General features: G+C 37.0%; 358 protein-coding genes, 8 tRNA genes, 2 rRNA genes, 1 other RNA gene, 14 pseudogenes, 2 riboswitches and 3 other annotated features (2 of these 388 running past the window's edge). Of the genes and pseudogenes, 107 read left to right on the top strand and 276 right to left on the bottom strand.

Annotated elements, in window-relative coordinates:
- The 20 genes from wecB to hpf form a co-directional block, all read right to left on the bottom strand.
- Positions 1-111: the beginning of a non-hydrolyzing UDP-N-acetylglucosamine 2-epimerase gene (wecB, locus tag BN1372_RS12140; protein ID WP_062199845.1), read on the bottom strand. Its footprint begins 1,026 nt before the window's first position; 111 of the gene's 1,137 nt are visible here — the first part of the coding sequence; the start codon lies at positions 109-111; its stop codon lies off the left edge, out of view.
- Between the two features lie 2 nt (positions 112-113).
- Positions 114-1,223 (bottom strand): polysaccharide biosynthesis C-terminal domain-containing protein, encoded by a 1,110-nt coding sequence (locus BN1372_RS12145; protein WP_062199848.1) that lies wholly within the window; start codon positions 1,221-1,223, stop codon positions 114-116.
- Between the two features lie 54 nt (positions 1,224-1,277).
- Positions 1,278-2,294, bottom strand: coding sequence for a nucleoside-diphosphate sugar epimerase/dehydratase (locus BN1372_RS12150; protein ID WP_062199850.1), 1,017 nt, complete (start codon positions 2,292-2,294; stop codon positions 1,278-1,280).
- A 15-nt stretch (positions 2,295-2,309) separates the two neighbouring features.
- The gene (locus BN1372_RS12155; RefSeq protein ID WP_062199852.1) at positions 2,310-3,524 is read right to left on the bottom strand and encodes a glycosyltransferase family 4 protein; all 1,215 of its coding nucleotides are present in this window, start codon (positions 3,522-3,524) and stop codon (positions 2,310-2,312) included.
- Position 3,525: 1 nt separating this feature from the next.
- Entirely contained in the window at positions 3,526-4,380 is an 855-nt protein-coding gene (locus BN1372_RS12160) for an NAD-dependent epimerase/dehydratase family protein (RefSeq protein WP_062199854.1), read from the bottom strand.
- A gap of 68 nt (positions 4,381-4,448) precedes the next feature.
- On the bottom strand, positions 4,449-5,057 hold the full coding sequence (locus BN1372_RS12165; RefSeq protein WP_062199856.1) for a sugar transferase: 609 nt from the start codon (positions 5,055-5,057) through the stop codon (positions 4,449-4,451).
- Between the two features lie 20 nt (positions 5,058-5,077).
- Positions 5,078-5,659: a PglD-related sugar-binding protein gene (locus BN1372_RS12170; RefSeq protein WP_062199858.1), complete on the bottom strand. Its 582-nt coding sequence runs from the start codon at positions 5,657-5,659 to the stop codon at positions 5,078-5,080.
- A gap of 47 nt (positions 5,660-5,706) precedes the next feature.
- The gene (locus BN1372_RS12175; RefSeq protein ID WP_062199860.1) at positions 5,707-7,530 is read right to left on the bottom strand and encodes a polysaccharide biosynthesis protein; all 1,824 of its coding nucleotides are present in this window, start codon (positions 7,528-7,530) and stop codon (positions 5,707-5,709) included.
- A gap of 247 nt (positions 7,531-7,777) precedes the next feature.
- Positions 7,778-8,041 (bottom strand): DUF2198 family protein, encoded by a 264-nt coding sequence (locus BN1372_RS12180; protein ID WP_062199862.1) that lies wholly within the window; start codon positions 8,039-8,041, stop codon positions 7,778-7,780.
- On the bottom strand, positions 8,022-9,215 hold the full coding sequence (locus tag BN1372_RS12185) for a PDZ domain-containing protein (protein WP_062199864.1): 1,194 nt from the start codon (positions 9,213-9,215) through the stop codon (positions 8,022-8,024). Before BN1372_RS12185 ends, BN1372_RS12180 begins: the two co-directional genes overlap by 20 nt.
- A gap of 114 nt (positions 9,216-9,329) precedes the next feature.
- Positions 9,330-10,754, bottom strand: a complete 1,425-nt coding sequence (locus BN1372_RS12190; protein ID WP_062199866.1) for a S41 family peptidase — start codon at positions 10,752-10,754, stop codon at positions 9,330-9,332.
- A gap of 104 nt (positions 10,755-10,858) precedes the next feature.
- Entirely contained in the window at positions 10,859-12,133 is a 1,275-nt protein-coding gene (locus tag BN1372_RS12195) for a murein hydrolase activator EnvC family protein (RefSeq protein WP_062199868.1), read from the bottom strand.
- Positions 12,134-12,313: 180 nt separating this feature from the next.
- Positions 12,314-13,408 (bottom strand): C40 family peptidase, encoded by a 1,095-nt coding sequence (locus BN1372_RS12200; RefSeq protein WP_062199869.1) that lies wholly within the window; start codon positions 13,406-13,408, stop codon positions 12,314-12,316.
- Between the two features lie 32 nt (positions 13,409-13,440).
- Positions 13,441-14,334 (bottom strand): permease-like cell division protein FtsX, encoded by an 894-nt coding sequence (gene ftsX, locus BN1372_RS12205; RefSeq protein ID WP_062199871.1) that lies wholly within the window; start codon positions 14,332-14,334, stop codon positions 13,441-13,443.
- Positions 14,324-15,010 carry a cell division ATP-binding protein FtsE gene (ftsE, locus tag BN1372_RS12210; RefSeq protein WP_062199873.1) on the bottom strand — a complete coding sequence of 229 codons (687 nt, stop codon included), beginning with the start codon at positions 15,008-15,010 and terminating at the stop codon, positions 14,324-14,326. Before ftsE ends, ftsX begins: the two co-directional genes overlap by 11 nt.
- Before the next feature lie 271 nt (positions 15,011-15,281).
- On the bottom strand, positions 15,282-15,614 hold the full coding sequence (locus BN1372_RS12215; RefSeq protein WP_062199875.1) for a c-type cytochrome: 333 nt from the start codon (positions 15,612-15,614) through the stop codon (positions 15,282-15,284).
- A 75-nt stretch (positions 15,615-15,689) separates the two neighbouring features.
- The gene (locus BN1372_RS12220; RefSeq protein WP_187118412.1) at positions 15,690-17,186 is read right to left on the bottom strand and encodes a sensor domain-containing diguanylate cyclase; all 1,497 of its coding nucleotides are present in this window, start codon (positions 17,184-17,186) and stop codon (positions 15,690-15,692) included.
- Positions 17,187-17,290: 104 nt separating this feature from the next.
- Positions 17,291-18,389, bottom strand: a protein-coding gene (gene prfB, locus BN1372_RS12225) for a peptide chain release factor 2 (RefSeq protein ID WP_147515383.1) whose coding sequence is annotated in 2 segments (ribosomal slippage) — positions 17,291-18,316 and positions 18,318-18,389 — 1,098 coding nt in all. Because the reading frame shifts where the segments join, the coding sequence is not laid out codon by codon here.
- A gap of 14 nt (positions 18,390-18,403) precedes the next feature.
- The gene (gene secA, locus BN1372_RS12230) at positions 18,404-20,920 is read right to left on the bottom strand and encodes a preprotein translocase subunit SecA (RefSeq protein WP_062199879.1); all 2,517 of its coding nucleotides are present in this window, start codon (positions 20,918-20,920) and stop codon (positions 18,404-18,406) included.
- Between the two features lie 240 nt (positions 20,921-21,160).
- Positions 21,161-21,709 carry a ribosome hibernation-promoting factor, HPF/YfiA family gene (gene hpf / locus BN1372_RS12235; protein ID WP_062199881.1) on the bottom strand — a complete coding sequence of 183 codons (549 nt, stop codon included), beginning with the start codon at positions 21,707-21,709 and terminating at the stop codon, positions 21,161-21,163.
- Between the two features lie 570 nt (positions 21,710-22,279).
- Here hpf and BN1372_RS12240 point away from each other — a divergent pair.
- The 3 genes from BN1372_RS12240 (at position 22,280) to BN1372_RS12250 (ending at position 23,878) form a co-directional block, all read left to right on the top strand.
- Positions 22,280-22,690 carry a MarR family winged helix-turn-helix transcriptional regulator gene (locus BN1372_RS12240; protein ID WP_407656466.1) on the top strand — a complete coding sequence of 137 codons (411 nt, stop codon included), beginning with the start codon at positions 22,280-22,282 and terminating at the stop codon, positions 22,688-22,690.
- A gap of 241 nt (positions 22,691-22,931) precedes the next feature.
- On the top strand, positions 22,932-23,600 hold the full coding sequence (locus BN1372_RS12245) for a hypothetical protein (RefSeq protein WP_062199883.1): 669 nt from the start codon (positions 22,932-22,934) through the stop codon (positions 23,598-23,600).
- Positions 23,597-23,878: a hypothetical protein gene (locus BN1372_RS12250; protein ID WP_062199885.1), complete on the top strand. Its 282-nt coding sequence runs from the start codon at positions 23,597-23,599 to the stop codon at positions 23,876-23,878. The genes BN1372_RS12245 and BN1372_RS12250 overlap by 4 nt, the downstream gene beginning before the upstream one ends.
- A gap of 129 nt (positions 23,879-24,007) precedes the next feature.
- On the opposite strand, the gene cspD is transcribed toward BN1372_RS12250, so the two are convergent.
- From cspD to flaG, 5 genes are all read right to left on the bottom strand, one after another.
- On the bottom strand, positions 24,008-24,205 hold the full coding sequence (gene cspD / locus BN1372_RS12255) for a cold-shock protein CspD (RefSeq protein WP_062199887.1): 198 nt from the start codon (positions 24,203-24,205) through the stop codon (positions 24,008-24,010).
- Between the two features lie 137 nt (positions 24,206-24,342).
- The gene (locus tag BN1372_RS12260) at positions 24,343-24,696 is read right to left on the bottom strand and encodes a flagellar protein FliT (RefSeq protein ID WP_062199889.1); all 354 of its coding nucleotides are present in this window, start codon (positions 24,694-24,696) and stop codon (positions 24,343-24,345) included.
- Positions 24,696-25,100 (bottom strand): flagellar export chaperone FliS, encoded by a 405-nt coding sequence (gene fliS, locus BN1372_RS12265; RefSeq protein WP_062199891.1) that lies wholly within the window; start codon positions 25,098-25,100, stop codon positions 24,696-24,698. The genes BN1372_RS12260 and fliS (BN1372_RS12265) overlap by 1 nt, the downstream gene beginning before the upstream one ends.
- Before the next feature lie 21 nt (positions 25,101-25,121).
- Entirely contained in the window at positions 25,122-27,107 is a 1,986-nt protein-coding gene (gene fliD, locus BN1372_RS12270; RefSeq protein WP_062199892.1) for a flagellar filament capping protein FliD, read from the bottom strand.
- A 19-nt stretch (positions 27,108-27,126) separates the two neighbouring features.
- Entirely contained in the window at positions 27,127-27,477 is a 351-nt protein-coding gene (flaG, locus tag BN1372_RS12275; protein WP_062199894.1) for a flagellar protein FlaG, read from the bottom strand.
- Positions 27,478-27,645: 168 nt separating this feature from the next.
- Between flaG and BN1372_RS12280 the strand changes: the two genes are divergently transcribed.
- A complete protein-coding gene (locus tag BN1372_RS12280) occupies positions 27,646-28,497 on the top strand; it encodes a flagellin N-terminal helical domain-containing protein (RefSeq protein WP_062199896.1) in 852 nt (283 codons plus the stop codon).
- Positions 28,498-28,537: 40 nt separating this feature from the next.
- On the opposite strand, the gene BN1372_RS12285 is transcribed toward BN1372_RS12280, so the two are convergent.
- Genes BN1372_RS12285 through BN1372_RS12305 form a run of 5 tightly spaced genes read right to left on the bottom strand, consistent with a single transcriptional unit; the run spans position 28,538 to position 36,272 of the window.
- On the bottom strand, positions 28,538-28,975 hold the full coding sequence (locus BN1372_RS12285; protein ID WP_062199898.1) for a YaaR family protein: 438 nt from the start codon (positions 28,973-28,975) through the stop codon (positions 28,538-28,540).
- A 59-nt stretch (positions 28,976-29,034) separates the two neighbouring features.
- Entirely contained in the window at positions 29,035-30,438 is a 1,404-nt protein-coding gene (locus BN1372_RS12290; protein WP_062199900.1) for a flagellin N-terminal helical domain-containing protein, read from the bottom strand.
- A 21-nt stretch (positions 30,439-30,459) separates the two neighbouring features.
- Complete coding sequence (gene fliS, locus BN1372_RS12295) at positions 30,460-30,891, bottom strand: flagellar export chaperone FliS (protein ID WP_407656467.1); 432 nt, start codon at positions 30,889-30,891, stop codon at positions 30,460-30,462.
- A gap of 48 nt (positions 30,892-30,939) precedes the next feature.
- A complete protein-coding gene (locus tag BN1372_RS12300) occupies positions 30,940-31,239 on the bottom strand; it encodes an EscU/YscU/HrcU family type III secretion system export apparatus switch protein (protein WP_062199905.1) in 300 nt (99 codons plus the stop codon).
- On the bottom strand, positions 31,236-36,272 hold the full coding sequence (locus BN1372_RS12305; RefSeq protein WP_062199907.1) for a hypothetical protein: 5,037 nt from the start codon (positions 36,270-36,272) through the stop codon (positions 31,236-31,238). Before BN1372_RS12305 ends, BN1372_RS12300 begins: the two co-directional genes overlap by 4 nt.
- 353 nt (positions 36,273-36,625) lie before the next feature.
- Here BN1372_RS12305 and BN1372_RS12310 point away from each other — a divergent pair, with 353 nt between their 5' ends.
- Positions 36,626-38,314 (top strand): methyl-accepting chemotaxis protein, encoded by a 1,689-nt coding sequence (locus BN1372_RS12310; RefSeq protein WP_062199909.1) that lies wholly within the window; start codon positions 36,626-36,628, stop codon positions 38,312-38,314.
- 123 nt (positions 38,315-38,437) lie between these two features.
- Here BN1372_RS12310 and BN1372_RS12315 read toward each other — a convergent pair whose 3' ends face one another.
- The 5 genes from BN1372_RS12315 to BN1372_RS12335 form a co-directional block, all read right to left on the bottom strand.
- Positions 38,438-39,100: an N-acetylmuramoyl-L-alanine amidase gene (locus BN1372_RS12315; protein WP_062199912.1), complete on the bottom strand. Its 663-nt coding sequence runs from the start codon at positions 39,098-39,100 to the stop codon at positions 38,438-38,440.
- The gene (locus BN1372_RS12320; protein WP_062199913.1) at positions 39,097-39,594 is read right to left on the bottom strand and encodes a competence protein ComK; all 498 of its coding nucleotides are present in this window, start codon (positions 39,592-39,594) and stop codon (positions 39,097-39,099) included. The genes BN1372_RS12315 and BN1372_RS12320 overlap by 4 nt, the downstream gene beginning before the upstream one ends.
- Positions 39,594-39,758 carry a YvrJ family protein gene (locus BN1372_RS12325; RefSeq protein ID WP_062199915.1) on the bottom strand — a complete coding sequence of 55 codons (165 nt, stop codon included), beginning with the start codon at positions 39,756-39,758 and terminating at the stop codon, positions 39,594-39,596. Before BN1372_RS12325 ends, BN1372_RS12320 begins: the two co-directional genes overlap by 1 nt.
- Before the next feature lie 69 nt (positions 39,759-39,827).
- Positions 39,828-40,052, bottom strand: coding sequence for a DUF2922 domain-containing protein (locus BN1372_RS12330; protein WP_062199917.1), 225 nt, complete (start codon positions 40,050-40,052; stop codon positions 39,828-39,830).
- A gap of 13 nt (positions 40,053-40,065) precedes the next feature.
- Complete coding sequence (locus BN1372_RS12335; protein WP_062199919.1) at positions 40,066-40,284, bottom strand: DUF1659 domain-containing protein; 219 nt, start codon at positions 40,282-40,284, stop codon at positions 40,066-40,068.
- A gap of 327 nt (positions 40,285-40,611) precedes the next feature.
- Between BN1372_RS12335 and BN1372_RS12340 the strand changes: the two genes are divergently transcribed.
- The 3 genes from BN1372_RS12340 to BN1372_RS12350 all read left to right on the top strand — a co-directional run bounded on the left by BN1372_RS12340 (position 40,612) and on the right by BN1372_RS12350 (position 42,988).
- A complete protein-coding gene (locus BN1372_RS12340; protein ID WP_062199921.1) occupies positions 40,612-41,097 on the top strand; it encodes a sigma-70 family RNA polymerase sigma factor in 486 nt (161 codons plus the stop codon).
- Positions 41,098-41,100: 3 nt separating this feature from the next.
- On the top strand, positions 41,101-42,036 hold the full coding sequence (locus BN1372_RS12345) for a PD-(D/E)XK nuclease family protein (RefSeq protein WP_074018187.1): 936 nt from the start codon (positions 41,101-41,103) through the stop codon (positions 42,034-42,036).
- 100 nt (positions 42,037-42,136) lie between these two features.
- Entirely contained in the window at positions 42,137-42,988 is an 852-nt protein-coding gene (locus BN1372_RS12350; protein WP_062199922.1) for a DegV family protein, read from the top strand.
- Positions 42,989-43,046: 58 nt separating this feature from the next.
- Here the strand turns inward: BN1372_RS12350 and BN1372_RS12355 are convergent, their stop codons facing one another.
- From BN1372_RS12355 to BN1372_RS12470, 24 genes are all read right to left on the bottom strand, one after another.
- Complete coding sequence (locus tag BN1372_RS12355; RefSeq protein ID WP_062199924.1) at positions 43,047-44,735, bottom strand: methyl-accepting chemotaxis protein; 1,689 nt, start codon at positions 44,733-44,735, stop codon at positions 43,047-43,049.
- A 340-nt stretch (positions 44,736-45,075) separates the two neighbouring features.
- Positions 45,076-45,951 carry an SGNH/GDSL hydrolase family protein gene (locus BN1372_RS12360; RefSeq protein WP_062199926.1) on the bottom strand — a complete coding sequence of 292 codons (876 nt, stop codon included), beginning with the start codon at positions 45,949-45,951 and terminating at the stop codon, positions 45,076-45,078.
- Between the two features lie 19 nt (positions 45,952-45,970).
- Positions 45,971-46,939: a Gfo/Idh/MocA family protein gene (locus BN1372_RS12365; RefSeq protein ID WP_062199928.1), complete on the bottom strand. Its 969-nt coding sequence runs from the start codon at positions 46,937-46,939 to the stop codon at positions 45,971-45,973.
- Positions 46,924-47,910 (bottom strand): Gfo/Idh/MocA family oxidoreductase, encoded by a 987-nt coding sequence (locus tag BN1372_RS12370; RefSeq protein ID WP_062199930.1) that lies wholly within the window; start codon positions 47,908-47,910, stop codon positions 46,924-46,926. The genes BN1372_RS12365 and BN1372_RS12370 overlap by 16 nt, the downstream gene beginning before the upstream one ends.
- A 295-nt stretch (positions 47,911-48,205) precedes the next feature.
- Complete coding sequence (locus BN1372_RS12375; protein ID WP_062199931.1) at positions 48,206-48,916, bottom strand: acylneuraminate cytidylyltransferase family protein; 711 nt, start codon at positions 48,914-48,916, stop codon at positions 48,206-48,208.
- A 21-nt stretch (positions 48,917-48,937) separates the two neighbouring features.
- Positions 48,938-50,071, bottom strand: coding sequence for a UDP-N-acetylglucosamine 2-epimerase (neuC, locus tag BN1372_RS12380; RefSeq protein WP_062199933.1), 1,134 nt, complete (start codon positions 50,069-50,071; stop codon positions 48,938-48,940).
- A 5-nt stretch (positions 50,072-50,076) separates the two neighbouring features.
- Positions 50,077-51,135, bottom strand: a complete 1,059-nt coding sequence (locus BN1372_RS12385) for an N-acetylneuraminate synthase family protein (protein ID WP_062199935.1) — start codon at positions 51,133-51,135, stop codon at positions 50,077-50,079.
- Positions 51,136-51,202: 67 nt separating this feature from the next.
- Entirely contained in the window at positions 51,203-52,351 is a 1,149-nt protein-coding gene (locus BN1372_RS12390) for a polysaccharide pyruvyl transferase family protein (protein ID WP_062199937.1), read from the bottom strand.
- Positions 52,352-52,475: 124 nt separating this feature from the next.
- Positions 52,476-54,335, bottom strand: a complete 1,860-nt coding sequence (locus tag BN1372_RS12395; RefSeq protein WP_062199939.1) for a motility associated factor glycosyltransferase family protein — start codon at positions 54,333-54,335, stop codon at positions 52,476-52,478.
- Complete coding sequence (locus tag BN1372_RS12400; RefSeq protein ID WP_062199941.1) at positions 54,322-54,927, bottom strand: DUF8042 domain-containing protein; 606 nt, start codon at positions 54,925-54,927, stop codon at positions 54,322-54,324. The genes BN1372_RS12395 and BN1372_RS12400 overlap by 14 nt, the downstream gene beginning before the upstream one ends.
- A gap of 123 nt (positions 54,928-55,050) precedes the next feature.
- On the bottom strand, positions 55,051-56,211 hold the full coding sequence (locus BN1372_RS12405; protein WP_062199943.1) for a flagellin N-terminal helical domain-containing protein: 1,161 nt from the start codon (positions 56,209-56,211) through the stop codon (positions 55,051-55,053).
- Between the two features lie 155 nt (positions 56,212-56,366).
- Positions 56,367-56,597 (bottom strand): carbon storage regulator CsrA, encoded by a 231-nt coding sequence (gene csrA, locus BN1372_RS12410; protein ID WP_062199945.1) that lies wholly within the window; start codon positions 56,595-56,597, stop codon positions 56,367-56,369.
- 1 nt (position 56,598) lies between these two features.
- Positions 56,599-57,039 carry a flagellar assembly protein FliW gene (fliW, locus tag BN1372_RS12415; RefSeq protein WP_062199947.1) on the bottom strand — a complete coding sequence of 147 codons (441 nt, stop codon included), beginning with the start codon at positions 57,037-57,039 and terminating at the stop codon, positions 56,599-56,601.
- 16 nt (positions 57,040-57,055) lie between these two features.
- A complete protein-coding gene (locus tag BN1372_RS12420) occupies positions 57,056-57,610 on the bottom strand; it encodes a DUF6470 family protein (RefSeq protein WP_062199949.1) in 555 nt (184 codons plus the stop codon).
- Between the two features lie 46 nt (positions 57,611-57,656).
- Entirely contained in the window at positions 57,657-58,664 is a 1,008-nt protein-coding gene (gene flgL, locus BN1372_RS12425; RefSeq protein WP_062199951.1) for a flagellar hook-associated protein FlgL, read from the bottom strand.
- A gap of 20 nt (positions 58,665-58,684) precedes the next feature.
- Positions 58,685-60,607 carry a flagellar hook-associated protein FlgK gene (flgK, locus tag BN1372_RS12430; protein ID WP_062199953.1) on the bottom strand — a complete coding sequence of 641 codons (1,923 nt, stop codon included), beginning with the start codon at positions 60,605-60,607 and terminating at the stop codon, positions 58,685-58,687.
- An 18-nt stretch (positions 60,608-60,625) separates the two neighbouring features.
- Complete coding sequence (locus BN1372_RS12435; RefSeq protein WP_062199955.1) at positions 60,626-61,102, bottom strand: flagellar protein FlgN; 477 nt, start codon at positions 61,100-61,102, stop codon at positions 60,626-60,628.
- A 15-nt stretch (positions 61,103-61,117) separates the two neighbouring features.
- Positions 61,118-61,387, bottom strand: coding sequence for a flagellar biosynthesis anti-sigma factor FlgM (gene flgM / locus BN1372_RS12440; protein ID WP_062199956.1), 270 nt, complete (start codon positions 61,385-61,387; stop codon positions 61,118-61,120).
- 91 nt (positions 61,388-61,478) lie between these two features.
- A complete protein-coding gene (locus tag BN1372_RS12445; protein ID WP_062199958.1) occupies positions 61,479-61,898 on the bottom strand; it encodes a TIGR03826 family flagellar region protein in 420 nt (139 codons plus the stop codon).
- A gap of 1 nt (position 61,899) precedes the next feature.
- Positions 61,900-62,610 (bottom strand): ComF family protein, encoded by a 711-nt coding sequence (locus tag BN1372_RS12450; RefSeq protein WP_062199960.1) that lies wholly within the window; start codon positions 62,608-62,610, stop codon positions 61,900-61,902.
- Positions 62,610-64,064: an ATP-dependent helicase ComFA gene (locus BN1372_RS12455; protein WP_074018188.1), complete on the bottom strand. Its 1,455-nt coding sequence runs from the start codon at positions 64,062-64,064 to the stop codon at positions 62,610-62,612. The genes BN1372_RS12450 and BN1372_RS12455 overlap by 1 nt, the downstream gene beginning before the upstream one ends.
- Before the next feature lie 46 nt (positions 64,065-64,110).
- Positions 64,111-64,950 (bottom strand): DegV family protein, encoded by an 840-nt coding sequence (locus tag BN1372_RS12460; protein ID WP_062199962.1) that lies wholly within the window; start codon positions 64,948-64,950, stop codon positions 64,111-64,113.
- Positions 64,951-65,334: 384 nt separating this feature from the next.
- The gene (locus tag BN1372_RS12465) at positions 65,335-66,030 is read right to left on the bottom strand and encodes a response regulator (RefSeq protein ID WP_062199964.1); all 696 of its coding nucleotides are present in this window, start codon (positions 66,028-66,030) and stop codon (positions 65,335-65,337) included.
- 3 nt (positions 66,031-66,033) lie between these two features.
- Complete coding sequence (locus BN1372_RS12470; protein ID WP_062199966.1) at positions 66,034-67,182, bottom strand: sensor histidine kinase; 1,149 nt, start codon at positions 67,180-67,182, stop codon at positions 66,034-66,036.
- A gap of 200 nt (positions 67,183-67,382) precedes the next feature.
- On the opposite strand from BN1372_RS12470, the gene BN1372_RS12475 reads away from it, so the two are divergent.
- Together BN1372_RS12475 and BN1372_RS12480 are read left to right on the top strand one after the other, a co-directional pair.
- Complete coding sequence (locus BN1372_RS12475) at positions 67,383-68,015, top strand: YigZ family protein (RefSeq protein ID WP_062199968.1); 633 nt, start codon at positions 67,383-67,385, stop codon at positions 68,013-68,015.
- 482 nt (positions 68,016-68,497) lie between these two features.
- Complete coding sequence (locus tag BN1372_RS12480) at positions 68,498-69,613, top strand: LCP family protein (protein ID WP_074018189.1); 1,116 nt, start codon at positions 68,498-68,500, stop codon at positions 69,611-69,613.
- Between the two features lie 14 nt (positions 69,614-69,627).
- Here the strand turns inward: BN1372_RS12480 and BN1372_RS12485 are convergent, their stop codons facing one another.
- Entirely contained in the window at positions 69,628-70,701 is a 1,074-nt protein-coding gene (locus BN1372_RS12485) for a glycosyltransferase family 4 protein (RefSeq protein WP_062199970.1), read from the bottom strand.
- Positions 70,702-70,885: 184 nt separating this feature from the next.
- Positions 70,886-71,626 (bottom strand): WecB/TagA/CpsF family glycosyltransferase, encoded by a 741-nt coding sequence (locus BN1372_RS12490; RefSeq protein WP_062199971.1) that lies wholly within the window; start codon positions 71,624-71,626, stop codon positions 70,886-70,888.
- Between the two features lie 514 nt (positions 71,627-72,140).
- Between BN1372_RS12490 and secA2 the strand changes: the two genes are divergently transcribed.
- The 5 genes from secA2 (at position 72,141) to BN1372_RS12515 (ending at position 78,268) form a co-directional block, all read left to right on the top strand.
- The gene (gene secA2 / locus BN1372_RS12495) at positions 72,141-74,525 is read left to right on the top strand and encodes an accessory Sec system translocase SecA2 (protein WP_062199973.1); all 2,385 of its coding nucleotides are present in this window, start codon (positions 72,141-72,143) and stop codon (positions 74,523-74,525) included.
- Positions 74,509-75,345 carry an SLAP domain-containing protein gene (locus BN1372_RS12500; protein ID WP_062199975.1) on the top strand — a complete coding sequence of 279 codons (837 nt, stop codon included), beginning with the start codon at positions 74,509-74,511 and terminating at the stop codon, positions 75,343-75,345. Before secA2 ends, BN1372_RS12500 begins: the two co-directional genes overlap by 17 nt.
- A 70-nt stretch (positions 75,346-75,415) precedes the next feature.
- Positions 75,416-75,500: riboswitch (cyclic di-GMP riboswitch) on the top strand.
- A 94-nt stretch (positions 75,501-75,594) separates the two neighbouring features.
- On the top strand, positions 75,595-76,302 hold the full coding sequence (locus tag BN1372_RS12505; RefSeq protein ID WP_062199977.1) for a LuxR C-terminal-related transcriptional regulator: 708 nt from the start codon (positions 75,595-75,597) through the stop codon (positions 76,300-76,302).
- A gap of 120 nt (positions 76,303-76,422) precedes the next feature.
- Positions 76,423-76,791, top strand: coding sequence for a universal stress protein (locus BN1372_RS12510; protein ID WP_062199979.1), 369 nt, complete (start codon positions 76,423-76,425; stop codon positions 76,789-76,791).
- 304 nt (positions 76,792-77,095) lie between these two features.
- Positions 77,096-78,268 carry a M20 family metallopeptidase gene (locus tag BN1372_RS12515; RefSeq protein WP_062201350.1) on the top strand — a complete coding sequence of 391 codons (1,173 nt, stop codon included), beginning with the start codon at positions 77,096-77,098 and terminating at the stop codon, positions 78,266-78,268.
- A gap of 347 nt (positions 78,269-78,615) precedes the next feature.
- Here BN1372_RS12515 and BN1372_RS12520 read toward each other — a convergent pair whose 3' ends face one another.
- The 33 genes from BN1372_RS12520 to BN1372_RS12680 all read right to left on the bottom strand — a co-directional run bounded on the left by BN1372_RS12520 (position 78,616) and on the right by BN1372_RS12680 (position 107,325).
- Positions 78,616-79,053: a hypothetical protein gene (locus BN1372_RS12520; RefSeq protein WP_062199981.1), complete on the bottom strand. Its 438-nt coding sequence runs from the start codon at positions 79,051-79,053 to the stop codon at positions 78,616-78,618.
- A gap of 223 nt (positions 79,054-79,276) precedes the next feature.
- On the bottom strand, positions 79,277-79,699 hold the full coding sequence (gene fabZ, locus BN1372_RS12525) for a 3-hydroxyacyl-ACP dehydratase FabZ (RefSeq protein WP_062199983.1): 423 nt from the start codon (positions 79,697-79,699) through the stop codon (positions 79,277-79,279).
- A gap of 18 nt (positions 79,700-79,717) precedes the next feature.
- Positions 79,718-80,545 carry a flagellar hook-basal body protein gene (locus BN1372_RS12530; RefSeq protein ID WP_062199984.1) on the bottom strand — a complete coding sequence of 276 codons (828 nt, stop codon included), beginning with the start codon at positions 80,543-80,545 and terminating at the stop codon, positions 79,718-79,720.
- 8 nt (positions 80,546-80,553) lie between these two features.
- Positions 80,554-81,369 (bottom strand): flagellar hook-basal body protein, encoded by an 816-nt coding sequence (locus tag BN1372_RS12535; protein WP_062199986.1) that lies wholly within the window; start codon positions 81,367-81,369, stop codon positions 80,554-80,556.
- A gap of 21 nt (positions 81,370-81,390) precedes the next feature.
- A complete protein-coding gene (gene mreB, locus BN1372_RS12540) occupies positions 81,391-82,395 on the bottom strand; it encodes a rod shape-determining protein (protein WP_062199988.1) in 1,005 nt (334 codons plus the stop codon).
- 140 nt (positions 82,396-82,535) lie between these two features.
- On the bottom strand, positions 82,536-82,793 hold the full coding sequence (gene spoIIID / locus BN1372_RS12545; RefSeq protein WP_062199990.1) for a sporulation transcriptional regulator SpoIIID: 258 nt from the start codon (positions 82,791-82,793) through the stop codon (positions 82,536-82,538).
- Between the two features lie 328 nt (positions 82,794-83,121).
- The gene (locus BN1372_RS12550) at positions 83,122-83,946 is read right to left on the bottom strand and encodes a stage II sporulation protein SpoIIQ (RefSeq protein ID WP_062199992.1); all 825 of its coding nucleotides are present in this window, start codon (positions 83,944-83,946) and stop codon (positions 83,122-83,124) included.
- Between the two features lie 57 nt (positions 83,947-84,003).
- Positions 84,004-85,005, bottom strand: a complete 1,002-nt coding sequence (gene spoIID / locus BN1372_RS12555) for a stage II sporulation protein D (RefSeq protein WP_062199995.1) — start codon at positions 85,003-85,005, stop codon at positions 84,004-84,006.
- 88 nt (positions 85,006-85,093) lie between these two features.
- Positions 85,094-86,395, bottom strand: a complete 1,302-nt coding sequence (gene murA, locus BN1372_RS12560; protein WP_062199996.1) for a UDP-N-acetylglucosamine 1-carboxyvinyltransferase — start codon at positions 86,393-86,395, stop codon at positions 85,094-85,096.
- A 36-nt stretch (positions 86,396-86,431) separates the two neighbouring features.
- On the bottom strand, positions 86,432-87,163 hold the full coding sequence (locus tag BN1372_RS12565; RefSeq protein ID WP_062199998.1) for a YwmB family TATA-box binding protein: 732 nt from the start codon (positions 87,161-87,163) through the stop codon (positions 86,432-86,434).
- Positions 87,164-87,383: 220 nt separating this feature from the next.
- Positions 87,384-87,623 carry a DUF1146 family protein gene (locus tag BN1372_RS12570; RefSeq protein ID WP_062200000.1) on the bottom strand — a complete coding sequence of 80 codons (240 nt, stop codon included), beginning with the start codon at positions 87,621-87,623 and terminating at the stop codon, positions 87,384-87,386.
- A gap of 86 nt (positions 87,624-87,709) precedes the next feature.
- On the bottom strand, positions 87,710-89,245 hold the full coding sequence (gene nuoN / locus BN1372_RS12575; RefSeq protein WP_062200002.1) for an NADH-quinone oxidoreductase subunit NuoN: 1,536 nt from the start codon (positions 89,243-89,245) through the stop codon (positions 87,710-87,712).
- 6 nt (positions 89,246-89,251) lie between these two features.
- The gene (locus BN1372_RS12580) at positions 89,252-90,760 is read right to left on the bottom strand and encodes an NADH-quinone oxidoreductase subunit M (protein ID WP_187118413.1); all 1,509 of its coding nucleotides are present in this window, start codon (positions 90,758-90,760) and stop codon (positions 89,252-89,254) included.
- Positions 90,757-92,622, bottom strand: coding sequence for an NADH-quinone oxidoreductase subunit L (gene nuoL, locus BN1372_RS12585; protein ID WP_062200004.1), 1,866 nt, complete (start codon positions 92,620-92,622; stop codon positions 90,757-90,759). The genes BN1372_RS12580 and nuoL overlap by 4 nt, the downstream gene beginning before the upstream one ends.
- A 21-nt stretch (positions 92,623-92,643) precedes the next feature.
- The gene (gene nuoK, locus BN1372_RS12590; RefSeq protein WP_062200006.1) at positions 92,644-92,958 is read right to left on the bottom strand and encodes an NADH-quinone oxidoreductase subunit NuoK; all 315 of its coding nucleotides are present in this window, start codon (positions 92,956-92,958) and stop codon (positions 92,644-92,646) included.
- Positions 92,951-93,478: an NADH-quinone oxidoreductase subunit J gene (locus tag BN1372_RS12595; RefSeq protein ID WP_062200008.1), complete on the bottom strand. Its 528-nt coding sequence runs from the start codon at positions 93,476-93,478 to the stop codon at positions 92,951-92,953. The genes nuoK and BN1372_RS12595 overlap by 8 nt, the downstream gene beginning before the upstream one ends.
- Positions 93,475-93,894: an NADH-quinone oxidoreductase subunit NuoI gene (nuoI, locus tag BN1372_RS12600; protein WP_062200010.1), complete on the bottom strand. Its 420-nt coding sequence runs from the start codon at positions 93,892-93,894 to the stop codon at positions 93,475-93,477. Before nuoI ends, BN1372_RS12595 begins: the two co-directional genes overlap by 4 nt.
- Before the next feature lie 17 nt (positions 93,895-93,911).
- Positions 93,912-94,913, bottom strand: coding sequence for an NADH-quinone oxidoreductase subunit NuoH (gene nuoH, locus BN1372_RS12605; protein ID WP_062200012.1), 1,002 nt, complete (start codon positions 94,911-94,913; stop codon positions 93,912-93,914).
- Complete coding sequence (locus tag BN1372_RS12610; protein ID WP_062200014.1) at positions 94,913-96,013, bottom strand: NADH-quinone oxidoreductase subunit D; 1,101 nt, start codon at positions 96,011-96,013, stop codon at positions 94,913-94,915. The genes nuoH and BN1372_RS12610 overlap by 1 nt, the downstream gene beginning before the upstream one ends.
- A 3-nt stretch (positions 96,014-96,016) precedes the next feature.
- Positions 96,017-96,646 (bottom strand): NADH-quinone oxidoreductase subunit C, encoded by a 630-nt coding sequence (locus BN1372_RS12615; protein WP_062200015.1) that lies wholly within the window; start codon positions 96,644-96,646, stop codon positions 96,017-96,019.
- Entirely contained in the window at positions 96,643-97,161 is a 519-nt protein-coding gene (locus BN1372_RS12620) for a NuoB/complex I 20 kDa subunit family protein (RefSeq protein WP_062200017.1), read from the bottom strand. Before BN1372_RS12620 ends, BN1372_RS12615 begins: the two co-directional genes overlap by 4 nt.
- Positions 97,152-97,526: an NADH-quinone oxidoreductase subunit A gene (locus BN1372_RS12625; protein ID WP_062200022.1), complete on the bottom strand. Its 375-nt coding sequence runs from the start codon at positions 97,524-97,526 to the stop codon at positions 97,152-97,154. Before BN1372_RS12625 ends, BN1372_RS12620 begins: the two co-directional genes overlap by 10 nt.
- 391 nt (positions 97,527-97,917) lie before the next feature.
- Positions 97,918-98,322, bottom strand: a complete 405-nt coding sequence (locus BN1372_RS12630) for a F0F1 ATP synthase subunit epsilon (protein ID WP_062200023.1) — start codon at positions 98,320-98,322, stop codon at positions 97,918-97,920.
- 77 nt (positions 98,323-98,399) lie between these two features.
- Complete coding sequence (gene atpD / locus BN1372_RS12635) at positions 98,400-99,815, bottom strand: F0F1 ATP synthase subunit beta (RefSeq protein WP_062200024.1); 1,416 nt, start codon at positions 99,813-99,815, stop codon at positions 98,400-98,402.
- 47 nt (positions 99,816-99,862) lie between these two features.
- Positions 99,863-100,720: an ATP synthase F1 subunit gamma gene (gene atpG, locus BN1372_RS12640; RefSeq protein ID WP_062200025.1), complete on the bottom strand. Its 858-nt coding sequence runs from the start codon at positions 100,718-100,720 to the stop codon at positions 99,863-99,865.
- 43 nt (positions 100,721-100,763) lie between these two features.
- Complete coding sequence (gene atpA, locus BN1372_RS12645; protein WP_062200026.1) at positions 100,764-102,272, bottom strand: F0F1 ATP synthase subunit alpha; 1,509 nt, start codon at positions 102,270-102,272, stop codon at positions 100,764-100,766.
- Positions 102,273-102,299: 27 nt separating this feature from the next.
- A complete protein-coding gene (locus BN1372_RS12650; RefSeq protein WP_062200028.1) occupies positions 102,300-102,842 on the bottom strand; it encodes a F0F1 ATP synthase subunit delta in 543 nt (180 codons plus the stop codon).
- Positions 102,839-103,333: a F0F1 ATP synthase subunit B gene (gene atpF / locus BN1372_RS12655; RefSeq protein ID WP_407656468.1), complete on the bottom strand. Its 495-nt coding sequence runs from the start codon at positions 103,331-103,333 to the stop codon at positions 102,839-102,841. The genes BN1372_RS12650 and atpF overlap by 4 nt, the downstream gene beginning before the upstream one ends.
- A 158-nt stretch (positions 103,334-103,491) precedes the next feature.
- Positions 103,492-103,710, bottom strand: coding sequence for a F0F1 ATP synthase subunit C (gene atpE / locus BN1372_RS12660; RefSeq protein ID WP_062200032.1), 219 nt, complete (start codon positions 103,708-103,710; stop codon positions 103,492-103,494).
- A 102-nt stretch (positions 103,711-103,812) separates the two neighbouring features.
- A complete protein-coding gene (gene atpB / locus BN1372_RS12665; protein ID WP_062200035.1) occupies positions 103,813-104,538 on the bottom strand; it encodes a F0F1 ATP synthase subunit A in 726 nt (241 codons plus the stop codon).
- Between the two features lie 6 nt (positions 104,539-104,544).
- Positions 104,545-104,967 carry an ATP synthase subunit I gene (locus tag BN1372_RS12670; RefSeq protein WP_062200037.1) on the bottom strand — a complete coding sequence of 141 codons (423 nt, stop codon included), beginning with the start codon at positions 104,965-104,967 and terminating at the stop codon, positions 104,545-104,547.
- Positions 104,964-105,191 (bottom strand): AtpZ/AtpI family protein, encoded by a 228-nt coding sequence (locus tag BN1372_RS12675; protein ID WP_062200039.1) that lies wholly within the window; start codon positions 105,189-105,191, stop codon positions 104,964-104,966. Before BN1372_RS12675 ends, BN1372_RS12670 begins: the two co-directional genes overlap by 4 nt.
- 196 nt (positions 105,192-105,387) lie before the next feature.
- Positions 105,388-107,325, bottom strand: coding sequence for a S8 family serine peptidase (locus BN1372_RS12680; RefSeq protein WP_062200041.1), 1,938 nt, complete (start codon positions 107,323-107,325; stop codon positions 105,388-105,390).
- A 577-nt stretch (positions 107,326-107,902) separates the two neighbouring features.
- On the opposite strand from BN1372_RS12680, the gene BN1372_RS12685 reads away from it, so the two are divergent.
- Positions 107,903-108,337, top strand: a complete 435-nt coding sequence (locus BN1372_RS12685) for a DUF6526 family protein (RefSeq protein WP_062200043.1) — start codon at positions 107,903-107,905, stop codon at positions 108,335-108,337.
- Positions 108,338-108,625: 288 nt separating this feature from the next.
- Here BN1372_RS12685 and BN1372_RS12690 read toward each other — a convergent pair whose 3' ends face one another.
- From BN1372_RS12690 to BN1372_RS12795, 20 genes and pseudogenes are all read right to left on the bottom strand, one after another.
- Positions 108,626-109,048 carry a hypothetical protein gene (locus BN1372_RS12690; RefSeq protein ID WP_062200047.1) on the bottom strand — a complete coding sequence of 141 codons (423 nt, stop codon included), beginning with the start codon at positions 109,046-109,048 and terminating at the stop codon, positions 108,626-108,628.
- Positions 109,049-109,775: 727 nt separating this feature from the next.
- Positions 109,776-110,609: a hypothetical protein gene (locus tag BN1372_RS12705; protein WP_062200062.1), complete on the bottom strand. Its 834-nt coding sequence runs from the start codon at positions 110,607-110,609 to the stop codon at positions 109,776-109,778.
- Positions 110,610-110,627: 18 nt separating this feature from the next.
- On the bottom strand, positions 110,628-111,161 hold the full coding sequence (locus BN1372_RS12710) for a DUF4352 domain-containing protein (RefSeq protein WP_062200065.1): 534 nt from the start codon (positions 111,159-111,161) through the stop codon (positions 110,628-110,630).
- Positions 111,162-111,163: 2 nt separating this feature from the next.
- Positions 111,164-111,826 (bottom strand): ATP-binding cassette domain-containing protein, encoded by a 663-nt coding sequence (locus BN1372_RS12715; protein WP_062200068.1) that lies wholly within the window; start codon positions 111,824-111,826, stop codon positions 111,164-111,166.
- Positions 111,827-111,841: 15 nt separating this feature from the next.
- A complete protein-coding gene (locus tag BN1372_RS12720; protein ID WP_062200069.1) occupies positions 111,842-112,657 on the bottom strand; it encodes a hypothetical protein in 816 nt (271 codons plus the stop codon).
- Between the two features lie 52 nt (positions 112,658-112,709).
- A complete protein-coding gene (locus BN1372_RS12725; RefSeq protein WP_062200072.1) occupies positions 112,710-113,513 on the bottom strand; it encodes a hypothetical protein in 804 nt (267 codons plus the stop codon).
- Complete coding sequence (locus tag BN1372_RS12730; protein WP_062200075.1) at positions 113,500-114,285, bottom strand: hypothetical protein; 786 nt, start codon at positions 114,283-114,285, stop codon at positions 113,500-113,502. Before BN1372_RS12730 ends, BN1372_RS12725 begins: the two co-directional genes overlap by 14 nt.
- Before the next feature lie 76 nt (positions 114,286-114,361).
- Positions 114,362-114,742: a hypothetical protein gene (locus BN1372_RS12735; protein WP_062200077.1), complete on the bottom strand. Its 381-nt coding sequence runs from the start codon at positions 114,740-114,742 to the stop codon at positions 114,362-114,364.
- Positions 114,743-115,218: 476 nt separating this feature from the next.
- Entirely contained in the window at positions 115,219-115,848 is a 630-nt protein-coding gene (upp, locus tag BN1372_RS12740; protein ID WP_062200080.1) for a uracil phosphoribosyltransferase, read from the bottom strand.
- A 128-nt stretch (positions 115,849-115,976) separates the two neighbouring features.
- Positions 115,977-117,218, bottom strand: a complete 1,242-nt coding sequence (gene glyA, locus BN1372_RS12745; RefSeq protein WP_062200083.1) for a serine hydroxymethyltransferase — start codon at positions 117,216-117,218, stop codon at positions 115,977-115,979.
- A gap of 117 nt (positions 117,219-117,335) precedes the next feature.
- On the bottom strand, positions 117,336-117,878 hold the full coding sequence (locus BN1372_RS12750) for a TIGR01440 family protein (RefSeq protein WP_062200086.1): 543 nt from the start codon (positions 117,876-117,878) through the stop codon (positions 117,336-117,338).
- Between the two features lie 19 nt (positions 117,879-117,897).
- A complete protein-coding gene (gene rpiB, locus BN1372_RS12755) occupies positions 117,898-118,347 on the bottom strand; it encodes a ribose 5-phosphate isomerase B (protein ID WP_062200089.1) in 450 nt (149 codons plus the stop codon).
- 12 nt (positions 118,348-118,359) lie between these two features.
- On the bottom strand, positions 118,360-119,664 hold the full coding sequence (locus BN1372_RS12760) for a methyl-accepting chemotaxis protein (RefSeq protein WP_062200092.1): 1,305 nt from the start codon (positions 119,662-119,664) through the stop codon (positions 118,360-118,362).
- Positions 119,664-120,110 (bottom strand): low molecular weight protein arginine phosphatase, encoded by a 447-nt coding sequence (locus BN1372_RS12765; protein ID WP_074018190.1) that lies wholly within the window; start codon positions 120,108-120,110, stop codon positions 119,664-119,666. The genes BN1372_RS12760 and BN1372_RS12765 overlap by 1 nt, the downstream gene beginning before the upstream one ends.
- A gap of 42 nt (positions 120,111-120,152) precedes the next feature.
- On the bottom strand, positions 120,153-120,713 hold the full coding sequence (locus tag BN1372_RS12770) for a manganese efflux pump MntP (protein WP_062200096.1): 561 nt from the start codon (positions 120,711-120,713) through the stop codon (positions 120,153-120,155).
- A 125-nt stretch (positions 120,714-120,838) separates the two neighbouring features.
- Positions 120,839-121,900 carry an L-threonylcarbamoyladenylate synthase gene (locus tag BN1372_RS12775; protein ID WP_062200097.1) on the bottom strand — a complete coding sequence of 354 codons (1,062 nt, stop codon included), beginning with the start codon at positions 121,898-121,900 and terminating at the stop codon, positions 120,839-120,841.
- A gap of 182 nt (positions 121,901-122,082) precedes the next feature.
- A pseudogene (gene spoIIR / locus BN1372_RS12780) lies at positions 122,083-122,610 on the bottom strand (stage II sporulation protein R); the annotation flags it as partial.
- A gap of 62 nt (positions 122,611-122,672) precedes the next feature.
- Positions 122,673-123,527: a peptide chain release factor N(5)-glutamine methyltransferase gene (gene prmC, locus BN1372_RS12785; protein ID WP_062200102.1), complete on the bottom strand. Its 855-nt coding sequence runs from the start codon at positions 123,525-123,527 to the stop codon at positions 122,673-122,675.
- 18 nt (positions 123,528-123,545) lie between these two features.
- Positions 123,546-124,619: a peptide chain release factor 1 gene (gene prfA, locus BN1372_RS12790; protein WP_062200105.1), complete on the bottom strand. Its 1,074-nt coding sequence runs from the start codon at positions 124,617-124,619 to the stop codon at positions 123,546-123,548.
- A gap of 678 nt (positions 124,620-125,297) precedes the next feature.
- Complete coding sequence (locus BN1372_RS12795; RefSeq protein WP_062200107.1) at positions 125,298-125,903, bottom strand: hypothetical protein; 606 nt, start codon at positions 125,901-125,903, stop codon at positions 125,298-125,300.
- Between the two features lie 433 nt (positions 125,904-126,336).
- On the opposite strand from BN1372_RS12795, the gene BN1372_RS12800 reads away from it, so the two are divergent.
- Both BN1372_RS12800 and BN1372_RS12805 read left to right on the top strand, forming a co-directional pair.
- Positions 126,337-126,675: an ATP-binding protein gene (locus tag BN1372_RS12800; RefSeq protein WP_062200110.1), complete on the top strand. Its 339-nt coding sequence runs from the start codon at positions 126,337-126,339 to the stop codon at positions 126,673-126,675.
- A gap of 142 nt (positions 126,676-126,817) precedes the next feature.
- Positions 126,818-128,152, top strand: coding sequence for a CoA-disulfide reductase (locus tag BN1372_RS12805; RefSeq protein ID WP_062200113.1), 1,335 nt, complete (start codon positions 126,818-126,820; stop codon positions 128,150-128,152).
- A gap of 127 nt (positions 128,153-128,279) precedes the next feature.
- Here the strand turns inward: BN1372_RS12805 and BN1372_RS15605 are convergent, their stop codons facing one another.
- The 12 genes and pseudogenes from BN1372_RS15605 to BN1372_RS12865 form a co-directional block, all read right to left on the bottom strand.
- Entirely contained in the window at positions 128,280-128,501 is a 222-nt protein-coding gene (locus tag BN1372_RS15605) for a hypothetical protein (protein WP_230198857.1), read from the bottom strand.
- A gap of 24 nt (positions 128,502-128,525) precedes the next feature.
- A pseudogene (locus BN1372_RS15610) lies at positions 128,526-129,269 on the bottom strand (Abi family protein); the annotation flags it as partial.
- A gap of 48 nt (positions 129,270-129,317) precedes the next feature.
- Entirely contained in the window at positions 129,318-129,737 is a 420-nt protein-coding gene (locus BN1372_RS12820) for a universal stress protein (RefSeq protein ID WP_062200120.1), read from the bottom strand.
- A 134-nt stretch (positions 129,738-129,871) separates the two neighbouring features.
- The gene (locus BN1372_RS12825) at positions 129,872-130,291 is read right to left on the bottom strand and encodes a universal stress protein (protein WP_062200123.1); all 420 of its coding nucleotides are present in this window, start codon (positions 130,289-130,291) and stop codon (positions 129,872-129,874) included.
- Between the two features lie 92 nt (positions 130,292-130,383).
- Positions 130,384-130,956, bottom strand: coding sequence for a thymidine kinase (locus BN1372_RS12830; protein ID WP_062200125.1), 573 nt, complete (start codon positions 130,954-130,956; stop codon positions 130,384-130,386).
- An 87-nt stretch (positions 130,957-131,043) separates the two neighbouring features.
- A complete protein-coding gene (rpmE, locus tag BN1372_RS12835) occupies positions 131,044-131,244 on the bottom strand; it encodes a 50S ribosomal protein L31 (RefSeq protein WP_062200127.1) in 201 nt (66 codons plus the stop codon).
- A gap of 119 nt (positions 131,245-131,363) precedes the next feature.
- Positions 131,364-132,638, bottom strand: coding sequence for a transcription termination factor Rho (gene rho / locus BN1372_RS12840; RefSeq protein ID WP_062200130.1), 1,275 nt, complete (start codon positions 132,636-132,638; stop codon positions 131,364-131,366).
- A 245-nt stretch (positions 132,639-132,883) separates the two neighbouring features.
- Positions 132,884-133,855 carry a class II fructose-bisphosphatase gene (gene glpX, locus BN1372_RS12845; protein WP_062200133.1) on the bottom strand — a complete coding sequence of 324 codons (972 nt, stop codon included), beginning with the start codon at positions 133,853-133,855 and terminating at the stop codon, positions 132,884-132,886.
- Positions 133,856-133,876: 21 nt separating this feature from the next.
- Positions 133,877-135,163, bottom strand: a complete 1,287-nt coding sequence (locus tag BN1372_RS12850) for a UDP-N-acetylglucosamine 1-carboxyvinyltransferase (RefSeq protein ID WP_062200135.1) — start codon at positions 135,161-135,163, stop codon at positions 133,877-133,879.
- An 82-nt stretch (positions 135,164-135,245) separates the two neighbouring features.
- Positions 135,246-135,893 (bottom strand): fructose-6-phosphate aldolase, encoded by a 648-nt coding sequence (gene fsa / locus BN1372_RS12855; protein WP_062200138.1) that lies wholly within the window; start codon positions 135,891-135,893, stop codon positions 135,246-135,248.
- Positions 135,894-135,999: 106 nt separating this feature from the next.
- On the bottom strand, positions 136,000-136,857 hold the full coding sequence (fba, locus tag BN1372_RS12860; protein ID WP_062200140.1) for a class II fructose-1,6-bisphosphate aldolase: 858 nt from the start codon (positions 136,855-136,857) through the stop codon (positions 136,000-136,002).
- 123 nt (positions 136,858-136,980) lie between these two features.
- On the bottom strand, positions 136,981-137,352 hold the full coding sequence (locus BN1372_RS12865; RefSeq protein WP_062200144.1) for a response regulator: 372 nt from the start codon (positions 137,350-137,352) through the stop codon (positions 136,981-136,983).
- 188 nt (positions 137,353-137,540) lie between these two features.
- On the opposite strand from BN1372_RS12865, the gene BN1372_RS12870 reads away from it, so the two are divergent.
- On the top strand, positions 137,541-138,071 hold the full coding sequence (locus BN1372_RS12870; protein WP_062200147.1) for a DUF2529 family protein: 531 nt from the start codon (positions 137,541-137,543) through the stop codon (positions 138,069-138,071).
- A gap of 231 nt (positions 138,072-138,302) precedes the next feature.
- Here the strand turns inward: BN1372_RS12870 and BN1372_RS12875 are convergent, their stop codons facing one another.
- From BN1372_RS12875 to BN1372_RS12915, 9 genes are all read right to left on the bottom strand, one after another.
- On the bottom strand, positions 138,303-139,910 hold the full coding sequence (locus BN1372_RS12875; RefSeq protein ID WP_062200150.1) for a CTP synthase: 1,608 nt from the start codon (positions 139,908-139,910) through the stop codon (positions 138,303-138,305).
- Between the two features lie 178 nt (positions 139,911-140,088).
- Entirely contained in the window at positions 140,089-140,592 is a 504-nt protein-coding gene (rpoE, locus tag BN1372_RS12880) for a DNA-directed RNA polymerase subunit delta (protein ID WP_062200152.1), read from the bottom strand.
- Between the two features lie 174 nt (positions 140,593-140,766).
- A complete protein-coding gene (gene icmF, locus BN1372_RS12885) occupies positions 140,767-144,006 on the bottom strand; it encodes a fused isobutyryl-CoA mutase/GTPase IcmF (protein ID WP_062200156.1) in 3,240 nt (1,079 codons plus the stop codon).
- 45 nt (positions 144,007-144,051) lie between these two features.
- Entirely contained in the window at positions 144,052-144,690 is a 639-nt protein-coding gene (locus BN1372_RS12890; protein WP_062200159.1) for a TetR/AcrR family transcriptional regulator, read from the bottom strand.
- 151 nt (positions 144,691-144,841) lie between these two features.
- Positions 144,842-145,981 carry an acyl-CoA dehydrogenase gene (locus BN1372_RS12895; RefSeq protein WP_062200161.1) on the bottom strand — a complete coding sequence of 380 codons (1,140 nt, stop codon included), beginning with the start codon at positions 145,979-145,981 and terminating at the stop codon, positions 144,842-144,844.
- Positions 145,982-145,992: 11 nt separating this feature from the next.
- Complete coding sequence (locus tag BN1372_RS12900; protein ID WP_062200164.1) at positions 145,993-147,132, bottom strand: acyl-CoA dehydrogenase; 1,140 nt, start codon at positions 147,130-147,132, stop codon at positions 145,993-145,995.
- A gap of 42 nt (positions 147,133-147,174) precedes the next feature.
- Positions 147,175-148,035: a 3-hydroxybutyryl-CoA dehydrogenase gene (locus BN1372_RS12905; RefSeq protein ID WP_062200165.1), complete on the bottom strand. Its 861-nt coding sequence runs from the start codon at positions 148,033-148,035 to the stop codon at positions 147,175-147,177.
- A 51-nt stretch (positions 148,036-148,086) separates the two neighbouring features.
- Positions 148,087-149,265 carry an acetyl-CoA C-acetyltransferase gene (locus BN1372_RS12910; RefSeq protein WP_062200168.1) on the bottom strand — a complete coding sequence of 393 codons (1,179 nt, stop codon included), beginning with the start codon at positions 149,263-149,265 and terminating at the stop codon, positions 148,087-148,089.
- Between the two features lie 171 nt (positions 149,266-149,436).
- Entirely contained in the window at positions 149,437-151,647 is a 2,211-nt protein-coding gene (locus BN1372_RS12915; RefSeq protein WP_062200171.1) for a (Fe-S)-binding protein, read from the bottom strand.
- Between the two features lie 192 nt (positions 151,648-151,839).
- Between BN1372_RS12915 and cls the strand changes: the two genes are divergently transcribed.
- Positions 151,840-152,973, top strand: a complete 1,134-nt coding sequence (cls, locus tag BN1372_RS12920; protein ID WP_062200174.1) for a cardiolipin synthase — start codon at positions 151,840-151,842, stop codon at positions 152,971-152,973.
- Positions 152,974-153,450: 477 nt separating this feature from the next.
- Here cls and argS read toward each other — a convergent pair whose 3' ends face one another.
- From argS to speE, 8 genes are all read right to left on the bottom strand, one after another.
- Positions 153,451-155,121, bottom strand: coding sequence for an arginine--tRNA ligase (gene argS, locus BN1372_RS12925; protein WP_062200177.1), 1,671 nt, complete (start codon positions 155,119-155,121; stop codon positions 153,451-153,453).
- Positions 155,118-155,546 carry a YwiB family protein gene (locus BN1372_RS12930; RefSeq protein ID WP_062200180.1) on the bottom strand — a complete coding sequence of 143 codons (429 nt, stop codon included), beginning with the start codon at positions 155,544-155,546 and terminating at the stop codon, positions 155,118-155,120. The genes argS and BN1372_RS12930 overlap by 4 nt, the downstream gene beginning before the upstream one ends.
- 94 nt (positions 155,547-155,640) lie before the next feature.
- Complete coding sequence (locus BN1372_RS12935) at positions 155,641-156,861, bottom strand: MFS transporter (RefSeq protein ID WP_062200183.1); 1,221 nt, start codon at positions 156,859-156,861, stop codon at positions 155,641-155,643.
- A gap of 13 nt (positions 156,862-156,874) precedes the next feature.
- Entirely contained in the window at positions 156,875-157,192 is a 318-nt protein-coding gene (locus BN1372_RS12940; RefSeq protein ID WP_062200185.1) for a DMT family transporter, read from the bottom strand.
- A gap of 1 nt (position 157,193) precedes the next feature.
- Entirely contained in the window at positions 157,194-157,535 is a 342-nt protein-coding gene (locus BN1372_RS12945; protein WP_062200188.1) for a DMT family transporter, read from the bottom strand.
- Positions 157,532-158,107 (bottom strand): TetR/AcrR family transcriptional regulator, encoded by a 576-nt coding sequence (locus BN1372_RS12950; RefSeq protein ID WP_062200191.1) that lies wholly within the window; start codon positions 158,105-158,107, stop codon positions 157,532-157,534. Before BN1372_RS12950 ends, BN1372_RS12945 begins: the two co-directional genes overlap by 4 nt.
- A gap of 82 nt (positions 158,108-158,189) precedes the next feature.
- Positions 158,190-159,062, bottom strand: coding sequence for an agmatinase (speB, locus tag BN1372_RS12955; RefSeq protein ID WP_062200194.1), 873 nt, complete (start codon positions 159,060-159,062; stop codon positions 158,190-158,192).
- Positions 159,063-159,074: 12 nt separating this feature from the next.
- A complete protein-coding gene (gene speE, locus BN1372_RS12960) occupies positions 159,075-159,902 on the bottom strand; it encodes a spermidine synthase (protein WP_062201359.1) in 828 nt (275 codons plus the stop codon).
- A 191-nt stretch (positions 159,903-160,093) separates the two neighbouring features.
- On the opposite strand from speE, the gene BN1372_RS12965 reads away from it, so the two are divergent.
- Entirely contained in the window at positions 160,094-162,145 is a 2,052-nt protein-coding gene (locus BN1372_RS12965) for a transglycosylase domain-containing protein (RefSeq protein WP_074018191.1), read from the top strand.
- A 201-nt stretch (positions 162,146-162,346) separates the two neighbouring features.
- Here the strand turns inward: BN1372_RS12965 and BN1372_RS12970 are convergent, their stop codons facing one another.
- Positions 162,347-162,853, bottom strand: coding sequence for a YwhD family protein (locus tag BN1372_RS12970; RefSeq protein WP_062200197.1), 507 nt, complete (start codon positions 162,851-162,853; stop codon positions 162,347-162,349).
- Between the two features lie 637 nt (positions 162,854-163,490).
- Here BN1372_RS12970 and BN1372_RS12980 point away from each other — a divergent pair.
- The gene (locus BN1372_RS12980) at positions 163,491-163,676 is read left to right on the top strand and encodes a 2-hydroxymuconate tautomerase (RefSeq protein ID WP_062200201.1); all 186 of its coding nucleotides are present in this window, start codon (positions 163,491-163,493) and stop codon (positions 163,674-163,676) included.
- Between the two features lie 33 nt (positions 163,677-163,709).
- Here BN1372_RS12980 and BN1372_RS12985 read toward each other — a convergent pair whose 3' ends face one another.
- Entirely contained in the window at positions 163,710-165,002 is a 1,293-nt protein-coding gene (locus BN1372_RS12985; protein WP_062200203.1) for an HD domain-containing protein, read from the bottom strand.
- 90 nt (positions 165,003-165,092) lie between these two features.
- A complete protein-coding gene (locus BN1372_RS12990) occupies positions 165,093-165,332 on the bottom strand; it encodes a YuzB family protein (RefSeq protein WP_062201365.1) in 240 nt (79 codons plus the stop codon).
- 157 nt (positions 165,333-165,489) lie between these two features.
- Between BN1372_RS12990 and BN1372_RS12995 the strand changes: the two genes are divergently transcribed.
- Complete coding sequence (locus BN1372_RS12995) at positions 165,490-166,326, top strand: lipoate--protein ligase family protein (protein WP_062200205.1); 837 nt, start codon at positions 165,490-165,492, stop codon at positions 166,324-166,326.
- Position 166,327: 1 nt separating this feature from the next.
- Complete coding sequence (locus BN1372_RS15315; protein ID WP_154662993.1) at positions 166,328-166,474, top strand: hypothetical protein; 147 nt, start codon at positions 166,328-166,330, stop codon at positions 166,472-166,474.
- Positions 166,475-166,518: 44 nt separating this feature from the next.
- Here BN1372_RS15315 and BN1372_RS13000 read toward each other — a convergent pair whose 3' ends face one another.
- Positions 166,519-168,174 carry a DUF262 domain-containing protein gene (locus BN1372_RS13000; protein ID WP_062200209.1) on the bottom strand — a complete coding sequence of 552 codons (1,656 nt, stop codon included), beginning with the start codon at positions 168,172-168,174 and terminating at the stop codon, positions 166,519-166,521.
- A gap of 54 nt (positions 168,175-168,228) precedes the next feature.
- Positions 168,229-169,203, bottom strand: coding sequence for a phosphate acetyltransferase (gene pta, locus BN1372_RS13005; RefSeq protein WP_062200212.1), 975 nt, complete (start codon positions 169,201-169,203; stop codon positions 168,229-168,231).
- A gap of 93 nt (positions 169,204-169,296) precedes the next feature.
- On the opposite strand from pta, the gene BN1372_RS13010 reads away from it, so the two are divergent.
- The 11 genes and pseudogenes from BN1372_RS13010 (at position 169,297) to hemQ (ending at position 177,802) form a co-directional block, all read left to right on the top strand.
- On the top strand, positions 169,297-169,899 hold the full coding sequence (locus BN1372_RS13010) for a stalk domain-containing protein (protein WP_062200215.1): 603 nt from the start codon (positions 169,297-169,299) through the stop codon (positions 169,897-169,899).
- Positions 169,899-170,282, top strand: coding sequence for a hypothetical protein (locus BN1372_RS13015; protein WP_062200217.1), 384 nt, complete (start codon positions 169,899-169,901; stop codon positions 170,280-170,282). The genes BN1372_RS13010 and BN1372_RS13015 overlap by 1 nt, the downstream gene beginning before the upstream one ends.
- A gap of 18 nt (positions 170,283-170,300) precedes the next feature.
- Positions 170,301-171,215 carry an FAD:protein FMN transferase gene (locus tag BN1372_RS13020; RefSeq protein WP_062200220.1) on the top strand — a complete coding sequence of 305 codons (915 nt, stop codon included), beginning with the start codon at positions 170,301-170,303 and terminating at the stop codon, positions 171,213-171,215.
- A gap of 27 nt (positions 171,216-171,242) precedes the next feature.
- The gene (locus tag BN1372_RS13025) at positions 171,243-171,785 is read left to right on the top strand and encodes a ferric reductase-like transmembrane domain-containing protein (RefSeq protein WP_062200223.1); all 543 of its coding nucleotides are present in this window, start codon (positions 171,243-171,245) and stop codon (positions 171,783-171,785) included.
- Positions 171,786-171,797: 12 nt separating this feature from the next.
- Positions 171,798-172,469 carry a response regulator transcription factor gene (locus BN1372_RS13030; RefSeq protein ID WP_062200224.1) on the top strand — a complete coding sequence of 224 codons (672 nt, stop codon included), beginning with the start codon at positions 171,798-171,800 and terminating at the stop codon, positions 172,467-172,469.
- 4 nt (positions 172,470-172,473) lie between these two features.
- Positions 172,474-173,703: a sensor histidine kinase gene (locus BN1372_RS13035; RefSeq protein WP_062200227.1), complete on the top strand. Its 1,230-nt coding sequence runs from the start codon at positions 172,474-172,476 to the stop codon at positions 173,701-173,703.
- Positions 173,700-174,224, top strand: a complete 525-nt coding sequence (locus BN1372_RS13040) for a hypothetical protein (RefSeq protein ID WP_062200229.1) — start codon at positions 173,700-173,702, stop codon at positions 174,222-174,224. Before BN1372_RS13035 ends, BN1372_RS13040 begins: the two co-directional genes overlap by 4 nt.
- Positions 174,225-174,309: 85 nt before the next feature.
- Positions 174,310-175,089 (top strand): sporulation protein, encoded by a 780-nt coding sequence (locus tag BN1372_RS13045; RefSeq protein WP_062200232.1) that lies wholly within the window; start codon positions 174,310-174,312, stop codon positions 175,087-175,089.
- 227 nt (positions 175,090-175,316) lie between these two features.
- A pseudogene (gene tnpA, locus BN1372_RS13050) lies at positions 175,317-175,691 on the top strand (IS200/IS605 family transposase).
- 35 nt (positions 175,692-175,726) lie between these two features.
- Positions 175,727-176,833: pseudogene (locus BN1372_RS15015) on the top strand (RNA-guided endonuclease TnpB family protein).
- 219 nt (positions 176,834-177,052) lie between these two features.
- Positions 177,053-177,802, top strand: coding sequence for a hydrogen peroxide-dependent heme synthase (hemQ, locus tag BN1372_RS13060; RefSeq protein ID WP_062200235.1), 750 nt, complete (start codon positions 177,053-177,055; stop codon positions 177,800-177,802).
- 52 nt (positions 177,803-177,854) lie between these two features.
- On the opposite strand, the gene gerQ is transcribed toward hemQ, so the two are convergent.
- The 5 genes from gerQ to BN1372_RS13085 form a co-directional block, all read right to left on the bottom strand.
- Positions 177,855-178,241 (bottom strand): spore coat protein GerQ, encoded by a 387-nt coding sequence (gene gerQ / locus BN1372_RS13065; protein ID WP_062200238.1) that lies wholly within the window; start codon positions 178,239-178,241, stop codon positions 177,855-177,857.
- Positions 178,242-178,256: 15 nt separating this feature from the next.
- A complete protein-coding gene (locus tag BN1372_RS13070) occupies positions 178,257-178,691 on the bottom strand; it encodes a cell wall hydrolase (protein WP_062200240.1) in 435 nt (144 codons plus the stop codon).
- A gap of 101 nt (positions 178,692-178,792) precedes the next feature.
- A complete protein-coding gene (locus BN1372_RS13075) occupies positions 178,793-179,161 on the bottom strand; it encodes a DUF423 domain-containing protein (RefSeq protein WP_062200243.1) in 369 nt (122 codons plus the stop codon).
- Between the two features lie 173 nt (positions 179,162-179,334).
- The gene (locus tag BN1372_RS13080) at positions 179,335-181,032 is read right to left on the bottom strand and encodes a globin-coupled sensor protein (RefSeq protein WP_062200246.1); all 1,698 of its coding nucleotides are present in this window, start codon (positions 181,030-181,032) and stop codon (positions 179,335-179,337) included.
- Between the two features lie 78 nt (positions 181,033-181,110).
- A complete protein-coding gene (locus BN1372_RS13085) occupies positions 181,111-182,088 on the bottom strand; it encodes an MBL fold metallo-hydrolase (RefSeq protein ID WP_062200248.1) in 978 nt (325 codons plus the stop codon).
- 172 nt (positions 182,089-182,260) lie between these two features.
- On the opposite strand from BN1372_RS13085, the gene BN1372_RS13090 reads away from it, so the two are divergent.
- Positions 182,261-182,824, top strand: coding sequence for a beta-class carbonic anhydrase (locus BN1372_RS13090; protein ID WP_062200251.1), 564 nt, complete (start codon positions 182,261-182,263; stop codon positions 182,822-182,824).
- Positions 182,825-183,127: 303 nt separating this feature from the next.
- Here the strand turns inward: BN1372_RS13090 and BN1372_RS13095 are convergent, their stop codons facing one another.
- Positions 183,128-184,483 (bottom strand): DUF2252 domain-containing protein, encoded by a 1,356-nt coding sequence (locus tag BN1372_RS13095; protein ID WP_062200253.1) that lies wholly within the window; start codon positions 184,481-184,483, stop codon positions 183,128-183,130.
- 86 nt (positions 184,484-184,569) lie between these two features.
- On the opposite strand from BN1372_RS13095, the gene BN1372_RS13100 reads away from it, so the two are divergent.
- Positions 184,570-185,562 carry a zinc-dependent alcohol dehydrogenase family protein gene (locus tag BN1372_RS13100; protein WP_062200257.1) on the top strand — a complete coding sequence of 331 codons (993 nt, stop codon included), beginning with the start codon at positions 184,570-184,572 and terminating at the stop codon, positions 185,560-185,562.
- 20 nt (positions 185,563-185,582) lie between these two features.
- Here the strand turns inward: BN1372_RS13100 and BN1372_RS13105 are convergent, their stop codons facing one another.
- The 18 genes from BN1372_RS13105 to BN1372_RS15895 all read right to left on the bottom strand — a co-directional run bounded on the left by BN1372_RS13105 (position 185,583) and on the right by BN1372_RS15895 (position 200,598).
- Positions 185,583-186,686 carry a glycosyltransferase gene (locus BN1372_RS13105; RefSeq protein ID WP_062200260.1) on the bottom strand — a complete coding sequence of 368 codons (1,104 nt, stop codon included), beginning with the start codon at positions 186,684-186,686 and terminating at the stop codon, positions 185,583-185,585.
- 91 nt (positions 186,687-186,777) lie between these two features.
- The gene (locus tag BN1372_RS13110) at positions 186,778-188,205 is read right to left on the bottom strand and encodes an O-antigen ligase family protein (protein WP_062200263.1); all 1,428 of its coding nucleotides are present in this window, start codon (positions 188,203-188,205) and stop codon (positions 186,778-186,780) included.
- An 84-nt stretch (positions 188,206-188,289) separates the two neighbouring features.
- A complete protein-coding gene (locus BN1372_RS13115) occupies positions 188,290-188,610 on the bottom strand; it encodes a thioredoxin family protein (protein WP_074018193.1) in 321 nt (106 codons plus the stop codon).
- 65 nt (positions 188,611-188,675) lie between these two features.
- A complete protein-coding gene (gene hypE / locus BN1372_RS13120) occupies positions 188,676-189,662 on the bottom strand; it encodes a hydrogenase expression/formation protein HypE (protein ID WP_062200266.1) in 987 nt (328 codons plus the stop codon).
- 5 nt (positions 189,663-189,667) lie between these two features.
- On the bottom strand, positions 189,668-190,774 hold the full coding sequence (gene hypD, locus BN1372_RS13125) for a hydrogenase formation protein HypD (protein WP_062201371.1): 1,107 nt from the start codon (positions 190,772-190,774) through the stop codon (positions 189,668-189,670).
- A complete protein-coding gene (locus BN1372_RS13130; RefSeq protein WP_062200267.1) occupies positions 190,758-190,991 on the bottom strand; it encodes a HypC/HybG/HupF family hydrogenase formation chaperone in 234 nt (77 codons plus the stop codon). The genes hypD and BN1372_RS13130 overlap by 17 nt, the downstream gene beginning before the upstream one ends.
- A gap of 1 nt (position 190,992) precedes the next feature.
- Entirely contained in the window at positions 190,993-193,254 is a 2,262-nt protein-coding gene (gene hypF / locus BN1372_RS13135; protein ID WP_062200271.1) for a carbamoyltransferase HypF, read from the bottom strand.
- Positions 193,212-193,874: a hydrogenase nickel incorporation protein HypB gene (gene hypB, locus BN1372_RS13140; protein ID WP_062200274.1), complete on the bottom strand. Its 663-nt coding sequence runs from the start codon at positions 193,872-193,874 to the stop codon at positions 193,212-193,214. Before hypB ends, hypF begins: the two co-directional genes overlap by 43 nt.
- A gap of 5 nt (positions 193,875-193,879) precedes the next feature.
- On the bottom strand, positions 193,880-194,230 hold the full coding sequence (locus tag BN1372_RS13145) for a hydrogenase maturation nickel metallochaperone HypA/HybF (protein ID WP_062200276.1): 351 nt from the start codon (positions 194,228-194,230) through the stop codon (positions 193,880-193,882).
- A gap of 6 nt (positions 194,231-194,236) precedes the next feature.
- A complete protein-coding gene (locus BN1372_RS13150) occupies positions 194,237-194,653 on the bottom strand; it encodes a hypothetical protein (protein WP_062200279.1) in 417 nt (138 codons plus the stop codon).
- On the bottom strand, positions 194,650-195,123 hold the full coding sequence (locus BN1372_RS13155) for a HyaD/HybD family hydrogenase maturation endopeptidase (protein WP_062201373.1): 474 nt from the start codon (positions 195,121-195,123) through the stop codon (positions 194,650-194,652). Before BN1372_RS13155 ends, BN1372_RS13150 begins: the two co-directional genes overlap by 4 nt.
- The gene (gene cybH, locus BN1372_RS13160; RefSeq protein WP_230198854.1) at positions 195,116-195,838 is read right to left on the bottom strand and encodes a Ni/Fe-hydrogenase, b-type cytochrome subunit; all 723 of its coding nucleotides are present in this window, start codon (positions 195,836-195,838) and stop codon (positions 195,116-195,118) included. Before cybH ends, BN1372_RS13155 begins: the two co-directional genes overlap by 8 nt.
- Before the next feature lie 47 nt (positions 195,839-195,885).
- Positions 195,886-197,604 (bottom strand): nickel-dependent hydrogenase large subunit, encoded by a 1,719-nt coding sequence (locus tag BN1372_RS13165; protein ID WP_062200285.1) that lies wholly within the window; start codon positions 197,602-197,604, stop codon positions 195,886-195,888.
- Between the two features lie 2 nt (positions 197,605-197,606).
- A complete protein-coding gene (locus BN1372_RS13170) occupies positions 197,607-198,704 on the bottom strand; it encodes a hydrogenase small subunit (RefSeq protein WP_062200288.1) in 1,098 nt (365 codons plus the stop codon).
- Between the two features lie 13 nt (positions 198,705-198,717).
- Positions 198,718-199,455 (bottom strand): twin-arginine translocase subunit TatC, encoded by a 738-nt coding sequence (gene tatC / locus BN1372_RS13175; RefSeq protein WP_062200290.1) that lies wholly within the window; start codon positions 199,453-199,455, stop codon positions 198,718-198,720.
- 18 nt (positions 199,456-199,473) lie between these two features.
- A complete protein-coding gene (gene tatA / locus BN1372_RS13180; RefSeq protein ID WP_062200293.1) occupies positions 199,474-199,707 on the bottom strand; it encodes a twin-arginine translocase TatA/TatE family subunit in 234 nt (77 codons plus the stop codon).
- A 17-nt stretch (positions 199,708-199,724) separates the two neighbouring features.
- On the bottom strand, positions 199,725-199,889 hold the full coding sequence (tatA, locus tag BN1372_RS13185; RefSeq protein WP_325062689.1) for a twin-arginine translocase TatA/TatE family subunit: 165 nt from the start codon (positions 199,887-199,889) through the stop codon (positions 199,725-199,727).
- A 352-nt stretch (positions 199,890-200,241) separates the two neighbouring features.
- A complete protein-coding gene (locus BN1372_RS15895; RefSeq protein WP_074018194.1) occupies positions 200,242-200,598 on the bottom strand; it encodes a CsbD family protein in 357 nt (118 codons plus the stop codon).
- Positions 200,599-200,776: 178 nt separating this feature from the next.
- On the opposite strand from BN1372_RS15895, the gene BN1372_RS13195 reads away from it, so the two are divergent.
- From BN1372_RS13195 to BN1372_RS13205, 3 genes are all read left to right on the top strand, one after another.
- Complete coding sequence (locus BN1372_RS13195) at positions 200,777-201,229, top strand: Hsp20/alpha crystallin family protein (RefSeq protein ID WP_062200299.1); 453 nt, start codon at positions 200,777-200,779, stop codon at positions 201,227-201,229.
- 137 nt (positions 201,230-201,366) lie between these two features.
- Positions 201,367-202,704, top strand: coding sequence for an alanine/glycine:cation symporter family protein (locus BN1372_RS13200; protein ID WP_062200302.1), 1,338 nt, complete (start codon positions 201,367-201,369; stop codon positions 202,702-202,704).
- 361 nt (positions 202,705-203,065) lie between these two features.
- On the top strand, positions 203,066-203,365 hold the full coding sequence (locus tag BN1372_RS13205; RefSeq protein ID WP_062200304.1) for a hypothetical protein: 300 nt from the start codon (positions 203,066-203,068) through the stop codon (positions 203,363-203,365).
- On the opposite strand, the gene BN1372_RS13210 is transcribed toward BN1372_RS13205, so the two are convergent.
- From BN1372_RS13210 to BN1372_RS13225, 4 genes are all read right to left on the bottom strand, one after another.
- On the bottom strand, positions 203,351-204,109 hold the full coding sequence (locus BN1372_RS13210; RefSeq protein WP_074018195.1) for a sulfite exporter TauE/SafE family protein: 759 nt from the start codon (positions 204,107-204,109) through the stop codon (positions 203,351-203,353). The genes BN1372_RS13205 and BN1372_RS13210 overlap by 15 nt on opposite strands.
- A 154-nt stretch (positions 204,110-204,263) precedes the next feature.
- On the bottom strand, positions 204,264-204,485 hold the full coding sequence (locus tag BN1372_RS13215; protein ID WP_062200307.1) for a hypothetical protein: 222 nt from the start codon (positions 204,483-204,485) through the stop codon (positions 204,264-204,266).
- Positions 204,486-204,545: 60 nt separating this feature from the next.
- Entirely contained in the window at positions 204,546-204,956 is a 411-nt protein-coding gene (locus BN1372_RS13220) for a hypothetical protein (RefSeq protein ID WP_062200310.1), read from the bottom strand.
- A gap of 45 nt (positions 204,957-205,001) precedes the next feature.
- A complete protein-coding gene (locus BN1372_RS13225) occupies positions 205,002-205,406 on the bottom strand; it encodes a flavodoxin domain-containing protein (RefSeq protein ID WP_062200314.1) in 405 nt (134 codons plus the stop codon).
- Between the two features lie 777 nt (positions 205,407-206,183).
- Between BN1372_RS13225 and BN1372_RS13230 the strand changes: the two genes are divergently transcribed.
- Positions 206,184-206,924 carry a tRNA 2-thiocytidine biosynthesis TtcA family protein gene (locus tag BN1372_RS13230; RefSeq protein WP_062200317.1) on the top strand — a complete coding sequence of 247 codons (741 nt, stop codon included), beginning with the start codon at positions 206,184-206,186 and terminating at the stop codon, positions 206,922-206,924.
- A gap of 42 nt (positions 206,925-206,966) precedes the next feature.
- On the opposite strand, the gene BN1372_RS13235 is transcribed toward BN1372_RS13230, so the two are convergent.
- The 4 genes from BN1372_RS13235 to BN1372_RS13250 form a co-directional block, all read right to left on the bottom strand.
- Positions 206,967-207,959 (bottom strand): asparaginase, encoded by a 993-nt coding sequence (locus tag BN1372_RS13235; protein ID WP_062200319.1) that lies wholly within the window; start codon positions 207,957-207,959, stop codon positions 206,967-206,969.
- 575 nt (positions 207,960-208,534) lie between these two features.
- Entirely contained in the window at positions 208,535-208,762 is a 228-nt protein-coding gene (locus BN1372_RS13240; RefSeq protein WP_062200322.1) for an amphi-Trp domain-containing protein, read from the bottom strand.
- Positions 208,763-208,922: 160 nt separating this feature from the next.
- Complete coding sequence (locus BN1372_RS15900) at positions 208,923-209,330, bottom strand: DUF4190 domain-containing protein (protein WP_082419058.1); 408 nt, start codon at positions 209,328-209,330, stop codon at positions 208,923-208,925.
- Positions 209,331-210,141: 811 nt separating this feature from the next.
- Positions 210,142-212,055 carry a 3'-5' exonuclease gene (locus BN1372_RS13250; RefSeq protein ID WP_062200327.1) on the bottom strand — a complete coding sequence of 638 codons (1,914 nt, stop codon included), beginning with the start codon at positions 212,053-212,055 and terminating at the stop codon, positions 210,142-210,144.
- Between the two features lie 190 nt (positions 212,056-212,245).
- Here BN1372_RS13250 and BN1372_RS15325 point away from each other — a divergent pair, with 190 nt between their 5' ends.
- A complete protein-coding gene (locus tag BN1372_RS15325; protein ID WP_062200331.1) occupies positions 212,246-214,021 on the top strand; it encodes a flagellinolysin in 1,776 nt (591 codons plus the stop codon).
- A 102-nt stretch (positions 214,022-214,123) separates the two neighbouring features.
- Here BN1372_RS15325 and BN1372_RS13260 read toward each other — a convergent pair whose 3' ends face one another.
- Positions 214,124-215,692 carry an IS1182 family transposase gene (locus tag BN1372_RS13260; protein WP_062198169.1) on the bottom strand — a complete coding sequence of 523 codons (1,569 nt, stop codon included), beginning with the start codon at positions 215,690-215,692 and terminating at the stop codon, positions 214,124-214,126.
- 295 nt (positions 215,693-215,987) lie between these two features.
- Between BN1372_RS13260 and BN1372_RS13265 the strand changes: the two genes are divergently transcribed.
- Positions 215,988-217,193 carry a multidrug effflux MFS transporter gene (locus BN1372_RS13265; RefSeq protein WP_062200334.1) on the top strand — a complete coding sequence of 402 codons (1,206 nt, stop codon included), beginning with the start codon at positions 215,988-215,990 and terminating at the stop codon, positions 217,191-217,193.
- Between the two features lie 41 nt (positions 217,194-217,234).
- On the opposite strand, the gene BN1372_RS13270 is transcribed toward BN1372_RS13265, so the two are convergent.
- From BN1372_RS13270 to BN1372_RS13285, 4 genes are all read right to left on the bottom strand, one after another.
- Positions 217,235-218,179 (bottom strand): siderophore ABC transporter substrate-binding protein, encoded by a 945-nt coding sequence (locus BN1372_RS13270; protein ID WP_062200335.1) that lies wholly within the window; start codon positions 218,177-218,179, stop codon positions 217,235-217,237.
- 137 nt (positions 218,180-218,316) lie between these two features.
- Complete coding sequence (locus BN1372_RS13275) at positions 218,317-219,075, bottom strand: iron ABC transporter ATP-binding protein (protein ID WP_062200339.1); 759 nt, start codon at positions 219,073-219,075, stop codon at positions 218,317-218,319.
- Positions 219,069-220,019, bottom strand: coding sequence for an iron chelate uptake ABC transporter family permease subunit (locus tag BN1372_RS13280; protein WP_062200342.1), 951 nt, complete (start codon positions 220,017-220,019; stop codon positions 219,069-219,071). The genes BN1372_RS13275 and BN1372_RS13280 overlap by 7 nt, the downstream gene beginning before the upstream one ends.
- Positions 220,009-220,962: an ABC transporter permease gene (locus tag BN1372_RS13285; protein ID WP_062201379.1), complete on the bottom strand. Its 954-nt coding sequence runs from the start codon at positions 220,960-220,962 to the stop codon at positions 220,009-220,011. The genes BN1372_RS13280 and BN1372_RS13285 overlap by 11 nt, the downstream gene beginning before the upstream one ends.
- A gap of 205 nt (positions 220,963-221,167) precedes the next feature.
- Between BN1372_RS13285 and BN1372_RS13290 the strand changes: the two genes are divergently transcribed.
- Together BN1372_RS13290 and BN1372_RS13295 are read left to right on the top strand one after the other, a co-directional pair.
- Positions 221,168-221,830 (top strand): Crp/Fnr family transcriptional regulator, encoded by a 663-nt coding sequence (locus BN1372_RS13290; protein ID WP_062200346.1) that lies wholly within the window; start codon positions 221,168-221,170, stop codon positions 221,828-221,830.
- A 70-nt stretch (positions 221,831-221,900) separates the two neighbouring features.
- A complete protein-coding gene (locus BN1372_RS13295) occupies positions 221,901-222,392 on the top strand; it encodes an OsmC family protein (RefSeq protein WP_062200349.1) in 492 nt (163 codons plus the stop codon).
- Between the two features lie 84 nt (positions 222,393-222,476).
- Here BN1372_RS13295 and BN1372_RS13300 read toward each other — a convergent pair whose 3' ends face one another.
- From BN1372_RS13300 to BN1372_RS13310, 3 genes are all read right to left on the bottom strand, one after another.
- Complete coding sequence (locus BN1372_RS13300) at positions 222,477-223,343, bottom strand: 5'-3' exonuclease (protein WP_230198828.1); 867 nt, start codon at positions 223,341-223,343, stop codon at positions 222,477-222,479.
- A gap of 15 nt (positions 223,344-223,358) precedes the next feature.
- On the bottom strand, positions 223,359-224,120 hold the full coding sequence (locus BN1372_RS13305; RefSeq protein WP_062200351.1) for a hypothetical protein: 762 nt from the start codon (positions 224,118-224,120) through the stop codon (positions 223,359-223,361).
- 494 nt (positions 224,121-224,614) lie between these two features.
- On the bottom strand, positions 224,615-225,541 hold the full coding sequence (locus BN1372_RS13310) for a glutamate biosynthesis transcriptional regulator GltC (protein WP_062200354.1): 927 nt from the start codon (positions 225,539-225,541) through the stop codon (positions 224,615-224,617).
- 196 nt (positions 225,542-225,737) lie between these two features.
- Between BN1372_RS13310 and gdhA the strand changes: the two genes are divergently transcribed.
- Positions 225,738-227,120: an NADP-specific glutamate dehydrogenase gene (gdhA, locus tag BN1372_RS13315; protein WP_062200357.1), complete on the top strand. Its 1,383-nt coding sequence runs from the start codon at positions 225,738-225,740 to the stop codon at positions 227,118-227,120.
- A gap of 52 nt (positions 227,121-227,172) precedes the next feature.
- Here the strand turns inward: gdhA and BN1372_RS13320 are convergent, their stop codons facing one another.
- The 16 genes from BN1372_RS13320 to BN1372_RS13395 all read right to left on the bottom strand — a co-directional run bounded on the left by BN1372_RS13320 (position 227,173) and on the right by BN1372_RS13395 (position 242,232).
- Positions 227,173-228,384 (bottom strand): DEAD/DEAH box helicase, encoded by a 1,212-nt coding sequence (locus BN1372_RS13320; RefSeq protein ID WP_325062690.1) that lies wholly within the window; start codon positions 228,382-228,384, stop codon positions 227,173-227,175.
- 82 nt (positions 228,385-228,466) lie between these two features.
- Positions 228,467-229,030, bottom strand: a complete 564-nt coding sequence (locus BN1372_RS13325) for a cysteine dioxygenase family protein (RefSeq protein WP_062200362.1) — start codon at positions 229,028-229,030, stop codon at positions 228,467-228,469.
- A gap of 291 nt (positions 229,031-229,321) precedes the next feature.
- Positions 229,322-229,978, bottom strand: coding sequence for a VanZ family protein (locus BN1372_RS13330; protein ID WP_062200366.1), 657 nt, complete (start codon positions 229,976-229,978; stop codon positions 229,322-229,324).
- Positions 229,979-230,507: 529 nt separating this feature from the next.
- The gene (locus tag BN1372_RS13335) at positions 230,508-231,335 is read right to left on the bottom strand and encodes a hypothetical protein (RefSeq protein ID WP_062200368.1); all 828 of its coding nucleotides are present in this window, start codon (positions 231,333-231,335) and stop codon (positions 230,508-230,510) included.
- 25 nt (positions 231,336-231,360) lie between these two features.
- The gene (locus BN1372_RS13340; protein WP_062200370.1) at positions 231,361-231,753 is read right to left on the bottom strand and encodes a hypothetical protein; all 393 of its coding nucleotides are present in this window, start codon (positions 231,751-231,753) and stop codon (positions 231,361-231,363) included.
- A gap of 767 nt (positions 231,754-232,520) precedes the next feature.
- A complete protein-coding gene (locus BN1372_RS13345) occupies positions 232,521-232,793 on the bottom strand; it encodes an ATP-binding cassette domain-containing protein (RefSeq protein WP_062200373.1) in 273 nt (90 codons plus the stop codon).
- Between the two features lie 164 nt (positions 232,794-232,957).
- A complete protein-coding gene (gene tenA / locus BN1372_RS13350) occupies positions 232,958-233,641 on the bottom strand; it encodes a thiaminase II (RefSeq protein ID WP_062200375.1) in 684 nt (227 codons plus the stop codon).
- Between the two features lie 343 nt (positions 233,642-233,984).
- Positions 233,985-235,121: an RNA-binding domain-containing protein gene (locus BN1372_RS13355; RefSeq protein WP_062200378.1), complete on the bottom strand. Its 1,137-nt coding sequence runs from the start codon at positions 235,119-235,121 to the stop codon at positions 233,985-233,987.
- Positions 235,122-235,673: 552 nt separating this feature from the next.
- On the bottom strand, positions 235,674-237,131 hold the full coding sequence (locus tag BN1372_RS13360; protein ID WP_230198829.1) for a sodium:solute symporter family protein: 1,458 nt from the start codon (positions 237,129-237,131) through the stop codon (positions 235,674-235,676).
- Between the two features lie 30 nt (positions 237,132-237,161).
- Positions 237,162-237,911, bottom strand: a complete 750-nt coding sequence (locus tag BN1372_RS13365) for an SDR family NAD(P)-dependent oxidoreductase (RefSeq protein WP_062200381.1) — start codon at positions 237,909-237,911, stop codon at positions 237,162-237,164.
- A gap of 21 nt (positions 237,912-237,932) precedes the next feature.
- Positions 237,933-239,663 (bottom strand): methyl-accepting chemotaxis protein, encoded by a 1,731-nt coding sequence (locus BN1372_RS13370; RefSeq protein ID WP_062200384.1) that lies wholly within the window; start codon positions 239,661-239,663, stop codon positions 237,933-237,935.
- Between the two features lie 110 nt (positions 239,664-239,773).
- Positions 239,774-239,860, bottom strand: a riboswitch (cyclic di-GMP riboswitch).
- Positions 239,861-240,189: 329 nt separating this feature from the next.
- Positions 240,190-240,411, bottom strand: a complete 222-nt coding sequence (locus tag BN1372_RS13375) for a hypothetical protein (RefSeq protein ID WP_062200387.1) — start codon at positions 240,409-240,411, stop codon at positions 240,190-240,192.
- Positions 240,412-240,512: 101 nt separating this feature from the next.
- Entirely contained in the window at positions 240,513-240,707 is a 195-nt protein-coding gene (locus BN1372_RS13380; RefSeq protein ID WP_062200390.1) for a helix-turn-helix transcriptional regulator, read from the bottom strand.
- 18 nt (positions 240,708-240,725) lie between these two features.
- Positions 240,726-241,223 (bottom strand): DUF6773 family protein, encoded by a 498-nt coding sequence (locus BN1372_RS13385; RefSeq protein WP_062200393.1) that lies wholly within the window; start codon positions 241,221-241,223, stop codon positions 240,726-240,728.
- Positions 241,224-241,354: 131 nt separating this feature from the next.
- Positions 241,355-241,552, bottom strand: coding sequence for a hypothetical protein (locus BN1372_RS13390; protein WP_062200395.1), 198 nt, complete (start codon positions 241,550-241,552; stop codon positions 241,355-241,357).
- Between the two features lie 14 nt (positions 241,553-241,566).
- Positions 241,567-242,232, bottom strand: coding sequence for a peroxiredoxin (locus tag BN1372_RS13395; RefSeq protein WP_062200398.1), 666 nt, complete (start codon positions 242,230-242,232; stop codon positions 241,567-241,569).
- A 423-nt stretch (positions 242,233-242,655) separates the two neighbouring features.
- Between BN1372_RS13395 and BN1372_RS13400 the strand changes: the two genes are divergently transcribed.
- On the top strand, positions 242,656-243,282 hold the full coding sequence (locus BN1372_RS13400) for a hypothetical protein (protein ID WP_062200401.1): 627 nt from the start codon (positions 242,656-242,658) through the stop codon (positions 243,280-243,282).
- A gap of 67 nt (positions 243,283-243,349) precedes the next feature.
- On the opposite strand, the gene BN1372_RS13405 is transcribed toward BN1372_RS13400, so the two are convergent.
- From BN1372_RS13405 to BN1372_RS13420, 4 genes are all read right to left on the bottom strand, one after another.
- The gene (locus BN1372_RS13405; protein ID WP_062200404.1) at positions 243,350-244,774 is read right to left on the bottom strand and encodes an aldehyde dehydrogenase family protein; all 1,425 of its coding nucleotides are present in this window, start codon (positions 244,772-244,774) and stop codon (positions 243,350-243,352) included.
- Positions 244,771-245,667, bottom strand: a complete 897-nt coding sequence (locus BN1372_RS13410) for a homocysteine S-methyltransferase family protein (protein WP_147515386.1) — start codon at positions 245,665-245,667, stop codon at positions 244,771-244,773. The genes BN1372_RS13405 and BN1372_RS13410 overlap by 4 nt, the downstream gene beginning before the upstream one ends.
- Positions 245,668-245,938: 271 nt before the next feature.
- Positions 245,939-246,763, bottom strand: coding sequence for a transposase (locus BN1372_RS13415; RefSeq protein WP_062200410.1), 825 nt, complete (start codon positions 246,761-246,763; stop codon positions 245,939-245,941).
- 160 nt (positions 246,764-246,923) lie between these two features.
- Positions 246,924-247,607, bottom strand: coding sequence for a phosphoribosylaminoimidazolesuccinocarboxamide synthase (locus BN1372_RS13420; protein WP_062200411.1), 684 nt, complete (start codon positions 247,605-247,607; stop codon positions 246,924-246,926).
- A 344-nt stretch (positions 247,608-247,951) separates the two neighbouring features.
- Between BN1372_RS13420 and cysK the strand changes: the two genes are divergently transcribed.
- From cysK to BN1372_RS13445, 5 genes are all read left to right on the top strand, one after another.
- Entirely contained in the window at positions 247,952-248,881 is a 930-nt protein-coding gene (gene cysK / locus BN1372_RS13425; RefSeq protein WP_062200414.1) for a cysteine synthase A, read from the top strand.
- Positions 248,882-249,031: 150 nt separating this feature from the next.
- Positions 249,032-249,874, top strand: a complete 843-nt coding sequence (locus BN1372_RS13430) for an ABC transporter ATP-binding protein (RefSeq protein WP_062200418.1) — start codon at positions 249,032-249,034, stop codon at positions 249,872-249,874.
- The gene (locus BN1372_RS13435; protein WP_062200421.1) at positions 249,807-250,562 is read left to right on the top strand and encodes an ABC transporter permease; all 756 of its coding nucleotides are present in this window, start codon (positions 249,807-249,809) and stop codon (positions 250,560-250,562) included. Before BN1372_RS13430 ends, BN1372_RS13435 begins: the two co-directional genes overlap by 68 nt.
- Before the next feature lie 28 nt (positions 250,563-250,590).
- Positions 250,591-251,583 carry an aliphatic sulfonate ABC transporter substrate-binding protein gene (locus BN1372_RS13440; protein ID WP_062200424.1) on the top strand — a complete coding sequence of 331 codons (993 nt, stop codon included), beginning with the start codon at positions 250,591-250,593 and terminating at the stop codon, positions 251,581-251,583.
- Positions 251,584-251,698: 115 nt separating this feature from the next.
- A complete protein-coding gene (locus BN1372_RS13445) occupies positions 251,699-252,043 on the top strand; it encodes a hypothetical protein (RefSeq protein ID WP_062200425.1) in 345 nt (114 codons plus the stop codon).
- A gap of 47 nt (positions 252,044-252,090) precedes the next feature.
- Here BN1372_RS13445 and BN1372_RS13450 read toward each other — a convergent pair whose 3' ends face one another.
- On the bottom strand, positions 252,091-253,284 hold the full coding sequence (locus BN1372_RS13450) for a class I SAM-dependent rRNA methyltransferase (protein WP_062200428.1): 1,194 nt from the start codon (positions 253,282-253,284) through the stop codon (positions 252,091-252,093).
- Positions 253,285-253,758: 474 nt separating this feature from the next.
- Between BN1372_RS13450 and BN1372_RS13455 the strand changes: the two genes are divergently transcribed.
- Positions 253,759-254,952: an NAD(P)/FAD-dependent oxidoreductase gene (locus BN1372_RS13455; protein WP_062200431.1), complete on the top strand. Its 1,194-nt coding sequence runs from the start codon at positions 253,759-253,761 to the stop codon at positions 254,950-254,952.
- Between the two features lie 57 nt (positions 254,953-255,009).
- On the opposite strand, the gene BN1372_RS13460 is transcribed toward BN1372_RS13455, so the two are convergent.
- Positions 255,010-255,417, bottom strand: coding sequence for a chromate transporter (locus BN1372_RS13460; protein WP_062200434.1), 408 nt, complete (start codon positions 255,415-255,417; stop codon positions 255,010-255,012).
- A gap of 225 nt (positions 255,418-255,642) precedes the next feature.
- On the opposite strand from BN1372_RS13460, the gene BN1372_RS13465 reads away from it, so the two are divergent.
- From BN1372_RS13465 to BN1372_RS13495, 7 genes are all read left to right on the top strand, one after another.
- The gene (locus BN1372_RS13465; RefSeq protein WP_062200437.1) at positions 255,643-256,335 is read left to right on the top strand and encodes a response regulator transcription factor; all 693 of its coding nucleotides are present in this window, start codon (positions 255,643-255,645) and stop codon (positions 256,333-256,335) included.
- Complete coding sequence (locus BN1372_RS13470) at positions 256,329-257,333, top strand: sensor histidine kinase (RefSeq protein ID WP_062200440.1); 1,005 nt, start codon at positions 256,329-256,331, stop codon at positions 257,331-257,333. Before BN1372_RS13465 ends, BN1372_RS13470 begins: the two co-directional genes overlap by 7 nt.
- A 103-nt stretch (positions 257,334-257,436) precedes the next feature.
- Entirely contained in the window at positions 257,437-258,198 is a 762-nt protein-coding gene (locus BN1372_RS13475) for an ABC transporter ATP-binding protein (protein WP_062200444.1), read from the top strand.
- Complete coding sequence (locus BN1372_RS13480; RefSeq protein ID WP_062200447.1) at positions 258,188-260,134, top strand: FtsX-like permease family protein; 1,947 nt, start codon at positions 258,188-258,190, stop codon at positions 260,132-260,134. The genes BN1372_RS13475 and BN1372_RS13480 overlap by 11 nt, the downstream gene beginning before the upstream one ends.
- Before the next feature lie 624 nt (positions 260,135-260,758).
- The gene (locus BN1372_RS13485; protein WP_062200450.1) at positions 260,759-262,927 is read left to right on the top strand and encodes a DUF1430 domain-containing protein; all 2,169 of its coding nucleotides are present in this window, start codon (positions 260,759-260,761) and stop codon (positions 262,925-262,927) included.
- Positions 262,928-262,941: 14 nt separating this feature from the next.
- The gene (locus BN1372_RS13490) at positions 262,942-263,571 is read left to right on the top strand and encodes an ATP-binding cassette domain-containing protein (protein ID WP_062200453.1); all 630 of its coding nucleotides are present in this window, start codon (positions 262,942-262,944) and stop codon (positions 263,569-263,571) included.
- A gap of 4 nt (positions 263,572-263,575) precedes the next feature.
- Positions 263,576-263,767, top strand: coding sequence for a bacteriocin-like WGxF protein (locus BN1372_RS13495; protein WP_062200456.1), 192 nt, complete (start codon positions 263,576-263,578; stop codon positions 263,765-263,767).
- A gap of 732 nt (positions 263,768-264,499) precedes the next feature.
- Here BN1372_RS13495 and BN1372_RS13500 read toward each other — a convergent pair.
- The 3 genes from BN1372_RS13500 to BN1372_RS15740 all read right to left on the bottom strand — a co-directional run bounded on the left by BN1372_RS13500 (position 264,500) and on the right by BN1372_RS15740 (position 266,715).
- Positions 264,500-265,756, bottom strand: a complete 1,257-nt coding sequence (locus BN1372_RS13500) for an MFS transporter (RefSeq protein WP_062200459.1) — start codon at positions 265,754-265,756, stop codon at positions 264,500-264,502.
- A 442-nt stretch (positions 265,757-266,198) separates the two neighbouring features.
- Positions 266,199-266,405 carry a hypothetical protein gene (locus BN1372_RS13505; protein WP_230198830.1) on the bottom strand — a complete coding sequence of 69 codons (207 nt, stop codon included), beginning with the start codon at positions 266,403-266,405 and terminating at the stop codon, positions 266,199-266,201.
- Between the two features lie 106 nt (positions 266,406-266,511).
- On the bottom strand, positions 266,512-266,715 hold the full coding sequence (locus BN1372_RS15740) for a CPBP family intramembrane glutamic endopeptidase (protein ID WP_325062699.1): 204 nt from the start codon (positions 266,713-266,715) through the stop codon (positions 266,512-266,514).
- Here BN1372_RS15740 and BN1372_RS15035 point away from each other — a divergent pair.
- Positions 266,669-266,944 carry a hypothetical protein gene (locus BN1372_RS15035; RefSeq protein ID WP_147515387.1) on the top strand — a complete coding sequence of 92 codons (276 nt, stop codon included), beginning with the start codon at positions 266,669-266,671 and terminating at the stop codon, positions 266,942-266,944. The two genes, BN1372_RS15740 and BN1372_RS15035, sit on opposite strands and share 47 nt — an antisense overlap.
- 63 nt (positions 266,945-267,007) lie before the next feature.
- Complete coding sequence (locus BN1372_RS13515; protein WP_147515388.1) at positions 267,008-267,550, top strand: hypothetical protein; 543 nt, start codon at positions 267,008-267,010, stop codon at positions 267,548-267,550.
- A gap of 315 nt (positions 267,551-267,865) precedes the next feature.
- Here the strand turns inward: BN1372_RS13515 and tnpA (BN1372_RS14770) are convergent.
- The 5 genes and pseudogenes from tnpA (BN1372_RS14770) to BN1372_RS13535 form a co-directional block, all read right to left on the bottom strand.
- Positions 267,866-268,159 (bottom strand): annotated as a pseudogene (gene tnpA, locus BN1372_RS14770) (IS200/IS605 family transposase); the annotation flags it as partial.
- A 154-nt stretch (positions 268,160-268,313) separates the two neighbouring features.
- Positions 268,314-269,102 (bottom strand): helix-turn-helix domain-containing protein, encoded by a 789-nt coding sequence (locus BN1372_RS13520; RefSeq protein ID WP_062200470.1) that lies wholly within the window; start codon positions 269,100-269,102, stop codon positions 268,314-268,316.
- Positions 269,103-269,133: 31 nt separating this feature from the next.
- Positions 269,134-269,766 carry an ABC-2 transporter permease gene (locus tag BN1372_RS13525; RefSeq protein ID WP_062200473.1) on the bottom strand — a complete coding sequence of 211 codons (633 nt, stop codon included), beginning with the start codon at positions 269,764-269,766 and terminating at the stop codon, positions 269,134-269,136.
- Positions 269,747-270,619 (bottom strand): ABC transporter ATP-binding protein, encoded by an 873-nt coding sequence (locus BN1372_RS13530; RefSeq protein WP_062200475.1) that lies wholly within the window; start codon positions 270,617-270,619, stop codon positions 269,747-269,749. The genes BN1372_RS13525 and BN1372_RS13530 overlap by 20 nt, the downstream gene beginning before the upstream one ends.
- A gap of 17 nt (positions 270,620-270,636) precedes the next feature.
- Positions 270,637-270,822, bottom strand: coding sequence for a hypothetical protein (locus BN1372_RS13535; protein ID WP_062200479.1), 186 nt, complete (start codon positions 270,820-270,822; stop codon positions 270,637-270,639).
- 932 nt (positions 270,823-271,754) lie between these two features.
- On the opposite strand from BN1372_RS13535, the gene BN1372_RS13540 reads away from it, so the two are divergent.
- From BN1372_RS13540 to BN1372_RS13550, 3 genes are all read left to right on the top strand, one after another.
- The gene (locus tag BN1372_RS13540) at positions 271,755-272,528 is read left to right on the top strand and encodes a MerR family transcriptional regulator (protein ID WP_062200481.1); all 774 of its coding nucleotides are present in this window, start codon (positions 271,755-271,757) and stop codon (positions 272,526-272,528) included.
- The gene (locus tag BN1372_RS13545) at positions 272,512-273,411 is read left to right on the top strand and encodes a DUF2268 domain-containing putative Zn-dependent protease (protein WP_062200484.1); all 900 of its coding nucleotides are present in this window, start codon (positions 272,512-272,514) and stop codon (positions 273,409-273,411) included. Before BN1372_RS13540 ends, BN1372_RS13545 begins: the two co-directional genes overlap by 17 nt.
- A gap of 113 nt (positions 273,412-273,524) precedes the next feature.
- A complete protein-coding gene (locus BN1372_RS13550) occupies positions 273,525-274,976 on the top strand; it encodes an ISL3 family transposase (RefSeq protein ID WP_062200487.1) in 1,452 nt (483 codons plus the stop codon).
- Here BN1372_RS13550 and BN1372_RS13555 read toward each other — a convergent pair.
- From BN1372_RS13555 to dcm, 3 genes are all read right to left on the bottom strand, one after another.
- Complete coding sequence (locus tag BN1372_RS13555; RefSeq protein WP_074018196.1) at positions 274,931-275,248, bottom strand: hypothetical protein; 318 nt, start codon at positions 275,246-275,248, stop codon at positions 274,931-274,933. The two genes, BN1372_RS13550 and BN1372_RS13555, sit on opposite strands and share 46 nt — an antisense overlap.
- A gap of 199 nt (positions 275,249-275,447) precedes the next feature.
- Complete coding sequence (locus tag BN1372_RS13560) at positions 275,448-276,962, bottom strand: Sau3AI family type II restriction endonuclease (RefSeq protein ID WP_062200491.1); 1,515 nt, start codon at positions 276,960-276,962, stop codon at positions 275,448-275,450.
- Between the two features lie 74 nt (positions 276,963-277,036).
- Positions 277,037-278,284 (bottom strand): DNA (cytosine-5-)-methyltransferase, encoded by a 1,248-nt coding sequence (gene dcm / locus BN1372_RS13565; protein WP_062200494.1) that lies wholly within the window; start codon positions 278,282-278,284, stop codon positions 277,037-277,039.
- Positions 278,285-279,211: 927 nt separating this feature from the next.
- Between dcm and BN1372_RS15905 the strand changes: the two are divergent.
- Positions 279,212-279,364 (top strand): annotated as a pseudogene (locus BN1372_RS15905) (ATP-binding protein); the annotation flags it as partial.
- A 547-nt stretch (positions 279,365-279,911) separates the two neighbouring features.
- On the opposite strand, the gene BN1372_RS13575 reads toward BN1372_RS15905, so the two are convergent.
- Positions 279,912-280,175, bottom strand: a complete 264-nt coding sequence (locus tag BN1372_RS13575) for a hypothetical protein (protein WP_147515389.1) — start codon at positions 280,173-280,175, stop codon at positions 279,912-279,914.
- Positions 280,176-280,888: 713 nt separating this feature from the next.
- Between BN1372_RS13575 and BN1372_RS15910 the strand changes: the two genes are divergently transcribed.
- The 4 genes and pseudogenes from BN1372_RS15910 to BN1372_RS15915 all read left to right on the top strand — a co-directional run.
- A complete protein-coding gene (locus BN1372_RS15910) occupies positions 280,889-281,020 on the top strand; it encodes a hypothetical protein (protein ID WP_407656476.1) in 132 nt (43 codons plus the stop codon).
- Between the two features lie 428 nt (positions 281,021-281,448).
- Positions 281,449-281,592, top strand: a complete 144-nt coding sequence (locus BN1372_RS15390; protein ID WP_187118414.1) for a hypothetical protein — start codon at positions 281,449-281,451, stop codon at positions 281,590-281,592.
- Positions 281,593-281,857: 265 nt separating this feature from the next.
- Positions 281,858-282,064, top strand: coding sequence for a hypothetical protein (locus BN1372_RS13585; RefSeq protein WP_062200833.1), 207 nt, complete (start codon positions 281,858-281,860; stop codon positions 282,062-282,064).
- A 263-nt stretch (positions 282,065-282,327) separates the two neighbouring features.
- A pseudogene (locus tag BN1372_RS15915) lies at positions 282,328-282,432 on the top strand (protein rep); the annotation flags it as partial.
- A gap of 59 nt (positions 282,433-282,491) precedes the next feature.
- On the opposite strand, the gene BN1372_RS13590 reads toward BN1372_RS15915, so the two are convergent.
- Both BN1372_RS13590 and BN1372_RS13595 read right to left on the bottom strand, forming a co-directional pair.
- Positions 282,492-282,788, bottom strand: coding sequence for a hypothetical protein (locus BN1372_RS13590; RefSeq protein ID WP_062200835.1), 297 nt, complete (start codon positions 282,786-282,788; stop codon positions 282,492-282,494).
- A gap of 255 nt (positions 282,789-283,043) precedes the next feature.
- A complete protein-coding gene (locus BN1372_RS13595) occupies positions 283,044-283,274 on the bottom strand; it encodes a hypothetical protein (protein ID WP_062200837.1) in 231 nt (76 codons plus the stop codon).
- A 177-nt stretch (positions 283,275-283,451) separates the two neighbouring features.
- On the opposite strand from BN1372_RS13595, the gene BN1372_RS13600 reads away from it, so the two are divergent.
- Positions 283,452-283,775: a hypothetical protein gene (locus BN1372_RS13600; RefSeq protein WP_062200839.1), complete on the top strand. Its 324-nt coding sequence runs from the start codon at positions 283,452-283,454 to the stop codon at positions 283,773-283,775.
- Between the two features lie 415 nt (positions 283,776-284,190).
- Here the strand turns inward: BN1372_RS13600 and BN1372_RS13610 are convergent, their stop codons facing one another.
- From BN1372_RS13610 to BN1372_RS15330, 6 genes and pseudogenes are all read right to left on the bottom strand, one after another.
- A complete protein-coding gene (locus BN1372_RS13610; protein ID WP_062200842.1) occupies positions 284,191-284,382 on the bottom strand; it encodes a hypothetical protein in 192 nt (63 codons plus the stop codon).
- A gap of 5 nt (positions 284,383-284,387) precedes the next feature.
- Positions 284,388-284,847: pseudogene (locus tag BN1372_RS13615) on the bottom strand (recombinase family protein).
- A gap of 453 nt (positions 284,848-285,300) precedes the next feature.
- The gene (locus BN1372_RS13620) at positions 285,301-285,744 is read right to left on the bottom strand and encodes a hypothetical protein (protein WP_222704674.1); all 444 of its coding nucleotides are present in this window, start codon (positions 285,742-285,744) and stop codon (positions 285,301-285,303) included.
- 14 nt (positions 285,745-285,758) lie between these two features.
- Positions 285,759-286,136 (bottom strand): antitoxin VbhA family protein, encoded by a 378-nt coding sequence (locus BN1372_RS13625; RefSeq protein WP_062200844.1) that lies wholly within the window; start codon positions 286,134-286,136, stop codon positions 285,759-285,761.
- Between the two features lie 358 nt (positions 286,137-286,494).
- Positions 286,495-286,800 (bottom strand): hypothetical protein, encoded by a 306-nt coding sequence (locus BN1372_RS13630; RefSeq protein ID WP_062200846.1) that lies wholly within the window; start codon positions 286,798-286,800, stop codon positions 286,495-286,497.
- A gap of 18 nt (positions 286,801-286,818) precedes the next feature.
- Positions 286,819-287,031, bottom strand: coding sequence for a hypothetical protein (locus BN1372_RS15330; RefSeq protein WP_062200847.1), 213 nt, complete (start codon positions 287,029-287,031; stop codon positions 286,819-286,821).
- Between the two features lie 38 nt (positions 287,032-287,069).
- Here BN1372_RS15330 and BN1372_RS15045 point away from each other — a divergent pair.
- Positions 287,070-287,944, top strand: a pseudogene (locus BN1372_RS15045) (IS256 family transposase); the annotation flags it as partial.
- Here the strand turns inward: BN1372_RS15045 and BN1372_RS14780 are convergent.
- Together BN1372_RS14780 and BN1372_RS13650 are read right to left on the bottom strand one after the other, a co-directional pair.
- Positions 287,930-288,108, bottom strand: a pseudogene (locus BN1372_RS14780) (multidrug ABC transporter ATP-binding protein); the annotation flags it as partial. The pseudogenes BN1372_RS15045 and BN1372_RS14780 sit on opposite strands and share 15 nt — an antisense overlap.
- A 182-nt stretch (positions 288,109-288,290) precedes the next feature.
- Complete coding sequence (locus BN1372_RS13650; RefSeq protein ID WP_187118415.1) at positions 288,291-289,799, bottom strand: malate:quinone oxidoreductase; 1,509 nt, start codon at positions 289,797-289,799, stop codon at positions 288,291-288,293.
- Positions 289,800-290,316: 517 nt separating this feature from the next.
- On the opposite strand from BN1372_RS13650, the pseudogene BN1372_RS13660 reads away from it, so the two are divergent.
- Positions 290,317-291,477, top strand: a pseudogene (locus tag BN1372_RS13660) (IS3 family transposase).
- Positions 291,478-291,696: 219 nt separating this feature from the next.
- Here BN1372_RS13660 and BN1372_RS13665 read toward each other — a convergent pair.
- From BN1372_RS13665 to BN1372_RS13770, 23 genes are all read right to left on the bottom strand, one after another.
- The gene (locus BN1372_RS13665) at positions 291,697-292,209 is read right to left on the bottom strand and encodes an Imm6 family immunity protein (protein WP_062200857.1); all 513 of its coding nucleotides are present in this window, start codon (positions 292,207-292,209) and stop codon (positions 291,697-291,699) included.
- 13 nt (positions 292,210-292,222) lie between these two features.
- On the bottom strand, positions 292,223-294,001 hold the full coding sequence (locus BN1372_RS15630; protein WP_230198831.1) for a hypothetical protein: 1,779 nt from the start codon (positions 293,999-294,001) through the stop codon (positions 292,223-292,225).
- Positions 293,998-294,306: a hypothetical protein gene (locus BN1372_RS13675; protein WP_074018239.1), complete on the bottom strand. Its 309-nt coding sequence runs from the start codon at positions 294,304-294,306 to the stop codon at positions 293,998-294,000. The genes BN1372_RS15630 and BN1372_RS13675 overlap by 4 nt, the downstream gene beginning before the upstream one ends.
- A gap of 212 nt (positions 294,307-294,518) precedes the next feature.
- A complete protein-coding gene (locus BN1372_RS13680; RefSeq protein ID WP_062200861.1) occupies positions 294,519-294,743 on the bottom strand; it encodes a hypothetical protein in 225 nt (74 codons plus the stop codon).
- Positions 294,743-295,447 carry a DUF4176 domain-containing protein gene (locus tag BN1372_RS13685; protein WP_062200862.1) on the bottom strand — a complete coding sequence of 235 codons (705 nt, stop codon included), beginning with the start codon at positions 295,445-295,447 and terminating at the stop codon, positions 294,743-294,745. The genes BN1372_RS13680 and BN1372_RS13685 overlap by 1 nt, the downstream gene beginning before the upstream one ends.
- Before the next feature lie 269 nt (positions 295,448-295,716).
- Positions 295,717-296,196 (bottom strand): 23S rRNA (pseudouridine(1915)-N(3))-methyltransferase RlmH, encoded by a 480-nt coding sequence (gene rlmH / locus BN1372_RS13690; RefSeq protein ID WP_062200864.1) that lies wholly within the window; start codon positions 296,194-296,196, stop codon positions 295,717-295,719.
- 92 nt (positions 296,197-296,288) lie between these two features.
- On the bottom strand, positions 296,289-296,444 hold the full coding sequence (locus BN1372_RS14785; protein WP_074018198.1) for a CxxH/CxxC protein: 156 nt from the start codon (positions 296,442-296,444) through the stop codon (positions 296,289-296,291).
- 349 nt (positions 296,445-296,793) lie between these two features.
- Entirely contained in the window at positions 296,794-298,011 is a 1,218-nt protein-coding gene (locus BN1372_RS13695) for a S1C family serine protease (protein WP_062200865.1), read from the bottom strand.
- Positions 298,012-298,094: 83 nt separating this feature from the next.
- On the bottom strand, positions 298,095-298,889 hold the full coding sequence (locus BN1372_RS13700; protein WP_062200867.1) for an MBL fold metallo-hydrolase: 795 nt from the start codon (positions 298,887-298,889) through the stop codon (positions 298,095-298,097).
- A gap of 40 nt (positions 298,890-298,929) precedes the next feature.
- Positions 298,930-299,736: a two-component system regulatory protein YycI gene (locus BN1372_RS13705; RefSeq protein ID WP_062200869.1), complete on the bottom strand. Its 807-nt coding sequence runs from the start codon at positions 299,734-299,736 to the stop codon at positions 298,930-298,932.
- Entirely contained in the window at positions 299,723-301,081 is a 1,359-nt protein-coding gene (locus BN1372_RS13710; protein WP_062200870.1) for a YycH family regulatory protein, read from the bottom strand. The genes BN1372_RS13705 and BN1372_RS13710 overlap by 14 nt, the downstream gene beginning before the upstream one ends.
- The gene (gene walK, locus BN1372_RS13715; protein WP_062200872.1) at positions 301,078-302,907 is read right to left on the bottom strand and encodes a cell wall metabolism sensor histidine kinase WalK; all 1,830 of its coding nucleotides are present in this window, start codon (positions 302,905-302,907) and stop codon (positions 301,078-301,080) included. Before walK ends, BN1372_RS13710 begins: the two co-directional genes overlap by 4 nt.
- Positions 302,908-302,916: 9 nt before the next feature.
- Positions 302,917-303,669, bottom strand: coding sequence for a response regulator YycF (gene yycF / locus BN1372_RS13720; protein ID WP_062201391.1), 753 nt, complete (start codon positions 303,667-303,669; stop codon positions 302,917-302,919).
- Between the two features lie 173 nt (positions 303,670-303,842).
- A tRNA-Phe gene (locus tag BN1372_RS13725) sits at positions 303,843-303,918 on the bottom strand.
- 4 nt (positions 303,919-303,922) lie between these two features.
- Positions 303,923-303,998: transfer RNA gene (locus tag BN1372_RS13730), tRNA-Asp, on the bottom strand.
- A gap of 21 nt (positions 303,999-304,019) precedes the next feature.
- Positions 304,020-304,096 (bottom strand) — tRNA-Met (locus BN1372_RS13735).
- A gap of 145 nt (positions 304,097-304,241) precedes the next feature.
- Positions 304,242-304,316 (bottom strand) — tRNA-Glu (locus tag BN1372_RS13740).
- Positions 304,317-304,332: 16 nt separating this feature from the next.
- Positions 304,333-304,408 (bottom strand) — tRNA-Lys (locus tag BN1372_RS13745).
- Positions 304,409-304,602: 194 nt separating this feature from the next.
- On the bottom strand, positions 304,603-305,889 hold the full coding sequence (locus BN1372_RS13750; protein ID WP_062200874.1) for an adenylosuccinate synthase: 1,287 nt from the start codon (positions 305,887-305,889) through the stop codon (positions 304,603-304,605).
- Positions 305,890-306,087: 198 nt separating this feature from the next.
- Entirely contained in the window at positions 306,088-307,458 is a 1,371-nt protein-coding gene (gene dnaB / locus BN1372_RS13755; protein ID WP_062200876.1) for a replicative DNA helicase, read from the bottom strand.
- Positions 307,459-307,491: 33 nt separating this feature from the next.
- Entirely contained in the window at positions 307,492-307,938 is a 447-nt protein-coding gene (gene rplI, locus BN1372_RS13760; RefSeq protein ID WP_062200877.1) for a 50S ribosomal protein L9, read from the bottom strand.
- Positions 307,935-309,896, bottom strand: coding sequence for a DHH family phosphoesterase (locus tag BN1372_RS13765; RefSeq protein ID WP_062200879.1), 1,962 nt, complete (start codon positions 309,894-309,896; stop codon positions 307,935-307,937). The genes rplI and BN1372_RS13765 overlap by 4 nt, the downstream gene beginning before the upstream one ends.
- A gap of 19 nt (positions 309,897-309,915) precedes the next feature.
- On the bottom strand, positions 309,916-310,854 hold the full coding sequence (locus BN1372_RS13770; protein ID WP_062200881.1) for a YybS family protein: 939 nt from the start codon (positions 310,852-310,854) through the stop codon (positions 309,916-309,918).
- Positions 310,855-312,165: 1,311 nt separating this feature from the next.
- Between BN1372_RS13770 and BN1372_RS13775 the strand changes: the two genes are divergently transcribed.
- Positions 312,166-312,774 (top strand): hypothetical protein, encoded by a 609-nt coding sequence (locus tag BN1372_RS13775; protein ID WP_062200882.1) that lies wholly within the window; start codon positions 312,166-312,168, stop codon positions 312,772-312,774.
- An 85-nt stretch (positions 312,775-312,859) separates the two neighbouring features.
- Here the strand turns inward: BN1372_RS13775 and rpsR are convergent, their stop codons facing one another.
- The 7 genes from rpsR to BN1372_RS13810 all read right to left on the bottom strand — a co-directional run bounded on the left by rpsR (position 312,860) and on the right by BN1372_RS13810 (position 317,382).
- The gene (gene rpsR / locus BN1372_RS13780; RefSeq protein WP_062200884.1) at positions 312,860-313,093 is read right to left on the bottom strand and encodes a 30S ribosomal protein S18; all 234 of its coding nucleotides are present in this window, start codon (positions 313,091-313,093) and stop codon (positions 312,860-312,862) included.
- Between the two features lie 46 nt (positions 313,094-313,139).
- Entirely contained in the window at positions 313,140-313,667 is a 528-nt protein-coding gene (ssb, locus tag BN1372_RS13785; RefSeq protein ID WP_062200886.1) for a single-stranded DNA-binding protein, read from the bottom strand.
- A gap of 26 nt (positions 313,668-313,693) precedes the next feature.
- A complete protein-coding gene (gene rpsF, locus BN1372_RS13790; protein ID WP_062200888.1) occupies positions 313,694-313,981 on the bottom strand; it encodes a 30S ribosomal protein S6 in 288 nt (95 codons plus the stop codon).
- A gap of 113 nt (positions 313,982-314,094) precedes the next feature.
- Complete coding sequence (gene ychF, locus BN1372_RS13795) at positions 314,095-315,195, bottom strand: redox-regulated ATPase YchF (RefSeq protein ID WP_062200889.1); 1,101 nt, start codon at positions 315,193-315,195, stop codon at positions 314,095-314,097.
- Positions 315,196-315,285: 90 nt separating this feature from the next.
- Positions 315,286-315,483 carry a DUF951 domain-containing protein gene (locus tag BN1372_RS13800; protein WP_062200891.1) on the bottom strand — a complete coding sequence of 66 codons (198 nt, stop codon included), beginning with the start codon at positions 315,481-315,483 and terminating at the stop codon, positions 315,286-315,288.
- A gap of 2 nt (positions 315,484-315,485) precedes the next feature.
- The gene (locus tag BN1372_RS13805) at positions 315,486-316,349 is read right to left on the bottom strand and encodes a mechanosensitive ion channel family protein (RefSeq protein WP_062201393.1); all 864 of its coding nucleotides are present in this window, start codon (positions 316,347-316,349) and stop codon (positions 315,486-315,488) included.
- A 34-nt stretch (positions 316,350-316,383) separates the two neighbouring features.
- Positions 316,384-317,382: a hypothetical protein gene (locus tag BN1372_RS13810; protein ID WP_062200892.1), complete on the bottom strand. Its 999-nt coding sequence runs from the start codon at positions 317,380-317,382 to the stop codon at positions 316,384-316,386.
- Positions 317,383-317,679: 297 nt separating this feature from the next.
- On the opposite strand from BN1372_RS13810, the gene yyaC reads away from it, so the two are divergent.
- Positions 317,680-318,309 carry a spore protease YyaC gene (gene yyaC, locus BN1372_RS13815; RefSeq protein WP_062200894.1) on the top strand — a complete coding sequence of 210 codons (630 nt, stop codon included), beginning with the start codon at positions 317,680-317,682 and terminating at the stop codon, positions 318,307-318,309.
- Here yyaC and BN1372_RS13820 read toward each other — a convergent pair.
- The 10 genes from BN1372_RS13820 to rpmH form a co-directional block, all read right to left on the bottom strand.
- A complete protein-coding gene (locus tag BN1372_RS13820) occupies positions 318,304-319,005 on the bottom strand; it encodes a DUF554 domain-containing protein (protein ID WP_062200895.1) in 702 nt (233 codons plus the stop codon). The genes yyaC and BN1372_RS13820 overlap by 6 nt on opposite strands.
- A gap of 19 nt (positions 319,006-319,024) precedes the next feature.
- A complete protein-coding gene (locus tag BN1372_RS13825) occupies positions 319,025-319,873 on the bottom strand; it encodes a ParB/RepB/Spo0J family partition protein (RefSeq protein ID WP_062200897.1) in 849 nt (282 codons plus the stop codon).
- Positions 319,854-320,627: a ParA family protein gene (locus BN1372_RS13830; protein WP_062200899.1), complete on the bottom strand. Its 774-nt coding sequence runs from the start codon at positions 320,625-320,627 to the stop codon at positions 319,854-319,856. The genes BN1372_RS13825 and BN1372_RS13830 overlap by 20 nt, the downstream gene beginning before the upstream one ends.
- A 143-nt stretch (positions 320,628-320,770) precedes the next feature.
- Positions 320,771-321,691, bottom strand: a complete 921-nt coding sequence (gene noc, locus BN1372_RS13835) for a nucleoid occlusion protein (RefSeq protein WP_062201396.1) — start codon at positions 321,689-321,691, stop codon at positions 320,771-320,773.
- A 45-nt stretch (positions 321,692-321,736) separates the two neighbouring features.
- A complete protein-coding gene (gene rsmG, locus BN1372_RS13840; protein WP_062200900.1) occupies positions 321,737-322,456 on the bottom strand; it encodes a 16S rRNA (guanine(527)-N(7))-methyltransferase RsmG in 720 nt (239 codons plus the stop codon).
- 61 nt (positions 322,457-322,517) lie between these two features.
- Complete coding sequence (mnmG, locus tag BN1372_RS15400) at positions 322,518-324,404, bottom strand: tRNA uridine-5-carboxymethylaminomethyl(34) synthesis enzyme MnmG (RefSeq protein ID WP_062200902.1); 1,887 nt, start codon at positions 324,402-324,404, stop codon at positions 322,518-322,520.
- A 15-nt stretch (positions 324,405-324,419) separates the two neighbouring features.
- Positions 324,420-325,802: a tRNA uridine-5-carboxymethylaminomethyl(34) synthesis GTPase MnmE gene (gene mnmE / locus BN1372_RS15405; protein ID WP_062200904.1), complete on the bottom strand. Its 1,383-nt coding sequence runs from the start codon at positions 325,800-325,802 to the stop codon at positions 324,420-324,422.
- A 494-nt stretch (positions 325,803-326,296) separates the two neighbouring features.
- The gene (spoIIIJ, locus tag BN1372_RS13855) at positions 326,297-327,130 is read right to left on the bottom strand and encodes a YidC family membrane integrase SpoIIIJ (RefSeq protein ID WP_062200906.1); all 834 of its coding nucleotides are present in this window, start codon (positions 327,128-327,130) and stop codon (positions 326,297-326,299) included.
- A gap of 132 nt (positions 327,131-327,262) precedes the next feature.
- Positions 327,263-327,610, bottom strand: coding sequence for a ribonuclease P protein component (gene rnpA / locus BN1372_RS13860; protein WP_062200907.1), 348 nt, complete (start codon positions 327,608-327,610; stop codon positions 327,263-327,265).
- Positions 327,611-327,688: 78 nt separating this feature from the next.
- Positions 327,689-327,823 (bottom strand): 50S ribosomal protein L34, encoded by a 135-nt coding sequence (gene rpmH, locus BN1372_RS13865; RefSeq protein ID WP_062200909.1) that lies wholly within the window; start codon positions 327,821-327,823, stop codon positions 327,689-327,691.
- Between the two features lie 858 nt (positions 327,824-328,681).
- Between rpmH and dnaA the strand changes: the two genes are divergently transcribed.
- The 10 genes from dnaA to rrf all read left to right on the top strand — a co-directional run bounded on the left by dnaA (position 328,682) and on the right by rrf (position 342,657).
- Positions 328,682-330,031 carry a chromosomal replication initiator protein DnaA gene (gene dnaA, locus BN1372_RS13875; RefSeq protein ID WP_062201399.1) on the top strand — a complete coding sequence of 450 codons (1,350 nt, stop codon included), beginning with the start codon at positions 328,682-328,684 and terminating at the stop codon, positions 330,029-330,031.
- Positions 330,032-330,290: 259 nt separating this feature from the next.
- Positions 330,291-331,433 (top strand): DNA polymerase III subunit beta, encoded by a 1,143-nt coding sequence (gene dnaN / locus BN1372_RS13880; RefSeq protein WP_062200913.1) that lies wholly within the window; start codon positions 330,291-330,293, stop codon positions 331,431-331,433.
- Positions 331,434-331,565: 132 nt separating this feature from the next.
- Entirely contained in the window at positions 331,566-331,778 is a 213-nt protein-coding gene (gene yaaA, locus BN1372_RS13885; RefSeq protein WP_062200914.1) for a S4 domain-containing protein YaaA, read from the top strand.
- Between the two features lie 12 nt (positions 331,779-331,790).
- Positions 331,791-332,909 (top strand): DNA replication/repair protein RecF, encoded by a 1,119-nt coding sequence (recF, locus tag BN1372_RS13890; protein WP_062200916.1) that lies wholly within the window; start codon positions 331,791-331,793, stop codon positions 332,907-332,909.
- Positions 332,910-332,915: 6 nt separating this feature from the next.
- A complete protein-coding gene (gene remB, locus BN1372_RS13895) occupies positions 332,916-333,146 on the top strand; it encodes an extracellular matrix regulator RemB (RefSeq protein ID WP_062200917.1) in 231 nt (76 codons plus the stop codon).
- Between the two features lie 225 nt (positions 333,147-333,371).
- Positions 333,372-335,288, top strand: a complete 1,917-nt coding sequence (gene gyrB, locus BN1372_RS13900) for a DNA topoisomerase (ATP-hydrolyzing) subunit B (RefSeq protein ID WP_222704675.1) — start codon at positions 333,372-333,374, stop codon at positions 335,286-335,288.
- Positions 335,289-335,318: 30 nt separating this feature from the next.
- Positions 335,319-337,844 carry a DNA gyrase subunit A gene (gene gyrA, locus BN1372_RS13905; RefSeq protein ID WP_062200921.1) on the top strand — a complete coding sequence of 842 codons (2,526 nt, stop codon included), beginning with the start codon at positions 335,319-335,321 and terminating at the stop codon, positions 337,842-337,844.
- A gap of 97 nt (positions 337,845-337,941) precedes the next feature.
- Positions 337,942-338,862: an HD-GYP domain-containing protein gene (locus BN1372_RS13910; RefSeq protein ID WP_062200922.1), complete on the top strand. Its 921-nt coding sequence runs from the start codon at positions 337,942-337,944 to the stop codon at positions 338,860-338,862.
- Between the two features lie 418 nt (positions 338,863-339,280).
- Positions 339,281-340,831: ribosomal RNA gene (locus BN1372_RS13920) — 16S ribosomal RNA — on the top strand.
- Between the two features lie 314 nt (positions 340,832-341,145).
- Positions 341,146-341,605 (top strand) — a sequence feature (23S ribosomal RNA rRNA prediction is too short).
- 3 nt (positions 341,606-341,608) lie between these two features.
- Positions 341,609-342,477, top strand: a sequence feature (23S ribosomal RNA rRNA prediction is too short).
- A gap of 64 nt (positions 342,478-342,541) precedes the next feature.
- A 5S ribosomal RNA gene (gene rrf / locus BN1372_RS13930) occupies positions 342,542-342,657 on the top strand.
- A 490-nt stretch (positions 342,658-343,147) separates the two neighbouring features.
- Here the strand turns inward: rrf and BN1372_RS13935 are convergent.
- Entirely contained in the window at positions 343,148-344,098 is a 951-nt protein-coding gene (locus BN1372_RS13935; protein WP_062200928.1) for a YaaC family protein, read from the bottom strand.
- Between the two features lie 131 nt (positions 344,099-344,229).
- Between BN1372_RS13935 and guaB the strand changes: the two genes are divergently transcribed.
- The 7 genes from guaB (at position 344,230) to BN1372_RS13970 (ending at position 352,237) form a co-directional block, all read left to right on the top strand.
- Positions 344,230-345,702: an IMP dehydrogenase gene (gene guaB / locus BN1372_RS13940; protein WP_325062691.1), complete on the top strand. Its 1,473-nt coding sequence runs from the start codon at positions 344,230-344,232 to the stop codon at positions 345,700-345,702.
- Between the two features lie 132 nt (positions 345,703-345,834).
- Positions 345,835-347,145, top strand: coding sequence for a serine hydrolase (locus BN1372_RS13945; protein ID WP_062201402.1), 1,311 nt, complete (start codon positions 345,835-345,837; stop codon positions 347,143-347,145).
- Positions 347,146-348,745: 1,600 nt separating this feature from the next.
- Positions 348,746-349,630: a pyridoxal 5'-phosphate synthase lyase subunit PdxS gene (pdxS, locus tag BN1372_RS13950; protein ID WP_062200931.1), complete on the top strand. Its 885-nt coding sequence runs from the start codon at positions 348,746-348,748 to the stop codon at positions 349,628-349,630.
- An 18-nt stretch (positions 349,631-349,648) separates the two neighbouring features.
- Positions 349,649-350,233 carry a pyridoxal 5'-phosphate synthase glutaminase subunit PdxT gene (pdxT, locus tag BN1372_RS13955; RefSeq protein ID WP_062200932.1) on the top strand — a complete coding sequence of 195 codons (585 nt, stop codon included), beginning with the start codon at positions 349,649-349,651 and terminating at the stop codon, positions 350,231-350,233.
- Positions 350,234-350,296: 63 nt separating this feature from the next.
- Positions 350,297-350,476 (top strand) — a binding site (T-box leader).
- A gap of 77 nt (positions 350,477-350,553) precedes the next feature.
- Positions 350,554-351,831, top strand: coding sequence for a serine--tRNA ligase (gene serS, locus BN1372_RS13960; RefSeq protein ID WP_062200934.1), 1,278 nt, complete (start codon positions 350,554-350,556; stop codon positions 351,829-351,831).
- 135 nt (positions 351,832-351,966) lie between these two features.
- Positions 351,967-352,059, top strand: a tRNA-Ser gene (locus BN1372_RS13965).
- 105 nt (positions 352,060-352,164) lie between these two features.
- Positions 352,165-352,237, top strand: a tRNA-Arg gene (locus tag BN1372_RS13970).
- Positions 352,238-352,401: 164 nt separating this feature from the next.
- On the opposite strand, the pseudogene BN1372_RS15965 reads toward BN1372_RS13970, so the two are convergent.
- The 3 genes and pseudogenes from BN1372_RS15965 to BN1372_RS15055 all read right to left on the bottom strand — a co-directional run.
- A pseudogene (locus BN1372_RS15965) lies at positions 352,402-352,712 on the bottom strand (IS3 family transposase); the annotation flags it as partial.
- Positions 352,713-352,853: 141 nt separating this feature from the next.
- Positions 352,854-353,039 (bottom strand): hypothetical protein, encoded by a 186-nt coding sequence (locus BN1372_RS15970; protein ID WP_456085401.1) that lies wholly within the window; start codon positions 353,037-353,039, stop codon positions 352,854-352,856.
- A 62-nt stretch (positions 353,040-353,101) separates the two neighbouring features.
- Entirely contained in the window at positions 353,102-353,347 is a 246-nt protein-coding gene (locus BN1372_RS15055; protein ID WP_082419067.1) for a hypothetical protein, read from the bottom strand.
- Between the two features lie 46 nt (positions 353,348-353,393).
- On the opposite strand from BN1372_RS15055, the pseudogene BN1372_RS14790 reads away from it, so the two are divergent.
- The 15 genes and pseudogenes from BN1372_RS14790 to BN1372_RS14065 form a co-directional block, all read left to right on the top strand.
- A pseudogene (locus BN1372_RS14790) lies at positions 353,394-353,603 on the top strand (IS3 family transposase); the annotation flags it as partial.
- Between the two features lie 806 nt (positions 353,604-354,409).
- The gene (locus BN1372_RS13985; RefSeq protein WP_062200937.1) at positions 354,410-355,213 is read left to right on the top strand and encodes a hypothetical protein; all 804 of its coding nucleotides are present in this window, start codon (positions 354,410-354,412) and stop codon (positions 355,211-355,213) included.
- Positions 355,200-355,892 carry a hypothetical protein gene (locus BN1372_RS13990; RefSeq protein WP_062200938.1) on the top strand — a complete coding sequence of 231 codons (693 nt, stop codon included), beginning with the start codon at positions 355,200-355,202 and terminating at the stop codon, positions 355,890-355,892. The genes BN1372_RS13985 and BN1372_RS13990 overlap by 14 nt, the downstream gene beginning before the upstream one ends.
- 1 nt (position 355,893) lies before the next feature.
- Positions 355,894-356,448, top strand: a complete 555-nt coding sequence (locus BN1372_RS13995) for a DUF4352 domain-containing protein (RefSeq protein WP_062200940.1) — start codon at positions 355,894-355,896, stop codon at positions 356,446-356,448.
- A 756-nt stretch (positions 356,449-357,204) separates the two neighbouring features.
- Entirely contained in the window at positions 357,205-357,858 is a 654-nt protein-coding gene (locus BN1372_RS14005) for an ATP-binding cassette domain-containing protein (protein ID WP_062200943.1), read from the top strand.
- 563 nt (positions 357,859-358,421) lie between these two features.
- Complete coding sequence (locus BN1372_RS14015; protein WP_074018200.1) at positions 358,422-358,649, top strand: sulfurtransferase TusA family protein; 228 nt, start codon at positions 358,422-358,424, stop codon at positions 358,647-358,649.
- Positions 358,650-359,096: 447 nt separating this feature from the next.
- Positions 359,097-359,926: pseudogene (locus BN1372_RS15060) on the top strand (TSUP family transporter).
- A 620-nt stretch (positions 359,927-360,546) separates the two neighbouring features.
- Entirely contained in the window at positions 360,547-361,038 is a 492-nt protein-coding gene (gene tadA / locus BN1372_RS14030; protein ID WP_062200948.1) for a tRNA adenosine(34) deaminase TadA, read from the top strand.
- 47 nt (positions 361,039-361,085) lie between these two features.
- Positions 361,086-361,178: transfer RNA gene (locus BN1372_RS14035), tRNA-Ser, on the top strand.
- Between the two features lie 72 nt (positions 361,179-361,250).
- Positions 361,251-361,515, top strand: an RNA gene (gene ffs / locus BN1372_RS14040) — signal recognition particle sRNA large type.
- Between the two features lie 137 nt (positions 361,516-361,652).
- Positions 361,653-363,347, top strand: a complete 1,695-nt coding sequence (gene dnaX, locus BN1372_RS14045) for a DNA polymerase III subunit gamma/tau (protein WP_062200950.1) — start codon at positions 361,653-361,655, stop codon at positions 363,345-363,347.
- Between the two features lie 42 nt (positions 363,348-363,389).
- Entirely contained in the window at positions 363,390-363,713 is a 324-nt protein-coding gene (locus BN1372_RS14050) for a YbaB/EbfC family nucleoid-associated protein (protein WP_062200952.1), read from the top strand.
- Positions 363,714-363,727: 14 nt separating this feature from the next.
- Positions 363,728-364,324: a recombination mediator RecR gene (gene recR / locus BN1372_RS14055; RefSeq protein WP_062200953.1), complete on the top strand. Its 597-nt coding sequence runs from the start codon at positions 363,728-363,730 to the stop codon at positions 364,322-364,324.
- 14 nt (positions 364,325-364,338) lie between these two features.
- Positions 364,339-364,557 (top strand): YaaL family protein, encoded by a 219-nt coding sequence (locus BN1372_RS14060; RefSeq protein WP_062200956.1) that lies wholly within the window; start codon positions 364,339-364,341, stop codon positions 364,555-364,557.
- Positions 364,558-364,627: 70 nt separating this feature from the next.
- Positions 364,628-364,829 carry the 5' portion of a pro-sigmaK processing inhibitor BofA family protein gene (locus BN1372_RS14065; protein ID WP_062200958.1) on the top strand. The gene runs 53 nt beyond the window's last position, so the window shows 202 of its 255 coding nt (coding positions 1-202); it begins with the start codon at positions 364,628-364,630; the stop codon falls past the right edge of the window.

Genomic DNA, 364,829 nt, shown 5'->3' on the forward strand with positions numbered 1-364,829 from the left:
ATGTACTAACATGTGATCAAAATATCTATCGCAAGCCTTGATTACTTCTGATAATCGAATAATTTCTGGTCTTGTTCCCACAATTGTCATAACTTTCATTTTATTCTTCATTTCTAAACCTCCAAAAAGTATGTATCTGTCTTATCTGGATCAAAAGGTTCATTTGCCCACATCAAAGTTACAAGATCATCTTTGCCAACGTTCACAATAGAGTGTACATATCCAACAGGAATATCTACTACTTCAAGGTTTCTGCCACTAACACGATATTCAATAATCTCATCTAAATCAATTTTTCTAAAACGAATTAAACCTTCACCACTAACCACTAAAAACTTTTCGTTTTTCGTATGATGCCAGTGGTTACCCTTTGTAATACCTGGCCTTGAAATATTTACTGAAACCTGACCTCGCTCAGGTGATTTAATAAACTCCGTAAATGATCCTCTTTGATCGATGTGCATCGTTAATGGATATGAAAATTTACCTTCGGGAAGGTAGCTTAAATAAGTACTATAAAGTTTCTTTGTTAATGGATCTCCTAGATTAGGGACGAAAAGATTTTGTCTACTTTCTTTAAAACTTTGAATTAGATCAGCTAATTCACCTAATTTAATTTTATATAAAAGTGGTATTATACAATACTTTTCTTCTGTTGTTGGTTCTTCTTCCATCGCTTTAATAAATTCTTCTATCACATCGTCAATATAACATAATGTAAGATCCACATTTTTATCACTAACCTGTATTTCAAGGTCCCTTGAAACATTATAACAAAAAGTTGCCACCACGCTGTTATAGTTCGGTTTACACCACTTTCCAAAAATATTTGGAAGCCTATAAATAAATGTTTTTACTCCTGTTTCTTTAGTATAAGAGAAAAATAATTTTTCACCGGCTCTTTTACTTTCTCCATACGGATTATTTTTTTGGGCTTGGATTGAAGAAGTAAATAAAACCGGGGATGGATTATTATGTTTTTTTAGTAAGTTTAATAATTTTAATGTAAATTCATAATTTCCTTCCATAAACTCTTTTTTATCTCTAGGTCTATTAATACCAGCAAGGTGAAAAACAAAATTACATTTTTTTGTATACATCGCTAACAAGTTCTCTTCTGTTTCTCTAGTACATTCATATATTTCTGTATATCCTCGATTCTTTAATTCAGCAACAAGATTTCCCCCTATAAATCCCTTTGCCCCTGTGACTAGAATCTTCATTTATATCCCCCCTTTTTTATTAATTTAAATTGTTCAGGTAAACTTTATACACTATTAATTATACCCTTTCAATTCTTTCCTTACATAATCTAAAGTTAATAATTTTTCTTTAATCTGCTCTACATTTAATAATTGTGTATTATGAGAGTTATATTCTTGTTCTGTAGATAACTTCATATCTCCATCAACAAAATATTTATCATAATTAAGATCTCTTTGATCAGCTGGAACTCTAAAGAAGCCACCTAAATCTTCAGCCACTACATATTCTTCTTTTGTAAGCAATGTTTCATATAACTTTTCACCATGACGGGTTCCAATGACTTTAATTTCATTATCAGCATGAAATAATTCTTTCACTGCTTGCGCGAGATCTCCAACTGTACTTGCAGGTGCCTTTTGAACCATAATGTCTCCTGCTTTAGCATTTTCAAACGCAAAAATGACAAGCTCTACAGCTTCCTCAAGACTCATTAAATATCTTGTCATATTTGGGTCTGTCACTGTTAATGGTTGTCCATTTTTAATTTGCTCAATAAAAAGAGGGATAACTGATCCTCTTGAAGCCATTACATTTCCGTAACGTGTTCCACAAATGAGTGTTTTTTCAGGAGAGACTGTTCTTGATTTTGCTACGAATACTTTTTCCATCATTGCCTTTGAAATACCCATGGCATTGATTGGATAAGCAGCTTTATCTGTAGAAAGACAAATTACCTTTTTTACCCCATAATTAATGGCAGCCGTTAAAACATTATCTGTACCAATTACATTTGTTTTTACTGCTTCAAGTGGAAAGAACTCACATGAAGGAACTTGTTTTAAAGCTGCAGCATGAAATACATAATCAACATCATGCATGGCGTTTTTAACACTTGCTAAATCTCTTACATCACCAATGTAAAATTTAAGTTTATCACTTTTATAGTGTTTACGCATATCATCTTGCTTTTTTTCATCACGAGAGAAAATTCGAATTTCCCCTATATCTGTATCTAAAAATCGTTTCATTACAGCATTACCAAATGAACCTGTTCCTCCAGTAATAAGTAAAGTTTTATTTTTAAACATTTGTAAAATCTCCTTTTACTCACATATTAATTTTTCGACTTTATCCATTAAATTTTCCTTTTTAAAGTTTTTCTCATAATAAAAAAGTCCATTTTCAGCCATTTTCGCTAGTCCTTCGCTTTCAAGTCTTGCCAATTCAATAATTTTTTTCGATAATAATTCTACATTTGCGGCAGGGCTACAAACACCAGCTTCTGCTTCTAATATAATATCAGATACTTCACCATCAGCACTAACAATAATAGGAATTTTACAAGCAAGACAAGATTGAAGTTTTGCAGGAATAGTAATTTCGAAAACTTTATTTTTTGATAAACAAATTAGTGCAGCATCCCCTCTAGCCATAAAAAAAGGAATTTTCTCTGCTGGTTGTCTATCAATAAAATTAAAATTATTACTTACCTTTTTAACTTGGGCTAGGCTAATCAATTCTTCTTTAGCCCTGCCATCTCCTATAATATTAAATCTTACTTTTAAACCAGCTTCATTTATTATTTGAGCTACGTGGGGTAATATATCCAAACCTTGTGCATATCCAATATTCCCAGCAAAAATAATATTAAAATAATCATCATCAGGTATTTCAGAAATGTCATTTTTAGAAACTTCTACAGGTTTGTAAAAATCTTCGGCATATTGTGGCCAAAATTTTAACTTTTCTTTTTGAACTCCTCTTGATTCAATAGAATTTATAAAGCTCTTTGACGACGTTAATACTAAGTTGCATCTTTCATAAATATAATCAACCATTCTTCCTATTCCACCGATGACCCATTGATTCTTAATGCCAGCAACTACTTCTACATTTTCTGGCCATAAATCTGTTACATAAAGTAAACATTTAATTTTTCTTCTTTTTGCTAACCATACCCCTGGTAAAGCCTGGGTCATAGGAGATACTTCATAAATAAATACTACATCTGGTTTTAATATTGTAAAAAATGAAAAAAAGAATCCTGATACAACAAATGATAAATAATTTAGAGCTAACATAATTGATGAATTACCACGAGGTATAATTGGAATTCGAATAATTTCTATACCTTTATAAATTTCTTTTCTCTTTTTTAAAAAACTATGACCTTTGTAAAACTTCCCTTGTGGATAATTTGGTATACCAGTTAAAACGGTTACTTTATATCCTCTTTTTACCCATTCTTCACATATGTCATTTATTCGAAATTGTTCGGGATAAAAATACTGAGAAATAACCAAAATATGCTTTTTCATTTTAACTACTTCTTTCTATTGATTCTTTAAAATCGACTACGTTATATTCATGAACATTTGAGATAGACTTATCATAATATTTATTTCCAAAAACCTTATTAATATATTTTATTTTCTTTGATAATAATCGGACTATTGGATTAAATAAGTTAACACAGTACGTTCGTTTATTTTCTATATCTCTAAAAGTTTTAATGATATCTTTTGTTGCCACATATTCTCGATTTTGCGGATAGAATACTCCATCAGAAATATTGTCTATTTGAAGTTTTAAAAACTCACATAAATTATCAATATAAATCATACTTCTTTTATTATCAATGTTAGGAAAAGCTATACACCATCTAGAAATATCCCTAAGCTTAGGAAAGTTCCCTTTACACCCTGGTCCATAAACCATCGGCGTTCTAACAATGACCGTTTTAAAACTTTCGCAATTCATTTTCTGTACTGCTAAATCAGACTCTAATTTACTTTTCCCATAAAAATTTGTTGGTCTAGGAGTTGTTTCTTCAGTAATTGGTTTTTCCACACCAATTTTATTGTCATCACCATAAATTATAATGCTACTCATTAAAACAAATTGTTTGACACCATCTTTTTTAGATTTATCTGCGACCTTGATTGCTAAATCACGATTCACTTGATAATATAGGTCTTCCATTTTGGGATCACTAGATACATGTGCAATTCCTGCTACATGTAAAACTGAATCATAAACAGAAAAATCCTTACCTTCCCATTCATGTCCTCTAACTGATATACTATGTATTTCATATTGATCCGGCCATTGTTTTAGCCAGTTCATGAAGGCGTTTCCTATATAACTATTAGAACCCGTTATTAAAATTTTCATTTCGGTTTTCCACCCTTGTTACTTTTTTTGCTATATTTCAAATCCGATTAAATTATTTTAAGAAGATGTCACAATTCCTTTGTGGAACCATCACTACCTTCTTTAACCCCTTCACTTTTAAGTACACTAAAAATTGTTTTTAAAAATATTTTTATATCAAAAAGAAGCCCAATTTTTTCGACATATTGCCCATCTAATTTAGATTTTATATCTATAGGCAACTCGTCCCTGCCATTAATTTGCGCCCAACCAGTAAGGCCTGGATAAACATTATTGGCGTTATACTTATCCCTTTCAGCTATTAAATCATATTGATTCCAAAGTGCAGGTCTCGGTCCAATAATACTCATCTCACCTTTAAGTATGTTAATAATTTGAGGTAACTCATCCAAACTTGTTTTCCTAAGAAATTTACCGCTTTTAGTAATGAATGCTTCTGGATCTTTCAGTAAATGAGTAGGCATATCATTTGGTGTATCTGTTCTCATTGTTCTAAACTTTAATATATAGAAATACTCTTTATTCTTTCCAACTCGTTTTTGTTTAAAAAATACTGGCCCTTTTGAATCTATTTTTATAATGATGGCCATTACTAAAAATAATGGCCAAAGAATTAACATTGCAATCAAAGATAATGTAAAATCTATTATCCTTTTAACTACTGGATAAACCTTCATAAAAAACACCTCTCACTCCATCACAAAATTCCATTACTCCCTACTGTTTTACCTTCAGGCAATACAAATCTTTCTTTTAAATATGTACTTGATTTCACATAAGAAGCAGCACCTATCACGGCTAAACTCTCTATATGACACATACTTCTGACAATGGCACCTGATCCAATATGTACTCCATCCCCTATTTCACAATCATGGTCCACGCATGCACTGACATTCACAATGCAACCTGTTCCTAACGTAGTACCAGTATTAACTACAGCTCTCGACAGGATAACAGTCCCTAACTGAATAGAACTATACTTACTTACCGATGCATGAGGATGAACAATAATTGGAACATCAAATCCCGCGTGAATCAATTTCTTAATCCACTCTAGTCGTTTTTCATTATCACCAAAGGCAACAATGGTATTTGAATAATCTGTAACAAAATTTCGATATTCATCTAGTGTTCCCACAATCTTAAAACCTAGTACACTTGTAACATCTGTTCGGTCATCTAAAAAAGAAATAGTATCCCATTCACCACTTAATTCCGCTGCTTCCGCTACAACTTTTCCATGACCACCTGCACCGATAATCAGTAAGTTACTCATTTTCTAACCACCGTCTTATTTATGTAATCAACAAACATTAAAAGTTCTTAATGAATATTCGATAGTACTGGCTCTTTCTCTTGTTTCACATTCGCCACTTCTACCAAATAATCTTTTAACTTCTTAGGATTATCCTGCACCTTCTCTATCATACTAATTACCATGGACACATTTTGTACACTTGCTTTCCCAATATAAATTTTCGGATAAATTTGTTCCGGATGGATTTCGTTTTCATTCAATAATTCTTCATACATTTTTTCCCCAGGACGTAATCCAGTAAACTCAATTCCTATTTCATCCACTGTATATCCTGATAATTGAATTAAGTTCTTCGCAAGATCTACAATTTTCACCGGTTCCCCCATATCGAGTACAAAAATTTCTCCACCCTTTGCAAGTGCTCCCGCTTGTAACACTAAACGAGACGCTTCTGGAATCGTCATAAAATAACGAGTAATTTCTGGGTGAGTAACGGTAATAGGTCCGCCAGCTTGAATTTGTTTTTTAAATAATGGAATCACACTTCCACGACTTCCTAATACATTTCCAAACCGTACTGCTACAAATTTTGTTTCACTTTTTTGTGCCATGCTTTGAATCACCATTTCTGCCACACGTTTGGTTGCTCCCATCACGTTTGGTGGGTTGACTGCTTTGTCTGTTGAAATGAGAACAAAGTTTTTGACGCCGAATGTATCTGCTGCTTCTGCCATGTTTTTTGTTCCAAACACATTATTTTTTACTGCTTCCCTAGGATTATACTCCATTAAGGGAACGTGTTTGTGAGCTGCAGCGTGATAGATAACGTGAGGGCGATTTTTATCTACTACTTCAAACATGCGTTCACGGTCTTGTACATCGCCGATGACTGGCACAATTTCGATTGAATCTTTGTATTTGTTATGTAATTCCATATGGATTTGATAAATACTATTTTCACCATGTCCGACTAATACGAGTTTTTCAGGTCCGAATTCGCATACTTGACGGCAAATCTCTGAACCTATCGATCCACCTGCTCCTGTTACGAGCACCGTTTTGCCAGTTAATTTTTTTGAAATCGATGCCATGTCTAACTCGATTGGATCGCGACCTAGTAAATCTTCTACTTCTACATTACGAAATTGGTTTACACTTACTTTTCCCGTAATAATATCTTCTAATTTTGGGACAATTTTTGTCGTAATTTTCGTTTCTGCACATGCATCGAAAATACGCTGTATTTCTTTTTTAGATAAAGACGGAATGGCAATAATGATTTGTTCTACTTGATATCTATCTACCGCTTCTTTTATATGATGCACGTCCCCAACAACGGGAACACCGAAGAAATCAAGTCGATGTTTTTTGATATCATCATCAATAAAGGCAACTGGTTGTAATGCTCCGTCTGGATTTTTTAACATTTGTCGGGCTACCATCATCCCTGCAGCACCAGCACCGATAATTAATGTTCGTTTCTTTTCTGTCGTTTGTTTTATGTATTGATCCCGGAATACACGCCAAATAAAACGCGAACCGCCGATTAATAACATATGTAGCATCCACGTAATCACTAATGCTCGTGCATACACATCTGAATTAATTGCAAACTGAACGAGAGCCGTTGTTAAAATCGATAACGTCACGGCTTTAAAAATAGCAATTAATTCACCAATACTGGCATATTCCCACGCTTTGTTGTAAAGTCGGTAAATACTTGCGAAAATGTGGTGGCTTATGAGAAGTGTAATTGAACTAATGAATAAAGTGGAATTTTTTAAAATATTTAAATCCGGGTGCAACACCCAAAAACTAACGTAAATTGCCGATAATACTATAATAGAATCCAGAATGACCAATAATGCTAATCTTCTTCGATAACTCAACCGAGCGAACTCCCTTCAACCTTGAAATGATACCTTCATTTCAGTCAAACTTTCCCTTCACATAGGTACATCGGTGTACCTATCAGTCTAACGTCTGATTTTATTTTACATATTAACACTATCTACATAGTATGAAAAGATGGTATCCATGTCGCTTTTGTTTAATAAATGTCGAATTATGCGAATAGGCCATCCGTTTGATGATATAACTAAAAACCAGGTCGCGATTACCACGCCTGGTTTCTTTTTACCCAATTTTTTTTTCTTTTACTAGTTTCATTTTCAATTTCACCGACAATGCAAAGCCAACTAACAAGGAAACAGATGCTGCTCCAACGACAATCATGTTATATTCACCGTTTACTTTTAACATGTCCCCAAATACACCGCCAACAAATCCAACCGCGATTAATAATGCAACCCATTCGTTAAAGGTTGCTCTCGTTAAGATTACCGTTAATGCGAGTGGAAGAATGACTGCTGCGACAATTTTAAGAATGAATACCCCCATTTGATTCCACCTCCATTTGTTCTACTTCTTCTGTTATTAATAAGACACCAAGTTCATAATGTTCATCATCGTAAATTGCACCGTTTACAAGGCGAAGTTCTCCTTGTAAGTCTAATACTTCTAATTTACAGAATGCATTGTTTTTTTGCAATGCTTCGTAAAACTCATTTTCCGTCCTTACTTTGTCCCCATTCAATTTTACGATAACTTCTCCGATTGCTAATCCCATTTTTTCTGCTGCAGAATTTGGGATTACGCCAACGATGACTAACCCATTTTTTCGAGAAGAAAAGTAAGGAGCTGCTTCTTTCTCTTTCATTCGATGATACACGTTTAGCGCTTCTCGTCCGATAATGGCTACGATAATAGTGATCCAAACAAACATTGGGAAGTAAAAACTAAGTAAGGTAAGTACCATGATGATTCCTGCAAAGATGCCGACTTGACGTCCTGTTTGTTGCACGGCATCTGCTGGTAAGGTTCCTTTCATAAATTGATACACACCAATTCCGAATGGAACGATGATTGGAGATAATGTGACATCTCCAATATGGAACACAGGCCAATACGGGAATGTTGGGATTCCTTCTTGGACTGGTAAAAATAAAACGACAGGTACTAACCAAAGACGTCTTAATTCGTGTGCACCTACTTTTTTACCCCGTTCGCTTTTCATTAAAACGGGAGATGTTTGGTTGGCTCCTTTTGTTGTAAGGAGCCATGCTTCTAAAAATAAAAGCAACGTAAGTAACACTAATACGATTGGAAAAGACGTATCTAAAATAGAATCAAAGATTGCTAGTTGAAACGCATTTTCTGGTAATACTAGTACTAGTACGAGTGCAAGGCCAATCGCGTATGCTGGAGAGACCCATTGCACTTGAAAGGTGAGACATAATAGGAGATATACGATGCCAATTAGTACAATCATACTTAAGGGAATCGTTACACCTAATAAAATCGTCACTAGCGAAAGAAAAAGTCCACCAATTAATCCACCGGTAATTGCTAGTTTCACATCGTCTACGACGTCATAAATACGATAATGGAAACTCGCTCGTTCTTTTTTGACGCGAGATAATCCAATTGTAAAGGCAATGAGTAAAAATCCATATGTAAGCGGATGGAGGAAAAAACGGCCTATTCCTCGTCCAATTTCTACTATGATATCCATCGTACCACTCCTTTCTACACAAAAAGTGGAGGGCAATTAAGAGCCCTAAAAAAAGAAACAAAATATATCCGTACTATACGGATATATTTTGACATTCTTTTTCAAAATCCTTTTTTATTCCGCTACCATTTCAATCGCGGATTGTAATTGACGGTCTTCTTCTTTCGACCGAATTTTTTCGATCACTTTCGATTCTAAGGAGCTAGCTGTTTCTTCGTCAATGATTCCTGTTGCTTCTAGTCCGTTCTGTTGTTGAAAAGCGAGTACAGCTGTTTTTGTTTGTTCGTCAAAGTATCCGTCTGTACGGCCAGGTTCAAAGCCAAGTCCCGCTAACATTTGTTGCGCGTTTTTCACTTGTTCGCCGTTTGTATCAATTTGTAATGGTTCAGTCACTTCTAAATGAGTCACATAATAGTAATCGGGTTGTTTTACTTCTACTGTCGGTTCAATTCCTTTTTTATGGATCCAGTTTCCGTCTGGTGTTAACCATTTAAACATCGTTAATTTTAACTGGCTGCCATCGCCAAGATCCATCGTTTGTTGAACCGTTCCTTTTCCAAATGATTTTTCCCCGACTAATTTATATTCGCCTGCTTCTTTTAACGCACCTGCTAAAATTTCTGATGCTGAAGCACTTCCTTCGTCAATTAACCCGATAATTGGGTACGGTTTTTTGTCTGTAATCGATGTATAGTACGGTTTTTTCTCACCGTTACGGTCTTCAATTTGGACGTATGGTTTATCTTTTGGAATTAGTTCCGCTAAAATGTCTTCTACACTTGTTAAGTACCCACCTGGATTACCGCGTACGTCTAACACTAATCCGTCGATGCCTTCTTTTTCAAGCTTGTCTAATTCTTTTTTAAACTCCGTCGCTGTTTGTTCAGAGAATGATGTAATTTCGATGATTCCGATTTTTTTGCCGTTTTGTTCTTCCATTTTTGAACGAACGGTGATAATTGGAATATCGTCACGAACGATATTGACGTTAAATGGTTCTTTGCTACCCACACGTAAAATTTTTAGTGATACTTCGCTTCCCTTTTCCCCGCGAATTTTTTTCACTGCATCATTAATACTTAATCCATCAGTTGATGTGCCGTCAATTTCTAAAATAGTATCATTCGGTTTTAGTCCCGCTTTTTCTGCTGGTGTGTCGCGAATCGGAGAAATAATCGTGACTTTTCCATCAATTAATCCTACTTCTGCGCCAATCCCTTGAAAAGATGAACCTAATGATTCCATAAATTGCGTTGCTTCTTTTACGCCCATATAGCTCGTATACGGGTCATCTAAGCTACCGACCATTCCATTAATAGCGCCTTCCACGAGCTTGTCTTTTTTCACATCCGACACATATTGTCCGGAAATGGTCCGGTACACGTCGTTTACTTTTTGCAAATCTTCTTGTGACATTCCCTTTTCGGTTGAAACCGATGAAATGTTCGATTTGCCGTACCAATCAATTGCAAAAAACATCCCCGTTGCTCCGATGATAAACGCTACCATCATGAGCGCTATGGCCGTCCTTTTTTTCATCCTTTTCACCTCAGTCTTTAACAAAAGGCACCGCGTCGTACGTGACGTGATGCCTTTTTCTTATCACTATCTTTATGATACCCCTTTAAAGAGTATGCTGTAAATTAATTTATTCCGAAACTTGCAGGGTTTACCGGGTTTTTGTAGCCACCTGGGTGAATTTCGAAATGAAGGTGATTTCCTTGTGAATCACCTGTATTTCCGACTCCACCAATCACTTGCCCTTGGCTTACTGTTTGTCCAACAGAAACGCTTCTTGAAACCATGTGCGCATACAACGTATCATATGTTTTTCCGTCCAGGTTATGACGAATCACAACGACATTTCCGTATCCACCATAATTTCCTGGTCTTCCCATAGTCGATGCAATAACACGACCAGATGCTGCTGCCACGATTGGAGTGCCTTCTGGTGCAGCGATGTCGACTCCGTTATGTGGTCGTCCCCCACGCATACCAAATCCAGAGGAGAAACGTCCGGACGTTGGACGAATAAATCCACCAGAACTTGGTGCTGCAAAAGACGGTGTCGCTACAGATGCTTGTGCAGAAGAACCGCCACTTGCTTTTTCTTGGGCAACTTGCGCCGTTGCTTGTGCTTCTTTTCGCGCTGCTTCTTCTGCTTGACGGATTTGTTCCTTAATTTCTGCTTCTTGGGCATTCAACGCAGCCACTTCTCCTTCTAAGTCATCAATTTCACTTTGCACTTTCTTTTGTTCTTCTGTTAAGGCTGCGACAAATTTATTTTTTTCTTCTTTTTGACCAGCAAGTTGATCATTTAACGATTCCAATGATTTTAAATCTTTTTCGATTACGACTAATTTATCCGCTACTTGTGTTTCTTTTTCTTCTACCATTTGTTTTTCTTTCTTTTGTGTTTCGATAATATCTTTATCTTGTTCCACGATTAAACCAAGTGCGCCCGCTTTATTTAAAAAGTCTGAAAAACTTTCAGCCGCCACTAATACGTCCACATATCGAACAGCGCCACCGTTCGTTTGGATGTCTTTCATTCTTTCTTTTAACAGTTCGTCCCGTTCTTTAATTCGTTTTTCTAATTCACTAATTTGCGCTTTTAATTGATCGATTTCCTTTTGTGTTGCTGCTACTTCGTTTTCTTTCGCCGTTACTTTTTTCGATGTTGTTAAAATTTGCGCTTCTAGTTGTTTAATTTGATTTCGTATGTTCGTTGCTTCGTCTTCTAGTTTAGTATTTTCTGTATTTTTTTCGCTAATTTCACCTTGGATTTTTTGCTTCTTTTGTTGTACGTCGTTTAATTGATTGGCTTTTACTTGATTTGGTACGTATGTAGTGCCTAATGAACTAAGTCCTAATGTACATACCGCTGTTAATGTGAGTAATTTGTATGGTCGTTTCAATTTTGTCACCTCTATGTAAATTCTGTATCTCCAAAAACCCAACCAACTACCATTATAATGCATATCTAGGAAAAAAGGTGGTGATTCATCCACATTTTTTGATGAAACCCCACCTTTTTATCTATTTTGATCTGAAACAATACATCTTTTTGTTCTATTTTCAAAGAAAAGTTTTTTAGATTAATAACGAGCTCCACCTACGTAAGCGCCTGACCAGTAACCACTGTTTAAGTTAGACACCGTTACACCACGTGTAGAATCTGCGTGACGGAATTGACCGTTTCCTACGTAAACACCTACGTGAGAAACACCACCACCACCTGTGTTAAACGCTACGATATCGCCTGGTTGCAGACTACCTTTATCGACCTTTTGACCACCTGCATATTGTGCAGCTGATGTACGTGCTACACTTTTACCATTTGCAGACATTACTTGTTGTGTAAAGGAGCTACAATCGATTCCACCAGAGCCTGTGCCACCAAAACGGTATGGTGTACCGTCCCAGTTAGAACCTAAGTTAGAAAGTGGTCCACCACCTGGTGCTGCAGAAGATGCAACATAACTTACTTCATTTGCTGCGCCAGTAACACCACCGCCGCCACCGCGTTGTGGAGCTGCTTGTGCGGCACGAGCTGCTGCCATTTGACGATTTAATTCTTCCATTGCTTCAATTTCTGCAATAATTGCACGTTGTTCAGATGTTACACCGCTTAATGTAGACGCATGTTCACCTTTTGCGGATTCTAAATTACTTAATTCTTCACCTAGTGTTACTAAGTTTTCATTTACTTTGGTTTTATCTGTTTGTAATTTATCTTCTAAATTATCTAATTCTTCTACTTTTTCTTGTTGATCTGTTGTTAACGTTCTAACAAGTGCCATACGATTCACTGTATCAGTAAAATCTTTTCCGCCTAAAATGACATCTAACATGCCAACTTTACCAGCTTTTTGTGTCGCCTGTAACGTTGCACCTAGCTCTGCTTTTTTCACTTCCATTTTAGCCATTGTTTCTTCGATTTCTTTTGCTAAACGTTCGTTTTCTTTATTTAATTCGTCTATTTTTGCTTGTGAACTGTTGATTTGACTTTCTAAATCTTTAATTTGTTCGCGAACTTTTGCTACTTCTGCTTCTAATTGTGCATTTTTATTTTTTAATTGTTGTAGCTCATTTGCTTTTGCTACTGGTTGTTCTGTGTAAACGGCTGTTAACCCACCGAATCCGATGGTTAGTGCTGCTGTGATCGCTAAAAATTTATTCGTCTTCTTCATTGTTCTCAAGTCACCCCGACTATTTTTTATCTTTATATTTTCAAGAATTTTCGTAAACTCATAACGCTTCCCCAAATACCAATTAACGAACCGAGTAATAATAACAGGAACGAAATGTTAATCGTTAGTGGGAAAACAGGAACCATTGTCAGCAATAAAGCTTGCACGCTGGAATTTAAATAATCATATACTGCGGTATATCCTAAAATAACGACTAAAATAGGAATAATGGAACCGAGTACACCTAACATTAAACCTTCTACGAAGAATGGCCAGCGAATAAAGCTATTCGTTGCTCCAACTAATCTCATAATCTCAATTTCTTTCCGACGAGCAAAGATTGTAATTTTAATTGTATTAGAAATTAAGAACATGGCTGTTAACAGCAAGCCGACAATTAAAATCACCCCGAATGTTCGTAATGATTTTAATACGCTAAAGAGACGCTCTACTGTTTTCGCTCCATAGTTTACTTTGTCTACGTTTGGAAATTTTTCAATTTGTGTGGCAATTTTTTTCGTATCGTGTGGATCTTTTGCTTTAATTAAGTAAGCATCTAATAATGGATTTTCAGATCGTAACGATTCGAATGTTTTAGAATCCTCTCCGAAGTCTGTAATTAGGCGATCTAATTGTTGTTCTTTCGTTTCATACTTCACTTCGCCGACTTCTGGAATTTGTTTGATTTTTTGTTCTAATGCTTTTCGTTGTTCTTCTGATGTGTCTTTTTTCAAGAATACACTCATTTCCACGTCGCTTTCAATTTTTGAAGCCATGTGGTTGAAATTTGCTAAAACTAATAAGAAAAATCCTACAATGAGTAAGGTTACGGTTACGGCGCTAACGGATGCGAATGTCATCCAGCCATTACGACCGATACTTTTTACCCCTTCGCGAATATGACGTTTAAGGGTTTCAGCCTTCATAACTGTATTCCCCCTTATGATCGTCACGTACGATTTGTCCTCCGTCAATCTCAAGGACACGCTTACGCATCGTATTTACGATTTCTTTGTTGTGTGTGGCCATCACAATGGTTGTTCCCAGTGCATTGATTTCTTCAAATATGTCCATGATTTCCCAAGATGTTTCAGGATCTAAGTTTCCTGTTGGTTCATCGGCGATAATCACCTTCGGACGATTGACTATGGAACGAGCGATGGATACACGTTGTTGTTCCCCACCTGATAATTCAGAAGGTAACGAACGAGCTTTATGTTTTAATTTTACTTGTTCTAACACTTCCATGACGCGTTTTTTCATTTCCCGCGCGTCTGCTTCAATAACTTCCATCGCAAATGCTACATTTTCATATACCGTTAAGTTCGGTAGTAGCTTAAAATCTTGGAACACGATTCCGATATTACGACGTAAATACGGAATGTCGCGTTCTTTTAATTTTGAAACGTTTTGACCGGCAATATTAATATCACCTTTTGTCGGCTTTTCTTCTCGGTACATTAACTTAATAAACGTTGATTTCCCTGCACCGCTCGGGCCAATTATGTAAACAAACTCACCTTGGTCTATCTTTACATTTATATCGTTAAGCGCGAGCACCCCATTGGAGTAACGCTTATACACATTTTTCATTTCTATCAAAAATATCACTTCCTAAGGATGTGTTTTCAAACAAAGTTCGACAAAGTTTATGCTTCCTTGTCGTTCACATTGACCATTATAGCATTGGTTCGTCATTTTTTATGTTACAGTTATATTTCAAAATATTACACTTTGTAACAAACGCGTTACATCAACGTTTGGATGCGGTTTCATCTTTGTGAAGAATTTTTGAACGTGGAAATTACAACAGTGAGTGTTTATTGTAAACATGAAAAAACCGTACCACAAAAATTGTGATACGGTTTTTTGATTATTCGCCTTTTTGTTCTAACAAGTAGTTGACGATTTCATCTAGTTCTTCGCCTTCTACATTTTGTTTCGGCATCGCACCTCGTCCGTTTACGACCACTTCACGAATTTCATCTTCCGATAAGCGGCTACCTACGTCTGTTAAAGCAACCCCAACGCCACCTTCTAAATTTTGACCATGACATGCAAGACAGCCTTTTTGATCCATCACTGTTTTGCCTGTTGCTTCTTCTTGTTTTGGTGCCTCTGTTTTTGTCTCTTTGTCCGCGTCATCGCCACCACACGCCGTTAACATTAATGCACTTCCAAATAAAACGACTGCAAGTTTTTTCATCCCTTTACCTCCTCCAATAGTGTAAGAAAGCGTTTCAATTTTTATTTTACATGATTCATTGTAGCTTCTCAATTTTCACCTATACTTACGATGTTTGCTCTTTTCTTCGTACATAGATTCATCTGCTTTGGCCATAATCATATCAATCGTATTTCCATCTTCCGGGTAACAACTATATCCGATACTAATCCCAACATCACAATAGTTTCCTTCAATATAAATCGGTTTATCAAAAATAGCTTCCACAGCTTTTATTACTTTTTGTTTTGTTTTTTCATCTGCTTGATGCAGGACAATCGAAAACTCGTCACCACCTAAACGAAATACTTCACCTTGATCTTGGACGGCCTTTTTGATTTGATTCGCTAAATAAATGAGTAACTCATCCCCAACCGCATGTCCAAATGTATCGTTCACTGCTTTAAATCGGTCCATATCTAAATAACAAAAAATAAACGGTCGTCTTCGTTTCATTTTTTCTTCTAACACTTTATGACACCTAAACCGATTGCCGACTTTCGTTAATGAATCTTTCGTTACGAGTTTTTCTAATGATTGTTGGTACCTGCGTTCTTGTCTTACTAATTTTTCTGAAATCGCATAAATGATCATCACCCCGATAATGATAATAATCGTGCCAACAATCGTCCGTAATTTTAATGGTAACAATAATTGGTGCAGTTGCTGATGCGATAATTTTGTTAAGACGTATAATTTTTCATTCGTTTTGACATGCCACTGAGCAGGATAGATAATTTGTTGATATACATATAAATTCTCGTCTTCAAAAAAATATCCTTTTGTATCTTTTTGAATTTTTCTAAACACTTTCGGATTATCATACATTAAAGAGTCTCGACTACGATTTGGATACATAAACCCCCAATTTTTTTCCTCTGTTGGGGAAGACAAATAATATCCTTTCTCGTTTAACAAATAATATTCGCGCTGCCCACGCGCAACAGAAAACTCAAAATGACGAATTAATTGGTCTGCCATGTAGTTCAATACGACGATTCCTTCTACTTCCCCATCTCGGTTAAAGACAGGACTTGCGATGTAGTTCATCGGTTGAATCGGATTCGCGACTCTTAACCCGTTCTTTTTTAATTGAAGCGGACAAATATGTATTTCTCCATAATCTAAAGAAATTGCTTTTTGAAAATACGCTGCTTCGCTCCGATTTTGTAAGGCACTTTCTTGCACAAATTCAGGCGTACCATTGTTGTAGTTAATGGCAATCACTTCTTTTCCATCCTTTTGAATAAAGCGCATTTGATCGTACCGCATCTCTTCTTTGACAAACATAAAAAAGTTATAACTCGTATTGCGAAAAAAAGCAGAATCATCCGTTTCATCAAGATGACTTTCATATACTCTCGTAAAAAAGCGCAAATCACGAATCGCGTCTTCGATATCGCTTTTGATTACTTCGTTACTAATTTCTGTTATATTTTGTTCTTCCATAATCGCATTTTTTAAAATTAATTTTCGTTCACTGTAATATAAAAGAATTGCCATAACAATAACAAGAAACATGGAAATGGCTAATAACACTCGATATTGTTTCATCTCGTTCCCACCAATCTGTGTATCTACCATTACTATACACTTTTTAGTGCAAAAGAAAATACAGCCTTTGAAAAAAGACTGTATTTTTCAAAAAAGTTTTTGAATTAGATCATCGAACGTAAATAAGCATCGATAAACACGTCTAAATCTCCGTCCATGACCCCTTGGATGTTCCCAACTTCGACGTTTGTACGATGGTCTTTTACCATCGAATATGGGTGAAAAACGTACGAACGGATTTGGCTACCCCACCCGATTTCTTTTTGTTCCCCGCGAATTTCATCCATCGCTGCTTGTTTGTCGTCTAGCTCTTTTTGATACAATTTTGCTTTTAACATTTTCATCGCAGCTTCCCGGTTTTTAATTTGCGAACGTTCATTTTGACACGAAACGACGATACCAGTCGGAAGATGGGTAATTCGTACAGCAGAGTCTGTCGTATTAACATGTTGTCCACCAGCCCCACTTGCCCGGTACGTATCGATCTTAATATCTTCCGTACGTACTTCGACTTCGATATCATCATCAAATTCTGGCATCACGTCACAACTAACGAATGACGTATGCCGACGACCAGAAGAGTCAAACGGAGAAATCCGGACAAGACGGTGTACCCCTTTTTCCGCTTTTAAATAGCCGTAAGCGTTGATTCCTTTTATTAATAACGTCACACTTTTTACACCCGCTTCATCGCCAGGTAAATAGTCTAGCGTTTCTACTTTAAACCCGTGACGTTCCGCATAACGCGTGTACATCCGTAATAAAAGTGATGCCCAGTCTTGTGATTCTGTTCCACCAGCACCTGGATGTAATTCTAAAATTGCACTGTTTCGGTCATATGGGCCACTTAATAAAAGTTGTAATTCAAATGCATTTAACTCTTTTGTAACATCGCCTAATTGTTCTTCTAACTCTGCTTCTAGTTCTGCATCTGGTTCTTCTTTTAATAATTCAAACGTCATATCTAAATCTTCGTATTTTTCTTCTAGTGCTTTCATTTCATTGACTAAATCTTTTAAAGCATTTGCTTCGTTAATGACTTTTTGCGCCACTTGTTGGTCATCCCAAAAGCCTGGTTCGACCATTTGGGCATCTAACACTTGGATGCGAGCCTCTTTGGCATCTAAGTCAAAGAGACCCCCTAAAGTCCGCTAATCGTTTAGCCATTGTTGAAAGTTCGTGTTTTATTTCTGCTTGTTCCACGCTTATTCCACTCCTTATTCGTTTTTGCCGTGACAATGTTTATATTTTTTCCCGCTTCCGCACGGACAAGGGTCATTTCGACCGATGTTCACTTTACGGCGAACTGGTTTCCGTTTCGGTGCTTCGCCGTCTTCATTCGGCACGACAGCTTTTCCTTCTGCCACTTGTTCCCGCTTCATGTTGTCTTCTAATTGTGCTTTCATCACATACGTCGATACTTCTTCGCCAATTTCCGCTACCATCACTTCAAACATGCTGAAGCCTTCCATTTGATACTCGCGAAGTGGATCGTTTTGACCGTATGCACGTAAATGAATTCCTTCACGCAATTGTTCCATCGCATCGATATGATCCATCCATTTACGATCTACCGCACGAAGAATAATAATTTTTTGGAATTCGTTAAATCGTTCTGGCTCAAATTCTTGTTCCTTTTCATCAAAATAGTGATGTGCGTTCGTTTTTACGATTTCAACTATTTCTTCTCGTTCTTTTTCTTGTAGTGCCTCAAGTGTTAACATGCCTTCTTTTAACACCGTCGAATTTAAATGTTCTAGCATCGCATCTAATTTCCACTCTTCCGGTAATTCTTCCGGTGGTGTGTGAGAAGCGACAATTTGGTCAATCGTTGCATCCACCATGCTTAACGTAATATCGCGTAAATTGTCCGACTCGATGACTTCTTGACGTTGTTTGTAAATAACTTCCCGTTGTTGACGCATGACATCATCATATTGGAGCAACTGTTTCCTCGCGTCAAAGTTATTTCCTTCTACTCGTTTTTGCGCCGATTCCACCGTACGCGTAATCAGTTTACTTTCAATTGGCATATCATCGTCGACACCGAAACGATCCATTAAGCTTTTCACATTATCCGAACCGAAGCGACGCATTAACTCATCTTCCATTGAAATGTAAAATTGCGAAAAACCAGGATCCCCTTGACGTCCACTACGACCACGAAGCTGATTATCAATCCGGCGACTCTCGTGACGTTCTGTCCCTAAAATACATAATCCACCTAACTCGACAACGCCTTCCCCGAGTTTAATATCGGTACCACGACCAGCCATGTTCGTCGCAATCGTTACCGCACCTTTTTGACCAGCACTTTCAATAATTTCCGCTTCTTTCGCATGGTTTTTCGCGTTTAACACGTGGTGTGGAATGCCTTTTCGTTTTAACAGTTGGCTAATATGTTCACTCGTTTCAATACTAACCGTCCCAACAAGAATCGGTTGTCCTTCTTTATGACGCTTTTCAATTTCCCGAATGAGCGCTTGGAACTTTCCATCCATCGTTTTAAAAATCAAGTCTGGTTTATCGTCTCGAAGAACCGGTTTATTCGTCGGAATAACGAGTACGTTCATATTGTAAATGTTCCGGAATTCTTCTTCTTCCGTTTTCGCTGTCCCTGTCATCCCCGCTAATTTTTCGTACATACGGAAATAGTTTTGGAACGTAATCGTTGCTAATGTCATCGATTCCCGTTGAATCGTTAAGCCTTCTTTTGCTTCAATCGCTTGATGCAACCCGTCACTATAACGGCGTCCCGCCATTAAACGACCCGTAAATTGGTCAACAATCACTACTTCCCCGTCTTGGACAACGTAATCCGTGTCGCGAAGCATAATGTTATTGGCACGTAACGCTAAGTTAATGTGATGATTTAATGCTACATGCGATAAATCATATAAGTTTTCAATCCCAAATGCTTTTTCGGTTTTATTCATTCCTTCTTCGGTTAACTGAATCGTTTTCGTTTTTACATCAATCGTAAAATCTGTTTCTTTTTTTAACGTTTTCACGAAACGATCCGCCTGTCCGTAAAGGTCTGTTGATTTTTGAGCAGAACCAGAAATAATTAGTGGTGTCCGCGCTTCATCAATTAAAATCGAGTCGACCTCGTCAATAATGGCATAATGAAGCGGACGTTGTACTTGTTCTTCTTTATATACAACCATGTTATCGCGCAAATAATCGAATCCAAATTCATTATTCGTCCCATATGTAATATCTGCTGCATATGCTTCTCGTTTTTCTTCCGAAGACATACCACTAATATTTAATCCAACCGTTAAACCTAAAAATTGAAACAGTTGGCCCATTTGTTCCGCATCACGACGAGCTAGATATTCGTTGACCGTTATGATATGTACTCCTCTGCCAGAAAGGGCATTTAAATAGGCAGGTAACGTCGCAACGAGCGTTTTCCCTTCCCCAGTTTTCATTTCCGCAATATTTCCTTCATGAAGGGCTAGTCCACCGACTAATTGTACATAATACGGATGTAACCCGAGCGAACGCTTCGCTGCTTCACGCGCCACCGCAAATGCTTCAACTTTAATGTCATCAAGCGTTTCTCCTTTTTCAAGACGCGCTTTAAACTCATCCGTTTTTGCCCGCAATTGTTCATCAGACAATGCTTCTGTTTCAGATTGTAATGCATCTATTTCATGCGCCGTTTTTTCTAACTTCTTCAGTTGGCGACTCGTGCCGTCTGGAATAATCTTTTTTAAAAAATCTAACATGATAAACGACCTCATTTCGTTTTTATGCGTTTCTTTTTTCACTCGATAGCCTTAAAATACCATCAAGTTTAATCATAACAATTAAAAAAACCGCTGACAAGAAGGCAGACAGGAAAGTGTAACATTATTTATTCGAAGTCCATTTGGTAGGTATTGGGGGAAAGAAAGAAAATAACGGAACGATACGAACGAAAAAAAAGGGTTACCCAACAAATGTCGGGCAACCCTTTTCCTATATGATCATTCAGGTTCAATTACACCGTATTGACCGTCTTTACGACGATACACTACATTGGTGTCGCCTGTTTCGGCTTCTTTAAATACGAAGAAGTTATGTCCTAACATATCCATTTGAAGAACGGCTTCTTCTACATTCATCGGTTTTAAATTAAACCGTTTGGTACGATAAATTTTGATTTCTTCCTCTTCCGCTACAGGTGCGTTTACAAATGGCGCATCCGCAAATTCGAATTTCGTAGCACCTTCTTGACGTGCTTTACGATTTACTTTTGTTTTATGCTTACGAATTTGACGTTCTAGTTTGTCAATGACTAAATCAATCGCAGCATACATATCATTATGAGTTTCCTCTGCACGTAATAACAAGTGCGGCATTGGAACGGTTACTTCCACTTTTTGTTTTTTATCGTTGTACACTTTTAAATTCACATGTACATCAGTTCTTGGAGGAGTGTCAAAATATCGTTCTAATTTTCCAACTTTTTTTTCAACATAATCTCTTAGAGCATCTGTTACTTCAATGTTTTCTCCACGGATATTGTATAGCATAACGAATTCCCCTCTTTCTATTTCCAGTGTACCTTACACTATGTATGTACCCGCTTTCAAAAAGAATAAACATAGGAAAAGCAAAAAAGTGGAGGGTGGCTTGCTCACCGACAGAGTAATAAAGCGCACGATGGAAGAGGCGTCTCTTTGCCTCTGGAATCGGGTGACTTATTACGGTAGTCGGTAGCCTCCCGAAACTGGATCATTAAAAAAGTGGAGGGCGCTTGTTCAGGGGCGACTAGCATAAGATGAATTGCAGAATGAGGCGATTCTTCCTCATGGAGCAATACAGCTTATGACTCGAGCCCCTAGCGCCCGGAACTGGATTATTAAAAAGTGGAGATGGGCTCGGTCAACGACGGAGCTATAAGGCGGAGGGCGGAAGAGGAGCCTTTTTGCCTCTGGAGCACTTTGACTTATAGCGGAAGTCGTTAGCCCATCGCAACTGGATTATTAAAAAGGTCCAACTCAAAAGATTCCAATTTTATATTATTGGCAGTGCGCTAAATTAATTATATACTTACTATATAATTAATTTAGTTAAATATTTAAATAGGCTGTGAGTATGTGTTGAAAAATAATAAAATAAAATATGTAGAAATCATTATGAAGGAAATGCTTGAAATACAGCAAAAGTCCAAGATGTTTACCAATCTTCTTTCTGAAGGAGAAGCACTATCGCAAAACCAGCTTATCCTTCTCATTCAACTGAAAATTAATGGTGGAATGAAAGTAACGGAAATTGCAGATTTTTTTAGTGTTACTCCTGGAGCTGTAACATCAATGTGTGATAAATTAGAAAAATTACTTTTAGTGCAAAGGGTTAGAGAAAAAGAAGATCGGCGAGTGGTGAAGGTAATTTTAACAAATAACGGCGAAGCTAAGGTTCAAACCATTTTTTTGAAGTTTTCTCAAGAAAAACTGACAGAAATAGCACAATCATTAATGGAAGTTAATCAATTAATGGAAAAAATCTTTTGAAAACTGTTTTCAAAAGATACATGAACTCGAAATGAACAAAATAAAAAGATTCAAAACATTGTTACATGAATGTTTTGGATCTTTTTATTTTGTCAAAATTCCCTTTGAAAGTCGTAATCGCTCACATGAAAATATACGGAATTTTTTTATTCTTGACAAAATGATAGTACATATAATTTAATTGATATATATTTTAATAGATAAAATATATATCAATTAAATTATTATGAGGTGATAATTAGTGAACAATAAACCAGTTCAAAAACTACGTAGTATAACTCTGACAAGCGGTAGTGTGAAAAATCTAGATGCAGACCTTGAACAACTAAATATTCGCGGCTCTGTATCTTTATATCCAGAAATACGCTTACAAATCATTTCAACCCATGGATATAGTTCTTTTCATTCTTGTGTAGAAGCACATAGTTTACAAAGTTCAGGGTCATGTAAAATGAAAAACATTTGTAAAATTAATGAAATTATAAATGCAGGAAATCTAAAGATGCAAAAAGGACTTGTAACAAAAATTAGTAGTTCAGGAAAACTGACAATTGAACAACAATTACAGGCAGAATGTATAGATGCAGTTGGGATAGTGCGGGCATTAGACATACAAGCAAAGTATTTTAATTTAAAATTGTCTAGTGAAAGTTTCATTGAATACCTTATGGCAGATGAAATATACGTAGATAAGGATGTATTATCGTTTTCTTTTTTAAGGAAAAGACTAAATTGCAAAAGTATAAAAGGAAAAAACGTCCATCTTTCTTATACAGTTGCAGAAAGCGTAGAAGGGGATGTTGTATCAATTGGTACTAAATGTACTATCAAAAAACTTTACTATAAAGAACATTATTCGATTTCTCCAAGTGCGAAAGTACAACAGATAATCAAGAGGGAGAAGGCATGAAACTAAATAAAGCGATGTCTTCCTTTTTTTATACATTAGCCATTTTAGTTTTATCTATCTTATATGCAGGGTTAGTTTTAAGTGCGATTTTTTCTGTACTAGCCGGTATTTTAAGAACATTTGGTTTCGAACAAATAAAAATGGGGATTTGGTACGGCGTGGAACTTCCAATAGCTTTAAGTATTCCTCTATCAGTACTTGTTTCTTTTTTCCTTCTTTTTTGTTCACATTATGTAAAACGTTTTATTACATTTTTCGTCTCGAAGCTTAAATGTTAATATGCTTTAAAAAATCCCACTATCTAATGATGACAGATAGTGGGATTTTAGCATTCAAAAACCCATTTCAATAAATTGAAATGGGTTGAATTTGCTTGTAATTACTCATTCACTTAAAGGGAATGGGAATTAAAGCTTAGTTACGTTAGAAGCTTGAGGTCCACGTGCTCCTTCAACGATTTCAAACTCAACTTGTTGGCCTTCTTCTAAAGTTTTGAAGCCGTCAGTTTGAATTGCTGAGAAGTGTACGAATACGTCGTCGCCATCTTCACGTTCGATAAATCCAAAACCTTTTTCCGCATTAAACCATTTTACTTTTCCTAACATTAATTCACATTCCCTTCGTTTCTTAAATCTTCGATAGAGGACGTTTCCTCTTATATTGACTATACGCTACTATCGCATAGAAGTCAAACAAATTTAGGAAGTTATCACAAAAAACTTTCAATTGTAACGTTTTCCTGTTAATTACGTTCATCATAAAATGTCCCATCAATGGAAAAACCGTCATACGGGTTAGCATATGCATTGGAAGTGTGCTGTTGTTTTTTCATTTGATTCATTTTTACTTTCACGGATGCATATAACGCTTTTGTCATTTTTTCGATTTCTTCATTTAATTGTATAATATGTTGACCAAGTTCTTTTTCTTCCTCCGTCGTTGGCGGTTGAATTGATGTAATTAATTGATCGCGCGCGTTGAAGTAATCTTCTAATTTTTTTAAATCGTTATCGCTATTTTCTTCGGTAATGCCTTGTTTTAAATGTGCGACCATTTCTTCTGAAATGGCCGCATATTTTTTTAGTGCTTCATTCATTACACACGTCCGTCGGCATTGACCGCTTTTTGTTGTTGTGTGATTTTTAATACTGCTTTCCACGTATCGCGAAATTCCACCACATATCCTTCTGCTTCTTCTAACACTTCCACGTCATTTTGTACATTTGCCTCAATAAGGCGACGATGAATGTAATCGTACATTTGCATCATATTTGCAGCGACTGAAATATCTGTATTTAGTGTGACCATTAATTCTTGAATAATGTCTTGTGCTTTTTTCAAATTTTCATTTTTGCCATTCACATCGCCATTTTTCATCGCTTGTTTTCCAGCTGAAATAAACTTTAAACATCCATTATATAACATTAATGTTAACTCTCCTGGGGGAGCTGTGTTTACTGTATTTTGTTTATACGCTTGATACGGATTGTTTACTGACATTGATTAAATGCCTCCTTATTATTAACCACCAAAAGATTGCATAAATTGAGCAGATTGGGCGTTGGCACGTTGAATCGCCTGTTCCATTGCTGTAAATTGACGCCAGTAGCGATCTTCAATATCGATTAATCGTTGTTGCCAGCGGTCCATTTGCTTTTCAATTTCATCCAAATTACGTCCTAACGTAAATTGTTGGTTCGTTTTAAACGAATTACCAGCCCGGTCTTCCACACCATGAATCGTATCCTTAATCGTAGAACGCATCCGGCGAATAATCCCTTGTTCCGCTGTCGTTTCACCATCGGCCATTAACAAGTTATAGACGCCTTCTGGATTTTCTGCAAGTGCTTTTTTCAATTTCGTTTCATCAATTTCTAATTTTCCACGGTCGTTGTAACGATTGGTCGTTTTGATACCGATTTCTACTAATTGGTTCATTTTTGGATCGAGACCGGAAACTTCCCTGTATAAATCCATCCGTAATTGACTTAACCCACTAGATAAAGTGGTGTCGCCACGAAGCACGCCACTTTTTGCTTTTTCATCCCAAAGTTTAATGTCGTTTTCTTTCATATCGCTTCTTTGTTCGTTCGTTAACGGTTGATACTTACGGTATCGTTTTTCCGTTAACTTATCATTAATAGTTCCAATCATTTCATTATACTTGTTTACGAATTCAACGATTGCTTCAAACGATTTATCGACATAATTCGTTGTTGTGACGGTTACTGGACCAGTAGTGAATTCACTTTTTAACGTAAACGTAATACCGTTTAATTCGAAATTGTTCGATGTACGTTCTGTCGCTAAACCGTTGATCATTAATTGTGCATTCGTTCCACCTTGTTCAACGGCACCTTGCATTTGTAACGTATTAGTTAGAAAGTCTCCATCTAGGACAATTTCATCACTGGTTTTATTGAAGTCACCAGTTTCTTTTCGTGTAAAGGCAATTTTTTTAGAATAATCGTCATAAAAAGCATTTACCCCAATATTCGAATCTCTAACCTCACGAAGCACTTGATTTAAACTATACGTACTATCTAAATTGAAAGATGTCGTCGTTTGTAGCCCTTGTGCATTTGTAGTAGAAATAGAAAAGTTCACTTTTTCGGTAATAAAACTTGCTTCTATTTTGCTATCTTTTGCTACTGGGTTACCGAATGTTAAAGCCCCCGTTTCTTTATCCACATATACATCTTTTGCGCCTAATGCAGCTGCTGTATCTTTTACTGTGTACGCTTCCCCATTTACTAAAATCGATTGAACGGAACGAAGTCCACCTTTTCCTAATTGGAAGTTCACTCCATTCTCTGTGACAGCAATCGATTTTTTTTCTATTTGTTGATAATCTACTTGAACGTTTGCTTTATCTGCTAACGAATTTCCGAATATTAGTGCACCTGTTTCACGGTTTACATATACTTCATTGGCACCAAGACCACTTTGCGTATCTTTAACTGTATAGGCTGTTCCATTTACTGTTACAGACACGTTTTGCACATTTTTACCTTTTATTTGTAAAGTATTAACATTTCCATTGATAACCGTAAATTTCTCCGTAGAAACATCCGAAAAGGTAAGACCACCAGTAAATTGACCTTTCATTTCCCGCAAAGATTTATTCGCATCAAAAGTCGTAGAAGCTGTAATACCAGCAGTACTTGATTTTGTTGCAGCTGTTGCTAATTTTGTTACTTCGTTAATCGTATACGAAATACTTCCTGCAGAAGCAGACGCTTGTGCAGATACTTTCGCCTCATCTGTACTAGATGCTTGCTTCGGAGTAATCACACTTTGACGTGACACTTTTTCAAATAAAAGCTTATCAAAATCATCAAGAATCTTGTTCATATTGCGATATTCATCCCGTTGCCACGTCACCCATTCTTTCTTTTGAAATAATTTATCGTATGGTTTACGTTGCACATTCATTAAATCGGTTACGAGCTTATCTGTATCTAACGCTCCAGAAAGCCCTGTAATTCTCATTTGATTAGAGAACATATTAATCACCTATCTTTTTTTAAATTTTTTTATCTACAAACAGCCCTATTAACTTTGTCATTTCCATATACATGTCTAACACTTTTTTAGATGGAATTTCCCGAATCACTTCTTGTGTTTTGGAATCTACCAGTTCTACGTAATACTCTTGTAATTCTTCATGTAGTTTGAAGTGAAGCGATGTCATCGTTGGTTCTAAAAAGTGATTTAAGCTTTCTACAACTTTATCTAACTTTTCTTTTGTCACTTCTTCTTGTGAATAATACTGTTTTGATTCTTTTGGATCGACTTTGTCTACTTTGACAGTTTGTTCGGTTTGAGTGATAGTCGATGTTAAATTTTGAGGTTGAAAAGACGAATCGATTCGCATCAATAATTCCCTCCTTATTTATGATCGTACAACTACTCTTCTATCTAATATATCGGTTACTTTTTTTATTTTTTTATCATTTTGGAAAAACTCGGTGTCGGTAAATTCTTTAAGACAAGTTACCGATATATAAGAAGAAAGACTTATTACGAGGAAAGGAGGATTTCAATGCGTATTCATAATGATTCCTTTATTTTACAAAGTCATCACAAAGTATTAAAAAATGAAAATGACGCGTCGAAAACATTACAACATCTCGGCAGTGGATTGCGAGTACGGACAGCAGCAGATGATGCTTCAGGTCTTGCTATTTCCGAACAAATGCGTGGACAAATCCGCGGTCTATCCCAAGCACAGCGAAATATCCAAGACGGGATGTCGTTAGTAAAAGCAACCGAAGAAGGGCTTGTGAAAATTCAAGGACTTTTGCAACGTGTCAATGAACTAGCTGTCCAATCTGCCAACGACACGATGACGACAGCGGACCGCGAAAATGCCCAAATGGAAGTAGATGAACTACTTGGTACGATTAATGAAACTGCGAAAAATTTAGAATTTAACACAATTACATTGCTTGGACCTGATAACGAACACGAAATCGCAACAGGACCAAACGGCGCAGCGCCAAAACTATTACTTCACGTTGGAGCTAATCCGCGTCAAACGTATGAAATCGAGTTATTTGACGTACGTACGTCGAACTTAGAAGTAGAAAATGCATCGGTTTTAACACAAACAGATGCTAGTGATTTAATTGCAAAAACACACGCATCGGTAAATAAAATTTCCGATCAATTAGCTCGAATCGGTTCGTATTATGAAGCACTCGAACATCATTATTTTAACAATACTTATTACGAAGCAAACTTAACCTTATCGGAATCATTCATTCGTGATGCCGACATGGCAGAAGAAACGTTTACATTACTTACGATTAATATCCGCCAACAAGCGGACCAAGTGTTAATCAAACAAGCAAATCAACAACCGGAAAAAGTGTTATCGTTGTTGACAGCATAAAAAACTTGCAGGGACATTTCTCTGCAAGTTTTTTCATTGGTTACGCGTACACATTTACGAGTAACCCCTTGATTTCTCCGACTAAATCAAGGATTTTTAACCCTTTTTCTTGTTCTTTTAATACAGTATCCGTTAACTCTAATAACTTTTGATCGACTTGTTTCACGATTTTGTATACTTTCGTACGGCCACGACGGTTAAAACCGCGACGTTCTTCTAATTTCAACCCGTTATCGACCGCTTCTTTCATAAAATCTTTCACCAATTGTTTGTATTTCCGTAATTCTTCAACCGTTTGTGTTTCCGCTAACACTTTCCCCTGGTCATCGATATCATGCAATAATTGTTTTAAACGATCGACAAATTGATCACTACGACCTTTTTTCATTACTTCTGCAAAGGAAACACTAGATGTTGCTACTTCTTTCTTTTTTTCGACTTTATTTACACTCGCTCGTTCAATGCGACTAACTTCCATAATGGCACCACCTTTTCATAAAAAAAGGGGAGGCTGCTACGCCTCAACCCCTTTTTTTATTATTTTAATAATTGTAACACACCTTGTGGTAATTGGTTCGCTTGTGCAAGCATTGCTTGAGCAGATTGAACAAGGATATTGTTTTTCGTAAATGTTGTCATTTCAAGCGCCATATCTGCGTCACGAATACGAGATTCTGCAGATGTTAAGTTTTCACGTGTTACTTGCACGTTGTTAATCGTATGTTCCAAACGGTTTTGCGTTGCACCAAGTTTCGCACGGATAGAAGATACTTTTTCAATCGCTTGGTCTAATTGGTGGATAGCGTTATTCGCATCTTTTTGCGTTGTTACTTTTAAACTTTCGATGCCGAGACGAACCGTACTTAATTCCGCGACGTCAATCATTACGTTTTGGTTTGTATTTGGTCCGATTTGGAATGCTAAAGCGTTGTTTACAATGTTAAAGTTTGTATCACCCGCTGTAATGCTTGTTTCATATGTGAATCGTGCACCACCATGTTCAAATACACCGTTAGTAGTAGTTAATGTTTTTTGGAATACATCTGGTTGGTATGCTCCAGCAGCATCTTTTTTATTTAACTGAACTTTTGCTTCTGCTTCTAAACGTACTTTTACTGTGCCAGCAGAAGTAATTTTACTTGTGTCAATGGATAAACCTGCAATTATTTGTTTGTTTCCATCTAATTCAATAGATTTTGGTTCCTCAACAGGAATACCATCTGGACCAATCACTTCAATACGAGCGCTTTTTGTACCACCGTCATTCACAAAATTTCGTACATTGACAGTATAAAGTCCAAAAGCCATTGCATTCGCATCTGTTTTCACACTTGTTGCACCACTTACTGAAAATACAATATCCCCTTGTTGAAGACCTGCTGCTGGTTGTACCATCGTATCTTTAAAAACTACGCCTGAAATGTTAACTTGATAATCTCCTGATTTTAAATTTGGATCCACGATTTCAATATTATCTAATGCTTTAGAAGTATTTGTTGTTTGTACGTATGTTAAAATCGCACTTGTTCCATCTAATAATTTACGAGTATTGAATTCTGTTTTTTCTGCTACACTATCAATTTCTTTAATTAATTGATCAATTTCTTTTTGGATTTCTGCACGGTCTGAATCTGTGTTTGTGTCGTTGGCACCTTGGACTGCAAGTTCACGCATACGTTGTAACATCGCATGTACTTCTGTCATCGCACCCTCTGCTGTTTGCATTAATGATACACCATCTAATGCGTTTCGTTCTGCTACTTGTAATCCGCGGATTTGTGAACGCATTTTTTCTGAAATCGCAAGACCTGCTGCATCGTCTGATGCACGGTTAATGCGAAGACCAGAAGATAATTTTTCTAAGTTTTTTCCTACTTGAAATTGGTTATTTGATAAGTTACGGTAAGCATTTAGTGCTTGAATATTATGATTAATACGCATAAGTTTCAGTCCCCTTTATTTTTAATCTTCGTATGCTGACAAATTGTCATATGTAGACATATTGTGTGTTCTTGTATTTGCTTTTGTTTCTTTGTTTATCATCGCTTGATGCCACGCCTCACTAATCATCGAAATTAATTTATGAGCTTCTTTTACTTTTTCTGCATCTTTTTTTACATTTGCGTCAAATAAAAGATTATCGACATACATATACACCGATTCTAATTGGTCGGCGATAATACCAGCATCGTAATTAAGACCAGCACCTAATCGTTTTAAAATGTCGTTGCATTTTTTTAACGATTCATTTACTTCGACGTAGTCTTTTGTTTCGATTTTTCGGATGGCATTTTCTAAATGATCAAGCATTGCTTCGTATAATAAAGCGGTTATTTCTTGTGGCGTTTTTTGATACAACGCTTCTTCTGTTATTAATTCTGCCAAGCGAAACACCTCCGCTATTTTGTTCTACTTAATGTATCGGTTATTTCCGTTAAAGGTTTAATATTTTCGTTCAATTTCTTCTAAAAGAAGAAAAATTTCTGCCATTACATTATATAGTTGAGGTGGGATATTTTCCCCCAAGTCCATGTCAAGCAAGTTTTGTACGAGGGAAGAGTTTTCTTGAATAGGGATGTCATTTTTTTGAGCCATTGCGATTAGTTGACGAGCGATTTCCCCTGTTCCTTGTGCTACGACTGTTGGTGCTGCGTCGGTTCCTTCGTCATAACGAACAACTGCAGCGGACGGACCGTTCGTTGCCCGCCGCCTGCTTTGATTATACGATTTTGAAATCATCATATTGTGAAATCAAATCCTTTCTCCGTAAAGATTGGCATGGATGGTGGTGTGTTGGTTGTTTCTTGTTCCGTTGTTGGTGCTTTTTCTGTTGCAAGTTTCCTGAATTGAATAGAGCTCATGTTATAGCCAACTTCTTCTAATCGCTTCGTTGCTTTTTCTACGAGTGGCGACACCTTTTCCTCAAAATCAGGTAAATTATTTTTTAACGTAACCGATAATTGACGGTCTACTACATTCACAAGAACTCCCGTTTCTCCTAATTTGTTCGTATCTAGTAAAAAGTATAAACTGCAATTTTCCCAGTCTACTTTTTCTCCTTGGTTTTTCGAGTTTACATAAACTTGTAAGTTTTGTACGTTTTTGTTTAATAGTAGTGGCAAGCTGAAAAACAAATGTTGTGGCGTCGTGCCGTGATCAGATTTACTTAACAATTGTTGACCGGTTACATTATTTAATGCTTGTTCGGCTGCTTGTCGTACTTGTGTGTTTTCTTGTTGTTCTGCTAGTTGGAGCAACGCTTGTTTCATATTTTTAGATAAGTTCATGTCTTTCTCGGAAACGAGCATTTGCCCCACTTCACTATCATAATTTAACCCCATTGTCCGAACTTGTTCATACACACCACGAGCAGAATGTTCGAATGTAGCTTGCGTTCGCAACGTTTCTGTAAATGAACGAATTAATTGCTCTTGCGGTTTGTACATTTTAATAGCCTCTTCTTCTTGCATGACAAAATGCTGGATTCGCACGTCTTGCGGTTTAAATTGTAGACGTTCGAGCATACTTTTCACGTCACGAACAATCGTTTGAACCCCTTTTAAATCGCCTTTATCAAGTAATTTTTTCGCTTCCGCTAGTTGACTGCTTGCTTGAATGAGTTGCTTTTCTGTTTTCATATCCGTAAGCATCATCATATCGCTTTTTAAAATGGTCTGGTCGAGCGTTTTAATCGTTGATTCTAGCATTTGGCGAATTTGTGGGGCAGCATTTTTTTGAAATTGTTTCGTTAAAAAGTTGATGCTATCTAAATTTTTCATTAAATCGCGTTTCGTTTGTTTAAAGTCGATTGCTGCTTGTGCTAGTTTTTCCGTTACCCGCGTGACGACTAAATCTTTGGACGTAAAATGTTGGACCGATTGCATCCATTGTTGTTCTTCTTGTTGTTGCAGTAGTTGTTCAGCGGCATTTGATTCTACTGGTTTTTCCGCTTTCGTCATCATTTCTTGCACTGCTTCTTGGATTGCGTTACGTGCTTTCATTTCACGCCCTTTTTCTTTAAAACTAGTTGCTTCTTCTAGTTTTTCTTGCACCTTTTTGCTTAATTCAGGCATGTCTTTTTCGATATTTTGCACTTCTTTTAACACCGACTGAATCATTTTTTCAACGCTTGGTTCTTTTTGTAATTGTTTTTGTAATGTTTCTACTTGATCGGTCGTTAATCGTGGTGATGGATTTACTAGTTGTTTTGATTCCATTACCCGCGCTTGTTGCAAACCGTCTTGCAGTAGTTGTTTGCTTTCTGCTTGTTCTCCTTCTTCAAGCAGTTGTTTTACTTGTTGGACTGTTTCTTGTACTTTTGCTTTTACTTCTGGCGGCAATTCCGTACTCTCTGATACAGCATCGCTTATTTTTTGAATAGCGCGATCGACTGGTGTTGTTTTTGCCACTTGCTCTAGTTGTTGTACACCTTGCTGTGACTTTGGTGTATTTGCAACAGATTGGAGTACTTGTTGCAATTGCTCCTTTGCTTCCGGTATGCGTCCAACTTTGGCAAACGTTTCTGCTATCTGGACTGCTTGTTGTACTTTATCTGCTACTTCTTTCGATAATGTTGGATTCGTGGCTACTTGCTTCACTGTTTCGATTGCCTTTTGAACATTTGGCTCCCGATTTACTTGTTCTATTGTTGACGGAATGTCTACTTGCTTTGATGTTGGTGCGATTGTTTGTAATTGTTGTTGCAAATGAACCTTGGCTTCTGCATCGCGACCAGCTTTTACGAGCGCGTCGCTTTCTTTTAATGCTTGCGTTACTTTATACGCTATTTCTTTTGGGAGTTCTGGACGTTGCGCTAACTCTTGGCGTACTCGTTCCACCGCTTTTTGACCAGTTGATTCATTTGCTGCTATTTGCTTCAGCGTTTCTATTGTTTGGGCTGGGCTATTTTTTGTTGCTACTGTTTGCAATTGATTTTGCAATTGTGCTTTTGCTTCCGTTCCCCGGCCTAACTTCACAAATGTTTCCGCTGTTTGCACCGCTTGTTGCAATTTATCCGCTACTTCTTTCGGTAACGTTGGATTCGTGGCTACTTGTTTCACTGTTTCGATTGCTTTTTGAACATTTGGTTCGCGTGTTACTTGTTCTAATGTTGCCTGCATATCTACTTGTTTTGTTGGCATTGTTAATGCTTGAAGCTGTTTTTGTAAATGCGCTTTCGCTTCCGTATCTCGACCGATTTTTATGAGCACATCGCTTTCTTTTAACGCTTGCGTTATTTTATTCGCTATTTCTTTTGGGAGTTCTGGACGTTGCGCTAACTCTTGGCGTACTCGTTCTGCCGCTTTTTGACCAGTTGATTCATTGGCCGCTACTTGCTTCATCGTTTCTACTGCTTGAGCTGGTGATTCATTTTTTGCTAATTGGTTTGAAATATTTGTTAATTGATTTTCTAATCGCGTTTTGGCAGCTATCCCGCGTCCCATTCTCGTTAGTACATCTACCTCTTGGATTACTTTTTGCAATCGGTCTGCTATTTCTTTTGGTACGGTCGAATTGGACGCTACTTGTTTGGCTATTTCCATCGCTTTTTGAACGCTCGGTTCGCGACTAATTTGGTTTTTCGCTTGATCGATGATTATTTTAATATCTGCTTGTTTTAGTTGCTCGATAGACGCTTGCAATTGATTTTTCAAATGCGCCTTTGCTTCCGCTCCTTGACCTAACTTCACAAATGTTTCCGCTGTTTGGATCGCTTTTTGCAATTTATCTGTCACTTCTCGTGGCAATGTTTCGTTCGTTGCTACTTGTTTCACTGTTTTGATTGCTTTTTGAATAGTTGATTCGCGAGTGAACTGATCCAATATTTTGGCAAGATCTACTGATTTTGCTGACGTTACCATATCGAGTTGTTTTTGCAAATGGACTTTCGCTTCGTTATCATGGCCGATTTTTACAAGGGCTTCACTTTCTTTTAAAGCTTGATTTACTTTGGATTGAATCTCTTTTGGTAATTCTAATCGAGTGGACACTTCTTTTTGAACATGTTCAACCGCCTTTTGACCTGTCTCTGCTTTTTCCACTATTTGCTTTAATAGATGGACCGCTTTTTCAACTGATTGATGTGATGATATGAGTTGATTCAACTGATTCACAATGCGAGATTTCGCTTCTTGACCTCGGTTTACTTTTGCTAGTACTTCCGCTTCTTGTACTACTTTTTGTAATGGATTGGATATTTCTTTCGATAGTGTCGATTGGTTCGCTACTCGTTTCACCGTTTCAATCGCTTTTTGACTATTCGGCTCACGAATTACTTCTTGCTTCATTTGCCCAAGTACTTCTTGGGTCATTTTTTCTAACCCTTGTGTGATGAGCTGATGACTTTTTGCTACATGTCCGTCTTTATAAAGTTTAGCTGCTTGTTGTAACAGTTGTTCTGTTTTTTCCATTGATTTGACCGAAAAAGACGATTCTCTCATTTGTGTTGTCATTCGTTCGATTGCTTTCAAAAAATTCGGTTCTTTTGCAAATGTTTCTTTCATTTGTCCAATTTTCTCAAGTGAGTGTGTAGGTGGTTGTTGCACTGATTTTTCAAAATCACGAACTGCTTTTGTAAGCATTTCTTTCGCTTCAACAGTGCGACCGACTTGAATTTGTTTTTCTACTTTTTCAATAGATTCCTTCAATGATACAGTACCTTTTAATGATTCTATTTGTCCTATTATTTCTTTTAAATCTTTCACGTTTTCCCTCACATGAGGTTGGCTGCTCATTTCTTTGATTTGTCTTACAGTATCCATTGCTTTTATTTGTTTTAAAAGATAATCACGACTATTTTCCGGTAACGTTTCGGCTGTTTGAATCGCTCTTGCTAAAAATGCTCGTTCTTGTTTTGTCCATGATTCTGATTGAATAGCTTCTCGAATCATGTCCATCGCTTGTTCTTTCGTCGTTGTTTGCGCTACCTTTTGATGTAGCGCTTCTGTTTTTGTTCCTTGTGATTGATGGCTCATTTGTTCCCTAACACCATTTTTTATTTCGTGTTGATTTAACGTTAATGTCTTTTCAAGAGCTGCTACTACTATTTTCCGCGCCTTTGTTGGATTTTTCTCCGCTTCTTCAACTGCTACTTTTACTTGTCGTTGCACTTCTTCCGGCAAAGACTGTAACGCTTCTTTGACAATCGCTATTACTCTTTGCGGTTCTTTTTCTATTTTTTGTTTAAGAGTAGCGATTGGATTTTCCTTTGTCGTTTCTAATGGTACATTCAATGCTTTTGCTACATTTTGCAACGTTTTTTGTAATGGCTCACCAAAAAGTGCTTCATGGACCGCTTTTAAATGAGCACTTGTCGGTACTAATTGTTTAGTTGCTAATGCTTGAGCTGTTTGCAGTTTTTCTGCATCAGTTCCTTTTGCCTGTTTAAAAAATTGCTGTAAATCAGCCACCGTCTCTTTCGTTAACGGCACCCCTTGTTTGAAAAATGAATCGAGCGCTTGATTCACGTCTTTGTTCACATGCTTCACTTGAAAAGTAGTTTCAGCAATATTTTTTTGCGCGACAGGAACATTTGGTAAAGGCTTCATCACAGGCTTTCCATTCCGCTCACCAATCACTTCCACTGTCGCCTCTTCACCAGCCTTCAGAGCACCAGTCACTGCAATTTGAATCTCCTTACCACGCAACTGAACCGTTGCTTCACCCAACCGTGTCTCTTTCACCTTGACTTGATAAACCTCTCCCTTTTTCAACTCCACCGGGCGCTCCTTACCACGTCCCTGTGCCACAACAATCTGATCATTTTGAATCTGCATTATCGTACACCCCGTTCTCATATCGCTACCCATAATATCGGACAAAAAAGAAAGGAGTTTAACATTAAAAAGCGGACGAGGACTCTCTCAAGGACGACAAAAATAGATGGAGTAACGAATGAAACAATCTTTACTCATAGAACAATCCAACCGCTGACTCTATTCCTAACAATTCCCCAACAAAAAAAACAAAATTTTTCTACCTTTTTAAGAAATCAAGCTACCAAACTAAGACTAAATACTCATTTTCGTAAAAGTTGTGATATAATGATTAATACCGATATAGGTATTAATCATTATAGAACTGTACCTACACACTTTACTTGTAAAAGATGAGACTAGGAGATGGAGTAATGACCTTACGGAAAAAATTATTATTTAGCTTTTTATTAGTAAATGCTTGTTTACTAATCATTTCAGGAATAAGTATTGGTTCGCTTGTTAAAACAAATCGAGCGTATACGAATATTTTAGAAAATCAAGTAGATGTACTCATTCACATTAATACATTGGTAGAAATTGTATATGGGGAACAAAAAGCAGAACGCGGTTATTTTCTTTACGGGGATCAAAAATATAAAGATAATTTTATGAAACGAATAAAGGGATATGAAGAAACATCAAATTACATCTTAAAAATGTCTGACAATAAAGAAGTAAAAAATTTAGTAGAAGAATTAAATGAAATCCATCATACGTATCAATCTGATATCTCAGATTTAATCAGGGCTCAAGATACAAAAAGCATGGAACGAGAACAGTTATTAATGAATACAAAAGAAGCAAGTTCTATAGCGAATGAATTTTCAGAGAAAACCGATAAACTTTTACAATTACAAATGAAAATTGTAAAAGACGAGCGTGAAAAAGTGAAAAAGAGCTCCGGACAAACATTGCTCTTTATCATTATGATTAGCATGGTTGCCACAATCATCGGTATCGTCGTTGCCTTTATTACAAGTCGCAGTATTCGCCTACCTGTTAACGAATTACGTAAAAAGGCAGATCAAGCAGCAAGCGGCGATTTAACGGGAGATGATTTAAGATCCCATTCAAAAGATGAAATCGGTGCTTTAGTACAATCATTTAATCAAATGAAACAACATTTAAAAGTGGTATTAACGAATATTCAATCAATGGCTAAAAATCTTGAAGTCTCTTCAAACCAACTCGCTTTAAGTGGAGATGAAACGACGAAGGCAACAAATGAGATGACAGGAAAAGTACAAAAGATTGCTGAACACGCTACTCAATCTTCTCAAACAACGCAAGAAGCAGCAGTGGCAATGGAAGAAATGGCAGTTTCCGTTCAACATATTGCAGAAAACACATCGGAAATTGCTGACCTTTCAGCAGATACAGCTTTTGAATCAACTAACGGAAAAGAAGCGGTGAAATCAGCGATTAACCAAATAAAATCTATTCAAGATACGGTAGGTAAACTAGCGCAAGTGATTACCCAATTAAATGAGCGCTCATCACAAATTAGTGAAATTACAGAAGTAATTTCAGCGATTTCTGCTCAAACGAATCTTTTATCATTAAATGCAGCCATTGAAGCCGCTCGTGCTGGGGAACACGGAAAAGGTTTTGCAGTTGTGGCGGATGAAATTCGTAAACTAGCGGATCAATCGAGTCGTTCAACAGAAGAAATCGCCCAACTTATTTTAGAAATACAAAATGATACCACTCATGCGGTAAAAGCAATGGAGCAAGGAACAGAAGAAGTTGCAAAAGGGGTACGTGTTGTTGAAGGTGCAGGACAATCGTTTACAAATATTAATGAATTGATCCAAAAAGTAGCGGGGCAAATTGAAGTTGTCTCCTCCTCTTCAGAAGAATTATCAGCAAGTGTGGAAGAAGTGACCGCTTCTATCCAAAATGTTGCGGAACAATCAAATGAAACCAACCTTTCTACTCAAAATATCGCTGCTGGAAGTGAAGTATTACTAGCAACGATGGAAGAAGTCGAAATGCGTATTAAAGAAGTCCATAACATTGTTCATGAAATGAACAATGTGGCGACACAATTTAAATTATAAAGAAATCTTTCATCAGTGGGGCTTTGACTTCTCGTTAATGAGAGCTAAAAACAATGCTAAATAGGTAAAGAAGGCCTAGAAAAATAAGTATTTTTCTAGGCCTTTATCTATGTTAAAAATGGCTTATTTAATAAATGCATCGTATCCTTTTATTTTTAATTCTTTCACTAAATTTTCAGCGTTCGTTTTTTGTTTAAAAGCACCAATTTGAACGGTGTATATTTTTGAGCTTATCTTTTCTTGAGATATGTGTGATGGTAGGTAGTGACGTGCAAGAACTTGTACGACAGCTTCTGCTAATGTTAAACGGTAATCTTTGTTTTTTAAGCGGGCGAAATCTCGAACGTTGTCTAAAAAGCCGTATTCTACAATGACGGTTTCGACTTTTCCTGTGTCGCGGTGCATGAAGTAATAGTCATATCCATTTTGTCCTTTTTTCGAAAAGGCACGACGCAACGGTTGACCAGCCTTGTGAATAGCTTCTGCACATTCTTTTGCCAGTGTATCGCGACTAAAAATCGAATGGATTGTTTCTACTCCTTCTCCGCCCCCAGCATTAAAATGATTGCTAATGCAATAAAGGGCACCACTTTTTTTTACAAATGCTGCTCGTTCTTTCGGTGATAATGTATCGTCTTGATGACGTGTTAACCGGACTGGCACTCCTAATTCTTTTAATCGGTTAAATTGATAGAGTGATATTTCTAACACCCAGTCTTTCTCCTGAATCCCATTCGCAACGGCACCCGCATCTACTCCTCCATGGCCTGGATCAATAACAATCATAAGGGCCATCCTTTATTTGGTTGAAAGGCAGACTGCGAAAATTGGGCAATACATTGTGCTGTTCTTCGTAGTTGTGAATCCATAATATGATACGATACTGGAACAATCGTGGATGTACTATTTAAAAAAAGAACTTTTGTACTCGGCAATTTCTCCACCATTAAGGGTTCAATGTGGATAATTTTACGATAATTAAACCATGTGCAATTCATTGATTTTGTTGCGCTTGTTGGAAACATATAAATACCAGCAATCGGACAAATCGGAATTGGCACTTTATGTTTTGCTCCAATGCGATGGATGACTGATTTTCTTCGTCCCTCTAACGACGAACCACCGTCTAAACAAGCTTGTTCTAAAATAGATTCAATCGATTCTTGGACATAAAATGTTCCGTCTGTTTCCATGACTAATGTCTGTGCTCTCTCATGCTTTGCTGGAATTAATGCCATCGTTTTCTCATTCAATTGATACTCCATTAATATTTCAGTCATCATGAAACCTCCCTATTTTTGATCGTACATTCTGCAATTTTTTCTGGTAACTCTATGACAGAACCATTCAGAGCTTCCAGTTTTGTTTCTATACGATATAACAAATAAAGTGTCACAACTGCTGGAAATCCAACTTCTTGAATAAACGATAACCAAACTTCCATATCAGACTCCTTTCTTGTTATTCATGAGAAAATGAGGGGAACACACACTTCCCCCCCACTCCCTAGTCATTATGGTGTAACAGTAATTTCAACTACAGACCGGTCGATGATTTGGGCACCTTTTTTTGCTTTTAAAAAGCCTGTCGTTGTCGTAATGAACTTTTCTGCGATGATTGTGTCCATTACTTGGTTCACCAGTGCTTCATTGACTGGCTCTACTGGTGCATCAATCGACAATGTAAACGTTTTGTCTTGGTCTGTCATAAATTGAAGTGCTAATGTTTTCTTTTGCATCGGCTATCCCTCCTTATTCTTGGATTAAGTTTGTCTCCACACGCTCAATGCGCTCTAATGGAAACTTTTGCAACGACGCGATTAAGCGTCCAATTCGATTACATTGTTCTGCTGTAGCGTCTAAATGAAGTCCTGTAATCACCTTCGAAGCGAGCATCATTTCACCTTTTGCATTCACTCCCTTTTGCAGAACTAGACGTAACTGAGTATTCATTTTGCTTTCAACTGCCATTGCGTTTCACCCCCTTCACCCTTTATGTAGAAAAAATAATAAAAAAGGGGGCATCTCGAAAACAACTTTCTGTTTTCTACTAATATTGTAAATCCCAACCAAAAGTATGACAATAGATACTATTCAAAATTTACGAAATATTTACATTATTTTATATATTAAAACAAAATATGTATGAAATTTGTGAAAAAATGCCCTTTTTTCGAAATTTGAAGGAATAAAACGTTCCAATATTCATTTTTGGCCATATGACAAACTACACAAGCCTTCGTATAGTAAAAGTACCGCGGAATTCTAGTAGCGTACGTACGCTTGCAAGGAGAAATCATGTCATTTGATCAGTTACTTTTTCAATATGAGCCGTTAATTTATCGCGTGATGAACACATTACACGTCTACCGCAATAAAGAAGAGTACTACCAGGTAGGATTGATTGCATTATGGGAAGCGGAACGTTCTTTTTCAGAAGAAAAAGGTGCTTTTTTGCCGTATGCATACACGGTAATTCGAGGTCGCATGCTGGATTATTTAAAGAAACAAAAGAAATATGAATCCGAAACACCGACAACGTTTGAAGAACAACTAGAAGGATCTTATGAAATGAACACATTTGATACGTTACAGGAATATGTCGATTTATTAACACCCAAACAGCAAAAGTGGCTCGTTTATACATTTGAACGAGATTATTCTTTAAAACAAATTGCAGAACTAGAACAAACAACGGTAGAAGCAGTGAAATCGTGGCGGAAACAAGCACTCAAAAAGATTCGGAGTTATTGTATAATGGAAAGAGACGCAGTTAGGAGTTGAACGATGGATTTTCAAATTCAAACGTATCCGACCTTTTCCTGGTCGTTATCACGACACAAAACATTAATGAACTGTCCGCGGCAATATGCCTTTCATTACTATGTATCCCATAACGGTTGGTTAAATAATGCTACTCCGTTAGCAAAGCATGCCTATCGGTTAAAAAAGTTAACGACGTTGCCCCTTTTATTTGGGAGCGCCACACATGGATTTATTGAACGATCGTTAAAAGATTATATGGACGGTAGGCCGATTCCAAGCGCCGAACGATTTAATCAAATGATTCGAAAAAATTTAAATAATGCGTTTAAAATATCGACACAAATGCCACAGTTATGGCAAGAACGGCCAAGTAAATATCCAATGCTCCATGAAATTTACTATGACGGTGCCATTTCACCAGATGCAATTGCAGAAATGAATGAACGGATTGATGGATGTACAACTCACTTTTATAAAAGTAAGTCGTATGAGACCTTAACCGATTCATCTACACACATTGTCCAAGTGGAACGTTTTGACCGGATGTTCATCGAAGAATTGCCAATCTACGTAAGCCTAGATGTCTTATATAAGGATCATAATGGTACATGGTATATCGTGGACTGGAAAACCGGATATGAATACGAAGACGACCCGTTACAGTTAGCATTATACGCCCTATTTGTCATGGATAAGTATACGCTTGCTTCTTTAGATAATTTGGTGATACGTAATGAATATTTGTTTTTAGGGAAAACGAAAGAATATACGTTATCGAATGATTTGTTGCATCGCATCGACTACACAATGAAAGCAAGCATCGAAGAAATGAAAAAATATTTAGTGGATGTCGAACAAAATCAGCCTGTCGATTTAACCGACTTCCCTGCTTATCCAGAACCGAAAAAATGTCAACGTTGTCCGTTTCAAGAATTATGTCAACATCGAGCAAATTAAAAAAATTGTCGAACTTTTTGATCGTTTGCTTGATTTATCAGAATTTTAATAGATAATAAACAAAGAGAGATTGAAATACGCGTATTATAAGGAGTTTTTCATGTCTAAAATTAAAATTGTTACAGACTCAACGGTAGATTTAGATAAACAGCTTTTAGAAGAATTAGAAATTGAAATGATTCCATTATCGATTACGTTTAATGGAAAATCTTATTTAGACCACGTCGATTATACGTCTGCAGAATTTGTTCACATGTTAAAAAATGCGGAGGAATTTCCGAAAAGCTCGCAACCAGCCATCGGTACATTTGTAGAACTATACGAACGACTTGGCAAAGAAGGATACGAAGTGCTGTCGATTCATATGACAGGCGAAATGAGTGGAACTGTTCGTGCAGCAGAAACAGCTGCCAATATGGTTGATACGAAAGTAACGGTCGTCGATTCCCGCTATATTTCTACTGCATTAAATTTCCAAGTCATTGAAGCAGCAAAAATGGCAAAAGAAGGCGCAAAGGTCGAAGAAATTTTACCACGACTTGCATACATCCGGGATCACTCTTTCTTGTATATTATGGTCGACACGTTAGAATATTTAATGAAAGGTGGTCGTATCGGAAAAGCAAAAGCATTTATCGGGTCATTGTTAAAAATTAAACCGATTGCCACACTGAAAGAAGGCGCGTTAGAACCTGTCAGCAAAGCACGAAGCCATATGCAAGTAATCAAACAATTTTTACAATTTATCGAAGAAGATGGATCGAATAAAGTGATTAAAGGAATTGGCATTGCCCAATTAGAAGCAAAAGAACTAGCAAATAAATTAAAAGATTCGTTAATCGAATTACGCGACGACATTACTAACGTTCCTATTTATGAAACAGGTGGTGTCATTGGCACACACACTGGTCCAGGTGCCATTGCATTAATGTACTGGGTAGATGACAAATAAGTCGATAAAATAGCAAAAATCCTACAGAACAAAAAATTCTGTAGGATTTTTGTATGCATTATAATGTAAAACGATCTGTTTCTTGGTTCATTTCTCGAACGATACCATTTAATTCTTCTAATCGTTTTTCGACTTCTTCCATCGTAGCTAATAATTCTTCACTACCTGCAGCAACAGATTGTGTGGCATTGCTTACATCACCAGCTTGTGCAGCAACATCTTGAACAGAAGCTGTTACTTCTTCTACACTTGCAGAAAGTTCTTCTGATGCAGCAGAAACTTCTTCGATTTGAGAAGCTACTTTTTGGATTAAACCATTGATTTGACTAAAGGAGCCTCCCGCATGTTCTACAACTGTTACCCCTTTTTCTACTTCATTTGTACCTTGTTCCATCGCTTGAACAGCATTGGATGTTTCAAGTTGAATTTCCGAAATTAATTTTGCAATTTCTTCTGTCGAACGACTAGACTGTTCTGCTAGTTTACGAATTTCTTCCGCTACTACCGCAAATCCTTTTCCTTGTTCACCAGCACGCGCTGCTTCAATCGCAGCATTTAACGACAATAGATTTGTTTGAGCAGAAATAGCTGAAATCACTTCCGTAATTTCTCCAATTTGAGAAGAACGTTCATTTAAATGACTAATGACTTGCGCTAACTGACCAACTGTCAGTTGAATGGATTGCATTTGTTGGATTGCTGAATCAACTGCTGCTCGTCCGTCTACTGATTCACGCGCTGTATCGGCAGAAATATCTGAGATTTCGGATGTATTTTCCGCAATACGTTGAACTGCCACAGCCATTTCTTCCATTGCCGAAGCCGCTTCTTTCGTTGTATATGACGATTGCTCTGCATGTTCTGCAATGTCTTGAATTTGCGTCGCCATATCGTTTGATGCTTTCACTGTTTCTTCCCCGCTTGTTGCTAACTGACCTGTTGCATTACCAACACGATGAGCCATCATTTGAATATTAGTTAAAACGGTTCTTAAATTATGTTTCATACTATTAAACGATTTTACTAAAGCTGCAATTTCATCTTTTGTAGTTGCTTGTAAATCTTCGCTTGTTAAATTGCCATCTGCCGTTTGATCTGCATTTTCGCGTAATCGATTAATTGGAACTGTGATGCTACGACTAGTTGTAAAGGCGATTACAATCGCGACAATCGCTGCTAAAACAGTTACCACAATAATCGCTACTAATGTTGTTTGACTAGATTTTGTTACATTATCGCGGTCTTGTTTTACAAGATCTGTTTGTAATTGTACTGCTTTATCTGCTTTTGCTGCAAATTCTATCCCTATTTCCCCTGCTTGTTTTACTTCTTCTAACGCTTGCTCACGAGTCATCGTACCATTATTCATCGCGTTTACAGCATCTTCTATTTCTTTATTATATTGATTGTGTAAATCGATAATTTCATACATAATTTGTTTTATATCTTCATTTGTTGCATTTTTTAAAATCTCATCTGATGTTTTCTCAAATTCTTTTGTCAGTTTATAAAAATCATCCATGTACATTTGGTCATTATATAAAAAATAACCTCGATTTGTTTTTTGTTCATCATACACAATCTCAATTAGTTGGTGCATTTCAAATAGAATATCTACTCGTTTTTCTAAAATGTTTTCATACGCTTTATTTGTTTTCATGAGCGATCCAATACCAAGACTAGCTACGATCAGTAAACAAATATTAACGATAGAAAAACTAATCAATAGTTTTTTTCGCAATGTCATATACTTCGTCCCCTTCTGTTTATAATTACAAGTCTACTTTTTTTACTTGATTGAAACTTGTATTTTTTTGTAATTATATAGTTATTTTTTCATGCCTCTTATTTTAATATAATACCCCCTTTTACCTATTTTTAAAATGGTTATAGGGGAATTTTTTTATAGAAAATACATTTAGAAAAAAGGAAGCGTTCGGTTTGCTAGCCTTATATATAGTCATGGAAAGGCTACGTCAAAATGCATTTCATATTCATTTTGTGAACTACTAACAGTATAAATGGAAGGGAAAAAATGATTAGTATAATGAAGTATGCTAGAAGTGGGGATTTTAGTTCTTCCTTCACTAATAGTTAAAATTTGATTTGATTGTTTTAATTAACTCTATTACTTCCATATCCTTTATATTAAACCGTTTTTGAATATTGCTTATTAATTCTTTTAATTCCTCATTCTTTTTTAATTGAAGAAGCGTAATTAAAAAATTATATAAATTATCCTCGTAATATGGAATAGCTTTATAAGACGTTTGAAAATGCTCATATGCCTCTTGAATTTTATTTTCATTATACGCATAACTTCCTAATACATTCTCATAAAATGCTTTCAAAAAACTACTCAACTCAGTTGCCACTAAACGATTTCCCTCTTGATTTAAGTGATGATCATCTGGTAATAAGTACTGATGAGGATTATCTGGTTGAATATGTTTTTCCATATCTAAATAAAAAATCTGACAGTTATCACTGACTCCTCGGTAAATTTTATTATATTCGATAATCTCTTTTAAGATTCCTGGATATTGCTTCTCCATTTTCTTAGATGTTGGACAAATTCCAACAATAATCATTTTTACTTTCGGCCTAAGATTCATTAATTCTATTATTTTGTTTACATACCCTTTGAACTCTAAAATCGGGACCATTTGTCTGCCATTTAATTGTTCACGAAACCAACAATCTACAATTCCAGCTTGTAGTACCATCACATCGGGCTCATAAAAAAATAAATGATCAGCAAACTGATTGTATATATCTTTAATCGTATAAAATCTTTGAGAACGATTAATCACTTCAATATTAGAATCTTTCCATTCCTTTGCAATTATTGAGCTATACGTATGTTCATAATGAACTGCTAACTCAGTTTCATCTGGAGTATAATTATTAATTCTATGTGGTCTTGGTAAACCTAGTGAATCCCCGACAACAACAATTCTCATTTGCCCTCAATTCCATTTCTTATATTTTTCTTTTTACCATTTTACGATACATAGTACGCACTACATGATCATGGACCTCAATCGGCAATAAATCCGATGTTTCAGGATTATTTAAAAAAGCAACTGTCTGATTGTATAAACCGGGTTTAAATAATTGGTCTTTTTCATCATTGAGATTAACTTTATTAATTGATACCGATCCAATCGCTTGAATATGCAATTGTTCTAACGGTCGAAAAATATAACGATGTTTTTTTGTTAATATTTCTACTCCCCATCTTCCTGGCGCTTCCCAATTTGCCTGATAGGAAAAAAGGGCACCTTTTTCCGTCATCCCCGCTCCTGCAAAAATGGAACCATTTGGATGCCAAGGAAGTGAACCACTTACGTAACTTTGTATTTCTTTTGGAAACCCCCCCAAAAAGAAGGCTAAATCAACCACATGCGATGAATTTCCTAGAAACCATTGATGAAAAACTTCTTCTGGCTTATTTAAATCTTTAATTTGATGACTCCATTCTGTAAACTCAAAATGAAATGACGTTACTCCACCATCCTTTTGAATCATTTGTTTGGCTGTTTGTACGGATGAGTAGAACCGACGATTATAGGCAACATACACTTTTGCATTATATAATTGAGCTGCTTTTTCCAACCGATGAATTTGTTCACTATTTAATGCTGCAGGTTTTTCTATTAATATTTTTTTAAATTCTAGTTCTAGTAATTGTAATGCAACATCAAATAATTGATCTATATTAACTGCTATAATAGCAGTTTTACAACCAACTAAAATTTTTTTATTTTTAGAAATACCTCCTTCATAAACAAAAAAACCAGTTTTTTCGGTAAAAAACGAAGCTGATGTTTGACTTCTACCTACGACCACGACATTTTGAGATAAACTTTTTAACACCTTTACGTATTCCATAGCCATATTTCCAGCACCTATTATAACAATTGGTGACTTTGTTAAGTTATTGGACATATAGTCACTCTCTTTCCTTCAATATAAGAAAGTTTTCTTAAAAACTCCCTCAATAATAATTGATGTAATTCCATGGATTTTAAATAAGGAGTTAAATTACATTGTTTTTGTTCAAATAATTTTTTTATAATTACATGACTTACTTCACTAATTAATATATTTGGATAATCGATATATTCTTCTTTCCATTGATTTTGTTTCTGAAACAAAAGAATGTTTTTTTCTTTTTTGTTTATAATACATTTTAGATTATCACTTTCAATAGTGATTGTAATTGGAATATTAGGTTCTTTAAATGATTCGATAGTAATGTCCGCTTTCATTTTTTTATCTGAAACACCTTTTAATTTTCCTGTAAACTCAATGTATCCTTCTCTTTTACTTGGCAAAATAATATTATCCAATTCTGAAAAGTAAATATTAATATCATTATCGTTAATGAGATATGAAAATATATCTAAATAATGAACGCCATTTGAACCTAAACCAACGTTGCTCCCACTAACTCTAAAATTAATAAATTGTGAAGTTTTAAGTTTAGATTTTAAAAAATGGTAGAAGGGATATTCTCTTCTTGTACAATTTACATAAGTATAATTCAAAATCCCCTTTTCCTGTAATATAGTTTTCACTTCTTGAAAATCATCTATACTCGGAAATAAAAATTTCTCCAAAATTAAAAATTGTATCGAATTTGCATGATAGAGCAGTTGTTTAATAACTTCTTTACGCATCATTGAAGAAGTGGCTATAATAACGCCATCCAATACTTTAGGAATTTCATTTAAATTCGTAGTAAAGGTTAAATTGTGTTGGCATTTCAAGTTTACTTCTTTATAATGATTTTCCGCAGACTTTAAAGACTCAATACTAGGATCCACAACAAAAATATTAGAGGAATCATCCAATTTAGACATGGATTGTAAATGTCTTGAACCTATATGCCCACTCCCAATGATTGCAATGTCCATGTTTTCACCCCTATACAAGTATATAAATTTATAAAATTTGTTATCTAATAAAGAAATACCATAAGTGAAGGTTGCTTTATTTGTAGATTAAAATATTTTTCAAAGAAATAAGTCACTGTTAAAGTTAGAAAAAGTATTGTAACGTCATTTTTATGATGTATTCATTAAAAAGACAACCGATGTCTTTACCGGTTATATTTTGACTATTTTACACAAATAAGAAAGAAAACTATTCCTAATAAATTGGCAATCTATTTTATGTACTTTGTGAAGATGTAAAAAATATCTTGACCTTTTAGGATTTGAAAGTGAAGTTATGACATAGTATTTTTTTTAGTATATTCAAATCAGTCATACTATCTATATCTAAATCATATTTTTCATCCATAATATAACTTAGTTTATTATCATTTAAACTAGTATTCTTGTTTAATGACTTATTAATTTTATTGATATATATTGCACCGTTAACTTTATATACATCTGGAAAATCTTGACGTCTAATCGTACTATTTATATTTAAAATATTTTTTAATGTCTCATCTTCTCGGATTGTTCTCATTAAAATAGGATGTTCTTTGACTTTAGATACACTGACTAAACTTTCTAGTTTATATTTTATAATTTTCTCAATAGCTTCATCAATGTGTAATGACTTTCTCAAAGGTTGTGTAGGCTGTAGTAACACAACGTAATCATAAAATTCACCAAATTCATTTAACTTATCTAATGTAAAAATAACAGTATCAATTGTTTTTGACTCATCAGTTGCTAACCATGAAGGGCGTAAAAAGGGAATACTTGCTCCAAGATTTCGAGCAATATTTGCAATTTGTTCAGAATCGGTAGAAACGATGATATCATCAAGATATTTTGATTGTTTCGCTGATTCTATCGTGTATTGAATTAATGGTTTTTCGCAAACTTCAATAATATTTTTGTTAGGTATGCCCTTGCTTCCACCTCTTGCAGGAATAATAGCAACAAAAGAGAAGTTGTGATACATCTACTTAACCCCTTTTTATTCTTAATAATTTTCCGTATCAATAAATTTTTTTTGAATGTTTATTTTCCACAATTCTTCAGAATTCAATATTTTAATGAACTTTTCACTACTTTTTCCATTACCAAATATATTATTTTCTTGTTTTTTTAAATGAACTTCCTCTATAGCTTTAATAATTTCATCTTTATCCTCATTAACATGGACAATATTTTTCATATTTTCAATTTGATAACGACCTTTTTGTCTATTACCGATATCTATAGCTGGTGTTCCGTATACTCCTGCTTCCATGATTCCAGCACTTGAATTTCCAATAATAAACTCAGCATATTTCATAAGGGTTAAAAAATATTCAAATCTCATGGATGGAATAACTCTAAATTGTAGTTCATCTTCTAATTGTTGATAAGTATTGATAATAGAAGTACTCCCTGGATCATTATTTGGATAGATAACAATATAATTCCTTCCTGTTTTTTTTAGTGATTCAATAATTAAATTAACTTTTTTATCTAACAAATTTAATTCTGTCGTAACAGGATGATACATAAATATTGCATATCTATTAAAAAAAATTTCATATCTTTCTTTCACTACATCTAAATTAGGTAATGTATCTGATAGCATAATATCAATATCAGGAGATCCTATTATAAAAATAGACTCATTGCTTTCGCCTAATTGTAATACGCGTTGCCTTGCCCTCTCATTGCTAACCAAATGAATATGCGAAAATTTTGTGATTGCATGTCGGATGGATTCATCTATTGTTCCAGAAACTTCTCCACCTTCAATATGGGCTACTTTAATATTATTAAAACTTCCAACAATTGCACCTGCCAATGCTTCTAATCTATCTCCATGTACTACTATTAAGTCTGGTTTTATTTCTTCAACGTAATTACTTAAACCTAATATTGTATTGCTCAAAGTAATATCCATATCTGATTGATTTTTTTGATTAATATACTGATACACATTTTTAAATCCATCTTTTACTATTTCGGTCCAGGTCGAACCGTATTTTGAAAGCATGTGCATTCCTGTAACAAAAATTAATAGTTTGAATTTTGGTGTTTCTTCAATTCTTTTCATTAATGATTTTATTTTTCCGTAGTCCGCTCTAGTTCCAGTAACAAATAAAATTTTCTTCATAACGTTTATTCTCCAACTATCTTTTCAATATCGCTCCATTTTAAATGTTCATCTTTTGCAATATCTCTTAAAACTTTTTTTCCTAATAATCTTTTATAAAACTCTGCTTTAATTTCACCTGTACCAGGACGTTTTACCCATATATTTTCTTTTGTTAAAATCTCTCCTGTTTTAATAGACTTTGTACTAACTACTGTTGAAAATGCAAAATCTATTGTAACTTTTTCTTCAGGTATCGCTTCTTTTTTCCCTCCACGCATTAAAGAAATTTCCATAGAAGATTTCATTAATTCTGAAAGTTCTTTTGGATTCATAGAACACACAATATCTGGACCTTTTCTACTTTTTGAATCAGTAAAATGTCGTTCTAAAATGGAAGCGCCTAATGCAGTTGCAGCAAGACAAGCATTATTATTCAATGTATGATCTGACAAGCCGATAACCGCATGTGGAAACTCTTTCATTAATTCGACCATACCACCTAGTCTTACTAATTCAGCTGGCGTAGGATAAATATTCGTACAATGCAATAAGGCATAAGGAACATGAAAGCTTTCAAGAATAGTTACAGTCTTTCTTACACTCTCTATATTATTCATTCCTGTGGAAATAATCATTGGTTTACCAAAAGAGGCGATATGCTCAATTAGTGGATAGTTATTACATTCTCCTGACCCAATTTTATAAGCAATAACCCCCATTTTCTCCAGTCTATTAGCTGCGGCTCTAGAAAAAGGTGTACTAAGAAAAATCATCCCTTTAGATTCTACATATTTTTTTAATTCTATTTCTTCTTTCTCATTTAATGCACAACGTTCCATTACTTCATAAATTGAAACATCTGTATTTCCTGGAATTACCTTTTTCGCTTCTTTACTCATCTCGTCTTCAACTACATGAGTTTGATGCTTAATAACTTCTGCCCCCGCTTCGTAAGCAGCATCAACCATTTGTTTGGCTACACTTAAACTACCTTCATGATTAATACCTATTTCACAAATAACTAGTGGCTTATGGTCTAACCCAATATATCTTTTTCCTATTTTTATAAACGGATTAGTCAATATACTACCTCCCTTTCAACATATTTCCCACGCAACTGTTTGAATTTATATCTCTATCCTTTTATTATTAATAAAATTTTTTCAACCATTCATTTACTAAACAATGAAATTCGTTGGCATTTTCCAACAAATGCTGTTTTTTATTATCATAATCTTCTTTGATTTTATTGAAATTATTTATTGTATCATTAGTTATTATTCTCAATACATGGTCAAAATTATTATCCTTTAAATCAACAATTCTATCTTCCAATCCTAGAGATTTATATAAGTTTTTTACATTTGGGTAACATACTAATCCAATAGTTGGAATACCAAGGGCTATATTACAAACATTAGAATGAAACCTAGTTCCTAACACCAAATTACAACGAGAATAAATATCAAAGATATGATGAAATTTATCATCCCCTTGAATACATGGTGCAACACTAATATTAGTCCGTCGATATTTATCATTAATATTTTCTAAAACATCAAATATAATGCTTAAATCTCTAAAAATGTGCGGAATAAATATAATATTTAAGCTAGGCATATCTTGAAAAAGACTTTCTAAGTATAGAGAAAATTTCCTAATAAACTCTTTATAAGTGACTTCTCCAGAAAATCTTCTTTCTAACATATCGCCCGCCAAATTTATAGCAATATTCATTCCATCTCCAATTAAATTTTGGCCAAAATCGGATTTTATTAGGTTATAAAAAAAACCACCATCTGGTATTTCATATATTTTATTAGCATATTCTAATCCAATTAAATCTTTTATATTATCTAATGATCCATCATTTCTTACAGAGACTAAACACTTTTCAGAATGTAATGTGTAATCAAGAAATTTTTTAAACTTTGTTAAAGTCTCTGATGTATAACCTTTATTTGGATCACAACCGAGTCCATTAAATAAAATAGGGATATTTATTTTTGCTAACTGTTCAGGACTTAAGTCTATCGTTGTACCCGTTTTAGATTTCTCAACCCATAATTCGAAATAGTTTCCTCCACCAATAATCAATAAATCAAATTGGTTAACCTTCTCGATAAAAGTATCATCAAAATCCCACTCTCCCCAATAATGTCTTCTGATTTCCAAATCAGTATATACTAGTTCAAAATCCAAATTTTTTTTTAATAAATTACGCACTCCGTTATGATTAGCATTATCTCCAATATTTCCATGAAAACTTGCTAAATGTAATACATTTAATTTTTTCATTACACATAATCCTCTTCCTACTTTTATAATCATCTACATACTAAATTTATAACCTATATACATTGTTTATTTTATCCCTTCCTCCATAAAGATAGGAAAACCTCTATAATGGAAGACTTCTCAACTACTTTGTTTTTTTATCAATAAAATTCTCCATGTCGTTAAAACAATAAAGTATTGTTGGGAAGATAGACTCAATTTGATAAAGTAAATTCCCAAAGTTATTTACTATATCCTTCGCTTTTTTTATAACATTAGTTTCATTTCTAATCATTTGAACCTTTTTCTGTAGAAATTCAAACTCAACACGAATCATTGGATTGACAAATGTTTGATAAAAAATACTATTTATCATGTCACTAAATTTATAATCAAACAAAGTAAAAATAGAAGGCAACTCTTTCATATTATGTTGTTTACGATACAAATCCATTTTTTTTAACATTTTTCTTACATCTTCAAATTGGTCAAAAAAATTCTCTAAGGACTCTTTCATTTTTTTATTTTGATTTTTCACATAATCAAGATTATATTGATTATTATTTTCCAAGAAATCCTTAACTACAGGTTCTTCAAAGCTCTCTATGACTTCTGCTAGTTCCTTAAAAATCGTGCCCCTAATTCTTGCCCCATCTTTTGTCGTATTAATAATATCTTTTTTTGGAAAATTATTTATATACATCTCCATTTGATTACGCATCCCTATAAAACCTTCATCCGTTAAAACTTTATCGCCATTATTACTTTCAACTTCCATAGCATTTTTAAAATCATTATCACTAACTATAGGGTTAATATTTTGAGTGTTAATACCCTCTGCAAATCTTTTATTATTTTTATATGCCAAATTTTGTCCGACTAAGATAATAGGATTGCAATTTAATGCATATAACAGTTGTAATGTAAGTACTGCAATTGAAGGCGCATCACGAACACCCTGTATCTCTTCTTCTCTATTTTTTAATCTTAAATAATTTGGTGATACTGTATCTTGTGTGGTTATCAGATGCATCTTAGGGCCTTTATATTTTTCTAACAGTTCATAACCAACACTTGATGCAAAAATCATTGGTATATTATCAATACCTAAATGAATAACTTTTTCAAAATTATATTGATTTCGTTCTTTTGGGTCATACGTACACATGGCGTCGGGATAAAGATCATTTTCTATCAGAGCATTAATTGCTGAACCTACTGAAAAAATATAGGCTAACTTATTTTCTTTTATATAACGCAGGTTTTCAATTTCTTCAGATAAAGAAGGACCGGCAGAAACTATAATTGCTGGCTTATCTTTAAATTTTTCTTTATTAACATCATGTAAAATATTAGGTGTATCGAGTACATATTTAAAGTTCAACATACTATTAATCACCCAACGCTTTTCAAAAGAAAAATCCGTTAAAACTTCATTGCGATGACGACGTGTTAATTCTTTAAATTTTTGGTAAAAATCTGTACATCCTTCTTTAAAAATGTTCTCATAGCTAGGCAATGTAACAATTAATACATTTCCATCAACAGTTCCTAATACATTTCTTAAAAAGAACTGTAAATCTGTTTCGAAAGATTGTACGTCCAAAAACATTGCTTGATGAACGATACTTTTTTTCAAAGGAATATTTTCTAAAAATGCATACATTATTTCTTCATTTGGTTCATAAACAGAAAAGGAAACTTCAGGATACATTCCCAAAAATTTTTCAATATGATATCCAAATCCAATTCCGTAAAAAAGAATATGTTCATACGATTCTACGTCTTTAAATTGCTTAATAAACCGTTCTGCTTCTTTCATTGGATCATACTTACTATGTAAAAAAATAGACTTATTTTCATTCGTTACTTGGATTGTCGGAAGTCCTACTTTTGAATCCACTATCTTTACCTGTTCTAATGATCGACCATCGAACTTTTTTAATTTTTCTCTAACATTAGGAAAACGTTGACGTAAAAATGTAATATTATCAACTAATATCATGACGTGTACCTTCCTTGTCAATCGTTGTTGTTATTTCTGCTTTTAATGTTTCTAATAATGGTGTGATTTCATATTGTAATAAATCCGCAATCAATGATTCATCTTGGTTTTCAATCGCTTCCATAACCGATGTCAATTCATTTTGTAATTCAGCCATTATCGTTAAATAAGCATCCCAATTAGTAGGTTGTTTAATTTGGTCAATAGACTGTATCATCGAGAATAACCAACTTGTTGCTTCTAAAAATTGTTGAAAATCTCCCCATGTTTTATTCGTTGCTCCTTGATAAAACGTATCTACTAAATCTTTTAAAGCTGGAAGTGCTCGATTTAAATAGTTTTCCGCTTCTATTAACATATTATTAATGATTTCATCACGTGTAGATGCTTGTAGATGTATTTCTTGAATGATTTCTTTATGTTCGTCTAAATAATTTTCAATTTGCTCATATACTTCTATCCCGTCAATCACACAATGCGTAAAAACTAAATGTTGGTTATGAATTTCATTTTGAATCATCTGTCCAATCTCCTGCATTGCTTCTTCTACTTTATTTACTTCTTTTAATTTATCATCAAATAAAATTTTCATAATTCCCTCCAGCACGAAACTTCTCTACTATCTTATTTATCGTCAATACCCGCTTTTTTCTTTAGAAAAACAAAAGAGACTCCTAAAAAAGGAATCTCTTTTGCATATAAGACGGTACATTAATTAACGAAGTAATTGAAGTACGCCTTGTGGTTGTTGGTTAGCTTGAGCAAGCATTGCTTGAGCAGCTTGAGTAAGAATGTTGTTTTTCGTGAATGTCATCATTTCTTTTGCCATGTCAACGTCACGAATACGGCTTTCAGCAGCTTGTAAGTTTTCAGAAGCTGTACCTAAGTTGTTGATTGTGTGTTCTAAACGGTTTTGGAATGCCCCTAATTTAGAACGTTGCTCAGAAACAGTTTCGATTGCATTATTGATAGTTGTAATGGCAGCAGAAGCTTTTTTCGCATCTGTTACATCTAATGTTTTACCACTAGCATTACGAACGCCAATTGCTTCAGCACGCATGTCTTCAATACCAATTAAAATATTTTGACCTGTGTTCGCACCAATTTGCATTGATAATGAACCAGAAACATTTTGATTTCCTGCATCTGCACCTTTAATGCTAATTGTTACACTTTCGCCAGTATCTAATTGATCAAGATTATTAATTGCAATACCGGAAGAAAGACCTGTTGCAGAAAGTTTTCCACTTGATAAAGCTACACCTGTTAAAGTTCCTAACGGATCTTTGACATCATATGTTGCCTTACCAGATGCATCTACTCCAGTTTTTGTAATAATTACTGTTCCAGTACCAGAAAAGGCTTTTTGTCCAGAAGAAAGTGTTGCTAAAGAAATGTCAGCACGTGAGTTATTTTGTGAAGTAAATTCTGCATCTACTGCATCACGTAATCCTGCTTTTTCACCGTTTAATAATTTTTGAGTGTTAAACTCCGTTGTATTACCGATACGGTCAATTTCAGAAGTTAATTGGTCAATTTCTTTTTGAATTTCTTTACGGTCTGAAGTTGTGTTTGTATCATTCGCAGATTGTACTGCAAGTTCACGCATACGTTGTAAAATAGAGTGTGTTTCGTTTAAAGCACCTTCAGCTGTTTGAATTAAAGAAATTGAGTCTTGTGCGTTTTTAGAAGCCATGTTTAATCCACGGATTTGTCCACGCATTTTTTCTGAAATCGCTAAGCCTGCTGCATCGTCGCCAGCACGGTTAATACGGAAACCTGAAGATAATTTCTCCATGTTTTTCGCAGATTGTGTGTTGTTGAATGTTAATTGACGATGTGAGTTCATTGCTGGAATGTTGTTATTAATTCTCATAATAAATTCCTCCTTGAGTGTTGTAGCCCACTTCCTTGTGGTCTAGTAATATGTAGGTTAAGGTATCTTAACCTGTCATCTTATATATCGGGATGATTACCGTAATGTTTAATGTTTTTTTAACTTTTTTATTTTTTTGCTGTGACTAAAGTGTGTCAGTCTTTTTTCATCGCTTTTGTTAATGCTTCTAATGCATCTTTAGGAATATTTAATGCCTCTGTGTTTGCTTTTTGGATTTCTTCAAAGATTTCTTTTCGATAAATTTCTACTTGTTTTGGTGCGTTGATACCGATTTTAACTTGTTCTCCGTCAATTTGAACAATCGTTAATGTAATGTCTGGTCCGATTTGAATTGATTCGCCCTTTTTTCTGGATAATACTAGCATATTAAACACCTGCTTCTTTTTTTACAAGCGGTTCATTAATAGCGTATCTGTTGTCGTTTAAAATAACTTGTTTTGCTTTTTGCTTTTTGGTGTTAATAATAATGGGCGCTTGTAAATTGATGGTTGATTCGTCAAATGGTTTTTTAATCGTCAAGATGGCATATACGAGAGCCTCTTCTTGTTTGGTTAAATTTAATGCTAATACCGTTGCTTCGTCTAGTTTAATGTCGTAGTTCGGATAAAAAACGAATGGGCTTGTCATGACGAAAGCAAGTGCTTCTGTGTGGATAGATTGCAAAATGAAAAATGGGTCTTCGTTGGAAAATGGTAGGATGACGAATTGTTTTTCTTCTTCAAAGCTTGGAATGCCTTGTTCGAATGTAATGATTTTATCTGATTCGATTTCGATGATTCCGTGGTATTTTGTGTGAATCGTTTGCATGCGTATCACGCCTTCCTTAAGATCTTACATCAAATTGGAGTGATGGGTTTTGCTCCATCCTATACATTACCCGCCCTGGCGTATAATTGTAACCTGTTTTGTATGTTTGCCATGATATATTTGGTTTTCTTATATCCCAGTTAATGTTTAGCTTTGATGGTTCGTAGTTGATTTTCACACTGCCAACCGGCGGGATGAAGCCGATATTTGTGTCGTATTCCGGCGTGTAAGCGTTGCGGACAGCTTGATCAATCAGTGGTTTGCCACCACTTTCGATGGCCATCATTTCGTCGCCTTCTTGGCTTAGTCGTGCAGTTGTTTGTAGGACTGTTTGGTTGCCGCGTTGTGCTTCTTCACGAATGACTTGCATCACTGGTTTTAAATTCATCGATGCCCATGCGGCCGATTGGTCAATAGTTAGTTTTCCTGGTATTCGGGTAATCTGCCATTTGGCTGGTGTTGATTGATAATTTAGTTGTGCGTTTTGTTGGTTCACTTCTAATTGTGGTTTGGTTGTTTGGATACTTAATTTAGCATGGGTTGGGTAGTGAATGAGTTGTGGTATGTTCATTTTTTTCCCCTCCGTGTGAAAAAAATAAGCTATTCCACAGAATAGCTTATCTTAAGAAGTCCATTAATGTCGGCTGAATAATCCGTGCACCGACAGATAAAGCTGCTCGGTGGATACTTTCTTGAATTTTTAAGTTCATCACAACTTTTTCAAATTCGACATCTTCGTTATCTGAAAGCATTTTATTTGCCGAAACTTCTTGTTGGTCTAACCGGTCGTCAATCATTTGAACCCGGTTCATCCGCGCACCTAGTTCCGACCGTTGTGCAGTAATGTGATCCATATGAGTACTTATTTCTGCTAAATATTCCCCAATTTCTTTCCCCGTTGCTGGTTTTCCTGTAGTTGCATCGCGTGTGGTTAATGTTTCTTTTAAACGACCAAGCATCTCAAATAGTTGTGTCGTTTCTTTCATTTCAGGTGGGGCAGGGTTCGGAATTTTATTTCCTGTTGCTGGGTCTTTAATAAATGATTGATAATTTGGATCCTGGTATTCGATTTTACTCGGGAACATTTGAGCTGCGGTTACGTTCACGCCAATTTGAATGCCGGGTAAGACTTCAATATTAAACGTTTGGTTGTTCGCTGACACCCCATATGTCCCATCATCTAACCGATTTACAGGTGGATTCGTTGTATCTGTTCCGTTAAAAACATATTTTCCAGCAATTTGTGTATTAAATAAATCTTTAATATGGTCGGTTAATTGTTCGATTTCTTTCGCCATATCTAGTCGTTGATTTTCTTCATACGTATCGTTACTTGCTTGCGTCGTTAATTCGTGGACACGTTGTAGTACTTGTGTTGTTTTATCAAGCACGTCATCCGAATTATCCATCCAGACATACACTTCGCCGATATTGTGTTGATACTGTTCAATTTCTTTTAAATCAGAACGATATAAAATACCATTCATAGCAACAACTGGATTATCTGACGGACGAGCAATTTTTTTCCCGCTATCTAATTGATTTTGGTATTGCCCCAACCGGTCGTAGCTTCTCGTTAAATTATCTAAAAAGTTGCTTGTGAGCATTGATTGTGTAATACGCATATTCGTTCACCTACCTACTTTTATCGTCCTACTAATCCCATGCTGTTAATGATTTTATCTAACATTTGATCCATTGTCGTTAACATCCGCGCCGATGCGTTGAATGCTTGAGAATAGCGAATCATATTCGTCATTTCTTCTTCTAACGATACGCCACTCACGGACTGACGGTTTTTTTCTACGTTTAATGCCAATGTTTTCGAGCTATCAAAAAAACGGTTTGCTTCTTGTCCTTTTACGCCTAGCTCACCGACAACGCCAGCATAATAGCCATGGATTGTCTTTTTCGTTACGTCTGTGGAACCTTCGAACGAAAACTCTTTATTTTTAACGTTTGCAAGGGCAATAGCGTTTGAGTTATCCCCTACTGCAAGCAATGTTTTTTGGACGGCAAGTGGTTGCGCATTATAGTTTTTCGTAAACGCTTGTCCGTTTAATGCTGCGGTATCAAGGGTTAATCCAAAAAATTCAGTTCCTGTCAACGTCACATTTTGGGTTACTTCGTTTCCAGTTGCATCTTTTCCGACCATTGTCGCCGTTACCGTTGGATCTCCTGTCGCTGGAACGGTAATCGATGTAATGTTGAGTTGATTATATTCATTCGTACCATTTTTATAGCCAAGGAAAGAGCCGTTTAAATAAACTGCTTGATTTCCTTCCACAATCTTTTGTGTTGGATAATGACCAGATCCTGCTGTCGCAATGTTTCCTAAGCTTTCTTGAATACTGGTTGTTACTTTTACTGCTTTAGCGGCGTCGTCTACTTTGTTTAATGGATCAAAGAATGATACACTCGTTTGCACTTCTGCACCTGTTTGATCGACTAATTTTCCTTGTGCATTAAAACTGATTTCTCCATTATTAAATTTCATCGCTGTCTCTTTTGTAAATCCAGATGCATGAATCTCATTAAATTGAGTCGTAAAATTGTACGCCATAATGTCTAACTCGTTCAACATGTCTGGATACAATCCTTTTGTTTGTCCAGCAGCATCAAGGTATCCGTATGATTCAACAATTCCTAAAATGCGTCCTTGACTTTTAAAATTGTGCGCTTCTGTTACGCGTTCTACACCTGCTGCATCTTTAATGGTAATGCTAGCTACGGCTTCTTTTGCTTCATTATAGTTAACCGTCATCGTTGCATGTGTGTAGTCATCGCCATTAATGAGAACCGTATCTTCCCCTTTTAACGTAATCGTATATTTTCCTTCAGCAACTGCTTGTGGATTCCCGTTTGATTTTACGCGTGCTACTTCGATATCTACGTATTGCGATAATTCGTCGACTAATGTATCGCGGCGATCGTATAAGTCGTTCGGTAAATAGCCGTGCGGTTCAATTTCTCCAATTTGACGGTTCATATCATTTACTTGTTTAAGTAAAGAATTAATATGGTCAGTTGCTACGTTTAATTGTTCTTTTAAATCGACCTTAATTTTATCTAATGATGTGGATAAGTAACTAAATGTTTCTCCAATTGCCATCGCACGTTGGCGCACGACTGAACGCGCCCCTTCGTTAGCAGGGTTTTTATGTAAGTCTTCAAGCGACTGCCAAAAGCGGTCCATTACTTTGGATAACCCTGTATCTGATTTAGGGTCTAGTGATTCTTTCATTACTTCTTCCATTTTATAAATAGCTTCTGAGCGTGATTGCCAGTATCCTAACTTTTTCGTTTCATCGCGAAGTTGTTTATCTAAAAACTGTTCGCGAATCCGTTGAATACTTCCTGGTTCGGCACCAGTACCTACTTGTCCTGGTATATCCGGACGGTTCATCCCGACTCCTGGATAAGGTTCTGTCGGTTGGATGTTGACACGTTGTCTTGAATATCCTGGTGTCGATGCATTTGCAACGTTATGTCCAACTGTATTTAGTGCTCCTTTTTGTGTTGCTAACCCGCGATAAGCGGTATTAAGACCGTGGAAAGTTGATGTCACCTTGCTGTTCCTCCTCTGCTAAGCTTTCGTATCAAACATTGAACGCACCGGGCGCCCGTCTTCTTCGTCTGTTCTGTCCGAATAACGAGCAAACGGGTCTACCGGTTGCGCTAAATCTAGTGATAAATTGATAAATTTTAAGGAATCGAAAATGAGCTGTTGGTTTAACGCATTTTGATATTGTAACGTTTCGATTTCAGCCATTAACGTTTGTTGGCGTTCGATCATCGTCACTTGGTCTTGTTCGTGAAAAAAAGGCAACATCGCTTTTAATGAACGATCGCCTGTTTGGATGACTTGTTTGGCTATTTGTTCGCGTTGCCTTTCTAATTGTTCAAGCATTTTCACGTACATGGTTTCTTTTTGGATAATGGTTTTAATTTGTTCTAAATCGGAATGAATCACTGCTTGTTCTTTTTCTTTTGCTAATTGATTTAATTCCTGATGGGTCTGAATGAACGTATCTAATAATTGAACGATCGCTGTGGCTTCCATTATCAGCCATCCCCCTTAAAATGAATCATTGTAATACTCATATAATTTACGCGCTACTGCTTGCGCGTCGATTTTATACGTTCCTTGTTCGATTTGTTCTTTAATAGCTTGCATTTTATCTAACCGGGCTTTTGGAATTTCTTCTTCTTTTTGAAGCGCTTTTGCTTCTTTGGAAATTTCCACTTGATCTTTTTTCATCGTCACGTTTGCTTCATACCGTTTCCCCACTTGTTCTTTTTGTTGGTATGACTGAACATGAATCGATGGAATATGATTAATTTTCATCTGCGCTTCCCCCCTTTTTAATTCCGAAAACAATCGTTTTTCTGTTACTTTTTATATCGGATGTTATCCGAAAATGTTAAGGAATCCCCGTTTATTTTTTCCCATCTACTTTATAAAACACACTGCGGTTTGCTTCTTTTCGTTGTCTTTCTTTAATCGCAGCTAGTTCTTCTGCTGTTTGTAATTCTTTTGCTAATTGTTTTTTACAATCGTTACAAATCGTACCGGATTTAATCGTTTTCTCGCACGACTCACATTTATATCCTAAATTCGGCATATTGCTTACGCGAAGGCGTCCTTCTCGAATAAAGCGTGAAATATCGTCTTCTGATACGCCTGTTCCATCGATAATATCTTGCATCGAAGCTCGGCGGTTTTCTTGTTTTCGTACGAATCGATACACTTTATCAAAATTTTCTTGTTCTTTTTTATAACAATCCGGGCAAATTTCACGAAATCCTTTTAAAAATAATTGCCCGCATCGTGGGCAGTTATCTAATTGGCCTGACATATTAGGAACCCCCCTTCTTATATGCTCTAACAAGCGTCATTGCTCGTATATCTTCTATGGTTGTAATTGTTTGCAATGCTTCATATGCTTTTTGAATGGTCGCACCTGTAGTATATATATCGTCAATGAGCAACACTTTTTTGATAGGGCTTTTGACGTTTATTTTATCATGAATTTGGAAATGTGTTTCGTTCGTTAGTCGCTCTCGTTTCGACCATTTGCTTTTTCCCGTTTGCGCATCCGTCCGAATTAATAGCGGTAACGGTTCATTTGTAAGCATTTTTGCTAATTGCATCGCCTGGTTAAATCCCCGCTCCCTTAACCTAGTATGGTGTATTGGAATCGGAACAACGGTATATTGACGGAATGCGTTTTGGTACATCGTTCGCCATTCTTCCTGAAAAGCATCGATAATGGCGTTATCCCCGCGAAACTTCCATTGGGCGATGATGTCTTTCATTTTTTCATTGTACACATATAACGAATGGTTGGATACTCGTTTTCTATTCGTTTGCCGTTCAAATGTTACACAATCGGAACAAATCGGGCCTTCGTATGGTTTCGAACAAATGAGACACCTATTTTCCGAAATCCGTTCTAGTTGTTTGGCACAATGCACACAACAAGTAGTAGATTGTTTTTGCCACAATGAAGCAAAAGATAATGTTTCCACAATCGAAGCATGACAAATGAGACAATGATTACGTTTCATCAATCAATCCATCCCGCCTTTTTCGCTAAATAATTTCGTTGTTCAATATGGGCTTGTGCTTTTACCATCGCTTTTGTAACACCGTAATGAAAAAAGACAACATCACCAGTGGGGGCATCTTGTTTTCGTCCAACCCTGCCGGCAATTTGAACGAGTGCTGCTTCGGTAAAAATAACTTCTTCTGCACCAAGCACCGCTACATCTAGTCCTTTTACTGTCACACCGCGCTCTAAAATCGTCGTCGTAACAAGAAATGTTACTCTTCCTTTTTGAAACGCTTCGACTTTTTCTTTTCGGTTCGGATCTTCGGCATGAACACTATCCACTTTGTCAAAATGCTTGTTTAAAATGGTCGTTACTTCGGTTAATACGGAAAGGGACGGGACGAATATAAAAACAGGGATATTAGATTCATATCGGGTATGTAAAAAACGAAGCACCTTTTTCGGGAGACGACTTTTTTTTAGTTTTTTTTTCCATTGGCCACACCATGCAAATCGTGGAACAGGTAATGGATGGCGATGATAACGAGCCGGAATAACAACCGTTTTATCGACCGTTTTTTTCATTTTTTCACTTGGAGTCGCACTTAAATAAAGGATGGAAGCAGAAGGTTTTTTCGCTTTTTGAACAGCTTCATGAAGCATTGGAGTCGTGGAATATGGAAACGCATCTACTTCATCGATAATCACAACATCAAATGCTTCTTTGTATCGTAGTAGTTGATGAGTAGTGGCTATCGTTACCGGATGATATGTTGGAGTTTCTTTGGCACCACCGTACTGGGCTAAAATAGGAACGTGCGGAAAGACTTCTTTTAACCTAGGGGTTAATTCGTGGACGACGTCGACTCGGGGAATTGCTAAGGCGACGCGTTTTTGTTCTTGTAACGCTCGTTCAATTCCAGCAAATAACATTTCTGTTTTTCCTGCGCCACATACCGCCCAAATTAAAAGGGATGATTGCTCTTGAATGACGTGTTTTACGATGTCAGATGCTTCTTGTTGGGAAGGGGTTAACGTGTAGGGAAAATAGAGCGTTGTATCGAAGGAAACAGATGGTGGTGGACCAATCCAAGAAAAAAGCGGCTCGATTTCACTTATTTTTCCAAGTGTGATACATTGGCGACAATAGACAACCTTTTCCTGAATGCGCTCATCAAAATACGTACCGAACAGAGAAGTATCTGCGTTACCGCAACGGTTGCATTTGTAACGATGGTCTTTTTTCGTTAATCCTTGTGTGACTTGAACGTAACCTTGTTCAACATGACGGAAAAGAAGCGATGGCAGAAATGGAATTTCTGACAATAACAATGCTTTTCCCACTAAAAAATGTTGTAATGCTTCATCGTGGGCAAATGGTTGAAAGGGAAAGGAAATATCTATCCCGCGAACGACAGGTGCGCCGAGTATATACGGCAACAAACGACCATTTTGAAACGTAATCGGCATGATTTTATCCTCCTATTCAAATAAAAAACCACTCAAAAGAGCGGTTTTATTCTACGTACCAAGTTAAACCAATCGACCGATCGCCTAAATGGGTACCAATAACAGGTCCAAAATATCCTTCACATACTTTAACATTTGGAAATGCTGATTCTATTTTCGCTTTTAATACTTCATAATCCTGCTTGCGATGGGAATGAATAATCGACGCTTTCATCGGTTTTCCTTCTTTTGCAACAGCAGCAAACAGGTCATAAATACGCGCTAACGCTTTTTTACCTGTTCTCACTTTTTCGAATGGAACAATTTTTTTCTCTTCGAAGTGAAGCAACGGTTTAATTTGTAATAAACTTCCGATAAATGCTTGGGCGTTATTTAACCGGCCGCCCCGCTGTAAATGATTTAAATCATCGACGACAAAATAAGCATTGGCCGTTGGCTTCATTTCATCCAAACGGGCGATAATTTCTTCTGGGCCTTTTCCGTCCATCGCCATTTTCGCCGCTTCTAACACGTAAAACCCTTGTGCCATACAGCTAATTTCGGAATCATATGTATATACTTCTAGTCCATCCACCATGTTCCCAGCAGTCATCGCATTTTGATACGTCCCACTAATACCGCTAGATAGGTGGATCGATACAACCGCTTCGTATCCTTCGTTTTTTAATCGTTCAAATTCTTCCACGAACATCCCGGTAGACGGTTGCGACGTTTTTGGTAATTCAGATTTTAATTTTTCATAAAATTCTTCGGTTGTAATATCTAACTCTTCTCGATATGACTGCTCTCCAAACGTCACCGATAACGGGACGAGTGTAATGTTATATGCATTTCGTAGTGACTCTTCTAAATAGGCAGTACTATCTGTTACAATAGCCGTTTTCATCCAATCAAAACCTTTCGCTCTACGTTTGTTTTCTTAATAGTATCACGAAAACTTCTATTTAGAAAAGTGCAAGGAAAGATTGCTTTATCCCGCTGTCGATCTTGTGCTTTTCTCTCTTAAACGAGCCCGCCTTCGCTTTTTGTGTAATCTAGTTCCGGGCGCCAGGGGCGACCTCCGCTTTTTGTGCAATCTAGTTCTGGGAGGCTACGACTGCCGTAATAAGTCAATCGACTACAGAGGCAAAGAGGCGCCTCTTCCGTCGCTCACCTTATTACTCTGTCGGTGAACGAGCCTCCCTCCACCTCTTAAGATAAAAAGCAGGTTGCCAAACGTGTTTGGCAACCTGCTTTCCCTTTTTATCACTTATCGGCCCAACTTATTTCGTTATCGCACAATGACCCAGCCGTTTTTAATTGCTTCTACAACTGCTTGCGTACGGTCTTTTACACTCATTTTTTGCAAAATATTGGAAACGTGATTTTTCACGGTTTTTTCACTAATAAATAGAGAATCTCCAATTGCTCGGTTGCTTTTTCCATCTGCAAGCAATTGCAATACTTCACATTCGCGTTTCGTTAAAATATGAAGCGGACGAATGACTTCTTCTGTCACTTCTTCCATTCCTTTTATTTTTTCATTCGCTAGGCGGCGATATTCCTCGATTAAGTTTTTCGTTACTTTTGAATGAATATATGCACCACCACTAGCTACAATTTCAACAGCCTTAATTAAAGAATCGGCATCCATTTCTTTTAATAAATATCCTTGTGCTCCTGATTGAAGAGCATGTGTTACATACGCTTCGTCATCATGGATTGATAAAATAAGCACTTTTGTATCTGGATACGTTTCAATCAATTCACGCGTTGCCTCGACACCGTTCATATTTGGCATATTAATATCCATAAGCACAATGTCTGGATTAAATTTCTCTACTAACGAAACTGCTTGGCTACCTTCATCGCCTTCCGCTACTACCTCAAAATTCGGCTCTAATTCTAAAATCCTTTTTACGCCTTCACGGAAAAGCTGATGGTCATCAATAATTACAATTTTAATTAAGTTGTCTTGATTCGTCATTTCTTACTGTTCCTCCTCATTCAAAGGTATTTGCATCGTGATGATCGTACCTTCCTTGCTTTGAGAGGATATTGCTATATCGCCATTGAGTAACTCGATACGCTCGCGCATACCTAATAACCCGAATGAACCCTCTTTTTTCTCTTCTGTATCAAACCCTATCCCATCATCTTGTACGATCAAATGAATCAAATTGCGATGAAATTCTATTTTTACTGTAATTTGATTCGCTTTGGAGTGTTTTATAGCATTTTGCACTGCTTCTTGCGTTAAACGAAATAACGCGACTTCCATGTTAGATGGTAATCGTTTTTCTAAACCAAACACTCGAAACGGAATATTTATTTTGGAGTACTCCTCCATATTTTTTAGATATTTTTTTAACGTCGGTACTAATCCTAAATCATCTAAAACCATCGGACGTAAATCATAAATAATCCGACGAACTTCTGTTAAAGACGCACGAATCATTTCTTTCAAATCACCAAGTTCTGTTAACGCCTCCTCTAACCGATTGTTTTCGGATAAACGAAAAATCAAATCAGAACGCATTAAAACGTTTGCAAGCATTTGTGCGGGGCCGTCGTGAATCTCACGTGAAATGCGCCTGCGTTCGTCTTCTTGGGCTTGAATGATTCGTAAACCAAATTCTTGTTTCTCCCTTGCATTTTCAAGCAATTCATTCAAAGAACGTAAATCACCTGTCAAATAATGAATCACTACATTAAATTTAGACATCAAAAACTCTGCACGCTGAATAACGTCATACAATGACAACAATCTTCTTTCTAATTCGTCTCGTCTTGTTCGCAATAACGCTTCTTGTTGACGAAAAACCGACAGTTGCATTTGATCGTTGCTTGCTTTTTCGTAAGCACGTTTTACTTCTTCTTCTGAATATTGATTAAAATTTTGGCTTACTTCTACAAGATGTCTTCGAGAAAGTTGTACTTTTCTTTCCATTTCATCATATTGGTAAATAACCTCAGCAACCTTTTTCTTCACATTTTCTAATTCTTCTTTTATCTTTTCATATTCTGTCTGAGATACTTCACCAATTTCAAAAATTTCATTCTTACTGTCGTTTACAGTATCTAACATATTGTTTAAAATAGAGTCGAGTGTTTTTACATCTAATTGTTTAGAAGCCATAAAAAGATTCCTCCGATTTTAACTTTATCGAATTGGCCATTTATCCTACTAGTACCGGAATACCTATTTTTGTGATAAATTCATGCAAAAAGATAGTATAAATACAATGCCTAACTCCTTTATTGCAGTAGAATTTTTTGTGACTTTTTCACTATTATGAAACAATAAAAAAACCATCATTAAAAACCAAGGAGGTATTCATGCTTACTTCATATTATACCGTAAAACCGTTCGGAATACATGAAATTAACATACAAAAATCACGATTTATTGCACATATTAAACGTGTGGAGACAGAAGAAGAAGCACAATCCTTTATTTCTAAAATAAAAAAAGAACATTGGAATGCGACACATAACTGTTCATGCTATATGATAGGAGAACATAACCAAGTACAAAAAGCAAATGATGATGGAGAACCAGCAGGAACAGCAGGAGTTCCGATGTTAGAAGTATTAAAAAAACGCAGACTAAAAAATACAGCCGTCGTCGTAACTAGATATTTCGGCGGAGTGAAACTTGGAGTAGGAGGGCTTATACGTGCCTATAGTCAGGTAACTTCCGAAGGAATCAATGCGACAGGAATTGTCAGAAAAGACTTAATGCGAACTATTTCTACTACGATTGACTATACATTATTAGGAAAAGTAGAAAACGAACTACGCCATTCTCACTACAAATTAAAACACATCGACTACCTTGCAAACGTCACTGTCCACACCTATGTTAAAGTCGATGAAGAACAAAACTATGTCGAATGGATGACTGAATTAACAAACGGACAAGGTCAAATAACCATGAATGAAGTCGAATACTTAGAAGAAGAAATTTGAAAAAGAAAAGCGCAGGGCGCTTGGTTAGGGGCGACAAGCATAAGATGGATGGCGGAATGAGGCGATCTTTCCTCATGGAGCCATACAGCTTATGACTCGACCCCCTAGCGCCCGGAGCTAGACAATAAAAAGCGCAGAGGGGCTTGCCCAGGAGCTCGTCATTGAAAAAGAGCATAATCAAAGGTATCCGATTGTAATCTATATAAATAACCAAACCTTCCTCCTTCTATTCAAGGAGCACGACGAATGACCAATGTCGATACGAACATAATGAAAAAGAACCAACCCTTTTATGCCATATAGCTTAATGTACAAAAACCTAATATTAAATTTATAAAATTAAACGTTTAAAATGGTGCTTTCGTGTATAATAAAGAAAAACTTTTGTTTGTATACTTTATGTCTGTATGCATGATTATTTGATTGATCCATTTTCTCAACATTTTTTTAAGGATGAAATACAAAAGAAGGAGTAACAACGAATGACAGAATCTGAATATCGCCGTAGGGGAATAAAGAAAAACCAACGTCGAAAAAAGCGTCGAAAAATTATTTTTTTTATAGTATTGCCTATTTTACTTATTGCAACAGGTGCGTTAATGTACACCGGGTATTTAACATGGAAATTAGCTAATGCAACAGAAGGCGCACGTCTTGGGTTAGACCGGGGGGAAAAGTCAGAATTGCGTGTGAAACCAGTAGATCCTGGGAAGGACAACATTTCGGTATTATTCCTCGGTGTGGATGACGGCGAAGAGGGTAAGCCCGTTCGATCTGATGCAATGATTTTAGCTACATTTAATAAACATGATCACTCGATTAAAATGATTAGTATCCCGCGTGACTCTCGTGTTAAATTTCCTGGTAAAGGAAAATACGATAAAATTACGCACGCCCATGCATTTGGTGGCGTCGATTTATCTGTAGAAACAGTAGAAAATTTATTTGACATTCCGATTGATTATTATGTGAAATTGAACTTCATGGCGTTTGTGGAAATGATTGACACGCTTGGTGGCATCGAAGTAGATGTACCATTTTCATTTACAGAACAAGATAGCGCTGGTAATATGGGTGTTATAAAACTCAAAAAAGGAAAACAAACGTTAAATGGAGAAGAAGCACTTGCTTTTGTACGAATGCGCAAACAAGATCCTGAAGGTGATATTGGACGAGGAAAACGTCAAGCACTTCTTGTCGAAGCGTTAATTGATAAAGCAGCAAGTATTAAGTCGATTACGAAATACGATGATTTAATTGATGATCTTGGACAAAATTATTCTTCGAACTTGTCTTTCGGTAATATTGTTGCATTACAATCCTATGCGAAATCATTACGTAATATTGAATCATATCAGCTTCCTGGGGAAGATAACAGAATTAACGGTTCCTATTACTATGAGCTAGATGAAGATGCGGTAGATACGCTTTCTATCATGCTACAAGATCATTTAGATTATGATTCACCGAACGCTAAATCAACGTATACACAAGAAGATATAGAAGCAGCAGAAGAATATCGCATTAATGCACCAGAAGAAGAAACAGATCAAGATACAACAGACAATAATACTAACAAGACAAATACAAATTATTAAGAAAAAGGCTTATCTCATTTTTTATGAGATAAGCCTTCTCTTTTCGGAAAAACGCGTCGTAAAAATTTTAATAATGGTTTATATTCTTCGTCGACAAGTCCGACTAATTCAATGATAATTTCAATAATAAATAAGACAATTAAAATAATGGCTACAGACACCCAAAGGGTCGTTTGTGAAAATAAAATAGCACATAAGCTAAAGAAAGCACTCATCGCATAAATCATTAATACCGTTTGTCGGTGAGAATATCCTAAACGTAATAAACAATGATGCAAATGCGATTTATCTGGTGCAGACAATGGCTTACGATTCACCGCACGTCTAATAATCGCAAATAACGTGTCTGAAATCGGCACCGCTAAAATCATGGCCGGAACGAGCAAAGAAAATAAGGTAATATTTTTAAATCCTAATAACGATAAGACAGATAACATAAATCCTAAAAATAGCGATCCGGTATCTCCCATAAAAATTTTCGCTGGATGAAAATTAAAAATTAAAAATCCTAACGATGCTCCGAGCATAATCATACTTAATCCAAGGACGAAAAAGTTGCCATTCACGTATGCCATCGTTGCAATCGTCGCTAATACAATGGAAGATACACCTGCTGATAACCCGTCAAGCCCATCAATTAAATTAATCGCATTTGTAACACCGATAATCCAAAGTAACGTAAGGGGAATCGTGAATAACCCTAATTCTAAGCGACCGTCAAATGGCAAGTTAATAAACTCTACTTTAATGCCACCTAAAATTACGACGCTTGCCGCTACGATTTGTCCGATTAATTTTAGTTTCGGCGACAATTCAAATAAATCATCCAAAATACCGGTTACGATAATAATGAATGCCCCTAACATAATCGGGAGAAAAAATGGACTAATCGGTTGAAAATAAATCACACCAACGGCAACCGCAAGAAAAATAGCTAAGCCACCGAGCCTTGGCATGACTCCTTGATGCACTTTCCGATCATTCGGTTTATCTACTGCCCCAATTTTAATCGCAAGTTTTTTTACTAACGGTGTAAAAAGAACAGCTGCGATAAACGATATCATCAGTGCGATAAAATATTGCTCCATATATACACATCCTAACCGGTGCATAATCCTAGACAACAAACAGCCATTCCCGTGCTGCTGCATCTTTTTACAGTTCTCTATACACCCGACAGTTTCGCAAAATCAATTGTTCACACAAAAATGGGAAAGTGAATCTACATATTATCATACACTATTCGTTCCCTTGTTAAACTTTTTGTCACTTCTACTTCTTGTTTTTTACTTCTTTTTTAATTTCCTTCATAAAACGTGGAATAGCGAGCATTCGCTTCCATCTAGACGGCTGCTTCATTAATCGATAAAACCATTCTAAATGAACCTTTTGCCAAAATACCGGAGCTCTTTCCACCACTCCCGCTAACACGTCAATTGTTCCTCCAACGCCAATAAAAACTCCTTTTTCCACTTGCGGTAAATGCATGTGAATCCATTTTTCTTGACGTGGAAATCCAAGCGCCACTAACACTAAATCTGGTTTCGTTGACTGGATTTCATTTACAATTGTCGGATCATTCCAATCAAAATATCCATGGTGAGAACCAACAATTTGTACATGAGGATACGTTTTTGTCATATTTTCTATTGCTTTTTGTAATACTTCTTCTTTTCCACCAAGAATATACACAGACCGTTTTGCCTCATTCATTTTTTCTAATAAGCGCACCGTCGTGTCATACCCTGTCACCCGCTCCTGCAACGGTGTTCCTAGTGAATTCGCAGCTCGAATGATTCCGATACCATCTGGAACGATAAAATCGGCTTGTGTAATGATTTGTTTATAGTCGTCATGTTCATTCGCATACATCACAATCTCTGGATTTGCGGTCACAACAAATGTCTTTTCTTCTTTCATCATTCGATCGAATAACTCATTCGTAAACGCTTCAAATGAAATATTACAAAAAGGAATCGTTAAAATATCCACTTTTTCCACTGTTTGTTTCATATCCTACCCACCTATCACATCACTACACTTAAAGAATATTATAATAGAAATCATATACTCGCAATAAAATTTTATAATTGTGACACATAAAAAAAGCGGAGGGCGCTTGCTTAGGGGCGACAAGCATAAGATGAATGGCGGAATGAGGCGGTCTTTCCTCATAGAGCCATTCATCTTATGACTCGAGCCCCTAGCGCCCGCAGCTGGATTATACATAAAAAAGCGGAGATGGGCTCGTTCAGCGACAGAGTAATAAGGCACCTGATGGAAGGGGCGCCTCTTTGCCTCTGGAGTTGAGTGGCTTATTACGGCAGTCGCTAGCCTCCCAGAACTAGATTAAATAAAAAAGTGGAGGGCGCTTGTTTATAGGCAACAAGCAGAAATAATCGCTCTACCTTTGACCCAGGGCTTTTTTCTGTTTTCCCTCTCTTTGATTGTTTCGGAACGTGATATACTAACATATAGCTAGTGCCTTTTTCGTAGCACGGTTATTTTTATAAAAGGAGTAAACGGTATGTTCAGTAAAATGATACGAGCTTTTTCTAATGATGCACCGAAACGCCAAGTGAAACGGTATAAAAAAACGTTGAAACGAATCAATGCGTTAGAAGAATCATTCGAACAATTAACCGATATAGAGCTGCAACAAAAAACAAATGAGTTTCGGAAACGGCTCATTCGTGGCGAAACAATCGACGACTTGAAAGCAGAAGCCTTTGCTGTCGTGCGAGAAGCATCTAAACGCGTGTTAAATCTTAGACATTATGATGTCCAACTTCTCGGTGGATTAGCATTAGTAGACGGAAATATTGCCGAAATGGCGACTGGGGAAGGAAAAACATTGGTCGCTTCCCTTGCTAGTTATTTGCGCGCTTTAGAAGGAAAAGGCGTACACGTTATTACCGTCAACGATTATTTAGCCAAACGGGACTTTGCGTTACTAGGTCCACTCCACCGCTTTTTAGGGCTTTCTGTCGGCCTAAATCAAACAGGCATTCCGATTGCAGACAAACAATATGCGTATGAATGCGATATTACATACGGAGTTGGGAACGAATTTGGGTTTGATTATTTACGTGATTATATGGTGTATCAACCGAAACATCGGGTCCAACGTCCTCCTTATTTTTGCATTATTGACGAAATTGATTCGGTATTAATTGATGAAGCGAAAACGCCACTTATTGTGGCCAATTCTTCGACAGTTGGGTCGAATCTTCATTACATTTGTGCGGAAATGATGAAGCGCTTACGTGAAGAAGAAGATTATGTCGTTGATATCGAATCAAAGGCTGTTCATTTTACCGATGATGGCGTAGAAAAAATTGAAAACGCTTTTGGCATTGATAATTTATTTGACCTAAAACATCAAACGTTGCAACATTACATGCTGCAAGCGTTAAAAGCACACGCCACGCTTCATCGAGACGTTGACTACATTATCCAAGACGGCAAAATCCAGCTGGTTGACTTATTTACCGGTCGTGTAATGGACGGCCGAACGTATACAGAAGGGCTTCATCAAGCGATGGAAGCAAAAGAAGGCCTTCTGATTACTGCCGAAAACAAAACACAAGCGACGATTACGATTCAAAACTATTTTCGTATGTACCCAGTCATTTCTGGTATGACCGGAACCGCCAAATTAGAAGAACGCGAATTCCAAACGGTATACCAAATGGAAGTCATTCAAATTCCAAAAAATCAACCGTCTAATCGCATCGATTATCTGGATGTAGTGTATCGTACTCAAGAAGAAAAATATAACGCAGTCTTAGAAAAAGTCATGACGTTACATAAAAAGAAACAACCTGTTTTAATCGGTACGTCGTCGATACAACAATCAGAACAGCTCGCAACGTTATTAACAGAAAAACAGTTATCTTTTAACTTATTAAATGCAAAAAACGCTGAAAAAGAAGCGGAATTAATCGCAAAAGCCGGGCAAATGGGACAAATAACAATTGCGACAAACATGGCTGGACGTGGAACCGATATTATTCTTGGTCGCCGTGTGTCGGAATTAGGTGGTTTATTCGTCATCGGGACAGAACGACATGCGAGCAGACGAATCGATAAACAATTAAAAGGTCGTGCTGCTCGTCAAGGAGACCCGGGTGAAACACAATTTTTTATTTCGTTACAAGATGAACTATTTATCCGCTACGCTGCCGAAAAATTAGAGAAAGTTCAATCGATGGTGCACACCGATGAAACAGGACGAATTCTTGATAAACATATTCACACATTTGTTGATGAAGTACAAAAAATTTCCGAAGGCCATCATTTTACGGTGCGCGAGTATAACTTAACGTTAGATGACCAAATTAACGACCAACGAAAAGTAATCTATCATTTGCGCAATCAAATTTTACAAACGGAAGATTTAGCGGATGAACTTATTCCACTTATCGAACAAATCATTTGGAAAAAAATCGAGACAGTTTGTCCAAAAACGTCGTTAAAAGATGAGTGGGATTTACATCACGTCCAAACACTCTTCCATTCTTTCATCCATCCTCCACTCGATATGACATTTTTTGATGACATAGAAGATGTGCATCAATTAAAAGACAAGTTATCGCCACTCGTGGAAGATTATACGATGAAAGTAACGTTTTACTGCCGGGCTCGTTCGATTATGAAGCCATTAAAACAATCCACGTTAGAAACGATAGACAGGTACTGGCTTATGCATTTAGAAACGATGTCTCGATTTAAAGAAGGATTAGGATTACTGAGTTATGCGCAAGAAGATCCGATTCGTGCATACCAACAAGAAGGGTTTAAATTATTTAACCAAATGTATGAGCAACTGCTGTACGATTTGGCGATTCATACGCAAAACATTGTGAAAGATTATGAAGAAAGGAGCGGTGAAAATGTTACCTTTTACTAGACTAACCATCACTCCTCAACCAGTTTCAACAAATAACGAAATGATGCTATCGATTCATCCGTCTTGGAATTTATCAACAGAAGATACATACGTCTATCGTTTTTTAAATCGCCACTTGCCACCTGTGTCTGGTATCGAACTAGCAGAAATGAATTTAAAACAAACGGAACGTGGCATTTATACGACGGTATTTATTCGCAACGGAACGAGCAAATCGTTATCTTTGCAAGAAGAGACACTTGTTCTTTACCGCGGTTCGGATCGTGTGGCACGAGAAAAATTTAATTTTCAAACAATCGGAGAACTTCCTCCTTTTTCAAATCGTCCGTGGACATTTTTCTTTCGAAAAGAAATATTGCTACTAGATGTGCCGATGAATGATAAAAATTGGACATTGTCATTTGAATCAAGAGACGAAGATTTTTCTTTATCGCTTGATTTAGAAAATAGTTGGCAACATTCAATGTCAGCAAGCGGACTAAAACGACTATTAAAATTAATCGATACGTTAAAAAAACCAAAACAGGGGACACTTTCGTTTGAAGGATTGCAGTTTTATGAAAAAAATGGAGCAATGGTATTACTTTTTTTAATTCGAAACGCAACAGATAAGGATTATTTCCTGTCGACGATTCGTTGTACGGTAATAGATGACGATAAACGACCTATTGCCGTTGGTACGTTTGACCTTGGTTCCCTTCGTATTCATCCAAAAACGAGCAAACCGTGGTCGCTTATTTTTTCCAATGAACAAATATTAACGAAAATTTTTAATCCTTTTAAAAAATGGTCAATTTCGATTACATTAAATAGTGATTAATTACTATCACTTGACAATTTTATACTTTTAAATTAATCTAAAAGTTAAGTATTATTAGGTTATTACTAACTACTGATAAAGGCAAACTTACTGAAAGGTAAGGACGCAAAACTACAGGCCTACAGTGTGTGAACCAAGGCGGCTGAGTTACCAAAGGGGAAGTAGAATTCATTTAAATGGGAATTTCCTTCTTTCTCTTTTGGGCCCTTATCAAGAGCAAAGGCTCAATTTAGGAGAGGTGACAAAAAAATGAATAACATTGCAATTATTGACGATCATCAATTATTTCGTGAAGGATTACGACAAATTTTAATCCAAGATCAAAACAGTAACGTCCAATCATACAGTAGCCAAGCACTATCGATTCAAGACGTCATTCAAACAGAACCTGACGTTATTTTATTGGACGACTCAATTTCAGAAAATCCATTTAAATTAATTCGACTTTTCTCTAAAAAATTAGCAAACACAAAAATTGTGATGCTAACTATTAATCCTCAACACGATCGAGTTTTAAAGGCGCTCGATTTAGGGATTAATGGGTATATTTTAAAAGACACAGATATTCATACACTCTATGAATGTTTGGAAACAGTAGATAATAATCAAAATTATATCCATCATAAAATATCGAACATTTTACTAGAAGAATATCGTAAAATTACTTCATCTCCAGCAGATACAATTAGTCTCCAAGAAGACTTGGCCTATTCGCCACCGTATCATTTATTATCAAAACGGGAATGTGAAATTTTACAATTGTTAAGCGAAGGAATGTCCAATCGTGCCATTGGTCATGAATTATCTATTAGTGAAATGACAGTAAAAAACCACGTTTCTAACATTATGAAAAAAATTAATGTACGCGACCGGACAGGTGCTGTGTTAAAAGCAATCAAGTTAGGCTGGGTACGATTTAGCTACCAAGAAACAAGGGAAAAAGACAACATCGGATAAGCCCTGTATACATACAGGGTTTTTTCATTGCAAAAAAGATGGCTATTACACGTCTTTTCGAGTACTATTAATGTAAGGTATGGATATTATTATAGAGAAAAAGGAGATGGACTTATTTTCATGAACCACATCATTCTCGTCCCTCTTGATGGATCTCAAGCTTCATTAAAGGCATTATCATTCGCTATCACAACAGCAAAGGCATTTCAAGATGACCTTTTGTTACTGCATGTCATACAAGACGATTGCAACCATGATGACGTTTTTATCGAAGCAGAAAAAATGCTTAAAGAAGCAACAGTAACGTATACAAGCAAATTTCGAACAGGCATCCCACCAATTGAAATTGCGGATGAAGCAAAAGAACAAAATGTTCGCCAAATCATTATGGGATCATTAGGAATGAACCCACAAGTTAGCTACGCATTAGGAAGCGTCAGCGAACGCGTCATTCCATTAGCACCATGCCCGGTTACATTTGTATCGTAAGAAAGCACCATGTCACCCGATGACATGATGCTTTTTTTATAAAAAAGCGGAGGGAGCTTGGGTATAGGCGACAAGCATAAGAATGAGGTGACTTTTCCTCATGGAGCAAGATGCCTTATGACTCGAGCCTATAGCGCCCGGAGCTAGATTAATAAAAAAGTGGAGGGTGGCTCGTTCACCGACAGAGTAATAAGGCGCTCAATGGAAGAGGTGCCTCTTTGCCTCTGGAATTGGGTGACTTATTACAGCAGTCGCTAGCCCATCGGAGCTGGATTATAAAAAAGCGGAGGGGATTTTTATGGGTTTGAAACAAAAATTGTTTCAACGTTTAGAACAATTGTACCCGTCGATGGTACAGTTACGGCGATATTTTCATCAATACCCGGAAGTTTCGTTTCATGAATTTAAAACAGCTCAAACAATCGCTACGTTTTATGAAAATGTACAAATCCCTATTCGCACCAATGTAGGAGGGAATGGCATTGTCGCAACGATTAAAGGAGAAAAACCCGGAAAAACAATTGCGTTGCGAGCAGATTTTGATGCATTACCAATTCAAGATTTAAAAGATGCGGATTATCGATCGAAAGTTCCGGGTGTGATGCATGCTTGTGGGCACGATGGACATACGTCTACTCTTCTTCACCTTGCACGAACGTTTGCAGAATTACGACATGAGCTTGCTGGTACGTTCGTTTTCATTCACCAACATGCGGAAGAAATGAATCCAGGTGGAGCAAAATCGATGATTGAAGCTGGTTGTCTAGAAGGAGTCGATGCCATTTTTGGCACGCATTTATGGTCGCTTAGTCCATTAGGAGAAATCGGTTATCGAAGCGGTCCGATTATGGCTGCTGCGGACCGATTTGAAATTGAAATTTTCGGACAAGGTGGACACGGAGCTGCACCACACGAAGCAAAAGATGCGATTGTGATCGGTGCCCAAGTGATTACCGCTTTGCAAACTATTGTGAGCCGAAATATTAACCCGATTCAATCAGCTGTATTATCTGTCGGGTCATTAGAAGCAAAAAATGCGTTTAACATTATCGCAGACCATGTGACGATGTCTGGAACAACACGTTCGTTTGCTCATGACGTTCGCGAACAATTAAGTAAAGATATCGATCTTGTATTAAAAGGCCTTACAACAGCATTTGGGGCTCATTATGATTATGAGTTTATCCATGGATATCCACCTGTCATAAATGACCCAACTATGACCGATTTATTAAAACAAAGTTGTCAAACGGTGCCACACATTACCCCAAGGAACATTGAACCAAAAATGATTGGAGAAGATTTTGCGTATTATTTAGAAGAAGTACCGGGTAGCTTCTTTTTTACCGGTGCTCGTCCTAAAGGTGTTGTGTACCCGCACCATCATCCAAAATTTGATTTTGACGAACGAGCAATGTTATACGCCAGCCAAACATTGGGCGCAGTTGCCATCGACGCAGCAAGTGCGGAGTGCTAATCTGTTCTCACCATCATCAACAAAAGGACCTGCTGCCAGGTCCTTTTGTCATTTTCCACGAATACTTTTTATACACACGATAACCACTCATCGACACGCCCACGGTTGATGCTCCTAGAAATACGGAGTCGCTGCAAATCTATAATCCTTTTACATTCGTTCGTTTTTTAGCTGTTCCATTTTTTTTAATCACTTTCACGAGTTTTTCTACTACTTGATACAACCCGCCATACCCGTATAGTATAAATCAAGCCTAGCGCTCCGATTAAGGCAGAACATTGTTCGTATCCGATTTGCATGCTGTCATTAACTGTCCGTCTAAATAAATTAAAAATGGTTGACACGTATTAGAGCCCATGCTTTTTCACAAGATACCCGACTGTTTGGAAAAAATAAAAACTTAAGGACAGCGAGGACATCCACATCGCGTGGATTAAAAGTCGCCAATCGCCAAGCATTTTTGGTGGCATGACCGACATTGCTTTTATGAAATGTTTAATCTCTGCGGCCATTTTCCATATTTCTTGATAAAACCGTTCGAGCTGTGCGCGATAGTCCGGAAAACGTTGTTGTAGGTTTTGTAAATGTTCCTCACGATTTCGTTTAAACACAATCGAATGTGGATTGTCTGGCAAATGAATCTTCATCACTTCTTCTAAACACGTAGCATCAAACGAAAGGTTCAATTTTTCTGCAATAATGTCATGGGCGCCACCTTTTTCAAAGCCCATTCCGAGTGTCACACCAACTGGAAATAAAACTTCCCAGCTGAACCGCCCCTTCATTGAACCCTTCGAATACTGTCACGTCATGCGTTTCACTTAATAAGGCCCCTGCTTGTTAATCTACACCTATGTCGCCTCCGATTACCATAACTGATTCTCGCACGATTGCTCCCCTTCATTTGTACAAATAATATACATTTATCCTATAAAAATCACGCAGAAACGTTATACTAAAAAAACCTTTCATTTTCTCCTATCGTAAGAAAATGAAAGGTTTCCGTTATTATTTAATCGCAAACATTATTTCTGTTTCACACACGAGTTCATCGTCGACTGAGGCAATGGCTTTTCCTTTACCCATTGGTCCTTTGACGCGGATAATTTCTACTTCTAATTTTAACGTATCTCCAGGGCGAACTTGTCTTTTAAAACGACAACGATCGATTCCTGTAAAAAAGGCTAATTTCCCTTTGTTTTCTTCTTTCGCTAAAATTGAAATGGCGCCTACTTGCGCCAACGCTTCGACGATTAACACGCCAGGCATTACTGCAAATTCAGGAAAGTGACCTTGGAAAAATGGTTCATTCGCCGTAACATTTTTAATGCCTACTGCTTTTTTTCCTTCTTCCATTTCGAGCACCTTATCGACAAGCAAAAATGGATAGCGATGTGGAATAATAGCTTTAATTTCTTCAATATTTAACATACTGGTTGCTCTCCTTTCCTACCTTAATTGATTAATAAGGCCTGACATTTGATCGGTCATCGTCAAGGCACGCGCGCTAAATTGGTAAGCGCGTTGTGTCGACATCAATTCTGAAATTTCCTTTGTCATGTTCACATTCGATTGCTCGAGTACCTTTTGTTGGATACCGGCAGCTGTTGCATTAACCGGAACAATAATTGCTCCTTGCTGCAAACCTGGCACGTTCGGTAACGCAAAATTTTGGTCCCCGACCGAACGAAGCACTTGCGGGCGCGTAATTTCTACGACATTTAAAGCACCTGCATTGACCGTTGTCCCGTCTAAACGAGTGACAAACAATGAACCATCTTCTTGTAAGTCAATGCTTTTAAAATCGCGCGGAATAAAAATGTCACCAGTTGTCCCTTGCACGGGGAACCCTTCACTTGTCACTAAACGCATGACACCTGTGTTTCCGACATTTTGTAAATAAAAAGCACCTTTACGTGTATATTCCGTTTGAACTTGTCCACCACGTTCTGCTTGGACGGTAAAAAATTGATAATCATTTGGTAAGGCGAAATCCAACTCGCGGTCTGTTGTTTTTAATGCACCTTTTTCCAAATTCAGCGTCGTTTGGGAGACGCGTGCACCAGAACCACGACGAATGCCATTTAACGTTAAACGACCTTCTTCTTGTGCTGGTACTGGTTGATTGTTAATTTGTTGGACTAATAAATCTGAAAAGCGCGCCTCACGACTTTTAAATCCTGCGGTGTTTGAGTTAGCTAAATTGTTTGTAATCGTATTTAACTTATTTTGTAATTGCCCCATCGTAACTGAGGCCGTCATTAACGAATGTTGCATAGTGCCTCCTATCTAAGTCGCCCGATTTCGTTTACGGTTTTTTCAAGATTTCTATCGTACGCTTGTAATATTTTTTGGTTCGCTTCAAATGCTCGGTATGAACTCATCATATCGGTCATATTTTGCTCAATATTGACATTCGATCGCTCGATAAATCCTTGTTCGACCGAATAGGCGATATTCGGATTGGCTTGGACGGGTTGGGCATTCCCACCTTCTAAACGAAACAGATGGTTTCCTTCTTTTACAAGTTGATTCGGATTATCGATATATACGATATTTAATTGTCCACTATTTTGTCCTGCTTGTGTAAACACTGTCCCGTCTTGCGTCACAGTAAATTGATCATTTTCTACGGTAATCGGTTGATTTTGTGTATTTAGCACGCGCAATCCTTCTGCCGTTGTTAAAAACCCATCGTTATCAACGGTAAAGGAACTATTTTTCGTATAACGAATTTGATTATTGGCATCGCGGACCGCATAAAATAACGATCCTTGTGCATCCGGAACGTTTCGTGTTACGAGTGCTAAGTCAGAACGATTGCTCGTTTCTTGTAACCCGCCTTGTTTAAAATTCGGTGTCACTTCTTGTACGTATACACCCGTACTCATTTCCCCAATTCGCGTTAACGTTTGTGTTACCGTTTTTGGTCCTTTATTGTTTTCTAAACGGTCAATGACCATTTTCGGAAAACTACGGACAGAAGAACGGTCTTCTTTATAACCTGGTGTTTGCACGTTTGCTAAGTTGTTCGTTAACATTTGTTGGCGTCGTTGATGGGCAATCATTCCAGCGGCTGCTGTATAAAATCCTCGAATCAATCAGGCCACCTCCTTTTGCGATTAGCTTAGACGGCGTTTAGCGATTTTATCTAAATGCTCTAACATAATGCCTGTTCCGCGTGCAACGCAGTTCATTGGCTCTTCTGCCACTAAAACAGGAACTTTTAATTCTTCTGCTAGCAATTGATCTAAGCCGTGAAGAAGCGCTCCCCCACCAGTTAAAATAACACCACGGTCAATAATATCTGCTGATAATTCTGGCGGTGTTTTTTCAAGCACTGCTTTTGCTGCATCGACAATAAGCATCACACTTTCTTTTAATGCTTCTTGAATTTCGGCAGATTCTACCGTAATTGTACGTGGTAATCCAGAGACTAAATCGCGTCCACGGATTTCGATTTCTTCATTACGTCCACCAGGGAAAGCAGTCGCAACGCCCATCTTAATATTTTCTGCTGTACGTTCTCCAATTAATAATTTATACTTATGTTTAATAAATTGAAGAATGTCTTGGTCGAAACGATCCCCTGCTACTTTAATCGATTCGCTCGTTACAATATCTCCCATCGAAAGAACTGCAACATCTGTCGTTCCGCCACCGATATCAATTACCATATTCCCGCTTGGCTGAAAAATATCCATTCCAGCGCCGATTGCTGCAATTTTCGGTTCTTCTTCTAAAAATACTTTCTTCCCGCCGCTTTTTTCTGCAGCTTCGCGAATTGCTTTTTGCTCGACGCTTGTTACGTTTGTTGGGCAACAAATTAACATACGCGGCTTTACAAATAATCCATTTATATCATTAATGCGATTGAAAAATGCTCGTAACATTTGTTCTGTAATATCAAAGTCAGCAATGACACCGTCTTTTAATGGACGAATCGCCACAATATTTCCCGGTGTACGTCCAACCATACGATACGCTTCTTCTCCAACCGCTAATGCCTTCCCAGTAGTTTTATCTATAGCAACGACAGAAGGCTCATTTAAAACGATTCCTTTTCCTTTTACGTAAATGAGAACATTCGCTGTTCCTAAGTCAATCCCAATATCCTTTGAAAACATGTTATTGAATCCTCCCTAAATTTTTACAATATGTTCAACCGTCACATATCTACCTAATTATATAGTTTAACACAAATGGAATAGGATAAGTTCAACTTTTATTGTAAATTTTTAAAAGTTTTTTCGAAAGGGAGAACTCATTATTGATTTTGTTTATTTTCATACTTTTTTCGGGTTGCTTCCCCGCCGCGAAGGTGTCTAATCGACTTATGGTAATCTAATATTTCTTTCACTTCATTAGCTAATTCTATATTGATTTCAGGTAAACGCTCTGTTAGATCTTTATGCACCGTACTTTTTGAGACACCAAACTCTTTTGCAATCATTCGGACGGTCTTTCGTGTTTCCACGATATATTTTCCAATCTTGATTGTTCTTTCTTTGATGTAATCGTGCACGCCACTCGCCTCCTAAACTCATAGGTAAGAGGAGTGTTCAAGACCCAAGAAGGAAATGCATCGTTTGGCGTAATGAAAAAGATGTTAAACTTTAATTCTTCTTAACTCTAAAACAAAACCCTCTTTTTTTGAAAAGTTGTCTCAATGACACCATATGAAAGAAAATAGGATTTTATGAATGTATCATGCGAATAACCAGCACATAGAAAAAATATCTCTTATAAAAAAATGAGTATGATGCATGAATTTTTATCACTTTGAAAATCATCTTGAACTAAAAAATAGCCATCCGTTCTATCATTTTTGAACAGATGGCTATTCCTAAACGTTATGCGTTATTCGATTGGTTTTCTTTTAATGCTGGTGTTTCTTCTGTTTTATTTTGTTGAGAATTAGATGGTGCTTTGTTGTCTTCTTCTGGTTTTTCTTCACGTTTTTCCTCTGGTTTTTCATCTGGTTGTTCTTCTTGTTCTGCTGCTTTTATAGAAGAAATAGATTGGTTGAATACAGTTGCAGGGTTTTGTGCTTTTCCATCGACACGCACTTCAAAATGAAGATGTACCCCTAAATCTTTATTAAACGTATTGCGTCCTGCTTTTGCGATTGCATCGCCTTGTTTCACTACTTGTCCTTCGGTTACGTTTACGTCGCTAAGCGCTTGGTAGTGAGTTGTGACGTTGTTTGTATGTTCAATCGTCACAATTTGACCAAATAAAGAGTCTTGCTCTACTTTCGTAACGGTTCCTGATAATGCAGCTAACACATCAAACAATTCGCCACTTTGCTTGCTTACGTCAATCCCTTTGTTTTGGTAATAGACGTTATCATACATTACAATCGCTTTCTCCCGCTCTGCCTCTGTAGATGCTTGGTCATAAAACGGACGTTTGATTTCGATTGTTTGTTGGTCTTTTACCGGCCATTTTAACGTTTCTTTTTGCTTTGATACTGCTAATGATTCTTCTTCCAATTTTTGCGTGTCTTTTGGCGTAGATAGGTTCGTTTCCGCGTTTTCTCCATCATTTTTGAAATATAAAATGCCGGTTAACACTATTGATGCAATCAACAAATAAAGAGCAGGGATGACATACTTCTTGCGCATATAGCGGCGCCACTTCGTCATTCGTACTGTTTTTTGCTCTCCATCTTTCATTCCTCATCACCTCATGAGCCATTGTCGGCAAATAAGGTGTGCTTTATACGTCTTTTTTTATTTTTTTGTTATTTTTGCTACAAACGGTTCCGCTGTAACAATTTCAATACCTTGGTAGTAATGTTTCGCAATTTGATCGTATGTGTTTCCTTGTTGTGCCATCCCGTTTGCTCCAAACTGACTCATGCCAACACCGTGCCCGTATCCTTTTGTCGTAATTTCAATTTGGTCGCCAACTTTTTTCCATGTAAAATCACTCGAGCGAAGCTGTAACGTTTCGCGAATTTGTCGTCCGGTAAATGTTTTTCCGTTAATCGATACTTCCGCAATCCGATTTCCTTTCGTTCGTTTCACAATTTTGCCTACTTGTTCGTCTGTTACTTGCACACCAAGCAATTGCTCAAAGGTCGCTAATGGAATGGAAACGGCTGTTTGATAATTCGGCGCTTGTTTATCCCACGGACTCCCTACGCTACGTAAATAGGGATATTCTCCTCCCCAATATTCTTCTGAGTTTTCGGTGTAGCCATTACTCGTAGAAAAAAAGGAAGCCGTAATTGGTTCGTTATTGTACGTTAAAATTTGCCCTTTCGTTTCTTCGACGGCACGAGTAATTTTTTTCATCTTCCAGTCGTAGTCGTTTTTCCATAATGCTTGTAGTTCATCATCGCTGTGATAGACTTGATGCTTTACTGTATCTGTTACGTGCGCTCCGCCCGTTGCTGTTCCTTCTGGTTGTGCGGTCATGACACGAATGACATATGTACGAGCTGTTAAGGCTTGTGCTTTTAATGCTTCTAATTCAAAATCTGCTGGCATTTCGCTAGCGACGACACCACGTACATAATCTTCTAACATGACTTCTTCTGTTGTCCCCCTTTTTTCTCGCCACACTTTTACCGACATCGAAAGCGGAACCGTTTCTGGTAAAGATTCTTTCGATGTAGGGACTGTTTGTTCCCCCATCTTTTCTTGTTTTTCTAACACAAGGAGTGAAGGGATAAGGAGTACCATCACCATTAACACGATAAAAAAAAGCAAAACCCGTTTACCTCTCATCCTGTAACCTCCTTCTTCTGTACAAAGTATGAGAGAAAAACAGATTTAAGAACAAAAAAAACTAGGAGTGTGCTCCTAGTTTTTCACTTTATACGTGTGTTTCACTTGCTTCTACTACTTCCTTTGTATCTTCTTCCTCAATACGTTCAATATCGGCACCTAATTGTGCTAATTTTTCTGCAAAGTTTACATAACCGCGGTCGATATGGTGCAATCTAGTAATACGAGTATGGCCTTCTGCGACTAAACCAGCTAACACAAGCGCAGCACCAGCACGTAAATCCGTTGCTTGCACTTCTGCTCCTTGCAATTCGTTTGGTCCTGTCACAATTGCCGTACGTCCTTCAATTTTCACGTTCCCGTTCATCCGACGAAATTCTTCTACGTGCATGTAACGATTTTCAAATACCGTTTCCGTAATCATCGACGTTCCGTTTGCTTTTAAAAATAACGCCATCATTTGCGCTTGCATATCCGTTGGAAAACCTGGATGCGGCATTGTTTTAATATCAACCGGTAATAATGTCTCTGGACCAACGACACGTAAACCATTTGGTTCTTCTAAAATCTTCACACCCATTTCTTCTAATTTCGCAATAACAGGGCGTAAAGAATCCGCTTTTACGCCTTCTACTAAGACATTTCCACCTGTTAGGGCACCTGCCACTAAGAACGTTCCCGCTTCAATTCGGTCATGAATCACTTCATGTACAGCACCGTGAAGCTCACGAACTCCTTTGATTGTAATCGTACTCGAACCAGCACCATGGACGTGTGCACCCATCGCATTTAAATAGTTTGCTAAACAATCAATTTCTGGCTCTCTTGCAGCGTTTTCAATCGTCGTCACACCGTCTGCTAACACGGCAGCAGTCATAATGTTTTCCGTTGCACCTACGCTCGGAAAATCTAAATATACTTTCGCTCCTTTTAAGCGACCTTTTACTTTTGCTTCAATAAAGCCATTCTCGATGGTTGTTTCTGCTCCCATCGCTTCGAATCCTTTTAAATGTTGGTCAATCGGTCTGCTTCCGATGGCACAGCCACCCGGTAATGCAATACGAGCAACACCCATGCGTGCCAAAATAGGCCCCATTACTAAGACAGATGCTCTCATTTTCCCAACGTATTCAAATGGTGCTTCTGTTGCTAGTGGTTTCGTCGCATCTACGACTACTTTTTCGCCGTCAAATTCCACATTTACGTTTAAATTACGAAGTACTTCGTTAATAGTATATACATCAGCTAGGGCAGGAACATTTAAAATGGTGCTTTTTTCTCTACTTGCTAAGATTGATGCAGCAAGAACGGGCAAAACGGCATTTTTTGCACCTTCTACTCTTACAGTCCCATTTAAGCGCCTCCCGCCACGGACGATAATCTTTTCCAACCTCTTCCCCTCCACGTCCATGTTAGTTATCTCTTTTTAATATTCTGTTGTAATGATTGGTGTCCCGATTGTGACATGTATTTGATCGTTTTTTTGTAATTTCATTGATAATTGTACGTTCATTTTTCGCTCTCTAACGAGGATGAACGCCTTCCAGTATTTAATATATGCAGATGTTGAAATAAACGTTTCTTCATTCATTTCTTCCACTGAAGTCGCATGCAATGTATGTAAAAAAGAAGAAACTTTTTCTTTCACAGCAACATTCATTTTATCACCGAGATGACCATTTATACAAGTATAGAAATGAACATTTTTTAACATAGGGTCAGAAAATTTTCGGTATTGATCTAAAAATGAAAAATAAAGCAGGTGGACATCTTTTGAACCTGTTACTTGTCCAGATTGTTCATACCAAACAACCATCTGAAATTTGCCGTTTTTTTCAACCCAGTACAAATGAGCGATTTCTTTCGTTGCTCCTTTCTCTACTTGTGCCATTGTATGTACGACATTTCCTCTTTTCTCCGTCGTTAGTGGCAAATAGTCAAACGCTTGTTGCCATCGATTATATGTTTGGTGTAATGCTTCCTTTGATTGAAACGTCCACGTTCCTTTTACACGAAGTGAAAGTTGTTCTCCAACTATATCTTCACGCAAAAATAGTTTTTGAAACGTAAAAAGTGGTCGGACAACTTCCGACTGCATGTAAGCGCCTTGTCCAAGAAACAAAACCCAAATAAAAAGTAGCATCATTGTCTTTCCCAACTTCTTCCCCTCCTGCTACTAGTGTAGGAGGAGAAACGCCATTTTAACCACAGAACAACTCGCACTTTTTAGACAAAAAGCGCAGAGGGGCTCGTTCACCGACAGAGTAATAAGGCGCGCGATGGAAGAGGCGTCTCTTTGCCTCTGGAATCGGGTGACTTATTACGGCAGTCGGTAGCCCCGCGGAACTGGATTAGACAAAAAGCGTAGGGCGCCTACATTAAATAAAAAATAAATATTGCAGACGGTTTGACCAGACAAAGTAATCCAATAAAAAATTCGCAACTATCGATGAAATTACTACCGTAAGTAGCACAATTAAGACTTTTGCCTTAGTTCCTTTGGGCTGTTGAAAGAAAACTTCCCAGCGAACGGTTTGCAATGCCCAAAATGTGATGATTAGCATGATCAAATGCACCACCATGCTTACAATCGCGTCGACTCCAAATGCTACATCCATTCCCTTCACCCTTTCCGAACAAAAGAAAAGGACACCAAACGGCATCCTTCTTTGTTCAGTTTCTTGCCATACTTCTGTTTTCTATATTATAGGAAGAAAAAGAAATTTTCCAAGTTAAATGCTGATTGAAAAATATCTAACGCTTGTTGCGGGATAATACCTAATAATATTGTACCAATCGCACATAAAACCGCAACTATTCCAATCGTTACTGGGGTGGAATACGTTGTATTCGTTGTGGCTGGTCGGAAGTACATCGCAACAAACACTTTAAAGTAGTAGAAATAAGAAATAACGGTAGTTGCCATCATAACAGAAGCGATAATATATTGCTCTGTTGTGAGCGCACCGATTAAAATCCACACTTTCCCCATAAACCCGACTGTCCCAGGGATTCCCGCTAAGGACAATAAGAAAATAGCCATTAAAAATGCGAAAAATGGAGATTTTTTACTTAACCCTTTAAAGCTGTCGATTTGTTCATCTTTTTCTTTCATTGTCACGTAATGAATAATCGCAAACGCACCAAGGTTCATCAATGCGTACCCGACTAAATAAAACCAAATGCTACTAACTGCAAATTCATTTGGTGCCCCACTTGTAAAGCTAAGAAGTGGAACGAGTAAATAACCGGCATGCGCAATCGACGAATACGCAAATAACCGTTTCATATTTTTTTGTTTCAATGCTACGGTATTACCGATAATCATCGTTAATGCGGCTACAATAAGTAACAGCCATTGAACAGAAGGTAATAGCGCTTCTATGTAGCCATTTTGATCGATTCCTTTTGGGATAAAAATGAACACGGTAAAGAAAATCCGTAATAGTAAGGCGAATCCTGCTGCCTTCGATACGACACTTAAAAATGCCGTTACTGGTGTTGGTGCACCTTCGTACACGTCTGGTGCCCACATATGAAACGGTACCGTGGCAATTTTAAACGTAATCCCAACAAAAATCATAAAAAATGCAATGAGTAACAAAAACGAATGATTAATTGCGACATCTGTTTGCATCATTTGTGCGATGCTATACAGATTGGTTTGTCCGGTAACACCGAATAAATAACTAATTCCAAATAATAAAATCGCACTCGCAATTCCGCCGTTAATTACGTATTTTAATGCAGCTTCATTTGATTTGATGCTCTGCTTGTTCATTCCCGCTAACACATAACTAGAAAGCGATAATAACTCAAGCCCGATATACATTGTGATTACATCTGCACTAGACGCAACGAACATCGCGCCAAGTAAAGCAGCTAACATTAAATAATAAAATTCACCGTGGTATGCTTTTGTTACGACTGAACTGTTTATATTCACTGCAAGTAGTAAAACAAAAAGCGCCCCAACAAGGAAAATCATTTTAAATAAAACGGCAAATCCATCGACGACAAACGTATCAAACAAAATGGATACAGGGTCTTGACCGATTTCTTGAACAAGGAAAAAGAGTGCAACGATGATTCCGACGATTCCTAGATAAGCGAGTATGCTACGATTCGTTTCTTTTTTCATAAATAAGTCGATGAGCGAAAGAAGGGTAGCAACTCCTAAAATAATGAATTCTGGGGCCATCGCTCCCCAATTATAACTAAGTAGCGTATCAAGATTCATAATCCGTTACCCCCCTATTCCTAAAAGAATCGTTTCAAGAACCGTTTCTAGCGGTTGGGCTAACACATTTGGATAAATACCGATAAAGACAATAAACGCTAACAATACGAGAACAGGAATGTACTCCCATCCTTTCATATCTTGTGCGTCTTTCCATGTGTCACGCACTTTTCCAAACGTCACCGCAAGGGTTGCTTGCAATAAGTAGACCGCTGTTAAAATGATCCCAATAATTCCGATGTATCCAATCGCCGGCATTGCTTTAAATACACCGATAAAGGCTTGCAACTCACTAATGAATCCACTCATTCCCGGTAACCCGAGAGAAGCCATGGCTGCTGTAAGTAAAAACCCCGAAAAGATCGGCATCGATTTTGCTAATCCACCGAGATGCGGAATCGATGTGGTGCCAGTTCGTTCTAATAAAATACTAATTAGGAAAAACAGCAACGCGGAAATAAATCCGTGTGAAATGACTTGGAAAATAGCCCCTTGAACCCCTGCTGTTTGTAAGCTAGCAAGACCGAGTAGCACAATTCCCATATGCGAAATACTCGAATACGCCATCACTAACCGTAAATCTGTTTGAATAAACGCAATCAAAGCACCGTACAGTAAGTTGATTAATCCTAAAATCGCAATCAGAAGTGCAAATCGTGAAAACTCTTCCCCAAACATGCCAACGTTAAAACGAATTAACCCATACGCCCCGATTTTTAGTAAAATACCGGAGTGAATCATTACGACTGCAGGGCTTGCTTGGCTATGCACTTTTAGCATCCACGTATGCAATGGGAAAATCGGTAATTTTACGCCAAAAGCAATCAGTAGCGCAAGAAACATTCCTGTTCGAAATGCGGCAGATATCGTCATGCTTTCGTCTGGAAGTTGGAAAATCGTTTGTAATTCTGTCATGTTTGCCGTTCCCGTTTTCACATATAGCGTAAGGAATGCAAGTAACAAGACGGCTGAACCGAGCCCGTTATAAATAACGAAACTAAACGCTGCTCGTTCGCGCTCTAATTCGCCCCATTTTCCGATTAAAAAGAACATTGGCACTAACGTAATTTCAAAGAAAATAAAGAATAAAAAGAGATTGTCACTCGCAAATACGCCGAGCATCCCTAGTTCTAACAATAAAAACAAGGAAAAGTACATCCGCAATTGTTTTTTGACATGAATCGAAGCAATGGCTGCTACTGTTGCAACAATCGCGGTTAATACTAATAACAGCATTTGTAAACTAGATACACCAAGTTCATACGATAACGTATATGTTGTACCAGTTAAATCCCCAGTGCCAAACGTAATCCATTTCACTGTTTCCGCAAATTGTGGCTGTAACGATTGAAAGTCAAATTGCGTCCACGCATACAGAACGAGCGCAAGCGGTGGAATAGTACCGACGATTCCGATTGTTTTCGCTAACGTATCATTCGTTTTTGGTACAAACAATAAAACGATGACCCCAAGTAGCGGGGAGAAAATAATCCAGGAAAGTAATGCATCCATCATTTAAAATACCCCCCCGTCATAGCGATAACGACGACCATCACGGCAAAACCGATAAAGGCAACTGCACCATACGTTTGTACTTGACCATTTTGTAATCGCGACCCAACATTTCCGATACCTCGTGTTATCCCAGCCGTTGCTTGAACAGCACCTTCGACCACGATTTCATCGACATATTGTAAAAATCGGCTACATGCGCGCACAGAACGTACGACAACCGCATCATATAATTCATCGATATAATATTTGTTGAATAAAAGACGGTAAAGCCCTGGAACAGCATGTGCAAATGTGTCTTTCGATAACGATTTTTTCGCATACATGAGATACGCTAAAAAAATTCCGAATAAAGACACTGCTACCGTTACAACGACAATCCATGCTGGACCGTGCGCTGTTTCTTGTACGTATGGTGTTCCTTCTCGTAACCAATCTGCTAAAAATGTTCCGAACCATGGTGTATTAATATATCCTGCAAAAATCGCAAGTACTGCAAGCACCATCATCGGGATCGTCATGACGCTTGGCGATTCTTTTACGTCTACTTGGTTGCCACGACTTTCCCCGGAAAATACCATAAAGAAAAGGCGGAACATATAAAATGCTGTAAAGAATGCCGCAAGCACAGCTAATGTAAATAAGCCGTAACGACCGTCCGCATACGTTGCCATAATGATTTCATCTTTACTAAAAAACCCTGATAGTAACGGGAATCCAGAAATCGCTAACGTTCCGATTAAAAAGAGTGGACCGGTTACTTTTAACTTTTTCCATAAACCGCCCATTTCGTCAATGTTTTGCGTACGCACCGCATGAATGACACTACCTGCTGCTAAGAACAATAACGCTTTAAAAAAGGCATGTGTCGTTAAATGGAACACCCCAGCAACGTACCCAGTTGCTCCTAACGCAAGCATCATGTAACCGAGTTGCGAAACAGTTGAATATGCTAACACCCGTTTAATATCTTTTTGCACTAACCCGATTGATGCCGCAAAAATGGCAGTAAATCCACCGGTTACAGCTACTACAGTTAACGCTGTTTCACTTGCTAAGAAAACAGGATACACCGCTGCCACTAGATATACCCCCGCCGCAACCATCGTCGCTGCGTGGATTAAAGCAGATACTGGCGTCGGACCTTCCATCGCATCTGGAAGCCACGTATGAAGCGGGAATTGACCTGATTTCCCGACCGCACCAATAAAAATTAAAATCGCAATAAGTGTAATCATCGAAGCAGAAATGTCTCCTGCACCTACTGCTTGGAAAATTTGATCGTATTCAAAACTACCAACTTGCCAAAACAGTAAAATCATCCCGGCAAACAATCCTACGTCTCCGATGCGTGTAACGATAAACGCTTTCTTTGCCGCTTGCTTCGCTGATTCGGTATAATAATAAAAACCGATCAGTAAAAAAGATGATACCCCTACCAACTCCCAAAAAATATAAAGCTGTAATAAGTTTGGAGATAATACAAGGGCTAACATCGAAAAGGAAAACAGTCCTAAGTAACTATAAAAAACAGGAAACCGATCATCCCCGTGCATATATCCTTTCGAGTAAACGTGTACTAAAAAACTAACGAGTGATACAATGAAAAGCATTAAAGCATTTAATTGATTCACTTCAAATCCCATCGTAATCACCGTATCCCCGATCGTCAACCAAGTGCCTTCTGCTTTGTATGTAGGAGCGGTAAATCGTTCAAAAAGAACGACAATACTCATCACAAGCGATCCGAGTAAAAACAAACTCCCAACGACAGCACTATTTTCTTTCAAATAACGACCGAATAAGAGAAGGATCATAAACGACAGAAACGGTAATAGTGGTATAAGCCATGCATATTCCATCATGATTATCACAATCCCTTTCTATCATCGCTTTAACGTATCGATTTCATCGATTTTCACTGTGGAACGGTTCCGATAAAGTGCAAACAAAATCGCTAACCCAAGTGCGGCCTCAGCAGCTGCAATGGCAATCGTAAATAACGCAAACACTTGCCCCGTCATCCCAGGGTTCGTTCCGTACTTGCTAAATGCTACTAAGTTAATATTTACCGCATTTAACATCAGTTCAATCGAAATTAAGACGATGACAATATTTCGTTTCGTTAACGCTCCAAACAGTCCGATACAAAATAAAATAAGCGCTAACACTAAATAACCTTCTACGGGCACATTACTCATGTTGCTCGGCCTCCTTTTTCTCCGGTTCGTCCTCTTTTTTCGCTAACACGATGGCACCGATTAAAGCAACAAGTAACACAACCGATGTTAACTCAAATGGAATCACGTAATGAGAAAATAGCAATTTACCGATTTCGCCAGTATTATTTTCATGGAGCGTTGTCGCTTGTTCAGTAAAGGAAATGTCTCCAATCGCAAACCAAACGACAGTAAAAAAGCCGATAACCCCAAGTAACACCAAAAATGCTCGCGGTTTATTTGTGACTGATTGTTGCTTGTCACGATGTTTCGTTAACATAATGCCGAAAATCATAATAATCGCAATCGCACCAGAATAAATAAGTACTTGCACAAACGCAATAAATTCCGCGGATAACAATACATAAAGCCCCGCAATACTTAAAAAGGTTAAAATAAGCGAAAGGAGCATGTACATGACGTTTTCAAACATTAATAGTAAGACGCCACCACTAATTGCAAGAAAGGCTAAGATTAAAAATGCAATCATTTCTCCACTCATGCCTTGTTCTCCTTTCTGATGTTTTTATCATTTGCATTTAACCACTCTAAATCTTTATATAACTCATCCCGACTATATTCTGCAAGTTCGAAATTGTTCGTCATCACAATCGCTTCGGTCGGGCATACTTCCGTACAAAGATCGCATAAAATACAAATTTCAAAGTTAATCGTATACGTATCGATTACTTTTCCTTTTTTCTCTGGATCGGGGTGTTTTTTTCCCGATAATTTAATGCAATCGGTTGGACAAATATTGGCGCATTGGTTACAAACGATACATTTTTCCGGATGGAACTTTTGAATCCCGCGAAACCGATCCGGTAGTTGCAGCCCCTCGTTTGGATAGTCATAGGTGACACTTTTTTGCGAAAATTCTTTGATTGTGTATTTCAAGCCTTTGAATATTCCACGCATGTTTTTTCACCTCTTTTTTACATCCAAACCGTCTTGATAATAGCGGTTAAGAAAATATTAAGTAACGCAACCGGAAGCAATACTTTCCATGCAAATTCCATTAGCTGGTCGACCCGAACACGCGGGAATGTACCGCGGAACCAAATCATCAAAAAGACCATCAGACTCATTTTTACTACGAACCAAATCGGACCTGGAATAAAGTCAAGACCAGGAATTGGATTCCATCCGCCTAAAAATAATACCGTTGTTAACGCACTCATCGCGAATAAATACACATATTCTGATAACATAAAAAACGCAAAGCGGAAACCTGAATATTCAATATGATACCCGGCAATTAATTCTGACTCTGCTTCTGGTAAGTCAAACGGTGTACGGTTTAACTCAGCCGTTGCGGAAATTAAGAAAATAATAAAGCCAATTGGGTTTAAGATAAAATATGCCCATGATTCTTGCGCTTCGACGATATCGACTAAGCTTAAAGAACCCGTCATTAAAATAACCCCGATTACACTCATTACGAGTGGAATTTCATACGAAATCATTTGTGCAACGGAACGCATTCCACCTAATAACGCAAATTTGTTATTTGATGCCCAACCTGCTGTCACAACTCCAACGGTCGTAATCCCGCTTACGGCAATGTAATAAAGGATTCCGACGCCAAGGTCAGCAAATTGTAATTCTTTTGAAAATGGAATCGTTGCTAATACCATAAAAGACGGCGTAAAAGCGATTACTGGCGCGATAATAAACAACGGTTTATCGACTGCTTTTGGCATCACATCTTCTTTTAGTAAAAGCTTCAAAACATCAGCAACTGTTTGCAATAGACCAAACCGCCCACCTAAGTGGTTTGGACCGACACGTGCTTGGATATATCCGAGCACTTTCCGTTCTGCTAAAATTCCATACATAACAAATCCTAAAACGACCATCAAAAAGACGACACCTAACAAAAGGAAAATACCAAAATGAGCTAGGCTCGGTGGAGAGGTTAATAAGTCATGCACCATTATCCGTCTACCTCCCCTAACACGATATCGACGCCACCTAAAATTGTAATTAAGTTGGCAATATTTTCACCTACTAAAAGTTTCGGTAGTATTTGTAAGTTATAAAATGATGGCCGTCTAAATTTTAAGCGATACGGCTCTTTCTTACCTTCACTATAAATATAACAACCGATTTCTCCGCGCGGCGACTCAATGCGGACATATGTTTCTCCTTTTGGCGCTTTGATCACCCGTGGCACTTTTGCTAAAATAGGACCTTCTTCTGGGAACTTTGAAACTGCTTGTTCCACAATCCGAAGCGCTTGTTTCATTTCTTCCATCCGAATTTGATAACGCCCCCAAGCATCTCCGCTATCTCTTACCGGCACATCAAAATCAAATTGATCATACACAGAATATGGTTCGTCTTTTCGAAGGTCAAATCCAATACCTGTACAGCGTAAATTTGCACCACTTAACGAATAGGCCAACGCATCTTCTTTCGAATAGGTTCCTACACCCTTGACACGACGTAAGAAAATTTCATTCCCTGTCACAAGGTCGTGATAACTGTCAATTTTTTCATTTAAATAAGGTAATAAGTCTTTTACCTTTTGAATCCATCCGTCCGGAGCATCCCATTTGACACCACCGACTCTCATATAGTTAAATGTAAGACGTGCCCCTGATAGCTCATTGAGCAAGTTTAATATCATTTCGCGCTCACGAAATGCATATAAAAACGGGGTCAATGCTCCTATATCCAGGAGATATGTTCCAAACCACACGAGGTGACTAGCGACGCGTCCGAGTTCCATTGCAATGACTCTTAAATAGTCGGCGCGTTCTGGCACCTCAATCCCCATCATTGTCTCCACTGCATGACAAATAACGTAGTTGTTCGTCATCGCGGATAAATAATCCATTCGATCTGTATATGGAATAATTTGTGTATATTGTAAATTTTCCGCTATCTTTTCTGTCCCACGATGTAAGTAACCGATTACAGGGGTTGCTTCTATAACCGTTTCTCCATCAATTTTTAACACAATGCGGAATACACCATGTGTACTCGGATGTTGTGGCCCGACATTGATTAACATTTCCTCTGTACGAATCACCTGCTACACCTCCACATCGTAAGGCTCATAATCTTTTCTAAGTGGATAGCCAATCCAGTCATCCGATAATAAAATCCGGCGTAAATCAGGATGACGACGAAACGTAATACCTAATAAGTCATACACTTCCCGTTCTGGCCAGTTGGCGCCTGGATAAATCGGTGTAATCGAATCCACTTCAGGTTGTTCTCGGTCCGTTTTTACTTTTACCGCAATCGCATGGCGATGTTTAAACGAAAACAAATACACATATACTTCCATATACGTCATAAAGTCTGTTCCATGAAGCTCTGACACGTATTCAAAATGTAAATCTTCATGTCGTTTTAACACTTCACATACGTTGTAGTACTGTTCCTTTTTTACAACAATCGTTGGTACATGTTTTCCTAACCGATTAATGCTTGCTTCTTCGATTGCATCTTTTCCCACTTCTTTTGTTAAAATGGCAACAAACCGATCTAAAAGCGGTTGATTAAAGGACGGTTCTTCCACTGGTTCTTCTTTTTTTGCTGCCGCTTCTTGTTTTGCTTTTAACGTAGCTTCTGCTTTCTTTTTTGCTGCTTCTTTTTTCTTTTGTATCTCTTCTTCTGGTGTTCCAGATGACTTTTCCATATCTAATTCATCACTCATTGATTGGTCACCTGCTTTCCAGTTTTTGCTTCATACCGAATTTTTTCTTTTAATTTATTAATGCCGTAAATTAATGCAGCTGGATTCGGTGGGCATCCCGGAATATACACATCAACCGGAACAATTTGGTCCACCCCTTTTACGACTGCATAACTTTTCACGTAAGGACCACCGGCTGTTGCGCATGAACCCATCGCAATTACCCAACGCGGTTCTGCCATTTGATCGTATAAACGACGTAACACAGGAGCCATTTTTTTCGTTACCGTACCTGAAACAATCATCACGTCTGATTGACGCGGACTCGTTCTGAAAAAGGAACCAAAACGGTCAAGGTCGTAATGCGAAGCTCCAACACCCATCATTTCAATGGCACAACAAGCTAAACCAAACGTCATCGGCCACAAAGAATTGGTACGCGCCCATGCTTTTAACTCTTCAAGCGTTGTTAAAAAGATGCTACGTTTCAATTCTTCTTGCTCTTCCGGTGTAATATTTTCTAAATTCATTTCCATGACAACACCTTCTTTTTCCACGCATAAATTAGTCCAATAATTAACATTAAAACGAAAATGGAAACTTCAATTAACGCAAATAAGCCTAATTGATCGTAAGCGACTGCCCACGGATATAAAAAGACAGTTTCCACATCAAAAATAACGAAAAGTAATGCAAACATATAATATCGAACATTAAATTGGACACGTGAATCTCCAAATGGGTCAATCCCACTTTCATACGTTTTATTTTTTTCTTCGTACGGATGATGCGGGCGAAGAAATCGTCCAAACGTTAACGCGACAACTGGAAGTAATATTCCAATCACTAAAAAGGCGGTTACAAATAAGTAATTATTGAGATACAAATGAAGCGACTCCATAGTTCCCCCCTCCTTTTATTTCGAATTATGTGAATATTCCTAATGTAACCGCTATCATTATAACAGATGATATTTGGGGTGTCGATAAGACTTAAATGATGGTTTTCGACAATATTTCTACAATTCCATACAACCTTATTCCTATTATGACCAAAAACAAAAAGAAAAAACAAAGACAAAAGGCGATTAGACTCAAATAGATGAAAAAATACTTGGTAAATTGACTTTTCAAATCAATCGACTTATCCCGAAAGTCTGTCACTACAAAGGCAAGGACACACAATACCTTTTCTTTTAGAAAGCGGTTACGTAACATGATCATCAAAAGTTTATTTCCCCTTATATACAAAATAAAAACACAAAAAAAGACCTAAGGATAAACCTTAGATCTTTATTTTCCAGCTGCATCGAGACGATTAATGGCACGTTTTAATGCAAGTTCTGCACGTTTGTGATCCACATCATCTTGTTTCGCTTGTTGTAAACGTTTTTCTGCACGTTCTTTTGAAGCACGTGCACGTTCAACATCAATATCTTCTGCTGGCTCTGCTGATGGAGCTAAAATATTGACTTGATCTTTACGAATTTCAATAAATCCTCCATTGACAGCTACTTTCTCTGTTGAACCACCTTGTTTTTTAATCCGAACAACATTAATTTCAAGTGGCGCAACAGTAGGAACGTGTCCAGGTAATACGCCGAGTTCACCACTTTTGGCTTTTACGCTTACCATTTCCACATCTCCCTCAAAAGCAGGACCGTCAGGAGTAACAATGCTGAATTTCATTGTGCTCATAATGGACCCTCCTCGGGGTAATTGATGGTGGAAGAGCCGTCGAAACGGCTCTTTTCACTGTTAAATAGAAAGAAAGCTTATACGTTCATTTCTTTCGCTTTTTCAACTACTTCTTCAATGCGACCAACTAGACGGAACGCATCTTCTGGTAAGTCGTCATATTTACCTTCAAGGATTTCTTTAAAGCCTTTTACAGTTTCTTTTACTGGTACGTATGAACCAGGTTGACCTGTAAATTGTTCCGCTACGTGGAAGTTTTGAGATAAGAAAAATTGTACACGACGAGCTCGGTGTACTGTTAATTTATCTTCGTCAGATAATTCATCCATACCTAAGATCGCGATAATATCTTGTAACTCTTTGTAGCGTTGTAATGTTTGTTGCACTTCACGTGCTACTTCGTAGTGCTCTTCTCCAACAATTTCAGGTGCTAATGCACGAGAAGTAGAAGCAAGAGGATCTACTGCAGGGTAAATACCCATTTCTGATAATTTACGTTCAAGGTTTGTTGTTGCATCTAAGTGAGCGAAAGTAGTTGCCGGAGCCGGGTCAGTGTAGTCATCGGCAGGAACGTAAATCGCTTGGATAGATGTTACAGAACCTTTGTTTGTTGATGTAATACGTTCTTGAAGTTTACCCATTTCTGTTGCTAGAGTTGGTTGGTAACCAACGGCAGATGGCATACGACCAAGAAGGGCAGATACTTCAGAACCTGCTTGTGTAAAGCGGAAGATGTTATCGATGAATAAAAGTACGTCTTGACCTTGTTCATCACGGAAATATTCCGCCATTGTTAAACCAGTTAAAGCGATACGTAAACGTGCACCTGGTGGCTCGTTCATTTGTCCGAATACCATCGCAGTGTTTTTGATAACGCCTGAATCAGTCATTTCCCAGTAAAGGTCGTTTCCTTCACGAGTACGTTCCCCTACACCAGCGAAAACTGATAAACCATCATGTTCTTGGGCGATGTTGTTGATTAATTCTTGGATTAATACTGTTTTACCTACACCGGCACCACCGAATAAACCGATTTTACCACCTTTAATGTATGGAGCAAGTAAATCTACTACTTTAATTCCTGTTTCAAGAATTTCAGTTGTTGTAGATAACTCTTCAAATACTGGCGCTTCGCGGTGAATTGGATCACGACGAGCATCCGCTGGGATTTCTGTTTGTTCATCAATAGCATTACCTAATACGTTGAATACACGACCTAATGTTACTTCACCAACTGGAACTGAAATAGGCGCACCTGTATCTACTACTTCTAATCCACGAACAACACCGTCTGTTGAATCCATCGCAACAGTACGAACTGTGTCATCTCCAAGGTGAAGGGCTACTTCTAACGTTAAGTCAATATCAACTTCATGTTCAGTACGCGCTTTATGTTGAATCGTTAAAGCATTATAAATTTTAGGGAGTTGTCCGTTATCAAATTTAACGTCAACAACCGGACCCATAACTTGTGTAACGCGTCCTTTATTCATTACTTTCCCTCCTAACATCCGTTTCCAATCTTATGTCGATAAAAAAACTATTCAAGCGCAGAAGCACCAGCAACAATTTCCGTAATTTCTTGCGTAATTGCCGCTTGACGCGCGCGATTGTAAGACAATGTAAGGTTACGAATCAATTCGTTTGCATTGTCAGTAGCATTTTTCATCGCAGTCATCCGAGATGAGTGCTCACTTGCTTTCGCATCAAGTAATGCACCGTAAATTAAGCTTTCTGCATATTGAGGTAATAACACATCAAGAATTTCTTCTGGTGATGGATCGTACTCATATGCGCTTAATGGTTGATCATATTCGATATCCGTTAACGGAAGTAATTGTACATTTTTTACTTCACTTTGCACCGCATTGATGAAGTGGCTGTAGCATAATACAAGCTCATCTACTTCACCGCTTGCAAAACGTTGAACGGCTTTATTAACGATTTGTTTGACATCAGAGAATTCTGGTTGATCGGCTAAACCGGTAATTTCTTCAACCACTGACATATTGCGGTTTGTGAAATAATCGCGTCCTACACGTCCAAGCGCAATAATTTCGTACTCGCTTGTAGATGTATGACGTTCGTTAATGATTTCTTGAACACGGCGCAATACGTTTGCGTTATACGCACCAGCAAGACCACGGTCTGATGTGATGACGATATAACCGACTTTTTTCACGTCACGCTTTTGCAACATTGGATGTTTGATACCAGAAGTACCAAGTGCAATGCTTGCAACCACTTCTTTAATTTTAGACATGTATGGGTTAAAATGCTTTGCATTTTGCTCTGCACGGTTAAATTTTGCTGCAGACACCATTTCCATGGCTTTTGTAATTTGTTTCGTTTTCCCCGTTGACGTAATCCGGGTTTTTATATCACGCAAAGATGCCACTATCGTTTCACCACCTTTTGGCTAGACTAGCACTTGTCATCCATTATTTAGATGCAGCGAATGTTTTCTTGAATTCTGTAATAGCTGCTTTAAAGTCAGCATCTTCAGGTAAGTTACCAGTCGTACGAATAACGTCAAGTAATTCACCTTTGTTATGTTCTAACCAAGTTAGATATTCTTCTTCGAAACGTTGAATATCTTCTACTGAAATATCATCTAAGAATCCTTTTGTTAACGCATAAAGAATTGCTACTTGTTTTTCAACACGTAATGGTTTGTGTAACCCTTGCTTTAATACTTCAACAGTACGTGCACCACGGTTTAATTTCGCTTGTGTTGCTTTATCAAGGTCTGAACCGAATTGTGCGAACGCTTCTAATTCACGGTAAGATGCTAAGTCTAGACGTAATGTACCAGAAACTTTTTTCATCGCTTTAATTTGCGCTGAACCACCTACACGTGATACAGAGATACCTGCGTTAACCGCTGGGCGTACCCCTGAGAAGAACAAGTCTGATTGTAAGAAGATTTGTCCGTCTGTAATAGAGATTACGTTTGTTGGAATGTATGCTGATACGTCCCCTGCTTGTGTTTCAATGAAAGGTAATGCAGTGATAGAACCTGCACCTTTTGCATCAGAAAGTTTTGCAGCACGTTCTAATAAACGAGAGTGTAAGTAGAATACATCCCCTGGATATGCTTCACGACCTGGTGGACGACGAAGTAATAGAGAAAGTTCACGATAAGCCATCGCTTGTTTTGTTAAGTCATCATAGATGATTAACACGTGTTTCCCGTTATACATAAATTCTTCCGCCATGGATACACCAGCATATGGAGCTAAGTATAATAATGGAGCTGGTTGAGATGCACTAGCTGTTACAACGATAGAGTAATCAAGTGCACCGTGTTTACGTAATGTTTCCACTACACCACGAACAGTTGATTCTTTTTGACCGATTGCAACGTAGATACAAATCATATCTTGGTCTTTTTGGTTTAAAATTGTGTCGATCGCTACAGATGTTTTACCTGTTTGACGGTCCCCAATGATTAACTCACGTTGACCACGACCGATTGGAATTAATGCGTCAATCGCTTTAATACCTGTTTGTAATGGTTCATGTACTGATTTACGATCCATTACTCCTGGTGCGCGGTTTTCGATTGGACGAGTTTTTGTTGTATTAAGTGGTCCTAAACCATCTACTGGTTGACCTAATGGGTTTACAACACGTCCTAATAATTCTTCACCTACTGGCACACGCATGATGCGACCTGTACGTTTTACTTCGTCGCCTTCTTTAATGTCAAGGTATGGACCTAAAATAACGATACCAACGTTACTTTCTTCAAGGTTTTGAGCAAGTCCTAATACACCATTAGAAAATTCAACTAGCTCACCTGACATTACATTGTCAAGACCATGAACACGAGCGATTCCGTCACCGACTTGGATTATCGTACCAACATCCGTTACTTCGATATCTGCTTCATAATTTTCAATTTGCTTTTTTAGTAAAGCACTAATTTCTTCCGCTTTGATGCTCATAAGTGAATTTCACCCCTATCTTCTACTCTAGTTAGAAACTAATTGACGCTCTAAGCGTTTCAGTTTTGTACTAACTGTACCGTCTAAAATGCGGTTTCCTACGCGGATTTTTACACCGCCTACAATACTTTTGTCCACTTCATTATGAATACGTACGGACTTTTTATCTAAACGTTTCGATAACATAGCACGTAACGTATTTGTTTGTTCTTCTGTTAATGGGCTTACTGTATATACGTAAGCTTCCGCAATGCTTCGCTCTTCGTTTGCTAGTTCGTAGAAAGAAGCAATCACTTCTTTTACGATACCAATACGATGGCTGTCCACAAGAACAAATAATAAATTTAACACATAACTAGATACAGACGTACCGAATGTATCTTTGATTAATTTTTTCTTGTTTTCTTTCGTAATTTTCGGATGGTTGACAACCGTGAAAAAGTTTGGTGTTTGACCAAGCACCGTTTCGACTGTACGAAGCTCTCCCTCAATGCCATCAATTTTTCCTTGCTCTTTTGCAAGTTCAAATAAAGCGCCTGCGTAACGACTAGCTACTACCGTTTTGCTCATTTGCCTTCTCCTACCTGTTTCAAGTAGTCAGAAATTAATTGTTGTTGGCTTGCTTCGTCGAGTTCTTTTTCAATTACTTTCGATGCAATTAATACAGAAAGTGAAGCCACTTGTTCGCGAACAGCTGCAAGTGCTTGTTCTTTTTCTTGACGGATTTCGTCTTTCGCTTGCTCTTTTAAACGGCCTGCTTCTGCGCGAGCTTCTGCGATAAGGTCAGCACCTTGTTGTTCTCCAAGTTTTTTCGCACCTTCAATAATTGCTTTTGCTTCGTCACGTGCTTTGTCTAATTCCGCACGTTGAGAAGTTAAAAATTGTTCAGCTTCTTTACGTTGTTGCTCTGCTGTATCAATTTCATTTGCAATATGTTCTTCACGTTTTTTCATTACTTCTACTAATGGACCCCATGCATACTTTTTAAGAAGTACTGCAAGGATAATAAACGCAACTAACTGTGCAATAATGTCACCTAGATTAATTGACACTACTTTCACTCCCTTCAGAGTTCCTAATAACCCGTTTTACTTTACTAACATCTATTCGTTCTATGCAAACGATTGTTTGCATATTAATCATAAAGGAATGGCGAAGAATAGGTTCCATTAGAACTTGCTTCGCCATATTCGGAAACGCAATTTGTATCCACCAAAGATTATCTGTTTAATGTGATAAACGCGATAACTACACCGATAATTGGAAGCGCCTCAACTAACGCGATCCCGATGAACATTGTAACCATTAAAGTACCACGTAATTCTGGTTGACGAGCAATCCCTTCTACTGTACGACCTACGATAAGACCGTTACCAATACCTGCACCTAAAGCTGATAAACCAATTGCAATAGCAGCTGCTAATACGCCTAATGACATAATAATTTTCCTCCTTTAGTCCTCTTAAAAATAATATTTGATTTTTTTGATTCTCTATGTACTTTTTGTAGAGAAATCTGAGTAAAATGTATATTCAATAGTTTAATGTTCTTCACTTACTTTATGAGACATATAAACCATTGTTAACATAGTGAAAATGAACGCTTGGATAACGTTGATAAATAAACTAAATGCTTGCCAAGCTAACATTGGAATAATACCTCCGATAGCTCCTAAAGCTCCACTTGACATTAGCGCTGCAAGTAAACCTAAAAGGATTTCCCCTGCATAAATGTTCCCGTAAAGACGGAGACCTAATGTTAATGTGTTCGCAAACTCTTCAATTACTTTTAATGGGAATAAAAACTTCATCGGGCTAACAAAAGTTTTTAAATAGGCTTTCGCACCGCGAATTTTAATTCCATAAAAGTGAGTGAGTACTACCATTAAAATAGCTAATGTTAATGTAACTGTTGGATCAGCTGTTGGTGATTTCCACCATAGCGTATGATCTACTTGAATAGAGAATGGTAACCCTAGCATATTCGAAACAAAGATGTATGTAATAAGCGTTAGTCCTAAAGGTAAGAAATACGCCCCTACTTTCCAATCCATTGTTCCTTTAATGATGACATTTTTCACAAGGTCTGTAATCATTTCAAAAAAGTTTTGCGCTCCTGTTGGTCTCATACTAAGAGAACGAGTAGCAGAAACAGCAATAATAAATACTAATACGCTTGAAATGATAATCATCATGACTGTAGATAGGTTAAAGTTTAAACCCGAAATGCCAAATGCATCATAGACCATAGGATTTTTATGTTCCACTCGATTTCACCTCTCTTTCGCATTTGAACGTGATTTAAAAACCTGAATGAGTATATCTATAAAAATGATAATGTAGGCTGTTAGTAACCCCACTACCACGGTTACCCAATGAAAGTATTGTGGATATTCCAACGCGATTGCCACAGCTAGAACAGCTAAAGCATATCGGATAAGTGTACCGAGTGGTCTCGGTCTTTCTTTACTTGCAATCGCATAAGTGAACGTTTTCACACGACGATACGTCAAGATAAGTAAGAATAAACTGAAGATTCCACCGAGGAGTAAGCCAGCAAAATGTTCTTTGTAAGGAGTAATGGCGTATCCAATGACATATAAAGCTAAGAAATTAAACATCCATCCTAGATAACGTTTTAGCAATCGTTTTTCCTCAAATGGCCCTTTTTCTTCCCCTACTGTTTGGATCGTCATGTTTGATCTTCCCCTAAAAACTTTTTAATGGTAAGTATTGTACTAAATACACCGGTTGCTAGCCCTAAAAGGAGGCCTACAATTAATAAAAATGGCGCAGTATGAAAAAATTCATCAAGCCATTTTCCTCCGAATACTCCAATTAAAACTGCTCCTGCTAATTGTGACACAATAGCAGACATTAACGCCATTGCACGCAATGGATTTTTGTTTGGATCTGACACATAAAACGCCCCGCTTCGTTGTTTGCTGTAGCACTACAAAGGGTGTGTTTTTTCTGTTATGCAACTATACCCTTTGTTAGCATACAATAGTGAAAACTCTATGTCAATTGCTTTTAGAAGGAAAATAAAAGTTGAAATACTCGCAATTTTAATATTCATGAATTTGTCACAATTAAGCGGTAACATTTTGTGTACATTATTCGAAAGAAATATAAGTCTGGATAGTTTCTGTCATTTGCTCAGTTTGTATCGTAAGAAGTGCCAGATATGCCCCTTTTAATCCACGAACTTGTTCCTCTGTTACAACCGCTTTATGTACCCCTGCTTCCATATCGCTTCGTTCATCCAATGACCGGACAAATAAAAACGTATCCATATCATACAAATCAACCGTTATTTTTTTCGCTCCATTCGGAACATACACTTCGTATGCGTAGTTTTTTTCTTCTTGATTATAATGGAAATGAAACGCCATCACCGAAGGATATTGAATATGTTTTGTCGCATATAAAAATGGCACATGCATCGTTTCTTGTTTACTTTTTATATAGAAAAAAGCATCTCGCAACACCGTATTCGCCGCTTTCGGATCAATGATTACGTCTACTTCGACTGTTTTTTCTTCGTTTGCTGCTAGTTTGATATACTCCGGAAATTGAAACGTGATTCCATGTTGTTTTTCAGCTGAAAATGTATAGATTTTTTCTTTATTCTCTTTATTTTTTATCGTTAACGCGACCGTCTGCGTTGAAACATCTTCATTATCTAGTTGACCAAAGGAAAAAGAACCTGGTGTCACAATCGTTTTCGCATCGATTGCTTTTTGAAGTCGAACTCTCCCCGCCCCTTGCTCTAACGCATGATACCGTTCTCCGTTGGATGCTTGTAAAATCGTACCCGTATTCATTAATGCTGCTTTTATTTCTTCATTCGCCCAATCTGGATGTGCTTCTTTTAGTAACGCGCATGCACCTGTTATATACGGAGCCGCCATACTTGTTCCATTCATTAATTCATAACCAGTTGGAACTGTACTAAACACGTGCACACCTGGTGCTACTATATCAGGTTTAATCGTCCACGTTCCGACAACCGGACCTTTGGAGCTAAACGTCGCTAATTGCATCCCAAGTTGTTTCCGTTCAACCTGTACCTTCTTCGTTGTTTCTGCTATTGCTTGTTTTAGTTGCTCGCCGTCCCCTTTTGTCACACTCATAACTGGAATATCAACTTTCTGTTCGACACCACCGTAAAAGGGACCGTCTTTATGATTCATCATAATCACACCAACAGCTCCTGTTTTTTTAGCACGGCGCACTTTTTCGTCAAACGTATACCGACCACGTTCGATTAAAACGACTTTATTTTTCGCATGCTTTAATTGTTCCCAGTCACCAATACCGCCATCGACGACTTCTAATGTTTCCGTTGGTTGAAACATCGGGGCATTTGAAAATGGTGTAAGGGTTACACGGCTTTTCCCAATTTGAATACTTAATTCTTGTTCCGCGTCACTCATCGCCCCAACCGAAATCGCCTTTTCCGACACAGCTGGCGAACCGACCGTCCAGAAATTTGGCCCACTATTCCCGTTCGCAACAACGACAACCATCCCTTGCTCCACCGCTTTGTTTAACGCAGCAGTCGTCGGGTAATCCGGAATATTCAAATTGTTCCCAAGCGACAAATTTAACACATCCACTTTATCTTCGATCGCTTTTTCAATAGCTTGTACAACTGTATCCGTTCCACCTTCTCCGGCACTACTCAACGCCCGGTATACGTATAACTCTGCATTCGGTGCTACTCCTTTTTTCACACCATCTCCCGCAATAATCCCTGCAACATGCGTACCGTGCGTCGAAGACCCATCCGACGTACTTCCTTCCATCGGATCATGATCTTGATCAATAAAATCATATCCACCACGATAATTTTTTTGTAAATCAGGATGGTTATAATCAATCCCCGTATCAATAATCCCGACCTTAATCCCTTTCCCCGTCAATACTTTCCCGTTGTATGTAAACGACTCATGGTACATTGGAAACAACATCGAGTGACCATAAGCAACCGATTGCAAAGACACAAACAACAACACCATCGAACAAACCACAAAAACAAACCGCTTCACGAACCATCCACCTCACTTTTTACTAATAGTATGTCCAAAAAAATGAAATTATTATATAAAAAGCGGAGGGCGCTTGTCCAGGGGCGACAAGCATAAGACAGCTTGCGGAATGAGGCGGGCTTTCCTCATGGAGCAAGATGGCTTATGACTCGAGCCCCTAGCGCCCGGAGCTAGATTGCATAAAAGGTGGAGGGGGGCTCGTTCAGCGACAGAGGAATAAGGCGACCGACAGAAGAGGCGCCTCTTTGCCTCTGGAGTCGGTTGACTTATTACGGCAGTCGATAGCCACCCGGAACTAGATTATATAAAAAGCGGAGGGCGCTTGGTCAGCGACAGAGGAATAAGGCACCCGACGGAAGAGGCGCCTCTTTGCCTCTGGATTCGGGGGACTTATTACGGCAGTCGCTAGCGCCCGGAGCTAGATTGCATAAAAAGCGGAGGGCGCTGAATAAAAAATCAAACACACGACAAGTAGTCTCATTTTATACCAATACGGGTACTACCATGTTTTAGGAAAGGATGATACAATGAACAAAGTGCGTAATTGAAAAGAAATAAAAAATTGGGGGAGAAAAAAATGAAAGAACAATCGTATGAAAACCATACACGGTATCATCCGTTGCAACATTTTATTTGGTTGCCGCTAAGCGCCATTACAGTCGTTTCGGCACTCATTTATACGTTTCTGTCGATTAAAAATGGAGCGTTTACTTTATCTGTCTTTCTTATTTTGGCATTAGTCGCAATGAGTTTTATTGCAGGTGCGTTAGTACGTATCAATTCACTCGTTTTGCAAAACCGTATCATCCGTACGGAAGAACAATTTCGTTATTATGTATTAACAAACGAACCAATCAATCCGCGATTATCAACGGAACAACTAATTGCCCTTCGTTTTGCATCCGATGAAGAATTTCCAGCCCTTGCGAAAAAAGCAGCTGAAACTGGCATGAGCCCAGATGAAATAAAAAAAGCCATTCAAACGTGGCGTCCCGATCATCATCGGGTGTAAAAATAAAAACAAGTTGGCCCAATAAGTCAATAACACGACTTGTGGACACCTCTTTTCTTTTTAAGTAAACAGGTTAAAAAACCGTCCGTTTCCAGAAAGTGTAACATGCTGCACTCACATACAGAAAGGACGGCTTTTTTATGTGTCACCAAGAAATTATCTGTTGTTTTAACAAGCAACAACTATTCCTCCTTTTTTTTAGTCCAAAGCCTCATAGGTACAATACAACCTCAAAATTTATCCATAAAACCTACATAAAAAAATGTATTGCTTTCACATGACTACTCCCTAAATACTATGATCATCAATATACTCATATATTAATTCATCAGCACCATCTTCCGCTTCCTCTTCATCATATTCCGTATTATCATACCATTGATAATAATGCTGAAGTTCATGGGCTAAACTGTTCAACGTATTTAATATAGCATTTCGTTCTCCACATTCATGAATCAATTCTTGAAAATCTCCGGTTGCTATTTTAATATATGGCTCTTCATTTTTATCATACGGTCCAAAAAATAATGCAGATACCAACTCACCCTTACTACTTTTTATATACTTATCTTTTTTTATATAAACAGGAATACGAATCGGAAAATGATATTCTTTTCTTAACCATTTTGCAAAATCAACAAATGCCTTTTTTAATCTAAGATCTACTTGTTGTTCCGAGCATATTCTCAGACCTGTCCTTTCATGATTCATTTTTTCTTTCTCCCCCCCTCAGTTAGGATAGATGTCGTACGAGGCTAACATGCAACTTGATCCCTGAACGCTCACCATGATAAAACGCCCAAGGTAAACGGTTTTTACCGATGGTCACCGTTATGGAATCAATGGCTAACAGCTCTTTTTTTACTTTCATTTTGCGTTTCGCCGCCCGGTTTAATCGGCTGACAATCGATTCATTCAAAAATTCGTTTGACAATCAGGTAATTCAGTTCACCTAAACGCTTCGAAAGTGTGGAATAATTCATGAATTTTAAGCCTTTCTCTGTTGCCACATCGGAAGCGAAACGTAAGCTCTTCCATTCAAATGCAGCAGCGCCAACTAAGTAATTCAGAAGTGTTGACACATCACATTTACGAGCAAAATCTTCCAAATCAAGTTTGGAAGAATCTCATTGATTTCTTCCTGTGAAATAAAGTTCTGAAGTAATGTGAAAATCGTGGTATTCTTAGCCATGAAAGATTCCACCTCATAAAAGTTTGTGTCGTAACTTACATTTTACATGGAATCTCTCTTTTTATTTAATTTTATTGTTAAAAACTAGTTAATCAACATGCGTGGGTTTGGAATAAAGGTTGATTAAAAATATGCTACAAACGTTCTTTTTACAATAGAGGAAACCTCGTATCTTGAAAAGAGATTGATCAAAACACGAGGTCTAATTTTTTACTACTATATTCATTTTTATAAATACTCGTTTTCTTATTTGTTTGTTTCAACCTTATCCACTTTTTTATATTTTGAGATATCCTTTTCAAAGGACTCTTCGCTAATATCACTATCTATCTTTATCCTTTTTGTCGTTAAATAGTATTTCACATTACCTTCTTCATCAAAGCTACGAAAGTCTAATACAATGCCTGAGTTTTTCTCAATACTCATTTCAAATTTACCTTGCAAATCGCTAGATAGTTGCTCATCAATATTTCCAACCAATTTGTATACATCAAAATTTAAAAATTTATCCTCTGTTACATCCCAGTCTTCATACATTAATAGTAAACCAGCATAATCTGCATTTAAACTTTGATTACTGTAACCTAAAAATTCATCATCTAATCTATTTTCATTACCTGTTTCACCTAAAAATCGTTTAGTTGGAGGTAACTCAGCTAATTTTTTGTCTTTCGGCAATGGTTCCCACAGAAACTCCCTATATGTATTGTCATTATCATTAAAGGTTAGTTTCTTTTTATCTTTAAAAATGACAGTTTGTTCTTCAAAACCACTTTCTTTCATAGTAGATATTCCTCTTTTATTTTTAGTATCAACTACGTATTGTACAGTAGTTGTACTATTATCTTCTTTATCGAATTCCTCAAATTCCCCTTCAGCTGTTTGAAAATAATCAATTGAATCTAGAGTCTTAAGATGTATTTTTTCTTTTTCAGGATGTTGGGAATTTTTATTAAGCTTTCCATCATAAGGACGATCATCTTCTGTGCTCGAGTTTTCCCATATTGTATACTTATAGGCAAGAGCACCAACTAAAACAGCCATTACTACTAACAGAACAATTGTTTCTCTCTTTTTCAAAGGAATCATACCTTTCTATTACAGTTTAACAGCTTTCCCATATCTTTTACCTATTTTGAACTGTTCCAATACTTGTTTGTCATATAATTCTGTTGGGAGATATAAATAGATAGATCCTTTCCCTTTCTCATATGCATCCTTATCTATTGGATATATTAATTTCACATGCGTTGTTTTATTTGGCTGTAAATTTTCTAAAGTATCGAAGTCAATCTCACCATCTCGAGTCTGGGTTTTGTTATAACCAATTCCAATACTCGACTCTATCATGCTTGCTGCCATTACAGTGTCGTTACTTATATTTGTAATATCCGCCTCCACAATGAAATTAATTCTTGGTATCTTTGAACTATATTGCTCCTTCGATACCTCTTCCACTTTCGTTGACGTTACCTTTAATTGTAAATCATCTAGTTCCACTATATCCCCAATTGAACTATATTCAATCGCAAATGTAGATGGAACATCTTTATTCACTTTATCATACCGATAGCAAAAAAAGGAAATCAATAAAGTCATGAAAAGTACGATATATAAAACCTTTCTCTTCATTTTCATATCTCCGTTCTTACTATATGATCCACAATTTTTCCGTTTTCAATGGTAAATATTTCATCAGAAAGTAGCTCAAGGGCTTCTTTATCATGACTCGCTATTAAAATAAGCTTATTTTTTTCTCTCATTTCCATTAATAAATTCTTAACTAAATCAATCCCTCCAGAATCTAAAGCATTCAAAGGCTCATCTAAAATAAGTAGCTCTGGTTCCTCCATTAAAGCTTGTGCAATCCCCAGCCTTTGCTTCATTCCTAACGAATATTTCTTAAATTTCCTTTTATCTTCTGGATCTAACCCTACCTTGGTAATCATTTCTTTAATTTCGCTCTCACCAATTTGATTATTAATTTCGGCAATCATCTTTAAGTTCTTAAAACCGGTTAAATCAGCAAGGAATCCTGGATATTCAATAAGTACCCCTACGCTTTCTGGAAAAGAAATTTCTTCACCTAACTTCTTTTGATCTATTATTATTGTTCCATTTGTCGGTCTGATTAACCCGCAAATAGCACGGAATAACATCGTCTTCCCAGACCCATTTTTCCCCCGAAAACCATAAATTTTCCCTTTATGTAGTTGCAAATTTATATCATATAATACGACATTATTTTTTATTTTCTTCTCTAAATTATTAACCTGTAAAAAAGCAGTCGACTCCATTACCTTTCACCTCTATTATATAATGTCTTTTCTAATAATTTTTAAATATCCCGTGCAACTAAATATCAATGATAGAATAAAGTTGTATAATACAGATTTACCAATAGTTAGATTGTGAATATTATCAAAATACTCATGCTTTAAAAGCATCGAATGTATACCAGGGAGTAGTTGATTATCAACAACAATCGAACTGCTCAATATTAATAAAATTAATAAAAAGCTATATTTCGAATCAACAAACAGCGAGAGATTAACTTGTAGAAGAGATACTGTGAAAGAAGTCATACAGTATAGTAACAGTAAGTTTGTTAACAATTCCCCTCCTGTAATTTCCATCAGTAATTGATTTTGAATAATTCTCTGAGAGAATAAGCTCCATTCAATAGAGGTATCTACAAAAATGCTTCCAATGCAGTATGTAACGATAAAGAGTAAGCTATATATAACTAGAATATTTATTGCTATCCAACAAACTTTAGCTATCCAATATTCTCTAAATCTTTTTGTTCGTACTAATATATATACAGACATTTCTTGCAAATCTTTACTCAAAAAATTTCCAATAATAAAAGCTATAAACATATTTATCATAAGCCAATTCATCGGAATATTAAGCATACCCTCATTATTAATTACATATCCTATATCTTTATAATTCAAAAAAAATATATCTACTATATTTGCATGCTCATTTTTGAGAGCATTTCCTGAACTAATGGTAATAATCGCTATGAAAAGTACAAAAAGAAAGTATTGAGTCTTATTTTGGCTAAAGCCATTTATTACATCCCTTATGATGATATTCTTCAACACTTTAACATTAATCATTTTTCCACATCCTCTTCTCTCCCATATTAACTGTGGAAAGATTTGAATCCTCTTAAATAGAAAAGTCTTTTTTACGATAAATAACTTTTCCTACAAAATAAAAAAATATAAAAAATAACAATAAATAAAATTGATTCTCAAATATGCCACTTATATTTTTCCAATTTTCACCTGTTAACACCATCTTTGTAATAATAAATGAAAAACTCGGATAATACCCTTCTACTAGAGAATACATGATTATCATCAGATAAATAAGGACATTATTATGTATGATAGCTTTTAATAATGCTATTAATGTTCCTAATGTTACTAAACTAACAAACTTCACTAAAAGTAGAATAAGCATTACTCTTAATGTAGTTAAATGCCGCGCGTATATTTCAAAATTCTCTTTATCTTTCAACAAATAATAAAAGGCACCACTTTTATTTGTCCATTCGTTACTGAAGTGTCCAATCATTATTCCACTTAAAAGATATCCAACACAAACAATGATAAATGAGATAACTAGTGATAAATTAACAATAAATAAAACATGTTTATTCCATAACCTTTTCCTTGTTACATTTTTTATCATTCGTACAGGTACTTCTTCACTATCAATATATCTTGCTATCATAAAGGTAAACAGCGGAAGAACCACAAATATTAGCATAGGAGTATTTGCAGTTCCCCCTCCTGTCAAACCAGAAACATAGTCCCATACAGACAAAGTAAATGGGGCGTCTGCAAATAATAATTGTTTAATTCTTACTATCATAATAAGAACAATGATAACTAGAGGAATTAACAATGAATATTTAACATGCTTTAGACCGTTTATATATAAACTAAGGCCTTTATATATCTTCATTGTATTTCCCTCCTATTAGAAAACAGAAGTAAGATATACTTACAAGAATTAATGGAATAATAAACGTTCCATTATTATAAGGAGTATTAACAAATAAAATTTTAAACGGAGAAAATTCAGATAATGAAAACACACTAAGTACTATATCAAGTAGGATATATAACGTAATTGGAATGATAACAATAACATATCGATTTTTGACGAACACACTACATGCCAAACCAAAAGAAGCAAGTGCTCCTCCATATACAAAACACATAAATGTTCTTAATAAAACATGAGCCATCGGATAACTATAATATAGTTCAGGTAAAAACCCTTGATCCGTCATGAAATTTGTTCCGAAAAATACATTTGGTTCTATACTTGGAATTAGCATTAAATAGAGTATTAAGTTGGTAGTAAAAGGAACCGATCCTACAAATCCACCAATAATGAAATTCACAAAAAATTTAGTACGCAAATATTTATTTTTACTATACCTCGTAAAAATATTTTTACTAAAGCCACTATTTATATCTTCAGCATAGGAATCCGAATAAGCCATAGCTACAAGCAGTGGCAATATAATACTAAGGATCATGTTATATTCATTTACACTATACAGAATCCACCATTCATAAACTCCTAATGGATAATCATAAAAATCCATTCCACTCAATTGTATGGTGTCATTCGTTAAAACATCTAACAATGCAAGTAAAACTCCTACCACTAGCACAATTAGAAAGGGTTTTCTTGTGATAGCACGCTTCAGTTCAATATTAAACATCAGAAACTTCCCCTTTTAACATAAACTAATGAGTAAGGGCTATATAACCCAACCCTTACTCATTTCTAAAAAACTATTAAATTGAATCAGGGCTCCAAACCCCCGCAGCACCCCACTTAGAAGCATCTGCTGGTTGATACTGCCTTACACCTTTTATCTTTACATTTACCGGTGTGCCTCTATCCTCTCCTGCATCATTCTTTAAATAAATACCTTTTCCAAGTACATATTCATTAAACACATACGTCCATCTTTTTGAAAAAGAGCGTCCATTTGAATCTACTACCTCAGCCTTGTATGTAGCATCTCCGTCCCCAACCGAAGTCAGTTTCATATAAGCGCTCGTATAATTGTGTTTCGTTCTTGCCTCAGTATACTGCGCCTTATAATCAGCAGTAAAATAAAAGTAATATGGCTTATCCGTACTATTTGCAGCCAGCTGTATCACCCATGCCACCAACTAATGCACCTGTAATACACCAAGGGCTTTTTTATAGTATTTTTCAGAAATACTCCTCCTAATATTTTTATCATAATAATCTCTTTTAAAGTAATACATATTTCCTTCATTTAGTTATAAATGTAAAAATTATGATTATTATATACACATATTAGCATTTCGATTTGGAATGTCAATACTAAATTGTCTATGTTTGTATATTTTTCCAAATCAAAATGCCAATCACACAATAATATTCCCTTTAAAGAGAAATCTCCTGTGTTTTTTTTATTGCTTAACCTGAATGATTCATACTTAAACATAAGCTCACAAAATGCATCCAGGAATGATAATTTTATCTTCTATCGTCATTCTCATTCATTTAGAAATTAAATACTAGTTTTAAGTGAAATTCAGGATTATCCATGATAACAAAAATAAAATAGCGAGAACTCTCCAATAAAAAAGAGAAGTTCTCGCTAAACATACATTCTTTATTTTGTTCCAAATAAACGGTCGCCCGCGTCTCCTAATCCAGGGACGATGTATCCGTGATCGTTTAGTTTTTCATCTAACGCTGCTAAGTAAATATCTACGTCTGGATGTTCTTCTTGAATAACGTTTACCCCTTCTGGTGCAGCTACAAGACACATTAATTTAATATGTTTTGCCCCGCGTTTTTTTAATGAACGGATAGCTTCTGATGCTGATCCACCTGTTGCAAGCATTGGGTCAATGACGATAAATTCGCGTTCTGCTACGTCTGTTGGTAATTTTACATAATACTCTATTGGTTTTAATGTTTCAGGGTCACGATATAACCCGATATGTCCTACTTTTGCTGCTGGAATTAATTTAATCACACCATCTACCATGCCAAGTCCTGCGCGTAAAATCGGCACTAAGCCTACTTTTTTACCCGCTAAGCGCTTACATGTTGTCGTTGCGACGGGTGTTTCAATTTCTACATCTTCCACAGGAAAATCACGTGAAATTTCAAACGCCATTAACATTGCTACTTCGTCGACTAATTCGCGAAATTCTTTCGTACCTGTATCTTTATCTCGAATGATCGTCAACTTGTGCTGGATTAACGGATGATCTAAAATAACTAATTTTGACAAAGAAAACCTCTCCTTACCGTTTCAAAGTATCCTTTCGTATCATACAGAAAAATATTATGGTAATCAAGTTTCCCGAACGATTCTTTTTTAAACAAAAAAGCGCCCACATTTGGACGCTTTTATTTCTATTACATATTTGGATACATTGGGAATTTTTTCGTTAAAGCTGCTACGCGTTGGCGTGCTTCTTCCATTTTTTCTTCATTGCCAATGTTTTTAAGTGTAAGAGCCATAATAGACGCTACTTCTTTCACTTCTTCTTCGCCGAATCCACGAGTAGTAGAAGCTGCTGTACCGATACGGATACCACTTGTAATAAATGGACTTTCTTTGTCGTATGGAATAGTATTTTTGTTTGTTGTAATACCAACCGCATCTAATGCTTCTTCTGCCACTTTACCAGTTAAACCAAGGCTAGATACGTCAAGAAGAACAAGATGGTTATCTGTACCTCCAGATACGATCGAAATACCTTCTTCTTTTAATGTTTCTGCCATTGCTTTTGCATTTTTAATCACTTTTTCGCCATATTCTTTAAAAGATGGTTGTAATGCTTCTCCAAAGGCAACCGCTTTTGCTGCAATCACGTGCATTAATGGACCACCTTGAATACCAGGGAAAATGGATTTATCGATTTTTTTGCCGAATTCTTCTTTACATAAAATCATTCCACCACGAGGGCCACGTAATGTTTTATGTGTAGTTGTTGTAACGAAATCAGCATATTCGACAGGGTTTGGATGTAACCCCGTCGCAACAAGACCTGCGATGTGCGCCATATCTACCATTAAGTATGCACCTACTTCGTCCGCAATTTCACGGAAACGTTTGAAGTCGATTATACGTGGATACGCACTCGCACCTGCTACGATTAATTTTGGTTTATGTTCGATTGCTTTTTGACGTACATCTTCATAATCGATACGATGTGTTTCTTTATCCACACCATATTCGATAAAGTTATATTGCACACCACTGAAGTTTACAGGACTACCGTGTGTTAAATGTCCACCGTGTGAAAGGTTCATCCCAAGTACTGTATCGCCATGTTCTAAAATAGTGAAGTAAACAGCCATGTTTGCTTGTGCACCAGAGTGTGGTTGTACGTTTACATACTCTGCACCGAAAATTTCTTTTGCACGATTGCGCGCTAAGTCTTCTACGATATCGACGTATTCGCAACCACCATAGTAACGACGCCCTGGATAACCTTCTGCATATTTATTCGTTAACACTGAACCTTGTGCTTCCATCACCGCTTCTGATACGACGTTTTCTGAAGCAATTAGTTCAATTTTGTCACGTTGTCTACCTAATTCTAATTGAATCGCATCAAAAACTTCTTTGTCTTGTTTTTGTAAATGTTCCATTGTAATCCCCTTTCTAAATAAATCGCCCATTAAATAGAATACTTTTTTATTTTACCATGAATCATTAAAAAAACGTATATTTTTATATGAAAATATTTTAATATTCGGTTTTTACTATTATTCGTAACATGCGCGCACGCCACCGATTAATTTTGGACGCGTTTTAGCTAACGTCACGTGGGCTTGTCCAATTTGATTCCGTCTGGCACGAAGCGGTACCGCCACGTGTTTTAAATGCATCCCGATAAACGTGTCTCCAATATCTATTCCCGCATCGGCACGAATAAATTCCACCATGACAGGATCTTGTAAATGTTCGTACGCATACGTCGCCATTTGCCCACCCGCAAATGGTTTTGGAACGACGGTTACTTGTTCAAAACCATATTTTTCAGCGGTTGCTCGTTCTACAACGAGCGCACGATTTAAATGTTCACAACATTGAAACGCAAGCTGCACATTCGTTTCTTGTTGAAACGTCGTAAACGCGGTAAATAATGCTTCTGCCACATCACCCGCACCGTGCGTCCCAATTTTCTCTCCTATCACTTCACTCGTACTGCATCCAATGACGAATAGCTGTTTGTCAGAAAGCGGATATTGTTCGTTTAAATCGTGTAAAATATCAAGGGTTTCGTTTTGTAATTCGTCTAATGACATGGCGAACATCTCCTTCGGTTTATGATAGAGATTTTTTTTCGTAGTCGGTAATTTTTCCGACGCGACGTTCGTGACGACCGCCTTCAAATTCTGTTGTTAACCAAACGCGTGCAATTTCTGCCCCTAATCCAGGACCCATAATACGGCCACCCATTGCTAAAATGTTGCTATCATTATGTTCGCGTGTTGCTTTTGCGCTAAATAAGTCATGTACTAATGCACAACGAATACCTGATACTTTGTTAGCTGCAATCGACATCCCGATTCCTGTTCCGCATAATAAAATACCGCGGTCAAATTCACCGTTTGCTACTTTTTCTGCTACTGGAATTGCATAGTCTGGGTAATCCACGCTGCAGCTACCATCGCAACCAAAGTCTTCATATTCAATACCTAGTTCATCCATTACTTTCATTACTTCTTTGCGTAATTCTACCGCACCATGATCCGATGCAATTGCTACTTTCATGTTTAGTTCCTCCTATTGATTATGTGAAAATTTTTCAATCGTTCCTTTTAAGCGATTCGCTTGTTCCGATAATCCATGAATCGATGTTGCAATTTCTTCCACAGAGTGTGTTTGTTCGTGTACGGACGTTGCAGCTTCATTGACGCTGGCAGAAATTTCTTCTACAATCGCAGCAACGTCTTGCGTATGCCCATTCGTATGCTGAACTTTTTTCATTTGACGACTCATTAAGGAAGCAATCTCTTCTATTGATTTTACAACATCTTGCGTGGATCGCACCATTTTTTGAATAGCATCATTTGCCATCGCACCTTTTTCCGCTTCCGCTAACGCTTGCACGACTTGCGTATCTAACCGGCTAACGACGGAAAACGTTTCTTGTTGAATTGTTTCGACCAATTGACGAATATCTTGGACCGCATGACCGCTTTCATCCGCCAATTTTCGCACTTCGTCCGCAACAACCGCAAATCCTTTCCCGTGCTCCCCTGCTCGTGCTGCTTCAATTGATGCATTTAACGCTAACAAGTTTGTTTGATCAGCCATGTCTCCGACTAGCTTCACGATTTCTCCAATTTTTTCGGTATACGTTTTTAACGCATGTACCGATTCACGCGATGCTTGTTGTTCTTTTGCTAACTGGTTAATTCCTTCAATTAATTCTTCAATTTGCTCAGTTGTTTCTTGAAATTGCTGTGCCATTTTGACTGCATGTTCATTCGATGTACTCGCATACGTCGATACTTCGCCTGCGATTTCCGCTACCTCGTCCATTAATTCAGCAGATGTTTGTACAGACTGTGCTGATTGATTCGTACCTTCTGCTATTTCTCCAATCATTTTCGATACGACGTTCGATTGTTGCGCTACTTGATTGGATGCTTGTTCTAACGTCCAAACTTTTGCATTCGTTTCGTTAAAATTAGCGTTAATATCTTGCACCATTTGGCGTAAACTCGCTAACATTTTGTTAAACGCAATACTTAATGAACGAATTTCATCATCAGATTTTGGTACAATCACGTCGATAGAAAGATCTCCTTGCGCCGCTCGCTGTGCAGTTACTTCTAAATCTTGTAATGGTTTCACTAAATAACGTGCCCCAAAATAAGCAAATACCGCTGACCAAAATACCCCTAACATAAGCGTAATCGCCGTAAACCATGCTTGCGATAATGAAATACTGTCTTTCAACCAATCATATAAAACAAACATACAAAAAAAGCTTGTACTATATGTAATCACAGCAACACTGACCGTAAATAACACATATTTTTTCCCTATACTAAAAGAATACCGTTGTTTTTCATGATCCATTAAAGGACACCCCCTTCAGTTAATTTTTTAATGACGCGATCGATGATTTTATCTAACTCTTGTAACGTTTGTTCATATACTTCTACGGAACCACCAAATGGATCCGCTACGTTGCCGCGTTCATCATATGCATATTCTTTCAATGCAAACACTTTGTCCGCCATTTTTGGATATTGCGATAAAATCATTTGTTTATGCGCTTCGGTCATCGTTAATACTAACGTTGCCCAATCTAAATCTTCCACTGTTAATCTAGCAGCTATATGCTCGCACTCCATCCCTCTATCTTGTAGTACTTTTTTCGCTTGGTACGAAATCGGACTGCCTGGAAACGCACTAATACCAACTGATTTTACTTCTACTTCTTTATTTTTTTGTTTAAATAAGGCTTCAGCCATTGGGCTTCGACATGTATTACCTGTGCAAACAAAAATAACTCTTTCCAAAAACGCTCACTCCTTCCGTGTAAGGTTCATCCTTTTCCCTTATTATAACGGCCAAATAAGGTGAATTCCAAACACTATTAATATAATTCCACCAAATGCTTCTGTGTAAGCCCCAAAATACGCATGAACATGTTTAGAAATTAATAAACCGATAAAAGTCACCAGCATACTAACCGCACCAAATAAAAAAATAATTAAAAGTACTTTCATTTGAAACATGCCTAAACTTAACCCGACTGAAAAACTATCAAGACTAACAGAAAAGCTTAACACGCACAATTTAGAAAACGTAATACTAATTGCCCGTAGTTCACTCGCTGGTTTTTGACTAAAAAACAACATTTGCACGCCTAACAATAACACAAGAATACCACCGATGGTCGTCGCAATCGGAGTAAAATGCTCATACACAAGTTGTCCGACTATGACACCAAATACCGGCATGGTTACATGAAAAAGTCCGATTAATACGACAAAAATAGCGACATATTTAAATCGCTTCATATGCATTCCTACCCCTAAACTGACCGAAAAAGCATCCATACTAAGTGCAAACGCCATTAAAAAAAGCGTTAACCATTCCCCTAACCATACTTGAGGCATTTTTGTTCCTCCTACAAAATTCAGATGATTTCTTTCTAACGTATGCGTTAAAAGGGGTAGATAGAAGTAGGATTCGTTTCATGCTTAAGCAGGTGCGTGTTTCCACAAAAAAAGCACTAGATTGCTCAGTGCTTTTCCTCGTACTCTCGTATATATTTTTTCCCGGCTGCTTTTTCTAACCTATTCATTAATGCAACGCCGACTCCTTGTTTCGGAAACGTTTCACTAAAAATAATATCCACATGTGCATGATTAAATTTTCGTAACACATCATATAAATGATGATTCACCGACGCTAAATCGTTGCGATATCCACATGTGCATAACGTATCTGCTTGATACACTTCTTTTCGTTCTGCCGTCGTTAGCACCCCTACTTTTAAACCTTCTTTTCGTTTTTCGTCTATCCTTGCTTGCATGAAAGCAGGAGAACCTTCTACTAAATAAAGGGGAGCATTCGGTGCATAATGTGTATATTTCATCCCTGGTGCTTTCGGTTGTTTATGTTCTATGAATAACGCATCATCGAATAGTACGTCCACACCCGTCACGTTTTCTAACTGTTCTTTCGTGATGCCACCTGGACGTAAAATAATAACTTGTCCTTCTGTTGTACAGTCAATAACCGTCGACTCTACTCCTACACCTGTCGCACCGCCATCAACAATCCCTGCTATTTTCCCGTCTAAGTCTTCTTTTACATGAGCAGCAGTCGTTGGAGACGGTTTTCCGGACACGTTCGCACTCGGCGCTGCAATCGGTAAATTAGCTTCTTTGATTAACGCTAACGCTATCGGGTGATCCGGCATACGGATTCCGACAGTAGATAAACCAGCTGTGACTGCATTCGACAATCCTTCTTTTCGCTTCATCACTATCGTTAACGGTCCAGGCCAAAACACATCCATACATTTTTTCGCTACTTCCGAGATATCCACAACTAATGATTCCAATTGATTTCGCGAAGCAATGTGGACAATAAGTGGATTATCGCTCGGACGTCCTTTTGCTTGAAAAACCTTTTGTACCGCTTCATCCGACCATGCATTAGCTCCTAACCCATACACCGTTTCCGTCGGAAAAGCGACGACTTCATTTTGTTTTAACAAGTCACTTGCTTCTTTTATTTGTGGATAAACTTGTTCTTTTTCCACACAACTATCCACAATCCAATATGTTGTTTCCACATCAATCAACTTCTTTCTATTTCACGAAAAACCAACAATTTTTTTAGCATCTCAGTTTAGTTATCCACAGTTTGTGAATAAAAACATATGTTTTGTGGATAACAATGTGTATAATTGTGGACTTTTTAGGCTGTTAACCAATTCCAACCACTTTTTATCCACTCTACTACCGCAAATTTCACTTCTACTGGTGTTTCATCTTGAAAAAGTTCGTCTTCTTTCACTTGTCCTGTCGAAAAATCAAGAAAACATAATGGTGGAAATAATACACACCACCAGTTCGACCCTTCCCCTTCGCCAAGCGTAATTAACACCGTTTCATACGTTCCCGCTGGATACAACACATTTCCATACGCCTTCGTTGGGAATTTCGCTTTAGTGAATTTCACGTCATACGAGATTTTTTGTTTTTCCCGCTTTAAAATGTCCTGTACCGTTTGATCTATTTCCGGCAATCGTTTTTTAATCACTTTTTTTGCTTCTTTAAATGACGTTAAATTGTGCACCCACGTTAAAATCTGGGCATTCACTTCGTCACGAATTGCTCGTTTAATCGCTTGATCTTTGTCTGTATCGCTATTTGCTAAGATCCGTAACCGAATGGCTTCATCTGGAATCACTTCTGTTTTTGCTAAACTAACAGAATAAGAGAAAAAAATCGAATAAAAACTAATAACACTAATAATAAGTCCTTTAAATAAACGTTTCATTATCTACACCACCCCTTCCCTAGATAGTGTAGACAAAGGAACACTCTTTTAAACTCTCAAACTTATGAATCGATTCCGTTTGGAGACAAAAACACCATTCGGTCTTTTCCGTTTATATCATAGACGACTTCTACCTTTTCTTTTAGAAAGGCATCTTGCAGCATTTGTTTTACCGCTTCCCCTTGGGTCACCCCTACTTCAAAGGCAATAACGCTTTCGGTTCCGATACAACTTGGGAGTTGTTGCACGATTTTCCGGTACATATCGAGCCCATCTTCCCCGCCGAATAACGCAAGATGTGGTTCGTGATCTTTGACAACTTCATCGAGCGTCGCTTCTTCCGCGTTCGGAATGTATGGCGGATTCGAGACGATGACGTCAAACGGTTGTTCGTTCATGACTGGTGTTAATAAGTCGCCTTGTACAAATGTTACGTCAGCACCGAGTTTTTCAGCATTTTGTGTGGCTACTTGTAATGCTTGTTCGGAAATATCAATCGCATAAACGTCTGCATCTGGCACTTCTAATGCTAACGTAATCGCAAGAATCCCTGACCCTGTCCCAACGTCTACGATGCGGAGCGGTCTTTTTTTTGGCAATCGCTCTAAAATACCGACGATTAATTCTTCCGTTTCTGGTCGTGGAATTAAAACGTGTTCGTTCACTAAAAACTCTCGTCCATAAAATTGTTCATACCCGACAATATATTGTAGCGGTTCTTTTTCTGCATGACGTTTTACATCTGCTATAAAATGCGCTTCCACATCTTCTGGAATCTCTTCTTGCATCATTACTAACAATTCCGTTCGTGATTTTTTCCCTAGATGATGACGAAGAAGCAACTCACTTCCGTATCCTGCAACGTGATGGTCTTCTAAAAAAGAAGAAGCCCATCTTAGGGCCTCAAAAACTTTCATGCTTTCACCTCATCAAGCTTATGCTTTGTTTGTACTTTCCATTTTACGTGTTTGATCTTCTAAAATAAGCGCTTCAATAAACTCTTCTAGTTTTCCTTCTAAAATTTGATCTAACTTTTGAATCGTTAAACCGATACGATGGTCGGTTACACGGTTTTGCGGGAAATTGTACGTACGAATCCGCTCTGAACGATCCCCTGTTCCAACCGCATTTTTTCTCGTTTCTGCATATTCTGCTTGTGCTTCTTGTTGAAATTTATCATAAATACGTGCACGTAATACTTTCATCGCTTTTTCTTTGTTTTTAATTTGTGATTTTTCATCTTGGCAACTAACGACGATACCTGTTGGGATATGCGTTAAACGAACGGCTGACATCGTCGTATTAACACTTTGTCCCCCTGGTCCACTCGATGCAAACGTGTCGACACGAATATCTTTTTCATGCACATCTACTTCCACTTCTTCTGCCTCGGGAAGAACCGCTACAGTAGCAGTAGACGTATGAATCCGTCCGCCTGATTCTGTCGAAGGTACCCGTTGTACACGGTGCGCCCCGTTTTCATATTTTAAATGCGAATAGGCACCTTGCCCGTTAATCATAAAAATGATTTCTTTGTATCCACCTAATTCCGTATAGTTTGCTTCAATGATTTCTGTTTTCCATCCGTGTGCTTCCGCATAGCGAGAATACATCCGGTAAAGATCTGCCGCAAAAAGTGCTGCCTCGTCCCCACCAGCTGCCCCGCGGATTTCCACGATAACGTTTTTATCATCATTCGGGTCTTTCGGTAATAATAAAATTTTTAGTTTTTCTTCTAATTGTTCTTTCGTTTCTTCTAGTTCATTTACTTCTTCTTTTACCATTTCGCGCATATCATCATCTAATTTATCTTCTAGCATCGCTTTTGCATCATCTAATTGCCCTAACACATCCGAAAATTGACGATATACTTCTACCGTTTCTTGTATACTCGCTTGTTCTTTCGAATACTCACGAAATTTATCCATGTCATTCATTGTTTCCGGGTCGCTTAATAATTGGTTTAATGTATTATAACGTTCTTCAATTGCTTTTAATCGGTCAAGCACGTATCTCACCTCATTAGTTTTTCCGAATCCTTATAACGAAACACTCCATCTATAGAAGGCTTGCATTCGTTCATAAGGGATAACAGTACAATTATAATATAACGCTTGGATTTACGTCAAAACGAGTTTACTTTTCATTAGGGAGAAAAATGAGCTCATCCATTAATTGAAGATTTTTTCATTGGATAGACATCGAGAAAGGAGTATTACGAAACGATAGTAGAAGAACATGCGGGGAATCTTTTTTTTAGTAATAGTCATAGTCACAATAACTACAAAGAGTTTTTTTATTCTGATTCTAAATAGTTTTATTTTTGTAAGAGACACTAATATTTTATTTTGTACTATATAAGTGTTACATTACTTTTTACAAAATAGTAATGTAATTGGTATTTTCTTATTCAAGTTTAGCGATTTATACTCTAAAACAACATCTTTCGAGGGGGATAAACATTTAAGGGGTAGTTGCAACTACCCCTTAAATCAAAAAACAATTATTTCTTTTTTTCACGTTTCTGTCTTATTAATATAGATGAAAACAATAAAACTAAAATGAAAAATATAAAAGGTAAATCTTTATCACCTAAATCAACCAAAATTGATATAAAAATATATAAAACCAATAAAATAGCCAACAATATATTAACTTTTCTATGCATCTACATCATCCCAAATCTATTATTTTTTTGGAATACAACTCCAATTTCTTAGATTAGGCCCATATTTATACAGATAGAAACCTTTATCATACCAATCACATAAACCTGCACCTGCAGCAAGTAACTTTTGAGCTTTAACTGCTTTTGAATGTGAAATATAATAATAAGTCGTTTGCGTTGTAAATGTTCGGTTCTTTTCCACGCTTTTGTTTTCCAAATTAGAATGCTGTATATCGAATAGAGTTCCACCAAAAGAAATTTCTCCGTTATCCACCAAGTTATTCATTTCAACAAGAATATATTCAAAATGTTGAAAAGCTTCTTCACTAACATTTGCTTCTTTAGCACTTCTAAAAGCATTTTTTACATGTCCATTTTGTGATGATATAATGGCTCTTTCTTCCAAATCAGAATTTGCAATTTCTAAAGAAAGATCCATATAATCAGCTTTTTCATTATTAAATTGTTCCTTTTCTTTTTCATTTAGGGTGGATTCACTAATTACACTATCCCCATATTTACAGTCTTTTTTTACATCTGTTTCAACAGCTAAAGCAGAATTTAAAGGTGAGAACACAGTTACAAGTAGTGAGATAACTAACATAGATAATAAAATTTTCTTCATAAAAAAACCTAATATGGTAATTATAATATAACATATTTTTTAATTATTGTATATATTTTAAAAAAGGTCTTTTATAACGAAAATGTTTAGTGGTCAACAACTAGCCAAATCCACTAAAAATAGACTTATATATTGGATCATATGTATAAAAAAAATTCATTTAAGCATTGATTCTCCTAAATAATTCTTCGTTTTTTTAAAATAAATAACAGATACCCTATGATACCCTAAACTCGTTTTTGATTCGATTGATTGCTCCATATCAGTGCATAAAAAAACGCATTCGCTTGGAATCTAATTTCTTGTTATTGATGACAAAGTAAGTCTACGCCATTCGTGAAGCTTTGGTGAATGCTGTAATACACCGAGATTATAGTTTTTCTTACTGCATTTATTTCAAGACCGAATAGAAATCGTATCCGTAGGTGGTTTAGTGAAAGGATGGACAATAGAAGATATTGAGCTAGGAGTTTCGCAAAGTCGTAATCCAAAACTCGCAACTGTTTTATATCGATTAAAATGGATTGAAAGTTACGGAACGGGCTTGCAACGAATGAAGGACAGTTATCAACCATCATCCGTACAACCTTTTTGGAAAATAGGACCACACGCTTTCGTCGTAACCTTACCGAAACAAGAAATCGTCCTCCACCATCACCAAGGTGAACAACTGTCTACATGGTTACAAAATAACGATACTTTTACAGCAAAAGAATTAGAAAATTATTTAGATCGTAGTAAGGCAACGGTTCGTAAATTGTTAAAGGAATGAATGAACACCAATCAAATTACTCGTATCGGAAAAGGACCAGCGACAAAATATCAAGTAAAGAAATGAGATCGTACTTCTTTTCGTATAAACTTTTTGAAAATAGGGTATATGGTATATAACATCCTATAAATGAGGTGAATACATGAAAGTAGTAATTATCGGAGGAGACGCTGCAGGAATGAGTGCAGCTATGCAAGTTAGTCGAAAGAAACCAGAAGATAAAGTGGTCGTCTTAGAAAAAACAGATTTGTATTCGTACGCACAATGTGGGGTTCCTTATTACATTGGCGATGAAATTAAGGAAGGAAATCAATTAGTCGCTCGGCCACGTGACGTTTTTATTCAAAAATTTGGAATTGATGCACGCATTTTTCATGAAGTAACAGGTGTAGATGTAGAACGAAAACTAGTGACAGGAATGAATGTGGAAACGAATGAACCATTTGAAGAGTCGTACGATCGTTTGCTCATTGCGTCTGGTGCTAGCGCGATTTCGTTGCCATTAGAAGGAGCTGACTTAGGTCGGATTTTCCATGCTAAAACATTACATGATGCCGACCGAATTCGCGATGTATTACAAGATAAACCGATTCAAACCGTTGGGATTATTGGCGGTGGATATATCGGATTAGAAGTAGCAGAAAATATTAAAAAACTTGGCAAGGACGTGCACTTATTCCAACGAAGTGGACAACTAGCAGGCATTTTTGACCCAGATTTTGCAGAAATGATTGCAACAGAAGCAATAGATCAAGGCGTACACGTGCATTTTCATGCGAGCGTTTCTGGATTTAAAGGAACAGATGTCGTCGAAGCTGTGATTGCCAACGACAAAGAGTATCCAGTCGATCTTGTGATTATGAGTACGGGAATTAAGCCAAACACGCACTTTTTAAAAGGAACAGAGATTGAGTTGTTTGGAAATGGTGCGGTAAAAGTGAATGCATTCATGGAAACAAACGTAAAGGATGTGTATGCCGCAGGAGATTGCGCAACACAATTTAACCGTATAAAACAGCGGGATGATTATATTCCACTCGGTACGAACGCCAACAAACAAGGACGGATTGCGGGTCTTTCTTTAATTGACCAACCGAAACCGTTCCGCGGCATCGTCGGTACGTCCATTTTACAATTTTTCTCGTTACACCTTGGAAAAACAGGGTTAAGTGAAACGGATGCCAAAAAATTATTGATTCCATATGAAGTGGTTACGTTAAAAACAAATGACGTGGCCCATTATTACCCGACACACGAAGCAATACACATAAAATTGTTATACCATCGCGACACTCATCAATTGTTAGGTGGACAATTAATCGGTAAAAAAGGTGTCGATAAGCGGACTGACGTGTTAGCTACTGCACTTTATCATGAAATGACTATCGAAGAATTACTAGATTTGGACTTATCTTATGCACCACCATTTAATAGTGTGTGGGATCCGTTGCAACAAGCAGCAAGACGCGCCAAATAAAAACCACCGAATGCTGATTGCACATAGGGAGATATTAAAAACAATGAAATGACAGGCTTTAAGCGGGTATGAAAACGAGTGATAAATCATGTGTTAACAAGATTTATCACTCTGTTTTGTATCGTTATCAATTATTCCCATTCTTTAATACTTCTTGCCATTTAGTCGGAAAACCAATTTCTTTTAGGTTGATATAATCTGAAAACTCTTCCATTAATACTTCTAATCCGATAATAAAGTTTATACAATCATTTCGATCTAGAAGTTTAGTGAGCACAAATACAACAGCAAAAATAGTTCTGTTATCAATTTGCAGTGATTTGTACTCTTTTAAAGACGGTTTAATCACTAAACCTTTCCCATATAATCTGCCATAATGTGCACAAACATTTCTAACATAAGAAAGCGTATGAAGCCAACTTGCGACAGTTTCTGGGGAAATATTTAAATGCTGAATTATTTTAATCTTAGTATTACGTAATAAATTTCTATATATTCTAGATAAATCACCAAATGATGTGACCTCTATCGCAACCCAGAACGGAAACAAGCCATTATATTTTTCCTTATGATGTATGACAAACAATTCTTTACTTGATTTATGTATGTCCTTCTCTAACTGAGTTAAAAAGCTTGTATGATATTTTTCATTGTTGAAATATTCCGACTTTTTATAACCTAAGGCGCCATAGTCATGTGCATGATAGTACGCAATTTTTGTACGAAACTCAATTTAAACTGACTCCAAATAATAAATAAACAGTTCTCGTAATCTTTTATCGAAATTACAAATCATTTCCAATTGTCTAAACGTTACACCATCTCGAAATATATCTTTATCGCTTTCTTTTAGGGTTAATCCGTAAGCAGAGAATCTATAATAGTTTATCTTTTTTAAGAAATTTAATGCTTTTTCTTCATCCTCTATTATTAAATTCTTACCTTTTAGAATCTCCAATTGCTCTTCAAATGTTTTTGGTTCTTTTAAATGTATATCAGGCGTTAAAATGCTAATCACCTCTATAAATAAAAAAATGACCCACCCTGGTTCGCATTGTAAAGAGGCGTGGTGAGTTCTGTTAATATGATTATATGATACTCTTTTCGTTTTGTCCATGTAATTGCTATAAAAGTTTCCCTTAAAGAAACCCCCTAAACGATTTTTTTATTTCACGATAATGACTGGACAATGCGAATATTTCGATACTTTATGGCTAACGCTTCCGAGCAACATTTTTTGCACGACATTTAAGCCACGGCTTCCCATAACAATAACGTCAAAGTCATGTTCCTTCGCATATTCCACAATTTTAGGAGCAGCATCCCCGTATAAAAGGGTTAAGCCATACTTAATTTCTTTTTCTTCTAATTTTTCTTTCGTTTTCTGCAAACGTTTATGTCGTAACGATTCATGTTCTTTTTTGCTTTGTTTATAAATAGCATTTCCTTTCGCATGATCGTCATCGATAACATGAAGAATTTCTACTTCTGCATTTTCTGCGACGCTCGCTAAATAAGCAGCTTTTTCAGCTGCCTTTTCCGCAAACGGCGAACCATCTGATGCAACTAAAATTTTTTGAAACACAACATTTCCTCCTATTCTTCCACTCTATGTACTTAGTTTACCAGCTTTGTCATAGTCTTTCGAACAATATGAATGAACATTCATTCTTTTTTTAAAAAAAGAAAGAAGCCACCTGTTCTCAGATGACATTCTTATTATTTGACAATCATCACCGGACAAGTTACACGTTTAGCCACTTTATGGCTGACGCTTCCAAGAACCATTTCTTGAAATGCATTTAACCCGCGACTTCCAATGACAACGGCATCAAACGGACGTTCATTCGCATACGAGACAAGCGTTGGGCCAGGGTCTCCTTGCAACAATTTAATGTCAAAGGAAATTTTTTTTTGCTCTAATTTTTCTTCTAACGGAATTAATCGCTCCCGTCGTTGCAACATAATCGCTTCCTTTTCTTTGTATGGAAGCCCGTCCATTTTTTCCTTCGTAAAATCTAGCACATATACTACTTCTACTTTCGCATCCTTCGTTGCTTTCGATAAGTAGATTGCTTTTTCAGCTGCTCGTTCGGCATTTTCCGAACCATCATAGGCAAGCAAAATATTTTTAAACATACGACTACCTCCATTTTCTAACGTTGTTACTATGTAAAATAGGGTTTCTTTGAATTTATACCCCTTTTTATGCAGATAAAACAACTTGTCGCTTACAGAGGTGGTTTTTGGTGGCATCTGCGACAAACAGGATAATACGTATCGTTGCCACCGATTTGAATTTGTTCACCGGTAAAGATTGGTTGGTTGTTTTCATCTACCCGTAAATTCATCGTTGCTTTTCGCTCACAAAACCAACAAATCGTTTTTAATTCTTCGATTTTATCCGCATATAACAGCAAATATTTACTTCCTTCAAACAATTCATTTTGAAAGTCATTTTTTAATCCAAAACACATAACAGGAATGTTTAATTCATCAACAATTTTCGTTAATTGTAACACGTGATGTTTTTTCAAAAACTGCGCTTCATCAATTAAAATACAATGCGGAAATGCGTTGCTTTCATGCACAATGTCAAATACGTCTGTCTCATCAAAAATCGGTGTTGCCTCGCGTCTCATCCCGACACGACTAGAGACGACACCTACTTCATCCCGATGATCCAATCCAGAAGTAAAAATGAGAACTGATTTATTTTGTTCTTCGTAATTGTGCGCAACTTTTAAAATTTCAATCGATTTTCCACTATTCATTGCACCATATTTAAAATAAAGTTGGGCCATTTTCCTACTCCTCGCTCACGTTGTTTTACCCGAAAACTGAAAAATGTAACCATAAAAAAAAGGCAAGTGAACACTTGCCTTTTTTTCTTACTTAAGGTTGTATTTTTTCTTAAAGCGATCCACACGACCACCAGCATCTGCGAATTTTTGACGACCCGTATAGAATGGGTGACATGCAGAACAAATTTCAACGCGAATTTCTTCCGTTGTAGAACCGCTCTCGAATTCATTACCACAAGCACATTTAACCATTACTTTATTGTAATTAGGATGAATTCCTTGTTTCATCTCTTTCATCTCCTTCCGCCCTGAGTCATTCGAAACAGAGTTAAATATCACTTATACACATAGTAGGATTATAACAGCCTGACTATGATTTTGCAACATTTCTTTTACAGAAAAAAATGCTATTTAGAGCGATTTCTTGCGTTATTTCTTTCTTGCTCCATGAGCGCAAAAAATTCTGCATTCGATTTTGTTGATTTTACTTTTTTCATAAATTGTTCCACGAAATCTAGTGAATTGTTCATCGAACGGCGAACAGCCCATAATAAGTCGAGTTGTTCTTTTGATAATAGCAACTCTTCTTTTCGTGTACCAGAACGACGAATATCAATAGCAGGGAATATGCGACGTTCTGCTAACGAACGGTCAAGATGAAGTTCCATATTTCCTGTTCCTTTAAATTCTTCATAAATGACATCATCCATCCGGCTTCCTGTATCGATTAACGCAGTTGCTAAAATCGTTAAGCTACCGCCTTCTTCAATATTCCGCGCTGCACCAAAGAATCGTTTTGGACGGTGGAATGCCGCTGGGTCAATCCCCCCTGATAATGTACGTCCGCTCGGTGGAATAACTAAGTTATACGCACGAGCTAAACGTGTAATACTATCTAATAAAATGACGACATCTTTTTTATGTTCCACTAAACGCATCGCACGTTCTAACACTAATTCTGCCACTTTAATATGGTTCTCTGGCACTTCATCAAACGTAGAACTAACCACATCTCCATTTACGGAACGAACAATATCCGTTACTTCTTCTGGACGTTCATCAATTAATAACACAATCAATTCTACATCTGGGTGATTGGTTGTAATCGAATTGGCAATTTCTTTTAACAGGCTTGTTTTTCCTGCTTTTGGAGGGGCAACGATTAATCCACGTTGACCAAAACCAACAGGGGAAATTAAATCGATAATCCGCGTTGATAAACGATTTGGCTCTGTTTCTAACACCATTTGGCGATCTGGATAAAGAGGCGTCAATGCTGGAAAATGGACGCGATCTTTTGCTGTATCTGGATTTTCTCCGTTTACTGCTTCTACGTGTAATAACCCATAGTATCGTTCATTTTCTTTTGGTGGACGAACTTTTCCGGATACCTTGTCACCATTTCGTAAATCGAATCGACGAATTTGCGATTGCGAAATATAAATATCCTCGGAACTTTGCGAATAATTAATCGGTCGTAAAAATCCAAACCCGTCTCCTTGTTTAACTTCTAAAATCCCTTCCATAAATAACAATCCATCTTGTTCTGCTTGCGCTTTTAAAATTGCAAAGATTAACTCTTGTTTTGTCAGTTTACTATAATAAGACACTTTATATTCTCTTGCCAATTCATAAAGTTCTTTTAATTTTTTATTCTCTAAATCTAAAATTGTTAATCCCATTTAAACACCACACTTTTATATAATATAATCATTTTATTTTCAAGCAAATTAGGATTTTGGTTAAAAAGAAGAACAAGGTATAAAAAGAAGCAAACCCGAGGTGTAATAACCGTTAGCAAAGAAAAGTGGTACACTATATTCTAACCATACATATCGGCATTATTCAACTATTTTTAAAAAAAGGTAAAAGCAATGACTGCTCTTACCTTTTTTTTATCTTTCCTATCATTCGATAGATTGATTTTTTAGTCTTCCATAACTAATTTTGGTTTACGAAGTAGGCTATGTTGACCTTCGATAAAACGAACCGTACCTGATTTTGCACGCATAACAAGCGAATGTGTCGTACCAACATTTTTACCTTTAAATTGTACCCCGCGTAACAATTCTCCGTCTGTTACACCTGTTGCAGCAAAAATAGCGTCGTCGCCTTTTACTAAATCGTCCATATATAAAATTTGACTTAAGTCTTTAATACCCATATCGTGACAACGAGTGATTTCTTCATCGTTTTGTGGAGCAAGACGGCCTTGGAAGTCCCCACCTAAACATTTTAATGCAACAGCAGAAATAACGCCTTCTGGTGCTCCACCTGTTCCGAGCATAATATCAACGCCAGTATGACCGAATGCCGTACTGATTGCAGCGGCAACGTCACCGTCTTGAATTAATTTAATACGTGCACCAGCAGCGCGTACTTCGTCGATAATTTTTTGATGGCGTTCCCGTTCTAAAAGTGTAACGACTACTTCATCTAAACTTTTATTTTTTGCTTCTGCTACTACTTTTAAGTTTTCTGTTACGGATTTATCTAAACTTACAAGTCCTTTTGCTTCTGGACCAACCGCGATTTTTTCCATGTACATATCCGGTGCATGTAATAAGTTCCCACGATCCGCAATCGCAATAACGGCTAACGCATTCCAAGTACCTGCTGCAACGATGTTTGTTCCTTCTAATGGGTCTACCGCTACGTCTACTGCAGGACCAACACCTGTTCCTAATTTTTCTCCGATGTAAAGCATTGGTGCTTCGTCCATTTCCCCTTCTCCAATTACAACTACACCTTGCATAGGAATCGTATCGAATACAGTACGCATTGCAGTTGTTGCTGCATCATCTGCTTCTTCTTTTTTGCCGCGTCCCATCCAACGAGCAGATGAAAGTGCTGCCGCTTCTGTTACACGTACAAGCTCCATTGTTAAACTTCTTTCCATAATTGTTGCCTCCCTGACTAGTTAAGAATGATGAATTTGTTCTAATTCTTCTACATTTAAAGGTTCTCGCCAAATTTTGGCACCCAATCCTTGTAATTTTTCCACTAAATCTTCGTAACCGCGGTCAATATGTTCCACACCCGTGATTTCCGTAATTCCTTCTGCCATCAACCCAGCTGTCACAAGCGCTGCTCCGGCACGTAAATCAGTCGCTTTTACTTTCGCACCTTGCAGCGTAACCGGCCCAGAAATAATCGCCGAACTACCTTCTAATTTAATACCTGATCCCATTCGGCGTAGTTCATCCAAATGTTTAAAGCGTGCATTGTAAATGGTATCCGTTACGACACTCGTTCCATCTGCTTGCGTTAATAGAGCTGTCATCGGTTGTTGTAAATCCGTTGGAAATCCAGGATAGACAAGTGTTTTAATATCGACATTTTTATATTGTTTAGCACGACGAATATAAATTTGATCATCGTTTACCTCAATCGGTACACCCATTTCGCGAAGCTTTGCACTTAACGACTCCACGTGCTGCGGAATGACATTATCAATAAGTAAATCTTCGCCCATCGCTGCTCCGATCACCATATACGTACCTGCTTCAATCCTGTCTGGAATAATTGTATGACGACAGCCGTGAAGAGCATCCACTCCGTCAATTCGAATAATATCTGTACCTGCACCTTTGATTCTTGCACCCATACTGGTTAAAAGTGTTGCTACATCGATAATTTCCGGTTCTTTCGCCGCATTTTCAATAATCGTTTGTCCTTTTGCTAATACAGCGGCAAGCATAATGTTAATCGTTGCACCAACACTAACAACATCAAGATAAATGCGTGCGCCGCGTAATTCATCTGCTCGTAAGTAAACAGCACCCTGCTCATTTGTGACAGTAGCACCAAGCGCTTCAAAACCTTTAATATGTTGATCGATTGGTCGAGGCCCTAAATAACACCCACCAGGAAGTCCGATCACCGCTTTTTTAAAACGCCCAAGCATCGCACCCATTAAATAATAAGAGGCACGAAGCATTTTTACTTTTCCATTTGGAAGTGGCATCGAAATAATGTTGGACGGATCAATCGTTAATTCGCCATTTTGCTTCGAAACCGTACCACCAATTTCTTCGATTAAATCACATAACAAATGGACATCTGAAATATTTGGTAAATTTTCAATGGTAACAGGTGAATCGGCCAATATAGCTGCTGGAATTAATGCCACCGCACTATTTTTCGCCCCGCTAATACATACTTTTCCTTTTAGGAAGTGGCCTCCTTCGATATTAAGCTTCTCCATACAAATCTTCCCTTTCTAACCTGATTCATCGTTACATGTTAGTATGCACGTATTCTTTCAAAACATTGCCTTTGCCATTTGATTATTTTTGTTGACTTTTTTCCCAATCTGCTAAAAATTGTGCAATTCCTTTATCTGTTAACGGATGTTGAACAAGTTGCATAATAACTTTATACGGAATGGTCGCAATATGTGCACCGCGAAGAGCTGCTTCTCGTACATGTTGCGGATGACGAATACTAGCTGCAATAATTTGCGTATCTAAACCATGGATGTGAAATAAATCCGAAATGTCCGAAATTAACTCCACCCCATTTTGACCAATATCATCTAACCGTCCGATAAACGGAGAAACATACGTCGCTCCTGCACGAGCTGCTAACAATGCTTGGTTTAAAGAAAAAATTAAGGTAACGTTCGTTTTTACACCGTGATTCGAAAAATATTTAACCGCTTTTAATGCTTCTAATGTCATCGGTACTTTGATGGTAATATTTGAAGAAATGTTTGCAAGTTCCATTCCTTCCCGAATCATTCCTTCTGCATCAAGCGAAATCACTTCCGCACTAATCGAACCATCGACTACCTCTGCAATCTCTTTCATACGTGTATGGAAATCAACATTTTCTTTTGCAATCAGCGATGGGTTCGTTGTTACTCCCGCTAAAATCCCAAGCGAATTCGCTTCTTTAATTTCTTCAATATTCGCCGTATCAATAAAAAATTTCATAAAATGTCCATCCTTTCTTTTTTGCAGCATGGGCATGATGACTCGTTACTTTTTTTATATGAAAAGGAAACCGCCCAAAAAACAAGGGGCGGCTCTGACAAAAAGATTAGGCTTTGTTAGAAGAACCAAAGTCACGCATTTTGCCAATTACCGTCGCTTTAATTGCATCACGAGCGGCTGTTAAATATTTACGTGGATCGTACACTTCTGGTTTTTCTTCCATAAATGCGCGTACAGCTTTTGTTGCTGCAATTTGGTTTTCTGTATTGACGTTAATTTTAGCAGTTCCTAATGAAATTGCTTTTTGAATATCTTTTAATGGAATACCTGAACCACCGTGTAATACGAGTGGAACATTCGTTAATTCCATCACTTCTTGCATTTCTTTGAAACCAAGTTTTGGTTCCCCTTTGTATGGTCCGTGTACAGAACCTAATGCTGGAGCAAAGGAGTCAACGTTTGTTTCACGAATTAATTGTTCACATTCTGCTGGAATCGCATATGCTTCTTCCGCAACGATTACGTCGTCTTCCTCGCCACCAATGCGTCCTAATTCCGCTTCTACAGACACACCTAATGCGTGCGCAACGTCTACGACGCGTTTTGTTAACGCAATATTTTCTTCTAATGGAAAGTGAGAACCATCAATCATAACAGATGTGAAACCTGCATCGATTGCTTGCACACATTTTTCAAAACTGGAACCGTGGTCTAAATGAATTGCCACTGGTACTGTCACTTCGTATGCAACCATTAATTCTTCTACCATTGCAACAACAAGACGGAATCCACCCATGTAACGAGCAGCACCTTCTGACACACCTAAAATAACTGGTGATTTTTCTTCTTCTGCAGCTTGTAAAATTGCTTGTGTAAACTCAAGGTTGTTAATATTAAATTGACCTACTGCATATTTTTCTTCTTTAGCTTTGTCAAGCATCTCTTTCATGGAAACTAAAGGCATGAAAAATCCTCCTTTAATGGAACTATCATCATAATTTTGTCTTACTACTATGTAACTTATTTTCTTTCCTAAAAACCCCACTCAATTATAGCATAAGTCTTATAAATTGAAACGAATATATTGTTAATTTTCACGCATATGTAAGATGTCTTTCACGGTTTCACGCACTTCGTTAATATCAAATGGTTTAAAGAAATGTGTACGTGCTCCCAATTGTTTTGACGTCTCAATCATACTTAATTCCCCATATGCCGTCATCATAATCACTTCTACGGAAGAATCGACATTTTTTACTCGCCTTAAAATTTCTAAACCGTCCATTCCAGGAATTTTCATATCCAATAAAATGACATCTGGTCGCTCTTTTTGCACACAGTCAATCGCTTCTACTCCATTTGCCGCTTGAAACGTTGTAAATCCCTCTTGTTGAAATACTTCGTTTAATAACATCCGAATGCCAAACTGATCGTCCACAATTAAAATTTTTGCTGTCATCCTCTTCACCTTTCCTTACCCATCCTAATTTATACACTGTTTACTTATTCGGGAAAATTCCAAAAATTCCTACCCTTATCATATACTGAATGTAGAGAACATTTCTTGCTTTTTTTCAAAATTCGTTATAATGTTTGATTCAGCTCAGTCGAAAGGAGGGAATAAACGAGCAATTTTTTTGTTCGTTTGTGCCAACAATACTAAAAATATTTACTACTCAAGTATTAGGGAAATGTCAAGAGATTGCCAGCAAAGAAGAAGAACGAATTGAAGAAGCAAGTCGGGTACTTGCCCAAACCATTCTTTCCGATGGACAACTTTACTTCGCAGGAACATCGGAGCTCGCTGGACTTCCCTTTGCAGCAACAATGGGAGACGAACGCCTACCAAAAAGTCAATTTTTATTTGAAGATGGAACCCTGCCAACGTTAACACCGCTCGATTGCGTCGTTCTTTTTTCAAAAGAAGGACAAGACGGAGAAACGTTCGCCATTATCGAAGAGATTAAAAAAACAAGCGCAACCATCATCGGCATCTCCCGAAACGAAGCATCCCCCCTATCCGAACAAGTCGATTTTCACATTAGCTACCACCTAGAAGACGGAATCCTCCCAACAGACGAAGGTGGACGAACCGGATACCCACACGCCTTTTTAGCTCATTATGTGTATTATGCGCTATCTTTAAACACAATAGAAATACTAGAAGAGTATAAATAAAAAGCGGAGATGGGCTCGTTTAACGACGGAGCTATAAGGCGAAGAGCGGAAGAGGCGCCTCTTTGCCTCTGGAGCACTTTGACTTATAGCGGAAGTCGTTAGCCCATCGGAGCTGGATTGCATAAAAAGCGGAGGGTGCTTAATCAGGGGCGACAAGCATAAAAGAATGACCAAAAAAGAGCATCACAGAAAGCCGATAGAGATCGACTTTCTGGATGCTCTTTTTTTATATTAATCTTGACGATTATTGAAGGAATGGTGAATAAATTCACGGAACAATGGATGTGGACGAGTTGGACGAGATTTAAATTCTGGATGGAATTGGGATGCAACGAACCATGGGTGATCTTTTAATTCAATTACTTCTACTAAACGACCATCTGGACTTGTCCCACTAAATACGAATCCTTTTGCTTCCATTTGTTCACGGAATTCATTATTAAATTCATAACGATGACGATGACGTTCATATACCACTTCTTCGCCTTCGTATGCTACATGTGCTTTTGTTTCTTTTTGTAATTTACAAGGGTAAAGACCTAGACGAAGCGTTCCACCTAAATCTTCTACATCTTTTTGTTCTGGTAATAAATCGATTACCGGATAAGCTGTTTCTGGTGCGATTTCTGATGAATGCGCTCCTTCTAATCCTACTACATTGCGAGCAAATTCAACAGAAGCTAATTGCATGCCTAAACAAATACCTAAAAACGGAACATTGTTTTCACGAGCGTAACGAATAGCTTCGATTTTCCCTTCAATTCCGCGATCGCCAAAACCGCCTGGAACTAAAATACCATCTGCATCCGCTAACAATTGAGCTGCGTTTTCTGCTGTTACATCTTCTGAATCAATCCAGTTAATATCAATATCTGTATCGTATACGTAACCTGCATGTTTTAATGATTCTACAACTGAAAGATACGCATCTGGAAGTTCAACATATTTACCGACAAGGGCAATTTTTGTTGTAGTAGATAAGTTTAATACTTTATCCACAAGCGCTTTCCATTCTGTCATATTTGCTTCTGGGCAATCTAATTTTAAATGATTACATACGATATCATCTAAATCTTGTTCTTGTAATTCTAATGGTACTTGGTAGAGTGTTTCAGCATCGCGTGCTTCTACTACTGCTTTTTTATCAATATCACAGAATAGCGCAATTTTATCTTTCATATCTTGAGAGATTGGCATTTCTGTACGAACGACAATCACGTTTGGTTGAATACCTAAACTACGTAATTCTTTTACGCTATGTTGTGTCGGTTTTGTTTTCATTTCTCCCGCTGCTTTAATATACGGAACGAGTGTACAATGCACGTACATCACGTTTTCTGAACCAATATCGCTTTTAATTTGACGGATTGCTTCTAAGAATGGAAGTGATTCAATATCTCCAACCGTACCGCCAATTTCCGTAATCACAACATCCGCTTTTGTTTCTTTTCCTGCACGGAACACGCGATCTTTAATTTCATTTGTCACATGTGGAATCACTTGTACCGTTCCGCCAAGGTAATCACCGCGACGTTCTTTCCGTAAAACCGTAGAATAAATTTTCCCTGTCGTTACGTTGCTATATTTATTTAAATTAATATCAATAAAACGTTCATAATGTCCTAAGTCTAAATCGGTTTCTGCTCCGTCATCTGTTACGAATACTTCCCCGTGCTGATATGGACTCATTGTTCCAGGGTCCACGTTAATGTATGGATCAAATTTTTGAATGGTCACTTTTAATCCACGATTTTTTAATAAACGACCTAAAGACGCTGCTGTAATACCTTTCCCTAATGATGATACAACCCCACCAGTAACAAAAATATACTTGGTCATACACTTTCCTCCTCAATCGTCCAAAATGGTTAAAAAAACCTACATGTATACATAAAAATAAAAAAAACAAAAGTGTCGCCAAAACCCTTTTGGGGGCACTTTTGTTTTTACAATCGTTATAAAAGGTAAATATATTTTTGAAGCCCAAAATGTATTCTACATAGTTCAAAAATAAAAGTCAAGCCTCTTCTTCGTCTTCTTCCTCGTTGTAATCAAATTCTTCTTCCTCTTCCTCCACATCCTCTACATCATCAAAATCATCGTCTAAATCGAGTAATTCATCTTCCTCAATTTCTTCAAAATCTTCTTCTTCTAAATCTTCTAACTCAAGCTCTTCTTCTTCCTCATAGTTGAATTCTTCTTCTTCTTCACGAATCGCAGCACGACGTTTTTTACGGATGGTCGCCGTAATTTCTTCTTCCATTTGTTCTACTGGAAACCATTCTTTTAAGCCCCAGCGACCGTCACCTTTACTTAAAAAACGACCGTCGATATTTAATTCTGTATAAAATTGTGCAAGACGACGTTTCACTTCTTCTTCTGGTAATTGTTTATATTCTCCAATTTTCTTTACTAATTCAAAAAAGTTAATAGGCTCGCCATGTTCTTCTAAAATTTCACTTGCAAGATCAATCATAGCCATTTCTTGAAATTGTTCCACTGTTAAATCGGCTAACTTCATCCCAAGCACTTCCTTTCCAAACTTCCATTTACGTATTTTTCATTATAAACAAAATGTGATCGCTTATGCTAGGTTTTTATGTTTTTTCTTAGTAAACAACGAAAAGGAGGAAAAGGATGCATTCGCTTTTCCTCCTTACTCTTTATCATAAAACGGAAACTAAAAATTGACAAGTTACATATTACGGCGATATTGCCCGCCAACTTCATAAAGCGCTTGTGTAATTTGCCCTAAACTAGCGACTTTTACTGTTTCCATTAATTCCTCAAAAATATTCCCGCCTGAGATGGCTACTTGTTTTAAGCGGCGTAGCGCCGTTTCACAAGCTTCTGCGTATGTTGCTTTAAATGATTCTACATGTGCAATTTGTTGTTCTTTTTCTTCTTTTGTTGCACGAGCTAACTCTATATTAAACTCTTCTGGCGCCGGCTCGTTTGGATTTAAATACGTATTTACCCCGATAATTGGCAGTTCCCCGTTATGTTTTTTATGCTCATAATACATCGATTCTTCTTGAATTTTACTTCGTTGGTATTGTGTTTCCATCGCGCCTAATACTCCGCCACGCTCGTTCATTCGCTCAAATTCGCGAAGCACTGCTTCTTCCACTAAATCCGTTAATTCTTCCATAATAAAAGAGCCTTGTAAGTTATTTTCGTTTTTAAATAGCCCTAATTCTTTTGTAATAATTAATTGAATCGCCATCGCACGACGAACAGATTCTTCTGTTGGCGTCGTCACTGCTTCATCGTAAGAGTTCGTATGAAGCGAGTTACAGTTGTCGTTTAACGCCATTAATGCTTGTAGTGTTGTGCGAATATCATTAAAGTTCATTTCTTGCGCGTGCAGAGAGCGTCCAGACGTCTGCACGTGATATTTTAACCGTTGGCTTCGTTCATTTGCACCATATTTATCACGCATGACGGTTGCCCAAATTCTTCTTGCGACGCGACCGATTACTGAATACTCAGGGTCTAGTCCGTTTGAGAAGAAGAAGGATAAGTTCGGTGCAAAATCATCAATATGCATACCACGGCTTAAATAATATTCCACATACGTAAAGCCATTAGCAAGCGTAAACGCAAGTTGTGAAATCGGGTTTGCCCCAGCTTCTGCAATATGATACCCAGAAATCGACACAGAATAATAGTTGCGAACGTTATAGTCGATAAAATATTGCTGAATGTCTCCCATTAAACGTAACGCAAATTTGGTCGTAAAAATACACGTATTTTGTCCTTGGTCTTCTTTTAAAATGTCCGCTTGTACCGTACCGCGAACGGTAGATAATGTGTCAGCTTTTATTGCTTCTGCTTCTTCTGCAGATGGTTTTCTTCCATGTCCTTGTTCAAATTTTTCCAGCTGTTGCTCAATTGCCGTATTCATAAAAAAGGCTAAAATAATGGGGGCTGGACCGTTAATCGTCATTGATACAGACGTCATCGGATCGCATAAATCAAAGCCTTTATACAATTCTTTCATGTTATCGAGCGTACAAACACTAACGCCACTTTCCCCAATTTTCCCGTAAATATCTGGACGCCAATCTGGATCTTCTCCGTATAATGTAACCGAGTCAAAAGCAGTCGATAACCGTTTTGCTGGGTCATTTTCACATAAGTAGTGGAAACGACGATTCGTCCGTTCTGGTGTTCCTTCCCCAGCAAATTGACGTTTTGGATCTTCTCCTTCTCGGCGAAACGGGAATACACCAGCTGTATACGGGAATGAACCTGGTACGTTTTCTTTTCGTACCCACGTTACGATATCACCGTAGTCATGATATTTTGGCAACGCGATTTTCGGAATACTTAATCCAGAAAGACTTGTCGTTGTTAACGGTGTGCGGATTTCTTTATCGCGAATTTTAGTCACAAATTCTTGTTGGGCATAACGTTGTTTCGTTTCATCCCAAGATGCAAGAATCGTTTTTGTTTCATCGGTTAATTGTTGTTTGTACGTTTCTTTTAACGACGATAACATATCTGTCGGCGCTCCTTCTTCTGTTTCTAACGCCTGAAGCACGCCTGCAAGTTGGAACACCTTCCGCGCAATTTCTGCTTGCTTTTCGGTTTTTACATGATAGTTACGGACTGTATTCACAATTTCTTGTAAATACATCATCCGGTCATTTGGGATAATGATGTTTTGTTTTTCCACTACACCATCTTCATCAAAAGATGTTTCCCATTGTAATTTGCATTTTTCGTTGATGGTTCGAACGAGCACTCCAAACAATTGGTTTGTACCCGTATCGTTAAATTGACTAGCAATCGTCCCGTATACAGGCATTTCACTTGGATCCTGGTCAAAATAGGAGTGACTTCGTTGGTATTGTTTTTTTACAGCACGAAGCGCATCTTCTGACCCTTTTCGCTCATACTTATTAATAACGATTAAATCCGCAAAATCAATCATATCAATTTTTTCTAATTGTGTTGGTGCTCCAAATTCACTTGTCATGACGTACATCGCCACGTCAGAAATGGCAGCAATTTCCGAATCCCCTTGCCCAATTCCACTCGTTTCGACAATAATTAAATCAAAGCCAGCAGCTTTTACTACTTTAATTGCATCACGGATTGCTAACGACAACTCCGTACGCGATTTACGGGTTGCGAGCGAACGCATATACACGCGTGGATTATGGATCGCATTCATTCGAATACGGTCTCCTAACAGCGCACCGCCTGTTTTTTGTTTCGTTGGATCAATCGAAATAATCGCAATTGTTTTATCTGAAAATTCAGTTAAATACCGACGGACTAGTTCGTCGGTTAAAGAACTTTTTCCAGCTCCCCCGGTACCCGTAATCCCAACGACAGGTACCTCTTTTTCTAGTGACTTCAACTTATCTACGGTTGCTGCCACTTCTTCCTGCCCGTAGTCATGTTGGTTTTCCACCATCGTGATCAGACGTCCAATAGCTTGACTATCTCGTTCTTTTACGCGTTCAAATTCATCGGTCAATTGAGTAACAGTTGGAAAATCGCATTCGCGGATCATTTGATTAATCATACCTTCAAGGCCCATTTTTCGGCCATCTTCTGGTGAAAAAATGCGAGCAATTCCGTATTCCTGTAATTCCTTTATTTCGTGCGGTACGATCACGCCTCCACCGCCACCATAAATACGGATATGCCCAGCATTTTGTTCTTGTAATAAATCATACATATACTTAAAGTACTCGACATGTCCGCCTTGGTATGAAGATAATGCGATTCCTTGAACATCTTCTTGAATAGCGGCATTCACGATTTCCTCTACAGAACGATTATGCCCTAAGTGAATCACTTCCGCTCCTTGTGCTTGTAAAATACGACGCATAATGTTAATAGAAGCATCGTGTCCATCAAATAAACTAGAAGCAGTAACAAATCTTACATAATGATTTGGTTGATAAAGTTCAGCCATCTTTCATACCCCTTTCAATTATATATAGAAAAGAGGATGTTACGACTAGTTACGATTTTCGTTGTAATGTCTAAGGCCGCCATAAATCATATTTGCTAGATTTTCACTAAATTGTTCCAGTGTAAACTTCCTCTTTAATACCCAACGTCTAAATGCCCACGTTTGGCAATTTACGACAATATGGTGGGAAAGTAATGAAATACTGGTGTCATCAATGTGTAATTGTTCTGTTTCATTTAAAGCAATCAATAAGCGTTTAAAATAGTCGAGGATTTTTTCTTCTTTTTGGAGTACGTACGGTAGCGCTTCTTTTGATAAAGATTTTGTTTCTTGGTACATGAATAAAATTTCTTCTTGAATTTCATCAATAATTTGACAATACGAAATAATCGTGTCTTTCAATGTTTGAAAATCTGCTTGCTGTGGTTCGATAACCATTTCTAATTTGTCATACACCGTGTCGTAAATCGAATCACAAACTAAATATAAAATATCTTCTTTTGTACGAATATACTCATACAACGTTCCAATACTAAACCCGGATGCAGTCGCAATTTCCCGCGTTGTCGTTCGGTGGTATCCTTTTTCTTTAAATAAACCTAATGCAGCCTTTACCATTTGTTCCCGACGTTTACGGATTAATTGCTGATCTTTTACTAATGATGGTACTTCTTTCTTCGACACAACAACCCCTCTTTCCTGCAAGTAACACCTCTTTTTTGTTTATGTTTTTAATGATACGAAAAAACAGCGTCTTTATGAACCATTTTTAGAGGCATAAGTTAACAATGTCACCGCCCGAGAGCGATGACATTGTCTAATCCATTCTATTATATTATGAAAGTAGCATACGTGAAATAACAAGTCGTTGAATTTCATTCGTACCTTCATAAATTTGTGTAATTTTTGCATCACGCATGAAACGTTCTACTGGATATTCTTTCGTATATCCGTATCCACCAAATACTTGAACCGCATCTGTAGTTACTTCCATTGCAATATCACCAGCGAATAATTTACTCATCGCACTTTCTTTACCGTATGGAAGACCTTGTGCTTCTTTCCAAGCTGCTTGGTATGTTAATAGACGAGCTGCTTCTGTTTTTGTTGCCATATCAGCAAGCATGAAACCTACACCTTGTTGACGTCCAATTGGTTTCCCGAATTGTACACGTTCTTTTGCGTAGTTTGTAGCAAGTTCTAATGCACCTTGTGCAATACCTACTGCTTGTGCTGCGATACCGTTACGTCCGCCGTCTAATGTCATCATTGCGATTTTGAAGCCTTGGCCAACTTCCCCTAAGATATTTTCTTTTGATACGCGGCAGTCTTCAAAAATTAATTCATACGTAGGAGATGAACGAATACCTAGTTTCTTTTCTTTTTTACCCATTTTGAAGCCTTCTGTTCCTTTTTCCACGATAAACGCTGTAACACCTCTGTGACCAGCTTCTGGGTTTGTTTGTGCGAATACGAGGTAAATATCCCCTTCGCCACCGTTTGTAATGAAGATTTTTGATCCGTTTAAGATGTAAGAATCGCCATCTTCTTTTGCGATTGTTTTCATGTTACTTGCATCACTACCAGAGCCTGGTTCTGTTAATGCGTAAGCACCCATTTTTTTACCTTCCGCTAATGGACGAAGGAATTTTTGTTTTTGTTCTTCTGTACCAAATTTCCAAATTGGCCAGCTTCCTAATGAAATGTGTGCAGAAAGTGTTACACCGATAGAAGAGTCTACACGAGATAATTCTTCCACAGCGATTACGTAGCTTACGAAATCCATGCCAGCGCCACCGTATTTTTCTTCCCATGGAATACCTGTAAGACCTAACTCCGCCATTTTTTCGAAAATGCCGCGGTCGAATGTTTCATTTTCATCACGTTCTGCAGCAGTTGGAGCAATTTCGTTTTCAGCGAAATCACGAATCATTTTACGTAACATTTCTTGTTCTTCTGTTAATAGAAAATTCATTGTTTAGCCCCCTATTTTAATAATTGCCTACTAATAACAAGTCGTTGAATTTGACTTGTACCTTCATAAATTTCTGTAATTTTTGCATCACGGAAGAAGCGTTCTACTGGATATTCTGTTGTATACCCGTAACCACCAAACACTTGAATTGCTTCTGTTGTTACTTTTACCGCTGTTTTAGAAGCGAATAGTTTGGCCATTGAAGCTTCGATTCCACATGATTTTCCTAGTGCTTTTAGTTGAGCAGCACGATAGACTAATAGTTTTGCCGCTTCTACTTCTGTTGCCATATCTGCTAGTTTAAAGCCTACCCCTTGTTGACGACCGATTGGTTTACCGAATTGCACACGTTCTTTTGCATATTCCGTCGCTTCTTCTAGCGCCGCTTCTGCAATTCCTAACGCTTGCGCTGCGATTCCAATACGACCTACATCAAGGTTACCCATAGCAATTTTAAAGCCCATGCCTTCTTCACCAAGAAGATTTTCCGCTGGTACGCGGCAGTCTTCAAAAGATAATTCTACCGTATTAGAGCCGTGAAGACCCATTTTCTTTTCTTTTTTCCCGATGAAAAATCCTGGTGTGTCTTTTTCAACGATAAATGCTGAAATCCCATGATGTGCTTTTTCTGGATCAGTCACAGCAAAAACAACATACGTATCCGCAACACCGCCGTTTGTAATAAAGATTTTTGAACCATTCAGTACATAATGGTCGCCATCTTTTACAGCACGTGTTTTTAAGCTAGCCGCATCGCTTCCCGCTCCTGGTTCTGTTAACGCAAAAGCTCCGATATATTCACCAGCCGCAAGCTTTGGAACATATTTCTTCTTTTGCTCTTCGTTACCAAAATAAAGAATTGGGTTCGTACCTACAGACGTATGAACCGATAAGATTACGCCTACCGTAGCACTTACGCGCGATAGCTCATGGATCGCAATAATATAAGAGGTGAAATCCATTTCACTTCCGCCATATTCTTCTGGAATTGGAATACCCATAAGTCCAAGTTCTGACATTTTTTTAATTACTTCCATCGGAAATTCATCTGTTTCTTCCATTTTTTCGATAATTGGAGAAATTTCATTTTGGGCAAAATCACGGACCATTTTCCGCATCATTTGCTGTTCTTCAGTAAATACTAGATTCATATCCTCACCTCTTTTGTTATTTGCTATGCTGCGTTTGTTTGATTAGTTTTTAGAGTGGTCGTAGAAACCTTTACCTGTTTTGTCACCTAACCAACCAGCTGCTACATATTTTCTTAATAATGGACAAGGGCGATATTTACTATCTCCAAGTCCTTCATGGAGAATTTCCATAATAGATAAGCATGTATCAAGACCGATAAAGTCTGCTAATCTTAGTGGTCCCATTGGATGATTCATTCCTAATTTCATGACTTCATCTACCGCTTCTACTGTTGCTACCCCTTCATAAACAGCGTAAATTGCTTCGTTGATCATCGGAAGTAAAATACGATTTGAAATAAAGCCTGGGAAGTCGTTTACTTCAACAGGAACTTTTCCTAGTTTTTTCGACATGTCTTCAATTGTTTGATAGACTTCATCTGTTGTTGCTAACCCACGAATCACTTCAATCAGTTTCATCACAGGTACCGGGTTCATGAAATGCATCCCAATTACTTGCTCAGGGCGATTTGTTACCGCTGCAATTTCTGTAATTGGTAAACTTGATGTATTGGTCGCTAAAATAGCGTGCGCCGGTGTAATTTCGTCTAATTGTTTAAACAATTGGCTTTTAATTTCCATATTTTCCACTGCTGCTTCAATGACAAGATCCACGTCTTTAGCGTTTTGAACGTCTGTTGAGCGTGATAAATTATTTAGCACAGCTTGTTTCTCATCTTCTGTCATGCGACCTTTTTCCACTTGACGAGATAAGTTTTTATTAATGTTATTCATTCCACGTTCTACAAACTCGTCTTTAATATCGTGAAGTACCACATCAAAGCCAGCTTGTGCACACACTTGCGCGATTCCAGAACCCATTTGTCCTGCACCAACAACAAATACTTTTTTAATTTCAGCCATTTTTCTTCCCCCTTGCGTAATATGTAGTCATTTTTTATCAAAAAACAGTGCTTACACTTCTACCATGATTGCGTCACCTTGACCGCCACCAGAACAAATAGCAGCTACACCTAAGCCTCCGCCTTGACGACGTAATTCGTGAATTAACGTTAATACAATACGTGCTCCACTCGCGCCAATTGGGTGACCTAAAGCAACGGCACCACCATTAACGTTTACACGATTTGGATCAAGATTTGCAATTTTGATACTTGCAAGCGCAACCGCAGCAAATGCTTCATTTATTTCATATAATTTGACATCATCTGCAGTTTTTCCTGTTTTCTGTAACAAATTATTTATCGCATATCCTGGTGTTTTTGGAAAATCCTTCGCTTCTGTTGCCATTGCTTCATGTGCAACAATTGTTGCTAAGATTTCACGGTTTTCGCGTTTTGCGCGCTCTTCATCCATAATGATTAAAGCAGCGGCACCGTCGTTAATACCAGGTGCGTTTCCAGCAGTAATCGTACCTTCTTTACTGAAGACTGGTTTTAATTTTGATAAAACTTCTACTGTTGTAGTAGGACGTGGTGATTCGTCGTTACGAATCACAACTGGATCACCTTTCCGTTGTGGAACGGATACGTTTACAATTTCTTCTGCAAATTTTCCACTTTCGATTGCTTTTACAGCTAAATCATGACTACGGAATGACCACTCGTCTTGTTCTTGTCTCGTTAACCCTAGTTCAGCAGCTACAGAGTCACCGTATGTTCCCATATGAGCACCTGTAAACGAACAAGTTAATCCGTCGTGGATCATTAAATCATCAAATTTTGTTGCCCCCATACGTGCGCCCCAACGAGCATTTTTCACAAAGTACGGAGCGTTACTCATCGATTCCATTCCACCAGCTACTACTACTTCTGCATCGCCAGCACGAATGATTTGGTCAGCAAGTGTAATACTACGAAGACCTGATGCACATACTTTGTTAATCGTTTCTGTTTTTAGTTCCCAAGGAAGACCTGCTTCTCTTGAAGCTTGACGAGAAGGAATTTGACCTTGCCCACCTTGTAAAACGTTACCAAAAATAAGTTCATCAATATCTGTATCCGCGATGTTCGCACGATTAATCGCCTCACGAATTGCAATCCCACCTAATTGTGCAGCCGAAAGTGGCTGTAATCCTCCACCAAACTTACCAAACGGCGTCCGTGCACCGCTTACAATTACCGTTTTACCCATACCAATACCTCCCAATTTAAGTCTTATCACAGTAGACTAGAAAAAAAGTGACAAACAATTATGTTCACATGAAAAAACGAAAAGCATTGGGGACTTAGCCCACCGGAGCCAGACAACGAAAAGCGTTGGAGAGCTTTCCCACCAAGCTTTCGTTTTAATCATGGTATTACCTTATGGTTGTGTTACTTCTTCTTGCACTTCTACTTCTTCTGTTTGTTCTGAGGTGTTATCTTGCTCTGCTTTTTTAGGTCCAAATACGGAACGCTCTAAAATTTCGACGATATCGAGTGTTTCGACTTTGTCTTCTACTTCGATCGCTTTTGTTCCGTCACTTAACATTGTTAAGCAGTACGGACAGCCAGCACCAATGATGGTTGGTTCTTTTTGAAGCGCTTGTTCTGTACGCGCAACGTTAATACGTGTACCAGTTGTTTCTTCCATCCACATTAAGCCTCCACCAGCACCACAGCACATACTGCTTTCACGATTGCGATCCATTTCTACAAGTGTTACGCCTGGAATAGAACGTAAAATGTTACGCGGAGCATCAAACACTTCGTTGTAGCGTCCTAAGTAACATGGGTCATGATACGTAATTGTTTCGTTGACTTGATGTTGCGGTTTAATACGTCCTTCTTTGATCCATTGCGCTAATAATTCTGTATGGTGATATACTTCTGCTTCATATCCAAAGTCTGGATATTCTTTTTTGAATGTATTGTATGCGTGAGGGTCAATCGTAACGATTTTCTTCACGTTATACTTCTCAAATTGTTTAATGTTGTTTTCTACAATTTCTTGGTACGTAAATTCGTCCCCTAAACGACGTGGAGTGTCTCCTGAGTTTCGTTCGTCGTTTCCTAAAATAGCAAACTTGATTCCTGCTTCTGTCATTAAACGAGCAAAGCTCATCGCTACTTTTTGGCTACGGCTATCAAAAGAACCCATTGAACTTACCCAGAATAAGTAATCGTACTCTGGCTCTTTTTCTTCTTTTTTCGCCGCTTTCGCTAATTCTTTTAATGTTGGTACTTCTACTTCTTCTGGAAGATTATCACGCCATTTTTCACGTTCTTTACGGTTAATTCCCCAAGGGTTTCCTTGACGTTTAATGTTGTTAATCGTACGTTGTGCTTCCGCATCCATACGCCCTTCAGAAAGAACGAGGTAACGACGTAAATCAATAATTTTATCTACATGTTCGTTTAATACTGGACATTGATCTTCACAGTTACGACATGTTGTACATGCCCAAATTTCTTCTTCTGTGATAACGTCCCCGATTAAGTTAATTTCATATTTAAATTGCGGATCGGATGCACTTTGTTTTGCAAGTCGGTTTCCTTCTGTATTTGCAAAAGCAAATGTCGGTACCCAAGGTTGTTTTCCTGTTACCGCTGCACCTTTTTCCGTTAAGTGATCACGGATTTTAATAATTAAATCCATTGGTGATAACATTTTTCCTGTTCCTGTTGCCGGACACATACTTGTACAACGACCACATTCTACACACGAATATAAATCAACCAATTGTTTTTGATTAAAGTCTTCTACTTTACCCACACCAAAGCTAGGTTGTTCTACTTCTGCTTCTGCGTCTTCTGATTCTTCCATCGCAGCCATTGCAGATTCGAAATCAATTTTTGATAATTGACCAACTTTATGTGTTGGGCCTAAATATACGTTCGCAGGAGCGGCAATTAAATGCGCATGCTTTCCTTGTGGTATATAAACTAAGAAAGTGAGTAATACTACTAAATGAATCCACCATGCTACATAAAAGATACCGATAGCAGCTGTTTTTCCAAGCGGTGCTAATGCCATCGCAATGACACTAGCGATAGGAGATGTCCAAGAATACTCCATATCATGCCAAACGATTTCTGCACCATTTCCTAGTAATACAGAAAGCATTAATGTACCGATAAAAATTAACACTAGGCCTGCTTTCCAACCGCGTTTTAAACGGACTAATTTTTCCACGTAACGACGATAGTATGCCATTAATACCGCCACTAAAATAACAAGTGTGACGATTTCTTGGAAAAATGTAAATCCTGGGTAAAGTGGACCGAATGGTAAGTGTGATTCCGGTTTTAACCCTTTCCAAATAAAATCAATTGCTCCAAATTGAACGAGCAAAAATCCGTAGAACATCATGACGTGCATGATTCCACTTTTCTTGTCTTTCATTAATTTCTTTTGTCCAAATACGTAAATCCATACTTTATTTAGACGCTCTTTTACTGTGTAATCCCATTCCGCTTTTTTTCCGAGTTTAATAAACTCGACACGTGATTTTACGAGATAAGCAAATAACGCAATCCCGTAAACGGTTACAGCTAAGAAGGCAATCCAGTTAATAACTAATAACGTATTCACCAAAACATCCCCTTTCCTCGTAAGCTACCCCTTGCAACTTCCTTTGTTTGCAAACTGTTACAAATAAATTTAAATTTTTCTGAATTTATTATAGCATAGAAAATCGACCTGAACGAGTGTTCAGTCAATTTTTTTTATAATTTTTTTGAAAATTCACATACTAATAAAAAAAGTGATGGCGAGGTTTCTCTCATGACACATACCCCTTTTTCCCTTGATTTATCAGGGGTTAACTCTAAAAAAACCGTATTTTTCACCAAACACTCCGGTACCATTTCGTTCATTACAACAGGCAATCAATTAATGAAAAATTTGCAAAATGACCTATTATGCGCTACTTCATCGATTGATATGCTTTTTTATATCGTTCGTAACGATACATACGGCGATAAAATCATCGATCTTCTCTTAAAAAAAGCACAGCAAGGGGTTCAAGTGCGCCTTTTACTCGATTGGGTTGGAAGTATTTTCATTCACCGTTCCACGATTCGTCGTTTACAAAAAGGTGGTGTAAACGTTTGCTTTAGCAACAAGTCTTTCTTTTCTATTCAACAACGAAATCATCGAAAAATCACCGTCATCGATCAACAAATTGGATATTTAGGAGGGTTTAATATCGGCAAAGAATACGTCAGCCAAACCGCTATTTACGGATATTGGCGTGATTTTCACCTTCGCTTCGAAGGCGATGGTGTCTGCACGTTACACAAACAATTTATGGATGATTGGAGCAGTGCCAATAAAAAAGAGTTCTCTCCCACAACAAATACCCCAAATCTCAAAAAAGGAAACTTAAATTTCTCATTAATTGGTACAAATGGTGAAATTGTTGAAGATATTTACCTATCCCTTTTTCAACAAGCTAGTCAAGAAATCATCATTGCTACCCCTTACTTTATACCTACAAAACGGTTGTTAGATGCCCTGATGGACGCTTGTCGAAAAAGAATTCGCGTCATCATCGTCGTCCCATATCGAAATGACCATCCATTAGTTGGCGACGTGGCAAATATTTATTTTCAACCTTTATTAAAAAGTGGCGCCAAAATTTATCGCTTCATCCCAGGTTTTTATCATACAAAAGCAACCGTCATTGACCGAAAAATTTGCAATGTCGGAACGTCTAACTTCGATCGAAGAAGCTTTTTTTTAAATGCAGAAATGAACTGCATTATCGAAGACGAACCATTCGCAAAGCAAGTCGCAGCAGCCATCCAAAAAGACTGCGATTTCTCCGAACCCCTAACACTAGACATCCTCCAAAACAAAACGCCTTTCCAAAAAACAAAACAAACAGTAGGAAAATGGATAGAAAAATATTTATGAAAACATAAAAAGTGGAAGGGGGCTCGGTCTGCGACAGAGGAATAAGGCAACCGATAGAAGAGGCGCCTCTTTGCCTCTGGAGTTGGTTGACTTATTCCGGCAGTCGCTAGCCACCTGGAGCTGGATTACATAAAAAGTGGAGGGGGGCTCGGTCTGCGACAGAGGAATAAGGCGACCGATGGAAGAGGCGCCTCTTTGCCTCTGGAGTCGGTTGACTTATTCCGGCAGTCGCTAGCCACCTGGAGCTGGATTACATAAAAAGTGGAGGGCGCTTGCTCAGGGGCGACAAGCATAAGACAGCTTGCGGAATGAGGTGGGGTTTCCTCATGGAGCAAGATGACTTATGACTCGAGCCCCTAGCGCCCGGAACTAGATTACATAAAAAGCGGAGATGGGCTCGCTTAATGACGGAGATGGATTACATAAAAAGTGGAGGGCGCAAAAAAGCCGCACGATGGAAATGTGCGACTTTTTATTTTACATTTTTTCAGGTGTAGATACGCCGATTAAGCGACATGCATTTTGTAATGTGATTTGTACAGCGCGCATTAAAGCTAAGCGAGCTTCACTTTTTGCTTGGTCATTTTCATTTACTACTTTTTCTGCATTATAAAAACTATGAAGCGTTGCTGCTAGTTCATACACATAGTTCACGATACGGTGTGGTGAACGTTTTTCTGCTGCTTCCGCTACCGCTTTTGAGAAGTCTCCCATTTTCTTTAATAAATCCATTTCTTTTTCACTGTTCACGTGTGTTAAGTCTAACTCATTTTCATAGGAGAAGCCGAGTTCTTTTCCTTGACGCAAAATACTGCATACACGCGCATGCGCATATTGAACGTAGTATACTGGATTTTCATTTGATTTCGATACAGCAAGGTCCATATCAAAATCTAAATGAGTGTCTGGGCTACGCATTGCAAAATAATAACGCATCGCATCTACGCCTACTTCTTCCATCAATTCATGAAGGGTTACCGCTTTTCCGGTACGTTTACTCATTTTCACTTTTTCGCCTGCTTGGAATAAGCTTACCATTTGAATGATAATAACGTTTAGTTGTTCCGGTGTGTACCCGAGCGCTTCCATTGCTGCTTTCATACGTGGAATGTAGCCGTGATGGTCTGCTCCCCAAATGTTGATTAACTCTTCAAAGCCACGGTTAAATTTATCTAAATGATACGCAATATCCGGTGTTAGATACGTGTATGATCCATCGCTTTTCACTAGTACTCGGTTTTTATCATCGCCGTATTTGGTTGATTCAAACCAAAGCGCACCGTCTTCTTCAAATGTTTCGTTTCGTTTTGCTAATTCTTCTAATGCTGTTTCTACTTTTCCTGTTTCATATAACGATGTTTCAGAATACCACACGTCAAAGCCGACGCGGAATTTTTCTAAATCATGTTTAATTTTATCTAACTCATGTTTTAAACCATATGAACGGAAAAATGCGAATCGTTCTTCTTCTGATTTTTCTAGTAATGCTTTTCCATGTTCTTCTGCCAATTGTTTTCCGAAGGCAATAATGTCTGCCCCGTAATATCCGTCTTCTGGCATTTCATTTTCTAATCCGAGTGCTTCGTAATATCTAGCTTCTAAACTTTTCGCTAAATTATTAATTTGATTCCCAGCGTCATTTATGTAATATTCACGAGAAACGTCATAGCCTGCTTTATCTAAAATGTTACATAGTGAATCGCCTACTGCTGCCCCGCGCGCATGTCCTAAATGTAAGCTTCCTGTTGGGTTCGCAGATACGAATTCTACTTGAACTTTTTTACCGCCACCAACGTCGCATGCACCGTACGCTTCCCCGTTTTGTAAAATTGTTGGAATTAAGTCGGTTAAATACGCATTGTTCATAAAAAAGTTAATAAAGCCAGGTCCGGCAATTTCTACTTTTTTTACCGATGCTTTTTGTAAATCAAGATTCGCTTGAATACCTTCTGCAATCATCCGCGGCGCTTTTTTCGCCACACGTGCCAGTTGCATCGCGATATTCGTTGCGTAATCTCCGTGTGCTTTATCTTTTGGTGTTTCTAAAATAATCTCTGGTAGTTGTTCTTCTGTTGCAAGCGCTGCTTTTACTACTGCTTCTTTAATCGCTTCTTTTAACTGTGCTTGGACATTTTCGATAATATTCATGATTGATCCTCCCTAATCGTAAAGTCTAACGTATACACGCCTACTTTTTGCTCGTTTAATTGTAACGCATACGTGAGCTGAATCCGTCCTGCTTCTTTGTTTTCTTGCCACTCTTGTTTGTACGATGTTGTATTAGTCGTCATGTGAAATTGTCCGAACGGTGCGTCATAAGAACCAGTTGTCGTTTCATTTTCCATAAACGTTTGATTCATTTTCACTTGGCCATGACGAATAATTTTCATCTCATTTTCCGCTACTTTTAACGTCGTTTTAATCGGTGGAAATTGTTCTGAGATGACTTCTTCATATTGAACGTATACAAAGCGACCTTTTTCATAAAGCATCGCCCGTACGTTTTGTTCTATCGTTTCGATTTCTTTGCCATTTCGAATCGTTGTTTTTACAAGCAATTGAACTGCTCTCAATGTAACACGCCCTTTACTTGACTTCCGCTTTTCATTATACAAGTTTTTTCCCGTACTCTTCAAGAAGCTACGTAAAAAAGGTAGCAAAACCATCTTAAGAAGAAGGCTTCGCTACCTTAGAACTGTTTTTTAATAATGGCACAACCGCAAGCAAGCCTAAAAAGAAAAAGAATGCGGCAAACGAATAAATAACCGAAATGGAAAAAATGCTTTTTAAAAAGCCAGCCATACTCATCGTTACAACCATCATCCCCATAAACATCGGATTCAGTACCCCGTTTACGCGGCCGACGAATTTTTCTTCGGTTGTTTGTAAAATGAGTGTATTGACCCCTACATGAATAAACGGAAAAAATAAGCCGTCGATAAAATATAACACGAGCGTCAGTGGCAAGCTTGTCGAAAATCCTACCCCCATGATGGCAAATCCACAAATAAGCATACCTAAAAATAACAGTCGTTCTGGTACTATTTTTTTTGAAATAGCCATCACGACACCACCGCCGATTAGCATCGCAGCTCCATTGGCCATCAACAACCAGGAAACATGTTCTTTCGGTAACCCGAGTCGTTCAATGACGACAAATACAATTAGCGGTTGAATTAATCCAATCGCAAGACCTGCAAATGCAAAGTTACATCCTAATAAACGAAGGATTTTTCGTTGAAAGACGTAACGAAATCCGTCTTTTAATTCTTGCCAAAATTGAGATGGCACCTTTTCTGTTTCTACTTTATCTTTCGGTAGTAAAAATAAGACCGCTGCAGATAATAAAAAGACAACACCCATAATTCCGATAGATACGTAAATGCCAAATAAATGATAAATATATGTCCCTAACCCAGGACCAATAATCATAAAGATCGCCATTAACGTTTGATATAACGCCATTCCCATTTGTAATTGTTCAGGTGGTACGTGTACTTTAAACAATTTCATTGCAGACGGCTGGGAAAATTGCGATAATACAGCCGATACAAATGTAACGCAAAAGACCGCTTCCCATGATCCATAGATGATGGTTAACAATACGAAAAAAACAGAAACCGCACTTAACAAGTCACTCCAAATCATCGTACGCTTCGGACGCCACCGGTCTGCATACGTTCCACCAATAAATGAAAAAAGAAAAATCGGAGCAAATTCTGCAATGGAAACGAGCGATACATAAATCGGATTATTATCCGTTTGTTCCATGACAAATAATAAAATCGCAAAGTTTCGAATCCATATACCTAGTTGCAACAGCGTACCCGACACCATAATTACTTGAACAAATCGATTCTTCCAAAAACTTTTCTTTGATTCTGTCATCTTTTTTCTCCCTCTATGAACTAGCCCATTTCAATCCAACCAAACCAATCACCACCATGCTTATAAAAAAAAGCCTCGTTTTATTCTTTGATTCACCAAAAAATAAAATACCAATTATTACATTTAATGTAGCTCCAATTCCTGTCCAAACGGCATAACTTAACCCTAGTGGCATTGTTTTCATCACTTGTGCTAACAAACCGAAGCTAATGATACTAGATACAATACATAACAAAGTATATCCTTTATGACGAAATCCTTCTGATAGCTTCATAAACAATACAAAAAAAACTTCAAAACAACCTGCAATCACTAACAACAGCCACTCCACGCTAGGACACGCCCTTTTCTTCGGATTTTCCCGTTATTTGCAATCCGATAATACCTATTATTAAAACGATAAAAAACAATACTTTTAAACTAGTCATCGTTTCTTGCAAAAAAAGAATTCCGTATACCGTCGTCCCAATCGTTCCAATTCCAGTAAAAACAGCATAAGCAGTGCCCATTGGAAGATACAACAATGCTTTGGCAAACAAGAAAAAGCTAATAATCATCATCACAATCGTTATCAGACTCGGAAATAATACGGTAAAGCCATTCGTATATTTTAACCCGACTGCCCAACCAATTTCTGATATACTTGCAACGAGTAAAATACCCCAGCCCTTCACCGTTTAATCGCCTCCCAAAACATATACCAACTGTTTTTCTTACGTTCCTCATATTCTTGGTCGTCATAATAATATTGTTCGACCACCACGCCATCAAATACACAATAAAAAAAGGCTAACACTCCTTCTACCGATTGACGCTTCAACTCTCCGTTATCCATTCCTTCTTGGAATAACGCTGTTAAATCACGAGATATTAACCGTTCCACCTTCACAAACTCTTGCTTAATGATTTCTTTTAAATGTGGTGGTGGAAAAAAGAGCGAACGCCGAATAAATAACGTTTGTTCCTCGCCAAAATCCGCTTGCAAAAAAGAAAAAGAGAGCGTTTCTAATCGTTCATACACCGATGTTTCTTGCATTAGTTTCATGATATGTTGTGTAAAATGTAGTTGATGTTGCAATTGTTCTCGATAAATATGTAAATAAAGAGCATCTTTAGACGGGAAATGAGCATACAACGATGGTGTTTTAATCCCAACCTTTTTTGCAATTTCCGACAGCGCAGTAGCTGTAAAGCCTTTTTCTACAAATAACTGAAGAGCTGCCTGTTTGATTTCTTCTTTTTTCATCATGACCTCCCATTACCTAACGAGCGTTAGTTCATTGTATAAAAAAAGAAGGAGTTTGTCTACTCCTTCCTCGTCTGGTCTGTTATTTTACCCAACCAAGCAGCATTTCCCGCACAAATTTACTAGCTGCAATTTGCGTTTGTTCCGAGTGATCGTAACACGGTGCCACTTCCACTAAATCACACCCAATGACGTGCACATCTGACTTGGCAATCAGATGAATCGCTTCTAACAATTCTTTGGATGTAATCCCGCCTGCTTCTAGTGTACCTGTGCCAGGCGCATGCGCTGGGTCCAACACGTCAATATCAATCGTCACATACACGTTCCGATTTTTCAATGTCGGTAACACGTCACGTAATGGTTCCAAGACATCAAACTTCGCTAGATACATCCCAGATTGTTCCGCATACGCAAATTCCTCTTTCATACCAGAACGAATTCCGAACGAATAAACGTTTTCTGGGCCAATCAATTCACACGCTTTCCGAATCGGTGTCGAATGAGATAATGGTTCTCCTTCGTATTCGGTACGTAAATCGGTATGCGCATCAAAATGAAGAATCGCAAAATCATCAAAGTGTCGATAGAATGCACGAATAACACCCCATGTTACTAAGTGCTCTCCACCTAAGCCAAGCGGAAATTTTCCATCTTTTAATAATGTATCAACGTAGTCTTCAATCATTTGCAAACTTCTTTCTGCATTCCCAAATGGTAACGGAATGTCGCCTGCATCAAAAAACACCACTTCTTCTAACTCTTTATCTAAATACGGGCTATATTCTTCTAATCCAATCGATACTTCCCGAATCCGAGCAGGACCGAAACGAGAGCCTGGGCGGAAACTAACGGTCCAATCCATTGGCATCCCATAAATAACTGCCTTTGACTCTTTATAATTTGGATTTGCTTTTATAAACACATTTCCTGAATAAGCTTCCTCAAAACGCATCCGCTCGTCCTCCTATTTCATTAAATCGCGCACAAATTTTGGCAATGCAAATGCTGCTTTGTGAAGTTCTTTCGTATAGTATTTTGTTTCAATATCAAAAAATCGCGCATCTTCTACCGCAAGTGGGTCATATGTTTTAGAACCAAGGGTAAACGTCCAAAGACCGCTCGGATACGTTGGAATATTGGCTATATATAAACGTGTAATCGGGAAAATTTCTTTTACATCTTTGATTACTTTTTGAATTAAATCTGCTTTAAACCAAGGGTTATCACTTTGTGCGACAAAAATACCGTCTTCTTTTAATGCGTTAAAAATACCAACATAAAACCCTTTTTCAAATAATTTCACCGCTGGTCCTACCGGTTCTGTCGAGTCTACCATAATGACATCGTACGCATTTTTACTTTCCGCAATGTGCATAAAGCCGTCGCCTACTTTTACTTCTACACGCACATCGTCTAATGCACCCGCAATCGAAGGTAAATATTGTTTAGAATATTCAATAACTTTCCCATCAATTTCTACTAACGTTGCCTTTTTCACAGACGGATGTTTTAACACTTCCCGAATCACACCGCCGTCACCGCCACCTACTACTAACACATGCTCAGGATTAGGATGCGTAAATAACGGTACGTGCGCAACCATTTCGTGGTACACAAATTCGTCTCGTTCTGTCGTCATCACCATGCCGTCTAACACTAGCATGTTGCCCCATTCTTCTGTTTCAATCATGTCTAATTGTTGAAATTCTGTCGTTTCTGTATGATGAGTTTGTTTTACTTTTGCCGTAATACCAAATTTATCTGTTTGTTTTTCTGTATACCACAGTTCCATTTTTTCCACTACATTCATCCCTTTCCTACGTTGTGTTCCTTTTGAATAGAATTAAAAAAAGTATAATGAAAAATAAACGAAATGAAAAGAAAAATTTCTACGAATAAATAAAGAGAGTCGGAAGAAACGTTTACATTCCCAAAAAGTGTCCTATAATGTTATCACAGCAATTGAAAGATGGAGGGTTATGGATGAATCCACATACTCGAACTGGAAGAAGAGAAAGAGAAAAGAAAAAACGTCGTATTCTTTTAAAAGCGACTACGTATATCATAACCATTACACTACTCGTTTCATTCCTAATTTATGGATATGCCAAAATTTTTGGCCCGCCGAGTGTGGAATTGCCACAACCGACGAACCTTTACGGGGCAAACGGCGAAGTCATTGGGGAATTAAAAGCAAATGAAAAGCGGATGTACGTCCCGCTACAAGAAATTTCTCCAACACTCATCGATGCATTTGTTTCCGTAGAAGATAAACGATTTTATACCCATCATGGATTTGATTATCGCCGCATTGTTGGTGCCATTTTGATAGATTTAAAAGCGGGAGCAAAAGTACAAGGCGCTTCCACGATTACGCAGCAATATGCCCGAAATTTATATTTAAACCACGAAAAAACGTGGAAGCGAAAATTTCTAGAAGCACTTTATACGATTCGTTTAGAAACAAACTATGATAAAGATCAAATTCTAGAAGGCTATGTAAATACGGTTTATTTTGGTCATGGCATTTACGGTGTCGAAGCGGCATCACGGTACTTTTTCCATAAGCCAGCAAAAGACTTAACGTTAGCAGAAGCAAGTATGCTAGCTGGCGTACCAAAAGGACCGACGATTTATTCACCAAAAAATAATTTTGAAAAAGCAAAAGAGCGACAAAGCGTCGTCTTAAAAACGATGGTCAATAACGGAAAAATTACCGAAGAACAGCGGCAACAAGCGATGGGGGAATACATCGCTATCTACGGGGATCGTGTCGATGACCGGGAACCAGTCGGCTTATATTTTCAAGACATTGTTCGTGCGCAATTAAAAGCACTAGAGATAGACGAAGAAACATTCAAAAAAGGGGGACTACATGTTTACACGACGTTACATCCTGATTTACAACGCCTTGCAGAAAAGCAAGTAAAGGCATACATGCCAACAAGTGATCCTGATTTACAAGTTGCCTTCTCAGCTATTGATCCGAAAACAGGCGATGTACTAGCATTAGTAGGCGGGCGAGACTATGAAACAAGTACATTTAATCGGGCAACCCAAGCAAAACGGATGCCTGGGTCGACGATGAAACCAATTCTTTATTATGAAGCATTAGAACAAGGGTATACACCTGCTACGATGGTAAAAAGTGAAGAAACGACCTTCACGCTAGAAGACGGCTCGACGTATACCCCACGCAATTATCGAAACTATTATCCTAATAAAGAGATTACTCTTGCTCAAGCATTAGCAGTATCGGATAACATTGTGGCCGTAAAAACGAATATCGACATCGGCCCGGATAAACTAGCAAAACGCGCCAAAAAAATGGGCATTAAAAGTGACTTAAGCGCTGTTCCATCTCTTGCACTCGGTACGAGCACCGTCCGTTTAAATGAAATGGTGACCGCCTACAGCCATTTTGCCAACGGAGGACATCGCGTAAAACCGGTATATATTACGAAAATCGTCGATGCAAAAGGAAAAGTTCTGTATGAACACACTTACAATCTAGACCCAGTATTAGATGAGAAAAAGACAGCCATCACTACTCATTTAATGACTGGTATGTTTGATACCGAATTAAACGGCTATACGACCGTCACTGGCGCCAAAATCGCTTCTCTATTTAGAGGATATGAAGTTGCTGGGAAAACAGGATCCACAAACTCTGATAGCTGGATGGTTGGCTTTACACCAAAAATCGCAGCAGGCGTTTGGATCGGATACGATGACAACCGAGACTTAACGGGATACAGTACCGTCTCCCGCGATATTTGGGCCCACTTTATGAAAGAATCCTTACCCAAAGAAAAACTAACATTCGAGAAGCCAGACGACGTCATTGCCGTTAAAATTGATCCAGAAACCGGAAAAGTAGCAACAAAAAATTGCCCGACAAAACGGACGATGTACTTTGAAAAAGGAACAGAACCAAAAGAAGCATGCCCAGAACATGAAGAAAAACAAAGCAAACCGAAAAAAGATAAAAAAGAAAAAGAAGATAAATCATGGTGGAAAAAAATATGGGAATAACGGCCAAAACAAAGAACCTCAAGACAATCGTCTTGAGGTCCTTTGCGTCCTAATAATAATATGTGATTGAATGATACATAATCTTATTTTACTAATGGTCTAGCAAAAGTACAAGAGTTAAAGATAAAGTTCAAAAAAGTTTCACGAAGTGTCACTTTTTGCCCCCCCTAAAACTTTTTGTTCTTTCTAACTAATAGTCCATTATGCTAATGCTTCTTTTAATTCATCACTAGAATTTTCCCATAGTCCTGCTTTAAACGTTTGTAAAAATTCACGTAAAATTTGTTTGGAGACATCGTCCATTTGATTGACGATAATCCGTCCTTTTAACGCCTTATCCATGTTATTCACATGTTCTGGCAAACTTTTATATCCACGGCGCTTTTCATGGTTAATCACCATTTCACAAGCAGTTACACCGTAATAAAACGGGCGATCATCTTCTGTCCGTTCCACTTGTACCCAAACAAGCCAATACAGTTTACCACCTGCAGCATCTTCACGATTTGGCGTAAACTTCACTCGTTTTTCCACATCACTACGAGCATGCATCGCACCAATATCTACATACGCTTTCTTTTGCTCCACATCCACAATCACCGGTGACATTGCATTTAAATTCAACACACCAGACGTATTATGATGCTCCTTTTTCTTTGGTTGACTGCCGATAATTTTAAACCCTTTATTTAATCTATCCTTATCCACATCAAAACCTCCTTCCACATCGCTACAAGCATTTTATCACGAAACCCCGGACATAGAAAAGCGAAGGGCGCTTGGTTATAGGCGACAAGCATAAGGAAGCTTGCGGAATGAGGCGCTCTTTCCTCATGGAGCAAGAGGCCTTATGACTCGAGCCTATAGCGCCCGCAGCTAGACAAATAGAAAAGCGGAGGGCGCTTGGTCAGCGACAGAGTAATAAGACGCTCGATGGAAGAGGCGTCTCTTTGCCTCTGGAATCGGGGGACTTATTACGGCAGTCGCTAGCGCACGGAGCTAGACAAATAGAAAAGCGGAGGGCGCTTGGTCAGCGACAGAGTAATAAGACGCTCGATGGAAGAGGCGTCTCTTTGCCTCTGGAATCGGGGGACTTATTACGGCAGTCGCTAGCGCACGGAGCTAGACAAATAGAAAAGCGGAGGGCGCTTGGTTATAGGCGACAAGCATAAGGAAGCTTGCGGAATGAGGAGCTCATCCCCCAATGCCATCAAGCGAAATAATGTTCCAAAATATCGCAAAATTCCACCCTTCCCCTAACATTATTTTCCCGCTCCCTATATAATAAAAGAAACCACCATTTGTTCTATTCGAATGGTGAGTTCTACATAAAGGAGTGAAGAAAATGCCATACGTAACAGTAAAAATGTTAGAAGGTCGTAGTGAAGAACAAAAGAAAAATCTTTGCGAAAAAGTGGCGAAAACAGTAGCGGAAACTACAGGTGCACCAGTTGAAAACGTAACAGTTTTTATTGAAGAAATGAGCAAAAACCATTACGCACCAGGCGGAAAACGTTTTAGCGATAAGTAAGCGAAAAAGAGGCATTCATTGGATGCCTCTTTTCTATTCCGATCGATATAACAATTCAAAAATACGCGCTTTTTCTTGTGGAAATATGCGGAAATCTTCCAATAAATCATGCGGAAAATATAACTTTACGTCCGTCCGTACTTTTCCTGTTAAAGATTCGACAATGGGCGATGCTTTCGATAATTCTTGCAGGTCACCGTTTCGTTTTAATAAATAAATCGGCACTCGTTTTTCTTTATCCGGTCGATAAAAATCATACGGTAAATCCGAGGACGAATCTTTCACAATGTAATAGTTCGGATCAATGCCGCACTGTGCACATAATTGTTTTATTTCTTCTAGCCGATCTGTTGGAGCGACTTGTTCAAAATCAACATATTTAAATAAATGGCGATTTAAAAAGCGGCGACATAAATCTTGTAAAATCGAGTCTTTTTCTTTTTGCCACATTTCTAAATAATAATAAATGAACGATTCATCTAATGTAATGTAGTCGTCTAACGTGACTGTTTTATGAAAAAATGGTAAAAAATGAACAGGCGCCGTTTGAAACGAAAATCCTTGTTCATACAAATCTTTCACGCGGTGTAAAATTTTCGTTAAAATCACTTCTGCACTTCTCGTTACTGGATGGAAATACACTTGCCAGTACATTTGATAACGACGAACTAAATAATCTTCTACCGCATGCATGCCACTTTCTTTAATAACAATTTTCCCTGGATACGGGCGCATCACTCGCAACACACGGTCTAAATCAAATTTCCCGTACGAAACACCGGTATAATACGCATCGCGAAGTAAATAATCCATTCGGTCCGCATCAATTTGGCTAGAAATTAAACTAACGACTAATGGATTTGGATACTTTTTTGCAATAACATCCGCAACCGCTTGCGGAAACGTATCGTCTACTGAACGTAGCACCTGATTAATCTCTGTATTTCCTGTAATAATATTTCTCGACCATTCTTCATGATTAAAATCAAACACTTTTTCAAAGGAATGTGAAAACGGACCATGTCCAACATCATGAAGCAACGCTGCCGTTAAACAAAGCAATCGTTCTTCGTCATTCCAATACGGACGACCTTGAAAAATAGTCATCATCCGGCGGACGATTTCATACACCCCAAGGGAATGATTAAATCGACTATGCTCTGCCCCGTGAAACGTTAAATACGTCGTACCTAACTGCCGAATTCTTCTCAACCGTTGAAATTCGCGCGTGCCGATTAAATCCCAAATTAAGCGATCACGAACATGAATATATCCGTGAACTGGGTCTTTAAATACTTTTTCTTCGTGGAGTAGTTTGGAGTGCATGCTTGTATCCCCTTTCCTTTCCGTTATTATTATCTATATTCCCGACTTTCCTATGTTTTCCTCGTCTAAAAAGAAAAAACACCTTAACAATTAAGGTGTCGTCGATTTTACCCGAATTTTTTTCGCAATTTTTTCAATTAACTCTTTTTCATCTTTTGCTGTTACCGGACGGTTATTCACAAATGCAAATGATTTTTTTCGACCTGGTCCACAATACGACTGACAGCCTACTTCAATCGTTGCTTCTGGGTCTAATTTTTTTAATTTCGGTAAAAGGGTGTGAATATTCGTTGCTAAACAATCTTCGCACACTCGAAATTCATTTGCCATTTCCATCACCTCACTCATTTTGCCTATTCTCCAATCTATTGGTTAAAAAAAACGAACTTTTAGTAGGAATAATCAGATTTTATTGTACACTGTATTATATAACGTTGCAACAAGTCGATTTCTGGTTGTAACCATCTATTTTCAAGGAGCAAAAATAATGGAACATTTATTTACACGACATACTTTTCGCTTTATTGATCATTCTTTTTCATCAATGCTAGACCATTTTGCCATCGATGATACGCTAAGCGAATTAGTAGGACAAAAAAAATCGATTGATACGATTCGTTACTGGGTGGTCAACGAAACGATTGCCCTTGGCATTCAAGATCAAAAGCTACCGTTTTTACAAGATGGAATCGCCTATTTAAAACAAGAAGGATACGATGCTTTTTTCCGTCCATCTGGTGGGCTTGCTGTCGTCCTTGATGCTGGCATTATGAATCTTTCTTTAATCCTGCCGGAAAAAGAATACCACGTCACGATTGATAACGGATTTTTGGCGATGGTGGCGTTAGTGAAAATGTGGTTAGCACCGTATGTCCAAAACATAGATGTGAAAGAAATTACCGAATCATATTGCCCCGGAAAATATGATGTAAGTGTAGGTGGCAAAAAATTTGCCGGACTCTCGCAACGACGCGTGAAAGGTGGCGTTGGAATTTTTATTTATATTGCGGTAGAAGGAAGTGGCAAAAAACGAGCGGAATTGATTCGAACGTTCTACGAAACGAGCATCCAACAAGAAAAAACGTCTATCCCATATCCAAACGTCAATCCAAACGTGATGGCATCTGTGTCAGAATTAACTGGACAACCGATTACGTGCGATATGTTAAAACAAGAACTCGTACACGTGTTATTGCGAGAACAAAATACATTAGACACTCGCTTTTTATCAGCAGAAGAATGGACCCTTTTTGAAACGTATAAGCAACGGATGAAACACCGACAACAGCGATACTTTCCATCGCTTAAAAAGAGGAGCGAGTGAGATGAACGTTGATACGTTGTTCGGCATCACGATTGGCACTTTTTTAGGCGTTTTTCTGACAAGCCGTTCGATTTTATTCTCTCTATATATTTCGTTAGGAGCATTAATACTAGCCATTCTTCTCGCTACTTACCGCTCTTCGAAATAAGACGCAAAAAACCGACTACTTTTTAGAAAAGCAGTCGGTTTTCTTTATTCTTTGTACATTTGTTCTAAAATGTGCGACATTTCGTTCGTCCGTTCGATAATATGTTGTTTCGTCCATTCCGTTTTGCCTTGTAACATTTCTGTTGTTTTATATTGATAAATGCCTGATTGATAATACTTTTCGTATTTTTCAGCAAGCGGCAATTGGTTTAACGTATGGTTTTTATATTGCGGTAATAAAATTAAATTTCCAAGCATCATAATGCCTTCTTGGAGTTTGCTTTTCGTTTGTTCCATCGGATCAATTGTACGCGGCATAATAAATTCAATAAATACTGGTTTTAAAAATGGGACGCCTGGTTGTAAAAATTGTTCCATGCGTAACAAAATATATTTTGCGTAGGAACGAATGTAATAGCTCTCATCTTGCACGAAGTTTTCAATCCATTTTTCTCGTTTTGGCACTTCTAACAGTGAATTCGTACAAACGTCTCCTAACGAATCTGTTTCTAAAATCGTTTCCATCAGTTTTCCCATATCATATGTATGCTCATGTTCCGTTTGACCCGTTGTAATTTTATAAACAAGGCGACGCTCTAATAAACGGATAAAAGTTTCCATATGCTCAGCTTCCGTGCCGAACTTTTTATAAGCTAGCAACACGACGCCCGACCAATCGCGATACGGGAAGTATTCATACATCGTTTTTAATAGTTTTCCACCTTTTGTACGCTGTGGATTTAAGAAGTGATCTCGGTATAAATCACTAAATTGTTTTAATAGTGTAATAAAGTTTTGTGGACTAAATTCTTCTATCGTTTTCATGTTTTCTGAAAATCGTTCCGCTAAACGATAGCGTGATTTTTCTCGTGAATACATGAAATGAACGGCATGCAAGAGTCGTTCTACTTTCTCTCGCCCAATTTCATCTGCCATCGTATTCCACATATTCCGGTATTTTAGTTTTTCTTCTCCTTCTAATTCGCCTAATAACTGCGTTTTAATCACGTCTGCATTCATTAATGGAATGCCGTCATCATTTAACACGAAGAATAAACGGAATGCGAACGAGAAAGAACCCGTTAACAATAACGTAAAACTACAAGAATTTAATAGAAACGTCGTGAATCCTTCTAAAAAGCTAAATTGAATCACGCCATCTTCGACAAATCGTTTCCGAATAATTTTCATTGCCTGGGCAATATTAAATTCAGGACCAGATAAATTTTCCTCATCAAATGGATATCCCGTTCCACCTTTTTGCATAATATATTTACTAAAAAACTCAGATTCTGGATCACGGATTTTTAATCGATCATAAGAAGGCTCTGCCGTATAACGATTTCCTCGTTTATATAAAACAGATTCTAATACTGATTTTGCCTCATCATCGCGATGCAAGTCACGCATAACCGCACAAATTATCGCCATGGTCATGAGACGTTGTTGCCCATCGACAATTTCATATTTTTGAACGTCTTCTTCCTCGCTACGATTAATTAAAATAATATTTCCTAAAAAATACGAGGGACGTCCTTTTTTATATGCTTCTTTTAAATCATCAAAAAATTGTTCCACTTGGTCAATCGACCAAGCGAAGTGACGTTGATAGTTGGGTACATAAAAAACAGCGTTTGAATAAAGCAAATCTTTTACATACACTTCTCTAGCGGATAGTTTTCGGTCAAAATGCTTCAACACGCATTACATCTCCTTTGTCTTCTTTCGTGAAAAAACTATGGTAGCTTATCATCCTTAGATGAAACTTTGCATGGCTGTAATTAGCGCTAATTTATACACATCTTCTGCATTACAACCGCGAGAAAGGTCATTGACTGGTTGATTTAAGCCTTGAAGGATTGGACCGATTGCCTCAAAGTTTCCAAGTCGTTGCGTTAATTTATATCCGATATTCCCCGCTTCAAGACTAGGGAAAATAAACACGTTTGCTTGCCCTTTTAATGGAGAATCAGGCGCTTTCTTTTGTGCCACTGAAGGAACAAATGCCGCATCAAATTGAAATTCGCCATCTAGTAAAAGATCTGGGCGACGTTCTTTTGCTAGTCTTGTTGCTTCTACTACTTTATCTGCTTCCGGACAAACAGCAGAACCTTTTGTTGAGAAACTTAACATAGCGACCGCAGGGTCAATGCCAAATACTTTTGCTGTTTCTGCACTTTCAATCGCAATTTCTGCCAACGTTTCACTATCAGGTGAAATGTTAATCGCACAATCAGAAAAAATATATTTCTCTTCCCCGCGCACCATTAAAAACGTACCAGACGTACGAGTTACCCCTGTTTTTGTTTTAATAATTTGTAACGCCGGACGGACAGTATCGCCAGTCGAATGAACGGCACCGCTCACTAAACCATTTACTTTTTTCATATATGTTAACATCGTGCCAAAATAGTTTACATCTAGTAACCGTTCTGCCGCTTCTTCTTTTGTTTCTTTTCCTTTTCTTCTTTCCACAAATGCTTCTATCATTTCATCCATTTGTTCATATGTACGCGGATCGATGATTTCTACTTCCTTAAACGCATACCCCTTTTCAACGATTAACGCTCGTATTTCTTCTTTGTCCCCTAGTAAAACTGGTTTTAAAATGCCTTCAGCCGATAACCTGCTTGCCGCTTCGACAATTCGCTCATCGTTCCCTTCTGGAAAAACAATTGATGGATACGATGCCTTTACTTTTTCTGTAATGCCCGTAAATAAATCGCTCATCCCATACACTCCCATACATTTTTATAATTTTCATTCTTTTTTCAGTTTCCTACCTTATATTAAAAACTATCATAAACGGAGGTGCAAGAAATAATGACACGAAAACTGAAAATTTTAACAATTATGATGGTAACTACCTTTTTGACTATTCCCGTATTCTTACTTTCTAAAACGCTCGTACCCGTTGTAAAGGCAGATGATGACCGATACGAACAAGACTTTGACGACGAATATGAGGATGACAAATACGAAAAAGAAGATGACGACGATGACGACTATAAACGAAACACACAAAGAACAAATCAACCAACAAACACAATCGTAAAACAAACCGTAACAGTGAGTAAATTGGATGGTAATACAACAGAAATAGAAGCATTAAAACAAGGCAATGACGACTGGTACGTACCAGCTACAGCATTAAAAGATGTGTTAGGTGCAACCGTAGTAGACTATCCAGACAGCCAAATTAGTGAAATTATTTTTAAAGATGACAAAGGGAAATTACAACACCTCATTGTAAAAGCAAACACAAACGTATTGTATCTAAACGGCGATGCTATAACAGATGATGAAATTCCAACATTTAACGACCAAATGCTTTACATTCCAACAGATTTACTAGACGACTATTTACCACTAGATGTAAAGGAAACAAATAATAGTATCACATTTAAGAAAGAAGGGATTTTATAATGGCAGCTAAAAAATGGCCGAAATGGGCAATCGGATTATCTAGTATCGGTATTTTCAGCGGTGCATTGTATGTCATCGCTGATCAAACCCAAAATCAAGCAGATTCTACTCCACCAACAAATAATGCAACTACACAAAGTACGCAACCAGAACAAGTCATTCATTTGACCGATACGATTACGGTAGCATCAACTGATACGTTATCTACACTAGAACAAATGACGGAAGAAGAAAAACAAGCGCGGGAACAAAAATTAAACGAACTGTTTGCCAATGTAGAAACTGCTACAAATGGAACAACAGAAACGTACCAAACAAACATTGAATCCATTCCTACTCCTCCTACTGAGGTACAAAATGACCGCGAAACAAGATGGTCATAAAGAAAGGAGCATATCACCATGCATCATGCAGAAAAGCAAACACAACGATTATCGTTTACACAAATGAATACATCCATTGCTATGTTAGCAGAACATGAAGAGGAAGCATGGCAAACTGATGTAATAGATTGGTTTCGGGAGTTTGAGAGGATTTGTTCACGGTTTTTACCAACTAGTTCATTAACACTGTTTAACGAAACTAAGTCAAATGTTCCGCTCATCGTTCATCCCATTTTATATGACACAATCCAAACAGCGGTCGCTTGGGCGAATAAAACAGATTTTTATTTTAATCCATTTATGCTCGAACAAATCGAACAATTAGGCTATAACGAATCATTTCAAGAAGGATGGAAAAAGCATGGTGGCGCAACAAAACAGTCAACCGTGCAACAAAATCCATTACTGTTTCATGACCATATAAAAGCGATTGAAAAAAGAAGACCGGTTCAAATGGATTTAGGTGGAATTGGAAAAGGGGTTAGCGTCGATAAAGCCGCTCAACTGATGAAAAACGCAGCGATTTCACGCGGATTGGTCGATGCGGGTGGCGATATGTGTATGTGGTCAAACGATGCACCTTGGAAAATTGGTATTCGTCATCCGTATGATGAATCAAGAACACTGTTTAGCGTCCATATTCAACGCGGTGCCATTGCTACATCAAGCAAATGGCATCGTAAGTGGCAACAAAACGAACAATGGCAACATCATTTATTGAATGGCCATACCGGCTTACCAAGCGAAACAGATGTTGTACAAGCAACCGTTATCGCTCGTAATGCGACAACAGCAGACGTTCTAGCAAAACTGTTAACCATTTTACCCGCTGAACAAGTACAAAAGTACGACAGTGATTTTGGCTATGCGATTATCAAAAAAGATGGCACGGTAACCATTAATAAACAGATGCGTTCTTTTATTGCAATCTAATACCAGAAAGAAAGAAGGAAGGAATAGATGTTTGATTTCATTAGTACGTATTTCAATTCATGGAATGTGATTCGTTCAAGCGGTATTACTGCTTATGTTTTATTGTTTTTCGCGATGTTTTTTGGACTTAGCCATCATTTGTTTCGGATAAAATCTGCTTTAGTCCTTCATCAAGTTTCTGGGTGGTTTAGCTTTTTATTTGCACTCATTCATGGCATTGCGTTAACGATTGATCCGTTTGTTTCGTATTCTTTTTCCGATGTGTTTGTCCCGTTTTCAGCTAGTTACAAACCTATTTTATCTGGGCTTGGTACCGTAAGTTTATTCCTTCTATTTTCACTCATTCTTTCTTCTGATATGATGAAAAGAGTAGGTAGAAAAATATGGCGGATTATTCATTATCTTTCTACACCAGCATTTTTTCTTGCTGCTATTCATGGCATTTTTCTTGGAACAGATACTACTTCTATTCCGATGTTAGTGCTATATAGTAGTACGTTTGCACTCATTATATTTTTATTCACCATGACCTTCTTGGCACGTAAAAAAGAACACGTTCAAAAAGCGTAAGGAGGAAATACAGTGCATATTTTACTCGCAGAAGATGATGAACGTTTAGCCCATCTCATTGAACATATGTTAAAAAAAGAACGGCATACCGTGGATGTTGTCTACAACGGATTAGATGCATACGATTACGCACTTTGTTCCGATTATGATTTACTTCTTTTAGATTGGATGATGCCTGAAATGACTGGTGTGGACGTTTGTTTAAAGCTACGACAAAAAGCATACGAGAAACCAATTTTAATGTTAACCGCAAAAGATGCGATTGACGATCGGGTCAAAGGATTAGATGCTGGGGCGGATGATTATGTAGTGAAACCTTTTGAATTTAAAGAACTTTTTGCGAGAATCCGTGCTTTGTCCAGACGAACACAAACAGCTATTCAGCAAGATATTTTAACGATCGATAACTTATCGTTAAATCAGACAACTCATACTGTGACACGTGACGGAGAAGATATTTATTTAACTCCGCGCGAATACCAATTGCTTGAGTTATTAATGATTAACGCTGGGCAAGTCGTCCCGCGTGAGTTAATTTATGATCGCATTTGGGGATTTGACGGCGAAGTATCCAACAATACCATCGACGCATTCGTTCGTTTATTACGAAAAAAGATCGATCAACAGCATCAAAAAAAGTTAATCCATAACGTCCGCGGACTTGGGTATAAATTGGAGGCATAGGAACGTGTTTTGGAAGATTCGCAAAAAGCTCACTTTTTACTATACATTTTTGCTCGTCTTATTTTTAATTGCCTTTTCTGTTATTAGCTTTCTTTTATTAACAGCAGTGAATTATTACGACAAAAAAGAAGCGTTATCTCAACTACTAGAACAAGCAGAACACGAAAAACAATCCGTACCTTCGCTTTTTATTATTCGTGGCGAGGAAGACGAGGAGGATGAATTACCGAGTTCATTCGTAGTGTCAGAAGCTAATTATCGGCAATTACAAGAAGACTTTCAAATCCACAAAACGATTTCTTTTCAGCACGAAGACGAGATGCAACTAGTAAAAGCGTACGAAGAAGATGAAAAAGTAGCATTTTTACTTATGAAACATCATGATCATATTGCGGGTGTGGATGTATCTGCACAACTAACAATGGGGAAAATGTTAGCGATTATATTTGCTGGGTTAACGATTATTTTTTCCGCATTAGCAGCGATTCTCGGTTTATGGATGTCGAAAAAAGCGATGGTACCAATTGCGACATCGTTTCAACGCCAACGAGAATTTGTCGCAGATGCTTCTCATGAATTACGAACACCGCTTGCCATTTTACATTCTTCTTTAGAAGTGCTAGAAGCAGAAGAAGAGTTATCGCTTTTTTCCAAACAAATTGTCGACGATATGAAAGATGAAACAAAACGAATGACTGCACTTGTTGGCGATTTATTAACGTTAGCTCGTGCTGATTCTGATGCTATCCAACTAGAAAAACAAACATTTTCCCTACCACCCGTTGTCGATGCGATGACGCGCTCTTTCCAACGACTAGCTGATAAAAAAGAGATTTCTTTTCTTGTTACACGTCCAGATGACGTCGTTGTTTATGCAGATGAAAAAAGAATCCAACAACTTTTTTACATTTTGTTAGACAATGCGATGAAATATACACCCACAAAAGGGACTGTATATGTACAAGTAAATGTACAAAATGACAAGCTTATAATTGAAATAACCGATTCTGGCATTGGAATTTCTAAACAAGAGATTTCGCGCATTTTCGACCGGTTTTACCGTGTAGACAAAGCACGTTCCCGTAAATTAGGTGGATCTGGTCTCGGTCTTTCGATTGCGCAATGGATTGTCGATGCCCATCATGGTACGATTACCGTGCAAAGTGTCGAACAACAAGGAACAACATTTCACCTTACATTACCAATTGTAACGAAAGAGGGGGCAACAATATGAAACGATTAGGATGGACATTGCTGTTATTTTCTTTTTTACTCGTAGGAACTTCCTTTATGGAGCCGACTGCTGTTTTTGCAGATGACGATGAATATTATGAAGAACACGAGCAGGAAGGACCAAAAGTAGTAAAAGAAACAGGCGAAATACTTGGATTTGGCGGTATTGCATTCGCAATCGCAGCAGGGCTTTTATTGCCTGTTCGCGTAGTAATCAAACGTTCCAAAAATGCCCGAACAAAACTAGGAAACGTACACAAGTTTTTAACGGGGGGACATACCGTATTTGGATTTCTCGCCATTATTGCAATGGCTTTACATGGCGTGATGATGTTTTTATACGAACAAGAATTGACATTCCGTGAATATATTGGGCTAGGTGGACTTGGACTTTTCGTTCTTGCTGCCATTTTCGGAAACGTCTTAAGTAAAAAATTAGCGAACAAAGGATTACGTACAACCCATATGATTATTGCCTTAAGCGCTCTACTGCTCGGTGGTATTCACGTCCTTATTTCGTAGGAACACTAACGACTTGTTAGTGTTTTCTTTTTTGGCAAAATCGGGTATAACAAAGATATAGTTTGGAATGAAGGAGGGGCTAGTTGTGTCATTTATTAAACGTATGTTAGCTAGTGTCGGAATCGGTAGTGCAAAAGTAGATACTGTATTAGAAAAATCCGCCTATTATCCAGGAGAAACCGTACGTGGGAAAGTGTACATTCAAGGCGGTGACATCGAACAACAAATAGATCGCATTTATTTGCATTTAATGACAGAATATATTCGAAAACGTGGCGATGATAAAGTGAGAGAACGCGGAATGATTGCTTCTTTCCCGATTAGCGAGCCATTAATGTTAACACCAACTGAGAAAAAAGAAATCCCGTTTTCATTTGAGCTTCCATTAGAAACACCCATGACGATTTACCGAACAAAGGTATGGGTCCACACAGGACTTGATATTAAATCAAGTATAGACCCGAGCGACCATGATGACCTTACCATTTTGGAACATCCAATCATTTTAAAAATCCGCAAAGCAATTGCATCGATTGGATTTTACCAAACAAGTGTCGAACAAGTATATTTGCCACCAAATCGCTATACAAAATTCCCTGTTGCACAGGAATTTGAATATAAACCAACAGGAAACTTTGCCGCAGTATTAGACGAAATAGAAATTATTTATTTCATTCAGGAAGATGGTTTACAAATGTTAGTGGAGTTAGACAAACGAAACCGTGGATTGTTCGGTGCAGTACTTGATTCTTTAGAAATGGACGAAAAAATCATTCAAGTAACGCTGACGAACGATGATTTAAAACAAGACATTGATTCAATTGGCAATATGTTAAAAGATATGATTCATTCTCATATTCAATAAAGAGATTTCCCCCTGCTTCTCTGTTTTCGGTATTCCCTTCCCATTTTGAGACGGGGTCTTTCTTTCTGTTTAACTTATTCCGAAAGAAGTCTTCCACTTCTAAATGTGAAGGTGCGGTAGCACCAATGAAAGTGGGGGATGAATTTTGGTTAGGCGTAGCCTAAAGTTGTCTCTTTTTTTGTGCTGTGATCTAATCAGTATTAGATAAAATAAAATATGTTATATCAATGGAATTAGAAAATAATAATAATTCGATATTCACGTTGTATTATCACCTTGATTTGGTCGTGAAATATCGCAGAAAAGTGATGGATGGCACCATGTCTGACTAGGCAAAAGACATGTTCGTTCGGTTAGGTGAAAAGGATACTATTTCCTTAATCGAATGGAATCACGATATGGACCATGTGCATATTTTGTTCAAAGTACATCCGGATACTGAAATATCAAGGTTCATCAACGCTTATAAAAGTGCAAGTTCTCGACTTATCAAAAAGCATTTTCCGCAAGTGAAAAGGAAACTTTGGAAAGAATATTTTTGGTCAAGAAGCTTCTGCTTACTTACAACAGGTGGTTCGCCCATTGAAGTGATAAAAAAGTAGATAGAAAATCAAGGGATGAAATGAGGTGATTCGATATGGCAAACAAAGCTTATAAGTTTTGTCTGTACCCAACGCAAGAACAAGCGCAACTTCTTGCGAAAACCTTCGGTTGTGTCCGTTTCGTTTATAACAAAATGCTTTCGGAACGCAAGGAAACGTATGAGCAATTCAAGGACGACAAAGAAACATGGAAGAAGCAAAAATTCCCGACTCCCGCTAAGTATAAGGAGGAGTTTGTATGGCTCAAAGAAGTAGATAGTCTTGCATTGGCAAATGCTCCACTTAACTTGCAGAAATCATACAAAAATTTCTTTTCTGGTCGTGCTGAATTTCCGAAGTTCAAAAACCGTAAGGCAAGACAATCCTACACAACCAATGTGGTCAACGGAAACATTATGCTTTTGGATGGCTATATCAAATTACCGAAACTGAAACTTGTGAAAATGAAGCAACATCGGGAAATTCCGTCCCATCATATCATCAAGTCTTGTACCGTTTCTCGAACAAAAACAAGAAAATACTACGTTTCTATTCTCACCGAATACGAACATCAACCTATACAAAAAGAAGTACAAGCTGTTGTTGGCTTAGATTTTTCCATGAATGGCTTATTTGTCGATAGTGAAGAAGGTAAGACAGCCAATTACCCTCGTTTCTATCGTCAATCACTGGGGAAATTAGCAAAGGAACAGCGTATCCTATCACGCAGAAAGAAAGGCTCTAATCGTTGGCACAAACAGCGTCTAAAAGTAGCGAAGCTACATGAAGGAATTGCGAACCAACGAAAAGACTTTCTCCACAAGGAATCGCACAAACTAGCGAAAATATATGATTGCGTTGCTATCGAAGACCTCAATATGAAGGGAACGTCACAAGCCCTCCATTTCGGCAAGAGCATTGCTGATCATGCATGAGGCATGTTCACGACATTTCTCCAATACAAGTTAGAGGAGCAAGGGAAAAAACTGATCAAAATAGATAAGTGGTTTCCATCATCCAAAACTTGTTCCTGTTGCGGTCGAGTAAAGGAATCTCTATCTCTTTCTGAGCGCACATTCCACTGTGAATGTGGTTTTGTGGCAGACAGGGATTGGAACGCTTCTATCAATATCAAACAGGAAGGATTGCGATTGTTAGCATAATCATATAGATAGAGCACGGAATAGGCTCGATAGCTAAGTACATTTCGTACCGTTAGGTACGACTACCTTAGAAGCCCTCACCTCTAAGCGAAGCGTAGGTGGTGAGTAGTTCACGAAGAATATAAATGTTTGCAACATTGAAAGAGAAGCGTTTTCACTTATCGTGAAATCTATGCTATAGTTACAAGTGTATGAAAAGATTCCAAGGGAGTGACAAAAATGGCTGAACCAGTTGAAACTTTAGACGGTTGGTATTGTCTACACGATTTCCGTGCAATCGATTGGGCTAGTTGGAAACAACTACCTAGTGAAGAACGTCAACAAGCAATTCACGAATTTTTACAATTATTAGAGAAATTTAACCAAACAGAAGAGAAAAAAGAAGGTAGTCATGCTTTTTACTCCATCGTAGGTCAAAAAGCAGATTTCATGTTAATGATTTTACGTCCAACAATGGATGAATTAAATGAAATCGAAACTGCTTTTAATAAATCTCGTCTTGCTGAATACACAGTACCTACATATTCCTACGTATCGGTTGTAGAATTAGGTAGCTATATGGCAAAAGAAGGTGAAGATCCTTATCAAGATCCCGCAATCGTTGCACGTTTGCAACCAATTCTTCCAAAATCAAATTACGTTTGTTTCTATCCAATGAACAAAAAACGCGAAGGAAACGACAACTGGTACATGGTACCAAAAGCAGAACGCGGAAAAATGATGTATAGCCACGGCATGATTGGTCGTAGCTATGCTGGAAAAGTAAAACAAATCATTACGGGTTCTGTTGGTTTTGACGATTGGGAATGGGGCGTTACGTTATTTAGTGATGACGTGCTTCAATTCAAAAAAATCGTATACGAAATGCGCTTTGATGAAGTAAGTGCTCGTTTTGGTGAATTCGGCTCTTTCTTAGTAGGAAGTCGTTTAACAGACCAAAAATTCAAACAAATGTTAGCTATTAACTAATAAAGAAAGCGGGAATCCATATGGGATTTCCGCTTTCTTTATTACCTTTCTCTTAACGTGGTTGGTAAGTAGCCATTGTATCTAGAGGATAAGAATAAGCAATTTCTTCATCAAATGTCACGTAATCTACATATACCATTGGAATTAAGTAACGTCTCCCTGTGTTTGGGTCACTTAAAATAAGATGATCCCGCCCAGCCGCTTCGATCACTCCTTTAAAAATTTCAGCATTCCATTTTGTATTATTTTCAAACGTTGCATAAACAGTCGCCACTTTCCCGCGATTTAACCGCAAAATATTTTCGATGTAACTTTGTTCTAACGGTAATTGACCAGGTGCTGCTGGTGGTTGCTGTTGTTGTGGTGATGGTGTCGCCATTTGCATGCCACCGTAAGTATAATAAGGATAATACGAAGATGGATAATACTGCCTACTCATTTCTCCACACTCCTTTTAATAAGTGTTATACACATTTGGACAATCCGCACTAGATGGATTGTAAAAACAATGCACTTTATACCGACCTACGTTCCACTGATTAAAAAATTGTGGTGGGCAAGTCGCTCCCTGCGGATCGATAAACCAAAGGGCAAATTGTGCTGGATGATAACGCTCCCCCTTGATGGACTTTTTCGCCAGTCTCCGTTCGCTTTCTCTGGCACGTTGATAAAAATAACCTTTTTGTGTCGCTTCAAATCCACCTGGTGATTGAAAGACCATTTGTCTAACCGTTCTGATATTTTTAAAATCTAAACAGTTAGCCCGCACACGATTGACCCCAACATTCCCTACAAGAAGCATCCCTAAGTTCCCTTCACTCTCTGCTTCTGCACGCATCAGACGTGCTAGTAAATCATAGTCACCGGATGATACTTTTATGACAGCCATGGTCTCCCTCCTACTCTGTTTCAATGTATGCAACAACAAAAATAAATATGAAAAAAAGCTGCTGCAAATAAGACGCAGTAGCTTTACGTTCCGTTTTATTTTTACCTTTTCACCGCACGTGCAAGAAGCACCCAACCAACTAAAAACGATACACCACCAACTGGCGTAATCATGCCTAATTTCGTGATCCCTGTTGGTGCCATCACATATAAACTACCAGAAAATAAAAGAATTCCAATTAAAAATGCCCATGCAGCAGAACGAATTTTTCGTTCATCGTTCATTTTTGTGGAAACGAACGCAGCAACAAACAATGCCCCCGCATGAAACATTTGATATTGTACTGCCGTATTCCAATTATCCAGCATATGTTCCGACACTTTTCCAGAAAGGCCATGTGCCCCAAATGCACCTAAAGCAACAGCTAAAAAGCCATTGATACTACCCCACACAATTAACTGCTTATACATTTTTTCACCTCAATTGTAATCATTCTGTTTTCATCATACAAAAAAGCTATCAATAAAGAAAGTTTCCTCGTTCGTTTCTAAAAAATATAACAAATTCGCCACTTTTTGTGCAGTAAAAAAAGGAAACCATCCAATATACATTTTACTGTTGGCTCCCTTTTTTTATTTAAGCATTATAATTGTTTTTGGATTTGCTCAATATACACTAACACTTGTTGAGATGCTTCCTCTATCAGTTGTAAATGATATTCTGCTTGCTCAATATCTCCTGCTTGATAAGCTTTTGCAGCAAGACGTGCTTGGTCATGCACTGCTGCATGAGGAGTTTCTAGTTGTTTATATTCAGGCAAATGACCGACACGCATTTTCGTTTCTTCGTCATAATACCACTTGCCTAAACGACATAAATAGTGCGTACCAGCATCTTCTTCTCGAACATGTTCATATCCTAAAATCATATTATAAATTTTCCATTTCCACAAAATATGATCACTTTTCGCTAAGTTTAATAACGATTTTGTCGATAAATGAATATTATGATTCACTATATCTAGACGAAACTCTTCGATCCGTTTACTTAACGCATGAATTGCTTTTCCTGTCAATTCTCCTAAGTCAGAAATCTCTTCTGTCACTTGAGCAATAGATGTCATTCGACTAGCTACATCATTTACAGCAGATGCTTGTTCTTCGGCAATTGCTGCCGTATTACTTGTAGCGTCATTAATATTTACAATCGTTTTCGTAATATCTGTCAATAACGGAACGGCATCATTCGCTTCTTTTGCCCCCGCTTGGACAACAGCTTTCGCATTATAAACTGTTTGAGACATATCACCTGCAAATGCTTTTAGCTCTTCGACGTTTGTATTTATTTCTTTTAAGGATGTAACGGTATTTTCTGCCAATTTACGCACTTCACTTGCAACAACCGCAAATCCTTTTCCTTGCTCTCCAGCTCGCGCAGCCTCAATAGACGCATTCAGAGCAAGTAAGTTCGTTTGTTGTGCAATTTCATTAATAATCCCGACAACATTTTCGATTGTTTTCACTTGTTCTTGTAAATGTTCAAATTGACTTACAATGTGTTCAAATGTTTCTTCTGTTTTAATAATTTCACTTAATGCTTGCGTAATCACTTCACGACCTTGTTCGGCATTCGAAACTGCTTGTTCCGTTTCTTCGGCAACATCTTGTGCATTTCTAGCTACTTCATCAATGGAAACTGCTAATTCTTCTCCAGAAGCTGCTGCCATTTGCACATCGCTCGTTTGTTGTTTTAATTTTTTTAGTAAATCTTTAATAAATGAAATTTCTGCATTTTTTTCTAAAATGTCTGATACGTGACACGTTATTTCTTCACTAAATTTTTCTGTAAATACTTCAATACATATTTGACGTTGCACATTTGTAGCGCGTCGTAATGATTCTAACAGATTTAAACATGCATTGGGGTGTAATCCTTTTTTTGACAAAATGTACGTTGTCACAAAAAAGTTCACTTGATCAAAAGCTACGATTAATTTCCCTTGAGGATAATTAGCAACACGAAATTTTAAATAAAACGAAATACAGTCATCAACAAATGCCTCGTTTCTTTCATTTTGAAAAAAGATGGTGATATAATGCTTGATGTCTTGTTCAGTGATAGAAGTATCTTCTGATCGCATTTCTTTAAAATAGTCACGTAAAATACGAATTGCCTCCGGAATCACCGGCTCCGCAATGTTATAAATTTCCTGTAAATTCATTAAGTCTTCTTGTTCAAAATTATTGAACGATAATGTTTCTTGAAAACGACCTTTTACTGATAAATTAGTCCCTACTTGCACCAATCGTTCTGCACTTGCAAACGGACGAAAACGACTCATTCCCCATACCTCCTGTGAATAAATACTTATTCATATTTACCTATACTTTATCATAATATTGTAAATTTTCCTATAAATTTATATAACTACTTTATGTGTTTCTTGTTCAATACATTTAATTTTTCCAATGGAATGCAAGTAGTCCATTTGACCTACTGTTTCAGATAACGTTAATAAAAATTCTTTTTTATAGGCTTTTGGAAAAAGTCGTTTACAAATTTCCCAAACCGTTCGTTCTTCTTCTTTTAACCATTCATATACTTTTAGTGCACGGGTTTCTTGACGCTTAAAACGAGCTGCAACCAATTCCTTCACTTCTGTTATTTCCTCGCCATGTGAAGGTAAAATTCGTTTCATGTTTAAATCACTACATCGCTTCATAGATTGACGATATTGCAGCAATGGTTTTGTTCGTTCGGTTTGTGGTTCATAGGATGGTTCCAGAACGGGATTAGACGCAATATGTTTTAATAACACATCACCACCGATGGCTAAACCTTCCGTTTCATCGTAAAACATCAGATGGCTCCCCGCGTGCCCAGGCATTTCTAGCACACGAAAATCATCAAATCCCGGTAGTGTATCCCCTTCTTGCAAAGCTGTAGCTAATGAATATCGCGTCGGTTGGGCAAAATAAAATAGCGCTCTATAATCAACATGATTATTAAAAAAAGATACGTCTACTCCGCATCGTACAGAAAGGTCGAAAAACTCTTGTTCCATTTGTTGAATAAACGAAGCATCTTGTTTCATCCACGGTTCGTTATAACGATGACCAATAACCGGAAGTTGATATGCATCCAATTCACCTAAAAACCCTATATGATCTACGTGATGATGCGTTAGTGCGACATAATCTAAATCGGCAAACGTATAGCCTAGTTCTTTTAGCGATGTGGTGAGATGGTATGTTGCTTCTTTTGTTTTTGGTCCGACGTCGATTAATGTTAACGCAGCTCCTTTTAATAAAAAAGCATAAACATCCCCTACAGCAAATGGAGTAGGTAATGTAATTCGGTATATTTCATGTTTCGTTCCTGATACTTGTTCAATCACTTTCTGTCACCTCCAAGAATGAATGAGCGTTCACTTACTACTATTTTATGCAATTTTCAGTCATCCTTCCATTATTTTATTACATTTACACAAAAATTTATCCAAAATCTAGTGTTTTACTTTGCAAATTATTCGCAATATTTAGTAGAATAGAGGAAAGGGGGAAATATGAATGACGTTATTAAATGACATGTTAGCTTTTAACCAAACATTCGTAGAGAAAAAAGAGTATGAAAAGTTTACTACAACGAAATTTCCAAACAAAAAACTGGTAATCTTTTCATGTATGGACACACGCTTAGTAGAATTACTTCCAAAAGCGTTAAATCTTCATAATGGGGACGTGAAGATTATTAAAAATGCGGGGGCAGTTGTTTCACATCCATTCGGAAGTATTATGCGCAGTATTTTAGTTGCCGTGTATGAATTAAAAGCTGAAGAGGTATGTGTCATTGGGCATGATGATTGCGGTATGAGTAAAACAAAACCTGAACCAATTTTAAAATCAGCAGTAGAACGTGGAATTTCCCAAGAAATTATCGACACGTTAACAAACTCTGGTATTGATTTAAATACATGGTTAAACGGATTTGACTCTGTTGATGACTCTGTTAAAAACAGCGTATCTATGATTAAAAAACATCCGTTACTCCCAACAGACGTACCAGTTCATGGACTAGTAATGAATCCTTCAACAGGACAATTACGTTTAGTCGTGGACGGATACCAAAAATAAATACCTATCTTGATAAAAAAAGAGCTGCTAGGAAAAATCTTAGTAGCTCTTTTTTTACGTTTGTTCCCTCTGAACGAGCCTCTCTACGCTTTTTTTTGTCCAGCTTCGGTGGGCTAACGACTGCCGTAATAAGTCAACCGATTACAGAGGCAAAGAGGCGCCTCTTCCATCGTCCGCCTTATTACTCTGTCGCTGAACGAGCCTCCCTACGCTTTTCTTGTCTAGCTTCGGTGGGCTAACGACTGCCGTAATAAGTCAACCGATTACAGAGGCAAAGAGGCGCCTCTTCCATCGTCCGCCTTATTACTCTGTCGCTGAACAAGCGCCTTCCGCTTTTCTTTTTTCGTTCCATTCGAGAAAGATTTGGTAATCGGTTTGGACTTGTTCTTCGTAAAATAAGGCCCAATCTATTAATTGCTTTGCAAAACTATCAAAATCGTCGCCGATTGCGGTTAAAATCGATTCTTCACTATGATGAGTGATGATTTTGGAATCGACGTCTTGGTCGGCACGTGCGTGAATTTTAGCTGTTACTTTCCCCATTATTTCGAGTGTATCGTATAAATCTTCTGTTGTTTCGATTTTGGTTAATTTTACTTTCTTTTTATAAGGCGAACGTTCCCTTACGTAAAACTCGGTATTATCCATTGTAAAATAGCCTAAATAAGGGTCTTCGAAATGGTGCATCGCTTTTTGTGTTTCTACGACACGTTTTCCTTGATGACGGTACATCTCCCAAAAAGATTCGTGAAATGGCATAAAATAGGCAGGAATAGCCGTACGTACTTCTTTTGCTTCTAAAATAATATCATTCTCATGAGTATCGTCTTTTCCTTCGATTAACAAATAATATCGCTTTAATCCAATCGAAGCTGTACCAGTACCATATTTAAGGGCAATATCTTTCACGTGATAAAAATCTGCTTTTTTCCGGTCTTCTTCGTCAATCGTTTGAATATATTCTTTCCAAACAGTTACTAGTTTTTGTTTTTCTTCCTCGGTAATCGGCACTATTTCTTCTGTTTTCGGAAAATATCGTTGGTTTTCTGCCAATGACGTATATTCCTCTAACAGCGTCACAGCTTGCTTTCTCCGCATTTTCTTTAATACTCGTTCCACAGGACCTTTCGTATTTTTTTCTGTACACATAAACGTAAATGGATCATCTTTTCCTTTTCGGAACCGTTTTAATTGTTTGTAATAACTAGATAAATACGTATTAATCGCTTCTTTTTTCACAGATGAATCCCATTCTTTTTCGGTACAAGTGAGTGCAATACTAGCAATCATTCGTAGTACATCTACTAAATAGGAACCAACATATCCTTCATCAAAATCATTCACATCATACACTAGTTTTCCTTGTCCATTTTGGAAAACACCAAAGTTTTCAAAGTGTAAATCACCTTGGATCCAAATCGGCCGATTGGCTGGGGTATGGTATGAAAATGGAATTCTACTAATATCAAAATAAAATAAGTACGCACTACCGCGATAAAATCGAAACGGGCTTTCTGCCATTTTACGATATTTTGCTTCACGGTCTTCTTCTTTTAATTGCATAATTTTTTCGTCAAATTCATTTAAAATCGTCGTAATCGTTTGGGTACGAAGAAACCGTTTCGTATTTTTTACATCACCTAATGAAACAATCGTCATTGCTTTTCCACCATCCTTTAGCGATAATTACGTTAATACGTAGCAAAATGTTCCCAAAATAATGAAAAAGGGGGGAAATATTTATCATGAAAGCTCATGCGCTCGAACAATTTGGCGATGAAGATGTGTTTCAAACAGTGGAGATACCGACACCTACCATTCGCCGAAATGAAGTATTAGTAGAAGTAAAAGCGACGAGTATGAATCCGATTGAATTAAAGATCCGTTCTGGATTTGTTCCCCATTTAGCGCCTCCTAAACCTAGTATTTTAAATGCGGACGTTTCTGGTATCGTTGTCGAAGTAGGAAGTGACGTAACGTCATTATCCGTCGGGGATGCAGTGTATGGATGTGCTGGTGGCATTGGAGAAACCCAAGGAGCATTAGCTGAATATATGGCTTGTGACGTACGGTTGCTTGCAAAAAAGCCAATATCATTATCGTTTGAAGAAGCGGCTGCGCTCCCGCTCGTTTCGATTACAGCATACGAAGGATTATTAGACAAAGCCCGCATACAAGCAGGAGAAAAAATACTCGTCTACGGTGCGACAGGAGGCGTTGGCCATGTGGCATTGCAAATGGCAAAAAAACAAGGTCTACACGTAACGGCAGCTGTTTCTTCCAAAGAAAAAGGAGCGATTGCAAAGCGACTTGGCGCCAATCATCTTTTTTATTACAAAGAAGAAGAGATTGAAACAGTCGTGGATGACGTCACAAACGGGCAAGGTTTTGATATTGTGTTTGACCCTGTTGGCGATGATCACTTACAACAATCATTTCAAGCAGTAAAATCAAACGGTCAAGTCGTGACAACGTCTTCTCGTTCCACACAAGACTTATCCCTCCTGCACGGAAAAGCGTTATCGTTACACGTTGTGTTTATGCTATTGCCATTATTACAAAATAAACACCGCGAACACCATCACGACATTTTACACACATTATCGAAGTGGGTAGAAGAAGGAGCCATTACACCTGTTGTGGATCAACAAATGTTTTCCTTTGATGACATTGCAGAAGCACATCGATATGTAGCATCGAAACAAGCCATCGGAAAAGTTGTCTTAACGCAAAAATAGGTTATCCACAAGTGGATAACCTATTTTAATAATTGTTCATATGCTTTTTCCACACTGTGGACAAATTGTTCTAACGAATAATGTGTACTTGCTTTTTCATACAACCTATCCCCGTACGCTTGCAATGTTCCGTCTTGCTTACATTGCATCGCTTCTTCGATTGCTTGTTGAATCGCTCGCTCCTCTTTAATCGGAATAACCCAACCTAATGCTGGCTCCGACATTAAATCTTTCACGCCACCCACATCAGTTGAGATGACAGGAATGTGTGCCCGCGCTGCTTCTAAAATAACGAGCGGAAAACTTTCGCTATAAGAAGTAAGCAACTCAATATCCGAAATCGCTAACAACGAATGCACATCGTCTTGGTGTCCCAGAAAACGAACGTGTTGTTCGACACCAAGTTGCGCGACTTCTTTCTGCAATTCTTCTTCATACGGCCCATCTCCAACAAGCCATAATTGGACTTCCGGATGCATTGCTGCTATTTTTTTAATAGCGCGAATCGCATGCACATGTCCTTTTACCGGATCTAATCGCGCTACCATCGTAACAATAAAATTTGATTCTTTTACGTCCATGTCTTCCCGAGTTAATTTTGCTTTATATACATCTCGAAAAGAAATGCCATTATAAATGGTCGTGATTTTGTTGCCTGGAACCCCAAAAGACTCTAACATCGTTTTAAACCGCGAAGAAATCGCAAAATAATGATCCATTTTCTTTAACATCTTTAAATTTAAAGCGGTAAAAATTTTCCCCTTTATCCCACGTCCTAAAAAATCATTACGCGGATCACTATGTACGGTCGTTACCCAGATGAATGGTGTCATTTTCCGCACCATATATCCGAATAAATTCGCTCGCGGTCCGTGGGTATGGACTATTTTAATACCTTCTTCTTCAATTAATTGTTGCACACGACGAAGCACGGATAAATCATATCGAGAACGTTGGTCAAACCAACTCACTTTTACCCCCGCTTGGATTGCTTCTTCGTAAATTTCTCCTTTTTCAAACACACCAAGCATGACTTCCTCATGATTTAATTCCCTTAACAAACTGATCAGGTGGTTTTTCGAACCACCTATTTCAGCTCCACCTATTACATGTAATACTTTCATTTTTCATTAGCACAGGAAACCCGTAGCGGGCGGAATGTGTACGAGACACATCTGTGCTACCTCCCTTCTTTTATAATCACTAGTCAACTCGCTATACCGTTGGCTTCATCCATTTTTTATAACTAGCAATAATCGCTAAACCAATGAAGAACAGACTAGTAAACGTTTTATCTTCCCAAATATTATAGTACGCACCAGCCGGATACGTTCCGAGCAGTAAAGCAAGCCATAAATAAGCACCTGGTACTGTCCGACTTTTCCATAAAAATAACGCCAACCCAATTAAAAAGCTACCAAATAGCAACACACCGGCTACCCCGGTTTGTGCGATAATTTGAATATATTGATTATCAGAGTAAATATTGTACGTAATCCCGTATTGTTTATAAATAGGCGATGAATTGGCAACCGCTGCAGAATCACCAAACGTACCAAATCCAGTTCCGATGATTGGATGATCTTTGAAAATTTCTAATCCAACTTGAATTAAATATAGTCGGCCATCTTGGCTACTTAAGTGTAATTCTTCTTTCGAAAAGGCATTTTTAAACCGTTTCTTTCCTTCATTCTCTTTATTAACTTTTTCTTTTACAGAAAAATAATGATGTTTTTCAAAATAATTTGCTGTTTGCGTTACGGGGTACGTAATAAGTGCTGCACCTAATACGACAACAGATAAAATCGGTACTACTAGCTTATATTTTTTCGTTAACACGATATAAATAATGGCCGCAACGACAAATGTAATCGTTGTCCCACGTGAAAATGTAAGTAAAAACGTTGCGCTAAACAACACGAGACAAACATATAACAAAATGTGAGCCTTTTTCGTTTTATAAACGGTAAGTAAGTAAAACGCCATCATGATGGCAATACCTAAGAAATACGCTAATACGTTCGGATTTCCAATTAATCCATACACACGAATCCGATTCGTTGGTGCTAATTCCATCGCACTCCAACTTTGAGGTAAAAGGTATTGACGGAGTGTTAATTTTTCAAGTAAACCATGAAACGATAAAAAGACGGCCATCGCGACAACAATATGCATATACATAAGAATATCCTGTTTCGATACATCTAACCGTCTTACGATATAAAATAATAAAAAGGTTATCATAAATGCTCTCATTTCAATGATAATGCTTCCTATTGAAACGCCTGTAAGTAAGGCACTAACACTTCCAACGACAATAAACAGTATAAATGTCCATTCAAACCAATGTAATTTGAATAAAGAACGGAATTCTCTTCTGCCGCTCCACACGACATAGGCGAGCATAAAAAACGTAATAATGTCTCCTAGTAATTTTAAGGAATCATTCATTTCAATTAAAAATGGTCTGACAGGGTAATACATAATTAAAAAGGCGATTCCTACCTTTGGCTGCGTAAAAACATACAACCCTATTGCTAACATAAGTCCTAATGTTACGATATTTACTGGAAATACGACAACCGCACTAACGAGCAAAAGAAAAGCCACGAGTGCATAGATAGGTATGGACTTGCTTTTCATAAAAAATCCTCCCTTAAAAAAGAATAACATAGCATTTTTCATCTTATCATAGATAAATTAAAAAATGCTATGTTACGTAAATTCTTAATAATATAATTCATAATACTTGTTAATTTTTTGTCGCATTTCATCGATACTTACAAAACGTGCGTACCGAAACATTTCTTTATCGTCAATGTAGATTAACATCGCTGGCACGGTAAAGATGGAAAGTTCCCCCGCTAGCTCTTCCACTTCATCAATCATCAATTTTCCCATTTCAATTTTTGGAAACTCTTTTAGCATCGCTTCTACTTTCGGTAGTAATGCGTGGCATACGCTACATGCATCGCGACTTATATATAACATTTTAAAACCTTGTTTATGAATAAACTCTTGTACTTCGTCATACGTTTTCAGTTCCACTCCAAATACCCCCAAGCGTAATTAAGTTGTATGAATAGACTACCACACATGACGAAAAAAAGCACCTAACAAATCCGCGGTAATAACATACCAGATAAACGGTGCATCCGTCGTGTACTTCCAATCGGTGTCCGCAATAACAATTTTCCGTCTTTTCCAACTACGTGCCCGATTACTGCCGCATCGACACCGAGTGGATGACGTTGTAATACTTCTAGCACTTGTTGTTCCTGTTCTTTTTTGACGATAAAAATAGCTTTTCCTTCGTTCGCTAAATAAAGCGGATCAAATCCGAGAATATCGCATGCGCCGTGGACTTCATCTTTTAACGGAATCGCTTGTTCTTCAATCTCCATCGTGACATGAAAATCTTCGCAAAGTTCCACAAGTGTTGTCGCAAGACCACCGCGTGTAGGGTCGCGCATCATTTTAATCGCGCCTGTTTTTTGTGCTTCTTCAATCAATCCATGTAACGAGGCACAATCGCTTGCAATGTTCGCTGTTAACCCTAATTCCCCGCGGTCGACTAAAATGCTAATGCCATGGTCACCAATGGTTCCGCTAATAAGGACAGAATCGCCCTCTTCGATGGCATCTGGTGTTAGTTCATACGTCACGATACCGATTCCCGTCGTGTTAATATACACTCCGTCGCAACTTCCTTTTTCCACTACTTTCGTATCGCCAGCAACAATCTGGACACCTGCTTTTTTCGCTTCTTCCGCCATTGATTGAACGATTTTTTTTAAGTCACTCACTAACAAACCTTCTTCAATAATAAAGCCACACGTTAAATAAAGGGGGGTGGCACCGCTAACCGCAATGTCATTCACCGTACCACAAACGGCAATTTTTCCAATATTTCCACCATTAAAAAACATCGGCTTTACAACAAAACTGTCCGTCGATACGGCTAGTTTTCCTTGTGCAGAAAACACCGCTGCATCAAACATCGCTTCTTTATTAGACCCGAATGCTTCGACGAACACCTCTTGAATTAATTGATGGGCTAACTCTCCACCGTCTCCGTGTGCTAAAGTAATTCGATTCATGACTTCTACTCCCTCATATATTGATAGTACGCAGAACAGCTTCCTTCACTAGATACCATACACGGTCCGATTGGTTTTAACGGCGTACATGCTTTTCCGAATAAAACACAATCTTGTGGTTTGGCAATCCCACGAATAATTTCCCCACAACGACATTTCGTTTTGCGCGGTTCCCCTGGTGTGATGGAAAAACGTTTTTTCGCATTTAGCGATGCATATTCTTCTTTTAAATCCATGCCGCTTTTCGGAATAATTCCCATGCCGCGCCACGCTTCATCCACTGGTTCAAAGTACGTTTCCATGATTCGTTGTGCTTGTTTGTTTCCTTCTTTTGTCACAACGAAATTATACTCGTTTTTAATATCTGCTTTTTGTTCGTTTAACATGTGTAGTAATTGATACACAGCGGTTAATAATTCCACTGGTTCAAATCCAGCGACAACGCCTGGTACATTATATTCCTCGACTAAATAGTGAAAACTTTGTTCCCCTAATACAATCGCAACGTGACCTGGCAATAAAAAAGCATCGATGTCGACTTCTTTCGTATCTAACAACGTCCGCATCACCGGTTCAATCAATTTCGTTGTCACCCACATCGAAAAGTTCGGTACGTTTCGTTCAATGGCAGTTTGAATAGCCACACCTAAAACGGGAATCGTCGTTTCAAACCCAATTCCTAAAAAGACAACTTCTTTCTCTGGGTTTTCTTCCGCAATCGCGACCGCATCTACCGGTGCATACACGACGCGTACGTCCCGTCCGTTTGAACGAGCGTCCATTAAACTTTCTTTCGTTCCTGGTACCCGCATCATGTCTCCGAACGTACAAATGATTCGGTTATCCCCGTTCGCTAATGCAATCATCGCATCAATTGACTTTTGGTCCGTTACACAAACAGGGCAACCCGGTCCGGCAATAATTTCTACATCATCGGCTAATATTTTCCGAATCCCCGATTTCGCAAGCGCCATCGTATGTGAACCGCACACTTCCATAAACGACGCTTTACGCCCTGTTTTTTCTTTAAATAACTGTGCTTGTTCGCGTACTGCTTGTAATAATTGTTGCGATAACGCAGTATCAGAAAACTGGCTAAGAATGGCTTGCATCTCGCTCATCTGCAAAACGCCTCCATTCAGCGATACTCACTTTGGCATATTCTTCATCGACAATCGACATTGCTTGACCCGCATGGACAATCACGTATTCGCCAATGTTCACTTCTGGCACAAAAATAATGCCTACTTCCATTTGAGAACCCATCACGTCTACGGTTGCTGAAAATTCTTTTTTCTCGATTACTTTTGCTGGTACACCAACACACATATTAAACGCTCCTTTCTTTTGCAATCATTAATTGACCAAATGATAACCCACCATCACTCGGTGGCACTTGTTTATGTTCTAACACGTCATACCCTGCTTGTTGCAATGCTTCTTTTAGGTGTTTTCGTAAATATTCATTATGAAAACTACCACCCGAAAGTGCCACTTGTTTCGTCTGTTTCGTTTGTCTTTTCAACATACAAACAATGGCTTGAATAATTGTTTCGTGAAAACGGGCAATAATCGTCGTCGTTGCCTGTCCCGTCTTGATATCGGCCATGATTTCTTTCCACATCGACTTAACATTGATTTCGTCTACTCCCGCCACCCGTTCCAGAGAAAACGAGTATGGACGTTCCTTTTTTCGCTCATAATGCACCATTTGTTCCGATAACACGATGGCCGCTTCGCCGTCATACGTACTCACTTCGCACAACCCAAGGAACGCACTCACTGCATCAAATAACCGGCCGCACGTTCCGGCGAGCGGAGCATTCAAGTTTTTTTCGACCATGTGTGCAATAATATCAATCGCTGCTCGTTTTTCCGGAAAACGTTCATAAGCCATTTGTTTTCCCTCTTCTCCAAAGAAAAAAACGAGCATCGACACCGCATTGCGCCACGGCTCTACAATCGCTTTTTCTCCACCAGCAAGCGGCGTATACGCTAAATGTCCGAGCCGTTCGAAATGTGCGGCATTTCCATACACACATTCAAAGCCCCAAATGTTTCCGTCTAACCCGTACCCGGTCCCATCTAAAATAATTCCGTAAGACAACGTGTCTACGTTGTTTTCGGCTAAACAAGCAACGAAATGTGCGTGATGATGCTGCACTTTGACTACTTCCCCGTCCATCTGCGTTGCCAATGATTGTGTCGCAAAGCCGGGATGTGCATCTACCGCAATAATAGAATGATTCATCCCCATCCATTGACGGAGATGATGCCATTCATTCCGAAAATGATCAATTACTTCTTGCGACTGTAAATCACCAATGTGCGGACCGAGAAATACTTGGTTGTTTCGTCCGAGTGCAAACGTATTTTTTTGTTGGCTCCCTAACGCTACAACCTGACTTACATCGACATCTACCGTTAATCCGTCTGGCACATAGCCGCGAGCACGCCGTAAAAACAATCCTTTTTTTACGACTGAATCATCGAGCGGATGAACGATAGGACGATTGTGCGTTAAGAAGAAATCAGCAATCCCCGCCAATTGTGTAAAGGCAGCTTGCTCATCATACACCATCGGTAATCCAGAAACGTTCGCACTTGTCATGACGAGAAGCGAAAACTTTTCCATCATTAAATGATGCAGTGGCGTATAGGGAAGCATGACGCCAATCGTTTGTAACTGCGGTGCTAACACTTGGAACGGTTGCTTTAAGTCAAGCACTACAATCGGCGCTTCACTAGACGTTAACAACGCTTCTTCTTCCGAAGACACGTATGCAAACGAACGAGTTTCCGCTAACGATGCAGCCATGACGGCAAAAGGTTTGTTCGGACGACGTTTGCGCGCCCGCAGACGGTTTACTGCTTCTTCGTTCTTCGCATCACAGGCTAAATGATAGCCACCGATCCCTTTTATCGCGACAATAGCACCTGCTTGTAGATGCCGAATCGTTTTTTGAATCGCCGCTTCCCCGTCTGCAAGATGGCCTTTTTCAATCGTCCAAAAAGAGACGACGGGACCGCACGTTTCACACGCAGTTGGTTCCGCATGATACCGGCGATTCGTGCTATCTGTATATTCCTGCCCGCAGTCTGGACACATAGAAAACGACGCCATCGATGTTCGTTCCCTGTCATACGGCAACGCTTGAATCATTGTATAGCGCGGACCACATTGGGTACACGTAATAAATGGATAGCGATACCGGCGATTCTTCGGGTCGTTCATTTCTTGCAAACAATCCGGACAAACAGCTGCATCTACCGGGATAACAAGTCGAGAAGACCCTTGCTCGTCGCTCGGAATAATTGAAAACGAATCAAAAGGAGCACGTGTCGTCGTCTCTACTTCTACTTCATCTATCCGACTTAACCGCGGTGCTTTTTGTTGTAAATCAACTAAAAAAGAAGACACCTTTTCCCCTTGCAAAATGATATACACACCGTCTAAATTGTTTTGAACCGTTCCGTTCAGCTCGTATTTTTTTGCTAAATTCGCAACAAATGGTCGAAAACCGACACCTTGCACGCGACCGCGAACGATTATTTTAGTTGTTGTAACTGTTCGTATTTGGCGTTGATCCATTGTATCCACTCATCCATTCCTTCACCTGTCGTAGCAGATAATGTTAGTAACGTTGAATCTGGATTAATCGCTGCTAAATCATGTTTTGCTTCTTCTACACTAAAATTTAAATATGGCAATAAATCGATTTTATTGATAATAACCATTTCCGTGCGGCGGAACATCACTGGATATTTCGGAATTTTATCATTTCCTTCTGGCACACTTAAAATCGCAATTTTATGATCTTGTCCTAAATCGTAACTAGATGGGCATACTAAATTCCCAACATTTTCAATAAACAAAATATCGATTTTTGTTAAATCAAATTCTGGCAATGTTTTTGCGACCATTCGTGCATCTAAATGACAACCACCGTTCGTATTAATTTGAATCGCTTTTGCTCCGAGAGCGCGAATTCGGTCGGCATCACGTTCTGTTGCTAAATCCCCTTCAATAACGCCAATGTGATATTGACCTGCTAAACGTTCAATCGTTTTTTCTAAAATCGTTGTTTTCCCAGCACCTGGTGAACTCATCATATTAATGACAAGTGTTTTAGATTGTTGAAATTGTTGTCGGTTGTACATAGCAGCTGTATTGTTGCTTTCTAATACGTCCGCTCCTAACGAAATTTTCACGTTGCTTAGCTCCCTTCATACGTTTCAATACGTAGCGTTTCCCCGCTCGTTAATTTTCCAGTTGGCAAATGACAAGATGGACAAAGCGCTAATTTTTGCTCTGGGACATACGTCGTTCCACACATGACGCATTGTGCATGCGCTTTTTCCATCGTAATCGTTAACGTTGCATCTTTTTGAATAAGCGGAATATCTTGCCCTTTATACACATCAAAAGCAAGCCTTAATGCATCTGGTAACGCATTGCTTAATTCCCCAACTGTTAACTCAATCGAATCAATGCGCGTAAACCCGCGCTTCGTTGCATCTTGTACTACTAAATCTAATAAATCTCCCATTAACGCCATTTCATGCATGTCGCCTCATCCTTTTTCCCGAATTCCCATACACGTTTTACCGTTCCGTTCTGACATCGGGATGTGATTTCCTGTTAACGCATCTTCTAATGTATAAGTCGTATCGCAATTCATACAGCGAAACGTTTCGTTATAACTCATGAAATGAAGATGATGCTTGCACGAAGGACACGCAGCATCCACGATACAAACATCATCTTGCTGTTTATACAAATAATACAATTTCCCGTCTTGGTAAAAATTCGTGACTCCGTCGCGAGCAGCTTCCATCGAAACGGGAACTTCTACCCACGTATACCCAGAATAATCTTCCACGACACGATTCACTTTCTCGATATCGTCTTCAATAAAAGGCATGAACAACTCTTTCGTCGTTTGCAAAAAACCTTTTTGCATTTCTTTTAAAAAATCCGAGCGTTTCACTTTTTATCCCCCCACTCTTCGACTTTTTGCTTCACTAAATCGACGAGCGTTGGTATTTGTTTTCGTACCGAATCACTAATCCCGACACCAAAATCTAACACTTCCGGTTGTACGCCGAACATAATCATATGTTCTGGAAGTTTTTCTAACAATTGCGCAGCACCGAGCACTTCTTGGAAACCAATTTGATGAATCGACATTTTAATGCCGTAATACGCTGGGATTTCATCGCGTTCTAATACGATCACTTCCCCAGGCTCTTTTCCTGCATTAATCGCATCCAAAATAATTAAATGATTCGTTTCTTCAATAGGACCGAGCAACCGCATTCCATCGGTTGCTCCTTCCATAATGGTCACATTCGAAAACTCTTTTAATGCTTTTTCGACGTACGCTAATACATGTACGCCAATTCCTTCATCTGAATAAATCGTATTTCCGATTCCGAGAACGGTAATGTCATTAGGCATGTTTTTTCGCACCGTCCATTTCTTCTTTCGCTTCCGTAGGAGCATGTTCTGTTTCGTTTTTATAGCCAGTAAAAATCGAAGACATCGTACCGTTACGGCTTAACCAATCTTCACGGAATGCCATGTATACGTGAATCACGACAAATACCATAAAGCCCCACGCAACAAGGTGATGCCAAGAGCGAACGAGGAAACTATCTCCAAAAATATACGGCACCCACATAAACATTTTTCCTAATACGGATTCTGGTTGTGGCTCGAAGTATAAGAAATACCCGGTAAAGACAACGATAATCGAACCAAGACCGATAAAAATCCAGTAACTTAATTCTGCTAATGGGTTATGTCCTAGGTAATGTTTCTTTTTATTCGGTAAAAATAAATAGTATTTTAACGTTTCAAATACGCCCGCCCAGAATGATTTTTTTAGTGGATTCGAACGAGCAAATTTGTTCCCTTTATATACCCAGTACCAACGAATAAGTAAGTTAATCGTAAATAAGAAAGCCGTGTAAAAATGCACGTTACGCACGTATCCAAGTAAATACGAATAATACGCTTCTTCTGGAACAGTCGGGCTTACAAACGGACGACCAATATAAATACCGGTAGCGAATAACACAAAAATACAAAGCGCATTAATCCAGTGAAACGCACGTACGGGAAATTCCCATACGTATGTTTTTCCGTTGACTGCTTTTGCTTCTCTGGACATATGACTTGGGTCAAACTTTTCCGCCCGATTTGACATGGTACCCCCTCCTAACCTAAACGAATTTGCGTCGTTTGTTTATTTTCTGTATCCGTTAAATGAACCGCACATGCTAAACAAGGGTCAAAGGAATGAACGACACGTAAAATTTCTAACGGTTGATCCGGAATCGCAATCGGTGTTCCTTGTAACGATGCTTCGTATGCGCCAATTTGTCCTTTATGGTCAATCGGAGATGCGTTCCATGTTGTCGGTACGACTGCTTGATAGTTCGTTGTTTTTCCGTCTTCAATGGTAATCCAATGTCCTAATGCTCCGCGTGGCGCTTCTATCCAGCCCACACCTTTTGCTTTTTTCGGCCATGAGCTTGGCTCCCATTTTGTCCGGTCAAACGTTACTTGGTCACCACTTTTAATGTTTTCTAACAGTTCTTTCATATCGTCTTTCATCCAACCAACGGTAATTCCCGCTTCTAATCCACGCGCAAGTGTCCGACCGATGGCAGATTGTAACGCAGAAATTGGCACGTCCAATTGTTTTAACGCTCTATCGACCGTATCCACATAAACATCTTTTTTCGCTGCATATCCGACTAACAAGCGAGCAAGTGGACCTGTCTCCATCGGATGCTCTTTCCAACGTGGCGATTTGATCCAACTATATTTTTTATCCATATCTAAGTTTTTGTACGGTGCTTTTGGACCGCTATATTTTAACGTCGTTTCCCCTTCCCATGGATGACGGCCGCCTGTTCCTTTTCCGTCATAGGTATACCAAGAATGGTCTACATATTCTTGTACTTGGTTCGGGTCACGTGGGTCTACGTCTAAAATTTCATTTAAGTTTCCGTTTAAAATAACACCGCGTGGAATTCGATATTTACTAACGTCGCGAATGTCGCCACCTTTTGCAAAATCACCGTATACAAGGTAGTTATTTAACCCACCACCATGAAGCCAGTCTTTATAAAACGACCCGATTGCTAACACGTCTGGTACGTATACTTTATTGACAAATTCATACGCTTCATCAATGATGCGCTGCACGTGCATTAATTTCTCCGCATGAATAGCATTATCGCTATTAATATCAATCGGTGTTGCCATTCCACCTACAACATAGTGTGGATGTGGGTTTTTCCCACCAAAAATCGTTTGTACTTTAACGATTTCTTTTTGCCAATCTAACGCTTCTAAATAATGCGCAACTGCCATTAAGTTTACTTCTGGTGGAAGTTTATACGTCGGATGTCCCCAATAGCCATTTGCAAAAATACCGAGCTGTCCGCTATCTACGACACGTTGTACTTTTGCTTGGATATCTTTAAAATAACCAGGCGATGATTTTGGCCAATCCGAAATGGATTGCGCGATCCGTGACGTTTCATTTGGATCTGCTTTTAATGCACTCAACACGTCCACCCAGTCAAAGGCATGTAAATGATAAAAATGCACGACATGGTCATGAATCATAACAGCTTGGTTCATTAAGTCACGAATTAAATGGGCGTTTTTCGGAATTTTAATATCTAACGCATCTTCAACGGAACGAATCGCCGCTAATGCGTGCGTCGATGTACATACGCCACAAATACGTTGCATGTATGCCCAAACATCACGTGGGTCGCGGTCTTGTACAATAACTTCTAATCCACGAACCGCTGTTCCTGAACTATATGCTTTTTGAATCACACCATCTTGAATATCCGCCTCAATACGTAAATGCCCTTCAATACGTGTTACTGGATCTACTACAATACGTTCTGCCATCGTTATTCGTCCTCTCTAGTTTCATCTTGTTTTGTTTGTTTCTTTTTATTCACTGCCGTAAGCGCCGCATGCCCTGCTACGCCGACTGCTGCAGCTGCGGTTGCATATAAACCAATTTCTTCTGGATTAATCGTCGTTTGTGTTCCTGGAACTTTTGCCACACGTTCAAAAAATGGCCCGTTATCCCAGAAGTTTTTCTCCGAACATCCGATACATGGGTTTCCAGATTGAATCGGATAACTCACCCCGCCATTCCAACGCATTTCCGCACAGGAGTTGTACGTTGTTGGCCCTTTACAACCTACTTTATATAAGCAATATCCTTGTTTTGCCCCTTCATCATCAAAGCTTTCTGCGAACAGTCCCGCATCAAAATAAGCACGACGGTTACATTTATCGTGAATACGATGACGATAAAACGCTTTCGGACGACCTTGTGCATCTTGTTCTGGCAAACGATCAAACGTAATAATGTGCGCTAATACACCGGTAATCACTTCCCCAATCGGCGGACAACCTGGAACTAATAGTACTGGTTTATCTTTTACTACTTCTGTAATCGGCATCGCACCGGTTGGATTTGGCCCTGCAGCAGGAATCCCGCCCCACGCCGAACAACTACCGTACGCAATGACTGCTTTTGCATTTTTCACCGTATCGATTAAAATTTGTTTCCCGGAATGACCACCAATCATCACGTACTCATCGAGTTGCGTAATACTCCCTTCTACCGCAACGATATATTCACCGGGATAATTTTGAATCACATCTTCCTTTGCTTGCTCTACTTGCATACCGCTAGCTGCTGATAATGCTTCTGAGTATTCTAACGAAATCATATCGAATAACAGACTTTCCACACTCGGATGAGAAGAACGGATAAACGATTCCGTACAGCCCGTACAGTCTTGGAATTGAAGCCAAATGACTGGTACACGTTTTTTCGTTTCCATCGCTTTTACTACTTTATTTGTATCCGAAAAATTCAATCCCATCGTTGCTGCTAATGCTGTACACATTTTAATAAAATCACGACGAGAAAATCCGCGTTCTAATACGGACTGATAAATAGTTTTTTCTTTTTCCGCTATTTTCGTCATTTTTTCCACTCCTTTAGTCAATCAGTTGCCCTTCGTTTTTGTTTGCTTTTAACCGTTTGCGATACACCCATCTCGATAAGGTTAGGCTCACTTCATAAAGAAAAAGTAAAGGAATAATAACTAAAAAGTCAGAGATAAAATCAGGTGGTGAAACAACAACCCCAACGACAACGAGAATAAAGTACGCATATTTTCGGTTTTTTTGTAAAAATACTGGATTGATCAAGCCCATGCTCGTTAAAAACATAATAACTAGAGGAAGTTCAAACAAAATACCAAACGGCAACGTCATATTTAATAGAAATTTAAAATATTTTTCTGTCGTAAACATCGTCTCGAACATTTCTCCGCTTAACGACATAAGAAAATTCATTACAGTTGGGAACACGACAAAATAACCAAAAGATAATCCACCTATAAATAAGAAAAATAAGGCTGGAACATACGTTAACGTTACTTTTTGTTCTTTTGGTCGTAAAGCTGGTTTGACAAATAACCAAATTTGCAACGCTAATACAGGAATCGTACACGTCACCGCAAATAAAGTCATAATCATCAAATACACCCATAACACATCAGTTGGTCCTAAAATGGTCAATTTATCTTCTATATCTTTTACGAAAAATTCGTATAAATCTTTTGCATAAAAGGAACCAATAATGAAAAATATAATAAGTGAACCGAGCGTAATAAAAAGACGTTTCCGTAATTCTTCTAAATGCTCGATTAAAGTCATATCTTTTTCTTCCATCGGAAAGCCCCTTACCTGTTACGACTGATTCGTTTGATCTTTTTGTTCAGTCGATTCTACTTGTGCTTCTTTTTTTACTTCTGGTGTTTCTAATGCTTGTTTAATTTCTTCTTTTTCACTTGATACGGACTTTTTAAATTCCCGGAATGTAGAACCGACAGCACGCCCTAGTTCTGGTAATTTACTTGGACCAAAGATAATTAATGCTAGAATGATAATTAAAATTAACCCTGGTACACCGATGTTTTGCATGTATAAACACCCTTTCTTTATTTTTTCTCTTCTTCGTCTTTACTTAGCTCACGAGCACTATTTTTAAACTCTTTTAACGTTTCACCTGTTGCTCGTCCAATCTCAGGTAACTTTTTCGGACCAAATATTATAAGGGCAATAATTACGATTAAAATTAAACCAGGCACGCCAATATTCATCATCACTAGAGTCCTCCCTCAGTACTTTTTTAAAAAAGCATTTTTTATCAAGGCTATTATAAATCGTTTTTATAGGAGTAAAGTAATTATCACAAAATGTTCATAAAATAGTCTAATTTTTGGTGTATTTTAGTATATTGATATACTTTTTACACTATCAACACGTTGTTTATATGGTTGAAAAAAGCCTTGTTATCGTGTTTTTTACCCTTTTTATTTCCTTTGAAAACATAATGAAAATTAATTTTTTAAGAAAGTTTTATTTGCAGTGAAAATAAATTTTTACATAAAAAAAGATTCCTAACGTCATCATTAGGAATCTTTCAAAATGACAAATGGAGCAGTACTTTCTCCATTAGGCAGATTTATTTTTTTTCTTGTCGCCTTTTTTATCTTCTTTCGCTTTTGCGTTTTTCTTTTTGTCGTCTTTTTTCACGTCTTTTGCTTTAGTATCTTTCTTTTTGTTATCTTTTCCTTTGGCATCTTTTTTCTTACTATCTTTTTTATCTTCTTTATCGAATTTTTTCAAAAACTCTTTCACATCTTTTTCTGCTTCTTTCTTTGTTTTACCATAACGTTCTTGAACGGCACCAACAAACTTATCGAATTTTCCATCAATCACTTTGAAATCATCTTTCGTTAATTTTCCCCATTTTTCTTTTGCTTCACCTTTTATTTGTTTCCATTTACCTTTTGCGATATTTTTACTCATGTAAAATTCCTCCTTCTCTCCTAAAGATACTCTACCCTAATTTTTTTCTAGTAAACATTTACAAAAATGTTTGAACTTTATTCTTTGTGGTAAACCTATAATGAAATAAAAATTCGTAACCCCTTGAATCAAACAACTCAACTGGTTGCGAAGAAAAAAGAAAGAGGAGATGTGTTACATGAAACCTACAGTTCCTAATTCACCGATTCTTCGATTAAGAGATGAGTTTGACAAAATGTTTACGAAAGTATTTGATGAGCCGTTTCTTTCAGGTGATTTTTTCAACGAAAACAATCGTTTTTCCCCAATGACCAATATTGAAGAAACGTCAGAAACATTTATTGCCGAAGTTGAGATTCCAGGAATGAGCACTAACGACATTGAAATTGAAGTAAGTGGAAATCAATTAATCGTTCGGGGTGAACAAAAAACAGAAACAAAAGATGAACAAAAAAATTACATCCACATTGAACGTTCTTACGGATCTTTCCAACGTGCATTTACATTACCAGACAATGCCGATAAAGATGCCATCACTGCTAAAAGTGATAAAGGAGTACTGTACATTACTATCCCTAAAAAACAAAAAGATAACGCTCGTAAAATTGAAATCAAGGAAGAAAACGAGTAAACTATATGACTCACTAGCTCAGAGCTAGTGAGTTTTTTTATTTTCGAAAAAATTCTAGTTTTTTTATTTTTAAATTGTTATGTTACAATAGGATAACGATTTTTAAAAGAAACTGGGATAAAGGAAGGCTTTTAACAATGGATATACTTTCATTATTACAAACGATTAATTCTTTTTTATGGAATTACGTACTCTTATTTTTATTATTAGGAACCGGGATTTTATTTACAATTCGTCTCCGTTTTATTCAAATTCGTAGACTACCAATGATGGTCAAGCATATATATAGTGGGTTTGTTTCCAAAAAGAAAAAAGTAGGAGATGGCATTTCCTCGTTCCAAGCATTATCAACCGCAGTAGCGGCCCAAGTTGGAACAGGAAACTTAGCCGGGGTTGCTACCGCGATTGCGTTCGGGGGACCGGGGGCCATTTTTTGGATGTGGGTTAGTGCTTTTTTTGGGATGGGAACCATTTTTGCAGAAGCGGTACTTGCGCAAAAATTCCGTCAAAAAGTAGATGGTCAACTGACAGGTGGACCGGCTTACTACATTCGCCACGGGTTAGGAAATAAATATTTAGCAGGATTTTTTGCTATTTCTGTCATTATTGCTTTAGGTTTTATCGGCAACATGGTGCAATCCAACTCGATTGGAGAGGCGTTTTATAAAGCATTTCATGTTCCCAAAATAGCTGTCGGTATTATCGTCGCAACATTGATTGGACTTGTCATTGTTGGCGGTATCCGCCGTATTTCTGTTTTTGCGGAGCGAGTTGTACCAATGATGGCACTTTTATATATTGCAGGAAGCGTCGTCATTTTAGTCATATATAGCGACCAATTCATTCCGACATTTCAATTAATTTTTGAAGCAGCTTTTACTCCGCAATCCGCAACAGGTGGATTTATCGGAGCAACGGTCAAAGAAGCCATTCGCTACGGATTCGCCCGTGGTCTTTTTTCGAATGAAGCCGGCATGGGATCTACCCCGCATGCGCATGCATTAGCAAAAGTAAAACACCCGGCAGAACAAGGAATGGTTGCCATTATGGGTGTCATTATTGATACCTTTATTATTTGTACGATGACAGCGCTCGTTATTTTAAGTACTGGCGCGTATACATCTGGTAAAAAAGGTATTGACTTAACGCAAGAAGCATTTACGTTAGGACTTGGCTCTTTCGGTTACCCATTTATTGCGATTTGCTTATTATTCTTTGCATTTACGACTATTTTAGGTTGGTATTTCTTCGGAGAAGTGAATGTGAAATATTTATTTGGCACACGCTTCATCCCAATATACCGCGTGTTCGTTTTATCTTTTATCGTACTTGGCACTACTTTACAAGTACCAGTCGTATGGGAATTAGCCGATTTATTTAATGGCTTAATGGTGATTCCAAACTTACTTGCTTTACTAGGGCTAATCTCTATCGTCATGAAAACATTCCATGACTTTGAACAAACAAATAAATAACCGAATAAAACCATCTTCTTTTCATTAGACAGAAGATGGTTTTTTATGTAAAATGATAGATGGTAGAAAGCTATTCCGTTCATAGCAGAAAAAGGAGACGAAAAAAATGAAAAAACCAGTTTGTCCACATTGTAAAACGACCGTTTATCCTTCCTTAAGCTATCGAAAAAAGAGTAGTGTATTGGTATAATCCCAGTCATTTTTTCCTTGCCTACTACACTTGTCTTTATGTTTCTTCCTTTCATTTTGCTAGCAATTTGGTTCCTTTATCCATTATTTCTTTCCTATCCCAGAACATACGAGCATCCTTTTTGAAACAAAAAAATTCTTTTTAGTACATGAATAGAAGGGGGAGAAAGATATGTGGTTAGATTTTCTTATAAACCTTTGTTATAGCTATTGGGAATCCAAAGATGATCATAGCTATTACTTTTCAAAAAAAGATATGGTTGCTAATCTGAAATGGGTGACAGAACAGAAGTGGGCGAAAAAGCCGACTTTTGAACACGTGCTTACTCACTGCAAACCGATGCGTGAAATTGCTGGTTACTATCGCCATCATGTCGTTCTTACACACACATCGGAACAAGAAAAATTAAAACAAGACCTTCTCGGATTTTATGAAAAAAATCGGTTGCATTGGATGCTAAAAAAAGATTAACTTGATTGCCATGACGAGGACCATCACAAACAATGCAGCTTTGATCCATTTTTCACCTTTAGTGATCGTTAATTGACTACCAACATAAGCGCCTAATCCATTTCCAATCGCAAGCATCATACCTAATCCCCAATTAACTTGTCCGTGCCAAATAAAGACAAACAGCGATAAAAAAATAAACAGCCCTACAATAACTACCTTTAACACATTACTGTCAAAAAGGGACATCCGAAATACTGCCGTTAACGCAAGCAAAATGAAAAAGCCAACGCCGACTTGAATAAATCCACCGTACATTCCAATCAGAAAAAACACACCAAACCCAATCATTTTTTGCATGTTCGTATATGCGTTCCAATCAACCGATTTTAATCGTTCTTTCGGAATCGGCTTCCATACTAAAAAAATCATCGTCACAACCATAACAAATGCTAAAATAAGTTGAAACAGTTGGTCAGTCATATTCACTGCAATCATCGCACCGAGCAACGAACCGACAACAGCTGGAATACTTAAATACAACGCAACTTTCGGATTAACATATCCTTTTCGGTAAAAATTTGCCGTAGCGGTTACGTTTTGTACTAAAATTCCAATACGGTTTGTCCCATTTGCTACGGCAGCTGGCAGTCCTAAAAAAATAAGCATCGGTAACGTTAACATTGAACCTCCCGCTGCAAGCACATTAATCACACCGGCAATAAAGCCAATTGCTAACACTAACCCAAACTGTAGCAGATCCATTATTATGTCTCCTTCTGTTCCATTCTTCTATTTATACTACCATTTACTGCTAGAAAGAAATACCCTTACATCGCGATTTTGGCTATAAAAGGAACATAATGAAGCTACTTTTCCCGGGAAATTTTTTGGATGGTATAACGAAAAAAACCGTTATCTACATAAGATAAACGGCTTCTTGAGTATGATTTCCACTATATTGTTTTGGTTCCATCATAAGCGTTTTGACTAGTTGTAAATAGTCGGTGCTCTGTTCAACATCCTCTATAGAAGGATGAAACGTATACACGCGATTTTCTAACAAAGAAACTATATTCATTTGTTCTGGTAATTTTTCAAAAGCTTCATACAGACAAACAACCATCATTTTATATAACAAATCGATTTGTTCCTCATTTGCAGATACAATATATTTTTTAACGAGAAAAGAAGACGCTGTTCATTCCATTACATCTACAAATATCTTCATTTTCATTTGTAGCGCTTCATGATTCACGCTAACCGGTTCTAAAAAAAGAACAGGTGGTGTGGCATCGTTTTTCTGTACTAGTTGAACAAATTGTTGTGTTATATTTGCTGCTACGTCGTAATAGTGAATTTTCGAATCAAAAAAGGTAGTTGGAATGATATAAAACAGTTTCATCATAAACTTTACTAGATCATCGGCAGAGCTAGACTTTTTATAATGATAGCGAAGCACCCTATGAATAATGGACTGAACGAACGACTGCCAACGAACTGGATGTCTCTTTTTCAATATATATGTATGATAAAACTGAGAGGGATTTTCTAAAAAAGGAACTAATTGATCATCCGTTAACGTTCGTATTTGTACATAAGGTTCAATCATTTTCCTCACTCCTACTTACCAATTTTGTATTTAAAAAATACCACACTACTTAGCAGCCGATTGTAAAAAGTCTTCTGCGAATTTTTCGCATCTTTCTACCTCTTCTTCTTCTGGAAATAATTCCATTTTCAATCTCTCTATCGGTACCGTTGCACCGCTTTCTACTAACTTATCTTGTAACAAATCCACAGCTCCGCAAAACGCTGGATACCCAGTATCACCAAATCCAAATGCAACCGCATGTTTTCCTGTTAAATCGATGGTTTCCAATCCATCATAAAAGTCAAGAAAATCATCTGGTAAATCACCGTCGCCCCATGTATACGCACCAAGTAAAATCCGGTCATATTCCTGTAATATTTCTACTTCTGGACTATCCATGATATCTATTGTTGTCACATCTTCTCCGTGTTCTTTTAATAGTTTAGAGAAAAAAGGAATATGTGGCAATTGTCAAAGGTAAATCGGACTGAACTAGAAAAGATTTAGAATCACTTGTGAAGGCATATGAAAGTTTACTAGAAAAAAAGAATGATTAAAAAAATCGTTTGTTATAGTGAATTATGTGGTAGATGTTTATTTAAGGAGGTATTTTATGAAAGAATCTAATAAAGAATGGATATATATACTTTGTTTGTTTGTATTAACTTTGTTGGTTTTTATTGAAAGTATTTCGGTAAGCGTCAAGGCAATAATTAGTATAACGATTTTTGTATTTGTGATTATTTTGAAGTTCTTTGTTAAAAATAAGGAGAGGTAGCTATATTGTTGAAAAATTCAAAGATAGTATTGCGTTTTATGTCGTTATTGCTTGTGTTTTCTATGAGTGTCATTCCATTAAATCAAGCTTATGCTTCAGAAGATTTAATTTATTAGCAACAATCGTCGCAATTTCTTCTGTATTTCCACCCATATTTGCAAAAATAATGACTTTTTTTTACATATTTTTTCTCCCTAAAATAACGCTCATCTTCCACCCGAAAAGATATGGATCCTTTCCGTGATGGATAGATGAACGTGTCCCTATATTTGTCTATTTCACAAAAGGGACCAATGATAACTATCTATGCACAATTAAAGGGAATTGGATTCTGATAAACTATTTCGATAATATTGATAATGAATATCAATATTAAAAGTTTTTCTGTTTTTTAAAAATTTCTTGCTTTTTACTCCCTCTTTCTTAGAAAATAAAGAATAGAACGCTTGAAAAAGGAGTAACAACCAATGCAAATTTCAAATTCAGATAATAAACGATTTCTTATTCCGATGAAAAATGTGATAACAGAATATCAAATGATGGAAGATGGTGATAAAGTCGCGATTGGCCTTTCTGGCGGAAAAGATAGTACAACGCTCCTTTATCTCCTTACTGCGTTGCAAAAGAAAATGAAAATAAAATTCGAGATTGTACCTATTTCTTTAATGCTTGGATTTGAGGGTGTCGATTTTACAGAAATGAAACAGTTCGTAGAAAGTTTAGGGCACACGTTATATGTACAAGAAACGAACATAAGCGAAGTGGTGTTTAATATTCGAAAAGAAAAAAATCCGTGCTCTTTATGCGCTAACATGCGACGCGGTTCGTTATACTCACTTGCAAAAGAACTCGGTTGTAACAAAGTAGCGCTCGGTCATCATTTAGATGACGGAATGGAAACATTTTTTATGAATTTATTGTTTAATGGAAAAATCGGTTCTTTCCAACCAGTGACCTATTTAAATCGCATGGATATTACATTAATTCGTCCGATGATTGCCATTGAAGAAAAACAAATTATCCAATTTGTGCAATCTAAAAATTTGCCAATTGTCCATAATCCATGTCCTGCGGATAAAAAGACAAAGCGAGAAGAAACGAAACAATTAATCGAAACATTAAGCGAACAATATCCGGACTTACGCCAAAAATTTTATCGTGCGATACGGAACGTCCAATTACGTGACACATGGAATGTCGAAAAATAAAAAAATCTTCCTCTGCGATGTTCTCGCAGAAGGAAGATTTCTTTATATACAATCAGCACAAATCGGTCGTTCCATCAGTTGTTTTATTTGATCGCTTTCTGTCGTTTGACCAAGCGCCCACATTAACTTTGGAACAATGGCTTCTGTATTCATATTCCCTGTTAAAATAACATTCATCTTTGCCACTTTTTTCCCCACTTCATATGTTTCTAAATGTTCCCCTTCTTCTAAACATTGTGTCGTAATGACAACTGCCATCTTCGCTTCGATTAATTTTGTTACTTTTTGCAATAAGTTTCGTCCTTTAAATGGTAATCCCCCATTTCCGAAACTTTCAATAATGACGCCTTTATACAAAGACGGCAAGAAATCGATTAATTCTTCTTTCACACCAGGGTGTAATTTTAGGACGAATACATCGGGACAAAGCGATATCTGTACTTGAAATGGCGCGGATGATTTCTCTTCACGAAAAGACGGATCATACACAATGTTTCCGTTCACTATTTTCCCAACGTCTTGTGCATTCACACTTTCAAACGCATCAAAACTTTTCGTTCTCATCTTCATTGCCCGGGTACCGCGAATAATTCGTCCATGAAAAACGACATAAACACCAGGAACACCGTGTGCAGCAAACGTAAAAGCATCTGCTACATTTCTTTTCGCATCCGTTCCCGGCTCTCCAATCGGAATTTGGGACCCCGTTAACACGACTGGTTTTCCGAGACCTTGAAGCATATAGGATAACGCAGCAGAGGTATACGCCATCGTATCCGTACCATGTGTTATAACAAACCCATCGTATATGCTATACGATTGTTCAATTGTTTTCGCGATTAACTGCCAATCTTCTGGTTGCATATTCGTACTATCTATATTCATAACAGAACGCGCATCGACCACTATATCTTCTAATGGTTCTTCTACTAATGCTAATAAATCATCAGGCGTTAACGTTGGTGCAAAACCCTGTTTATTTTCATTTGTTGAAGCAATCGTTCCACCGGTTGTAATAAGTAATATTTTTTTCATTTTCGCCCACCTCCATATTTTGTAGTAAAAAACCGTTATTCTTCTTAGTAGTATCGTTTCTTTTATTATAAATAAATGACATGGACTGATTATTCAAACGTATATTCCTATTATTTTAATTTTACCCGAATACTATATAATGGAATATATAGGTAGTTATGTTTAAAGAAAGGTAAAATCTATGTCTAAAGAAGAAAAACAAATCGGTTGGTTCATCTTTTTTATCCCATTCGTTTCGGGACTTTCTGCTTTTAGTCTAAACATACCAGAAGAAAGAATACAATTTTTTATACATTTGCTACAGTCTCCCCATTTTTCTATTACTCTTTTATTTAATCAAAATTAAAAAAATTGCACCTTTTTGGTCTTTTTCAATCGGTATAATACTTTGGTTTATACTAACGGCTCTTTTATTACGTGATTTCTTTAGGAACGTTTCCTTATTCATTTTTTGCTGTTTATTAATCGGTATTATTGCATTGATTCATACGGGAAAAGGTGCACCTTAAACAAGCAAATCATCATCCCTTATTCGTCCAAAAAAAAGACTACACCGCTCGTATGGTGTAGTCTACCTATTTAATTTCAATCTTATTGATTGGTTGTCCTTTTGTCCATGTTAGTTCTAGTTCAAACGTATATTTTTTCAACTCTTCTTTATATTTTACTTCTGCTTTTACGATATCTGCTGGTGTTACTTTTATTTCTTCGTTGTTATGAATCATTGTAAAGGTGCCGTCCGTTTTTAGTTTCGTAGAGATAGTATCAAGAAGTGCCGTTACTTCTTCTAACGTCATTTTCATTTTTTACTCCATAACTTTTCCTGATTGTTGTACTTCTCGCATTACAAACACCTCCCTTCCTATTCTTTTCCCCATTTTTCATCAAAAACACTAGAATACACGTGTATTCTAGTGTTTATACAAAGAAAACATGCAACGGTAAAGACCGTATTATTTATTCCTAATAAGAAGAATCTATCATAAATATAAACATGATGAAGAAAATAACAATAATATACAATGAAACTGAAATAATGCCTAACACTAAGCCTGCAATAGCTAAGCCTTTTCCACCCTGTTGCGTATTTTTGAGTTCTTTTAAGCTAATCGAAGAAAATACGATTCCAACAATCGCTATCAGAAATCCAAGGTAAGGAACTGTAATTCCAATTATACCTAAAATAAAACCAGTAATCGCTTTGCCATTTGTAATTGGATTGTCTTGTTTCCCCTCTTTTTGGTTAGAAGGATTGGGTTGCTGAATAGTTTGTTTTGGCGCCGTTGTTTGTTGCTTTGGTTGCTGGGCTACTGTATCCTTTGGAACTGCCGGTTGTGCTGATTGTTCTGTTGAGTTTTCTGATGGAACTATCGGTTGTACTGATTGTTCTGTTGGGTTTTCTGGTGTGACTGTCGGTTGTACTGATTGTTCTGTTGGGTTTTCTGGTGTGACTGTCGGTTGTACTGATTGTTCTGTTGGGTTTTCTGGTGTGACTGTCGGTTGTACTGATTGTTCTGTTGGGTTTTCTGGTGTGACTGTCGGTTGTACTGATTGTTCTGTTGGGTTTTCTGGTGTGACTGTCGGTTGTACTGATTGTTCTGTTGGGTTTTCTGGTGTGACTGTCGGTTGTACTGATTGTTCTGTTGGGTTTTCTGGTGTGACTGTCGGTTGTACTGATTGTTCTGTTGGGTTTTCTGGTGTGACTGTCGGTTGTACTGATTGTTCTGTTGGGTTTTCTGGTGTGACTGTCGGTTGTACTGATTGTTCTGTTGGGTTTTCTGGTGTGACTGTCGGTTGTACTGATTGTTCTGTTGGGTTTTCTGGTGTGACTGTCGGTTGTACTGATTGTTCTGTTGGGTTTTCTGGTGTGACTGTCGGTTGTACTGATTGTTCTGTTGGGTTTTCTGGTGTGACTGTCGGTTGTACTGANCTTCTACTTGTTTCACCGTTTCATTATTCTTTAGTTCCATTTCTTTTACAGGTTTTTCATGAGAAGAAAGTGTACTTTTTTTTTCTACAGAATGTTCATTTGTTCCATTTTCTTTTGGTTGGGAATCCGCTAATGGTTGATTTCCCTCTTCTAATTTCTTATCCATCACACACCATCCTTTTCCATTTTTCTTTTTTTAAGTCTTACCTTCTAAAGTATCACAATCAGTTTTTACCGTAAATACGTTTTTTTTCAATTGGACCTTTCGGCATGCAGGATTGTTTTATTCTGGGATTTCAATCCTAATAACTCGTCAAAATACGCTGTAAATTTCGATTCACCACTATATGTTAGCATCAAATAATCTACTGCACGCGTCATGCCAATATATAATAACGGTGCTTCCCGCTCCTGATTTTTTTCTAAAGCAAACGGCAAACTTTCGATGTTAATAATGAAGACTGCTTGAAAATCTAGTCCCTTACTACTCTCTAGTGTACAAATTTTTACTCGCCCATCGTCTTTTTGATAGTTTTGTTTCGACGTTTGGTTTTCTGTTAACCAATAAAAAGGAATATTCTCTTTCGTTAATTGCTTTTGCACAACGTTGATTACGTCTACTGTTTGCGTTCGTTTGACACGGTATAAAATAGCCATTTCATCATACGGTACTTTTCGTTCTTCCCGTAATTTTTTCATAAATAACACTGTTTTTTCCAATTCGTCTGCTGTATTTTTTCCTTTATACACAATTGGTTTGGCACCTTTTCGTTGGGTACTTTGCGGTGCAATAATTTCTTGCCCTTCAAACTCTGCTTTGACAATTTTATTTTGTAATACCGAGTGCTTTTGATAAAAGTCCCATGCAAATTTCACAATTTGTGCTGTATTACGATAATTAATTGATAATATTTTCGAACGACCACGGAAATCTAACCCCGTATCTTGTAAATAACTCGTTTTTCGTTTATAAATCGTTTGGGCCCGGTCTTCTACTAATAACATGGATTGCGTGTCTGGATTTAATACGTAGCTTACTAGCTTTAACCACTCTGGTTGAAAATCTTGTCCTTCATCAATTAAAATCGCATCGTATTGTGGTAAAATCGCTTCTTTTTTATCTAGTTTTTCTAATAAGAGTGGCAATTTCTTTTCGCTCGTTTTTAAATCTTTATATAACCAATCGTGGAAATGAGTTACGCGAATCGATGATGGCAATTGATGAACTTTTTCATTTGTCATGTCTACTAAATCTTCTGGTTCATTTAGTTTTGCTAGAATCATCCCTTCTATTGTTTTCGCTAGTGAAATATTATAACAGAGTACGAGAATCTTCCAATCAGGATGTTCTTTATGAAGCAATTTTACACGTGTCGTTAACACAAGTGTTTTCCCACTTCCTGCTACTCCGCGTAATAATCTATTTTTATCGCCAATTTGTCTTGCTAGTTTTTCTTGATGCAGATCCATCGCCTGAACATTATGTAAAGATAACAATAATTGATCGCGATAAGGCTTTTTCTCCACGGATGCCGAAATACGTACTTCCGGAAATAAGTGAAATCGTATGGCGTTTATCTCCTCATATGTTAATGGATTTTCTAACCGAAATGGCACACTAAACATATGAAATAATTTTTCAACTAATTGTTCAGCTGAAAAATGCTCCTTATCTGGGTCAATTTCATCGCGTGTTAATACGAAGTTTGGTTCCATCACGTCATATAGATCATTCGCTATGAATTGTTGTTGATCTAATCTAGTAAAAACGGCACCGTAGCCACATGGAAATTTTAAATTCCGACGATATTTTCCTTCATGTTGAATTAAATTAATGTCTTTTTTTAATTGATTCATAATCTGAAACATGTAGTCTCGCGCTTGTTTCAGCGGTGGCTTCACGTTCGCTAATTGTCCGCTGCTCGTACGAATAACCCATTCCTCATGATTTAGTTGATGCAATGTATTCAACGTATAGTCTTTGACTTCTAAAACAACAATCCCTAAATCCGGACCTATAATAACGAAATCAGGATGATATCCATGAATATCCGCTTCATAATAGACGATATAGTCATCATCTAAATATTGTTTTAACGTTTGGAAAAGTGTTCTTTCTCCTGCTGTCGCCTTTTTAGGAATCGACTCTGGCACAGTAATGGCCATTTGCTCACCCCAACATCTTCAATTTTTAGCATTATTTTATCATACTTCTTTCATTTTGTAGCCGTAATAGGTGAAAAATCCCACTTTTTAATCGTTGATTTCACATTTTTTAAAAATAAGTAGTGAAAGAAAAAAAGCTTTTCATATATAATAAAAAATAAGTCGAATTTCATAGAAAAAAGGAGTAATTATGAGAGTTGCACATCATTTACCTGCATTACATAACCTTAGACAATTTACGGGTCATCAAAAAGTAACCCAACACTATAGTGAAAAATTAACGAGTGGGGCGCGGATTAACAAAGCGTGTGATGATGCCGCAGGACTAGCGATTTCTGAAAAAATGCGCGGACAAATTCGCGGATTGCATCAAGCATCACGGAATATCCAAGATTCCATTTCCCTTGTGCAAACAGCAGAAGGGGCACTTCAAGAAATTCATTCCTTATTACAGCGCGGACGAGAGTTATCTGTCCAAGCTGCTAATGATACGAATACCACAAGCGACCGGGAACAAATTCAACAAGAAATCGAACAACTCATGCAAGAAGTAGATGGTATTTCCAATCGAACGGAATTTAATACATTGAAGTTATTACGCGGAACAGGCATTATCCCGCCAACTGGAACCGGAAGTTATCCGGGAGCAACAGATGGGTCTTTAGCAGATAAAGAGATGTTAACGAAAGCATTACAAAACTACATGCTTTCCGTTCCAGAACAATTAATTGACACATATTACGGTATTCATGCACGACCTAATACACCAATTGAAATTAGTTATCAAAACGATGCCCCAGGAGGAGCAGTTGCTTGGGTTTCTTCTTCTGTCAATACCGTAACGGGAGAAGCTTCTACTTTCAAAATGGTGCTAGATACCGCGGACTTTTTTAACGATACACCGTTATGGATTTCAAAGGACCGCATCGTTGCACATGAAATGGTGCATGCGGTAATGGGAGCAGCCGGCATAAATTTATTGTCGTCTGCTACGCCAACATGGTTTAAGGAAGGGACCGCGGAATATTTAGCTGGTGCAGATGAACGTTTAGCTGGAAGTATCGCAATTTTAGGTAGCGAACAAGCGGCAGTAGATGCCATTTCCTCGTCACCAAATACATCACATTTTTACTCCGCTTCTTATGCAGCGGTTAAATACTTAGATCACGTACTGAAAGCGAATGGGTCATCGTTAAAAAACGTGATGCAATCGCTCGCAGATGGTAGGTTAAAAGCGTTAGATACCGCATTAAAAGAAGTAACGAATGGTAGCGGAAACCAAGTATTTGCCGGAGGAACGACACAATTTCTAAATGACTATAAAGCAAACGGAGCAACGTTTATCCGAACGCAATTAGATCTTGATCCAAGTGATGGGGATAGCGACGGGGTTGGAAGTATTACTGGAAATACAAACGATGCAGATATTATTCCAGATGGAGACAGTGTGACATTTAGTGAGAACCCACTTACGTATTTTACGGTCAATTGGGCGAGTGATACAGGTTACACTCCTTCTGGTAGTCCATTCATGAGTATATTAATGAAAGAAATGAAACAAACAGCATCATTCGGAACACTTCGCTTTCAAATTGGTGCCAATACTGGTCAAACGATAGAAGCCTCGATTCGCAACATAGATCGTGCCTCTCTTGGGATAACGAACGTATTAGTGACATCTGCTCAAACAGCTGGAAGTGCTATTTCCACGTTTGATGATGCGATACAAATCGTTTCTACTGAGCGTGCGTCCTTAGGGGCATTGCAAAATCGGCTAGAACATGCCCTTTCTATTACAAATGCTAGCGAAGAACAAATGCAAATATCAGAAAGCCGCATTCGCGATGCAGATATCGCCAAAGAAATGATGGGCTATACGAAACATTCCCTCTTACTCCAAGCAGCACAAGGAATGCTCGCACAAGCCAACCAACAACCGAGTGCTATCTTACAATTATTACGCTAAAAAAGAGGCTGGGACATAACTAGCTTCAAACAATGCAAAAAGTGAAATTGAGCTCACTCCATTTCACCTTTTGCTATTTTTTTATATGAATCTTTATATCTTTTAGTTAATGGCCGTGAATTTCCGCATATTCACGGCCATTAATGCAAGACCCATTTCATTTTCAACCTTCGATTTTCCTCGGACAGAAAATCGAGTGAAACGCAAATTAGCCTTCAAGAATCCAAAAACTGGTTCTACGTCAATCTTACGTTGACGATAAATAGCCCCTGTTTTTTCTTCTGAAAGCTTCGCTCTCACATATTCTTTTTGCTGTTCCCATTTTTCATTCACCATTAATTTTCGGTTATTTCCTTCTTTTGCTTTTGTACAAGATGAACGAAGTGGGCAACTGGAACAATCTTCACACTCATAAACTTTAAACTCACGCTTGAAACCTAATGGATTTGTTCGCACAGAACGGTATTTAAATACAAGTTTTTGTTGGTTTGGACAAGTATACACGTCCATTTCTTCATCATAATCCCAGTTAGCTGTATGGAACTTGTTTTGTTTGTACTTTTTCTTCTTTTCTTTTACATACATGTTATAAGTGATTAAAGGTTCCCGTTTACGATTTGAAAGGATATCGTCATAATTTTGTTCACTACCGTATCCTGCATCTGCGACGATATGCTTTGGTAATTCGAAATAATATTGTTCGATTTCATTTAAAAATGGAATGAGTGTGCGTGTATCTGTTGGATTCGAAAAAATACTATAGGCAAGTGCATACTGACCTTCTGTTGCGACTTGGATATTATAACCAGGCTTTAATTGACCATTTTTCATATAATCATCTTTCATTCGCATAAATGTTGCATCATGATCGGTTTTGGAATAGCTATTACGCACGCCGAAAATTTCAAAGTCCCGTTCATATTTTTGTTTACGTACGGTATAGTCCACTAATTGTTTGTGGGCTTGTTTTGGAAACTTTCGTTCCCTTCTTAGCACTTTTCGTTCTGTCACATCTGACGATGCTTCAATTTTTTGATCATACTCAGAAACAACTTCATCCACTTTTTGAACCATTTGAGAGAGTTCTTCTATTGATAAATGTTCTTCACTTTCACGTTCAATTTCTGGTATGATTTCTTTCTCAAGCAGTTCATCGTATAGCTGGTTCGACTTTTCGATTAAACTGTTGTGATATTTTTCAATTGCTTTCTTCCAAACAAATGTAAATTTATTCGCATTCGCTTCAATCTTTGTGCCATCAATAAAAATCGCTTCTTGTTCAATCAACTTTTCTTCTACCAGCTGGCAGCGAAATTGGACGAAACACTGGCGAATTAATTCTTTTACTTCAGGATAAACACGAAAACGGTTGATGGTGCGATAGCTTGGTTCATAACCTTGAGCTAGCCACATCATACGAAGACTGTCTTTTAAAAGTGCTTCTATTTTACGCCCTGAAAAAACAGATTGCGTATAGGCACATAAGATAATTTTCAACATCATGCGTGGATGATAAGCAGGACAACCCGTATTTCGAAGAAATGGTTCGATCGCTTCTTCCGGAATACTTTCAATTAAATGATGGATGTGGAAGGCAATATCATTATTTTGAAGTTTTACTTCTACATTTAAAGGCAAAATTAATTGATTCATGTTATAATCTTTAAACATAAGGACACTTCTTTCTGTTTGAATTTTGTCTGGTAACTTAATTTTATCAGAAAGTGTCCTTTTTTTGATAAAAAAAAATAAAGCCAGTGAAATTTTACGTTGAGTAAAAATTTCACTGGCTTTTTCAGTTCAGAGGAGGGTTTTGTCCCAGCCTCTTTTTATTGACTAGTCCATTCATACATACTATAGTTATCTATTGAAATTAATTATCAATAGCAATGAAGTAGTGCTAAATTTTCTTCCGTACAAAATAAGTACGTAGATAAGTGTAACGTACATAGAAAGGAATGTATGTATGAATAATGCGTCCCAATTAACACAAACAAAAGGTTGGAAACGGTTTTGGTTTGTTCTGATTTTAGGTTCATTAACGGCGTTTGGTCCATTATCGATTGATATGTACTTACCTGCTTTTCCTACAGTCACAAATGACTTACAAACAACTCCCTCGCTCGTCCAATTGAGTTTAACGTTTTGTTTACTTGGACTTGCTGCTGGACAATTAATAATCGGGCCTTTAAGTGATATTCGCGGTCGACGTCAACCATTAATGATTGCAATGATTTTTTATGCTATCGCTTCTTTCTTTAGCGCCATTACAGCGAACATTTGGCTCTTTATCACATTACGGTTCGTTCAAGGCTTCACCGGTGCAGCTGGTATCGTTATTGCCCGAGCTATCGCGAGAGATTTATATACAGGAAAAGAACTAACGAAGTTTTTTGCGTTATTAATGTTAATTAACGGAGCCGCTCCTATTTTAGCTCCTATTATTGGCGGTTTCATTATATCTTACACTACTTGGAAAATGGTATTTATGATGTTAAGTATTTTTGGCATCTCTATGTTTTTTGGCGTAACATTTGGTGTACCAGAATCATTGCCACAAGAAAATCGCTCTTCTGGTGGGCTTATCACTACGTTACAAGCATTTAAAGAACTATTAAAAGACCGGGTATTTATCGGCTATGCGCTCACACAAGCATTTATTATGACAAGCATGTTTGCGTATATCTCCGGATCCCCTTTTGTTATCCAAAATATATACGGAGCATCAGCCCAAATTTTCAGTATTCTATTTGCTATTAATGGAGTTGGGATTATTGTTGCCACCCAATTAACCGGAAAATTAGTGGATCGCTATTCTGAATTAACGTTATTTTTCAGCGGTTTAATCGTTGCGGTAGCCGGAAGTGTACTATTAATTATTTCTGTTTTCTTCCAGTTATCTTTACTATATCTTTCTATTGCACTGTTTATTATCGTTTCTAGTGTTGGAATAGTATCGACTACTACTTTTTCGTTAGCGATGCAAAAACAAACGAAAAATGTCGGAAGTGCAGCTGCATTATTAGGATTATTTCCTTTTATCGGAGGGGCAATTGTAGCGCCGCTAGTAGGAATTGCTGGCGACGACACCGCTGTTCCGATGGCAATCATTATTTTTCTATTAAACGTAGGTAGTATCCTACTTTACTTTTTCCTTATTAAGAAAAAATAACACCCCTTCACGGAATGAAATTTCCATGAAGGGATGTATTATTATTTTAATCCTTCTTCTACTTCTTTCGCCATTTCAGCTGTTGAAACAAGTCCTCCACCTGATAAGTACCAGTAGTTTGCATCTAAATAAACAACATTATCATTTTTATATGCATTGGTTGTTTTCACAATATCATTTTCTACTACTCGTTTTGCGGATGATTCGCCACCTACAACAGCACCGCGGTCAATCACAAATAAATAATCTGGATTTTTTTCTGCAATGTATTCAAATGAAATACTTTGACCGTGTCGTGATTCTTCAATATTCTCATCTACTGGTTTGATGCCAAATTCGTTATGAATAATACCAAAACGAGAATTTGGACCATATGCGCTTACTGTTCCATCATTCGCTAGCACGATTAATGCTTTTTCATCTAATTTACTAGCTTTTTCATTTAACTTTTTCACGGAATCTTCTACTTTCGCTACTTCTTTTTCTGCTTCTGCTTCTTTTCCGAAGATTTCACCTAATGTTGTCATGTTTTCTTTAAATGATTTCATGTAATTATTTGTATCTAATTCCATATACACAGTAGGAGCAATTTTGCTAAATTCTTCGTATAATTCTGCTTGTCTTGCTGAAATAATAATCAAATCCGGGCTTACTTCACTCAATTTTTCAAAATCAGGTTCTTTTAAACTACCAACATTTGCATATTTTTTGTCTGCAAATTTTTCAAGATATGGCGGAACAGTAGCTTGTGGTACCGCTACTACATCAGTTCCTAATTGATCCAGAGAATCAAGGATACCAAAATCAAACGCAACTACCTTTTCTGGGTTTTTCTTTAGTTCTGTTTCCCCAAGTTTATGCGTGATTGTAACTTTTTCTTCTTTTTTACTTTCTGATGATTTTTCTTCTTCCTTTGTTGAACTACAAGCGACAGCAAAAATAGAGACAATCGCTACAACAAAAAGTAAAGATAATTTTTTCCACATATGTATCACCTCATTTATTTTTTCATTTCTAACGTTAGAAATTTTTATCCCTAATGAACGGACAGTAAAATCCCCATTCAATACGTTGATTCAAATAGCCATTTTACTGCCCGTAAAGAGGGAGTTATAAACATTCTTTACGAAAAATAAACACAAATTTTTTGATTATTTATATCTTCAATTTGCATATCCATATCATAAATTTCTTTTAATACTTCCGATTGAATCATCGCATCCGTCGGCCCTTCGCTAATAATCTGGCCATTTTTTAACGCAACAATATAGTCTGAATAACAAGAAGCAAAATTAATATCATGAATAACAATCACGATTGTTTTTCCTAAATCATCGACTAATCTTCTCAACACTTTCATGATTTGGACAGAATGCTTCATATCTAAATTATTAAGTGGCTCATCTAGTAAAATATATTCTGTATCTTGCGCTAACACCATTGCGATATAAGCACGCTGTCTTTGCCCACCACTTAATTGATCTAAAAATTTATTTTCCATATCACGAAGTTCCATATAATCAATCGCACGGTCAATAAATGCATGGTCTTCTTTCGTTAATCGGCCTTGCGAATAGGGAAAACGACCAAATGATACAAGCTCTCTAATGGTTAATCGAATATTTATATGGTTCGATTGTTTTAAGATAGAGATTTTCTTAGCTAAGTCATTACTTTTACATTCTGTTACTTCCTTACCTTCTAATAAAATCGAACCTTCATCTTGCGTAATTAATCGACTAATCATTGAAAGTAATGTACTTTTCCCTGCACCATTCGGACCGATAAAGGACGTTATTTGTCCTTTTGGAATCCGTAATGATACATTCTCAATCACATTTTTCGCACCATATTGTTTGGAAACATCTAATACTTCTACCATGATTTATTCTCCTTTAACAATAGATATATAAAATAAATCCCACCAATAAAGTTTATAATCACACTTAATGTCGTCGAAAAAGTGAAGACATGCTCGACAATCAACTGTCCACCTATTAGTGCAATTACACTAATAAAAATAGAACCAATAATTAAATACGAATGACGATATGTTTTTAAAAATTCATGTGCGACATTGACAACAAGCAATCCTAAAAAGGTAATCGGTCCAACTAAAGCAGTCGCAACAGAAATTAAAATAGCTACTATGACAAGCAAGCGTTTCACCACATAGTCGTACTCTACACCTAAGTTAATTGCTTGTTCCCTGCCTAACGACAACACGTCTAAATACTTATATAACTTTAAAAAGTAAAGTGTTGTGATAAACGTAATAATAATAGCAAGCGCTAAAATGTCTGTATTTATATTATTAAAACTCGCAAACATTTTATCTTGCACAATTAAAAATTCATTCGGATCAATTAACACTTGCATAAACGAAGTTAAACTTTGAAAAAAGGTTCCAAAAATTAATCCGATTAATAATAAGAAATAAATATTTCGACCTTCCCCTTTAAAAAGGAGCTGATATAAAATCCCAGCAAATAATACCATTAAGCCAACAGATAAAAAGAAGTTTGCTTGTTTTCCCATTAGCGATAAGGTCGTGGAACCAAAGGCGAAAACTAATACTGTCTGAACTAACATGTAAAGAGAATCTAATCCTAAAATACTCGGTGTTAAAATTCGGTTATTTGTAATCGTCTGAAAAATAACGGTAGAAAATGCAATGGTTCCTCCTGTTAGCACTATGGAAATGATTTTTAAGGTTCGTTTCGGGAGTATATATCCAAGGTTTGATCCTAAGTTTGTAAACAGAAAGATGAGAATTAAAACAATGGATAGTAAACCAAGCAAGACTGTTTTTATTTTATGATTCATATGCCTTTCTCCTCATCAATAAGTAAATAAATATACCACTTCCAATGACACCCACCATCACGCCAATAGAAATCTCATACGGATAAATAATGATACGACCGAGAATATCACAAAATAGAACAAATACTGCACCGAGTAAAGCGGTATGAGAAAGGTTTTTCTTTAAGTTATCTCCGTTATAAATAGCGACGATATTTGGAATAATCAATCCTAGGAATGGAATCATTCCGACCGTTAACACGACAAGCGACGTAATCAGCGCGACAATAATCAGTCCAATATTGACAACACGCTTATAATTTAATCCTAAGTTCACCGCAAACTCTTCACCCATTCCTGCGATGGTAAAACGATTCGCAAACAAATAAGCAACAAGTAAAACAGGTAAACTAATCAATAAAAGTTCATAACGTCCTTTCATAATCATCGAAAAATCACCTTGTAGCCAAGACGTCATATTTTGGATGAGATCATACTTATAAGCAAAAAATGTCGTAATCGAACTAACAACACTACCGAACATTAATCCGACGAGCGGAATAAAAATAGCATCTTTAAATTTGATTTTGTCGAGTATTTTCATAAAAATAAATGTTCCTGCTAAAGAAAAAAGGAACGCAACCGTCATTTTTTGTAATGGGCTGGCCGTTGTAAAAATTAGCAAAGAAACAACAATCCCTAAACTAGCTGCATCTACTGTCCCTGCTGTTGTCGGTGAAACAAATTTATTTCGACTAAGCTGTTGCATCATTAACCCAGCAATACTCATGCTCATACCTGCAATAATAATACTCACTAAACGCGGCACTCTGCTCGTAAGTAAAATATGCAATTGATCAGGGCTCAATGAAAAAATAGCCAATGGCGAAATATCTTTTACACCAATAAAAATAGAACTAACCGATAAAATTATAAGTGCTACTACTAAATATCTTTTCTTCATTCCAATCCCTAACTTTTCCCTATATATAATGAATTTCATTATCATTAACCTTAGCTTAGATGATAACAAATTTCATTATCATTTGCAAATAAGTTTTTTCACTCTCCTAAATATCTCCATTCCTCTTGGGCTTCTTACCCTAATCATTCCCCTTCTTCATCAATTTTTGATAAGATAAAAAGACGAGAAAATATGAGGTGATATCATGTTGGAAACGAATCAATTGTACCCTTCACAAATATTGCATTTATTTCAACCACAATGTGTACGTGAATGGTTACAACGTCCCGCGGAAGTTTTTAAAAAAGGAGAACATATTTATTACCCAGAAAAGCTAACCGATCATATTTACCTTGTTACAAAAGGAAATGCTCGGGTTTTTAATATTCATACGAACGGCAAGGAGTGTATTTTAGGTATTGCTCGTGAAATGGATTTTATCGACTTACATAGTGTCTTTACTGATACACCGTCTAGTCTTTATGCCATGGCATTAACAGAAACATCTGTCGTCAAAATTAAAAAAGCCGAAATCATGAAACAAGTAACGGAAACACCTGAACTATCCCTCGCCCTCTTACGTCATTTTGCCACGAAATTAAATGATATGACGACCGTTTTAGAACAAATTGCGTATGAAAAAGTAGAAGAACGATTGCTCCGAATGTTATGGAAATTAGCCGATCAAGAAAAAGAACAACATGGATTTTACCCGCTTCCAAGTTTTTTAACACATAAAGATTTAGCTGGGATGGTTGCCTCCACTCGTGAAACCATAACCTTTTTACTAAACAAACTAATCCAAAACGAGATGATTCGACAAGATGAAAAACGTTTATGGATTTCAAAAAACTTTTCAATCATGTAAGGAGCCTTACATCTTTTATCCTCCTTTGTACGTATACTAAAAATAATAAGAAGTAATGGAGGAATGAACGATGAACAATATTCAATTACAAGCATTAGAACAAACAGCAAAAATGGTAGCTGAAAACCCAGAAATGAAAATGAGACCATGGCATGCAGATGTAACTTGGAAAAATGGTGTAGAAAACGAAGTGAAAATTCGTGAATTTGCTGCCTTCTCTATGGACGAACCAACGATTTTAGGTGGTACAGATACAGCACCAAATCCAGTAGAAATGCTAATCGGAGCTGCAGCAAGTTGTTTTGCTATTACGTTTGAAGTAATGGCTAGCCAAAGTCAAATCGAATTAAAAGATGTTTCGATTGAAATTGATGCACAATTAAACGCAGCAGTATTTTTAGGATTAGAAGAAGGAAAAGGTGGTATTTTAGACCCAGTTATTACATTAACTGCTGACACTTCAGCTGATAAAGAAACATTAAAAGCAGTAGCAGAAAAAGCATTAAAAAATTCACCTGTTATTAACAGCTTAAAAGAAGAAGTAACATTACTTGTAAAATAATAAACAAAGGGGCATATCATCTTGATATGCCCCTTTTTGCTTTTTTTGTGATGTTCTTTTACATTCCGCTAACAGAAGATAGTATTATACTAACTTCACAATGGAACTTAAATTATGTTTTGTAATGGTTTCAAATACTTGGTCGTTCGTCGCTAACCAACGTGCTTGATTCAACTCAACTGATATTGGTGCATCACAGACAATCGTTGCTAATTTTCGTGATAAATGAAGCATATCGATGTCTTGTTTCATTTTCGTTTGAATCCCTTTTGATAACGTGTCAATATTCTCTAAAATGTTTTCAATCGATTCATATTCATTTAATAGTTTTAAGGCAGTTTTTTCACCGATTCCTTTTACACCAGGGTAATTATCACTCGCGTCACCCATCAACGCTTTTAAATCAATAATTTGTTTGGGAGATAATCCAAATTCATCAAATAATGTTGCAATCGTATATGGTTTATAATTCGAAAAACCACGTTTCATAATAATCGAATGCACATTATCATCTACCAATTGCAAACTATCTTGATCCGACGTTAAAATTTTAACATTCATTTCCGAACGAAACATCGTTGCTAACGTACCGATTAAGTCGTCCGCTTCAAACCCTACTTTTTCTATATTTAATGCACCAAAACTTTCTGCTAACGGTTGGACTAATGAAAATTGCGGAATTAATTCTTCAGGTGGTGCCCCCCTATTCGCTTTATATCCTTGATACAACTTATGTCGAAACGTCGGATGCGGCGTATCCCAACAACAAATCACATGCGTCGGTTGATAAATCGAAATCGCATCAAGCATATAACGGGTAAAACCAAACAACGCATTGGTCGGCACCCCTTCGCTATTTCTCATAAAATTGTTATGAACAGCAGTTGCATAAAACCCGCGAAATAATAAACTCATTCCATCCACTAATAATAATGATTTTTCTTGTTTCAATTGTGTAACCTCGATTCATTTCTTTGCTTTAAACAGATTTCTACTAATAAATAGTAACACTACTATCCAAAAACTAATCGTTACGAAGAAACCGATTACTTCACGAATGGTGCTTCCACGAAAAACAGATGAAAGCTGTGGCATGGACGAAATAGTTGGAAGTGTACAAAGAAGCACGAGCAAGACTCCATTTAGTTGATTTCCTTCTGACCCAATCGTTTGAAAAATCAACACAACTAGCACGAGGAACGTTGCGATCGTCACAAGCCAACTAGTACCAATCGATAAGGAAATAATCGTAGATGTAACGGAAGCATTCCAGACGTAAGAGCTACTAAATAATATGATTACTAACAACCCTACAAATAAAAACAAAATAGTCTTTGTTTTTTTTCGACTCCAACACGTTTGTTTCATGAATAATACTGCACCTAAGCTATAAACAACGGCAACGAGTACCGCCATTAGCATTTCAAAAGACGAAAATTGCATAAAGCCGTACCGCAACGTCCGGTCTCCGATGAAATACCAAAATGTATAAACTAGTAAAATGCCCCCGAGAAAAAGCAACTTCTTCCTTTCTTTTTTCGTATCATATATGAGTTGTGTTGCATACTCCCGCGGTTCCATTCCGACCGTTTCTTCTATCGAAAAACCTTGCACCTCTGCAAGCTGCAACTCTTCCTTAACTTCCTTCGCCACTTCTTCAATATCATCTTGATGCCATCCATTTTCCTCTAACGTAACCCTTACCTCATCCACAAACTCTTTTCTCAACACATCCACCTCCAAAAAAAGCGGAGGGCGCTTGGTCTCCGACAGAGTAATAAGGCGCACGATGGAAGAGGCGCCTTTTTGCCTCTGGAATCGGGTGACTTATTACGGCAGTCGGTAGCGCCCGTAGCTAGATTATTAAAAAAGCGAAGGGCGCTCGTTTAGGGGCGACAAGCATAAGACAGCTTGCGCAATGAGGTGATTTTTCCTCATGGAGCAAGATGGCTTATGACTCGAGCCCCTAGCGCCCGGAGCTAGATTATCATAAAAAGCGGAGATGGGCTTGTTCAACGACGGAGCTATAAGGCGAAGGGCGGAAGAGACGCTCTTTGCCTCTGTAGCACTTTGACTTATAGTGGAAGTCGTTAGCCCATCGCAGCTGGATTACCAAAATTATATCCCAATATGTTATCAACGTATTTCCATCTAAATTATGATAGACGAGAAGGTGGTTTTATCATAGCATAATAGTGGAAATAATACATATTGGAGAAGAGCTAGGCTTTGTCCGATTTATGTGTACTATCAAATGCTTGAAAATCTTTAAAAAACTCTTTTAGAAAATCATAAAATAATTTTTCGGTCGGTAATAACTTTCGATCTTCCGGAATGATTACACCGACTGTTCTTGCAAAATGCGGTTCTTTGATTGGTATTTTAACGGTAAATCCAGGTAACTGATCGCTTAACGTAATTTCTGGAATAAGCGTCACACCTAATCCGGCCGAAACGAGGCCTTTTATCGCGTCAATATCTTCTCCTTCAAAAGAGATTTTCGGTTCAAAACCAAGTTCTCTGCAGGCTTCTACAACAATTTCTCGCAAAACAAATTTTTCAGGGAACAATACAAATGAATCTTCTTTCAGTTGCTGTAAATTAATAAATGGCTCCGCCGCTAAAGGATGATCGATAGGGAGAAGCGCAACGATGTCTTCTAAAAACAATACTTCCCCTTTAATGTTACGTTCACCTTCAGGAACAGGACCTAATAGCGCCATATCAATTTCGCCTTTTACAACGGCGTCAATTAAATAACGATACGATCCTTGATTTAATTTAAATTTCACATTGGGATACAATTCGCGAAAAGAAGAAATAGCAGTCGGTAACGTATAACTAGCCATACTACTAGGAAATCCAATTCGTACCGTACCACGTTCTGGATCTAAAAATTCTTCTACTTCTCGCTTTGCACTATCAATGACTTGCATTGCTTCTATCATATGTTCTAAAAAAATTTTTCCAATCGGTGTCAAACGAACGTTACGCCCTTCCCGAATAAATAACGAAACACCTAACTCCGCTTCTAAATTAAAAATTTGTCGACTGACAGCGGATTGGGCTACGTGCAAGGCGTTTGCTGCTTCTGTTACATGTTCACGCTTTGCAACTTCAATAAAATAGTGAATTTGTCGCAATTCCATCGATATCACCTTTTTCCAATTCATCTAATATAGGCATGATTATTATCTAATATATATATTGTATCGATTAATCAACCGTTGTAAAATAAAAATGTACCGAATAATTACTTAAGATTCTGATAAATAAAAAAAGTCTGATTAGATTTTACTAATCATTGACCTAGATACAAAATACAAACGAAACGGGGAATGAACTATGTCTAACGTTGAACAAGTTACGGAAAGCCACGTACAAGCAGCTAGAGAATATGTCGATCAAGTTTTTGCTATTGTACAACAACGAAACCCTAAAGAAGACGAATTCCAACAAGCAACGAAAGAAATTTTCGAATCACTCGTTCCAGTATTCGCAAAACACCCTAAATACATGGAACACAATATTTTAGAACGTATCGTAGAACCTGAACGTATGGTAATGTTCCGCGTACCATGGTTAGATGATGAAGGAAAAGTACAAGTTAACCGTGGATTCCGCGTACAATATAATAGTGCTATCGGGCCATATAAAGGTGGGCTTCGTTTCCATCCTTCTGTAAACGCAAGTATTATTAAATTTTTAGGATTTGAACAAATCTTTAAAAACTCATTAAGCGGTATGCCGATTGGCGGCGGTAAAGGTGGTTCTGATTTTGATCCAAAAGGAAAATCAGACAATGAAATGATGCGTTTTTGCCAAAGCTTTATGACAGAACTTTATCGTCATATCGGTTCTGATATTGACGTACCTGCTGGAGACATCGGAGTAGGCGCGCGTGAAATCGGCTATTTATACGGTCAATATAAACGTATTATCGGCGGATACGAAGCAGGTGTTATTACGGGTAAAGGTCTTGGATACGGCGGTAGCTTAACAAGAACAGAAGCAACTGGTTACGGATTAGTATATTTCATGGATGAAATGTTAAAAGACCATGGCTTACGCTTTCATGGAAGTGAAGTAGTAATCTCTGGTTCTGGTAACGTAGCAATTTACGCAATAGAAAAAGCAAAACAACTCGGTTCAAAAGTCATTGCCTGTAGTGATAGCGACGGGTATATCGTCGATAAAAAAGGCATTAACTTAGATACAGTAAAACAATTAAAATTAGTAGGAAGAAAACGAATTCGCGAATATGTGGACATTCACCCACATGCGGAATACGTAGAAGGCTGCACAGGTATCTGGTCTGTACCATGTGACATCGCTTTACCTTGTGCGACACAAAATGAAATTGATGAAGAAGCAGCAAAAACATTACTTGCAAATGGTGTAAAAGCAGTTGGTGAAGGTGCAAACATGCCATCTACACTAGAAGCCATTTCTGTTTTCTTAAATAGCGACGTGCTTTTCGCGCCAGCCAAAGCAGCAAATGCTGGTGGGGTAGCAGTTTCTGCATTAGAAATGTCTCAAAATAGCATGCGTCTTTACTGGACATTTGAAGAAGTAGACCAAAAATTACGCGACATTATGAAAAATATTTATCGCAACACAGTAGACGCAACTGAAGAATATGGATACCCAGGAAACTTAGTAATCGGTGCCAATATTGCTGGATTCCTTAAAGTTGCCGATGCTATGATCGTGCAAGGGGTTATCTAATCAACAAAAAAACTTCCGTACATCCTATAACGTAGGACGTACGGAAGTTTTTTTATCGTTTTCTTTTTCGTGAACTAGATGACCTTCTTTTCATTTGCGTGCCACTCGTTTGTTTCACAGCACGGTTTTGAGTCGCTTTTTGTTCTGGAAACAATTCGTCTAGCGTTGTTTTCTTTAACGTTTGTTTCGTTTCTTTTTCAATCATCGCTACATGTCGTTTATCTTTTGGCGCAACAAACGTAATCGCAACACCTTGTTCCCCCGCTCGACCTGTCCTGCCAATACGATGAATATAACTTTCTGTATCTTCTGGAATATCGTAATTAAATACATGGGTAATCCCCTCTACATCAATCCCACGCGCCGCAACATCAGTTGCAACTAATAATTGAATTTTCATGTTTCGAAACCGGTCCATCACACGCTCTCGTTTTGCTTGTGATAAATCCCCGTGTAATTCATCTGCAGAAAAGCCTTCTTGAAGAAGCGCTTCTGTTAATTTCTTTGCTCTTCGTTTCGTTCGACAAAAAATAATCGCTAAAAACGGACGATATTCGGTTATTACTTTCATTAACGCCCCTTGTTTCGAACGATCTGTCGTTTCAATTACCGTCTGTTTGATTTCGGTTAACGTAATGGTTTTGCTTTTTAACGTAATCATTTTCGGACTTTTTAAATATTTTGCCGCTAACGTCCGAACATTGGGCGGATACGTGGCAGAAAAAAGTAACGTCTGTTCCCTATGTGGAAGTTGTGCAAGTATTTCTTCCACTTCATTTAAAAAGCCGATATGAAGCATTTGATCTGCTTCATCTAACACTAAATGTTTCACATGCGATAAATCAATCGTCCCGCGCCGCACATGATCAAGAAGCCGTCCTGGTGTACAAACGATTAGATGAATGTGGCCAGCTAAGCGATGAATTTGTGCTTCCACATCTTGTCCACCGTATACAGCAAGAGCAGAAATACCGTCTATTTTTTCTAACACCTTTTTTACTTCCCCTGTAATTTGAATCGCTAATTCTCTCGTTGGTGCCACTACGACACTTTGGACATGTGGATTTTCTTTCTCAATCATCTGCAATAATGGGAGTAAAAAAGCTAACGTCTTTCCTGTCCCCGTTTGCGCTTGGACAATGACGTCTTGGTGATCTAGCACAGAAGGAATGGTCGCTTCTTGAACTGGCATTGGCGTTTTAAATCCAATCGCTTGTAACGCTTTTGTTATTTCTTGTTTTAATCCTAATTCAGTAAATGTCAATGGAGTTTGCTCCTTTTCGTTTCGTCGTTCATCTATTATACTGGATTTCATCAAGCAAACATAGACAAGTTCGTTCCTACTATTATTTAGAATAATACGCCTTATTATTCCGATGCTGCGTCACAATCGGATGCATCTGCCCATTCGTGATATCATGCATGTTTCTCGGCTGTTTTCCAATATCGGTACCATAAATATGAATCGTTACCGCTTTTTCTTGAAACGGATTTTTCACCCCATGAATATCTCGATTTGGTGGATACACGTGCGAAATATCACCCGGTTTTGCAATTGTCGTTGAAACAAGCTCAACTTCCGTATCACTAATTCGTTTATATCGCGTCTCTTCTACCGCACCTTCGAATAACCCGACCACTCCCCACACTAAATGATCATGAACAGGCGAATCATGCCCTGGTCCCCAAACAAACGCAACGACAGAAAAACAGTCATCGTGCGGTTTATATAATAAATATTGGCCATATTTATCTTTTGGTGGATCGCGATATTCTGCTGGTACTAAACCTTCAACCTGTAACAGTTCGGAAAGTAATGGAGTGACTGCTTCCACAATTTCTCCATTATCATGTGTTTCCTCTAAAATTGCACGAATCCCTGTTTCTAGTTTTTCCAATTCTTTTAACATGCCCATCCTCCTTCTATACTAATCCTACCTATGTAATACGCAATATTTGTCGATATTTCCTGCTTATACACAAAAAAAGGAGGCATATCTTATCAAGAGTAAATAACTAAAAATCCATTAGAAACAATACTTTTACTTCAAGAACATGTATGAAAAATGATTACACTTTTAAAAAAAGAAAACCTACATTTAAGAGGGTTACCACTTAATGTAGGTCTAAGGTTTTATTTCGAATCGTGCTTAAATTAATACTTAAAAACAACGTTTAGTTCACAATCGCGCCCGTTTGCGTCATGAATAGTACTTTAAAGACCGACTTTTTAAAAGTTTTAAAAACGGTAAAGAAAGAAAATAACCAACAAAAAAACCAATGTTATACAAAAATATATCAGCTAAATCAAATACTCCTACATTGAACTGCGCTTGTAAAAACTCAATCAAAAAAACAAATGCTTCAAAAGTGATTAATCTCGTTATAAAAGTCTTAAATACATTCGTATATGTCAACAAAAAGTACATTGGCATAAAAATAATGAAATTAATAACCATAACAATTAGGGACCCAGTGTCACCTTTAATATCAGACAAAAATCCGAGGGGATTCCAATCGTATAACCCTGTTTCCCCAAAGTTTTGCTGATTGGGTCTTAGTAAACCTAATAATAAAACGATTATATATAGCGATAAAAGTAAATATCGGTCTCTTCCTGTATCTCGGTTTAATACGATTTTTAACAATGTATAAACCGAGAAAATGACGATAATAAGAGCTAATATATTTTTTTCAATATTTTCCATATTAGTGAAGAATCTCGGTAGAATATCCATAAAAAATTCCACGTATAAAAAGGTTCCAGCGACAGCACTAAAAATAAATAAAATAATATTCATTATCCATTTTGATTTCAAATATCCTCTAAATTTATATTCATTCTTAACCAGAATCATAAACACCCCAATCGCTACTCATCAATTTAACAATTAATTTTTAGTGTACAATTCTACATATAATTTTTAAATTGAATATCTCAATCAACCTACAAAATCGGCTAATTTTTAAAGGTTATAGTCGTTCATAGTAATCCTTATATGTTCCATAAACTCATATAGTAGCTTTAAATGATAGCAGTCTGCTTTATGTTTGATGACTTACGAGTATTATCTAGGTGTTTTATAAACCTTATCCCTGGTTCTATTAACTAGTATGCTGCATCTAACAATAAATAAACTGGGTATAGCATACTATACAATTCTCCCTTCCAACCTACAAGTCCTCCATCCTCTTTAAATACTATAATTACTATAAATTATAGCCCTTGTTAATTTGTAATTAAAGTAAAATATTCCCTTAAATACTCTTCCTAAACTACTTTAACTACCACTATTTATTACACCATGGTTACACCTCTCTAGAAGAGTGGATGCCCCTGCTTATTATGTATGATTTATTTTGAATGCCATGCCACTTTCTTTTTCTTCACATTTCTAACCAATTCGGAATTTTAAAACTAGGTTTTATCCGTACATGTTTTCGATACCACTTTTCCTCTTCTTCTAGTTCTTTAATTTTTTTACTAGCTTGCTCAAATGCTCGAAATAAATAGCCATAAAAAGAACGCACTTTGCCGAGTTTATATCCCATTAACGTTCGTTTTAAAGCAAGGTTATAATGTTCGAAATAGTCATTTTCCTCTACTCGAATACTAGCATCCACCCTTGCCTTCGCTCGTAGTAAAATTCCGTATACTTGGTACATTGCTTTTGCATCTAAATATTGCTTCCACACGTTAAATAACTCCTCTGGAATTCTCCCTCTCATCGCATCATCATCTAAAAAAATATCTTGTTTTACCGTATCTAAATCCATTGTATTGTTTACTTGTTTTAATAGATCGTTTGTTTCAACTTCTTTTTTTTCTGTCAAAACACTTGCTTGTTCACAGTTTGGTCGGTGTTGGCGATTGGTCACGAGCGACTGGTCATCGTATGGTAAAAAAATAAAGATACATGCTCCGTATCCACCTGAAATAGGCCGAATGGTTGGTTGTTTTTTTAGAATCTTTGCTGTGACAAACGTGTTTAACGATCGGCGAATTGTTTTTTCGCTTTTGTGCAACATCGCTGCTAACGTCGCTACTTTTAACTTGGCCACTCCAGGATATTTCACCGCATGTCCCGCTAATGTATGTAACACTTGTATATCCGTTTGATGAAGCAACTGTCGATTCACTGCTTTATGTTTTTCCACCGCCTCATCTAACTCCTGCACCGTCATAAATGATTGAAATCGTTTTAACTCTTCCATCTAATTTCTCCTCCTTTTCAAACCTTCACTTAGTATGTAGAAAAAACATAGCAAAATGGGGCAAAGAAAGAGAGACTGGGACATAATTAGCTTTAAATAATGCAAAAAGTGAAATGGAGGAATTATTTTTAACATTAACAGACTCAGTAGTATTGAAATCCATAACTAAAGGTTCATCAGAAAATGATAAATCTCTACTTGCAAAAACATTTTCTTGACCCGAAGCTAATTGTTCATTAATATCAATTCTTATTTCTTCTAATTTTTTGTTAAGTTCTTCTAATTGATGTGGTGTTAATTGCTTTTGAGAATTTTCTTTTGTTGTAGCTGCTACTGTTGCAAGATTAAAGGTTGATACAGTAGTAAACACAAATGCTAAAATAAATAAAAATCTAATAAACTTTTTTGTTAAATTCATATAAACACTAATTTTGTTTATCTTTACCTTTACATACATATTAAAACAATTTTATGTTATTTTCAATAATAACTAAACTTTTATATAAATTAATTTTAAGGAGGTTTTAATTTGTTAAATGTTAGTCTAACCATTGCTCTTTTGTTTTTTATATTTTTTCTTTTAAATTACCTAGGTCAAAAGATTATAAATAAAGATAAAAAAGTGAACTACAAGTATGTTTTTATAATATCTTTAATTGAAGCTGTAATAACTCTAATCATTTTTATCTATGGATTGTAGGTATAAGTGAAGTGGGAGACCTCTTGGCTAAATACATTAAAAAATAAGCGAAGAAAAGATTTGTTACACGAGCAACTAAAAAACACTATTCTACTTGAGAATGGCAGAATGTAAAAATTTGTGATAGATTACTACAATACAGAAGCAAACGGAAGCTTTGAGAAAATTGAGCAAGAAAAATCAATAATTAGAGAAGCGTTTGAAAAATAAAAAAGTCGCTCAATAGTTTACATCTGACAAATTAACAGTATAAATATTAGGGAAAAAAAGCACAGAATTAAATCTGTACTTTTAAAATGGACCCTATAAGAAGCTCATTTTTTCTATCACATTCGATACATTCGCACAAAAATGAATGCGAGATGCATATTCGATAATCGTGCGATTTTTATCATTTCCCGTTCCGATGGGACTCCCAGCATCAATAATGGATGGAACGGCATCTACTTAAACATCGTTTCTTGAATCGGTTCAAATGCTTTTTCTCATAAAATATCTAATCCAATCGTTCGCGCTACTTCAAAATCGACATCATTTTCATGCAAAATACCAGTCGTCGGTTCGTCGAGAATAATAACTTCTGGTTCTTGTACGAAGGCACGAGCAACCAGTACTTTTTGTTTTTCCCCGTCGCTTAATTCATCAAAAAACCGTTCCGTTAAATGACTAGCATGTACCGTTTGTAACGCTTCTTCAATTTTACGTTCATCTTCTGCGGTTAGCTCACCGAAAAACCCCATATGCGGATATCGCCTCATTGATACGACTTCCTATACGCTTATCATTTCACCAGATAGTCGCTTCGTTAATACGACTGACAGTTGTTTGGCTAATTTTACTATCATAGATAAATTTCTGAATATTCAAAAGATGAATTTTTCCTAAATAAAAAAACAGCGAAAAAAATCCGCTGCTCCTTTGTTTATAATTGTTCAATCGCTTTCGGCCATAATCGTTTATTCCAGGCCATTTCCCAAAACATAAATTCATATTTACTCGTTGTTAAGAAAATCTCTTCTAATCGTTGCTTTTCTTCTTCAGATTTGTATGCAACGATATCGTTTAACTTATCTCTTAACCAAATCGATAAGTTCCCAAACTCCTTCGATTCGTACATTTTTACCCAGTTTCCATAAAACTCATGGTCTTTTGCGCCATCAATTTTGCTAATTTCCACACCGATATAATGATATCCCCAAACGCATGGCAGCAAAGCAGCAAGGAGTTCTGCCACTCCACCATTTTGTGATTGATGCAGCATATAATGTGTATACGCCAGCATCGTTTCTGCGGGCTTTGCTTCTTTTAATTCTTGTTCGGTAATGCCAAATTGTTTGCAATAATCAATATGTAACTTCATTTCATAATGAAGGATGGCATCTTGCAAAGTAGTGAAATGACGCATATCATCCACATCCCTAGACTTTAATGCTCCCATCGCAAAAAGTTTGGCATACTCCATTAAATAAAGATAATCTTGCACCATATAAAAACGAAATTTTTCTTTATCTAAATTTCCATGACCGATTCCCTGCACAAATGGATGATCCACTTGTGCTTGCCAAATCGCTTTTCCTTTTTCATACAATTGATTTGTAAACATCATCCCAATACCTCCTTAAAAATTACTACTTTCCTAAGCTAGTTCAATCTAAAAAAAGTACTAAGAGTTGAGGATTTCCTTTCCCATCCTATTGGCATCCTAAATGAACGCAAATACAGTCGCATTCATTATACCATTATTTATATAAAAATGAAGTAAATTCAAAAAATATAATATATTTAAAAAAGACGCTACTCCCCCTGTCCTCATGATAAATTAGACCAAGAATATGTAGCGTTCCTAAAACTCAAAAAATCCCATACTATTTTTTGTTTAATGAATAGTCTATGTTCGCCACCTTTTTCTTTCCTTACTTGATCGTTTTAATTCCCTATTTAGAATCAGGTCAACAGTAATAGTTACAAAATAAAACATGCTTTACTGGTAATTTCATTCCTAGATTGTTTAAAGGAATAATTCCTATAACTTGGTTATTACATTCCACCATCGTTGGAAGTTTACTACAATGTAATTGCTTAAACTTTGTTTGTATTCTAGAAACGCTTAATCGTTGTGATTTACATAAACCACACCTATAAAATATTCGTGCTAAATTAGGGTTACGACGAACGGGTAAAGAATTAGGTGCCGATAAAACATCACCATAGATGCCACCATTCGATTTTATTTCTATTCGATCAATAAAAAGATGAATTTCTATATCCTTCTCTATTCGAAAGTCTTGATGAATAAAAGCATTCACTAAAAATTCAAATACTGCTTCTTTTACATATGCAGGTTGATTATAGAAATTTTTTGAAATTATTTCTCTGCTTTTTAAAAATTGAGATAAAATAGACCCTTTATACTCAATAATTTTGTTGATTTTTGCATTCCTATCATATCCTTGAAACTGAATAAACATCGTTTTTATCGGACAATGATTAGATAACCAAAGACCTAAATTTGTTAACATTATCTTCTCTTCTTCATATATTGCTTTCATATAATGTAAAAATGAAAGCAAATTTTCTTGATTAAAAATCAACAACTCGTTATTCTTTTTTGATACAAATTGATTAAAGCAACCAATAAATTCACTAAAATCACTATATGCACAAGGAATATTTGTTCTAACTTGTTCATAGTAATTATTCCGTTTTGTACGAATAAAATGATAAATTTCCTCAGGAGATGTAAGTTTTCTTTTATTCACACCATTATAAACATATAAATCTTCAACGATTGTTCCGTATCGGCGGTATACGAAATCTTCTAATTGGACTTGAAGCTTTATTGCTTCTTTATCGGCTAGCGAAAAAAGTTTTATTTGTACTTTAGGAAATGGTTCAATGCAAATTTTCAATTGTTCTATTATTAATTTTTTTTGTTCGTTTGCTTTTTTCACCCCAATAATATTTCCCTTTTCATCATAACCAATCATAATAGTCCCGCCATTCCCATTAGCAAGTGCTATGACATCTTTATATAAATCCTTTGTTACACTTTGCTTATAAATTACATATTGTTTCTTTTCAAACAACTTTTCCCCCTCCTTTATACATTCATTTCAAAAGCAGATCCCATCATCCCTTATGGTTGTTGCCAATAAAAAATAGGTTTATATATAATTTAATAGGAAATAGTATAACTATAACCTTATCCTTCCTTTTAAAAATTCATAAACACAAATTATCTCACATATAAATAAAAATATTCCAGAAATTTTTTTTTACAGATCGTCCGTTAGTAATTAGATGCACGTATCCACTTTCATCAAAAAAACAAAGATTAGCTCGTTAGACGACGGAACTATAAGACGAAGCAAAGACGAAGCTCCTTTGCTTCTGTCGGGCTTTGCCTTATAGCAGAAATCATTAGCTGGATTATCACAAAAAAACATAGGGCGCTCATTTAAGAGCGACAAGCATAAGATGAATGGTAGAAAACCATGCAAGCTTATGTCTCGATCCTATAGCGCCCAAAGCTGGATTAAAGCAGAGTGTAATCCCCTCTACCTTCACATTTCGCAAGTGAGGGCTTATTGCCCCCACCCCCCAAAAAACTACTCACCTACTAAATGTATATAACATTATTAGAAATCAAGTTGTTTATTTTTTTGTTTTTCAAACATTTCTAATACAGTTGGACTAGGTGTAAAAATAAAAGAACACACAATAATGGTGAACCCAGAAACAATAACACCTGAAAATACTGGCATCTTCCATAATTCAACTATTAGCCCAAGTACACCATCATAATTACCAGTTGGTACAGGTACACCAGTCCATGATGTAATAATATAGTATAATAACCCTACTGTAATGCTAATCCAAACTGCAGGTGTACTAATTCGTTTCCAAAAAGGACCGAGTACAAGTGGCCAAAATATCGTAACAAAAATAATGTCCCAAGCTAAATAAGCTAAATCAATTACTGTTTGAAAATGTAAGGCTAAGATTAAACCAACTAAAGCGCTAATAAAAATAGCTATTCTTGATATAAAAAGTAGTAATGCAGGTTTTGGGTTAGGTTGGATAAAATCCAAATAAATATTTTTTGTAAAAATACCTGCCGCGGCTAAGTAACAAGCAGCAGCAGAAGACATGCCCATGGCAGCAAATGCGGTTAAAAATATACCCGAAATAACAGGATGAAACGAACCATTCACAAATTGTAGCATCAACGTTTCTGGATTATGGCTATTCGGAAAAATCTCTTTAAATACTTCTCCCAGCATCCCTGGTGTCCAGCTAATCAAAAGTACAATTATACCTGCAATAATCATACTCCAATAAGCTACTTTAGGATTTTTAGCAGCCGCGACCCTCTGCCCTAAATCCGCAGCAGGAATATCTCCTAATGCTAACACTAAATATAAGGACCAAAAGGCTGCACCACCTTTTGTAAATAACTCTTCTACATTCCACCAATCAGATTGAAATACCATCCCTTGATAGTCGAACATTACAACAATTACTATGGCAATTATCCCTATTATCGCCAATAATCCTTGAATAACTTCTGTATATGCTACAGCCCACAATCCACCAATCACAGAATAAGAGGCAGTAAAGACGACAAATAATAACGCAGCCCAAATAAAATCAATATGAAAAATAGTTTCAATAATATAAGCGCCACCAACTGTTAGTGCTCCAGCATTAAACATCCCAAAAGCCATTCCGATTATACCACCTGTATATGCTCCTAACTTTTTACTTCCGTATCTAATTCCGTAATAATCAGCAATCGTCCAACCCTTTAATCGTCGCAAAGGTTTTGTCCAAATTAATGCACCTAATATCATACAAGTTCCAAGTCCCGCCATCGTGGCTGTACCATAAAATCCCCCTAATGTATACCCTGAACCAACAGCAGCAAAAAAGAAAGGTGCTGCTAACAATGCAGCTACTAAACTACCTGTAACAATGGGTAACGGCATTTGCCATCCTGCTACTATTAAATCTTCTGCATTCGAAACTTTTTTATATCCCTTCCAGCCCATTACAAAAATAAAAAGAAGATAAATTAAAAAGATAATTGTTACCATTATTTCAACCCACACCTTACGATTTATTTCTTACCCATTCATTACAACCCCACCGTTAGGACATAAAATTTGACCAGTATAAAATGCACTATCATCTGAAGCTAAAAATAAAGCAGTTTTAGCAATTTCCTCAGGTTGTCCAAAACGTTTTAAAGGGTATTTAGCGGCCTCTTTTTCTTCATATCCTTCTCCGAACTCATTTATAATTGTTGTCCAGGTAGCAGCTGGTGCTATTCCATTTACTAAAATATATGGGGCTAATTCACGTGCTAATGATTTTGTTAACGAGATAATTCCTCCTTTTGATGCTGCATAATGAGCAAAATATTCTGCTCCTAACATTCCTAAATCAGAAGCCAAATTAATAATTTTTCCTTTTCTAAGTTCTACCATTCGTTTTGCAGCTTCTCGACAATTGTAAAAAGTTCCATATAAATGTACTCGTATCATCCGGTCCCAATCATCATCAGTCATTTCTGTAATGGAACGCTCCTGCGCAAAACCTGCATTATTCACAATAATATCTAAACTATTAAAACTTTTATCAAAAAAATCATACATATTTGCCACTTCTGTTGAGTTTGCTACATCTGCTTGAAATGTTTTCACGCGTACACGATAATTTTCTTGTAAATCTTTTGCTAACCACTCAATCCCTAAACTATCTATATCGTTTAACAATAGATTTGCCCCTTGTTTCGCAAACTCTATCGCAATTGCTTGCCCTATCCCAGCACCTGCACCAGTTATTATGACATTTTTTTTCAGTAATTTTTTCATCCTTCTATTCCACCTTCATTTTTACAACTTAAAATTATTAATCATAGCTTGTAATTCTTCAGCTGTTGTTTCTAATGACTCTGTAGCTGCTTTTAATTCCTCTATTGACGCAAGCTGACTTTCTTGTTCCTTTGTTACCTGTTGTGCAAATTTCGATGATTGGTTCGACACTTCTTTCATCTCTTGAATAGAAGCATTGATTTCTTCTGAAAATGCAGACAGTTGTTCAGTAGACGCAGATACCTCTTGAATTTGTGAAGCTACTTGACCAGTAGAATGTAAAATTTGTTCAAATACTTCTCCTGTTTCATTGGTATAACGCATACCAACTTCTAATTGTGTTATTCCTGTTTGCATTGCCTCTACTGATTTTTGTGAATCAGTTTGAATAATTTGTAGTAACTCTTTAATTTGACCTGCAGAATTACCAGATTGCTCTGCTAACTTTTTCACTTCTGAAGCTACAACTGCAAAACCTTTTCCATGTTCTCCTGCACGAGCTGCTTCAATCGCTGCATTTAAAGCTAACAAGTTCGTTTGATCTGCTATTTCCGTAATAATATTTACAATGTTATTAATTTGCAAAGAATTCTCATTTAATTGTTGAACCTTCGATGAAATATTTTCGACGGAATCTTCTATTACTACCATCTGCTTCATTAATTTTTGAATTATTTCATTTCCTTGCTGTGCCTCTTGTGACGTTTCAGCTGACGACTCAGATACACTTGAAGCAGATTCAGCAATACTTTGAATCCCTTGCGAAGAATCATGAATTGCTTTAGAAGTTTCCTCCATAATATTTAAAGAATTATGCGCTCCAGTAGTTACTTGTTGTAAATTTCCCGTAAGTTTTATTGTCCGTTCTGCACTTTCTGATACATTAGCTGACATTTCTTCTGATAAAGATGCCAAATGATCGGATGTACCACGAATATTAATAATCATATTTCTTAAATTGTGCGTCATAATTCCAATTGATTGTTGTAATTTTCCTACCTCATCTTCATTTTTAATTATTAAATTTGTTTCTTCTAAATTACCTTTTGCAATCTTTTCTGCTATCTCAACGACAGGAACCACTGGTTTAAATATTTGGCGAATTAGAAAAAATAAAATACCTAATACAATAAACAACTCTACTATCGCTATGACAATTTGATTAATAACATTCTTAATAATATTTTCTTTTATGAAGTTGGCCGAATAATCAATAGCTAAAACGCTTGTAATGGCACCACTTTTATCTTTTAATGGAACGAAGGCCGTCCGCCATTCTCCATAGCTATCTTTAAAATTTTCTGTTACTTGTGGTTTTTCTGTGCTGATTGCTTTTTCGGCAGCTTTTTTATGAATATCAGCCACATCTTCAAACACAGCACCGGGTTTATAAATTTCATTTAAATTGCTTGTAAAACCGGTTGTTCTAATCTGATTATTTTTCATTTCCCAAATATAAATCCAACTGATGGTACCTTGTTCTTGTTGTAATTTATCTAACCGTTTTTGTATTTCCATGAAATTTGGATTTTTTTCCCCTTTTACTTTAGATAAATCACTAACATCTTGCCCATCTAAATGCATGGCAGTTAAAATAGCAGTACCTTTCATTTCCCTTACTAAATCTTTTGACATTGTCTTCGTGAGCTGATTCACACTAAGTAAGGTATTAATCGTAAAAGAAAAAAAGACAAGAATAAAAACAATGCCCGTAATCTTTTTTCTTAAAGAAACTTTTTTCCAAAAATCCATGTTAAACACTCTCCTTTATAAATAAATAAAAACACCTACTGTATAGAAGTAGGTGCTTTCTCATCATTCGAATAGATATAATTAACCAGTACAAAATATCTATAAAATTCAAAAGCAACCCAGCCATCTTAGTAAGAAATTACGTTAGACCTGTGGCTTTGCGTCCCTACTTTTCAATAGGTTTGCCAAAACAAATAACAACTTTAGTCTATCATACCAAAGTATAAAAAAACACCCCAAAGTTGTAATTTTTCCATTGTTATCCTAAAAACCTTTCCGAACAAACAATATGCATACACTATAACCAATAAAAAAGAAAAGTAAAGAGCAACCAAAATTCCCTCTATGCGGAACATTTGTTTTTTATCCTAATAATCCTACTATTTTATCTAAATATTCTATATTTTTTACTCCCAAAAAGTAAAAATTCACATCTGCTTATTATCTAAATTATTCCAATATAAAGGTACAAATTAGGTAATCAACACACGTGAATTGTTACTTATCGGTCGGGGTAACTGATTGGTCAATCGCTATTTTCAGTATTTTTTTCATCCAAAGGAAAATTCTTTAACATGGCTAAAAAGGAAGGACTCCATGCTCCTTCACTTTCCAAACTCTTTTCTATTATTTTTTTCGTAAAAGAAACTGGAACAGCAGCATAATCTTGCAATGCATATCGTACAAAATCTTTCACTAACTCATCATCTGTCGTTAAAAATGGCTCTACTCGTTGCAAAAATTCCATGAGTTCCAACTCCCTTCTAGTATATCGCTAATTAGCCTTATTTTACCCCATTCCATCGTGCATTTCTGCAAAAAAAAAGCAGGCAATATGCCTACTTTCGATTATTCTTCCCAAAACAATTCATCTAATGTTTTCGACAATGCTTTACAAATGGCAATACAAAGTTGCAGGGAAGGGTTATATTTTCCTGATTCTATTAAACTAATCGTTTGCCTAGAAACACCGACTTGTTTTGCCAATTCTTCTTGTGATAATTCTTTTTCTGTTCTCGCAACTTTCATCTTTATATTTTTCATTAATTATCCACCGCCACATTACCTGTCATCCCGATTATTTCTATCACTTTTTATTTTAGCGAGAAGATGCGGAAAATAAAATAATCCAAGAAAAACAGGAACATACAATAACAAAGAAAAAACAAATACTGAGATGAAATACTTTGCTTCATTTCCGCCACTTCCATATTTTACAGCACTGTTTGTCGCAAATACCAAGGCGAGCCCAAGCCCTAGAACAACAGAAAGTAAAACCGTTTTTTTACTCATCGATATGTTACTATTTCTATCGTGTATTTCTACTTCATCCGAATAAATCCCGAGCGATACCGAACGGATAAGATAATAAATGCCTCCAGCAAATAATATCGCTAACTCGGTCCAAATAAACCCAATATCTATTCCAAGTGTATAATATTTTACTCCAATCGAAATCAAACAAATGATGCTAATGAGCGTATACAATTCTCGATAAATTTTATTTTTTGCATGCTCAATTCTTTCGTCATTTACTTTTGGACTTTTTGAAAAAAACATTTTTCACCCGCCTCCTTTTACACACATTATATACTATACGTTTCATTTTGCAATATATATATTACATTTTGTATTTTATACTGTACAAAAAAAGCTAGTTCTGTTAAGAACTAGCCTTTTCGCAAATGTATTTATTTTTTCTTTTTATAAACACCGTTTTCTTCTGTAACAAAGCCCGCTTCTACCATCTCGCGCAGTCCACTACGTACTTTAAATAATGGCAATCCAAGTGTGGCGGAAATTTCTTCTGGTGTTTGTTGCTTTTCTTCTAATGCTGCTACTAACTTTTTAGCATTTTCCGATAACGAATGATCGTTGACGCACGCCATGTCATCACCTTACCTTATAGTTGTTTTTTGCAGAAGTAGAAATCTACGCATTCTAAGCTTTCATCTTCCATACGCGCTGCCGCACCTTCTACTGTGTTTGCCGGTGGAACGATGACCTTATCGCCTTCTTGCCAGTTTGCCGGTGTTGCGATTTGATGTTTGTCTGTTGCTTGTAATGCTTTTACTAAACGAAGCATTTCATCCATGTTACGACCTGTTGAAAGTGGATAATAAATGATGGCGCGAATTACTTGTTTATCATCGATAACAAAAACTGCACGTGATGCTTCTGTACTACTTTCTTCCGGCATGATCATGCCGTATTTTTCTGCTACGTCTTTATTTAAATCCGCAATTACTGGGAATTCAATTTTGACACCGAATTTTTCTTCGATATTACGTACCCAAGCGATATGAGAGTTTACACTATCAATACTTAAACCGAGTAATTCTGTGTTTAATTTACGAAGTTCTGGATAAATTTCTTGGAATCCGATAAATTCTGTTGTACAAACTGGTGTAAAGTCTGCTGGATGAGAAAATAAAATCAACCAATTTCCTTTATAATCTTCTAGGCGAAGTGTTCCGTGTGTTGTCACTGCTTCAAATTGTGGCGCCTTTGATCCGATACGAGGTAATGAGCGTACTACTTGTTCTTCTGTTTGTTTGATTTCTTCCATTTTAAAATCTCTCCTTTTTAATAATTATTATTAATTAATAATTTATACTGTTTATTATACGCAATTTTAAAACAATGTACAAAGATTTGCTCAGAGTATATAGATTTTTTTCGAAAGATAATCTGCTCTTCTTTTTTCATTTACCCTACGATAATGATTATCAAACCTATACTTTTCATTCCATACTCAGTTGCATCGAATTGTAGAAAAACCAAAGTACGTCCCACCTATAGCATAAAATCCTTTCAATTCCTTTATAAGCCTAATGTAACGAACATTTACATTTTTTCATTCCTAGATTACAATGCACATATACATAATTACCTATTAGCGGACCATTTGGAGAAAAAAACTGGCCAAAAGTTGTATGACTCTCTTTTGTTACTCGCTGTCTATGGACTCATATTTATAAGGAGAAAAAAGATGCTAAAAAAAATGTTATATTATTCATTTCTATTTGTGATGATGTTATTTTTCTTTATGACTATTGTTGTCGTTGGTAGTTTAACGAATATCTTTTCGCACAATAGTAGTGATTACAGTCTCGGTTTCTTTCCTTTTGATATTTTTCATTTTGTTTTAACGACGGTTGCTTTAGGTAGTACAGTTGCTACTATTGGTTGCTACGTTCGTTATCGCCGTGAACACAATCTAATACTACGAAAACAAAAACAAACAGAAGCCTTGGCTTTTACGACATTTAGTCATTTCATTTCTATGTGTACCATTTTTTTTATTACAGCACAGTTATTTGCTATGAATGATTGGGAAGCATTTACACAATTGCTCTCGTATATAATCATGCTTAACTTTGTTTTATTGCTTTTAAATATTGTACTTACGATGGCGATTCAAAGGGAAAAAGAGGACACTGCTTTTTATCAAGCGTCTTATAAAGTAAATCATCGATTACATCAAATTTTTTTCACATTACTTATCCTTGCGCTTTTATATAACCTTTTATTCAGTTTTACTTTATTCGTGTTTTTATTGCTCTTAGTTATCTTTCTCCTATCGAGCGTTATTTATTTATTAGAAATTACAAAATAAAAAAGCTGTAAAGGGACGGAAAACGGTCTATCCGAAGACAACCGTTTTCTACCTCTTTGCAGCTTTTTTAGTTATTTTTATTCCAAACAATTAATTTTAATTCCGTCATTTCTTCTACAGCATAGGCAATTCCTTCTCGGCCTACTCCACTTTCTTTTACCCCGCCGTATGGCATTTGGTCGACGCGAAACGTTGGTGTATCGTTAATCATCACGCCACCTACGTGGAGTTTTTCCGTTGCTTCTAATGCTGTATACACATTTTCAGTATAAATGCCCGCTTGCAATCCATATCGTGAATCATTCACGGATGCAAACGCTTCTTCCATCGATGACACTTTTTGAATCGTCACGATTGGCGCAAATACTTCTTGGCACGATACTTTCATTGCTTTTGTCGCATCTACAATAACAGTAGGTTCTAGCACATTTCCTTGCGCGCTTCCACCTGTGATCACGTGTGCGCCCGCTTGTTTTGCTTCTTTCATCCAACTCAACGTCCGTTCGACATCTTTTTTCGTAATAAGTGCGGAAACATCTGTCTGTTCCTCTAACGGATCGCCAAGTTTTAATGTTTTTGTTTGTGCGACAAATTTTTCAACAAATGTATCATAGATTGCTTCATGCACGTATATGCGCTGTACCGAAATACATACTTGTCCTTGGTTTGAAAAGGCACTCGTGACACAACGAGGAATAATCCGGTCTACATCGACATCTCGGTCAATAATCACCGCGGAATTAGAACCTAGCTCCAACGTCACTCGCTTTAACCCTGCCTTATTCCGAATACCAATCCCCACTTCCGGACTTCCCGTAAACGTCACCATCTGTACTCGCGGATCCGTTACGATTTGTTCTCCAACCGTACGACCGCTTCCTGTTACGATGTTTAACGCCCCTTTTGGCAATCCGATTTCTTCTAATAATTCAGCAATAAAAAAAGAAGATAGTGGAGTTTGTGATGCTGGTTTTAGCACAATCGTATTTCCCGCTGCAATGGCAGGACCTACTTTATGGGCGACAAGATTCATCGGAAAATTAAATGGTGTAATCGCGCCAATGACACCAATTGGTTTTCGAACCGTATAAGCGATCCGTCCTGTTCCACTCGCTGATGCATCGAGTGGAATTGTTTCGCCGTGGATGCGCTTTGCTTCTTCCGCCGCAAAGCGATATGTTTCAATTGTTCTCGCTACTTCTCCTTTTGCCGTTGCGAATGGTTTTGCCGCTTCTAACGCAATAATACGCGCTGCTTCGTCTTTTCGTTCTGCTAACTTTTCGGCTAACTGATACAAAATGTCAGCACGTTGATAGGCAGGCATTTCTGCCATTACACGCGTCGCTGCATCTGCCGCTTGAATTGCCTGGTCTACTTCTTCTGTAGTTGCTTTTGGAATATCCGCAATGTGCGCTTCTGAATACGGAGAATATAACGGCATATATGTAGATGCTTCGACCCATTCTCCGTTTATATATAATTGTTTTTTCATTTTTCTACCTCCTCTAAAGCTCGGTGTAAGTCGGCAATATAACGCGGTGTCGTACCACAACATCCACCGACAACCTTTACAGAAAACCGTTTTTGAATCGCGATAACACGGTCGATTAACGCCTGCATATCCATCGTGTAACAACCGCACGCATCTGGTAAACCTGCATTTGGAACTAATACGAGTGGTTTATTAGGCAGTTTTTCTAATGCCTGCTCCATCTTGTCCAATCCTTCCCCGCATGTAAAACCAATCATCTCGGTTTGAAGCAACGCATCTACTTTTTCAAAAAACGTTTCAATCGCCATTCCTTCCACCATCGTCGGATTTTCATAAATCGGAACGGTGAACATAACGGGGATGCGTGTCCCCATTTTAGCAAACGCTTGTTGTATTAATGTGGCCAATGCTTCAACGGTTGGTAAATGGTACGCACATTCTACGATAAGTAAATCTGGTTTTTCCGACAATAATGCATCTACTTGTCGGCGATAAATGTCCGCTACATCAGCAAGCGTTTTATCGTGTAAATTTTTTTCTGCAAATGGCAAAGGACCAATATTTGCTCCAACAAACGCTCGTTTTCCGGTCCGTTTTTCATATTCGATCACCGCTTCACGCGCCAATTGAACCCCCTTTTTATTTTGCTCGACTAACTCCGCTTCTTTTCCGTAATACGATTGCATCATTTCGTTTGCAGTAAACGTATTGGTTGTCATAATGTCTGCGCCTGCTTCTAAGTAATCCAAATGAATTTGCTTCACAACCGCCGGATTGGAAAGATTAATAGAAGCTGCCGAAAAAGGAGTACGACTTTTTATTCCTAGTCTCCGTATTAATTCCGTACCCATTCCTCCATCTAACAAAAGCGTGCGTTTTTGCAATTCCTCCAACAACTCCAACACTCCTATCCTTTATTTCTTATACTTCCCGTATCCATACATAAGCAAGATAAATACAACGAGGAACACTACTAATCCAATGACCATTCCAACCCACCTCCAGATAATTGATGCTTATTTTCCATCATACCGACAAACTTATTTTTCTACCACCTAAAAATAAAGAGGCTGGGACATAACTAGCTTCAAACAATGCAAAAAGTGAAATTGAGCTCACTCAATTTCACTTTTTGCTATTTTTTTATATGAATCTTTATATCTTTTAGTTAATGGCCGTGAATTTCCGCATATTCACGGCCATTAATGCAAGACCCATTTCATTTTCAACCTTCGATTTTCCTCGGACAGAAAATCGAGTGAAACGCAAATTAGCCTTCAAGAATCCAAAAACTGGTTCGACGTCAATCTTACGTTGACGATAAATAGCCCCTGTTTTTTCTTCTGAAAGCTTCGCTCTCACATATTCTTTTTGCTGTTCCCATTTTTCATTCACCATTAATTTTCGGTTATTTCCTTCTTTTGCTTTTGTACAAGATGAACGAAGTGGGCAACTGGAACAATCTTCACACTCATAAACTTTAAACTCACGCTTGAAACCTAATGGATTTGTTCGCACAGAACGGTATTTAAATACAAGTTTTTGTTGGTTTGGACAAGTATACACGTCCATTTCTTCATCATAATCCCAGTTAGCTGTATGGAACTTGTTTTGTTTGTACTTTTTCTTCTTTTCTTTTANACACTGGCGAATTAATTCTTTTACTTCAGGATAAACACGAAAACGGTTGATGGTGCGATAGCTTGGTTCATAACCTTGAGCTAGCCACATCATACGAAGACTGTCTTTTAAAAGTGCTTCTATTTTACGCCCTGAAAAAACAGATTGCGTATAGGCACATAAGATAATTTTCAACATCATGCGTGGATGATAAGCAGGACAACCCGTATTTCGAAGAAATGGTTCGATCGCTTCTTCCGGAATACTTTCAATTAAATGATGGATGTGGAAGGCAATATCATTATTTTGAAGTTTTACTTCTACATTTAAAGGCAAAATTAATTGATTCATGTTATAATCTTTAAACATAAGGACACTTCTTTCTGTTTGAATTTTGTCTGGTAACTTAATTTTATCAGAAAGTGTCCTTTTTTTGATAAAAAAAAATAAAGCCAGTGAAATTTTTACTTAACGTAAAATTTCACTGGCTTTTTCAGTTCAGAGGAGGGTTTTGTCCCAGCCTCCCTTCTTATTCCCCTAACATTAATTTTGTTAATGTTAATGGTTCGATATATTCTCCGTCTTTGTACGCGCGCATGTTACCGCCGGAAATTTCGTCAATTAAAATGATTTGGTTATCTTTATCACGACCAAATTCAAATTTGATATCGTACAATTCGATTCCTTTTTTCGCTAATTCTTCTTTTACTACGTTCGCGATTTTTTGTGTTAACTCTTTTAACACTTTGTATTCTTCTTTTGTTAACACACCTAACATATCAAGGGCATCTTCTGTAATAGGTGGGTCTTGACGATCATCATCTTTTAAAGTGACTTCAACAAATGCATCTAAAGGTTGTCCTTCTGCTGCATATTTGCCATAACGACGTAAGAAACTACCAACCGCACGGAAACGACAAATCACTTCAAGTCCTTGACCGAAAACAGTGGCAGGTTTAACAGTCATCGTTGTTTCTTCGATATTTGCATCCACATAGTGCGTTGGGATATCTTTTTCTTTTAACATTTCAAAGAAATATTTTGTTAAACGTAATCCTGCATTTCCAGCACCTTCAAGTGTTAATCCAACTGTATTCGCACCGGGATCAAACACACCATTTTCACCTGTAACATCGTCTTTAAACTTTAATAAGTAGTTGCCGTCTTCTAAAGCATAAACATCTTTTGTTTTACCTGTGTACACGAGTTTCATGTTCGATCGTCCCCTTTTCCTAGTAAAATAACCTACCCTCTTATTATGAACTATTTTCACTAAAAAATTAACAAAAATTTTTTAAGTAAGCGTTTTTATCGAAAAATTTATGCTAATTCCGAATATTAACATGGTAATGAACGATTATTTTACAGATATTATGATTTCTCTCCTTTTATCCCTACCTTTTCTTTTCCCTATTCTTGTTAAAAAAATGCTTTTTTGTTGTAGCTTTTCTCTCTTTCTTTTTTAGAAAGCATATAATTTTACTAGGAATACTACACTTTAATTTGTTATACTGTATGTACACAGGTAGCATGTATCTATTCAGAGAGGTGATCAAAATGAAAGTTGTGCATAATATGGCGGAATTAATTGGGGATACACCGTTAGTGAAAATACGAACGCTCGCAGAACCGTCTGGAGCAGACGTGTATGTAAAATTAGAATATTTCAACCCTAGTCGGAGCGTGAAAGACAGGGCTGCTTATAACATGTTAGTAGAGGCAGAAAAAAGCGGTACCTTAACACCAGGGGCGACGATTATTGAACCTACTAGTGGAAATACAGGTATTGGACTCGCGATGAATGCCGCTGCGATGGGGTATAAAACGATTCTTGTCATGCCAGATAACTCGACTATTGAACGGATTAAACTAATGAAAGCATACGGAGCGGAAGTCGTGTTAACACCAAGTGCCGAAAGAATGCCAGGAGCGATTGCAAAAGCGAAAGAAATCGCGCAACAAATTGGGAACTGCTTTATTCCGATGCAATTTGAAAATAGTGCAAATCCAGATAGTCATCGTGGAACGACGGCTGTGGAAATATATAACGCGATTCAATCCATTCATCGTACGTTAACAGCATTTGTCTGCACATCAGGAACAGGTGGAACGGTAACGGGGACAGGAGAATCGTTAAAAGCCATTGATCCGTCCATTACCGTCCACGTTGCAGAACCAAAAGGCTCTCCCGTTTTATCGGGTGGAAAACCAGGTAAACATAAACTAGTCGGCACAAGTCCAGGGTTTATCCCGCCCATTTTAAATACAGATGTGTATGATGAAATTTTTCAAATAGCCGATGAGGAAGCGTATGACACAGTCCGAAAACTAGCAACAAACGAAGGCATTTTATTAGGACCATCGGGTGGAGCATCCGTCTTTGCAGCCCTTCAAGTGGCTAAACGATTAACACCGGACGATACGGTCGTTTGCATTGCGCCAGACTCAGGTGAACGATATTTATCGAGCGACTTGTTTGCTTATTAACGACACCAAAAAACCTTTCCAATTATTCGATTGGAAAGGTTTTTTTATTTTTTTGAAAATATTGTTGACAAAGTGTATCGGAATAATAGATTATGATATATAATAAAACAAATGAATTTAGTTGGCATTAAAAAGAAGGGGGAATTCATCGTGTACGTAACGATTAATGGGATTGATAAAAGCTTTCCCCATAAAGAAAAAGGTTCCGTTCCAGTGCTCGATCATATCGATCTTGATGTGGAAAAAGGACAATTTGTTTCGATTGTTGGTCCATCTGGATGCGGAAAATCAACCTTACTTTACATTATTGCAGGTTTAGAAAAAGCAGATCGTGGAGAAATCCGCGTCAATGGAAAAAAAGTAACCGGAGCTGGACCGGATCGTGTCGTTGTATTTCAAGAAGCAGGATTATTTCCTTGGCTGACGGTACTAGAAAATGTGACGTACGGCTTACGCTTAAAAAAAATGCCGAAACAAGAAGCGGAAGAAAAAGCAATCGACATGTTAAAAATGGTCCACTTAAGCAAATATATTCACTCCTATCCACATCAGCTTTCCGGTGGAATGAAACAACGCGTATCGATTGCCCGCGCATTAGTGATGGAGCCAGACATTTTATTAATGGATGAACCATTTGCAGCATTAGATGAGCAAACACGCATGGTATTGCATAAAGAGTTGTTGGATATTTGGCGAAAAACGAACGTCACCATTTTTTTCGTTACCCACAATATCCGAGAAGCAGTCTTGCTTTCCGAAAAAATTGTCGTCTTCGCCACACGTCCTGGAAAAATCAAAGCAACCTTTTCTTCTGCTGCATCAAAAGACGACATTGTCCCAACAGACGATACGGTGCAATTAGAACAACAAATTTTAGCCGTCTTACAAAATGAAATTGAAAAAGTGTTAAAGGAGGAAATGGGAGATGATTACAGCTTTCAGACGAATAATCTTCATCACGACAATCGCCGTCATCTGGGAAGTCGCAGCTAGATTTTCTGACTTACCCGCGTTTATGTTTCCGAGTTTAACACAAGTGTTCCAAACGCTATTCGACGGATTCCTATCCGGTCAAATTGTAGGGGCCATTGGCGCTAGTGTAAGTCGGTTACTAATTGGCTTTACAATCGCTTCTATTCTTGGACTTATTCTCGGATATTTAATCTGGCGGTTTAAAGCCGTGGAAGATACGTTAGGTTTTTTAGTTACTGCTTTACAATCGATTCCGAGCATCGTTTGGTTTCCGTTAGCCATCATTTGGTTTGGACTAAATGATATAGCGATTTTATTTATTGTGACGCTAGGAGCCACTTGGACGATGATTATTAATACGACGAGCGGTTTTAAAAATGTACCAATTTTGTACCAACGAGTAGCAAAAACACTCGGATCTAACGGATTTCATTTTCTCCGTACCGTCATTTTACCAGCATCGATCCCGCAACTTATTTCTGGATTACGGATTGCTTGGGCATTTTCATGGCGGGCCTTAATGGCTGGGGAATTGTTAGGTGCCGGAAAAGGACTAGGACAATTATTAGAAACAGGAAGGTCACTTGGACAAATGGACTTAGTCATTGCCGTTATGATCATTATTGGTGTCATTGGAACAATCATGGACAACGTTGTGTTTGTACGTTTAGAACGAAATGTTGAACAAAAATGGGGAGTAAGGGCATAACGCTCTTATATTAGAAGGGATGAGGAAAATGAAAAAGATTAGCTATCTGATTATTTTGACATTGTTAGTTGGCGTATTAACTGCTTGCGGAAAAAAGGATGCAGCAGCAGAAAAACAAGAAGTAACAATCGGATATTTTCCAAACTTAACACATATTGCAACCATTGTTGGCTTAGAAAAAAACTATTTTGCAGAAGCATTTGGGAAAGACGTTACGATTACAACAAAAACGGTCAGTAACGGTGGATTATTTATGGAAGCAATGGCTACTAACTCTATCGACATCGGGACAGTAGGACCTGGGCCTGTCCTTAACTTTTATGTGAAAGATCCAAAATACCGTATCGTTTCAGGTGCTGTCAATGGTGGCGCGGTCCTTGTTACTAGTGAACAAAGCAAGATACAAAACATCGAAGACTTAGATGGAAAACGAATTGCTATTCCTGTTATCGGAAGCACACAAGACATTATGCTCCGGAAAGCATTACAAGCAACAAACTTAAAACCAACGTCTAACGGCGGCACGGTGGAATTATTTGCAGCAGCACCCGCTGATACAGCGACTCTTTTCGTCCAAAAATCAGTAGATGGTGCCGCAACGCAAGAACCGTGGGGATACGTGTTACAAAACCAAGCAAACGGTACGTTATTATTAGATTGGGAAGAATTTGCGTGGGGAAAAGAATCAACGAATACCGTTGTCGCAACAAGTGAATCGTTTTTAGAAAACGACACATTCGTGAAAGCATATTTAACCGCACATGCAAAAGCAGTTGAATTCATTCAACAAAATCCAGAAGAAGCACAAGCATTAGTCGTTAAACATATTAAAGGATTAACTGGAAAAGAGCTTAGCAAAGAAGAAGTAGCCGCTGCTTTTGAACGGATGGAAGTAACGACAGACATCAATGAACAAGTCATTCAAGAAATGGCCGATATTAGCGCAGAAGCAAACTACATTCCAAGCAATAACATGAAAGGATTAGTTGATTTAAAGCCTTTAAATGAAACAAAAAAATAAAGTCCACGCTAAGAAAAGCTTCGTCACCGACATGTAGTCGTTTGTGGCGGAGCTTTTTTACGTGGCACTTTTTTAGGGCGTTTGCATATGTTGAGTAAGGAAAGGGGGCGATTGTATGAATCAATCGTTTGAAACAGAAACAGATATCGAAACACAAGAAGACATTCAACTAACAGAGGACTGTAACATGAGGAATAACGAAGAAAGCGAAGTAGATAGACAAGGATTTGGACCTGGACCCGGACATGGATTCGGATACGTTCCACCATTTTCTATTTATCAATGTTTGTTTCGCTATACGTACATTTTCCCGTACCGTAGAAGACCATTTTTAGCTTTTATACATCATGTTGGCCCATTTTTCATTTCTGGTTTCCGCTTGGATCATTGTTGTGGATGGGTACCGTTTGAAATGAGTATCCGTCGCATCGCGCACTTTTCTTGCCATTATTGGTACTAAAAAAGAAGGTCTTTCGCTGACCTTCTTTTTACCCTAACAAATGTCGTTTATTTCACTTGGATAAATACCACTTTCAAATAATTTCCTTCCTTAAAAGACGGAATCGTCCGAAAATCTTCCGGCAACGAATGTTCTTCTAAAATTTTATACGGTCTTCCTGTTTCTTTACATGCTTGATCAATAAATCGTTTGAATTTTTTCATGTCAAACGTGCTACAATTTGTCGATGCTACAATAACACCGTTTTTTTCGGTAATAGCTAACGTGTCTTTTAATAAATTAGTGTAGTCCTTTGCTGCACTAAATGTATGTTTTTTTGTACGCGCAAAACTAGGTGGGTCCAAAATAACAAGATCGAATGTTTTATTTTTTCGTGCGGCATATTTAAAATAATGAAATACATCTTCCACGATAATATCTTGCGCTTCCGCATCTATCCCGTTTACACGGAATTGTTCGATCGTTTTTGCCAAACTACGATTGGCAACATCGACACTCGTTGTTTTCATCGCACCACCAAGTGCAGCTGCAACAGAAAATGCTCCTGTATAGGAAAACATATTTAATACGTTTTTTCCTTTCGCATATACATCCCGAATGCGTCTACGAACATTACGCTGATCAAGGAAAATGCCAACCATCGCACCATCATTTAAATCAACCGCGAAATTCATCCCATTCTCTTTCACAATGATTGGAAACTCCCCGCGAGCGCCTGTCACAAAATCATCTTCTTCGATATACTGACCTTTTTTTGCAAATCGTTTTTTCTCATAAATCGCCTTAAAGGTTGTACTATTTTGTAAAGATTGAATAATCAATTCTTTAAAGGAATAAATGCCTTCACTATACCAATTGATTACGTAATATTCATCAAAATAATCAATCGTCAGTCCACCAATTCCGTCCCCTTCTCCATTAAACACTCGAAAAGCAGTTGTATTGGCATCATGAAAAAAAGTTTTCCGTTTTTCGAAAGAAGCTTTTATTTTTCGTTCAAAAAACGATACATCTATTTTTTCTGATGATTGATGACTAAGCACCCAACCGTATCCTTTATTTTGCTTACCAACATATCCTTTAGCGATAAATTGATTTTTTTCGTCCACTAATTGAATAATCGTCCCTTCTTCTTGTAACACCCGTTCATGGACAATCGATTCTTTCGTCATTAATGGATATCCTCTTTTATACCCCTGCACGGTATTAGCTTTCACTTTTACTTTTATTTCTTTGCTCATCTTTTTTCCTCTTTCTTTCTTCCTTTTCTTTTCGAAAATAGAAGTTCCTTTTCTTTACTATATCCGATTTTGTGAAAAGCTGAAAATCATTTCTTTATTCCATCATTTTTGACACATACTGTATAACCATTATGTGAAGAATAATAGGCATAATAAATGATTTCACAAAAAATTCATAAACACCATTTTCTTTTAAAAGAATTTTCAGAAATTTAACTAAACCCGCATTGTATCAATATTTATTCACCTTTCAAAAAAACAGCATACCCATTACCCTATGGTGTATTTAGTATTAGTTAGTTTATCCTTCTTATAATGGTACTTTTTTACTAATCATCCCCCTTGAATTCTTTGTTAAATCTCGTTACTCTTTGTTTGAATATATTAGACTCTTAATCCAATTCAACTATTTACCTATTACATTTCGTTCACTTATTAAATATGCACCTTGAAATATCTTAGGGAGGTAATTTTATGTCAGATCAGAAATTTAAAGTCGTTATTGTTGGTGGCGGTACAGCTGGTATTACAGTAGCAGCACAATTAGCTCGTAAAATGTCTGCAAATGATATTGCCATCATTGAACCATCCGATAAACACTATTATCAACCATTATGGACGCTTGTTGGTGCTGGTGTTGTACCGAAAGAAAAAACAGTTCGTCCAGAAAAATCAGTCATTCCAAAAGGTGTCCATTGGATTCAAGAAGCGGTTACTACTTTTGCACCAAATGATAACTATGTAGTAACAAATAAAAATACAAAAGTAGGATATGAATATTTAGTTGTGGCACCAGGCATTCAAATTAATTGGGATGGCATTAAAGGATTAAAAGAATCGATTGGAAAAAATGGTGTTGTATCTAACTATTCATACGAAACGGCCGAAAAAACATGGGAAGCGTTGCAAAATGTAAAAGAAGGAAACGTAATTTTTACACAACCAACTACACCAATAAAATGCGGTGGTGCTCCACAAAAAGTAATGTATCTTTCTGAAGATTACCTTCGCAAACACGGAAAAAGAGAGAACGTTTCGATTCATTTTTACATGCCTGCACCAAAAATATTCCCTGTTCCAGAGTATGAAACCGTTATCAAAGAAATTGTCCAACGTAGAGATATTAACGTACATTTAAAACACCACTTAGTAGAAATTATCGGTAATGAAAAAAAAGCAGTGTTTGAACATGTAGAAACAAAAGAAAAAACGGTTATTCCGTACGAAATGTTACACGTAACACCGCCAATGAGCGCACCACAATTTATTCAAGATAGCCCACTTGCGAATGAAACTGGCTGGGTAAGTGTCGATAAATTTACGTTACAACATACAACATACGAAAACATCTTTAGCCTTGGAGACGTAACGACTACTCCACCACCAACAAACACTGGCGCTGCAGTTCGAAAAGAAGCACCTGTTGTCGTTGGAAACTTACTTGATGCAATGGCAGGAAAAGCCCTTTCTCATAAATATAACGGTTATAGTTCTTGTCCACTTGTAACAGAATACGGAAAAGTAATGTTAATGGAATTTGATTACAGCATGCATCCAAAAGAGTCATTCCCAATTAACCAAGCGAAAGAAAGACGTAGCATGTACTTTATGAAAAAATATTTATTACCAGCAATGTACTGGGAAGGTATGTTAAAAGGACGCGCGTAAACTAGATGATAAAAAAGCGATTTTCTCCTTCAATCAAGGTGGAAAATCGCTTTTTTCTTAAAATAAAAGATACCCGCCTACTGCTCCAATGATTACAACAACCCAAGGTGGGCATTTCCAAACCGCAAGTAACCCGTATAAAACGGCAGCAAAGGAAAAGTGAGTAACTGTTTGTACCGAACTCGTCCAAACAGGATCATATAATGCTGCAAGTAATAACCCAACTACCGCTGCATTAATTCCGGTAAATGCTGCTTGAAGCTTCGGTTGTTTCCGGATTTCATTGAAAAATGGCAACGAACCAATAATGAATAAAAAGGAGGGCAAAAAGATAGCCACATTTGCCACAACGACACCGCCAACATCGGCAAAGGGTGTTCTTTTTTGTTCTAATTCCACAATTTTTTCTTGGTCTTTATCGTATGAAATTACTTTTAACTTCATTTCTTGTTGTTCTTGATTCACATTTCCTCCTGCACACATTGAAAAAAAACACCACATTAAACACAACAAAAAATACTTTATTATCTATAAATTTATATATTTTCCTAAACTATCAATAACGTAAAAAGGATATTAATTACTATATATGGTAATTTAAATGCCCTATTTCCGTTATTTTGAAAAATATTCACAACCTTTCGTTTTTCCGCTACAATTTAGGTAACAAGAAAAGTGTGGTGAAGCGATTTGTTTTCCTTATTATTAATTGAAGATGATGCGACGTTATTTCGAGAAATGAACGACCGGCTTGCGAACTGGTCGTTTGATGTGCATGGCATTACCGATTTTGAACAAGTATTTCAAACGTTTACAGAAGTGAAGCCTGATCTAGTTATCATTGATATTCAACTACCGAAGTTTGATGGCTTTCATTGGTGTCGGATGATTCGCTCACATTCGAATGTTCCGATTATCTTTTTATCCTCTCGAGACCATCCGATGGATATGGTGATGGCGATGCAGCTTGGGGCGGATGATTTTGTACAAAAACCATTTCATTTTGACGTATTAATTGCAAAAATTCACGCCCTACTCCGCCGTACATATAATTACAATACTGTGCCAATAGAACTAAAAACGTGGAACGGAGCAACGGTAGATTATGAAAAAAATATAGTAACAAATGATCACGGTTCGATTGAGCTAACGAAAAACGAACTACTCATTTTAAAAATGCTCATCGAACATACGAATAAAATTGTCAGCCGCGAAGCATTAATGAACCGATTATGGGATGATGAGCGCTTTGTGAGCGATAATACGTTAACGGTTAATGTAAATCGTTTGCGGAAAAAGTTAGATGATATCGAATTAGGACGTTACATCGTCACAAAAGTAGGACAAGGCTATATGGCGACAGAAGAGGCTCCACGATGCTAAAAAAATATATCGTAGAACGCATTCATTGGATTCTCTTATTCTTTTTTATACAACTATTATTTCTTTTAATCGTATGGATAGACCACTCGATTCCGTTCCATTCTGTTTTTTATATTATCTTTTTATCACTTTTAGTGTTTGTTCTTTTTTTCGCTTTTCGTTACCAAAAGGAAACAAAATTTTACAAACAACTGGGAGAACGCATGGATGACTTAGATACGAGTAGTTTTCCAGTTCCTGAAAGCCCCTTTGAGAAAATTGTCGAAAATCATTTAACAAGTCAAACGGACCAGCTGAAACGACAGGCCTCTCATAACTGGCTTTTATTAGAACAAGAAAAAGATGATTTGCTTACTTGGATTCATGAAGTGAAGACGCCATTAACAGCAATGTACTTAATTATCGAACGGCTAGAAGACGAAAAAATAAAAGCTGATTTAACGTACGAATGGTTGCGGATTCATTTATTGCTCGACCAACAATTGCATCAAAAACGAATTCCTTTTATGGAAAATGATTTATATATCGAGCCTGTTTGTGTAGAAATGGTCGTGGTCAAAGAAATTCAAACGTTGCGGACGTGGTGTATGCGAAAAGGTATTGGCTTTGATCTCGATTTTACTTCAACAACCGTCTTAAGCGATGCAAAATGGCTTGCTTTTATCATTAGACAATTACTTACAAATGCAGTGAAATATAGTGAGTCTTCTGATATTACTATTCGAAGCAAAGAAAAAAACGGACAAACGGTACTAACGATACAAGATTTCGGCCGCGGCATAGATGCAAAAGACATCCCGCGCATTTTTGAAAAAGGATTTACATCAACAACGACCCATCAAGATAATGCCGCAACAGGAATGGGGCTTTATTTAACGAAGAAAGTAGTGACGGCGTTACTCATCGATATTCACGTCCAATCATCGCTTGGCAAAGGCACAATCTTCACGCTAACCTTTCCAAAACAAAATGATTTTACCGAAATAACAAGCATGTGACGAGATTGTCACATGCTTTCTTGTTTTGTTAGATGATTCGAAGGAGAAAAAGAAAGGTACCCTTTATACTAAAGAAGAACTTACAAAAAAGGAGTGTCCATGAATGGTCATTTTAGAAGCGAAAAAAATTCATAAAAGCTACGGCAATAAATTTAATAAACAAGAAGTGCTAAAAGGAATCGACATTACGATTGAAAAAGGTGAATTTGTCAGTATTATGGGGGCATCTGGTTCTGGGAAAACGACGCTACTAAATGTGTTATCGTCGATCGACCGAGTTAGCGACGGAACGATTCAAATCGAAGGAAAAGAAATGACGCAAATGAAAGAAAAGCAACTAGCGGAATTCAGAAAGCATCACCTAGGCTTCATCTTTCAAGATTACAATTTACTCGACACATTAACGGTAAAAGAAAATATTTTATTACCTCTATCGATTCAAAACATATCGAAAAAAGAAGCAGAACAAAAATTCCAAACGTTAGCGAATGAACTTGGCATTGCGGATTTAAAAGATAAATATCCAAATGAAATATCAGGTGGTCAAAAACAACGCACATCCGCAGCTAGAGCATTCATTCATGACCCAAGCATCATTTTTGCAGATGAACCGACAGGCGCACTAGATTCCAAATCAGCATCTGACCTACTCAACAAATTAAGTGAATTAAACGAAAAACGACAAGCAACGATTTTAATGGTCACGCACGACCCGATTGCTGCAAGCTTTTGTAGTCGCGTCATTTTTATTAAAGACGGACAGATTTATACACAACTCCATAAAGGCGAACAAGACCGACAAACCTTTTTTAAAGACATTATGAAAACCCAAGGTGTGTTAGGTGGGGTGCAAGATGAACGTTAACCAACTCATGTTACGTAATTTAAAAAAGAATATCAAAAACTATTATTTATACATTTTTGCGTTAATATTTAGCGTGGCACTTTACTTTGCCTTTGTTACATTACAATTTGATCCGTCGATGGATGCAGCAAAAGGATCCGTTAAAGGAGCAGCGGCGATTAAAACCGCATCCATCCTGCTCATTGCCATCGTGTCGATTTTCTTGTTATATGCGAACAAAATCTTTATGAAACGTCGCAGTAAAGAAATTGGCTTACTACAGCTGATTGGCATGACAAAAAGCAACGTCTTTCGTCTTTTAACTGTTGAAAATCTATTATTATACTTTAGCTCGTTACTCATTGGTGTGTTGATTGGCTTTGCCTTTTCGAAATTAATTTTAATGATTTTATTTAAAATTACCGGAGTGAAAGCAATTGCCACACTGCATTTTTCACCAGAAGCGTTCGTGCAAACGGTCATTGTGTTTAGTGCTATTTACCTGTTCATTACGTTCGTCAATTATGTATTTATCAAAAAACAAAGCATTTTATCTTTATTTAGAGCTATTTCTAAAACAGAAAATAAACGAAAAAAAATCTCGGTATGGGAAATTGTAATCGGAATTATTGGCATCGTGTCGATTGTATCTGGTTATTATGTTTCAACTAAACTATTTGATGGCGATTTTAAAACAGGAGACCAACTCTTTTTAGCCATGGTTTATACGCTTGCATCCGTAATTATCGGAACGTATTTATTTTATAAAGGTTCCGTACGTTTTATCGCCAGTCTCATTCGGAAAAAGAAAAACGGCCATTTAACGATTAACGATGTCGTATCACTTTCATCGATCATGTTCCGAATGAATTCTAATGCCTTATTGTTAACAATTATTACAACCGTTTCTGCCCTTGCGATTGGATTGTTATCATTAAGTTATATCTCGTATTATTCAGCAGAAAAAACAGCAGAAACATACATTCCAAACGACTTCTCTATCGTCCATACAAAAGATGCCGAAACATTTACACAAGCATTAGACAAAGAAAACATTGAGTACCGTGAAACCAAAATAGAAGTCATTCAAGTGAATGCCAACGTCTCATCGTTGGTTGAGAAAAAAATGGAAGAATTAAACTTTAACACAAGCTCCCTCCCTATTCCCATTATTAGTGATGCATCTGTGAAGGGAATCGATGTACAAAAAGGAGAGTCCATTTTAACAGGTTATAGTGATTTATCACAAAGATTTATGCAGTTAAAAGAAAAAGGAGAGATAGAGTTAAAAGGAAAAACAACCGTTCTACCACAACAAAATATCGATTTACAAAAAGATTCCTTTGTTTCTTTTTATTTTACGCGTGGAGGTCTTTTTACTCTAGTCGTAGATGACGCTATTTTCGAACATTTAAAACAAGATGTCAATCCAGAAATACAAAAAGAATCATCCACCTATATTGGAATTGATATTGTCGATAATTCGAAACAAGAAAAAGCGCTCGAAGTCTTTCACGCTTTATCGATAAACGAAAATGGTGATAACGATTCACAACTTGGAACGAAAAAGGAACAGAAAAAAACACTGGGGCTCCTTATGTTTATTGTCGGATTCCTTGGCTTAACGTTCTTAATTACATCTGGTTGTATTTTATACTTTAAACAAGTGGATGAAAGTGAAGAAGAAAAAGGAAACTATACCATCTTACGAAAATTAGGCTTTACCGAAGATGATTTATTAAAAGGTGTGCAAATGAAACAACTATTCAACTTCGGAATTCCATTAATCGTCGGCCTTTCCCATAGTTACTTTGCGGTTAAATCTGGTTGGTTTTTCTTTGGAACAGAATTATGGACGCCAATGCTAATCGTGATGGTCGTGTACACCGCGCTTTACTCTATTTTTGGTATTTTATCTGTGCTTTATTATAAGAAAGTAATAAAAGCAGCATTGTAAATAAAAACTCCAGTCAAACGACTGGAGTTTTTATTAATTTTCAACATATATTTTATCTTGTACACATAGAAAACTTTTCTATCATTGAGTTTTTCCTCTCTTCCCCACTGATAGTTAATACATCCCTCCTCTTTTTTATACGGAGTATAGAAGTAGACTGGTTCCACAACAACGCCACAAGACGACTGTTGGAAAATGCGCACTTTAGCGGATGATTCCATGATTCTGTCAGTAGCTTTTCGGAACTAAACTAGGACCATTTAATCCCTCCTTAACTATTTTGAAGTGGGCATCTTATTGACCGTTAATGTGGGATTAAAATATTCGTTTGATAACAAGAATGAGAAAAACTCAATTTATATAAAATTGACATTAAAATAAAATTATGTAAGAATAGGGTATAATTATATTTATTATTCGTTTTGTTAATCTTAGATTCAATTATCTATCTCACTTTTTAGCTTCAAATGAAATAAAACAACTATAAAACCCTATACAGTTTCAGCTTTTAACGGATTTTTGATTATAAACTGGCATAAACAAATTGGGCAACAAAATAATAACAAACTCATACATAGTGCAGTTCATCTCTGCACTATGTTATTTTATGGGAGAACTGTCCTAATGAAAAAATTACTGTATCTGCTATTATCTTTAGTTTTCATCTCTTCCAATCTACTTGGTTGCTCTTTTTTGTGGAACAAGCAACTAATCAATATTTTGTACACAAACAACCAAAAAGTACATATTGATTACAGTAAAACAAATACAAAAAAAGATACTGATTTCGTAGACCATCTGATCAAATTTTCAAAAGAAAAAAACATAAACATTTCTCAATACAATTTTTTAAGTGAAGACGAGTTAAATATATATTCGACAAATATAAAAGATGATCCTACTATTCATTTAAAATCGGGGAAGTTTCCGGAGGGCCTGACATATATATCTAATGAAAATTTAGAAACAAAAAATGCTAAACAGTCAGGTGTATTTTCTTTTCCGTTATCTAACTGGCGAGTTCATATTTACGATATCCAGCAAGTTAAAAATGTTGGCCTTGGTAATGAATTTTATTTAAGTGGAACTAATAATTCTATCAACAATGCTTTTATCAAGGAATTCTCTAGTTATGGGGACATATCACTAATAAATGAACCTATAAATAGTTTTCTTTTGATTAATATTTCTTTGTTCATGATTGTTATTTTTTCTTTTATTATTTTTTTCTTAGGGATGGTTTTCTTTCTCATTTTTAATAGAAAAATGTTGTTCTTACAAGAATTATGGGGATATTCAAAAAGGTTAGCATTAGCCTCGATTCTAAAGTTATTTTTACGTTTTTCCATTCTGATAATGTTTTTCTTATTATTTGGATGGATAGTCTTTACTGTATTGTTTGACCAAACGTATTTTCTTATAGAATATATGAAAGTTTTTGCCGTTACTAATGTGATTACTGCAAGCATACTCTTATTTTTTACTTTACTAGCGGTCTCTTTTATCCAAAAATATAACGATAACTCTGTAAACATTAAAGGAAAGTTACCCTTTGAAAAGATTCTATTGATATCTTCTATTTTAAAAGCCGTAACTACTATTATTTTATTTTTTGTTATTAGTTCCTCTATATTTAATTTTTATCATTTAAGCAAAAAGATCGATAGCTTAGATTATTGGAACCAAACCCAAAATGTGTATAAAATTCAAGTAGGACCATTAGATGAAGATATAAATACTAATTTAGAGAAGGATAGAGACTTAAATAACAGATTGTTGGATTTTTATAAAGAAATCGGAGCGAATAATGAAGCATTTCTAATGGTATCTGAAAATTTTCATATAGTTGGTTATGACAAGGGAGAGCCTATCTACAGTTTTACCTTAAATGTTTCTGAAAAAGATAATGTTTATTCTCCTAATGGTAGAAAAATAACTATAGATAAAAACTATTTAAATATTAACCCAATAAAGAGTAGTAATGGGGGTACTATCCTTGAGCAAGTAAAGGAAGATGAAGATACTTTAAATATTTTAGTACCTGAACAGCTTAGAACCTTGGAAAACCAAATTATTCATTCCTATAAGGAATGGTTCTATTTTCAAAAGGTCTCTGTAGATAATATTTATAATAAAGAGCTTGGTAATCCATTAAACAAAAAAACCATAGAAGATTTAAAGATTAATATAATCTATACCATCGCCGGACAGGATTATTTTACTTTTAATAGTGCGACAGGAAATAGTCAAAACAAAATTAGGGACCCCATTGCAGTAATATATAATGAAAGTGTCGATACTTCAACTATAGGAGCATATGCAACTACATCCTTGTTTTTTTTAGATAATTCTCAAGGGAATGCTTTTGAAAGTATTTTACCTTCAATTAAAAACACCAATGTACCTGAAATAAATCATGCATTGTCAGTTTATAATGAAGCAAATAATCAAATTATCGAACAACAGTGGTTGTTATTCCAACAAATGATGGGATTAATTATAACATTAGTGTTGTCAGGAATACTGCTCACTGTAATGATTTGGGCATATTATCATGCTAATATTTCTCAACTAAATATTAAATACTTATTTGGATATTCCTCTTGGAAAAGAAATAAAAGCATAATTCTAACTACAATCCTTTCTAACATTGTATCAGGACTATTAGTGTACCTTGTTTATGGTAATTCTATTATTATTGCTCCAATGGTAGGATTCGTTTTAATAATTGATTTGTTTGTACTAAATGTATTAAGTAATAATCTCAGCAAAAAAGGGATAAAAAAGGGGTAAAAAGGGGAACACAAATGATAAAACTTAATCATATAAATAAAAGTTTTGGTGGAAGACCAATATTATCAAACTTCTCTTTAGAGATTAAAAAGAATGAATTTGTATCTATTGTGGGTTCCAGTGGGGCTGGTAAAACAACCGTTTTAAATCTTATTGGGTATTTGGATAAACCAGATAGTGGAGATGTAGAAGTGGCTGGTTATGTAAACCCTAATAAAAAAGAAATAATGTATTTAAGAAGATATATTTTAGGCTATATATTTCAAAATTATGTTTTAATGGATAACGAAACCGTTTATAAAAATTTATTGATCTCCAAACCATACAATAATAACTTTAGTGATGAAAGGTTAATAGACGCTTTAAAAGCAGTTGGCTTGGATGATGTGTTTTTAAATAAAAAAGTTTACCAGTTAAGTGGGGGCGAACAACAAAGAGTAGCTTTTGCTAGGGTTATGTTAAAACCTTGTGAGATTATTTTAGCCGATGAACCAACAGGAAACTTAGATGGTAAAAATAAGGAGTTAATTTTATCCTTATTTCGGAAATTGCAAAGTCTAGGTAAAACAATTGTCTGTGTAACCCATGATAAAGAAATTGCAAAAAATTCAGATAGAGTTATTCATATAACCAGGAGGGATTAACCTTATGAGAATCGTGGGATTAACATTAATAAATTGTTTATTAATTCTTTTAACAGTGCTAATACATAAGGTTATATACCGGATGATGCTTTTAAACTATGAAAATTTATTTATGTATTGGGGAGTATTTGTTTCTGTTTTTTTCGTATTAAATTTACTTGTAAATATAGTATTTTCAAGAAAAAACATTTATTAATAACTTGGATATATATCAAATTTTAGGATATAAAAAATTGTTTTTTTATGAAGCGTCTGCCCTTTAAATAGTGGAGAGGCGATGGAACTTGACATGGATCTGCGGGCATGATTCTGTTGCTTAGAAACCAATTATTACAACATCAACACTAACGCCCGCCACTCCATGTAAAGCGGAAAATTGTTAGGATATGTGTCAGATATTTTTTTCTACTTCTTGTGATTTTTTAATCACTAATGCTACCATGAATTCATTTGCGATTATACCCTAGAGTAAGGTTACTTTCGCACTCTTGTAATTGACATAGTGAATGATAGATGTCTTTTTTTCTTCAAAATGGCATGAAAAGATTGATTCATCTCTAATCCTCCATAAAGCCTTCGAACAATATACTCGTCTTTATGTTAATCAATAACAGAAACGAGCTTGAACTGACTTACCTTTTATAAATATAGCCCTAGCTTTTTAAGATTTCATTTTCCTTCTAAAAACGGCGAATCTGTTTTTACAGAGTGATAGATGTTCCTTCTACACTGATTGAGAGGGTGCTTCTTTATTCGGTTACTTCTAAGAGCTACTTAGTTCTTTAACAGAGCTACCAGTGTGATAAAGATCAACGACCATTTTTCTAAAACCTTCATTAATCTTTTTCCAGTGAGTTTGTTACCCATAAGGACACACCCTTTCCATTTTAGTATGGTCACTTAACCTAGATGTGCCGATAGAATTATACTAACAGCAACTTTTTTCTGGTTTAGGTACAAATACTAACACCATCATCCCGACCATAAATAATAAAACAAGACTAAACACACCGTACGCTGAGTTCCCTGTTAGTTGTGTCGTGAACGCAACAAGAAGCGGTCCCATAATGGCAGCAAATTTCCCAAAAATATTATAAAAACCGAAAAATTCATTCGCTTTTTCTTTCGGAATAATATTCGCAAAATACGATCTGCTTAACGATTGAATGCCTCCTTGCGATGTAGCAACGAGCATCGCTAAAATCCAAAAATCAACAGCCGTTTCCATAAAAAAGGCATATATACAAACGATGATATACATAAAAATACCGACATACAACATCTTTTTTCCCGTAAATTTTTGTGCCAATTTCCCGTACAAAATTGCAAAAGGCGCTGCTACTACTTGGGTCACAAATAAAATAAGTAATAAACTCGTAGCACTAATCCCTAAATCCGTTCCATATGCTGTTGACATCGAAATAATCGTCCCGACACCGTCAATATAGAAAAAGTACGCAAGCAAAAACAAAAAAACAGCCCGGTATTTCCGAATATCCCGCAACGTATGCCCGAGACGATGAAACCCACTCGATACAATCCGAGATTTCCACTTCATCCCGTACACTTGCGTCACATGCTTCATCATCGGAATCGTAAACACAAACCACCAAATAGCCGTAATAACAAACGCAAGACGCGTTGCTGTAGATGTAGCAAGTGGAATCCATTCCTTTTGCGATGTAATAATAAGCGCAATACTAATCATAAACGGAATCGTACTCCCAATATAACCAAAGCCAAACCCACGAGAAGAAACGAGATTCCTCCGACCTTTACTCGTCACATCGACTAAAAAAGCATCATAAAAAATATTCGCTCCGTGAAAGCCGACAGCTGTAATCGTATAAATCATCAATAGCCCTATCCAATGATCGTTCGAAACAAAAGCTAATGACGCCGTCGCAACTGTTCCCATCGTGAAGAAGAAAAGAAAGAACTTCTTTTTCATCCCTTCATAATCCGCCATCGCCCCTAAAATCGGACCAAGCATCGCTAAAATAAACGTTGCAATCGCAATTGTATACCCTAAATAGGCAGTAGAATTCGCCAAACTCACTCCCGCATTTGTCGCCACTGACTTATAATAAAGCGGAAACACAGTAGTCGTAATAATTAACGAATAGGCAGAATTCGCCCAGTCATACAACATCCAACTTTTCTCTTGCTTACTAAATTGGCTCATGTTATTACTCCTTTTATCCTGTTGTAAAAAGTATGTATCAAAGAACCTTTCTAGTAAACAGTCGTATCTCCTTGTTAAGTTTTCGTAAATGTTTTGTAAGGTTGAATGATAAACTATTTACAGATAGAATACTTTTCTCACAAAACCCCATCTATTTGGTACTAGTACGATACTACGTTGAATGTAAAAAAAATAAACCACTAAAATAAAAAAGAAGGATAGCAACATTTTGAAAGAATGTTCCTATTCTCCGACCTATCTACTAAGTTTTTTTCGCTTTTAAAACATCAAAAATTTTAAAAATAAACAGTGAACTGACATAAAGGGTTGGTATTCCTATCATCCAATAAAGCATCCCTTTTGGCATAAACATATAAAAACAACACGGCACAAATAAATAGGACAATGTATTTCATCGACAGGCCTCCATCTTATTTTTCCATTAATCCTTTTTATTCAAGAGATAAAAGCCTAACTTAACCACTACATACAAAACAAAAATAATCAATAACGTCCTAGATAGTACGAAACCATCGATTGCTAATTCATACCCTTTTGGCATCAAAAACGTAGAATTCATTATTAAATAAACAGCCATTATGAGCGAGAAAAAAATAAGCATATAGGCCAATTTTGACTTATTTCCCATCATTTTCCCCTTATATATCATTTTTAGATAATAATAACATTTTTTATGTAAAAAAACGAGCTATATATCGTGTATTTACATAACCCCCTTATAACGACCACCCAATTCAAAATATTAAACCGCTGAATACCATCCCAATGTTGATTACAAAATGAAAAATAATAGCAGGAAAAATACTATTCGTTTTTAACATAAGAAGCGCATAAAAGAATCCCGCAAAAAAAATGGAAGAGATGTTACCCGATGAGTATACGGAGGAAGATGTGAAAGCTGTTTTACAAGAGCTAGGACATCCCGCCCTCTTAGACAGTCATTATTCCAATCGACCGATGCAACTTATTGGTCCGCGCTATTACGATGTCTACATGACATTCCTAAAGATCTTTACTCCTATCATTGTCTTCATCACGTTATTTTCTGTCATCATTGAATTTTTTATCAAATATAACGACACGCTTTCGCTTCAAAATATGATTATTACTATTATTACAAACACCATCGTGACGATTTTTAGTACCGTCGTTCAAGTTTTCTTTTGAGTGACGCTTGTTTTTGCTATTTTAGAGTGGAAAAATACAAAAAAGGAAAACACTCCACTAACGATGAAGTTTAAAGAATGGACACCTGCTGTTTTAGAAGGGGTTCCGTATATGCCAACCAAAACATCCATTTCAAAAGCTGAAATCGTTGGGGGCTTTATTTGGATTGCAATATGGGGAACTATTTATTTTTTCGCTGATTATATTTTGGCTATTTACGAAAAACAAAATGATTTTGTAGTTTTGGTCACTCCTGTATTTAATCAAAAAGTTTTAGATGCTTATTGGTTCTTGATTATCCTTATTCTTGCGATAGAAATAATGTTGTCGATTTATAAATTAATCCAAAGAAAATGGACAATGAAACTAGCCACTTTTAATAGCATCCACCAAGTTTTCATCACCGTTGTCTTTATTATGATTGTTAGTCGAGGAAATGTCTTTCATCCAGACTTTCTACTTTATATGAGCAATGCAACTACTATCAGTATGGAACAATTAGTAAACAGAATCGTTTGGGGAGTGATTACTCTTTTCCTCGTACTTGCTAGTTGGAATAGTTTTGATGGTTTTCGGAAGGCTAGACGGGCCGATAAGGAGGAGTAAAATGAAGTCAAGTAAGCTCATTCTTTGGTTTATCGGGGGAATCCTTTGCTACTTCGTTCTAAAAAGTATTTTCCACTAGCTTTAAGCCCCCCTTCTCTTTTCATCACACTCACTTTTCATCTTTCTCTTGCACGCTGTAACTGATAAACTAAAGTGTACAGTTTCCGCTAACCGCGTTGGTTATGTAAAAATATCTCGCCTTGGGGCTTTTGAACTTAGGAAATCCAGCACGACCAGAGAAGAAGTTTTGGTATGCATCCAGAAAATTTTTCCAATGAAAAACTATCGGCTTCTTGACCAAAATTACCCTTTCTACAGTTTTCTTTTCACTTGTGGAAAATACTTTTTGATCAGTCGAAAACTTGCACTTTTATACTCATTAATAAACTTTGATCGCTCACTATTCGGATGTGCTTTAAACAAAATATGCTCATAATCAATATTGTGATTCTATTCTATTAAGGAAATATTTTAATTTTCGCCCAGTCGAACAACCATATCTTTTGCATAGGCAGATATGGTACCATCAATCACCTGTCTGCGATATTTTACAACTAGAACAAGATGATAATACAACATAAATACCGAATGATCATTATCCAATTTCATTGATATAAAAACCTTTTATTTATTTATGACTAGTTATATCAGAGCACAAAAAAGAAACAACTTTAGGCTATGACTAATCAAAATTCATCTCCCACTTTCATTGAAGATTCCACATCTTCACTTTTAGAAGTAGTAGACTTCTCTCGGAGGAAAGTTAAAAATTATCAACCTTTTTTCTTATCTTCCTTCGAAATTTATAACCAAAACTATTGGTGTACTCCTCATTTTTTGCCAAAAGTTTATATGCATTAAATACGATTGAAATTCGTGTAATAATGTACAGGCCAATTGCAATCATTCCTATACAGACAGGGTAATAAGGTACTAAAAATTCCGAAGTAATATACTTTCTATCTATCCCAAAGGCTAAGAGTCCTGCAACAAATAAGCACATGCCTATGAGATTAATAACACCATATTTTTTTTTCATATTTTCGTATCTTGTGGAGAACTCATTGAGGTATTTTTCATCAAAAATTAAAGACTCTTCCTTTAGTATTTTATATCGATTTTCTTCTATAAACGAAACAGAAACAAACATCCCTATTCCAAATGTAGCTAAAATGATGGTGGGAATGATATAAATTGCTGGATCTTGATTAAAGATAAAGTAAGGAATGGTAGATAAAGCAACTAAAAAATATCCTAATGCCATATACTTAGAAACCTTATGAGCAGACAATACATACCCCTCTGCCATTTCTTTACTTACATAATATCCTGCCTCTTTATCATTGCTAGGCTCGGCAGAATCCTTTAACAAATAGTCCATAGAGACCCCGAATATATTTCCGAGCATCAAAAGTTTTTCCAACTCAGGATACCCTTGACCATTCTCCCATTTGCTTATGGCCTGTCTTGATGTGTGCAATTTTTCTGCTAAAGCCTCTTGGGAAAGCCCTCTTTCTTTTCTCAATTTAAAAAGCTTTTCACCAAATGTCACTTATTTTTAACTCCTTCCATCTATAATGACTTTAAAACTCTTTATTTTTGTATATATTTATAGAAACCACATAAGAAATAATTAAAAATAGAATCGATACGATGAAGAAAATAGAGGAAAACTTTTCATCAAAACCTTCTACATCTATCATTTCGAGCATAAAATCTATTACAAAAAACATACCTAAGGAAAAGACTACACTTCCCATCATAATCGAATCAGACTTTTCAATTCCAAGCTTGTAGGTTAATGGATAGATGAAAGAAGCAATACATATGATTAACCCCATACCACGTAGCAAATAATTTATAAATATAGAATGAATAGTTGGGAACATAAGCATATGAATGGAAAAGGCAATACTAAAAACTAATAAAAAGCTTAAAATAATCAGCAAGATGAAGGTCAAATATTTACTTTCAACAATTCTTTCTCTTGTTACAGGAAGTACGAGCTCATATTTATTCCACCCTGACATAGCGTCATACTTCAATACTTCAAACGCATGAACAGGTATAAGTACAAATGGTAAAAATGCTGCTAACTTCAACGCTGCTGATTGATTAGTTAGAAACAACAAAACTACCGCGACAACCGTCAATAAGGAGGATGATTTCACGCTTTTTTTCACTGAATAAAAATTGTTAAGAATGAGCCCCTTCATGACAATCCCCTTTCATCAAAAATAAAGTAATCTCATCTAGCGGGTTCTCTTTTATTTGAAATGAAGCAGGTAATGTATGTTTATCTGAAACAAGCACTTCCAACATATCGGCATTATTTTTATATAACACCATGACACGGGAATCTATTTGCTTTAGTTCAGTTGGCTTGCACTCGACAATCGCGTAATTACCCAATAATTCCTTTTTACTTGTCTGTAAAATGATCTTTCCGTTTTTAATAAAGATGAGATAATCTGCAATTTTTTCAATATCACTTGTAATATGCGAAGATAGTAAAATTGACCGATCCCCATCTTTTACAAAATCTAAAAACACATCCAACATTTCATTACGAGCTTTGGGATCTAAACCAGCTGTTGCTTCATCTAAAATTAGTAACTTTGTATTGTGCGAGAGAGCAACTGCAATAGATAATTTCATCGACATTCCACGTGAAAATTTCCCTATATTTTTCTCTTTAGGTAAAGAGAAGACTTCGATGTAATGGAAGTACTTCTCCTTATCCCATTGTTGATAAATACAGCTTAACATATTTGAAAGTTGAATCACATTTAGATTACTAGAAAAATTCATCTGATCAAAAACAACACCAATCTGTTCTTTTAATTTTTTATTTGAATCATTCATCTCTTGATTAAAAATTTTTATGGAACCACTATTCTTTTTCAATATACCTAATATTGCACTCATTGTTGATGTTTTCCCAGCACCATTCTCACCAATAAAGCCGACAATTGAACCATAAGGTATGGAAAATGTGATGTCTTTTAGCTCAAATTGCGAATTTGCATAAGTTTTATTCACACTTTCAACTTCTAAAATTTTATCCATCATTTGTCTCCATTTCTTTATTTTTGTTTATTATTTTTTTTCATTTGTGATATGCCATATAAAACAACAAAAATGATGAATCCAAAAATGACGAGTGTATTTGATATTGGTTCACTAATTCTTGGTACGGAGTCCTGAAAAACTTTTAAAAAAACTAATACTCCTACAGTAAAAATAACTCCAATTATCGATACTTGTTTCATTACTTTTTTCTCTCCTTATTTTCTGAATTTCAACTCAAGTACTCCTCCTTTCTTCTGACTACCTATATCTTAGAAAAACATCGTTCTTGCCTCTACCATGTGGGAGTTGCACTTTGTCAACTTGCGGTTGCAGTCATGTTATAAAGTGGATTTTTCATAAAAGTCATTTACCCAACTTGTAAAATATAGGAAGATTTTATATTTCAGTTTCAGCAGATTTAGAGGGGGAATTATTATTTCAACTTACTACTTCTTTATGAAATTCACCAAAAATGTGGATGAATCCTCAATATGATACTTTTTTACAAATATAACTAATTAGATATGCTCAGTTCTATACTCTTTGCGTTAGCATTATTGCAAAAACTTGGTACAAATCCGAGCTTTATCCTTTTGGGTGAGTTTGATAGTGCACTAGATAAAGGAAGAAAAACGAAAGTATTTGAGTTATACGCTGAAAAGCTCCATCGTAAATTAATCATTATCTGGAAAAAGGATCATGATAATGATTACCTGAACCACTTTTATAAAGCGTATATTACGAAACATGATCCGAATAAATTAAATTATCGACTGTTGGGATACGGATCAGAACAAAGTAGTAGAATAATATGTACCTTATAAGAAAGCACTTTAGGAATAACAACTTTATTAATTCAAAGGATATAAGCATTTTGACTACTTTTCCCTTCACTTAAAACAGATAATGGTACTGTATCTGTTCTAATCTTCTCGATAATTAAATGAGAATGAGAAAAAAAGGGTATTCGGATTATCGTGTGGAATTATTATAAACCCTCATTATTGCTCACAAAAAAACTCTCCATTTATAAGTATTTCAATACAAAACCCCTTTTCATAAAGTATCTTCTTTCTATTGACTCTAACGTAACGTAATACTTTATAGTGGTAATTGAAGGAGGTGCAAAGTGATGAATATGAAGGTAAAAGAAGTGGCAGAATTGGTTGGTGTTAGTATTCGTACACTTCATCATTATGACCAGATTGAATTGTTGACCCCAAAAGAAATCACTGATTCTGGTTATCGACTCTATTCAGAAGAAAACCTTGAAACATTACAACAAATATTATTTTTCAGGGAACTTGGATTTACCTTAAAGGAAATTAAAAAGATTATTAACAGCCCTTCATTTAACCGACAAGAAGCATTGATTTTACAACGAAAAATGTTAATTGAGAAACGAAATAAAGTCGATAAAATGATTAAAACCATTGATAAGACGATTAAACATATGGCGGGAGAAATACAAATGACGAATGAAGAGAGGTTTGAGGGAATTAACATAGGATTCAACCAATTTGAAGAAGAGGCTCGTCGCCGTTGGGGAAATCAATCTATCGATGAGATAAACGCAAAACTAAATGGAATGTCCAAAGATGAACAAAATGATTTATCTGATAGATGGGATATGATCTTTAATAAACTTGCATGCCTTCGTGATCAATCCCCCGAATCTCAAGAGGTACAAGCATCAATTAAAGAATGGTATGACTTTTTAAATGAAAACTTTAGTAAGTACTCTCTTGATGCCTTTTATGGATTAGGTCAACTTTATATTAATGATGAACGCTTCACAAAAAATATAGATCAGTATGATGAGGGTTTAGCAAAACTCATGAGTGAGGCGATGAAGGTCTTTACGAATAATCAAATAAGAGGTGGTAGCAATGAAAATAATAATTGAGGATACAATTGAACAATACGAAAAATTGTTTTCGATGGAAGAAGATAAAGAAAATTTTTATCGGTACTCAATGATGAAGCCCTTTGAAAAGATGTGGAATATGATTAATGTTCCATTAAAGGCAAAGCAACCTAATGGGTATGATGTAATAATGGCTACAAATATGCTTGGCTATCTTAATGTATCAGATACTCAAACTGGAAGACAAGCATTAGAAAGTTTAAAAGAAATTCAGGCTCTTCAAACAGCAAATAGCACCTTGAATCATTGTTTTGATTTTATTGAAAAAAATAATATAAATATTAATGCTGATGAATTGAGATTTGGTATGTATATAGCTGACCCAAAGAAGCTCGAATTACAAAAAGGTTATTGTGGTTTTGGAGGAATTCCAGGGTTTATTCAAGTATCTATATATCCAAACTCCCATAATATCCCAAGGATTCCTGCTGTAATTGCACATGAATTCCATCATAATATCCGTTTTTCATACTTTGATTGGGATCATGGAGACGTTACTGTTGGTGATTACTTAATTATAGAGGGTTTAGCTGAGTCATTTGCAAAAGAACTTTATGGAGAAGATCTTTTAGGACCTTGGGTTACTTCTTTTGATAAAAAGGACTTAGAATATTCAAAAGAAGTTATAAAGGATGCTTTAGATATTAAAGGATTTGCTGAGGTCAGCAGTTATATGTTTGGTGATACCATTGCAAAGGAACAAGGCTATCAACCTGTTGGCTTATCATCACCATTTGCAGGTTATGCAGTAGGCTACCAAGCAGTACAGGCTTTCATGGAAACCAATAACGTGGGGATAGAAGAAGCTACCTTACTTGGCACAGATGAAATACTAAGCAATTGTGTACTGTTTTCTAAATAACCTGTTTTACTAATGAAGGCATTACTGTGATAGCTAAGTAATGCCTTTCTCATTTGACTGCAATTCATATGATTTTCTTATTAGATGCTCAATAAAAAAAGGAAAATGAAATAATGACAACTAATATGCTCAATCTGCCAAGTTTTAAGATTCTTGATATGAAGGAGAGTGAATATGATTATAGGTTCTTAGTTGAGACTATATTGCCACTTCCTTCTTATTGCCCAAAATGTGGTACGGTTGCTAATCTATATAATCATGGTAAAAAGGAACAATTATTCTTTGATTTGCCGATGCATGCTAAACGAGTTGGCATCTTTGTTAAAAGACAACGTTCCAAATGTAATGAGTGTGGGGTTACATTCTTTGAAAATCTTCCAGATATAGATGAAGGGTGTTCTGTTACTGTTAGGCTAGTTAATTGGATTCAAGAAGCAAGCCTTGAAAAAACGTTTACCAGTGTTGCAAAAGAGATTGGCGTTGACGAAAAGACTGTACGAAACATCTTTAATGACTACGTTGATGAGCTTGAAGCTCAAACTGATTTTAGAACTCCTAAATGGCTTGGTATTGATGAAGTCCATTTACTTAAAAACTATCGTTATGTCATCACAGATGTTGAAAACAAGTCAGTAATTGACATCTTACAAAAACGTAATAAAGATAATGTTATCGGTTATCTTTCAAAGCTCCAAGACATTGATAAAATTGAACTTGTAGCAATGGATATGTGGAATCCTTATAAAAGTGCTGTTAAAACAGTGATACCACATGCCAAAATCGTAATTGACAAAGTCCATGTCGTTAAATTAGCCAATGAAGCCTTAGAGAAAATTCGAAAAGCTAACCGTCAAAATGTTACATCTAAAGAACGTAGACAACTTATGAGAGATCGTTATGAGCTTCTTACAAGGAGTAAAGACTTAACAGACTTTGATGACCAGATAAAGCTACAAGTATGGACTCAAAAATTTCCATTACTTGGACAGGCTTATGAACTCAAAGAGCAATTCTTTGACATCTATGAAACTAAATCAATCGACGATGCCTATAAACTCTATCAAAATTGGGGTTCAAATGTACCTAAGGAATTAATGACTTATTTTGAAGATCTGATCAAGGCTATGAATAATTGGGGAGAAGAAATATTCAACTATTTCAATTCTCTCATTACAAATGCTTATACAGAGTCCCTGAATCGTTTGATTAAGACAATGAACCATGTTGTCGTGGTTACTCTTTTGAAGCCCTTAGAGCAAAGATTTTGTTTACTCAAGGCTATCGTAAAGTTAAAAAGAAAAAGAAATTCAAAGAAGTTGAAGTTACTTTTGGAAAAATGTTACCTGATCAATTCCCAAGTTGGTCACAGACTGGTTATGAATGGGTGCATGAAGAAATTTATGGTGCTGATTTTTCCACACTGTCTAAGGCTATGGAAGAGGATACTTTTTAACCCTCTTTCCACACTATTTTCCGATTACCCGAAAAAAATAAGCATAACTTTCAACTCCATAGTTCTTTATTTTCCCTTCTTTTCTAGCTCTTCTAAAGGAACGAAATCATGAATATCAATGCCTTTTCCTTCATCCTCATTCATTTCAATTAATCGGACAATTTTAGAATCTAAATCAAAACCTGAGTGTTTTCCTTCTAGTGATAGTTCTTTCATAGCTTGTGGCAAGTATTTATATTCTAAATCATCTTGTTCGTACGCCATATCATCAGCAACTTCTATAGGGGCTTTTTGTTTCCAGGAGTATTTTTCTAAAAACTCCAGCGTCCTTGTATATTTTTTATAATCAAAATAATATTTGAAATTTTTTCTTGTTTTCAACATATTATTAACAACTCCTTAGAATTAATCCCATAATAATAAAATTATCTCTCCTATCCTTTCGTTACGATAACAGAGTTTTATGTTTGCAATATTTACAGTCCTTTAGCACTTTGCTTCCCATTCACGCTCTTCTTTTTTACAAGATACCAAAAATTATTAATAACTTTCATGAAACCATGTTGATAAATTCAAGCACCACCTATTTTATCTGTCTAAATATATAATCTTTATTCAGCCAAAATGCTTGTTTTGTCATCCAATCATCTTGTAATACATCTTTTAAATGTTCTGGACGATTGATCCACTTCGCAGGTGCCGGTAGACGTTTGGCATTGTTCATTGACTTTCCTTTTTCATTTTTATAAGCCGGACAATATTGGGCTTCAGCTGCGCTAGGTCTAAGATGAATAATATTGCAATCCGTAAGCTTTACTAGATTATTTGAAATTTTATATCCTTTCTTATTATTTACTGGTTTATAAGTTAATTGAACACCTTCAATAAATTTTGCTTTTTCGCTTTCCCAAACTGTTCGAACTATTCCATCTAATTCTTTTGGTGGCATTGTCCAAAATTTCGCTCCACGAAGAATAACAGTTCCATCTTTCAATTTATCAAAAATAATAAAAAGATACTTAGTAGCTTCTAACGTATTATATAATGAGGAATCTTCCCATTCGACTTCTGTAATCTCCTCAAAATCATTAATTTCAACAATCTTTAAATTTTCTTCAGGGATATCCCCATTATTCAATTCAATTGTTTTCGCTACAATATTGGCTTTTTCAAACTCCTTTGCATGAATTTCTTTTGTATTTCCACCCACACCTAAAATTTTTTGAACGATAAGATAATTAACGTGTTTAGCACCTTTGTTAACAATCTCAAATTGTTCTATTAATTGTTCACGTGTCCATCCAGTATAGCAATCAAACAAATTTAAAACATAATTATCAAACTTCTGTTTTTTTAGAATATTTGTATCTTTAATTACAGCATCTATTTTTTCATTCTGCTTTTTTCGTACTTTTCGTTTTGTTGCATATAATAAGTCTTTTTGTGTTATCTGTTCCCGCGCTAAAGCTGTCATATAACTTTGTTTTAAAGAAAAAGCCCTTTGTTTTGCAGGAATATCACTATTTGGTTGTTTTCTAACTGACTTACTCGAACTGCCTTTTGTCACCGCTCCTAAATAGTTTGTGTCACCTTCAGATAATTCATGTGCTTTACCATCACGAATCTTTTGAATGATAGTTTCCCAATCTTGTTGGATAATAAGTAAATCTTCTTCAGAAAATGTATGCAAGATAACTTTAGTAATAGGGTACTCTGATCTTTCCCACTGTTTTCTCCATAAATAAAACATGATTAACAAGTCAGCATTTTTACTCCAAAAGCTGGATGTTTCAAAAGTCTTTAAATACTCTACTTCATAATTAATAATATTTAAGACAAGTCGTTCTTTAGCTGATATTTGGCCATTTTTTAATTCTTTAATCGGTGTTACCTTTAGTTCTACCCCTAATTCCTCAAAATCAGGAGCTTGATTCGAATTTATTTCGTAACCAAAATAACTTTCTTCAATTATTTGACCTAATCCACCCTTTAATTTTTTATTAAAAAGTCGATTATATTTATCTATTTCACCAAAAGTTAATGTTTCTGCTTGTTTAGCGTATTCTATCAATTCTTCTTTAGTATTAAATTCTTTCATTTCCTACACTCCTTTAGTATAAGTTAAATTATACCATAAGTTAAATGGACTAACATTTTTGTTAGTCCATCTTTTTAAAGGAATGTCAATTGCTCTTCTGTAATGATTTCACTTTTTTCTATTTCAACAATACGTCTTCCCATCATTTCTATTAACCCCACCACTAAGGCATTTCCCATACAAAAATATCTCATCCGATCAGTCATGCCTTCTGTCCAATTATCAGGAAACCCATTTAGCCTCTCACATTCAACAGGTGTTAATATTCTTTTTTTACCATTTACCTCAACAATATGAGTACTCCTATTTGTTGATCCTTCACTAGTTAACATCGTTCTTCCAGGCTTATCTAAAGAGTCAACTGGAGACATACCGCCTTCTGTATACATGTATTTATGTCCATTCTTAGCCACTCTTTCTTCTCTCTTTGCCCCCCGAAGATATTCAAACTTTTTCTCTTGCTCTGGAATAAGATAATACTTTTCATCAACCTCTTCTTGTAAAATTTCACCTAAAGTAATCGGTTCTCTTTCAATTGGAACTACATGTGATGTGAAGATTTTTCCATCCCTCATTACTCCAGCGGGATGAAATTCAAATGAAAAATTATCAGATATCTCAACAATATCTTCTAAAAGCTTTCCTTCATTCACACGTTCCTTAAAAGGCTTTTCTTCTACTGGAAAAGGTTTAGCAAAAAATCCTTTTTTAAAAACAACATCCTGCTCTGTCAGTGCACGTTGTTGTTTTGAAAAATTTAATGATCTTCGATAAGCAAAAATAAAAATTCTTCTTCTTCGTTGTGCAAAACCATATTCCGCTGCATTGATTACGCGCCACTCCACGTCATATCCTAAATCATCAAAACTTTTTAACATAACTGCAAAGTCTCTTCCACGCTGTGATGCAGGAGTTTTTAATAACCTGTCCACATTTTCTAAAAGAACATATTTCGGTAATCCATTCCCCATTGCACGTTGAATCTCCCAAAATAAAACTCCTTTTTTTCCTTGTATTCCTTTCTCACCAGATTTAGTTCTAGCAACAGAATAGTCTTGACAAGGGAAACCACCAACTAACAAATCCGGTTTTATTTCAGCAAAAAAATCATCTTCAACAGTGGCGATGTCTACATTGCTATGTTGGCCATTTTTAAAATTACGAACATAACATTCAAAGGCATCTTGTGATTTTCTTGATGGTTCCCATTGATTTGCCCATACTACATCAAACATTTCCTTATCCGCCTTTTCAAGCCCAAAACGAAATCCTCCGACTCCAGCAAAAAGCTCTATAACTCTCAACGGTTTAGTTTTAACCATAGTTTTTCACTCCAAAATTTTTACTACTTTAATTTTATATCTAAAGTGCAAAAAGATCAACTTATGTGTACTATTTTTTCAAAACAGACTCGTAAAAATAAAAAATAAGCAATGTGAATCAAGCATGAAAGAGATTAATAAACAACTACTTTTCCTCTTGCTCTATAAATTCTTTAACACTCAAATAAAAATTATAATTATTAAACCTTAATTTACAATTTTGTAATATAATTTAATATTTGTATTTTTATAATAGGTTATTAATAAAATATAAGCTAAACCCTAAATCAATTCACTTCTTTATTTTTCTAAAAATTCGCTTAGAAACGCCAAATATTTAATGATTCAACAATTGAAAACAACTAGGATATGCATGAAGCAATGCTGCAAAATTAGTATACATTACAATTTAAAAAAGATCCAGTTATCTCTTCAGAAGGAGGCAAATCTCATGAACCTTATCCATCAATACATCCACGAAGTCACAAGGCGTGTTCCTAAAAAAATGCGTGATGATACTTCAATCAAAATCCAAGAAAAAATTGAAAGTATGTTACCAAGGGTTATACAGATGAAGATGTGACACTTGTTCTACAAAAGCTAGGACATCCCGCCCTCTTAGACAGTCATTATTCCAATCGACCGACGCACCTTATTGGTCCGCGCTATTACGATGTCTACATGACATTCCTAAAGATCTTTACTCCTATCATTGTCTTCATCACGTTATTTTCTGTCATCATTGAATTTTTTATCAAATATAACGACACGCTTTCGCTTCAAAATATGATTATTACTATTATTACAAACATCATCGTGACGATTTTTAGTACCATCGTTCAAGTTTTCTTTTGGGTGACGCTTGTTTTTGCTATTTTAGAGTGGAAAAATACAAAAAAGGAAAACACTCCACTAACGATGAAGTTTAAAGAATGGGGTGAATTGTTGGGAGATTCAGCAATTACAACAGCTATTTTAGACAGAATCATGCATCGCGTGGAGATTATTCATTTAAATGAAGATAGTTATCGAATGAAACATAGAAGTTCTATTTTTGAGAAAGAAAGTGTAACAAATTAATTGTCGGAAACTGTAACATTTTACTTGACGATTACAAAGGGATATTGGAGGATATCTAAGAGTCAAATCATCCATCAAACGATAACAAAAGAAAAACTCACAAAGTGGGGATTAAAAGACAATTCCCAACTTTATGAGTTACGATACTTAAAAGGTTGAACCGCCGTATACGGAACCGTACATACGGTGGTGTGAGAGGACAGGGATTAAAATTCCCCTCCTACTCTATTATTGTTGATGAATAATAAAGTAATTTCAAGTTAGCAATCATAAACTCGATTTTTCTCAAAAAAATTAACGCTCATCAAATGTTATCTCGCTCTTATTTAATTGTTTAGACTTGCTTTTTTCTTTTTCTAATTGAGTTTTAATCTCTTTCAATCCATCTAAAGAGAAAATATCATTTTTATTTTCTGTACTTAGATTTTCGATTTCGTGTTATTTTTGAATAACTTCGATTAGCTTTTCAAGAAAATTATCAATATCAGGTTCGGATCATTTGACATGCGGCCCTTTTAAATTTTTAAAATTTTCTATTTTATAACGACTATGATATTCTAATCGAATAATAGATTGTTTTTTTATGCCAGCTGTTTGAATATCTTGTATGAGTACGCCATTTTTTATAAAGTGGTTTATTAATTTTTGAAGTCATTTGACATGCGAAAATAGTATCATCTTTTGGATCTTTATATATTACCGCTGAACGAATTTTACCCTTTTTTGGCTCAATGAAGTTGCCATCATTATCTCTAAATTGTACATACATTGTATAAATCTTCCCAGTTTCAAAAGAAGATTTTTCATTCATTTTTATATTCCTCATATTCATAATCTTCATCATTTTCAAACCATTCTTTTTGATACTTATCATTTGGATCAAGAAGAAAAACTCCGTCTTTTGATTTTAATGTTTTAGGTTTGTTTTTACTTTCTTCACTTAATTCCTTAATTTATATATATATTTCTTCTCTACTCAATTGTTTTTTCATTATCTGCAACTCCTTTATATTCCAGAGATAATCATACCATTTTCTTGAATATAAAGCTGTATCAAGAAAATGGTCCTTGGTGGGTATTTGTTTAAGTTATCAAAAAGTAATATGATGAATGACATTTTTAAATGTAAGAGGAGTTACTTTTATGTAAATATGATATATTGTCAGCTTTTTGTTGTTTAGTTAGTTTTTGTTCATAGATATTTACCTTATTATATTCCACCTCTTAGTAAGCAATGTGTTGGGCATAGGGGTCCCGGCACATTGCTTACTTAGTGACGTTGCGTTGTTTTACGATTTCGGAAGGCAAAGGAGGAAAATAAAACTAAATAGAAGTAGCCGTTAGGCTGCTACCCCTGGTTTTCGTCATCGTTTACTCGTTAAGAAACACAATGGAACACACAGAATATTGATTCATGGCCAGCTACATGGTTTTTGTAGTTAGCCATGAATCTTACAGTCTGTTGTTCGCTTGTGTTTTAGAGAAAAGCAAGATGCCATGATTTGTTATGAACCGATCCATGAAATGAAGGATTTACTAGATTATGCAATGAATGAAAGGTTTGATGATTGGTTCCCGTTACTCTGTGATAATTCAGCGTATATCATGGACACTTACATAAAATCAAATCGACATAGAAGAGATACAAAAAATTAGATTGGGAGGTGAATAACACGTTTCCAATAACACGTCAGGATGAAGCAAATTTTCCTAATTTTAAATCAGTAAAAGAGGCGAGAAAATATTTCAAAAATCGCTATGGTGATAAATATCAAGAGGGTAGCTGGGAGCGATTAGACATAGATCACATTTGTTATTTCGATGAGGTTGATAATCAACCTGTGCAAATTTCACTTTACAGTGATGGGACAATATCTGTCCATGTGGTGTATTGAGATACAGAAGATACGGAAAACTTCCCGTATCTTTTTTATTTAGATTTAATGAACGTGAGATTTTTTAAACGAGTTTGGACTGTCCTCTTTTACTTCGATGGCAATAAAAGAAGGTATTACGGATAGCTTGGAGAAGTTGGTAATTGGGCTTAGTGAGTCAAAATATTGTGAAGAGAAAGATTGGGGGAAATGAAGAAAATTGCTGGTATTGCATTGGGTACATTTTTATTGTTGAGTGGATTTTTGGGATTCCAAACTTCTGCAAGTAAAATCGGTGACCTAAGTAATGGCTATTTTTTCTCCAAATCTTTGTATGGTTGCAAATACGGTTGAAAAGTTCGGCAATGGTTGGTACGTTAATGGAATGTTTCTAGATAAGGCTGCTAAACATGGATTATGGAACCCGAAAGTAGGAAGCGGATTATGTATAATGACAGATGTTTGGGATTGATTTGTAGGTTGGAAGGTAATTTGGAAATTCGTAAGGGGAAAATTTTAAAATTCCTCCCCTTTTCTTATTTTTGGTAATGGTACAGTAAGCGCTCGGGTATTTTTATATTGTAATAACGAGTTGATCCATGGTTATGGAGGGAATAGTGTGAAAAAAATGTTTATATTAGGTGGAATAATTGCAGTCTCTTTTATTATCTTGATTTCCATAACCAATGCTAAATCTGAAGGGGGTAAGGATATTGCCCCTGTTGAAGAAAATGCAAAAAGTGTTGAGAAATTTGGTAGCGGTTGGTATGTTAATGGGTTTTTTTGGATAAAGCTACTAAGCGTGGACTGTGGAATCCGAAGGTAGGAGACGATATAGAATTAATGATGGACACGGAAAAAAATAGGGTTGTAGCTTGGAAAGTAAAAAGGTAAATAGCTTACTTCTTTGAGACTCCCATCGATAAATGCAAATTGACTAATGTCAGTTGGATTCTTAAGTGGTTTTGTCCGTTACAATAGCAAAACCGAAAGCGTAATAAATTTTGCTTTTGCTTAGTACGGCTTTCGGTACGAAAAACAAAACGAAAGGTCTTATCTTTTTCAAGTGGTAATTTTTCGCTTGAAGTAACGTACAATGAACAACATGACAATTATCATCCACATTTTCATGTGTGGATTACAGCTGATAAGAGTTATTTTAATAATAATAAATATATTGCTGGGGATTGGTGACTGAAATTTTGGTAACAAGCAAAACTAAACAAACTAGTATTTTTTGTATCTGGTTAATTTTATATTGTAGTAATGAATTCAAGTTCAAAATCATTTTTAAAATATGTTGGCATGCCATATGGAGTTGGAACTTTTGTTATAGGGATATCCATAAATCTAGGTCTCCATTGTCCGCCTCCAATATCATTTCCGAACCAATAGGCTTGCCAAACAATTTTTGAACAGTAGGTTGGGTTAGTTGAAAATAAATCGGCATTAATTCCATAATCGTATCTTAAGTTTTCATAATTTTCAAGAGCCCAATCAGTAGCTTTAATAGGTATACTAGAAAAAAGTGGATTATTTGTGTTTTTCATTCTATAGACCTCTGTATTTGTTGGAATAAATCCATTATCAGGAGCTTTTAATCCGTAAGTTTCAATCCATTTATCTATACCAATAACCTCAGGGACACTATTTATATCTGCTATATGTAAGACTTCATTTGAATTTACTGCAATTCCAACATGTCCTGTTAATCCAGCAGAACTTGTCCCATTGGATATTAATATATCTCCTTTATTAATTTAGATATCTTTCGTAGAATTTTTGTTATAAGTAGTTTTGTTTTTTTAAAAATAAATAAATTCTTCTTGTTGAATTTGTTTATTTATATCAATCCAAGTCTCATGATCTATATCATTAGATAAAACATCTTTTTGAATTAATTCTTCATAATCGTTAATAGAAATGTCTGGATCTTCTTTATTAACTTCACTACTAGCTTTTACTGGTAATTCTATAAATAACATAAATGTTGCTAGTATGGTTAAAAATACAAATAAAATAGATTTCTTTTTCATGCTTTACCACCCTTTTTATTTTTATAGTTATAATATAGGTTTATAGGTATAATATTACATATATTGATATTATAAAAGTCTCTTTAATTTTAAATGTGAGGTAATAAAGGCATTTTGAATTAGAAAAGAACATTAATTGATGATGAATAGGAAGTAGAATAATGTGGTGATATTCGTATGAAAGTTAAAACTTTATTTGTTACTATTTTTTTTAGTGTGTTATTTGCAATATTTTTAGGATTATATGTTCAAGATGTTGCTCGTTATTTTGAAAGTCATTTGTTTTATATTCCTCCTATTATAACGATAACAGTTGGGACAATAGTGAGTACTTGTTTGTTTATTTTAGCAATTATTATAGAGTTTATGATATTAATTTCAGGGAAAATAGTATCACGAATGTTTAGTATGATTATGAAAGTTATATTAATAGTAACTATTATAATTGGTCTTTTAGTTTCTTGGTTGTCTATTTTTGTTATGGCAATGTCTTGGGGATAGTGTAGAAAAAGATATATATTTAGCGGTTTTGTTCGTTATACTAGATAACCGAAAGACGATAAAAATTTTATTTTTTGCTGAGTTTGCTGAGTATGGCTTTCGGTACGAAAACAAAAATGGACAAAATAAAAAGAATCAAGAGCAAAATCTTTTTTGCTTAAATGGCAGAGGACAGGTTTTTTTGTTTCTTTTTTTTCCATAAAAAAGAAAGGTCTTATCTTTTTCAAGTGGTGATTTTCCACTTGATTCAGCGATAGCTGAACATGTTTTTAGCCTCGAAGAGCACGTTCTCTTGGTAACAAGAGTATGAGAGGTGAATCCGTAAAATGGAGTTGGCCTGAAACAAAAAAAAATCAGATGACCGATGTAAAAGGATAGGATGAAAAATGGGTAAACCTTCCCAACCTCATTTTTCTCATTTTTCATCATAATGCCCAGGTGGTGCTAAATCGACTAAATGATCAAAACCAAAAGTAATATAGGTTTCTTCGGGTAAAACTCTATCTTTGACTATGAAATAGCCATTCTTTTTTTTCATACTTGAAAATGAACTGGCGTATTCTAATGCTTGACTAGGCTTCTCTGCTAATATTGCGCAAACGCTCATTTTACTCACTCCATTTCTTTATTTCGTTGAATATTGAATCTTTCTTGGTATCTTCTGAACATCCTGCGATTAATACCCATGATCCGTTCAATGTACTTTTCTGTTTCTCCTTCAAAGTACAATTTGAAGGCGTGCTGTAGCTTAGGATGATTTTCTTTATATTTCAGTTTCCCCCCTTTGAATTTCCCTTTCTTTTCAGCAATTTCAATTCCTTGCGCCTTTTTGTTAAATAAGGAGCATAGTTTCGATTAATTCCTTGTTGTTCCGTCCTAGTCGTTCAAGTTCTGTTACAACAACAATATCGCCTTCTCTAATGAAATACAGCATAGCTTTAAATTGTGGTCGGTTGGTGGATTGTCCGCTTAATTTATCTGTGAATAATTTAGAGCTATCACTTAACCCCTCAATCTGTCGGTCCAAATTTTGACCTTTGCTACTCACCCTTGCATATCCTATACGTGCTATTCTATTACCTCATTAAATTTATTGAAAATCATTTATTTTGATAAAGTTTACAAAACATTCTTTTTTACTTTACATTCGAATAAATTTCCAAAAAGTGAACCTCCTATTTTCCGAATTATCATTGCTCAACTCTGTTGTCATTCGATAGAGCGTAATAATAACGAAAGCCCCTCTCCGTTTTGGAAAAGTATTTCCTCATTTGATTTAATTGTTGAATTGATTTTCTTTAATCCATTTAAAGGAAATACTTCATTTTCCTTTTTTCTATTTTTTCTCTGAAACTGATCCCCTTTTTGCATTGAATCTTTAATGATACCTTAAAGATGTGAAAATTCCTAATATTTACCTATACTAGCAAGAACAAGCGTATTTCTAAAATATACGGAGTTTTTTGAAAACAACTCTTTATCTAAAAAATGTTTTGAGTGGTTGCATATTGCACACAAAATTCCATTACCGTTCTTGTATTTCCTTCCCTAAAAGGATGTATTTCCTATAACTTGAAGAAAGTTTTAGAAAATGATTGCACCTTTTCAGCATAGCTTTTGAAGCTTCTTTAGGAATATTGCTATGATGACCATAACTAACACTCATTCCTGCAAGTACCTTTTCGCCTTTTTCAATATTTATAGTACGAGCTTCACCAGCCCACTCATAAAGATTACAAAAAATATATTTATGAATATCCATTAAATGTTGATAATCAAAATCACCTTTTACACTTTCAACATCAATTAATTTACTGGCAGTGATAATAGATTCAGATTCAGCTTCGTCCAATTCTTTATGGTCTGTGATACCAAGTTTATTTTTTAATACATTTGTATTGGGAATAGTATAAGGATTAATTATTTCAAACTTACTCCTTTCTTTCTTATATAAGAAAAACAGCTTCAATGTAGCTGCTTTTCTTAATTTTTTTTATATTTATCAATTATCTTTTTTCGTAAATCATCAAGTTCTATATCACCATCAACATACATTTTTAATAAAGCCCGATTCTCTTTCGTTAATGGTTCAGCGCCTAATGAATTAATTGCTTCGGCATTAGCAACGAATTTTTCTCTTTCCTCTTTTGTGGTATTAACAATACTGTATTTACTCATTAGTATCATTCCTCCTGTATTCATATTTACATAGTAACCTTGAAGCTGACCTTTATAATTCCAACGTGCTTGTAAATTCCAGTCATTCGCAAGCTCTTGAACTTTCTCACTTACTTTTTTATACGTTTCTTCATATGTAGTCAATTCAAAAGTTAGTGTTTCATAAACAAATAATTCATCCAAATTTAAACCACATTTAAACCGTCATTTGGGTTTTGAACTTTAATTTCGACTTCAACTGTTTTTTTTCATAGAGGTCTGCTTTCGCGATTTTTGAAGCAGACCTCTTTTATGAATTGTTGTTATCGGGCTTTTTAGATACAAGCGAGATACAACCTCTTAGTAGACCTTTAGGCAACCCCACGGAAATAATTTAATTCTTTTCTTTTCCTACTTTAATTATATTTTCTAATTCCTCCATATATCTTCAGCCATTTGAAAAGACCACTCAAAGATTATCTACGTCTATATTTCCGTAAATACTATTGTCCTTCTGTTTTTCTTCTAATTGTATTTCTTCCTTTGGCGCTTCACTTTCCAATTATACGGACTCCTTAGAAGGCCCATTTTCAACTTTTACCTGTCGATGACTATTTTGTATAAATGGATTCACAGGCGATCCTGCATCGTTTTTGGTGGCTTCAAAAATAAAGGTGTTTATCATAACTTCCTTTTGTATTTCCGGTGCTAAAAAATCACTTGTGCCGTAAAGATCAATGGCATGGTAAATTAAATTTCTTATTGCTATGGTCATATTGGATTGATTATTTAGCCATTGAAAAAACTCGTCTGATTCAGTTGGTTGGAAGCGACAATTTATCGCTTTCTTTTTTTCTTCATCTTTCATATAATAATCATTCCCTTTTTACCCTATCATTTCTAGTTCTTTTGAATAACATAAGTTTCTGTTTAAATTGTTTAATCCGTCAACATTCATTGTTACTGCATACTGCTGGGGAATCCATAAGAGTTTAGCATTTTCCGATTCAGCATATTTGTTTAATTCGGCATACATTTCATCTTTGAACTCTATAGTACCTCCACCATATACAGCGAAAATTTCTGTTTCATTTGACATATCCTTCGCATTCTTTTTAATTATGTAATCTAAAGTAGAATCGGATCGGTTTTAACTCAGGTAATTCGCGTAACGGTTCTTATTCTTGTACACTTCACACGGAATACGGTGATTTAAATATCCAGATTCCTCGTGATCGCAATGGAGAGTTAAAACAACAGACTGTAGCGCCATATAAACGCTCTAACGACACATTAGAGTCTACTGTTATCCATCGCATTACGATGTCTGAAATCTCGAATCTGATTGAGAAAATGTACGGTCATCACTATACACCACAAACCATATCCAATATGACAAAAGCTGTGTCTGATACGGTAAAAGCATTTAATAAGCGTCCTTTACATAATAGTTATGTGTGCGTGTACTTAGATGCTACCTACATTCCTGTTCGCCGTGATACTGTCTTGAAAGAGGCAGTCTATATTGCTATTGGTATCCGTGAAGACGGCTCAAAGGAAGTTTTAGCGTATACTATCGCTCCTACGGAGTCAGCTTACAATTGGCTGAAACTTTTAGAAGAATTGCATCGAAGATGTCCTGCTATTTGTTTCTGACGGTCTAAAGGGGATGGCTAACGCTGTTGTCACTGTGTTCCCAAAAGCCAAATACCCAGTTTATCTTGTTCACGTGGCACGTAGTATCGCTCATAAAGTGTGTGTAGAAGATTGCCAAGGAATCTGTGATGACTTTAAAGCTATCCATCAAGCGAGCTGGACAAGCTGTACTAAACACCTTTTGCGAAAAATGGAAAAAGCAATATAAAAAAGTGGTAGACGGCTTATCTGAAAATCCATATTTACTTACGTTTTATTATTTTCCTAAAGATATTTGGCGAAGTATTTACTCTACGAATTTAATTGAGTCGTTTAATAAGCAAATTAAGAAATATTTCAATTGTAACGACAAATACATGGTCAGCATTGCGAACAGTAGCTAAACGGTGGGCAATTACAATCGTTGTCTGGTTTTTCGAAAGCTCAGTTGGATCAACCTTTCTGTCTCTGTATCGAATGCTGAAGTTGCTTCATCGAGTATTAAAATAGGTGAATTTTTTAAAAACATTCGTGCAATGGATGAGTGACCATGGCACCGTAATTTAAGGTAGAAAAAAGCTTCAAAATGATGGGTAGATTCCATCTCATATAGTTTCTGGTGGCTGTCAACTATATAAAAGAAGAACCTTTAATCCATCAATAGACTAAAGGTTCTTTCGTTTATTTCATACGGCATTAAATTAGCTACTTAAGTTTTTAAAATTAATTAGCAGTTTGTTTACTTTCAATTAAATGGATACCAAGCATTTCTGTTGCTGCTGTATGAACTTTTTCTAAAAGTTCTGGGTTTTCCATTAAGGAAATACCAAATGAAGGTACCATTTCTTTGATTTTTGGTTCCCATTCTTTCATGCGTTCAGGGAAACATTTTTTAATTACTTGAAGCATAACAGAGGTAGCTGTAGATGCACCTGGAGAAGCTCCAAGTAATGCAGCGATTGATCCGTCTGCAGCTGTCACAACTTCTGTACCAAATTGAAGTGTTCCTTTTCCGCCTGCTTCTGTATCTTTGATAACTTGTACACGTTGACCAGCGATTACGATTTCCCAATCTTCCGCTTTTGCGTTTGGAATAAATTCACGTAATTCTTCCACGCGTTGTTCTTTTGATAACATTAATTGTTGAATTAAGTATTTGGTTAATGTCATTTCTTTTACACCTGCTGCTAACATCGTTAAGACGTTATGCGGTTTTACAGAAGTGATTAAATCTAAATTTGAACCTGATTTTAAGAATTTCGGTGAGAAACCTGCAAATGGTCCAAATAGCAATGCTTTTTTATTGTTAATAAAACGTGTGTCAAGATGCGGAACAGACATTGGTGGCGCACCAACTTTTGCTTTTCCGTATACTTTTGCATGGTGTTTTTCCACAATTTCTTGATTGTTACATACTAACCAAAGACCACTAACTGGGAATCCTCCGATATGTTTTCCTTCTGGGATAGCAGATTTTTGTAGTAAGTGAAGACTACCACCACCAGCTCCAAGGAATACGAATTTCGCATTATGTGTTTCCACTTGGCCATTAGCTAAATTTTTCACTGTCACATTCCATGATCCGTCACTTGCACGTTTCACGTTCGTTACGTTATGTTTATACGCAATCTCAACATTTTTTTCTGTTAAATGTTTAAATAAAATACGCGTTAAAGCACCAAAGTTAACATCTGTACCTGCGTCAGTTTTTGTTGCTGCAATCGGTTCGTTTGATGTACGGTCTTCCATCACAAGCGGAATCCACTCTTTTAGTTTTTCTGGATCCTCAGAAAACTCCATCCCTTGGAATAAAGGATTGTTTGATAACGCTTCAAAACGTTTCTTTAAAAACTCAACATTCTCTTCACCGTGCACTAAACTCATATGAGGCAGTGGTCTAACAAAGTCTTCTGGATTGCTGATCAAGTTGTTTTTAACAAGGTAAGACCAGAATTGTAATGAAAGTTGGAACTGTTCATTAACATTGATTGCCTTTTTAATATCTATAGAACCATCCGGCTTTTGCGGAGTATAGTTAAGCTCACAGAGTGCTGAATGCCCTGTTCCCGCATTGTTCCACTCATTAGAACTTTCATCCCCTGCTGTATCAAGTTTTTCAAACACTTTAATGTCCCATTCCGGTACTAATTCTTTCAGAAATGTCCCCAAAGTGGCACTCATTATTCCAGCGCCAACTAAAATAACGTCTGTTTTATTTTGTCCATTACTCATCTTTACCATCCTTATCCCCTATAATTTGCAGAAAGCACGTAGACGCTCCTGCTTAGACGTCACGGTAAACCAAGACGCAACTTAGGAGCACACCTTTCCTGTATCAATTTTATCCTTATTTTAGTATATCACAATTATTTAAAATTTAAAATAAATACTATTATATATTAGGCATAACCTATGTGAAATATACACCTATCCATTTTTTGCTTTAAGATGGGGATTTGTAGGTAATTATAGCCTTTATTTAATGACTAAAATGTCCATTTTAGTCATCTCAGAATGAAGTTTTTTGTGAGGAGATGTTTTTACAAAGGGGATGGACTTTTTATATTGTATGTCACTTTGGAAACGGTATCATCATGAAGCTGTATTCGTTTATTTTTTATCCCTTATTAACGGGAAGAAAGACCCCCCACTTCAAAATGGGGAGGTTGGATAGGCTACACTAAGTTGGACAATAAAATTAAGGTCTAGTAGAGTAAAACAAAAGTAACTGAAATGGAGAGAATCTACAATGACCGAAAAAAGAACACGCAGAACATTTAGTCCAGAATTCAAAAGCCAAATGGTCCGACTTTATGAGAGTGGAAAGCCACGTGCAGATATCATACGCGAGTACGATTTGACAGCTTCAGCGTTTGATAAATGGGTGAAGCAAAGCCAAGCCTCCAGCTCCTTTAAAGAAAAAGATAATCGAACACCGGAAGAAGAAGAGTTGTTGAAACTACGTAAAGAAAATCAACGTTTACTGATGGAGAATGATATTTGCACCTAAAGGTATAAAAGTATCTACGCATTAAAATGTTAGATACTCTAAAAAGCATGCCGCGCTGATCATGGGACGAAAGTAGATGTCATCCGTAATAACGCTCACAAATATTCGGTATCAGCAATGTGCGAAGTCCTTGGAATCGCTAGAATCACTTACTATTACGAGTCCAAAAAAGAACCTAAAGATGAATCCTTAAACAAAAAAATCATAACTATTTTTAAAGAAAGTCGCAATAATTATGGCACAAGAAAGAGTAAAGTTGAACTTGAAAAGAAAGGGCTAACAGTTTCTAGACGACGTATCGGTCAAATCATGAAAGAAGAAGGGCTTGTCTCAACTTACACAGTCACTCAGTTCAAGCCATACAAGTCTAAGGTAAATGAAGAACCTGTGAAAAATACGCTGAATCGAGCATTTCATCAGCAATCAGAATTAGCTGTTGTTGTTAGTGATTTAACATATGTACGCGTAAATGGCAAATGGCATTACGTATGTTTATTTGTTGATGTTTTCAATCGTGAAATTATCGGTCATAGTGCCGGAGCGAACAAGACTGCAAGTCTTGTTTACAAAGCACTTTCAAGCATTAGAAGACCATTACATCGAATCGGAATGTTTCACACAGATCGCGGAAGCGAATTTAAAAATCAATGGATCGATGATGCGTTAGAAACGTTTGGAATCGAACACTCATTAAGCATGAAAGGCTGTCCTTATGACAATGCAGTCGCTGAAGCGACATTTAAAGTTTTTAAAACGGAATTTTCAAACGGCTCGCACTTTAACCGCCTAGATCAACTCGAAATCGAATTAAATGATGACGTAAACTGGTTCCATAACATTAGAATCCACGGAACACTTGGTTATAAAAGTTCAGTAGAATTTAGATTGATGACCTTATAGTATTTGTTTGAATTAGTGTTGACAATCCAATTTCAAGTAAGCATTTTTAATCGTCCAGACATAAATACTTTATAAGAAAACAAAAGCACTTGTTACCTAAAAAGAAATCAAGTGCTATTTTTATGCATAATAGGGATTCCTTCAACTCTATACTGCAAACATCCTTTTCTAATTTGATAACTCTAATCCAAAAAAGTTCATAAAATAATAGAGTAATAGTTAATTTTGTATTTGTAATTCCCTTAAAATTTCTGTCCGCAAATCACTCGCAATATTCCCATTTTTATAATCATCTAATAAAGAATTTATTCTCTGAATATAACTATCTGAATTTTCTATACATCCTTCAAAACAATCCATAAAATGGTCTACTAATGTATCATCTACTAAAGCAATTGGTTCTGGATAATATTTGACACCTTCTCTTTCAAATGCTTTTCTACTAGTATAAGCAACTGCATCAATAACACAGTTCCAAGCTATGACATCTGTTTCGTTATCTGACATCTCTTGAATTATTGTTATACCATTTTCCTCATTATCTAATAATTCATAAAGAATATCCCCTATATTTTCTTTACCTTTTAGCCATTCCCAACATTTATATATAACTTCCTGGGCTAAAATTTGATCTTCCTTTTTAGAAAATACCGACAAAACTTTTTCTGAAAGTCCAAGAAAAAATATTACTTTACCATCATCTGTTAAACTACTAAAGTTAGTATTAGCCATAATTAACCTCCAACTAGTCAATATACTTTCCATTTTTAATCATTAGATTAAGCCTACCAGTTACTTTAATACTTTCATCAATTTCCGACGTTACTTCGATTTTTAGATTAGGATATTTTAAACTTAATTGCTTTAACACACCAGGAGGAACTTTATCGTTCGCTAATCCCTGATAACACTTTCTACATACACCTGAAGGATTCGATTGATGTAGTTTTAATGTTCCTGCTACATCTTCTGGTTTTATACCTGCCTTTATTAATGCTGAATCAAATTCATTCAGAACTCCTTCCTCTGCATGCCTAGTGAACAACGGGTTATTTCCTGGAGCTTTAATATTCCTGTTAGGCATTACCTCATCTAAATCAGGTAATCCAGCTTCTTTACGTACTTTTGGTGATCCTCCTTCAAAAGTCAAATTTTCTAATCCTTTTACATCAGTCTTTCCAACTGCAACTGTTTCAGTTTCTGGAACATTCCATTTTTTTCTTAGTACATCTATATCAGTTTTACCAATATCAATCTTACTTTTATTACCCGTACCCTTAGCACCCTTCACCGAAAACATCTGCGGGTTAACCTCACTAAGAGGTTTCATCTCCATCCCAAAGGTGGTGATATTCACCGAATCAGTCGCAAGTTTTTCCTTATAGAAAACAGGGACCTTTTGCTTTCCCAATGCGGTTTTAGTTGTTGTCACTTTTTGTTTTATGAAATCCTTGCTGTAAGGGGTGCCTTTGAAAACTTCTGTTGGAACATTTTTATTTGACCCTTTGCTGATTGCTTTTAAGGCGGAAACTCCTTTTGCTCCTTTTCCAACCTGGCCAACCACAGGTACAAATGTAGTCAGTCCAACACCTGTGACATACATGATACCCTCATCTTCTGCCACATCAAAAACCGTCTGCCCGATATTTTCCACAACACTCATCGGATCGCTGATAATCTGTTGCATTGTTTGCTTGTAAGTTTCCACTCGATCATTGGCAATTTGTTTTAATCCTTCCGGCTCTATTCTATCAGGAATGGTATCGGAAAGGACAACAATTCCTGTATCAAGGACAAGCGTTAATAGGCCTTTTGCGATTTCATATAAACCAACGGCAAGCCCTTTAATGAGACCCCATACTATTTCTGATCCCCACTCAACTACGTCCCATACGCCTTCGAAAAGGTTTGTATATTTAGATTTTACATTTGCAGCTTTATCATTGTATGCGTCATCGACATTTTCAAATTTTTTTACCTTGGAGGTGTAAAGATTCCATAGTTCATCCATCTTATATGCGAGGCTGTTTTTTGTTTGTTGGATGTCTTTCCTAATATTTTCTATCTTTTTTTGATTTATCCGACTTGCTTCTTTTTCTGCGTCTGTTGGATTATCTAAAAAATTAAAAATGGAAGTAGGAGAATCATACGTTTTCATTAATGCTTTGGGTACGTTGTTGGCAATTCCACCCTCCATTTGCTTTAAATTAAACCATATATCATTCCTATCTACTCGCATCATGGCATTTCTTGCGATAGGAGAAATATACGTCGTTGTATCAGCTACATAGTTTTCAAATAAGGATAAGAGATCACCGACCTGGCCTTGATAATCTTTTATTTTTTCTTTAGAACCGGTGATTCTTTCCTCCCAAGCATCCATACTTTTACCTTTATTCGTTTGAATATAAGTGGATACATCTGCGAGCGACTCTTCCATTGTTTCTAGATTGTATTGGTATTTTCGGAGTTGCTCGATAATCTCATCTAAAACGCCGTAATTTATTTGCAGATCTCGTTTCATGATGAGCCACTTCCAATTTTTTCACTAATTTTCTCATCTACTTCTATCATGTTGTCAAGTATTGCTTTCCCACCTTGATGAATAGCCTTCCATTGGTCAATTAAATCACTATTCATATCATCATTCATGTTATCTAGTAGTGCATCTACCTTATCTATAAAGTCCGAGTTAAAGGCTTTTAATCGATCTCTCGTATTAGAACGAAATGACGTAGTGTAACTTGTAAATTCTTCCATACTACTTTTTAATCGGTCTAATGTTGAGTCGAGATTCGCTAAATCTAGTTTAATTTCTGATTTCGCCAATCCTACACACATTCCTTCCTTTATAAAACTTCCGTCAAAGAAGATTTTTTTCTTTTTTCCATTGATTATTAATAAAAAAAACTGCCTACTAACCCCACCTAAGCATATGCTTTTAGCTTAAATTTTCGCGTATGTCATATGCGAGAACCTCGGATTTCAGTACACTAATAAAGAATTTGTCGTAACGCACTGGTAGAGTTAGCTATATAGGGCTATCTGAAATGAGTGGATTGAATGTCATCAATTAATCGATTTAACTCAGTAATCATTTTATTAACAATCTCTCTCATTTCTTCTTCAACAGAGGCATTTTCTAAATCCATTTGTTCAAAGTTTTCTTGAATTTCTCTACAAGCATCTTGTAAATTATTTATAATTCCAGAGTCCCAACCACCATATAATAGGTTATGGCAAAAATTATAATCATATAATCCCATTATGATTCACCTGCTTTTTTCTTCTGCTTCATTTCTTGTTGAAGTTTTTTCATATCTTGATTCGAAAATTCCATGGAGTTCATATCCTTTTCTACGATAAATTCCTGCTTCATTAAAAATACAAAAGCATCCTCTATCTCATCTGTATACCCATGATGAACGACCTTTTTGATTAAAGGGGTTGTAAAATAAATTTGTGATCCTATTTTCACTTCTCCCACTGGATAGACAATCCCTCCATATGGAAAATAACTATGATAACCTTGTGGAGCGATGAATCTTCCTGTGATCACTATTTTGGAAGGGGAGGTATTTTCTTGGTCGGGTTTAAAATAAGCTGGGTCTAGTTCTACAATAGACCCTAATGGGAGCACTTCCCGTGTAATTTCAATCGTATTCGATAATAACTGAACAAACGTTGTCTCATCTAATGAAAACCATTTATCTAAAAAGGAAACAGTATGTGATGAATCTTCATATGTATAGGAGAACTTGATGTGTTTACGATGTAGGTCTAATGATGTGCACTTTTTATAAGCATGATAAAGCTCTTGAAATACAGTTTTATCTTCCATGAATAGACTAAAAAACTCTCGAATGGCATGACCATACTTCAAACGGATTTCCTTTGTTAATGACTGGATTATTTGATCTACTTTTTGTAAAGCAAGACTTTGTAATTGCTTATCAAACTCTTTATCCATGAACTCATATCACTCACTTTCTTCATTACGCTAAACACACACACTTTTCTATATATATATATTAATTCCAAATTTACGTAATTGAAATACTACCTTTTACCTAGTTTTATACTAAAATTATTGTACTATTGATAAGTTTAATTAAACTAAATGTATTAGAAGGATTAGTTGAACAGGGAGGGGAATAAAGGAAAACAGATAATGAGGGTTTATTTTCAATACCCGCTTCCGACAACAAAATGCCACCTTATTTACAACTTTTTTTGCCCCTATTTGTGATACGGTTCCCCCCGCATAATCCGAAACCCCCGATAAATCTGTTCCACCAATACCAATTTCATCAACTGATGTGGAAACGTCATTTTCGAAAACGATAATTTCATATCCGCCCGTTTCAACACATCGTCACTTAACCCCAGTGATCCACCAATCACAAACGCAATTTTACTTTTTCCATATGTCATTAATCCTTCGATTTTCTCTGCCAATTCTTCCGATGACAGCATCTTCCCATCAATCGCCAAAGCAATCACGTAAGCATCGTTTGGAATTTTGGCTAATAATCGTTCGCCTTCTTTTTGTTTCACAATTTGCATTTCTGCTTCACTTAATACTTCTGGTGCTTTTTCGTCCGCAACTTCCACTTCTTCTATTTGTGTATAACTCGATAATCGCTTCACGTATTCAGCGATTCCTTGTTTTAAGTATTTTTCTTTTAGTTTTCCCACTGTGCATAAGTAAATTTTCATAATTTTTTAACTCCTTCGATAATTATCCACAGAACTTATCCACATATTCACACAAAACAGTTGAAAACTTGTATAAACATGTGAATAATTCTTTATAAAACCTTATATGTTGCCGGTTGTGGACAATAAGAACATGTTTCCTTCTTTTTTTCTTCTTCTGTGCATAACTCTAAAATCGGTGCTTCTTCTTTTTCCGCCACTACTTCTTCTAGTGCCCAATCAATATGTTCTTCACAACTATATTTCATTTTTTTCATCCTTTCTTTTTTTCCTAGCCCAACAATGGACGTTTATTATGCAAGTAATGCGTCACTAAGCTTTTTTCGTCTTATGCTTTTTATCTAAAGGGGCTCGAATCATAAGCTGGATTGCTCTATGAGGATAGATTTCCTCATTCCAAATTCACCTATGTTTGTCGCTGATAAACAAGTGACTTCGCTTTTTATCCAATCTTACTGCGGTTGGCTAACGACTTCCGCTATAAGTCATCCAATTAGACCGCCTCTTCCACCCTTCGCCTTATTACTCTGTCGCTGGACAAGCCCATCTTCACTTTTTATTATCCCCAACATAAAAATAGCAGGAGATTTTCTCCTGCTATCGTACTCGTTTTTCTTCTACTAATTGTAATTCAGTTGTATTTTTTTGTCCATCGCGATAATAAGTGACTTTAATTTTATCCCCAATGCTTTTTTGTTCGTAAATGTATTTCCGTAATGCAATGACGTCATTTACTTTTTGGTCGTCTAATTGGACGACGACGTCATATTCTTGGAATCCCGCTTTGTCTGCTGCGGATAATGCCGATACGCTTGTAATGATGACGCCACCTTTTACGCTATTCGGTAATTTTAATGTATTCGTCCAATGATAGCTGGATACGTCGCTTAAGGAGCTAATCGTTACGCCTAAGAATGGACGTTTTACTTCGCCATATTGTTCTAAATCAGCAATGATTGGAAGGGCGGAGTTTACTGGAATAGAAAAGCCGATTCCTTCTACTGCTTGTTCTGCTACTTTCATCGAGTTAATGCCGATTAATTGACCGCTAATGTTAATTAGCGCCCCGCCACTATTTCCAGGGTTGATTGCAGCATCTGTTTGCAATACGTCTGCGTTCCAGTCTGGGACACCGTCTCCATCTAAATCAACTGGTACGGTCCGACCTGTTCCACTAATAATTCCTTGTGTGACAGAGTTTGAATATTTTCCAAGTGGGTTTCCGATTGCAATCGCTGGTTCTCCTGGTTTTAATGCTTCGGAGTCCCCAATTTCGATAACGGCATCGATTTTATCACCCGCTACTTCTAATACGGCTAAGTCCGTCCATTGGTCACGACCTAACAATTTTGCAGGAAGGCGTGTTCCGTCATGTAAACTAATTTCTAGTTGGTTCGCCCCTTCGACTACATGATTGTTCGTGACAATATATGCTTTATCTCCATCTTTTTTATAAATAACCCCTGATCCTGCACCTGCTTCCACTGTTTCCCCTACTTCATTAGAAAATAGTCCAATGCCGGCTTGTTGTTGAATGTTAATCACTCCCACGACGGCTGGAGATGCTTTTTCAAATGCTTTTGTGACATCGGTTGTCACATCTAGGTTGACACCTTTTTTAATACCTTCTGGTGCATTTCGTTTCGTTTGTACGTTTTGTTCTGTTTGTTGTTTCGTTAGCGAATATGGTAATAATCCTGCATCGGATAACATCGGTAATAAAATAATCACAAGTAACGCACCGACCATCGCACCGATTAAAGAGGAAAAGAAAGTTTTTGATCGTTTTCTATTAGAATGTTCATCAAAGCCCATACGCAACACATCCTTTCCAAAGATAAAATCAACCTTTTATATCCAACGAAAATGGAACAATTATAGCATACAATATCGATTGCTTATAATTCAAACATCGCGGTTGGAATGGCTGAATCTGTATCCAATAATTCGAATTGCTCTCCGACAATATGACCTTTTTCTTGCAACACTTGGCTTACGGACAGACGAGCTAATTCTTTCATATTATTATCTTGACTTAAGTGGGCTAAATAAATACGTTCTGTTTGATCGCCAATCATTTCAGCTAACGCATACGCCGCGTCTTCATTCGATACGTGGCCGACGTCGCTTAATATTCGTCGTTTAATGTTCCATGGATACCGTCCCGCCCGCAACATTTCAACGTCATGGTTGCTTTCAAACACAAACACATTGGAATCGCGAATCGTTCCTTTAATTCGGTCGCTCACATATCCTAAATCGGTACAAATCGTAACCTTTTTGCCGTTATGGTGAAAGGCATAAAACATCGGTTCCGCCGCATCATGGCTAACGCCAAACGATTCTACGTCTAAGTCATGAAACGTTTGGACTGTTTCCCTTTGAAAAACAAATTTTTGCTCGGTATCGATGTCTCCGATATGCCCGTCCATTGCCTTCCACGTTTTTTCGTTCGCAAAAATCGGTACTTTATAGCGGCGCGCAAGGACCCCTAAGCCTTTTATATGATCACTATGCTCATGGGTAACTAAAATCCCGTCCAATCCATTCATTTGTCGGTCCACTTGTTCAAACAATTTCTCCATCTGCTTTCCACTTAACCCTGCATCAACGAGTACCCTTGCACGGTCGGTTTCAATATAAAACGCGTTTCCCGTACTACCGCTTGCAAGGACACTAAACCGCAAACTCATGCTTATCGTTCCCCCTATTGTTCAATCTATCAACGTTTTTTTATTCTACTTCTACCGGTTCATTTAACATATCTCCGTCAATCGCATTAATATAAAAATGATTTTCGTCTGCTTTATGCCCATCATGTTCTTGCTCGACGACAACATGCCATGTCGGCGCTAACACTTGGACATCTTCCGTTAAATCCGGCAAACTATAATAGCCAAATTCCATTTCTTTCACCCGGCTATTATACGGAAGCTCATTATGTTCCACGAGTCGTTCTAACACTTTTAACGGTCGCAATATTTCTTTTTTACTTCCTTGTGTCGTAATAAATAAATACGTTTGTTCATAACTCGTCACTTCGTTTTTATCGTTTAAATATAACGTCAGCATTGCTTTTTTGTTTTCAAAAATCGGTTGATCGCCGTACTTTTCATCACATGTAATCGTTTTTTCGACTTCATCCATTTCTAAAAATAGATAATCTTTCCCGTACAACACATACTCTTTCAAAAATTCCCGCACCGCTGTTTCTAACCCTGCTTTCGGCAACAATACCGGCTTGTCCAACGTGGAAACAACCGTCGTTCGGTCGATAATTTCGATTTTTTGATTCGGCATTTTTTTTAGTTCACTTTCCATAAACATCTCGCTTTGCCCGCTAATATATGATTTTTTTTCCGATTTATCGGGAATTTTTCCATACTTAATATTTAACGCTTCTAACCGATTTTCAACCGAAGATTGTTCTAACATTTCAATTTTATTTTCTGTTTTACGTTGATACAGCTGATAACCAAGAAAAACATTAAGGAGAAGAAAAATGACGATAAAAATTGTTTTTGTTTTATTCCAATCCACGAACCTTTTCTCCCCCTTCTAATTCATGCATCGCATGTAAAGGTTTAAAGACCCCGTTATACTTGATATACCACGCTGGTTTAAAGGAGACAATCGTTCCATTTTGAAACAAGTCCATCGTATAGCCAGGCAGAAGCATATCGATTTTTGCCGTATCCAATTCAGGATGACTGTTAATATACGCCATCACTTCATTCGCAGAAGCAATCGTTTTATCTGTTTTTAAAATGGGCTGCTCATCTAGTGCCATATTTAATAACGAACGACGGTACTCATAAATTTCTCCGCTCCGGTCCGATACGTAAATCGTTGCTAAATCAAACGCATACATATCTTCATAAAATACTGGCAAATCGTTCACGATTAAACGGAATTCACTTTCATCTTTATACAACGATGATGTCCATGAAAATAAATAATACGGATCTGTCCAACCGCTATGGTCATTCACATAATCGATACTTTGAATGACCGACGTTAACTCTTTTTCACCTTTGTTATTCGAACTGATTGGATTGACAAAATTTAATTGCATTCGATTATTCGTTACCCGCATCGCCCGTTTTCCATCAATATACGCTTCATTCCCACTATCATCAATCGTATACTTCACCAGCTGCGGATCGGTAAACAACGCATTTTTAAAATCTTCCATCGAAATATGATTCGTCATATAAAAAAGTTCTTCGATTTTCAACCCATTTTCCGGCAAATAAACAGGGCGTCCCAATTGATTTCCCCATTGATACCGAACAAACTTAATTCCTTTTTTCAACGGTTCTACATAATTTTTTTGAAAATCAGCAGGGTCTACTTTGTCCACTTTTGCTTGCACAATCATTTTTTTATCGTACAAAATAAACCATGCATATACTTGTTGTTCATCTCCTTCATTTCGAACGAAATAAAGGAGACGCTCTGCTTCATTGACTAACGCAGCATCTTGCTTTTTTAAATGAAACAAATCTTTAAATACCGCACCTGACAATTTTGTTGAAAAAATCACTTCAATATAATTCGAAAGAGACGGAATCTCTTCAAATGATTGTTCTGGCATCACTTTAAAATCGCGATATTTCCACATTTGCATCGACTGATACAGCGGTTCTACTTGATCGCGCCGCAAATATCCGTAATGGTTCGATCCATCATTCATTAACACCATTTGCGGGGAAATAATTGCAGACATATCTTTCTTTTGGTCAATAGAAACGTGGATATACTCCGCATCTTCTAGTTCACCATAATTCGGCTGATAACTCCAAAACTGCCACGTTAAAATTAAACTAATCGTGACGAGTAAAAGTAAAATCGTTGTTTTGACTGGTTCATAGTACTTCTTCATTGCTTACGGTCCTCCGAATACTGATGCAATGGTTCAAATGGTAACGTAAAATTAATCGTTGTCCCTTTTCCTTCAATACTAGTCGCCCAAATTTCGCCGCCATGAACGTGGATAATTTCCCGAGAAATCGCAAGTCCTAATCCTGTTCCTCCTAACTGACGGGAACGAGCTTTATCGACCCGATAAAAACGGTCAAAAATGCGATTAATACTCTCTTTTGGAATCCCTACTCCTTCATCACTAATGCTGACGCGAATATGTTTGCCAAGCTTAATCAATTGGAACGTCACTTTTCCGCCTTCTGGTGAGTATTTCATCGCATTAGAAATAATGTTATCTAACACTTGCGTTAATTTATCTTGGTCAAAAGAAACAAATATTTTTGCTTTTGGCAACTGCCGTACAAACTCAATTGATTCCTTTTTCGAAATTTCAAACCGATCAATAATCGTATGAAAATAGTCGATAAAATCCACTCGACGTACTTTTAACTGAATTTCCTTATTATCAAGTTTCGATAAATGCAATAAATCATTCACAAGACGAATCATTCGTTCCGTCTCATTTTGTGTAACGGCTAAAAATTCTGGTGCAATCGTTTCATCTTTCCACGCCCCGTCCGCTAACGCTTCTAAATAGCTCCGTAATGTCGTTAATGGTGTCCGTAATTCATGGGAAACACTGACGACAAATTCACGTCGGTCGCGTTCAATTTGTTCTTGCTCCGTTACATCATGAAGCACGGCAATTAACCCGTTAATCGGTCCATTTTCTTTTTGAATCACGGAAAAATTAGCCCGAATAATAAATTCTTCTTCACTATCGCTAAAGTCTAATAACACCGATTCGGAATGATCATACAATTGCTCCCAATCTAGTTCGTATTCTAGACCTAGCACGTCCATAATTGGTTCCCCGAGTATTGTTTCACGTGAAACATTTAACATTTCTTCCGCACGGTCATTTAATAAAATAACATTTCCATGACGATCTGTCGCAATAACACCATCTGTCATATGGGTTAAAACAGAACTTAACTTCCGGCGTTCCCCTTCGGTCGTCGCATTAGCTTCTTGCAATTTCATCGTCAATTCATTAAATGCCGATGCTAGCTGTCCGATTTCATCGTCCCCGTACACTTTTACTTTCCGGGTAAAGTCCCCTTTGGACATTACTTGTGCTTGGCGACGCATATCACTTAACGGCTTCGTGATTGTTTGCGATAACAGGATTCCTAACCCCATCGTAATGACAATCGCTAAAATCGTTCCATACGACAAAATCCGGTTAATTTTATGCATTTGGTTATACAAATCTTCCATTGATGCCTTTAAAAAGATGGCGCCGACAATTTCTCCGCTTTCTGTTTTAATTGGCTCTGCAATTACTTTAATCCGCTGGTTCGTTTTCGGATCGCGCAACACTTTTTCATAAGACGTTCCTAACAACGCTAAAATAACCCGACCCTCTGTACTCCGTTGGCCAATTAACGTGCGGGTATCTGGATTCGACGTACCGATGACCACTTTATTTTTATCAATCACTTGTACTTCAATAATGTCATTTGTCGACGACAAAATATCATTTCGACTTAATAGTTTGCTAATATCTTGTTCATCTCGCGGCTTATTTAATTCTTGCTCAACGTTATATGAAAGCAGCGACACGCGCTCTCTTAGCGAATTCGTAAAGTTCGATAAAAACTGATCTTCTAATTGTCGTACAAAATACACACTGATTACTTGTAACGCAATTAAAATAAGTAATACGTAAATTAAAATAAACTTTAATCGAATCGATTTAAAAAATTGAAAAAATTTTTTCATAGATTATTCCTATTCCTCATCATCCGACTCATCTAATTGTTCATCTGGTTCGCGTAAATAATATCCAACCCCACGTCTAGTAATAATCCACGTCGGATTACTCGAGTCGTCTTCAATTTTTTCACGCAATCGACGTACCGTCACGTCTACGGTCCGCACGTCTCCTAAATAATCATATCCCCATACCGTTTGGAGTAAATGTTCACGCGTCATCACTTGTCCGATATGCTGCGCAAGATAATACAATAACTCAAACTCCCGATGCGTTAAGACAATTTCTTCTTCATTTTTTATTACCGCATACGCTTCTGGTTTAACGGTTAAATTTCCCACAATAATTTGTTCTTGTACCACTTCTTGTTGATCATTCTGTTCATCTGATCCTGTTGAATCACTTTGTTGATGACGACGTAAGTTCGCTTTCACACGCGCTAACAATTCCCTCGTACTAAAGGGCTTTGTAACGTAATCGTCCGCACCCATTTCTAACCCTAATACTTTATCGATTTCTGAATCTTTCGCTGTTAACATAATAATTGGCATCATAAATTTTTTGCGAATAATTCGACATACTTCAATGCCGTCTTTTTCTGGCAACATAATATCAAGTAAAATTAAATCTGGTTCTTTTTCTTCTACTTTTTCAATTGCCTCATTCCCATCATTGGCAACGACAACTTCATAACCTTCCTTCTCTAAATTAAACTTTAATATATTCGCAATTGGATGCTCGTCATCTACTACTAAAATTAACTGTGACAACGTTTGCATACTCCCTTCTCTTCTCTCTATTCTCTATATTCCTATTTTCTTTTTAAAAAAACCTCTCGCTTACAATGAGCATAGAGGTCCTGTGCATTCTATCTTTATTATACTATACAAAAAAAAAACAAAAAAGGCACGTTCGAAAACGTACCTTTACCGTCCAAAAAGAATGGTGGCTCGAGACGGAATCGAACCGCCGACACGAGGATTTTCAGTCCTCTGCTCTACCGACTGAGCTATCGAGCCAACATGGCGGTCCCGACGGGAATCGAACCCGCGATCTCCTGCGTGACAGGCAGGCATGTTAACCGCTACACCACGGGACCACTATGAGAAATATAATTTTTTGGTTGCGGGGACAGGATTTGAACCTGCGACCTTCGGGTTATGAGCCCGACGAGCTACCAGACTGCTCCACCCCGCGATAATAAGATTTTAAATCAAACATGATTTGCTTAAGTTTGAATGGTGACCCGTACGGGATTCCGACGCACGTTTACGTGCTAGTCCAGCGCCGGTAGGCTGCTGGGGAACCCTGGTGAGAATCCATCAATTACTTAAGTTTGAAATGGTGACCCGTACGGGATTCGAACCCGTGTTACCGCCGTGAAAGGGCGGTGTCTTAACCGCTTGACCAACGGGCCACGTCATAAAAAGAAATGGTGAGCCATAGAGGATTCGAACCTCTGACCCTCTGATTAAAAGTCAGATGCTCTACCGGCTGAGCTAATGGCTCATTTCGTGACAAGTTACATATTATCATGTATTCAAATAGTTATCAAGAGTTTTTATTATATTTTTTTAGAAAAATTTCTTTTTTCTTCACGTTATCTATTTTTTCTCCATAAAACTACCAATACTATCTGGTAAATAAATGTGTTCTATTCAAAAAAGATAGGGCATCATGTGCGATGCCCTTCTTGTTTGGAATTAAGCATAAATGTCATACAGCATATTTGTTTGGTTACGATCTGGTCCGACAGAGAATGTCGCAATTTTAACACCTGTTAATTCAGAAATGCGTTCGATGTAACGACGTGCATTTTCAGGTAGATCTTCTAAATGACGAACACCTGTTACGTCTTCTTTCCAACCTGGTAATTCTTCATATACTGGTTCACACTCTGCTAGTCCTTTTAAGCTTGCAGGATAACGGTCGATTGTTTCGCCTTTATATTTATACGCAACACAAATTTTTACCGTATCAAGTCCTGTTAATACGTCAATAGAGTTTAAGCAAAGGTCTGTTACACCACTTACACGAACCGCGTGGCGAACCACTACGCTATCAAACCATCCAACACGACGTGGACGACCCGTAACTGTTCCGTATTCACGACCTACTTCACGAATTTGTTGTCCTACTTCATCAAATAACTCGGTAGGGAATGGTCCATCCCCAACACGTGTTGTATACGCTTTGGCTACCCCAACAACGTGGTTAATTTTAGATGGTCCAACACCACAACCAGTCGATACACCACCAGCAGATGGGTTACTAGAAGTAACGAATGGATATGTTCCGTGGTCGATATCAAGCATAATGCCTTGCGCACCTTCAAATAGTACTTTATCGTCTTGTGCGATTGCTTCATTTAATACGACAGATGTATCACAAACATAGTCTTTTAATTGTTGACCGTATTCGTAATACTCTTCAAAAATTTCGTCAAATGACATCGGTTCTACTTCATAATATTTTTCGAACATACGATTTTTTTGTTCTAAATTACGTTTTAATAAACGAGCAAATTCATCTTTATCTAAAAGGTCACACATACGAATACCGATACGACCAACTTTGTCCATATACGCAGGACCAATTCCTTTTTTCGTTGTACCGATTTTTTCGTCACCCTTTAATTCTTCTTCTACAATGTCTATTTTAATGTGGTACGGCAAAATAACATGTGCGCGATTGCTAATCCGTAAATTGTTCGTTTTCACACCATTTTCATGTAAATATGCAAGTTCTTCAATTAACGCTTTCGGATTAATGACAACACCATTTCCAATAACACATAATTTATCTTCATAAAAAATCCCTGATGGAATTAAGCTTAATTTAAAGCGTTTTCCATCTAAAACGATTGTATGTCCAGCATTATTTCCTCCAGAATAACGAGCTACTACCTTTGCTTGGTGAGATAAAAAGTCAGTGATTTTCCCTTTCCCTTCGTCTCCCCATTGTGTTCCTACTACAACAACTGACGACATGAGCCGTGCACCTCCATTATTAATACGGCACTTTCTTTATTTTTTACTGCCAAAAACTAGCCAGCAAAAACCACATTTATTTTATCAATATGCTGTGCTAAAGTCAATCAAACCCGAACGTTTTTGTTTCCTTGATTTTATACGTTCGTATGGGGTGAAAAAAAGAAAAATGCAGAAGAAAGGTGCTTTCCTCTGCATTTACATACCAGGTGGAATATTTTGTTCACTCGTTTCATCTAAATCTACGAATTTATTAAAATCTTTTAAGAATGCGAGTTTTACCGTTCCTACTGGGCCATTCCGTTGTTTTGCTAGGATGATTTCGATGACACTATTATTAGAATCTGTTTCATCATCTTTATTGTAATAGTCATCCCGATATAAAAACGACACGATATCAGCATCTTGCTCAATACTTCCTGATTCCCGAATATCACTCATCATCGGTCGTTTATCTTGTCTTGCTTCTACACTACGAGATAACTGAGATAAAGCAATAACGGGTACTTCTAGTTCCCGTGCAAGTCCTTTTAACGAACGAGAAATCTCTGAAACTTCTTGTTGGCGGTTTTCACCTGCTCGTCCACTGCCTTGGATTAATTGTAAATAGTCAATCACAATCATTCCAAGTCCGTGTTCTTGTTTTAAGCGACGACATTTCGCCCGAATTTCATTTACCCGAATTCCTGGCGTATCATCAATGTAAATACCGGTATTCGATAACGTCCCGATTGCCATCGTTAACTTTGACCATTCATCAGGGCGTAATCGTCCGGTTCGAAGGTTTGATGCTTCAATGTTTCCTTCCGCGCAAAGCATCCGCATCACGAGCTGTTGCGCACCCATTTCCAAACTAAAAATAGCGACATTTTCATCTGTTTTAGTCGCTACGTTTTGCGCAATATTTAACGCAAACGCAGTTTTCCCTACAGATGGGCGGGCAGCCACAATAATTAAATCACTGCGCTGAAATCCCGCGGTCATTTTATCTAAATCAACAAAGCCAGTTGGAACACCCGTTAACTCTTCTTTTCGGTTATAGAGAAATTCAATTTGTTCATACGTTTTTACCAACACGTCGGTAATGTCTTGGAATTCTCCGCCACCTTGTCTACGCGACACTTCTAAAATAGTCCGCTCCGCACCGTCTAAAATTGTTTCGAGATCTTCATCGCTCGTATACCCTTCGGTTGCGATATCCGTTGCAGCACGAATTAATCGCCGCAACGTCGCTTTTTCATGCACAATATGCGCATAATATTCGATGTTTGCTGCGGTCGGCACCGATTGCGTCAATTCTCGTAAATAAGTAAGCCCACCTACTTCTTCTAGTAGATTTTTGGATTTCAATTCACTCGTTACAATGACGACATCGGTCGGTTTATTTTGATTGTACGCATCGATCATCGCACGAAAAATACGTTGATGGTCGGCACGATAAAAATCTTCTGGTAATAAAATTTCCCCCACTTTTGAAAAAGCGTCCGGTTCGAGGAAAACGGCACCGATTACCGCCTGTTCGGCTTCAATATCGTGGGGAGGGATGCGATCGGCGAATAAATCACTCATGCTTTTTTCCTCCTTTCCTTCCTGGGCTTTCGATTAATTTTTTTCTTTTACGTGCACTTTTACCGTTGCCGTTACTTCATGATGAAGTTTTACTGGCACGTTTGTGACACCTAAGGCGCGAATTGGTTCGCCTAATTCAATTTTACGTTTATCGATTTTAAAGCCTTTCTTTTTCAGTTCATCGGCAATTTGTTTATTCGTAATCGAACCGAATAAACGACCACCTTCCCCAGCTTTTGTATAAATTTCAACCGTTAATGTTTCTAACGTTTCTTTTAGTTTCTTTGCATCTTCTAATTCTTGCTCAGCAACTTTTTCTTCCTTTTTTTGTTTTGCTTTTAACGTACTAATATTGGCAGCTGTTGCTTCTTCTGCTAAGCCATTTTTAATTAAATAGTTTTGCGCATACCCTGTCGCAACTTCTTTCACTTCACCTTTTTTCCCTTTTCCTTTTACGTCTTTTAGAAAAATTACTTTCATTCCGAATCTCCTCCTTCAAGGTATTCAATAATTTTTTCTTTTAATAATGTTTCCGTTTCATCGATTGTGATGTTTTCTAGTTGCGTTGCTGCATTGGTTAAATGGCCCCCGCCATTTAATTTTTCCATAATCACTTGTACGTTCACATCGCCAAGTGATCGTGCGCTTACCCCTATTTTACCATCATTTCGTTTCGCAATAACGAAAGATGCCATGACATCATTCATCGTAAGGAGCGTATCTGCTGCTTGAGCAATCAATACTTGGTCATACACATCCTGCATCGTTCCTTTCGCAATCGCAATGCCGTCACCTAAAATAGTCGTCTGTTCTAGCAATCTCGCACGTCCGACATATTGAGTTAAATCTTCTTTTAAAAATTGTTGCACTAACACCGTATCCGCTCCGTTTGCACGTAAATAAGACGCCGCATCAAACGTACGGGAACCTGTTCGTAACGTAAAGCTTTTCGTATCAACAATAATCCCCGCTAACAAAGCGCTCGCTTCTAACATACTCATTTTGGACTTTTTAGGTTGATATTCTAACAACTCCGTCACTAGTTCCGCCGTAGAAGAAGCATATGGCTCCATGTACACTAACACAGGGTCTTCAATAAACTCTTCCCCGCGACGATGATGGTCAATCACTACAACACGGTCCGTTTTATTTAACAATCCAGGCTCAATGACGAGCGATGGCTTATGCGTATCGACGACCACGACTAACGTATTCGGTGTACATTCTTCGAGTGCTTGCTTCGGATAAATGAAATGCGAATAAAGAACTTCATCTTTTTTCACTTCATCAATTAATCGGTACACCCCAACGTGAATATCGTCTGGATCTAATACGATATAACTTTCCTTTTCATTAGCCTCCGCTACTTTTAAAATCCCAATCGCAGCACCAATCGCATCCATATCCGGATGACAATGTCCCATGATAATCACTTTATCACTTTCTAACACGAGTTCACGTAACGCGTGCGAAATAACGCGTGCCCGTACTCTCGTTCGTTTTTCGATTGGGTTTGTTTTTCCACCATAAAACTTTACTTTCCCGTTACTAAATTTTAACGCTACTTGGTCCCCGCCACGTCCGAGCGCTAAATCTAAACTAGATTGCGCTAAATGGCCGAGTTCTTGTAACGTCGCTTCTCCAGCACCAACACCGATACTTAACGTAAGCGGAATATTTTGTTTATGATTCACATCGCGAACCGCATCTAGCACTGAAAATTTATTTTTTTCTAGTTGATCGACAATTTTTTGATTCATAACGGCCACGAATTTATCTGAAGAAATCTTTTTAAAAAACATGCCGTATTCGTTTGCCCAACGATTTAACACAGCCGTTACTTTCCCCATGATAAGACTTTTCGTTTGATCACTCATCCCTTGGGTAATTTCATCGTAGTTATCAATTAAAATAAAAGCTAAGGCAGTTCTATCTTGCGAATAAAGTTCTTGTGTTTTCACTTGTTCGGTTACATCAAAAAAGTATAAGATTTTTTCTTCTGGACGAATGAACACGCGCCATTTTCGTTGATTAAGGGTAATAATTTCTTCTGAATGTGCTTTTTTTATAGCAGGAATTAATTGTTCCGATAATTGATTGAGAGACTGTCCCATCACCGCATCAAATCCGACAATCGATTCGAAATGTGGGTTCACCCATTCGATATGATGCTCATCATTAAAAAATAATACTCCAATAGGCATTTCCTTTACCGCTTCTTCACTCACGTGTTTAAAGCGCTTCGTAATTCCTAACACATACTCTTTCCATTCTTGTTCCGTTTTTACTTGGAAACGAACAGTAAGCGCCGTGAGCACAACACTAACGAATAAACAAACGACCCCAATCATTTGATTTTCGAAAAACAATAGTCCCGTTAACGCATAAATAGCAGTTAACAAAAGGATATACCCATTTTTCATTTTATAATCCGGCATAAAGATGCTCAGCTCCCATTTAATCTTTCCGATTTATTCGTTTCCTTAAGTCGAATGCTAAATCAATTATACCTAAAATATGCACAAATTCGATTGGAAAAATTAATAAAAATAACAAAACGACAATGAAACGTTGTGCTGCTGTAGACAACCCTTTTTTATACATAAATGCCATCAACGCAGCAACCCCTTGAATGACCATCAAAATCATAAACAGATAGTAGACATTCAACACAAATACATATAACGAAGACTCTGGCTTTGTAAATAACATCAAAAAGAGAATAATGGCATAATAAATCGCAAAAAAACGTGGCAACGAAAAAAGTCGTAATGGTTCTGCTTTTGGTACATCAAAACCAAGCCGTTTTAAAATAGGTTTTGCTAAGACGATAGATAAGATAGAGAACGTTGCCCCGAGACTAATTAACATCATCGGCGCTAACATAAACAACATGTTAATATATTGGTCCATCATCAGTTCAAATGCTGTCACATCTTGCCCAGTCTGTTTCATCACGTTGATTAATTGTTCTGTCATCGTGCGATACTCATCGCCCAATTGCTTAAATATATTCAACTCAAAAACAAAACGTGCAATCCCAACAAAAAGTGTTAACGCAAGCGTACTAACAATCGTAGATTTTAAAATTTGCTCCGATACCTTCGCTTCTTTCCGTGATAACTCCCCTACAACTAATCCAATTAGGCCAAAAACAAATCCAAACGGAATATTAAATAAACCAGGATTCACAAAAAAAGATAAGATCATCGCTAATACAAAAAATAACACGCCCGCTTTTCTCCCGTACTTCCACGTATACATAATGAAAGGTAACGGTAAGAACCAAATGACTAGTATATATAAAACAGGCACATATGTAGAAATCGCAAATAATACAGCATAAAGAGCAGCAAGAATAGCTCCTTCGGTTAATTGCTTCGTATCATTTCTCAATGGATCACCCCCAGGTATCAATAAAAAACATTGTATCTTCTTATTTTACGAAAGATACAGCCACAATTCAATGAAACGAATAGGAAGAGATGACTACTCATTTTATACCATTTTTGGTATAATCAAAAAGCGCAGGACGCTTGTTCAGGGGTGACAAGCATAAGATGGATTGCGGAATGAGGCGGTCTTTCCTCATGGAGCTATACAGCTTATGACTCGAGCCCTAGCGCCCGGAGCTAGATTATCTAAAAAGTGCAGGGCGCTCGTTCAGGGGTGACAAGCATAAGATGGATTGCGGAATGAGGCGGTCTTTCCTCATGGAGCTATACAGCTTATGACTCGAGCCCTAGCGCCCGGAGCTAGATTATCTAAAAAGTGCAGGGCGCTCGTTCAGGGGTGACAAGCATAAGATGGATTGCGGAATGAGGCGGTCTTTCCTCATGGAGCTATACAGCTTATGACTCGAGCCCTAGCGCCCGGAGCTAGATTATCTAAAAAGTGCAGGGCGCTCGTTCAGGGGTGACAAGCATAAGATGGATTGCGGAATGAGGCGGTCTTTCCTCATGGAGCTATACAGCTTATGACTCGAGCCCTAGCGCCCGGAGCTAGATTATCTAAAAAGTGCAGGGCGCTCGTTCAGGGGTGACAAGCATAAGATGGATTGCGGAATGAGGCGGTCTTTCCTCATGGAGCTATACAGCTTATGACTCGAGCCCCTAGCGCCCAGAGCTAGATTATCTAAAAAGTGCAGGGCGCTCGTTCAGGGGTGACAAGCATAAGATGGATTGCGGAATGAGGCGGTCTTTCCTCATGGAGCTATACAGCTTATGACTCGAGCCCCTAGCGCCCGGAGCTAGATTATCTAAAAAGCGCAGGGCGCTCGTTCAGGGGTGACAAGCATAAGATGGATTGCGGAATGAGGCGGTCTTTCCTCATGGAGCTATACAGCTTATGACTCGAGCCCCTAGCGCCCGGAGCTAGATTATCTAAAAAGTGCAGGGAGGCTCGTTTAGCGACAGAGTAATAAGACGCTCGATGGAAGAGGCGCCTCTTTTCCTCTGGAATCGAGTGACTATTACGGCAGTCGCTAGCCTCCCAGAGCTAGATTATACAAAAAGCAGAGATGGGCTCGCTTAACGACGGAGCTATAAGGCGAAGGGCGAAAGAGGTGGTCTTTGCCTCTGGAGCATTTTGATTTATAGCGGAAGTCGTTAGCCCATCGGAGCTAGACTATCAAAAAAGGTTTCTTCTTATGTAAAGACTGATCAAACAATAAAAAAGTTTTATTATCTTGCAAAGATAGGTGAAAAAATGAAAAATAAATTTGGTTTGATCCTGTTAATTCTTTTTACTATCGGCTCGCTCGTCTCGTATTCTTTTTTACCAGACTTCGTCGTTACCCAGCACGATTTCCAGGGAAATCCAACAACGGAATTGCCAAAATATTTACATTTACTAATTAGTATCGTAGTCATTACCTTTCTTTATTTGTTATCAGAAACCTTTTTACGTTCCATTTCAACGAAAAACAAAAAATATATTTCTATTTTATGGAATGGTATCATTCTTTTTATCATTGCTGTTGATGTCATCATTGGATTAAATGCGATTGGTATACCAATAACAAATCGAGCATTTTTTGTTTTACTTGGGTTGTTTTTTATTTTTCTTGGATTCATCGCCCCTAAAACACCAAACATCCCGGGATTTCAAATCGACATTCCCGATGAAGCAATGACAAAGAAACTAGAAAAATGGACGGCTAGCTTATTTGTATTCGGGGGAAGTTTAATTATAATATTTGCTGTCCTTCTGCCAAAAGCATGGCTCGATTATGCGATGCTCATTATCATTTTAGGCATCGTTCTTTTACTCGTTATTCCAAGTTTGATTGTTTCGGTAAGGTCTGTGATGAAGTGAGGAAAAAAGCAGTCGTACGTCACATTTTGATGGAATAAATGAAAAACAAAAAGCACAGCTTAAGCTGTGCTTTTTATCCGTTCTATTATTCTCCACTTACGTATGGAAGTAACGCCATTTGACGTGCACGTTTAATTGCACGAGTTAATTGACGTTGGTATTTTGCAGACGTTCCAGTTACACGACGAGGAAGAATTTTCCCACGTTCAGAGATGAAACGTTTTAAAAGATCAAGATCTTTATAATCGATGTAAGTGATTTTGTTTGCAGTAAAGAAACACACTTTACGACGTTTACCACCGCGACCACGACGAGCCATCATAACCCCTCCTTCTCTTCTATATTTTTCAATCTATCCGGTTACCTTAGAAAGGTAAATCATCATCAGAAATATCGATTGGTTGTCCATCATTTAAGAAAGGGTCTTCGCCACCTAATCGAGTATTTTCTCTTGGTGGGTTTTGTCCGCCACCAGCTGCAAATGGATTATTGTTTGGCTGTTGACCACCATAATTTTGCGGTTGTGCTTGTGGTTGCCCACCGTAACTTCCCGCACCCATTCCAGCTTGTTGTGATCTTGGTTCTAAAAACTGAACGCTATCGGCAACAACTTCTGTGACGTACACGCGACGCCCTTCTTGATTTTCATATGAACTAGTTTGAATGCGACCATCGATGCCAACTAAATTGCCTTTTTTACAATAGTTTGCAACATTTTCAGCCTGGCGTCTCCAAACAACAATGTTAATGAAATCTGCTTCTCGTTCACCTTGTGCATTCGAAAAAGTTCGATTCACCGCACATGTAAAACGAGCGACAGCAATCCCACTAGCAGTAAAACGAAAATCTGGGTCTTTTGTTAAACGTCCAACAAGTACTACTCGATTGATCATCGGAACGCTCCCTTTCTAAACGATTCTTATTTTTCGTCTTTAATTGTCATGAAACGAATGATATCGTCACTGATTTTTGCAAGACGATCGAATTCTTGAACTGCTGCTGGTTGAGCAACAAGGTTAATTAATACGTAATATCCTTCACGGAAATCGTTAATTTCATAAGCTAAACGACGTTTACCCATTTCAGTAAATTTCGTAATTTCAGCACCTTGCTCAGTTAAAACGTTGTTGAAACGTTCGATTAAAGCTTTTTGTGCTTCTTCTTCCATGTTTGGACGGATGATATACATAATTTCGTATTTGCGCATCCTTCATTCACCTCCTTTTGGACTAAGCGGCTCCACTATGGAGCAAGGAGCAATTATACAATTACTCACGGTAAAAAATTATATCAAACTACTGACATAAACACAACTAAATTTTATACATTAAATCTAAAATGCATTACATCTCCGTCTTGCACAACATACTCTTTTCCTTCAAGACGTAATTTTCCTTTTTCTTTTGCAGCAGCTTCACTACCTGCTTCCATTAAATCTTCATATGACACTACTTCCGCACGAATAAAGCCGCGCTCAAAGTCTGTATGAATAATTCCAGCTGCTTGTGGTGCTTTCATGCCTTTTGTAAATGTCCAAGCACGAACTTCTTGTACCCCTGCTGTAAAATAGGTTCCTAATCCTAACAGATGGTACGCTGCTTTAATTAATTGATCCAAGCCTGATTCTTCAATGCCTAGTTCTTCTAAAAAGGCTTGTTTTTCCTCTCCATCAAGGTCAGAAATCTCTTCCTCAATTCTCGCACACACCACAATCACTTCTGCTCCTTCATTAGCCGCATACTCTTTTACTTTTTGTACGTATGGGTTTTGGTCAGGATCTAGTAAGTCATCTTCTCCAACATTCGCCACATATAATACAGGTTTCGACGTTAATAGTTGAAATCCTTTTACAACTTTCTCTTCTTCTTCTGTTAATGCGACAGAACGTGCTGATTTTTCTGCTTCAAATGCTTCTTTTAATTTAGAAAGTGCGCTAAATTCCACCACTGCATCTTTATCTTTTTGTTTTGCCATTTTTTCTACTTTGGTAATTCGTTTCTCGATTGTTTCTAAGTCCGCTAAAATTAATTCTAAATTGATTGTTTCAATATCTGCAATTGGGTCTACAGAACCTGCTACGTGCGTAATATTTTCATCTTCAAAACAACGCACCACATGGCTAATCGCATCTACTTGACGAATATGCGATAAAAATTTATTTCCTAGTCCTTCCCCTTTGCTCGCACCTTTTACAATTCCTGCAATATCCGTAAATTCAAATGTTGTCGGTACTACTTTTTTCGGTTGGACAATTTCTGTTAATTTATTCAAACGCTCATCTGGTACTTCTACAATCCCTACATTCGGGTCAATTGTACAGAATGGATAGTTTGCACTTTCCGCACCTGCTTGTGTAATTGCATTAAATAAAGTTGATTTTCCTACATTCGGTAACCCTACGATTCCCGTTGTTAACGCCATTTTTCCCACTCCTATCTTCACTGCCTGACAATTCGTCCTAAGTATAAATTATATAAAAGAACGCGAGGGCATACAAGAACAACCCTCGCGTTACTCAGAAGCTTTTTCTACTACCTTTTTTAATTTACGAACAAAGTCGCGCCTCGGCATCATAATACTATGATCACAACCGACACATTTAATCCGAATATCCGCCCCAACACGAATCACTTTAAATTGTTTCGACCCGCACGGATGTGGCTTTTTCATTTCCACAATATCGTTTAGCCCAAATTCTTTATCCGTCACGACTATCCTTCCTCCTTGTGTCTTACTTCTTCCATTTTTTCTTCTGCTTGGTTTAATAATACCATGCGAGGATAAGGAATTTCGATACCATGTTCATCTAAATATTGTTTCACTTCTTTCCGAAGCACGCGCGCAATTTTAATATGATTCATCGGCAATGTTTCCGCGACAATACGAATCATCACATCGCTACTACCAAGCATTTGAACGCCTAATACTTCTGGTGGTGACACAATTTCATCATATTTATTTTCAATCGTTTTTAAATATTCTTGAATCATCTGTTCCGCCCTATCAATATCTTCTTCATAGGCGATGCTAACATCCACTACCGCGATGCTGTTATAAAGGGAAAAGTTCGTCACTTCAATAATACTACTATTTGGTAAAATATGTACTTCTCCCGTCCAATTTTTTATTTTTGTTGTCCGAAGTCCAATTTCTTCTACTGTCCCCTCAAATTGTCCAATTTGGACATAATCTCCTACCGCAAATTGATCTTCAAATACAATAAAAAATCCTGTAATAATGTCTTTTACCAAACTCTGCGCTCCAAAACCAACCGCTAAACCGACAATCCCAGCCCCAGCAAGTAGCGATTTTACCGGCACGCTCATTTCTTCTAAAATCATAATTAACGCAATAAAATAAATGACATACGTCACCACATTTTGTATAAGGCGCGACAATGTTTCTTCACGCTTTTCCGAATAACGTAATGGCGATTTAATGCGTAAATTAAAGACGTTCGCAATTGCCGTTTTAATTACTTTCACAACGATTTGCGACACAATAATAATGAGTATAATTTTTAACGTTTTTTTTCCGAACTTTAACCACAAATCTGCATCTGTTACATACATCATCGCTTGCTCATATATACTAGAAAACCAGCCCAACTTATGTCACTCCTTCACGTTTCGTAATCACTTTAAAAAATAAATACAAATTTAGTACCCCGTATAATGGATATAAAAATTGCACTAACGTTTTAAACCCAATAAAGGTAAAGGGAATCATCCATAAACATATCATAAAAACGAAGGAAGATTCACGCATCTGGATATGTTTTTTCACCCGCGCGGTAATTCCTAACACATTCATCGCAATCGTCGTAATAATCGCCAACCAAAGTAATAAAATCATCACCCAAACATCTAAAGATGATTCTAAAAAAATAGATAACGGTATATCGTATTGTTCGACATCTGCAGAAGAAAATTTGAGTGTTCGGTCATATAAAAAAATAAAAAAGAACAAGATAATCGTACTAAAAAAAGCTATAAATCCCGCTTCTTTTCGACTTTTCAACTGATACCCTACCGTACTCATTACCGCAACAAGCGGCAATAAATTAAACGAAGTAAACAAAACAGATGGAATCATACTGCTAGAAAATGAAAACGATAACGCATGTGCAGGAAGTTGTAAAAATGCTCGTCCTAACAAAAACAACAACCCGACAATTAAAAATGGCATAATAAACGTATTTAATGCCATCACTCCTTTTAGATGATATAAAAACATCACATACACCATAAAACTAATAAACAACACACTGAACAGCGAAGCTAACCCAACAATTTCTCCCGTCGCCCCACCAGCTGCCAACATCACAATCGTCGTCACAATTAAATAAAAAAACAAAAAAACATCATATACATGCGCCATCTTCTCGCCAAGTAAACGAGTTAAAAATTGTTTATAATGCTCCGTGTTCCACGTGAAACTTAACGACAACACTTTATAGCAACAAACGAAAAAAACAAATGGAAAACAAAACAAAGCTAGTCCTTCATCCGCCTGAAAAAACTGCCATATTTCACGACCAGAAGCAAATCCAGCCCCAATCATGGCACTAATCAATAACCCCGTCATTTGAAAAATCCGGATCCACAATCGCCTATCCTCCCTCTCAAATGTATCCACAACCACTTTCCTTCCTTACAGAAAACCAATTTCTTCTACGCCACTCCTAGAAGAAATTTCCTTCCTTGTTTTTTCGGATGGCTTAGTTCCTCTTGGAAGGTATAAAGAAAACTGCTTTTGCCGGTCTTGCAAAAGTTAGTTGCACTTATGCCACTCCTAGAAGAACTTGCCTTCCTTGTTTTTTCGGATGGCTTAGTTCCTCTTGGAAGGTATAAAGAAAACTTTTTTTCCGTATACTGTTACTACTATTCAGAAGGAGGTCACTCTATGAATGAATCGGTATCGATACAAATGGACGATAATTTTTCCTTTCCCTATCGTTCTCGAAAATTATTAGCGCAAAAAATAGTGGATCATTTTCCAATCCATCGTCCGATTGTGTTTGTTTGTATTGGGACGGATCGTTCAACTGGCGATGCACTCGGTCCATTGGTGGGCAATCAATTAAGTCGTTATCATTTTTCCGACTTTCACATATACGGGACGACCGCACACCCTGTTCATGCGAAAAATCTTGAGCAAACGATGCAAAGAATTCAAAAAATGCATACATCTCCGTACATTATCGCCATCGATGCGTGTTTGGGTGTACGGCAACAAATAGGAACGATTTTATATAAACAAGGACCAATTTCACCCGGGTCTGCTTTTCAAAAAGAGTTATCACCTGTAGGAGATTGTCACATTGCTGGAATCGTCAATATGAAAGGTATGATGGACTTTTTCGTTTTACAAAGTACAAGGCTTCATCACGTACTTTGTATGGCAAACGGCATTGCAACTTCGATTCGTTCTGCTTCTATGCTTTATGAACAAAAAAAGGCTACCTTTTTCGCACAAAAGGCAGAAAAAAAGCAACCGAAGTTTACCTTTTTCGATAAATTTCGGTCGCTATAAATAAAGAATAATTGGGACCATACATGCTAATACAAGAATGGCTGGCAACAAATTTGCTACCCGTATTTTCGTTAACCCTAGCATATTTAATCCAATGGCTAAAATCATAATCCCACCAACAGATGTCATTTCTATAATATACATCTCCATCGCTTCTGGTGGGACAAGTTTTTCAATGTATATTGCCAGTAATGTAATAATACCTTGGTAAAGGAAGACAGGAATCGCAGCTAACATGACCCCTATTCCTAATGTGGATGTTAATAAAATACTTGTAAATCCATCTAACAATGATTTCGTAAACAGTAAATCATGATTACCGCGGAGACCGCTATCAAGGGAGCCTAAAATGGCCATTGCCCCAACACAATATAAAAGTGTTGCTGCAACGAATCCCCGGGCAATCGCACCTTCTTCTTTTGCTCCTACTTTCTTTTCGACATATTTTCCTAAGTAATTAAACTTAGCGTCTAAATCGAAGCGTTCTCCGAGATACGTCCCAATTACTAAACTTCCAATTACCATTAAAAACTGTTCACTTTTTAAGCCCATTTGAATTCCTAAAATACTAACAGACAAAGCAATTACTTGCATGAGAGAAGATTTATATCGTTCTTTAATTTTTGTTAAGACTAAGCCAAGTGAAGAACCAATCACGATGGCTATGGCGTTCATAATTGTTCCTAGTAAAACCACATCCGCACTCCCTCTGCTTCTACTCTTGGCGAAGCAATTGTAAAATCCGTTCTAAGTCTTCTTCCGACATAAAATCGATTTCAATTTTTCCTTTTTTCTTCCCTTTTTTAATACGGACAGCAGTGCCAAATTGTTCTCGCAAATAATGTTCTTGTTCTTTTACGAAGACAGATGGTTTCACTTCTTGTTTTTTTGTTTCACGTGAAACATTGTTCACCATTTGTTGGACCGCTTGCTCTAATTGACGAACACTCCACTGTTTCTCTATCGTTTCATCCGCTAGTTGTTCCATTTGTTTTTTCGTTTTTAATCCTAATAACGCCCGACCATGCCCCATTGATAACGATCCTTGCGCCATCATATCAAGGACGATAGCAGGTAAATGTAAAATACGAAGATAGTTTGCCACATATGGTCTGCTTTTACCGACCCTTTGTGCTAATTCTTCTTGCGTTAATTTTAGCCGCTGCATTAATTGTTCATACGCTTGTGCTTCTTCGATAGGATTTAAATCTTCCCGCTGTAAATTTTCAATTAATGCAAATTCCATCATTTCCTCATCGGATAATGGCTTTACTACGACTGGCACTTCTTTTAATCCAGCTTGTTTTGCTGCACGAAAGCGTCGTTCTCCGGCAACAATTTCATATCCTCGAATGCTTTGTCGAACGATTAAAGGTTGAATAATGCCATGTTGTTGAATCGATTGAACGAGTTCTAACAATGCTTCCTCTTCAAATGTTTGACGTGGTTGATACGGATTCGGACGTAACGTCGATAATTTTACATTTTGTACTATTACGTCTTCCGATTTATCTAGATTATCTTGAAAAATCGCTTCCATTCCCCTACCTAACCTCTTCACCAACACCCATCACTTCCTTTGCAAATTCTAAATACACTTGCGCTCCGCGAGAGCGTGCATCGTACAGAACAATTGGTTCCCCGTGACTAGGGGCTTCACTTAAGCGAACATTTCGAGGAATAATCGTTTGATACACTTTGTCTTGGAAATATTTTTTCACTTCATCAATTACTTGAATACCTAAATTTGTCCGCGCATCAAGCATTGTTAACAATACGCCTTCGATTGAAAGATTATCATTTAAATGTTTTTGCACAAGGCGAATGGTGTTGAGTAATTGACTTAATCCTTCCAATGCATAATATTCACATTGAACCGGAATAATCACTGCATCAGCAGCTGTTAACGCATTAATTGTTAATAGTCCAAGAGAAGGGGGGCAATCAATAATAATATAATCATAGTTTGTTTCTACTTTTTCGATTGCGCGTTTTAATCGTACTTCCCTTGAAATCGTCGGTACGAGCTCAATTTCTGCTCCTGCTAGTTGAATCGTTGCTGGCACTACATCTAATCCATCCATTGCTGTATGTAAAATTACTTTTTCTAGTTCTGCATCTTCGACTAATACGTTATAAATACATGCTTCTACTTCTCCTTTTTCGATTCCTACTCCACTCGTTGCATTCCCTTGTGGATCCGTATCGACAAGAAGCACTTTTTTTCCTAAATACGCTAAACAAGCACTCAAGTTTACCGACGTTGTCGTTTTTCCTACGCCACCTTTTTGATTGGCAATTGCTAAAATTTTTGTCACATCGTCACCACCTGTCAAAAATCAATGAAGCATCTAGAGTATTTCCGTTGTTTCTCCGATATGCTTTATTGTCTTTTTAATCCATTGTACCATGAAGTGAAAAAAAAAAGCCCATCTTTTTCACTTCTTCGATGGGCTTTAGACTATTTTTTCTTTTGAATAATAATTTTTATTTCGTAATAATCATCATGATCTTCTTCTTCTGATTGGATGTTCATTCCTGCTTGAGAGACCATTTGAATTGATTCACGAATTGTATTGCGTGCTAAACGGACGTCACGGCTAACCGATTTACGCATCGGTTTTTTCTCTTTTTTCGGTGGTGCTTGTATTTGTTTAATCCGTTCTTCCGTTTGCTTCACGTTATATCCTTTTTGTAAAATTTCTTGCCACACTTGAAGTTGTAACGCTTCATCCTTTAAGACAAGCAACGCTCGGGCGTGCCGTTCTGATACTTCTCGTTTCATTAAAGATTGCTGAATTTCCTCTGGCAACCTTAACAACCGTAGTTTATTTGCGACGGTTGATTGTGTTTTTCCTAATCGTTTTGCCAGCGCTTCTTGTGTTAGATTTTGCAACTCTATTAATTTCGCATATGCTGCCGCTTCTTCAATAGCAGTTAATTCTTCCCGCTGCAAGTTTTCGATTAATGCAACAGATGCCGTTTGATTATCATCCATGTCTTTTACAATTGCAGGAATCGTTTCCCATCCTAATTTAGAAACCGCACGAAAACGTCGTTCCCCTGCAATGATTTCAAACTGATCTGCCACTTTTCGAACAACAATAGGTTGAATAATACCATGTTCTTCAATGGTTTGCGCCAACTCATCAATTTTGTCTTCTATAAAAATAGTACGTGGCTGAAAACGATTGGGCACAATGTGACCAACAGGAATTTCTTGCACCTCGTCTTGACGACTATCATTTGATCCATCTTGTTGAAGCTCGTCTACTTCGTTTTCATGTGGAACATGTTCGACTTGCTCTTCCTGGATCTCTTTCTCCTCTGCGTCATCTTTTTTATCCATAAAATTAAAAAAACGCGACAATGGATTCATAATAGACACCACCTTTACTAAATCCTCTATTATGTTTCACGTGAAACATTATGTACCTAACGGTTGTTTATTTGGCGTTCCTGGCTTTCGCGGATATTTTTTCGGCGTAGGCTTTACTTTTTGAATAACGGTAATATTTCGTTCACTCTCTTCGAATGGTAAAGTAAAAGAATGATTTGCTATGAGCTCACCGCCAAGCATAGCGATTGCCTTTTTTCCTTCTTCTAACTCTGATTCTAATTGTGCACCTTTCATCGCCACAAAACACCCATTTATTTTTACAAGCGGCAAACAAAACTCACTTAATACGGACATTCTCGCAACAGCTCTTGCTGTCACCAGATCAAATGATTCCCGCTTGTCCTTTCGTTTTGCAAATGTTTCTGCTCGGTCATGGTATAATGATACGTTTTCTAATTGTAATTCATCGACTACATGTTGTAAAAACGTAATTCGCTTTTGCAAAGAATCTACGATTGTCACATGCATGTTTGGAAAACAAATTTTTAACGGCAAGCTTGGAAAACCAGCCCCTGCACCGACATCACACACCGTCAATGGTTTCGTGAAATCGATATAAAAAGCAGCGGTAACAGAATCATAGAAATGTTTTAAGTACACTTCCTCTTCTTCTGTAATCGCTGTTAAATTCATTCTTTCATTCCATTCTACTAATAAATGAAAGTAACGGTCAAATTGTTGTAATTGTTGCGAAGAAAGGTCGATGCCTTTCTCCGCTAACATTTGTTGAAAAGTTTCTTTGTTCATGTTTTCCTCCCTTTCCCGCTCTTTAACGGGCAATAAGGCCCCCCATTGCTGGAAGATTTATTTATTGAGACACACGTGAGATGTGACCTTGTTCTAAATAAACGAGCAAAATAGAAATATCCGCTGGGTTTACCCCTGATACACGTGAAGCTTGTGCAACCGATAATGGACGTACTTCATCTAATTTTTGACGAGCTTCCATCGCAAGCCCCGATATCGCAAAGTAATCAATATCGACTGGGATTCGTTTATTTTCTAACCGTTTCATTTTGTCTACTTGTTGCAATTGTTTTTGAATATATCCATGGTATTTAATTTGAATTTCAATTTGTTCGGCAACGTCCTCTGTCACTTCTTCTTCTGGAGGGATAATCGATGCAATATGTTTATAATGCACCTCTGGACGTTTTAATAAATCACTAGCATGAATACCATCTTTTAATTCACTAGAACCAATTGAACGAAGCAATGATTGTAATTGCTCTGTTGGTTTTAAAATAATCGATTGTAATCGTTCTTTTTCCCGTTCAATCATCTCTCGTTTTTCTGTAAATGTTTGATAACGTTCTTCACTAATTAATCCAACTTTATACCCGTAATCCGTTAAACGTAAATCCGCATTATCGTGACGTAATAACAAGCGGTATTCCGCACGTGATGTAAGTAAACGATACGGATCACGCACCCCTTTTGTGACTAAATCATCGATTAACACCCCGATATACGCTTCGGAACGACTTAAAATAAGCGGTTCTTTTCCTTGAAATTTTAATGCGGCATTAATACCTGCCATTAACCCTTGACAAGCTGCTTCTTCGTATCCACTCGTCCCATTAATTTGACCTGCTGTATACAAGTTTTCCACTAATTTTGTTTCGAGTGTTGGCCAAAGTTGCGTTGGCATAATCGCATCGTATTCAATCGCATAACCGCTGCGCATGAACGTAGCATTTTCAAGACCTGGTACAGATTTCACCATTTCTACTTGTACATCTTCTGGCAACGATGTCGATAATCCTTGTACGTATACTTCTTCTGTATGACGTCCTTCTGGTTCTAAAAAGATTTGATGTCTTGGTTTATCGTTAAAACGAACAATTTTATCTTCAATAGATGGACAATAACGCGTACCGATTCCTTCGATCATCCCGGAATACATCGGCGAACGACTTAAGTTTGCTTCAATAATTTCATGCGTACGCGGGCTCGTATATGTTAACCAGCAAGGCACTTGGTCCATATTAAATTCTGTCGTTTCATACGAAAATGCCCGTGGTTCTTCATCTCCCGGTTGAATTTCCGTTTTACTATAATCGATTGTACAGCTATTTACCCGCATCGGCGTACCTGTTTTTAACCGCATCATGTCAAACCCTAATTTTTTCAAGCTATCCGATAATTTCATCGCTGGTTGTTGGTTATTTGGTCCGCTAGAATATGCCAAATCACCGATAATAATCCGCCCGCGCAAGTAGGTTCCAGTCGTAATAATGACAGCCGATGCTTCGTAATGTGCACCTGTTTGTGTAATAACACCGCGACATACCCCGTCTTCTACAACTACTTCTTCTACCATTGCTTGGTGCAACGTTACATTTTCTGTTCGTTCAATCGTCCGTTTCATTTCTTGTTGATACATTACTTTGTCCGCTTGCGCCCGCAATGCGCGTACTGCCGGACCTTTTCCTGTATTTAACATTCGCATTTGAATATTTGTTTTATCAATGTTTTTTCCCATTTCTCCGCCTAGTGCATCCAACTCACGAACAACAACCCCTTTTGCTGGACCACCAATCGACGGGTTACACGGCATAAAACCGACCATATCTACGTTAATCGTAAGCACTAATGTGTTACATCCCATACGTGCAGCAGCAAGCGCAGCTTCAATGCCCGCATGCCCTGCTCCAACGACAATGACATCATAACGACCTGCCATATATCCCATGTATCATACCTCCTTTTATTTTCCTAAACAAAATTGTGAAAAAAGTTGATTAATTAAATCTTCGCTTACTGCATCCCCAATAATTTCTCCAAGCAACTGCCACGTACGCGTAATATCAATTTGAACTAAATCAATTGGCATTCCCGCTTCACTGGCGTTCATCGCTTCTTGTAATGCTGCTTTCGCTTGCTTTAACAAGGCGACATGGCGCGCATTCGATACGTACGTTAAATCGCCTGCTTCCACTTCTCCTTTAAAAAACAACGTGCGAATTGCTTGTTCTAACTCATCCATCCCTTGCTCTGTTACCATCGAAGTCGTAATAATCGTTCGATTTCCAACCAATGCCCGCAATGCTTCTAACGAGATTTTTTGTTCTAAATCTGTTTTGTTCACTACGACAATCGTTTCGCGATCTTCAATCGTTTCAAAGAGTGATTTATCTTCCTCCGTTAACGGTTCATTGTAATTGACAACAAACAGCACTAAATCTGCTTCTTTTACTTTTTGTTTCGAGCGCTCTACTCCGATTTTTTCAACGACATCTTCCGTTTCCCGAATGCCTGCTGTATCAATTAATTGCAACGGCACACCCCGTACATTTACATATTCTTCAATCACATCACGCGTCGTTCCAGGAATATCTGTTACAATCGCTTTGTTTTCATGCACAAAATTATTTAACAGCGAAGATTTACCGACATTTGGTCGACCGATAATGGCCGTTTTCAGCCCTTCTCGTAAAATCTTCCCTTGCTTCGCCGTTTGCAACAACGCATCTAATTGTCCCATCACAAGCGATGCTTTTTCTAAAATGAGTTGATTCGTCATTTCTTCCGCATCGTATTCCGGATAATCAATATTCACTTCCACGCTCGCAATCGTTTCAATTAATTCTTGACGCAACGACTGAATTAATCGCGAAAGTTTCCCTTCCATTTGCGTTAATGCTACATTCATCGCTCGGTCCGTTTTCGCCCGAATTAAATCCATTACCGCTTCCGCTTGCGACAAATCGATTCGTCCATTTAAAAAGGCCCGTTTCGTAAACTCCCCTGGTTCCGCCAAACGAACATCCTTTTGTTCTAACACTAGCTCTAACACGCGATTTACCGAAACAATCCCGCCATGACAGTTAATCTCGACAATATCTTCCCGCGTAAACGTTCTAGGCGCCCGCATGACAGAAACCATCACTTCTTCGACCGTTTCCTTCGTCTCCGGATTCACTAAATGCCCATAATGAATCGTATGCGTCGGCACATTTCTTAACTTTTCTTTCCCTTTATAAATTGCATCCACCGCAGCAACAGCCTCTGTACCACTCACGCGAACAATTGCAATAGCACCTTCTCCCATCGGAGTAGAAATCGCTGCAATCGTATCTAATTCCTTCATACCTTCACCTTCTTTCCATCAAATTTCCAAAACATCTATATATAAATTATTCCTTCTAAAGTAAAAGTACCAACATAACATAATAACATAAAAAAGCGCAGGGTGCTCGTTTAGAGCGACTAGCATAAGCTGGATTGCGGAATGAGGCGATTTTTCCTCATGGAGCAATACAGCTTATGACTCGAGCTCCTAGCGCCCGGAGCTGGATGATAAAAAAGCGCAGGGTGCTCGTTTAGAGCGACTAGCATCAAAAAGCTACCATCTAGTAGTCAGCTCTGCTCCTATTTCCCTATTCTATCGGTATTCTTCTTTATTCTAACCATAATCGGTATTCTATTCTCTACACGACTTCGAACGTTGTTTATTTTATCATATTTCGGCCTAGAAATAACGTCACCTAACTAGGAAAACATCTGTTATTGTGGATAACGTTTATTTTTTGTATGGAAAGAGAAAATAAAAAAGGCTAGCGAAATGGCTAACCTTTTTTATACTTAACGTTTTTTCTTTTTATTTTTTTGTGCTTGTTGATTTTGTTTTTCTTGTTCTTCTTTTTTCGCTTTTTCTTCTGCATGTCTTTTCTTTGCTGCACGCATCGCTGGACCCGTAACAAATAATGTTTGTCCGATTGTAAAGCATGTTCCAATTACCCAATATAAAGAAAGGGCTGCTGGTAAAAATATCCCGAACATTAAAATCATTACGGGCATCATGTAGGTCATCATTTTGATTTGTTGCGGTACTTCATCCATGTCACGAATCATAATTTTTTGTTGCAAATACGTTAAAACAGCCGCTAAAATCGGCAATAAGAAAAATGGATCTGGATTTCCTAAATCAAACCATAAGAACGAATGGTTTTTAATTTCTTGCGTCCGCATAATCGCATGGTAAAATCCAAGTAAAATTGGCATTTGAACTAATAAAGGTAAACAACCGCTAAACGGATTAGCACCTGTTTCTTGAAACAAACGCATTGTTTCTTCTTGTAATTTCCGTTGCGTTTCCGGATCTTTAGAACTATATTTTTCACGTAACTTTTGAATTTCTGGTTGTAAATTTTGAACAGCAACTTGGCTTTTCGTTTGTTTCACCATAAGAGGTAATAAAACGAGACGAATTAAAATAGTGACTAAAATAATCGCTACTCCATAGCTAGAACCAAAAAATTTGGCTACTTCTGTAATTAACCAGCTTAACGGATACACGAAATACTGATTCCAAATCCCTTCACTATTTGGCGTAATTGGTTCGTTTACTTGTGTACACCCCGTTAACAATACGAGTAAGCCAACCAAACTAAGAAGTATGGCTGTTTTTTTTCTCACACAACTTCCTCCCTTATGTTATGTACTTGTTTTCTTCATCTATCTCAATGATTCGCAAACAAATCCCAATGTGTGGGTTTTATCCGAAACAACTTCGACATAACAAAAGTATACTTGTTTTCTTCTAAAAATTTAAGGTCTTTCTGTAAAAACTTTTGCTCGTTTTAGCACATGCTTCAAACTCTTCTCTATTTGTTCATAGTCCATCGAAGCCGTTTGCATACGTGCAATGACGACATAATCTTTATCTTGTTTTAATGTATGCCCAATATTTTTAAACACTTCTCTTATGTAACGCTTCACTCGATTTCGCGTAACAGCGTTTCCCACTTTCTTTCCTACAGAAACTCCTAAGCGGAAATGAGATTGCCCTTCTTTATCTAGCACATATACGACAAATTGACGATTCGCAAAGGAGTGTTTTGCACGTAAAATTTTTTGAAATTCTTTTTCTTTTTTCACTCGATATTCTTTCTTCATCGTTTACATCTCCTACTCCATTTGCAAATCATTCTTTCGTTACTAGAAAAAAGACCACTGACGACTCAGTGGCCTAGATTATGCTGATAACACTTTTCTTCCTTTACGACGACGACGAGCAAGTACTTTACGTCCGTTTTTCGTGCTCATACGCTCGCGGAAACCATGAACTTTTTTTCTTTTACGTTTGTTTGGTTGAAATGTACGTTTCAATTATTACACCTCCTAAGACTTGAGGATAAGCTTGTTAGACAGTCTTTCATATTATAAAGAAAGGAGTGTTTTTTTGTCAACCTACGAAAGAAGATTTTTTCTACCTCTTTTAGCCATTTTCTCCTCCTCTTCGGACAAATACAACACCGTTTTCTTGCTTTCTTCTCTTTTCGATGCTCCAGCAGCAAGATTATTTGCTCTTTTTACACATCCATTCGTCCAAATGCAAACCTGCGATCAATTATTTCTGATACTATTATTCTTTTTCAAAATCAAGGGGTGGAAAATTCTTTTTTTCTAGTTTCTCAAACGAAAAAGCTTTTTTCACATCCCCTAAATCTGCCAACTCTTTTCTTATATTTTTTATGAACAAGTTTTCTTTTTTTCGACTGTGGATAATTCTTTTTCTGATTTTTTGACTTATCCTACTACTCATCGACAAGTTACACACAAAATATAGTATTGTGGATAGTTACTTTCCACAACTGCTAGTACTTGTGGATAACTTGTAAAAAATCGTTGATTATCGACCTTTTATCTGTTATGATTATTGTGTTTTAACTCGTTCATAAGTTGTCCACTATCCTATTTTATCCACACCCTGTGGATAAAATTGTGGACACTTTTTTATCTATTGTGATTTTTTTATCCACACTTACTCCTCATGTGTTAGCAATTCATTTTCCTACTATATTATATACGATGTGTGAATATTGTGTGGAAAGAATATTTATAAGTTTATATACAGGTTGAATTTATGAGTTATACAAACGTTGTACGAATAAAGAAATCGCTTTACGTTGCGCGTAAAATGGCGATTAATGAAATGTCCGTTGTGAAGGAGGGACTACCGTGACTATTGAAAACATCGATGATTTGTGGGAAAAAGTTCTCGCAGAAATTCGAGAAAAAGTAAGTAAACCTAGTTTTGAAACATGGTTTAAACAAACATCAGCTCACGCTTTACTAGAAGATAGTATCGTTGTTTCTGCTCCGAATGAATTTACAAAAGGATGGCTAGAATCACGGTATTCAGAGTTTATTTCGCAGATTATCGAAGATTTAACAGGAGCTCCATTAGAGATTAAGTTCACCGCTCCACCTGGTGATGGAGAAAAAGAATTTGATTTAGAAGCGCCAAAGCCAATGATTAATGTAGACGGAACGGAAAGCCCAGATGCAAAAACGATGTTAAATCCAAAATATACGTTTGATACGTTTGTCATCGGGCAAGGAAACCGCTTTGCACACGCTGCTTCGCTTGCGGTAGCAGAAGCGCCAGCAAAAGCGTATAATCCCCTATTTATCTATGGGGGCGTAGGATTAGGAAAAACACATTTAATGCATGCGATCGGCCATTATGTCATCGAACATAAGCCAAATGCAAAGGTCGTCTATTTGGCATCTGAAAAATTCACAAACGAGTTCATCAACTCTATCCGTGATAACAAAACGGTAGAATTTCGGAATAAATACCGGAATGTTGATGTCTTGCTAATTGATGATATTCAATTTTTAGCTGGAAAAGAACAAACACAAGAGGAATTCTTCCATACATTTAATGCGTTGCACGAAGAAAGTAAACAAATCGTCATCTCAAGCGACCGTCCACCAAAAGAAATTCCAACGTTAGAAGATCGCTTGCGTTCACGATTTGAATGGGGATTAATCACGGATATTACACCGCCAGATTTAGAAACACGTATTGCTATTTTACGTAAAAAAGCGAAAGCAGAAGGATTGGACATTCCAAATGAAGTGATGCTTTATATTGCGAACCAAATCGACACGAACATCCGGGAATTAGAAGGAGCGCTAATTCGTGTTGTTGCCTATTCATCGCTAAATAAAAAAGATATTAATGCATCGCTTGCTGCAGAAGCATTGAAAGATATTATCCCTTCGCAAAAGCCAAGGGTAGTTACTGTTCACGACATTCAGCGCGTAGTTGGAGAACAATATCAAGTGAAACTAGAAGACTTTCAAGCGAAAAAACGGACAAAATCCGTTGCATTCCCGCGTCAAATTGCCATGTATTTATCACGAGAATTAACCGACCTATCCTTACCGAAAATTGGCGATGAATTCGGTGGCCGCGATCATACGACGGTCATTCATGCGCACGAAAAAATCACGAACTTAATGAAAGAAGATCCAACCTTCCAAGAAGAAATCGAAAACCTGATACAACAAATTAAAAATCGATAAAGAAATCTATCTATCCATCCTTTATTCCAAAAACGTAGACGTCACATCTCTCGTTTTACTGTTTCTAGGTAACTTAAATATGTTAAAGTAAGAGTCTCATTGCCCTTTTGTGATCGGTAATTTTATACACAGTCTATCCACATGTGGATAGACTTTATTTCCCTGTGTTTTATAGAGTTATACACATTGTTAACAACCCCTACTATTACTATTTTATTTTTTAATATATATATATAAAGCATTTTTAAGGAGGATCATCATGCATTTTTTAATCGAACGGGATATTTTAATCGAAGCCATTCAAGATGTATTAAAAGCAGTTGCTTCTAAAACACCGATTCCAATCTTAACTGGGATTAAAATCGTTGCAACGGAAGAAGGAGTAACATTGACTGGTAGTGATTCTGATATTTCCATCGAACGTTTTATACCAGCAGAAGAAGATGACGAAGTTCATATTGAATTAAAAAGATTAGGAAGTCTCGTATTGCAAGCCAAATTCTTTGCCGAAATTGTTAAAAAACTACCGAAAGATATGGTAGAAATTGAAACAAACGAACATTTTGGAACACTCATTCGCTCTGGCTCAGCACAATTTAACTTAAACGGGTTCGATCCAGAAGAATACCCGCGTTTACCACAAATTGAAGAAGAAAATGTATTTAAAATTTCATCTGACTTATTAAAACAAATGATTCGACAAACAGTATTTGCTGTCTCTACCCAGGAGACACGACCAGTGTTGACAGGTGTAAACTGGGTCGTAGAAGCTGGACAGCTGTCATGTATCGCGACAGATAGCCATCGTTTGGCAATGCGTACGGCACAAATTGAATCGCTGTCGCCTGACTTAACGTTTCACAATGTAGTTATCCCGGGGAAAAGCTTAAACGAATTAAATAAAATTATTGAAGATACGACTGATTTACTTGAAATTGTCGTAACAGAAAATCAAATTTTATTCCGAGCGAAAAATCTACTCTTTTTCTCACGTTTATTGGACGGAAATTATCCAGAAACAACGAGACTTATTCCGCAAGAGAGTCAAACAACGATTAAAGTAAAAACGAAAGACTTTTTACAAACGGTTGACCGTGCTTCTTTACTAGCACGTGAGGGACAAAACAATGTGATAAAATTAATCGCATCGCAAGATAAAATATTAGAGATTTCTTCCAATTCCCCGGAAATCGGAAAAGTAGTAGAACGACTTCAAGCGCAAGAAGTAGAAGGAGAAGAATTAAAAATTTCCTTTAGTGCAAAATATATGATGGATGCATTAAAAGCAATTGATGATGATGAAATTGAAATTCGTTTCACAGGTCCAATGCGCCCATTCGTTTTACACGCAATGGAAAATCAAGCAGTTTTACAATTGATTTTGCCAGTTCGCACATTTTAATAACATCATTTCTAGCCGTACAACTGATGAGTACGGCTAGATTAATTTTTGTAAAAGAAACACATTGCCCAAGATGAAATGAGTTTAGTACAATAATACATAGAGCAAAACGTTTGGAAGGTAGGGAATCCGATGGAAAAAATAACAATTGATACGGAATACATTACATTAACACAAGCGTTAAAATTAGCCGGCGTCATTGATACTGGCGGTATGGTGAAGTGGTTTTTATCGGAACATGAAGTATATGTAAATGGCGAACTAGAAAATCGTCGCGGGAAAAAACTATATCCAGGAGATTACGTGCGAATCAAGGGAATAGAGGAATTTGTGATTGAATCGTAAGGTGGGAATGCCGTGTATTTAACACAACTCGATGTAAGAAATTTTAGAAACTATGAAAATGTCCAATTAACATTTGAAAATAAAGTAAATATTATAATTGGACAAAACGCCCAAGGGAAAACAAGTCTCATGGAAGCAATTTATGTTTTAGCAATGGCTAAGTCACATCGAGCAACAAAGGATAAAGAGCTTATCCGTTTTGATGAAAACTATGCTAAAATAGAAGGTAGGCTTGAAAAGCGAAACGGACCGTTATCTTTAGAATTAGTTATTTCTAATAAAGGAAAAAAAGCAAAGTGTAATTCATTGGAGCAACGGAAATTAAGTGACTATATTGGGCATATGAATGTTGTAATGTTCGCACCTGAGGATTTATCGATCGTAAAAGGGAGTCCTCAGGTGCGCAGACGTTTTATTGACATGGAATTAGGACAAATTAGTCCGGTTTATATGCATGATTTGTCACAATATCAAAAAATATTGCACCAACGGAACCAATATTTAAAGCAAATGAATACATCCAAACAAAATGATGTCATCATGTTAGATGTCTTAACAGAACAGTTTATTTCAATCGCTGTGAGAATTGTCCAAAAGCGAATGGCATTTATCGATATGTTAATATCCTGGGCTCGGCCGATTCATGAAAGTATTAGCCGAGGCCTAGAACAGCTAACAATCGAGTATAAACCGTCCGTCAAGGTATTAGAACAAGAAGATTTGCCAACAATGGTAACAGCGTATAAACAAGAGTATGAACGGATAAAAAAACGTGAGTGGGAACGAAAAACTTCTTTATTTGGCCCCCATCGAGATGATTTGATTTTTTATGTGAATCAAATACCAGTTCAAATTTACGGATCGCAAGGGCAACAACGGACGACCGCCTTATCCATTAAATTAGCAGAAATTGAATTAATGAAAGCGGAAGTAGGAGAATATCCTATTTTACTTTTGGATGACGTATTAAGTGAGCTAGATGACTTTAGACAAACTCATTTATTAAATACGATTCAAGGAAAAGTACAAACCTTTGTTACTACTACAAGTGTAGAAGGCATTTCTCATGAAACAATTGAAAAAGCAACAAAATTTGAAATTCATGAGGGGCAAATTGTAAAGGTAAGGTGAAAGAAAATGTACGTTCATTTAGGTGAACATGTCGTTGTTCCGAAAGCAGAAATGATTGCCGTTTTAGATGCACAAACACAAGATTTAGCATCGTATAAAACGGGAAATCAAAAGGTGATACAAGTGGCAAAAGACCAAATCAAGTCAGTTGTCATTACAAAACGATCTATATATTTTCTTCCTGTTTCAACAAGTACATTAAAACGCCGAATGTCCATCACCCCATATGAACAATGAAAAGCAGATGGCGCTTGGTCACCGACGGAGGGATAAAACGAACAACGGAAAAGGTGGTTTTATCTTTGGAGTTGGGCGGCTTATACCGGAAGTCGGTAGCGCCTGCAGCTAGACAATGAAAAGCAGATGGCGCTTGGTCAGGGGCGACAAACAGATGGCGAAAAATGTAAGATAACAAAATGTTAAATTTTTATTTATAAAAAAAGTGCGGGTGAAAAAATGACGATGGAACAAACTCCTCAAAATAATTATGATGCTAGTCAGATTCAAGTATTAGAAGGTTTAGAAGCAGTACGTAAACGCCCAGGGATGTACATCGGGTCAACGGGTCCTCGTGGCTTGCACCATTTAGTATGGGAAATTATTGATAATAGTATCGATGAAGCGTTAGCTGGGTATTGTGACACGATAACAATCATTGTAGAAAAAGATAACAGTATTACTGTTCGTGATAATGGACGGGGGATCCCAGTAAACATGCATGAACAAATGGGTAGACCGGCTGTTGAAGTTATTTTAACGGTTCTACATGCTGGCGGTAAGTTCGGCGGTGGCAGTTATAAAGTTTCTGGTGGATTGCATGGGGTTGGTTCCTCTGTTGTAAATGCTTTGTCTGAGAAACTAGAAGTGACCGTGTGGCGCGACGGATATGAATATTATCAACCGTATTCACGCGGTGTCCCTCAAGCGGATTTAAAGAAAATAGGCCCGACTGACAAAACGGGAACACAAATTCATTTCGTCCCAGACGAAGAAATTTTTACAGAAACAACCGAATATGATTATGAAACATTAGCGACAAGACTTCGTGAACTTGCCTTTTTAAACCGCGGATTAACGATTGTATTTACCGATCGTCGTGGAGAGGAAGAACGAGAGTCAACATATCATTATGAAGGCGGTATTTTATCATACGTCGAACATTTAAATCGTTCGCGTGAAGTTGTACATCCGCCGATTTTTATTGAAGGGGAAAAAGATGACATTGTTGTCGAAGTAGCGCTTCAATATAACGATGGATTTGCAAGTAACTTATATTCTTTTACGAACAACATTCATACGTATGAAGGTGGAACACATGAAGCAGGTTTTAAATCAGCACTGACGCGTGTGATTAATGATTATGCTCGAAAACAAGGAGTTTTCAAAGAAGCAGATAGTAATTTAACTGGGGACGATGTGCGGGAAGGATTAACCGCGATTATTTCTATTAAACATCCAAACCCACAATTTGAAGGACAAACGAAAACAAAACTAGGTAACAGTGAAGCAAGAACTATTACAGATACTGTTTTTGCCGAGTATTTTGAAAAATATTTAATGGAAAACCCAGTAGTAGCAAGAAAAATTGTCGAAAAAGGATTAATGGCATCAAGAGCTCGTCTTGCTGCGAAAAAAGCGCGTGAATTAACTCGTCGTAAAAGTGCACTCGAAGTATCACATTTACCTGGGAAATTAGCAGATTGTTCTTCTAAGGATGCTTCAATTAGTGAACTATACATCGTCGAAGGGGATTCGGCGGGTGGATCAGCAAAACAAGGACGCGACCGTCATTTTCAAGCTATTTTACCACTTCGTGGGAAAATTATTAACGTGGAAAAAGCGCGTTTAGATAAAATTTTATCCAACAACGAAATTCGGACAATTATTACTGCACTCGGTACAGGAATCGGAGAAGATTTTGATATTGAAAAAGCTCGTTACCATAAAATCTTTATTATGACAGATGCCGATGTCGATGGTGCGCATATTCGTACACTATTATTAACGTTTTTCTATCGTTATATGCGTCCTCTTATTGAACATGGCTATGTATATATTGCGCAGCCTCCTTTATACAAAATTTCTCAAGGGAAAAAAGTTCTCTATGCTTACAACGATAAAGAATTAGATAAAATCTTAGCTGAATTAGCCCAAACTCCTAAGCCATCTTTACAACGTTATAAAGGGCTTGGGGAAATGAATCCTACTCAATTATGGGAAACAACAATGGATCCAGAAACAAGAACGATTTTACAAGTGAATTTAGAAGATGCAATTGAAGCAGATGCAACATTTGAAACGTTAATGGGGGATAAAGTTGAGCCACGTCGTGAATTTATTGAATCAAATGCTCACTTTGTGAAAAACTTAGATATTTAATCCCTCGCCTTGAAGGAGGTACAGTCAGATATGGAAGAGAAAAACCAATTTGGCGTTAAAGAAGTAAATCTTAGTCAGGAAATGCGGACATCATTTTTAGATTATGCAATGAGTGTTATCGTAAGCCGGGCACTTCCGGATGTTCGCGATGGCCTAAAGCCGGTTCATCGTCGTATTTTGTATGCGATGAACCAACTTGGCATGACAAGTGATAAACCACATAAAAAATCCGCTCGTATTGTCGGGGAAGTAATCGGTAAATACCATCCACATGGCGATAGTGCTGTATACGATACGATGGTGCGGATGGCGCAAGATTTTAGTTATCGTTACATGCTTGTAGATGGACACGGGAACTTCGGTTCAATTGATGGAGACTCCGCTGCTGCGATGCGTTATACAGAAGCAAGAATGTCGAAAATTTCAATGGAACTCGTGCGCGATCTTAACAAAGATACCATTGATTATCAAGATAACTATGACGGAGCAGAACGGGAGCCAGTCGTATTACCGAGTCGTTTCCCTAACCTTTTAGTAAATGGTACATCTGGGATTGCTGTTGGGATGGCAACGAATATTCCTCCGCATCAATTAGGAGAAGTCATTGACGGAGTATTAGCATTAAGTGAAAATCCAGATATTACGATTCCTGAATTGATGGAATATATCAAAGCACCTGACTTTCCGACTGGTGGAGATATTTTAGGACGTGACGGTGTTCGTCGTGCGTATGAAACAGGACGCGGTTCGATTACGATTCGAGCAAAAGTTCATTTTGAACAAAAGGATAGCGGGAAAGTTAGCTTAGTTGTAACAGAAATCCCGTATCAAGTAAATAAGGCGAAATTAATCGAAAAAATTGCTGAATTAGTGCGCGATAAAAAAGTGGACGGAATTACAGATTTACGGGACGAATCAGACCGTAACGGAATGCGAATTGTAATGGAAGTACGTCGCGATGCAAACGAGCACGTATTATTAAACAATTTATACAAACAAACAGCGATGCAAACTAGTTTTGGAATCAACTTACTTGCGCTCGTAAACGGACGTCCTCGCGTGTTAAATTTAAAAGAATGTTTGTATTATTATTTGGAACATCAAAAAGAAGTGATTCGTCGTCGCACGCAGTTTGAATTAAATAAAGCAGAATCTCGTGCACACATTTTAGAAGGATTACGAATTGCATTAGATCACCTAGATGAAGTAATTTCTTTAATCCGCGGCTCACGTACAACAGATATCGCTCGTGAAGGATTGATGGAAAACTTCGGGTTATCTGAAAAGCAAGCACAAGCAATTTTAGATATGCGTCTACAACGTTTAACAGGTTTAGAACGCGAAAAAATTGAAAATGAATACAAAGAATTGTTAGAGCTCATCGAAGAATTACGCGCTATTTTAGCGGATGAAGAAAAAGTGTTACAAATTATTCGCGATGAGTTAGTAGAAATTAAAGAAAAATATAATGATACTCGTCGTACCGACATTGTGTTTGACCCAGCCTTTATTGAAGATGAGGATTTAATTGAAGTAGAAAATATCGTTATTTCCTTAACAAATAAAGGCTATATTAAACGTTTACCGATGTCGACGTACCGTAGCCAACGTCGCGGTGGACGCGGTGTACAAGGGATGACAACGCACGAAGATGACTTTGTAGAACATTTACTCACGACAACGACGCATCATACGGTTTTATTTTTCACGAATAAAGGGAAAGTATATCGTCTAAAAGGATATGAAATTCCGGAATTCTCTAGAACAGCAAAAGGTATTCCAATCATTAACCTATTAGAATTAGAAGAAGGGGAAGATGTTTCGGAAATCATTCCAGTCCAAGAATTTAAAGAAGACTTATACTTATTCTTTACAACGAAACAAGGAATCTCGAAACGTTCTAGTTTGAAAAATTATGAAAATATTCGTCGTGGTGGGTTAATTGCCATTGGATTACGCGAAGATGATGAATTAATTTCTGTTCGTTTAACGAATGGAGAAAGTCATGTAGCCCTGGCAACGAAAAAAGGGAAACTGATTTGTTTCCATGAGACAGATGTTCGTTCGATGGGAAGAAGTGCTGCTGGGGTAAAAGGAATTGATTTACGAGAAGATGATGAAGTCGTTGGCATGGAACTTGTAACACAAGATGCGGAAATTTTAATTGTAACGGAAAATGGTTATGGAAAACGTACTCCAACCGAACATTATCGTGTTCAATCACGTGGTGGAAAAGGGTTAATTACTTGTAATATTACCGATAAAAACGGCGATGTCATTGCATTTAAATCGGTTACGATGGAAGAAGAATTAATGATCATGACCGAACATGGCGTTCTGATTCGCATACCGATTGATGAGATTTCTACCTTTGGACGTAATACACAAGGTGTTCGATTAATGAAACTACATGATGATGATAAAGTATCTGCTGTTGCACGAATTAAAAAAGAATTTTTAGAAGAAGAGGAAGACCTAGAAGAAAATACAGAAACATCATCAATAGAAGAAACGGAAGAATCGAATAGTATAGAAGGACCAAAGGAAAATGAATAAAAAGTTATAAAAAAAAGAGGGAATTGTCACAATTCCCTCTTTTTTTGTATATAATAGGAGTAATAGATTATATCGGGTGAAGATAACGGAGGAGAAAATGAGAGTTGAAACGAAGAATGTACAACCAGGGTTTGTTTTAGAAGAAGATGTGTATGTTCTAGCAAGCGACCCACTTATGTTGAAAGGGACTGTTTTAACAAAGGAATTGATTGACATTTTAGAAGTTTTTCTTATCCCATATGTAGAAGTTTTCGACATACCAAAAGTAGAAGAACAGAACAATCTAACTGAACAAGCGGATCCGACAGTGAAAAAAGCAGTTCAAACATCTTCTGTATTTTCACAAATGACAAAAGAGTACAAAGCAATGTTAAAAAAATATCAATCAGGTGGGAAAGTAGATATTTTGAAAGTAAGAAGTTTCTTCGTTCCTATCGTAACGAATGTGTTAGAAGATAAAAATGTCTTCTTTAAGTTTTATGAAGAATTTGATAAACAGGAATACTTTTCCCAACATTTACTTGCTGTTGGGATGTTATCTGCTCTTTTAGGGAAAGAATTAGGGTATTCAACAGGCGATTGTACCCAATTAGGTATTGCGGGATTGCTTTGCGATATCGGAATGACAAAAATTCCAGAGAAAGTGTATAAAAAAGCAGCGAGGTTAACAAGTAGTGAACGAAATGAAATAAAAAAACATCCTGTTTACTCGTACAAAATGATTAAAGACCTCCCTTCTTTAACGGAAGAAGCGGTATTAGGTGTGCTGCAACATCATGAAAGAGAAGATGGTTCTGGATATCCATTAGGATTAAAAGGGGAAAAACAAACGCGGTTTTCAAAGGTTATTGCTGTTAGTGATGTATTCGTTGCACTTATTTCGGATCGATCTTATCAAGAGAAAGTAACGTTATTTGAAGCGTTAGAAATCATGAATGTGCAGGAAAGAAAAAAATATAATAGAGAAGTAATGAAACAATTGACGAATCTAATCATTTTATACATTTGTACAAAATAATAAAAAAGACAAAAAGAAGTAGGAGTGAATGAACTGCACCTCCAATTTTAGACACTGTCTAAAATTGGAGGTGCTTTTCTTATGAAAAAAAGCACGGATTGCTTCGGAGGAGAATACATATTATTGGAGTTACCTATATTATTCGCGAAAAATAAAAAAAGATTAAAAAACATTTGCAAATTGAATAGTAATGTGATAGAGTTATTAACGTTGTCACGAAAGGCAATCAATCATTATATTAAAAAGTTTTTAAATGTTGTTGACATTAAAAACTTATAGTGATATAATTTAAAAAGTCGCCAATGAGAGGCGATGATGTCCTTTGAAAACTAAACGAAACGTCAAGCAATAGAATGTACGATATACAATTTGTATAAAATGCATCTCTAGTCAATTCTAAAGAGTCAACGTAAAACTTTTATTTGAGAGTTTGATCCTGGCTCAGGATGAACGCTGGCGGCGTGCCTAATACATGCAAGTCGAGCGAACCAACGAGGAGCTTGCTCCTTTGAGGTTAGCGGCGGACGGGTGAGTAACACGTGGGCAACCTGCCCTTAAGACTGGGATAACATCGAGAAATCGGTGCTAATACCGGATAACTGATTAGACCGCATGGTCTAATGATAAAAGATGGCTTCGGCTATCACTTAAGGATGGGCCCGCGGCGCATTAGCTAGTTGGTAGGGTAACAGCCTACCAAGGCAACGATGCGTAGCCGACCTGAGAGGGTGATCGGCCACATTGGGACTGAGACACGGCCCAAACTCCTACGGGAGGCAGCAGTAGGGAATCTTCCGCAATGGACGAAAGTCTGACGGAGCAACGCCGCGTGAGTGATGAAGGTCTTCGGATCGTAAAACTCTGTTGTTAGGGAAGAACAAGTATCGTTCAAATAGGGCGGTACCTTGACGGTACCTAACCAGAAAGCCACGGCTAACTACGTGCCAGCAGCCGCGGTAATACGTAGGTGGCAAGCGTTATCCGGAATTATTGGGCGTAAAGCGCGCGCAGGCGGCTTCTTAAGTCTGATGTGAAAGCCCACGGCTCAACCGTGGAGGGTCATTGGAAACTGGAAAGCTTGAGTGCAGAAGAGGAGAGTGGAATTCCATGTGTAGCGGTGAAATGCGTAGAGATATGGAGGAACACCAGTGGCGAAGGCGACTCTCTGGTCTGCAACTGACGCTGAGGCGCGAAAGCGTGGGGAGCGAACAGGATTAGATACCCTGGTAGTCCACGCTGTAAACGATGAGTGCTAGGTGTCGGGGGGTCCAACCCTCGGTGCTGTCGCTAACGCACTAAGCACTCCGCCTGGGGAGTACGGTCGCAAGACTGAAACTCAAAGGAATTGACGGGGGCCCGCACAAGCGGTGGAGCATGTGGTTTAATTCGAAGCAACGCGAAGAACCTTACCAAGTCTTGACATCCCTTGCACGCTCTAGAGATAGAGTTTTCCCCTTCGGGGGACAAGGTGACAGGTGGTGCATGGTTGTCGTCAGCTCGTGTCGTGAGATGTTGGGTTAAGTCCCGCAACGAGCGCAACCCTTGATCTTAGTTGCCAGCATTTAGTTGGGCACTCTAAGGTGACTGCCGGTGACAAACCGGAGGAAGGTGGGGATGACGTCAAATCATCATGCCCCTTATGACTTGGGCTACACACGTGCTACAATGGGTGATACAAAGGGTCGCGAAGTCGCAAGGCGGAGCTAATCCCATAAAGTCACTCTCAGTTCGGATTGCAGGCTGCAACTCGCCTGCATGAAGTCGGAATCGCTAGTAATCGCAGATCAGCATGCTGCGGTGAATACGTTCCCGGGCCTTGTACACACCGCCCGTCACACCACGAGAGTTTGCAACACCCGAAGTCGGTGAGGTAACCTTTTGGAACCAGCCGCCGAAGGTGGGGTAGATGATTGGGGTGAAGTCGTAACAAGGTAGCCGTATCGGAAGGTGCGGCTGGATCACCTCCTTTCTAAGGAATATACAAAGAGCATCGCTCTTTTACAAAAACATTTTCAATCTTTAGATTGGCTGCTTAGACGTTTGTTTAGTTTTGAGAGGATATCTCTCAAAAATTACCGCTTTCTTTTTTAAGAAAGTGAGTGATATAATAAAAATCCGCTTAAGGCGGGTTGTTGTTCTTTGAAAACCAAATAACGAATCATTGATATTTTGATTATATGATATAGTCGAGATTCATCGTACAAAAACCGATCTTAGAATTATTTAGGTTAAGCTATAAAGAGCGCACGGTGGATGCCTTGGCACTAGGAGCCGATGAAGGACGCAACGAACAGCGATATGCTTCGGGGAGCTGTAAGTAAGCTTTGATCCGGAGATTTNTCCGTACCGCAAACCGACACAGGTAGGCGGGATGAGAATTCTAAGACGCTCGGGAGAACTCTCGTTAAGGAACTCGGCAAAATGACCCCGTAACTTCGGGAGAAGGGGTGCTTTCTTGGGTGCAAGCCTAGGAAAGCCGCAGTGAATAGGTCCAAGCGACTGTTTATCAAAAACACAGGTCTCTGCAAAGCCGCAAGGCGAAGTATAGGGGCTGACGCCTGCCCGGTGCTGGAAGGTTAAGAGGAGGGGTTATCCATTAGGAGAAGCTCTGAATCGAAGCCCCAGTAAACGGCGGCCGTAACTATAACGGTCCTAAGGTAGCGAAATTCCTTGTCGGGTAAGTTCCGACCCGCACGAAAGGCGTAACGATTTGGACACTGTCTCAACGAGAGACCCGGTGAAATTATAGTACCTGTGAAGATGCAGGTTACCCGCGACAGGACGGAAAGACCCCATGGAGCTTTACTGTAACCTGATATTGAATTTTGGTACAGCTTGTACAGGATAGGTAGGAGCCATAGAACTCGGATCGCTAGGTTCGAGGGAGGCATTGGTGGGATACTACCCTTGTTGTGCTGAAATTCTAACCTGAAGCCGTAATCCGGCTTGGGGACAGTGTCAGGCGGGCAGTTTGACTGGGGCGGTCGCCTCCTAAAAGGTAACGGAGGCGCCCAAAGGTTCCCTCAGAATGGTTGGAAATCATTCGTAGAGTGCAAAGGCATAAGGGAGCTTGACTGCGAGACTTACAAGTCGAGCAGGGACGAAAGTCGGGCTTAGTGATCCGGTGGTTCCGCATGGAAGGGCCATCGCTCAACGGATAAAAGCTACCCTGGGGATAACAGGCTTATCTCCCCCAAGAGTCCACATCGACGGGGAGGTTTGGCACCTCGATGTCGGCTCATCGCATCCTGGGGCTGTAGTCGGTCCCAAGGGTTGGGCTGTTCGCCCATTAAAGCGGTACGCGAGCTGGGTTCAGAACGTCGTGAGACAGTTCGGTCCCTATCCGTCGCGGGCGTAGGAAATTTGAGAGGAGCTGTCCTTAGTACGAGAGGACCGGGATGGACACACCGCTGGTGTACCAGTTGTTCCGCCAGGAGCATCGCTGGGTAGCTATGTGTGGACGGGATAAATGCTGAAAGCATCTAAGCATGAAGCCCCCCTCAAGATGAGATTTCCCATAGCGTAAGCTAGTAAGACCCCTTATAGATGATGAGGTTGATAGGTCTGGTGTAGAAGCGTGGTGACACGTGTAGCTGACAGATACTAATCGGTCGAGGGCTTATCCTAATACTAAATTGGTTGTACAATATTCGTTATTTGGTTTTGAAAGAATAACTTGTCTGGTGATAATGGCAAAGAGGTCACACCCGTTCCCATGCCGAACACGGAAGTTAAGCTCTTTTGCGCCGATGGTAGTGAGGGGTTTCCCCTTGTGAGAGTAGGACGTTGCCAGGCAACTGTGAAAGGAGTTAGTGAATATTCACTAACTCCTTTTTTTTATGCTTCCATAACAGATTGCAAGGATACCCTTCCAAATATTCAAACGATATCGAAAGAAGTAGGTAAGTGGAAGAATTCCATTACTCTGTTGGTACCCATCTCCGCTTTTTGTGTAATCTAGCTACGATGGGCTAACAACTTCCGCTATAAGTCAAAGCCCTACAGAAGCAAAAAACGCTTCTTCCGGTCTTCGTCTTATAGCTCCGTCGTTGAACGAGCCCATCTTCGCTTTTTGTATAATCTAGCTGCGGGCGCTATAGGCTCGAGTCATAAGCTGTATAGCTCCATGAGGAAAAATCGCCTCATTCCGCAATCCATCTTATGCTTGTCGCCTATGCCCAAGCGCCCTCGCTTTTTGTATAATCTAGCTGCGGGCGTTACCGACTGCCGTAATAAGTCACCCGATTCCAGAGGCAAAAAGACGCCTCTTCCATCGAGCGCCTTATTACTCTGTCGGTGCCCAAACGCCCTCCGCTTTTTGTAGTAAATATTCAAAGGTGAATAAGGGGATTTTTTTGGAGGCGATGTCTAAGTATTTTAATAAAAAGAGGTATTCGTCATTTGCTGGTTGCAATAGGTGGAGCCAGCAGTTGGCATCGTAACGACTTAACATACTTACATAATATAGTAATGCATAATGGACGAGTATTTCATGGATCAATGGTTCTTTCGGTTGATTGGTTAACAAGTATACGTCATTGGTTACGGTATAAGCAAACGGAAAAGATACAAATGGTGAAATTGGTTTTGAAAAAGAAATTAAAATAGTATCTTGACAATTAGTTATCCTCCCATCATGATAGGAAGGGGTCATTTTTACATACTCTTTATACGCATGCTTCGGCATAGAAAGTGTAAAGGGATCGATTGTTTTGGCAGGAATCGCAATTGTTTCGTTGCGAAGTTCTCGAAACAAGAAAGCTAGTTCTGCTAGATGATAAAACAAACAAAGCAAGGAATATTTTTCATGAACACAAAGTTTCACGTGAAACATTTTTTCTGAAACAAGAGGAAAAAGACCTGTACTTTGAATTTTAATCTCATCATAAAAAAAATCGTATTGTTTTTTCTTTTTTCTTCTCGTGGTAATACCATGCGCTAATACTTGTGTATTCCTTGGATAATAAGGGTCTTCTACTAACATACATGCTTTTAAAAAATGAATCATTCCATAATAAAGAAGTGTAGGTTTTATGGAAATGGGTATATTAGATAGAGTAGAAAGATATTCAATCCCTTGTTTCATATGTTGCGCAAAAACAGCATAATTTTCATAACTCTTTTCATTAGCTTCTATAATTTTTTTTTGTTGATAAATATCACGTAAAAATCTTCTTGTGTAATCTTCAGATTGAAACAAATAAATCATTTCTTCATATTTTTCTTGCCATGACATCGTTTTCACCTATCTATCACAATATTTTGAATAGTCGAACTTATCCTTAGTTTCTTGACAGTCATCCATTTCAATTGATAAGCTACTAATAATATTTAACGAAGGAAAATTGGATGAGGAGTGGATGGATCGTGAGTAAGTGGGAACAAAAATTTAGTAAAGAGGGTTTAACCTTTGATGATGTGTTATTAGTACCTAACTATTCTGAAGTATTGCCTCGCGATGTATGTATTAAAACGGAATTGACAGAAACTTTAAAATTAAATATTCCACTTATTAGTGCTGGAATGGATACCGTAACAGAAGCTGAGATGGCAATTGCAATGGCTCGTCAAGGTGGACTAGGGGTTATTCATAAAAATATGTCTATTGAAGAACAAGCAGAAAATGTTGATCGTGTAAAACGTTCTGAAAGTGGCGTTATCACAAATCCGTTTTATTTAACTCCTAATAATCAAGTGTTTGACGCAGAACACTTAATGGGAAAATATCGGATTTCAGGTGTACCGATTGTAAACGAAGATAAAAAATTAGTTGGTATTCTAACTAACCGTGATCTTCGTTTTATTGAAGATTATTCTATTCGTATTGAAGAAGTAATGACAAAAGAAAATCTTGTAACAGCACCTGTTGGAACAACATTAAAAGAAGCGGAAAAAATTCTTCAAAAATATAAAATTGAAAAGCTTCCTCTTGTGGACGAAGATGGTACATTAAAAGGATTAATTACGATTAAAGATATTGAAAAAGTAATTGAGTTCCCGAACTCAGCAAAAGATAGCCACGGTCGTCTTCTTGTTGGTGCGGCAGTTGGGGTCACAAAAGATGCGTTATTACGTGTGAAAAAATTAGTAGAAGCTGGTGTTGATGCGATTGTTATTGATACAGCTCACGGCCATTCTAAAGGGGTTCTTGATAAAGTTCGTGAAATTCGTGCAGAATACCCAGAATTAAATATTATTGCTGGTAACGTTGCAACTGGTGAAGCAACAAAAGCATTAATTGAAGCGGGAGCAAACGTTGTAAAAGTTGGAATTGGACCAGGTTCTATCTGTACAACACGTGTAGTTGCTGGTGTCGGTGTACCACAAATTTCAGCAGTTTATGACTGTGCAAATGAAGCGAGAAAACACGGCGTAAGCATTATTGCAGACGGTGGAATTAAATATTCTGGTGATATCGTCAAAGCATTAGCAGCAGGTGGAAATGCAGTAATGTTAGGTAGTTTACTTGCTGGAGTAAAAGAAAGCCCAGGAACAACAGAAATTTTCCAAGGTCGTCAATTTAAAGTATACCGCGGAATGGGATCTGTTGGAGCGATGGAACAAGGAAGTAAAGACCGTTATTTCCAAGAAGGAAGTAGCGCTCAAAAATTAGTTCCAGAAGGTATTGAAGGTCGTGTACCATTTAAAGGACCTTTAGCAGATACTATTCATCAATTATTAGGTGGTCTTCGCGCAGGTATGGGATATTGCGGATCAAAAGATTTACTTACTTTACGTGAAGAAGCCCAATTTGTTCGCATGACTGGAGCAGGTTTACGAGAAAGCCATCCACATGATGTACAAATTACCAAAGAAGCACCTAACTACTCTGCTCATTAAAAAATGAAAGAAAACGAATAAATTAGACAGAGGGATAAACCTCTGTCTATTTTTTCTTTTTTGTCTATGATAAAATATCATCTATGTGAAGAAATTACATTGGAGGTGTAAAACGTGTCGACCAAACTAAACATGAACTTAAAGTGGTTGATTATGACGATTATTTTTGCTTTATTAAGTACAATAATCATCCAAGTACCGACTGCTAAAGCGGCGGATACAGCTGGATTTGACGTAGCAGCTGAAGCAGCGCTGTTAGTGGATGCAAAAACAGGTAAGATTTTATATCAAAAAAATATTGATGCTGAATTAGCGCCAGCAAGTATGACGAAAATGATGTCGGAATATCTCGTTTTAGAAGCAATAAAAGAAGGAAAATTAAAGTGGAATCAAAAAGTAACGATTAGTGAATATGCGCACAATATCTCACAAAATCGTTCTTTATCAAACGTTCCGTTACGGATTGACGATACATATACCGTAAAAGAATTATTCGAAGCGATGGCAATTTATTCAGCGAATGGTGCAACGATTGCCCTTGCAGAAGCGGTAGCGGGGTCTGAACCAAAATTTGTCGATATGATGAATAAAAAGGCGAAAGAAATGGGAATGCCAACTTATAAATTTGTGAATAGTTCCGGGTTAAATAATAGTGATCTTTTAGGAAAGCATTATCCTGGTAGCGATGTGAAGGAAGAAAACATGATGTCCGCTCGTTCAACAGCTATTTTGGCGTACAATTTATTAAAAAACTACCCAGAAGTGTTAGAAACGACAAGTACACCGAAAAAAGTCTTCCGTGAAGGTACAGATGATGCAATTAAGATGGAAAACTGGAACTGGATGCTTCCTGAGTTAATCGTGGAATATAATGGTGTAGATGGACTAAAAACGGGCTCGACAGATTTAGCTGGATATAACTTTACTGGTACTGCAAAACGTGGGGACATGCGTTTAATTAGTGTTGTGATGAAAACAAATTCCCATCTTGAGCGTTTTAGAGAAACAGCTAAATTAATGGATTATGGTTTTAATAACTTTGTAGAAAAAGAAATTATTGCGAAAAATAAAGCCGTTAAAGGGCACGAAACTGTAAATGTAGTCGATGGTGTGGAAAAAGAAGTGAATGTGAAAACAAAGGAATCATTTGGCATTGTAGTGAAAAAAGGGGAAGAAGACTTATATAAACCCGTTTTTTATGAAAAAAAGGTAGTAGCTCCATTGAAAAAAGGCGAAACAGTAGCTTATGTAGGTGCGAAATATAAAGGCACGGAAACATATGAATTTTTAACAAAAGATTTAGCGAAAAAAGAACGAGTAGCTTTAGTAACGAACCAAGAAGTAGAAGAAGCAGGCTTTGTTCGTAAAGCTTGGCGTAGTTTTACAGGTTGGGTCGGAGATGGATGGGATAGCCTTGTGAAAACAGTAAAAGGCTGGTTCTAAAAAATAACCTTGAGTGATTCTCAAGGTTATTTTTTTCGACTTAAAAAAGCTAATCCAATATGTCATTTATCCTTCATTAACGGACAGTAAGACCTTCGCCTATAGAGAATTTCCCTTATATTATTATTTTTTCTATTATTTAATAGATTTTTCTTTTTCATAGTAGTTATATGAAAATAAATTTACGATAAAAATCGATAGAAAGAAAGGTTATGATGATTGTTTTTTCGTGTACTAATGCTTGTTTTATCAATATTATTAAAGGAGTATAAGAATACGATTTTCATTCTATTAATTATGTATTATACTTTCGATATAAAATCTATTTTTTTGAAAAAATAGGGGAAAAATGTGGTGAGTAGAAGAAATATAGATAAAGGAGAATAAAAAAGTACAAATAATAATAGAATGGATTCTGCGAGGACTGAATAAAGAAAGGGGCATTATGTACATGACAAACCAAGAAAAAAACAAAAATAGTGATGGCTGATCCAACAGTATTAGGGTTTTTTGGATTATCTATGTTGAGACTCCCACTCATAAATGGGCAAGCTGACTAACGTCAGTGGGATTCTTAAGTGACTAAGCGCTCCCAGTCCATTTCTGTTTGGAAAAGTTCTCGAGATTAGGGGATCTCATTGCCCCTCCCCTCCATATCCAGTGCATGTAGCAGATATGGCTACATTACTGTTACCATAGTGTACAGCTTTTTTCGTTCGATGTGTTTTAGCGTCTTGTTCTTGACGACACATACCGTTTTACTAATAGCGTGAATTAGGCTATCGAACCTCCTATTTTATCTATTTTTCAATGAACGATATTGTTTTAGAGACTTTTACTTGTCTATAGGAATAGTGCACCATTTCAAATATCCCTTTTACAGAACGTACTCTTGATGTTCTATCTGTACGTCGTATTTGATCTCCCTATCATCCCATGCCTAAAGACGGTCTTGAGACCGTCATGGACTTTCTCGTTCGGAAAATCTGTAACATTTGGCTTTTTAAGATATTTGATTTTTTCTCTATTTATTACCGTAGCGGCGTTATAAGTGAATAAAATTTTTGCGGCTATTTTAATTTTAATTGATTTCTTATTACTTTCTGTAACGTTAGCTACATTAGGTATTAAGGTAGAATTATTTTCAAAAATTACTGTTTACCCTAAATTTGCTATTTCATGACTTGGATTATACGGTTGTGGGGCAATTTTCTTAAATAATTTCTTTGACCGTACGATTTTTTTGTTGGAAAACCATTAGGGCTTATTAAACGAAATGTGTAAAAAGAATATAACATAGTAAAAAGATAAGAAATATATGCAAAAGACTTGGCAAATGGCCGAGTCTTTTGTATTTTTATAAAAGAGGGTAAAAATCGATACTTTAATTGAGTAAAGTTTTAGTATATAATTAGCTTCTAGATAATCAAAATTTTTAGATTTTTATTTATTTGAATTATTTGACCTTCTTCATGTAAAATAAACAGTATCATAGTCGAGGAAGGTTTAGGGCCAATTATCGATAAAAACGACGAATTCCTTCATTTTTTAAATGTATTAGGATGAGTCGAACAGGACAAATATAGGGAGGAATTTTCAAATGGCATTTACAGGTACAGACAGAGTTAAACGTGGAATGGCAGAAATGCAAAAAGGCGGCGTTATCATGGACGTTGTCAATGCAGAACAAGCAAAAATCGCAGAAGCAGCAGGTGCAGTGGCAGTTATGGCACTAGAACGTGTTCCAGCGGACATCCGTGCAGCTGGTGGCGTAGCTCGTATGGCAGACCCTCGCATTGTAGAAGAAGTAATGGGCGCAGTTTCTATCCCAGTTATGGCGAAAGCTCGTATTGGTCATATTGTAGAAGCGCGTGTATTAGAGTCTTTAGGCGTAGACTACATTGATGAAAGTGAAGTATTAACACCAGCGGATGAAGAGTATCATTTAGATAAACGTAAATACACAGTTCCGTTCGTATGTGGATGCCGTGATATCGGAGAAGCAGCTCGTCGTATTGGAGAAGGAGCTTCTATGCTTCGTACAAAAGGTGAACCAGGAACAGGAAATATCGTAGAAGCAGTTCGCCACATTCGTAAAGTAAATGCACAAGTTCGTAAAGTAGTACATATGAGCGAAGATGAATTAATGACAGAAGCAAAACTTACTGGTGCTCCATTCGAAGTATTACTTCAAATTAAAGATCATGGTCGTCTTCCAGTAGTAAACTTTGCTGCAGGTGGGGTAGCAACTCCAGCAGACGCTGCGTTAATGATGGAATTAGGAGCGGATGGTGTATTCGTAGGTTCTGGTATTTTCAAATCTGAAAATCCAGAAAAATTTGCTCGTGCAATCGTTCAAGCAACAACTCATTATCAAGATTATGATTTAATTGCAAAATTATCAAAAGATCTTGGTACTGCAATGAAAGGTGTCGAAATTTCTACATTAGACGCTTCAGAACGTATGCAAGATCGCGGTTGGTAAGAAAGAAGGAACAATGTGATGGTTAAAATTGGTGTATTAGGATTACAAGGTGCAATTGCCGAACATGTAAAAGCTTTACAAGCGCAAGACGATGTTGAAGTGGTCGTTGTGAAACGTCCAGAAGAACTTGTTGGCCTAGATGGTTTAGTTCTTCCTGGGGGAGAAAGTACTGCGATGCGAAAATTAATGGATCCTTTCCATTTTGTCGAAGCATTACAAAGCTTCGGGCAAGAAGGAAAGCCTATTTTTGGAACATGTGCCGGAATGATTTTATTAGCGAAAAAAATTAACGGCCAAGAAAATGTTCATGTAGCATTAATGGATACTGTTGCAGAGCGTAATGCATTTGGACGTCAACGTGAAAGTTTTGAAGCTACTCTTCCTGTAAAAGGGGTAGCGGATGACTTTGAAGCAGTATTTATCCGAGCACCTTATATTGATCAAGTGGGGGACAATGTCGAAGTGTTAGCAACATATGATGGTCACATTGTAGCATGTCAAGACGGCCCATTTCTTGCAAGTGCCTTTCACCCAGAGTTAACAGAAGATTACCGCATGCATGCTTACTTTGTAGAACTCGTAAAAAATAGCAAAAAAGCGTAAACAAATCATCTTGATTGTTTCTATTACTTATTGTATGTTAAACATATACAACTAAATACCTCATACAGCGTAAGGATAAGTAGCATGTAAATGTTCCTTTGTAGAGAGCTAGTGGTTGGTGCAAACTAGTAGGAAGTTTTTTGTGAATCTACCTTACATGATGGCTGTTACTTGTAATGAGTGGTAAAAGTGTATCTTTTACAATGAGGGTGGCAACACGGGAATATAACTCTCGTCCCTTTACATTAGGGACGAGGGTTTTTTGTTTTTCTAAATAAGGGAACAGATAAGAAGACTGGTAAAACATAAGGAGGATTTCAATGTTAGATAGTAAATATTTACGTGAAAATTTAGAGGATGTAAAACGAAAAATGAAATATCGCGGGGAAGAATTAGGAGATATCGATCAGTTTTTAACATTAGACGAAACGCGCCGCGAGATCATTCAAAAAGTAGAGCAATTAAAGCAAACGCGTAACGAAGTATCACAACAAGTTGGGCAATTAAAACGTGAGAAAAAAGATGCGACTGAAATTATCGCAAAGATGCGTGCGGTAGGCGATGAAATTAAAACGTACGATGAAAAGTTACGAGAAGTAGAAGAAAAATTACAACAATTATTAATGGAAATCCCGAATGTTCCACATGATAGCGTACCAATCGGAGAAAGCGAAGATGACAATGTTCCGATTCGTTTCTGGGGTGAAAAGCCAACGTTTGATTTTGAACCGAAACCGCATTGGGACGTTGCGACAGAGTTAGGTATTTTAGACTTTGAACGCGCAGCAAAAGTAACCGGAAGTCGCTTTACGTTTTATATTGGAGCAGGTGCTCAATTAGAACGTGCCTTAATTAGCTTTATGATGGACCTTCACAGCGAAGAACACGGGTATACAGAAGCGTTGCCACCGTATTTAGTAAATCGTCTTAGTATGACGGGTACAGGGCAATTACCGAAGTTTGAAGAAGATGCGTTTAAAATTCGCGAAGAAGATTATTTTTTAATCCCGACTGCTGAAGTTCCGGTAACGAATTTATACCGAGAAGAAATTTTAGACGGAGCAGAATTGCCGATTGCGTATTGTGCGTATAGTGCTTGCTTCCGTTCAGAAGCGGGAAGCGCAGGACGTGATACACGCGGGTTAATTCGTCAGCACCAATTTAATAAGGTAGAATTAGTTCGTTTTGTCAAACCAGAAGAGTCTTACGAACAATTAGAATTATTAACAGGTCATGCGGAAAAAGTATTGCAATTATTAGGATTACCATATCGCGTTATGAGCATGTGTACGGCTGATTTAGGTTTTACAGCTGCAAAAAAATACGATATTGAAGTATGGTTACCTAGCTATAACACATATCGAGAAATTTCTTCTTGTTCTAACTTTGAAGCATTCCAAGCTCGACGTGCCAACATTCGTTTTCGTCGCGAAAAGGGAAGCAAACCGGAATATGTGCATACATTAAACGGTTCGGGATTAGCCATTGGTCGTACGGTAGCAGCCATCATTGAAAACTACCAACAAGAAGACGGTTCTATCGTCATTCCAGATGTGTTACGTCCATATATGCGTAATTGTACTAAAATTGAAAAATAAAACTAATAGTCTAAAAGGCGTGATATAATGCGTCTTTTAGACACTTTCCATGTAGTAAGAAAGTTTTTTGATAAAAAATTTAAAAATAGGGTTGCTTTCATAAAATAGCTATGGTAAGATAATTCTTGTCAATACGGAGGAATACCCAAGTCCGGCTGAAGGGATCGGTCTTGAAAACCGACAGGGGCTTAACGGCCCGCGGGGGTTCGAATCCCTCTTCCTCCGCCATTTTTATTTTTAAAATTAGCGCATGATTTGGAGATTGGATGATAATTGATTCGTTACGGTGGAATGTAACGAATTTTTTTTGTATTTTTTGTTCCAAGTACATATGGCTCCGTAGCTCAGGGGATAGAGCAGTAGTTTCCTAAACTATGTGTCGGAGGTTCGAATCCTCTCGGGGCCGCTTTGATAACCTTGCTACAGCAAGGTTTTTTTATTTGTTTTTTTTATCTATTGCTTAAAAAAAAGAAAATTGGGGTCTAATTAAACATTAGCACGCAAAGGTAAATAAAACCCAACCATTGGTCATCTAAAGTGTACCTTTTGTAAAGGACATTTTGAAAAAGCCTAGGCAACTTGTTGAAGCTGCTGTCTGTATGTTGCAGGTGGTAGCTTTTTTAAAATCCATTGCCCACGATAATAATTGTAGTACGTCATGTAACTTTTGATTTCTCATTTTACTTCTTCTAGTGTTTTGCAATCTTTTATATTTGTTTCATCTTTCAAATGGTCAAAGAATGATTCTTGTGGTGCGTTTCCTAGCAGTTCCCACGGTGTGACATCGACTGTCCTAGGTTCATTTTCTTCACGAACGCTCGGTAGGTTGGGCTTGTATAATGGAATCCTTGAACGGAATGGATAAAGACATCTTCTGTTAAATGTTTATGTTTTCTTATCTTTTTGAGCGTATGAAGGGCAATTTCCAATGACAAAGAATCCGATATTTCATAGGCTAAAATTTCGTTTGGTTCAGCGTCTTTAATCGTTGATAAGTAAGCACGTTTGCCGTTTCGATACGTTTAAAATACGTGATGTCTGTTCGTAGCACTTTTCCTGCTTGCAACACCTTGCTTAAAGTTGTTTGGGTATGTACGGTGTTCCTTCGTTGCTTTTGCCATACGTCGGTATGGATTCGCTTTTCGTATCGGACAACTAATCCCAAACTTCTTCATAATGCGCCGAATCCGTTTTAAGTTATATGTGATGCCATATTGGTTTTAAAGCGTCATTTTAATTTGGTGTGCTCCTTTTTACATCTACGGAAATACTACGCCTTGAAAATAATGTCTTTCACTACTTCAGCTGCTTCATCCTGACTCGCACGGTTTTGCGCTAATTGTTCATCGAAATAATTGTAATAACTAAAACGGGAAACGCCCATCAGTTTATTACATAAATAGCTCACCATATGCTTTCGTTTATATCGCTGAATCGTTTGATAGATTAATTCAAATTTTATTTTTGTTTCGATTTCATCATCTGCCTTTCGAGTAGATCTAACTTTTTTAATCATTCGTTTTCCGCTTGTAGTAAATGGTTCTTTGCCTCTAAGTGAGCAATCTTTCAGTTGTAAAGGATGCCCTTATGACAACGCCTGTATAGAGCCTTTTCATGCGACGTTGAAAAAAGAAGAGGTGTATCTAACTAGTTATTTAGACTTTGAAGCTGCAAGATTGGCCCTCTTTCACTATATTGAATCATGGTACAATCGAAAACGAATTCATGGGTCAATCAATTATTTAACGCCGGAGCAATTGGAAGATTTGTGAAGAGAAACCGTAGCCTGATTAGAGGGAGTCGTCTGACCTGACGATTTATCCTACCTACACATTTTTTCGGAACAACATCCATGGGTTGTATTTCGCTGGATACAGGACACTCCATGAATGGTTGTTGTGCAGAAAAAACTTAATATTTTTGTGTCCAGAGTCTTGACGTAAATCCAAATTGTTACTTCATTTAATACTTTATTTCTAGTATAAACCTCTAATTTAATCTTAATAAATTCTTCCTCACCAGTTTTACTAATTACAGCTTCGACATCTTCCATTACAAACTGATTATCTTTAAAGCTTACAGGTTTATCTACCAAATCAAGTGTTTTTTGATTTAACTCATTTGAATCTAATAAATATGTGGGAGTGTCAATATTTTTGTGTAAATGACTTTTCAACCTTTTCAGATAGATGTCACTTTAAACGGCGAAGAAGCAACTGTTCGCCATTTTCTTTGCAAAAACCTTTTTTTGTAAATTAAATTATAATGGAGGAAAACAAACAAACCATTTACATAAATGGAATCATAGTATATTATAATAATTAAAATACAATATATTACATATTAAGATGAATTAGTATGATTTGAATTTATAAAAAAAGCACTACTTGTAGGAATTCTCATAGGTTCAATTGCTACCATGGGTACGTTAGAGGCCAAAGCTTCTAATTTCAGTTCATTTAATGTAAATGGTATATGGAGCCCAGATTCTATCTAAGATAGTTAAAGGGATTAGTGATACTTATTTTATCTGAAGGACTTCAAAAAAATTGAAGTCCTCTTTTTGGGAGTGTTTACATTGAAAGACATTTTAAATTTAGAGATTAATAGAGCAATTAAAGGAAAAGTTTTTTTGGTTTCTTTATCCATATTATGTCTCTATATGATATATGATATCGTATTTTCGGTTATTCCAACTTCTAATCAATCGTTTTTCCAAATTAATCCCGCCCTAGTAACACCACATAATTTGTGGATTGGCATGGATACTACAAAAGCCTTTTCAAGAACTTATTTTTTCTTAATGCCAGTAATCGCAACTTTACCATATGCAACATCATTGGCTTCTGATAGAAAAAGCAAATTTATATATTCAGTCATCAGTAGATCTAGTAAACTTAATTATTTTACTTCAAAGTTTATTGCTTCTTTTCTTGCAGGAGGATTGCTTTATGTCGTTCCGTTGCTTCTACATTTCTTAATCTTGAGTTTAATTTTTCCTGGTTATCCTTATTACTTTGGTGACTTTCTTGTACCAAATGGCTCTTTTTATGAGTTAATTTATTCTCATCCAACACTATATATATTAGTAATGTGTTTCATTAATTTTTTTTATGCAGGTTTATTTTCAACATTAGGGTTAGCGGCATCTTTTTTTACTAATCGAATATTGATATCCTTTATGACACCTTTTTTGGTTTGGATTAGTATAGCAGTTTTAGCCGAAGGTATGGGAATGCCTTATTTATCCCCTGAAAGGTTTTTAAGACCTGAAGGTGTGACTGGTTTTTCTTTGTTTTATGTTTTATTCTTTTTCAGCATCATTATGGTAGTCTCTTTTATAATTTGCAGAGTAGAAGGTAAAAAAGATGAAACAACGTAATATTATCATTGATGTAACTACTGTCAATTACATTATATCTGTTGGAATGTTGTTTTGCTTAACCTTGGCAATGGTATTGAAAAGTCGTGGGGATCTTAATATTTTATTATCTTCTATATTCGACCCAAATATATATGTGCTATTTATTGTTCCAACGTTCCTATTTTATTTTTCCTCTTATTTAGAAGTTTACTTAAAAAATGAAATTGTTACTAGATTACAATCAAGAAAAAATTTTTGGATATTTTTTGTGAAAAAGGACTTGTTGGCATTGTGTAAATATCAGCTTGCTTTTCATGGCATCCTATTTATGGCTATAAAGGTATTTAGAATGAACGGTACATTTGTTTTTAGTGAGTATTTTTATATGAGTTTAATAATTATTATCGGTATCTTCAGTGTATCTTTACTATTTTTAATTATGGTATTTTTTTCGAAAAACATCATTTTTTCTCTAATCGGGGTATTGATAATATTAATTTCAGAGATATTTGAATATAATCCATTTCCAATTTTTGTGGGTCGATTGTTTGAAATGCAGAATACTTCACTTCTAAATAACCTTTTGGAAAAGGGTATATATTATACAGCTTTTATTTCTATTCTTTTAATTGTTGGTTATTTTCTAAGTAAAAGAATAAATCTGATGTTCAAAACAAATCCATCTGAAGGTGATTAAAGTGAAAAAACGTAGTCGTCTAATAATAATGGTCTTATGTTTAATAAGTATTTTTGTTTGTGGTTTTCGATATTACGATCTTAATAATGACTTACCCAATAAGGTTAAAATAATAATGTATAAACAGGGTGAGAAAATACCTATTGACGGCGCGATGGTTTCAATTCATTCTGAGACTTCTACTAAACCTTATAACAATCAATCTCAAATAACTGATGAGTTAAATAAATATACATATTTAAAAATTAAAATGATAGTAGAAAACAAAGGGAATGTATCAATTAGACCGTTTGAATTTATTAATCATGACAATATTCGCAATGGTAATATGTTAAGATCCCCAGAAATACAAAAGAAAAGGGAGGATTTTGAGATTCCTCCAGGAAAAAATCAAACTTTTACAATGTATTATGCAGTTGAAAAAGAAAATGTAAAGTATGGTATTTACTATTTATTACCTCAATCTTTCACAAAAAAAGCAAATGAGTTTAGTGAAAAAGAGCGTAATGAAAATTTATTTACACGTAAGGAAGTAGTGCTTATAGATTCAAAATGAGGAGGAACAAATGAGGCATATATTAAAGTATAATATACTCTATTCCTTACATTTAAATAAATGGAAATGGGGTCTATTTATTATCTTGATCTCAATATTCATGTTACCGCATAGTCTTGTAGGTGAATCTAGCCTAGAACTTTTATATAACGGGTTTGGAGGGGTGTTTTTAGAAAATAAATCTAAAATACCTTATCTATATATTTTTCTTCAAATATATGTTTTGTTTATTGTAGGTGATTTCTTCAATCAAGATTATTCATCTACAGGAGTTCATTTAGTAATTCGACAAAAGAATAAAAGGACTTGGTTAAAAAATAAACTTATTTGGTTAAACATTAACCTGTTTGGTTATTATTTTTTAACAATGATTATATTAGGTTTCATGGGTAGGTTTACATTTTTTTATCATGACATAGATATTGAAAACGGATTATGTACATTCCTTTCTATTTTTTTATTATTGATACTAGGTTCATTTACCAACTCACTGATTTATTTATTATTTTCATTACTCCTGAATTCTAACTATAGTATTGGGATATTGATGTTGTTACATATTCTATCTTGTTTTGTACCTACGACATTTCTTCCAGGTGCACATACAATGATATTGAGGTTAGAACCGTTTAGTGGTGTTAATTGGATTGAAATTGTTTTGTTCAATTTAATACTAATTACTCTATTCCTTTTTTTATTGTTTATAATCATAAAAAGGAAAGATGAACTACTTCTATAATGGAGGTGCTATGAAATATGGACAATTATATTATTGTGAAAAATTTGAGTAAGAAATTAAAAGGGCACTATGTATTAAAAAATATAAATCTTAGTATTTCAAAAGGTGAAATCTGTGGTTTTAAAGGAAGAAATGGTTCAGGGAAAACGATGTTTTTAAGGTGTATAAGTGGACTATTACGTCCATCCGAGGGAGAAATTTTCATTGACGGAAGTAAACTAGAAGATAATTTTCCAAAAAGTATGGGAATCATAATCGAGTATCCAGGATTTATTCCTAGTTACACTGGATTTAAAAATCTAAAATTAATAGCTCAAATAAATAAAAAAATCGATGATAATGAAATTAAAAAAGTTTTAAAGGCTGTTGGATTAGATCCTGATGATGGAAGGAAAGTGAAAAAATATTCATTAGGGATGAAACAAAGATTGGGGATAGCTCAAGCCATTATGGAAAAACCAGAATTATTAATCTTGGACGAGCCTACTAATGCACTAGATCGAGAAGGAATAGCACTTATGAGAAATATTTTTTTAAAAATGAAAAATCAAGGAACAACTATTTTATTAGCAAGTCATGACCATGATGAACTAAAGGCAATTTGTGATAATATTTATACAATAGATAATGGGATATTAATAGAAAAAGAAAGCAACTTAACTGTGAGGTAAATTTATACTGCTCCTTTTCACGTATGTTAAGAAGGATGATATGGAAGTTTTTAATTTGATGAACGTTTAGTCATTTTGATTGTTTCATTATTCTAATACAGCTGACTATCATTCTACGGAGTTCTTTACTGATGCAATGATATAAATTACTTATTTTAAAACTTAAGAAAAATTACTCCTAAAGAGAAAAAAATATGCGTCTTCCATCGTTGCATTAGCCTGTTTATATGGTGTTCTTGTAAATTGGGGAGAAAATTGGCTTTTTACAGTGCTCTTAGGCTTCGGTTTCTTAATTTGTAGTATAATGGCCTTTTTTGATATAAAGCGTAGTTTGAAACAATCGTTTTGATGTTGCATCTTTCCCCTAAACATAAGTGTATTCGAAAGAAAAACTCGAATACACTTATTTTATTACTAAAATTACCTAGTAAAATGAAACAAGGCTGGTATGGAAACAATGTACTATATACATAGTAATAACGGTGAGTAAAAAGGTATTAAAAAAATTGTCGAATGTGTATAATAGAAAGGTATAAAAATATCTAGGGGGGTATATTTTTAAAGTGAAAACAAATCATATTGTAAACTTAGAAGGATTCTCTTGTTCTATGCTTATTATTAAAACAAAAAAGGCATTAGATGAATTACAATCTGGAGAAGTATTAGAGCTACATACAGCAGATAAAGGCTCTATTAATGATTTAAAAGCATGGACAAAATCCGTTGGTCATGAACTATTAAAAATTGAGGAAGAAGACGGAAAGCTTACATTTTGGATTAAAAAAGCATAAGAGAAATCATAAAGCGGGGGAGGAATCCTTCGCTTTTTTGTTGTCCAGCTCCGGTGGGCTAACGACCTCCGCCATAAGTCAAAGTGTTCTAGAGGCAAAGACCGCCTCTTCCACCCTTCGCCTTATAGCTCCGTCGTTGAACGAGCCCCCCTCTGCTTTTCTTATTGTCCAGCTCCAGGCGCTAGGGGCTCGAGCCATAAGCCATCTTGTTCCATGAGAAAACCCCACCTCATTCCACAAGCTGTCTTATGCTTGTCGACCCTGTGCGAGCGCCCTCTGCTTTTCTTATTGTCTAGCTCCGGGCGCTACCGACTTCCGGTATAAGCCGCCCAACTCCAAAGGCAAAAAGCGCCTTTTCCGTTGTTCGTCTTATTCCTCCATCGGTAACCAAGCACCCTCCGCTTTTCTTTTTTCCCTGTGTTTGTTATGTGGAAAGAGGAATGAATGATGGATGAGATTAGTGTTTCTCTGCTTTTCTTTTTAATTATGATTGGATTTTTAGCTGCGTTTGTTGATTCTGTTGTAGGTGGTGGGGGGATGATTTCTGTTCCATCACTTTTAGCGACAGGTCTTCCTCCAGCAGTTGCATTAGGTACGAATAAATTAGCGAGTACGATGGGGTCTTTTACTAGTACGCTTTCTTTTTTAGGTTCAGGGAAAGTACATAAACGACTAGTATTACGATTAGTGCCACTTTTTTTATTGCTTCGATTTTCGGGGTGATGGTTGTGCAAATTATTTCTTCGGAAATGCTAAAACCGGTCATTATTGTTTTGTTAGTTGCTGGGACGGTTTATACGTTATTAAAAAAAGATTGGGGAACGAAATCAACGTTTCGACGTTTAACAAAAAAACAATGTTTTTTCTTATCGGTATGTCCATTATGCTTGGATTTTATGATGGGTTTTTAGGTCCGGGTACAGGGTCTTTCTTATTATTTTTTTGTAATGATTGGATTTGATTTTGTGGAAGCTGTTGCGAATGCCAAAATCTTAAACTTTAGTAGTAACATTGCTGGTCTTTTAGCGTTTATGTATTTTGGTACGATTCGTTATCTCTATGGGATTGTGATGGGAGTAGCTATGGTAGCGGGGGCGTATTTCGGTACGCGGGTAGCCATTAAAAAGGGTGCTGCTTATGTGAAAAATTTATTTCTTTTTGTTTCGCTTTGGTTCATTATTAAAATAATCATGGCTCAATTTTCTAAAATGAATGTTTCGTTCGATAGTGGAAGTGAATTCATGTGTAGAACTATTATCTGTATGAACAAAATATAGTTCAAAATTTGCACCTTTTTTTCTTGATTAATATAATATTGAGTACTGTAAGATGTGACAATATCATCTTCAACGTATAAATTATAATATTTTTCTTCTTTTTTTGGTGTAAATATTATTTACATCTGATTTTATACTTTCATCTAATCAAAACGAAGAAATAATATCCTTAGTATCTTGTGCTAATTATTAAGTGAAATTTCAAAATTTTTAATTTTTCGTAAATCGATTTGGGTATTATTTTTATTTTTAGCCGAACTTACATTCGTAGACAGAGGGCTAAAAAAATAACATAGAACTCTTTAAAACAAAAAGCCTTTTCTATATAAATCCTTTCTCATGTTATTATGATTACAACAACAAGAGGAGGGATTTATATGAAGCCATACTATAAGTTATCCTATAAAGAAAAGTTTAAAAGGACCATTTATGCTGGTATACCGATACTTTTATTGAGTACAATAAATATATTTTATTTCGCTCCAACTATTAAGCAAAAAGTAATAGTTCCGTTGATACTATTACTAATTTGGATAGTACAATTAATTTATACTTATAAAAAGTCAAAAGAAGATAAGTTAATATAAAAAGGGTTCGCTTGCGGTGAAAGGAGAGAAGGAATGGGAGAGTTTTGTTTAGTAAAAGACCGCATATATATGGAAGAAGCGATAAAAGAAGCAAAAAGAGCAGAAGCAATTGGAGAAGTTCCGATTGGGGCGGTGATTGTGTACCAAGATGAAATCATTAGTCGTGGTCACAATGAAAGGGAAACGAAACAGCGTCCAACCGCACACGCAGAATTAATCGCGATTGAAGAAGCAAGTGAAAAACTTGGGACATGGCGTTTGAATGAGTGTACCTTGTATGTCACGCTTGAACCTTGTCCAATGTGTTCGGGTGCTATTGTTCAATCACGAGTAGGGAGAGTAGTGTTCGGGGCGACGGATTCTAAAGGAGGATGTTGCGGTACATTAATGAACCTTATTCAAGATGACCGATTTAATCATTGTGCTCAATTAACAAGCGGTGTCTTAGCGGAACAATGTGGGCAGCTATTATCTGATTTTTTTCGGAAATTACGGATAAAAAAGAAAGAAAAATCAGATAGTTGAATGCATAAAATAATTGTATTATACTAAGTAATGCATGATTTTGAGATGGAGGCGTACCCAAGTTTGGCTGAAGGGGACTGACTCGAAATCAGTTAGGACGCGGATGCGTCGCGGGGGTTCGAATCCTCTCGCCTCCGCCATAAAATGACAGTTGCAACTTATCGTTGAAACCGTTATACTAAATAAAGGAATGAAAATTGGTATCAATTTTGCCACGCTAGGTGGGGAATTAGCGGTGCCCTGTACTCGCAATCCGCTGTAGCGAGACGGAATCCCTTCCCGAGGTTAGTTAACGTATGGTCTGACTTAAGCAAGTGGTGTTGACGAGCGGGTCCTGCGCAACGGATGTTTATGAACCCTGTCAGGTCCGGAAGGAAGCAGCAGTAAGTAGGCCTCTCCGTGTGACGCGGGGGTGCCTGCTCTGAGCTAACTACTTGAGTAACGCGTATGAAGGCTATATCGACGGAAGGTGCGTGGCTTTTATATAATAAAAATCAAAAGAGCTGGTCTTGTTACCTGCTCTTTTTTTGTGATGAAAAAGGCTAGAGAATTCGTTTTGAAAATTGGTCTTTAATCGTTATAATAAAATGGAGTGAAAAAAAGGAGGAGCAGTCATGGCCTATCAAGCGTTATATCGTGTTTGGCGTCCGCAACAGTTTCAAGATGTTGTTGGTCAAGAACATATTACCAAAACGATACAACATGCAATCGTAAGCAATAAATTAACGCATGCATATTTATTTACAGGACCCCGCGGAACGGGAAAAACGAGTGCGGCAAAAATTATTGCGAAGGCGATTAACTGTGAACATGGCCCTGCTCTTGAGCCGTGTAACGAATGTGAGACATGTCGTTCTATCACAGAAGGTACGAATCCTGATGTCATTGAAATGGACGCAGCATCTAATAATAGTGTCGACGATGTTCGGGATATTCGTGAAACGGTGAAGTATGCACCAAGCAGCGCAAAATATAAAGTATATATTATTGACGAGGCGCACATGCTCTCAATCGGAGCTTTTAATGCATTATTAAAAACATTAGAAGAACCACCTGGGCACGTGTTGTTTATATTAGCAACGACAGAACCGCACAAAATTCCTATTACGATTATTTCGAGATGTCAACGTTTTGATTTTAAACGTATATCCAATACGCATATTAAAAAACGGATGGAAGAAATCGTAACTGCCCAAGAAGTAGCAGTAGACGACGAGGCATTAGAACTAATCGCAAAAACAGCAGAAGGCGGTATGCGTGATGCGCTAAGTTTGTTAGATCAAGCCATTTCATACAGCGATTCGCGGGTAACGGAAGTAGATGTGTTATCTATTATCGGTGGAGTATCACAAGATTTTATCGCAACGTTGGCAGAAGATATTCAAAAACAAGATGTCGCAAGCTTATTGCATGCAGTCGAATACATGATGGATGAAGGAAAAGATCCGCTTCGCTTTTTGGAAGATTTCGTCTATTATTATCGCGATGTTTTATTATATAAAACCCTTTCTACGATAGATGAAAGTTTGCTTTACTATCATCTGGATGAAAAGATGAAAGCACTCGCGACAGAGATAGAAGAAAAAACAATTTATAAAATTATTCATGAATTAAATGAAAGTAAACAAGAAATGAAGTGGACGACACATCCGCGAGTATTTTTGGAAATGATTTTTATTAAATTGACACAAAATAATCGCGTGATATCTGCTTCACCTGCAGAAGGTGAGGAAAACACTTCCATTCTCTTGAATCGAATTGTACAATTAGAATCAAAAGTCCAACAATTAGCAGAAAAGGGTGTGCCTGTTACACCGCAAGAAACACGGCCGCAAAAAGAAAGAAAAAATCGTCCAGCGCGATCGATGAAGCCAATAGTTTCCCGAGAAAAAGTAGCGCAGTTGCTTGGAGTAGCGACAAAACAACACTTGCAATCGTTACGTAATATTTGGCCGGATGTGTTACAAAAATTGCAGCAACAAAATATTCAAGCGCATGCGTGGATTAAAGAAGGAAAGCCCGTTCTTTGTTCTGATGAAGAGTGTTTACTCGCTTTTCCGTATGAAATTCATGCACAACAAGCGATGGGAGAAAAAAATCGCACGTTATTTGAAAGCATTTTGTTCCAAGCATTTGGTCATCCTATCCGTTTAGTCGCTATTTTTGAACAAGATTGGAATGAAGTGAAACAATCTTTTATTGAAGAACGAAAACATCAAGAAGACGGCGGGACAAAAACGGAGAATCTTCTTATTGAAGAAGGTAAAAAATTAGTTGGAGAAAATCTACTCGAAATTGTAGAAGAGTAGTGTACAATGAAAACAATGAATCAGTTAAAGGAGGAATTTAATATGATGCGTGGTATGGGTAATATGGGTAACATGATGAAACAAATGCAAAAAATGCAAAAGGATATGGCAAAAGCACAAGAAGCATTAGTGGAAGAGAGAGTAGAAGGTACTGCTGGTGGCGGTATGGTTACAGTTATTGCAAACGGCCATAAAGAAATCGTCGAAGTAAAAGTAAACGAAGAAGTAGTAGATCCAGATGATATTGAAATGCTTCAAGATTTAATTGTAGCTGCAACAAATGATGCATTAAAACAAGTGGACGGTTTAGTAGAACAAAAATTAGGAAAATTCACTAAGGGGCTTAATATCCCAGGATTATTTTAAGAGGATTTGATGATATGTACTATCCAGAACCTGTTTCGAGGCTAATCGATAGCTTTATGAAATTGCCAGGAATCGGACCAAAAACGGCCGTAAGACTGGCCTTTTTTGTTTTAAATATGCGGGAGGATGATGTGTTGGATTTTGCAAAGGCACTCGTGAATGCAAAACGTAATTTAACACATTGTTCGGTTTGTGGAAATATTACAGACCGTGATCCTTGTGCTATTTGTGATGATAAGCATCGCGATCAATCGATTATTTGTGTAGTTGAAGATCCAAAAGATGTGATTGCAATGGAAAAAATGAAAGAATACAATGGACTGTACCACGTGTTACATGGTGCGATTTCACCTGTTGACGGGATAGGTCCAGAAGATATTAAAATAAGTGAGCTACTGCAACGCTTGCACGATGAACAAGTAAAAGAAATTATCGTAGCAACAAACCCGAATATTGAAGGAGAAGCAACGGCGATGTATATTTCTCGTTTAGTTAAACCAACAGGAATCAAAGTAACGCGGATTGCACATGGTTTACCTGTAGGTGGCGATTTAGAGTATGCAGATGAAGTCACGTTGCTAAAAGCAATTGAAGGGCGAAGAGAATTATAAAAGAGGGTTACACGATGTTATTTTCTAGGCGAAAGAAACTACGACGTGAAAGTGATGAAAAGCTTTTACGAATGATTGAAACATATAAAGAACAACGGAAAGTTCAAGAAAAAATGTACCATCAAGCTATCGTAGAGTCATCAACGGAATTATTATATGACCTAAAATTAACAGAATCGAAATACTTCTTTTTATTAAAAGAAGCAAAAATTCGGAATATCTCGATGAAATAAGACTATTCTTTAATTAGGATAGTCTTGTTTTTTTCTTCTTTTTACTTAACAGAAAGATGGGAGATTCGTCATGAAATTTCTTTTTCTCATACTGTTTTTGTTGTTTTGTAGTTTCTTGTTTAACGTCATCCTTTCCTTTTCTATTACAAAAGCCATTTTGTCCATTTTTTTATTATTGATTGTAAATCTAATCGGTAGCCATTTTCAAATGATGATTCCTTTAAATTTATTTACGTTTGGTGTTGCAATGTTTTTACGTATTCCAGGAATCA

Source organism: Massilibacterium senegalense, from assembly GCF_001375675.1.
Classification (GTDB): Bacteria; Bacillota; Bacilli; order Bacillales; family Massilibacteriaceae; genus Massilibacterium; species Massilibacterium senegalense.

Coding starts and splice junctions, on each gene's coding strand:
- BN1372_RS12145 (WP_062199848.1), bottom strand. CDS start 1,223: ATGAAGATTCTAGTCACAGGGGCAAAGGGATTTATAGGGGGAAATCTT.
- BN1372_RS12150 (WP_062199850.1), bottom strand. CDS start 2,294: ATGTTTAAAAATAAAACTTTACTTATTACTGGAGGAACAGGTTCATTT.
- BN1372_RS12155 (WP_062199852.1), bottom strand. CDS start 3,524: ATGAAAAAGCATATTTTGGTTATTTCTCAGTATTTTTATCCCGAACAA.
- BN1372_RS12160 (WP_062199854.1), bottom strand. CDS start 4,380: ATGAAAATTTTAATAACGGGTTCTAATAGTTATATAGGAAACGCCTTC.
- BN1372_RS12165 (WP_062199856.1), bottom strand. CDS start 5,057: ATGAAGGTTTATCCAGTAGTTAAAAGGATAATAGATTTTACATTATCT.
- BN1372_RS12170 (WP_062199858.1), bottom strand. CDS start 5,659: ATGAGTAACTTACTGATTATCGGTGCAGGTGGTCATGGAAAAGTTGTA.
- BN1372_RS12180 (WP_062199862.1), bottom strand. CDS start 8,041: ATGGGGGTATTCATTCTTAAAATTGTCGCAGCAGTCATTCTTCCACTC.
- BN1372_RS12185 (WP_062199864.1), bottom strand. CDS start 9,215: ATGGATATCATAGTAGAAATTGGACGAGGAATAGGCCGTTTTTTCCTC.
- BN1372_RS12190 (WP_062199866.1), bottom strand. CDS start 10,754: ATGAAAAAAAGGACGGCCATAGCGCTCATGATGGTAGCGTTTATCATC.
- BN1372_RS12200 (WP_062199869.1), bottom strand. CDS start 13,408: ATGAAGAAGACGAATAAATTTTTAGCGATCACAGCAGCACTAACCATC.
- ftsX (WP_062199871.1), bottom strand. CDS start 14,334: ATGAAGGCTGAAACCCTTAAACGTCATATTCGCGAAGGGGTAAAAAGT.
- BN1372_RS12215 (WP_062199875.1), bottom strand. CDS start 15,614: ATGAAAAAACTTGCAGTCGTTTTATTTGGAAGTGCATTAATGTTAACG.
- BN1372_RS12220 (WP_187118412.1), bottom strand. CDS start 17,186: ATGAAACAATATCGAGTGTTATTAGCCATTTCCATGTTTCTTGTTATT.
- secA (WP_062199879.1), bottom strand. CDS start 20,920: ATGTTAGATTTTTTAAAAAAGATTATTCCAGACGGCACGAGTCGCCAA.
- hpf (WP_062199881.1), bottom strand. CDS start 21,709: ATGCTATACAATATCCGTGGAGAAAACATTGAAGTAACAGATGCTCTA.
- BN1372_RS12250 (WP_062199885.1), top strand. CDS start 23,597: ATGAAACTAAATAAAGCGATGTCTTCCTTTTTTTATACATTAGCCATT.
- cspD (WP_062199887.1), bottom strand. CDS start 24,205: ATGTTAGGAAAAGTAAAATGGTTTAATGCGGAAAAAGGTTTTGGATTT.
- BN1372_RS12260 (WP_062199889.1), bottom strand. CDS start 24,696: ATGAATGAAGCACTAAAAAAATATGCGGCCATTTCAGAAGAAATGGTC.
- fliS (WP_062199891.1), bottom strand. CDS start 25,100: ATGTCAGTAAACAATCCGTATCAAGCGTATAAACAAAATACAGTAAAC.
- fliD (WP_062199892.1), bottom strand. CDS start 27,107: ATGTTCTCTAATCAAATGAGAATTACAGGGCTTTCTGGAGCGTTAGAT.
- flaG (WP_062199894.1), bottom strand. CDS start 27,477: ATGCGAATCGATTCGTCTTTTCAACCTCAAAATTTAACATCGACTATC.
- BN1372_RS12280 (WP_062199896.1), top strand. CDS start 27,646: ATGCGTATTCATAATGATTCCTTTATTTTACAAAGTCATCACAAAGTA.
- BN1372_RS12285 (WP_062199898.1), bottom strand. CDS start 28,975: ATGGAAGTTAGTCGCATTGAACGAGCGAGTGTAAATAAAGTCGAAAAA.
- BN1372_RS12290 (WP_062199900.1), bottom strand. CDS start 30,438: ATGCGTATTAATCATAATATTCAAGCACTAAATGCTTACCGTAACTTA.
- BN1372_RS12300 (WP_062199905.1), bottom strand. CDS start 31,239: ATGATGATTTCAAAATCGTATAATCAAAGCAGGCGGCGGGCAACGAAC.
- BN1372_RS12305 (WP_062199907.1), bottom strand. CDS start 36,272: ATGCAGATTCAAAATGATCAGATTGTTGTGGCACAGGGACGTGGTAAG.
- BN1372_RS12310 (WP_062199909.1), top strand. CDS start 36,626: ATGACCTTACGGAAAAAATTATTATTTAGCTTTTTATTAGTAAATGCT.
- BN1372_RS12315 (WP_062199912.1), bottom strand. CDS start 39,100: ATGATTGTTATTGATCCAGGCCATGGAGGAGTAGATGCGGGTGCCGTT.
- BN1372_RS12320 (WP_062199913.1), bottom strand. CDS start 39,594: ATGACTGAAATATTAATGGAGTATCAATTGAATGAGAAAACGATGGCA.
- BN1372_RS12325 (WP_062199915.1), bottom strand. CDS start 39,758: ATGGAAGTTTGGTTATCGTTTATTCAAGAAGTTGGATTTCCAGCAGTT.
- BN1372_RS12330 (WP_062199917.1), bottom strand. CDS start 40,052: ATGCAAAAGAAAACATTAGCACTTCAATTTATGACAGACCAAGACAAA.
- BN1372_RS12335 (WP_062199919.1), bottom strand. CDS start 40,284: ATGGCAGTTGAAAGCAAAATGAATACTCAGTTACGTCTAGTTCTGCAA.
- BN1372_RS12340 (WP_062199921.1), top strand. CDS start 40,612: ATGTCATTTGATCAGTTACTTTTTCAATATGAGCCGTTAATTTATCGC.
- BN1372_RS12345 (WP_074018187.1), top strand. CDS start 41,101: ATGGATTTTCAAATTCAAACGTATCCGACCTTTTCCTGGTCGTTATCA.
- BN1372_RS12350 (WP_062199922.1), top strand. CDS start 42,137: ATGTCTAAAATTAAAATTGTTACAGACTCAACGGTAGATTTAGATAAA.
- BN1372_RS12355 (WP_062199924.1), bottom strand. CDS start 44,735: ATGACATTGCGAAAAAAACTATTGATTAGTTTTTCTATCGTTAATATT.
- BN1372_RS12360 (WP_062199926.1), bottom strand. CDS start 45,951: ATGAGAATTGTTGTTGTCGGGGATTCACTAGGTTTACCAAGACCACAT.
- BN1372_RS12365 (WP_062199928.1), bottom strand. CDS start 46,939: ATGTCCAATAACTTAACAAAGTCACCAATTGTTATAATAGGTGCTGGA.
- BN1372_RS12370 (WP_062199930.1), bottom strand. CDS start 47,910: ATGGACATTGCAATCATTGGGAGTGGGCATATAGGTTCAAGACATTTA.
- BN1372_RS12375 (WP_062199931.1), bottom strand. CDS start 48,916: ATGTATCACAACTTCTCTTTTGTTGCTATTATTCCTGCAAGAGGTGGA.
- neuC (WP_062199933.1), bottom strand. CDS start 50,071: ATGAAGAAAATTTTATTTGTTACTGGAACTAGAGCGGACTACGGAAAA.
- BN1372_RS12390 (WP_062199937.1), bottom strand. CDS start 52,351: ATGAAAAAATTAAATGTATTACATTTAGCAAGTTTTCATGGAAATATT.
- BN1372_RS12395 (WP_062199939.1), bottom strand. CDS start 54,335: ATGATATTAGTTGATAATATTACATTTTTACGTCAACGTTTTCCTAAT.
- BN1372_RS12400 (WP_062199941.1), bottom strand. CDS start 54,927: ATGAAAATTTTATTTGATGATAAATTAAAAGAAGTAAATAAAGTAGAA.
- BN1372_RS12405 (WP_062199943.1), bottom strand. CDS start 56,211: ATGAGAATTAATAACAACATTCCAGCAATGAACTCACATCGTCAATTA.
- csrA (WP_062199945.1), bottom strand. CDS start 56,597: ATGCTAGTATTATCCAGAAAAAAGGGCGAATCAATTCAAATCGGACCA.
- fliW (WP_062199947.1), bottom strand. CDS start 57,039: ATGCAAACGATTCACACAAAATACCACGGAATCATCGAAATCGAATCA.
- BN1372_RS12420 (WP_062199949.1), bottom strand. CDS start 57,610: ATGAACATACCACAACTCATTCACTACCCAACCCATGCTAAATTAAGT.
- flgL (WP_062199951.1), bottom strand. CDS start 58,664: ATGCGTATTACACAATCAATGCTCACAAGCAACTTTTTAGATAATTTA.
- BN1372_RS12435 (WP_062199955.1), bottom strand. CDS start 61,102: ATGGAAGCCACAGCGATCGTTCAATTATTAGATACGTTCATTCAGACC.
- flgM (WP_062199956.1), bottom strand. CDS start 61,387: ATGAAAATTAATCATATTCCATCGATTCATGTTCAGTCATACCAACAA.
- BN1372_RS12445 (WP_062199958.1), bottom strand. CDS start 61,898: ATGTCAGGCCAATTAGATAACTGCCCACGATGCGGGCAATTATTTTTA.
- BN1372_RS12450 (WP_062199960.1), bottom strand. CDS start 62,610: ATGAAACGTAATCATTGTCTCATTTGTCATGCTTCGATTGTGGAAACA.
- BN1372_RS12455 (WP_074018188.1), bottom strand. CDS start 64,064: ATGCCGATTACGTTTCAAAATGGTCGTTTGTTGCCGTATATACTCGGC.
- BN1372_RS12460 (WP_062199962.1), bottom strand. CDS start 64,950: ATGAAAACGGCTATTGTAACAGATAGTACTGCCTATTTAGAAGAGTCA.
- BN1372_RS12465 (WP_062199964.1), bottom strand. CDS start 66,030: ATGACGAATCAAGACAACTTAATTAAAATTGTAATTATTGATGACCAT.
- BN1372_RS12470 (WP_062199966.1), bottom strand. CDS start 67,182: ATGGCTTCTAAACAATTAGATGTAAAAACACTCGACTCTATTTTAAAC.
- BN1372_RS12475 (WP_062199968.1), top strand. CDS start 67,383: ATGCTTACTTCATATTATACCGTAAAACCGTTCGGAATACATGAAATT.
- BN1372_RS12480 (WP_074018189.1), top strand. CDS start 68,498: ATGACAGAATCTGAATATCGCCGTAGGGGAATAAAGAAAAACCAACGT.
- BN1372_RS12485 (WP_062199970.1), bottom strand. CDS start 70,701: ATGGAGCAATATTTTATCGCACTGATGATATCGTTTATCGCAGCTGTT.
- BN1372_RS12490 (WP_062199971.1), bottom strand. CDS start 71,626: ATGAAACAAACAGTGGAAAAAGTGGATATTTTAACGATTCCTTTTTGT.
- secA2 (WP_062199973.1), top strand. CDS start 72,141: ATGTTCAGTAAAATGATACGAGCTTTTTCTAATGATGCACCGAAACGC.
- BN1372_RS12500 (WP_062199975.1), top strand. CDS start 74,509: ATGTTACCTTTTACTAGACTAACCATCACTCCTCAACCAGTTTCAACA.
- BN1372_RS12505 (WP_062199977.1), top strand. CDS start 75,595: ATGAATAACATTGCAATTATTGACGATCATCAATTATTTCGTGAAGGA.
- BN1372_RS12510 (WP_062199979.1), top strand. CDS start 76,423: ATGAACCACATCATTCTCGTCCCTCTTGATGGATCTCAAGCTTCATTA.
- BN1372_RS12520 (WP_062199981.1), bottom strand. CDS start 79,053: ATGAAGGGGCGGTTCAGCTGGGAAGTTTTATTTCCAGTTGGTGTGACA.
- fabZ (WP_062199983.1), bottom strand. CDS start 79,699: ATGTTAAATATTGAAGAAATTAAAGCTATTATTCCACATCGCTATCCA.
- BN1372_RS12530 (WP_062199984.1), bottom strand. CDS start 80,545: ATGCAACATTCGTTAATGACGGCCTCAGTTACGATGGGGCAATTACAA.
- mreB (WP_062199988.1), bottom strand. CDS start 82,395: ATGTTTTCAAAGGATATTGGGATTGACTTAGGAACAGCGAATGTTCTC.
- BN1372_RS12550 (WP_062199992.1), bottom strand. CDS start 83,946: ATGAAAGATGGAGAGCAAAAAACAGTACGAATGACGAAGTGGCGCCGC.
- spoIID (WP_062199995.1), bottom strand. CDS start 85,005: ATGAGAGGTAAACGGGTTTTGCTTTTTTTTATCGTGTTAATGGTGATG.
- BN1372_RS12570 (WP_062200000.1), bottom strand. CDS start 87,623: ATGGATGTAGCATTTGGAGTCGACGCGATTGTAAGCATGGTGGTGCAT.
- nuoN (WP_062200002.1), bottom strand. CDS start 89,245: ATGAATCTTGATACGCTACTTAGTTATAATTGGGGAGCGATGGCCCCA.
- BN1372_RS12580 (WP_187118413.1), bottom strand. CDS start 90,760: ATGATGGATGCATTACTTTCCTGGATTATTTTCTCCCCGCTACTTGGG.
- nuoL (WP_062200004.1), bottom strand. CDS start 92,622: ATGATGGAATATGCATGGCTTATACCACTATTACCGTTTCTGTCGTTT.
- nuoK (WP_062200006.1), bottom strand. CDS start 92,958: ATGAGTAATGTGCCCGTAGAAGGTTATTTAGTGTTAGCGCTTATTTTA.
- BN1372_RS12595 (WP_062200008.1), bottom strand. CDS start 93,478: ATGAGTGGAGAAATGATTGCATTTTTAATCTTAGCCTTTCTTGCAATT.
- nuoI (WP_062200010.1), bottom strand. CDS start 93,894: ATGCGTGGAATATTCAAAGGCTTGAAATACACAATCAAAGAATTTTCG.
- nuoH (WP_062200012.1), bottom strand. CDS start 94,913: ATGGTGCATGACTTATTAACCTCTCCACCGAGCCTAGCTCATTTTGGT.
- BN1372_RS12615 (WP_062200015.1), bottom strand. CDS start 96,646: ATGAGTGATGAATTAGATATGGAAAAGTCATCTGGAACACCAGAAGAA.
- BN1372_RS12620 (WP_062200017.1), bottom strand. CDS start 97,161: ATGGAAATGAATTTAGAAAATATTACACCGGAAGAGCAAGAAGAATTG.
- BN1372_RS12625 (WP_062200022.1), bottom strand. CDS start 97,526: ATGGAGTCGCTTCATTTGTATCTCAATAATTACTTATTTGTAACCGCC.
- BN1372_RS12630 (WP_062200023.1), bottom strand. CDS start 98,322: ATGAGCACAATGAAATTCAGCATTGTTACTCCTGACGGTCCTGCTTTT.
- atpD (WP_062200024.1), bottom strand. CDS start 99,815: ATGAATAAAGGACGCGTTACACAAGTTATGGGTCCGGTTGTTGACGTT.
- atpA (WP_062200026.1), bottom strand. CDS start 102,272: ATGAGCATCAAAGCGGAAGAAATTAGTGCTTTACTAAAAAAGCAAATT.
- BN1372_RS12650 (WP_062200028.1), bottom strand. CDS start 102,842: ATGAGCAAAACGGTAGTAGCTAGTCGTTACGCAGGCGCTTTATTTGAA.
- atpE (WP_062200032.1), bottom strand. CDS start 103,710: ATGTCATTAGGCGTATTAGCAGCTGCTATTGCAATTGGTTTATCAGCT.
- BN1372_RS12670 (WP_062200037.1), bottom strand. CDS start 104,967: ATGACGATCCAAACAGTAGGGGAAGAAAAAGGGCCATTTGAGGAAAAA.
- BN1372_RS12685 (WP_062200043.1), top strand. CDS start 107,903: ATGAAAGAACAATCGTATGAAAACCATACACGGTATCATCCGTTGCAA.
- BN1372_RS12690 (WP_062200047.1), bottom strand. CDS start 109,048: ATGAATCATGAAAGGACAGGTCTGAGAATATGCTCGGAACAACAAGTA.
- BN1372_RS12710 (WP_062200065.1), bottom strand. CDS start 111,161: ATGAAGAGAAAGGTTTTATATATCGTACTTTTCATGACTTTATTGATT.
- BN1372_RS12715 (WP_062200068.1), bottom strand. CDS start 111,826: ATGGAGTCGACTGCTTTTTTACAGGTTAATAATTTAGAGAAGAAAATA.
- BN1372_RS12720 (WP_062200069.1), bottom strand. CDS start 112,657: ATGATTAATGTTAAAGTGTTGAAGAATATCATCATAAGGGATGTAATA.
- BN1372_RS12725 (WP_062200072.1), bottom strand. CDS start 113,513: ATGAAGATATATAAAGGCCTTAGTTTATATATAAACGGTCTAAAGCAT.
- BN1372_RS12730 (WP_062200075.1), bottom strand. CDS start 114,285: ATGTTTAATATTGAACTGAAGCGTGCTATCACAAGAAAACCCTTTCTA.
- glyA (WP_062200083.1), bottom strand. CDS start 117,218: ATGGAACATTTACAAAAACAAGACAAAGAAGTTTTTGATGCGATTCAA.
- BN1372_RS12750 (WP_062200086.1), bottom strand. CDS start 117,878: ATGTCATTAGACGAATTACAAAACGAAACCCTTGATATTTTACACGAT.
- rpiB (WP_062200089.1), bottom strand. CDS start 118,347: ATGAAAGTAGCAATTGCATCGGATCATGGTGCGGTAGAATTACGCAAA.
- BN1372_RS12760 (WP_062200092.1), bottom strand. CDS start 119,664: ATGGATCATGAAAAACAACGGTATTCTTTTAGTATAGGGAAAAAATAT.
- BN1372_RS12770 (WP_062200096.1), bottom strand. CDS start 120,713: ATGCCTCAAGTATGGTTAGGGGAATGGTTAACGCTTTTTTTAATGGCG.
- prmC (WP_062200102.1), bottom strand. CDS start 123,527: ATGAAAGTTTTTGAGGCCCTAAGATGGGCTTCTTCTTTTTTAGAAGAC.
- BN1372_RS12795 (WP_062200107.1), bottom strand. CDS start 125,903: ATGAAGAAAATTTTATTATCTATGTTAGTTATCTCACTACTTGTAACT.
- BN1372_RS12805 (WP_062200113.1), top strand. CDS start 126,818: ATGAAAGTAGTAATTATCGGAGGAGACGCTGCAGGAATGAGTGCAGCT.
- BN1372_RS12825 (WP_062200123.1), bottom strand. CDS start 130,291: ATGTTTAAAAATATTTTGCTTGCCTATGATGGTTCGGAAAATGCCGAA.
- BN1372_RS12830 (WP_062200125.1), bottom strand. CDS start 130,956: ATGGCCCAACTTTATTTTAAATATGGTGCAATGAATAGTGGAAAATCG.
- rpmE (WP_062200127.1), bottom strand. CDS start 131,244: ATGAAACAAGGAATTCATCCTAATTACAATAAAGTAATGGTTAAATGT.
- rho (WP_062200130.1), bottom strand. CDS start 132,638: ATGGGATTAACAATTTTAGATTTAGAGAATAAAAAATTAAAAGAACTT.
- glpX (WP_062200133.1), bottom strand. CDS start 133,855: ATGGAAAGAAGTTTAACAATGGAGCTTGTACGTGTAACAGAAGCGGCA.
- BN1372_RS12850 (WP_062200135.1), bottom strand. CDS start 135,163: ATGGAGAAGCTTAATATCGAAGGAGGCCACTTCCTAAAAGGAAAAGTA.
- fsa (WP_062200138.1), bottom strand. CDS start 135,893: ATGAAATTTTTTATTGATACGGCGAATATTGAAGAAATTAAAGAAGCG.
- fba (WP_062200140.1), bottom strand. CDS start 136,857: ATGCCTTTAGTTTCCATGAAAGAGATGCTTGACAAAGCTAAAGAAGAA.
- BN1372_RS12865 (WP_062200144.1), bottom strand. CDS start 137,352: ATGACAGCAAAAATTTTAATTGTGGACGATCAGTTTGGCATTCGGATG.
- BN1372_RS12875 (WP_062200150.1), bottom strand. CDS start 139,910: ATGACCAAGTATATTTTTGTTACTGGTGGGGTTGTATCATCATTAGGG.
- rpoE (WP_062200152.1), bottom strand. CDS start 140,592: ATGAAGTTAGCCGATTTAACAGTGGAACAATTTCAAGAAATGGCTATG.
- icmF (WP_062200156.1), bottom strand. CDS start 144,006: ATGGCTGAACTTTATCAACCAAATCATTATGTAAGATTTGTTACTGCT.
- BN1372_RS12895 (WP_062200161.1), bottom strand. CDS start 145,981: ATGAATTTTCTATTAACAGAAGAACAAGAAATGTTACGTAAAATGATT.
- BN1372_RS12900 (WP_062200164.1), bottom strand. CDS start 147,132: ATGAATCTAGTATTTACTGAAGAACAGCAAATGATGCGGAAAATGGTC.
- BN1372_RS12905 (WP_062200165.1), bottom strand. CDS start 148,035: ATGGCTGAAATTAAAAAAGTATTTGTTGTTGGTGCAGGACAAATGGGT.
- BN1372_RS12910 (WP_062200168.1), bottom strand. CDS start 149,265: ATGGGTAAAACGGTAATTGTAAGCGGTGCACGGACGCCGTTTGGTAAG.
- cls (WP_062200174.1), top strand. CDS start 151,840: ATGACACATACCCCTTTTTCCCTTGATTTATCAGGGGTTAACTCTAAA.
- argS (WP_062200177.1), bottom strand. CDS start 155,121: ATGAATATTATCGAAAATGTCCAAGCACAGTTAAAAGAAGCGATTAAA.
- BN1372_RS12935 (WP_062200183.1), bottom strand. CDS start 156,861: ATGACAGAATCAAAGAAAAGTTTTTGGAAGAATCGATTTGTTCAAGTA.
- BN1372_RS12950 (WP_062200191.1), bottom strand. CDS start 158,107: ATGAAAAAAGAAGAAATCAAACAGGCAGCTCTTCAGTTATTTGTAGAA.
- speB (WP_062200194.1), bottom strand. CDS start 159,062: ATGCGTTTTGAGGAAGCTTATTCAGGAAATGTGTTTATAAAAGCAAAT.
- speE (WP_062201359.1), bottom strand. CDS start 159,902: ATGGAACTGTGGTATACAGAAAAACAAACAGATAAATTTGGTATTACG.
- BN1372_RS12965 (WP_074018191.1), top strand. CDS start 160,094: ATGAATCCACATACTCGAACTGGAAGAAGAGAAAGAGAAAAGAAAAAA.
- BN1372_RS12980 (WP_062200201.1), top strand. CDS start 163,491: ATGCCATACGTAACAGTAAAAATGTTAGAAGGTCGTAGTGAAGAACAA.
- BN1372_RS12985 (WP_062200203.1), bottom strand. CDS start 165,002: ATGCACTCCAAACTACTCCACGAAGAAAAAGTATTTAAAGACCCAGTT.
- BN1372_RS12990 (WP_062201365.1), bottom strand. CDS start 165,332: ATGGCAAATGAATTTCGAGTGTGCGAAGATTGTTTAGCAACGAATATT.
- BN1372_RS12995 (WP_062200205.1), top strand. CDS start 165,490: ATGGAACATTTATTTACACGACATACTTTTCGCTTTATTGATCATTCT.
- BN1372_RS15315 (WP_154662993.1), top strand. CDS start 166,328: ATGAACGTTGATACGTTGTTCGGCATCACGATTGGCACTTTTTTAGGC.
- pta (WP_062200212.1), bottom strand. CDS start 169,203: ATGAGCGATTTATTTACGGGCATTACAGAAAAAGTAAAGGCATCGTAT.
- BN1372_RS13010 (WP_062200215.1), top strand. CDS start 169,297: ATGACACGAAAACTGAAAATTTTAACAATTATGATGGTAACTACCTTT.
- BN1372_RS13015 (WP_062200217.1), top strand. CDS start 169,899: ATGGCAGCTAAAAAATGGCCGAAATGGGCAATCGGATTATCTAGTATC.
- BN1372_RS13020 (WP_062200220.1), top strand. CDS start 170,301: ATGCATCATGCAGAAAAGCAAACACAACGATTATCGTTTACACAAATG.
- BN1372_RS13025 (WP_062200223.1), top strand. CDS start 171,243: ATGTTTGATTTCATTAGTACGTATTTCAATTCATGGAATGTGATTCGT.
- BN1372_RS13040 (WP_062200229.1), top strand. CDS start 173,700: ATGAAACGATTAGGATGGACATTGCTGTTATTTTCTTTTTTACTCGTA.
- hemQ (WP_062200235.1), top strand. CDS start 177,053: ATGGCTGAACCAGTTGAAACTTTAGACGGTTGGTATTGTCTACACGAT.
- gerQ (WP_062200238.1), bottom strand. CDS start 178,241: ATGAGTAGGCAGTATTATCCATCTTCGTATTATCCTTATTATACTTAC.
- BN1372_RS13070 (WP_062200240.1), bottom strand. CDS start 178,691: ATGGCTGTCATAAAAGTATCATCCGGTGACTATGATTTACTAGCACGT.
- BN1372_RS13075 (WP_062200243.1), bottom strand. CDS start 179,161: ATGTATAAGCAGTTAATTGTGTGGGGTAGTATCAATGGCTTTTTAGCT.
- BN1372_RS13080 (WP_062200246.1), bottom strand. CDS start 181,032: ATGAGTCGTTTTCGTCCGTTTGCAAGTGCAGAACGATTGGTGCAAGTA.
- BN1372_RS13090 (WP_062200251.1), top strand. CDS start 182,261: ATGACGTTATTAAATGACATGTTAGCTTTTAACCAAACATTCGTAGAG.
- BN1372_RS13095 (WP_062200253.1), bottom strand. CDS start 184,483: ATGACGATTGTTTCATTAGGTGATGTAAAAAATACGAAACGGTTTCTT.
- BN1372_RS13100 (WP_062200257.1), top strand. CDS start 184,570: ATGAAAGCTCATGCGCTCGAACAATTTGGCGATGAAGATGTGTTTCAA.
- BN1372_RS13105 (WP_062200260.1), bottom strand. CDS start 186,686: ATGAAAGTATTACATGTAATAGGTGGAGCTGAAATAGGTGGTTCGAAA.
- BN1372_RS13110 (WP_062200263.1), bottom strand. CDS start 188,205: ATGAAAAGCAAGTCCATACCTATCTATGCACTCGTGGCTTTTCTTTTG.
- hypE (WP_062200266.1), bottom strand. CDS start 189,662: ATGAATCGAATTACTTTAGCACACGGAGACGGTGGAGAGTTAGCCCAT.
- hypD (WP_062201371.1), bottom strand. CDS start 190,774: ATGCAAGCCATTCTTAGCCAGTTTTCTGATACTGCGTTATCGCAACAA.
- BN1372_RS13130 (WP_062200267.1), bottom strand. CDS start 190,991: ATGTGTGTTGGTGTACCAGCAAAAGTAATCGAGAAAAAAGAATTTTCA.
- hypF (WP_062200271.1), bottom strand. CDS start 193,254: ATGGATCAACGCCAAATACGAACAGTTACAACAACTAAAATAATCGTT.
- BN1372_RS13145 (WP_062200276.1), bottom strand. CDS start 194,230: ATGCATGAAATGGCGTTAATGGGAGATTTATTAGATTTAGTAGTACAA.
- BN1372_RS13155 (WP_062201373.1), bottom strand. CDS start 195,123: ATGCCTAATGACATTACCGTTCTCGGAATCGGAAATACGATTTATTCA.
- cybH (WP_230198854.1), bottom strand. CDS start 195,838: ATGTCCAGAGAAGCAAAAGCAGTCAACGGAAAAACATACGTATGGGAA.
- BN1372_RS13165 (WP_062200285.1), bottom strand. CDS start 197,604: ATGGCAGAACGTATTGTAGTAGATCCAGTAACACGTATTGAAGGGCAT.
- BN1372_RS13170 (WP_062200288.1), bottom strand. CDS start 198,704: ATGACGAAAATAGCGGAAAAAGAAAAAACTATTTATCAGTCCGTATTA.
- tatC (WP_062200290.1), bottom strand. CDS start 199,455: ATGGAAGAAAAAGATATGACTTTAATCGAGCATTTAGAAGAATTACGG.
- tatA (WP_062200293.1), bottom strand. CDS start 199,707: ATGCAAAACATCGGTGTACCAGGGTTAATTTTAATTATCATTCTAGCA.
- tatA (WP_325062689.1), bottom strand. CDS start 199,889: ATGATGAATATTGGCGTGCCTGGTTTAATTTTAATCGTAATTATTGCC.
- BN1372_RS15895 (WP_074018194.1), bottom strand. CDS start 200,598: ATGAGTAAAAATATCGCAAAAGGTAAATGGAAACAAATAAAAGGTGAA.
- BN1372_RS13195 (WP_062200299.1), top strand. CDS start 200,777: ATGAAACCTACAGTTCCTAATTCACCGATTCTTCGATTAAGAGATGAG.
- BN1372_RS13200 (WP_062200302.1), top strand. CDS start 201,367: ATGGATATACTTTCATTATTACAAACGATTAATTCTTTTTTATGGAAT.
- BN1372_RS13205 (WP_062200304.1), top strand. CDS start 203,066: ATGTGGTTAGATTTTCTTATAAACCTTTGTTATAGCTATTGGGAATCC.
- BN1372_RS13210 (WP_074018195.1), bottom strand. CDS start 204,109: ATGGATCTGCTACAGTTTGGGTTAGTGTTAGCAATTGGCTTTATTGCC.
- BN1372_RS13220 (WP_062200310.1), bottom strand. CDS start 204,956: ATGATTGAACCTTATGTACAAATACGAACGTTAACGGATGATCAATTA.
- BN1372_RS13230 (WP_062200317.1), top strand. CDS start 206,184: ATGCAAATTTCAAATTCAGATAATAAACGATTTCTTATTCCGATGAAA.
- BN1372_RS13235 (WP_062200319.1), bottom strand. CDS start 207,959: ATGAAAAAAATATTACTTATTACAACCGGTGGAACGATTGCTTCAACA.
- BN1372_RS13240 (WP_062200322.1), bottom strand. CDS start 208,762: ATGAAAATGACGTTAGAAGAAGTAACGGCACTTCTTGATACTATCTCT.
- BN1372_RS13250 (WP_062200327.1), bottom strand. CDS start 212,055: ATGGCCATTACTGTGCCAGAGTCGATTCCTAAAAAGGCGACAGCAGGA.
- BN1372_RS15325 (WP_062200331.1), top strand. CDS start 212,246: ATGAGAGTTGCACATCATTTACCTGCATTACATAACCTTAGACAATTT.
- BN1372_RS13260 (WP_062198169.1), bottom strand. CDS start 215,692: ATGTTTAAAGATTATAACATGAATCAATTAATTTTGCCTTTAAATGTA.
- BN1372_RS13265 (WP_062200334.1), top strand. CDS start 215,988: ATGAATAATGCGTCCCAATTAACACAAACAAAAGGTTGGAAACGGTTT.
- BN1372_RS13270 (WP_062200335.1), bottom strand. CDS start 218,179: ATGTGGAAAAAATTATCTTTACTTTTTGTTGTAGCGATTGTCTCTATT.
- BN1372_RS13275 (WP_062200339.1), bottom strand. CDS start 219,075: ATGGTAGAAGTATTAGATGTTTCCAAACAATATGGTGCGAAAAATGTG.
- BN1372_RS13280 (WP_062200342.1), bottom strand. CDS start 220,019: ATGAATCATAAAATAAAAACAGTCTTGCTTGGTTTACTATCCATTGTT.
- BN1372_RS13285 (WP_062201379.1), bottom strand. CDS start 220,962: ATGAAGAAAAGATATTTAGTAGTAGCACTTATAATTTTATCGGTTAGT.
- BN1372_RS13290 (WP_062200346.1), top strand. CDS start 221,168: ATGTTGGAAACGAATCAATTGTACCCTTCACAAATATTGCATTTATTT.
- BN1372_RS13295 (WP_062200349.1), top strand. CDS start 221,901: ATGAACAATATTCAATTACAAGCATTAGAACAAACAGCAAAAATGGTA.
- BN1372_RS13310 (WP_062200354.1), bottom strand. CDS start 225,541: ATGGAATTGCGACAAATTCACTATTTTATTGAAGTTGCAAAGCGTGAA.
- gdhA (WP_062200357.1), top strand. CDS start 225,738: ATGTCTAACGTTGAACAAGTTACGGAAAGCCACGTACAAGCAGCTAGA.
- BN1372_RS13325 (WP_062200362.1), bottom strand. CDS start 229,030: ATGTTAAAAGAATTGGAAAAACTAGAAACAGGGATTCGTGCAATTTTA.
- BN1372_RS13330 (WP_062200366.1), bottom strand. CDS start 229,978: ATGATTCTGGTTAAGAATGAATATAAATTTAGAGGATATTTGAAATCA.
- BN1372_RS13335 (WP_062200368.1), bottom strand. CDS start 231,335: ATGGAAGAGTTAAAACGATTTCAATCATTTATGACGGTGCAGGAGTTA.
- BN1372_RS13340 (WP_062200370.1), bottom strand. CDS start 231,753: ATGAATTTAACAAAAAAGTTTATTAGATTTTTATTTATTTTAGCATTT.
- BN1372_RS13345 (WP_062200373.1), bottom strand. CDS start 232,793: ATGAGGCGATATCCGCATATGGGGTTTTTCGGTGAGCTAACCGCAGAA.
- tenA (WP_062200375.1), bottom strand. CDS start 233,641: ATGATGTTTACAAATCAATTGTATGAAAAAGGAAAAGCGATTTGGCAA.
- BN1372_RS13360 (WP_230198829.1), bottom strand. CDS start 237,131: ATGGTAACAATTATCTTTTTAATTTATCTTCTTTTTATTTTTGTAATG.
- BN1372_RS13365 (WP_062200381.1), bottom strand. CDS start 237,911: ATGAAAAAATTACTGAAAAAAAATGTCATAATAACTGGTGCAGGTGCT.
- BN1372_RS13370 (WP_062200384.1), bottom strand. CDS start 239,663: ATGGATTTTTGGAAAAAAGTTTCTTTAAGAAAAAAGATTACGGGCATT.
- BN1372_RS13375 (WP_062200387.1), bottom strand. CDS start 240,411: ATGGAATTTTTGCAACGAGTAGAGCCATTTTTAACGACAGATGATGAG.
- BN1372_RS13380 (WP_062200390.1), bottom strand. CDS start 240,707: ATGAAAAATATAAAGATGAAAGTTGCGAGAACAGAAAAAGAATTATCA.
- BN1372_RS13385 (WP_062200393.1), bottom strand. CDS start 241,223: ATGTTTTTTTCAAAAAGTCCAAAAGTAAATGACGAAAGAATTGAGCAT.
- BN1372_RS13390 (WP_062200395.1), bottom strand. CDS start 241,552: ATGGCGTGCGTCAACGATCATTCGTTATCGGAAAATGCTAAAAAGTTA.
- BN1372_RS13395 (WP_062200398.1), bottom strand. CDS start 242,232: ATGGAAGAAATCAAACAAACAGAAGAACAAGTAGTACGCTCATTACCT.
- BN1372_RS13400 (WP_062200401.1), top strand. CDS start 242,656: ATGCTAAAAAAAATGTTATATTATTCATTTCTATTTGTGATGATGTTA.
- BN1372_RS13405 (WP_062200404.1), bottom strand. CDS start 244,774: ATGAAAAAACAATTATATATAAACGGAGAATGGGTCGAAGCATCTACA.
- BN1372_RS13420 (WP_062200411.1), bottom strand. CDS start 247,607: ATGAAACTCGTGTACACAGGTAAAACAAAAGATGTTTATGCTTTAGAA.
- cysK (WP_062200414.1), top strand. CDS start 247,952: ATGAAAGTTGTGCATAATATGGCGGAATTAATTGGGGATACACCGTTA.
- BN1372_RS13435 (WP_062200421.1), top strand. CDS start 249,807: ATGATTACAGCTTTCAGACGAATAATCTTCATCACGACAATCGCCGTC.
- BN1372_RS13440 (WP_062200424.1), top strand. CDS start 250,591: ATGAAAAAGATTAGCTATCTGATTATTTTGACATTGTTAGTTGGCGTA.
- BN1372_RS13445 (WP_062200425.1), top strand. CDS start 251,699: ATGAATCAATCGTTTGAAACAGAAACAGATATCGAAACACAAGAAGAC.
- BN1372_RS13450 (WP_062200428.1), bottom strand. CDS start 253,284: ATGAGCAAAGAAATAAAAGTAAAAGTGAAAGCTAATACCGTGCAGGGG.
- BN1372_RS13455 (WP_062200431.1), top strand. CDS start 253,759: ATGTCAGATCAGAAATTTAAAGTCGTTATTGTTGGTGGCGGTACAGCT.
- BN1372_RS13470 (WP_062200440.1), top strand. CDS start 256,329: ATGCTAAAAAAATATATCGTAGAACGCATTCATTGGATTCTCTTATTC.
- BN1372_RS13475 (WP_062200444.1), top strand. CDS start 257,437: ATGGTCATTTTAGAAGCGAAAAAAATTCATAAAAGCTACGGCAATAAA.
- BN1372_RS13480 (WP_062200447.1), top strand. CDS start 258,188: ATGAACGTTAACCAACTCATGTTACGTAATTTAAAAAAGAATATCAAA.
- BN1372_RS13485 (WP_062200450.1), top strand. CDS start 260,759: ATGAAAAAATTACTGTATCTGCTATTATCTTTAGTTTTCATCTCTTCC.
- BN1372_RS13490 (WP_062200453.1), top strand. CDS start 262,942: ATGATAAAACTTAATCATATAAATAAAAGTTTTGGTGGAAGACCAATA.
- BN1372_RS13495 (WP_062200456.1), top strand. CDS start 263,576: ATGAGAATCGTGGGATTAACATTAATAAATTGTTTATTAATTCTTTTA.
- BN1372_RS13500 (WP_062200459.1), bottom strand. CDS start 265,756: ATGAGCCAATTTAGTAAGCAAGAGAAAAGTTGGATGTTGTATGACTGG.
- BN1372_RS13505 (WP_230198830.1), bottom strand. CDS start 266,405: ATGGGAAATAAGTCAAAATTGGCCTATATGCTTATTTTTTTCTCGCTC.
- BN1372_RS13515 (WP_147515388.1), top strand. CDS start 267,008: ATGAAGTTTAAAGAATGGACACCTGCTGTTTTAGAAGGGGTTCCGTAT.
- BN1372_RS13525 (WP_062200473.1), bottom strand. CDS start 269,766: ATGAAGGGGCTCATTCTTAACAATTTTTATTCAGTGAAAAAAAGCGTG.
- BN1372_RS13530 (WP_062200475.1), bottom strand. CDS start 270,619: ATGGATAAAATTTTAGAAGTTGAAAGTGTGAATAAAACTTATGCAAAT.
- BN1372_RS13535 (WP_062200479.1), bottom strand. CDS start 270,822: ATGAAACAAGTATCGATAATTGGAGTTATTTTTACTGTAGGAGTATTA.
- BN1372_RS13540 (WP_062200481.1), top strand. CDS start 271,755: ATGAATATGAAGGTAAAAGAAGTGGCAGAATTGGTTGGTGTTAGTATT.
- BN1372_RS13545 (WP_062200484.1), top strand. CDS start 272,512: ATGAAAATAATAATTGAGGATACAATTGAACAATACGAAAAATTGTTT.
- BN1372_RS13550 (WP_062200487.1), top strand. CDS start 273,525: ATGACAACTAATATGCTCAATCTGCCAAGTTTTAAGATTCTTGATATG.
- BN1372_RS13555 (WP_074018196.1), bottom strand. CDS start 275,248: ATGTTGAAAACAAGAAAAAATTTCAAATATTATTTTGATTATAAAAAA.
- BN1372_RS13560 (WP_062200491.1), bottom strand. CDS start 276,962: ATGAAAGAATTTAATACTAAAGAAGAATTGATAGAATACGCTAAACAA.
- dcm (WP_062200494.1), bottom strand. CDS start 278,284: ATGGTTAAAACTAAACCGTTGAGAGTTATAGAGCTTTTTGCTGGAGTC.
- BN1372_RS13575 (WP_147515389.1), bottom strand. CDS start 280,175: ATGAATGAAAAATCTTCTTTTGAAACTGGGAAGATTTATACAATGTAT.
- BN1372_RS15910 (WP_407656476.1), top strand. CDS start 280,889: ATGAAGGATTTACTAGATTATGCAATGAATGAAAGGTTTGATGATTGG.
- BN1372_RS15390 (WP_187118414.1), top strand. CDS start 281,449: ATGAAGAAAATTGCTGGTATTGCATTGGGTACATTTTTATTGTTGAGT.
- BN1372_RS13590 (WP_062200835.1), bottom strand. CDS start 282,788: ATGAAAAACACAAATAATCCACTTTTTTCTAGTATACCTATTAAAGCT.
- BN1372_RS13595 (WP_062200837.1), bottom strand. CDS start 283,274: ATGAAAAAGAAATCTATTTTATTTGTATTTTTAACCATACTAGCAACA.
- BN1372_RS13600 (WP_062200839.1), top strand. CDS start 283,452: ATGAAAGTTAAAACTTTATTTGTTACTATTTTTTTTAGTGTGTTATTT.
- BN1372_RS13610 (WP_062200842.1), bottom strand. CDS start 284,382: ATGAGCGTTTGCGCAATATTAGCAGAGAAGCCTAGTCAAGCATTAGAA.
- BN1372_RS13630 (WP_062200846.1), bottom strand. CDS start 286,800: ATGAAAGATGAAGAAAAAAAGAAAGCGATAAATTGTCGCTTCCAACCA.
- BN1372_RS15330 (WP_062200847.1), bottom strand. CDS start 287,031: ATGTCAAATGAAACAGAAATTTTCGCTGTATATGGTGGAGGTACTATA.
- BN1372_RS13650 (WP_187118415.1), bottom strand. CDS start 289,799: ATGAGTAATGGACAAAATAAAACAGACGTTATTTTAGTTGGCGCTGGA.
- BN1372_RS13665 (WP_062200857.1), bottom strand. CDS start 292,209: ATGGCTAATACTAACTTTAGTAGTTTAACAGATGATGGTAAAGTAATA.
- BN1372_RS15630 (WP_230198831.1), bottom strand. CDS start 294,001: ATGAAACGAGATCTGCAAATAAATTACGGCGTTTTAGATGAGATTATC.
- BN1372_RS13680 (WP_062200861.1), bottom strand. CDS start 294,743: ATGGGATTATATGATTATAATTTTTGCCATAACCTATTATATGGTGGT.
- BN1372_RS13685 (WP_062200862.1), bottom strand. CDS start 295,447: ATGGATAAAGAGTTTGATAAGCAATTACAAAGTCTTGCTTTACAAAAA.
- rlmH (WP_062200864.1), bottom strand. CDS start 296,196: ATGAAAATTTACTTATGCACAGTGGGAAAACTAAAAGAAAAATACTTA.
- BN1372_RS14785 (WP_074018198.1), bottom strand. CDS start 296,444: ATGAAATATAGTTGTGAAGAACATATTGATTGGGCACTAGAAGAAGTA.
- BN1372_RS13695 (WP_062200865.1), bottom strand. CDS start 298,011: ATGGGCTTTGATGAACATTCTAATAGAAAACGATCAAAAACTTTCTTT.
- BN1372_RS13700 (WP_062200867.1), bottom strand. CDS start 298,889: ATGAGTTTGCGGTTTAGTGTCCTTGCAAGCGGTAGTACGGGAAACGCG.
- BN1372_RS13710 (WP_062200870.1), bottom strand. CDS start 301,081: ATGAAGAAGTACTATGAACCAGTCAAAACAACGATTTTACTTTTACTC.
- walK (WP_062200872.1), bottom strand. CDS start 302,907: ATGAAAAAATTTTTTCAATTTTTTAAATCGATTCGATTAAAGTTTATT.
- BN1372_RS13750 (WP_062200874.1), bottom strand. CDS start 305,889: ATGTCGTCAGTTGTTGTAGTAGGAACACAATGGGGAGACGAAGGGAAA.
- dnaB (WP_062200876.1), bottom strand. CDS start 307,458: ATGAGTGATTTATTCGCCGATCGCATCCCTCCCCACGATATTGAAGCC.
- rplI (WP_062200877.1), bottom strand. CDS start 307,938: ATGAAAGTAATTTTTCTAAAAGACGTAAAAGGAAAAGGGAAAAAAGGT.
- BN1372_RS13765 (WP_062200879.1), bottom strand. CDS start 309,896: ATGCCGGATTATAAAATGAAAAATGGGTATATCCTTTTGTTAACTGCT.
- BN1372_RS13775 (WP_062200882.1), top strand. CDS start 312,166: ATGAAAAATAAATTTGGTTTGATCCTGTTAATTCTTTTTACTATCGGC.
- rpsR (WP_062200884.1), bottom strand. CDS start 313,093: ATGGCTCGTCGTGGTCGCGGTGGTAAACGTCGTAAAGTGTGTTTCTTT.
- ssb (WP_062200886.1), bottom strand. CDS start 313,667: ATGATCAATCGAGTAGTACTTGTTGGACGTTTAACAAAAGACCCAGAT.
- rpsF (WP_062200888.1), bottom strand. CDS start 313,981: ATGCGCAAATACGAAATTATGTATATCATCCGTCCAAACATGGAAGAA.
- ychF (WP_062200889.1), bottom strand. CDS start 315,195: ATGGCGTTAACAACGGGAATCGTAGGGTTACCGAATGTAGGAAAATCA.
- BN1372_RS13805 (WP_062201393.1), bottom strand. CDS start 316,349: ATGATGTATGTAACAGATGCAGATTTGTGGTTAAAGTTCGGAAAAAAA.
- yyaC (WP_062200894.1), top strand. CDS start 317,680: ATGAATGAATCGGTATCGATACAAATGGACGATAATTTTTCCTTTCCC.
- rsmG (WP_062200900.1), bottom strand. CDS start 322,456: ATGAACAAAGAAACTTTTCAACAAATGTTAGCGGAGAAAGGCATCGAC.
- mnmG (WP_062200902.1), bottom strand. CDS start 324,404: ATGGGATATATGGCAGGTCGTTATGATGTCATTGTCGTTGGAGCAGGG.
- mnmE (WP_062200904.1), bottom strand. CDS start 325,802: ATGAAGGAATTAGATACGATTGCAGCGATTTCTACTCCGATGGGAGAA.
- rnpA (WP_062200907.1), bottom strand. CDS start 327,610: ATGAAGAAAGAATATCGAGTGAAAAAAGAAAAAGAATTTCAAAAAATT.
- dnaN (WP_062200913.1), top strand. CDS start 330,291: ATGCATTTTTTAATCGAACGGGATATTTTAATCGAAGCCATTCAAGAT.
- yaaA (WP_062200914.1), top strand. CDS start 331,566: ATGGAAAAAATAACAATTGATACGGAATACATTACATTAACACAAGCG.
- remB (WP_062200917.1), top strand. CDS start 332,916: ATGTACGTTCATTTAGGTGAACATGTCGTTGTTCCGAAAGCAGAAATG.
- gyrB (WP_222704675.1), top strand. CDS start 333,372: ATGGAACAAACTCCTCAAAATAATTATGATGCTAGTCAGATTCAAGTA.
- gyrA (WP_062200921.1), top strand. CDS start 335,319: ATGGAAGAGAAAAACCAATTTGGCGTTAAAGAAGTAAATCTTAGTCAG.
- BN1372_RS13910 (WP_062200922.1), top strand. CDS start 337,942: ATGAGAGTTGAAACGAAGAATGTACAACCAGGGTTTGTTTTAGAAGAA.
- BN1372_RS13935 (WP_062200928.1), bottom strand. CDS start 344,098: ATGTCATGGCAAGAAAAATATGAAGAAATGATTTATTTGTTTCAATCT.
- BN1372_RS13945 (WP_062201402.1), top strand. CDS start 345,835: ATGAACTTAAAGTGGTTGATTATGACGATTATTTTTGCTTTATTAAGT.
- pdxS (WP_062200931.1), top strand. CDS start 348,746: ATGGCATTTACAGGTACAGACAGAGTTAAACGTGGAATGGCAGAAATG.
- pdxT (WP_062200932.1), top strand. CDS start 349,649: ATGGTTAAAATTGGTGTATTAGGATTACAAGGTGCAATTGCCGAACAT.
- serS (WP_062200934.1), top strand. CDS start 350,554: ATGTTAGATAGTAAATATTTACGTGAAAATTTAGAGGATGTAAAACGA.
- BN1372_RS15055 (WP_082419067.1), bottom strand. CDS start 353,347: ATGATTAAAAAAGTTAGATCTACTCGAAAGGCAGATGATGAAATCGAA.
- BN1372_RS13990 (WP_062200938.1), top strand. CDS start 355,200: ATGAAACAACGTAATATTATCATTGATGTAACTACTGTCAATTACATT.
- BN1372_RS14005 (WP_062200943.1), top strand. CDS start 357,205: ATGGACAATTATATTATTGTGAAAAATTTGAGTAAGAAATTAAAAGGG.
- tadA (WP_062200948.1), top strand. CDS start 360,547: ATGGGAGAGTTTTGTTTAGTAAAAGACCGCATATATATGGAAGAAGCG.
- dnaX (WP_062200950.1), top strand. CDS start 361,653: ATGGCCTATCAAGCGTTATATCGTGTTTGGCGTCCGCAACAGTTTCAA.
- BN1372_RS14050 (WP_062200952.1), top strand. CDS start 363,390: ATGATGCGTGGTATGGGTAATATGGGTAACATGATGAAACAAATGCAA.
- recR (WP_062200953.1), top strand. CDS start 363,728: ATGTACTATCCAGAACCTGTTTCGAGGCTAATCGATAGCTTTATGAAA.
- BN1372_RS14060 (WP_062200956.1), top strand. CDS start 364,339: ATGTTATTTTCTAGGCGAAAGAAACTACGACGTGAAAGTGATGAAAAG.